At 50.5% G+C, this 367,868-nt stretch carries 328 protein-coding genes, 3 tRNA genes, 1 rRNA gene, 15 pseudogenes, 1 riboswitch and 1 other annotated feature; of the genes and pseudogenes, 194 read left to right on the top strand and 153 right to left on the bottom strand.

Annotated elements, in window-relative coordinates; genetic code table 11:
- Positions 1-96, top strand: a 96-nt coding sequence (locus ACJHW7_RS07965) for an IS1 family transposase (RefSeq protein ID WP_000851394.1), incomplete at its 5' end; no start/stop codon positions are given.
- Between the two features lie 117 nt (positions 97-213).
- Here the strand turns inward: ACJHW7_RS07965 and ACJHW7_RS07960 are convergent.
- From ACJHW7_RS07960 to ugpB, 3 genes and pseudogenes are all read right to left on the bottom strand, one after another.
- On the bottom strand, positions 214-1,557 hold the full coding sequence (locus ACJHW7_RS07960; protein WP_029397907.1) for an esterase-like activity of phytase family protein: 1,344 nt from the start codon (positions 1,555-1,557) through the stop codon (positions 214-216).
- 358 nt (positions 1,558-1,915) lie between these two features.
- Positions 1,916-2,917: pseudogene (locus ACJHW7_RS07955) on the bottom strand (IS110 family transposase).
- Positions 2,918-3,051: 134 nt separating this feature from the next.
- Positions 3,052-4,368 (bottom strand): sn-glycerol-3-phosphate ABC transporter substrate-binding protein UgpB, encoded by a 1,317-nt coding sequence (gene ugpB / locus ACJHW7_RS07950; protein ID WP_000803221.1) that lies wholly within the window; start codon positions 4,366-4,368, stop codon positions 3,052-3,054.
- Positions 4,369-4,538: 170 nt separating this feature from the next.
- Between ugpB and ACJHW7_RS07945 the strand changes: the two genes are divergently transcribed.
- The 4 genes and pseudogenes from ACJHW7_RS07945 (at position 4,539) to ACJHW7_RS07930 (ending at position 6,950) form a co-directional block, all read left to right on the top strand.
- On the top strand, positions 4,539-4,724 hold the full coding sequence (locus ACJHW7_RS07945; protein ID WP_089581225.1) for a type II toxin-antitoxin system PemK/MazF family toxin: 186 nt from the start codon (positions 4,539-4,541) through the stop codon (positions 4,722-4,724).
- Between the two features lie 8 nt (positions 4,725-4,732).
- Positions 4,733-4,840, top strand: coding sequence for a hypothetical protein (locus ACJHW7_RS07940; protein ID WP_001313273.1), 108 nt, complete (start codon positions 4,733-4,735; stop codon positions 4,838-4,840).
- A gap of 661 nt (positions 4,841-5,501) precedes the next feature.
- Positions 5,502-6,579, top strand: a pseudogene (locus tag ACJHW7_RS07935) (IS3 family transposase).
- Between the two features lie 25 nt (positions 6,580-6,604).
- Positions 6,605-6,950, top strand: a pseudogene (locus ACJHW7_RS07930) (ProQ/FINO family protein).
- A gap of 18 nt (positions 6,951-6,968) precedes the next feature.
- Here ACJHW7_RS07930 and ACJHW7_RS07925 read toward each other — a convergent pair.
- The 4 genes from ACJHW7_RS07925 to ACJHW7_RS07910 all read right to left on the bottom strand — a co-directional run bounded on the left by ACJHW7_RS07925 (position 6,969) and on the right by ACJHW7_RS07910 (position 9,488).
- Positions 6,969-7,517: a hypothetical protein gene (locus ACJHW7_RS07925; protein ID WP_001167422.1), complete on the bottom strand. Its 549-nt coding sequence runs from the start codon at positions 7,515-7,517 to the stop codon at positions 6,969-6,971.
- A gap of 282 nt (positions 7,518-7,799) precedes the next feature.
- Positions 7,800-8,033, bottom strand: a complete 234-nt coding sequence (locus tag ACJHW7_RS07920; protein ID WP_000958492.1) for a helix-turn-helix transcriptional regulator — start codon at positions 8,031-8,033, stop codon at positions 7,800-7,802.
- 68 nt (positions 8,034-8,101) lie between these two features.
- Positions 8,102-8,674, bottom strand: a complete 573-nt coding sequence (locus ACJHW7_RS07915) for a hypothetical protein (RefSeq protein ID WP_123004690.1) — start codon at positions 8,672-8,674, stop codon at positions 8,102-8,104.
- A gap of 247 nt (positions 8,675-8,921) precedes the next feature.
- A complete protein-coding gene (locus tag ACJHW7_RS07910) occupies positions 8,922-9,488 on the bottom strand; it encodes an inovirus-type Gp2 protein (protein WP_001126807.1) in 567 nt (188 codons plus the stop codon).
- A 1,032-nt stretch (positions 9,489-10,520) separates the two neighbouring features.
- Here ACJHW7_RS07910 and ACJHW7_RS07905 point away from each other — a divergent pair.
- Positions 10,521-10,876, top strand: a pseudogene (locus tag ACJHW7_RS07905) (IS21 family transposase); the annotation flags it as partial.
- Positions 10,877-10,899: 23 nt separating this feature from the next.
- Here the strand turns inward: ACJHW7_RS07905 and ACJHW7_RS07900 are convergent.
- Both ACJHW7_RS07900 and ACJHW7_RS07895 read right to left on the bottom strand, forming a co-directional pair.
- A pseudogene (locus ACJHW7_RS07900) lies at positions 10,900-11,028 on the bottom strand (IS256 family transposase); the annotation flags it as partial.
- A 268-nt stretch (positions 11,029-11,296) separates the two neighbouring features.
- Positions 11,297-11,647 (bottom strand): H-NS family nucleoid-associated regulatory protein, encoded by a 351-nt coding sequence (locus ACJHW7_RS07895; RefSeq protein ID WP_001342701.1) that lies wholly within the window; start codon positions 11,645-11,647, stop codon positions 11,297-11,299.
- A gap of 310 nt (positions 11,648-11,957) precedes the next feature.
- Between ACJHW7_RS07895 and ACJHW7_RS07890 the strand changes: the two are divergent.
- Positions 11,958-12,733, top strand: a pseudogene (locus ACJHW7_RS07890) (transposase).
- Positions 12,734-12,865: 132 nt separating this feature from the next.
- Here the strand turns inward: ACJHW7_RS07890 and ACJHW7_RS07885 are convergent.
- The 6 genes and pseudogenes from ACJHW7_RS07885 to ACJHW7_RS07860 form a co-directional block, all read right to left on the bottom strand.
- A complete protein-coding gene (locus ACJHW7_RS07885; protein WP_001270905.1) occupies positions 12,866-13,105 on the bottom strand; it encodes a transposase in 240 nt (79 codons plus the stop codon).
- A gap of 121 nt (positions 13,106-13,226) precedes the next feature.
- A complete protein-coding gene (locus tag ACJHW7_RS07880) occupies positions 13,227-13,292 on the bottom strand; it encodes an EAST1 family heat-stable enterotoxin (RefSeq protein ID WP_223366084.1) in 66 nt (21 codons plus the stop codon).
- Positions 13,279-13,479, bottom strand: a pseudogene (locus ACJHW7_RS07875) (transposase); the annotation flags it as partial. The gene ACJHW7_RS07880 and the pseudogene ACJHW7_RS07875, both read right to left, overlap by 14 nt.
- A 14-nt stretch (positions 13,480-13,493) precedes the next feature.
- The gene (locus tag ACJHW7_RS07870) at positions 13,494-14,372 is read right to left on the bottom strand and encodes a restriction endonuclease (RefSeq protein WP_000769116.1); all 879 of its coding nucleotides are present in this window, start codon (positions 14,370-14,372) and stop codon (positions 13,494-13,496) included.
- Positions 14,373-14,699: 327 nt separating this feature from the next.
- Positions 14,700-15,431: an inovirus Gp2 family protein gene (locus tag ACJHW7_RS07865; protein ID WP_001075464.1), complete on the bottom strand. Its 732-nt coding sequence runs from the start codon at positions 15,429-15,431 to the stop codon at positions 14,700-14,702.
- A gap of 1,516 nt (positions 15,432-16,947) precedes the next feature.
- On the bottom strand, positions 16,948-18,078 hold the full coding sequence (locus ACJHW7_RS07860) for a hypothetical protein (RefSeq protein WP_047928958.1): 1,131 nt from the start codon (positions 18,076-18,078) through the stop codon (positions 16,948-16,950).
- A gap of 184 nt (positions 18,079-18,262) precedes the next feature.
- Here ACJHW7_RS07860 and ACJHW7_RS07855 point away from each other — a divergent pair, with 184 nt between their 5' ends.
- The 17 genes and pseudogenes from ACJHW7_RS07855 to ACJHW7_RS07775 all read left to right on the top strand — a co-directional run bounded on the left by ACJHW7_RS07855 (position 18,263) and on the right by ACJHW7_RS07775 (position 35,293).
- On the top strand, positions 18,263-19,147 hold the full coding sequence (locus ACJHW7_RS07855) for a GTPase (protein ID WP_000010408.1): 885 nt from the start codon (positions 18,263-18,265) through the stop codon (positions 19,145-19,147).
- A gap of 202 nt (positions 19,148-19,349) precedes the next feature.
- The gene (locus ACJHW7_RS07850) at positions 19,350-20,030 is read left to right on the top strand and encodes a helix-turn-helix transcriptional regulator (RefSeq protein ID WP_001282919.1); all 681 of its coding nucleotides are present in this window, start codon (positions 19,350-19,352) and stop codon (positions 20,028-20,030) included.
- 147 nt (positions 20,031-20,177) lie between these two features.
- Positions 20,178-20,855 (top strand): hypothetical protein, encoded by a 678-nt coding sequence (locus ACJHW7_RS07845; RefSeq protein ID WP_077251442.1) that lies wholly within the window; start codon positions 20,178-20,180, stop codon positions 20,853-20,855.
- 29 nt (positions 20,856-20,884) lie between these two features.
- Positions 20,885-21,094: a DUF905 family protein gene (locus tag ACJHW7_RS07840; protein ID WP_032150870.1), complete on the top strand. Its 210-nt coding sequence runs from the start codon at positions 20,885-20,887 to the stop codon at positions 21,092-21,094.
- Positions 21,095-21,183: 89 nt separating this feature from the next.
- Positions 21,184-22,002, top strand: a complete 819-nt coding sequence (locus tag ACJHW7_RS07835; RefSeq protein WP_001175175.1) for a DUF932 domain-containing protein — start codon at positions 21,184-21,186, stop codon at positions 22,000-22,002.
- A 91-nt stretch (positions 22,003-22,093) separates the two neighbouring features.
- Positions 22,094-22,579, top strand: a complete 486-nt coding sequence (locus ACJHW7_RS07830; RefSeq protein ID WP_000213722.1) for an antirestriction protein — start codon at positions 22,094-22,096, stop codon at positions 22,577-22,579.
- Between the two features lie 14 nt (positions 22,580-22,593).
- Positions 22,594-23,070 (top strand): RadC family protein, encoded by a 477-nt coding sequence (locus tag ACJHW7_RS07825; protein ID WP_001384029.1) that lies wholly within the window; start codon positions 22,594-22,596, stop codon positions 23,068-23,070.
- Between the two features lie 86 nt (positions 23,071-23,156).
- Positions 23,157-23,378 carry a DUF987 domain-containing protein gene (locus ACJHW7_RS07820; RefSeq protein ID WP_000692350.1) on the top strand — a complete coding sequence of 74 codons (222 nt, stop codon included), beginning with the start codon at positions 23,157-23,159 and terminating at the stop codon, positions 23,376-23,378.
- A gap of 79 nt (positions 23,379-23,457) precedes the next feature.
- Positions 23,458-23,826 carry a type IV toxin-antitoxin system YeeU family antitoxin gene (locus ACJHW7_RS07815; RefSeq protein ID WP_001285607.1) on the top strand — a complete coding sequence of 123 codons (369 nt, stop codon included), beginning with the start codon at positions 23,458-23,460 and terminating at the stop codon, positions 23,824-23,826.
- Positions 23,827-23,915: 89 nt separating this feature from the next.
- Positions 23,916-24,293 carry a TA system toxin CbtA family protein gene (locus ACJHW7_RS07810; protein WP_072649755.1) on the top strand — a complete coding sequence of 126 codons (378 nt, stop codon included), beginning with the start codon at positions 23,916-23,918 and terminating at the stop codon, positions 24,291-24,293.
- Complete coding sequence (locus ACJHW7_RS07805; protein WP_000761685.1) at positions 24,290-24,778, top strand: DUF5983 family protein; 489 nt, start codon at positions 24,290-24,292, stop codon at positions 24,776-24,778. The genes ACJHW7_RS07810 and ACJHW7_RS07805 overlap by 4 nt, the downstream gene beginning before the upstream one ends.
- A gap of 19 nt (positions 24,779-24,797) precedes the next feature.
- Complete coding sequence (locus ACJHW7_RS07800; RefSeq protein ID WP_001327226.1) at positions 24,798-24,995, top strand: DUF957 domain-containing protein; 198 nt, start codon at positions 24,798-24,800, stop codon at positions 24,993-24,995.
- A gap of 84 nt (positions 24,996-25,079) precedes the next feature.
- Positions 25,080-25,223: pseudogene (locus ACJHW7_RS07795) on the top strand (hypothetical protein); the annotation flags it as partial.
- Positions 25,199-25,327 (top strand): annotated as a pseudogene (locus ACJHW7_RS07790) (transcriptional regulator); the annotation flags it as partial. The pseudogenes ACJHW7_RS07795 and ACJHW7_RS07790, both read left to right, overlap by 25 nt.
- A 551-nt stretch (positions 25,328-25,878) precedes the next feature.
- Positions 25,879-28,770 carry an SNF2-related protein gene (locus ACJHW7_RS07785; protein WP_021557482.1) on the top strand — a complete coding sequence of 964 codons (2,892 nt, stop codon included), beginning with the start codon at positions 25,879-25,881 and terminating at the stop codon, positions 28,768-28,770.
- A gap of 20 nt (positions 28,771-28,790) precedes the next feature.
- Complete coding sequence (locus tag ACJHW7_RS07780; protein WP_021557483.1) at positions 28,791-31,910, top strand: DNA methyltransferase; 3,120 nt, start codon at positions 28,791-28,793, stop codon at positions 31,908-31,910.
- Positions 31,911-31,912: 2 nt separating this feature from the next.
- Complete coding sequence (locus tag ACJHW7_RS07775) at positions 31,913-35,293, top strand: DEAD/DEAH box helicase family protein (protein WP_001085525.1); 3,381 nt, start codon at positions 31,913-31,915, stop codon at positions 35,291-35,293.
- Between the two features lie 46 nt (positions 35,294-35,339).
- Here ACJHW7_RS07775 and ACJHW7_RS07770 read toward each other — a convergent pair whose 3' ends face one another.
- The gene (locus tag ACJHW7_RS07770; RefSeq protein ID WP_000421875.1) at positions 35,340-35,642 is read right to left on the bottom strand and encodes a hypothetical protein; all 303 of its coding nucleotides are present in this window, start codon (positions 35,640-35,642) and stop codon (positions 35,340-35,342) included.
- Between the two features lie 312 nt (positions 35,643-35,954).
- Positions 35,955-36,827, bottom strand: a complete 873-nt coding sequence (locus ACJHW7_RS07765; protein ID WP_021557484.1) for a phosphorothioated DNA-binding restriction endonuclease — start codon at positions 36,825-36,827, stop codon at positions 35,955-35,957.
- A 99-nt stretch (positions 36,828-36,926) separates the two neighbouring features.
- Here ACJHW7_RS07765 and ACJHW7_RS07760 point away from each other — a divergent pair.
- Positions 36,927-37,031 (top strand): annotated as a pseudogene (locus tag ACJHW7_RS07760) (HNH endonuclease); the annotation flags it as partial.
- A 7-nt stretch (positions 37,032-37,038) separates the two neighbouring features.
- Here ACJHW7_RS07760 and ACJHW7_RS07755 read toward each other — a convergent pair.
- From ACJHW7_RS07755 to nanC, 3 genes are all read right to left on the bottom strand, one after another.
- The gene (locus tag ACJHW7_RS07755) at positions 37,039-38,019 is read right to left on the bottom strand and encodes a sialate O-acetylesterase (protein WP_021557485.1); all 981 of its coding nucleotides are present in this window, start codon (positions 38,017-38,019) and stop codon (positions 37,039-37,041) included.
- Positions 38,020-38,082: 63 nt separating this feature from the next.
- The gene (nanM, locus tag ACJHW7_RS07750; protein ID WP_021557486.1) at positions 38,083-39,189 is read right to left on the bottom strand and encodes an N-acetylneuraminate epimerase; all 1,107 of its coding nucleotides are present in this window, start codon (positions 39,187-39,189) and stop codon (positions 38,083-38,085) included.
- A 19-nt stretch (positions 39,190-39,208) separates the two neighbouring features.
- Positions 39,209-39,925: an N-acetylneuraminic acid outer membrane channel NanC gene (gene nanC, locus ACJHW7_RS07745; protein WP_001295734.1), complete on the bottom strand. Its 717-nt coding sequence runs from the start codon at positions 39,923-39,925 to the stop codon at positions 39,209-39,211.
- Between the two features lie 1,455 nt (positions 39,926-41,380).
- Between nanC and fimB the strand changes: the two genes are divergently transcribed.
- The 9 genes from fimB to fimH all read left to right on the top strand — a co-directional run bounded on the left by fimB (position 41,381) and on the right by fimH (position 50,133).
- The gene (gene fimB / locus ACJHW7_RS07740) at positions 41,381-41,983 is read left to right on the top strand and encodes a type 1 fimbria switch DNA invertase FimB (protein WP_000790583.1); all 603 of its coding nucleotides are present in this window, start codon (positions 41,381-41,383) and stop codon (positions 41,981-41,983) included.
- Positions 41,984-42,460: 477 nt separating this feature from the next.
- On the top strand, positions 42,461-43,057 hold the full coding sequence (gene fimE / locus ACJHW7_RS07735) for a type 1 fimbria switch DNA invertase FimE (RefSeq protein ID WP_000044711.1): 597 nt from the start codon (positions 42,461-42,463) through the stop codon (positions 43,055-43,057).
- A 480-nt stretch (positions 43,058-43,537) separates the two neighbouring features.
- Positions 43,538-44,086 (top strand): type 1 fimbrial major subunit FimA, encoded by a 549-nt coding sequence (gene fimA / locus ACJHW7_RS07730; protein WP_000695563.1) that lies wholly within the window; start codon positions 43,538-43,540, stop codon positions 44,084-44,086.
- 64 nt (positions 44,087-44,150) lie between these two features.
- Positions 44,151-44,690 (top strand): fimbrial protein, encoded by a 540-nt coding sequence (locus ACJHW7_RS07725; RefSeq protein ID WP_000824116.1) that lies wholly within the window; start codon positions 44,151-44,153, stop codon positions 44,688-44,690.
- A gap of 36 nt (positions 44,691-44,726) precedes the next feature.
- A complete protein-coding gene (fimC, locus tag ACJHW7_RS07720) occupies positions 44,727-45,452 on the top strand; it encodes a type 1 fimbria chaperone FimC (protein WP_021557488.1) in 726 nt (241 codons plus the stop codon).
- A 66-nt stretch (positions 45,453-45,518) separates the two neighbouring features.
- Positions 45,519-48,155 carry a fimbrial usher FimD gene (gene fimD, locus ACJHW7_RS07715; protein WP_021557489.1) on the top strand — a complete coding sequence of 879 codons (2,637 nt, stop codon included), beginning with the start codon at positions 45,519-45,521 and terminating at the stop codon, positions 48,153-48,155.
- Between the two features lie 9 nt (positions 48,156-48,164).
- A complete protein-coding gene (fimF, locus tag ACJHW7_RS07710) occupies positions 48,165-48,695 on the top strand; it encodes a type 1 fimbria minor subunit FimF (RefSeq protein WP_021557490.1) in 531 nt (176 codons plus the stop codon).
- A 72-nt stretch (positions 48,696-48,767) separates the two neighbouring features.
- Complete coding sequence (locus ACJHW7_RS07705) at positions 48,768-49,211, top strand: fimbrial protein (protein ID WP_077897989.1); 444 nt, start codon at positions 48,768-48,770, stop codon at positions 49,209-49,211.
- A 19-nt stretch (positions 49,212-49,230) separates the two neighbouring features.
- The gene (gene fimH / locus ACJHW7_RS07700) at positions 49,231-50,133 is read left to right on the top strand and encodes a type 1 fimbria D-mannose specific adhesin FimH (RefSeq protein WP_000832227.1); all 903 of its coding nucleotides are present in this window, start codon (positions 49,231-49,233) and stop codon (positions 50,131-50,133) included.
- A 174-nt stretch (positions 50,134-50,307) separates the two neighbouring features.
- Here fimH and gntP read toward each other — a convergent pair whose 3' ends face one another.
- Positions 50,308-51,651, bottom strand: a complete 1,344-nt coding sequence (gene gntP, locus ACJHW7_RS07695) for a gluconate permease GntP (protein WP_000558251.1) — start codon at positions 51,649-51,651, stop codon at positions 50,308-50,310.
- A 339-nt stretch (positions 51,652-51,990) separates the two neighbouring features.
- On the opposite strand from gntP, the gene uxuA reads away from it, so the two are divergent.
- The 3 genes from uxuA to uxuR all read left to right on the top strand — a co-directional run bounded on the left by uxuA (position 51,991) and on the right by uxuR (position 55,704).
- Positions 51,991-53,175: a mannonate dehydratase gene (uxuA, locus tag ACJHW7_RS07690; RefSeq protein WP_000438582.1), complete on the top strand. Its 1,185-nt coding sequence runs from the start codon at positions 51,991-51,993 to the stop codon at positions 53,173-53,175.
- Positions 53,176-53,255: 80 nt separating this feature from the next.
- Positions 53,256-54,716: a fructuronate reductase gene (locus ACJHW7_RS07685; RefSeq protein ID WP_000208194.1), complete on the top strand. Its 1,461-nt coding sequence runs from the start codon at positions 53,256-53,258 to the stop codon at positions 54,714-54,716.
- 214 nt (positions 54,717-54,930) lie between these two features.
- Positions 54,931-55,704 carry a Uxu operon transcriptional regulator gene (uxuR, locus tag ACJHW7_RS07680; RefSeq protein ID WP_000833686.1) on the top strand — a complete coding sequence of 258 codons (774 nt, stop codon included), beginning with the start codon at positions 54,931-54,933 and terminating at the stop codon, positions 55,702-55,704.
- A 140-nt stretch (positions 55,705-55,844) separates the two neighbouring features.
- Here uxuR and ACJHW7_RS07675 read toward each other — a convergent pair whose 3' ends face one another.
- On the bottom strand, positions 55,845-56,675 hold the full coding sequence (locus ACJHW7_RS07675) for a DUF2686 family protein (protein WP_000062586.1): 831 nt from the start codon (positions 56,673-56,675) through the stop codon (positions 55,845-55,847).
- Positions 56,676-57,008: 333 nt separating this feature from the next.
- Between ACJHW7_RS07675 and ytiD the strand changes: the two genes are divergently transcribed.
- The 3 genes from ytiD to iraD all read left to right on the top strand — a co-directional run bounded on the left by ytiD (position 57,009) and on the right by iraD (position 57,740).
- Complete coding sequence (gene ytiD / locus ACJHW7_RS07670) at positions 57,009-57,152, top strand: protein YtiD (protein ID WP_269466529.1); 144 nt, start codon at positions 57,009-57,011, stop codon at positions 57,150-57,152.
- 115 nt (positions 57,153-57,267) lie between these two features.
- Entirely contained in the window at positions 57,268-57,351 is an 84-nt protein-coding gene (idlP, locus tag ACJHW7_RS07665) for an iraD leader peptide IdlP (protein ID WP_120795393.1), read from the top strand.
- A complete protein-coding gene (gene iraD, locus ACJHW7_RS07660; protein WP_021557492.1) occupies positions 57,348-57,740 on the top strand; it encodes an anti-adapter protein IraD in 393 nt (130 codons plus the stop codon). Before idlP ends, iraD begins: the two co-directional genes overlap by 4 nt.
- Here iraD and hypT read toward each other — a convergent pair.
- The 4 genes from hypT to ACJHW7_RS07640 all read right to left on the bottom strand — a co-directional run bounded on the left by hypT (position 57,733) and on the right by ACJHW7_RS07640 (position 61,035).
- Entirely contained in the window at positions 57,733-58,644 is a 912-nt protein-coding gene (hypT, locus tag ACJHW7_RS07655) for a hypochlorite stress DNA-binding transcriptional regulator HypT (protein WP_000340758.1), read from the bottom strand. The genes iraD and hypT overlap by 8 nt on opposite strands.
- 64 nt (positions 58,645-58,708) lie before the next feature.
- Positions 58,709-59,881, bottom strand: a complete 1,173-nt coding sequence (iadA, locus tag ACJHW7_RS07650; RefSeq protein ID WP_001774693.1) for a beta-aspartyl-peptidase — start codon at positions 59,879-59,881, stop codon at positions 58,709-58,711.
- Between the two features lie 12 nt (positions 59,882-59,893).
- Positions 59,894-60,355 (bottom strand): YjiG family protein, encoded by a 462-nt coding sequence (locus ACJHW7_RS07645; RefSeq protein WP_000211971.1) that lies wholly within the window; start codon positions 60,353-60,355, stop codon positions 59,894-59,896.
- Positions 60,352-61,035, bottom strand: coding sequence for a nucleoside recognition domain-containing protein (locus ACJHW7_RS07640; RefSeq protein WP_001295597.1), 684 nt, complete (start codon positions 61,033-61,035; stop codon positions 60,352-60,354). Before ACJHW7_RS07640 ends, ACJHW7_RS07645 begins: the two co-directional genes overlap by 4 nt.
- Positions 61,036-61,284: 249 nt before the next feature.
- Between ACJHW7_RS07640 and kptA the strand changes: the two genes are divergently transcribed.
- Positions 61,285-61,869, top strand: a complete 585-nt coding sequence (gene kptA, locus ACJHW7_RS07635) for an RNA 2'-phosphotransferase (RefSeq protein WP_021557493.1) — start codon at positions 61,285-61,287, stop codon at positions 61,867-61,869.
- A gap of 123 nt (positions 61,870-61,992) precedes the next feature.
- Here the strand turns inward: kptA and iatD are convergent, their stop codons facing one another.
- From iatD to mdtM, 9 genes are all read right to left on the bottom strand, one after another.
- Positions 61,993-67,233: an inverse autotransporter IatD gene (gene iatD, locus ACJHW7_RS07630; protein WP_021557494.1), complete on the bottom strand. Its 5,241-nt coding sequence runs from the start codon at positions 67,231-67,233 to the stop codon at positions 61,993-61,995.
- Positions 67,234-67,443: 210 nt separating this feature from the next.
- Positions 67,444-68,622: an MFS transporter gene (locus ACJHW7_RS07625; protein ID WP_001089429.1), complete on the bottom strand. Its 1,179-nt coding sequence runs from the start codon at positions 68,620-68,622 to the stop codon at positions 67,444-67,446.
- A 67-nt stretch (positions 68,623-68,689) separates the two neighbouring features.
- Positions 68,690-69,532 (bottom strand): SdiA-regulated domain-containing protein, encoded by an 843-nt coding sequence (locus tag ACJHW7_RS07620; RefSeq protein WP_021557495.1) that lies wholly within the window; start codon positions 69,530-69,532, stop codon positions 68,690-68,692.
- Positions 69,533-69,800: 268 nt separating this feature from the next.
- On the bottom strand, positions 69,801-72,122 hold the full coding sequence (locus ACJHW7_RS07615; RefSeq protein WP_040234461.1) for a pentapeptide repeat-containing protein: 2,322 nt from the start codon (positions 72,120-72,122) through the stop codon (positions 69,801-69,803).
- A 312-nt stretch (positions 72,123-72,434) separates the two neighbouring features.
- Complete coding sequence (locus ACJHW7_RS07610) at positions 72,435-72,701, bottom strand: DUF3343 domain-containing protein (RefSeq protein ID WP_000657677.1); 267 nt, start codon at positions 72,699-72,701, stop codon at positions 72,435-72,437.
- Positions 72,698-73,465: a putative 2-hydroxyacyl-CoA dehydratase activator YjiL gene (yjiL, locus tag ACJHW7_RS07605; protein ID WP_021557497.1), complete on the bottom strand. Its 768-nt coding sequence runs from the start codon at positions 73,463-73,465 to the stop codon at positions 72,698-72,700. The genes ACJHW7_RS07610 and yjiL overlap by 4 nt, the downstream gene beginning before the upstream one ends.
- 9 nt (positions 73,466-73,474) lie before the next feature.
- Positions 73,475-74,626, bottom strand: a complete 1,152-nt coding sequence (locus tag ACJHW7_RS07600) for a double-cubane-cluster-containing anaerobic reductase (RefSeq protein WP_021557498.1) — start codon at positions 74,624-74,626, stop codon at positions 73,475-73,477.
- A gap of 115 nt (positions 74,627-74,741) precedes the next feature.
- Positions 74,742-76,022 carry a DUF445 domain-containing protein gene (locus ACJHW7_RS07595; RefSeq protein ID WP_001037372.1) on the bottom strand — a complete coding sequence of 427 codons (1,281 nt, stop codon included), beginning with the start codon at positions 76,020-76,022 and terminating at the stop codon, positions 74,742-74,744.
- A gap of 40 nt (positions 76,023-76,062) precedes the next feature.
- A complete protein-coding gene (gene mdtM / locus ACJHW7_RS07590) occupies positions 76,063-77,295 on the bottom strand; it encodes a multidrug efflux MFS transporter MdtM (protein WP_001137015.1) in 1,233 nt (410 codons plus the stop codon).
- Between the two features lie 466 nt (positions 77,296-77,761).
- Here mdtM and ACJHW7_RS07585 point away from each other — a divergent pair, with 466 nt between their 5' ends.
- Positions 77,762-78,706: an Rpn family recombination-promoting nuclease/putative transposase gene (locus ACJHW7_RS07585; RefSeq protein WP_021557499.1), complete on the top strand. Its 945-nt coding sequence runs from the start codon at positions 77,762-77,764 to the stop codon at positions 78,704-78,706.
- 241 nt (positions 78,707-78,947) lie between these two features.
- Here ACJHW7_RS07585 and ACJHW7_RS07580 read toward each other — a convergent pair whose 3' ends face one another.
- Entirely contained in the window at positions 78,948-80,360 is a 1,413-nt protein-coding gene (locus tag ACJHW7_RS07580) for a PLP-dependent aminotransferase family protein (RefSeq protein WP_021557500.1), read from the bottom strand.
- A gap of 176 nt (positions 80,361-80,536) precedes the next feature.
- On the opposite strand from ACJHW7_RS07580, the gene ACJHW7_RS07575 reads away from it, so the two are divergent.
- From ACJHW7_RS07575 to ACJHW7_RS07565, 3 genes and pseudogenes are all read left to right on the top strand, one after another.
- Complete coding sequence (locus ACJHW7_RS07575; RefSeq protein ID WP_000394276.1) at positions 80,537-80,701, top strand: DUF1127 domain-containing protein; 165 nt, start codon at positions 80,537-80,539, stop codon at positions 80,699-80,701.
- 96 nt (positions 80,702-80,797) lie between these two features.
- Positions 80,798-81,451, top strand: a pseudogene (locus ACJHW7_RS07570) (DUF262 domain-containing protein); the annotation flags it as partial.
- A gap of 276 nt (positions 81,452-81,727) precedes the next feature.
- On the top strand, positions 81,728-82,891 hold the full coding sequence (locus ACJHW7_RS07565; RefSeq protein WP_100736261.1) for a DUF1524 domain-containing protein: 1,164 nt from the start codon (positions 81,728-81,730) through the stop codon (positions 82,889-82,891).
- A 46-nt stretch (positions 82,892-82,937) separates the two neighbouring features.
- Here ACJHW7_RS07565 and symE read toward each other — a convergent pair whose 3' ends face one another.
- The 7 genes and pseudogenes from symE to ACJHW7_RS07530 form a co-directional block, all read right to left on the bottom strand.
- On the bottom strand, positions 82,938-83,279 hold the full coding sequence (gene symE, locus ACJHW7_RS07560) for an endoribonuclease SymE (protein WP_021557502.1): 342 nt from the start codon (positions 83,277-83,279) through the stop codon (positions 82,938-82,940).
- A 214-nt stretch (positions 83,280-83,493) separates the two neighbouring features.
- Positions 83,494-83,703: pseudogene (locus tag ACJHW7_RS07555) on the bottom strand (type I restriction enzyme endonuclease domain-containing protein); the annotation flags it as partial.
- Positions 83,704-83,932: 229 nt separating this feature from the next.
- On the bottom strand, positions 83,933-85,783 hold the full coding sequence (locus ACJHW7_RS07550; RefSeq protein ID WP_021557503.1) for a 3'-5' exonuclease: 1,851 nt from the start codon (positions 85,781-85,783) through the stop codon (positions 83,933-83,935).
- Between the two features lie 323 nt (positions 85,784-86,106).
- Complete coding sequence (gene yjiA, locus ACJHW7_RS07545; RefSeq protein ID WP_001297640.1) at positions 86,107-87,063, bottom strand: GTPase; 957 nt, start codon at positions 87,061-87,063, stop codon at positions 86,107-86,109.
- Positions 87,064-87,073: 10 nt separating this feature from the next.
- Positions 87,074-87,277, bottom strand: coding sequence for a YbdD/YjiX family protein (locus ACJHW7_RS07540; RefSeq protein ID WP_000467859.1), 204 nt, complete (start codon positions 87,275-87,277; stop codon positions 87,074-87,076).
- A gap of 49 nt (positions 87,278-87,326) precedes the next feature.
- A complete protein-coding gene (gene btsT, locus ACJHW7_RS07535) occupies positions 87,327-89,477 on the bottom strand; it encodes a pyruvate/proton symporter BtsT (protein ID WP_001298933.1) in 2,151 nt (716 codons plus the stop codon).
- Positions 89,478-89,769: 292 nt separating this feature from the next.
- Positions 89,770-90,312 (bottom strand): annotated as a pseudogene (locus ACJHW7_RS07530) (hypothetical protein).
- 227 nt (positions 90,313-90,539) lie between these two features.
- Here ACJHW7_RS07530 and tsr point away from each other — a divergent pair.
- The gene (gene tsr, locus ACJHW7_RS07525) at positions 90,540-92,204 is read left to right on the top strand and encodes a methyl-accepting chemotaxis protein (protein ID WP_000919569.1); all 1,665 of its coding nucleotides are present in this window, start codon (positions 90,540-90,542) and stop codon (positions 92,202-92,204) included.
- Positions 92,205-92,252: 48 nt separating this feature from the next.
- On the opposite strand, the gene ACJHW7_RS07520 is transcribed toward tsr, so the two are convergent.
- Together ACJHW7_RS07520 and ACJHW7_RS07515 are read right to left on the bottom strand one after the other, a co-directional pair.
- Positions 92,253-93,614, bottom strand: coding sequence for an MFS transporter (locus ACJHW7_RS07520; RefSeq protein ID WP_000410129.1), 1,362 nt, complete (start codon positions 93,612-93,614; stop codon positions 92,253-92,255).
- 214 nt (positions 93,615-93,828) lie between these two features.
- Positions 93,829-94,743: a GntR family transcriptional regulator gene (locus ACJHW7_RS07515; RefSeq protein ID WP_000091572.1), complete on the bottom strand. Its 915-nt coding sequence runs from the start codon at positions 94,741-94,743 to the stop codon at positions 93,829-93,831.
- 138 nt (positions 94,744-94,881) lie between these two features.
- Here ACJHW7_RS07515 and lgoD point away from each other — a divergent pair, with 138 nt between their 5' ends.
- On the top strand, positions 94,882-95,904 hold the full coding sequence (lgoD, locus tag ACJHW7_RS07510) for an L-galactonate oxidoreductase (RefSeq protein WP_000106033.1): 1,023 nt from the start codon (positions 94,882-94,884) through the stop codon (positions 95,902-95,904).
- A gap of 138 nt (positions 95,905-96,042) precedes the next feature.
- On the opposite strand, the gene opgB is transcribed toward lgoD, so the two are convergent.
- The 6 genes from opgB to ACJHW7_RS07480 form a co-directional block, all read right to left on the bottom strand.
- Entirely contained in the window at positions 96,043-98,334 is a 2,292-nt protein-coding gene (gene opgB, locus ACJHW7_RS07505; RefSeq protein WP_001292657.1) for a phosphatidylglycerol--membrane-oligosaccharide glycerophosphotransferase, read from the bottom strand.
- A 253-nt stretch (positions 98,335-98,587) separates the two neighbouring features.
- Positions 98,588-99,082, bottom strand: a complete 495-nt coding sequence (gene yjjA, locus ACJHW7_RS07500; RefSeq protein WP_001303780.1) for a DUF2501 domain-containing protein YjjA — start codon at positions 99,080-99,082, stop codon at positions 98,588-98,590.
- Positions 99,083-99,130: 48 nt separating this feature from the next.
- Positions 99,131-99,868 (bottom strand): DNA replication protein DnaC, encoded by a 738-nt coding sequence (gene dnaC / locus ACJHW7_RS07495; RefSeq protein WP_000799911.1) that lies wholly within the window; start codon positions 99,866-99,868, stop codon positions 99,131-99,133.
- Positions 99,869-99,870: 2 nt separating this feature from the next.
- Complete coding sequence (gene dnaT, locus ACJHW7_RS07490; RefSeq protein ID WP_000098818.1) at positions 99,871-100,410, bottom strand: primosomal protein DnaT; 540 nt, start codon at positions 100,408-100,410, stop codon at positions 99,871-99,873.
- Positions 100,411-100,517: 107 nt separating this feature from the next.
- A complete protein-coding gene (locus ACJHW7_RS07485) occupies positions 100,518-100,991 on the bottom strand; it encodes a threonine/serine exporter (protein WP_000538178.1) in 474 nt (157 codons plus the stop codon).
- A complete protein-coding gene (locus ACJHW7_RS07480; protein ID WP_001361172.1) occupies positions 100,982-101,752 on the bottom strand; it encodes a threonine/serine exporter ThrE family protein in 771 nt (256 codons plus the stop codon). Before ACJHW7_RS07480 ends, ACJHW7_RS07485 begins: the two co-directional genes overlap by 10 nt.
- Before the next feature lie 618 nt (positions 101,753-102,370).
- Between ACJHW7_RS07480 and ACJHW7_RS07475 the strand changes: the two genes are divergently transcribed.
- Complete coding sequence (locus tag ACJHW7_RS07475; RefSeq protein ID WP_000936635.1) at positions 102,371-103,096, top strand: helix-turn-helix domain-containing protein; 726 nt, start codon at positions 102,371-102,373, stop codon at positions 103,094-103,096.
- Positions 103,054-103,731, top strand: coding sequence for a DNA-binding transcriptional activator BglJ (gene bglJ, locus ACJHW7_RS07470; RefSeq protein ID WP_001301727.1), 678 nt, complete (start codon positions 103,054-103,056; stop codon positions 103,729-103,731). The genes ACJHW7_RS07475 and bglJ overlap by 43 nt, the downstream gene beginning before the upstream one ends.
- 37 nt (positions 103,732-103,768) lie before the next feature.
- Here the strand turns inward: bglJ and fhuF are convergent, their stop codons facing one another.
- Entirely contained in the window at positions 103,769-104,557 is a 789-nt protein-coding gene (gene fhuF / locus ACJHW7_RS07465) for a siderophore-iron reductase FhuF (protein WP_021557505.1), read from the bottom strand.
- A gap of 140 nt (positions 104,558-104,697) precedes the next feature.
- On the opposite strand from fhuF, the gene ACJHW7_RS07460 reads away from it, so the two are divergent.
- Positions 104,698-104,934 carry a DUF1435 domain-containing protein gene (locus ACJHW7_RS07460; RefSeq protein ID WP_021557506.1) on the top strand — a complete coding sequence of 79 codons (237 nt, stop codon included), beginning with the start codon at positions 104,698-104,700 and terminating at the stop codon, positions 104,932-104,934.
- A 38-nt stretch (positions 104,935-104,972) separates the two neighbouring features.
- On the opposite strand, the gene ACJHW7_RS07455 is transcribed toward ACJHW7_RS07460, so the two are convergent.
- The 4 genes from ACJHW7_RS07455 to rsmC form a co-directional block, all read right to left on the bottom strand.
- Positions 104,973-105,059 (bottom strand) — tRNA-Leu (locus ACJHW7_RS07455).
- 34 nt (positions 105,060-105,093) lie between these two features.
- Positions 105,094-105,180: transfer RNA gene (locus tag ACJHW7_RS07450), tRNA-Leu, on the bottom strand.
- 28 nt (positions 105,181-105,208) lie between these two features.
- A tRNA-Leu gene (locus tag ACJHW7_RS07445) sits at positions 105,209-105,295 on the bottom strand.
- A gap of 299 nt (positions 105,296-105,594) precedes the next feature.
- A complete protein-coding gene (gene rsmC / locus ACJHW7_RS07440) occupies positions 105,595-106,626 on the bottom strand; it encodes a 16S rRNA (guanine(1207)-N(2))-methyltransferase RsmC (protein WP_001672369.1) in 1,032 nt (343 codons plus the stop codon).
- 102 nt (positions 106,627-106,728) lie between these two features.
- On the opposite strand from rsmC, the gene holD reads away from it, so the two are divergent.
- The 8 genes from holD to ACJHW7_RS07400 all read left to right on the top strand — a co-directional run bounded on the left by holD (position 106,729) and on the right by ACJHW7_RS07400 (position 113,189).
- Complete coding sequence (holD, locus tag ACJHW7_RS07435) at positions 106,729-107,142, top strand: DNA polymerase III subunit psi (protein WP_000204018.1); 414 nt, start codon at positions 106,729-106,731, stop codon at positions 107,140-107,142.
- Positions 107,111-107,557, top strand: a complete 447-nt coding sequence (gene rimI / locus ACJHW7_RS07430) for a ribosomal protein S18-alanine N-acetyltransferase (protein ID WP_023308654.1) — start codon at positions 107,111-107,113, stop codon at positions 107,555-107,557. The genes holD and rimI overlap by 32 nt, the downstream gene beginning before the upstream one ends.
- A 14-nt stretch (positions 107,558-107,571) precedes the next feature.
- Positions 107,572-108,249 (top strand): pyrimidine 5'-nucleotidase, encoded by a 678-nt coding sequence (gene yjjG, locus ACJHW7_RS07425; RefSeq protein ID WP_000870710.1) that lies wholly within the window; start codon positions 107,572-107,574, stop codon positions 108,247-108,249.
- Between the two features lie 90 nt (positions 108,250-108,339).
- Complete coding sequence (gene prfC / locus ACJHW7_RS07420; protein ID WP_000175940.1) at positions 108,340-109,929, top strand: peptide chain release factor 3; 1,590 nt, start codon at positions 108,340-108,342, stop codon at positions 109,927-109,929.
- A 392-nt stretch (positions 109,930-110,321) separates the two neighbouring features.
- Positions 110,322-110,927, top strand: coding sequence for a molecular chaperone OsmY (gene osmY, locus ACJHW7_RS07415; RefSeq protein WP_001295748.1), 606 nt, complete (start codon positions 110,322-110,324; stop codon positions 110,925-110,927).
- A gap of 126 nt (positions 110,928-111,053) precedes the next feature.
- Positions 111,054-111,215: a DUF1328 domain-containing protein gene (locus ACJHW7_RS07410; protein WP_000490275.1), complete on the top strand. Its 162-nt coding sequence runs from the start codon at positions 111,054-111,056 to the stop codon at positions 111,213-111,215.
- A gap of 121 nt (positions 111,216-111,336) precedes the next feature.
- Entirely contained in the window at positions 111,337-112,410 is a 1,074-nt protein-coding gene (locus ACJHW7_RS07405; protein WP_001299799.1) for a patatin family protein, read from the top strand.
- Positions 112,407-113,189 (top strand): metal-dependent hydrolase, encoded by a 783-nt coding sequence (locus ACJHW7_RS07400; protein ID WP_001564413.1) that lies wholly within the window; start codon positions 112,407-112,409, stop codon positions 113,187-113,189. Before ACJHW7_RS07405 ends, ACJHW7_RS07400 begins: the two co-directional genes overlap by 4 nt.
- A 213-nt stretch (positions 113,190-113,402) precedes the next feature.
- On the opposite strand, the gene ACJHW7_RS07395 is transcribed toward ACJHW7_RS07400, so the two are convergent.
- Positions 113,403-114,266, bottom strand: a complete 864-nt coding sequence (locus tag ACJHW7_RS07395) for a YjjW family glycine radical enzyme activase (RefSeq protein ID WP_021557508.1) — start codon at positions 114,264-114,266, stop codon at positions 113,403-113,405.
- Positions 114,238-115,788: a YjjI family glycine radical enzyme gene (locus tag ACJHW7_RS07390; protein WP_001143253.1), complete on the bottom strand. Its 1,551-nt coding sequence runs from the start codon at positions 115,786-115,788 to the stop codon at positions 114,238-114,240. The genes ACJHW7_RS07395 and ACJHW7_RS07390 overlap by 29 nt, the downstream gene beginning before the upstream one ends.
- Before the next feature lie 257 nt (positions 115,789-116,045).
- Here ACJHW7_RS07390 and deoC point away from each other — a divergent pair, with 257 nt between their 5' ends.
- From deoC to deoD, 4 genes are all read left to right on the top strand, one after another.
- A complete protein-coding gene (gene deoC / locus ACJHW7_RS07385) occupies positions 116,046-116,825 on the top strand; it encodes a deoxyribose-phosphate aldolase (protein WP_001298497.1) in 780 nt (259 codons plus the stop codon).
- Between the two features lie 126 nt (positions 116,826-116,951).
- Entirely contained in the window at positions 116,952-118,274 is a 1,323-nt protein-coding gene (gene deoA / locus ACJHW7_RS07380; RefSeq protein WP_000477811.1) for a thymidine phosphorylase, read from the top strand.
- Positions 118,275-118,325: 51 nt separating this feature from the next.
- Complete coding sequence (gene deoB, locus ACJHW7_RS07375) at positions 118,326-119,549, top strand: phosphopentomutase (RefSeq protein ID WP_000816471.1); 1,224 nt, start codon at positions 118,326-118,328, stop codon at positions 119,547-119,549.
- Between the two features lie 56 nt (positions 119,550-119,605).
- Positions 119,606-120,325: a purine-nucleoside phosphorylase gene (gene deoD / locus ACJHW7_RS07370; RefSeq protein WP_000224877.1), complete on the top strand. Its 720-nt coding sequence runs from the start codon at positions 119,606-119,608 to the stop codon at positions 120,323-120,325.
- Positions 120,326-120,408: 83 nt separating this feature from the next.
- Here the strand turns inward: deoD and ACJHW7_RS07365 are convergent, their stop codons facing one another.
- From ACJHW7_RS07365 to ACJHW7_RS07355, 3 genes are read right to left on the bottom strand one after another with little or no spacing between them, the layout of a single operon-like run.
- The gene (locus ACJHW7_RS07365) at positions 120,409-120,672 is read right to left on the bottom strand and encodes a helix-turn-helix domain-containing protein (protein ID WP_000566150.1); all 264 of its coding nucleotides are present in this window, start codon (positions 120,670-120,672) and stop codon (positions 120,409-120,411) included.
- Between the two features lie 31 nt (positions 120,673-120,703).
- Positions 120,704-121,720 (bottom strand): lipoate--protein ligase LplA, encoded by a 1,017-nt coding sequence (gene lplA, locus ACJHW7_RS07360; RefSeq protein WP_021557509.1) that lies wholly within the window; start codon positions 121,718-121,720, stop codon positions 120,704-120,706.
- Positions 121,721-121,747: 27 nt separating this feature from the next.
- A complete protein-coding gene (locus tag ACJHW7_RS07355; protein ID WP_000124615.1) occupies positions 121,748-122,392 on the bottom strand; it encodes a YtjB family periplasmic protein in 645 nt (214 codons plus the stop codon).
- Between the two features lie 105 nt (positions 122,393-122,497).
- Between ACJHW7_RS07355 and serB the strand changes: the two genes are divergently transcribed.
- Genes serB through nadS form a run of 4 tightly spaced genes read left to right on the top strand, consistent with a single transcriptional unit; the run spans position 122,498 to position 126,351 of the window.
- Positions 122,498-123,466: a phosphoserine phosphatase gene (gene serB, locus ACJHW7_RS07350; RefSeq protein ID WP_001132955.1), complete on the top strand. Its 969-nt coding sequence runs from the start codon at positions 122,498-122,500 to the stop codon at positions 123,464-123,466.
- 48 nt (positions 123,467-123,514) lie between these two features.
- Complete coding sequence (gene radA / locus ACJHW7_RS07345; RefSeq protein WP_001029698.1) at positions 123,515-124,897, top strand: DNA repair protein RadA; 1,383 nt, start codon at positions 123,515-123,517, stop codon at positions 124,895-124,897.
- 20 nt (positions 124,898-124,917) lie between these two features.
- Positions 124,918-126,150, top strand: a complete 1,233-nt coding sequence (gene nadR, locus ACJHW7_RS07340) for a multifunctional transcriptional regulator/nicotinamide-nucleotide adenylyltransferase/ribosylnicotinamide kinase NadR (RefSeq protein WP_000093814.1) — start codon at positions 124,918-124,920, stop codon at positions 126,148-126,150.
- Positions 126,151-126,183: 33 nt separating this feature from the next.
- Positions 126,184-126,351, top strand: a complete 168-nt coding sequence (gene nadS, locus ACJHW7_RS07335; protein WP_000007444.1) for a NadS family protein — start codon at positions 126,184-126,186, stop codon at positions 126,349-126,351.
- A gap of 106 nt (positions 126,352-126,457) precedes the next feature.
- Here the strand turns inward: nadS and ettA are convergent, their stop codons facing one another.
- The gene (gene ettA, locus ACJHW7_RS07330) at positions 126,458-128,125 is read right to left on the bottom strand and encodes an energy-dependent translational throttle protein EttA (RefSeq protein WP_000046749.1); all 1,668 of its coding nucleotides are present in this window, start codon (positions 128,123-128,125) and stop codon (positions 126,458-126,460) included.
- Between the two features lie 210 nt (positions 128,126-128,335).
- Here ettA and sltY point away from each other — a divergent pair, with 210 nt between their 5' ends.
- Together sltY and trpR are read left to right on the top strand one after the other, a co-directional pair.
- The gene (gene sltY, locus ACJHW7_RS07325) at positions 128,336-130,273 is read left to right on the top strand and encodes a murein transglycosylase (protein ID WP_000409451.1); all 1,938 of its coding nucleotides are present in this window, start codon (positions 128,336-128,338) and stop codon (positions 130,271-130,273) included.
- An 89-nt stretch (positions 130,274-130,362) separates the two neighbouring features.
- On the top strand, positions 130,363-130,689 hold the full coding sequence (trpR, locus tag ACJHW7_RS07320) for a trp operon repressor (RefSeq protein WP_000068679.1): 327 nt from the start codon (positions 130,363-130,365) through the stop codon (positions 130,687-130,689).
- A gap of 146 nt (positions 130,690-130,835) precedes the next feature.
- Here trpR and yjjX read toward each other — a convergent pair whose 3' ends face one another.
- Positions 130,836-131,348, bottom strand: a complete 513-nt coding sequence (yjjX, locus tag ACJHW7_RS07315) for an inosine/xanthosine triphosphatase (protein WP_001338221.1) — start codon at positions 131,346-131,348, stop codon at positions 130,836-130,838.
- Between the two features lie 51 nt (positions 131,349-131,399).
- On the opposite strand from yjjX, the gene gpmB reads away from it, so the two are divergent.
- Positions 131,400-132,047, top strand: coding sequence for a 2,3-diphosphoglycerate-dependent phosphoglycerate mutase GpmB (gene gpmB / locus ACJHW7_RS07310; protein ID WP_000942344.1), 648 nt, complete (start codon positions 131,400-131,402; stop codon positions 132,045-132,047).
- Here the strand turns inward: gpmB and robA are convergent.
- On the bottom strand, positions 132,044-132,913 hold the full coding sequence (gene robA / locus ACJHW7_RS07305) for an MDR efflux pump AcrAB transcriptional activator RobA (RefSeq protein WP_000371666.1): 870 nt from the start codon (positions 132,911-132,913) through the stop codon (positions 132,044-132,046). The two genes, gpmB and robA, sit on opposite strands and share 4 nt — an antisense overlap.
- A gap of 210 nt (positions 132,914-133,123) precedes the next feature.
- On the opposite strand from robA, the gene creA reads away from it, so the two are divergent.
- Genes creA through creD form a run of 4 tightly spaced genes read left to right on the top strand, consistent with a single transcriptional unit; the run spans position 133,124 to position 137,133 of the window.
- Complete coding sequence (gene creA, locus ACJHW7_RS07300) at positions 133,124-133,597, top strand: protein CreA (protein ID WP_000875487.1); 474 nt, start codon at positions 133,124-133,126, stop codon at positions 133,595-133,597.
- Between the two features lie 12 nt (positions 133,598-133,609).
- Positions 133,610-134,299 (top strand): two-component system response regulator CreB, encoded by a 690-nt coding sequence (gene creB / locus ACJHW7_RS07295; protein WP_001188666.1) that lies wholly within the window; start codon positions 133,610-133,612, stop codon positions 134,297-134,299.
- On the top strand, positions 134,299-135,723 hold the full coding sequence (gene creC / locus ACJHW7_RS07290) for a two-component system sensor histidine kinase CreC (RefSeq protein ID WP_001219594.1): 1,425 nt from the start codon (positions 134,299-134,301) through the stop codon (positions 135,721-135,723). Before creB ends, creC begins: the two co-directional genes overlap by 1 nt.
- 57 nt (positions 135,724-135,780) lie before the next feature.
- Entirely contained in the window at positions 135,781-137,133 is a 1,353-nt protein-coding gene (gene creD / locus ACJHW7_RS07285) for a cell envelope integrity protein CreD (RefSeq protein WP_021557511.1), read from the top strand.
- Positions 137,134-137,191: 58 nt separating this feature from the next.
- Here creD and arcA read toward each other — a convergent pair whose 3' ends face one another.
- Positions 137,192-137,908, bottom strand: coding sequence for a two-component system response regulator ArcA (gene arcA / locus ACJHW7_RS07280; protein WP_001194358.1), 717 nt, complete (start codon positions 137,906-137,908; stop codon positions 137,192-137,194).
- A gap of 95 nt (positions 137,909-138,003) precedes the next feature.
- Here arcA and yjjY point away from each other — a divergent pair, with 95 nt between their 5' ends.
- The 7 genes from yjjY to ACJHW7_RS07245 all read left to right on the top strand — a co-directional run bounded on the left by yjjY (position 138,004) and on the right by ACJHW7_RS07245 (position 144,783).
- Positions 138,004-138,144 carry a protein YjjY gene (gene yjjY, locus ACJHW7_RS07275; RefSeq protein WP_001303782.1) on the top strand — a complete coding sequence of 47 codons (141 nt, stop codon included), beginning with the start codon at positions 138,004-138,006 and terminating at the stop codon, positions 138,142-138,144.
- A 399-nt stretch (positions 138,145-138,543) separates the two neighbouring features.
- On the top strand, positions 138,544-139,230 hold the full coding sequence (locus tag ACJHW7_RS07270; RefSeq protein WP_001223166.1) for a tRNA/rRNA methyltransferase: 687 nt from the start codon (positions 138,544-138,546) through the stop codon (positions 139,228-139,230).
- A gap of 213 nt (positions 139,231-139,443) precedes the next feature.
- Complete coding sequence (thrL, locus tag ACJHW7_RS07265; protein WP_001386572.1) at positions 139,444-139,509, top strand: thr operon leader peptide; 66 nt, start codon at positions 139,444-139,446, stop codon at positions 139,507-139,509.
- Positions 139,445-139,564 (top strand) — a sequence feature (Thr leader region). (Overlaps the previous gene by 65 nt.)
- Positions 139,565-139,589: 25 nt before the next feature.
- Positions 139,590-142,052, top strand: a complete 2,463-nt coding sequence (gene thrA, locus ACJHW7_RS07260) for a bifunctional aspartate kinase/homoserine dehydrogenase I (protein WP_001264698.1) — start codon at positions 139,590-139,592, stop codon at positions 142,050-142,052.
- Between the two features lies 1 nt (position 142,053).
- Positions 142,054-142,986 carry a homoserine kinase gene (thrB, locus tag ACJHW7_RS07255; RefSeq protein WP_021556390.1) on the top strand — a complete coding sequence of 311 codons (933 nt, stop codon included), beginning with the start codon at positions 142,054-142,056 and terminating at the stop codon, positions 142,984-142,986.
- Positions 142,987-144,273, top strand: a complete 1,287-nt coding sequence (gene thrC / locus ACJHW7_RS07250; protein WP_000781063.1) for a threonine synthase — start codon at positions 142,987-142,989, stop codon at positions 144,271-144,273.
- 213 nt (positions 144,274-144,486) lie between these two features.
- Complete coding sequence (locus tag ACJHW7_RS07245) at positions 144,487-144,783, top strand: DUF2502 domain-containing protein (RefSeq protein ID WP_000738721.1); 297 nt, start codon at positions 144,487-144,489, stop codon at positions 144,781-144,783.
- A gap of 152 nt (positions 144,784-144,935) precedes the next feature.
- On the opposite strand, the gene yaaA is transcribed toward ACJHW7_RS07245, so the two are convergent.
- Both yaaA and ACJHW7_RS07235 read right to left on the bottom strand, forming a co-directional pair.
- On the bottom strand, positions 144,936-145,712 hold the full coding sequence (yaaA, locus tag ACJHW7_RS07240) for a peroxide stress protein YaaA (RefSeq protein ID WP_000906203.1): 777 nt from the start codon (positions 145,710-145,712) through the stop codon (positions 144,936-144,938).
- 69 nt (positions 145,713-145,781) lie between these two features.
- Positions 145,782-147,212 (bottom strand): alanine/glycine:cation symporter family protein, encoded by a 1,431-nt coding sequence (locus tag ACJHW7_RS07235; protein ID WP_001112591.1) that lies wholly within the window; start codon positions 147,210-147,212, stop codon positions 145,782-145,784.
- Between the two features lie 278 nt (positions 147,213-147,490).
- Here ACJHW7_RS07235 and tal point away from each other — a divergent pair, with 278 nt between their 5' ends.
- The gene (gene tal, locus ACJHW7_RS07230) at positions 147,491-148,444 is read left to right on the top strand and encodes a transaldolase (RefSeq protein WP_000130185.1); all 954 of its coding nucleotides are present in this window, start codon (positions 147,491-147,493) and stop codon (positions 148,442-148,444) included.
- A gap of 114 nt (positions 148,445-148,558) precedes the next feature.
- A complete protein-coding gene (gene mog, locus ACJHW7_RS07225) occupies positions 148,559-149,146 on the top strand; it encodes a molybdopterin adenylyltransferase (protein ID WP_001295414.1) in 588 nt (195 codons plus the stop codon).
- Between the two features lie 34 nt (positions 149,147-149,180).
- Here the strand turns inward: mog and satP are convergent, their stop codons facing one another.
- From satP to ACJHW7_RS07210, 3 genes are all read right to left on the bottom strand, one after another.
- Positions 149,181-149,747 (bottom strand): acetate uptake transporter, encoded by a 567-nt coding sequence (gene satP, locus ACJHW7_RS07220; protein WP_000528538.1) that lies wholly within the window; start codon positions 149,745-149,747, stop codon positions 149,181-149,183.
- A 148-nt stretch (positions 149,748-149,895) separates the two neighbouring features.
- Positions 149,896-150,609 carry an acidic protein MsyB gene (gene msyB / locus ACJHW7_RS07215; protein ID WP_001102367.1) on the bottom strand — a complete coding sequence of 238 codons (714 nt, stop codon included), beginning with the start codon at positions 150,607-150,609 and terminating at the stop codon, positions 149,896-149,898.
- A gap of 25 nt (positions 150,610-150,634) precedes the next feature.
- A complete protein-coding gene (locus ACJHW7_RS07210; RefSeq protein ID WP_000843568.1) occupies positions 150,635-151,039 on the bottom strand; it encodes a DUF2541 family protein in 405 nt (134 codons plus the stop codon).
- A 376-nt stretch (positions 151,040-151,415) separates the two neighbouring features.
- On the opposite strand from ACJHW7_RS07210, the gene dnaK reads away from it, so the two are divergent.
- Together dnaK and dnaJ are read left to right on the top strand one after the other, a co-directional pair.
- Positions 151,416-153,332 (top strand): molecular chaperone DnaK, encoded by a 1,917-nt coding sequence (gene dnaK, locus ACJHW7_RS07205; protein ID WP_000516135.1) that lies wholly within the window; start codon positions 151,416-151,418, stop codon positions 153,330-153,332.
- Between the two features lie 88 nt (positions 153,333-153,420).
- Entirely contained in the window at positions 153,421-154,551 is a 1,131-nt protein-coding gene (gene dnaJ, locus ACJHW7_RS07200; protein WP_001118464.1) for a molecular chaperone DnaJ, read from the top strand.
- A 103-nt stretch (positions 154,552-154,654) separates the two neighbouring features.
- Here dnaJ and mokC read toward each other — a convergent pair whose 3' ends face one another.
- On the bottom strand, positions 154,655-154,807 hold the full coding sequence (mokC, locus tag ACJHW7_RS07195; protein ID WP_000809168.1) for a type I toxin-antitoxin system toxin MokC: 153 nt from the start codon (positions 154,805-154,807) through the stop codon (positions 154,655-154,657).
- Between the two features lie 585 nt (positions 154,808-155,392).
- Here mokC and nhaA point away from each other — a divergent pair.
- Both nhaA and nhaR read left to right on the top strand, forming a co-directional pair.
- Complete coding sequence (nhaA, locus tag ACJHW7_RS07190; RefSeq protein ID WP_000681368.1) at positions 155,393-156,559, top strand: Na+/H+ antiporter NhaA; 1,167 nt, start codon at positions 155,393-155,395, stop codon at positions 156,557-156,559.
- Between the two features lie 65 nt (positions 156,560-156,624).
- On the top strand, positions 156,625-157,524 hold the full coding sequence (gene nhaR, locus ACJHW7_RS07185; RefSeq protein WP_001338226.1) for a transcriptional activator NhaR: 900 nt from the start codon (positions 156,625-156,627) through the stop codon (positions 157,522-157,524).
- A 38-nt stretch (positions 157,525-157,562) separates the two neighbouring features.
- Here nhaR and ACJHW7_RS07180 read toward each other — a convergent pair whose 3' ends face one another.
- The 6 genes from ACJHW7_RS07180 to rpsT all read right to left on the bottom strand — a co-directional run bounded on the left by ACJHW7_RS07180 (position 157,563) and on the right by rpsT (position 164,733).
- Positions 157,563-158,522: a hypothetical protein gene (locus tag ACJHW7_RS07180; RefSeq protein ID WP_040234470.1), complete on the bottom strand. Its 960-nt coding sequence runs from the start codon at positions 158,520-158,522 to the stop codon at positions 157,563-157,565.
- Positions 158,523-158,534: 12 nt separating this feature from the next.
- Positions 158,535-160,985, bottom strand: coding sequence for a fimbrial biogenesis outer membrane usher protein (locus ACJHW7_RS07175; RefSeq protein ID WP_040234471.1), 2,451 nt, complete (start codon positions 160,983-160,985; stop codon positions 158,535-158,537).
- Between the two features lie 12 nt (positions 160,986-160,997).
- Positions 160,998-161,681 carry a fimbria/pilus periplasmic chaperone gene (locus tag ACJHW7_RS07170; protein ID WP_001220139.1) on the bottom strand — a complete coding sequence of 228 codons (684 nt, stop codon included), beginning with the start codon at positions 161,679-161,681 and terminating at the stop codon, positions 160,998-161,000.
- 49 nt (positions 161,682-161,730) lie between these two features.
- A complete protein-coding gene (locus ACJHW7_RS07165) occupies positions 161,731-162,264 on the bottom strand; it encodes a fimbrial protein (RefSeq protein ID WP_000759928.1) in 534 nt (177 codons plus the stop codon).
- A 300-nt stretch (positions 162,265-162,564) separates the two neighbouring features.
- Positions 162,565-163,986 (bottom strand): type III secretion system effector EspX1, encoded by a 1,422-nt coding sequence (gene espX1 / locus ACJHW7_RS07160; RefSeq protein ID WP_040234472.1) that lies wholly within the window; start codon positions 163,984-163,986, stop codon positions 162,565-162,567.
- Between the two features lie 483 nt (positions 163,987-164,469).
- Positions 164,470-164,733, bottom strand: a complete 264-nt coding sequence (gene rpsT / locus ACJHW7_RS07155; protein WP_337450323.1) for a 30S ribosomal protein S20 — start codon at positions 164,731-164,733, stop codon at positions 164,470-164,472.
- Positions 164,734-164,835: 102 nt separating this feature from the next.
- Between rpsT and ACJHW7_RS07150 the strand changes: the two genes are divergently transcribed.
- From ACJHW7_RS07150 to caiF, 11 genes are all read left to right on the top strand, one after another.
- On the top strand, positions 164,836-165,054 hold the full coding sequence (locus ACJHW7_RS07150; protein WP_001300728.1) for a DUF2575 family protein: 219 nt from the start codon (positions 164,836-164,838) through the stop codon (positions 165,052-165,054).
- A 7-nt stretch (positions 165,055-165,061) separates the two neighbouring features.
- The gene (gene ribF, locus ACJHW7_RS07145) at positions 165,062-166,003 is read left to right on the top strand and encodes a bifunctional riboflavin kinase/FAD synthetase (RefSeq protein ID WP_040234473.1); all 942 of its coding nucleotides are present in this window, start codon (positions 165,062-165,064) and stop codon (positions 166,001-166,003) included.
- Between the two features lie 42 nt (positions 166,004-166,045).
- Positions 166,046-168,862 carry an isoleucine--tRNA ligase gene (ileS, locus tag ACJHW7_RS07140; RefSeq protein ID WP_001286856.1) on the top strand — a complete coding sequence of 939 codons (2,817 nt, stop codon included), beginning with the start codon at positions 166,046-166,048 and terminating at the stop codon, positions 168,860-168,862.
- Entirely contained in the window at positions 168,862-169,356 is a 495-nt protein-coding gene (gene lspA, locus ACJHW7_RS07135) for a signal peptidase II (protein ID WP_000083369.1), read from the top strand. Before ileS ends, lspA begins: the two co-directional genes overlap by 1 nt.
- 87 nt (positions 169,357-169,443) lie before the next feature.
- Positions 169,444-169,893 (top strand): FKBP-type peptidyl-prolyl cis-trans isomerase, encoded by a 450-nt coding sequence (fkpB, locus tag ACJHW7_RS07130; RefSeq protein ID WP_000004655.1) that lies wholly within the window; start codon positions 169,444-169,446, stop codon positions 169,891-169,893.
- A gap of 1 nt (position 169,894) precedes the next feature.
- A complete protein-coding gene (gene ispH, locus ACJHW7_RS07125; RefSeq protein ID WP_001166395.1) occupies positions 169,895-170,845 on the top strand; it encodes a 4-hydroxy-3-methylbut-2-enyl diphosphate reductase in 951 nt (316 codons plus the stop codon).
- A gap of 65 nt (positions 170,846-170,910) precedes the next feature.
- Positions 170,911-171,825, top strand: a complete 915-nt coding sequence (gene rihC / locus ACJHW7_RS07120; RefSeq protein ID WP_040234475.1) for a ribonucleoside hydrolase RihC — start codon at positions 170,911-170,913, stop codon at positions 171,823-171,825.
- A gap of 166 nt (positions 171,826-171,991) precedes the next feature.
- Entirely contained in the window at positions 171,992-172,813 is an 822-nt protein-coding gene (gene dapB / locus ACJHW7_RS07115; RefSeq protein WP_000543604.1) for a 4-hydroxy-tetrahydrodipicolinate reductase, read from the top strand.
- Positions 172,814-173,268: 455 nt separating this feature from the next.
- Positions 173,269-174,417: a glutamine-hydrolyzing carbamoyl-phosphate synthase small subunit gene (carA, locus tag ACJHW7_RS07110; RefSeq protein ID WP_000597260.1), complete on the top strand. Its 1,149-nt coding sequence runs from the start codon at positions 173,269-173,271 to the stop codon at positions 174,415-174,417.
- Between the two features lie 17 nt (positions 174,418-174,434).
- Complete coding sequence (carB, locus tag ACJHW7_RS07105; protein ID WP_001126357.1) at positions 174,435-177,656, top strand: carbamoyl-phosphate synthase large subunit; 3,222 nt, start codon at positions 174,435-174,437, stop codon at positions 177,654-177,656.
- Positions 177,657-177,917: 261 nt separating this feature from the next.
- A complete protein-coding gene (caiF, locus tag ACJHW7_RS07100) occupies positions 177,918-178,313 on the top strand; it encodes a carnitine metabolism transcriptional regulator CaiF (RefSeq protein ID WP_000333125.1) in 396 nt (131 codons plus the stop codon).
- 118 nt (positions 178,314-178,431) lie between these two features.
- Here caiF and caiE read toward each other — a convergent pair whose 3' ends face one another.
- From caiE to caiT, 6 genes are all read right to left on the bottom strand, one after another.
- Positions 178,432-179,022, bottom strand: a complete 591-nt coding sequence (gene caiE / locus ACJHW7_RS07095) for a carnitine operon protein CaiE (RefSeq protein WP_021556394.1) — start codon at positions 179,020-179,022, stop codon at positions 178,432-178,434.
- Between the two features lie 5 nt (positions 179,023-179,027).
- Positions 179,028-179,813, bottom strand: a complete 786-nt coding sequence (caiD, locus tag ACJHW7_RS07090; protein ID WP_001295419.1) for a crotonobetainyl-CoA hydratase — start codon at positions 179,811-179,813, stop codon at positions 179,028-179,030.
- Positions 179,814-179,921: 108 nt separating this feature from the next.
- Positions 179,922-181,475 carry a crotonobetaine/carnitine-CoA ligase gene (gene caiC, locus ACJHW7_RS07085; protein ID WP_001395601.1) on the bottom strand — a complete coding sequence of 518 codons (1,554 nt, stop codon included), beginning with the start codon at positions 181,473-181,475 and terminating at the stop codon, positions 179,922-179,924.
- Between the two features lie 73 nt (positions 181,476-181,548).
- The gene (caiB, locus tag ACJHW7_RS07080; RefSeq protein WP_000349922.1) at positions 181,549-182,766 is read right to left on the bottom strand and encodes an L-carnitine CoA-transferase; all 1,218 of its coding nucleotides are present in this window, start codon (positions 182,764-182,766) and stop codon (positions 181,549-181,551) included.
- A gap of 128 nt (positions 182,767-182,894) precedes the next feature.
- Positions 182,895-184,037 (bottom strand): crotonobetainyl-CoA dehydrogenase, encoded by a 1,143-nt coding sequence (caiA, locus tag ACJHW7_RS07075; RefSeq protein WP_000347117.1) that lies wholly within the window; start codon positions 184,035-184,037, stop codon positions 182,895-182,897.
- Between the two features lie 30 nt (positions 184,038-184,067).
- Positions 184,068-185,582 (bottom strand): L-carnitine/gamma-butyrobetaine antiporter, encoded by a 1,515-nt coding sequence (gene caiT / locus ACJHW7_RS07070; RefSeq protein WP_000787103.1) that lies wholly within the window; start codon positions 185,580-185,582, stop codon positions 184,068-184,070.
- Between the two features lie 472 nt (positions 185,583-186,054).
- Here caiT and ACJHW7_RS07065 point away from each other — a divergent pair, with 472 nt between their 5' ends.
- From ACJHW7_RS07065 to ACJHW7_RS07020, 10 genes are all read left to right on the top strand, one after another.
- Entirely contained in the window at positions 186,055-186,825 is a 771-nt protein-coding gene (locus tag ACJHW7_RS07065) for an electron transfer flavoprotein FixA (RefSeq protein WP_000692204.1), read from the top strand.
- Between the two features lie 14 nt (positions 186,826-186,839).
- Complete coding sequence (locus ACJHW7_RS07060; protein ID WP_001091478.1) at positions 186,840-187,781, top strand: electron transfer flavoprotein subunit alpha/FixB family protein; 942 nt, start codon at positions 186,840-186,842, stop codon at positions 187,779-187,781.
- Positions 187,782-187,831: 50 nt separating this feature from the next.
- Positions 187,832-189,118, top strand: a complete 1,287-nt coding sequence (locus ACJHW7_RS07055; protein ID WP_040234479.1) for an FAD-dependent oxidoreductase — start codon at positions 187,832-187,834, stop codon at positions 189,116-189,118.
- Positions 189,115-189,402 (top strand): ferredoxin-like protein FixX, encoded by a 288-nt coding sequence (gene fixX / locus ACJHW7_RS07050; RefSeq protein WP_000203741.1) that lies wholly within the window; start codon positions 189,115-189,117, stop codon positions 189,400-189,402. The genes ACJHW7_RS07055 and fixX overlap by 4 nt, the downstream gene beginning before the upstream one ends.
- Positions 189,403-189,459: 57 nt before the next feature.
- On the top strand, positions 189,460-190,791 hold the full coding sequence (locus tag ACJHW7_RS07045; RefSeq protein WP_001183198.1) for an MFS transporter: 1,332 nt from the start codon (positions 189,460-189,462) through the stop codon (positions 190,789-190,791).
- A gap of 110 nt (positions 190,792-190,901) precedes the next feature.
- Positions 190,902-191,432, top strand: a complete 531-nt coding sequence (kefF, locus tag ACJHW7_RS07040) for a glutathione-regulated potassium-efflux system oxidoreductase KefF (protein ID WP_000600718.1) — start codon at positions 190,902-190,904, stop codon at positions 191,430-191,432.
- Positions 191,425-193,287 (top strand): glutathione-regulated potassium-efflux system protein KefC, encoded by a 1,863-nt coding sequence (gene kefC, locus ACJHW7_RS07035; protein WP_040234481.1) that lies wholly within the window; start codon positions 191,425-191,427, stop codon positions 193,285-193,287. Before kefF ends, kefC begins: the two co-directional genes overlap by 8 nt.
- Positions 193,288-193,478: 191 nt before the next feature.
- Entirely contained in the window at positions 193,479-193,958 is a 480-nt protein-coding gene (folA, locus tag ACJHW7_RS07030) for a type 3 dihydrofolate reductase (protein ID WP_072847813.1), read from the top strand.
- Between the two features lie 85 nt (positions 193,959-194,043).
- Positions 194,044-194,277, top strand: coding sequence for a type II toxin-antitoxin system CcdA family antitoxin (locus ACJHW7_RS07025; RefSeq protein WP_000125565.1), 234 nt, complete (start codon positions 194,044-194,046; stop codon positions 194,275-194,277).
- Positions 194,278-194,279: 2 nt separating this feature from the next.
- On the top strand, positions 194,280-194,594 hold the full coding sequence (locus ACJHW7_RS07020; RefSeq protein ID WP_001160975.1) for a CcdB family protein: 315 nt from the start codon (positions 194,280-194,282) through the stop codon (positions 194,592-194,594).
- On the opposite strand, the gene apaH is transcribed toward ACJHW7_RS07020, so the two are convergent.
- Genes apaH through lptD form a run of 6 tightly spaced genes read right to left on the bottom strand, consistent with a single transcriptional unit; the run spans position 194,591 to position 201,341 of the window.
- Positions 194,591-195,439 (bottom strand): bis(5'-nucleosyl)-tetraphosphatase (symmetrical) ApaH, encoded by an 849-nt coding sequence (apaH, locus tag ACJHW7_RS07015; protein ID WP_021556397.1) that lies wholly within the window; start codon positions 195,437-195,439, stop codon positions 194,591-194,593. The two genes, ACJHW7_RS07020 and apaH, sit on opposite strands and share 4 nt — an antisense overlap.
- A 6-nt stretch (positions 195,440-195,445) precedes the next feature.
- Positions 195,446-195,823 (bottom strand): Co2+/Mg2+ efflux protein ApaG, encoded by a 378-nt coding sequence (gene apaG / locus ACJHW7_RS07010; protein WP_000610901.1) that lies wholly within the window; start codon positions 195,821-195,823, stop codon positions 195,446-195,448.
- A 2-nt stretch (positions 195,824-195,825) separates the two neighbouring features.
- Complete coding sequence (rsmA, locus tag ACJHW7_RS07005; protein WP_001065381.1) at positions 195,826-196,647, bottom strand: 16S rRNA (adenine(1518)-N(6)/adenine(1519)-N(6))-dimethyltransferase RsmA; 822 nt, start codon at positions 196,645-196,647, stop codon at positions 195,826-195,828.
- Positions 196,644-197,633 (bottom strand): 4-hydroxythreonine-4-phosphate dehydrogenase PdxA, encoded by a 990-nt coding sequence (gene pdxA, locus ACJHW7_RS07000; protein ID WP_021556398.1) that lies wholly within the window; start codon positions 197,631-197,633, stop codon positions 196,644-196,646. Before pdxA ends, rsmA begins: the two co-directional genes overlap by 4 nt.
- The gene (surA, locus tag ACJHW7_RS06995) at positions 197,633-198,919 is read right to left on the bottom strand and encodes a peptidylprolyl isomerase SurA (protein ID WP_000800457.1); all 1,287 of its coding nucleotides are present in this window, start codon (positions 198,917-198,919) and stop codon (positions 197,633-197,635) included. The genes pdxA and surA overlap by 1 nt, the downstream gene beginning before the upstream one ends.
- Before the next feature lie 52 nt (positions 198,920-198,971).
- Positions 198,972-201,341 (bottom strand): LPS assembly protein LptD, encoded by a 2,370-nt coding sequence (lptD, locus tag ACJHW7_RS06990; RefSeq protein ID WP_021556399.1) that lies wholly within the window; start codon positions 201,339-201,341, stop codon positions 198,972-198,974.
- 254 nt (positions 201,342-201,595) lie between these two features.
- On the opposite strand from lptD, the gene djlA reads away from it, so the two are divergent.
- Together djlA and espY1 are read left to right on the top strand one after the other, a co-directional pair.
- Positions 201,596-202,411, top strand: coding sequence for a co-chaperone DjlA (djlA, locus tag ACJHW7_RS06985; RefSeq protein WP_001200573.1), 816 nt, complete (start codon positions 201,596-201,598; stop codon positions 202,409-202,411).
- Positions 202,412-202,705: 294 nt separating this feature from the next.
- A complete protein-coding gene (gene espY1, locus ACJHW7_RS06980; protein ID WP_021556400.1) occupies positions 202,706-203,458 on the top strand; it encodes a T3SS effector EspY1 in 753 nt (250 codons plus the stop codon).
- Between the two features lie 26 nt (positions 203,459-203,484).
- Here the strand turns inward: espY1 and ACJHW7_RS06975 are convergent.
- The 7 genes and pseudogenes from ACJHW7_RS06975 to araB all read right to left on the bottom strand — a co-directional run.
- A pseudogene (locus tag ACJHW7_RS06975) lies at positions 203,485-203,663 on the bottom strand (transposase DNA-binding-containing protein); the annotation flags it as partial.
- 212 nt (positions 203,664-203,875) lie between these two features.
- Positions 203,876-204,535: a bifunctional tRNA pseudouridine(32) synthase/23S rRNA pseudouridine(746) synthase RluA gene (gene rluA / locus ACJHW7_RS06970; RefSeq protein WP_000525176.1), complete on the bottom strand. Its 660-nt coding sequence runs from the start codon at positions 204,533-204,535 to the stop codon at positions 203,876-203,878.
- Between the two features lie 11 nt (positions 204,536-204,546).
- A complete protein-coding gene (gene rapA, locus ACJHW7_RS06965) occupies positions 204,547-207,453 on the bottom strand; it encodes an RNA polymerase-associated protein RapA (protein ID WP_021556401.1) in 2,907 nt (968 codons plus the stop codon).
- Positions 207,454-207,616: 163 nt separating this feature from the next.
- A complete protein-coding gene (gene polB / locus ACJHW7_RS06960; RefSeq protein ID WP_021556402.1) occupies positions 207,617-209,968 on the bottom strand; it encodes a DNA polymerase II in 2,352 nt (783 codons plus the stop codon).
- A gap of 74 nt (positions 209,969-210,042) precedes the next feature.
- Positions 210,043-210,738 (bottom strand): L-ribulose-5-phosphate 4-epimerase, encoded by a 696-nt coding sequence (gene araD, locus ACJHW7_RS06955; RefSeq protein ID WP_000888658.1) that lies wholly within the window; start codon positions 210,736-210,738, stop codon positions 210,043-210,045.
- Positions 210,739-210,906: 168 nt separating this feature from the next.
- On the bottom strand, positions 210,907-212,409 hold the full coding sequence (gene araA / locus ACJHW7_RS06950) for an L-arabinose isomerase (RefSeq protein ID WP_000151726.1): 1,503 nt from the start codon (positions 212,407-212,409) through the stop codon (positions 210,907-210,909).
- 10 nt (positions 212,410-212,419) lie between these two features.
- The gene (araB, locus tag ACJHW7_RS06945) at positions 212,420-214,120 is read right to left on the bottom strand and encodes a ribulokinase (protein ID WP_021556403.1); all 1,701 of its coding nucleotides are present in this window, start codon (positions 214,118-214,120) and stop codon (positions 212,420-212,422) included.
- Between the two features lie 338 nt (positions 214,121-214,458).
- On the opposite strand from araB, the gene araC reads away from it, so the two are divergent.
- Positions 214,459-215,337: an arabinose operon transcriptional regulator AraC gene (gene araC / locus ACJHW7_RS06940; RefSeq protein WP_001300811.1), complete on the top strand. Its 879-nt coding sequence runs from the start codon at positions 214,459-214,461 to the stop codon at positions 215,335-215,337.
- Between the two features lie 85 nt (positions 215,338-215,422).
- Positions 215,423-216,187 (top strand): DedA family protein, encoded by a 765-nt coding sequence (locus ACJHW7_RS06935; RefSeq protein ID WP_021556404.1) that lies wholly within the window; start codon positions 215,423-215,425, stop codon positions 216,185-216,187.
- Between the two features lie 86 nt (positions 216,188-216,273).
- Here ACJHW7_RS06935 and thiQ read toward each other — a convergent pair whose 3' ends face one another.
- Genes thiQ through thiB form a run of 3 tightly spaced genes read right to left on the bottom strand, consistent with a single transcriptional unit; the run spans position 216,274 to position 219,525 of the window.
- Positions 216,274-216,972 carry a thiamine ABC transporter ATP-binding protein ThiQ gene (thiQ, locus tag ACJHW7_RS06930; RefSeq protein ID WP_021556405.1) on the bottom strand — a complete coding sequence of 233 codons (699 nt, stop codon included), beginning with the start codon at positions 216,970-216,972 and terminating at the stop codon, positions 216,274-216,276.
- Positions 216,956-218,566 carry a thiamine/thiamine pyrophosphate ABC transporter permease ThiP gene (gene thiP / locus ACJHW7_RS06925; protein ID WP_021556406.1) on the bottom strand — a complete coding sequence of 537 codons (1,611 nt, stop codon included), beginning with the start codon at positions 218,564-218,566 and terminating at the stop codon, positions 216,956-216,958. Before thiP ends, thiQ begins: the two co-directional genes overlap by 17 nt.
- On the bottom strand, positions 218,542-219,525 hold the full coding sequence (gene thiB, locus ACJHW7_RS06920) for a thiamine ABC transporter substrate binding subunit (protein WP_001301364.1): 984 nt from the start codon (positions 219,523-219,525) through the stop codon (positions 218,542-218,544). Before thiB ends, thiP begins: the two co-directional genes overlap by 25 nt.
- A 30-nt stretch (positions 219,526-219,555) precedes the next feature.
- Positions 219,556-219,655, bottom strand: a riboswitch (TPP riboswitch).
- A gap of 241 nt (positions 219,656-219,896) precedes the next feature.
- Between thiB and espY2 the strand changes: the two genes are divergently transcribed.
- Positions 219,897-220,466: a T3SS effector EspY2 gene (gene espY2, locus ACJHW7_RS06915; RefSeq protein ID WP_021556407.1), complete on the top strand. Its 570-nt coding sequence runs from the start codon at positions 219,897-219,899 to the stop codon at positions 220,464-220,466.
- Positions 220,467-220,695: 229 nt separating this feature from the next.
- Here the strand turns inward: espY2 and sgrR are convergent, their stop codons facing one another.
- Positions 220,696-222,354 (bottom strand): DNA-binding transcriptional regulator SgrR, encoded by a 1,659-nt coding sequence (gene sgrR, locus ACJHW7_RS06910; RefSeq protein ID WP_040234484.1) that lies wholly within the window; start codon positions 222,352-222,354, stop codon positions 220,696-220,698.
- Between the two features lie 88 nt (positions 222,355-222,442).
- On the opposite strand from sgrR, the gene sgrT reads away from it, so the two are divergent.
- Both sgrT and setA read left to right on the top strand, forming a co-directional pair.
- Complete coding sequence (gene sgrT / locus ACJHW7_RS06905) at positions 222,443-222,574, top strand: glucose uptake inhibitor SgrT (RefSeq protein WP_001248770.1); 132 nt, start codon at positions 222,443-222,445, stop codon at positions 222,572-222,574.
- A gap of 101 nt (positions 222,575-222,675) precedes the next feature.
- On the top strand, positions 222,676-223,854 hold the full coding sequence (gene setA, locus ACJHW7_RS06900; RefSeq protein ID WP_000637846.1) for a sugar efflux transporter SetA: 1,179 nt from the start codon (positions 222,676-222,678) through the stop codon (positions 223,852-223,854).
- 48 nt (positions 223,855-223,902) lie between these two features.
- Here setA and leuD read toward each other — a convergent pair whose 3' ends face one another.
- The 5 genes from leuD to leuL form a co-directional block, all read right to left on the bottom strand.
- Positions 223,903-224,508 (bottom strand): 3-isopropylmalate dehydratase small subunit, encoded by a 606-nt coding sequence (gene leuD / locus ACJHW7_RS06895; RefSeq protein WP_000818228.1) that lies wholly within the window; start codon positions 224,506-224,508, stop codon positions 223,903-223,905.
- Positions 224,509-224,518: 10 nt separating this feature from the next.
- A complete protein-coding gene (gene leuC, locus ACJHW7_RS06890) occupies positions 224,519-225,919 on the bottom strand; it encodes a 3-isopropylmalate dehydratase large subunit (protein ID WP_001140652.1) in 1,401 nt (466 codons plus the stop codon).
- A 2-nt stretch (positions 225,920-225,921) separates the two neighbouring features.
- Positions 225,922-227,013: a 3-isopropylmalate dehydrogenase gene (leuB, locus tag ACJHW7_RS06885; protein WP_000042353.1), complete on the bottom strand. Its 1,092-nt coding sequence runs from the start codon at positions 227,011-227,013 to the stop codon at positions 225,922-225,924.
- Positions 227,013-228,584, bottom strand: a complete 1,572-nt coding sequence (leuA, locus tag ACJHW7_RS06880) for a 2-isopropylmalate synthase (protein WP_040234486.1) — start codon at positions 228,582-228,584, stop codon at positions 227,013-227,015. Before leuA ends, leuB begins: the two co-directional genes overlap by 1 nt.
- A 92-nt stretch (positions 228,585-228,676) precedes the next feature.
- Positions 228,677-228,763: a leu operon leader peptide gene (gene leuL / locus ACJHW7_RS06875; protein WP_001300467.1), complete on the bottom strand. Its 87-nt coding sequence runs from the start codon at positions 228,761-228,763 to the stop codon at positions 228,677-228,679.
- 659 nt (positions 228,764-229,422) lie between these two features.
- Here leuL and leuO point away from each other — a divergent pair.
- Positions 229,423-230,367 carry a transcriptional regulator LeuO gene (leuO, locus tag ACJHW7_RS06870; protein ID WP_001297362.1) on the top strand — a complete coding sequence of 315 codons (945 nt, stop codon included), beginning with the start codon at positions 229,423-229,425 and terminating at the stop codon, positions 230,365-230,367.
- Positions 230,368-230,521: 154 nt separating this feature from the next.
- Here leuO and ACJHW7_RS06865 read toward each other — a convergent pair whose 3' ends face one another.
- A complete protein-coding gene (locus ACJHW7_RS06865) occupies positions 230,522-230,566 on the bottom strand; it encodes a hypothetical protein (RefSeq protein WP_128566915.1) in 45 nt (14 codons plus the stop codon).
- 118 nt (positions 230,567-230,684) lie between these two features.
- Between ACJHW7_RS06865 and ilvI the strand changes: the two genes are divergently transcribed.
- The 23 genes from ilvI (at position 230,685) to mutT (ending at position 256,488) form a co-directional block, all read left to right on the top strand.
- Positions 230,685-232,409: an acetolactate synthase 3 large subunit gene (gene ilvI / locus ACJHW7_RS06860; RefSeq protein WP_000425658.1), complete on the top strand. Its 1,725-nt coding sequence runs from the start codon at positions 230,685-230,687 to the stop codon at positions 232,407-232,409.
- A gap of 2 nt (positions 232,410-232,411) precedes the next feature.
- Entirely contained in the window at positions 232,412-232,903 is a 492-nt protein-coding gene (gene ilvN / locus ACJHW7_RS06855) for an acetolactate synthase small subunit (RefSeq protein WP_001252744.1), read from the top strand.
- A gap of 11 nt (positions 232,904-232,914) precedes the next feature.
- Complete coding sequence (locus ACJHW7_RS06850; protein ID WP_001303787.1) at positions 232,915-233,001, top strand: fruR/shl operon leader peptide; 87 nt, start codon at positions 232,915-232,917, stop codon at positions 232,999-233,001.
- Positions 233,002-233,082: 81 nt separating this feature from the next.
- Positions 233,083-234,087, top strand: coding sequence for a catabolite repressor/activator (gene cra / locus ACJHW7_RS06845; protein WP_000762401.1), 1,005 nt, complete (start codon positions 233,083-233,085; stop codon positions 234,085-234,087).
- Between the two features lie 601 nt (positions 234,088-234,688).
- The gene (gene mraZ, locus ACJHW7_RS06840) at positions 234,689-235,147 is read left to right on the top strand and encodes a division/cell wall cluster transcriptional repressor MraZ (RefSeq protein WP_001295770.1); all 459 of its coding nucleotides are present in this window, start codon (positions 234,689-234,691) and stop codon (positions 235,145-235,147) included.
- Position 235,148: 1 nt separating this feature from the next.
- On the top strand, positions 235,149-236,090 hold the full coding sequence (gene rsmH, locus ACJHW7_RS06835; protein ID WP_000970479.1) for a 16S rRNA (cytosine(1402)-N(4))-methyltransferase RsmH: 942 nt from the start codon (positions 235,149-235,151) through the stop codon (positions 236,088-236,090).
- Complete coding sequence (gene ftsL, locus ACJHW7_RS06830; protein ID WP_000625658.1) at positions 236,087-236,452, top strand: cell division protein FtsL; 366 nt, start codon at positions 236,087-236,089, stop codon at positions 236,450-236,452. Before rsmH ends, ftsL begins: the two co-directional genes overlap by 4 nt.
- 15 nt (positions 236,453-236,467) lie before the next feature.
- Positions 236,468-238,234 carry a peptidoglycan glycosyltransferase FtsI gene (ftsI, locus tag ACJHW7_RS06825; protein ID WP_000642196.1) on the top strand — a complete coding sequence of 589 codons (1,767 nt, stop codon included), beginning with the start codon at positions 236,468-236,470 and terminating at the stop codon, positions 238,232-238,234.
- Complete coding sequence (murE, locus tag ACJHW7_RS06820) at positions 238,221-239,708, top strand: UDP-N-acetylmuramoyl-L-alanyl-D-glutamate--2,6-diaminopimelate ligase (RefSeq protein ID WP_000785141.1); 1,488 nt, start codon at positions 238,221-238,223, stop codon at positions 239,706-239,708. Before ftsI ends, murE begins: the two co-directional genes overlap by 14 nt.
- Positions 239,705-241,063: a UDP-N-acetylmuramoyl-tripeptide--D-alanyl-D-alanine ligase gene (murF, locus tag ACJHW7_RS06815; protein WP_000626688.1), complete on the top strand. Its 1,359-nt coding sequence runs from the start codon at positions 239,705-239,707 to the stop codon at positions 241,061-241,063. Before murE ends, murF begins: the two co-directional genes overlap by 4 nt.
- Entirely contained in the window at positions 241,057-242,139 is a 1,083-nt protein-coding gene (gene mraY, locus ACJHW7_RS06810; RefSeq protein ID WP_000964131.1) for a phospho-N-acetylmuramoyl-pentapeptide-transferase, read from the top strand. Before murF ends, mraY begins: the two co-directional genes overlap by 7 nt.
- 2 nt (positions 242,140-242,141) lie before the next feature.
- On the top strand, positions 242,142-243,458 hold the full coding sequence (murD, locus tag ACJHW7_RS06805; protein ID WP_000796481.1) for a UDP-N-acetylmuramoyl-L-alanine--D-glutamate ligase: 1,317 nt from the start codon (positions 242,142-242,144) through the stop codon (positions 243,456-243,458).
- On the top strand, positions 243,458-244,702 hold the full coding sequence (gene ftsW / locus ACJHW7_RS06800; RefSeq protein WP_001295532.1) for a cell division protein FtsW: 1,245 nt from the start codon (positions 243,458-243,460) through the stop codon (positions 244,700-244,702). The genes murD and ftsW overlap by 1 nt, the downstream gene beginning before the upstream one ends.
- Positions 244,699-245,766 carry an undecaprenyldiphospho-muramoylpentapeptide beta-N-acetylglucosaminyltransferase gene (gene murG / locus ACJHW7_RS06795; RefSeq protein ID WP_000016559.1) on the top strand — a complete coding sequence of 356 codons (1,068 nt, stop codon included), beginning with the start codon at positions 244,699-244,701 and terminating at the stop codon, positions 245,764-245,766. The genes ftsW and murG overlap by 4 nt, the downstream gene beginning before the upstream one ends.
- A gap of 53 nt (positions 245,767-245,819) precedes the next feature.
- Positions 245,820-247,295 (top strand): UDP-N-acetylmuramate--L-alanine ligase, encoded by a 1,476-nt coding sequence (gene murC, locus ACJHW7_RS06790; protein WP_001096048.1) that lies wholly within the window; start codon positions 245,820-245,822, stop codon positions 247,293-247,295.
- Positions 247,288-248,208 (top strand): D-alanine--D-alanine ligase, encoded by a 921-nt coding sequence (gene ddlB, locus ACJHW7_RS06785; RefSeq protein ID WP_000130056.1) that lies wholly within the window; start codon positions 247,288-247,290, stop codon positions 248,206-248,208. The genes murC and ddlB overlap by 8 nt, the downstream gene beginning before the upstream one ends.
- Position 248,209: 1 nt before the next feature.
- A complete protein-coding gene (gene ftsQ, locus ACJHW7_RS06780) occupies positions 248,210-249,040 on the top strand; it encodes a cell division protein FtsQ (RefSeq protein ID WP_000075744.1) in 831 nt (276 codons plus the stop codon).
- Positions 249,037-250,299 carry a cell division protein FtsA gene (ftsA, locus tag ACJHW7_RS06775; protein WP_000588474.1) on the top strand — a complete coding sequence of 421 codons (1,263 nt, stop codon included), beginning with the start codon at positions 249,037-249,039 and terminating at the stop codon, positions 250,297-250,299. The genes ftsQ and ftsA overlap by 4 nt, the downstream gene beginning before the upstream one ends.
- A gap of 60 nt (positions 250,300-250,359) precedes the next feature.
- The gene (gene ftsZ, locus ACJHW7_RS06770; RefSeq protein WP_000462776.1) at positions 250,360-251,511 is read left to right on the top strand and encodes a cell division protein FtsZ; all 1,152 of its coding nucleotides are present in this window, start codon (positions 250,360-250,362) and stop codon (positions 251,509-251,511) included.
- Positions 251,512-251,611: 100 nt separating this feature from the next.
- Entirely contained in the window at positions 251,612-252,529 is a 918-nt protein-coding gene (lpxC, locus tag ACJHW7_RS06765; RefSeq protein WP_000595482.1) for a UDP-3-O-acyl-N-acetylglucosamine deacetylase, read from the top strand.
- 230 nt (positions 252,530-252,759) lie between these two features.
- Complete coding sequence (gene secM, locus ACJHW7_RS06760; RefSeq protein ID WP_000014321.1) at positions 252,760-253,272, top strand: secA translation cis-regulator SecM; 513 nt, start codon at positions 252,760-252,762, stop codon at positions 253,270-253,272.
- A gap of 61 nt (positions 253,273-253,333) precedes the next feature.
- On the top strand, positions 253,334-256,039 hold the full coding sequence (gene secA / locus ACJHW7_RS06755; protein WP_040234492.1) for a preprotein translocase subunit SecA: 2,706 nt from the start codon (positions 253,334-253,336) through the stop codon (positions 256,037-256,039).
- 59 nt (positions 256,040-256,098) lie between these two features.
- Entirely contained in the window at positions 256,099-256,488 is a 390-nt protein-coding gene (gene mutT / locus ACJHW7_RS06750) for an 8-oxo-dGTP diphosphatase MutT (protein ID WP_000736013.1), read from the top strand.
- A gap of 214 nt (positions 256,489-256,702) precedes the next feature.
- Here the strand turns inward: mutT and yacG are convergent, their stop codons facing one another.
- Genes yacG through coaE form a run of 3 tightly spaced genes read right to left on the bottom strand, consistent with a single transcriptional unit; the run spans position 256,703 to position 258,273 of the window.
- On the bottom strand, positions 256,703-256,900 hold the full coding sequence (yacG, locus tag ACJHW7_RS06745; protein WP_000005042.1) for a DNA gyrase inhibitor YacG: 198 nt from the start codon (positions 256,898-256,900) through the stop codon (positions 256,703-256,705).
- Between the two features lie 9 nt (positions 256,901-256,909).
- A complete protein-coding gene (zapD, locus tag ACJHW7_RS06740) occupies positions 256,910-257,653 on the bottom strand; it encodes a cell division protein ZapD (protein ID WP_001194734.1) in 744 nt (247 codons plus the stop codon).
- On the bottom strand, positions 257,653-258,273 hold the full coding sequence (gene coaE / locus ACJHW7_RS06735) for a dephospho-CoA kinase (RefSeq protein WP_001269520.1): 621 nt from the start codon (positions 258,271-258,273) through the stop codon (positions 257,653-257,655). The genes zapD and coaE overlap by 1 nt, the downstream gene beginning before the upstream one ends.
- Positions 258,274-258,297: 24 nt before the next feature.
- Here coaE and ACJHW7_RS06730 point away from each other — a divergent pair, with 24 nt between their 5' ends.
- Together ACJHW7_RS06730 and guaC are read left to right on the top strand one after the other, a co-directional pair.
- On the top strand, positions 258,298-258,342 hold the full coding sequence (locus ACJHW7_RS06730; RefSeq protein WP_120795372.1) for a protein YacM: 45 nt from the start codon (positions 258,298-258,300) through the stop codon (positions 258,340-258,342).
- A gap of 155 nt (positions 258,343-258,497) precedes the next feature.
- Entirely contained in the window at positions 258,498-259,541 is a 1,044-nt protein-coding gene (guaC, locus tag ACJHW7_RS06725) for a GMP reductase (protein ID WP_001217338.1), read from the top strand.
- A gap of 34 nt (positions 259,542-259,575) precedes the next feature.
- Here guaC and hofC read toward each other — a convergent pair whose 3' ends face one another.
- The 4 genes from hofC to nadC form a co-directional block, all read right to left on the bottom strand.
- Complete coding sequence (gene hofC / locus ACJHW7_RS06720; RefSeq protein WP_000157234.1) at positions 259,576-260,778, bottom strand: protein transport protein HofC; 1,203 nt, start codon at positions 260,776-260,778, stop codon at positions 259,576-259,578.
- Entirely contained in the window at positions 260,768-262,153 is a 1,386-nt protein-coding gene (gspE, locus tag ACJHW7_RS06715; protein WP_040234494.1) for a type II secretion system protein GspE, read from the bottom strand. The genes hofC and gspE overlap by 11 nt, the downstream gene beginning before the upstream one ends.
- A gap of 9 nt (positions 262,154-262,162) precedes the next feature.
- Positions 262,163-262,603, bottom strand: a complete 441-nt coding sequence (gene ppdD, locus ACJHW7_RS06710) for a prepilin peptidase-dependent pilin (protein ID WP_000360901.1) — start codon at positions 262,601-262,603, stop codon at positions 262,163-262,165.
- A gap of 202 nt (positions 262,604-262,805) precedes the next feature.
- Entirely contained in the window at positions 262,806-263,699 is an 894-nt protein-coding gene (nadC, locus tag ACJHW7_RS06705; protein ID WP_001135168.1) for a carboxylating nicotinate-nucleotide diphosphorylase, read from the bottom strand.
- Between the two features lie 87 nt (positions 263,700-263,786).
- Between nadC and ampD the strand changes: the two genes are divergently transcribed.
- Both ampD and ampE read left to right on the top strand, forming a co-directional pair.
- Positions 263,787-264,338, top strand: a complete 552-nt coding sequence (gene ampD, locus ACJHW7_RS06700) for a 1,6-anhydro-N-acetylmuramyl-L-alanine amidase AmpD (protein WP_000923720.1) — start codon at positions 263,787-263,789, stop codon at positions 264,336-264,338.
- On the top strand, positions 264,335-265,189 hold the full coding sequence (ampE, locus tag ACJHW7_RS06695) for a beta-lactamase regulator AmpE (protein WP_000172005.1): 855 nt from the start codon (positions 264,335-264,337) through the stop codon (positions 265,187-265,189). Before ampD ends, ampE begins: the two co-directional genes overlap by 4 nt.
- Positions 265,190-265,231: 42 nt before the next feature.
- On the opposite strand, the gene aroP is transcribed toward ampE, so the two are convergent.
- Positions 265,232-266,605: an aromatic amino acid transporter AroP gene (gene aroP / locus ACJHW7_RS06690; protein ID WP_000969912.1), complete on the bottom strand. Its 1,374-nt coding sequence runs from the start codon at positions 266,603-266,605 to the stop codon at positions 265,232-265,234.
- 540 nt (positions 266,606-267,145) lie between these two features.
- Here aroP and pdhR point away from each other — a divergent pair.
- From pdhR to lpdA, 4 genes are all read left to right on the top strand, one after another.
- On the top strand, positions 267,146-267,910 hold the full coding sequence (gene pdhR / locus ACJHW7_RS06685; RefSeq protein ID WP_000331776.1) for a pyruvate dehydrogenase complex transcriptional repressor PdhR: 765 nt from the start codon (positions 267,146-267,148) through the stop codon (positions 267,908-267,910).
- 160 nt (positions 267,911-268,070) lie between these two features.
- Positions 268,071-270,734, top strand: coding sequence for a pyruvate dehydrogenase (acetyl-transferring), homodimeric type (gene aceE / locus ACJHW7_RS06680; RefSeq protein ID WP_000003820.1), 2,664 nt, complete (start codon positions 268,071-268,073; stop codon positions 270,732-270,734).
- A gap of 14 nt (positions 270,735-270,748) precedes the next feature.
- On the top strand, positions 270,749-272,641 hold the full coding sequence (gene aceF / locus ACJHW7_RS06675; protein WP_000963497.1) for a pyruvate dehydrogenase complex dihydrolipoyllysine-residue acetyltransferase: 1,893 nt from the start codon (positions 270,749-270,751) through the stop codon (positions 272,639-272,641).
- A 207-nt stretch (positions 272,642-272,848) separates the two neighbouring features.
- Positions 272,849-274,273 carry a dihydrolipoyl dehydrogenase gene (gene lpdA / locus ACJHW7_RS06670; RefSeq protein WP_000102485.1) on the top strand — a complete coding sequence of 475 codons (1,425 nt, stop codon included), beginning with the start codon at positions 272,849-272,851 and terminating at the stop codon, positions 274,271-274,273.
- Positions 274,274-274,343: 70 nt separating this feature from the next.
- On the opposite strand, the gene ACJHW7_RS06665 is transcribed toward lpdA, so the two are convergent.
- Entirely contained in the window at positions 274,344-276,191 is a 1,848-nt protein-coding gene (locus ACJHW7_RS06665) for a DUF3300 domain-containing protein (protein WP_000784425.1), read from the bottom strand.
- A 354-nt stretch (positions 276,192-276,545) separates the two neighbouring features.
- Between ACJHW7_RS06665 and acnB the strand changes: the two genes are divergently transcribed.
- Both acnB and yacL read left to right on the top strand, forming a co-directional pair.
- Entirely contained in the window at positions 276,546-279,143 is a 2,598-nt protein-coding gene (gene acnB, locus ACJHW7_RS06660; RefSeq protein WP_001307570.1) for a bifunctional aconitate hydratase 2/2-methylisocitrate dehydratase, read from the top strand.
- 174 nt (positions 279,144-279,317) lie between these two features.
- Positions 279,318-279,680, top strand: coding sequence for a protein YacL (gene yacL, locus ACJHW7_RS06655; protein WP_021556413.1), 363 nt, complete (start codon positions 279,318-279,320; stop codon positions 279,678-279,680).
- Positions 279,681-279,717: 37 nt separating this feature from the next.
- Here yacL and speD read toward each other — a convergent pair whose 3' ends face one another.
- From speD to ACJHW7_RS06640, 3 genes are all read right to left on the bottom strand, one after another.
- On the bottom strand, positions 279,718-280,512 hold the full coding sequence (speD, locus tag ACJHW7_RS06650) for an adenosylmethionine decarboxylase (RefSeq protein WP_000734287.1): 795 nt from the start codon (positions 280,510-280,512) through the stop codon (positions 279,718-279,720).
- Between the two features lie 15 nt (positions 280,513-280,527).
- Positions 280,528-281,394: a polyamine aminopropyltransferase gene (gene speE, locus ACJHW7_RS06645; protein ID WP_000818411.1), complete on the bottom strand. Its 867-nt coding sequence runs from the start codon at positions 281,392-281,394 to the stop codon at positions 280,528-280,530.
- Between the two features lie 105 nt (positions 281,395-281,499).
- Positions 281,500-281,847, bottom strand: coding sequence for a YacC family pilotin-like protein (locus ACJHW7_RS06640; protein ID WP_001295568.1), 348 nt, complete (start codon positions 281,845-281,847; stop codon positions 281,500-281,502).
- 165 nt (positions 281,848-282,012) lie between these two features.
- Between ACJHW7_RS06640 and cueO the strand changes: the two genes are divergently transcribed.
- Complete coding sequence (gene cueO / locus ACJHW7_RS06635; protein ID WP_021556414.1) at positions 282,013-283,563, top strand: multicopper oxidase CueO; 1,551 nt, start codon at positions 282,013-282,015, stop codon at positions 283,561-283,563.
- Between the two features lie 201 nt (positions 283,564-283,764).
- On the opposite strand, the gene gcd is transcribed toward cueO, so the two are convergent.
- Entirely contained in the window at positions 283,765-286,155 is a 2,391-nt protein-coding gene (gene gcd / locus ACJHW7_RS06630; RefSeq protein WP_021556415.1) for a quinoprotein glucose dehydrogenase, read from the bottom strand.
- A 205-nt stretch (positions 286,156-286,360) separates the two neighbouring features.
- Between gcd and hpt the strand changes: the two genes are divergently transcribed.
- A complete protein-coding gene (gene hpt, locus ACJHW7_RS06625; RefSeq protein ID WP_000683335.1) occupies positions 286,361-286,897 on the top strand; it encodes a hypoxanthine phosphoribosyltransferase in 537 nt (178 codons plus the stop codon).
- Between the two features lie 40 nt (positions 286,898-286,937).
- Here hpt and can read toward each other — a convergent pair whose 3' ends face one another.
- A complete protein-coding gene (gene can / locus ACJHW7_RS06620; RefSeq protein WP_000651599.1) occupies positions 286,938-287,600 on the bottom strand; it encodes a carbonate dehydratase in 663 nt (220 codons plus the stop codon).
- A 108-nt stretch (positions 287,601-287,708) separates the two neighbouring features.
- On the opposite strand from can, the gene ACJHW7_RS06615 reads away from it, so the two are divergent.
- From ACJHW7_RS06615 to ACJHW7_RS06600, 4 genes are all read left to right on the top strand, one after another.
- Entirely contained in the window at positions 287,709-288,635 is a 927-nt protein-coding gene (locus tag ACJHW7_RS06615; RefSeq protein WP_000150637.1) for an ABC transporter ATP-binding protein, read from the top strand.
- Complete coding sequence (locus ACJHW7_RS06610; protein ID WP_000972203.1) at positions 288,632-289,402, top strand: ABC transporter permease; 771 nt, start codon at positions 288,632-288,634, stop codon at positions 289,400-289,402. Before ACJHW7_RS06615 ends, ACJHW7_RS06610 begins: the two co-directional genes overlap by 4 nt.
- A gap of 104 nt (positions 289,403-289,506) precedes the next feature.
- Positions 289,507-289,947 (top strand): PTS sugar transporter subunit IIA, encoded by a 441-nt coding sequence (locus tag ACJHW7_RS06605; RefSeq protein ID WP_000901987.1) that lies wholly within the window; start codon positions 289,507-289,509, stop codon positions 289,945-289,947.
- A gap of 63 nt (positions 289,948-290,010) precedes the next feature.
- Complete coding sequence (locus tag ACJHW7_RS06600; protein ID WP_021556416.1) at positions 290,011-291,240, top strand: polysaccharide deacetylase family protein; 1,230 nt, start codon at positions 290,011-290,013, stop codon at positions 291,238-291,240.
- A 3-nt stretch (positions 291,241-291,243) separates the two neighbouring features.
- Here ACJHW7_RS06600 and panD read toward each other — a convergent pair whose 3' ends face one another.
- Positions 291,244-291,624 carry an aspartate 1-decarboxylase gene (gene panD / locus ACJHW7_RS06595; RefSeq protein ID WP_000621515.1) on the bottom strand — a complete coding sequence of 127 codons (381 nt, stop codon included), beginning with the start codon at positions 291,622-291,624 and terminating at the stop codon, positions 291,244-291,246.
- Between the two features lie 273 nt (positions 291,625-291,897).
- Here panD and rpnC point away from each other — a divergent pair, with 273 nt between their 5' ends.
- The gene (rpnC, locus tag ACJHW7_RS06590; RefSeq protein WP_000339964.1) at positions 291,898-292,770 is read left to right on the top strand and encodes a recombination-promoting nuclease RpnC; all 873 of its coding nucleotides are present in this window, start codon (positions 291,898-291,900) and stop codon (positions 292,768-292,770) included.
- A 98-nt stretch (positions 292,771-292,868) separates the two neighbouring features.
- Positions 292,869-293,048, top strand: a pseudogene (locus tag ACJHW7_RS06585) (hypothetical protein); the annotation flags it as partial.
- A 95-nt stretch (positions 293,049-293,143) separates the two neighbouring features.
- On the opposite strand, the gene panC reads toward ACJHW7_RS06585, so the two are convergent.
- The 15 genes from panC to thpR form a co-directional block, all read right to left on the bottom strand.
- Positions 293,144-293,995, bottom strand: coding sequence for a pantoate--beta-alanine ligase (gene panC, locus ACJHW7_RS06580; RefSeq protein ID WP_021556417.1), 852 nt, complete (start codon positions 293,993-293,995; stop codon positions 293,144-293,146).
- An 11-nt stretch (positions 293,996-294,006) separates the two neighbouring features.
- Entirely contained in the window at positions 294,007-294,798 is a 792-nt protein-coding gene (gene panB, locus ACJHW7_RS06575) for a 3-methyl-2-oxobutanoate hydroxymethyltransferase (protein WP_021556418.1), read from the bottom strand.
- 135 nt (positions 294,799-294,933) lie between these two features.
- Positions 294,934-296,046, bottom strand: coding sequence for a fimbrial protein (locus ACJHW7_RS06570; RefSeq protein ID WP_021556419.1), 1,113 nt, complete (start codon positions 296,044-296,046; stop codon positions 294,934-294,936).
- Between the two features lie 11 nt (positions 296,047-296,057).
- A complete protein-coding gene (locus ACJHW7_RS06565) occupies positions 296,058-296,648 on the bottom strand; it encodes a fimbrial-like protein (protein WP_021556420.1) in 591 nt (196 codons plus the stop codon).
- A 20-nt stretch (positions 296,649-296,668) separates the two neighbouring features.
- Positions 296,669-297,280: a fimbrial protein gene (locus tag ACJHW7_RS06560; protein ID WP_021556421.1), complete on the bottom strand. Its 612-nt coding sequence runs from the start codon at positions 297,278-297,280 to the stop codon at positions 296,669-296,671.
- Between the two features lie 14 nt (positions 297,281-297,294).
- Positions 297,295-297,843 carry a fimbrial protein gene (locus ACJHW7_RS06555; RefSeq protein ID WP_021556422.1) on the bottom strand — a complete coding sequence of 183 codons (549 nt, stop codon included), beginning with the start codon at positions 297,841-297,843 and terminating at the stop codon, positions 297,295-297,297.
- A gap of 13 nt (positions 297,844-297,856) precedes the next feature.
- On the bottom strand, positions 297,857-300,457 hold the full coding sequence (locus tag ACJHW7_RS06550; protein ID WP_000284236.1) for an outer membrane usher protein: 2,601 nt from the start codon (positions 300,455-300,457) through the stop codon (positions 297,857-297,859).
- 41 nt (positions 300,458-300,498) lie between these two features.
- Positions 300,499-301,224, bottom strand: coding sequence for a fimbrial chaperone (locus ACJHW7_RS06545; RefSeq protein WP_000484309.1), 726 nt, complete (start codon positions 301,222-301,224; stop codon positions 300,499-300,501).
- Positions 301,225-301,310: 86 nt separating this feature from the next.
- The gene (locus tag ACJHW7_RS06540) at positions 301,311-301,907 is read right to left on the bottom strand and encodes a fimbrial protein (RefSeq protein WP_000709670.1); all 597 of its coding nucleotides are present in this window, start codon (positions 301,905-301,907) and stop codon (positions 301,311-301,313) included.
- Positions 301,908-302,248: 341 nt separating this feature from the next.
- Positions 302,249-302,728 (bottom strand): 2-amino-4-hydroxy-6-hydroxymethyldihydropteridine diphosphokinase, encoded by a 480-nt coding sequence (gene folK, locus ACJHW7_RS06535; RefSeq protein WP_021556423.1) that lies wholly within the window; start codon positions 302,726-302,728, stop codon positions 302,249-302,251.
- The gene (pcnB, locus tag ACJHW7_RS06530; RefSeq protein WP_010723084.1) at positions 302,725-304,122 is read right to left on the bottom strand and encodes a polynucleotide adenylyltransferase PcnB; all 1,398 of its coding nucleotides are present in this window, start codon (positions 304,120-304,122) and stop codon (positions 302,725-302,727) included. Before pcnB ends, folK begins: the two co-directional genes overlap by 4 nt.
- A 59-nt stretch (positions 304,123-304,181) precedes the next feature.
- Positions 304,182-305,078, bottom strand: a complete 897-nt coding sequence (gluQRS, locus tag ACJHW7_RS06525) for a tRNA glutamyl-Q(34) synthetase GluQRS (RefSeq protein WP_032154012.1) — start codon at positions 305,076-305,078, stop codon at positions 304,182-304,184.
- Between the two features lie 66 nt (positions 305,079-305,144).
- Positions 305,145-305,600, bottom strand: a complete 456-nt coding sequence (gene dksA / locus ACJHW7_RS06520) for an RNA polymerase-binding protein DksA (RefSeq protein WP_001155227.1) — start codon at positions 305,598-305,600, stop codon at positions 305,145-305,147.
- Positions 305,601-305,777: 177 nt separating this feature from the next.
- Positions 305,778-306,482, bottom strand: a complete 705-nt coding sequence (gene sfsA, locus ACJHW7_RS06515) for a DNA/RNA nuclease SfsA (protein ID WP_000396036.1) — start codon at positions 306,480-306,482, stop codon at positions 305,778-305,780.
- A gap of 14 nt (positions 306,483-306,496) precedes the next feature.
- Positions 306,497-307,027: an RNA 2',3'-cyclic phosphodiesterase gene (gene thpR, locus ACJHW7_RS06510; protein ID WP_001294682.1), complete on the bottom strand. Its 531-nt coding sequence runs from the start codon at positions 307,025-307,027 to the stop codon at positions 306,497-306,499.
- 73 nt (positions 307,028-307,100) lie between these two features.
- Here thpR and hrpB point away from each other — a divergent pair, with 73 nt between their 5' ends.
- From hrpB to fhuB, 6 genes are all read left to right on the top strand, one after another.
- Positions 307,101-309,530: an ATP-dependent helicase HrpB gene (hrpB, locus tag ACJHW7_RS06505; protein WP_021556425.1), complete on the top strand. Its 2,430-nt coding sequence runs from the start codon at positions 307,101-307,103 to the stop codon at positions 309,528-309,530.
- Positions 309,531-309,725: 195 nt separating this feature from the next.
- Positions 309,726-312,260: a bifunctional glycosyl transferase/transpeptidase gene (mrcB, locus tag ACJHW7_RS06500; protein ID WP_000918155.1), complete on the top strand. Its 2,535-nt coding sequence runs from the start codon at positions 309,726-309,728 to the stop codon at positions 312,258-312,260.
- Between the two features lie 219 nt (positions 312,261-312,479).
- On the top strand, positions 312,480-314,723 hold the full coding sequence (gene fhuA, locus ACJHW7_RS06495) for a ferrichrome porin FhuA (protein WP_000124421.1): 2,244 nt from the start codon (positions 312,480-312,482) through the stop codon (positions 314,721-314,723).
- Between the two features lie 50 nt (positions 314,724-314,773).
- Positions 314,774-315,571: a Fe3+-hydroxamate ABC transporter ATP-binding protein FhuC gene (gene fhuC, locus ACJHW7_RS06490; protein WP_040234503.1), complete on the top strand. Its 798-nt coding sequence runs from the start codon at positions 314,774-314,776 to the stop codon at positions 315,569-315,571.
- On the top strand, positions 315,571-316,461 hold the full coding sequence (gene fhuD / locus ACJHW7_RS06485; protein WP_001308256.1) for a Fe(3+)-hydroxamate ABC transporter substrate-binding protein FhuD: 891 nt from the start codon (positions 315,571-315,573) through the stop codon (positions 316,459-316,461). The genes fhuC and fhuD overlap by 1 nt, the downstream gene beginning before the upstream one ends.
- Positions 316,458-318,440 carry a Fe(3+)-hydroxamate ABC transporter permease FhuB gene (gene fhuB / locus ACJHW7_RS06480; protein ID WP_021556426.1) on the top strand — a complete coding sequence of 661 codons (1,983 nt, stop codon included), beginning with the start codon at positions 316,458-316,460 and terminating at the stop codon, positions 318,438-318,440. Before fhuD ends, fhuB begins: the two co-directional genes overlap by 4 nt.
- Before the next feature lie 34 nt (positions 318,441-318,474).
- Here fhuB and hemL read toward each other — a convergent pair whose 3' ends face one another.
- Complete coding sequence (gene hemL, locus ACJHW7_RS06475; protein WP_000045274.1) at positions 318,475-319,755, bottom strand: glutamate-1-semialdehyde 2,1-aminomutase; 1,281 nt, start codon at positions 319,753-319,755, stop codon at positions 318,475-318,477.
- Positions 319,756-319,920: 165 nt separating this feature from the next.
- Here hemL and yadX point away from each other — a divergent pair, with 165 nt between their 5' ends.
- Genes yadX through erpA form a run of 4 tightly spaced genes read left to right on the top strand, consistent with a single transcriptional unit; the run spans position 319,921 to position 321,827 of the window.
- Positions 319,921-319,968: a protein YadX gene (gene yadX, locus ACJHW7_RS06470; RefSeq protein ID WP_211180485.1), complete on the top strand. Its 48-nt coding sequence runs from the start codon at positions 319,921-319,923 to the stop codon at positions 319,966-319,968.
- 11 nt (positions 319,969-319,979) lie between these two features.
- Entirely contained in the window at positions 319,980-321,401 is a 1,422-nt protein-coding gene (gene clcA, locus ACJHW7_RS06465; RefSeq protein WP_021556427.1) for a H(+)/Cl(-) exchange transporter ClcA, read from the top strand.
- A 23-nt stretch (positions 321,402-321,424) separates the two neighbouring features.
- The gene (gene yadW / locus ACJHW7_RS06460) at positions 321,425-321,490 is read left to right on the top strand and encodes a small protein YadW (protein ID WP_120795373.1); all 66 of its coding nucleotides are present in this window, start codon (positions 321,425-321,427) and stop codon (positions 321,488-321,490) included.
- On the top strand, positions 321,483-321,827 hold the full coding sequence (gene erpA, locus ACJHW7_RS06455; RefSeq protein WP_001295564.1) for an iron-sulfur cluster insertion protein ErpA: 345 nt from the start codon (positions 321,483-321,485) through the stop codon (positions 321,825-321,827). The genes yadW and erpA overlap by 8 nt, the downstream gene beginning before the upstream one ends.
- 46 nt (positions 321,828-321,873) lie before the next feature.
- Here the strand turns inward: erpA and ACJHW7_RS06450 are convergent, their stop codons facing one another.
- The 3 genes from ACJHW7_RS06450 to mtnN are packed head-to-tail and all read right to left on the bottom strand — an operon-like array spanning position 321,874 to position 324,026.
- Positions 321,874-322,497: a TRIC cation channel family protein gene (locus tag ACJHW7_RS06450; RefSeq protein WP_000964221.1), complete on the bottom strand. Its 624-nt coding sequence runs from the start codon at positions 322,495-322,497 to the stop codon at positions 321,874-321,876.
- 37 nt (positions 322,498-322,534) lie between these two features.
- Positions 322,535-323,335 carry a vitamin B12 ABC transporter substrate-binding protein BtuF gene (gene btuF, locus ACJHW7_RS06445; protein ID WP_021556428.1) on the bottom strand — a complete coding sequence of 267 codons (801 nt, stop codon included), beginning with the start codon at positions 323,333-323,335 and terminating at the stop codon, positions 322,535-322,537.
- Complete coding sequence (mtnN, locus tag ACJHW7_RS06440) at positions 323,328-324,026, bottom strand: 5'-methylthioadenosine/S-adenosylhomocysteine nucleosidase (RefSeq protein WP_021556429.1); 699 nt, start codon at positions 324,024-324,026, stop codon at positions 323,328-323,330. Before mtnN ends, btuF begins: the two co-directional genes overlap by 8 nt.
- An 83-nt stretch (positions 324,027-324,109) precedes the next feature.
- On the opposite strand from mtnN, the gene dgt reads away from it, so the two are divergent.
- From dgt to cdaR, 3 genes are all read left to right on the top strand, one after another.
- Positions 324,110-325,627 carry a dGTPase gene (gene dgt / locus ACJHW7_RS06435; RefSeq protein WP_000057067.1) on the top strand — a complete coding sequence of 506 codons (1,518 nt, stop codon included), beginning with the start codon at positions 324,110-324,112 and terminating at the stop codon, positions 325,625-325,627.
- Positions 325,628-325,756: 129 nt separating this feature from the next.
- The gene (gene degP, locus ACJHW7_RS06430) at positions 325,757-327,181 is read left to right on the top strand and encodes a serine endoprotease DegP (protein ID WP_000753946.1); all 1,425 of its coding nucleotides are present in this window, start codon (positions 325,757-325,759) and stop codon (positions 327,179-327,181) included.
- Between the two features lie 154 nt (positions 327,182-327,335).
- The gene (cdaR, locus tag ACJHW7_RS06425; RefSeq protein WP_000929439.1) at positions 327,336-328,493 is read left to right on the top strand and encodes a DNA-binding transcriptional regulator CdaR; all 1,158 of its coding nucleotides are present in this window, start codon (positions 327,336-327,338) and stop codon (positions 328,491-328,493) included.
- An 88-nt stretch (positions 328,494-328,581) separates the two neighbouring features.
- Here the strand turns inward: cdaR and ACJHW7_RS06420 are convergent, their stop codons facing one another.
- The 4 genes from ACJHW7_RS06420 to map all read right to left on the bottom strand — a co-directional run bounded on the left by ACJHW7_RS06420 (position 328,582) and on the right by map (position 333,665).
- Positions 328,582-328,968, bottom strand: a complete 387-nt coding sequence (locus ACJHW7_RS06420; protein WP_000272188.1) for a DUF3461 family protein — start codon at positions 328,966-328,968, stop codon at positions 328,582-328,584.
- A 313-nt stretch (positions 328,969-329,281) separates the two neighbouring features.
- Positions 329,282-330,106 (bottom strand): 2,3,4,5-tetrahydropyridine-2,6-dicarboxylate N-succinyltransferase, encoded by an 825-nt coding sequence (gene dapD, locus ACJHW7_RS06415; protein WP_001186646.1) that lies wholly within the window; start codon positions 330,104-330,106, stop codon positions 329,282-329,284.
- 30 nt (positions 330,107-330,136) lie between these two features.
- Positions 330,137-332,809, bottom strand: coding sequence for a bifunctional uridylyltransferase/uridylyl-removing protein GlnD (gene glnD / locus ACJHW7_RS06410; RefSeq protein ID WP_021556430.1), 2,673 nt, complete (start codon positions 332,807-332,809; stop codon positions 330,137-330,139).
- Positions 332,810-332,870: 61 nt separating this feature from the next.
- Positions 332,871-333,665 carry a type I methionyl aminopeptidase gene (gene map / locus ACJHW7_RS06405; protein WP_001018194.1) on the bottom strand — a complete coding sequence of 265 codons (795 nt, stop codon included), beginning with the start codon at positions 333,663-333,665 and terminating at the stop codon, positions 332,871-332,873.
- Positions 333,666-334,032: 367 nt separating this feature from the next.
- On the opposite strand from map, the gene rpsB reads away from it, so the two are divergent.
- The 20 genes from rpsB (at position 334,033) to tilS (ending at position 357,525) form a co-directional block, all read left to right on the top strand.
- A complete protein-coding gene (rpsB, locus tag ACJHW7_RS06400; protein WP_000246882.1) occupies positions 334,033-334,758 on the top strand; it encodes a 30S ribosomal protein S2 in 726 nt (241 codons plus the stop codon).
- A 134-nt stretch (positions 334,759-334,892) separates the two neighbouring features.
- Entirely contained in the window at positions 334,893-335,744 is an 852-nt protein-coding gene (tsf, locus tag ACJHW7_RS06395) for a translation elongation factor Ts (protein ID WP_000818114.1), read from the top strand.
- 146 nt (positions 335,745-335,890) lie between these two features.
- Positions 335,891-336,616 carry a UMP kinase gene (gene pyrH / locus ACJHW7_RS06390; protein WP_000224573.1) on the top strand — a complete coding sequence of 242 codons (726 nt, stop codon included), beginning with the start codon at positions 335,891-335,893 and terminating at the stop codon, positions 336,614-336,616.
- 149 nt (positions 336,617-336,765) lie between these two features.
- Positions 336,766-337,323 carry a ribosome recycling factor gene (gene frr, locus ACJHW7_RS06385; RefSeq protein WP_000622418.1) on the top strand — a complete coding sequence of 186 codons (558 nt, stop codon included), beginning with the start codon at positions 336,766-336,768 and terminating at the stop codon, positions 337,321-337,323.
- A 93-nt stretch (positions 337,324-337,416) separates the two neighbouring features.
- Entirely contained in the window at positions 337,417-338,613 is a 1,197-nt protein-coding gene (ispC, locus tag ACJHW7_RS06380) for a 1-deoxy-D-xylulose-5-phosphate reductoisomerase (RefSeq protein WP_000811923.1), read from the top strand.
- 188 nt (positions 338,614-338,801) lie between these two features.
- Positions 338,802-339,560, top strand: a complete 759-nt coding sequence (gene ispU, locus ACJHW7_RS06375) for a (2E,6E)-farnesyl-diphosphate-specific ditrans,polycis-undecaprenyl-diphosphate synthase (RefSeq protein ID WP_001295562.1) — start codon at positions 338,802-338,804, stop codon at positions 339,558-339,560.
- Between the two features lie 12 nt (positions 339,561-339,572).
- Positions 339,573-340,430, top strand: a complete 858-nt coding sequence (cdsA, locus tag ACJHW7_RS06370) for a phosphatidate cytidylyltransferase (protein ID WP_000922446.1) — start codon at positions 339,573-339,575, stop codon at positions 340,428-340,430.
- An 11-nt stretch (positions 340,431-340,441) separates the two neighbouring features.
- Positions 340,442-341,794, top strand: a complete 1,353-nt coding sequence (gene rseP / locus ACJHW7_RS06365) for a sigma E protease regulator RseP (protein ID WP_001295561.1) — start codon at positions 340,442-340,444, stop codon at positions 341,792-341,794.
- Between the two features lie 29 nt (positions 341,795-341,823).
- Complete coding sequence (gene bamA, locus ACJHW7_RS06360) at positions 341,824-344,256, top strand: outer membrane protein assembly factor BamA (protein WP_001240896.1); 2,433 nt, start codon at positions 341,824-341,826, stop codon at positions 344,254-344,256.
- A gap of 121 nt (positions 344,257-344,377) precedes the next feature.
- Positions 344,378-344,863 (top strand): molecular chaperone Skp, encoded by a 486-nt coding sequence (gene skp / locus ACJHW7_RS06355; protein WP_000758956.1) that lies wholly within the window; start codon positions 344,378-344,380, stop codon positions 344,861-344,863.
- A gap of 3 nt (positions 344,864-344,866) precedes the next feature.
- Positions 344,867-345,892, top strand: coding sequence for a UDP-3-O-(3-hydroxymyristoyl)glucosamine N-acyltransferase (gene lpxD, locus ACJHW7_RS06350; RefSeq protein ID WP_001139279.1), 1,026 nt, complete (start codon positions 344,867-344,869; stop codon positions 345,890-345,892).
- A gap of 104 nt (positions 345,893-345,996) precedes the next feature.
- Complete coding sequence (gene fabZ, locus ACJHW7_RS06345) at positions 345,997-346,452, top strand: 3-hydroxyacyl-ACP dehydratase FabZ (RefSeq protein ID WP_000210739.1); 456 nt, start codon at positions 345,997-345,999, stop codon at positions 346,450-346,452.
- A gap of 3 nt (positions 346,453-346,455) precedes the next feature.
- Positions 346,456-347,244 (top strand): acyl-ACP--UDP-N-acetylglucosamine O-acyltransferase, encoded by a 789-nt coding sequence (lpxA, locus tag ACJHW7_RS06340; protein ID WP_000565966.1) that lies wholly within the window; start codon positions 346,456-346,458, stop codon positions 347,242-347,244.
- Entirely contained in the window at positions 347,244-348,392 is a 1,149-nt protein-coding gene (gene lpxB / locus ACJHW7_RS06335; RefSeq protein ID WP_000139667.1) for a lipid-A-disaccharide synthase, read from the top strand. The genes lpxA and lpxB overlap by 1 nt, the downstream gene beginning before the upstream one ends.
- Positions 348,389-348,985 (top strand): ribonuclease HII, encoded by a 597-nt coding sequence (gene rnhB, locus ACJHW7_RS06330; protein WP_072847812.1) that lies wholly within the window; start codon positions 348,389-348,391, stop codon positions 348,983-348,985. The genes lpxB and rnhB overlap by 4 nt, the downstream gene beginning before the upstream one ends.
- Before the next feature lie 36 nt (positions 348,986-349,021).
- Entirely contained in the window at positions 349,022-352,504 is a 3,483-nt protein-coding gene (dnaE, locus tag ACJHW7_RS06325) for a DNA polymerase III subunit alpha (RefSeq protein ID WP_021556431.1), read from the top strand.
- A 12-nt stretch (positions 352,505-352,516) separates the two neighbouring features.
- Positions 352,517-353,476 (top strand): acetyl-CoA carboxylase carboxyl transferase subunit alpha, encoded by a 960-nt coding sequence (gene accA / locus ACJHW7_RS06320; RefSeq protein ID WP_000055741.1) that lies wholly within the window; start codon positions 352,517-352,519, stop codon positions 353,474-353,476.
- Between the two features lie 98 nt (positions 353,477-353,574).
- Positions 353,575-355,716 (top strand): lysine decarboxylase LdcC, encoded by a 2,142-nt coding sequence (ldcC, locus tag ACJHW7_RS06315; protein ID WP_001020973.1) that lies wholly within the window; start codon positions 353,575-353,577, stop codon positions 355,714-355,716.
- A gap of 56 nt (positions 355,717-355,772) precedes the next feature.
- Positions 355,773-356,162, top strand: coding sequence for a VOC family protein (locus ACJHW7_RS06310; RefSeq protein ID WP_000901098.1), 390 nt, complete (start codon positions 355,773-355,775; stop codon positions 356,160-356,162).
- A gap of 64 nt (positions 356,163-356,226) precedes the next feature.
- Positions 356,227-357,525, top strand: coding sequence for a tRNA lysidine(34) synthetase TilS (gene tilS, locus ACJHW7_RS06305; protein ID WP_021556432.1), 1,299 nt, complete (start codon positions 356,227-356,229; stop codon positions 357,523-357,525).
- A gap of 48 nt (positions 357,526-357,573) precedes the next feature.
- Here the strand turns inward: tilS and rof are convergent, their stop codons facing one another.
- A complete protein-coding gene (gene rof / locus ACJHW7_RS06300) occupies positions 357,574-357,834 on the bottom strand; it encodes a Rho-binding antiterminator (RefSeq protein WP_000062312.1) in 261 nt (86 codons plus the stop codon).
- On the bottom strand, positions 357,821-358,021 hold the full coding sequence (locus ACJHW7_RS06295; RefSeq protein ID WP_000417058.1) for a YaeP family protein: 201 nt from the start codon (positions 358,019-358,021) through the stop codon (positions 357,821-357,823). Before ACJHW7_RS06295 ends, rof begins: the two co-directional genes overlap by 14 nt.
- 165 nt (positions 358,022-358,186) lie before the next feature.
- On the opposite strand from ACJHW7_RS06295, the gene ACJHW7_RS06290 reads away from it, so the two are divergent.
- The 3 genes from ACJHW7_RS06290 to nlpE are packed head-to-tail and all read left to right on the top strand — an operon-like array spanning position 358,187 to position 359,875.
- The gene (locus ACJHW7_RS06290) at positions 358,187-358,732 is read left to right on the top strand and encodes a YaeQ family protein (RefSeq protein ID WP_001185286.1); all 546 of its coding nucleotides are present in this window, start codon (positions 358,187-358,189) and stop codon (positions 358,730-358,732) included.
- Positions 358,729-359,151 carry an alternative ribosome rescue aminoacyl-tRNA hydrolase ArfB gene (gene arfB / locus ACJHW7_RS06285; protein WP_000635550.1) on the top strand — a complete coding sequence of 141 codons (423 nt, stop codon included), beginning with the start codon at positions 358,729-358,731 and terminating at the stop codon, positions 359,149-359,151. Before ACJHW7_RS06290 ends, arfB begins: the two co-directional genes overlap by 4 nt.
- A 13-nt stretch (positions 359,152-359,164) precedes the next feature.
- Positions 359,165-359,875: an envelope stress response activation lipoprotein NlpE gene (gene nlpE / locus ACJHW7_RS06280; protein WP_021556433.1), complete on the top strand. Its 711-nt coding sequence runs from the start codon at positions 359,165-359,167 to the stop codon at positions 359,873-359,875.
- A gap of 199 nt (positions 359,876-360,074) precedes the next feature.
- Here nlpE and ACJHW7_RS06275 read toward each other — a convergent pair whose 3' ends face one another.
- The 7 genes from ACJHW7_RS06275 to metN all read right to left on the bottom strand — a co-directional run bounded on the left by ACJHW7_RS06275 (position 360,075) and on the right by metN (position 366,539).
- Complete coding sequence (locus ACJHW7_RS06275) at positions 360,075-360,899, bottom strand: YaeF family permuted papain-like enzyme (protein WP_001308258.1); 825 nt, start codon at positions 360,897-360,899, stop codon at positions 360,075-360,077.
- Positions 360,900-360,951: 52 nt separating this feature from the next.
- Positions 360,952-362,670 (bottom strand): proline--tRNA ligase, encoded by a 1,719-nt coding sequence (gene proS / locus ACJHW7_RS06270; protein WP_001260703.1) that lies wholly within the window; start codon positions 362,668-362,670, stop codon positions 360,952-360,954.
- A 110-nt stretch (positions 362,671-362,780) separates the two neighbouring features.
- Positions 362,781-363,488, bottom strand: coding sequence for a tRNA (N6-threonylcarbamoyladenosine(37)-N6)-methyltransferase TrmO (tsaA, locus tag ACJHW7_RS06265; protein WP_000094004.1), 708 nt, complete (start codon positions 363,486-363,488; stop codon positions 362,781-362,783).
- Complete coding sequence (rcsF, locus tag ACJHW7_RS06260; RefSeq protein ID WP_001202329.1) at positions 363,485-363,889, bottom strand: Rcs stress response system protein RcsF; 405 nt, start codon at positions 363,887-363,889, stop codon at positions 363,485-363,487. Before rcsF ends, tsaA begins: the two co-directional genes overlap by 4 nt.
- Positions 363,890-364,006: 117 nt before the next feature.
- On the bottom strand, positions 364,007-364,822 hold the full coding sequence (gene metQ / locus ACJHW7_RS06255; protein ID WP_000874224.1) for a methionine ABC transporter substrate-binding lipoprotein MetQ: 816 nt from the start codon (positions 364,820-364,822) through the stop codon (positions 364,007-364,009).
- Between the two features lie 39 nt (positions 364,823-364,861).
- Positions 364,862-365,515 (bottom strand): methionine ABC transporter permease MetI, encoded by a 654-nt coding sequence (locus ACJHW7_RS06250; RefSeq protein WP_001294600.1) that lies wholly within the window; start codon positions 365,513-365,515, stop codon positions 364,862-364,864.
- Positions 365,508-366,539, bottom strand: coding sequence for a methionine ABC transporter ATP-binding protein MetN (gene metN / locus ACJHW7_RS06245; RefSeq protein WP_000593983.1), 1,032 nt, complete (start codon positions 366,537-366,539; stop codon positions 365,508-365,510). The genes ACJHW7_RS06250 and metN overlap by 8 nt, the downstream gene beginning before the upstream one ends.
- Before the next feature lie 187 nt (positions 366,540-366,726).
- On the opposite strand from metN, the gene gmhB reads away from it, so the two are divergent.
- Complete coding sequence (gene gmhB, locus ACJHW7_RS06240; protein WP_001140187.1) at positions 366,727-367,302, top strand: D-glycero-beta-D-manno-heptose 1,7-bisphosphate 7-phosphatase; 576 nt, start codon at positions 366,727-366,729, stop codon at positions 367,300-367,302.
- Positions 367,303-367,664: 362 nt separating this feature from the next.
- A 16S ribosomal RNA gene (locus ACJHW7_RS06235) occupies positions 367,665-367,868 on the top strand; the annotation flags it as partial.

The raw sequence follows: 367,868 nt of genomic DNA, 5'->3' as shown, positions 1-367,868 counted from the left end.
GCACGGCTGGGACGGAAGTCGCTGTCGTTCTCAAAATCGGTGGAGCTGCATGACAAAGTCATCGGGCATTATCTGAACATAAAACACTATCAATAAGTTGGAGTCATTACCACCAACATCATATTCTGGTAGGTTCTGGCGAGGTGATTAAAAACGGTGCTCAGCACCGTTCGTTTTTAAATTAGCGAGGAGTATCGTAAGATGCTCTTCCCCCTACTTCAGAAAATCCTTCACATCCAGTAGAATAAACTCGTTGTCATCCGCCATATTAGGCCAGCGGCTGGAGGAAAACGGGAAGTTATTATCGTTGCCTACGATGATGTGGTTAGTGTCAACCACATCCACGTTCTCGATGGTGAAGAACGGGAAGGTCAGCACACCGTCGTTCAGCGGCTTGCGTGCCAGCTTGTTCGGATCCTGAATCTTCATCAGGTCAATATAGCCCAGTTTTTCGACAGGTTTTCCGACGTTAGTGTCCGAGAAAGCAATTTTATACACCCGTTTGAACCTGGCTACTTGACTGAAGCAGTTGTTGGTCGGCGCGCCGGCGACGCAGGCTTTATCCGCCGTGCCTTCGCCGTTATCACGCTCGATCACCAGTCCGTGGGTATCATCTATCATATTGAAGTCGCCGATGGCGTTCTGGTTGTCTTCCAGCACGTACTGCCAGCTGCGACCAGTCCAGGCCTGCTGTTTGGTATCGAACTCCAGCACACGCAGGTAGCGTTTTCCGTCAACGTTCTCGAACTGCTCACCGTCCCACAATGCCCCTTCCAGCAGCGGATACAGCTTACTGCCGTCCGGCGAGATGGCCATGCCTTCAAAGCCTTTGGAACGCGCCACCTGGAAGTTCAGCTTACCGTCCGGAGCGCTAGGTAGAGTCAGCGTCGGGTTGTCCGGCGATTTAACCACCTTACCGTCCACTTCTGTGTCGAACACCGCCAGCACCTTGCCGTTCAGGTCGGTCTTGATCAGGTAAGGACCGAACTCATCACCGATCCATAAGGCATCGTCGGAAAACTGGAAGCTTTCCGGATCAAAATCGCTGCCGGTCAGATAGCGTAGTTCGGTGCTCTCGTTGATGATGTGGAACGGCACCTTTTTATCCGGATCATGCAGGAACAGCGTCTTCAGCGGTACTACCGAGCCGTCTTTGAAATCTATCTTGTATTGGTTGAGGTACAGCATGGCATCCGGGGAGTTGGCTTTGCTGCCGAAGCCATTGTCAGTCAGCACCCAATAGGTACCGTCGGGCATGTGTTTGATACCTGAGTGGCCCTGCAACGGCTGACCATTGATCGGCAGGCTGAGTCCTGTCAGGCGTTCTGCGGATTTGCCCGCCACGCTGCCCAGCTCGGTGACGCGTTTGCCGCTGGTGTATTTGCCGCTCTGTTGCAAATCGCCCGGCGCATCCTTCGGTGTTGAAACAGCGGATTTTGCCGGCAGAATTGCATGCCCGGCCAGCGTTGCCTGCACCGGCTGCGCTTTGGCCCACAGGTTGGCGCTCAGAGCCATGCAGCCAACCAGTATAGCCAGCCGGATTTTGGAGTTGTGCATGTCATACTCTCCTTTCGTTGTTATCGCCCAGAAGTAAAACTAACGTCATTGTAGGGAGCAGAAATGACAGAAATATTATGATTACGGTAGGGATAGCCGTTGCCGGCTTCCCCGCCATGTCAACGCCGGTATTTATGGTTTCTGTTTGCTTTTCTGTAAAAATAAAGGGGAGAGACGACGGTACTATAAACAACCATGATGAATCTCATCTATTCGGCCCAGATGAAAGACGCGCGTGAGGCTCTTGTTCGTTAAGCGGATACGTATATCCTGTACAATAATCAGATATACCTCACAGGGTCTAACACTTTATCATCAACGAGTTGCAGATCAGATAGTCATACGGTTGCTGCGTGCTTTAGCTGGCTGAATACAGCCTGAAATCATCACCGTAATGACATGATGCCCAGCACAGCCTTACCTTTCTGGCGGCGATGGCCACAACAGCGCGTCAGTATTCTCTGCGTTCAACCAGTGAACAGACCCAACGACTGAATGAGTCAGTCCTTTTCTCAGCACCAATCAGTACTGAACGAGCCCCCTGAACCAGAAGCATTCGCAGATACGAATCACCGGCTTTTGTTATCCTGCCCAGCTTCGACATTCAGCCGCTGCTGTATTGTGATAGCGTCAGCCCAGCCAGGCTGCCAGTTGCCGTCCCTTTTTAAAATCATGTGCATTACCGATACAGGCAACCAGCGCACAGGCTGTTGTGGGACCAACTCCTTTTAGCTCCATCAGCTGTTTAATACGGATATCATCCCTTGCAGCCTCATGAAGACGGTGGTCATGAGACGATATGAGTTCATTTTACTCTGACAGTTCGCACAACAAACGGATGAAGGGTCATTCCACTGCCCCTGGGCAGTATTCCCTGCTGGATTTTACGCACGTGCCTTATCCCCACAGGCAGCAGCAGACCAAATTCACTCAACAGCCCCCGGATTTCATTACGCAACGCCGTTCGCTCGCGGATGATTCTGGCCCGGACCCGGTATTCTTCCTGTAACGTCTGCTGGGATTCCGATATGAAAACAACAAATCGCATGCCGGGCCTGCTGACGGCCTCACAGATGGCAGCTGCATTATTAGCGTCGTTTTTGTTACCTTTGAGATAAGATTTGACAAGTTTCTACGGAATAATGCGCACGGTAGGCCCCATACGGAATGAGTTCCCGTGCCCAGAATGGGAAGAGCCACAGACTTCGATGCTGATGAGGCAGGGAGAAAGCCCGGAGAAAAACGTCATCATGTGGGGAGGGCTCAGCGTTTTTCTCCGTACCACTATTCATTGTGATCAACGCCGTGGATTTGAAAAACATTTTTCGGCAAGATCGAAACCAATACGATTAATATTCATGACTGACTTCTCCACCAGGGAACTGGGTACATCTCAGTCTGGAACGTTGATGCCGTAAGGAGGAAGATGTCAATCACATCGGCCTACACGCGATGTTAGCTCAGATAGGCGAAACGTATCCGACATTACACTGGTTAAGACTTCGTCGATTTCTCAAAGCGGCGTAGTAACTGATTCCCACGCTCAACGGCGGTATCCAGCGCCTGCTGTGGCGTCTTCTTACCGGTCCACACGCTCTCAAGCTCTTCATCCACAATCGCTCTGATCTGCGGCATGTTGCCCAGACGTAGTCCTTTGGTGAACGGTAACGACGGTTTGTTCAGCATCTGACGTGTCGCGATATCCGCCCCTGGGTTTTTCTCGTAAAAGCCCTGCTCACGGGTCAGGTCATACGCCGCTTTGGTGATTGGCAGATAACCGGTTTTCTGGTGCCACTCGGCAGCATTTTCTGGCTTCGCGAGGAAGTCGAGGAACTTCGCCACGCCGGTATACGTTTCTTTATCTTTGCCCTGCATCACCCACAGGCTGGCTCCGCCGATAATGGCGTTTTGTGGTGCATCTTTCGCGTCAGCGTCGTAAGGCATCATGCCTACGCCGTAGTTGAATTTGGCGTACTCGCGAATGCTGGCAAGAGAACCAGAAGAGGCAGTCGTCATTGCGCAATCACCGTTATAGAACTTCTCGGTGGATTCATCCTTACGCCCGACGTAGCTGAAATCGCCTTTCTTGTTCATCTCTTCGAGCATGGCGATGTGTTTCACCTGCTCCGGCTTGTTGAACTCCAGCACCGCATCTGTGCCGTCAAAGCCGTTGTTTTTGCTGGCAAACGGCAGACCGTTCCAGGCGCTAAAGTTTTCCAGTTGGATCCAGCCCTGCCAGCCGCTGGAGTAGCCGCACTTCATACCGGAGGCTTTCAGTTTCGCGGCATAGTCCGCCAGATCCTGCCAGGTTTTCGGCGGCTGTTCCGGGTCTAATCCTGCTTTCTTGAAAGCATCTTTGTTGTAATAGAGAACAGGAGTCGAGCTGTTGAACGGCTGGGAGAGTAAGTGTCCGGTTTTACTGTCGGAGTAGTAGCCTGAAACCGTCGGCACAAACTGCGACTCATCAAAGTTAATCCCCGCCTCTTTAAACACGTCATACACCGGTTTAATGGCTTTCGACGCCATCATGGTGGCGGTGCCAACTTCATAAACCTGCAAAATAGCCGGAGCGTTACCGGTACGAAATGCTGCGATCCCCGCACTTAAACTCTCTTCGTAGTTGCCTTTATAAGTCGGTATAATTTTGTAATCCGGGTTTTCGGCGTTAAAACGTTGGACCAGAGAATTCACCTCTTTACCCAGTTCCCCTTCCATAGAGTGCCAGAACGGAATGGTCGTCACTGCCTGTGCATTCCCCATTAACGTCAGTCCGAGCACCAGTGCTGAAGCTGTATAATGTAACGGTTTCATCGTTTATCTCTCTTGCTTGTTGTACCTGATGAGCGAATTCACACGTTTCATGCTCGTGGGATTAAATATCATGCCCGAATTGCAGAAAAATAACTTTTTTATTACATGTGTTAGACAGTAAAGTGTTAGAAAGATGACAGAGCAGTGACGGCACAGGTGAGACGTGGTGGATTGAATTTGATCCTGCTGTTGACAGTGAAATCCGCAAGACATGTCCGGCAGTGATCGTGAGCAATGACGCAGCAAACAGGAACCTCGCTCGAGTAGTCGTCGTTCCTCTGACCAGTAACACAGAGCGAGTGTATCCAAGTGAGGCTGTTGTGACCGTAGGTGTCAGAGCAGCAAAGCGATTGTAGAGCAGATTATGGCGGCGGATAAGTCCTGTCTCAAAACACATATTGGCTCGTTGTCCAAAGCAGATATGTTGTCTGTTGAGGACGCAATCAAGATCCATCTTGGTTTACTGCGGTGACGCCATGTGAATCTGTCGGCTACCGCCATTAGTGACGGAATTTTCTGTGGGGCAGCGTACCAATGGCATTCGGTTAAGTTCTTGCTGGAGCATCAAAAGAGTTCCAGCGCGTTCTGGGCCGTACATATTTTCGTGGGTAACACCTCCCTGGCCTTACTCGCTGAGTCATACAACTGCGATCGATTCAGATGCCATTTTGCAATCAGCCTCTCAGAAAGAGCGCAACAGAATGATTTTAAATGTTTTCCTGTTATCCGAATCAGTAAAGACAAGTACCTCACTACGAGAAACAAGCAGTTTTTGAAATTAAAATTTTGTTTATTTCTACTACTACCGATGAAAACGTTATTATCTTAATAATTAATGTCATTTCAGGATATCCATGTAAGGTTAAGTAATAATATATGAGCCTGTATTTTTATTTTACATCTTTCTCACTCTGTGAATGAAAATCTTCAATAGAAAATTTGATTTGAATAATTTATATAACTCTTCTATATTACATCAATGCCGATAGAAATCGTAAAAAGCTTCGTTTTCATAAAAATCTCTTTCAATAATATTTGTAGCTGGACCAGCCCCTTGAAACGCCAGATAGTGGATGTATCTTAAAATAAGAGACAGGCTTGGATATATGTCTGACACTGGTTCTAATTTTGAGATGACTGGAACTTTGCCGGGGCTGGAGCTTCGTAAACGTAAAACTCCTCAGGAAAAAATTGGCATTATTCAGCAGACAATGGAGCCTGGCATGGCGGTGTCACATGTGGCGCGTTTGCGTTGTATTCAGCCCTGCCTGTTGTTTAAGTGGAAAAACAATCTCTGGAAGGAAGTCTCACTGCTGTTGCTTCAGGAGAGGGTGTCGTTCCTGCCTCAGAACTGCCTGCCGCTATAAAACAAATAAAAGAGTTACAGCTCTTGCTGGGTAAAAAACCATGGAAGTTTAGATCCTCAAAGAAGTGGTGGAGTATGCGCAATCGCGAAAATGGATAGCGCATGTGCCCTTGTTACCTTCGGACAAGGAATAGCCCCGGTAAGCCGTGTTCTGGGCGATACTCAGGCGGCAGTCCCTAAATGAAGGACTACCGTTAGTGAATGCCAAACGTGTTTACCGGATCATGCGCCAGAATGCGCTGTTGCTTGAGCGAAAACCTACTGTACCGCCATCGAAACGGGCACATACAGGCAGAGTGGCCGTGAAAGAAAGCAATCAGCGATGGTGCTCTGACGGGTTCGAGTTCTGCTGTGATAACGGAGAGAGACTGCGTGTCACGTTCGCGCTGGACTGCTGTGATCGTGAGGCACTGCACTGGGCGGTGACTACCGGCGGCTTCAACAGTGAAACAGTACAGGACGTCATGCTGGGAGCGGTGGAACGCCGCTTCGGCAACGATCTTCCGTCGTCTCCAGTGGAGTGGCTGACGGATAATGGTTCATGCTACCGGGCTAATGAAACACGCCAGTTCGCCCGGATGTTGGGACTTGAACCGAAGAACACGGCGGTGCGGAGTCCGGAGAGTAACGGAATAGCAGAGAGCTTCGTGAAAACGATAAAGCGTGACTACATCAGTATCATGCCCAAACCAGACGGGTTAACGGCAGCAAAGAACCTTGCAGAGGCGTTCGAGCATTATAACGAATGGCATCCGCATAGTGCACTGGGTTATCGCTCGCCACGGGAATATCTACGGCAGCAAGCCAGTAATGGGTTAAGTGATAACAGGTGTCTGGAAATATAGGGGCAAATCCAAACACCGTGGCGACATGACAAAACGCCAGAGCAAAAACCGTAAGCGCATTATTCGTCTTGTGGAACTCTGGCCTGAGTCATTCAACCGGGAAAAAAACAAAACCACTTAAAGTGGGGATACCTGACGACCTGATACAGGATATCGCCATCCGAGAACTGGCGTTTGGCGCTGGTACATTACATGCAGCAGTGGCGTCTTATGTGCAGTCTCCGCGCTATTACCGTGCGTTAATAGCAGGTGGCGCCCGTTACAACCTGAACGGTCAGCCGTGCGGGGAAGTGACACCACAGGAACAGAAAGAGGCAGAGACCCGTTTAATGATGCTGAATGACCGACGAAAAGCCAGAAAATATCGTTGACTGCACAACTGCGCTGATTCACTGAGCTGTAATCAATGTACAGCGCTGTACCGGACGATAGATAATGGCGGTCACAACCGGTAACCCCAGAGACAATGCGACTGTTTTTAACGCAACATACTGGCCAGATGTATCACCCCGGGCGACCTGAAAACGCTTTTCCACCCGGCATTGTCCGCCAGCACTTATCACCTGCCAGCTCTGTTGCAGTAAATCCACCACTTGCGAACATTCTTCATCAACTGTCACACTGGCTCGCGGATGGCAGAAAAGCTCCTGGCTGAACAGCAACAGGCATCGTATTGTTGCTCCTCCATGTTGTTCCCGCAACCAGCGTAATACCACCGGCGAGGATGGACTGGCCGTGTGATTACGCTCAGTAATACGTTCGTGCACCTGTCGGTAAAAGGAAGTACAGAATGCATGAATCTGTTGCCCGTTGATATTTCCTTCTGCCGAATGGAGTGTGAAGTAAAATGCCAGCAAATGCGGCCAGTGGTCCACCGCCTGCTGAATAAAACGCCGGATGTCTCCCGGCTCTGAAATTAATGCTTCGGTTATTTGCACGAAATGTTCCTTTTCAAACCCTGTTGAATTTTGTTCAGCCGGTGCAGACACACGGAAAGCGCACATCGACACCGGCACGATACGATACAAACACCAGTGACTGGCGGGACGAAGGGAATGACGAATCAGTCAGGAAATGATGACAAACAGTTGGCTGGCCAGAGGGTGCCAGCAGAAAGATGAGCGGGAGTTGTCAGCGCCAGCACCAGGGACAGGGCTGATTTCCACAATACCAGCGCCGGCATTTCGCACATTGCCAGCGTACTGGCATTACAACACGTTTCATGCTGCTGCTCCTCGTGATTCCTCAATTCGCTGCTGCATCCACTGCTCCACTTCACTTTTGTACCAGCGGCTGCTACGCCCCAGTTTGATGGGTTTAGGGAAATGACCTTCACTGATCAGCTTGTAAAACCATTTATCGGTCATACCGGTGAAACTGGTGATGTAGTTCATGTCGATCAGGGGATCGTCGGCACGCAGCAATACGCTGTCGTGGCTTGTTGTGGTCAACATGGTCAGAATGTCCTTTGTGAGATTTATGAATGTTGGGCAAATGCGGGTGAATCTGCTGAACTGAGCTTTCAGAACTGGCCTGCTACGGGATACCAGGGGTTACCGGCGAGGTAACGGGCTTCCGGATCGCGCACACCACGACGATCGCGGGCGAAATCACTGAACGCCCATATCAACTCTTTGAGGATGTCTTCGCAGTCCGGTGAACGACTGTCCAGCACCACATCCCGTGTTATCTGTTTCTGGTACGGTGCCGCTTCACCCGGTGACGCGAAGCCCAGTACGTTGCTCCAGGCATCCAGAATCAGCCGGTCCAGTTCAGGGCCATCGAAATACTCCTGTCTGACGCACAGCACCACGTGGTATTCCGGCTTTTCAGGATGACGGGTTAGGATCCAGCAAAGGTCGCGTCCGGGGGTTGCATTCATCAGCGCACTGACGGTTTCGATAAAATCCATGCCTAACCAGGTCTTTCTGCAACTGAAGGCGTTGTCATGTTCCCACGGCAGACGAAGCAGGATCCGCCGTACCCGGGAGCAGGACTGTTCACGCAGCGCACGCTCAAGGACGCCGATGACTTTGTTCTGATAAGATGGCCAGAAGGGGGCCAGGCTATAGTCGAAATAAGGAATAGCATTCATAAGATATGTTCCGTTATGCGCAGCCCACAATGCGTCCTGCCCGTGAATGAGCTGACGTGTTATGGCTTGCGGATGAGATTGATGGAATAAGTGAAGAACTGAAGCAGAACGGGAAGATAAGGGACAGAACACCGGATGCAGGTTCAGGGTGAATGATCTCCGTTGACTTCAGTTCACATCATTAATCATCGAGGTAAGTTTTTACCGACTAAGTGTTTCCGGGCCAGGAAACTCATGATTCAAACTTTCAGAAGTGAGGCTTACGAGGACGCCCTGCAGCAGGACGTTCAGGAACTTCATTGCAGCCGTAGGCACACAGCCCGTCTTTTTGTTCTTCTTTCGCCAGATAATGCAGGGCACCGCGAATATTATCGATGCTTTCAGGATCGTTGTGGCGCACAGGAATGTTGATGTTGTATGTATAATGCGGCTGATATGTACAGCGGTGTGCCGAACCACTGTTATGCGTAATAGACCGCCAGCATTCCGTAATCCGCTCCGCAAAGGGATATATTTTTTTAACCCTCTGACGATCGATCCAGAAAACCGCATGCGCATGAAAACCATGATCAGCCGTCCATTCAATCACCCAGAAGAAGCCAACGATATTTTCAAATTGTTCCACCTGCTCCAGCAGCATACGCAACTGCAATTCAAGCCAGCGATGATCAGGTTGTAAGAAATCAGGCGTATCTTTCCTGTAGAAGAAATCCATGCGTAAGGCCCGCAGGCAGGAATAGCGTGCCATCATTTGATTGATGTGATTGTCAAGTAAAGCGGTAAAAAACCAGTTTGGTGTGTAAGATTTAGGCATGCTGATGACTCCTGAAAGTTAATGACGTTTTAAGTGCTGTAAACGAATTAATGCTTTCGCTCATAATCAGATCTAAAACGGTAATAACTTACAGACGGTATTTATCAGGCATGCTGTAACAGAATGGATACGTCGGTTATTAACGACACGTAGCGTTGTGCAGAAATAAATGGATTATCTGATGGTATTAGCTAAAGAGATGAGATAAACGAGGAGCGAATAAAATACAGAATCAATAAACATCACGAAATACTGCAAAACACGCGATAAAAACCCACAACCAGAAGGTTAAGAAATATATTTCGACCAATCAATCATAAACTACAAACTTGCTCTCAGTGGTTCTAAAAAAACGTGAACAAGGCCAACGCAATAAACTTATACGCCCTCATCCAATCTGTTCTTAAGGACATGAACGTTAACCGCACACATTACCAGAGTAAAAAATACCACTGGCATGATTTTTACTCTGCATCTTAAACAATACAACCCGAAACAAACATAATCAGGAATTCACTCTGTTAATTTCATTGTTTATTCTGCGCTGTTAAACATGACGGAATCATGGATACCTTATCAAAGCGTAAGCATTCAGTTAATCAGTGATGACAGAGAATTGATGTTCACCAGAATAGTTAAAACATATCAGGCAAACAATCATTGTTAAGCAAATACAGCTCATGATGGATAAAATTAAAATAAATTATTATTTCACTGAAAACAGGAACAGAGAGTGAGTAAAGACAGGAAGTAAATAACAATAGAGATTATATCAAAAAGGGAGTGAGTATAATAATAGTAATAAACCTAAATTAAAAATATCCATGTTTTATGTAAATACAAATCTGTTTCATAATTATGTACAGAGGTTCGTTATAACGAATCTGTAAGTAATTCAGTGTAATTGCTACCATATTAAAGGTGATCGCTCAGGTGTCAGCGCCAGCGATAATAAGACGGTCACCATTTGGATTTTCCGCTCCACCCAACATGTTGTTTCCTTAAGGTTCTCACACCAGAAATGACATCAACATGCTGAGCAGAGAGGACTTTTACATGATAAAGCAAATGCGCCAGCAGGGCGCGTACATTGTCGATATTGCGACTCAGATTGGTTGCTCTGAACGAACGGTCAGGCAATGGGTTATACGGGCGGACGTTCCATGCTGCGTTACTACATCCAGCCCAAACGTAAAATGCGTCCGTCAAAAAGAACAGTTCGCTTCGAAACTCAGCCTGGATACCAGCTCCAGCACGACTAGGGCGAAGTTGAGGTGGAGGTTGCCGGGCAACGGTGCAAAGTTAACTTTGCGGTTAATACGCTGGGGTTCTCCCGCCGCTTCCATGTCTTCGCCGCACCAAAACAGGATGCTGAGCATACACCAGAGCAGGAACATCTGCAGCCGTTACCGAGTTCCGCATTAAGCGCCGTTTCGACAGTTAATTTCGTCAGCATACGGGAAAACTGATTGAGATCGGCCCCGGTTTTGAGGCCTTTAGCCAGTTCAGCCGCAAGGACTTTAAGCGTCTTTTCGTCCACAATCTACTTGTCTACGTTGTTGGAGTGAACATATCAAAAACCGGCAATTACACAATTTAAATTACAGTCTCTATGAGAACAGTTCAATTTTTTAACTCTCGTTTTCCTCCCTGGCGTTATATGCATAAGCAACTTGAAAGACCCGATGATAGTTATAATTTCAGGTTATGTCCATGACGACCAATTTGTAACTAAAACAATAAACGGTAACGCTGCCATATAAGCATCAAAAGCGAGCATTACAGCAACATTCAACCGATTAGATGTATCACTCATAATCAGAACAAGATGATGATGTGCCCTGAGATATAAGAAAATCATCAAGAGAACCTCCGGCTTTTATTGCTTCTGCAATAACAGAAGGCCGACGACCTTGTCCACTCCAGTACATTATTTGACCGTTATACTCATACCTGTACTTATTAGACTCTCCTGAATCGTTTTTTCTGCCCGTCTGTAATTTTTTGCCAAATTCACGATACACATCTTCCGCCGTTACACCTGCGTCATCCATGTACTTTTTGATAATTGCCAAAGAATCCTTCAACTCATTACGCTGCTCAATGGCCTTTTCAAGGTTATCCTTAACTTGATTGAAGTCTTCATCAGACATTTCCATGATCAACTTCCGGACAAGGTTGGAATTAAGAAGTGATGTACGAACAGTAGAGAGATCTTCATTCTCAACAGAAAACTTCTTCTTGCTCATCTATCAATACTCTGCTTATCATTAACTTATGATAAATCCTATCAGGTGATTTTTTATAAAAATAATGGCTACATCACAAAATGTGATACTTAATATTTACTTCATTCAAAGTGAGTGAACTTTCCCGGATAGGCTAGCCCCCTGAATCTCCAGTCAACCAATATCACTTAAATAAGTGATAATCTTAATATTAGTTTTTAGACTGGTCATTGGAAAACAGATGATTGATGCCTCAGGACCGGAGAAACTCAGACGGCATACTGCACAGGAAAAGATCGCTAATGTTCAGAAGAGCTTTGAACCAGGAATGACGGTCTCCCTCGTTGCCCGGCAACATGGTGTAGCAGCCAGTTACTTCTCTGGCGCAAGCAATACCAGGAGGGAAGTCTTACTGCGGTGACTGCTGGGGAACAGATCGTTCCTGCCTCTGAACTTGCTGCTGCCATAAGGCAGATTAAAGAACGCCAGCGCCTGCCCGGAACAAAACGATGGAAAATGAACTCATTAAAGAAGCCGTTGAATATGGACGTGCAAAAAGTGGATAGCGCACGCTCCCTTATTGCCGGGGTGATGCACTGGGCGGTCACTACCGGCGGCTTCAACAGTGAAACAGTACAGGACGTCATGCCAGGAGCGGTGGAACGCCGCTTCGGCAACGAGCTTCCGGCGTCTCCAGTGGAGTGGCTGACAGATAATGGTTCATGCTACCGGGCTAATGAAACACGCCAGTTCGCTCGGATGTTGGGACTTGAATCGAAGAACACGGCGGTGCGGAGTCCGGAGAGTAACAGAATAGCAGAGAGCTTCGTGAAAACGATAAAGCGTGACTACATCGTGTTCATGCCCAAGCCAGATGTTAATGACGGCATTGCATAACCATGCAGTAGCAATCGAACATTACAATGCAGCATAGTTCTAAGTTATCGCTCGCCGCAGGTATATATGCGGCAGCGGATCAGTAATGGGTTAAATGATAACAGATGTCTGGAAGTATAGGGAGAAATTCCCTGAGGGATTCCCAAAAAATTTAGTAAACCAATATCATATTGGTATACCGTTGTTGTAAAATGTTCAGCCCTGCGTCAAGTGACAAGGTGTTTAGTATGAGTGGGGAATGTCGGAACCTGTTTAGGATTCTGTGTAAATGCCTTTTTTCAGAAGTGACAGGCAGTCACCGAACTCGATAATAAAGCGGCTCATTGCCATACACCTGTCCTTCAACGACACCGTCCATTTCTGGGACGCAGACTGGATTGCCAGCCACACCACTTTTTTCACCGAGTCGTCTGTCGGGAACACTTTACGCTTTTTGATCGCATGGCGGATCACACTGTTTAGTGACTCGATGGCATTCGTCGTATAGCGCACTTTGCGAATGTCCGTCAGATAAGCGAAGAACGTGGTAAGATTCGGTCAGTTAGCCTGCCAGCTCCGACTTATCTAGTGCTTGCTAGCCTGTCTCTTCCGTGGGTGCCTGATTAAATCTCTTTCAGGTCGCGAGTGACGGCTTTGTAGTCCTTCCATGACACGAAGCGCAGGCTGTTGCGCACCATATGCACGATGCATAACTGGATGCTGGCCTCCGGATATACTGTGTTGATGGCATCTGGAAAGCCTTTCAGGCTATCTACACAGGTGATGAGGATATCGTTCAGACCGCGGTTTTTCAGTTCAGTCAGCACATTGAGCCAGAACTTCGACCCTGTACACGATTCTGTGTGAAACAACGGGGAGCAGGTCATCGCTTCCCAACCCGTTATTTCAGCGTGCCGAACTGTTTGTCTTTCAGTGCATATAGTCGGTCGAACTCAGCATAGGGCTCTCCCGTTTCAGCCGCGTGCCGGGTTTTAGCATCCAGAAGGTCGGGTAAAGGGATCCTATGATTCAGTGAGTGGTAAAGATCATAACCACTGACACAGATAACCCGCTTCCCTTTACCAAAAGCCGTCAGGCCTTCAGGCGTAAAGCCCATCCAACTGATAAAAACACCGCGTGTCCAGGTTGCCTTGGTACTGAGCTTTCCTTCAAATACATGGAGGTCGGCAGCCGACGTTCTTTTCTGATGCCACTTTGCCTCCATCAGGTAAAATTCATCATTCAGTCGGAAACTTCCGTCAATCTGTTCGCCTGTATTTCGGAAAGACGAACGGGGAGCAAGCTTAAAGATACTGAACAGTTCAGCAAGCCAGGCTTCAAACCGAAAACCACGTGGATGTGGCGGCAGAGATTTCATCTCGTTCATTTCAGCGATAAGTGAATGCCAGTCAACACCATGCCATGCCTGGACAGGCTTAACGCCTTTGGCTTCATCGGTGTCAGCGTTTTCTAAGCGGGAAATCAGTGCAAGATAGTCATTACGGCTTTGTTCAGCCTGTTCAGGCATGGATTCCGTTTTATACTGCCAGAGCGCACCAAGAACCCGCAGAGCGGTCTCACGATCAACCTGTTTCAGCAAGCATCTAACTCGTTTGGCTTTTGACGTCCCCTCTTTCTGATAACGTTCATCATCAATATCAATGTTCAATTCTTCATCGAAAAAAGCAGACAAGGTGCGGTTAGAGAAATCCAGTATCCAGCCAGGATCGCTCTCGAACACAATATTAAACAGCCTCAAATCCTGCATTTTCAGTTTCACGCCTACCTCCTTTTTTCACAGTATAACGGGATGAAAGTGGGGGAGGAAATGAGTCAGAACCTGTACACCAGCATTAGGGGATTCCGCGTCTGGTACAAAGCAGACTATGAGAAGAGAGACGCTATAACATTTGAGTCCTACCAATCGATCTGTTCATTTCTATGAATGGCAGTAAATGCAAATAACCAGAACAACCAAAGGTTTTTCGACTTATGTGTCACGAACGGAAGTAGATGGCAATCCATTGCATTACTTCAGGACGACTTTTCAGAAAGCGAGCTAAGGGCGTTGGCATAAACTCAGGCATCGGATGCTGTTTTACAGGGTTCACCTGCCATCCAGTAGACGCCCCAGCCCACGACTGCAACCATAATTACGTTGACCAGAACCGTCATGCTGCTTCGTCTCATACTTCACGAGATAACGGGCTCTCTCCATGGCTTTCTGCATCGCTTCCACATCACCACGCTTGACCCAGAGAACAGCGGATCCACCAGATTTTTTGTCAGAATCCTTCCGGGTATCAGAACATCCACCAGGCACAGGCGTATCATCGGAAGAAGGGCGAGCATCAGATGATGTCGGTTTACGGAAAGGCGTCCGCCTGGAAAAGTGAACCAGTCCATTACCCTGCCAGGGCTCAAGATGCAGAGCACTGCACCATGCCAGTTGGATCAGCGTCGCCAGCGAAGAAGGAACGGTGAAATCCCCTGGCGAGCACCAGGTATCTTTGTTGAGCAGTAATATCACGTGATAATGTTTCCTGCCTTTTTCCTTGCCAAACTCCCGACACCAGAAATAACGCAGAGTGGTTGCACGCACACGCTTGTTGGCACGTCGTTTTTTCCGCTGGTAAGCCTGAATTTTTGCTTTCAGGGATGCAAAAAAACGAGAAATCACCGCTGAATCTAAATCGGTATCCATGATGGTGGCAGGCATATACTCAGGGAAACGTAAATCCACCCGGATTAACGAGACGGCACGGTGTTGCGCCAGGGCACCGTTGAGAATACTTTCAAAACGGGATAACCAGTAAGCATTGTGTATTGGTTGATTCATGATGAGAGATCTCCGTTGATTTGGATTGACTTCACATCATTAATCACCGCGGTAAAACTTTACGGCATCCGGCATTGAGCAATGCTACAACTTTCTGATTAAGAGTGATTGAAACGGAACAAAAAGATAATCCTACACACAGGGTAAAAACACTCAAGAACAGCGAATGGATTTAAAAACGACATGGACAACGAGAAAAGTCAGAAGGGAAAAGGATCCACAGAACATTCAAACAAAACACCAGAAACGCAACCAGAACGCTTCCTGGTAATGCAAATCAACAACAACGCCAAAACCTACAGCTTAATCACACAACTTAATCACGGATGCGAATGACATGTTTAAAACCTGTTTACAGATAACGCCGTTACACGATCATCCCCATCAGAATCGATTTTCCCTTCCTGAAAGCGTTACGTTTCACTACGCACCATAAAAACGATTAACCATCGATAACGTAAACTTCATCTGAATCAAAACACCAAAACCGTTCATCACACTTTCGCAATGCAAGAAGAGTCACATCATGACGAAAACAATGACCTTACACGGAAAAGAAAAACGTCAGGAATCGTTAATGCCTAAATCTGATTGTTATCAAAACATCCAGAAAGTCGTTTAACAGAATCGTCGTAAGCACATCGAAAAGAACGTCAGATTACTTCAGGAAAGTTCGGGTTGATTTAGCGTAAAGATACTTTTCTCATGCTAACGTCGAAACTCGAAATATCAGGAAAGGTTAAACGTAACATCAGTAAAATCGAATAGCAGATTGATTGCTGAAGCAGAAAGGTTTTACAGCAGCATTAAACTGATTTAGTTAACGTAAAGATTTACTAAACTGGATGTGTATAGCAATGCTTAACGAAAACACTTGTAGAAGTGTTTATGAAAATACGTGTATAACACTTACTGAAATGCTTAGTAAAAATACGTGTATAACACTTACTGAAATGCTTAGTAAAAATACGTGTATATAGTATCATACCGACATTCTCAACTCTTCCAAACATCCATGCAGACTGAATGTTGATTACCCGTTTTCACATCAGGCATGGTTCTTTACTGACCAAAAAACAAACTGGTTTACTCTTGAATTATTTTCTCTACCTCAGAAAACATGGTCTCAGGAATCTGTTATGGCTTCGTAGTTTCTGTTGTTCTTTTCATAAAAGTTATAAGTTATTGTCATAATCATACGATAATCACTTTATGTTAGTTTTTACTGTTACACGCTACTGACTTTTTCAGTCATTGCCAGAAAGGGGCTCTTTTTACTTCCATTTCACCACTCAACAAATGCAAAACTCGTCCAGTAAAGCGGACCACCACTTGCTCACAAGCAACGAATCGTCTCCAGGAACAGCCCTCAAACATTGCAGAAACAAAAACAACAAAACCCTCATTATCACTGATGTTCGGAAAATTTCCATGACCCAAAAAACGAAATTTAAATGAGACGCATTATCATGCGTGTGATCAAAAAGACGTTATGGTAGCTTTCAGTTAAATGGTGCTATTTCTCATAAATCCACTTAACTTTTTTTACTGATTCATCCCAGAGAACCACTTTATCAGTAAAAAATGAATTATATAGATTGACGAGTTTTTCTGTTTCAGTTATTCCCAATGCATTATGTATCAGTTGTAGATATGCTTTTATCCAGATTTCTTTACCCTCCCTCCACTTATCTATAAAAATTTCCAACTTACTTAATCGTTGATTTATAAAAAATGAATCAATATCATGAAAAAACTCAACAAGAAAACAGCACGAGATAATCTCAACAAAAAACAAATTCTCCTTAAAAGCATTATAAAACTTTATCAACACATAACGAAAAACACCTCCTGTTAACCTTTCCTGTTCATAAAACAACAAGCCAAAAATAGGCGGAAATCTTTTAACCACACCACTTTTAATCCAGTAAGGATGATGATTAGTCTTTACTGGCAGTGAATAAAAGAACAATTCGGTTTCTCTTTTCCCACCACAAACAGACAAAACAGTCTTATAAAGACTTTTTGAATCACTATATCCTGACACTCCAGACGAATTAGCAGGGTATTTTCTTTTTACTTTTTGCCTTAATGGAGCTGGAAGAATAATAAAACGGGATGGTAGATAACAATCGCTTTCAGAAGACCTGCATTCGCACACATGAAGATTTATATTTACATCCGGACAATTCAAAAACCACACAGAATAATTATCGCTCCGTTTGCAATATGAAACCCATGAATAAATTGCATAAAGTTCAGAAAGTACATCTAACTCTGCTTTTGATTTAAATGTGATACCGTTTCTTCGAATTCTCGTTTCCAGCGTTCTCCATGCCGGAGTTTTCAGTATCTCACGAACTTTTTTATTAAGTTCAACCAGCGATGGTCCCTGCTCCTGTTTATGTTTCTTCCTGCTGTTAATGATTTCTCTTTCTTTTACTAATTTTTTCTTACTTTTGGGTCCTTTTATCTTTCTTGGCAATGCTTCATTTAATCTGTGAACAGGATTTTGCTCTCTTCTTTTTTTGAGCTCACAAAACCTCTCATAATGTTTTCTGCACAGTCTTTTCTCCACTGCCATTTTTACTGAGAAAACCTGATTGTTACAATTTTTTCTGACGCATTTGTTTTTACGTCCGGTCATCCTCTCATCTCCTGAAACCGCAGTATGTCATTAGTTCCCGTTCTGAAAAACTCACTTCATACTCCATTACACTTTAACAATAATATCCGTAATTCAGACATTCCATCATTTTTCACGTCCATATTACCTGAATGATAAACCGGATTAGTGTGATCCGGTTCAGTGAAATCAACAGGATACCGGTATGTCATTCAGCCATTCTTCCCTCTCCGCACAAGTGAAATCATATCTGACGTTTCTTCCTGAAGAAATTCGTCAGAAAATTCTTGAACATCTCCACAGCGTTATTCATTACGAACCCGTGATTGGCATTATGGGTAAATCCGGCACCGGCAAAAGTAGCCTGTGTAATGCTATTTTTCAGTCCCATATCTGTGCCACACATCCCCTGAACGGCTGCACCCGCCAGGCTCATCGTCTTACCCTGCAGATCGGTGAACGCAGAATGACGCTGGTCGATCTGCCCGGCATTGGAGAGACGCCGCAACATGATCAGGAATACCGGGCGCTTTACCGTCAGTTACTGCCGGAAGTGGATTTGATTATCTGGATCCTGCGGGCAGATGAACGCGCGTATGCCGCCGACATTACCATGCATCAGTTTTTACTGAATGAAGGCGCAGATCCCTCGCGTTTTCTGTTTGTTCTCAGCCATGCCGATCGCGTGTTTCCTGCTGAAGAATGGAATGCCACAGAAAAATGCCCGTCCCGTCAGCAGGCGCTCTCACTGGCGACGGTGACAGCCCGGGTGGCAACCCTGTTCCCTTCATCATTTCCGGTACTCTCCGTTGCTGCACCTGTCGGCTGGAACCTTCCGGCGTTTGTGTCGCTGATGATCCACGCACTGCCACCACAGGCAACCAGCGCGGTGTATTCACATATCCGGGGAGAAAACCGCTCTGAACAGGCCCAGAAACACGCACAACAGACTTTTGGTGAAACCATCGGGAAAAGTTTTGACGTCGCCGTTGCCCGTTTCAGTTTTCCGGCCTGGATGTTACAGCTTCTGCGTAAAGCCCGGGACCGCATTATCCACCTGCTGATCACACTGTGGGAGCGTCTGTTCTGACACACTCACGCCGACAGGATGTGTCGCTGGATTAACGAGCATTCTTCTTTTTATGAAATCATGCTTAAAAATCAGATAATTAAAAGAATATTTTTTCTGCTGCATTTTATTCCTGATTATCCGGATGCGACACATCCTTTCAACATCATGATGCATAATAACATCATGAAATAAAAGATGTTTTCTTACGGAGTGCACATCTATGTCTGATAATCGTTCCCGGCATGATCGCCTGGCGGTTCGCTTATCACTCATTATCAGCCGACTGATGGCCGGAGAATCTCTGTCACTAAAAACACTGTCAGATGAATTTGGCGTTACAGAACGTACTTTACAGCGCGATTTTCATCAGCGTCTGGTTCACCTGGATTTAGAGTACAGAAATGGCAGGTACAGCCTCAGACGACAGAGCAGCCCAGGTGCGATCCCTGAAATGCTTTCTTTTATACAGAATACCGGGATCGCACGGATACTTCCGCTCCGGAACGGACGACTGATAACCTGTCTTACCGACAACCAGGAGCCCTCTCCCTGCCTTATCTGGCTACCGGCGCCGGATATCACTGCAACGTTCCCCGAGTGTTTCTCGCAACTCATCCTGGCAATAAGACAGTGTATCCACATCTCTCTGATGACTGAGCGATGGTATCCGTCACTGGAGCCCTGCCGGCTCATTTATTACAGCGGTAGCTGGTATCTGATCGCGTTACAGAAGGGAAAACTGCAGGTCTTTCCTCTGGCAGATATCAAATCAGTCAGCCTGACATCAGAACGGTTTGAACGGAGAGGCCACATCCACAGTCTGGTCGCTGAAGAGCGTTTTATCTCCGCCCTGCCACATTTCTCTTTCATCCATAAACTTATCAACACCTTTAACCTGTGATTGCCGGCCTGCCAAAGCCGTCCCGACAGGTATGGAGACAATATGTTGAACAGAAAACTAAATATACGGCTACGTCATTCCCTGAACAGTCACTGCATACCTTCCATCATTATCAATAACACCGTACGTTCATTTCAGAGGTCAGTCATGAATACCAGAGCTCTTTTTCCCCTGCTGTTCACTGTGGCATCATTCTCCGCCTCCGCCGGCAACTGGGCTGTCAAAAACGGCTGGTGTCAGACCATGACGGAAGATGGTCAGGCGCTGGTAATGCTGAAAAATGGCACGATTGGTATTACCGGCCTGATGCAGGGATGCCCGAATGGTGTACAGACGCTCCTGGGCAGCCGTATCAGTATTAACGGTAACCTGATCCCCACATCACAAATGTGTAATCAGCAGACGGGATTCAGGGCTGTTGAGGTGGAAATCGGACAGGCGCCGGAAATGGTCAAAAAAGCCGTTCACTCCATAGCAGAGCGTGATGTGTCCGTTTTACAGGCATTTGGTGTACGAATGGAATTCACCCGCGGTGATATGCTGAAGGTCTGTCCGAAATTTGTCACATCACTTGCCGGTTTTTCCCCGAAACAGACGACCACTATTGATAAAGATTCCGTCCTGCAGGCTGCCCGGCAGGCATACGCCCGGGAATATGACGAGGAAACAACAGAAACCGCTGATTTTGGCTCTTACGAAGTAAAAGGCAATAAGGTTGAGTTTGAAGTATTCAATCCTGAAGACCGTGCGTACGACAAAGTGACCGTCACGGTTGGTGCTGACGGTAATGCCACCGGCGCCAGCGTTGAATTTATCGGAAAATAGCCGGTATGTAGGACTGCCACCCTGTTTTATTGCCCGAAGGCCCTTTCTCACGCGAACAGGCGGTTGCCGTCACAACAGCTTACCGCAATGTGCTTATTGAAGATGACCAGGGAACGCATTTCCGGCTGGTTATCCGCAATGCCGAAGGGCAGCTACGCTGGCGGTGCTGGAATTTTGAACCTGATGCCGGAAAACAGCTAAATTCGTATCTCGCCAGTGAGGGAATTCTCAGGCAATAAACGTCTTCATTTCATCCATCAGGCCGCGTCTTCTCCGGGAGACGCGGCCTTTTCGTTTATACCGCTAATTCATTCATAAGGAGCAAAGTATGCAATTAGCCAGTCGTTTTGGTTATGCGAATCAGATACGCCGTGACCGTCCGCTGACACACGAAGAACTGATGCACTATGTACCCGGTATTTTTGGGGAAGACCGGCATACCTCCCGCAGTGAACGCTATACGTATATCCCCACCATCACCGTGCTGGAAAGTCTGCAGCGGGAAGGCTTTCAGCCGTTCTTCGCCTGCCAGACCCGTGTGCGCGACCCGGGCCGCCGGGGATACACCAAACATATGCTGCGTCTGCGGCGGGCCGGAGAGATAAACGGAGAACATGTCCCTGAAATTATTCTGCTCAACTCTCATGACGGTACCTCCAGCTACCAGATGCTGCCGGGTTACTTCAGGTTCGTCTGCCAGAACGGATGCGTCTGTGGTCAGTCTCTGGGGGAAGTGCGTGTTCCGCACCGGGGAAATGTGGTGGAGAAAGTTATTGAAGGGGCTTACGAGGTGGTGGGGGTTTTTGACCGGATAGAGGAGAAGCGTGATGCCATGCAGTCGCTGGTCCTGCCGCCACCGGCACGCCAGGCGCTGGCACAGGCGGCACTGACTTACCGTTATGGTGACAAACATCAGCCAGTCACCACTGCCGACATTCTGACACCACGACGCCGGGAGGATTACGGTAAGGACCTGTGGAGTGCTTATCAGACCATCCAGGAGAATATGCTGAAAGGCGGAATTTCCGGTCGCAGTGCCAGAGGAAAACGTATCCACACCCGTGCCATTCACAGCATCGACACCGATATTAAGCTCAACCGCGCATTGTGGGTGATGGCAGAAACGCTGCTGGAGAGCATGCGCTGATGCTGTTTCCCTGAAAGTGCAGCCCTGACTCACGTCTGTACCAGTCCCCAGGCATTCTTCCATTCATTTGCTTTTTATAAGGAATAATCTCATGACAACCTCTTCGCATAATTCCACCACACCTTCTGTTTCCGTAACTACTGCATCAGGGAATAACCAGTCTCAACTGGTTGCCACTCCCGTCCCTGATGAACAGCGCATCAGCTTCTGGCCGCAGCACTTTGGCCTCATTCCACAGTGGGTGACCCTGGAGCCCCGTGTCTTCGGCTGGATGGACCGTCTGTGTGAAGACTACTGCGGTGGTATCTGGAATCTGTACACCCTGAATAACGGCGGCGCATTTATGGCGCCCGAACCGGATGAAGATGATGGAGAAACCTGGGTACTGTTCAATGCCATGAACGGTAACCGCGCTGAAATGAGCCCGGAAGCCGCCGGCATTGCTGCCTGTCTGATGACGTACAGTCATCATGCCTGTCGTACGGAGTGTTATGCCATGACGGTCCATTATTATCGGTTGCGGGATTACGCCCTGCAACATCCGGAATGCAACGCCATTATGCGCATCATTGACTGAAAGGGGCCGGAACAATGCAACAGCTTTCCTTTCTGCCCGGAGAGATGACGCCCGGCGAGCGCAGCCTCATTCAGCGGGCCCTGAAAACCCTGGACCGCCATCTTCATGAACCCGGCGTGGCCTTCACCTCCACGCATGCGGCACGGGAATGGCTGATTCTGAACATGGCAGGACTGGAGCGGGAAGAGTTCCGGGTGCTGTATCTGAACAACCAGAATCAGCTGATTGCGGGTGAAACCCTCTTCACAGGCACCATCAACCGCACAGAAGTCCATCCCCGGGAGGTGATTAAACGTGCCCTGTACCACAATGCCGCTGCCGTGGTGCTGGCGCACAATCACCCGTCCGGTGAAGTCACCCCCAGTAAGGCAGACCGGCTTATCACTGAACGTCTGGTACAGGCGCTGGCCCTGGTGGATATCCGGGTGCCGGACCATCTGATAGTCGGTGGCAGCCAGGTATTCTCCTTTGCCGAACACGGTCTGCTTTAACCCGTCACCGTCACAATCACCTTCATATCACTTCAGTTTCTCTTTCTCAGCTGTTTCTTACTTTCACATTCAGGAGGACTATTCTCATGAAAATCATCACCCGTGGTGAAGCCATGCGTATTCACCGTCAGCATCCTGCATCCCGTCTTTTTCCGTTCTGTACCGGTAAATACCGCTGGCACGGTAGCACGGATACATATACCGGCCGTGAAGTACAGGATATTCCCGGTGTGCTGGCTGTGTTTGCAGAACGCCGTAAGGACAGTTTTGGTCCGTATGTCCGGCTGATGAGCGTCACCCTGAACTGAGTCTGGAAGGGCATTCAGAAGAGCAGAATTATCGCCACCACCGGACCATTCTTAACCAATTTTCTGTGAGGATTTTATCGTGTCAGACACACTCCCCGGGACAACGCTTCCCGACGACAATAACGACCGCACCTGGTGGGGACTGCCCTGCACCGTGACGCCCTGTTTTGGGGCACGTCTGGTGCAGGAGGGTAACCGGTTGCATTACCTTGCAGACCGCGCCGGTATCAGAGGCCGGTTCAGCGACGCGGATGCGTACCATCTGGACCAGGCCTTTCCGCTGCTGATGAAACAACTGGAACTCATGCTCACCAGCGGTGAACTGAATCCCCGCCATCAGCATACCGTCACGCTGTATGCAAAAAGGCTGACCTGCGAAGCCGACACCCTCGGCAGTTGTGGCTACGTTTATATGGCTGTTTATCCGACGCCCGAAACGAAAAAGTAACTCTCCAGAATAACCTTCTTCTCCGGCCTGGTGCTTTCACCACGCCACTTTTCCATTTTTCATCTCTGCATATCAGGAAAATCTTCAGTATGAACACATTACCCGATACACACGTACGGGAGGCATCGCATTGCCAGTCTCCCGTCACCATCTGGCAGACACTGCTCACCCGACTGCTGGACCAGCATTACGGCCTCACACTGAATGACACACCGTTCGCTGATGAACGTGTGATTGAGCAGCATATTGAGGCAGGCATTTCACTGTGTGATGCGGTGAACTTTCTCGTTGAAAAATACGCACTGGTGCGTACCGACCAGCCGGGATTCAGCGTCTGTACTCGTTCTCAGTTAATAAACAGTATTGATATCCTCCGGGCCCGCCGGGCAACCGGCCTGATGGCCCGCGACAATTACAGAACGGTAAATAACATTACCCTGGGTAAACATCCGTGGGCGAAACAATGAAACTGGCCCTGACGCTGGAAGCCGACAGCATTAACGTGCAGGCACTGAACATGGGGCGCATTGTCGTTGACGTCGATGGTGTTACTCTCGCTGAACTGATTAACGTGGTCTGCGATAACGGTTACTCCCTTCGTGTTGTTGATGAATCTGACCGGACATCAGCAGAGCGCACGCCACCATCTGCGGCCCTTACCGGCATACGCTGCAGTACCGCACATATCACGGAAACGGACAATGCCTGGTTGTACTCGCTGTCAAATCAGACGAATGACACCGGCGAATCAGAATGGATTCATTTCACAGGTAGCGGATATCTGTTACGTACCGATGCGTGGTCATACCCGGTTCTGCGGCTTAAACGCCTGGGGCTGTCCAGAACGTTCCGCCGTCTGGTTGTCACACTCATCCGGCGTTATGGCGTCAGTCTCATTCATCTGGATGCCGGTGCTGAATGTCTGCAGGATTTACCCACTTTCAACTGGTAACCAGGACAAAAGACACAGGATGAAATCATTAACCACAGAAACGGCGCTGGATATTCTGATTGTGTGGCTGCAGGACAATATCGACTGCGAATCGGGAATTATCTTTGACAACGATGAGGATAAAACGGATTCGGCAGCACTGTTGCCCTGTATCGAACAGGCCAGGGAGGGTATCCGTACCCTGCGCCAACTGCAGCTTCTGCACCAGAACCGATAAATATTACTCACCATACTTCATTCCACTGACGCCAGCCTGAACAGGGCTGGCGTTTTCATTTATCTGCAAAAAGGAATATCAATTATGTCTGAAATCACAGCCTCCCGTCCGGAAGTGGTCAACGGGGACATTATCTGCTCCACCTCAGTCAGCCACATTCTGGCTGTACAAAAGAGTACACAGCTGCAAATCGACACACTTATCCGGCATCAAGTGAGCGATATCAGTTAACAGATATAGATGGAGAAGATGCTTTTATCCGGATTGGTTCTATCGCGATGGTGCGAGTACTACTTGATGCAATGAAGCCTGTCGAGGAAGATGACGAGTAACAGAGCTCGGTATCTCAATCAGGAGCTGATTGTCCTGGTTCGATGCCGAAAACCAGTGATTTTTCGTGTTGGTATCTGTGTTGGTATAAGATGATATTGTTTATTATTAACAATTTTAAATCATGAGGTTAAGTCACATGTTCGAGTCCGGCCTTCGCACCACATCGTATGCAAATCGAGTCGCTCAAGGGCGGCTTTTTTTGTGCCTGTGTTTTCACTACTTTGTTTGTATGTAACGCTGATAATCTAAGAACTTCGGAAGCCCCATTCCCATCAATGATGTTCATTCATCATCCTGAAAATTAAGTAGATATAAAACTTCATTGCCTTGGTCTAATGGCTCAGGAAATAGATTGCATTTAGCGAGTGGCATTCTTAATGTGCCATTGTTTAGCCATGAAACGATGCGTAAAATTGCTGATTTTATGTGTCAAAGGCCCGCAACCGGAGATGTCCTTACTTCAAGGATCAACCACTATTGGCGTATCCTTTTACTATCTTGATTCAATTCAGCAGGTTATCGTCAAAAGTACAGCGAAGAGAGAGAAAAGATGATTGGTACAACACCTTATCATGCGAAATATTTTGCGCATGAACTTTCCATTCTCCATTCAAACAATGGGGTGGACCGTCTGTCTCAATCGCTGTTTGATGCAAGCGTAGATCTAAATCCTCATCAAATTGAGGCGGCTCTTTTTGCTATTGAAAATCCGCTAAGCAAAGGTGTTGTGCTTGCCGATGAAGTTGGTTTAGGTAAAACCATTGAAGCGGGGTTAGTGCTTTGCCAGTTGTGGGCTGAAAGAAAACGTAAACTGTTGATCATTTGTCCTGCTTCACTGCGTCGCCAATGGGCGAGCGAGTTACAGGAAAAGTTCAATCTACCTTCTCAGGTGTTGGACGCGAAAACGTATAGCCAGCTTCAAAAAGAAGGGATCCATAATCCCTTAAATAATAAATCGATCACTATCATGTCATACCACTATGCTGCTCGGTTAGAAGAAAAATTGGTGGCTGAAATGTGGGATCTGGTTGTTATCGACGAAGCCCATAAACTGCGTAATGCTCATCGAGAAAGTAACAAAATGGGGCAAGCGTTAAAGCGTGCGCTTGATGGGCGGAAAAAATTACTACTGACCGCAACGCCTTTACAGAATTCGTTAATGGAACTGTATGGCATGTCGACGCTTATAGATGAACATACCTTCGGCGAAGTTAAAGCGTTCAGAAAGCAATATATGCAGGCAGATAGCGATATTGCGGAGTTGAAGGGGCGATTGTCGCGTTTTATCAAACGAACTTTACGCAAGAATGTGCTGGAGTACATCAAGTATACAGAACGTAAAGCGATCACTATTCCTTTCTATCCGAGCGAACAGGAGCAGGATCTTTATGAACGCGTACAAAAATTGCTTGAACGTGAGGATAGCTATGCCTTACCAAAACGACACCGGCATCTGACGGGGCTTATTCTCAGAAAGCTACTTTCCTCAAGTACGAAAGCTGTATTGAATAACTTGCAGATCCTTAAGAGTCGTTTAGAAAGGTTAAAGCTGGAAGGTATCGTTGAAGATGATATGAACATCATCCAACAGATCATAATGGATGACGATCTTGAAGATGACATCGTGGAAGATGCCGAATCAGTGGCTTTAGATACCGAGTGCAAAGTTGTCGATTCAGACGCGCTTCAGGCAGAAATCAATGAGCTGGAATCACTCATTGTCAAAGCAGAACAGATTGGCACTGATACCAAATCAAAAGAGTTGCTTTCTGGCCTGGAGCAAGGTTTTGCACAGCTTGCCGAAATGGGGGCTGCAAAAAAAGTCATCATCTTCACGGAGTCAATGCGAACTCAACAGTATCTTGCACATTTTCTGGAAAACAATGGCTACCAGGGGAAAGTAGTAACCTTTAGTGGCACAAACAATACACCGCAGGCAAACAAGATCTACCAGCAATGGCGCGAGGAATATCAGGGATCTTCTCGTATTACCGGGTCGGCGCAAATTGATAAACGCTCGGCTTTGATCGACCACTTCAAAGATCATGCTGAAATCATGATAGCTACAGAAGCTGCAGCTGAAGGGGTGAACCTGCAATTTTGTTCGCTACTGATCAATTACGATTTACCCTGGAATCCACAACGCATTGAACAGCGTATTGGGCGTTGTCACCGATACGGGCAAAAGTTTGATGTGGTTGTTATTAACTTCCTCAATCAGCGAAACCAGGCCGATCAACGAGTTCTTGAACTCTTAACTGAAAAGTTCAGCCTGTTTGATGGCGTGTTTGGTGCATCGGATAGTGTGCTTGGCAGCATAGAAAATGGAGTGGATTTTGAAAAAAGGATCCAGTCAATTTATGAGTCATGCCGTACCCCCGAGGAGATAGAGCTGGCTTTTGAAAGGTTGCAGAAAGAGCTGGAAGATGAAATCAATCTCAAGATGCAGAAGACGCAGGAACAGTTGCTTGAGCATTTTGATGAAGATATTCACGATATCCTTAAAATAAGGCTTGATGAAGCTCGGGAGCGTCTGGATAAAGTCGGTCGTTGGTTTTGGGCCGTTACCTGTCAGCAGCTCAAACAATATGCTGATTTTGATCATGAGCATCATCGTTTTACTTTACGTGAGTCAGTCAATGAACTGCCTGTGGGGCAGTATCAGCTGTTGCGCAAAGATGGCAGGCAAAATAGTGCGTTACAAATGCAGGATCACCACAGTTTTGCATATCGGATCAATCATCCGCTGGGTGAGTACGTCATTGAGGGAGCCAAAGCCCAGGAGACGAAAACAGCTGAAGTCATCTTCGATTACAGTAACCACACAACGAAAGTCTCGGTGGCTGAGCAGCTGAAAGGGCTATCAGGGTGGTTAACACTAAATTTGCTTACTGTTGATGCGTTTAACCGGCAGCAATTTTTAGTCTTTACCGCGAAAACTGACAGCGGCCGTGTGGTAGATGGTGAGGCTTGTAAACGTCTGTTCAACTTGTCTGCAATAACCAACGAAAAGCTGGATAATTCGGCAAGTTTAGATGCATTACCTGATGACTTGATCTTACTCAAGAACAGGCAAATTGACGCCAGGCTTGCGGAAGTTTTGGAGCAGAACAATGTCCTTTTTGAAGCGGAAAGAGATAAGCTGGAAAAATGGGCTGAAGACATGATCTTTGCGGCGGAAGAAGCATTACGCGATACCAAAATGCAAATCAAGTCGTTGAAGCGAGAAGCCAGACTGGCACAATCGATCGAAGAACAAAAGCAAAACCAGGAAAAGCTGAAGCTACTGGAGCGGCAGCAGAAGCGCCAACGTATGGAAATTTTTGACATTGAAGATGAGATCGCCGACAAGCGGGATGAACTCATCAGTGCCCTTGAAGAGCGGATGAAGCAAAAAACGGATATCACCGAGCTTTTTTCCATCCGCTGGAAAGTTATTTAATTGATTTGAAAGAGAAAATAATGAGTAAGTACAACGAATTAGTTAAGAAGCTAAAAGAAATTTTTCAGATTGATCGACCAGAACTGGATTTCGGTATTTATCGTATTTTAAATGCACGTGCTGATGAAATTAACGACTATCTGGATAATAAGCTGAAGGCCAAAATCCAGTCTGCGCTGGCGGATGCAGGAAATGCCAATAAATCAGAATTAGAACATCAGTTGCAACTGACAATAAAAGCGGCAACTGATGCGGGTGTGGACCCTGCTGATAGCCCGAAAGTACAGGAGCTTAAAAAGCAACTGGCGGCTATGGCATCCGGAGCAAATGAGCATGAAAATGCAGTATTTTCCCATCTGCTCACTTTCTTTTCTCGTTATTATGACAACGGCGATTTTATCAGCAAACGCCGTTATAAAGGTAATACCTACGCCATCCCTTATTCTGGCGAAGAAGTGATGTTGCACTGGGCAAATAAGGACCAGTACTACATTAAAAGTGGCGAAAACTTTGCTAATTATTCATTTAAATTAGATGATGGTCGTAAAGTTAGCTTTAAATTGCTCGCAGCGGACACAGCAAAAGATAACCGTAAGGATAATGAATTAGATCGCTGCTTTGTACTTATTGAGCCACATGTTCGTACCAAAATTGATGAAGAAGGTGATGAGTATGAACAAGAATATAAGCCAGTAGAAGTGGTGAAAAACTCATCTGTGGTGGACGGTAAACTCGTTGAAACAGAAGAGTTAGTTATTCACTTCGAATATAAGGCAATGAAAAAGGGCACTAAGCAGGATGCTTTAGTACAGTCCGCTATTTCAACAATTCTGGCAGATAAAACAGTTCAACAGCATTGGGTTGATCTTGCTAAACGTGCGCCAACAGAAAAAAATCCGTCACGTACAGAGTTGGAGCGTCACCTTACAACTTATACCCAGCGTAATACAGCAGACTACTTTATCCATAAAGATCTCGGTGGTTTTTTAACGAACGAACTGGATTTTTATATTAAAAATGAAGTAATGAATCTCGATAATGTGCAAAATGCAGAAGTGTTTGCCAATATTGAGAAACAATTGCGCATGATTCAATGTTTGCGTACTGTTGCACTGGAACTCATTACATTTTTGGCACAAATTGAGAATTTCCAGAAAAAACTTTGGACTAAGAAGAAGTTTGTTGTTTCTACGGAATACTGTATTACTTTAGATAGAATTCCAGATGCTCTTTATCAAACTATATTAGTAAATGATAAACAATTTAAACATTGGAGTACGCTAGGTCTATTTCAACAGCATAACTCTCGGGATATGAAATTTCTCAAGAGTTCACCATATCTGATGGTTGATACTACTTTTTTTGATTCTAAATTTAAATGTGAACTGATTCGATCAATTGATAATATTGATAATGAGATTAATGGGCTATTGGTCAACTCTGAAAATTATCAAGCCCTAAAAATCCTTGAGACTAAGTTTGATAAAAGTACAAGCATAATATATCTTGATCCACCATATAATACTGATGCAACTCCTATCTTATATAAAAATGGATATAAGGATTCTTCATGGGCTACATTAATGGCTGATAGAATCATTTTATCTAAAAAACTATTAAATAATAACGGTGTTTTTTGTTATGCTATTGATGATACAGAAATGTCTCTTTTAAAAGAATTGGAAAAAAGTATCAATCCAGAAAGAGAGGTTTTACAATGTATCGTTGAGCACTATCCTGGGTCTGGGACAGGTAGAACAAATGTTTCGAGAACACATGAATATTGTCTGTTTTCTATACCAGAAGGAATGGATATTCTCAAAGGGGATAGTGTGGAGGATGGAATTCGAACTAGAGGTTTTAGAAGAGCTGGTACCGGAGATAATAATTTTAGGATTGGTAATCCTGGTCGTCCAGAAAGCTTTTTTGCAGTTTTGGTTGACCCTGATACATTTGAAGTTAAAGGAGTCGAACCACCACCTGTTCCTTTAGAAAAAGGTAATTATCCGGTAGGTGAAACCAAAGAAGGTTTAAAAAGAGTCTATCCCATTGGTGAGAATGGGGAAGAAAGAGTTTGGTCGCTTTCTTATGAAGGGGCTAAAAAAGCAATTGAAGTAGGTGAATTGGTAAGTTCAAACAAATTTGTCATAAACAGATTATATCATGATAGCGCAAGAAGGTTACTGCTTCCTAGTATTTGGCAAGGATCACAATATAATGCTACCATAGGTGGCACAAATTTATTAACGTCCATGTTTGGCTCTGCAGGTTTGTTTTCTTATCCAAAATCCTTAGGTACTATGGAACGCGTTATTGATTCAGTATGGCATAGTGCTAATAATGAAACCATAGTCGATCTTTTTGGCGGCAGTGGAACCACCGCACATGCTGTTATTAATAGAAATAGAGAAAAATCTGAAGATCATAAATATATATTAGTTGAAATGGGAGAACATTCTGATTCAGTTATAAAAGCTAGAATTGTAAAAGCCGTTTATAGCGATAAGTGGAATAAAGGTTATCCACAGGATAAAAACGGTATATCACATATTCTTAAAACAATTAAACTAGAAAGCTATGAAGATTGCTTAAATAATATAGTACTGAAAAAATCTCCCATAGATCTTTTCGAAACATTGCCTTCAGATGTGAGGAATGATTATCTATTAAATTATCTCATTAAAAATGAGAGTAAAGATTCTTTTCTCGGAATCGATAATTTCAAAAAACCATTTAACTACGAAATGGATATTGCGACGGATTCCGCCGGTGCCACTGAGCGTAAAAACATCGATTTAGTTGAAACTTTCAACTATCTCATTGGATTACATGTGAAATCCATCGAATCCAATATCGAACGTGGCTATGTGCGTGTTGAAGGTACGCTGCCAACAGGCGAGCGTACCCTTATTCTGTGGCGCGATTGCGACAAGATCGGTTATGAAGAATTGAATAAATATGCTAACCGATTTGATTTGTATGCAAAAGAAAACACGTATGACGTTATCTATATCAATGGCGATCATAACTTGCCTACCGCCTTTACCGTTGATGAAGAAGACGGCGAGATTGTTCGTAGCCTGAAAATCCGCCAGATCGAACCTGAATTCTTGAACCTGATGTTTGCGGAGGAGGTTTAAGAATGGCTAAAAAACCGACCACCGGTAAAGCTGTTAAAAAAGAGACAAACAGCAAACTGAGCTTTCATAAGCAACTGGTTTTGAACCGCTTTATGTTCCATTTTTTTAAAGATGGCACATTGCAAGGTCTGAAGAATCGGTTAGGTGAAGATCGCTTTGAAGGCATCCATGAGGATGGCCAAAGTTTGTTCTTCCATGAGCTGAGTAACTATTTATTCGAGGTCGATCTTATCGATCTCGATGAACTGCGTCGTTACGATCTCAATATCGTGCAGCACTGGCAGCAGATAACTGAGCACCGTAATCGCAAAGAAGACACTGTGCTGAACATGAAATATTTTCAGTACTTGTCGCTTTTGTTTACCGAGATCTACCTGGACTGGTACTTCAATCGTAAACAGCAATTACTCGATGGGCTAAATAACGAGCTGGCAGCATACAATGCTGAAAATGATAAAACAGCAAAAGACCGGGCTAATCAGTTCAAATCATATATTCTGGATGATTTGAATAAACTGGCATACTGGAATGCTACTGGTTCTGGTAAGACACTGCTATTGCATGTCAATATTTTGCAATACTTACATTATTTCCAGAACGGTAATACCCACCATTACCCCGACAAAATCATCCTGCTTACTCCGGATGAACGCCTGTCGAAGCAACATTTAGATGAGCTGGAAAACTCAGGATTTACCCAATACCAGTTATTCGATAAGAGTAAATCTGCGCCCTTCAAAGGCACGATTGAAGTTATTGATATCAATAAACTTGCCGATGAAATGGGTGACAAAACTGTTGCCGTTGAGGCATTTGAAGGCAACAATCTGGTTCTGATTGATGAAGGGCATAAAGGCACCGGAAGTGCTGCTGGTGCCTGGATGCGCCGTCGTGACAAATTAACACGTGACGGATTTGCGTTTGAATATTCAGCAACTTTTGGCCAGGCAGTAGCCGGTGGCAATAATGTTGAGGCAGTTGAAACAGAAATTCAGAAGAAAAAAGCAAAGCTGCTTTTTGAAACAACGGCCTTAGGTAAACTGAACGAAGAAGAGTTAGCGCAAATAGCATTAACCAGCGAAGAAAAACGAGATGCGCGTATTCAGGCGACGCGAGAGGTCTATGGAAAATCGATTCTGTTCGATTACTCCTATAAATTCTTCTATGAGGATGGTTATGGTAAAGAATCACTGATTCTTAACCTTAATCCTGAAGAGGATAAAAAAGATGAGCGTCGGTATGAGTATTTTACCGCGTGTTTGCTCAGCTTTTATCAGCAACAATATTTATTCAATAAGAATAAAGAAAAATTAAGTGAATTTAATATCGAAAAACCGCTGTGGGTTTTTGTCGGTAATACGGTAAGTGGTGAAGATTCAGACATTCACGCAGTATTGCGTTTTTTAGCATGGTTTTTAAACCACGAAACGCAGGCAAAAGCGTGGATTAACGATCTCATTAAAAATAAAGCGCGAATCCTCGATACCAAAGAGCGTAACATTTTTGAAAATCGCTTTACTGCACTAATGAACGCTCCGGAAGATATCTACGCAGATATTCTTTCTCGCTTGTTTAACACCACTCACTCTGGTCAGCGACTGCGAGTTCTGAATTTAATAGGCAGTAAAGGTGAACTGGCATTACAGGTTGGTGAGGCCGAACCGTTTGGCCTTATCAATATTGGTGATGCACCGTCTCTTTACAAAATGTGTGAAGAGGATACGACATTTGATTATCAGAGAGATGATTTTGCAAAGTCACTCTTTCATACGTTAAATGACAAAGACTCGCGACTACATATTTTGATCGGCTCGCGAAAATTTACTGAAGGCTGGAGCAGTTGGCGCGTCTCAACGATGGGATTGCTCAATATGGGCCGTGGAGAAGGTTCACAGATCATTCAGTTATTTGGTCGTGGCGTACGCCTTAAAGGTCGCAATTATTCTTTGAAACGCAGTACACCCGGTGAGCGTCCGAAAGGGTTGCATCTGGAAAAATTAGAGACACTGAATGTATTCGGTGTACGTGCCGATTACATGGCAACCTTTAAACAATACCTGGAAGATGAAGGGATTACGCCAAGTGACGAGATCCTTGAGCTGAATTTTGAAACTCGGCCAAATATGCCAGCAACCAGGCTTAAAACACTTAAGCTTAAAGATGGTTATAAAGATAATCAAAGACTCGGCTTTAAACGTGTCTATTTTCCTGAATTGTATGAAGTTCCTGCTGATTTTCAGGGGAAAATTAAGCAGCCGCATATTAAGCTGGACTTATACCCGAAACTTGAGTCGATTGATACCAGCAGAAAAGGGGACAATACTCCGGTTAACGTGCGCAATGAAGCGAAGTTAGATTATAAAATCATTAGTGCATTTGATTTTGATCGGCTTTATCTCGCCATTCAGAATTATAAACTACAACGCGGCTGGTCAAATTTACGTGTGGATAAACAACGTTTGATCGACTTTTGTACCGGTAAGACAAAGATCGGAAATAGTTGGTATACCCTTTTGATTCCAGCTTCAGAGCTTGAGATTAAGCAATATGCAGATATTGCTAAGCAGGAAGATATTATGCTTCGTCTGCTGACTGATTATACTGATCGCTTTTACAACACCTTGAAAAATGCTTATGAAGGTCAGTTTTATGAAGTCACGCAGGTGAAAGAAGATGATCCTGGTATGATCAAAATGTACCATTTCGAGATCGAAGAAACTGATGATGGGTTGGCTTATGCCAGTCGGCTGGAACAATTACAACAATTGGTCATCGACGGCGAAATCGGTAAAGCAAAATCCTGGAGTGCATCCGGGATGGTTGCTATTACCTTTGATAAACATCTCTATTACCCGCTTCTTTCGATTGAAAAAAATGCCAATATACCGCTAAAAATGCGACCGGCAGCACTTGGTGCGCCAAGCGAGATTACTTTTGTTCAGGATCTTCAGTCTTTTGTTGATTCGACAAAAGGGCAGAAAATTATTGGTGATAAAAGTTTATATCTGCTAAGAAATGCGGATTCTAAAAATAAAGGCCTGGGCTTTGCTACTGCGGGTAATTTTTATCCGGATTTCTTATTGTGGTTAGTCGATGATAAAAGTGGTAAACAATGGCTAAGTCTTATTGATCCAAAAGGCATTCGCAATCTTAATCTTGATGATCCGAAGTTCGGATTATATAAAGAAATTAAGAATCTTGAACATAAATTATCGGATGATAACTTATCATTAAGTGCATTTATTGTTTCTGAAACTTGTTATGTTGACTTAGTAAACGTACCTGACTCAAAAGAAAATCTGGAAGCCAGAAATGTGCTTTTTATTGAGGATACAGGCCCCGTTTATCTGGAGAAGTTATTCAGTAAGATGGTTAGCGAGTAAATAATTATGATTCTGTTCCATATCTCTGTGAGATATGGAACAGATATTATCGCCAATGTGCAGGAATAATTAGGTCAAACGATTTTGCTGCATATTCAAGCATTTTTATTATTTCCCTGTGTCGTTCCTGGTCGAACGGCTGTCCATTTTTTCTACACTCTATAATCCCTTGTAACTCTTTTAGGTTAAACATATCAAGAAGATAAAAGTTTTTCCATGTTGGTTGCCCGAAGAGGTTATAGACTGTTTCTGTAGCATCTCTCTCACTTGCTAATCTTTTCTCTCCGTCTATTTTTTCAAAAAATATTTCAGCTGTTTCTTTATCATCATAAGTATTTAACAATTCCATTATGATTTTCCTGATTAATGAATTGATATCACGATAATTATATCATGAATAGATGTAAATTTACTATGTATATAAATTAGTGTACAATTCAACATGCCAATTGTTTTTTAATTTGTAATTTCGATTGGTTAATAATTGGATTCTCTTATAATGAATATATATTTACTCTGACTAGAATATTTGTAAACGTATTTTATATTGAGATTTTAAAATTGATTTGTGGCTATGTACTCATAAATACTACTTTCGGTGTCAGAAAATACTTTATCTATTACATTTAAAATCCTAGGTGAAAGATATATAATGGCTACCTCACCCCCTAAAAACCTCTTTCCGATGCCACTCTACAAACACCTCATAAGGGTAATTTTTACGCACCTGCGGCAACGCAATAGTTTTCCCGTCAAAATCCCAGAATAATCTCTCAACGATCCCTCCGCCGTTTACCGCATCTGATACCAGTACCCGCATATTTTCGTCCAGGCCAATCGATCCTTTATCAAAGGCTTTATGGTGAATTGCGCAAAGCGCCAGGCCATTAGGAATTTCACAAGGACCGCCGTGCTGTTTCCATTTTATATGCGCCGCTTCCAGCGCGACGGTGGTGTCGTCGTGGCGCATATTAAAGCCACATATCGCGCACTGGTATTTATAAGCGCGTAATACATTTTTGCGAAATAACGGGTCGCACTGTTTACGGATTTGCTGGAGATCAAAACCCAGCTCGTCAGCAATTTCTTCCTGAATACTCTCGGTGAAGTGCGCTTCGAGTATCTGTTGCGCCAGAGTATTGATGAGTTTTTTATTGCCGGTTACCAAGGCGTAGTGCTGTTCATCGAAACCGCCTGCAACGTGGTATTCGTTCAGTTCCTTCACTGGCGGTTGTCGGCTGCTCCCTGCTGTTGAGCAAAGCTCGGCATTGTGTAATTGCCAGAATCCGTCGCCTTGTAATCGCCAGAACGGCATATCAGGTCGGTACTGTGAACGCTGTGGCCCAAAACGTTCCAGTAAACTGTGCAGAGGTTCGTAGATTTCCGATCCATAATCGAAAAGGCGTGGATGTCCATTCAGGTATCCCGCTAATACGTATAGCAATAACAATGGTTTATGCGGTGCGCGCTGTTCACCCTTATGCCAGATTTTTATATTGGCAATTGCCTGCTGTAGCGATTTACTGGAAGCCATTGATATCCCTGGCAGTGAAATAATTGCGATCATGCTCGCAAATTTTCTGCTGTTCAAGCCTGCAAGTGAAGATATATTACTTTGATCTCATTTGTTTTTTTGCTGCCTGTGTGCCCTAATTGCCATGCGATGTTGCACCTACGCAAACCACCGTTTACGCCGGAGGAGTTAAAAGCGCTGATGGATGCGAATAAATCAAATTAATGAACGCTCACCTTTCGCGCCAAAACTGCAAAATTGCTTCTACAAACTTGTCAGAAATAATCCCCCGACGGGCTGCCGCGCTGAAATGACTGCTTCGCAGTGCCGTCGTCCAGTTCTCCGGTGACCGGTACGCTGAACCGTAATATCCCGTGCTTAAATCGTCCGGATCTTCATCAGGCGCGTTCGTCAGTCCTCTTGCACCTTGTTGCTGGAAGTCGACGAAAATAATATTAGCTAAAATATTATTTTGATAATTGCCATAAATAGCTTCATACGCATGAGGGAAATTTTCTTTCCAGTACCAGGTGGTATCGCCGCAGAACCAGGGCGCATCAGTAATATTATTAAGCTGAGAATGGTATTGTTTTAGATCCCTACGAAAGGCTTCAACCATATGATTAAAGTGTTGAGGGTGTGACGCGTAGTCACTGGTCATTAAGTCAAATTCGCCTTGCATCCAGCATACGCCGAGGAATTTGTTCTGCGGATTTTTTGCCAATGCGGCTCGCGTTCTGCTGACTAAATCCTGGTATAGCGGAGTATCCGTTCCCCAACGACAAGCATCATGGCTGGCTCCGTGCCGTTCTGAATATGTCCCCTCGCTGCCCGCGGTAAAAGCCGATCCGCCACGGCAACATGGAACGATGAGAACCCCTGCGTTATCAGGAATAAAGGGCAGTAATTTCCGTGCAATATGCAGTGCCTGGCCAATGGTGCCGTACTGTGTTTGATGATTCGTTGCCAGAGGATGGTGATAACCCTGCATATCCTGAACATCGTGTGGGCAGTGAGTCAGTGGAATAATGTCGTTAAAGTGACATGACGGGCCTCCGGGATGCGTATGCGCAAATCTCGCTAATTGTTTAATTCTGGGATGAGGCGCATCTTCCCTGTCCGGTAATGGCAGTCCTTCGCCATACGCCATGGCATTAGACTGACCAGCAACGGTAAGAACATAGTAATAATCGGGCGATATTATTGCGTCCATATAATTTTCGCGTAATTGAAATGATAAATTGATAGCAGGGCCCTTTACTGGGGCCCTGAAGCGTTAGTTTTGTACTGTAACTTTATTATCCTTCACAGAGATCAAAACTGAATCCGTCACCGCTTTGCCGCCTGCAGATTCACCGCCAATAATCAATAGACTATTATTCCAGGGCAATGATACTCCGTAGGCCCGACCTTGCGATAATTCACCAGATTTATCCCATTTCCCGTTATGCCAAAGATGAATATCAGTGCTATATGATTTTTTCAGGCCTTCATGCGCATAGTTCTTACCGTTCTGGTAATTTTCTCGTGAACCTTTGAATCCGGCCCCTCCGGCAAATATAAGAGAATCATTGCTTATCCCCGCAAAACCGCCAGCGACGCCATCTGGTGATGAGACGGGAGCAAGCTTATTCCATTTTAAATTATTACCGGTGAAATCAAGTTCAAATACGGCATCCGTTCGCAATCCGGGTTTGGCTTCGCCATTAATAAGCCAGGTTTTATCACCTTTATTCACAACCGCCGCACCAGCCGTTCCGTACCAGGGCGATTCGCCAGCGTAACTCCATTGCTGTGTTGAGGGATCAAAAGACAACAGAAACTTATTGAAGAAATAATCTTCTGCTTTTTTGTCAAAATAGTAGGCATTGATTTTATCTATAGCGGTTGAATCTTTTCCAGTTTCGTTGAGATCTTCAAAATAGCCATTGAAGATATTCTGGTTAACACCGCCAGTAACATAAGCCTTGCCGTTGTGTACAAAAGTCACATGGCCCGCCATGCCCATCGGCGCGTGCGACATCAATTTAACCCAGCTATTGGTTTTGGGGTTGTATTTGTGTACGTCATTAAATACCTGAGTCAAGCCCTCGCTGTTTTTGCCAATGCCGCCAAACACATACAGATTGCCATCAATAAATGCAGAGGTTGCTTGATCTCTTGGTCCACCAGGGAATGCAGCTAACGCTGTCCATTTTTTATCTTTGGCCTGTGTATCCAGCTTGTACCATGCCGTACCTGCGCTACCTAAACCAATGTAGACAGTGTCGTTATCAATTGCTCCGGTACCACTTTTAAATGGCACAGGAGTTTCCGGTAATACAGACGCGTTTGCGGCAAATGAAGCCATCATGATAGCAAGCGCCGTTATTGTTTTATTCATTGTGACTGTCTCCTGTCTACTACAGTTTAAATGACACACCAATGCGATAACTGTTTTCCGATAAATTATCTCTGCCGTTGTAAACACCCTGACGGTCCAGGTAGTCATATTCTATGTATGGCGTAATATCGGGCGTCATATGGTATTGTAGAACAAATGCATTTTCCGTAGCCCATTTCTTATGGTTTGCATAGCGATAATCGTTCTGTTTGCTGTATAGCGTCGTTTGCCATGCGAAGGTGAAATCACTATTAATATGGTAAGTGACATATCCATCCCAACGATGAACGTTATCACGAGACATATCACCGGATAAGTCTTGTTGTCGGTAAGCTTTCCAGTCGTAACGATAGCGAATGCCAAAATTAAGATCTTTTGTCGCGTCCCAGGACAGTTTTACGTAGGGTCCGTAGCGTGTGCCGTTGCTGCTAAAATGCGTTAACATTCCCGGGCGCACCGTCCATTGATCATCAAGTTTAATCGCGTAATTAACTTCAACCTGAACATCATTGAGTGCGGCATTTTCCTTTTTATTATCATGAATGGTATTCCAGGTATTACTTTCCATACTTGCCCACCATCCATTTTGCCATCCCTCACTGACTTTGAGTCGAGTCTCATAGGCGTGGCTTCCACTACGATATCCACCACGCACGTCAAGTGTCGCAGCCTGAGAAATTAATGGTGACGAAAAGCACAGTAATAATACGCCAGAAAGTATTTTAGCCTTTTTCATAAATTTCACTCATTTGTAGGATACAGAAAGCAATACAAAGCCCGCATAAACAATTAGCATTTATGTTGTGTAATATTTTTTTGCCAGGCTTATAGTGTCTTTGGCAACCGGTAGCTGTATTTTATATTTTTTGTATAAGGTCTCCTGTGAAAAATCTCTTTTCACATTATTTAAATAAACAGAGAGCCAGATTAAATACCTGAGTATAAAATCTCTGCTGATGTTTAATTGATTTGAATTTTCGTAAGCTATATCACTTACTCAATCCATTTTACCCAGAGTCATAAAATAGAGTGTCTGTTGATCTCATTTTCATATTCCTTTCAGACTGAAGTGCGTTTTCATCACCCGATGAGAAAGAACTGAAGTGATGTTTGCCATAGATTGCGAGATGCCCTGTCTCATTGACTATCTTGGTGCACCTTTATACCTGTTATACCAGATCAAAAATCACGCAATCCATACAACAAAACCAGATTTGCAATTCGTGTCACAAAATATGTCGATCTTTTTCTAAGAGGAAGATGCCATGTGAAGCCAGACGAACACTTGCAGTGGTCTTCAAAAACTAAAGATTTTTGTTTAACTATTTGTTTTATAAATAATTTATTTAGAGTCTAAACAAGGGAAGCTTTGCAAGCTAACTCAGTGAGCTTGGTGAAAATCAGTGTTTACCCGCCATCAGGCTGAGCATAATTCTCATCATGAAATATGTTTCCTGGTTTGTGGCTTGTAACTGGTCACTTCTGAAGTCGATCTGGAGAGGCTTGTTGATGTTGGTGTTTTCAGGATGATGTTTCACTTAGTTTGTTTGCCGTATCGCCCGGCGAATGGCTGTGATTGAGGAAGGTTTAAGTCGTAGTGACCAAAGCTATATTTACCAACGAATGTAGATGAAAAAATCATCTCCTGCGTTCCCCCATATCTCCAGGATAAAAAGGAATGTAACAATCTCATGGCGTAAGCTGACGAACCAGCCAGGAATAATCGCTAGGGACCTAAGAATTAGCATGATAATAGCCACTAAGAAATTACTGCGCTCCATGAAATAGCCATTTTGTGGCAAATGGAGTTGACTAATAATGTCATATGTGAGACGGCTAGTTGAACGAATATTAAATTTTGCTGAATTTTTTATGTTGATTTTACTTGTTACAGAACATATCACATGATATATAGATAAGATTAGTTGCATTAATGATGAGGGTTATTATTAGATTCGTATCCGATTGATAAATATATAAAGGTACATAGCATGCAAGAGCATAGCGTTTGTATGGCAACGTTATTATAATTAACTGTTGCTACTCCATTTAAGTTCACTTAGAAGAACTGGTCCACTTACGTTAGTTATTAAGCAAACGTTCGCTTTTATAAACATAATCAGGATAAAAATGTTGGATTATTACTAACCCAGCACAGCTAGTGCGCGTCTGTAATTATAAGGGAAAAACGATGAAGAATAAGGCTGATAACAAAAAAAGGAACTTCCTGACCCATAGTGAAATCGAATCACTCCTTAAAGCAGCAAATACCGGGCCTCATGCAGCACGTAATTATTGTCTGACTTTGCTTTGTTTTATTCATGGTTTCCGGGCGAGTGAAATTTGTCGATTGAGGATTTCGGATATTGATCTTAAGGCAAAGTGTATATATATCCATCGATTAAAAAAAGGCTTTTCAACAACGCACCCGCTATTGAACAAAGAAGTTCAGGCTTTAAAAAACTGGTTGAGTATCCGTACTTCTTATCCGCATGCTGAGAGCGAGTGGGTATTTTTGTCGCGTAAGGGGAATCCGCTTTCTCGGCAACAATTTTACCATATTATCTCGACTTCCGGTGGTAATGCTGGGTTGTCACTGGAGATTCATCCGCACATGTTACGCCATTCGTGTGGTTTTGCTTTGGCGAATATGGGAATAGATACGCGACTTATCCAGGATTATCTTGGGCATCGCAATATTCGTCATACTGTCTGGTATACCGCCAGCAATGCAGGGCGTTTTTACGGCATCTGGGATAGAGCCAGAGGACGACAGCGTCACGCTGTTTTATAGAGATAGTTGAGATACCAGGGATGGTGTTAAAAACTACATTATTCTTACGATATATCAAAAATGATTAACCATTTATTAATTGATGTTATTGTAAGTATAATTCTTAATTATTATAATAAACATTAAGTTAACCATATCCATACAAAATACAATGGTTTATGTTCTTCAAAATAAATAAACAAAATCATTCATAAATTTACACATCACTTAAATTCTCCTGTTTTCGCACTTTTTTCTTTATTTTTTAAGCAACTGGAAGTTAATCCACTGCAATCTATTGTTATATTGAATCAAATCAATGAAAATAGATGTTGTCACGTCAGTGATATTTTATTTTTGTATGATATTTAATGTAATTGACTGATAGCCACATCACTTCGTGTGTGGTTATCTTTTTATCTATTGGGCTAATTTTGACCGATTGAGGTTTCCTATAGGTATTCATTCAAATATATCTCAGTTAGGAGTAGTACTATTGTGAGTAAACGTCGTTATCTTACCGGTAAAGAAGTTCAGGCCATGATGCAGGCGGTTTGTTACGGGGCAACGGGAGCCAGAGATTATTGTCTTATTCTGTTGGCATATCGGCATGGGATGCGTATTAGTGAACTGCTTGATCTGCATTATCAGGATCTTGACCTTAATGAAGGTCGAATAAATATTCGCCGACTGAAGAACGGATTTTCTACCGTTCACCCGTTACGTTTTGATGAGCGTGAAGCTGTGGAACGCTGGACCCAGGAACGTGCTAACTGGAAAGGCGCTGACCGGACCGACGCTATATTTATTTCTCGCCGCGGGAGTCGGCTTTCTCGCCAGCAGGCCTATCGCATTATTCGCGATGCCGGTATTGAAGCTGGAACCGTAACGCAGACTCATCCTCATATGTTAAGGCATGCTTGCGGTTATGAACTGGCGGAGCGTGGTGCAGATACCCGTTTAATTCAGGATTATCTCGGGCATCGAAATATTCGCCATACTGTGCGTTATACCGCCAGTAATGCTGCTCGTTTTGCCGGATTATGGGAAAGAAATAATCTCATAAACGAAAAATTAAAAAGAGAAGAGGTTTGATTTAACTTATTGATAATAAAGTTAAAAAATAAATAAATACAAGACAATTGGGGCCAAACTGTCCATATCATAAATAAGTTACGTATTTTTTCTCAAGCATAAAAATATTAAAAAACGACAAAAAGCACCTAACTGTTTGATATGTAAATTATTTCTCTTGTAAATTAATTTCACATCACCTCCACTATATGTAAAGCTAACGTTTCTGTGACTCGACGCATCGTCCTCATTCTTCTCTCCAAAAACCACCTCATGCAATATAAAAATCTATAAATAAAGATAACAATAGAATATTAAGCCAACAAATAAACTGAAAAAGTTTGTGCGCGATGCTTTCCTCTATGAGTCAAAATGGCCCCAAATGTTTCATCTTTTGGGGGAAAACTGTGCAGTGTTGGCAGTCAAACTCGTTGACAAAACAAAGTGTACAGAACGACTGCCCATGTCGATTTAGAAATAGTTTTTTGAAAGGAAAGCAGCATGAAAATTAAAACTCTGGCAATCGTTGTTCTGTCGGCTCTGTCCCTCAGTTCTACAGCGGCTCTGGCCGCTGCCACGACGGTTAATGGTGGGACCGTTCACTTTAAAGGGGAAGTTGTTAACGCCGCTTGCGCAGTTGATGCAGGCTCTGTTGATCAAACCGTTCAGTTAGGACAGGTTCGTACCGCATCGCTGGCACAGGAAGGAGCAACCAGTTCTGCTGTCGGTTTTAACATTCAGCTGAATGATTGCGATACCAATGTTGCATCTAAAGCCGCTGTTGCCTTTTTAGGTACGGCGATTGATGCGGGTCATACCAACGTTCTGGCTCTGCAGAGTTCAGCTGCGGGTAGCGCAACAAACGTTGGTGTGCAGATCCTGGACAGAACGGGTGCTGCGCTGACGCTGGATGGTGCGACATTCAGTGAGCAAACAACCCTGAATAACGGTACTAACACCATTCCGTTCCAGGCGCGTTATTATGCAACCGGTGTCGCAACCCCTGGCGCAGCTAATGCGGATGCGACCTTCAAGGTTCAGTATCAATAACCTACCCAGGTTCAGGGACGTTATTACGGGCAGGGATGCCCACCCTTGTGCGATAAAAATAACGATGAAAAGGAAGAGATTATTTCTATTAGCGTCGTTGCTGCCAATGTTTGCTCTGGCCGGAAATAAATGGAATACCACGTTGCCCGGCGGAAATATGCAATTTCAGGGCGTCATTATTGCGGAAACTTGCCGGATTGAAGCCGGTGATAAACAAATGACGGTCAATATGGGGCAAATCAGCAGTAACCGGTTTCATGCGGTAGGGGAAGATAGCGCACCGGTGCCTTTTGTTATTCATTTACGGGAATGTAGCACGGTGGTGAGTGAACGTGTAGGTGTGGCGTTTCACGGTGTCGCGGATGGTAAAAATCCGGATGTGCTTTCCGTGGGAGAGGGGCCAGGGATAGCCACCAATATTGGCGTAGCGTTGTTTGATGATGAAGGAAACCTCGTACCGATTAATCGTCCTCCAGTAAACTGGAAACGGCTTTACTCAGGCTCTACTTCGCTACATTTCATCGCCAAATATCGTGCTACCGGGCGTCGGGTTACTGGCGGCATCGCCAATGCACAGGCCTGGTTCTCTTTAACCTATCAGTAATTGTTCAGCAGATAATGTGATAACAGGAACAGGACAGTGAGTAATAAAAACGTCAATGTAAGGAAATCGCAGGAAATAACATTCTGCTTGCTGGCAGGTATCCTGATGTTCATGGCAATGATGGTTGCCGGACGCGCTGAAGCGGGAGTGGCCTTAGGTGCGACTCGCGTAATTTATCCGGCAGGGCAAAAACAAGTGCAACTTGCCGTGACAAATAATGATGAAAATAGTACCTATTTAATTCAATCATGGGTGGAAAATGCCGATGGTGTAAAGGATGGTCGTTTTATCGTGACGCCTCCTCTGTTTGCGATGAAGGGAAAAAAAGAGAATACCTTACGTATTCTTGATGCAACAAATAACCACTTGCCACAGGACCGGGAAAGTTTATTCTGGATGAACGTTAAAGCGATTCCGTCAATGGATAAATCAAAATTGACTGAGAATACGCTACAGCTCGCAATTATCAGCCGCATTAAACTGTACTATCGTCCGGCTAAATTAGCGTTGCCACCCGATCAGGCCGCAGAAAAATTAAGATTTCGTCGTAGCGCGAATTCTCTGACGCTGATTAACCCGACACCCTATTACCTGACGGTAACAGAGTTGAATGCCGGAACCCGGGTTCTTGAAAATGCATTGGTGCCTCCAATGGGCGAAAGCACGGTTAAATTGCCTTCTGATGCAGGAAGCAATATTACTTACCGAACAATAAATGATTATGGTGCACTTACCCCAAAAATGACGGGCGTAATGGAATAACGCAGGGGGAATTTTTCGCCTGAATAAAAAGAATTGACTGCCGGGTGATTTTAAACCGGAGGAATAATGTCATATCTGAATTTAAGACTTTACCAGCGAAACACACAATGCTTGCATATTCGTAAGCATCGTTTGGCTGGTTTTTTTGTCCGGCTCGTTGTCGCCTGTGCTTTTGCCGCACAGGCACCTTTGTCATCTGCCGAACTCTATTTTAATCCGCGCTTTTTAGCGGATGATCCCCAGGCTGTGGCCGATTTATCGCGTTTTGAAAATGGGCAAGAATTACCGCCAGGGACGTATCGCGTCGATATCTATTTGAATAATGGTTATATGGCAACGCGTGATGTCACATTTAATACGGGCGACAGCGAACAAGGGATTGTTCCCTGCCTGACACGCGCGCAACTTGCCAGTATGGGGCTGAATGCGGCTTCTGTCTCCGGTATGAATCTGCTGGCAGATGATGCCTGCGTGCCATTAACCTCAATGATCCATGACGCTACTGCGCATCTGGATGTTGGTCAGCAGCGACTGAACCTGACGATCCCTCAGGCATTTATGAGTAATCGCGCGCGTGGTTATATTCCTCCTGAGCTATGGGATCCCGGTATTAATGCCGGATTGCTCAATTATAATTTCAGCGGAAATAGTGTACAGAATCGGATTGGGGGTAACAGCCATTATGCATATTTAAACCTACAGAGTGGGTTAAATATTGGTGCGTGGCGTTTACGCGACAATACCACCTGGAGTTATAACAGTAGCGACAGTTCATCAGGTAGCAAAAATAAATGGCAGCATATCAATACCTGGCTTGAGCGAGACATAATACCGTTACGTTCCCGGCTGACGCTGGGTGATGGTTATACTCAGGGCGATATTTTCGATGGTATTAACTTTCGCGGCGCACAATTGGCCTCAGATGACAATATGTTACCCGATAGCCAAAGAGGATTTGCCCCGGTGATCCACGGTATTGCTCGTGGTACTGCACAGGTCACTATTAAACAAAATGGGTATGACATTTATAATAGTACGGTGCCACCGGGGCCTTTTACCATCAACGATATCTATGCCGCAGGTAATAGTGGTGACTTGCAGGTAACGATTAAAGAGGCTGACGGCAGCACGCAGATTTTTACCGTACCCTATTCGTCAGTCCCGCTTTTGCAACGTGAAGGGCATACTCGTTATTCCATTACGGCAGGAGAATACCGTAGTGGAAATGCGCAACAGGAAAAACCCCGCTTTTTCCAGAGTACATTACTCCACGGCCTTCCGGCTGGCTGGACAATATATGGTGGAACGCAACTGGCAGATCGTTATCGTGCTTTTAATTTTGGTATCGGGAAAAATATGGGGGCACTAGGCGCTCTGTCTGTGGATATGACTCAGGCTAATTCCACACTTCCCGATGACAGTCAGCATGACGGACAATCGGTGCGTTTTCTCTATAACAAATCGCTCAATGAGTCAGGCACGAATATTCAGTTAGTGGGTTACCGTTATTCGACCAGCGGATATTTTAATTTCGCTGATACAACATACAGTCGAATGAATGGCTACAACATCGAAACACAGGATGGAGTTATTCAGGTTAAGCCGAAATTCACCGACTATTACAACCTCGCTTATAACAAACGCGGGAAATTACAGCTCACCGTTACTCAGCAACTCGGGCGCACATCAACACTGTATTTGAGTGGTAGCCATCAAACTTATTGGGGAACGAGTAATGTCGATGAGCAATTCCAGGCTGGATTAAATACTGCGTTCGAAGATATCAACTGGACGCTCAGCTATAGCCTGACGAAAAACGCCTGGCAAAAAGGACGGGATCAGATGTTAGCGCTTAACGTCAATATTCCTTTCAGCCACTGGCTGCGTTCTGACAGTAAATCTCAGTGGCGACATGCCAGTGCCAGCTACAGCATGTCACACGATCTCAACGGTCGGATGACCAATCTGGCTGGTGTATACGGTACGTTGCTAGAAGACAACAACCTCAGTTATAGCGTGCAAACCGGCTATGCCGGGGGAGGCGATGGTAATAGCGGAAGCACAGGCTACGCCACGCTGAATTATCGCGGTGGTTACGGCAATGCCAATATCGGTTACAGCCATAGCGATGATATTAAGCAGCTCTATTACGGAGTCAGCGGTGGGGTACTGGCTCATGCCAATGGCGTAACGCTGGGGCAGCCGTTAAACGATACGGTGGTGCTTGTTAAAGCGCCTGGCGCAAAAGATGCAAAAGTCGAAAACCAGACGGGGGTGCGTACCGACTGGCGTGGTTATGCCGTGCTGCCTTATGCCACTGAATATCGGGAAAACAGAGTGGCGCTGGATACCAATACCCTGGCTGATAACGTCGATTTAGATAACGCGGTCGCTAACGTTGTTCCCACTCGTGGGGCGATCGTGCGAGCAGAGTTTAAAGCGCGCGTTGGGATAAAACTGCTCATGACGCTAACCCACAATAATAAGCCGCTGCCGTTTGGGGCGATGGTGACATCAGAGAGTAGCCAGAGTAGCGGCATTGTTGCGGATAATGGTCAGGTTTACCTCAGCGGAATGCCTCTAGCGGGAAAAGTTCAGGTGAAATGGGGAGAAGAGGAAAATGCTCACTGTGTCGCCAATTATCAACTGCCACCAGAGAGTCAGCAGCAGTTATTAACCCAGCTATCAGCTGAATGTCGTTAAGGGGGCGTGATGAGAAACAAACCTTTTTATCTTCTGTGCGCTTTTTTGTGGCTGGCGGTGAGTCACGCTTTGGCTGCGGATAGCACGATTACTATCCGCGGCTATGTCAGAGATAACGGCTGTAGTGTGGCCGCTGAATCAACCAATTTTACTGTTGATTTGATGGAAAACGCGGCGAAGCAATTTAACAACATTGGCGCGACGACTCCTGTCGTTCCATTTCGTATTTTGCTGTCACCCTGTGGTAACGCCGTTTCTGCCGTAAAGGTTGGGTTTACCGGCGTTGCAGATAGCCACAATACCAACCTGCTTGCACTTGAAAATACGGTGTCAGCGGCTTCGGGATTGGGAATACAGCTTCTGAATGAGCAGCAAAATCAAATACCCCTTAATGCTCCATCGTCCGCGATTTCGTGGACGACCCTGACGCCGGGTAAACCAAATACGTTGAATTTTTACGCCCGGCTAATGGCGACACAGGTGCCTGTCACTGCGGGGCATATCAATGCCACGGCTACCTTCACTCTTGAATATCAGTAACTGGAGATGCTCATGAAATGGCGCAAACGTGGGTATTTATTGGCGGCAATATTGGCGCTCGCAAGTGCGACGATACAGGCAGCCGATGTCACCATCACGGTGAACGGTAAGGTCGTCGCCAAACCGTGCACAGTTTCCACCACCAATGCCACGGTTGATCTCGGCGATCTTTATTCTTTCAGTCTGATGTCTGCCGGGGCGGCATCGGCCTGGCATGATGTTGCGCTTGAGTTGACTAATTGTCCGGTGGGAACGTCGAGGGTCACTGCCAGCTTCAGCGGGGCAGCCGACAGTACCGGATATTATAAAAACCAGGGGACCGCGCAAAACATCCAGTTAGAGCTACAGGATGACAGTGGCAACACATTGAATACTGGCGCAACCAAAACAGTTCAGGTGGATGATTCCTCACAATCAGCGCACTTCCCGTTACAGGTCAGAGCATTGACGGTAAATGGCGGAGCCACTCAGGGAACCATTCAGGCAGTGATTAGCATCACCTATACCTACAGCTGAACCCGAAGAGATGATTGTAATGAAACGAGTTATTACCCTGTTTGCTGTACTGCTGATGGGCTGGTCGGTAAATGCCTGGTCATTCGCCTGTAAAACCGCCAATGGTACCGCTATCCCTATTGGCGGTGGCAGCGCTAATGTTTATGTAAACCTTGCGCCTGCCGTGAATGTGGGGCAAAACCTGGTCGTAGATCTTTCGACGCAAATCTTTTGCCATAACGATTATCCGGAAACCATTACAGACTATGTCACACTGCAACGAGGCTCGGCTTATGGCGGCGTGTTATCTAATTTTTCCGGGACCGTAAAATATAGTGGCAGTAGCTATCCATTTCCGACCACCAGCGAAACGCCGCGGGTTGTTTATAATTCGAGAACGGATAAGCCGTGGCCGGTGGCGCTTTATTTGACGCCTGTGAGCAGTGCGGGCGGGGTGGCGATTAAAGCTGGCTCATTAATTGCCGTGCTTATTTTGCGACAGACCAACAACTATAACAGCGATGATTTCCAGTTTGTGTGGAATATTTACGCCAATAATGATGTGGTGGTGCCTACTGGCGGCTGCGATGTTTCTGCCCGTGATGTCACCGTTACTCTGCCGGACTACCCTGGTTCAGTGCCAATTCCTCTTACCGTTTATTGTGCGAAAAGCCAAAACCTGGGGTATTACCTCTCCGGCACAACCGCAGATGCGGGCAACTCGATTTTCACCAATACAGCGTCGTTTTCACCAGCGCAGGGCGTCGGCGTACAGTTGACGCGCAACGGTACGATTATTCCAGCGAATAACACGGTATCGTTAGGAGCAGTAGGAACTTCGGCGGTAAGTCTGGGATTAACGGCAAATTACGCACGTACCGGAGGGCAGGTGACTGCAGGGAATGTGCAATCGATTATTGGCGTGACTTTTGTTTATCAATAAAGAAATCACAGGGCATTGCTAATGCAGGTACGCAAATATTACCTGAAGCTAAAAACCTGCACGTTAGCCCTTTGTAGGCCAGATAAGACGCGTCAGCGTCGCATCTGGCATAAACAAAGCGCACTTTGCCGACAATCCGAACAGAGCCTGCCATTGGCAGGCTCTGGTGTTCTTTTACGCTACCATGCTAATAATCAACACAATAATCAGCCCAACCACGGAGTTGACCAGCTCCAGCAGTCCCCAGGTTTTCAACGTGTCTTTTACCGACAGGTCAAAGTAACCTTTGAACAACCAGAAAGATGCATCGTTAATGTGCGTGAGGGTGTTGGAACCCGCAGCCGTCGCCAGCACCAGCAACGCCGGATTCACGCCAACCAGCTGACCAGTTGCTGGATCAAGGATTGCAGCACTGATAATCCCGGCGGCGGTCATCGCCGAAACGACACCCTGACCCGTCGCCAGACGAATTAGCACAGTGATCAGCCATGCCATAATGTAGGGCGAGATATTGCCGTGGGACATCAACATGCCGATGGTGTCGCCAATGCCGGTGTCGATGATAGTTTGCTTCAGCACGCCACCCGCACCGATGATCAGAATCACCATTGCAATGCTTTTCACCGCACTTTCAAAAGCGTTCATCACCCACTGCATGTCATGACCACGTGCGGTGCCAAAGAGTACGAATGCAACCACCATCGCAATAAACATCGCAATCGGCGAGGAACCAATAAAGTTAACCACTTCCCAGGCAGGGGTATCTTTTACCAGCCAGATATTGGCGATGGTGGTAGAGATCATAATGATCGCCGGGATCAGCGGCACCAGAATCGAAACGCCGAAAGAGGGCAGATTGTTCATATCTACCGGTTGATCTGCTTTCAGGAATGATGGCGTTGGGCGCTCAAGATTGCCGAGGAACTTCGGCAGGATCAGACCTGCGCAGATTACACTTGGGATCGTCACCAGTACGCCATAGATATAAACCATCCCCATATCTGCGCCATAAGCATTCACCAGCGCCACCGGACCCGGCTGCGGTGGGAACAGTGAATGTGCGGTAGTGGCAGCTGCTACTGCCGGGATCGCCAGTTTCAGGAACGGAATTTTAGCTTCGGCGGCAATGACAATAACCAGCGGCGCTAACATGATAAAGGCCACTTCATAGAACATCGCCAGACCAAAAATCAGGCCGATGATAATCACTGACAGCTGTACATAGCGCAGACCGAGACGCGCCAGCAGCGTATGCGCTATCTGGTGAGCCGCGCCGGAGTCGACCATCAATTTACCGATGACCGCACCGAACACCACGATGATAGCCAGTTCCCCCAGCGTGTTGCCGAAGCCCGCTTTCATGGTGTGCAGCAGCGACATCAAATCCATGCCCGCCAGCATCCCGACGGACAGCGCCGCCACCAACAAAGCCACCATTGAATTGATTTTGAACTTCAAATTCAGTACCAGCATCAGACCAATGCCGAATACCACCCAGAGAATGTTAAGCACATGCATAACGTTTTACCTTACCTGGTTGAACCGTTGTTATTTTGGGCGACATGTTATGTAAATTGGTCAACCATTGTTGCGATGAATGTCACATCCTCTGATCAATAACCATCGATTACCCTTTGCTGCAATTTGCAGCAACAACCATGAGAGTGAAATTCTTGTGATGTGGTTAACCAATTTTAGAATTCGGGTTGACATGTCTTACCAAAAGGTAGAACTTATACGCCATCTCATCCGATGCAACGCCACGGCTGCGGTCTGGTTGTTCATCCGGATACCTAAACAACTCCAGGGTTCCGCGTCTCTTTGCTGTGGAACCCACTATGTGAAAGAGGAAAAATCATGGAACAGACCTGGCGCTGGTACGGCCCAAACGATCCGGTTTCTTTAGCTGATGTCCGTCAGGCGGGCGCAACTGGCGTGGTTACCGCGCTGCACCATATCCCGAACGGCGAAGTATGGTCCGTAGAAGAGATCCTCAAACGCAAGGCGATCGTTGAAGACGCAGGCCTGGTGTGGTCTGTCGTAGAAAGCGTACCAATTCACGAAGATATCAAAACCCACACTGGCAACTATGAGCAGTGGATCGCTAACTATCAGCAGACTCTGCGCAACCTGGCGCAGTGCGGCATTCGCACCGTGTGCTACAACTTCATGCCGGTGCTCGACTGGACCCGTACTGACCTCGAATACGTGCTGCCAGACGGCTCCAAAGCTCTGCGCTTCGACCAGATCGAATTCGCTGCATTCGAAATGCATATCCTGAAACGTCCAGGCGCGGAAGCGGATTACACCGAAGAAGAAATTGCTCAGGCAGCTGAACGCTTCGCCACTATGAGCGACGAAGACAAAGCGCGTCTGACGCGTAACATCATTGCCGGTCTGCCGGGCGCGGAAGAAGGGTATACCCTCGACCAGTTCCGTAAGCACCTGGAGCTGTACAAAGATATCGACAAAGCCAAACTGCGCGAAAACTTTGCTGTCTTCCTGAAAGCGATTATTCCAGTTGCTGAAGAAGTTGGCGTGCGTATGGCGGTTCACCCGGACGATCCGCCGCGCCCGATCCTCGGCCTGCCGCGCATTGTTTCCACCATTGAAGATATGCAGTGGATGGTTGATACCGTAAACAGCATGGCGAACGGTTTCACCATGTGCACCGGTTCCTACGGCGTGCGTGCTGACAACGATCTGGTTGATATGATCAAGCAGTTCGGTCCGCGTATTTATTTCACCCATCTGCGCTCCACCATGCGTGAAGATAACCCGAAAACCTTCCACGAAGCGGCGCACCTGAACGGTGACGTTGATATGTACGAAGTGGTGAAAGCGATTGTTGAAGAAGAACACCGTCGTAAAGCGGAAGGCAAAGAAGACCTGATCCCGATGCGTCCGGACCACGGTCATCAGATGCTGGACGACCTGAAGAAGAAAACCAACCCTGGTTACTCCGCAATTGGTCGTCTGAAAGGCCTGGCCGAAGTTCGCGGTGTCGAACTGGCGATCCAGCGCGCTTTCTTTAGCCGTTAATACCCACCGGCATGGCTGCGCGCCGTGCCGGTTCCTTCTTCCTTGCCGTCACTCTCTGAAGACGGATTCTGGAGTTTACGATGACTACTATTGTTGACAGCAATCTGCCGGTTGCCCGCCCGTCATGGGATCATTCTCGTCTGGAATCACGCATTGTGCATCTCGGTTGCGGGGCGTTTCACCGCGCGCACCAGGCGCTGTATACCCATCATCTGCTGGAAAGCACCGACAGCGACTGGGGCATCTGCGAAGTTAACCTGATGCCAGGCAACGACCGCGTGCTGATCGAAAACCTGAAAAAACAGCAACTGCTGTACACCGTGGCGGAAAAAGGCGCGGAAAGCACCGAGCTGAAAATTATCGGTTCGATGAAAGAAGCGCTGCATCCGGAAATCGACGGCTGCGAAGGTATTCTCAACGCGATGGCGCGTCCGCAAACGGCGATTGTCTCTCTAACGGTCACGGAAAAAGGCTACTGCGCTGATGCGGCAAGCGGTCAACTGGATCTCAATAACCCGCTGATCAAGCACGATCTGGAAAACCCGACTGCGCCGAAGTCCGCGATTGGTTACATCGTCGAAGCCTTGCGTCTGCGTCGTGAAAAAGGGCTGAAAGCGTTTACTGTCATGTCCTGCGACAACGTGCGTGAGAACGGTCATGTGGCAAAGGTCGCGGTTCTGGGGCTGGCTCAGGCGCGTGATCCGCAGCTGGCGGCATGGATTGAAGAGAACGTCACCTTCCCGTGCACCATGGTTGACCGCATCGTTCCGGCGGCGACGCCAGAAACCTTACAGGAAATTGCTGACCAGCTGGGTGTTTACGACCCGTGCGCCATTGCCTGCGAACCGTTCCGTCAGTGGGTGATTGAAGATAACTTCGTTAATGGTCGTCCGGACTGGGATAAAGTGGGCGCACAGTTCGTTGCAGACGTTGTGCCGTTCGAAATGATGAAACTGCGTATGCTGAACGGCAGCCACTCTTTCCTGGCATACCTCGGTTACCTCGGCGGCTATGAAACTATTGCCGACACCATGACTAACCCGGATTATCGCAAAGCGGCCTTTGCCCTGATGATGCAGGAACAAGCGCCAACGCTGTCGATGCCGGAAGGTACGGACCTGAACGCCTATGCGACGCTGCTGATCGAGCGTTTCAGCAACCCGTCTCTGCGTCACCGTACCTGGCAGATTGCGATGGACGGCAGCCAGAAGTTACCGCAGCGTCTGTTGGATCCGGTGCGTCTGCACCTGCAAAACGGCGGCAGCTGGCGTCACCTGGCGCTGGGCGTGGCTGGCTGGATGCGTTACACCCAGGGCGTGGATGAGCAGGGTAATGCCATTGACGTGGTCGACCCGATGCTGGCCGAGTTCCAGAAGATTAACGCGCAGTATCAGGGCGCAGACCGCGTGAAAGCGCTGCTGGGCCTGAGCGGTATTTTTGCCGATGATCTGCCGCAGAATGCCGACTTTGTTGGCGCGGTGACTGCGGCATATCAGCAGCTGTGCGAACGCGGTGCGCGCGAGTGTGTGGCTGCGCTGTAACTAACTGATTACCCTACAGACTTACTGGTCAATCAAACTGATATTTGGTTGACCAGTTTTCGTTTTTTTGCCCACCTGTACGTGCCAACTTCCAGTGCTAATGGTATAGTTTGAGATTAATGGGGGCCGTAAAATTGCCCGTTGTAGGCCGGATAAGGCGTTCACGCCGCATCCGGCAAAAATTTGATTAACCGCACCTAACGGACACAACACCATGAAATCTGCCACCTCTGCGCAAAGACCTTACCAGGAAGTCGGGGCGATGATCCGCGATCTGATCATAAAGACGCCGTACAATCCTGGCGAACGGCTGCCGCCGGAGCGTGAAATTGCAGAAATGCTTGATGTCACGCGGACGGTGGTACGTGAAGCGCTGATCATGCTGGAGATCAAAGGGCTGGTGGAAGTGCGCCGGGGTGCCGGTATCTATGTTCTTGATAGCTCAGGCAGCCACAACACAGACAGTCCGGATGCCAACGTCTGCAATGATGCGGGTCCTTTTGAGCTGTTACAGGCGCGTCAGTTACTGGAAAGTAACATCGCCGAGTTTGCCGCCCTGCAGGCTACCCGCGAAGATATCGTCAAAATGCGTCAGGCATTGCAACTGGAAGAGCGTGAACTGGCTTCCAGCGCGCCGGGTAGCAGCGAAAGCGGTGATATGCAGTTCCATCTCGCCATTGCCGAAGCAACGCATAACAGCATGCTGGTGGAGTTATTCCGTCAGTCCTGGCAGTGGCGGGAAAACAATCCAATGTGGATCCAGTTGCACAGCCATCTGGATGACAGCCTGTATCGCAAAGAGTGGTTGGGCGATCACAAACAGATCCTCGCCGCGTTAATCAAAAAAGATGCCCGAGCGGCGAAGCTGGCAATGTGGCAGCATCTGGAAAACGTTAAGCAACGTCTGCTGGAATTCTCGAACGTTGACGATATTTATTTTGACGGCTATCTGTTTGATTCATGGCCGCTGGATAAAGTCGACGCCTGACTTATTATAATAAGCGCAAGGGTAAACGTTCCTTGCGCTTTCTTAAATTAAGAAGTCGCAATGAGTATTACTTTGTAAATTGCAGGGTATTGTTTAAATATCTATATAACCTGAATATTAGTACTCATTCTTCTCAGTGGCTATTTACCAATATAATTCCATTCACCATTTTTTAATTCAAACAGTTCTGGAAGAGATGACGGTTGCAGAGTCATGCGTTTGAGTGGCGCATCTTCATCACCGGGGATAACTTTATATCCCATTTTTGCATGGATCTCCGCGGTACCAGGATAGGCTTCTATACCAATGATTGGGTCATTTCCCATCTCAATATTAGCATTAAGTAATGCGGCAAGGGCGAATCCGGAAGAATTTGCTACCCCTGAGACAGTTATTATCTGATCAATATAGATATCAATTCTTGGCTGCTCATTGGTCCATCTTTTTGCCTGAGAAACTGGAAGGGTTGAAATATATCCTATCGTGGTTCCGGCGTAACCAGGAACATTGCAACCAGGGCCTAATGTTATTTCATGAACTGTATAGTCCTCAACAGGATCGAAAGGGCTCTTCATAAATAAATTTAGCCGTAAACCTTCTGCTAACTCTGTAGCAGCATGCGCCTTTTTACATATACCACCATATATTTCGTCTAAAGCTGAGGTGATTTTCAAGTTTCGATAGAGCATACGTCCTGTTGTTGTAATACCATTGAATTCTCTGCATGTATCTGTCACATAATTAAATGGCCAGGACTGTTTGCCAATATTAAGTTTTCTAATTTCGACAACGCTTTTTCCATCGTAATTATGGTTATTGCCACGAGCAAGAGGCAGAAGATAGATATTTTCCGTATCCAGGCGTGCATATTCATATCGACGTGTTAACTCATTGTCGACTTTTGGGTGATGAAGGAAGTGATTATCTGTAATAATTTGACTCTGAAGGGTATTGCTTAATGGCATAGACATAATAGTTACCTTTTATGAGTATTTCACTGATGTTTAGAAAAATAGATAAATTTTTCTGTAGTAAAAAGAGAAGTAAACAAATGACATGCATGTTTCTGTTGTAGTGATATCAACTCTACACAGTGATATTAAAGGGTGGGAAACACTCTAAAGTATCAAAAAACGCTCATTTAAAATTATTTGCATGCAATTTAAAAGCATATCTTATTACTAATTGGAATTTGATGTTGCTATGTTGAGGTCTATATTAATAATGCCTGTGAATGGTATTTTTGATGTATTTGATATGTTATTAATTTATATTATTTACAAACTAATTGTTTCAAATAATACATAGATGATTATGCGGAAATAAATAATTTCCCACCGGAATTAAGTAGCAGCGGTGACAAGTATTTTCATCTACGTAACTATTCGGAATATTCAGAATATACTAGCGGTTTTTTTTTGAGTTTGATGATTTTTATCAAATCATGACTTTTTTCCTGAAAAGTCAGTAGATATTCATAGGCAAGTAAGGTTTTATACTTTGCTGACAGGATTCAGGCCTGTCTCAGACTGACATGGATGTAATGAACAAAAGGGAATGGCTATGGAAAATGAGCATCAATACAGTGGTGCCCGGTGTTCAGGGCAAGCCGCATATGTTGCTAAACGTCAGGAGTGCGCAAAATGATGCGCCAATCACTTCAGGCTGTTTTACCTGAAATTTCAGGCAATAAAACGTCATCGCTGCGTAAATCGGTATGCAGCGATCTCCTCACACTTTTTAATTCTCCTCATTCGGCATTACCGTCATTACTTGTTTCAGGCATGCCCGAGTGGCAACTGCATAACCAGAGCGACAAACATCTCCAGAGCTGGTATTGCCGTCAGCTGCGTTCTGCACTGTTATTTCATGAGCCACGGATTGCGGCGTTGCAGGTTAATTTGAAAGAAGCGTACTGCCACACGCTGGCGATCAGCCTTGAGATAATGCTGTACCACGACGATGAACCGCTAACGTTTGATCTGGTCTGGGATAATGGCGGTTGGCGCAGTGCGACGCTTGAGAATGTCAGCTAAGCACAATCTCCAGCTCGCGCAGTTCACGCCAGAAGCGTTCGGCAACGGGATTCATGCGGGTATTCATCCGGTATGCATAGGCCTGAATCGGGATCACCAGTTCGTCCCGATTCAGTACAACGAGCTGCCCGCTGCGAATTTCTTGTTGGATGGCGTATTCCGGCAGCCAGGCAATCCCACAGCCGTCGAGGGCAACCTGCTTTAAAAGCTCGCTCATCGAAGAGACAAAAAAGGTGCTGAAACTTAACTCACTGTGGCGCGTCAGGGTGCGATTAATCAATCGCCCCATGTAGGAGTTGCGGCTGTAATTCAGTAACGGAAAGTGTGGCTGCGCGAGGTTAAAAAGTGCTTCTCCGTGTTCGTCACTGGCGCAAACGGGGAACAATTGAGATTCAAATAAGCGAATGTGGTCAAACGGCGCTTCCAGCAAATCTTCGTCGTGAAAGGAAAAAATACAGTCACTTTGCCCTTCGCGCAGTTTATCGACTGCTTCATCGACATCAATAGCTTCAATCGCCCAGGTAAAGAGCGGCGGCATCTGGCTGATAATGGACGGTAACAGACCGAGGGAAAGAGAGTGTGCAGCGGCTATCTTGATTTTACGTTGCGCGTAATCGCTGCCGCCACGCAGCTCTGCAAGGTTACTTTCTAACTGTTGCAACAGATGGCGGATCTGCGAATGGAAGATTTTCCCTTGTTCTGAGAGTTGCAGCGGCGTCACCTGGCGGTTAAACAATTCAACGCCAATCGCCTGTTCCAGTGCACGGATGCGGCGGCTGAATGCCGGTTGCGAGACGTTGCGACTAACTGCCGCCTGGGAAAAATTGCGGCATTTTTCCAGGGTCAGAAAATCATAAAGCCATTTAGTTTCAATATTATGCAAAACCGCACCACAGTCATCCATTACGTTTTACTCTGTCAGCCGCCCTTGCGGGCATTCTACGTCCATTAGGGCGGCTGACAACCGTTTATGCCGTTTCAAACGTTCCTTTCACGCAGGCTTTGCCGTCTTTGACCATCAGTTTGCCGCGAGCGTATACCTGCTCAATGCGCAATTCTGGCGTCATGACCAGTAAGTCTGCGTCATTGCCTGGCAGAATTTCGCCTTTCCCGCTCAGGTTAAGGAAACCGGCTACGCTACTGGTGAGCGGGCGCAGGGCATCGCTGATACTGAAATCATAGTCTTTAACCAGCACCTGCACGGTTTCCAGCAACGTTTCAAAACCTGCAACGCCGATATGGGTTAAATTCCCTTCATCATCGAAGAACGGCTGGCTACCGTTGCCGTCGGAGCTGAGGGTGACGCGTGCCAGCGGAATACCCGCCTGAACGGCGCGGGCAATACCTTCGGCAGGGGCGACCGGTTCGTCAATGCTGCTGGTGATATCGATGGTGCCGCCTTTGCGCGCGAACTCCAGCGCCTGCTCAAACAACGGTACGTTGCGGTTAACGTGGGTCGGCAGCAGCTTGCTGATCGGCACATCGCAGTTTTCCAGCAGGTCATAGATAGGCTGTAACGCCTTTTTACTGTCGCCCATGTGGAACACGGTGACGCCAGGTTTACTGCCGAGCAAACCGCCAACGCGGGATTCTGCCGCCATATTAGCCAGGTGATAAACGTCCGGTGCGGCAGAACGGTGATCAGAGATGGCGCATTTCACACCAATCACACGATCGATAATCGCCACGTCTTTTTCCACGGAACCCGTAATAGTGCGGGAAGGGACATGATAAGCGCCGGTCAGCATCCAGGCGCTGATGCCTTCTTCATTGAGCGCACGGGTCTTGGCGAGCAGGGATTCCGGGTGGCGAGAGATAGAGTCGGTGCCCAGCAGACCAACCACTGACGTGACGCCCGCTTCCGTCAGGCGACTTAGCGCCACTTCCGGCGTGCGCGTCGTGGGACCTGCTTCGCCGCCACCGCCAATCAAATGGACGTGTTGATCAATAAAACCTGGGCAGAGGATCTGCCCGCTGAGATCGACAACCGTGCAGTCCGGTACAATGTCAGAAGGGATATTGCTGGCAACGGCGATAATTTTGCCGTTAGCGACGAGGACATCGCAAATTCCCCGATCTTCCGGCGCATACAAATGCGCTCCCTGCAGCAGGGTAAAACCGGCTGCGGTATAATCAATCATGGTAACTCCTTGTTAAACAATAAGCTGCATAACCCAGATCGACAGCAATGCGTTAATCACGCAGACCGTAATGATATGCGGGTAATATTTGGCATTCACTTCGGCTGTCCCCAGGCAGCGACCGACATTTTGCACCGGGTTGCCCATTAAATACATCGCGGGCAGTAAAACGGTGACATCGTGACCGGTTAATGCGCCAGCGGTTGCCAGACTGGCGGCAACACCGACTGCGCCGCCCATACTCATTAATGCGGCTAAAAGGACGGTTGCCGCTTCACCGGGTAATCCCCACAGCGCCATTACGGGTTCACAGATATGCCCCACCCAGTCGAGCAGGCCGGTTATTTTCAGCGCCTGAATGATGACAAACGCCATCACCACGTTTGGCAGCAGGTTGGTCGTGGCGATAGTAAAGCCACGGCGCGCGCCATCGATAAACATATCCATGACGTTTTTGCGGACCTGAGTTGTCATGCTTGCGCTCCTTGCGTTGGGTTGCGACGTTCTTCGAAGTTAAGCCAGACGCGCAAAATGTTGGCTCCGACAAATTTAAACACCAGGATGACGGCTAAAGGTACGATTACGGACGTACCCAGAAAGGCGAACACCGCGACGCCGGAAGAGAAGTAGTTGGTGATGATGGCGCTACCGCTGGTTTGATATGCGGCGAAAATCACTTTATCGCGTTCGGTAATTTCACCTTCCTGCGCCAGCTCTTTGGTCATACCGGCGGCGGCATCAGTGTTTTGCAAGTTAGCGATCAGCGCCAGCGAACAGATCCCTGGAATACCCAACAACGGTTTTAGCACAGGTGTCATTAACTGCTGCGCGGCGCGTAATCCACCAAGACCATCGGTAATTGAAATAATCCCCAGAGAGAGAATGACTGACGGTGCCAGCTCCAGCGCAAAGAGAAAGCCATCTTTAGCCCCCGCACCACCCGCGCCGCGAAATGAGGTGGTGGCTCCGTTCGCACCAGGCAGTTGCCCAAACGATCCGTTCAGAACGGAAAAATCAAAAACGCGCCACCAGCTGTCTGTTCCGGAAAAAACACCGGAAAAAAAGATTATGGTGAGAAAAAAAGCCAGATACCCTTTAATGCCCACTTTTTCTGTCGCCAGCTCCCCGGCTACAGCATCCCCTTGTTGTGTCATAACAATCCCCATTGTTTTTTTGTGTTTGTGTGTTGCTTGAGCCAGGAAAATTCCTGGAACTGAAAAACCTTATCAGCCATGTGGGTATGGGGAAAATGCAAGTATGTTTCTGGCTATGCGTTTTTTGCATAGCGGAAAAATTACGCTGTGTGGAAAAGGTTCTGCGCAGGATTGAGTTGCAGAAAATTCATAAACCCAGTGACAATGACATTGGTAAATAAAAACAGAAAATCCAGGGACGAAAACGCGATGGCAAAGTACAACGAAAAAGAGCTGGCGGATACGAGCAAGTTTTTAAGTTTTGTCCTCCGACACAAACCGGAGGCGATTGGTATCGTACTGGATCGTGAAGGATGGGCGAATATCGATAAGCTCATACTTTGTGCCCAAAAAGCGGGCAAGCGATTAACCCGTGCATTGCTGGATACCGTGGTCGCAACCAGCGATAAAAAGCGTTTTAGTTATTCCAGTGATGGTAGGTGCATCCGCGCGGTTCAGGGGCATTCGACTTCGCAGGTCGCTATTTCCTTTGCCGAAAAAACACCGCCACAGTTTCTCTACCACGGTACGGCAAGCCGTTTCCTTGACGAGATAAAAAAACAGGGGCTGATTGCAGGGGATCGTCATTACGTGCATCTCTCTGCTGATGAAGCAACGGCACGCAAAGTGGGAGCAAGACACGGATCGCCGGTTGTCTTAACCGTCAAAGCACAGGAGATGGCGAAACGAGGCATCCCTTTCTGGCAAGCGGAAAACGGGGTCTGGCTGACATCAACGGTTGCTGTTGAGTTTCTTGAGTGGTCGTTTATGCCGACTGGGGTACAAAAACAATAAATTCAATATATTGCAGGGGCTATATAGGCCTGATAAGCGCAGCGCATCAGGCAATGTAGCGTTTGTTATCAGTCTGAAAGGATACCCTCGCAAAAGGGTATCCTTTAATAACAACTGCAGAAATTATAGTGATTTACGGCAGGCGGTCAGTTGGGGGCTGGAATCAGCGTCGCTTCCAGTCATACCGGTTAGCATCTGCACATAGTAGTGCCGACTGTAATCATCAGATTCACTTGTCCAGTAAGCTCCCGGTGTAAATTGCGAATTACTGGAAAACGCTCCAACGTTCCCCCATTCACCATACAGCGATCCCTGCGTGCGTTTGTTTTCGCCAGACGTCAAATGTGTGATGCCAGGAAGATTATATCCATCATTTTTAGCATGACAGAGCGCATTGGCAGCTAGCCAGATATTGGTATGATTTCCATTATTCACCCACCAGCCTTTCAGCTTAATTAAGGTCTGGTAGGTTGTACCTCCTTGTCGGGGAACAGCGCTTATTGTGACTGACGTTTGATCGCCGATATTTGCGAAAGAAACTTTACCCGAAGCATCGACAGACACCCAACCCTGTGAACTTGAAAACATATAATCATCAACGGTTTTACCCGCTTCAAAGTTATCATTGTTGAGTGTGTAATACGCCCCTGCAAAACCTTCGCTCGGGAATTTAGCCGTGGAGAAGGTATGGTTGTTTGCAGTGACATGACCGGACATTTCTTTTATCGAGTGGATGAGATTCAGCGATACGCTTAAGTTTGCCTGATGAACCCCGTTCAGCATGGGAATGAGGGTCGCTGTTCCCTCTTTTCCGCCAGTGACAGTCACGGTGTACTCGCCATAATTTCTTTGGCTGTAATCAATATCGCTCAACTTGAGAAAGTTCACGAAGGGGCCTGACTGGACAAATTCCAGATGATCAGACGTCACTATCGGGTTACCGTACTTGTCTTGCAATGTTAGCGTAAGTTTTGCGCTCTGCTGGTAGTCAGCCTTCAGAGTGTCAACATCGGATTTCAAAATTGACTTACTTTCATCGGCCGTGCCGGCAACCAATGTAATGGTTGCGGATTGGTTGGCTGTACCAGGAACTTGCACATTGACTGTTAAGGTTTCTGCCAATGTACTGGTTATTGTCGCCGTGACTTGCCCGGACTGATCGGTACGCGTAGTTGGAATATTAACTACCGGGCTGCCTTTGGTGTCTAAGGCATAACTAACATCGACACCTTCAACCGGGAATCCGTAATCATCTTCTACTCGTGAAGTGATGGTGCTGCTATCGATGCCGTCGGCGGTGATGGTGTCAGGAGAAGCCACGACGCTCACAACATGTGCCGTTTTAGCATCTGCCTTAACCGCAACCGTTACCTGGCTCTGAACGGGAACATCTTTGCCCATTATGGCCGTAACGGTATAGACATTCACTTTGTCACTGGTCAGCGTCACTTTGGCCTGACCAGACTGGTCAGTAAGGATTTCCCCTGTATTGCTTAGCGTTGCACCTTCAGGCGTTACGCTAAAGGTGATAATTTGCCCTGGCATCAATTCACCCCGCGCATTTCTCGCCGTTGCGGTCAGCGTAATACCCTCACTATTATGGACCGTGGTTTCTGGTTTCGATGATGTTAACTCGAGTTTGCCATTTGCCACATTCACGTCAACCTTACTACTACTGTTATTGTCCAGCGTTGCCGTCACCTGATAAACCCCAGGTTGGGTGCTGAGAAGGTTAACGTACGCATAACCGTTATTATCGGTGTAAGCCGTATCGCCTATCGTAATGTTAGTTGTTGGCTGCGCACTTAATCTGACGCGTTGACCCGCGATTACATTGTTAAACGCGTCCTGGACGAGTATCCGTAGCGTGATGTTTTCGCCAACCGTTATCGTTTTTTCGGCTCCGGTTATACTTATTACCTTCGCCGAACTTTCATCCGGGAGCACTGATAAACTAAACGTTTTATTATCGGAAGCTTGCGCTTTCCGGCTCACCACGACGTTATGTTGTCCGGCAATATTGCTGGTCATTGTTACCGTCGCCTGACCCAGCGTATTGGTGGTGACTTCTGTTTCGCTTAGAGTGACATCGTTACTCTGGAAAGTGACCAACTGGTCTTTAAGCGGATTTTGGTAAGCGTCCAGGATCGTTGCCGTCAGGGTACTCCCCGTACTGTTACCCGCAACAATGGAATTTAATGAGGCAGTCAGCGGCTGGAGCTGCGCACTGTTTGTATCCCCAATAAAAGTGACTTGCTGATAAGCAACGGTATTATTTCTGGTCAGCGTCGCCGTAACTGTAAACTCACCCGCTTTTGTGCCTCGCAATGTGACCACGGCATCACCGTTTGCATCGGTGCGGGCGGTTTCACTACTTAGCGTGAAGTTCCCGGTCATGGAGGCTGGCAAGGTAAATTTCACATCCTCATCCGGCAACGGGTGTCCATAAACATCTTTCACACTGGCTGTCAGGATAACGGTATTTGTATTGTTAGCGATCGCACTGCCCGACCCGGCATTCAAGGTCATTACCGATTGTTCCCTGTTTGGGACCACGGTGATCGTGACCGACTGGTGAATATTTTTATCCGCCTCAAGCGAGGCATCGACGGAATAGCTACCAGCTTTTGAACTGGTCAGGTGCACTCGCACAATACCGGACTGGTCTGTTGTGGCGGACGTGTTGTCCAGTTGCGAGCCACCAGGTGCCACAAAATTCACTTTCATATCTTTTAACGGGTTGTTATGAAAGTCTGTGACGGTGGCGGTCAGAGTACTGCCCTGGCTGTTGCCAGCAATAATGGTATCTGGATCGGCAACCAGTTGTTTGAATTTTGGCGTACTCGAATCGCTAACAAATTTCGCAATTATCCGTTGTGAGAAACCATTTGGCAGCGTGGCGCTAATCGTATTTTCTTCCGCAACCTGACTTACCATGTTGATTGTGGCAACACCATATGCATCCGTATTTTGCTGCGGCGGTTCGACAAATTCCGCGCTTCCTTTTTCATTCTTAAAGGTGACCTGATGATTTATCAGGGGATTATCACTCTCATCAGTGACGTTGATAGTGAGGGTATTAAATGTCTTTTTATCGGCGTAAACGTCATTATTTGTCGCTGATAATGTGGCGACGCGAGCCTTATTCTGGTTTGCCTCAATGTTATAAATATGCGATTGCAGTGGAGCATTCCAGTTGTGAAGGCTAAGTTGTGCCCTTAGTGCAGTCCCTTGCTTATGGGCCGGATAATTCGCGGTATAAACGCCCGGCTGCTCTTCGTGCCAGACAATCGTGGTGCCAGGTTTGCTGTTTTCGACAGTAACGGCTTTTACCAATTCCTCTTTTTGATATGCAACCGGTTGATTGCTGTCGTCTTTCAGTTCCACCCTAACCTTGATGTCGTCTCCGGCATAATACGATACGTTATCAATTGTTATTGATGAATGGTCGCGGGATGAGACAACAGGGACGATATTAACGACGATGGATTCTTTTACCGCACTCTCACCGTTAATTTGCGGCGTCAGTGTTACTGAACCTGATGTCGTTCCGGCGGTCAGTATCTGTGTGTAACTACCATCACCGTTATCTGTCCAGTCAGACAGGGTGATATCCTGAACGCCTTCACTGCGGGTTTGCAGCGCCAGCCCCGGCACCGGAGTTCCGTCGGAATCGTGCGCAGTAACGGTCAATGTGGTCGTCGATTTTTTATCTGCAGCCACGGTTAGCGGATTAACGGATAATAGAGAATCTTTCTGGCTTAATGTCGGAGCCTGAATAACTACCATGCTTTGTTCATGCCGTGACAGGTTACCTTTTACATCCTCGGCGGTAACGTCTATCGACCATGTATTATCGGTTTCTGGGGTGTTAGTGAAGCGGTAACCTGGCAGCGTGACCGTGATATCTTTTCCAGACGTGCTGACTTTACCTCCGGCAGCTTCCAGCGCAGCGGCTTCGATGTTATAGCCTTTCAGGGCATATTTGGTCTGTAGCGAGGAAACCAGCGGTTTTATTTCTCCAGACTTCCCTTTCACCGGATCCAGCAGACTCAGGCGAATCAGCTCTTTCTTGCGGTATTCCAGAACGATGTTGTTGTTGCGATCAATCAGGTCATAACGACTACCGGCCAGACTGCGCCGTCCGGCCACTTCGTCCGGATTAAGCTGTTTCTGCATTGAACTGCTGGGTTGCCAGGTCAGATCAACGGCAAAACGTGTGTCATTTTCACCTTGCTTCCCCTGACGCTGTTCCGCACTGAGAGTCAGAAGCGGGAAGGGGGTATAGTTGAGGCCTGCGGTAATAGCATGGGGATTACTTTGACGATCGTTCTTGTCAAACAGCGCCACTTCATCGCCATAGTATTGTTCATAGACCAGTTTTCCCCCCAGTTGTGGCCAGGCAGGTAACCAGCCTTCCGCGCGTAAATCCCAGCCGTTGGCCGGGCGGGCTTCGAAGTCGTTATCCAATTCTGGTGCGCTACGCCAGCCGGTCAGGCCGATATAAGCGTTGCTGCTCAACTTCAGATAATCACGCCAGTATTCTGCGCCAAGCCCTGCGCGGGAGTGATAGCGGCTCAGGTCGTGGTCAAAAAACAGGTTGATGCCTGACATCCAGCTGGAGGTGAAATGACGCCAGCCCAAACCGGTGTTGATCTGGGTACGATCGTCTGTTCGGTGAAGGGTATGCTGGCTGAAGAGCAGATAATCAGGTGTGTCATACCACGGATGCAGGAAGTCGAATTGCGAATTTTTCAGGCTAAAATCTTCATCCACACCCAGAGAGATTTTCGCAGTGCCAAAGTTATTTAACCAATCAGTCATCGCGCCAGAGGCTTCTGAAGATGCCCAACCACGCGCCATGCCGCTGGCCTGCTCACTATTCATATCTTGTGAAAGCAGAGTGCCAACTCGCTGCGAGGTGCTGGCTATTTGATTCTCCAGCGTGTTTTCGCCATTCGCAGGCGGTACGGCATTTTGTTGCTCATGGCTTTTCTGCGAGGTTGTTGCCGGAACATCCAGTTCTTCACCCTGGCGCACGTTATCAAAGCCGCGAGCAAAAGTACGGAACTGATTAAGACGACGAAGCTCCTCCAGTGAAATACCGAAGCGATCAGCAACGCTTTGCGCTGATTCCAGCGCACCAAGCGTGTAAGGCACCGTATTATTTTCTAGTAGAGGGGGGGCAGATGAAACTGTCGTCTGAGGTTTAGCATGTACCACATTTTGTGCCGTCGCCATGACGGGGAAAAAAATTTGTGTAAATAAACAAACTCCGGCGGTCAGGCGGCGTATTTTGTCACCCAGACCACATAAAGAGTTTTGATCATTATTTTTTATTTGATGCGCATTTGTCGAAGCCATAGTGACCTTCCGTGAAAAAACAGAATTAAACTTGTTTTTTCTAGCACGGAGATATAATGCGATCCTGACTATAATATGACCAGAAATAATGAATTAGCCGTGGAATTGCTAAACCAGGAATAATACCGGCGGTGGCTGAGTACCTCCAAAGAAAAAGGATATTTTAATTATTTTACGTGATGTACTGAAAAGTTAAATTCGTTAAATTACTTAAGAATAATTCGTATGCAATTTGAATATTTGCATCCCGCAGATTAATGCTGCGATAAATAGCGCCGCTGCGCCGCAGAGTGTGGCACTGGCGAGCGCCGACGTTCCGTTGCCGAGCATACTGGTCAGCGCCGGGCCAAGAATTTGCCCGATACCATAAATGAGTGTCACAAAGCCCAAAAGGTTAAGATTTCCCGGCACGCTAAGCTGGCGGGCGATGGTCATCACCAGCGAGGTCGTTCCCATAAAGGTGCCGCCAAAACCAATACTGCTGATGATGAGTAATAAAGGAGAGCTGCTGGCGAGGGTTAACAGCACGCAGATCGCCTGCACCAGCAAATTCGCGGTCAGGCAAGGTAATGCTCCCCACCGTTTGGCTGCCCACAGCCAGCCAAAGCAACCTGGGACAATCGACAAGCCAACCAGTGTCCAGAGGTGAGCCGTCAGCACAGGCTGGCCCGCGTCTTTCGCCATGAGCGGCAGGTATGTGGCGACGATGATATAACCAAAACCCGCCAGGCCATACAGAATCGCCAGTAGCCACCAGCTCATGGGTTGTTGCGCGATTTTTGCCAATGGCGCTGGCGGGATAACGTGTTTATCCGACGGGATGAGCAGCGCCAGAGCAAGCAATATAATGGCAGAAAGTGCTCCGGCACCTTGCCACAACGTTTGTGAAGAGAGGGCAAAATGCAGGCCTGCCAGCACATATTCATTACCCAGAGCGATGCCGACGCCAACACCAGAAAATAGCGCCGCAAGGACAAAAGGATGGCGAGTATGTTGCATGATGAGCGTTGAGCCGAAAATCAACATCCCGGCGCTGGCGACTCCCGCCAGAAAGCGAATGATGAAAACCAGAAGAAACGGCGGCAGCCACGCCATCGCGAGGATTAATAATCCGGTTGCGAGGGCGGAAGCTAACAGGAACGGGCGCAGGCGTGAGGGTAAATGAAACGCGCCGAATGAAAACAGCAGGCTCCCCGCCAGATACCCGGCATAGTTACCACTGGCGATCCATGAGAGTTCGCTAAATGAAAACTCGCCTTCCGCCAGCATGACTGGCAGCATCGGCGTATAGAGAAAGCGGCCTAAACCCATACCTAAGGTCAGAACCAGCATCCCGAATAACGCGGTGCTGAAAGAAAAACGTTCTACGGGATGCGATGTCGAATTCATGTTCTGCCTGGTTTGTATTATTTTGAGTTAACAAGTTAATAACAAAAAAGGAGAACCTGCCAGACTGTTATCGTGATTTTGTCGACGTAAAGCGATAAAAAAGATTCGGTTCGCCAACGATATAGATGTTGCCGCTATCATCCATCGCTATCCCTTCCGCCTGCTTGATGTTGTGTGAAAGGCCATACTTACCTTTGGTTAACGACATTTCGCCGATCACGTCACCTCTCACGGTCACTTCCTGCAGGGCGCGTGACTCATGTGACAACACCAGCAACGTATTTTTCTGTGGGTTAAATTCCGCGCCAGAAACATCGTCTAAAGTAAACTGACGCTGCAACGTTTTATCTTTGCTGATATGCAACTCATCGCTACGCAATAGCCCGGTTACTTTGTAGACATCTATCGGATTTTTCTCTTTAAAAAACCAGAAGGTATGGTCCTGAGGGGAGTAAGCCAGTCCTTCAAAGCCACAGTTAGTAGGCGTTTCCTGCAATGGGATTTTAATTTTTTTGAGGATGCTCACTTCCGAGTCAGCGTTAAGTGAAATCACATAAATGGCGTAGTCACGTTCATCACTGATGACAAATTTATTATCACCAATGTATTCAATCGTCTCGAGATCCTTAACAAAATCGAGCGGAATGGTGCGGATCAAGTCGCCCTCGGTCGTCATTTCAACGATGGTTGCAGGTTTGTTGATAGTGCTAAATAAGGTATTGCTCTGCGCTGACCAAGTCAGTGAGGAGATATTTTTAGTTACTCCTGTAATCTCTTTACCATCGATAGTGGCCTGATAATTCTGAAACCCTGCGACATGCTGGCTTTTACGGACGCAGGATTGCACAAAAAACAGGCTTGCCGCCACGATGGCGCAAAGAAAAACGATAAAGGTGATGCGCTTTTTCAACTTATTGCTCCTTATTATTGCTTTTTTTTCTCGTCAAATTCAGTGCGACAGATAAGGAGTATACGGATGAAGCTTAATGAATTCTTAACGCGGGCGATGAAATAGTAAACGCCGCAGGGGGGCGGCGGTTGTCTCTGGATGGCAGAACATTTTCAGCTTACATCGACTGATAAATGCGCCTCATCCATGAATGATAGATGAGGCGGTTAACGTTTAAATGTTAATTTATATCCTCTGCCATACCTGCTCTGTTTGGGTGATTATTGAACTATTCTTCAACTATATACGTTGGCTGATAAGACGTTAAACCCGGAATGGAAAATCTCCTATTCACTTCTTTCTTTAAACGGGCTTGATTAAAACTGTTACTGTCCTGTTGCTTGGTACTGTTCTTGGCTTGTTTATCGGTACTGTCATTGACCTGTTTATCGATATTGTCATTGGCTTGTTTATCGGTACTGTCATTGACCTGTTTATCGATATTATCATTGGCTTGTTTATCGGTACTGTCATTGGCTTGTTGCACCGTACTGTCAATGGATTGTTGCACCGTACTGTCATTGGCTTGTTTCTCGGTACTGTTATTGGCTTGTTTCACGATATTATCATTGTTCAGATATGCTCCCTCAAGATAGACATTTTTCGCTCTGACATTGTAAAAACAGGTATTTTTAAAAAGCGTTTTTATAAATATTGTATTGTCAAGCCATGCGTAGTCAAATAGGATATTCGAACAATTTGCACCAGTACAATTAGTATTGTAGAATTTTGCATTCGAAAAGTTTGCATTAGAGATTTTACAATTTGTTAAATTAGCGTTTGAAAAGTTGGTATACATGCAGATAATACCAGTAAGATTATATTCTGAAAGATCTTTTCCCGATAGATCGGAATAATTTAGTATTGCGCCAGTAAGAATTACTTTAGGTGTTTCAGGTATTTCAGGTATTTGAGGTGTTGCAGGTGTTTTAGGCGTTGCAGGTATTTTATGTGTTCCAGGTATTTTATGTGTTCCAGGTATTTCAGGTATTTTAGGAGTTTCAGATGTTGCAGGTGTTGCAGGTGTTGCAGGTGTTTCATATAGAATCACGGTTGTGAAATCTATGTGTTCAAGATAAGCGTTACTAAGGTCACTTCCAGTAAAGTTTACGCCAGTGAGAACTTTTCCGCTGAAGTTACTGTTCCGTAGATTTGCGTTTTTGAAATTTACATAAGTCAAGTGGCGAACTTTACGAAAATCATTATTTTCTAATGAGGCATTTTCGAATTCTGCATTACGCAGATCACAATCGGTAAAATCCACGCCTTCACAGATCGTACCGGAGAACTTGGCATTTCTAAGAATGCTGCCATTAAAATTGACATTCCTTAGCGCCATTTTCGACAAGTCTATGTCGGTTAAATCCATCTCTGCTAAATTCAACCCTTCGATACACCGTTGACCCGTTGCATCTTCAGGAATAGCAGTGCTAATAGTATTGATGACAACATCACCTATCGTGAAGGTCATTGTAATTCCTGCATCAGAGATAGAGAGTTTTCGCGTAAGACGTTCACTCTTATCTCCAGTGATACTCTTCTGAGCAACGTAAAAGCGCTCGCATGTGTCACAAAATCTTTTCCAGCTCTCATTTGGGGTCAGATTATTGTCCGGGAGGAAATTAGCAATGCTATAAAGATCGTTCAGGACGCTACTTCTTATTTCAGGAGAGGCGCATTCAATAATTTCAGAGGTGGATATTGTATTTTTAATTTTATCTATATTATCCGTGAGATTTCGTGATCCTGCTATATTTGGCTGCTGGTGGTTTTCTCTATAGTATTGCAGCAAATTTTCCCATTGTAAGTTTGTAAACGAGAAAGTTTCAGTCTTGTTATTGTTATCCTGTATTGTTAATTGATTTTCTACTGGGTCAAAAGAAATCATGAAGTTATTCAGGTGTTGATATTGATGAGTGGCATCTAATTTCACTTCAAATGAATTTGAACTTTTGCAGGCATGTTTTAAAAACTTATCACAGGGAAGGTGTTGATCTTTATCTACGTGTTGTGGGTCATTGTGCAAAACAGAGAAAATACTCTCTTTCAAATTGTTCTTGTCAATATAGATTGGTAGTTGCGCTTTTTGTTCCATTATTTTAATAAACTGCTGCAATTGCTCGGTTTTAACATTGCAGTGATGACTTATATCTTTATCTTTATCTTTATCTTTATCTTTATCTTTATATTTAACAGTTAATACGCTTTCATTATCATCTTGTCGATTAAATATTATTTTTAGATCGCCAACGTCAAACTCATGTAAACCATTTCTTTTGGTTCTGCCGATGATTTGTTCTGTTGTTGATGAATATCTATTTAAGGTTAATTCAAGATTGTCGGGATTAGAGATAAGGTGAATAAAAAGATTCAGTACACGCTTAATCAAACCGTCATTCAAATGATTTATATCATAATTAATTTGTTTTTGTATGGTTTCAATTTCCGTGTTAATATCAAATGGTAGGTTGTTTTTTTCATGGCAAGCTTTTAGTCCCGAATACATGCCGAGTGTTGGGAAAATATCCTGGTATATGTTTAGGGAGCCCATATTTCTATCCTTGAATTGTGAAATGTTCTTCTAAATCTAAAATAATCAGGGGGATGGGTAAAGATAAGCTTCGCACAGAAACTTATCTTTTATCATTATCTCACCCGGTAATCATTTTATTTCTCTATGCATAATTATGGGTTTAAGTATAATAAAATGTATTTTGTATTTTAGACGTAAAATAGTAAGGTGCTATCAAAAATCGCTCATTTTGTGGATGGGAAATATTTCATGGCAGGTGAGATATTTAATACAACTTCCTTCATGCAGGATTATGCGCAGCCAATTATCCGGTTGGTATATTTAAAGATCCTATTGCCTGGTTGACGCTTCTGCATCGTAATGCACCACGCACTGCCAGTCGCTGCCCTGCTGGCAATATATCGCTTCGGTTTGCCCAGGGATCACCCATTGTATTTCCTCGCCGGGGGGACAGGTCAGCCAAATGCATAACCCGCAGCCGCCGCGTAAATCACGGGGAATATCGCTGACGCGAAAAGTCATGCCCGCTGCCTGCAATGCCTTGCGGGTTTGTATGACGCCGACCGTGGAGTGAAATAAAAATAAAAACTCTTTCATCGGCGTTTTCTCGCTCGTTGACCAATTACCGCCGCGCCAATTGCGCCAGCAAATTGCGCATCAGGATGGGTATTTACCGGCATTCGCAGGTGAGATTCCAGCATCCGGGCAAACGTCTGGCAATGACTAACGCCACCAGTAAACAGAATCGGCGCTTCACAGGAGAGACGAGCAATGAAATTGGCACTCCGCCGCGCCATCGCGTTAATCACTCCGGCGAGAATCGCTTCTGGCGCGACGCCCGCTGAGCGCAGGCTGATCACTTCTGATTCAGCAAACACTGTGCACATACTCGTGATGGCGTGCGGCGTGACATTTTCGGTAATGCAGTCGAGTTGCTCGACGCTGGTGCCAAGCGTGCGCGAGATCACCTCCAGGAAACGCCCGGTGCCCGCCGCGCATTTGTCATTCATCAGGAAATCGCACAGGTTACCGTCATCATCAAGCTGAATCACTTTGCTGTCCTGACCACCGATGTCGATTACCGCGCGCGTTGCTGGCGCAAGAAACCGTGCGCCCAGCCCGTGACAGGAGATTTCCGTCACTTGTTTATCGGCAAAATCCACCAGTTGCCGCCCGTAGCCGGTGAGCGTCAGAAACGGCGTTGTCTCTAACCCTTCGCGCAGAGTTTCCCAGGCTTCAGTAATTGCTGTTGCCGGACGAAAGGGTGTTGGAACGAGGAAACGGCGCGTAATCACGCCGTCTGCCAGTAAGATCCCTTTGGTGGCGGTAGAACCAGAATCAATGCCAATCGAATATGTCACTGCCACTCCTTACAGCATCTCAATAAAGGCCGCGACACGGGTACTGAGCTGCCCGACATCCGAGGTGGAGTAGTCTGTTTCAATAGCGATATAAGGAATGTTGTGCTGCTGACGCACATGACGTTTAATTGCCAGCGATTCCACCGCGTAGGTATGGCACGCCTGCAAAATCACATCAACTACGCCATCGACCTGATATTCTTCCACCATCTGGCTGAGCATTTTCAGGCGCTGATCGTTCGGCGAAACACAGGAGCAGCCAATCGCCAGATATTTATCCGCCAGCGCGTCGTAGACATCGCCCGTTTCTGCCACGCATTGCTCGGTCGCTTTCGCCCCGGTGCAGTTTTCATAACCGACAACCCAGCCGCCATTCTCTTCAATCGCGCGCACCACTTTCTCTGCTGCGCCGCCAATCGGGCAGCCGGTGATTAAAATGCGCGGACGCGGGTCCAGTCGCTGGCCTTCTTCCCACTGCTGACGAATGCGGGCGGTCATCGCGTCCAGTTCATTGATCAACGCCTCTTTATCGAACCGGAAGGTTGCGCCGTAAACCACTTTCAGAATGTCGCTGCCGCTAAGCGCCGGAGGATTTAACTGCCCAAGATGATAAAAATTGGCCAGTGCGCGACGTTCGCGGTTTTTCAGCGCAATAGCATCGCGCAGAGCATCTTCGCTAATCTCGTGCCCAAAACGTTCTTCTACCGTTTTTTGCAAGCGCAGCATCTCGGCTTTCCACAATGCACGCGAGGCATCGTCCTTAACGCTGTTCGGCAGCTGCATCACATGAACAGGCTTAAACTCCGCCATGTATTCATACATTTTCTTTTTGCCGTCGCAGGTGGTTTCACCGACCACCAGATCCGAAAAGTAGAAGTAGGGGCATTTATCGGTTTTGCCGAAGCCGTAGCTGCTTTTAATCAGCGGGCAGAGGTTGCGCGGCAGTTCTTTCTCCGCTTCTTCAATGGTTTCATCAGAGGTGGAACAGAGCGAAACCACAACCGCACCGGCTGCCATCGGGATCTCTTGCGGCATAAAGGTGCAGTAAGTGCCAACCAGCGGAATGCCGCGCTCCTTGAGATCCATGACGGTGAGAAAGCCTTTCTGGCGAGCTTCAGAGAACTGATCGAAAATGGCGGGTAGATCGGTGACAAGTGACATGATTTTCCTTCCCCGTACCACGGGAGATAATGAAAAGAGGCCACATTATTACCATTCTTTTAGTATGGTTTATTTGATCTCTCTCGCGGTTAGCCACTTAGTTTTTCATGGATTTCTAAAAATTGCCGAGGGGGAACAAGGCCGGGAGCTGCGACAGCAAATATAAAATTAGCCCAATACAACCGCCAACCAGCGTACCGTTGACACGAATAAACTGCAGATCTTTGCCGATATTTAACTCTATTTGCCGCGACATATCCCGGGCATCCCAGCTTTTTACCGTATCGCTGATGTGGCGCGTCAGGAATGCGGAAAACTCAGGCGCGACGCGGTGCGCGGCTTGTTCCAGATGACCATTTAACGACGCCCGCAAGGCATCATCGGCAATTAACGTTTCGCCAAACCATTGACCCGCCCGCGCGATACGTTCTTTCACACGAGAATCTTCACTGTCGATATCCGCTTTCAGCCATTCCCGTAAATCCCCCCACAATTCACTGAGATAGCGGTTAAAAGCTTCATCTTCTTTCAGATAACTTTTTACGGCATCGGCTCGCGCTGCCATTTCCGGATCGTTTTTCAGCTTGTCGATCAGGGCAAAAGTGGCGCGATCAAACGCATGGCGGATCTGATGCGCACGATCGCGGCTGATATCATCAAGCAAAGAATTCACCGCGTCAGAAACCAACTCCGCGCTATGTTCGCCCAGCCATTCGGTGGGGAGAATTTTGGCTTTCAGTGGATGCTCACTCTCCAGCCAGCGAACAATTTGCTGGGCGATAAACTTGCGCGATTTATCGCGCTGGAGAAGGGCGATCAACTGTGCGATCAGCGTATCCAGCAGCACCTGATGACGATCGTTTTTGGTCATACTCTCCAGCATCAACGCACTGGTGCCGGAAAGATCGACCTTATCAATCGCCCGATGGACCGCGCGCTTAAGCAGGCGCTGAATACGCGCATCATCAGTTAATTCGAGAAAACCGCTCATGATCTGCAACAGATGCTGACCAACGCGGCGGGCGTTTTCTGGCTGACTAAACCAGTTGCCAATCAACAACGCCGGTTCGTGGCGTCGAATCAATGCCACCAGGGATTGAGTATCAAGAAATTTTTCCTGCACGAACTGGCCGAGATTTTCGCCAATCCGGTCTTTATTACGCGGGATAATCGCTGTATGACGAGAAATGATCGGAATCGGCACGCGGCGAAACAGCGCCACCACCGCAAACCAGTCCGCCAGCGCGCCGACCATCGCTGCTTCGGCAATCGCCTTCACACCGCTCACCCAAAAATTGGGCGGCAAAAACAGCGTAACGACAAAGGTAGCAGCGGCGATAAGCAGTAAAGAGAGCGCCAACATTTTGGCGCGTCTGAGTTCAATGAGTTTATTCATAACGTTAAGAATAGAGCCTGACGGCAAGATCGCGCAAAAATCACCGCTCCTCCGCCAGCTCGGCAGCCTGATGTTGGCGCACGCGATTGAGCAATCCTGCCAGGGTGAAAACGACGATAACGCCCGCCACGACGGCTAACAGATGAAACGGCAAGCGACCGCCGTTAAACCACAGCCAGCGGCCGATTTCGACCGAGACAGACATCACCATCAGGATCACCATATTCAGCGATGCGGAGACGGTCCCTTTCGGTAAGTTATTGGAAAAAAGCGTAAAGCGGAATAAGGTCGGGAAGATCAAACCAATCCCGAAAGCATACAAACTGGTGCCCAGCACCGACCACAGCCAGACGTGCGGTGACAGCAGATTGCCGATAATCAACAGCGCGAGGCCAACCAGTTGAATGGGTACGGCACGCCAGATAAAGCGCGGTTCGGTCGGATCTTTAACGAAACGCGCCACGATGGCATTCGCGACAATCACCGCGCCGAACACCGGAACCTGTGTCCAGGCGAACTGCGAGGTCGTTAAGCCGCCTGCGTCAATCAGGATCACCGGCGAGACAGCCACCCAACTCATCATTGGGATATAGCTTAAAGAGATGGTTGCTGCGCCAAAGAGGAACAGCCGATTGCAAAAGACATTACGAAAATCGCGCAAGACGCTTTTGGCGCTAAATGGAACCGCGCCGCGCTTCACCGTCTCTGGCATCGCCAGCAGTAAGCCAACAAATGAGATAAAACCCATAACCGCAATGATGGCAAAAAGGACTTTCCAGTGCACAAAGTGCATCAGAGCTGCGCCGGAAAGCGGGCCAATAATCGGCGCAATCAGTACGATGGAGGTGATAATCGCCATCAACTTGATCCCTTTTGTCTGTCCGAACGCCTCCTGCACCGTGACATAACCAACGGTAGCAATAAAACAGATACTGGTGCCCTGAATTGCACGCGCGATAAGAAACTGTGTCATAGACGTTGTGAACATTGTCGCGGCGCAGGCAAGGGTAAAAATGAGCGCCCCGGTAATCAGCACTGGCCTGCGGCCAATCCTGTCGGAAAGCGGCCCCAGCAGCCACTGCAATGCCATGCCTCCAGCGAGATAGAGACTGACGGCAGCCGGGGCCAGACTGACATCGGCATTAAAATCACGGACCACATTAATGATCCCTGGCTGGATCAGGTCCGTCGAAAGATAGGCGGCAAAGTCATACAAAATCAACGCCATCGGGAAAAACAGCGTGGCGGCATGGCGGGCAAAAAAACGTGGCATAACAAACAACTCCTTGTCCGGAGAACCCCAACGGGGAAAACGAAATTCAATACCGTCGGTAATGACGAAAGGCAGGCGAGAAGGACAAATGTACTGAATTTCATGTAATCAACCACACTGCCTGTGAACACACAGACAGAGAAATACCTTCTGACTTCGGGTCAGAATGTATAACGATTACAAATAGTCATCAGTACATTACACCTCTTGAATTGATGGGTTGCATAGAAAATATACACCTTAAGTGTAATTAAAATTTGCGGTTAATCAAAAGAGCGCGGTGGAAAGGGGAATATCTGCCGGGTACAGGAAATGTAAAACGCGAGCCTGTTTCCGGAAAAATGTATCGTTTGCAGACGAACAAAAATAGCCTGGAAAGCGCCTCGGGGAACGGGAAATTGCCGGGTGAGAATGGTTTTGTTAGTCGCTAAAGTCGGGCCATCTTATCAACAGGTGACGGATCGCCATGACAAACTTCACGACCAGCACGCCGCATGACGCATTATTTAAATCTTTTCTCATGCACCCTGACACCGCGCGGGATTTTATGGAGATCCACTTACCCAAAGATTTACGTGAACTGTGCGATCTCGACAGCTTAAAACTGGAATCCGCCAGCTTTGTCGATGAAAAATTGCGGGCGCTACACTCCGATATTCTGTGGTCGGTAAAGACCCGGGAAGGCGATGGCTATATCTATGTGGTGATTGAACATCAGAGCCGTGAGGATATTCATATGGCCTTTCGCCTGATGCGCTATACCATGGCAGTGATGCAGCGCCATATAGAGCATGATAAACGCCGGTTGCTACCGCTGGTCATCCCGATGCTGTTTTATCACGGTAGCCGTAGTCCTTATCCCTGGTCCCTGTGCTGGCTGGACGAATTTGCCGACCCGACTACTGCACGGAAAGTTTATACTGCAGCGTTCCCGCTGGTGGATGTCACTGTCGTGCCAGACGACGAGATTGTGCAGCACCGCAGAGTCGCCCTGTTGGAGTTGATCCAAAAGCATATTCGCCAGCGCGATCTAATGGGGCTTATTGATCAACTGGTAATATTACTGGTTACAGGGTGCGCTAATGACAGCCAGATAACCGCGCTGTTAAATTACATTTTACTGACTGGCGATGAAGCGCGTTTTAATGAGTTTATCAGTGAACTTACCCGTCGAATGCCACAACACAGGGAGCGAATAATGACGATTGCAGAGCGAATTCATAATGATGGATGGCTGTTAGGGATGGAAAAGGGGAAAGAAGAAGGGGAACAACGCCTCCTTAGATTGCTTTTGCAGAACGGTGCGGATCCTGAATGGATACAACGATATACTGGACTTTCGGCAGAGCAAATGCAGGCATTAGAGCAACCCTTGCCTGAAAGCAAGCGCGATCCATGGATCGAGTACTAATCAGAGACTGATGACAAACGCAAAGCTGCCTGATGTGCTACGCTTATCAGACCTACATTACCTCTGCAATCTATTGAATTTGCGCGATTTGTAAGCCGGATAAGGCGTTCACGCCGCATCCGGTATGAACAAAGCACACTTTGCCTAAGCCATGCTGGAACGTGGCGATGCCCCTGCAAAGATAAAACGAGTCACAGGCGATTCGTGAGAGGAAATCAGGGGCCTCGCCACTAATTCGAAATTATTCTATTGCCCGATACACGGCCTCGCCAATTTGCTTCAGTGCTTCGCGATAGGTTTCGCTGAGCGGCAAAGCGCAGTTGATGCGCAGACAATTACGGTATTTGCCGGAAGCCGAGAAAATCGAGCCTGCCGCCACCTGGATTTTCATGCGGTACAGCTGCCGCGCGACGCAGACCATATCGACCTGTTCAGGCAATTCTATCCACAGTAAAAATCCGCCTTTCGGGCGCGTAATACAGATTTCGCAGGGAAAATATTCCCGTATCCAGCAGGTATAAAGCGCCAAATTGCGCTGATAGATCTGCCGCATCCGCCGGATATGGCGATGATAGTGACCTTCCAGCACAAACGTTGCCGCCGCCATTTGCGTGGACGGCACATTAAAGCTGCTGATGGCGTATTTCATATGCAGCAGTTTATCGTGATAACGCCCCGGTGCGACCCAACCCACGCGCAGGCCTGGAGCAATACTTTTACTGAACGAGCTGCACAACAGCACTCGCCCGTCGATATCCCAGGAATGAATGGTCCGCGGGCGCGGATACTCCGTTGCCAGTTCGCCGTAGACATCATCTTCAAAAATCACAATATCATGACGCTGAGCGAGAGAGAGAACGGCCCGTTTGCGCGCGTCCGGCATAATAAATCCCAGCGGATTATTACAGTTTGGCACCAGAATGATGCCTTTAATCGGCCACTGTTCCAGCGCCAGTTCCAGCGCTTCAACGCTGATGCCAGTTTCTGGATCGGTTGGGATTTCAATCACTTTCACGCCCATGCCGCGCAGCATCTGCATCGAACCGTAATAACAGGGAGATTCGACCGCGACAATATCGCCCGGTTTACACACCGCCATTAACGCCAGCGACATCGAGTTATGGCAGCCGCTGGTGATGATGATGTCATCGGCGGTGACCACCGAGCCGCTGTCGAGCATCAGGCGGGCAATCTGCTCTCGCAATACCCGCTGACCGGCTAACAAGTCATAACCGAGAACGGTTTGCAGATTATGCTGCACCACCCGGCTTAGCTCACGCCACAGCGGTTTCAGGCTGGGCGTTTCGACATCCGGCGTGCTTTTGCTTAACGGAACAATGGAACTGTCGCTATGCGCCTCCAGCATATCCAGTACCTGATCCCACTGGGTAATTTCCACCGGGCGCTGCACCGGACGCGTCATCGGCGGCACTGGCGGCTGGGCTTTACGTTGTGCGACAAAATACCCCGAACGCGGCTGCGGAGTGATGAGCTTCATCGTCTCCAGCGTCTGATACGCCTGCTGCACGGTGCTGATGCTGACGCCGTGCTCCTGACTTAAGCTGCGCACCGACGGCAATTTCTCCCCGTGACGATACAGCCCTTGCTCAATCCGCTCGGCAAGCAGAGTTGCCAGATGTTGATAACGCGTCATGCTGTATTCCTTATTTGGACCATACAGAAAGAAAAACCGGTACAGATGAGGCTAAAAAACCGGATGCAGATGCTGTTTTAACCTGTCTGTATGTTAAATAAAACTAATATTTGCATCTGTATTGTGAACTGCCAGAAGACGGATGATGAAGCCTCTGAAAGATGAGGAGGCAGCAGATGGAATTTCACGAAAACAAAGCCAAAACGCCGTTTATCAGACTTGTGCAACTCTGGCAGGCGGTGAGGCGTTGGCGGCGGCAAATGCAGACCCGACGAGTGTTACAGCAGATGAGTGATGAGCGGTTGAGGGATATTGGGTTACGCAGGGAGGATGTGGAGTGAGGGGTATGTTCGTCGCGGATAAACAGGATTTCTCTATAACCTCCACAAGGAAGTGGTTATTATTGCGAAATCATCGTTTCACGGAAAGACGTCAGAATGAAAGCTACAGAAGCTCGCTTACTCGATTTTTTAAAACGTTCGCAGCAGTTTGTTATTCCCATTTATCAACGGACTTATTCATGGACAGAACAACAATGTCGGCAACTTTGGGACGACATCATTCGTGCAGGAAAGCGTGACGATATATCAGCGCATTTTATCGGTTCGGTTGTTTATATAGAGCAGGGATTGTATCAGGTTTCTGGTATTTCTCCGTTGCTGGTCATTGATGGTCAGCAGCGGCTGACGACCGCAATGTTGCTGATTGAGGCTTTATCGCGCCATCTTGGCGAAGACGAAGTTTTTGATGGCTTTTCGGCAATGAAATTGCGTAATTATTATTTGCTCAATCCTTATGAGTCCGGCGAGAAAGGTTTTAAATTACTGCTGACCGAGACTGATAAAGACAGTTTACTGGCGTTAATAAAACAAAGACCAATGCCAGAAAACTATTCCCATCGAATAATGGAAAACTTTACTTTCTTTGATGAACAAATTGCCAAACTCGGTGATGACTTGATCCCCTTATGTCGTGGGTTAGCAAAGTTATTAATTGTCGATGTGGCGCTTAATCGTGGTCAGGATAATCCGCAACTGATTTTTGAAAGTATGAACTCCACCGGTAAGGCGTTAAGTCAGGCCGATCTGGTGCGCAATTTTATTCTGATGGGCCTCGAACCAGAGCATCAAACCCGATTGTATGAAGATCACTGGCGTCCAATGGAAGTCGCCTTTGGTCAGCAAGGTTACAGCGAATATTTTGACAGTTTTATGCGTCATTATCTGACGGTAAAAACGGGGGAGATCCCTCGGACAGATGAAGTCTATGAGGCATTTAAACTCCATGCCCGCAGCCAGAGTGTTGCTGAAAAAGGCGTAGATCGGCTGGTTGAAGATATTCATATCTACGCGGAGTATTACTGTGCAATGGCATTGGGAAAAGAAAGTGACAAATCGCTTGCTACGGCTTTTCAGGATTTGCGCGAGTTAAAGGTCGATGTGGCGTATCCTTTCTTACTGGCGCTTTATCATGACTATAAAAATGGCGTTTTGTCTCACGAAGATTTTCTGAGCATAATTCGTTTAATTGAATCTTATGTTTTCCGCCGTGCAGTATGTGCAATTCCGACAAATTCTTTGAACAAGACATTTGCCACTTTTTATAAAGTTATTAATAAAGAAAATTATCTGGAAAGTATTCAGGTACATTTTTTGAATCTACCTTCATATCGTCGTTTCCCCAACGATGATGAATTTAAACGGGAATTAAAAGTTCGCGATCTCTATAACTTCCGTAGTCGCAGCTACTGGTTACGACGACTGGAAAACGATAAACGCAGAGAGCGCGTGGAAGAGTTTACGATTGAGCATATTATGCCGCAGAACGAAAATTTGTCGGCTAAATGGCGTGAAGAGCTGGGAAGTGACTGGCAACGCATTCATAAAGAACTGTTGCATACGTTGGGGAATCTCACATTAACGCGCTATAACTCCCGCTACAGTGACAGACCTTTCGCGGAAAAACGCGATATTGAAGACGGCTTTAAGCATAGCCCGCTCTATTTGAATATCGGTCTTGGACAGTGCGAAAAATGGGATGAAGCCGCCATTCACGCCCGAGCCGATCGTCTGGCCGATCTCGCGATTCAGGTCTGGCAAGCGCCTTCTCTTTCTGAAGAGGTTTTAGCTGTTTATCGGGGGCAGCCTGAAAACAAAACCAGTTACAGCCTGAGTGATTATCCTTTTCTTGCTGATGGTTCGCATAGCCGGGTGTTATTCGATCATCTTCGCGATGAAGTTATGCGCCTGGACGCAGGGATCACGCAGGAAGTATTGAAGCTATATATTGCGTTTAAAGCTGAAACGAATTTTGTTGATGTTGTGCCGCAAAAAAGCCGACTGCGATTGTCGCTTAATATGCAGTTTCATGAACTGGTCGATCCGAAAGGTATTGCCAAAGATGTGACAAATGTTGGGCGATGGGGCAATGGTGATGTGGAAATTTGTTTCAGCGACCTCGCACAACTTCCTTACATTATGGGATTAATTCGTCAGGCATTTGAAAAACAGATGGAGAGCGCGTTGGTATAACGCGGCGAATAATACCCGGTAGCACTGGTGCTACCGGGTCAATGTATCAGGCAACTTTTTGTTTACCCGCAATCACCCCAATAAATTCCTGTATCTGCTTTTGTTTACGCGCCGACAGCTTGCACACCTGGCGCAGCGACTGCATCAGTTCGCTCTCTTCGGCGGCGGGTGGTTGGGCTGTGAGGACAATACAGCCTTCCATCACTTTGACATCTACCGCTGTGCCGGTGGCAAAACCGGCGGCTTCCAGCCACTGACCTTTCAGGGTGATGGCGGGAATACGGCTGCAATCCGGGTAGCGGCTCGCATAACTCACGGTTAATTGACGGTTATTTGCCGGGGAGACTTCTGCTTCGAACGGTTGTGCAATAGAATGCGTGTCAGTCATAACTGCTATTCCTTGAAAATAGTGATTGTGATGAGCGGTGCGGGTGTGTTGGCGCACATCCGCACCGCGCTAAATATCTGGATATATCATCAGTAAATACAGGGAAAGTCCAGCTAAAAATAGAAAATAATAAAAGCGTTATTGGAAAGATTTGGAAGAAAAATTAACATTAATTCACAATGGCCGGATAACAAAGTGTATCCAGCCTTCATGATTAATTTAAAGCACTCATATGATGTTCTTTAAAATTCTCTACCTGTGCCAGCACACCCATATAAACATCATCATTCGCTACTGGCGGGAACTTATGCTTGTGTAGAAGCAGAATAAGTTCAACTTTCAGTTTCGCTTTAATATCATCGCGTTTACTCCAGTCAGGATATTTCGATGTGTTGTCAACCACGCTTTTCATCTCTTTTTCCAGTAATTATTTGTAATAACTGAATCTTCGTTGCCGGAAGTTTGATCTTGTTAATTCCAGCGGCTAAAACGCTGGAATTTAACAGCAAAATGGTACGCTTTTATCACCGCAAAGAGGCGAGGGAGATGATGGTGTTTTTGGTGGCGGCTATCATGCGTGACTAATATCTTAGATATGCATTCATAACGCCCGGTACAGCGTTACCGGGCGTTATGGAGATAATTTATCATTTTTACATATATTGTGGGCTTTGCTTATAGGTTCTTAGTAGATGCTCATTTAACGCACCTTCACCGTGCAAGGTTACCAAGAGATTGCAACGTGCTCGGGTAAAACCTACATAGAGTCTCTTTATATCCTCACTCAAATCATCACTATTATCCCGTGTTCTCGCTGCATCAATAATGACAACTGAGTGAAACTCAAGTCCTTTGCTGCTGGGTAATGGCATAACAGAAATACGCTCTTGTTCTGGCGTCCAGGACTTTTTATCTGCAGAGCTTACAATAAGATTAAAGGGGATATTTTTCGATTCAAGTACAGAACTTAGAGAGTTAGAAAGGATGTGAGTTGAAGGACTAAGTATAGCAATTTCAGACCACGGAATCCCTTGTTCATTTTGCTCTGTAATCCATTTGACTGCTCTTGCTATTTCTTCGTCCTGTGTGTCGAAATGTTCAAGCTTGGGATAATCGCCATTCATTCCTCCCGCAGCAGGTTTATGATAGGTTAAAGAACTATCGATATGGCTATTAAGATAATTAAATGCAATGCAACTGGCAAAGTGTAGAATTTGTTGTGTGTTTCTATAATTTATATTAAGAATAGTTGTGCGTCCTGTCGCTTTAATATCCACGCTGGACAGTGTAAAGTCTAATGCTTTCTTTTTTTGATAAATTGACTGAGCATCATCATAAAGAAATAGCAAATTCTCGTCCTGAGAGTCAGTCATTTTTGCCAGGATTTTTAACCATTCGGGCTTAAAATCATGTCCTTCATCAATTAATACAGCGCTGTATTGTTCTGGTTTTATTTTTCCTGTGTTGAAACCATCAGTCAACGCTTGCTCCATATTTTCAAAAATATTATCCCCTTCTGGAATGGTGATCTTGTTTTTTTTAATTTGTTGGAAACACCAAGCATGAAAATTATTAACCTTTATTTTCTCTTCAAAGGGATGATTGATGAACATCGACCGAAGTTTTTTGGCTAAAGTAATATTGTAGCAAATGACAAGTATTGGCTTTTCGCTGTCATTTTTTTTCGCTAATTCCTGACAGCGATGATAGAGGATCAATGTCTTACCTGAACCTGCAACACCATGAATTATTCGGTGGCCGTCTCTCATACTTCTGGCAAGTTGTTCCTGTTGAGTATCCAGGATAGAAATGATGGTTGGTGCATCGACACTAAATTCATCACAGTTTTTACTTCTCTTTTCCCTTTCTATTCTGACATCGGGGTATAAGTGCCATCTAATCCTGTTCAACTGTTCTTGTGTAGCATGACATTTGAAGTCATATTTAATCAACGAATGTATTTTGGATGAAACATCCCCTTTTGACATGAATTCATTTAGTTCGTCTTTGCAGATGATAAGATCTGATGGGAAGATCCCGAGCAGCTCTTCTTGAGTAAATTTATTATTTAATGCTTCTCGTGTAATATTACTAAAGTAGACGCCATATCCATAGGGGAAAAGAAGATTGCCATTGTAACGATCTTCCTGTTGGCACAATAGGGGGTCTTTTTTTAACTGGTTTACAGCTTCGAAAGCATATCGCCTAACTTGTTCTATCGGATTCTTTAAAGATTGAATGCCATTTTGTGTCTCATACAAAACATTAGACTTGTTGGCTTTTTTTATTTTTGTAATAAACCAATCTTTTACCTCGAGAAAAATAATGCCTTTTTCTGGCGAAAGTATCATAAAATCTGGGTGAAGATGCTTATCACCCGTGGGAATGTCATACCAACAGCAGCACTCTTCGCCTAGTCCTCTTTCCAGAATTCTTGCCAGCCTTTTCTCTCCGGCAGTAATTTTATCGTTGCAGCTACTGATTGTTGGGATTATTGTTGCCATGTTAATCTCTTGTATTCGTGTTGATTATAATTCAATTGTTATTAATTTATTTGCTGATTGTCTGGGTTGGTAATAATTTTCTTTTTGGGACTGTATCAGAATGTTTGCATATTTGGAAATTAATACATCTATCACGCCCCAATAGGACGACTAGTCATATGGAAGTATGAGAGGTGGCAATGTAATTACATCTGTGTTCAGGAAATTATGGCAGAATTATATTTTTAATTTGAATGGGCATTGGAAAGAAAATAAAATAATGAAGCGAACGGAAAATGAAAGGATTTTATCCTCGTCCGCTTCGTATGAGTAGGTTAAGGTGATTACTTCCTCAACCCCGCAAACGCCGCCCGAATCTCTTCCTCCGGCAGCTGAATCCCGATAAACACCATCGTGCTATGCGGTTTTTCATCGCCCCACGGGCGGTCCCAGTCGGCGCTGTAGAGGCGCTGGACGCCCTGGAACAGCAGGCGGTTAGGTTCGCCGTCAATCCATAGCATCCCTTTGTAACGCAGTAGTTTATCCGCCGATTCCAGCAGCAGGTTTTCCATCACCCGGGAAACTTCGCTGATATCTACCGGGTAATCCAGTTCTACCACAATCGACGAAATATCGTTTTGTTTATCCGCGATAAAGTGGAAACGCGGTTTGGTGCTGACGACGTTTTCTTCCAGCATAAAACCGTTGGTGTTGAACAGCAGGCCCAGGTCGATGTCGCCGTGGGTAACGGTGTAGACCGGTGCACGGGCGTTGATGCGCGCCAGGCGTTCGCGCAGTTTTTCTGCTTCGCCTGCGACGTCGGTTTTAGTCAGCAGAATACGGTCGGCGTAGCCAACCTGGGACTGGGCGATGGTGAACTGGTTCATCTGCTCATCGGCATGTACCGCATCCACCAGCGCAATCACGCCGTCCAGCAGGTAACGCTGGCATAAAATCTCATGGGAGAAAAAGGTCTGAATAATCGGGCCGGGATCGGCCATGCCGGTGCATTCAATGACCAGACGGTCGAACTGAATATTGCCCTTGTCGAGATTATCCAGCAGGTCGAGTAGTGCGTCTTCCAGCTCGTTGGAGCGCGAACAGCAGATGCAGCCGTTGGTCAGCGTTTTGATCTGCGTGGCGCGGTCGCCAATCAGTTGATCATCAACGGAGACTTCGCCGAATTCGTTTTCAATCACGGCAATCTTGTAGCCGTGTTGTTCATTAAGAATATGGCGCAGCAGGGTGGTTTTGCCCGCGCCTAAAAAACCGGTGAGTAGGGTAACTGCAATCGGGTTCATGCTCTCTCCATTAACAACAGCGCATACCGCCTTTACCATCGCCGCCGTAGCGCGCGTTCTGGCGTTCGCGGAAGAATTCTTCATAGCTCATGTACGGCTTGTCGGGATGGTTGGTCTTCATATGCTCGACGTAGTTGTCGTAGTCTGGAATGCCAATCAACATCTTCGCCGCCTGGCCGAGATATTTTTTTGCCTGTCCTAAGTTACCAAACATAGTTCACTCTGATAAGAACAAAGCCCCGCCGAAGCGGGGCTAAACACGGTTAGTGGTGCGAAGAGATCTTCACGCCGCCTTCCGGGATTGGAACGTACGGTGTTTCTTTGTCAGTACGTTTGTCGCTGTTACGCACCGCAAGCCAGGTTTTGAAACCGTAGAAGATGATGCTGTACACCACAATCAGGAACAGAATACTCAGGCCCGCGTTGGTGTAGTTGTTCACAACGATGTGGTTCATGTTGGCAATCTGCTGCGCCGTCAGGTCAGTACCGTTAGCAATCTTCTCTTTGTACTGGCTTGCCATGTAGAAGAAGCCTTCCATCTGCGGGTTGGTGCTGAACAGTTTCAGGCCCAGCGCCCAGGTGGTGCAGATAAGCAGCCATACGGCCGGAACAACAGTTACCCAGATGTATTGGGTGCGCTTCATCTTAATCAGCACAACGGTGCCCAGTACCAGCGCCACGGCTGCCAGCATCTGGTTGGAGATACCGAACAGCGGCCACAAGCTCTTAACGCCGCCCAGCGGATCGACCACGCCCTGATACAGCAGGTAGCCCCACAGACCCACACAGCCCGCAGTACCGATGATACCGGCAACCAGAGAGTCGGTTTTTTTCAGGAACGGGATGAAGTTACCCAGCAGGTCTTGCAGCATAAAGCGGCCAGAACGGGTACCAGCATCCAGCGCGGTCAGGATGAACAGGGCTTCGAACAGAATACCGAAGTGATACCAGAAGCCCATGTCAGCCATCGGCAGCACTTTGTGGAACACATGAGCGATACCTACCGCCAGCGTCGGCGCACCACCTGCACGGTTCAGGACAGAAGGCTCTCCAATGTCTTTCGCGGTTTGCAGGATCTGCTCTGGCGAAATCACGAAGCCCCAGGAGCTGACGGTCGCCGCCGCGTGTGCGGTAACGTCTTTCAGCTGCGCCATGATGATCGGCGCATTCTCGCCACCCATTTCATGCAGGTTAGGCATGGTGATGCCAAGGCCAGCAGGTGGGGTGTTCATCGCGAAGTAAAGACCCGGTTCGATGATGGACGCAGCAACCAGCGCCATAATCGCCACGAAGGACTCCATCAGCATTGCGCCGTAGCCAATGAAACGCGCGTCGGTTTCGTTAGCCAGCAGTTTCGGCGTCGTACCGGAAGAGATCAGCGCGTGGAAGCCAGATACCGCACCACAGGCGATGGTGATGAACAGGAACGGGAACAGAGCGCCTTTCCACAGCGGGCCAGTACCGTCAATGTACTGGGTCATCGCTGGCATTTTCAGTTCCGGGTTCAGCACCACGATACCCAGCGCCAGGCCGACGATAACGCCGATTTTCAGGAAGGTTGCCAGATAGTCGCGCGGTGCGAGGATCAGCCACACCGGCAGCAGTGCGGAAACAAACGCATAGCCAATCAGCGCGAAGGTAATGGTGGTGTCTTTAAAGGTCAGTGCCGGACCCCAGTACGGATCGTGAGCAATCACGCCACCGAAGTAGATAGAGGCAACCAGCAGCACGATACCAATAACAGAGACTTCACCCACACGCCCCGGACGGATAAAGCGCATGTAGATACCCATAAACAGCGCAATCGGTACGGTTGAGCAAACGGTGAAGACACCCCACGGACTTTCGGCCAGGGCTTTAACCACAATCAGCGCCAGAACGGCGAGGATGATGATCATGATTAAGAAACAGCCAAACAGCGCGATAGTCCCCGGTACTGGTCCCATCTCTTCTTTGATCATCTCACCGAGAGATGCGCCGTTACGGCGAGAGGAGATAAACAGCACCATAAAGTCCTGAACCGCACCGGCCAGTACTACCCCCGCCAGCAGCCACAGCGTGCCAGGCAGGTAGCCCATCTGTGCGGCGAGAACCGGACCGACCAGCGGACCGGCACCGGCGATAGCGGCGAAGTGGTGACCAAACAACACGTAACGGTTGGTCGGAACGTAGTTCAGACCGTCGTTGTTAATAACCGCAGGCGTCGCGCGCGTAGGGTCGAGTTTCATCACCTTCTGGGCGATGTACAGACTGTAGTAGCGATACGCCACCAGATACACCGACACAGAGGCGACCACGATCCACAGGGCACTGACGTGCTCCCCCCGACGTAATGCAACTACCGCGAGGCAGAATGCACCGATGATTCCGAGAATCACCCAGGGTATGTGCTTGAATAGTTTTTTCGTATCCATAGTAAAACCTGGCATGTATTGATTAATAGTTGGCCGAAGCCGTTCTAGGTTTGCGTTGCGTTTGAGGAGGTAAATTGACCGCTATCCTGCAGTGATGCTGCCAGAGTTACGCGCGCGTAAAGTAAGGTAAATAACTGAGTGGTTATTTTAGGGACGTAAGCGGTCAGTTTTGCGGTTGAGCGGTTTTGAGCAAGGTTTATGAAGGTTATTTATGTGATGATGATCACAACCGAAGCGATTTTTAGCCCTCGGTTGTGTAACTCATTTAAAAATTATATTCATGCTATAAATATTAAATAACAATATAGCAATATGGTGTGTTATTTATTTCTTTAAGTAAAACGTGTTTTTTACGAGATTTAGTAAGATAAAATTTCTCATCTAAATAGCAATCGATGAGAGAGTCCAGCCTTTCCCTGTCTATCATAGGGGTGATACCCAAGGTTCAGAAACTGCGTAAATCGAGTTCGGAACGTTTTATTTTTGCGCTTTTTTCTAAGTCTGCGATCATATTTTTAACACAACTGGTCGCGTCTCTGTTTTGTTTTATTTCAAGCGTGATATAGCTATCTTGTGCCCAGCCTTTTTTACGTAGTAAGAAATCTGTGCGTAGTGTCGGGCGCTCAGGTTTTTTGCGCATATCACAGGAAAGTGCTTGTTCACGCCACCATTCATGGTCTGTTGAGCAGAGCATATTAGCAAACTCTACCTGGAACCACACTTCCCAACCGGTGATATTGTTTTGGTCAATAATATTAAGCTTTTGGCAAATATCCTCACGTTCAAAAAAGAGATGTAATAGCGTTGAGAGATGATCGAAGTCACGGTTTAACATTTCAGATGTCCTTTCTTAAAATTCCACACTCTATAAAATATTTCGTTCAAAATAGATACAATTCGTGTGAAAAAAATAAGAAAAGAAAATGTATCAATAAGTGGTTATTGTATTTTTGAACAAAAATTAAAAAAGTGAGGTAAAATTAACCAGTTTCAAGTCGCTACCTATAAAGTTTTCTCATTTCAGGCCGAAAATCTTGCATCGGTCCACAGGAAAGAGAAACCATGTTAAAACGTATCAAGATCGTGACCAGCTTACTGCTGGTTTTGGCCGTTTTTGGCCTTTTACAACTGACATCAGGCGGTCTGTTCTTTAATGCCTTAAAGAATGACAAAGAAAATTTCACTGTTTTACAAACCATTCGCCAGCAGCAATCCACGCTGAATGGCAGCTGGGTCGCGTTGTTGCAGACGCGTAACACCCTCAACCGCGCGGGTATCCGCTACATGATGGATCAGAATAATATTGGTAGCGGTTCAACCGTTGCTGAGCTGATGCAGAGTGCCAGTATTTCGCTGAAACAGGCGGAAAAAAACTGGGCGGATTACGAAGCGTTGCCGCGTGACCCGCGTCAGAGCACCGCCGCAGCGGCAGAGATCAAACGTAATTACGATATTTATCACAATGCGCTGGCGGAGCTGATCCAACTGTTAGGTGCAGGCAAAATCAACGAGTTCTTTGATCAGCCGACCCAGGGATATCAAGACGGTTTCGAGAAGCAGTATGTGGCTTACATGGAGCAAAACGATCGGCTCTATGATATCGCCGTCAGCGATAACAATGCCTCCTACAGCCAGGCGATGTGGATTCTGGTGGGCGTGATGATCGTCGTACTGGCGGTCATCTTCGCCGTCTGGTTCGGTATTAAAGCCTCGCTGGTAGCGCCAATGAATCGCCTGATTGACAGCATCCGTCATATTGCAGGCGGCGATCTGGTGAAACCGATTGAGGTGGATGGCTCTAATGAGATGGGGCAACTGGCAGAGAGTTTGCGCCATATGCAGGGAGAGCTGATGCGTACCGTCGGTGATGTGCGCAACGGGGCCAATGCCATCTATAGCGGTGCCAGCGAAATCGCTACCGGCAATAACGATCTCTCTTCGCGCACCGAGCAACAGGCCGCTTCGCTGGAAGAGACGGCAGCCAGCATGGAGCAACTGACCGCAACGGTGAAACAGAACGCCGAGAATGCGCGCCAGGCCAGCCATCTGGCGTTAAGTGCTTCTGAAACGGCGCAACGCGGCGGCAAAGTGGTAGATAACGTGGTGCAGACTATGCGCGATATCTCCACCAGTTCGCAGAAAATCGCCGATATTATCAGCGTAATTGACGGCATTGCCTTCCAGACCAATATTCTGGCTTTGAACGCGGCGGTTGAGGCTGCGCGTGCGGGTGAGCAAGGGCGCGGTTTTGCGGTGGTCGCGGGAGAAGTGCGTAATCTGGCCCAGCGCAGCGCCCAGGCGGCTCGTGAAATTAAAAGCCTGATTGAAGACTCGGTGGGGAAAGTGGATGTTGGCTCTACGCTGGTCGAAAGCGCCGGGGAAACAATGGCGGAGATTGTCAGCGCCGTGACCCGCGTGACGGACATTATGGGCGAAATTGCTTCTGCTTCTGATGAGCAGAGCCGTGGTATCGATCAGGTTGGCTTAGCGGTTGCTGAGATGGACCGGGTAACTCAACAGAACGCTGCGCTGGTGGAGGAGTCTGCCGCTGCCGCCGCCGCGCTGGAAGAGCAGGCCAGTCGCCTGACCGAAGCTGTGGCAGTGTTCCGGATTCAGCAACAGCAGCAACAGCAGCGTGAAACATCGGCTGTGGTAAAAACCGTGACGCCAGCTGCGCCGCGTAAAATGGTCGTGGCAGATAGCGAGGAGAACTGGGAAACGTTTTAATCGCCATAAAAATGCCCGATAAGCAAAATGTTATCGGGCATAGGGAGATTAATCTTTCCGTGGGTCGTTGATCGGCTGACGAACCAGGAAGATGTACGCCAATGCCCCCGCTGCGGTGACGCAACCGCAGATGATTAGTGCCAGACGGAATGAGTGGGTGGTATCAACAATAAAACCAGTAATGATCGGCGCAAAAGAGGCGCAGATGAAGCTGGCAAAGTTCTGGATACTGCCCACCGACGCAGTCATGCGAGAAGCAACTGCGACGTGGATCAAGCCCCAGCAGGATGTTCCGGCAAAGTGAATACAGAACAGTGCCATGCCAATCAGCAGAACCGCCGTCATGGATGTTGTCGCTTGTGGTACGACCAGCGTAAAGGCGGCAGAACAGAACATCCCGGCAATAATGCAGATCTTACGGCTTTTAATCGGAGCCATTCCCCCTTTGACCAGCCAGTCAGTAACGTAACCGTTGACCAGCATCCCGGCAGCCCCAAACAGGAAAGGGATAGCCGCCATCAACCCTGTGCTTTTTAAATCCAGGTTATAGGCTGTTTGCAGGTAACCAGGAAGCCAGGCCAGATACAGCCACGCAGTGTAGTTGATGCCACTGAATCCGAGCATCATTCCCCACATTGTACGGTTACGGAACAGGCTGCGCCATTCGGCAAAACTGAGCGGATCTCGGCGGGCATTGACGCTACCTGCATTGAGATAAGCTTGTTCAACGGCAGTCAGTTCTACGTGCTCGCGGTTGCGATAGAGCATATACCAGCCGATGGCGAGAAAAATCCCCAGTACACCAATGGTAATAAACATCCCGCGCCAGCCCATCACCAGCATCATCGCCGCCAGAATCGGTGGGCTTACGGCAACGCCAATGGTAGAAGCTGCGTTGAAGAAGCCCATCGGGCGTCCGCGCTCTTTGATGTTGAACCAGTCGTTAATGACTTTTACACCGCATGGGTTCATCGGCGCTTCACCAATCCCCATACCGATACGCACCAACACGAACTGCGTAAAGTTGTGCACCATGCCAGACATTGCCTGGAACAGTGACCAGAAGAACATCCCCAGTCCCAGCATCAGGCGTGGGCCTTTACGATCCAATAGTGGGCCGCAAGGAAGTTGCGCAATCCCGTAAGCGAGTGAAAACACGGAGAGCAAAGCGCCGATTTCGGTGGCACTTAATCCCAATTCTTCACGAATCGTTAAATTTGCTACCGACAGCGAACTGCGGTCGAGATAATTGATTACCGCCGCAAAAAATAATAACAACATGGCGGTGGTTTGAATGCGTTTAATTCGGGTACTGCGTTGAACTAATCCATCTGGTGGCACGGGAATATCTGCCGACGAAGATGGAGTAAATGAAGAACGCGGATCGAGGGTGATATTTTCTTTTTCCACGCCGGACTCCTGTATTTATAATTTTAATTGTTTACGTAATTGTGAATTACGCAAGGTTGACATTAACGGCAGGTTAAAGTTTTAGGACTTTACTACCGCTCACAAAAAAATTTTTAGTCGACTGATTGTGAGCATAGGTAAGCGGGAATTTCCCGGTATTTATCTTTTGATAAAACCGTGCACCCGCTAATAGTTTGCTGTTTTTAATCCGTACTTAATGAGCATAACGCGTGTTCTCATTAATGGATCGAATCATTGATTGTTTAGCTGAATTCAAATGGTTACGGAGCGCAAGGGTGGCATCAAGGTCACTGCGGCAAATCAGAGCGCTGAGAATGGTCATATGCTCATCGACGGCAATGATATTGCGCTGTTTAAGATCGCTTTCGTCCCATTGATAGTGAAAATGAAAGATGACTGAGATGATCTCAAGCGATTGATCAAAAAAGATATTGTCGGCAGCTGAAAGCAGTAAGGAGTGAAAATCTCTGTCAAGTTGCGAGAACATGCGAAAGCTATTGCCGATGTTGTCACGCAGTAGCCGATGACGTTCGAGCATGGTTTTCGCCTGCAGCCAGCGGGGATCATGATCAGGCAGGTTGAGAAAGTGCTGAAGTGAATGTGTTTCGAGCATTTCGCGTAGCTCAAACAGCTGCTCGGCGTAGGATTGATCGAATTGCTTCATGCTCCACTGGCCGCGTTTTTCGCTTTGAATAAGATTATAACGGCCGAATTTTAAAAGATATTCTCTTACAACCACCGGGCTGACACCCGCGGCCCGAGCCAGTTGCAGTTCAGAAAAAGTTTCCCCAGGGCGTAACTGACGCTGGTTTATCATCGTGAAAAAAGCCTGCTCAAACACTTTGTTTTGTTCACTCATTGAAGCGGTAGTACAGGCGAAACCGTCATCATGGTCAGGTTTACGCGCAATAACATAGTCGTTTCCAACCTGCGTTAAGACGCCGCATTCGCGTAAGTGGCTGAGAATATGACGCACTGTTGTGCGGCTGATGTTGTACATTTCCGCCAGCGCACTTTGCGATGGAAGTGGGGAAGGGATATGACCCCGCGCCATATCATCAATGACCTGGTTAATCACATTGTGGCGTAAATTTTGTGAACGACTCATATTTTCCTCCTTGTGAGTCCATTAAAACCCGATTTAAAACATTTTTATGCGTGTGTTTTCACAAAACAGATTTTCCGTTCCGCTGCCATTTTTCATTTTCATTGATATCTAAGGCAACAAAAAATGGAGAGCCGAATCATGTCTACGATGAATGTTTTAATTTGCCAGCAGCCGAAAGAATTAGTCTGGAAACAACGCGAGATACCTATTCCGGGTGACAATGAAGCATTAATAAAAATTAAGTCTGTCGGGATTTGCGGTACCGATATTCATGCCTGGGGTGGAAATCAACCATTTTTTAGTTATCCACGTGTTTTAGGCCATGAAATATGTGGGGAGATTGTTGGGCTGGGTAAAAATATTGCTGATCTTAAAAATGGTCAGCAAGTTGCTGTGATCCCTTATGTTGCCTGTCAGCAATGCCCGGCGTGTAAAAGCGGGCGTACCAATTGCTGTGAAAAAATTTCAGTCATTGGCGTGCATCAGGATGGCGGTTTTAGTGAGTATTTGAGCGTGCCGGTGGCGAACATTTTGCCCGCAGACGGTATTGACCCGCAGGCGGCAGCATTGATTGAACCTTTCGCTATTAGCGCTCATGCGGTGCGTCGCGCAGCCATTGCTCCCGGCGAGCAGGTGCTGGTGGTCGGGGCGGGGCCAATCGGTCTGGGCGCGGCGGCAATCGCTAAAGCCGATGGCGCACAGGTGGTGGTGGCGGATACCAGTCCAGCGCGCCGTGAACATGTGGCAACGCGTCTGGAATTACCTGTACTGGACCCGTCAGCCGAAGATTTTGACGCGCAGCTACGGGCGCAGTTTGGTGGTTCGCTGGCGCAGAAAGTGATCGACGCGACAGGTAATCAACATGCGATGAATAACACCGTGAATCTGATTCGTCACGGCGGCACGGTGGTATTTGTCGGCCTGTTTAAAGGTGAGTTGCAGTTTTCCGATCCGGAATTCCATAAAAAAGAAACGACGATGATGGGCAGCCGCAACGCCACGCCGGAAGATTTCGCTAAAGTCGGTCGACTGATGGCAGAAGGGAAAATCACTGCCGACATGATGTTAACCCATCGCTATCCGTTCGCCACGCTGGCAGAAACCTACGAGCGCGATGTGATTAACAATCGTGAGTTGATTAAGGGTGTAATTACTTTCTGATAAGGCGAGATTATTAAAGTTGCCATGCAGCGTCCGGGGAAGTGTTGGGCGCTGTTTTTTTCTGTTTCTCAATGATGTTTTGTAGGCCGGAGAAGGTGTGTAGGTCGCACCTTATGCGACCTACACATCAGTCAGGAATTACCCTTCACGTTCCACAACTTTAATTTCCACCATGCCGATCCCGAGCTTACGCGGCGAGTGTCCGAGGATATTCCCTTCGTTGGTTGAGACAGGTTCCGGCGGCACAATTACCAGTGTGTCGGCATCGGTTGGGTTATCGAAATGCAGTGTGGTGGTGGTTACTTCATTGCCCAGCACAAGAGTTTGTTCTTCATTGCCTACGCGTACCGGAATAGGACGGCTGGCGTTATTGCCGTATGCTTTGGCGGTAATCACCAGGTCAAATTTCTTCGGCAGCGGATGCTTGTACTCGATTTTTACTTCATCGCCCAGCTGAGCGTTGGACCAGCGGCCCCACGACTCCGGACGGGAAATCCCGCTAAACTGTTTCACCTCTTCTGGCGCACCGGCGACGTTGAAGATGAAACTGTCGGCTTTGTAGCGAATATCGTTATCAACAATTTTCAGCGTATCGACATTGCTTTTGTAACGCGCCATGTCGATGACCGTATCTTTAAATGCCGTTTTGCCCTTCCACATTGTTTTATCAACATGCTGGACAATTTGCTGACCGCCAAGCTGCCCCTGCGAGACACACCAGTCGGTGGAGAGTGCCAGTTCCGGAGCCCAAAGTTGTGCCATCTTGTAGCAACGGTCAACCCAGACGAAATTGTCGCGTGGAGCGAAATCGGCCAGCTGGAAACGCAGCGGTGCTGAGTATTCACTTTCCGGCAGCGGTTCTACGCGCTTGTCTGAAACCCGCAACAGCAGCGGCAAACGGAAATGGCTACCCGAGAAGGCAATCATGTTTTTCTGCTGGTCGATAGTGAACTCTTTCATCTCTTTAGGGAATTTCCACAGGCGGATGATATCCGGCTTCCACGCCAATGTTTTCTCTTTGATATTGAGGAAGATTTCCGACATCGACTGCCCGGATAAACTGCTACGACCAAGTCCGAGATAGTTATCGCCACCGAGAATGTCCAGCACCGTCGCGCCGTTATCCATCGTGTTACGCTTCACTGCCAGCGTCTCTTGCTGCGGCTTGTCGCCACGAATGACAAAAAACAGGTTATTGCGATCCTGCTTATTAAGGTATTTCCACGCCGTGTTGTTCATCGCTAAATGGTCAGAAGAGACGACGATGACGGTATCTTTAAACCACGGTGACGCTTTGATTTTGTTGATAAACGCCGCGATATTCTCCTGGCTGCAACTTACCGCGCTGAATGACTGGTTCGGCTTACCGTCAAAATCATATTTTTTGCGGTTACAGGTACGCGAGATAAAACCATCCGGGTGATGGGTATCGACTGTCAGGGTAAACAGTGAGAATCGCTGACCTGAGCGGGAAAGCTCTTCAAACTTTTTCCACGCTTCATCGAGAACGGTATCGTCGTAGAATCCCCAGTCGTTGCGATAGTGCGGGTCGGCCACCACGCTTTTCAGCTCTTCTGAGCCGTATAAGTGGTCGAAGCCATGCGACTTCAGGAACACATCTTTACCGGCAAAACGCAGATTCGCGCCCTGCACGAAATAGTTCTGATAACCCGAGTTTTTCAGGATATCGCCCAGACAGATGTTCTGCGGGAAGAAGCTGGAGACAGAGGCGGAGGCGTTGCCTTCAAAGGGGGCAAACAGCGGTATGCCGCACTGAGAAGCCACCATGCCCGCAATCGTGTAATCCGTTCCTGGCAGCTGCTGCGTGTGGCTGAAATCCAGGCCTTCATTTTTCAACGCGCCCAGTTCAGGCGTGAGATCCGGGAAAGCTTCGTTATCAAAATAGGTCCGCTCGAGACTTTCGCCGTAGATATAAACCAGGTTGAGTTTCGGGTCAGGAATAGTTTTCGACGGCTCTTTATAATAAGCCGCAAAGTCCGGGTCGCCATCGCGTGACTGGGATTTCACCAGTTCCGTTATCTGACGAAATGCCGGGCTGGCGTCCACCGAACCCAGCGCCAGTAAGAGCGCCAGCAGGCTGTAACCAAAATGGTGCGGATGATGACGACGACGGCGCAGGATCCAGCCCAGCGCACCGAACACCGCCGTCAGCCCCAGCACAATGCCAATACCCGGCAGGATGTATTTGCTGACACCAGCACCGGTCAGGCTGTTGGTTAAGGTATAGAGAACCGCGTCGTTAATACCATCGCCAGTAAAATAGTCGCTGGCAAACAGGGTGATATTTAAAACGACAAATAGCCCCAGCACCGTTAACGTGGCTGCAAACCACCAGGTGTTACGTCCCGCTTTCCATGCGTAAATCAGCACAGAGGCGAGAAAAAGGGCGAAAGAGAGTAGTTCTGACAACGGGCGATCCTCACTAAACCGGGCCGTTTAGCCAACGTTTAAGCTTTTTGAGAAGCACAATGTAATGGCGTCGCCATATTGCTGCAATTCTAGTGTCAAAAAAATGCGATGTTGTTAGGAATTAGTTTATAAACAGACTTTTTTGATTACGGTCACTTCCCGTGTAACAGGGGTAAAACCGTCCAGGAGCAGGGAAAGGGGCAGGAGAGAGCCGCGTCAGCCGGGTAACAGCTAAAACGCGGCGTTTCGCGGTTCAGGAAATGAAGTTCAGCCCCTGCTTTAACACCAGATCGCAGGCTTTGGTTTTCACCTTTTCTGCCAGCGGAGTCGTTCCGATGTTATCCAGATTGAGTTGCTGACCATCTTTGGTTTTCAGCAAACCCTGAATGCCGTCCAGATAGTTGGTGTCTTCTTTTTGCTCTTCACTGTTCAGGCCCAGCTTTTCCAGCACCTGGTTCTTGATGTTTTCGACATCGGTTACCGAAGCCAGCTTTTGCTTCGCGCAGTATTGCAGAATGCCTGCGGCATTGTTCATGTTATCTGCGCTTAAGGCCTGGTTTCCGCTGCTAAGCAAGTTAGTTAATGACGCGAGCGACCAACCGCCTTCCTGTGTCGTGCTGTTTTGGTTGCCAAGTTCGCTGGCGGCGCTGGAGAGCGCATCTTTCCAGGACGCAGCATGCACCCCGGTGGAAATTAATGCGCTGGCGGCAATGGCACAGCACAGAAGATGTTTAACAGTTTTCATCATCATTACTCAAGGTGGAATTGTGTCGCAGTATACCGCCAGAAACGGGGATTAATACTCTTTACCTGTTACACGGCTACGGTAGCTATCCCAGTTGAAGATCACCCACAAACTGTTACCCAGGCGCATACGGTCCATCACGCGTTCGCCCAGCAACTTGGTCATCTCTTCCATATTACTGTTGGTCAGCATCCCGGTTGGGCGTTTGGAAGAAGAGCGGCGATCGACGATCTGGTTGATGATCACTTTTTCGTATTTCGATTCGGTCTGCACGCCGATCTCATCGATCACCAGCAGATCAACGTTGCTCAGATCGTTAAGCAGTTGTTCTTCGCTGGTACCGCTATTCCTGAAGGTATCTTTCATCGCCGACATAATATCGGCCACGGTGATGATCAATACGGATTTACCGCGTAGCAGCAGCTCGTTGCAGATTGCCGCCGCCAGATGGTTTTTGCCGGTTCCTGGCTTACCAGAAAAGATGAAGCTGGCGATGTTGCCGTCAAACTCTTCGACATACTGGCGCGCTTTGCTTAACGCATTCATCTGCCCTTCACACTCAACGCGATAGTTCTCAAAGGAACAGTTCTGATGCAGTGGACGAATACCGGAGCGGTTAAAGGTGCGCTGCATTTTCATCGCCCGATTTTCACGTTCGAGAGCGGCGGAGCGGATCGCCCCTTGTTCTTTCTGCCAGGCCAGTAGCTCTTCACCCGTTTTGAATGCAGGTTTGATATGGGCAGGCATCATTTTTTGCAGGCGTTGCATCAGGTCGCCAACGTTTTTCATCGTTACCCTCTGAATCCTGGTGGAATTTGGCTGTCAGGTTCACTGACCGTATTCACATCTCGTTTCGGCAGTCCGCCGTTGCTGGCACGACCGATTTGCAGGCTGCGCGCCAGTTTTTGTTGCCACTGCACATGGTGAAAGACTTTACCTTCCGCCTGCCAGTAGGCAATGAATGAGGCCAGTTCTTCGGTGGTCACCGGCTCTCTTAGTGCCACGCCCCATAGAGCCGCCAGGCGGATAAAGTCGGCATCGGGTTGCCAGTCCGGATACATGGCGAATTTCCCCATGGGTACAGCAACGGGAGCGGCTTGCGGTTCCTGATAGAGTTGATCGTCCAGAGCGACATCGCTTCCCGGACGCGCCAGCTTTTCTTCCAGCGCCAGCAGTTCAGCCAGGCGTGCAGGCGTGACGGCATAAAACGCCGGGGCATTGTTAGCAAATACGGCAACCACACCGCCTTCAGCTTTTGCCAGAACGGTTTGGTGATCGTGTACCAGGGCGTCAATACCAACGACGTCCGGGGTCAAAACTCTGGAAGACATACTGTTTCTCAAATATGGAACGATGAACGAGAAGGGAGATAACTTTTATAGTAACACACGGAGGAGAGGAGGCTGTCTCTCATCCGCGTGCTTTAAGCGAGGCAATTTTATACGCGAGGGCGCTTGCGGTACAACCATAATCCAGGAATGGAAAGACCGATAGATAACGCACCAACAATCGATGAAGCTGTAAGAAAGTTGGTTAACAGGGTAATCATCAACGGTTCGCTGTAACCTAGCTGGCTGATTTTTACCGCCGAAATCATTGCGGTATAAGCCGATATGCCCGGGAACATAGGGATAACGGCCGCCACGGTAAACACTTTCGGATGCGCCAGATACCAGCGCGACCATTGAATACCAATGGTGCCGACCAGCATAGAAGCCATAAAGGTTGACCACTCAATATTCAACCCGCTGGTCATCAAGATCATTCGGGAACCATGACCTATCGAGCCAAGCAGCGCACACCAGCGTAACGCCCGCACGGGAACGTTGAACACCATCGCAAAGCCGACCGCTGGAATGGCGGCGAGGATCATATCCTGCGCCAATGCAAACAGAAATTCGATCACACCCATCCGCGTAGCCCCCAAATCGTCAGTGCCATCACCACGCCGACGCAGGTAGCCAGTGTCAGCAGACTGGCGATCGCCCAGCGTGCCAGTCCGGTATTGATGTGGCCTTTAAACATATCGGCGACGGCATTAATCAACGGAAAGCCCGGAACCAGCAGCAGAACGCTGGCGGCCATCGCAATGGTGGGGGTATTGCTGAAAGTGGGGAGTTGCAAAAGCAATCCGGAAATGGTGGTGGCGGCGAAAGCGGTGAGGCAAAAGTTGATTTGTGGATGAAGATGACGTTGTGCCAGCAGCTGGCGGATATACATCGCGGCCGTACTGGCAAAGAAGGTGATGACGGCACCATCCCAGCCACCGTTATTGAGTTTACAGAAACAGGCGCAAGAAAGGCCAACCATTAAGGCTACCAGCCATCTTGGGTAACGTAATGGCTGAATTTGGCTAAATCGTTTCTCTACGCCTTTGTAATCCAGCAGATGATGCTCCGCAAGAATCACAATGTGCTGGACTTCAGTCACCACATGCATATTAATGCCGCGATCGTGATTTTTACGTGTCGATGTCAGGCATTGCCCATCTTTAATAGTTGTCAGCACTATGGCGTTCGAAGAGATAGAACTTTCTACGCTGTCCATTCCCAGCGCCCGACCCAGTCGTGAGGAAAGCTCATCAACCAACGCGCTTTCCGCACCATGTTGCAAAAGAAATAATCCACACTGGATACAAAGCCGTGTTACGGCTCGCTGTTGCTCAGTTTGCATAACTCGCCCTTTGTCATAGACGTGCTGCGTATTGTTCAGATAATGAGAATCCATTTGTATCATGAAGCACGGTTGTTTTGCGGTAGGTTAAGATCAAAATTGCGCTGATTAATCCTGGTTATCGGGAGAAGCTCGGTGATAAAAAGCGAATTATCTCTCGCCGCAAACAAATTATCACATGAATATTATCACTATAATGAATTCATTATTTAGCCTTTACGAATCAGGATAATAGGTGACTGGGCGCGTTTTTTAATGTTAACAAGTTAAAACTATCAGATTTTATTGAATAAATATTGATTGTGTGATTCCGCAATCTGCTGGAAGGGATATCACTTAATTATAAATTAAATAAATAAAATTTCTGTTTTTCATTAAGTATTTCTAACAACTTAATGTAGATATTTTAAATGTCTCCAGGCTATTTCACCAGGTTATCATTTGATGCTAACCTTCTGACACATGCAGTGGAGTTGTTGTGCAGCAGGAGTATGCTGATATGAAAGTGAATGCTAAGGATAATTTATTCGCTTAATCTATTAATTTGCTGGAAACATTTAAGGAATGAATGTCCTGAATAAACCATCATAATTTTTAGACAGTGGATGTGGAGGAAATATGTTGCCAGGATGCTGCAAAAATGGAATTGTTATCAGTAAAATACCTGTTATGCAAGCAGGGTTAAAAGAGGTCATGAGGACTCACTTCCCTGAATATGAAATAATATCCAGCGCCTCTGCGGAGGACCTTACCTTATTACAATTACGTCGTTCCGGATTAGTCATTGCTGATTTAGCCGGTGAAAGTGAAGATCCACGTTCTGTTTGTGAACATTATTATTCTTTAATCTCACAATATCGGGAAATTCACTGGGTTTTCATGGTGTCACGCTCCTGGTATTCCCAGGCAGTAGAACTGCTCATGTGCCCTACGGCGACGTTATTGTCTGATGTTGAACCCATTGAGAATCTGGTCAAGACCGTACGTTCCGGCAATACGCACGCAGAGCGTATCAGCGCCATGCTGACCTCCCCGGCAATGACTGAAACTCATGATTTTAGCTATCGCTCCGTCATTCTCACTCTTTCAGAGCGCAAGGTACTGCGGCTATTAGGTAAAGGATGGGGCATCAACCAGATAGCTTCATTGCTTAAGAAAAGTAATAAAACTATCAGCGCCCAAAAAAACAGTGCGATGCGTCGACTGGCAATTCACAGCAACGCTGAAATGTATGCATGGATAAATAGCGCGCAGGGTGCAAGAGAACTTAACTTGCCTTCTGTTTATGGAGATGCCGCAGAATGGAACACAGCCGAATTAAGAAGAGAAATGTCGCACTCATAGAAAAATGCGTCATGAGTAGTATCGGTATTGAGAGTTTATTCAGAAAGTTTGCGGGCAACCCTTATAAGCTCCATACCTATACCAGTCAGGAGTCATTTCAGGATGCCATGTCGCGGATCTCGTTTGCGGCGGTCATTTTTTCTTTTTCTGCCATGAGAAGTGAGCGCAGAGAGGGATTATCTTGCCTGACTGAACTGGCGATTAAGTTTCCGCGTACCCGGCGTTTAGTTATTGCGGATGATGATATTGAAGCTCGGCTGATTGGTTCATTGTCGCCATCACCGCTGGACGGTGTATTAAGTAAAGCGTCAACGCTGGAGATTTTTCATCAGGAACTCTTTTTGTCATTAAATGGTGTACGTCAGGCGACCGACCGACTGAACAATCAGTGGTACATTAACCAAAGCCGGACGTTAAGCCCGACGGAGAGAGAAATATTGCGCTTTATGTCGCGTGGCTACTCAATGACACAAATTGCCGAGCAGCTTAAACGCAATATCAAAACGATCCGTGCACATAAATTTAATGTGATGTCGAAACTGGGCGTCAGTTCTGACGCAGGGTTGTTGGAGGCCGCAGATATTCTGTTATGTATGCGGCATTGCGAAACAAGTAATGTGTTGCATCCCTATTAATCCGCATGATGCCGGGTTTACTTCCCCGGCAGTGCTTTCATTTCAGCGTACAATCGCCACATTGCTGCACATCCGGTAAGCGATAACGCTGGCAGCAAGTGCGGCGCACCAGCAGGCCGTCGCGCAGTACCACGGTACGCCAGAGTGGATTATCTTCACCGTTCGTGAGCGTTTTCTCAAAAAAGAGGGCATGGCGCAGCGATTCAACAGTAGCCTCGCCGAGCAGTTGCTTCATCTCAGTGAGATACCAGTTGATCAAATAACCGGTATTACTCCAGATAAGTTTGCCGTTGATCTCTCCGGTCGCTTCTAGTGCTTGCACAACCGGAACCAGCGCCTGGCTGATTAACGTTTCCATTCGCTGCTGCGGCGAATGTGGTGTTGCGTTTTTATCTTCACACACATCGACCCAGAAACAGGCGACGCGTCCGGTTTCGTGAAACTCAGCATGGAAATGTTCCGGCGACACATCTAATGCTTTTTCCTGCGTCAGTAGCGCCAGCATTAATGGTGGCACCATCAGGCCGATATACCATTGTGCCCATAGTGAGATCAGCGGTTTGTTCTCGCGGATCATCGTTGGTTGGTTGCGATAGATATGATCGGAATAGACCGCCAGCAGAGAACTTAGCACATTCGGTGATGACCATTGCGCCAGCGTCATGGCGTTAAGTGGGGCAGGTTCATCCAGGCGGATAAACTCCAGCAAATGTTCACGATGTTTTGCGATCGTCGCCCGCACGGCTTGTGCAAGCCCAGCATCCTGCGGCTGGAGATGTGTTCGCCAGATGACATCTTCATAGAGCGGTGCGGAACGATAGGCCATAATCGGGATAGTAATCTAAATGATAATGATTGCTAATCCTAGCGATAGGTTTACCCGATAGCAAGGGATTTCTCTGGCTTGCAAATGATAAAAATTATCATATGATATTGGTTATCATTATCAATGAAAGAGATGAAACCATGTTGCAACGTACGCTGGGCAGTGGCTGGGGAGTGTTGCTGCCGGGATTGCTGATTGCAGGGCTGATGTATGCGGATTTATCGCCGGATCAGTGGCGGATTGTCATTCTGATGGGATTAGTATTGACGCCGATGATGCTGTATCACAAACAGTTGCGGCATTACATTTTGCTACCATCGTGCCTGGCGCTTATTGCTGGCATCATGCTGATGATAATGAATTTGAATCAGGGATGATATAACAGGGAAGAAACAAGAAAGGAAGTAAAGATAATTGGTGCGAGGGGGGGGACTTGAACCCCCACGTCCGTAAGGACACTAACACCTGAAGCTAGCGCGTCTACCAATTCCGCCACCTTCGCACAGTCATCTTACTTTTTTTGATATCGCCTCGTTTGGTGCGAGGGGGGGGACTTGAACCCCCACGTCCGTAAGAACACTAACACCTGAAGCTAGCGCGTCTACCAATTCCGCCACCTTCGCCCAGTGCGAGCAATATCAACGTGGTTTTTGGTGCGAGGGGGGGGACTTGAACCCCCACGTCCGTAAGGACACTAACACCTGAAGCTAGCGCGTCTACCAATTCCGCCACCTTCGCATACCATCAATTCTTAAAAAGAATTGCTACCACGGAGGCGCATTCTAGTGGTTTTCAGCTTTTCGTCAATAGTTAATTATCGCCTGATGTGTAATTGCTGGAAAAATGTCCATCAGAGACTAACGTGCAGGTTTTGTAGGTCGGATAAGGCGTTCACGCCGCATCCGACACGGTATTGGGGTGCAGATGCCAGATGCGACGCTGGCGCGTCTTATCTGGCCTACGAAGGGCTAACGTGCAGGTTTTGTAGGTCGGATAAGGCGTTCACGCCGCATCCGACACGGTATTCGGCGAGATAATTAACCTTTCTTCGCCTGGCGGGTCATAATGGCGCGATACACCTTGAAGCGCCCGGTTTGCGCGATAACTTCATGGAAGCCAAATGTCTCATCCAGCACGTCCGGGTAAGGCAGGAAGGCGTTCGCTACAATTCGCAGCTCGCCGCCGCTATTAAGATGACGCACCGCGCCGCGAATCAGCGTTTGCGCCGCATCCAGGCTGGTTTGCATCCCATCGTGGAACGGCGGGTTGGAGATGATCATATCAAAACGACCTTTCACCTCGGAAAAGACGTTGCTGGCAAAGACTTCACCTTCAACACCGTTGGCCGCAAGTGTTGCGCGGCTGGCTTCTACCGCCGGGGCAGAGACATCGCACAGAGTGAGACGAATTTTCGGCGAATGGCGCGCAAAGGCAACCGAAAGCACGCCCGCGCCACAGCCGACATCCAGCACTTTACCTTTCGTGTGCGGGGTTAACGTCGAGAGCAGCAACTGGCTACCGACATCCAGACCGTCGCGGCTAAACACGCCAGGCAGCGTTTTGACCGTCAGGCCATCGACGCTGTATTCGCCCCAGAATTTATCGGCATCAAATACCGGCTGTTTTTCCAGACGACCAAAATAGAGGCCACAGCGACGGGCGCTGTCGACTTTATTCAACGGCGCATAATCTGCCAGTATCTGCTCTGCGCTGCGCACGCCGCTGCGGTTCTCGCCAACGACAAAAATATCCGTGCCCACCGGCAGCAGAGAAAGTAAATTCATCAACTGGAACTGGGCTTCCGGTTTGTTCTTCGGCCAGTAGTAAATCAGCGTATCGCAATCTGCGACGTCATCCGCCGTGGCGACCAGACTAAAACGGGCGTTATCACCCATCTGGCGGCTTAACACCTGCCAGTGATGGAATTGCTGGGTATGAGCACGGCTGGTCGCGGTATCTAAACGCGCGGGCAGGTCATCCTGTAAGTCTCCGGCAAACAGAATACGGCTTTGTTCGAAATCATCACTGTGACGCAGCAAGACTTCACTTGCCGGGGTAAATGCAGACATGGAATGCTCCTCAATTGATACTGGCGGCGATTATAGCCATATGTTGGCGCGGTATCGACGAATTTGCTATATTTGCGCCCCTGACAACAGGAGCGATTCGCTATGACATCCCGACGAGACTGGCAGTTACAGCAACTGGGCATTACCCAGTGGTCGCTGCGTCGCCCTGGCGCGTTGCAGGGGGAGATTGCCATTGCGATCCCGGCACACGTCCGTCTGGTGATGGTGGCAAACGATCTTCCCGCCCTGACTGATCCTTTAGTGAGCGATGTTCTGCGTGCATTAACCGTCAGCCCCGACCAGGTGCTGCAACTGACGCCAGAAAAAATCGCGATGCTGCCGCAAGGCAGTCGCTGCAACAGCTGGCGGTTGGGTACTGACGAACCGCTATCACTGGAAGGCGCTCAGGTGGCATCACCGGCGCTCACCGAATTACGGGCAAACCCAACGGCACGCGCCGCGTTATGGCAACAAATTTGCACATATGAACACGATTTCTTCCCTCGAAACGACTGATTTACCAGCGGCTTACCACATTGAACAACGCGCCCACGCCTTTCCGTGGAGTGAAAAAACCTTTGCCAGCAACCAGGGCGAGCGTTATCTCAACTTTCAGTTAACGCAAAACGGCAAAATGGCGGCGTTTGCGATTACGCAAGTGGTGCTGGATGAAGCTACATTGTTCAATATTGCGGTCGATCCTGAATATCAGCGTCAGGGATTGGGAAGGGCGCTGCTGGAACATCTGATCGACGAACTGGAAAAACGCGGCGTGGCGACACTATGGCTGGAAGTCCGTGCTTCAAACGCTGCCGCCATTGCCCTGTACGAAAGTTTAGGCTTTAACGAGGCGACGATTCGCCGCAATTACTACCCCACCACGGACGGTCGCGAAGACGCCATCATCATGGCGTTGCCAATCAGTATGTAAGACAAGGTGGAATAATGAAGTGGGACTGGATTTTCTTTGATGCCGATGAAACGCTGTTTACCTTTGACTCATTCACCGGCCTGCAGCGGATGTTTCTTGATTACAGCGTCACCTTTACCGCTGAAGATTTTCAGGACTATCAGGCCGTTAACAAGCCACTGTGGGTGGATTATCAAAACGGCGCGATCACTTCATTACAGCTTCAGCACGGGCGGTTTGAGAGCTGGGCCGAACGGCTGAACGTCGAGCCGGGTAAACTCAACGAAGCCTTTATTAATGCGATGGCGGAAATCTGCACGCCGCTGCCGGGCGCGGTTTCTCTGCTTAACGCCATTCGTGGCAACGCCAAAATCGGCATCATCACCAACGGCTTTAGTGCCTTGCAACAGGTGCGTCTGGAACGCACGGGCCTGCGTGATTACTTCGATTTGCTGGTGATTTCCGAAGAAGTTGGCGTTGCCAAACCAAATAAGAAAATTTTCGATTATGCGCTGGAACAGGCGGGCAATCCTGACCGTTCACGCGTGCTGATGGTTGGCGACACTGCCGAGTCCGATATTCTCGGTGGCATCAACGCCGGGCTTGCGACCTGCTGGCTGAATGCACACCATCGCGAGCAACCAGAAGGCATCGCGCCCACCTGGACCGTTTCTTCGTTGCACGAACTGGAGCAGCTCCTGTGTAAACACTGATTGCCTCCCCCCCGTTGATGGGTAAAATAGCCGCAATTTTTCGTTTTCAACAAGCGCGGCGCGATGCCGCTTACTCAAGAAGAAAGAATTATGACGTTGTCTCCTTATTTGCAAGAGGTGGCGAAGCGCCGCACTTTTGCCATTATTTCTCACCCGGACGCCGGTAAGACTACCATCACCGAGAAGGTGCTGCTGTTCGGACAGGCCATTCAGACCGCCGGTACAGTAAAAGGCCGTGGTTCCAACCAGCACGCTAAGTCGGACTGGATGGAGATGGAAAAGCAGCGTGGGATCTCCATTACTACGTCTGTGATGCAGTTTCCGTATCACGATTGCCTGGTTAACCTGCTCGACACCCCGGGGCACGAAGACTTCTCGGAAGATACCTATCGTACCCTGACGGCGGTGGACTGCTGCCTGATGGTTATCGACGCCGCAAAAGGTGTTGAAGATCGTACCCGCAAGCTGATGGAAGTTACCCGTCTGCGCGACACGCCGATCCTCACCTTTATGAACAAACTTGACCGTGATATCCGCGACCCGATGGAGCTGCTCGATGAAGTTGAGAACGAGCTGAAAATCGGCTGTGCGCCGATCACCTGGCCGATTGGCTGCGGCAAGCTGTTTAAAGGCGTTTACCATCTTTATAAAGATGAAACCTATCTCTATCAGAGCGGTAAAGGGCACACCATTCAGGAAGTCCGCATTGTTAAAGGGCTGAATAACCCGGATCTCGATGCTGCGGTTGGTGAAGATCTGGCACAGCAGCTGCGTGACGAACTGGAACTGGTTAAAGGCGCGTCTAACGAGTTCGACAAAGAGCTGTTCCTTGCGGGCGAAATCACTCCGGTATTCTTCGGTACTGCGCTGGGTAACTTCGGCGTTGATCATATGCTGGATGGCCTGGTGGAGTGGGCGCCTGCGCCGATGCCGCGTCAGACCGATACCCGTACCGTAGAAGCGAGCGAAGATAAATTTACCGGCTTCGTATTTAAAATTCAGGCCAACATGGACCCGAAACACCGCGACCGCGTGGCGTTTATGCGTGTGGTGTCCGGTAAATATGAAAAAGGCATGAAACTGCGCCAGGTGCGCACTGCGAAAGATGTGGTGATCTCCGACGCGCTGACCTTTATGGCGGGTGACCGTTCGCACGTTGAAGAAGCGTATCCGGGCGATATCCTCGGCCTGCACAACCACGGCACCATTCAGATCGGCGACACCTTTACCCAGGGTGAGATGATGAAGTTCACCGGTATTCCGAACTTCGCACCAGAACTGTTCCGTCGTATCCGCCTGAAAGATCCGCTGAAGCAAAAACAGCTGCTCAAAGGGCTGGTACAGCTTTCCGAAGAGGGCGCGGTGCAGGTGTTCCGTCCAATCTCCAACAACGATCTGATCGTTGGTGCAGTTGGTGTGCTGCAGTTTGATGTGGTGGTAGCGCGCCTGAAGAGCGAATACAACGTTGAAGCAGTGTATGAGTCAGTCAACGTTGCCACTGCCCGCTGGGTAGAATGTGCAGACGCGAAGAAATTCGAAGAGTTCAAGCGTAAGAACGAAAGCCAACTGGCGCTTGATGGCGGCGATAACCTCGCTTACATCGCTACCAGCATGGTCAACCTGCGCCTGGCACAGGAACGTTATCCGGACGTTCAGTTCCACCAGACCCGCGAGCATTAATTCTTGCCTCCAGGGCGCGGTAGCCGCTGCGCCCTGTCAATTTCCCTTCCTTATTAGCCGCTTACGGAATGTTCTTAAAACATTCACTTTTGCTTATGTTTTCGCTGATATCCCGAGCGGTTTCAAAATTGTGATCTATATTTAACAAAGTGATGACATTTCTGACGGCGTTAAATACCGTTCAATGCGTAGATATCAGTATCTAAAGCCGTCGATTGTCATTCTACCGATATTAATAACTGACTCAGAGGCTGTAATGGTCGTTATTCATCACTCATCGCTTTTGTGATGGCGACCATTGACTTCTGTAGAGGGTGAAGTCTCTCCCTATTCAGCAATGCAACCTCGTGTTGCCAGGCTCAAATTACGAGCAAACATACAGGAATAAATCGATGACTATGACAAGACTGAAGATTTCGAAAACTCTGCTGGCTGTAATGTTGACCTCTGCCGTCGCGACCGGCTCTGCCTACGCGGAAAACAACGCACAAACTACCAATGAAAGCGCAGGGCAAAAAGTCGATAGCTCTATGAATAAAGTCGGTAATTTCATGGATGACAGCGCCATCACCGCGAAAGTGAAGGCGGCGCTGGTGGATCATGACAACATCAAGAGCACCGATATCTCTGTCAAAACCGATCAAAAAGTCGTGACCCTGAGCGGTTTCGTTGAAAGTCAGGCCCAGGCCGAAGAGGCAGTGAAAGTGGCGAAAGGCGTTGAAGGCGTGACCTCTGTCAGTGACAAACTGCACGTTCGCGACGCTAAAGAAGGCTCTGTGAAGGGCTACGCAGGTGACACTGCCACCACCAGTGAAATCAAAGCCAAACTGCTGGCGGACGATATCGTCCCTTCCCGTCATGTGAAAGTTGAAACCACCGATGGCGTGGTTCAGCTCTCCGGTACCGTAGATTCTCAGGCACAAAGTGACCGTGCTGAAAGTATCGCCAAAGCGGTAGATGGTGTGAAAAGCGTTAAAAATGATCTGAAAACTAAGTAATTCGTCGTAATTCGTCCTCCCGAACTTTGTCGGGAGGCGCGATGTGCACCACACTAAAAATATCGCATTGAGTGATTTTCACGCTCATATCAAGCGGTGACATTAACTATGGTAAAGGAGACGCTTATGTTTCGTTGGGGCATCATATTTCTGGTTATCGCGTTAATCGCCGCCGCACTTGGGTTTGGTGGTCTGGCCGGTACCGCTGCAGGCGCAGCTAAAATTGTCTTTGTCGTCGGGATTATTCTGTTCCTGGTGAGTTTGTTCATGGGCCGAAAACGACCCTAGATTTCAGACCATTAAGAAAATTTTATCCAAAGCCAGTCCAGCGGACTGGCTTTTGCGGTTTTAGCGAATAATAAATTGCGTTACTTTGTCTTTCTTTCACAACAAAAACAGGAAGGCAGAAGTGGGGCAGCGAATACCTGTAACGCTTGGTAATATTGCGCCGTTGTCGCTAAGGCCGTTCCAGCCTGGACGAATAGCTCTGGTGTGCGAAGGCGGCGGGCAGCGTGGAATTTTCACGGCTGGCGTGCTGGATGAGTTTATGCGCGCGCAGTTTAATCCTTTCGATCTTTATCTCGGCACATCTGCCGGGGCGCAGAACCTCTCGGCGTTTATCTGCAATCAGCCCGGTTACGCGCGCAAAGTCATCATGCGCTATACCACAAAACGCGAATTTTTCGATCCATTGCGCTTTGTCCGTGGAGGAAATCTTATCGATCTCGACTGGCTGGTGGAGGCCACTGCAAGCCAGATGCCGTTGCAAATGGATACCGCCGCGCGGTTGTTTGACAGCGGCAAATCGTTTTATATGTGCGCCTGTCGTCAGGATGACTACGCGCCGAATTACTTTTTACCAACCAAACAAAACTGGCTGGATGTGATTCGCGCCTCCAGTGCGATACCTGGCTTTTATCGTAGCGGAGTGTCGCTGGAAGGCATTAACTACCTGGATGGCGGGATCAGTGATGCGATTCCGGTTAAAGAGGCGGCAAGGCAGGGCGCTAAAACGTTGGTCGTCATCCGCACTGTGCCGTCGCAAATGTACTATACGCCGCAGTGGTTTAAACGCATGGAACGCTGGCTGGGCGACAGTAGCCTGCAACCGCTGGTCAATCTGGTACAGCATCATGAAACCAGCTATCGTGACATTCAGCAATTTATTGAGAAACCACCGGGCAAGCTGCGGATATTCGAAATTTATCCGCCGAAGCCATTACATAGTATCGCGCTTGGCAGTCGGATTCCGGCGCTGCGCGAAGACTATAAACTTGGGCGTTTATGCGGTCGTTATTTCCTCGCCACGGTTGGCAAGCTATTAACTGAAAAAGCGCCGCTTACCCGCCATCTGGTGCCAGTGGTGACGCCGGAATCGATTGTCATTCCGCCTGCGCCAGTCGCCAACGATACACTGGTTGCCGAAGTGAGCGACGCTCCGCAGGCGAACGACCCGACATTTAACAATGAGGATCTGGCTTGATTTGCCGTTTTATCGACACTCACTGCCATTTTGATTTTCCGCCGTTTAGCGGTGATGAAGAGGCTAGCCTGCAACGCGCGGCACAAGCGGGCGTAGGCAAGATCATTGTTCCGGCAACCGAGGCGGCAAATTTTGCCCGCGTGCAGGCGTTAGCGGAAAATTATCAACCGCTGTATGCCGCATTGGGCTTGCATCCTGGTATGTTGGAAAAACATAGCGATGTGTCTCTTGAGCAGCTACAGCAGGCGCTGGAAAGGCGTCCGGCGAAGGTGGTGGCGGTGGGGGAGATCGGTCTGGATCTCTTTGGCGACGATCCGCAATTTGAGAGGCAGCAGTGGTTACTCGACGAACAACTGAAACTGGCGAAACGCTACGATCTGCCGGTGATCCTGCATTCACGGCGCACACACGACAAACTGGCGATGCATCTTAAACGCCACGATTTATCGCGCACTGGCGTGGTTCACGGTTTTTCCGGCAGCCTGCAACAGGCCGAGCGGTTTGTACAGCTGGGCTACAAAATCGGCGTAGGCGGTACTATCACCTATCCACGCGCCAGTAAAACCCGCGATGTCATCGCAAAATTACCGCTGGCATCGTTGTTGCTGGAAACCGATGCGCCGGATATGCCGCTCAACGGTTTTCAGGGGCAGCCTAACCGCCCGGAACAGGCTGCCCGTGTGTTTGCCGTGCTTTGCGAGTTGCGCCGGGAACCGGTGAATGAGATTGCCGAAGTGTTGCTTAATAACACGTATGCGGTGTTTAACGTTCGTGGGTAGTTTGCCCTTCGTAGGCAGCATCCGGCAGTCGGCGCATAATGCCTGATGCGACGCTTAACGCGTCTTATCATGCCTACAGGTTTGTGCCGAACCGTAGGCCGGATAAGGCGTTCACGCCGCATCCGGCAGTTGGCGCACAATGCCTGATGCGACGCTTGACGCGTCTTATCAGGCCTACAAGTCTGTGCCGAACCGTAGGCCGTATCCGGCATGTCACAAATACAGCGCCGGAAATATTAACCGGCTCACCCCGCGCTCCCGTAACGCATCAGCCAACGGCTCAACGTCTTCCGGCGTGGCGCTCGCCCAGCTTTGCGCCTCGCCATACACGCCGTGGGCATGAAACGCGTTCAGGCGTACCGGAACATCGCCAAGTCCCTTGATAAACACCGCCAGTTCTTCGATGTGTTGCAAATAATCCACCTGGCCAGGGATTACCAGCAAACGCAGTTCCGCCAGCTTGCCGCGCTCTGCCAGCAAACAGATGCTGCGCTTAATCTGCTGATTATCGCGTCCGGTTAATTGTTGATGACATTCGCTCCCCCACGCTTTGAGATCGAGCATTGCGCCGTCGCACACCGGGAGCAATTTTTCCCAGCCGGTTTCGCTCAACATACCGTTACTGTCCACGAGGCAGGTGAGATGGCACAGTTGCGGATCGTTTTTGATGGCAGTAAACAGCGCCACTACAAACGGCAGTTGGGTCGTGGCTTCGCCGCCGCTTACCGTTATCCCTTCAATAAACAGCACCGCTTTGCGCACATGGCTAAGCACCTCCTCCACGCTCATGGATTGCGCCATTGGTGTGGCATGTTGCGGACACCTCTTCAGGCAGGTATCACATTGCTCGCAGACCACAGCGTTCCACACCACTTTGCCGTCAACAATCTGCAACGCCTGATGCGGACACTGTGGCACGCACTCCCCACAGTCATTGCAACGTCCCATCGTCCACGGATTGTGACAGTTTTTGCAGCGCAGATTGCAGCCCTGCAAAAACAGAGCCAGACGACTGCCTGGCCCGTCAACGCAGGAGAAGGGGATAATCTTACTGACTAAAGCGCATCTGCTGTTCATGGCTTATCACGCGCGGCTGGCGTTCCAGAATACGAGTGTTGCGTGCGGCTTCTTCGCCCAGCCAGGTGGTGTTGGTGCGTGAACCTTCGGCGCGATATTTTTCTAAATCCGACAAACGCACCATATAACCGGTAACGCGAACCAGATCGTTACCGCTGACATTGGCGGTAAATTCACGCATTCCGGCTTTAAAGGCACCGAGGCAAAGCTGTACCAGCGCCTGCGGATTACGTTTGATGGTTTCGTCGAGCGTCAGAATGTCGCTGATGCCGGAATAATAATAAGCATGATGCGGGGCGACAGTTTGCAGATGGGTGATCGGATCTGGCTCATCGCCATACGGCAAACGCGCGCCCGGCGTGGTGCCGATATCGGAACTGATCCCCGACTGTGCGTGTAACATGGCGCGTTTTTGCCAGCCATATTTCACGGGGGTATTGGCGACAAACTCCGCCAGTTGCGCGCTGATGCGATAACCCACTTCATTTGCGGCGGCTTCTTTACCGTAGCGCGCGGCAATCCCTTCTTTCTCACACAGCAAGTTAACCGCTTCCGCCAGCCCATACATGCCAAACATTGGCACAAAACGTTCAGGGTTAATCAGCCCTTCTTTCACCAGGAAGCTATTCTCAAAGAAGTGTGATTGTTGATAGAGGAATTCACACCGCGCATCGATGATGGCGATCTGCTGCTGGCAGTAGTGCGGTAGAGTGCGCGTAAAGAAGTCATCCAGCGATTCGCTGCGCTCGGCAATGGCTTTCAGGTTAAGGCGTACCAGCGTGCTGCCACCACCCGCCAGCGGCAGTGAGTTGTAACAGCTCACAATCCCGTAGCCCCCTTTTGTGAAAATTTTATCATGCACCGGACCGTTGGCGATGTGCGGTTTGCTACATTCACAGATGTTCTTCGCCACTTCCAGCAGCAGGTCATCAGGGGTGATTTCAGGATCGTAGATAAAGGTCAGGTTCGGTGAAACCTGCTTCAACTCTGCGTCTGCACGTAAGATCGCGCGGGTAATGGGCGAATCAGACGGGCCGATATTGGCGTGCATAAAGGCGTCTGGCAGGGTTCTGTCGAGGTAACGCCAGAAACGTTTTATTCGAACATCGATCTCGTCTTGTGTTAGAATTCTAACATACGGTTGCAACAACGCATCCAGTTGCCCCAGGTAGACCGGCATCGATGTGACCGACGGTACGTGGTGGTAAAGAATGGTCAGCAGAGAGAGTGCGTCATCAAGATCTTTCGCGCCTTCCAGCTCCAGCCATTCGGAACCGTTCGCCAGAAAACGGGCGTAATCGGGTAAGACATAGCGCGGTTTGTACGGCGCATGACCTTCAAACATATCGCAGATTACACCTTCATCCAGCGCGCGGCGGGCTTCGGCAGGAAGCTGTGGGTAAGGCAGATTGTTTTCTGCTTCCAGTGCCAGAAAATGGCGCTTCTGCTCCGGGCTAAGCACTGGGCTGGTGACAATTTGCTGGCAACGTTGTTGCAGTGCATTTTCATGAGAAGTGGGCATCTTCTTTTCCTTTTATGCCGAAGGTGATGCGCCATTGTAAGAAGTTTCGTGATGTTCACTTTGATCCTGATGCGTTTGCCACCACTGACGCATTCATTTGAAAGTGAATTATTTGAACCAGATCGCATTATAGTGATGCAAACTTGTAAGTAGATTTCCTTAATTGTGATGTATATCGAAGTGTGTTGCGGAGTAGATGTTAGAATACTAACAAACTCGCAAGGTGAATTTTATTGGCGACAAGCCAGGAGAATGAAATGACTGATCTGAAAGCAAGCAGCCTGCGTGCACTGAAATTGATGGACCTGACCACCCTGAATGACGACGACACCGACGAGAAAGTAATTGCTCTGTGTCATCAGGCCAAAACTCCGGTCGGCAATACCGCCGCTATCTGTATCTATCCTCGCTTTATCCCGATTGCTCGCAAAACACTGAAAGAGCAGGGCACCCCGGAAATCCGTATTGCTACGGTAACCAACTTCCCACACGGTAACGACGACATCGACATCGCACTGGCAGAAACCCGTGCGGCAATCGCCTACGGTGCTGATGAAGTTGACGTTGTGTTCCCGTACCGCGCGCTGATGGCGGGTAACGAGCAGGTTGGTTTTGACCTGGTGAAAGCCTGTAAAGAGGCTTGCGCGGCAGCGAATGTACTGCTGAAAGTGATCATCGAAACCGGCGAACTGAAAGACGAAGCGCTGATCCGTAAAGCGTCTGAAATCTCCATCAAAGCGGGTGCGGACTTCATCAAAACCTCTACCGGTAAAGTGGCTGTGAACGCGACGCCGGAAAGCGCGCGCATCATGATGGAAGTGATCCGTGATATGGGCGTAGAAAAAACCGTTGGTTTCAAACCGGCGGGCGGCGTGCGTACTGCGGAAGATGCGCAGAAATATCTCGCCATCGCAGATGAACTGTTCGGTGCTGACTGGGCTGATGCGCGTCACTACCGCTTTGGCGCTTCCAGCCTGCTGGCAAGCCTGCTGAAAGCGCTGGGCCACGGCGACGGTAAGAGCGCCAGCAGCTACTAAGTAAGATGCTTTACGCCTGATGCGCTGCGCTTATCAGGCCTACGAGACGTATCTACCCGTAGGCCGGATAAGGCGTAGACGCATCCGGCAAAAGCCGCCTCATACTCTTTTCCTCGGGAGGTTACCTTGTTTCTCGCACAAGAAATTATTCGTAAAAAACGTGATGGTCATGCGCTGAGCGATGAAGAAATTCGTTTCTTTATCAACGGTATTCGCGACAACACTATCTCCGAAGGGCAGATTGCCGCCCTCGCGATGACCATTTTCTTCCACGATATGACAATGCCTGAGCGTGTCTCGCTGACCATGGCGATGCGAGATTCAGGAACCGTTCTCGACTGGAAAAGCCTGCATCTGAATGGACCGATTGTTGATAAACACTCCACCGGTGGCGTCGGCGATGTCACTTCGCTGATGTTGGGGCCGATGGTCGCAGCCTGCGGCGGCTATATTCCGATGATCTCCGGTCGTGGCCTCGGTCATACTGGCGGTACGCTCGACAAACTGGAATCCATCCCTGGCTTCGACATTTTCCCGGATGACAACCGTTTCCGCGAAATTATTAAAGACGTCGGTGTGGCGATTATTGGCCAGACCAGCTCACTGGCTCCGGCAGATAAACGTTTCTACGCGACCCGCGATATTACCGCAACCGTGGACTCCATCCCGCTGATCACTGCCTCGATCCTGGCGAAGAAACTGGCGGAAGGTCTGGACGCGCTGGTGATGGACGTGAAAGTGGGTAGCGGCGCGTTTATGCCGACCTACGAACTCTCTGAAGCCCTTGCCGAAGCGATTGTTGGCGTGGCTAACGGCGCTGGCGTGCGCACCACCGCGCTGCTCACCGACATGAATCAGGTACTGGCCTCCAGTGCAGGTAACGCGGTTGAAGTTCGTGAAGCGGTGCAGTTCCTGACGGGTGAATATCGTAACCCGCGTCTGTTTGATGTCACGATGGCGCTGTGTGTGGAGATGCTGATCTCCGGCAAACTGGCGAAAGATGACGCCGAAGCGCGCGCGAAATTGCAGGCGGTGCTGGACAACGGTAAAGCGGCAGAAGTCTTTGGTCGTATGGTAGCGGCACAAAAAGGCCCGACCGACTTCGTTGAGAACTACGCGAAGTATCTGCCGACAGCGATGCTGACGAAAGCAGTCTATGCTGATACCGAAGGTTTTGTCAGTGAAATGGATACCCGCGCGCTGGGGATGGCAGTGGTTGCAATGGGCGGCGGACGCCGTCAGGCATCTGACACCATCGATTACAGCGTCGGCTTTACTGATATGGCACGTCTGGGCGACCAGGTAGACGGTCAGCGTCCGCTGGCGGTTATCCACGCGAAAGACGAAAACAGCTGGCAGGAAGCGGCGAAAGCGGTGAAAGCGGCAATTAAACTTGCCGATAAAGCACCGGAAAGCACACCAACTGTCTATCGCCGTATCAGCGAATAACGGTATACTGATCTGATCATTTAAATTTGAAGCACTGAGTACGGAGAACATATGAAACGTGCATTTATTATGGTGCTGGACTCATTCGGCATCGGCGCTACAGAAGATGCAGAACGCTTTGGTGACGTCGGGGCTGACACCCTGGGTCATATCGCTGAAGCTTGTGCCAAAGGCGAAGCTGATAACGGTCGTAAAGGCCCGCTCAATCTGCCAAATCTGACCCGTCTGGGGCTGGCGAAAGCACACGAAGGTTCTACCGGTTTCATTCCGGCGGGAATGGACGGCAACGCTGAAGTTATCGGCGCGTACGCATGGGCGCACGAAATGTCATCCGGTAAAGATACCCCGTCTGGTCACTGGGAAATCGCCGGTGTCCCGGTTCTGTTTGAGTGGGGATATTTCTCCGATCACGAAAACAGCTTCCCGCAAGAGCTGCTGGATAAACTGGTCGAACGCGCTAATCTGCCGGGTTACCTCGGTAACTGCCACTCTTCCGGTACGGTCATTCTGGATCAACTGGGCGAAGAGCACATGAAAACCGGCAAGCCGATTTTCTATACCTCCGCTGACTCCGTGTTCCAGATTGCCTGTCATGAAGAAACTTTCGGTCTGGATAAACTCTACGAACTGTGCGAAATCGCCCGTGAAGAGCTGACCAACGGCGGCTACAATATCGGTCGTGTTATCGCTCGTCCGTTTATCGGCGACAAAGCCGGTAACTTCCAGCGTACCGGTAACCGTCACGACCTGGCTGTTGAGCCGCCAGCACCGACCGTGCTGCAGAAACTGGTTGATGAAAAACACGGCCAGGTGGTTTCTGTCGGTAAAATTGCGGACATCTACGCCAACTGCGGTATCACCAAAAAAGTGAAAGCGACTGGCCTGGACGCGCTGTTTGACGCCACCATCAAAGAGATGAAAGAAGCGGGTGATAACACCATCGTCTTCACCAACTTCGTTGACTTCGACTCTTCCTGGGGCCACCGTCGCGACGTCGCCGGTTATGCTGCGGGTCTGGAACTGTTCGACCGCCGTCTGCCGGAGCTGATGTCTCTGCTGCGCGATGACGACATCCTGATCCTTACCGCTGACCACGGCTGTGATCCGACCTGGACCGGTACTGACCACACGCGTGAACACATTCCGGTACTGGTTTACGGCCCGAAAGTAAAACCGGGCTCACTGGGTCACCGTGAAACCTTCGCGGATATCGGCCAGACTCTGGCAAAATATTTTGGTACTTCTGATATGGAATATGGCAAAGCCATGTTCTGATGGATTTGGGCGGAGCGTTGACTCCGCCTTTGTTATGTCACAAAAAGGATAAAACAATGGCTACCCCACACATTAATGCAGAAATGGGCGATTTCGCTGACGTAGTTTTGATGCCAGGCGACCCGCTGCGTGCGAAGTATATTGCTGAAACTTTCCTTGAAGATGCCCGTGAAGTGAACAACGTACGCGGTATGCTGGGCTTCACTGGTACTTACAAAGGCCGCAAAATTTCCGTAATGGGTCACGGTATGGGTATCCCGTCCTGCTCCATCTACACCAAAGAACTGATCACCGATTTCGGCGTGAAGAAAATTATCCGCGTTGGTTCCTGTGGCGCTGTTCTGCCGCACGTAAAACTGCGTGACGTGGTGATTGGTATGGGTGCCTGCACCGATTCCAAAGTTAACCGTATCCGCTTTAAAGACCATGACTTCGCAGCTATCGCTGACTTCGACATGGTGCGTAACGCAGTAGATGCAGCTAAAGCACTGGGCATTGATGCTCGCGTGGGTAACCTGTTCTCCGCTGACCTGTTCTACTCTCCGGACGGCGAAATGTTCGACGTGATGGAAAAATACGGCATCCTCGGCGTGGAAATGGAAGCGGCTGGTATCTACGGCGTCGCTGCAGAATTTGGCGCGAAAGCCCTGACCATCTGCACCGTGTCTGACCACATCCGCACTCACGAGCAGACCACTGCCGCTGAGCGTCAGACCACCTTCAACGACATGATCAAAATCGCACTGGAATCCGTTCTGCTGGGCGATAAAGAGTAATTGTGTTTCGCTGCAAGGCGATTGTCGTGTTAAGCCGGAGTGGGGGACTGCTCCGGCTTTTTAGTATCTATTCACGAATCTATTCATTTATGTTCAGCCGTCATCCAGGAAGGGCATATCAGCAACTCTGGTGGACAACCATAAATTTCTGCCATTTTGCTTTTGATGTTTGAGCTAAGCCGTTCCGTCTTTTCGATCTGTTTTAGAGAATTAATCGAGATACCTAACATTTTACTTACTTCAGCAAGCGATAATTTATGCCTGATACGCACGGCGGCTAGCCAGGAAATACGCTGGCTGAACATTAAATTGATAATCTCCCGTTCCTGGTTTTCCAGATCGATCATATTTCCTTCCTTGGATATTTTAATCAGCGAGTTACCTTACCGCCCCAGCCATCCATGCCGATAACTCCCGTAGCTCTTTTTCCTGTTCCGGGAAGTCAACCAACAGCGCTTCGCACTCCTGTTGCAGCATATCTGCGCGGTACAGGCAGCCTTGGAGTCGTCCGGCGAGGGCTTCCAGCGGCGCGGGGTTGAGGCTGTCGGTAAACACCTGGGCGCGGGTGATATGGCCTTTTTCAACGTCGAAATGCAGTTCCACGCCGCCCCAGGTAAAGCGTTCATCCAGCAGATGCGAGAATGCCGGAGCCTGACCGAAGTTCCATTCCCAGCTACTCTGACGGGCAAAGGTTTCGGCGAAGTTTGGCAAGTCTGGCGTTTTGTCTGGGGAGATGATTTCCGCTTCTACACGCTCGCCATAATGGGCGAAAAAGGCCTTGGTTATGGCCTCGCAAACCTGCTCATGGGTGATCCCCGGCAACAGCTCGGTGAGGTTGGTCACGCGGGAACGCACTGAGGTAATGCCTTTCGCCGCCAGTTTCTTTTTATCCGGATTGAGATAGTTTGCCAGGCGGCTGAGGTCGGCATTGAGCAGCAAGGTGCCGTGGTGGAAGCCACGATCTTTGGTTTCGCGATAGGCCGATCCTGAGACTTTGCGGTCGCCTTCGGCGGTTTTCACCACCAGATCGTTACGTCCGGACGCTTCGGCGCTGACGCCGAGCGCGTTCAGAGCATTGAGCACAATCGACGTGGAGATGGTTTTATCGTACTCCGGCTTGCCAGCCATAAAGGTAAAACAGGTATTGCCGAGATCGTGGAACACCGCGCCGCCACCGCTACTGCGCCGCGCCAGGCGGACGTTATCTTCTTCCATCCGCCGGGTATTACACTCTTTCCACGGGTTCTGCGCGCGACCAATTACTACCGTGTCGGCATTGCGCCAGAGAAACAGAACGCGCTGCGTGGCGGGCATTTGGCGAAAAATACACTCTTCCACCGCCAGGTTAAACCACGGGTCGTAAGAGTCAGAGATGAGCAGGCGTAATGTGGACATAACGATTTCCTTTCTTGTAGTAATGGGTCACTCTTTTTTCTCGCTTTCTTCCTCTTCCGGCACCGGTTTGCTGGCGGTTAACAGGAAGGGCGATTGCTGCCAGCGGGTACGTTTACCCTGTAGCAGCGTGCGGGTCAGCACTACGCCGATTGCCAGTGAGAGCAGCAACATCAGGCGTAAAATGTTAGTGGTGTTATCCACCTGTTGGGCTTCGGTGGCGAGCGTATGGGTGTCGAGCGTCAGGCGCAGATAGCCGAGCGGTCCGTTTTTCCCGGCAATGGGTTCGACAATCTGCTGGTTAAAATAGCCGCCCGCTTTTTTGCCGTCGAGCGCCAGCCGGTCGCGCACTTCGACGCTTTCGCCAGAACGGGCGATAAGATCGCCTTGTTCGTCATACACACCCGCGTCGAGGATACGGCTTTCATCCGTTAACTGATCGAGGATCGCCTGAATGCGTTTTTCATCCGGTGAGTCGGTACGCATCAGCGGTGCAACGTTCAGCGTCACCTGACGCGCCAGGGTGCGGGCCAGTTCTTCCAGCTGTGGATTACGCTGTCGCTGGTGGTTTTGACTAAACCATGACGCCCCCTGCATCAGTGCCACTAACAAGGCAAGACAGAACAGGACAATCACTGCCCGATGTAGCCGGAATTTCAGTTTTGTGCGAGCCATCTTCCACCCTTTGAAAATTTGAGACTTAATGTTGCCAGAAGCAATGGATACAAGGTAGCCTCATGCGTTATTTTCCCTGCTTCGAACGATTTTACAGGAGCCTTAATGCCTAACATTACCTGGTGCGACCTGCCTGAAGATGTCTCTTTATGGCCGGGTCTGCCTCTTTCATTAAGTGGTGATGAAGTGATGCCACTGGATTACCACGCAGGTCGTAGCGGCTGGCTGCTGTATGGTCGTGGGCTGGATAAACAGCGTCTGACCCAATACCAGAGCAAACTGGGTGCGGCGATGGTGATTGTTGCCGCCTGGTGCGTGGAAGATTATCAGGTGATTCGTCTGGCAGGTTCACTCACCGCACGGGCTACACGCCTGGCCCACGAAGCGCAGCTGGATGTCGCGCCGCTGGGAAAAATCCCGCACCTGCGCACGCCGGGTTTGCTGGTGATGGACATGGATTCCACCGCCATCCAGATTGAATGTATTGATGAAATTGCCAAACTGGCCGGAACGGGCGAGATGGTGGCGGAAGTAACCGAACGGGCGATGCGCGGCGAACTCGATTTTACCGCCAGCCTGCGCAGCCGCGTGGCGACGCTGAAAGGCGCTGACGCCAATATTCTGCAACAGGTGCGTGAAAATCTGCCGCTGATGCCAGGCTTAACGCAACTGGTGCTCAAGCTGGAAACGCTGGGCTGGAAAGTGGCGATTGCCTCCGGCGGCTTTACTTTCTTTGCTGAATACCTGCGCGACAAGCTGCGCCTGACAGCCGTGGTAGCCAATGAACTGGAGATCATGGACGGTAAATTTACCGGCAATGTGATCGGCGACATCGTAGACGCGCAGTACAAAGCGAAAACTCTGACTCGCCTCGCGCAGGAGTATGAAATCCCGCTGGCGCAGACCGTGGCGATTGGCGATGGAGCCAATGACCTGCCGATGATCAAAGCGGCAGGGCTGGGGATTGCCTACCATGCCAAGCCAAAAGTGAATGAAAAGGCGGAAGTCACCATCCGTCACGCTGACCTGATGGGGGTATTCTGCATCCTCTCAGGCAGCCTGAATCAGAAGTAATTGCTCGCCCGCCATCCTGCGGGCGGCACAGCATTAACGAGGTACACCGTGGCAAAAGCTCCAAAACGCGCCTTTGTTTGTAATGAATGCGGGGCCGATTATCCGCGCTGGCAGGGGCAGTGCAGTGCCTGTCATGCCTGGAACACCATCACCGAGGTGCGTCTTGCTGCGTCGCCTACGGTGGCGCGTAACGAGCGTCTCAGCGGCTATGCCGGTAGCGCCGGGGTGGCAAAAGTCCAGAAACTCTCCGATATCAGCCTTGAAGAGCTGCCGCGTTTTTCCACCGGATTTAAAGAGTTCGACCGCGTACTAGGCGGCGGCGTGGTGCCAGGAAGTGCCATTCTGATTGGCGGTAACCCTGGTGCGGGGAAATCCACGCTGCTACTGCAAACGCTGTGCAAACTGGCCCAGCAGATGAAAACGCTGTATGTCACCGGCGAAGAGTCGCTGCAACAGGTGGCAATGCGCGCTCATCGCCTTGGCCTGCCGACTGACAATCTCAATATGTTGTCGGAAACCAGCATCGAACAGATCTGCCTGATTGCCGAAGAAGAGCAACCGAAGCTGATGGTAATTGACTCGATCCAGGTGATGCATATGGCGGATGTACAGTCATCGCCTGGTAGCGTGGCGCAGGTGCGTGAAACGGCGGCTTATTTGACACGCTTCGCCAAAACGCGCGGTGTGGCGATTGTCATGGTGGGGCACGTAACCAAAGATGGTTCGCTGGCTGGCCCGAAAGTGCTGGAACACTGTATCGACTGTTCGGTGCTTTTGGATGGCGATGCCGACTCCCGTTTTCGCACCTTGCGCAGCCATAAAAACCGCTTCGGCGCGGTGAATGAGCTGGGCGTCTTCGCGATGACCGAACAGGGGCTGCGTGAAGTCAGCAACCCTTCGGCAATTTTCTTAAGTCGCGGAGATGAAGTGACCTCCGGCAGCTCCGTGATGGTGGTGTGGGAAGGAACGCGTCCGTTGCTGGTGGAGATTCAGGCGCTGGTCGATCACTCGATGATGGCGAATCCGCGCCGCGTGGCAGTGGGGCTGGAACAAAACCGTCTGGCAATCCTGCTGGCTGTCTTGCACCGTCACGGTGGTCTGCAAATGGCCGATCAGGATGTGTTTGTGAACGTGGTCGGCGGCGTAAAGGTAACCGAAACCAGCGCCGACTTAGCGTTACTGCTGGCGATGGTTTCCAGCCTGCGTGACAGACCGCTACCGCAGGATCTGGTGGTGTTTGGTGAAGTCGGGCTGGCAGGGGAGATCCGCCCGGTGCCCAGCGGTCAGGAACGAATCTCTGAAGCGGCGAAACACGGTTTTCGCCGGGCGATTGTTCCGGCGGCTAACGTACCGAAAAAAGCGCCGGAAGGGATGCAGATTTTTGGCGTTAAAAAACTCTCCGACGCGCTTAGCGTGTTCGACGACTTATAATGAGAAATACGGAGGGAGATATGTCGTCATTTGATTACCTGAAAACTGCCATCAAGCAACAGGGCTGCACGCTACAGCAGGTAGCTGATGCCAGCGGTATGACCAAAGGGTATTTAAGCCAGTTACTGAATGCCAAAATCAAAAGCCCCAGCGCGCAAAAGCTGGAGGCGTTGCACCGTTTTTTGGGGCTTGAGTTTCCCCGGCAGAAGAAAACGATCGGTGTCGTATTCGGTAAGTTCTACCCACTGCATACCGGACATATCTACCTTATCCAGCGCGCCTGTAGCCAGGTTGACGAGCTGCATATCATTATGGGTTTTGACGATACCCGTGACCGCGCGTTGTTCGAAGACAGTGCCATGTCGCAGCAGCCGACCGTGCCGGATCGTCTGCGCTGGTTATTGCAAACTTTTAAATATCAGAAAAATATTCGCATTCATGCTTTCAACGAAGAGGGCATGGAGCCGTATCCGCACGGCTGGGATGTGTGGAGCAACGGTATCAAAAAGTTTATGGCTGAAAAAGGGATCCAGCCGGATCTGATCTACACCTCGGAAGAAGCCGATGCGCCACAGTATATGGAACATCTGGGGATCGAGACGGTGCTGGTCGATCCGAAACGTACCTTTATGAGTATCAGCGGTGCGCAGATCCGCGAAAACCCGTTCCGCTACTGGGAATATATTCCTACCGAAGTGAAGCCGTTTTTTGTGCGTACCGTGGCGATCCTTGGCGGCGAGTCGAGCGGTAAATCCACCCTGGTAAACAAACTTGCCAATATCTTCAACACCACCAGTGCGTGGGAATATGGCCGCGATTATGTCTTTTCACACCTCGGCGGTGATGAGATCGCATTGCAGTATTCTGACTACGATAAAATCGCGCTGGGCCACGCTCAATACATTGATTTTGCGGTGAAATATGCCAATAAAGTGGCATTTATCGATACCGATTTTGTCACCACTCAGGCGTTCTGCAAAAAGTACGAAGGGCGGGAACATCCGTTCGTGCAGGCGCTGATTGATGAATACCGTTTCGATCTGGTGATCCTGCTGGAGAACAACACGCCGTGGGTGGCGGATGGTTTACGCAGCCTCGGCAGTTCGGTGGATCGTAAAGAGTTCCAGAATCTGCTGGTGGAGATGCTGGAAGAGAACAATATCGAATTTGTGCGGGTTGAAGAGGAAGATTACGACAGCCGTTTCCTGCGCTGCGTGGAGCTGGTGCGGGAGATGATGGGGGAGCAGAGATAACCGTGATGAAACTGCTCAAAGGCGAGGTATAAAATGAGTTTTTTTGATGAGTTGAAAACCTCTCTGGAAGAGGCTGTCGAGATTAAACAAGGTTTGAAAAAACCTGCACGGGTGACCCGCCACGAAATTGAGGATGCTAAGGCTGTTGTAGACCGGAAAAGGTGTTCACGCCGCATCCGGCATTCGGTGCTCAATGCCTGATGCGACGCTTACCGCGTCTTATCAGGCCTACAGTTTTACAACGTATTGAAATTGCTGGTTTTGTAGGCCGGATAAGGCGTTCGCGCCGCATCCGGCATTTTACGCATTACTTCGCAATACGCTTGTACTTGATACGCTTCGGCTCCAGCGCGTCTGCGCCCAGCGTGCGTTTCTTGTACTCTTCGTACTCGGTAAAGTTACCTTCGAAGAACTCAACTTTACCTTCATCCTGGTAGTCCAGGATGTGCGTGGCAATACGGTCGAGGAACCAACGGTCGTGCGAGATAACCATCGCGCAGCCAGGGAACTCCAGCAGGGCGTTTTCCAGTGCGCGCAGGGTTTCGATATCCAGGTCGTTAGTTGGTTCGTCGAGCAGCAGCATGTTGCCGCCAACCTGCAGCAGCTTCGCCAGATGCAGACGACCGCGCTCACCACCGGAGAGTTCACCAACGCGTTTACCCTGATCAACCCCTTTAAAGTTAAAGCGGCCAACGTAGGCGCGGCTTGGCATCTCGGTGTTGCCAATCTTCATGATATCCAGCCCGCCGGAAACTTCTTCCCAAACGGTTTTGCTGTTATCCATTGAGTCACGGAACTGATCAACCGATGCCAGTTTCACCGTTTCACCCAAAGTGATGGTGCCGCTGTCCGGCTGTTCCTGACCGGAGATCATACGGAACAAGGTCGATTTACCCGCGCCGTTCGGACCGATGATCCCGACGATCGCCCCTTTCGGGATCGAGAAGCTCAGGTCATCAATCAGCAGGCGATCGCCGTAGGATTTACGCAGGTTGCTGACTTCCAGCACTTTATCGCCCAGACGCGGTCCAGGTGGAATAAACAGTTCGTTGGTTTCGTTACGTTTCTGGTATTCGGTGCTGTTCAGCTCTTCAAAGCGTGCCAGACGTGCTTTACCTTTCGACTGGCGGCCTTTAGTTCCCTGACGTACCCACTCCAGCTCTTTCTCGATCGACTTACGACGCGCCGCTTCTTGTGAAGCTTCCTGCGCCAGACGCTGATCTTTCTGCTCCAGCCAGGAGGAGTAGTTACCTTCCCACGGAATACCTTCACCGCGGTCAAGTTCGAGGATCCAGCCCGCAACGTTATCGAGGAAGTAACGGTCGTGGGTAATCGCCACCACGGTGCCTTCGAAGTCGTGCAGGAAGCGTTCCAGCCACGCCACGGATTCGGCATCCAGGTGGTTGGTCGGTTCGTCGAGCAGCAGCATGTCTGGTTTTTCCAGCAGCAGGCGGCACAACGCCACGCGACGACGCTCACCACCGGAGAGGTTAGCGATTTTCGCGTCCCAGTCCGGCAGACGTAGCGCATCCGCCGCACGCTCCAGCTGTACGTTCAGATTATGACCGTCGTGAGCCTGAATGATCTCTTCCAGACGGCCTTGTTCAGCGGCCAGCTTGTCAAAATCGGCATCCGGATCGGCGTACAGCGCATACACTTCATCCAGGCGTTTCAGGGCGTTAACCACTTCTGAAACCGCTTCTTCAATGGACTCACGCACGGTGTGTTCCGGGTTCAGCTGCGGTTCCTGCGGCAGATAACCAATCTTGATGTCTGGCTGCGGACGCGCTTCACCTTCGATGTCTTTATCAATGCCTGCCATAATGCGCAGCAGGGTGGACTTACCCGCGCCGTTCAGACCCAGGACACCAATTTTTGCCCCAGGGAAGAAACTCAGAGAGATGTTTTTCAAAATATGACGTTTCGGCGGAACAACTTTGCCGACACGATGCATGGTATAAACGAATTGAGCCACGTTGGACTTCGCCTCTATGTTTATCGTGATAATGAGTTTTCAAAGGCGAAGTGTAGCCTTTTTCCCCGCCTAATCCCAGTTGGTCCATCACCTTCGCAGTAAAAGTAAAAAAGTGTCCGTAACGTGGCGTAAACGGCAATGACTGGTTAGCATAAATCTATTACGCGGCATGACGCTGCATTGATGTATTTACACTTAGAGGATGCGCTTGTGGAAAAAGCCAAACAAGTTACCTGGCGGCTGTTGGCTGCCGGTGTCTGTCTGCTGACGGTCAGCAGCGTGGCGCGAGCCGACTCACTGGATGAGCAGCGTAGTCGTTACGCGCAAATCAAGCAGGCCTGGGATAATCGACAAATGGATGTGGTCGAACAAATGATGCCTGGACTGAAGGATTATCCGCTTTATCCCTACCTGGAATACCGCCAGATCACCGATGACCTGATGAATCAACCGGCGGTGACGGTCACTAACTTTGTTCGCGCTAACCCCACGCTTCCTCCCGCTCGCACGCTGCAATCTCGTTTCGTCAATGAACTGGCGCGGCGTGAAGACTGGCGTGGCTTGTTAGCCTTTAGCCCGGAAAAGCCCGGAACTACCGAAGCGCAATGTAATTACTACTATGCGAAATGGAACACCGGGCAGAGTGAAGAAGCCTGGCAAGGGGCGAAAGAGCTGTGGCTAACCGGCAAGAGCCAGCCTAACGCCTGTGACAAGTTATTTAGCGTCTGGCGTGCGTCAGGTAAACAAGATCCGCTGGCGTATTTAGAGCGTATCCGTCTGGCGATGAAAGCGGGTAACACTGGCCTGGTAACAGTGCTGGCAGGGCAGATGCCTGCCGATTACCAGACTATCGCCTCGGCAATCATTTCACTGGCGAACAACCCTAATACGGTACTGACCTTCGCGCGTACAACCGGAGCGACCGATTTTACCCGTCAAATGGCGGCGGTGGCGTTTGCCAGTGTGGCGCGGCAGGATGCTGAAAATGCACGGCTGATGATCCCGTCGCTTGCCCAGGCGCAGCAGCTTAATGAAGATCAGATTCAGGAGCTGCGCGATATCGTCGCCTGGCGTTTGATGGGCAACGATGTCACCGACGAGCAGGCGAAATGGCGCGATGACGCCATTATGCGCTCGCAATCCACGTCGTTGATTGAACGCCGTGTGCGAATGGCGCTTGGCACTGGCGATCGTCGCGGCCTGAATACCTGGCTGGCGCGTTTGCCGATGGAGGCGAAAGAGAAAGATGAATGGCGTTACTGGCAGGCGGATTTATTGCTGGAACGCGGACGTGAAGCTGAAGCAAAAGAGATTTTGCATCAACTCATGCAACAGCGTGGTTTCTACCCGATGGTTGCAGCGCAACGCATCGGAGAAGAGTATGAGCTGAAGATTGATAAAGCGCCGCAGAATGTTGACAGCGCCCTGACTCAGGGGCCGGAGATGGCGCGCGTGCGCGAGTTGATGTACTGGAATCTCGATAACACCGCGCGTAGCGAGTGGGCCAATCTGGTGAAGAGCAAGTCAAAAACAGAGCAAGCTCAACTGGCGCGGTATGCTTTCAACAACCAATGGTGGGATCTTAGCGTTCAGGCAACGATCGCCGGGAAGTTGTGGGATCATCTGGAAGAGCGATTCCCGCTGGCTTACAACGATCTTTTCAAACGCTACACCAGCGGTAAGGAGATCCCGCAAAGCTATGCGATGGCGATTGCCCGTCAGGAGAGCGCCTGGAATCCGAAAGTGAAATCACCGGTAGGGGCCAGCGGCCTGATGCAGATTATGCCGGGCACGGCGACCCATACGGTGAAGATGTTCTCTATTCCTGGTTATAGCAGCCCTGGGCAATTGCTGGATCCGGAAACGAATATCAACATTGGCACCAGTTACCTGCAATATGTTTATCAGCAATTTGGCAATAATCGTATTTTCTCCTCAGCAGCTTATAACGCCGGACCAGGGCGGGTGCGAACCTGGCTTGGCAACAGCGCCGGGCGTATCGACGCAGTGGCATTTGTCGAGAGTATTCCATTCTCCGAGACGCGCGGTTATGTGAAGAACGTGCTGGCTTATGACGCTTACTACCGCTATTTCATGGGGGATAAACCGACGTTGATGAGCGCCACGGAATGGGGACGTCGTTACTGATCCACACGTTTATGATATGCTATCGTACTCTTTAGCGAGTACAACCGGGGGAGGCATTTTGCTTCCCCCGCTAACAATGGCGACATATTATGGCCCAACAATCACCCTATTCAGCAGCGATGGCAGAACAGCGTCACCAGGAGTGGTTACGTTTTGTCGACCTGCTTAAGAATGCCTACCAAAACGATCTCCATTTACCGTTGTTAAACCTGATGCTGACGCCAGATGAGCGCGAAGCGTTGGGGACTCGCGTGCGTATTGTCGAAGAGCTGTTGCGCGGCGAAATGAGCCAGCGTGAGTTAAAAAATGAACTCGGCGCAGGCATCGCGACGATTACGCGTGGATCTAACAGCCTGAAAGCCGCGCCCGTCGAGCTGCGCCAGTGGCTGGAAGAGGTGTTGCTGAAAAGCGATTGATTTTGTAGGCCTGATAAGACGTGGCGCATCAGGCATCGTGCACCGAATGCCGGATGCGGCGTGAACGCCTTATCCGTCCTACAAATACCCGTAATTTCAATATGTTTGGTAGGCATGATAAGACGCGGCAGCGTCGCATCAGGCGCTTAATACACGGCATTATGAAACGGACTCAGCGCCAGGATCACCGCCTGGTGATAGACGCTGGCGCGAGTGAGTTTCCCGGCGGTAAACACGCCGATCGCCCCTTCCTTACGACCAATCTCATCAATACCGGTATAACGCGACATCACGGGACCAAGCGCTTCACCTTCACGCACTTTTTCCAGAATCACCGCAGGCAACGGCAAAGTAGCCGAACGCGCCTCGCCGCGCTGGCTGGCGTTTTCAATCACCACCCAACTGAAAGTGCTGTCGCCATCAATGCCAGCTTCAATCGCCACCCAAAAATCAGCCTCTGGAAGTAAACGGCGGGCATTTGCTACCCGATTTCGTGCGCCAGCGCGCGTTTCCTCACTGCCAAAGGGCTGTTCCGGTACACCGCTCTCGACGGCAACGGATGCAATATGGCAGGATCCTTCGCCGAAGATCTCGTGAAATGCCTGCAGAATGGCCTGAATTTTAGCGGGATTGGTGGTCGCACAGACAACTTGGTGCATAATCAGTATTACTCAGAAAATTAACGTTACAGCAGTATACGGAAAAAAAGCATGTTACAGGTATACCTAGTCCGCCACGGTGAAACGCAGTGGAACGCCGAGCGACGTATTCAGGGCCAGTCTGACAGCCCGCTGACCGCCAAAGGTGAGCAACAGGCGATGCAGGTGGCAACCCGTGCCAAAGAGCTTGGCATTACGCATATCATCAGTAGCGATTTAGGACGCACCCGGCGTACGGCGGAAATCATCGCCCAGGCCTGCGGCTGTGACATCATCTTTGATTCTCGCCTGCGTGAATTAAACATGGGTGTGCTGGAAAAAAGACATATCGATTCTCTGACCGAAGAAGAAGAGAACTGGCGTCGGCAGCTGGTCAATGGCACCGTTGATGGGCGTATTCCTGAAGGCGAGTCAATGCAGGAGCTCAGCGATCGCGTCAATGCGGCACTGGAATCTTGCCGGGACTTACCGCAGGGAAGCCGACCGCTGCTGGTGAGCCATGGTATTGCACTGGGATGTCTGGTGAGTACGATTCTCGGATTACCAGCATGGGCAGAGCGCCGCTTACGTCTGCGTAACTGTTCTATTTCGCGCGTGGATTATCAGGAAAGCCTGTGGCTGGCGTCTGGCTGGGTCGTTGAAACCGCAGGGGACATCTCGCATCTGGACGCCCCTGCATTAGATGAGCTGCAGCGTTAACGGCGGATAGGAATCAGCAGTTCACAGCGCAGATTAATTGGGCGATCTCCCGCTTTGGCGTCTTCTGCCGGGTAGTATCGCTCAATATCCTGACCTTTACGGCGCGTCAGGTTGAGCATTGGCATGCACGTTCCGTATACCGTCAGGATAAACTCCTGCACGCCGGTTCCCAGACCTTCATAGGTAAACATCACATATTCGCCGCCCTGCAGCATCACCGGATGCCCCGTCAGTACATAGCCATCTGCCTGATCCTGGGCTAACGCGGTGGTATAGAATACCTCTTGTTCGTCGTCTTTATCCTGACTCGGACGCGTTTCATTCAGGCCGTAGAGCACTGGCGGAATGGTCGGCGCGTTGCCGAGAAAATCGTGCCAGAACTGATAACGCATTTCATGGCGGAAATCAGAGATTTGCTCCAGCGAACAGGAGTAGCTCTGGGTAACACCAATCAGCGGCGTATCTTCCAGGGTGACAAATTTGTGCTCTGGCATGGTGAATTCACCCAGACGCAGCGGCGGGCGAATACCAAAGGCGCTCCATTCAGGAGAACGGCGGTAAAGTGCAGGAGTCTGGGCAAACTGCTTCTTGAATGCGCGGGTAAATGTCTGTTGAGAGTCGAAGCGGTATTGCAGCGCGATGTCCAGAATCGGACGCGCAGTCAGGCGTAGTGCGACCGCCGATTTCGACAAACGACGAGCACGAATATACGCGCCAATAGCATGGCCAGTGACATCTTTAAACATTCTCTGTAAGTGCCACTTGGAATAACCTGCTTTCGCCGCTACATTGTCGAGCGACAGGGGCTGATCCAGATGACCTTCCAGCCAGATTAAAAGGTCGCGAATAATGCCGGCCTGATCCATAAAATATCCTCATCCTTTCAACAACGAGCACCTGACATCAGGTAATTGGATAATAGCATTTTTTGCTGTTTTAGCATTCAGTGTTTTTTTCTTAGTAGAGTATGTTTTAGGTCTTGACGGAAATAAAAGTATTGAGATTTTGTTCTTAATCAATATGTTATTTACCGTGACGAACTAATTGCTCGTGTAATAGATAAAAATGGTAACAATATGAAATACAAGCATTTGATCCTGTCTTTAAGCCTGATAATGCTGGGGCCATTGGCTCATGCAGAAGAGATTGGTTCGGTCGACACCGTATTTAAAATGATCGGCCCGGATCACAAAATTGTTGTGGAAGCCTTTGACGATCCCGATGTGAAAAATGTCACCTGTTATGTGAGCCGGGCGAAAACCGGGGGTATTAAAGGGGGATTGGGCCTGGCGGAAGATACCTCCGATGCGGCCATTTCTTGTCAGCAAGTCGGGCCGATTGAACTGTCGGATCGTATTAAAAACGGCAAAGCTCAGGGCGAGGTAGTATTCAAAAAACGCACGTCCCTGGTCTTTAAGTCGTTACAGGTCGTGCGCTTTTATGATGCCAAACGCAACGCGCTCGCTTATCTGGCTTACTCCGACAAAGTTGTAGAAGGTTCGCCGAAAAACGCGATTAGCGCGGTTCCTGTCATGCCGTGGCGGCAATAACAGAGGCGATTTATGCAACGGGAAACGGTCTGGTTAGTGGAAGATGAGCAAGGGATAGCCGACACGCTGGTCTACATGTTGCAGCAGGAAGGTTTTGCCGTCGAGGTCTTTGAGCGAGGCTTGCCGGTGCTGGATAAAGCTCGCCAGCAGGTTCCCGATGTCATGATTCTCGATGTTGGTTTGCCTGATATCAGCGGCTTTGAATTGTGCCGCCAGTTACTGGCGCTCCATCCGGCGTTACCTGTACTGTTCCTGACGGCCCGAAGTGAAGAGGTCGATCGCCTGCTTGGGCTGGAAATTGGCGCTGACGACTATGTGGCTAAACCGTTTTCACCCCGCGAAGTGTGCGCCAGGGTGCGCACCTTACTGCGTCGGGTGAAGAAGTTCTCGTCGCCGTCTCCCGTCATCCGTATTGGTCATTTTGAATTGAATGAACCCGCGGCGCAGATCAGCTGGTTTGACACGCCATTAACGCTGACGCGGTATGAGTTTTTATTGCTGAAGACGTTACTCAAGTCGCCAGGCCGCGTCTGGTCCCGCCAGCAACTAATGGATAGCGTGTGGGAAGATGCGCAGGACACCTACGATCGCACCGTCGATACCCACATTAAAACGTTGCGTGCCAAGCTGCGCGCCATCAACCCCGATCTTTCACCGATTAATACTCATCGCGGCATGGGATATAGCCTGAGGGGCCTGTAATGCGTATCGGCATGCGGTTGTTGCTGGGCTATTTTTTACTGGTGGCGGTGGCGGCCTGGTTCGTACTGGCTATTTTTGTCAAAGAAGTTAAACCGGGCGTGCGAAGAGCAACGGAGGGGACGCTGATCGACACCGCAACGTTGCTGGCGGAGCTGGCGCGTCCCGATTTGCTCTCTGGGGACCCAACGCATGGGCAACTGGCGCAGGCGTTTAATCAGCTACAACATCGCCCGTTTCGCGCCAATATCGGTGGCATTAACAAAGTGCGCAATGAATATCATGTCTATATGACCGATGCGCAGGGCAAAGTATTGTTCGATTCGGCAAATAAAGCCGTTGGGCAGGATTATTCGCGCTGGAATGACGTCTGGCTAACGTTGCGTGGTCAGTATGGTGCGCGCAGCACGTTGCAAAATCCTGCCGATCCCGAAAGTTCAGTGATGTATGTTGCCGCGCCGATTATGGACGGCTCGCGGCTTATTGGCGTTTTGAGCGTAGGCAAACCGAACGCGGCGATGGCTCCGGTCATTAAGCGCAGCGAGCGGCGAATTTTATGGGCCAGCGCCATTTTGCTGGGGATTGCACTGGTGATTGGCGCAGGCATGGTTTGGTGGATCAACCGCTCCATTGCCCGGCTCACTCGCTATGCCGATTCCGTCACTGACAATAAGCCCGTTCCTCTTCCTGAACTCGGCAGTAGCGAGCTGCGTAAGCTTGCGCAGGCGCTGGAAAGTATGCGCGTGAAGCTGGAAGGGAAAAACTATATTGAGCAGTATGTTTATGCGTTAACCCATGAGCTAAAAAGCCCACTGGCGGCGATTCGTGGCGCGGCGGAAATTTTACGCGAAGGTCCGCCACCGGAAGTGGTGGCTCGTTTTACCGACAACATTCTGACCCAAAATGCGCGTATGCAGGCATTGGTAGAAACGTTACTACGCCAGGCAAGACTGGAGAATCGTCAGGAAGTAGTTCTGACTGCTGTTGATGTGGCGGCATTATTTCGCCGCGTCAGCGAAGCGCGCACCGTGCAGTTGGCAGAAAAAAACATCACTTTGCATGTTATGCCTACTGAGGTTAACGTTGCTGCTGAACCGGCGTTACTGGAGCAGGCGCTGGGGAATTTACTGGATAACGCCATCGATTTTACTCCCGAGAGCGGTTGCATCACGCTAAGCGCCGAAGTGGATCATGAACACGTCACGCTTAAGGTGCTGGATACCGGTAGTGGTATTCCTGACTACGCGCTGTCACGTATTTTTGAACGCTTTTACTCTTTGCCGCGTGCAAATGGGCAAAAAAGCAGCGGTCTGGGGTTGGCGTTCGTCAGTGAGGTCGCCCGTTTGTTTAACGGCGAAGTCACGCTGCGCAACGTGCAGGAAGGCGGCGTGCTGGCCTCGCTTCGACTTCACCGTCACTTCACATAGCTTCAAATTCTTCCCACATAGCCTTCGTATCCTGCTGCCATTGCAAAGGAGAAGACTATGTTGAAATCCCCCCTGTTCTGGAAAATGACCACCCTGTTTGGTGCAGTATTGCTGTTGTTGATTCCGATAATGCTGATTCGGCAGGTGATTGTCGAACGTGCCGATTACCGTAGCGATGTGGAAGATGCGATTCGCCAAAGTACCAGTGGGCCGCAAAAACTCGTTGGGCCGCTTATCGCTATTCCTGTGACCGAGCTTTATACGGTGCAGGAAGAGGATAAAACCGTGGAGCGGAAACGAAGTTTTATCCATTTTTGGTTACCTGAGTCATTGATGGTTGATGGCAATCAGAACGTGGAAGAACGCAAGATAGGGATTTATACCGGTCAGGTCTGGCACAGTGATTTAACGCTAAAAGCCGATTTCGATGTTTCGCGTCTTGGCGAGCTCGACGCGCCAAATATCACCTTTGGCAAGCCATTTATTGTGATTAGCGTCGGGGATGCGCGTGGTATTGGTGTGGTGAAAGCGCCTGAAGTTAACGGAACGGCGCTGACCATTGAACCCGGCACCGGGTTAGAGCAAGGCGGGCAGGGCGTGCATATCCCTTTACCCGAAGGGGACTGGCGCAAGCAGAACCTGAAGCTGAATATGGCCCTGAATTTAAGCGGTACCGGCGATCTTTCTGTGGTGCCTGCCGGGCGTAATAGCGAAATGACCTTAACCAGCAACTGGCCGCATCCCAGTTTTTTAGGTGATTTTTTGCCAGCCAAACGGGAAGTTAGCGAGTCAGGTTTTCAGGCGCAATGGCAAAGCAGCTGGTTTGCTAATAATCTCGGTGAGCGTTTTGCTTCAGGCAATGATACCGGCTGGGAAAACTTCCCCGCGTTTAGCGTCGCAGTGACGACGCCTGCCGATCAATACCAATTAACGGACCGGGCGACTAAGTACGCCATTCTGCTGATTGCGCTGACTTTTATGGCGTTCTTTGTTTTTGAAACGCTCACCGCGCAACGCTTACACCCAATGCAATATTTGCTGGTGGGGCTTTCATTGGTGATGTTTTATTTGCTCTTGCTGGCGCTTTCTGAACATACCGGTTTTACCGTGGCATGGATAATCGCCAGTCTGATTGGGGCGTTAATGAACGGTATTTATTTGCAGGCGGTATTGAAAGGCTGGCGCAACAGCATGTTGTTTACCCTCGCGCTGTTGTTGCTGGATGGTGTGATGTGGGGACTGCTCAACTCTGCCGATAGCGCGCTGTTGTTGGGAACCAGTGTGCTGGTGGTGGCGCTGGCCGGCATGATGTTTGTGACTCGTAATATCGACTGGTATGCGTTTTCACTGCCGAAAATGAAAGCCAGTAAAGACGTTACAACGGACGATGAATTACGTATCTGGAAATAAGGTTGAAAAATAAAAACGGCGCTAAAAAGCGCCGTTTTTTTGACGGTGGTAAAGCCGATTAATCTTCCAGATCACCGCAGAAGCGATAACCTTCACCGTGAATGGTGGCGATGATTTCCGGCGTATCCGGCGTAGATTCGAAATGTTTACGAATACGGCGGATCGTCACGTCTACAGTACGGTCGTGCGGTTTCAGCTCACGGCCGGTCATTTTCTTCAGCAGTTCAGCACGGGACTGAATTTTGCCTGGGTTTTCACAGAAGTGAAGCATGGCGCGGAACTCGCTGCGCGGCAGCTTGTACTGCTCGCCATCAGGGCCGATCAATGAACGGCTGTTGATGTCCAGTTCCCAACCATTGAACTTGTAGCTTTCAACGCTACGACGTTCTTCGCTGACAGTACCCAGATTCATGGTACGGGACAGCAGGTTGCGTGCACGAATCGTCAGTTCACGCGGGTTGAACGGTTTGGTGATGTAGTCATCTGCACCGATTTCGAGGCCGAGAATTTTATCGACTTCGTTGTCACGGCCAGTCAGGAACATCAACGCAACATTCGCCTGCTCGCGCAGTTCACGCGCTAACAGAAGACCGTTCTTACCCGGCAGATTGATATCCATGATCACCAGGTTGATGTCATATTCAGAGAGGATCTGATGCATTTCCGCGCCATCTGTCGCTTCGAAAACATCATAGCCTTCCGCTTCGAAAATACTTTTCAACGTGTTGCGTGTTACCAACTCGTCTTCAACGATAAGAATGTGCGGGGTCTGCATGTTTGCTACCTAAATTGCCAACTAAATCGAAACAGGAAGTACAAAAGTCCCTGACCTGCCTGATGCATGCTGCAAATTAACATGATCGGCGTAACATGACTAAAGTACGTAATTGCGTTCTTGATGCACTTTCCATCAACGTCAACAACATCATTAGCTTGGTCGTGGGTACTTTCCCTCAGGACCCGACAGTGTCAAAAACGGCTGTCATCCTAACCATTTTAACAGCAACATAACAGGCTAAGAGGGGCCGGACACCCAATAAAACTACGCTTCGTTGACATATATCAAGTTCAATTGTAGCACGTTAACAGTTTGATGAAATCATCGTATCTAAATGCTAGCTTTCGTCACATTATTTTAATAATCCAACTAGTTGCATCATACAACTAATAAACGTGGTGAATCCAATTGTCGAGATTTATTTTTTATAAAATTATCCTAAGTAAACAGAAGGATATGTAGCATTTTTTAACAATTCAACCGTTAGTACAGTCAGGAAATAGTTTAGCCTTTTTTAAGCTAAGTAAAGGGCTTTTTCTGCGACTTACGTTAAGGATTTGTAAATTCGCACCGCGTAATAAGTTGGCAGTGATCACCCTGTTCGCGGTCATTTGGTCAAGAAGAGTGGCAATATGCGTATAACGATTATTCTGGTCGCACCCGCCAGAGCAGAAAATATTGGGGCAGCGGCGCGGGCAATGAAAACGATGGGGTTTAGCGAACTGCGGATTGTCGATAGTCAGGCACATCTGGAGCCAGCCACTCGCTGGGTCGCACATGGATCTGGTGATATTATTGATAATATTAAAGTTTTCCCGACGCTGGCTGAATCGTTACACGATGTCGATTTCACTGTCGCCACCACTGCACGCAGTCGGGCGAAATATCATTACTACGCCACGCCAGTAGAACTGGTGCCGCTGTTAGAGGAAAAATCTTCATGGATGAGCCATGCCGCGCTGGTGTTTGGTCGCGAAGATTCCGGGCTGACTAACGAAGAGTTAGCGTTGGCTGACGTTCTTACTGGTGTGCCGATGGTGGCGGATTATCCTTCGCTCAATCTTGGGCAGGCGGTGATGGTCTATTGCTATCAATTAGCAACATTAATACAACAACCGACGAAAAGTGACACAACGGCAGACCAACATCAACTGCAAGCTTTACGCGAACGAGCCATGGCATTGCTGACGACTCTGGCAGTGGCAGATGACATAAAACTGGTCGACTGGTTACAACAACGCCTGGGGCTTTTAGAGCAACGAGACACGGCAATGTTGCACCGTTTGCTGCATGATATTGAAAAAAATATCACCAAATAAAAAACGCCTTAGTAAGTATTTTTCAGCTTTTCATTCTGACTGCAACGGGCAATATGTCTCTGTGTGGATTAAAAAAAGAGTCTCTGACAGCAGCTTCTGAACTGGTTACCTGCCGTGAGTAAATTAAAATTTTATTGACTTAGGTCACTAAATACTTTAACCAATATAGGCATAGCGCACAGACAGATAAAAATTACAGAGTACACAACATCCATGAAACGCATTAGCACCACCATTACCACCACCATCACCATTACCACAGGTAACGGTGCGGGCTGACGCGTACAGGAAACACAGAAAAAAGCCCGCACCTGACAGTGCGGGCTTTTTTTTCGACCAAAGGTAACGAGGTAACAACCATGCGAGTGTTGAAGTTCGGCGGTACATCAGTGGCAAATGCAGAACGTTTTCTGCGGGTTGCCGATATTCTGGAAAGCAATGCCAGGCAGGGGCAGGTGGCCACCGTCCTCTCTGCCCCCGCCAAAATAACCAACCACCTGGTGGCGATGATTGAAAAAACCATTAGCGGCCAGGATGCTTTACCCAATATCAGCGATGCCGAACGTATTTTTGCCGAACTTCTGACGGGACTCGCCGCCGCCCAGCCGGGATTCCCGCTGGCGCAATTGAAAACTTTCGTCGACCAGGAATTTGCCCAAATAAAACATGTCCTGCATGGCATTAGTTTGTTAGGGCAGTGCCCGGATAGCATTAACGCTGCGCTGATTTGCCGTGGCGAGAAAATGTCAATCGCCATTATGGCCGGCGTGTTAGAAGCGCGTGGTCACAACGTTACCGTTATCGATCCGGTCGAAAAACTGCTGGCAGTGGGGCATTACCTCGAATCTACCGTCGATATTGCTGAGTCCACCCGCCGTATTGCGGCAAGTCGTATTCCGGCTGATCACATGGTGCTGATGGCAGGTTTCACCGCCGGTAATGAAAAAGGCGAACTGGTGGTACTTGGACGCAACGGTTCCGACTACTCCGCGGCGGTGCTGGCTGCCTGTTTACGCGCCGATTGTTGCGAGATTTGGACGGACGTTGACGGGGTTTATACCTGCGACCCGCGTCAGGTGCCCGATGCGAGGTTGTTGAAATCGATGTCCTACCAGGAAGCGATGGAGCTTTCCTACTTCGGCGCTAAAGTTCTTCACCCCCGCACCATTACCCCCATCGCCCAGTTCCAGATCCCGTGCCTGATTAAAAATACCGGAAATCCTCAAGCACCAGGTACGCTCATTGGTGCCAGTCGTGATGAAGACGAATTACCGGTCAAGGGCATTTCCAATCTGAATAACATGGCAATGTTCAGCGTTTCCGGCCCGGGGATGAAAGGAATGGTCGGCATGGCGGCGCGCGTCTTTGCTGCAATGTCACGCGCCCGTATTTCCGTGGTGCTGATTACGCAATCATCTTCCGAATACAGTATCAGTTTCTGCGTTCCGCAAAGCGACTGTGTGCGAGCTGAACGGGCAATGCAGGAAGAGTTCTACCTGGAACTGAAAGAAGGCTTACTGGAGCCGCTGGCGGTGACGGAACGGCTGGCCATTATCTCGGTGGTAGGTGATGGTATGCGCACCTTGCGTGGGATCTCGGCGAAATTCTTTGCCGCGCTGGCCCGCGCCAATATCAACATTGTCGCCATTGCTCAGGGATCTTCTGAACGCTCAATCTCTGTCGTGGTAAATAACGATGATGCGACCACTGGCGTGCGCGTTACTCATCAGATGCTGTTCAATACCGATCAGGTTATCGAAGTGTTTGTGATTGGCGTCGGTGGCGTTGGCGGTGCGCTGCTGGAGCAACTGAAGCGTCAGCAAAGCTGGTTGAAGAATAAACATATCGACTTACGTGTCTGCGGTGTTGCTAACTCGAAGGCTCTGCTTACCAATGTGCATGGCCTAAACCTGGAAAACTGGCAGGAAGAACTGGCGCAAGCCAAAGAGCCGTTTAATCTCGGGCGCTTAATTCGCCTCGTGAAAGAATATCATCTGCTGAACCCGGTCATTGTTGACTGCACCTCCAGCCAGGCAGTGGCGGATCAATATGCCGACTTCCTGCGCGAAGGTTTCCACGTTGTCACGCCGAACAAAAAGGCCAACACCTCGTCGATGGATTACTACCATCTGTTGCGTCATGCGGCGGAAAAATCGCGACGTAAATTCCTCTATGACACCAACGTTGGGGCTGGATTACCGGTTATTGAGAACCTGCAAAATCTGCTCAATGCTGGTGATGAATTGATGAAGTTCTCCGGCATTCTTTCAGGTTCGCTTTCTTATATCTTCGGCAAGTTAGACGAAGGCATGAGTTTCTCCGAGGCGACTACTCTGGCGCGGGAAATGGGTTATACCGAACCGGATCCGCGAGATGATCTTTCTGGTATGGATGTAGCGCGTAAACTATTAATTCTCGCTCGTGAAACGGGACGTGAACTGGAGTTGGCGGATATTGAAATTGAACCAGTGCTGCCCGCAGAGTTTAACGCCGAGGGTGATGTTGCCGCTTTTATGGCGAATCTGTCACAGCTCGACGATCTCTTTGCCGCGCGCGTGGCGAAGGCCCGTGATGAAGGAAAAGTTTTGCGCTATGTTGGCAATATTGATGAAGATGGCGTCTGCCGCGTGAAGATTGCCGAAGTGGATGGTAATGATCCGCTGTTCAAAGTGAAAAATGGCGAAAACGCCCTGGCCTTCTATAGCCACTATTATCAGCCGCTGCCATTGGTGCTGCGCGGATATGGTGCGGGCAATGACGTTACCGCTGCCGGTGTCTTTGCCGATCTGCTACGTACCCTCTCATGGAAGCTAGGAGTCTGACATGGTTAAAGTTTATGCCCCGGCTTCCAGTGCCAATATGAGCGTCGGGTTTGATGTGCTCGGGGCGGCGGTGACACCCGTTGATGGTGCATTGCTCGGAGATGTAGTCACGGTTGAGACGGCAGAGACATTCAGCCTCAACAACCTCGGACGTTTTGCCGATAAGCTGCCGTCAGAACCACGGGAAAATATCGTTTATCAGTGCTGGGAGCGTTTTTGCCAGGAGCTGGGCAAGCAAATTCCAGTGGCGATGACTCTGGAAAAGAATATGCCGATCGGTTCGGGCTTAGGCTCCAGCGCCTGTTCGGTGGTCGCGGCGCTGATGGCGATGAATGAACACTGCGGCAAGCCGCTTAATGACGCTCGTTTGCTGGCTTTGATGGGCGAGCTGGAAGGGCGTATCTCCGGCAGCATTCATTACGACAACGTGGCACCGTGTTTTCTTGGTGGTATGCAGTTGATGATCGAAGAAAACGACATCATCAGCCAGCAAGTGCCAGGGTTTGATGAGTGGCTGTGGGTGCTGGCGTATCCGGGGATTAAAGTCTCGACGGCAGAAGCCCGGGCTATTTTACCGGCGCAGTATCGCCGCCAGGATTGCATTGCGCACGGGCGACATCTGGCAGGCTTCATTCACGCTTGCTATTCCCGTCAGCCTGAGCTTGCCGCGAAGCTGATGAAAGATGTTATCGCAGAACCCTACCGTGAACGGTTACTGCCTGGCTTCCGGCAGGCGCGGCAGGCGGTCGCGGAAATCGGCGCGGTAGCGAGCGGTATCTCCGGCTCCGGCCCGACCTTGTTCGCTCTGTGTGACAAGCCGGATACCGCCCAGCGCGTTGCCGACTGGTTGGGTAAGAACTACCTGCAAAATCAGGAAGGTTTTGTTCATATTTGCCGGCTGGATACGGCGGGCGCACGAGTACTGGAAAACTAAATGAAACTCTACAATCTGAAAGATCACAATGAGCAGGTCAGCTTTGCGCAAGCCGTAACCCAGGGGTTGGGCAAAAATCAGGGGCTGTTTTTTCCGCACGACCTGCCGGAATTCAGCCTGACTGAAATTGATGAGATGCTGAAGCTGGATTTTGTCACCCGCAGTGCGAAGATCCTCTCGGCGTTTATTGGTGATGAAATCCCGCAGGAAATCCTGGAAGAGCGCGTGCGCGCGGCGTTTGCCTTCCCGGCTCCGGTCGCCAATGTTGAAAGCGATGTCGGTTGTCTGGAATTGTTCCACGGGCCAACGCTGGCATTTAAAGATTTCGGCGGTCGCTTTATGGCACAAATGCTGACCCATATTGCGGGCGATAAGCCAGTGACCATTCTGACCGCGACCTCCGGTGATACCGGAGCGGCAGTGGCTCATGCTTTCTACGGTTTACCGAATGTGAAAGTGGTTATCCTCTATCCACGAGGCAAAATCAGTCCACTGCAAGAAAAACTGTTCTGTACATTGGGCGGCAATATCGAAACTGTTGCCATCGACGGCGATTTCGATGCCTGTCAGGCGCTGGTGAAGCAGGCGTTTGATGATGAAGAACTGAAAGTGGCGCTGGGGTTAAACTCGGCTAACTCGATTAACATCAGCCGGTTGCTGGCGCAGATTTGCTACTACTTTGAAGCAGTTGCGCAGCTGCCGCAGGAAGCGCGCAACCAGCTGGTTGTCTCGGTGCCAAGCGGAAACTTCGGCGATTTGACGGCGGGTCTGCTGGCGAAGTCACTCGGTCTGCCGGTGAAACGTTTTATTGCTGCGACCAACGTGAACGATACCGTGCCACGTTTCCTGCACGACGGTCAGTGGTCACCCAAAGCGACTCAGGCGACGTTATCCAACGCGATGGACGTGAGTCAGCCGAACAACTGGCCGCGTGTGGAAGAGTTGTTCCGCCGCAAAATCTGGCAACTGAAAGAGCTGGGTTATGCAGCCGTGGATGATGAAACCACGCAACAGACAATGCGTGAGTTAAAAGAACTGGGCTACACTTCGGAGCCGCACGCTGCCGTAGCGTATCGTGCGCTGCGTGACCAGTTGAATCCAGGCGAATATGGCTTGTTCCTCGGCACCGCGCATCCGGCGAAATTTAAAGAGAGCGTGGAAGCGATTCTCGGTGAAACGTTGGATCTGCCAAAAGAGCTGGCAGAACGTGCCGATTTACCCTTGCTTTCGCATAATCTGCCCGCCGATTTTGCTGCGTTGCGTAAATTGATGATGAATCATCAGTAATATCTATTCATTATCTCAATCAGGCCGGGTTTGCTTTTATGCAGCCCGGCTTTTTTATGAAGAAATTATGGAGAAAAACGACAGGGAAAAAGGAGAAATTCTCAATAAATGCGGTAACTTAGAGATTAGGATTGCGGAGAATAACAACCGCCGTTCTCATCGAGTAATCTCCGGATATCGACCCATAACGGGCAATGATAAAAGGAGTAACCTGTGAAAAAGATGCAATCTATTGTACTCGCACTTTCCCTGGTTCTGGTCGCTCCCATGGCAGCGCAGGCTGCGGAAATTACGTTAGTCCCGTCAGTAAAATTACAGATAGGCGATCGTGATAATCGCGGTTATTACTGGGATGGCGGTCACTGGCGCGACCACGGCTGGTGGAAACAACATTATGAATGGCGAGGCAATCGCTGGCACCCACACGGACCGCCGCCACCGCCGCGTCACCATAAGAAAGCTCATCATGATCATCACGGCGGTCATGGTCCAGGCAAACATCACCGCTAAATGACAAATGCCGGGTAACAATCCTGCATTTAGCGCCTGATGCGACGCTGGCGCGTCTTATCAGGCCTACGTGAATTCTGCAATATATTGAATCTGCATGCTTTTGTAGGCCGGATAAGGCGTCCACGCCGCATCCGGCATTGACTACAAACTTAACGCTGCTCGTAGCGTTTAAACACCAGTTCGCCATTGCTGGAGGAAGCTTCATCAAAGAAGTAACCTTCGCTATTAAAACCAGTCAGTTGCTCTGGTTTGGTCAGCCGATTTTCAATAATGAAACGACTCATCAGACCGCGTGCTTTCTTAGCGTAGAAGCTGATTATCTTAAATTTGCCGTTCTTCTCATCGAGGAACACCGGCTTGATAATCTCGGCATTCAATTTCTTCGGCTTCACCGATTTAAAATACTCATCTGACGCCAGATTAATCACCACATTATCGCCTTGTGCTGCGAGCGCCTCGTTCAGCTTGTTGGTGATGATATCTCCCCAGAATTGATACAGATCTTTCCCTCGGGCATTCTCAAGACGGATCCCCATTTCCAGACGATAAGGCTGCATTAAATCGAGCGGGCGCAGTACGCCATACAAGCCGGAAAGCATTCGCAAATGCTGTTGGGCAAAATCGAAATCGTCTTCGCTGAAGGTTTCGGCCTGCAAGCCGGTGTAGACATCACCTTTAAACGCCAGAATCGCCTGGCGGGCATTCTCCGGCGTGAAATCTGGCTGCCAGTCATGAAAGCGAGCGGCGTTGATACCTGCCAGTTTGTCGCTGATACGCATCAGCGTGCTAATCTGCGGAGGCGTCAGTTTCCGCGCTTCATGGATCAACTGCTGGGAATTGTCTAACAGCTCCGGCAGTGTATATCGCGTGGTGGTCAACGGGCTTTGGTAATCAAGCGTTTTCGCGGGTGAAATAAGAATCAGCATATCCAGTCCTTGCAGGAAATTTATGCAGACTTTAGCAAAAAACGAGAATGAGTTGATCGATAGTTGTGATTACTCCTGCGAAACATCATCCCACGCGTCCCGAGAAAGCTGGCGACCGATATCCGGATAACGCAACGGATCAAACACCGGGCGCACGCCGAGTTTACGCTGGCGTAGATAATCACTGGCAATGGTATGAACCACAGGCGAGAGCAGTAAAATGGCGGTCAAATTGGTAATAGCCATGCAGGCCATTATGATATCTGCCAGTTGCCACATCAGCGGAAGACTTAGCAAGGTGCCGCCGATGACCGTTGCGAAGGTGCAGATCCGCAAACACCAGATCGCTTTAGGGTTGTTCAGGCGTAAAAAGAAGAGATTGTTTTCGGCATAAATGTAGTTGGCAACGATGGAGCTGAAGGCAAACAGAATAACCACGAGGGTAACAAACTCAGCACCCCAGGAACCCATTAGCACCCGCATCGCCTTCTGGATAAGCTGAATACCTTCCAGCGGCATGTAGGTTGTGCCGTTACCCGCCAGTAATATCAGCATGGCGCTTGCCGTACAGATGACCAGGGTGTCGATAAAAATGCCAATCATCTGGACAATTCCTTGCGCTGCCGGATGCGGAGGCCAGGACGCCGCTGCCGCTGCCGCGTTTGGCGTCGAACCCATTCCCGCCTCATTGGAAAACATACTGCGCTGAAAACCGTTAGTAATCGCCTGGCTTAAGGTATATCCCGCCGCGCCGCCTGCCGCTTCCTGCCAGCCAAAAGCACTCTCAAAAATAGACCAAATGACGTGGGGAAGTTGCCCGATATTTATTACGCAAATCACCAGGCTGGTCAGTACCCAGATTATCGCCATCAACGGGACAAACCCCTGCATGAGCCGGGCGACGCCATGAAGACCGCGAGTGATTGCCAGCAGAGCAAAGACAGCGAGAATAATGCCTGTCACCAGCGGGGGAAAATCAAAAGAAAAACTCAGGGCTCGGGCAACAGCGTTTGCCTGAACTCCGCTGAAAATTATGCCGTAGGCGATGAGCAAAAAGACGGCGAACAGAACGCCCATCCAGCGCATCCCCAGCCCGCGCGCCATATACCATGCCGGTCCGCCACGAAACTGCCCATTGACGTCACGTTCTTTATAAAGTTGTGCCAGGGAACATTCGGCAAACGAGGTCGCCATGCCGATAAACGCGGCAACCCACATCCAAAAGACGGCTCCAGGTCCACCGGCGGTAATAGCCAGCGCAACGCCGGCCAGGTTGCCGCTACCCACGCGCGCCGCAAGACTGGTACACAATGACTGAAATGAGGTTAAACCGCCTGGCTGTGGATGAATGCTATTTTTAAGACTTTTGCCAAACTGGCGGATGTAGCGAAACTGCACAAATCCGGTGCGAAAAGTGAACCAACAACCTGCGCCGAAGAGCAGGTAAATCATTACCGATCCCCAAAGGACGCTGTTAATAAAGGAGAAAAAATCTGGCATGCATATCCCTCTTATTGCCGGTCGCGATGACTTTCCTGTGTAAACGTTACCAATTGTTTAAGAAGTATATACGCTACGAGGTACTTGATAACTTCTGCGTAGCATACATGAGGTTTTGTTTAAAAATGGCGGGCGATATCAACGCAGTGTCAGAAATCCGAAACAGTCTCGCCTGGCGATAACCGTCTTGTCGGCGGTTGCGCTGACGTTGCGTCGTGATATCATCAGGGCAGACCGGTTACATCCCCCTAACAAGCTGTTTAAAGAGAAATACTATCATGACGGACAAATTGACCTCCCTTCGTCAGTACACCACCGTAGTGGCCGACACTGGGGACATCGCGGCAATGAAGCTGTATCAACCGCAGGATGCCACAACCAACCCTTCTCTCATTCTTAACGCAGCGCAGATTCCGGAATATCGTAAGTTGATTGATGATGCTGTCGCCTGGGCGAAACAGCAGAGCAACGATCGCGCGCAGCAGATCGTGGACGCGACTGACAAACTGGCAGTAAATATTGGTCTGGAAATCCTGAAACTGGTTCCGGGCCGTATCTCAACTGAAGTTGATGCGCGTCTTTCCTATGACACCGAAGCGTCAATTGCGAAAGCAAAACGCCTGATCAAACTCTACAACGATGCAGGTATTAGCAACGATCGTATTCTGATCAAACTGGCTTCTACCTGGCAGGGTATCCGTGCTGCGGAACAGCTGGAAAAAGAAGGTATCAACTGTAACCTGACCCTGCTGTTCTCCTTCGCTCAGGCTCGTGCTTGTGCGGAAGCGGGCGTGTTTCTGATCTCTCCATTTGTTGGCCGTATTCTTGACTGGTACAAAGCGAATACCGATAAGAAAGAGTACGCTCCGGCAGAAGATCCGGGCGTGGTTTCTGTATCTGAAATCTACCAGTACTACAAAGAGCACGGTTATGAAACCGTGGTTATGGGCGCAAGCTTCCGTAACATCGGCGAAATTCTGGAACTGGCAGGCTGCGACCGTCTGACCATCGCACCGGCACTGCTGAAAGAGCTGGCTGAGAGCGAAGGGGCTATCGAACGTAAACTGTCTTACACCGGCGAAGTGAAAGCGCGTCCGGCGCGTATCACTGAGTCCGAGTTCCTGTGGCAGCACAACCAGGATCCAATGGCAGTAGATAAACTGGCGGAAGGTATCCGTAAGTTTGCTATTGACCAGGAAAAACTGGAAAAAATGATCGGCGATCTGCTGTAATCATTCTTAGCGTGACCGGGAAGTCGGTCACGCTACCTCTTCTGAAGCCTGTCTGTCACTCCCTTCGCAGTGTATCATTCTGTTTAACGAGACTGTTTAAACGGAAAAATCTTGATGAATACTTTACGTATTGGCTTAGTTTCCATCTCTGATCGCGCATCCAGTGGCGTTTATCAGGATAAAGGCATCCCTGCGCTGGAAGAATGGCTGACATCGGCGCTAACCACGCCGTTTGAACTGGAAACCCGCTTAATCCCCGATGAGCAGGCGATCATCGAGCAAACGTTGTGTGAGCTGGTGGATGAAATGAGTTGCCATCTGGTGCTCACCACGGGCGGAACTGGCCCGGCGCGTCGTGACGTAACGCCCGATGCGACGCTGGCAGTAGCGGACCGCGAGATGCCTGGCTTTGGTGAACAGATGCGCCAGATCAGCCTGCATTTTGTACCAACTGCGATCCTTTCGCGTCAGGTGGGTGTGATTCGCAAACAGGCGCTGATCCTTAACTTACCCGGTCAGCCGAAGTCTATTAAAGAGACGCTGGAAGGTGTGAAGGACGCTGAGGGTAACGTTGTGGTACACGGTATTTTTGCCAGCGTACCGTACTGCATTCAGTTGCTGGAAGGGCCATACGTTGAAACGGCACCAGAAGTGGTTGCTGCATTCAGACCGAAGAGTGCAAGACGCGACGTTAGCGAATAAAAAAATCCCCCCGAGCGGGGGGATCTCAAAACAATTAGTGGGATTCACCAATCGGCAGAACGGTGCGACCAAACTGCTCGTTCAGCACTTCACCCATCGCCAGATAGATTGCGCTGGCACCGCAGATCAGACCAATCCAGCCGGCAAAGTGGATGATCGCGGCATTACCGGCAATGTTACCGATCGCCAGCAGGGCAAACAGCACGGTCAGGCTAAAGAAAACGAATTGCAGGACGCGTGCGCCTTTCAGCGTGCCGAAGAACATAAACAGCGTAAATACGCCCCACAGACCCAGGTAGACACCAAGGAACTGTGCATTTGGCGCATCGGTCAGACCCAGTTTCGGCATCAGCAGAATCGCAACCAGCGTCAGCCAGAAAGAACCGTAAGAGGTGAATGCGGTTAAACCGAAAGTGTTGCCTTTTTTGTACTCCAGCAGACCGGCAAAAATTTGCGCGATGCCGCCGTAGAAAATGCCCATGGCAAGAATAATACCGTCCAGAGCGAAATAACCCACGTTGTGCAGGTTAAGCAGAATGGTGGTCATGCCGAAGCCCATCAGGCCCAGCGGTGCCGGATTAGCCAACTTAGTGTTGCCCATAATTCCTCAAAAATCATCATCGAATGAATGGTGAAATAATTTCCCTGAATAACTGTAGTGTTTTCAGGGCGCGGCATAATAATCAGCCAGTGGGGCAGTGTCTACGATCTTTTGAGGGGAAAATGAAAATTTTCCCCGGTTTCCGGTATCAGACCTGAGTGGCGCTAACCATCCGGCGCAGGCAGGCGATTTGCAGTACGGCTGGAATCGTCACGCGATAGGCGCTGCCGCTGACCGCTTTAACCCCATTTAATGCTGCGCCCACAGGGCCTCCCAGACCCGCGCCGCGCAGCAAACCATGCCCAAGCACGCTCATTGCTGCGTGGGTGCGTAAAATGCGGGTCAATTGGCTGGAAAGCAAATGCGACACACCTTTTGCCAATAATTTGTCTTTCATCAGCAGCGGCAGCAGCTCTTCCAGCTCATTCACCCTGGCATCGACCGCGTGCAGAAACTCCTGCTTATGTTCCTCGTCCATTTTCTTCCAGGTATTACGCAGAAATTGTTCCAGTAACTGTTGCTCAATTTCAAACGTAGACATCTCTTTGTCGGCTTTCAGCTTCAATCGCTTTGAAACATCGAGCAAAATGGCCCGATACAATTTACCGTGTCCGCGCAGTTTGTTGGCGATACTATCGCCACCAAAATGCTGTAATTCTCCGGCAATCAGCTGCCAGTTGCGGCGATGTTGCTCGGGATGTCCTTCCATCGATTTAAACAGTTCGTTGCGCATCAGTACGCTGGAGAGGCGAGTTTTGCCTTTTTCATTATGGGTGAGCAGCCGGGCGAAATTTGCTAACTGTTCCTCACTACAATGCTGGAGAAAATCCAGATCTGAATCATTCAGGTAATTAACATTCATTTTTTGTGGCTTCTATATTCTGGCGTTAGTCGTCGCCGATAATTTTCAGCGTGGCCATATCCGATGAGTTCACCGTATGACCGGAAAAGGTGATTTTTGAGACGCAGCGTTTATTGTCGTTATCGCTGTTAATGTTGATCCAGTCAGTGGTTTGCCCTTCTTTTATTTCTGAAGGAATATTCAGGCTCTGACTGGCGCTACGGGCGGCTTTGAAATAAACCGATGCACCGCTTAACTGTAAATCGCCATGGTCGGCAGAGAGTTGTATGCGTTTCACAATGCGACAAACAGGAAGTTTCAGCGCCAGATCGTTGGTTTCGTTACGCGGCATTGCAATGACGCCGAGGAGTTTATGGTCGTTTGCCTGCGCCGTGCAGCACAGCATCAGGCTAATCGCCAGGCTGGCGGAAATCGTAAAAACGGATTTCATAAGGATTCTCTTAGTGGGAAGAGGTAGGGGGATGAATACCCACTAGTTTACTGCTGATAAAGAGAAGATTCAGGCACGTAATCTTTTCTTTTTATTACAATTTTTTGATGAATACCTTGACTGCGATTCATTCTTTATATGAATAAAATTGCTGTCAATTTTACGTCTTGTCCTGCCATATCGCGAAATTTCTGCGCAAAAGCACAAAAAATTTTTGCATCTCCCCCTTGATGACGTGGGTTACGACCCCATTTAGTAGTCAACCGCAGTGAGTGAGTCTGCAAAAAAATGAAATTGGGCAGTTGAAACCAGACGTTTCGCCCCTATTACAGACTCACAACCACATGATGACCGAATATATAGTGGAGACGTTTAGATGGGTAAAATAATTGGTATCGACCTGGGTACTACCAACTCTTGTGTAGCGATTATGGATGGCACCACTCCTCGTGTGCTGGAGAACGCCGAAGGCGATCGCACCACGCCTTCTATCATTGCCTATACCCAGGATGGTGAAACTCTGGTTGGTCAGCCGGCTAAACGTCAGGCAGTGACGAACCCGCAAAACACCCTGTTTGCGATTAAACGCCTGATTGGCCGCCGCTTCCAGGACGAAGAAGTACAGCGTGATGTTTCCATCATGCCGTTCAAAATTATTGCTGCTGATAACGGCGACGCATGGGTCGAAGTTAAAGGCCAGAAAATGGCACCGCCGCAGATTTCTGCTGAAGTGCTGAAAAAAATGAAGAAAACCGCTGAAGATTACCTGGGTGAACCGGTAACTGAAGCTGTTATCACCGTACCGGCATACTTTAACGATGCTCAGCGTCAGGCAACCAAAGACGCAGGCCGTATCGCTGGTCTCGAAGTAAAACGTATCATCAACGAACCGACTGCAGCTGCGCTGGCTTACGGTCTGGACAAAGGTACTGGCAACCGTACTATCGCGGTTTATGACCTGGGTGGTGGTACTTTCGATATTTCTATTATTGAAATCGACGAAGTTGACGGCGAAAAAACCTTCGAAGTTCTGGCAACCAACGGTGATACCCACCTGGGTGGTGAAGACTTCGACAGCCGTCTGATCAACTATCTGGTTGAAGAATTCAAGAAAGATCAGGGCATTGACCTGCGCAACGATCCGCTGGCAATGCAGCGCCTGAAAGAAGCGGCAGAAAAAGCGAAAATCGAACTGTCTTCCGCTCAGCAGACCGACGTTAACCTGCCGTACATCACTGCAGACGCGACCGGTCCGAAACACATGAACATCAAAGTGACTCGTGCGAAACTGGAAAGCCTGGTTGAAGATCTGGTAAACCGTTCCATTGAGCCGCTGAAAGTTGCACTGCAGGACGCTGGCCTGTCCGTATCTGATATCGACGACGTTATCCTCGTTGGTGGTCAGACTCGTATGCCAATGGTTCAGAAGAAAGTTGCTGAGTTCTTTGGTAAAGAGCCGCGTAAAGACGTTAACCCGGACGAAGCTGTAGCAATCGGTGCTGCTGTTCAGGGTGGTGTTCTGACTGGTGACGTAAAAGACGTACTGCTGCTGGACGTTACCCCGCTGTCTCTGGGTATCGAAACCATGGGCGGTGTGATGACGACGCTGATCGCGAAAAACACCACTATCCCGACCAAGCACAGCCAGGTGTTCTCTACCGCTGAAGACAACCAGTCTGCGGTAACCATCCACGTGCTGCAGGGTGAACGTAAACGTGCGGCTGATAACAAATCTCTGGGTCAGTTCAACCTGGATGGTATCAACCCGGCACCGCGCGGTATGCCGCAGATCGAAGTTACCTTCGATATCGATGCTGACGGTATCCTGCACGTTTCCGCGAAAGATAAAAACAGCGGTAAAGAGCAGAAGATCACCATCAAGGCTTCTTCTGGTCTGAACGAAGATGAAATCCAGAAAATGGTACGCGACGCAGAAGCTAACGCCGAAGCTGACCGTAAGTTTGAAGAGCTGGTACAGACTCGCAACCAGGGCGACCATCTGCTGCACAGCACCCGTAAGCAGGTTGAAGAAGCAGGCGACAAACTGCCGGCTGACGACAAAACTGCTATCGAGTCTGCGCTGACTGCACTGGAAACTGCTCTGAAAGGTGAAGACAAAGCCGCTATCGAAGCGAAAATGCAGGAGCTGGCACAGGTTTCCCAGAAACTGATGGAAATCGCCCAGCAGCAACATGCCCAGCAGCAGACTGCCGGTGCTGATGCTTCTGCAAACAACGCGAAAGATGACGATGTTGTCGACGCTGAGTTTGAAGAAGTCAAAGACAAAAAATAATCGCCCTGTAAACGGGTAATTATACTGACACGGGCGAAGGGGAATTTCCTCTCCGCCCGTGCATTCATCTAGGGGCAATTTAAAAAAGATGGCTAAGCAAGATTATTACGAGATTTTAGGCGTTTCCAAAACAGCGGAAGAGCGTGAAATCAAAAAGGCCTACAAACGCCTGGCCATGAAATACCACCCGGACCGTAACCAGGGTGACAAAGAGGCCGAGGCGAAATTTAAAGAGATCAAGGAAGCTTATGAAGTTCTGACCGACTCGCAAAAACGTGCGGCATACGATCAGTATGGTCATGCTGCGTTTGAGCAAGGTGGCATGGGCGGCGGCGGTTTTGGCGGCGGCGCAGACTTCAGCGATATTTTTGGTGACGTTTTCGGCGATATTTTTGGCGGCGGACGTGGTCGTCAACGTGCGGCGCGCGGTGCTGATTTACGCTATAACATGGAGCTCACCCTCGAAGAAGCTGTACGTGGCGTGACCAAAGAGATCCGCATTCCGACTCTGGAAGAGTGTGACGTTTGCCACGGTAGCGGTGCAAAACCAGGTACACAGCCGCAGACCTGTCCGACCTGTCATGGTTCTGGTCAGGTGCAGATGCGCCAGGGTTTCTTTGCCGTGCAGCAGACCTGTCCACACTGTCAGGGCCGCGGTACGCTGATCAAAGATCCGTGCAACAAATGTCATGGTCATGGTCGTGTTGAGCGCAGCAAAACGCTGTCCGTTAAAATCCCGGCAGGGGTGGACACTGGAGACCGCATCCGTCTTGCGGGCGAAGGTGAAGCGGGCGAGCATGGCGCACCGGCAGGCGATCTGTACGTTCAGGTTCAGGTTAAACAGCACCCGATTTTCGAGCGTGAAGGCAACAACCTGTATTGCGAAGTCCCGATCAACTTCGCTATGGCGGCGCTGGGTGGCGAAATCGAAGTACCGACCCTTGATGGTCGCGTCAAACTGAAAGTGCCTGGCGAAACCCAGACCGGTAAGCTATTCCGTATGCGCGGTAAAGGCGTCAAGTCTGTCCGCGGTGGCGCACAGGGTGATTTGCTGTGCCGCGTTGTCGTCGAAACACCTGTAGGCCTGAACGAGAAGCAGAAACAGCTGCTGCAAGAGCTGCAAGAAAGCTTCGGTGGCCCAACCGGCGAGCACAACAGCCCGCGCTCAAAGAGCTTCTTTGATGGTGTGAAGAAGTTTTTTGACGACCTGACCCGCTAACCTCCCCAAAAGCCTGCCCGTGGGCAGGCCTGGGTAAAAATAGGGTGCGTTGAAGATATGCGAGCACCTGTAAAGTGGCGGGGATCACTCCCCGCCGTTGCTCTTACTCGGATTCGTAAGCCGTGAAAACAGCAACCTCCGTCTGGCCAGTTCGGATGTGAACCTCACAGAGGTCTTTTCTCGTTACCAGCGCCGCCACTACGGCGGTGATACAGATGACGATCAGGGCGACAATCATCGCCTTATGCTGCTTCATTGCTCTCTTCTCCTTGACCTTACGGTCAGTAAGAGGCACTCTACATGTGTTCAGCATATAGGGGGCCTCGGGTTGATGGTAAAATATCACTCGGGGCTTTTCTCTATCTGCCGTTCAGCTAATGCCTGAGACAGACAGCCTCAAGCACCCGCCGCTATTATATCGCTCTCTTTAACCCATTCTGTTTTATCGATTCTAATCCGGAAGACGCCTCGCATTTTTATGGCGTAATTTTTTAATGATTTAATTATTTAACTTTAATTTATCTCTTCATCGCAATTATTGACGACAAGCTGGATTATTTTTGAAATATTGGCCTAACAAACATCGCCGACTGACAACAAATTAATTATTACTTTTCCTAATTAATCCCTCAGAAATCCTCACCTTAAGCTATGATTATCAGGGCTTAGGGTCACCCGTCAGCGCTTACAGCCGTCAAAAACGCATCTCACCGCTGATGGCGCAAATTCTTCTATAGATCGTAAAAAACGAATTATTCCTACACTATAATCTGATTTTAACGATGATTCGTGCGGGGTAAAATAGTAAAAACGATCTATTCACCTGAAAGAGAAATAAAAAGTGAAACATCTGCATCGATTCTTTAGCAGTGATGCCTCGGGAGGCATTATTCTTATCATTGCCGCTATCCTGGCGATGATGATGGCCAACAGCGGCGCAACCAGTGGATGGTATCACGACTTTCTGGAGACGCCGGTTCAGCTCCGGGTTGGTTCACTCGAAATCAACAAAAACATGCTGTTATGGATAAATGACGCGCTGATGGCGGTATTTTTCCTGTTAGTCGGTCTGGAAGTTAAACGTGAACTGATGCAAGGATCGCTAGCCAGCTTACGCCAGGCCGCATTTCCAGTTATCGCCGCTATTGGTGGGATGATTGTGCCGGCATTACTCTATCTGGCCTTTAACTATGCCGATCCGATTACCCGCGAAGGGTGGGCGATCCCGGCGGCTACTGACATTGCCTTTGCACTTGGTGTGCTGGCGCTGTTGGGAAGTCGTGTTCCGTTAGCACTGAAGATCTTTTTGATGGCTCTGGCTATTATCGACGATCTTGGGGCCATCATTATCATCGCATTGTTCTACACTAATGACTTATCGATGGCCTCTCTTGGCGTCGCGGCTGTAGCAATTGCGGTACTCGCGGTATTGAATCTGTGTGGTGTACGCCGCACGGGCGTCTATATTCTGGTTGGCGTAGTGTTGTGGACTGCAGTGTTGAAATCGGGGGTTCACGCAACCCTGGCGGGGGTAATTGTCGGCTTCTTTATTCCTTTGAAAGAGAAGCATGGGCGTTCTCCAGCGAAGCGACTGGAGCATGTGTTGCACCCGTGGGTGGCGTATCTGATTTTACCACTGTTTGCATTTGCTAATGCTGGCGTTTCACTGCAAGGCGTCACGCTGGATGGCTTGACCTCCATTCTGCCATTGGGGATCATCGCTGGCTTGCTGATTGGCAAACCGCTGGGGATTAGTCTGTTCTGCTGGTTGGCGCTGCGTTTGAAACTGGCGCATCTGCCTGAGGGAACGACTTATCAGCAAATTATGGCTGTGGGGATCCTGTGCGGTATCGGTTTTACTATGTCTATCTTTATTGCCAGCCTGGCCTTTGGTAGCGTAGATCCAGAGCTGATTAACTGGGCGAAACTCGGTATCCTGGTCGGTTCTATCTCTTCGGCGGTAATTGGATACAGCTGGTTACGCGTTCGTTTGCGTCCATCAGTTTGACAGGACGGTTTACCGGGGAGCCATAAACGGCTCCCTTTTCATTGTTATCAGGGAGAGAAATGAGCATGTCTCATATCAATTACAACCACTTGTATTACTTCTGGCATGTTTATAAAGAAGGTTCTGTGGTTGGCGCAGCGGAGGCGCTTTATTTAACACCACAAACCATTACCGGACAGATTCGGGCGCTGGAAGAGCGCCTGCAAGGCAAATTATTTAAGCGCAAGGGACGTGGTCTCGAGCCCAGCGAGCTGGGGGAGCTGGTCTATCGCTATGCCGATAAAATGTTCACCTTGAGCCAGGAAATGCTGGATATCGTGAACTATCGTAAAGAATCCAATTTATTGTTTGACGTTGGCGTGGCTGATGCACTTTCCAAACGTCTGGTCAGTAGCGTGCTGAATGCTGCAGTAGTAGAAGGCGAGCCAATTCATCTTCGCTGCTTCGAATCCACCCACGAAATGCTGCTGGAGCAATTAAGCCAGCATAAACTGGATATGATCATTTCCGACTGTCCGATAGATTCTACGCAGCAGGAAGGTCTGTTCTCCGTGAGAATTGGCGAATGTGGCGTGAGTTTCTGGTGTACAAATCCACCGCCGGAAAAACCGTTCCCAGCTTGTCTGGAAGAACGGCGGCTTTTGATTCCTGGGCGACGTTCAATGTTAGGGCGCAAATTGCTTAACTGGTTTAACTCCCAGGGATTAAACGTAGAAATCCTTGGCGAGTTTGATGATGCCGCGTTGATGAAAGCTTTTGGTGCGATGCACAATGCAATCTTCGTTGCCCCAACGCTTTATGCATATGACTTTTATGCCGATAAAACTGTCGTAGAAATTGGTCGCGTCGAGAATGTGATGGAAGAGTACCATGCTATTTTTGCTGAGCGGATGATTCAGCACCCGGCGGTACAGCGAATCTGCAATACGGATTATTCTGCGCTTTTTAGTCCAGCGGTGCGTTAATCGGCAGCTCCCCCAAAGTTAAGGTGGGGGGAGATAGATTAGTTGTACATTACCACGATTTTGACTCGGCTCATTATTTGCCCGCTTGAGACATTGTTTCCATATGTACGCGGGCGAATAAATAGAGGAATCTGATTACTTCCTTCATGGGGATGCTGAAAAGAGTAGTAATTGCTTTTACCATACTGGATTTCATTCGTACCATCATTGGAGAGTTGAAAGCCTATTTGACCCGCACCGTCCTCACTGTTTTCTAACTCATTTTTTAATATGCTGGTTCCTGACTCCTGTATCGTCACTGGTTCAAAGTAATATTCAACGTCACTGGGTTCAAAAACTAATTCACCTTGCTCGCCCTGGATGCAGTCAAATCTTATATGATGAAACTGATAATTTTCATTATTGATACGAGACAGTACAAATCGTCCAGTGTCGATGGATTGATCTTCAAAACCACAGGTCATTAAATTTACCTGTAAAATAGTATTTAAATTAAAATTAAAGCGGACGCTATTACAATTAGTATTATTCCCTGTACATGAACTCACTTCAATTTCGAACAACAAAGGAAAAGGAGTTCCTGGAAAAATATCTGCGGTGTTGGAACTATCTGATACAGATGCGATAGAGTATGGAATGGTGAAATTTATCGCAGATAGCATCTCTTCTAAATTATAAGATGACTTCCCTGGAAGCTCTATTTTTTTACCGTCAGATTCAAAGGGGAAATTAATAATATAATGACGACTTCCGACTTTAAACCTTAAAGCGTTCTGTGTTAAAAAATGAACTTTAATGGCGTTAGTCGTCTCTTGCAAGTCTGCACACTCAATGATATTTCCGGTGTTTTCAATTTTTTCGGCGGTGAGATTACCTTTCATACTCAGTGGCTTGAGTATATATGTTCCACGTTGTTCCCCGATATTGGTCAATCCACAGGGAGCACTTTGCACAATAAAAGAATATAGACTCAAGGTGATTAATAAAAGCCACTTCATAGTAAACTCCTTTTACTGGCATATATATGTTTTGTTTTCATCGATAACGTGTTGAAAAGTAATAGTACAGAATAAATTCTGTTCATCATTGAGAGCAACTTTTATGCCAGTTGGAATTTCATCTACGCGAATAAAAAGGCGACTACCCTGGCCAACGACTCCAATATTGTTTTCCTGGAGATCCAGTACGTCATAGCCAAAAGTTAATGGCGAACCATCGGGACGCAGTGCCTGTATATACCAGGGCTTACGTTGGTCAGTTGTAAACTGCACATAAGAAACTGCTCCACGGTAAGGCGCAATAATTTGACGATTGCCCTGCAATTCGGTTTCACTTTCACTGTTTGCTATATCAAGTACCAGATGGTTTTCACGATGAGGTATCATCAGGTCGTAAACAACCTGGCCTTTGCTGTTTGTTCGGTTGTATTTTTGTCCATTAATATGCGCCCCTTCTAACCCAGGCGCATCCAGAATTGCAAATGTATCGGATAGCTGGTTAGTGATATTAATACCACCGGGCCAGACAACTAATGCACTACTAATACTTCCACCACTTTGCCAGGCGTTTTTAGAATGGCTATAGCTGCCATCTATTGTGGCGATTGGAGTTCTCCAGCTTAAATTCGTACCAAGCGAGGTATCATTATTTTGTTGTTGCTGATTAACATATATACCATAATTTAACTGATCATGTTCACCGGCTATGCCAGTAATTCCAGTATTGTTGGAGGAATAGCCATCTTTGGAAAATGAGGTAGAATTCGATAAGTTAATTTGGTGACGTGTTTTGGCAATATCATCACCCCAGTAGAAAGGAATGGAGATAAACAGATTAAAACGCTCCTCTTCTTTATCGTTTTCATCATAGGATTGGCTGGCAGAGAAAGTATAACTAATGTGTTGCCAGTTATTGGAGTAACTGAATTGGTAATCTTTAGCATTTCCACTTCGCCCCCAGTAATTCCGCCAAAGTACACTTAATGATACATTTCCCAGATAATTGGATAAAGGTTGCATTATATTGGCAGAAAGGCTATTTTTTCTGCCAATATCATAAAAATCATCATAGTCACTCTGATGATTTATTTTATCATTTTCGTAAAGATGGTCGCTGAATGTCCTGTAATCCTGCGAAGCATAACGCCAGGCGGCCACGCTAAAGTGAGTGGCCGTTTGCAATAGATATTTATTATAGGCGACCTGATAGCTCGTACCTTCGTGTCTGGTATCATTATTTAACTTACTACTCGATCGGGTAGCGTCAAAAGAGATGGCACCCAGCGGTGTATTCCAACCATTTCCCAGAGTTATAGCATTATAGTTATCGGATAAAATCGTACCGCCATAAAGTGTCAAAAGATTGTTGAGGCCATATATATAATTTGCCTCGAGAAAGTCCTCCTGATTCTTTACACCATATATCTTACTGCGTCCGGCGATAAAATCGAAATTTGAAATACCAGGTTGCAGCATGTTAGGCACGGAAGAGTAGGGCACCAAAAAGGAACGAACACTGCCATCTGCTTCCTTTATGCTGACATCGAGATCAGAGCCGCTGCCCGAGAGTTGCAAATCTGCGATAGTAAATGGTCCCGGGGGAACCTCTTTTTGGTAAATGATGTAGCCATTTTGCGAAACAGTTATCAAGGCATTACTTTGCGCAACACCTTGTACTAAAGGTGTAAAGCTCTGCATAGAATCAGGTAGCATTTGCATATCGCGAAATAAGCGTATTCCGCTAAATCTCAGAGAGTCGAATATGAGTGAGGATGTGTAATTTTCTCCTATCTGAACTGTGCTTAATATCTGCGACCAGCCACGTTCCAGGTAAAGAGTATTACTTTGCCATTTGCCTTTCATATCATCAGGTTTGCTATAACTGGCATCAGAGTGTAACTGCCAACTAAATAAATTTAATCCGCTGTTAAACCGGCCATAACTGGCTGTATGACTGTTATTATTGCTGTCATAAGAGCGATACTGACTTAAATTATAGGAGGTATAAAAAGCATCAATGCCGCGATCCCAACTTTCTGGGGGAACGTAGCCTCTTTCAAGTTCATTGATATACGCCTGTGGTACTGTTAAATTTAGTCGGTGTTCACTGATATCCCACTGATATTGTCCACCATGAACCGCTTTATCCAGTAAAATACAATTATCTTCTGTATTGAGGTTACCGGTCTTTACCCCCAGTTTGGTTAGTAGCACCTTAGGCAGACATGGTTTGACTGGTGACTCTGGGATCGTGATATCTTGTTTTCCACGCCACTGGTTATTTACATAAAAATCAAGTTCGTAGTTTCCTGGAAGCGGTTGTTTATTATCGAAATGATATTCGGAAACTTTTTCTCCTTTCATGCCGCCGATCATAAAGTGTGTATCAAAAGTTTCTTCAGCATAACCCGGAAAAGAATACAAAAAAATAATAGCAGCGACCCATCGTGTCGTCCTTAACATGACTTTTTCCTGTTATCTCGCGGCGATTTTACTATGGATGTTATTCCCGTAATCATCAACTACCGTTAGTTCATATTCTGATGCGTGGTTATTTTTTAATGTAATGTCGTTATTTGAAAATGGAGGCAGTAAGATACTTTCATTATTAACTTTCACGTTTTGTGCTTTGATAGTTGTAACCGTTATCCAGTTGGCTGTTTCGTTGTTTATTGAGATGGCGTTATTTTTCTTTTTGATATTTAATTGAGAAAGGCTTTTTTTATCTACCGGAGCTATTCCGCTTGGACGCCAAAGTAGCTTTATACGGTTTTGCAATGCAAGTTTAATTTTGTTTTTTCCTGCATTTTGTGGGTTGTTTGGAGGGATATCCAGAACATTTAGGTAAAATAAACTTTCTTTATTGTGAGGCAAATTGTTTGGCATTTTTCTTATTTTAAGTTGTTGGCCAGAACCACCTGCTACACGACTTACTGGCGGTGTGAGAATAAATGGGACCTGAATTTTTTCTGGCGCGATAGTGGTGTTCCCATCATCGATCCATGCCTGAATTAAAGAGGCATTTTTACTTTGATTCATTAACTGTACGAGAACTTCTCTGTTTTTTTCAGGATAAATAATGCGCGTACCATAGATGACCACACCGGCATGAACAGGTAAAATAAAAAATGACATCAGTAATGCTATTATTATTCTCACGTAATCACTCCGTAAATAATACCGGTAGCAGAGCTACCGGCAAAAAACGTTAATCTGCACTGATTTTAATCGTTACGGTTGACTCTACGGAGCCTTTTGTAACAGGATTGCCACTTGTGCGGGCATATTGTGCATTTAAATTGAGAAAATATTGACCAGAGCCATTATCTTTCAGCGGTGTTTTTAACCCTGGTCTCATTCTGGTCAAAGTCCCATCATCGAGGAAAATGGCAAAGCCAATGTTCTCAGCAGTTCCTTTATTCAGCGTAAAGTTATTAGCATCAAACTCTGATGCTAGTACTTCGATACTTGGGGCTGTATTTCCGTCACACTGAATTTCTAAGTCATGAGAGGTTGAACCGGTTTTTAAAGTATAGATTTCATTATTGATAAGTTGATTCATTGCACTGGTTACAACATCTTCGACAACGATATCTGTTGTCGAATCACCATTAACAAAGTAACACGTTGTATCAACAACTTCTCCTCTAATGGTTAGTGTTCCTTGATCGACATCCTTGGCGAAGGTTGTTGCGCTAAACATCAACGTTGTCGCAACGAAGGGAATAATATACTTTTTCATAAATCATCCTTAATTAACTGGTATGGAAGGTCACTCGTTTTCAAACCCGATTATGTGATCAGGTTGTTATTATTTAGATTAATGTTTAAATTTTTTAATTTCTTGATGTGAAGTTGATGAAAGTTTGAAAATTTAATATTCTTAATTGTTCCCTTCTTTATAAGAAGAGCAAGGTGCCATCATTAGAGTGACAGAGTAGGATGTTTCAGAGCATGCTTCAGATTATTTTTTATTTCTCTGCAGTTAATTAATAATTATCACAGGTAATTTCATTCTGAAATTACTTCTTTTTTGGGTGTTTTAATCTTGATGAGATATTTTTTTCATAAGGAACATAGACTCGTTGATGCTCTGAAGGTATTTTCTCATTTCTGGGGATGTTTTGTCGTAATCGTGCATAAACTTTTTCAGTTCTTTATACACATCATTATTTAGCTTTACATTGTCGCGAACTAAAGTTTGTACCAATGGTATCAAAATTTCGAAACGGGACGGTTTGTCATCAATACTTGCCAGGGTTTTGAATACTCCTGTGTATCTGTAACCTAAGTGCTTATTGACAAGTTGAGTGGTCCATCGGCCAGGCATAATATCTTCACAGCGCAAATTTTTTATCATGGTATTAGTGAACGATGTTCCAAATATGTTGCTTTTTTTAATGAAGAGGTTGTTTATTTCTCCATTTGAAAAGATGGTGTTTGATAAGTCGCTTTCAAAACATGATATATTGGATAATACACAACCAAAATAATACCCATATGAAAGGTTGCTCTTTTTTATTGTTATATTTGATAGCAACAGTTTATTTATATTAATATTAGGGGTAGTCACATACTGGATCTTTTGCTCGTTAAGTTCATACATCTCCAGCGATTTATTATAGGGTAATAAAAGTATAAATTCCTTTATATTATCTCCGCAGTAAGAAAAGACAACATCAAATTTATTGGTGATCATGTTTTCAGTTGAGCAGTAAGCTGATTTTTCTATTAACCGACTGGGCACGCTTTTAAATAAAGATAATTTTTCACATAGTTGTGAATATGCCGCATTGCTAGTTTTAAAATTCTGCCATGTTATTTGCTGGTTATCATCTGTCGATGAGGAGGGGATTTTATTGCATTGCTCATTGTATAGCTCAGGGAAAATATTTTTTTTAATTAGCTTTTTGATTTCCTGGTTAAGATGACTTTTTTTCTTGTCTATTGCACTATATTTAGCGTTTTGTGACGTCTCCTGATGAGCATAAAATGACTGGAGATTTCTGCAGGCCTCATAAAATATTTCAGGAGTATATAGCTGTGGGTATATTTCCTGGTTGAAGTTTGCCTTTAAAAACTTAACGAATTTTTCATAGCATTCTTGATATATCTTAATCTCTTCAGAAAGACATTCGCTTGTTCTGTCATCAAAAACATCCAATCTAAGTAATGTGATGCCTTTGTGTTTAAAAAAAGAAAATTGAACTGTATGTTCTATGAGTTTACATCTATAAAAATGTGCATCTCTCAGATGAGTATATTGAAAAAAATTATGGAGGACTGGAGATGGTTTAGGCAAATCCTGGCTTCTGAAAAAGTCATCAAACAAAATTAAGAACTCTGTTTTATACTCGCAAAACACTTTTACTAACTCATTTTGTCTTGTTTTATTTATTATTACATCATCTACTATATTTGATTTATAAAGACAATGTGGCGAAGTTGAGATACCATCTGTCATTATCAGTCCTTGAAGTTGATGAATTTTTATTAATTTAATTTATGAGTGAATGTGACTACTATCAAAAATCGCTCATTAATTTTAAGAAGTACAATATAAATAGGTATTTAACCTGTGTTGATTGCTGTTAATAATTTACAAGGTCTAATGAGGAGATATTTATGAATGGTTAAAGTATATAGGAATTTAATTCAAAAATAGAGTGGTCTTAAGTTTAATACCTCAATGTGTATCACAATATCCATATTCTTTGTGGGGGAGTCTGGAGATTGAGTAGATATTCTTGTTCAGAATGTATCAGCCGATGGTTCTACGATTCTTAAGCCACTAAGAGTTCAGATAGTGCAACGGCATGTCTGCAAGAACCTGCAACTTTTGACTATCTGGCAACCGGCAGTGTGTTCTCTCACGCATCACAAAAGCAGCAGGCATAAAAAAACCCGCTTGCGCGGGCTTTTTCACAAAGCTTCAGCAAATTGGCGATTAAGCCAGTTTGTTGATCTGTGCAGTCAGGTTAGCCTTATGACGTGCAGCTTTGTTTTTGTGGATCAGACCTTTAGCAGCCTGACGGTCCACGATCGGTTGCATTTCGTTAAATGCTTTCTGTGCAGCATCTTTGTCGCCAGCTTCGATAGCTGCGTATACTTTCTTGATGAAAGTACGCATCATAGAGCGACGGCTTGCGTTGTGCTTACGAGCCTTTTCAGACTGAATGGCGCGCTTCTTAGCTGATTTGATATTAGCCAAGGTCCAACTCCCAAATGTGTTCTATATGGACAATTCAAAGGCCGAGGAATATGCCCTTTTAGCCTTCTTTTGTCAATGGATTTGTGCAAATAAGCGCCGTTAATGTGCCGGCACTCGTTACGTAGTGATGGCGCAGGATTCTACCAGCTTGCGGGGTGTGAATACAGCTTTTCCGCGATAAAAATTGCAGCAGGCGGTCAGTTTCTTCCCGTGATTTGCGCCATGGCAATGAAAAGCCACTTCTTTCTGATTTCGGTACTCAATCGCCGGTTAACCTTGACCGCTGTACAAGGTATACTCGGACGATTTTCACTGTTTTGAGCCAGACATGAAGCTGATACGCGGCATACATAATCTCAGCCAGGCCCCGCAAGAAGGGTGTGTGCTGACTATTGGTAATTTCGACGGCGTGCATCGCGGTCATCGCGCGCTGTTACAGGGCTTGCAGGAAGAAGGGCGCAAGCGCAACTTACCGGTGATAGTGATGCTTTTTGAACCTCAACCACTGGAACTGTTTGCTACCGATAAAGCCCCGGCAAGACTGACCCGGCTGCGGGAAAAACTGCGTTACCTTGCAGAGTGTGGTGTTGATTACGTGCTGTGCGTGCGTTTCGACAGGCGTTTTGCGGCGTTAACCGCGCAAAATTTCATCAGCGATCTTTTGGTGAAGCATTTGCGCGTAAAATTTCTTGCCGTAGGTGATGATTTCCGCTTTGGCGCTGGTCGTGAAGGCGATTTCTTGTTATTACAGAAAGCTGGCATGGAATACGGCTTCGATATCACCAGTACGCAAACTTTTTGCGAAGGTGGTGTGCGTATCAGCAGCACCGCCGTGCGTCAGGCGCTGGCTGATGACAATCTGGCTCTGGCAGAAAGTTTACTGGGGCACCCGTTTGCCATCTCCGGGCGTGTAGTCCACGGTGATGAATTAGGGCGCACTATAGGTTTCCCGACGGCGAATGTACCGCTACGCCGTCAGGTTTCCCCGGTGAAAGGGGTTTATGCGGTAGAAGTGCTGGGCCTCGGTGAAAAGCCGTTACCCGGCGTGGCAAACATCGGAACACGCCCAACGGTTGCCGGTATTCGCCAGCAGCTGGAAGTGCATTTGTTAGATGTTGCAATGGACCTTTACGGTCGCCATATACAAGTAGTGCTGCGTAAAAAAATACGCAATGAGCAGCGATTTGCGTCGCTGGACGAACTGAAAGCGCAGATTGCGCGTGATGAATTAACCGCCCGCGAATTTTTTGGGCTAACAAAACCGGCTTAAGCCTGTTATGTAATCAAACCGAAACACGGAACCGAGAATCTGATGAGTGACTATAAATCAACCCTGAATTTGCCGGAAACAGGGTTCCCGATGCGTGGCGATCTCGCCAAGCGCGAACCGGGAATGCTGGCGCGTTGGACTGATGATGATCTGTACGGCATCATCCGTGCGGCTAAAAAAGGCAAAAAAACCTTCATTCTGCATGATGGCCCTCCTTATGCGAATGGCAGCATTCATATTGGTCACTCGGTTAACAAGATTCTGAAAGACATTATCGTGAAGTCCAAAGGGCTTTCCGGTTATGACTCGCCGTATGTGCCTGGCTGGGACTGCCACGGTCTGCCGATCGAGCTGAAAGTAGAGCAAGAATACGGTAAGCCGGGTGAGAAATTCACCGCCGCCGAGTTCCGCGCCAAGTGCCGCGAATACGCGGCGACCCAGGTTGACGGTCAACGCAAAGACTTTATCCGTCTGGGCGTGCTGGGCGATTGGTCGCACCCGTACCTGACCATGGACTTCAAAACTGAAGCCAATATCATCCGCGCGCTGGGCAAAATCATCGGCAACGGTCACCTGCACAAAGGCGCGAAGCCAGTTCACTGGTGCGTTGACTGCCGTTCTGCGCTGGCGGAAGCGGAAGTTGAGTATTACGACAAAACTTCTCCGTCCATCGACGTTGCTTTCCAGGCAGTCGATCAGGATGCACTGAAAGCAAAATTTGCCGTAAGCAACGTTAACGGCCCAATCTCGCTGGTAATCTGGACCACTACGCCGTGGACTCTGCCTGCGAACCGCGCAATCTCTATTGCACCTGATTTCGACTATGCGCTGGTGCAGATCGACGGTCAGGCCGTGATTCTGGCGAAAGATCTGGTTGAAAGCGTAATGCAGCGTATCGGCGTGACCGATTACACCATTCTCGGCACGGTAAAAGGTGCGGAGCTTGAGCTGCTGCGCTTTACCCATCCGTTTATGGGTTTCGACGTTCCGGCAATCCTCGGCGATCACGTTACCTTGGATGCCGGTACCGGTGCCGTTCACACCGCGCCTGGCCACGGACCGGACGACTATGTGATCGGTCAGAAATACGGCCTGGAAACCGCTAACCCGGTTGGCCCGGACGGCACTTATCTGCCGGGCACTTATCCGACGCTGGATGGCGTGAACGTCTTCAAAGCGAACGACATCGTCGTTGCGCTGCTGCAGGAAAAAGGCGCGCTGCTGCACGTTGAGAAAATGCAGCACAGCTATCCGTGCTGCTGGCGTCACAAAACGCCGATCATCTTCCGCGCGACGCCGCAGTGGTTCGTCAGCATGGATCAGAAAGGTCTGCGTGCGCAGTCACTGAAAGAGATCAAAGGCGTGCAGTGGATCCCGGACTGGGGCCAGGCGCGTATCGAGTCGATGGTTGCTAACCGTCCTGACTGGTGTATCTCCCGTCAGCGCACCTGGGGCGTACCGATGTCACTGTTCGTGCACAAAGACACGGAAGAGCTGCATCCGCGTACCCTCGAACTAATGGAAGAAGTGGCAAAACGCGTTGAAGTTGACGGCATCCAGGCGTGGTGGGATCTTGATGCGAAAGAGATCCTCGGCGATGAAGCTGATCAGTACGTGAAAGTGCCGGATACGCTGGATGTATGGTTTGACTCCGGATCTACCCACTCTTCTGTTGTTGACGTGCGTCCGGAATTTGCCGGTCACGCAGCGGACATGTATCTGGAAGGTTCTGACCAGCACCGTGGTTGGTTCATGTCTTCCCTGATGATCTCCACCGCGATGAAAGGCAAAGCGCCGTATCGTCAGGTACTGACCCACGGCTTTACCGTGGATGGTCAGGGCCGCAAGATGTCTAAATCCATCGGCAACACCGTTTCGCCGCAGGATGTGATGAACAAACTGGGCGCGGATATTCTGCGTCTGTGGGTGGCATCAACCGACTACACCGGTGAAATGGCCGTTTCTGACGAGATCCTGAAACGTGCTGCCGATAGCTATCGTCGTATCCGTAACACCGCGCGCTTCCTGCTGGCAAACCTGAATGGTTTTGATCCAGCAAAAGATATGGTGAAACCGGAAGAGATGGTGGTACTGGATCGCTGGGCCGTAGGTTGTGCGAAAGCGGCACAGGAAGACATCCTCAAGGCGTACGAAGCATACGATTTCCACGAAGTGGTACAGCGTCTGATGCGCTTCTGCTCCGTTGAGATGGGTTCCTTCTACCTCGACATCATCAAAGACCGTCAGTACACCGCCAAAGCGGACAGCGTGGCGCGTCGTAGCTGCCAGACTGCGCTGTATCACATCGCAGAAGCGCTGGTTCGCTGGATGGCACCAATCCTCTCCTTCACCGCTGATGAAGTGTGGGGCTACCTGCCGGGCGAACGTGAAAAATACGTCTTCACCGGTGAGTGGTACGAAGGCCTGTTTGGTCTGGCAGACAGTGAAGCAATGAACGATGCGTTCTGGGACGAGCTGTTGAAAGTGCGTGGCGAAGTGAACAAAGTCATTGAGCAAGCGCGTGCCGACAAGAAAGTGGGTGGCTCGCTGGAAGCGGCAGTAACCTTGTATGCAGAACCGGAACTGGCGGCGAAACTGACCGCGCTGGGCGATGAATTACGATTTGTCCTGTTGACCTCCGGCGCTACCGTTGCAGACTATAACGACGCACCTGCTGATGCTCAGCAGAGCGAAGTACTCAAAGGGCTGAAAGTCGCGTTGAGTAAAGCCGAAGGTGAGAAGTGCCCACGCTGCTGGCACTACACCCAGGATGTCGGCAAGGTGGCGGAACACGCAGAAATCTGCGGCCGCTGTGTCAGCAACGTCGCCGGTGACGGTGAAAAACGTAAGTTTGCCTGATGAGTCAATCGATCTGTTCAACAGGGCTACGCTGGCTGTGGCTGGTGGTAGTCGTGCTGATTATCGATCTGGGCAGCAAATACCTGATCCTCCAGAACTTTGCTCTGGGGGATACGGTCCCGCTGTTCCCGTCGCTTAATCTGCATTATGCGCGTAACTATGGCGCGGCGTTTAGTTTCCTTGCCGATAGCGGCGGCTGGCAGCGTTGGTTCTTTGCCGGTATTGCGATTGGTATTAGCGTGATCCTGGCAGTGATGATGTATCGCTCGAAGGCCACGCAGAAGCTAAACAATATCGCTTACGCGCTGATTATTGGCGGCGCGCTGGGCAACCTGTTCGACCGCCTGTGGCACGGCTTCGTTGTCGATATGATCGACTTCTACGTCGGCGACTGGCACTTCGCCACCTTCAACCTTGCCGATACTGCCATTTGTGTCGGTGCGGCACTGATTGTGCTGGAAGGTTTTTTACCTTCTAAAGCGAAAAAACAATAATAAACCCTGCCGGATGCGGCCTACAGATTGCTGCGAAATCGTAGGCCGCATCCGGCAAAAATCCTCAAAATATAAGAGCAAACCTGCATGTCTGAATCTGTACAGAGCAATAGCGCCGTCCTGGTGCACTTCACGCTAAAACTCGACGATGGCACCACCGCCGAGTCTACCCGCAACAACGGTAAACCGGCGCTGTTCCGCCTGGGTGATGCTTCTCTTTCTGAAGGGCTGGAGCAACACCTGCTGGGGCTGAAAGTGGGCGATAAAACCACCTTCTCGCTGGAGCCAGATGCGGCGTTTGGCGTGCCGTCACCGGACCTGATTCAGTACTTCTCCCGCCGTGAGTTTATGGATGCAGGCGAGCCAGAAATTGGCGCAATCATGCTTTTTACCGCAATGGATGGCAGTGAGATGCCTGGCGTGATCCGCGAAATTAACGGCGACTCCATTACCGTTGATTTCAACCATCCGCTGGCCGGGCAGACCGTTCATTTTGATATTGAAGTGCTGGAGATCGATCCGGCACTGGAGGCGTAACATGCAGATCCTGTTGGCCAACCCGCGTGGTTTTTGTGCCGGGGTAGACCGCGCTATCAGCATTGTTGAAAACGCGCTGGCCATTTACGGCGCACCGATATATGTCCGTCACGAAGTGGTGCATAACCGCTACGTGGTCGATAGCTTGCGCGAGCGTGGGGCTATCTTTATTGAGCAGATTAGCGAAGTGCCGGACGGCGCGATCCTGATTTTCTCCGCACACGGTGTTTCTCAGGCGGTTCGTAACGAAGCGAAAAGCCGCGATTTGACGGTGTTTGATGCCACCTGTCCGCTGGTGACCAAAGTGCATATGGAAGTTGCCCGCGCCAGTCGCCGTGGCGAAGAATCTATTCTCATCGGCCACGCCGGGCACCCGGAAGTGGAAGGGACAATGGGTCAGTACAGCAACCCGGAAGGGGGAATGTATCTGGTTGAATCGCCAGACGATGTGTGGAAACTGACGGTCAAAAACGAAGAGAAGCTCTCCTTTATGACCCAAACCACGCTGTCGGTGGATGACACGTCTGATGTGATCGACGCGCTGCGTAAACGCTTCCCGAAAATTGTCGGTCCGCGCAAAGATGACATCTGCTACGCCACGACTAACCGTCAGGAAGCGGTACGCGCCCTGGCAGAACAGGCGGAAGTTGTGCTGGTGGTCGGTTCGAAAAACTCCTCCAACTCCAACCGTCTGGCGGAGCTGGCCCAGCGTATGGGCAAACGCGCGTTTTTGATTGACGATGCGAAAGATATCCAGGAAGAGTGGGTGAAAGAGGTTAAATGCGTCGGCGTGACTGCGGGCGCATCGGCTCCGGATATTCTGGTGCAGAATGTGGTGGCACGTTTGCAGCAACTGGGCGGTGGTGAAGCCATTCCGCTGGAAGGCCGTGAAGAAAACATTGTTTTCGAAGTGCCGAAAGAGCTGCGTGTCGATATTCGTGAAGTCGATTAAGTCATTAGCAGCCTAAGTTATGCGAAAATGCCGGTCTTGTTACCGGCATTTTTTATGGAGAAAACATGCGTTTACCTATCTTCCTCGATACTGACCCCGGCATTGACGATGCCGTCGCCATTGCCGCCGCGATTTTTGCCCCCGAACTCGACCTGCAACTGATGACCACCGTCGCGGGTAATGTCTCGGTTGAGAAAACCACCCGCAACGCCCTGCAACTGCTGCATTTCTGGAATGCGGAGATTCCGCTCGCCCAGGGAGCCGCTGTGCCGCTGGTACGCGCACCGCGTGATGCAGCATCTGTGCACGGCGAATCGGGAATGGCTGGCTACGACTTTGTTGAGCACAACCGAAAGCCACTCGGGATACCGGCGTTTCTGGCGATTCGGGATGCCCTGATGCGTGCACCAGAGCCCGTTACCCTGGTGGCCATCGGCCCGTTAACCAATATTGCGCTGTTACTTTCACAATGCCCGGAATGTAAACCGTATATTCGTCGTCTGGTGATCATGGGCGGTTCTGCCGTTCGCGGCAACTGCACACCAAACGCCGAGTTTAATATCGCTGCCGATCCAGAAGCGGCTGCCTGTGTCTTCCGTAGCGGCATCGAAATTGTCATGTGCGGTCTGGATGTCACCAATCAGGCAATATTAACCCCTGACTATCTCGCTACTTTACCGGAGTTGAATCGCACCGGAAAAATGCTCCACGCCCTGTTTAGCCACTACCGTAGCGGCAGTATGCAAAGCGGTCTGCGAATGCACGATCTCTGCGCCATCGCCTGGCTGGTGCGCCCGGACTTATTCACCCTCAAGCCGTGTTTTGTCGCGGTAGAAACTCAAGGCGAATTTACCTCAGGCACGACGGTGGTTGATATCGACGGTTGCCTGGGCAAACCAGCCAATGTACAGGTGGCATTGGATCTGAATGTAAAAGGCTTCCAACAGTGGGTGGCTGAGGTGCTGGCTCTGGCGCCGTAACCTGTCACATGTTATTGGCATGCAGTCATTCATCGACTCATGCCTTTCACTGATATCCCTCCCTGTTTATCATTAATTTCTAATTATCAGCGTTTTTGGCTGGCGGCGTAGCGATGCGCTGGTTACTCTGAAAACGGTCTATGCAAATTAACAAAAGAGAATAGCTATGCATGATGCAAACATCCGCGTTGCCATCGCGGGAGCCGGGGGGCGTATGGGCCGCCAGTTGATTCAGGCGGCGCTGGCATTAGAAGGCGTGCAGCTGGGCGCGGCGCTGGAGCGCGAAGGATCTTCTTTACTGGGCAGCGACGCCGGTGAGCTGGCTGGTGCAGGGAAAACAGGCGTTACCGTGCAAAGCAGCCTCGATGCGGTAAAAGATGATTTTGATGTGTTTATCGATTTTACCCGTCCGGAAGGTACGCTGAACCATCTCGCTTTTTGTCGCCAGCATGGCAAAGGGATGGTGATCGGCACTACGGGGTTTGACGAAGCCGGTAAACAGGCGATTCGTGACGCCGCCGCCGATATTGCGATTGTCTTTGCCGCCAATTTTAGCGTTGGCGTTAACGTCATGCTTAAGCTGCTGGAGAAAGCAGCCAAAGTGATGGGTGACTACACCGATATCGAAATTATTGAAGCACATCATAGACATAAAGTTGATGCGCCGTCAGGCACCGCACTGGCAATGGGAGAGGCGATCGCCCACGCCCTTGATAAAGATCTGAAAGATTGCGCGGTCTACAGTCGTGAAGGCCATACCGGTGAACGTGTGCCTGGTACCATTGGTTTTGCCACCGTGCGTGCAGGTGACATCGTTGGCGAACATACCGCGATGTTTGCCGATATTGGCGAGCGTCTGGAGATCACCCATAAGGCGTCCAGCCGCATGACATTTGCTAACGGTGCGGTAAGATCGGCTTTGTGGTTGAGTGGTAAGGAAAGTGGTCTTTTTGATATGCGAGATGTACTTGATCTCAATAATTTGTAACCACAAAATATTTGTTATTGTGCAAAAATAACACATTTAATTTATTGATTGTAAAGGGCTTTAATTTTTGGCCCTTTTATTTTTAGTGTTATGTTTTTAAGTTGTCTATAAGTGCTAAAAATAACATGTTTTGTCTTCTATTTTTGTTGTTTTAATGTAAATTTTGACCATTTGGTCCACTTTTTCCTGCTCGTTTTTATTTCATGCAATCTTCTTGCTGCGCAAGCGTTTTCCAGAACAGGTTATATGATCTTTTTGTCGCTTAATACCTGTAAAACATGCATGAGCCACAAAATAATATAAAAAATCCTGCCATTAAGTTGACTTTTAGCGCCCATATCTCCAGAATGCCGCCGTTTGCCAGAAATTCGTCGGTAAGCAGATTTGCATTGATTTACGTCATCATTGTGAATTAATATGCAAATAAAGTGAGTGAATATTCTCTGGAGGGTGTTTTGATTAAGTCAGCGCTATTGGTTCTGGAAGACGGAACCCAGTTTCACGGTCGGGCCATAGGGGCAACAGGTTCGGCGGTTGGGGAAGTCGTTTTCAATACTTCAATGACCGGTTATCAAGAAATCCTCACTGATCCTTCCTATTCTCGTCAAATCGTTACTCTTACTTATCCCCATATTGGCAATGTCGGCACTAATGACGCCGATGAAGAATCTTCTCAGGTACATGCACAAGGTCTGGTGATTCGCGACCTGCCGCTGATTGCCAGCAACTTCCGTAATACCGAAGATCTCTCTTCTTACCTGAAGCGCCATAACATCGTGGCGATTGCCGATATCGATACCCGTAAGCTGACGCGTTTACTGCGCGAGAAAGGCGCACAGAATGGCTGCATTATCGCAGGCGATAACCCGGATGCGGCGCTGGCGTTAGAAAAAGCCCGCGCGTTCCCAGGTCTGAATGGCATGGATCTGGCAAAAGAAGTGACCACCGCAGAAGCCTATAGCTGGACACAAGGGAGCTGGACGTTGACCGGTGGCCTGCCAGAAGCGAAAAAAGAAGACGAGCTGCCGTTCCACGTCGTGGCTTATGATTTTGGTGCCAAGCGCAACATCCTGCGGATGCTGGTGGATAGAGGCTGTCGCCTGACCATCGTTCCGGCGCAAACTTCTGCGGAAGATGTGCTGAAAATGAATCCAGACGGCATCTTCCTCTCCAACGGTCCTGGCGACCCGGCCCCGTGCGATTACGCCATTACCGCCATCCAGAAATTCCTCGAAACCGATATTCCGGTATTCGGCATCTGCCTCGGTCATCAGCTGCTGGCGCTGGCGAGCGGTGCGAAGACTGTCAAAATGAAATTTGGTCACCACGGCGGCAACCATCCGGTTAAAGATGTTGAGAAAAACGTGGTGATGATCACCGCCCAGAACCACGGTTTTGCGGTGGATGAAGCAACATTACCTGCAAACCTGCGTGTCACGCATAAATCCCTGTTCGACGGTACGTTACAGGGCATTCATCGCACCGATAAACCGGCGTTCAGTTTCCAGGGTCACCCGGAAGCCAGCCCTGGTCCACACGACGCCGCGCCGTTGTTCGACCACTTTATCGAGTTAATTGAGCAGTACCGTAAAACCGCTAAGTAATCAGGAGTAAAAGAGCCATGCCAAAACGTACAGATATAAAAAGTATCCTGATTCTGGGTGCGGGCCCGATTGTTATCGGTCAGGCGTGTGAGTTTGACTACTCTGGCGCGCAAGCATGTAAAGCCCTGCGCGAAGAGGGTTACCGCGTCATTCTGGTGAACTCCAACCCGGCGACCATCATGACCGACCCGGAAATGGCCGATGCGACCTACATCGAGCCGATTCACTGGGAAGTGGTACGCAAGATTATTGAAAAAGAGCGCCCGGACGCGGTGCTGCCAACTATGGGCGGTCAGACGGCGCTGAACTGCGCGCTGGAGCTGGAACGTCAGGGCGTGTTGGAAGAGTTCGGCGTCACCATGATTGGCGCCACTGCCGATGCGATTGATAAAGCAGAAGACCGCCGTCGTTTCGACGTAGCGATGAAGAAAATTGGTCTGGAAACCGCGCGTTCCGGTATCGCACACACGATGGAAGAAGCGCTGGCGGTTGCCGCTGACGTGGGCTTCCCGTGCATTATTCGCCCATCCTTTACCATGGGCGGTAGCGGCGGCGGTATCGCTTATAACCGTGAAGAGTTTGAAGAAATTTGCGCCCGCGGTCTGGATCTCTCTCCGACCAAAGAGTTGCTGATTGATGAGTCGCTGATCGGCTGGAAAGAGTACGAGATGGAAGTGGTGCGTGATAAAAACGACAACTGCATCATCGTCTGCTCTATCGAAAACTTCGATGCGATGGGCATCCACACCGGTGACTCCATCACTGTCGCGCCAGCCCAAACGCTGACCGACAAAGAATATCAAATCATGCGTAACGCCTCGATGGCGGTGCTGCGTGAAATCGGCGTTGAAACCGGTGGTTCCAATGTCCAGTTTGCGGTGAACCCGAAAAACGGTCGCCTGATTGTTATCGAAATGAACCCACGCGTGTCCCGTTCTTCGGCGCTGGCGTCGAAAGCGACCGGTTTCCCGATTGCTAAAGTGGCGGCGAAACTGGCGGTGGGTTACACCCTCGACGAACTGATGAACGACATCACTGGCGGACGTACTCCGGCCTCCTTCGAGCCGTCCATCGACTATGTGGTTACTAAAATTCCTCGCTTCAACTTCGAAAAATTCGCCGGTGCTAACGACCGTCTGACCACTCAGATGAAATCGGTTGGCGAAGTGATGGCGATTGGTCGCACGCAGCAGGAATCCCTGCAAAAAGCGCTGCGCGGCCTGGAAGTCGGTGCGACTGGATTCGACCCGAAAGTGAGCCTGGATGACCCGGAAGCGTTAACCAAAATCCGTCGCGAACTGAAAGACGCAGGCGCAGAGCGTATCTGGTACATCGCCGATGCTTTCCGTGCGGGCCTGTCTGTGGACGGCGTCTTCAACCTGACCAACATTGACCGCTGGTTCCTGGTACAGATTGAAGAACTGGTGCGTCTGGAAGAGAAAGTGGCGGAAGTGGGCATCACTGGCCTGAACGCTGACTTCCTGCGCCAGCTGAAACGCAAAGGCTTTGCCGATGCGCGTCTGGCAAAACTGGCGGGCGTGCGCGAAGCGGAAATCCGTAAGCTGCGTGACCAGTATGACCTGCACCCGGTCTACAAGCGCGTGGATACCTGTGCGGCAGAGTTTGCCACCGACACCGCTTACATGTACTCCACTTATGAAGAAGAGTGCGAAGCGAATCCGTCTACCGACCGTGAAAAAATCATGGTGCTCGGCGGCGGCCCGAACCGTATCGGTCAGGGTATCGAATTCGACTACTGCTGCGTACACGCCTCGCTGGCGCTGCGTGAAGACGGTTACGAAACCATTATGGTTAACTGTAACCCGGAAACCGTCTCCACCGACTACGACACCTCCGACCGCCTCTACTTCGAGCCGGTAACGCTGGAAGATGTGCTGGAAATTGTGCGTATTGAGAAGCCGAAAGGCGTTATCGTCCAGTACGGCGGTCAGACCCCGCTGAAACTGGCGCGCGCGCTGGAAGCTGCTGGCGTACCGGTTATCGGTACCAGCCCGGATGCCATCGACCGTGCGGAAGACCGTGAACGCTTCCAGCATGCGGTTGAGCGTCTGAAACTGAAACAACCGGCGAACGCCACCGTTACTGCTATTGAAATGGCAGTTGAGAAGGCAAAAGAGATTGGCTACCCGCTGGTGGTGCGTCCGTCTTACGTTCTCGGCGGTCGGGCGATGGAAATCGTCTATGACGAAGCTGACCTGCGTCGCTACTTCCAGACGGCGGTTAGCGTGTCTAACGATGCGCCAGTGTTGCTGGATCATTTCCTTGATGACGCAGTAGAAGTTGACGTGGACGCCATCTGCGACGGCGAAATGGTGCTGATTGGCGGCATTATGGAGCACATCGAGCAGGCGGGCGTGCACTCCGGTGACTCCGCATGTTCTCTGCCAGCCTACACCTTAAGTCAGGAAATTCAGGATGTGATGCGCCAGCAGGTGCAGAAACTGGCCTTCGAATTGCAGGTGCGCGGCCTGATGAACGTGCAGTTTGCGGTGAAAAACAACGAAGTCTACCTGATTGAAGTTAACCCGCGTGCGGCGCGTACCGTTCCGTTCGTCTCCAAAGCCACCGGCGTACCGCTGGCAAAAGTGGCGGCGCGTGTGATGGCTGGCAAATCGCTGGCTGAGCAGGGCGTAACCAAAGAAGTTATCCCGCCGTACTACTCGGTGAAAGAAGTGGTGCTGCCGTTCAATAAATTCCCGGGCGTTGACCCGCTGTTAGGGCCAGAAATGCGCTCTACCGGGGAAGTCATGGGCGTGGGCCGCACCTTCGCTGAAGCGTTTGCCAAAGCGCAGCTGGGCAGCAACTCCACCATGAAGAAACACGGTCGTGCGCTGCTTTCCGTGCGCGAAGGCGATAAAGAACGCGTGGTGGACCTGGCGGCAAAACTGCTGAAACAGGGCTTCGAGCTGGATGCGACCCACGGCACGGCGATTGTGCTGGGCGAAGCGGGTATCAATCCGCGTCTGGTGAACAAGGTGCATGAAGGCCGTCCGCACATTCAGGACCGTATTAAGAATGGCGAATATACCTACATCATCAACACCACCTCAGGTCGTCGTGCGATTGAAGACTCCCGCGTGATCCGTCGCAGTGCGCTGCAATATAAAGTGCATTATGACACCACCCTGAACGGTGGTTTCGCTACCGCGATGGCGCTGAATGCCGATGCGACTGAAAAAGTAATTTCGGTGCAGGAAATGCACGCACAGATCAAATAATAGCGTGTCATGGCGGATATTTTTCATCCGCTAATTTGATCGAATAACTAATACGGTTCTCTGATGAGGACCGTTTTTTTTTGCCCATTAAGTAAATCTTTTGGGGAATCGATATTTTTGATGACATAAGCAGGATTTAGCTCACACTTATCGACGGTGAAGTTGCATACTATCGATATATCCACAATTTTAATATGGCCTTGTTTAATTGCTTCAAAACGAGTCATAGCCAGACTTTTAATTTGTGAAACTGGAGTTCGTATGTGTGAAGGATATGTTGAAAAACCACTCTACTTGTTAATCGCCGAATGGATGATGGCTGAAAATCGGTGGGTGATAGCAAGAGAGATCTCTATTCATTTCGATATTGAACACAGCAAGGCGGTTAATACCCTGACTTATATTCTGTCGGAAGTCACAGAAATAAGCTGCGAAGTTAAGATGATCCCTAATAAGCTGGAAGGGCGGGGATGCCAGTGTCAGCGACTGGTTAAAGTGGTCGATATCGATGAGCAAATTTACGCGCGCCTGCGCAATAACAGTCGGGAAAAATTAGTCGGCGTAAGAAAGACACCGCGTATTCCTGCCGTTCCGCTCACGGAACTTAACCGCGAGCAGAAGTGGCAGATGATGTTGTCAAAGAGTATGCGTCGTTAATGTCATTTCGATGATACCGTGCGACCTGGTCGCCGGATGCGATGCTGGCGCATCTTATCCGGCCTACGGTTGCTCTCCAGCAGAGTTGGATAAGGCGTTTACGCCGCATCCGGCAAGATCACCGTTTAGGCGTCACATCCGTCGTCCCCTGCAAACGGGGGCGATTTTCCTCCATTTGCCTCAGTGGCTGCGTTTCATGTAACGATGCATGACAGCGCCCGACAAGATCCTGATACTCTTTGGTATTCAACCGTTTCCAGTGTAACTCGTCGTCACTAACACTGCGTACAGCGCGGGCTGGCGTACCCATCAACAACTGGCGTTTCTCGCCGTGAAAGCATGCTTTGACAAAGCTCATGGCGGCAACAATGCTCTCTTCGCCAATGACCGCGCCATCCATAATCACGCTGTTCATCCCGACCAATGCATCGCGACCAATCACACAACCATGCAGGATCGCTCCGTGCCCGATATGGCCGTTTTCCCCAACGATGGTGTCAGTGTCGCAGTAGCCATGCATAATGCAGCCATCCTGAATATTGGCTCCCGTTTGCACGATCAACCGCCCGTAGTCACCACGCAGTGAGGCGAGTGGGCCAATGTAGACACCGGCTCCCACAATCACATCGCCAATCAAGACTGCACTGGGATGGACAAACGCCGTCGGGTGAACCACCGGAATTAACCCCTCAAAGGCGTAATAGCTCACGGTTGTTAACGTCCTTTCCACACCGGATCGCGCTTCTCGGCAAACGCCAGCGGCCCTTCAATGGCATCTTCCGAATGCAGAACCGATGGATAGTGTTTCAACACGCCGCTGCGAATATAGCGATACGCTTCTTCTACCGGCATTTCGCTGGTGGTGCGGTAGATCTCTTTCAGCGCCGCAATCGCCAGCGGGGCGCTGTTAACCAGCTGCTGAGCCAGTTCGCGGGCGTTATCCATCAGTTCCGCCTGGCTAACCACGCGGTTGACTATCCCCCAACGCAGCGCCTCTTCTGCGCCCATTCGTCTGCCGGTCATCACCATTTCATTGACGATGGCAGGCGGCAGGATCTTCGGCAGACGCAGCACACCGCCGCTGTCAGGAACGATGCCCAGTTTGGCTTCCGGCAGGGCGAAGCTGGCGTTATCGGCACAAACAATAAAATCTGCCGCCAGCGCCAGTTCGAAACCGCCGCCAAAGGCGTAGCCGTTCACAGCTGCGATAACCGGTTTGTCGAGATTGAAAATTTCGGTTAATCCCGCAAAACCACCCGGGCCAAAGTCAGCATCCGGTGCTTCGCCTTCTGCTGCCGCTTTTAAATCCCAGCCCGCGGAAAAGAATTTCTCTCCGGCACCGGTAATAATGGCGACACGTAATTGCGGATCGTCACGGAAATTTAGAAATACTTCGCCCATTTCAAAGCTGGTTTTTGCATCAATAGCATTCGCTTTTGGGCGATCAAGGGTAATTTCCAGAATTGATCCATTGCGGGTCAGATGTAATGATTCACTCATTCCTTTTCTCCATTTTTGCTTTTTCAGGGACGACAACATCCCTGCAAAAAATGCATATTGTTTTAGAGCGTGATTATTAGCTGGCAGGGTAGTTCCCTGCCGTTTCATTTATTTCAGATTCTTTCTAATTATTTTCCCCGAGCAATTACGTGGCAGATCTTTTCTGATCTCCAGATAAGAGGGCACTTTAAATTTCGCCATATTTTGTTCGCAGAAGCGAAAAAATTCCTCTTCGCTCAATGTTTCACCTTCATTCAGCACCACAAATGCTTTGATGGCTTCATCGCGAATCGAATCTTTAATACCCACAACCACGATGTCCTGAATTTTTGGATGGGTGGCGATGATATTTTCCAGCTCCACGCAGGAGACATTCTCGCCACCGCGTTTGATCATATTGCAGCGGCGATCGACGAAATAAAAAAAGCCCTCTTCGTCGCAGTATCCGGTATCGCCGGTATGTAGCCAGCCGTCGGCTTCCAGCACTTTCGCAGTGGCTTTCGGGTTGAGAAAATACTCTTTGAAGATGGTTTTCCCTGGTACGCCTTTAATACAGATTTCACCGATCTCACCTGCCGGGAGCGGGCGATTGTGATCGTCGCGGATCTCCGCTTCGTAGCAAAACCCCGCCCGACCAATCGACGGCCAGCGTCGTTTATCGCCAGGACGATCGCCGATAATGCCCACAATGGTTTCCGTCATCCCATAAGACGTCAGCAAGCGAACGCCGAAGCGTTCACAAAACGCATCTTTTTCCTGCTCCGACAAGTTGAGATAAAACATCACTTCCCGCAGGCGGTGTTGCCGATCGTTCGCTGAAGGCGGCTGCACCATCAACGTACGGATCATCATCGGAATACATTCGGTAACGGTGGCGCGGTACTTCTGCACCTGTCCCCAGAAGGCGCGGGCGCTGTATTTCTCGACCAGCACAAAGGTGGCCCCGGCAGAAAACGCCGCCATCGCCGCAGTACACTGGCAATCGATATGAAACGCAGGCATTACCGTCAGGTAGACGTCATCGTCACGCAGTGCACACTGCCAGGCGGAGTAATATCCAGCGAAGCGCAGGTTGTAATGGGTAATCACCACACCTTTCGGTCGGGAGGTGGTGCCGGAGGTGAAGAGAATTTCCGCCGTATCGTCAGTCGATAGCGGCGGTGCATAGCACAAGGTGGCAGGTTGTTGATTTTTCAGTTGAGTAAACGAACTCACGCCATCATCAGCGGGAAGTGCCACATCTGTCAGGCAAATGTGCCGCAATTGAGTGGCATCTTCCTGCTGAATCTGTTGATACATAGGATAGAATTGCGCACTGGTCACCAGCAGGCACGCCTGGCTATTTTGCAGGATCCACGCGCTTTCCTCGCGTAACAGGCGGGCGTTAATCGGCACCATGATCGCGCCAATTTTTGCCAGCCCGAACCAGCAAAAAATAAATTCCGGGCAGTTGTCGAGATGTAGTGCAACCTTGTCGCCTTTGCGAATCCCCAGCGTATAAAACAGGTTTGCCGTGCGGTTAATCTCCTGATTTAACTCAAGATAACTATACCGGTTAACGACTCCGCCGCTGGATTCACAAATCAGCGCCGTTTTATGACCGTAAACGTCCGCCAGATCGTCCCACATTTGACGTAGATGTTGTCCGCCAATGATATCCATTGCACCTCTATCCATTTTTGTTCGTTTGTTATTGGGCGGGCGCTAGTCAGGCAAGCCGACTGACGCCACGCGTTTAGTCCTCAACTTTGGCCAGACCTTTGCTGACCAACTCCTGAATGTCGTTTTCGCTGTAGCCGATATTTTTCAAAATGGCAGCCGTGTCCATGCCATGTGAGGGCATTCCGCGCCAGATTTGTCCGGGGTTATTTTTGAATTTCGGCATGATGTTCGGCCCTTTGCAGGTGCGACCATCCATCGTTTGCCACTGAGTGATTGATTCACGGGCAACATATTGTGGATTGCTTTCCAGTTCCGGTACGGTCAGTACTTTGGCACAGGCGATATTCAGTTCGGCAAAGCGTTCTTTAACTTCTGCGATGGTATGTGCCGCCAGCCAGGCATCGAGTTTTTCTTCTACCAGTGGGCCGTAAGGGCATTCGATACGGTGGATAAGCTGAGTGCCTTCCGGGATTTCCGGCGTACCGAGCAGATGTGCGAGGCCAATATCTTTAAAGCACTCTTCAATTTGGGTAATGCCCACCAGTTCCATCACGATGTAGCCGTCGGCGCATTTATACAGACCGCAACCGGCGTAGTAGGGATCTTTACCTTTGCTCATGCGCGGGCACATTTCGCCGCCGTTGAAGTAATCCATCATGAAGTACTGGCCCATACGCAGCATCACTTCATACATGGCGATGTCGATACTTTCGCCTTTACCGGTTTCACGCGCTTTATGCAGTGCTGCCAGCGCCGCCGTGGTGGCGGTCAGGCCAGAAAAGTAATCGGCGGTATACGGGAAGGCAGGCATTGGCTGGTCAACATCACCGTTCTGAATCAGGTAACCACTGAAGGCCTGGGCGATGGTGTTATAGGCCGGAAGATTGGTGTACTCCTCGGTGCCGTACTGACCAAAACCGGACAGGTGAGCGATAACCAGTTTCGGGTTGTGCTGCCACAGTACTTCATCGGTAATGCCACGACGGGCAAAGGCCGGACCTTTACTGGCTTCGATGAAGATATCGGTGGTTTCCATTAATTTCAGAAACGCTTCGCGGCCTTCATCTTTGAAAATATTTAACGACAGCGCGTGCAAATTGCGGCGGGAGAGTTGCGGGTAGTTCGGTTGAACGCGAATGGTGTCGGCCCAGGCGACGTTCTCGATCCAGATAACTTCCGCACCCCATTCTGCGAACATTTGCCCGGCGAACGGCCCGGCAATTTCGATACCGGAGAAGACAACGCGCAATCCGGCCAGCGGTCCGAATTTCGGCATGGGTAGATGATCCATTATTAGCTCCTGAAAAATTTATGTAGCGCATGACTGCCGGATGCGGCGTAAACGCCTTATCCGGCCTACATTCGTGCTCCCGTAGGCCTGATAAGACGCGTCAGCGTCGCATCAGGCAGCGCACGGACTTAGCGGTATTGCTTCAGCACCGCACGACCCAGCGTCAGGATCTGCATTTCGTCAGATCCTCCGGAAACGCGGTCTACACGCAGGTCACGCCAGAAGCGGCTGATGCGGTGGTTGCCCGCAATCCCGACACCGCCCAGCACCTGCATTGCGCTATCCACCACTTCAAATGCCGCATTGGCGCAGAAGTATTTGCACATCGCTGCATCGCCAGAGGTGATGGTGCCGTTGTCTGCTTTCCACGCTGCTTCATACAGCATGTTTTTCATGGAGTTTAATTTGATCGCCATGTGGGCGAATTTTTCCTGAATCAACTGGAAACGACCAATAGCCTCGCCAAACTGCACGCGCTGGTTGGCGTAGCGCGCCGCATCTTCAAAGGCGCACATCGCCGTACCGTAGTTGGTCAGGGCTACCAGGAAACGTTCATGGTCGAACTCTTCTTTGACGCGGTTAAAGCCGTTACCTTCCCGACCGAACATGTCTTTCTCGTCCAGTTCCACATCGTCAAAGGTGATTTCACAGCAGCTATCCATACGCAGACCGAGCTTCTCAAGTTTGGTCACTTTGATGCCCGGTTTGCTCATATCAACAAACCATTCGGTGTAGACAGGTTTGTCCGGAGAAGCCCCGTCGCGCGCCATCACCACGATGTACGGGGTGTAGGCGCTACTGGTAATAAAACACTTACTACCATTAAGATAAATCTTACCATTTCTACGGGTATAAGTCGTTTTCAGGCTACCCACGTCGGAGCCCGCGCCCGGTTCGGTAATCGCTGAGTTCCACATCTGCTTACCGGTGCCGCGGAAAGCCATAATCTTGTCGATCTGCTCTTGTGTGCCTTCGCGCAGGAAGGTATTGAACCCGCCCGGCAGCTGGTACAGTACATAGGTTGGTGCCCCCAGACGTCCCAGCTCCATCCACACGGCGGCGAGAGTAACAAACCCCGCGTCCAGACCACCGTGCTCTTCAGGGATCAGCAGACTGTCGATACCCATATCCGCCAGTGCTTTGACAAAACGTTCCGGGTAGACGCTGTCACGGTCGCACTCGGCAAAATAGGCCTCCCAGTTTTCGCTGGCCATCAGTTCGCGGATACCGGCGACAAACAGTTCCTGCTCATCATTTAAATTAAAATCCATCTTTCAACCTCTTGATATTTTGGGGGTTAATTAATCTTTCCAGTTCTGTTTCGCGTCTTTAATAAAGGAGAGCGTCACCATAATGTTGACGAAGAACAGCGGGCATCCTCCGGCGATAATGGCGGTTTGAATCGGTTTCAGGCCGCCGAGCGCCAGCAGAACAATACCGATAATGCCAACCAGAATTGACCAACCGATACGCACCAGCAGCGGCGGCTCTTCACCATCGCGTACTTCGCGGCAAGTGGACATCGCCAGGGTATAAGAGCAGGCGTTAACCAGCGTAACGGTGGCAATAAAGCAGAGGATGAAGAAGCCCCACATGGTGGCGGTGCTGAGTGGCAGAGCGGCCCAGGTTTCGATAATGGCGCGCGCCACACCGTACTGTTCGATCAGATTTGGAATGTTGATGATGTTTTTATCTATCAACAGCAGAGTGTTACTACCGAGTACAGTCCACAGGATCCAGGTTGACGCTGTCAGTCCCAGCACCATGCCGAAGCACAGTTCACGCACAGTACGACCACGGGAGATGCGGGCGAGGAAGATACTCATCTGGATGGCGTAAATCACCCACCATGCCCAATAGAACACGGTCCAGCCCTGCGGGAAGCCGCCTTTAGCGATGGGATCGGTATAGAACAACATGCGCGGCAGATACATCAGCAACATCCCCACCGAATCGGTGAAGTAGTTCATGATGAAGCTGGCACCGCTGACAATGAACACCCAACCCAGCATCAGGAAGCTCAGGTAACTACGCACGTCACTGGCGATACGTACCCCTTTTTGCAGACCGCAGGCGACGCAAATGGCGTTGAGGATAATCCAGCAGGTAATGATGATAGCGTCCAGTTGCAGGGTATGCGGAATGCCAAACAACCATTGCATACACTCGGTCACCAGCGGCGTGGCAAGGCCCAGACTGGTACCCATCGCGAAGATCAAGGCGACGAGATAGAAGTTGTCGACGATAGTGCCGAACAACCCTTTGGCGTGTTTTTCACCTACCAGCGGCACCAAGGTGGAGCTGGGGCGAATCACTTCCATTTTGCGGACAAAGAAGAAGTAAGCGAAGGCGACTGAAAGGAAGCTGTAAGTGGCCCACGGCAGAGGTCCCCAGTGGAACAAGCTGTAAGCCAGCCCCAACTCTTTCGCTCCTGTCGAGTTCGGTTCTAAGCCAAACGGCGGGGTGGATATGTAGTAGTAGATCTCAATCGATCCCCAGAACAGTACGGCAGCAGACGTACAGGAGGCGAACATCATAAAGATCCAACTGGCGGTACTAAATTCAGGTGGTTCGTTACCTAAACGCTTTTTGGCATACGGGCCAAACACCAGCCAGAACCAACCGAAAAGCATCACCACCATATACCATTCAAATGCCCATCCCCATACATTGGTGACGTAACTGAATACAGCATTAATAACGACATTCGCCGCATCCAGATCTCTGACTGTAAGCCAACAAAGTATGCCGACGATTATTAATGGCGGAAAGAAAACCTTCGGTTCTATTCCCGTTTTTCTCTTTTCATTCTTCATGAGTTAATTCCACTGTGAAAACGAATATTTATTTTGCGTTCCCGTTTGTTTTATTTTTGTTAACATTTAATATAATTATTATTAACCTCGTGGACGCGTTAATGGCTAACTCATAATGGGTATTCAATAAGCTGTATTCTGTGATTGGTGTCACATTTTTGTTTCGGGTGAATAGAGGACGTTTTTCCGTTAATTTTGGTTATTAATCAGTTTGTTATGTTCTTTTGTGGGTAAAAAAATAGCATCTGACTTTCAATATTGGTGATCTATAAAACAATATTGAAAATTTCTTTTTGCTACGCCATGTTTTCAATATTGGTGAGGAACTTAACAATATTGAAAGTTGGATTTATCTGCGTGTGACATTTTCAATATTGGTGATTAAAGTTTTATTTCCAAATTAAAGGGCGTGATATCTGTAATTAACACCACCGATATGAACGACGTTTCCTTCATGATTTCTGGAGATGCAATGAAGATTATTACTTGCTATAAGTGCGTGCCTGATGAACAGGATATTGCGGTCAATAATGCTGATGGTTCATTAGACTTCAGCAAAGCCGATGCCAAAATAAGCCAATACGATCTCAACGCTATTGAAGCGGCTTGCCAGCTAAAGCAACAGGCAGCAGAGGCGCAGGTGACAGCCTTAAGTGTGGGCGGTAAAGCCCTGACCAACGCCAAAGGGCGTAAAGATGTGCTATCGCGCGGCCCGGATGAACTGATTGTGGTGATTGATGACCAGTTCGAGCAGGCACTGCCGCAACAAACGGCGAGCGCACTGGCTGCAGCCGCCCAGAAAGCAGGCTTTGATTTGATCCTCTGTGGCGATGGTTCTTCCGACCTTTATGCCCAGCAGGTTGGTTTGCTGGTAGGCGAAATCCTCAATATTCCGGCAGTTAACGGCGTCAGCAAAATTATCTCCCTGACGGCAGATACCCTCACCGTTGAGCGCGAACTGGAAGATGAAACAGAAACGTTAAGCATTCCGCTGCCTGCGGTTGTTGCTGTTTCCACTGATATCAACTCCCCACAAATTCCTTCGATGAAAGCCATTCTCGGCGCGGCGAAAAAGCCAGTCCAGGTATGGTCGGCGGCGGATATCGGTTTTAACGCAGAGGCAGCCTGGTCAGAACAACAGGTTGCCGCGCCGAAACAGCGCGAGCGTCAGCGCATCGTGATTGAAGGCGACGGCGAAGAACAGATCGCCGCATTTGCTGAAAATCTTCGCAAAGTCATTTAATTACAGGGGATGCTATGAACACGTTTTCTCAAGTCTGGGTATTCAGCGATACCCCTTCTCGTCTGCCGGAACTGATGAACGGTGCGCAGGCTTTAGCTAATCAAATCAATGCCTTTGTCCTCAATGATGCCGACGGCGCACAGGCAATCCAGCTCGGCGCTAATCATGTCTGGAAATTAAACGGCAAACCGGACGATCGGATGATCGAAGATTACGCCGGTGTCATGGCTGACACTATTCGCCAGCACGGCGCAGACGGCCTGGTGCTGTTGCCAAACACCCGTCGCGGCAAATTACTGGCGGCAAAACTGGGTTATCGCCTTAAAGCGGCGGTGTCTAACGATGCCAGCACCGTCAGCGTACAGGACGGTAAAGCAACAGTGAAACACATGGTTTACGGCGGCCTGGCGATTGGCGAAGAACGCATTGCCACGCCGTATGCGGTACTGACCATCAGCAGTGGCACGTTCGATGCGGCTCAGCCAGACGCGTCACGCACTGGCGAAACGCACACCGTGGAGTGGCAGGCTCCGGCTGTGGCGATAACCCGCACGGCAACCCAGGCGCGCCAGAGCAACAGCGTCGATCTCGACAAAGCCCGTCTGGTGGTCAGCGTCGGTCGCGGCATTGGCAGCAAAGATAACATTGCGCTGGCAGAACAGCTTTGTAAGGCGATAGGTGCGGAGTTGGCCTGTTCTCGTCCGGTGGCGGAAAACGAAAAATGGATGGAGCACGAACGCTATGTCGGTATCTCCAACCTGATGCTGAAACCTGAACTGTACCTGGCGGTGGGGATCTCCGGGCAGATCCAGCACATGGTTGGTGCTAATGCATCGCAAACCATTTTCGCCATCAACAAAGATAAAAATGCGCCGATCTTCCAGTACGCGGATTACGGCATTGTTGGCGACGCCGTGAAGATCCTTCCGGCGCTGACCGCAGCTTTAGCGCGTTGATCCACTCTGGCAGGGCTGCATTACGGCCCTGCCGCTGACAGGGAGCTCTTATGTCCGAAGATATCTTTGACGCCATCATCGTCGGTGCAGGGCTTGCCGGTTCGGTTGCCGCACTGGTGCTCGCCCGCGAAGGTGCGCAAGTGTTAGTTATCGAGCGTGGCAATTCCGCAGGTGCCAAGAACGTCACCGGCGGGCGTCTCTATGCCCACAGTCTGGAACACATTATTCCTGGTTTCGCCGACTCCGCCCCCGTAGAACGCCTGATCACCCATGAAAAACTCGCGTTTATGACGGAAAAGTCAGCGATGACTATGGACTACTGCAATGGTGACGAAACCTCGCCATCCCAGCGTTCTTACTCCGTTTTGCGCAGTAAATTTGATCCCTGGTTGATGGAGCAGGCCGAAGAAGCGGGCGCGCAGTTAATTACCGGGATCCGCGTCGATAACCTCGTACAGCGCGATGGCAAAGTCGTCGGTGTAGAAGCCGATGGCGATGTGATTGAAGCGAAAACGGTGATCCTTGCTGATGGGGTGAACTCCATCCTTGCCGAAAAGTTGGGGATGGCAAAACGCGTTAAACCGACGGATGTGGCGGTTGGCGTGAAGGAACTGATCGAGTTACCGAAGTCGGTAATCGAAGACCGTTTTCAGTTGCAGGGTAATCAGGGCGCGGCTTGTCTGTTTGCGGGATCACCCACCGATGGCCTGATGGGCGGCGGCTTCCTTTATACCAATGAAAATACCCTGTCGCTGGGGCTGGTTTGTGGTCTGCATCATCTGCATGACGCAAAAAAATCGGTGCCGCAAATGCTGGAAGATTTCAAACAGCATCCGGCCGTTGCACCGCTGATCGCGGGTGGCAAGCTGGTGGAATATTCCGCTCACGTAGTGCCGGAAGCAGGCATCAACATGCTGCCGGAGTTGGTTGGTGACGGCGTATTGATTGCCGGTGATGCCGCCGGAATGTGTATGAACCTCGGTTTTACCATTCGCGGTATGGATCTGGCGATTGCCGCCGGGGAAGCTGCAGCAAAAACCGTGCTTTCAGCGATGAAAAGCGACGATTTCAGTAAGCAAAAACTCGCGGAATATCGTCAGCATCTGGAGAGTGGCCCGCTGCGCGATATGCGCATGTACCAGAAACTACCGGCGTTCCTTGATAACCCACGCATGTTTAGCGGCTACCCAGAACTGGCGGTGGGCGTGGCGCGTGACCTGTTCACCATTGACGGCAGTGCGCCGGAACTGATGCGCAAGAAAATCCTCCGCCACGGCAAGAAAGTGGGCTTCATCAATCTGATCAAGGATGGCATGAAAGGAGTGACCGTTTTATGACTTCTCCCGTCAATGTGGACGTCAAACTGGGCGTCAATAAATTCAATGTCGATGAAGAGCATCCACACATTGTTGTGAAGGCCGATGCCGATAAACAGGCCCTGGAGCTGCTGGTGAAAGCGTGCCCCGCAGGTCTGTACAAGAAGCAGGATGACGGCAGTGTGCGCTTCGATTACGCCGGATGTCTGGAGTGCGGCACCTGTCGCATTCTGGGGCTGGGGTCGGCGCTGGAACAGTGGGAATACCCGCGCGGCACCTTTGGTGTGGAGTTCCGTTACGGCTGATGTTGGTTTGATACGTAACGCCGCACTGACTCTCATTGCAAAAAACAGGAATAACCCATGCAACCGTCCAGAAACTTTGACGATCTCAAATTCTCCTCTATTCACCGCCGCATTTTGCTGTGGGGAAGCGGTGGTCCGTTTCTGGATGGTTATGTACTGGTAATGATTGGCGTGGCGCTGGAGCAACTGACTCCGGCGCTAAAACTGGACGCTGACTGGATTGGCTTGTTGGGCGCGGGAACGCTCGCCGGGCTGTTCGTTGGCACATCGCTGTTTGGCTATATTTCCGATAAAGTCGGACGGCGCAAAATGTTCCTCATTGATATCATCGCCATCGGCGTGATATCGGTGGCGACGATGTTTGTTTCATCCCCCGTCGAACTGTTGGTGATGCGGGTACTTATCGGCATTGTCATCGGTGCAGATTATCCCATCGCCACCTCAATGATCACCGAGTTCTCCAGTACCCGTCAGCGGGCATTTTCCATCAGCTTTATCGCCGCCATGTGGTATGTCGGCGCGACCTGCGCCGATCTGGTCGGCTACTGGCTTTATGATGTGGAAGGCGGCTGGCGCTGGATGCTGGGTAGCGCAGCGATCCCCTGTTTGTTGATTTTGATTGGTCGATTCGAACTGCCTGAATCTCCCCGCTGGTTATTACGCAAAGGGCGAGTAAAAGAGTGCGAAGAGATGATGATAAAACTGTTTGGCGAACCGGTGGCTTTCGATGAAGAGCAGCCGCAGCAAACCCGTTTTCGCGATCTGTTTAATCGCCGCCATTTTCCTTTTGTTCTGTTTGTTGCCGCCATCTGGACCTGCCAGGTGATCCCAATGTTCGCCATTTACACCTTTGGCCCGCAAATCGTTGGTTTGTTGGGATTGGGGGTTGGCAAAAACGCGGCACTAGGGAATGTGGTGATTAGCCTGTTCTTTATGCTCGGCTGTATTCCGCCGATGCTGTGGTTAAACACTGCCGGACGGCGTCCATTGTTGATTGGCAGCTTTGCCATGATGACGCTGGCGCTGGCGGTTTTGGGGCTAATCCCGGATATGGGGATCTGGCTGGTAGTGATGGCCTTTGCGGTGTATGCCTTTTTCTCTGGCGGGCCGGGTAATTTGCAGTGGCTCTATCCTAATGAACTCTTCCCGACAGATATCCGCGCCTCTGCCGTGGGCGTGATTATGTCCTTAAGTCGTATTGGCACCATTGTTTCGACCTGGGCACTACCGATCTTTATCAATAATTACGGTATCAGTAACACGATGCTAATGGGGGCGGGTATCTCGCTGTTTGGCTTGTTGATTTCCGTAGCGTTTGCCCCGGAGACTCGAGGGATGTCACTGGCGCAGACCAGCAATATGACGATCCGCGGGCAGAGAATGGGGTAATTTGTTCAGATTTCTCTCTTTTCTGAATCAATATTATTGACTATAAGCCGCGTGAATATATGACTACACTTTGTGGGAAAACAAAGGCGTAAACACGCGGGCTAATAACTATGATCCTCATCATTTATGCGCATCCGTATCCGCATCATTCCCATGCGAATAAACGGATGCTTGAACAGGCAAGGACGCTGGATGGCGTCGAAATTCGCTCTCTTTATCAACTCTATCCTGACTTCAATATCGATATTGCCGCCGAGCAGGAGGCGCTGTCTCGCGCCGATCTGATCGTCTGGCAGCACCCGATGCAGTGGTACAGCATTCCTCCGCTCCTTAAACTTTGGATCGATAAAGTCTTCTCGCACGGCTGGGCTTACGGTCACGGCGGCACGGCGCTGCATGGCAAACATTTGCTGTGGGCGGTGACGACCGGCGGCGGGGAAAGCCATTTTGAAATTGGTGCGCATCCGGGCTTTGATGTGCTGTCGCAGCCGCTACAGGCGACGGCAATCTACTGCGGGCTGAACTGGCTGCCACCGTTTGCCATGCACTGCACCTTTATTTGTGACGACGAAACCCTCGAAGGGCAGGCGCGTCACTATAAGCAACGTCTGCTGGAATGGCAGGAGGCCCATCATGGATAGTCATACGCTGGTTCAGGCGCTGATCTACCTCGGATCGGCGGCGCTGATTGTACCCATTGCGGTACGTCTTGGTCTGGGATCGGTACTTGGCTACCTGATCGCCGGCTGCATTATTGGCCCGTGGGGGCTGCGACTGGTGACCGATGCCGAATCTATTCTGCACTTTGCCGAGATTGGGGTGGTGCTGATGCTGTTTATTATCGGCCTCGAACTCGATCCACAAAGGCTGTGGAAGCTGCGTGCGGCAGTGTTCGGCGGTGGCGCATTGCAGATGGTGATTTGCGGCGGCCTGCTGGGGCTGTTCTGCATGTTACTTGGGCTGCGCTGGCAGGTCGCGGAATTGATCGGCATGACGCTGGCGCTCTCCTCTACGGCGATTGCCATGCAGGCGATGAATGAACGCAATCTGATGGTGACGCAAATGGGTCGCAGCGCCTTTGCGGTGCTGCTGTTCCAGGATATCGCGGCGATCCCGTTGGTGGCGATGATTCCGCTACTGGCGGCGAGCAGTGCCTCGACGACGATGGGCGCATTTGCTCTCTCGGCGTTAAAAGTGGCGGGTGCGCTGGTACTGGTGGTATTGCTGGGGCGCTATGTCACGCGTCCGGCGCTGCGTTTTGTTGCCCGCTCTGGCTTGCGGGAAGTGTTTAGTGCCGTGGCTTTATTCCTCGTGTTTGGCTTTGGTTTGCTGCTGGAAGAGGTCGGCTTGTCGATGGCGATGGGCGCATTTCTGGCGGGCGTACTGCTGGCAAGCTCGGAATACCGTCATGCGCTGGAAAGCGATATCGAGCCATTTAAAGGTTTGCTGTTGGGGCTGTTTTTCATCGGTGTTGGCATGTCGATAGACTTTGGCACGCTGATTGAAAACCCTTTGCGCATTGTCATTTTGCTGCTCGGTTTCCTCATCATCAAAATCGCCATGCTGTGGCTGATTGCCCGACCGTTGCAGGTGCCAAATAAACAGCGTCGCTGGTTTGCGGTGTTGTTAGGGCAGGGCAGTGAGTTTGCCTTTGTGGTATTTGGCGCGGCGCAGATGGCGAATGTGCTGGAGCCGGAGTGGGCGAAATCGCTGACCCTGGCGGTGGCGCTGTCGATGGCAGCAACGCCGATTCTGCTGGTGATCCTCAATCGCCTTGAGCAATCTTCTACTGAGGAAGCGCGTGAAGCCGATGAGATCGACGAAGAACAGCCGCGGGTAATCATTGCCGGATTCGGTCGTTTTGGACAGATTACCGGACGTTTACTGCTCTCCAGCGGGGTGAAAATGGTGGTGCTCGATCACGATCCGGACCATATCGAAACGCTGCGTAAATTTGGTATGAAAGTGTTTTACGGCGATGCCACGCGGATGGATTTACTGGAATCTGCCGGAGCGGCGAAAGCGGAAGTGCTGATTAATGCTATTGACGATCCGCAAACCAACCTGCAACTGACGGAGATGGTGAAAGAACATTTCCCGCATTTGCAGATTATTGCCCGCGCCCGCGATGTCGACCACTACATTCGTTTGCGTCAGGCAGGCGTTGAAAAGCCGGAGCGTGAAACCTTCGAAGGTGCGCTGAAAATCGGGCGTCTGGCGCTGGAAAGTTTAGGTCTGGGGCCGTATGAAGCGCGAGAACGTGCCGATGTGTTCCGCCGCTTTAATATTCAGATGGTGGAAGAGATGGCAATGGTTGAGAATGACACCAAAGCCCGCGCGGCGGTCTATAAACGCACCAGCGCGATGTTAAGTGAGATCATCACCGAGGACCGCGAACATCTGTCATTAATTCAACGACATGGCTGGCAGGGAACAGAAGAAGGTAAACATACCGGCAACATGGCGGATGAACCGGAAACGAAACCCTCATCCTAATAAAGAGTGACGTAAATCACACTTTACAGCTAACTGTTTGTTTTTGTTTCATTGTAATGCGGCGAGTCCAGGGGGAGAGCGTGGACTCGCCAGCAGAATATAAAATTTTCCTCAACATCATCCTCGCACCAGTCGACGACGGTTTACGCTTTACGTATAGTGGCGACAATTTTTTTTATCGGGAAATCTCAATGATCAGTCTGATTGCGGCGTTAGCGGTAGATCGCGTTATCGGCATGGAAAACGCCATGCCGTGGAACCTGCCTGCCGATCTCGCCTGGTTTAAACGCAACACCTTAAATAAACCCGTGATTATGGGCCGCCATACCTGGGAATCCATCGGTCGTCCGCTGCCAGGACGCAAAAACATTATCCTCAGCAGTCAACCGGGTACGGACGATCGCGTAACGTGGGGGAAGTCGGTGGATGAAGCCATCGCGGCGTGTGGTGACGTACCAGAAATCATGGTGATTGGCGGCGGTCGCGTTTATGAGCAGTTCCTGGCAAAAGCGCAAAAACTGTATCTGACGCATATCGACGCAGAAGTGGAAGGCGACACCCATTTCCCGGATTACGAGCCGGATGACTGGGAATCGGTATTCAGCGAATTCCACGACGCTGATGCGCAGAACTCTCATAGTTATTGCTTTGAGATTCTGGAGCGGCGGTAATTTTGTATATTAGAATTCCGGCATCACTGATACGTGCAGATATCCGTGTATACTAGACGTATAAATTGTACAGGAGCACGATATCATGACTGCAAAACGTACCACACAAAGTGTGACCGTCACCGTCGACCGTGAGTTAGTCAATCGCGCTCGTGATGCAGGCTTAAATATGAGCGCCACCCTTACGGTTGCGCTCAATGCTGAACTTAAAAAACATGCAGCAACACGTTGGCGTGAAGAGAACGCAGAAGCTATCGCTGCGTTAAATCAATTGGCTGATGAAACCGGATGTTTCTCTGATGAGTACCGGCGCTTCTAGCGATGCAATTTACGGTATACCGCAGTCGCAGCAGGAACGCCGCGTTTCCCTTTGTTATCGATGTTACCAGCGACATTATTGGTGTGATTAATCGCCGTATTGTTATTCCATTAACACCTATTGAACGATTTAGCCGTATTCGCCCACCAGAACGGCTTAACCCAATCCTTTTACTGGTAGACGGCAAAGAATATGTGCTCATGACGCATGAGACTGCAACTGTTCCAGTTAACGCGCTGGGAACGAAATTTTGCGATGCCAGCGCGCACCGAACGTTGATTAAAGGAGCATTAGATTTTATGCTCGACGGGATTTAAGACGCGACCGCCTCTCCCTCACCCATATCTTTATGCCGGTTCGACGGCTGGACAAAATAGTGTTTATCTTCCCAGCGCAGGCAGGTTAATGTACCACCCCAGCAGCAGCCAGTATCCAGCGCGTAAATACCTTCCGGCGTACCTTTGCCTTCCAGCGATGCCCAGTGACCAAAGGCGATGCTGTATTCTTCAGCGACAGGTCCAGGAATCGCAAACCACGGTTTCAGTGGGGCAGGGGCCTCTTCCGGCGATTCTTTGCTGTACATATCCAGTTGACCGTTCGGGAAGCAAAAACGCATACGGGTAAAGGCGTTGGTGATAAAACGCAATCTTCCCAGCCCCCGCAATTCCGGTGACCAGTTATTTGGCATATCGCCGTACATAGCGTCGAGAAAGAAGGGATAGGAGTCACTCGACAGCACCGCTTCTACATCGCGCGCGCACTCTTTGGCGGTCTGCAGATCCCACTGCGGCGTGATCCCTGCGTGGGCCATCACCAGCTTTTTCTCTTCGTCGATTTGCAGCAGAGGCTGGCGACGCAGCCAGTTAAGCAGCTCGTCGGCATCCGGCGCTTCCAGCAGCGGTGTCAGGCGATCTTTCGGTTTATTGCGGCTGATCCCGGCAAATACCGCCAGCAGATGCAGATCGTGATTGCCCAGCACCAGACGTACGCTGTCGCCTAAGGATTTCACATAGCGCAAAACATCCAGCGAACCCGGGCCGCGCGCGACCAGATCGCCCGTCAGCCAGAGGGTATCTTTCCCAGGGGTAAATTCTACTTTATGCAGCAATGCGATCAGTTCATCGTAACAACCATGAACGTCGCCAATAAGGTATGTCGCCATATTCTTTTAATGAATGAGTGTGGGAACGGCGAGTCGGAATACGGGAATGTCGATGCTGAAAGGGACGCCATTTTCATCGATCATTTCGTAGTGACCCTGCATGGTGCCCAGCGGGGTTTCAATGATTGCACCGCTGGTGTACTGGTACTCTTCGCCAGGCGCGATAAGTGGCTGGACGCCAACCACTCCTTCGCCCTGGACTTCGGTTTCACGGCCATTGCCATTGGTGATCAGCCAGTAACGCCCCAACAACTGCACTGGCGCTCGCCCCAGATTGCGTATGGTTACGGTATAAGCAAAAACGTAACGTTCATTATCAGGTGAAGATTGAGCCTCAATGTAGACGCTTTGAACCTGAATACACACTCGGGGCGAATTGATCATCGTTAACTCTCCTGCAAAGGCGCGTTCTCCGCCAGATAGTTCGCCATCTGGCAATATTGCGCGACAGAGATATTTTCCGCTCGCATCGCCGGGTCGATCCCCATTCCCGTTAACACCTCGACGCTAAACAGGTTGCCGAGGCTGTTACGAATGGTTTTACGACGCTGGTTAAAGGCTTCGGTGGTGATGCGGCTCAACACGCGAACATCTTTAACCGGGTGAGGCATCGTTGCATGAGGAACCAGGCGCACGACGGCGGAATCCACTTTGGGTGGTGGTGTAAAGGCTGACGGCGGTACTTCCAGCACTGGGATCACGTTGCAATAGTATTGCGCCATGACGCTTAATCGACCATACGCCTTGCTGTTCGGTCCTGCAACCAGACGATTCACCACCTCTTTTTGCAACATAAAGTGCATGTCGGCAATGGCATCAGTATAGCTAAACAGATGGAACATCAACGGCGTGGAGATGTTATAAGGCAGGTTGCCGAAAACACGCAGCGGCTGACCCATTTTCTCAGCCAGTTCGCCAAAGTTAAAGGTCATCGCATCCTGCTGATAAATCGTCAGTTTCGGGCCTAAGAATGGATGCGTTTGCAGACGTGCCGCAAGATCGCGGTCAAGTTCGATGACCGTCAGCTGGTCCAGACGTTCGCCGACCGGTTCGGTCAATGCCGCCAGACCGGGGCCGATTTCGACCATCGCCTGGCCCTTTTGCGGGTTAATGGCAGAAACAATACTGTCGATCACGAACTGATCGTTGAGAAAGTTTTGCCCGAAGCGTTTACGGGCTAAGTGGCCCTGGTGGACTCGATTATTCATTGGGTGTTAACAATCATTTTGATGGCGAGATTAAGCGCCGTAATAAAACTGCCGACATCGGCTTCGCCACGTCCCGCCAGTTCAAGCGCGGTGCCGTGGTCCACTGATGTGCGAATAAAGGGCAGGCCCAGCGTAATGTTCACACCGCGCCCGAAGCCCTGGTATTTTAGCACGGGAAGACCCTGATCGTGGTACATCGCCAGCACGGCGTCGGCGTTATCGAGATATTTCGGCTGAAACAGGGTATCGGCAGGCAGCGGCCCGTTAAGTTTCATCCCCTGCGCCCGCAACTCGTCGAGCACCGGAATAATGGTGTCTATCTCTTCCGTGCCCATATGACCGCCTTCGCCCGCGTGCGGATTAAGGCCGCAGACCAGAATGCGCGGTTCGGCAATACCAAATTTGGTCCGCAAATCGTGATGCAAAATAGCAATCACTTCGTGCAAAAGCGCAGGGGTGATAGCATCTGCGATATCGCGCAGCGGTAAATGCGTCGTTGCCAGCGCCACGCGAAGTTCTTCGGTCGCCAGCATCATCACCACCTTTTTCGCCCGCGAACGCTCTTCGAAAAACTCGGTATGACCGGTAAACGGAATGCCTGCGTCGTTAATGACGCCTTTATGCACGGGGCCTGTGATCAGCGCAGCAAATTCATCGTTCAGACAGCCATCACACGCTCGCGCCAGCGTTTCCACCACATAATGCCCATTTTCAACCGCTAACTGCCCCGCAGTGACAGATTCACGTAGCGCGACAGGAAGTAGCGTTAATGTGCCCGCAGTTTGCGGTTGTGCAGGGGAGTTGGGGGAATAAGGTCGGAGGGTGAGCGGCAAACCGAGCATCGCTGCCCGGTCGGTAAGGAGAGTTGCATCGGCACAAACAACCAGTTCGACCGACCACTCACGCTGTGCAAGCTGGACAACTAAGTCCGGGCCAATCCCGGCGGGCTCGCCGGGAGTGATCACAACACGTTGGGTTTTAACCATTAGTTGCTCAGGATTTTAACGTAGGCGCTGGCACGTTGTTCCTGCATCCAGCTTGCTGCTTCTTCCGAGAACTTACGGTTCATCAGCATGCGGTATGCACGATCTTTCTGCGCAGCGTCGGTTTTATCGACATTACGGGTATCCAGCAGTTCGATTAAATGCCAGCCGAATGAAGAGTGAACCGGTGCACTCATTTGACCTTTGTTCAGGCGGGTCAGGGCGTCACGGAAGGCTGGATCGAAAATATCTGGTGTAGCCCAGCCGAGATCGCCGCCCTGGTTAGCAGAGCCTGGATCCTGCGAGAACTCTTTCGCTGCGGCAGCAAAAGTCGTTTTACCACTCTTGATATCAGCAGCAATCTGTTCCAGTTTCACGCGGGCCTGTTCGTCAGTCATGATCGGCGACGGTTTCAGCAGAATATGGCGAGCATGAACTTCGGTCACCGAGATATTTTTGCTTTCGCCGCGCAGGTCGTTAACTTTCAGAATATGGAAGCCAACGCCGGAACGAATCGGACCAACAATGTCGCCTTTCTTCGCGGTGCTTAATGCCTGGGCGAAGATCCCGGGCAACTCCTGAATACGGCCCCAGCCCATCTGGCCGCCGTTCAGCGCCTGCTGGTCGGCAGAATGAGCAATCGCCAGCTTACCGAAATCAGCGCCGTTACGCGCCTGATCGACAATGGCGCGTGCCTGGCTTTCCGCTTCGTTCACCTGATCAGAGGTCGGGTTTTCCGGCAGCGGGATCAGGATGTGGCTTAGGTTCAGCTCAGTGCTGGCGTCGTTTTGGTTACCCACCTGCTGCGCCAGGGATTCGACTTCCTGCGGCAGGATGGTGATGCGACGACGCACCTCGTTGTTACGCACTTCAGAGATAATCATCTCTTTGCGGATCTGGTTACGATAGGTGTTGTAGTTCAGACCATCGTAGGCCAGACGGCTGCGCATCTGATCCAGCGTCATGTTGTTCTGTTTCGCGATGTTAGCAATCGCCTGATCCAGCTGCTCATCGGAGATTTTCACTCCCATTTTCTGCCCCATCTGCAGGATAATTTGATCCATGATCAAACGTTCCATGATTTGGTGGCGCAGCGTCGCGTCATCAGGAAGTTGCTGCCTTGCCTGAGCAGCGTTCAGTTTTACCGACTGCATTAATCCATCAACGTCGCTTTCCAGCACGACGCCGTTATTGACGACGGCTGCGACTTTATCGACTACCTGGGGGGCAGCGAAACTGGTATTCGCGATCATGGCGATACCGAGAAGCAGCGTTTTCCAGTTCTTCATACTTTTTCCATTTCAATTAACCGCACTGCGGATTACGTGGTAAATCAACAAATCACAAAGTGTTTTGATACGGCAGAATGTTCGAACGCAGCATCTCTTGCGTACCCAGACCGTAATTGGAGCTCAGGCCGCGAAGTTCGATGTTAAAGCCGATTGCGTTGTCATATACCGCATGTTGTTTATCGTTATCCCAACCGTTCAGCTTCCGCTCGTAACCGACGCGAATTGCATAGCAGCAGGAGCTGTATTGCACACCTAACATAGAGTCGGCTTGCTTGTTCGCATTGGTGTCGTAGTAGTAGGCCCCAACAATGGACCAACGATCGGCAATTGGCCAGCTGGCGACAGCACCTACCTGCGAAATACCATCTTTGTACTGAGGGGCATTCCAACGTTTATCTCTACTGTCTCTTGGCAGTGTAGCCTGAATATATTCCGGGCTGGCGTAACGGTAGTTCAGCTGCACCAGACGGTCTTCATCTCGGCGATACTCAATACTAGAACTACTGGTCGCCACATTATCCAGGCGAGTGTCGTACTGAATCCCGCCACGCAATCCCCAACGCTCGGAGATACGCCAGTAGGTGTCGCCTGCCCACACCAGTGAGCCCGTTTTGTCGTCATTCTCCCATGTTATGTTGTCATCGCCAGTGCGAGACTCCGTGAAATAGTAGATTTGACCAACAGAAATATTAAAACGTTCAACGGCAGCATCATCATATATGCGAGATGTGACACCGGTCGTCACCTGGTTAGCGGAGGCAATACGGTCAAGACCGCCGTAAGTCCGGTCCCGGAACAGGCCCGAATAATCGGATTGCAATAAGGCAGAGTCGTAGTTGTAGATATCGCTTTGATCGCGATACGGCACGTACAAATACTGCACGCGCGGTTCCAGCGTTTGGGTAAAGCCCGGTGCCAGCAGATTCATATCACGTTCGAAGACCATTTTACCGTCAACTTTAAATTGCGGCATTACACGGTTAACAGAATCTGCCAACTTATTGTTTTGTGGATTGCTGTTATACCAGTCAAGATTGGTTTGCTGATAATGGGTTGCCAGCAACTTCGCTTCGGTATTGATGCTGCCCCAGTTATTAGAGAGCGGCAAATTGATGGTCGGTTCCAGGTGAACACGAGTTGCTTCAGGCATGTCGTCTCTGGTGTTAACAAAGTGCACTGCCTGGCCGTAAATACGCGTATCAAACGGACCAACATCATTCTGGTAGTAGTTAACGTCTAACTGCGGCTCTGCCGAGTAGCTACTGGTGTTCTGTTCGCTGAAGACCTGGAACTGCTTGGTTGAAACGGTGGCATTGAAGTTTTGCACCGCATAGCCAACGCTGAATTTTTGCGTTGCGTAGCCGTCAGTACTGGAACCGTACTTGTTATCGAAATCATTGAAGTAGCTAGGATCGCTGACCTTGGTGTAGTCGACGTTGAAACGCCACACCTGATCCATGACCCCGGAGTGGTTCCAGTAGAACAACCAACGACGTGAACTGTCATCGTTCGGGTGTTCATCTTCATAGACTTTATCTGAAGGCAGATAGTCCAGTTCCATCAAGCCAGCGCCCGCCTGGGAGAGGTAGCGGAATTCGTTCTCCCACATGATGTTGCCACGACGATGCATATAATGCGGCGTGATGGTGGCATCCATATTTGGCGCGATGTTCCAGTAATATGGCAGGTAGAACTCAAAGTAGTTGGTGGTGGTGTACTTGGCGTTCGGGATCAAGAAACCAGAGCGACGTTTGTCACCCACCGGCAACTGCAAATAGGGGCTATAAAAGATCGGTACCGGACCCACCTTAAAGCGGGCGTTCCAGATCTCCGCAACTTGTTCTTCGCGGTCATGAATAATTTCGCTACCTACCACACTCCAGGTGTCAGAACCCGGCAGACAGGAGGTAAAGCTACCGTTATCCAGAATGGTATAGCGGTTTTCGCCACGTTGTTTCATCAGGTCCGCTTTACCGCGGCCCTGGCGACCCACCATCTGGTAATCACCCTCCCAGACGTTGGTATCTTTGGTGTTCAGATTCGCCCAGCCTTTCGGCCCTTTGAGGATCACCTGGTTATCGTCGTAATGGACATTACCGAGCGCATCAACGGTACGTACCGGCTCCGGTTGTCCTGGTGCCTCTTTTTGATGGAGCTGCACTTCGTCGGCCTGCAGACGGCTGTTACCCTGCATGATATCCACGCTGCCAGTAAACACGGCGTCATCCGGGTAGTCCCCTTTCGCGTGGTCAGCATTGATAGTCACGGGTAAGTCATTGGTATCGCCCTGTACCAGAGGACGGTCATAGCTTGGCACGCCCAACATGCACTGTGAGGCGAGGTCGGCTGCCAGTCCCTGTTGACTATAAAGGGCGGTGGCAATCATGGTGGCCAGGAGAGTGGGGATACGTTTTTTCATACGTTGATTTTATTGTTCCATCATCGGTAACGTTGCGCGTGACAAACGGTCAGAGACTAACGTACTCGTCATCTCTACGCTAGTGTTAATCCTGTCCGAATAGCGTCAGTGGTGTTAGGCACGGCATTGAATGACAGGTATGATAATGCAAATTATAGGCGATGTCCCACAATTGACCGCAGCCGGAAAACGGTAAAAGCACCTTTATATTGTGGGAGATAGCCCTGATATCCGTGTGTCGATTTGGGGAATATATGCAGTATTGGGGAAAAATCATTGGCGTGGCCGTGGCCTTACTGATGGGCGGCGGCTTTTGGGGCGTAGTGTTAGGCCTGTTAATTGGTCATATGTTTGATAAAGCCCGTAGCCGTAAAATGGCGTGGTTCGCCAACCAGCGTGAGCGTCAGGCGCTGTTTTTTGCCACCACTTTTGAAGTGATGGGGCATTTAACCAAATCCAAAGGTCGCGTCACGGAGGCTGATATTCATATCGCCAGCCAGTTGATGGACCGAATGAACCTTCATGGCGCTTCCCGTACTGCGGCGCAAAACGCGTTCCGGGTGGGAAAATCAGACAATTACCCGCTGCGCGAAAAGATGCGCCAGTTTCGCAGTGTCTGCTTTGGTCGTTTTGACTTAATTCGTATGTTTCTGGAGATCCAGATTCAGGCGGCGTTTGCTGATGGTTCACTGCACCCGAATGAACGGGCGGTGCTGTATGTCATTGCTGAAGAATTAGGGATCTCCCGCGCCCAGTTTGACCAGTTTTTGCGCATGATGCAGGGCGGTGCACAGTTTGGCGGCGGTTATCAGCAGCAATCTGGCGGTGGTAACTGGCAGCAAGCGCAGCGTGGCCCGACGCTGGAAGATGCCTGTAATGTTTTGGGCGTGAAGCCGACGGATGATGCGACCACCATCAAACGTGCCTACCGTAAGCTGATGAGTGAACACCATCCCGATAAGTTGGTGGCGAAAGGTTTGCCGCCTGAGATGATGGAGATGGCGAAGCAAAAAGCGCAGGAAATTCAGCAGGCCTATGAATTGATTAAGCAGCAGAAAGGGTTTAAGTGACCCTGTAAATGATGCTGAGTAACTGCCCACGATTAAAGGTGGCCGCCCTGGCGGTCACTTCTTTGAGAAAAGGCGTTTACTCAGAGTGGTGGACAGGCTCAATACACGGTTTACGGGAGGGTTTCTGTTGGTTTTATCGCGTTGACCCTGCTTAAGGTTGAGAGCTTTACGACGAGCGGAATTATATTTTTACGTCTTAAAAATAAAAAACACATATCTGAATGAGCGATTTTTGAAAGTATATTTATTCAGAGCGCGCATCATGAGTTTTTAACTCAATGCGAGGCTATTACCATGAAAGTATCAGTTCCAGGCATGCCGGCTACGCTTTTAAATATGAGCAATAACGATATTTATAAGATGGTGAGCGGGGACAAGATTGACGTGAAGATGAATATCTTTCAACGCTTGTGGGAGACGTTACGTCATCTGTTCTGGTCAGATAAACAGACTGAGGCTTATAAACTTCTGTTCAATTTCGTGAATAAAAAGGCTGGCAATATCAACGCCTCAAAATACTTTACTGGGGCTGTCAACGAGAATGAGAAAGAAAAGTTTATCAATAGCCTGGAATTATTCAATGAACTCAAAACATGCGCAAAAAATCCGGATGAGATGGTCGCAAAGGGCAGTATGAGCTGGGTCGCCCAGACCTTCGGTGATATCGAGTTAAGTGTCACTTTTTTTATTGAAAATAAGGAGATATGTACTCAGACGTTGCAGCTGCATAAAGGCCCAGGTAACTTGGGCGTTGATCTTAGAGAGGCTTACCTTCCCGGCGTTGACATGAGGGATTGTTACTTTGGTCTCAAAACAATGAAAGGTCACAATAAAGTCCTTTACTTGGAACCTGGGTGGAATGCTAACCTGGACGGTGCTACCCTGGACGGTGCTATCCTGGACGGTGCTACCGTGGACGGTGCTACCCACCTATATGATGAGGTAATTATTATTAATAAAATCACCCCCAAAAAAATTGATACTGAAGAAGTTGCTACTAAACAAAGTACTGCTGAAGAAATTATTGCCAACGCAATTATTGAATGATCCAGAATAAGCTAAGGTTGAAGGGGCTGGAACGCCCCTTCAACCTTAGCAGTAGCGTGGGATGATTTCACAATTAGAAAGACCTGCATGATGAGCGAGAGAAGAGGCTCGTGACGCAAGGCGTCGTGCACGACCCGGATCACCGAGATGGGCATCGCCAACCAGACTGCTAATTAGCCCATGAATAACAATCAGAAAGGACCATAACAGACCCGATAAAATGAAATAGTAGAGACGATCAACGGGTGAAGAAAAAGTTCAAAAAATCGCTGTGGAGCAGAAAGGGAATTACCGAATGGAAAGCGTAGCCACACGCAACAACTGAAAGCAGTTTGGCAGAAACAAAAAATCCCCGGACTCGGGGATTTATGTACAAGAGGCAGCCCTTAGGATGAGGGTATAAACGTACAGGAAAGGTTAAAAATCCGCTGGCGCTTTAAACGTCATACTATTGCCATACGCCGGATGGGTAATCGTCAACATCTCTGCATGTAGCAACAAACGCGGTGCCATCGCTCTCGCTTCCGGTGATGCATAAAAACGATCGCCGAGAATCGGATGACCCAGCGCCAGCATATGCACACGCAATTGATGCGAACGCCCGGTAATCGGTTTTAACACCACTCTTGCCGTGTTATCCGCCGCATACTCCACCACTTCATATTCCGTCTGCGCAGGTTTACCTGTTTCGTAACAGACTTTCTGTTTCGGGCGGTTTGGCCAGTCGCAAATCAGCGGCAGATCTACCAGACCTTCCGCAGGGGATGGATGCCCCCAGACGCGGGCCACATACTGCTTTTTCGGCTCGCGCTCGCGGAACTGGCGTTTTAACTCCCGCTCCGCGGCTTTGGTCAGCGCCACTACAATCACGCCGCTGGTAGCCATATCCAGACGATGCACCGATTCTGCCTGCGGATAATCACGCTGAATGCGCGTCATCACGCTGTCTTTGTGCTCTTCCAGACGACCCGGCACAGACAACAAACCGCTCGGCTTGTTGACCACCATAATGTGGTCATCCTGATACAGGATAACCAACCAGGGTTCCTGCGGTGGATTGTAGTTTTCCATCCCCATTTTCGGCTCCGTTACTGATGCGTTACAACGATCAAACGCAGGGCATCCAGACGCCAGCCTGCCTGATCCAGGCTTTCCATTACCTGCTGACGGTTGCTCTCAATGGCGGTCAGTTCGTCGTCACGAATGTTCGGGTTCACTGCGCGCAGCGCTTCCAGACGAGACAGCTCGGCAGACAGTTTTTCGTCGGCTTCGTTACGTGCGGCATCAATCAGTGCACGGGCAGATTTCTCGATCTGTGCTTCACCCAACTGAAGGATAGCGTGAACATCCTGCTGCACGGCATTAACCAGTTTGCTGCCGGTGTGACGGTTAACCGCGTTAAGCTGGCGGTTAAAGGTTTCAAACTCCACCTGGGCCGCCAGGTTGTTGCCATTTTTATCCAGCAGCATACGTACCGGCGTCGGTGGCAGGAAGCGGTTGAGCTGCAACTGCTTCGGCGCCTGGGCTTCGACCACGTAAATCAGTTCCACCAACAGCGTACCTACCGGTAACGCTTTGTTTTTCAACAGTGAAATCGTGCTGCTACCAGTATCGCCAGAAAGGATCAGATCCAGACCGTTGCGGATCAGCGGATGCTCCCAGGTAATAAACTGTGCATCTTCACGCGCCAGCGCCACTTCACGATCAAAGGTGATGGTGATGCCATCTTCCGACAGGCCAGGGAAGTCCGGCACCAGCATATGATCGGACGGGGTCAGCACGATCATGTTGTCGCCGCGATCGTCCTGATTGATACCGATAATATCGAACAGGTTCATGGCGAAGGCGATCAGGTTGGTATCGTCATCCTGCTCTTCAATGCTTTCTGCCAGTGCCTGGGCTTTTTCGCCACCGTTGGAGTGGATTTCCAGCAGGCGGTCACGCCCCTGTTCCAGTTGTGCTTTCAGCGCTTCATGTTGCTCGCGGCAGTTTTTGATCAGATCGTCAAAGCCTTCGGTTTGATCCGGTGAAGCCAGATAGTTAATCAGATCGTTGTATACGCTATCGTAAATAGTGCGTCCGGTCGGGCAGGTGTGCTCGAATGCATCCAGACCTTCGTGATACCAGCGCACCAGCACCGACTGAGCAGTTTTTTCCAGATAAGGCACATGGATCTGAATATCGTGCGCCTGACCGATACGATCCAGACGACCAATACGCTGCTCCAGCAGATCCGGGTTGAATGGCAGGTCAAACATCACCATGTGGCTGGCGAACTGGAAGTTACGTCCTTCAGAACCGATTTCCGAGCACAGCAGTACCTGTGCGCCGGTGTCTTCTTCAGCAAACCAGGCGGCAGCGCGGTCACGCTCAATAATCGACATGCCTTCGTGGAACACAGCAGCGCGGATACCTTCACGTTCGCGCAGTACTTGCTCCAGTTGCAGCGCAGTGGCAGCTTTAGCGCAGATCACCAGCACTTTCTGAGAGCGATGGCTGGTCAGGTAGCCCATCAGCCACTCAACGCGCGGATCGAAGTTCCACCAGGTGGCGTTATCACCTTCAAATTCCTGATAAATACGCTCCGGGTAGAGCATATCGCGAGCACGATCTTCCGCACTTTTACGTGCGCCCATAATGCCGGAGACTTTAATAGCCGTCTGATACTGCGTCGGTAGCGGCAGCTTAATGGTGTGCAGCTCGCGTTTCGGGAATCCTTTCACACCGTTACGGGTGTTACGGAACAGCACGCGGCTGGTGCCGTGGCGATCCATCAGCATCGAAACCAGTTCCTGACGGGCGCTCTGGGCATCTTCGCTGTCGCTGTTTGCTGCTTGCAACAGCGGCTCGATATCCTGCTCGCCGATCATCTCGCCAAGCATGTTCAGTTCGTCATTGCTCAGTTTGTTACCTGCCAGCAGCATGGCAACGGCGTCCGCAACCGGACGATAATTTTTCTGCTCTTCAACGAACTGCGCAAAATCGTGGAAACGGTTCGGGTCCAGCAGACGCAGACGGGCGAAGTGGCTTTCCATCCCCAGCTGTTCCGGGGTCGCGGTCAGCAGCAGAACGCCCGGCACGTGCTCTGCCAGTTGTTCAATGGCCTGATATTCACGGCTTGGCGCATCTTCTCTCCACACCAGGTGATGCGCTTCATCGACCACCAGCAGGTCCCATTCGGCTTCACAGAGATGTTCCAGGCGCTGTTTGCTACGACGGGCAAAATCCAGCGAGCAAATCACCAGCTGTTCGGTGTCGAACGGGTTGTAAGCATCGTGCTGAGCTTCGGCATAACGCTCATCATCAAACAGCGCAAAGCGCAGGTTGAAACGGCGCAGCATTTCTACCAGCCACTGATGCTGTAAGGTTTCCGGGACGATAATCAGCACACGTTCAGCAGCGCCAGAGAGCAGTTGCTGATGAAGGATCATCCCGGCTTCAATGGTTTTCCCTAAACCCACTTCGTCAGCCAGCAGGACGCGCGGCGCGTGGCGGCGGCCAACATCATGAGCGATGTTGAGCTGGTGCGGGATCAGGCTGGTACGCTGACCGCGCAGGCCGCTGTACGGCATACGGAACTGTTCGCTGGAATACTTACGCGCGCGATAACGCAGCGCAAAGCGGTCCATACGGTCAATCTGCCCGGCAAACAGGCGGTCCTGCGGTTTGCTGAACACCAGTTTGCTATCAAGGAAAACTTCACGCAGGGCTACGCCGGACTCTTCAGTATCCAGGCGAGTACCGATATAGGTCAGCAAGCCATTTTCTTCTTTTACTTCTTCGACTTGCATCTGCCAGCCGTCATGGCTGGTAATGGTATCACCAGGGTTGAACATCACGCGGGTCACGGGGGAATCACTGCGTGCGTACAGACGGTTTTCACCAGTAGATGGGAAAAGTAAAGTGACAGTTCGCGCATCCACCGCGACAACGGTTCCAAGTCCCAATTCGCTTTCTGTATCGCTGATCCAGCGTTGACCAAGTGTAAAAGGCATATGTGTTCGGCTCTATATCTTTAATTGCAGGCAATAACCACCCGCTACCGTGCTTATGAGGTAGTGGTGTTATTCAGGTCCAGGAATGGAAAGGGCGCTATGGTACTGGATGGCAAAGCATTCGTCACGCATCAAAATGGTATCTGGCGAACTCTTTTTTTGCTCAAAATAGCCCAAGTTGCCCGGTCATAAGTGTAGCAAAATTATCCTCAATAAAAGGGAGTATTCCCTCCGCCACGGGTTGTAGCTGGCGGGTCAGATAGTGTTCGTAATCCAGTGGTGAACGTTGGTAGTCCAGCGGCTCCGGGCCGTTGGTGGTCCATACGTACTTAATGGTACCGCGGTTCTGATATTGCAAGGGGCGACCGCGCTTTTGGTTTTCTTCATCGGCAAGACGAGCGGCGCGTACATGAGGCGGAACATTACGCTGATATTCGCTCAGCGGACGGCGAAGGCGTTTACGGTAAACCAGCCGCGCATCCAGTTCACCCGCCATCAGTTTGTCGATGGTTTCGCGGACGTACTCCTGATATGGCTCGTTGCGGAAGATACGCAGGTAAAGCTCCTGCTGAAACTGCTGGGCCAGCGGCGTCCAGTCCGTACGCACGGTTTCCAGCCCTTTAAACACCATCCGCTGTTTGTCGCCCTCCTGAATCAGCCCGGCATAACGCTTTTTACTGCCGGTATCGGCTCCGCGAATGGTTGGCATCAGAAAACGGCAGAAATGGGTTTCATACTCCAGTTCCAGTGCGCTGGTCAGCTGTTGTTTTTGCAGCGTTTCCGCCCACCAGGCGTTAACGTGCTGCACCAGTACACGACCGATTTTCGCCGCTTCTTCTTCCGAATGTGCGCCTTTCAGCCAGACAAACGTTGAGTCGGTATCGCCGTAGATCACGTCGTAGCCCTGCGCTTCAATCAACGCTTTGGTTTGCCGCATGATCTGATGACCACGCATGGTGATCGACGATGCCAGCCGCGGATCGAAGAAGCGGCAGGCGGTGGTGCCGAGCACGCCATAAAAGGCATTCATGATGATTTTCAGCGCCTGCGACAGCGGCTTATTACCCTGACGTTTGGCTTCATCGCGCCCGTGCCAGATGTTAGTCACAATCTCCGGCAGGCAATGTTTTTCTCGCGAGAACCAGGCATCGAGAAAGCCTTCGGTGCTGTGCTCTGGATCAGGCTGCGCCATGCCTTCCACCAGCCCGACGGGATCAATCAGAAAGGTGCGGATGATCGACGGGTACAGGCTTTTGTAGTCCAGCACCAGCACCGAATCATAAAGCCCAGGTCGCGAATCCATCACGTAGCCGCCAGGGCTGGCGTGCGGCGGCACTTCGCCGAGATTAGGCGCGACATAACCAGCGCGATGCATCCGGGGAAAATAGAGATGACCAAACGCCGCCACCGATCCCCCGTGGCGGTCTACCGGCAGGCCGTTCACCGTTGCTCGTTCGAGCAAAAACGGCATGATTTCAGTTTTATGGAAAATCTGCGTCACCAGCTCGCAATCTTTCAGGTTATAAGTCGCCAGCGCAGGTTTATCTTCGGCGAAACGGCGGTCAATTTCGTCCATTCGATCCCACGGGTTATCGATAGATTTTCCTTCGCCTAATAGCTCCTGAGCGACAGTTTCCAGCGAGAATGAAGAGAAATTCCAGAACGCGGATTTCAGCGCCTCGATACCGTCGATAATTAGCCGCCCTTTAGCCTGGGCAAAAAAGACGCCGTTTTTAAAGCCGTGCTCGCGCCACTCCAGCTCGCTGTTATCGCGCCCCAGCCGCAGCGGAATACGATAACGCTCGGCATGTTTTTGCAGCATTCGCAGATCGAATTGCACCACGTTCCAACCGATGATCACATCAGGATCGTAGTTGGCAAACCAGGCGTTAAGTTTTTCCAGTAGCTGCGGGCGACTGGCGACGTATTCCAGTTCGAAATCGAGCGCGGAAGCGTTGCCATTCTCCGGCCCCAGCATATAAACGATGCGCTGCCCGCAGCCCTCCAGGCCGATGCAGTACAGCTCACCGTGGCGGGTGGTTTCAATATCAATAGACACCCACTTGAGCGGCGGGCGATAGTCGGGATGCGGTTTCAGACGGGCATTAACGATAGCGCCATTGTGCATATCACCCTCGACCCACACCGGCGAGGTGATAAATCGCTCCATCAGATAGCGTTCTGGCGGGCGCACATCGGCCTCGTAGACGGTAACGCCACCTTCACGCAGGCGCTTTTCGTAATTCATCAACTGGCGATGGGCGCGACAGTAAAGGCCATACACCGGCTGGCGGTGAAAATCCTTTAACGCCAGCGGCGTCAGGCGAAAGCCTTGTTCACCCCGCAAAATATGCTGAGCGCGGGGAACCTGATCGGCGGGAATAAACGCCACGGACTCTTGCGGCGCAAGGAAAACCTGCAACGGCCCGTTGTCCGTCGCCAGCCAGAAGGAGACCTCTGTTCCTTGCGGGGTATCCCGCCAGTGTCGGGTTAAGATAAAACCTGCCTGCGCCACGCTGAAAATCCATCAAAAAACCAGGCTTGATTATAGCCTGGTTTCATTTGATTGGCTGTGGTTTTATACAGTCATTACTGCCCGTAATATGCCTTCGCGCCATGCTTACGCAGATAGTGTTTATCCAGCAGCGTTTGCTGCATATCCGGTAACTGCGGCGCTAACTGACGGCAGAATATCCCCATATAAGCGACCTCTTCCAGCACGATGGCGTTATGCACCGCATCTTCGGCATTTTTGCCCCATGCAAATGGGCCGTGAGAATGGACCAGAACGCCGGGCATTTGCGCTGCATCGATACCCTGTTTTTCGAAGGTTTCTACGATGACGTTACCGGTTTCCCACTCATATTCGCCGTTGATTTCTGCGTCGGTCATTTTGCGGGTGCAGGGAATGGTGCCGTAGAAATAGTCGGCGTGGGTGGTACCAGTTGCTGGAATCGACTGACCCGCCTGCGCCCAGATGGTGGCGTGGCGCGAGTGTGTGTGCACAATGCCGCCAATGGACGGGAATGCCTGATAGAGCAGCCGGTGAGTTGGCGTGTCGGAGGAGGGCTTTTTCGTACCTTCAACCACTTCACCGGTTTCGATGCTGACCACGACCATATCGTCGGCGGTCATGATGCTGTAATCGACGCCGGAAGGTTTGATCACAAAGACGCCGCGCTCGCGATCAACGGCGCTGACGTTGCCCCAGGTGAGCGTGACCAGGTTATGTTTTGGCAGCGCCAAATTGGCTTCTAATACCTGGCGTTTGAGATCTTCTAACATGTTGACTCCTGAGAGGTCGTTTCCCCTCACCCCGGCCCTCTCCCCAAAGGGGCGAGGGGGAAAACAATGCCGGATGCGCTTTGCTTATCCGGCCTACAAAATCACAGCGTGTAGGCCTGATAAGACGCGTCAGCGTCGCATCAGGCGTTACACACCTGATGCGGCTACTTAGCGACGAAATCCGTAATACACTTCGTTCCAGCGCAGCGCGTCTTTAAACGCTGGCAGGCGGGTGTCGTTATCAATCACCGTGATTTCAATGTCGTGCATCTCGGCGAACTGGCGCATATCGTTGAGGTTCAGCGCATGGCTGAAGACGGTATGGTGCGCGCCACCTGCGAGGATCCACGCTTCGGAAGCAGTTGGCAGATCCGGTTGCGCTTTCCACAGCGCATTCGCCACCGGCAGTTTCGGCAGGGAGTGCGGTGTTTTCACCGTGTCGATGCAGTTAACCAGTAGACGGTAACGATCGCCGAGATCAATCAGGCTGGCGACAATCGCTGGGCCGGTTTGGGTATTGAAGATCAGGCGGGCAGGATCGTCCTTACCACCAATACCGAGATGCTGAACGTCGAGGATCGGTTTCTCTTCTGCGGCGATCGACGGGCAGACTTCCAGCATGTGGGAGCCGAGCACCAGGTCATTGCCTTTCTCGAAGTGATAGGTGTAGTCCTCCATAAAGGAGGTGCCGCCCTGCAGACCGGTTGACATCACCTTCATGATGCGAAGCAGGGCGGCGGTTTTCCAGTCGCCTTCGCCCGCAAAGCCGTAACCCTGCTGCATCAGACGCTGTACGGCCAGACCTGGAAGCTGTTTCAGACCGTGCAAATCTTCAAAGGTGGTGGTGAACGCGTGGAAGCCACCTTGTTCCAGGAAACGTTTCATCCCCAGCTCAATACGCGCCGCTTCCAGCACGTTCTGTCGTTTTTCGCCGTGGATTTGTGTGGCAGGCGTCATGGTGTAGCAGCTTTCGTACTCATCGACCAGCGCGTTAACATCGCCGTCGCTGATGGAGTTCACCACCTGCACCAGATCGCCAACCGCCCAGGTATTGACGGAGAAACCGAACTTGATTTGTGCGGCAACTTTATCGCCATCGGTGACCGCCACTTCACGCATGTTATCGCCAAAACGGCAGACTTTCAGATGACGGGTATCCTGTTTAGAGACCGCCTGACGCATCCAGGAGCCGATACGCTCATGGGCTTGTTTATCCTGCCAGTGACCGGTAACCACGGCATGTTGCTGACGCATACGCGCGCCAATGAAGCCGAACTCGCGACCGCCGTGCGCGGTCTGGTTCAGGTTCATAAAATCCATATCGATACTGTCCCACGGCAGCGCCGCGTTAAACTGGGTGTGGAATTGCAGCAACGGTTTGTTGAGCATGGTCAGGCCGTTGATCCACATTTTGGCCGGGGAGAAGGTGTGCAGCCACACCACCAGACCAGCGCAACGATCGTCGTAATTCGCGTCGCGGCAAATAGCGGTGATTTCATCCGGCGTGGTGCCCAGCGGTTTCAACACCAGTTTGCAGGGCAGTTTCGCTTCCGTATTCAGCGCATTAACGACGTGCTCGGCATGTTGGGTGACCTGACGCAGGGTTTCCGGGCCATACAGATGCTGGCTGCCAATTACAAACCACACTTCATAATTATCAAAAATCGTCATTATCGTGTCCTTATAGAGTCGGAACGGCCTGGGCAGCCTGTGCCGGGGCGGAAGTTGGAAGATAGTGTTGTTCGGCGCTCATCGCCCATTGCTGATAGCGGCGATAAAGCTGTTCAAAGCGTTGTGCCTGCTCGCTGCACGGTTGCAGGGTTTTCTCTACCGCACTGGCCATTTTTTGCTGGGCTGATGGGATGTCTGCGTGCACTTTCGCGGCGACGGCAGCAAAAATCGCCGCACCGAGCGCACAGCACTGGTCAGAGGCAACAATTTGCAGCGGGCGATTCAGCACGTCGCAGCAGGCCTGCATAATGACCTGGTTTTTCCGCGCGATGCCGCCCAGCGCCATCACGTTATTGACGGCGATCCCCTGATCGGTAAAGCACTCCATGATTGCGCGTGCGCCAAAGGCGGTGGCAGCAATCAAACCGCCGAACAGCAGCGGAGCATCGGTAGCGAGGTTAAGATCGGTAATCACCCCTTTCAGGCGTTGGTTAGCGTTCGGTGTGCGGCGGCCGTTAAACCAGTCGAGCACCACCGGCATGTGATCCAGAGACGGATTTTTGGCCCATGCTTCGGTCAGCGCCGGAAGCAGTTGTTTCTGGCTGGCGTTAATTTGCTCTTTTAGTTCCGGATGCTGGGCGGCAAGCTGTTCCAGCGGCCAGCCGAGTACGCGACCGAACCAGGCGTAGATATCACCAAACGCCGATTGGCCTGCTTCCAGACCGATAAATCCAGGCACCACGCTGCCATCAACCTGACCGCAAATACCTTTCACTGCCCGCTCGCCAACGCTCTGTTTGTCGGCAATCAGAATGTCGCAGGTGGAAGTACCGATAACTTTTACCAGTGCGTTAGGCTGTGCGCCTGCGCCAACTGCGCCCATATGGCAGTCAAACGCGCCGCCGGAAATCACCACGCTTTCAGGCAGGCCGAGACGCTGCGCCCATTCCGGGCATAAGGTGCCCACCGGAATATCGGCAGTCCAGGTGTCAGTGAACAGCGGGGAAGGCAAATGGCGATTGAGGATCGGGTCCAGCTCATCAAAGAAACTGGCTGGCGGCAGGCCGCCCCAGCTTTCGTGCCACAGAGATTTATGCCCGGCGCTGCAACGTCCGCGACGAATATCCTGCGGGCGGGTGGTACCGGAAAGCAGAGCTGGCACCCAGTCGCACAGCTCAATCCACGATGCGGCAGATTGCGCCACGGCGCTGTCCTGGCGAGTCACATGCAGGATTTTTGCCCAGAACCATTCGCTGGAATAAATACCGCCAATATAGCGGGAGTAGTCAACGTTGCCCGGCGCGTGGCACAAACGGGTAATCTCTTCCGCTTCTTCAACCGCAGTGTGGTCTTTCCACAATACGAACATCGCGTTCGGGTTTTCGGCAAACTCCGGGCGCAGCGCCAGCACGTTACCGTCGGCATCAATCGGTGCGGGCGTCGAGCCGGTACTGTCAACGCCAATCCCGACCACAGCTGCGCGCTGTTCGACGCTAAGCTCTGCAAGCACGGTTTTCAGTGCCGCTTCCATTGACTCAATGTAGTCACGCGGATGATGACGGAACTGGTTATTCGGGGCATCACAAAATTGCCCTTTTTGCCAACGGGGATACCACTCTACGCTGGTGGCGATCTCTTCACCGCTGGCGCAGTCCACCGCCAAAGCTCGCACAGAATCACTGCCAAAATCGAGGCCAATTGCAATCGCCATCGTTTCACTCCATCCAAAAAAACGGGTATGGAGAAACAGTAGAGAGTTGCGATAAAAAGCGTCAGGTAGGATCCGCTAATCTTATGGATAAAAATGCTATGGCATAGCAAAGTGTGACGCCGTGCAAATAATCAATGTGGACTTTTCTGCCGTGATTATAGACACTTTTGTTACGCGTTTTTGTCATGGCTTTGGTCCCGCTTTGTTACAGAATGCTTTTAATAAGCGGGGTTACCGGTTGGGTTAGCGAGAAGAGCCAGTAAAAGACGCAGTGACGGCAATATCTGATGCAATATGGACAATTGGTTTCTTCTCTGAATGGCGGGAGTATGAAAAGTATGGCTGAAGCGCAAAATGATCCCCTGCTGCCGGGATACTCGTTTAACGCCCATCTGGTGGCGGGTTTAACGCCGATTGAGGCCAACGGTTATCTCGATTTTTTTATCGACCGACCGCTGGGAATGAAAGGTTATATTCTCAATCTCACCATTCGCGGTCAGGGGGTGGTGAAAAATCAGGGACGAGAATTTGTCTGCCGACCGGGTGATATTTTGCTGTTCCCGCCAGGAGAGATTCATCACTACGGTCGTCATCCGGAGGCTCGCGAATGGTATCACCAGTGGGTTTACTTTCGTCCGCGCGCCTACTGGCATGAATGGCTTAACTGGCCATCAATATTTGCCAATACGGGTTTCTTTCGCCCGGATGAAGCGCACCAGCCGCATTTCAGCGACCTGTTTGGGCAAATCATTAACGCCGGGCAAGGGGAAGGGCGCTATTCGGAGCTGCTGGCGATAAATCTGCTTGAGCAATTGTTACTGCGGCGCATGGAAGCGATTAACGAGTCGCTCCATCCACCGATGGATAATCGGGTACGCGAGGCTTGTCAGTACATCAGCGATCACCTGGCAGACAGCAATTTTGATATCGCCAGCGTCGCACAGCATGTTTGCTTGTCGCCGTCGCGTCTGTCACATCTTTTCCGCCAGCAGTTAGGGATTAGCGTCTTAAGCTGGCGCGAGGACCAACGCATCAGCCAGGCGAAGCTGCTTTTGAGCACCACCCGGATGCCTATCGCCACCGTCGGTCGCAATGTTGGTTTTGACGATCAACTCTATTTCTCGCGAGTATTTAAAAAATGCACCGGGGCCAGCCCGAGCGAGTTCCGTGCCGGTTGTGAAGAAAAAGTGAATGATGTAGCCGTCAAGTTGTCATAATTGGTAACGAATCAGACAATTGACGGCTTGACGGAGTAGCATAGGGTTTGCAGAATCCCTGCTTCGTCCATTTGACAGGCACATTATGCAAGCATTGCTGGAACACTTTATTACCCAATCCACCGTGTATTCATTGATGGCGGTGGTGTTGGTGGCCTTTCTGGAGTCGCTGGCGCTGGTCGGTTTGATTCTACCCGGTACGGTGCTGATGGCGGGGCTGGGAGCGCTGATTGGCAGCGGCGAGTTAAGTTTCTGGCACGCCTGGCTGGCAGGGATCGTCGGTTGTCTGCTGGGCGACTGGATCTCCTTCTGGCTGGGCTGGCGTTTTAAAAAGCCGTTGCATCGCTGGTCATTTCTGAAGAAGAACAAAGCATTACTCGATAAAACTGAACATGCGTTGCATCAACACAGCATGTTCACCATTCTGGTCGGTCGTTTTGTTGGCCCGACGCGTCCGCTGGTGCCAATGGTGGCGGGAATGCTGGATCTGCCGGTGGCTAAATTTATTACGCCGAATATTATCGGCTGCCTGCTGTGGCCGCCGTTTTACTTCCTGCCAGGGATTCTGGCGGGCGCGGCGATCGATATTCCAGCCGGAATGCAGAGCGGTGAGTTTAAATGGTTGCTGCTGGCGACGGCGGTATTTTTGTGGGTTGGTGGCTGGCTGTGCTGGCGGTTATGGCGCAGTGGTAAAGCGACTGACCGTTTGAGTCATTATTTGTCCTACGGTCGTTTGTTGTGGCTGACGCCGTTGATTTCTGCCATCGGCGTGGTGGCGCTGGTGGTGTTAATTCGCCATCCGTTAATGCCGGTGTATATCGATATTTTGCGTAAAGTGGTTGGAGTTTAGGGCATAGTCTTGTGTGGGGCGCTTGATGCGGACAAAATGCACCCGTAGGTCGGATAAGGCGTTCACGCCGCATCCGACAGTGCATATTAACCTGTAATTCCCAACAGCGCCGAAGCACTCGCCTTACCGCTCAACAACTCATTGGTCATACCCTGCCAGGCGATGCGCCCGTCGGCGACTACTACCGAGCGCGTGGCGATCCGCGCCGCATCTTCCACGCTGTGCGACACCATCAATAGCGTCATTTTTTGCTGCTGGCAGCTCGTGCTCACCAGCGTCAACATCTCCTGACGTAACGCCGGATCGAGCGCAGAGAACGGTTCATCGAGCAATAAAATCGGCTGTTCGCGTACCAGACAACGCGCTAACGCCACTCGCTGTCGCTGACCGCCGGAAAGCTCGCCAGGTAACCGCGCCATTAAATTATCAATCCCCATCTGACGGGAAATCGCGTGCATTTTCTCCTGCTGTGCCGCGTTCAGTTTCAATCCCGGATTTAGCCCCAGCCCGATGTTCTGCGCGACCGTCAGGTGGCTGAACAGGTTGTTCTCCTGAAACAGCATCGACACCGGACGGCGTGACGGCGGCGTCGTGGTGTGATCAACGCCATCGATAGTCAGCGAACCGCTGGCTGGCGTCAGAAAACCGGCAATCAAATTCAGCAGGGTACTTTTACCCGCGCCGCTTGGCCCGAGGATCGCCACCTGCTCGCCGCGTTCCACCGTTAAGCTAAAACGCATCGGCAAATGGTGGTAAAGCCAGGTGATATCAGTCAGTTTTAACATTTCGCCCCGGTAGTTTTTCAATCACGGTAAACAGCAGAAAACAGAGTAGTAGCAGAATTAACGCGGTGACCGCGCCGTCCTGGCTGCGATAGGAGCCAATTTGCTGGTAGAGATAAAACGGCAGGGTACGGAAATCATCGTTACCGAACAACGCCACCACGCCAAAATCACCAATCGACAGCACACAAGCAAAGGCCAGCGCCTGTGCCAGCGGACGTTTCAGAGCGCGCAGTTCCACCACTTTCAAGCGCGACCAGCCTTCAATCCCCAGCGACTGACACAACATGCTGTAGCGGGCGGTGATATCGCGCATCGGGTTTTCCAGTACTTTCAGGGCGTAGGGGATCGCCATTAACGCATTGGTGAAAATCACAATGCCGTCAGCAGATTGCGGCAGGCCAATGGTGCTGTTGAGCAGTAAAAAGAAGCCCGTTGCTAGCACAATCCCCGGCATGGCGAGGATCAACATGCCACTCATCTCCAGCGCCTGACCCGCCAGCATTTTCTGCCGCGCCCGCAGTTCGCGACTGCTCCATAGCAGCATCATGGTCAGCACTACGCACAATACGCCTGCCGCCAGCGCAATACGCAACGAGGTCCACAGCGCCTGCCACAGTACCGGTTGTGCCAGCAATTCCGGCAACTGGCGATTTACCCCATCGACGATCACCGCCAGTAACGGTGGAAGCAACAGCAGCAGCGCCAGCACAATTAACACCGTGTCGCAAATGCGGCTATGCAGACGATCGTCCGGGTCGCGCCAGCCTTGCAGCAGCGTGGTGCCGGGCGCAATGGCCTTACTCAGTCGCTGACTCAACAGCACCAGCCCAAGGCAACACACCATCTGGATCAGCGCCAGCATCGCCGCGCGGGCAGGATCGTAGTCGTAACTCAGTGCCTGATAGATTGCCAGCTCGATAGTGGTCGCCTGCGGACCGCCGCCCAGCGACAGTACGGTGGCGAAGCTGGCGAAACAGAGCATAAAGATAAGCGCAGCAACCGGCGGGATTTGTCTCCGTAACCACGGCCATTCGACGAAGCGGAAAAAATGCCAGCCGCGCATCCCAAGCTGGGCGGCAAGCTGACGTTGTTCGCCGGGAATGTTTTCCAGTGCCTGGAGTAATAAGCGGCTCGCCATCGGTAGATTAAAAAATACGTGCGCCAGCAAAATACCTTGCAGGCCGTAGGGCGAAAAGGTCCACTCCAGACCGAGCGATTGGCAGAGCGATGCCAGCCAGCCCTGGCGACCATAGACGCTAAGAATGCCGAAAACAGCAACCAGCACCGGGAGGATCAAGGTCATTGCGCACAGACGCAACAGCGCCAGCCGACCCGGAAAGCGCCTGCGATAGAGCGCGCGGGCGAGGAATATCGCGGGTACGACAGAGAGTAGCGCCGAGAGAAACGCCTGCCAGAAGGAGAAGCGCACCACATGCCACAGGTAGCTGTCCTGCCAGACTGCCGACCAGTCACCCTGCGGCGCGTTCCACCACAGGGCGAGAAACGCCGCCAGCGCAACCGCTATCACCAGCGTGGCGGCGCTTACACCTGGAATTAACCAGCCGGGAATTAACGGCTGACGGCGCGTTGCCATTCGCTAATCCATGCCTGACGTTGTGCCGCCACTTCGGCTGGCGTGAACTCCAGCGTGGTTGCGGGTTTGGTCAATTTTTCAAAACCGGCAGGCAGCGTGACGTTTGCCACCGGATACATCCAGTTGCCGGTTGGGATCGCATTCTGGAAAGCCGGAGAAACCATAAACTGGAGGAATTTTTGCGCCAGCTCCGGCTGCTTGCTGGCAGCGGTGCGAGCGGCGACTTCCACTTGCAGATAGTGACCTTCGCTGAAGTTCGCGGCGGCGTAGTTATCTTTCTTCTCTTCGAGAATGTGATAAGCCGGAGAGGTGGTGTAACTCAGTACCAGATCGCTTTCACCTTTTAAAAACAGGCCGTAGGCTTCGCTCCAGCCTTTGGTGACCGTGACCGTTTTCTTCGCCAGTTTCTGCCAGGCTTGTGGGGCGTCATCGCCATAGACTTTTTGCATCCATAGCAACAGACCCAGCCCCGGTGTACTGGTGCGCGGATCCTGATAAATCACCCGCCAGTTTTGATCGCTCTCAACCAGTTCTTTCAGGCTTTGTGGCGGGTTTTTCAGTTTGTTCTTGTCATAAACGAAGGCGAAGTAGCCATAATCAAACGGTACGAAAGTGTCATTATTCCAGCCGCCGGGAACGTTAACGGCATCCGCTGCCACACCGCTTTTGGCAAACAGTCCGGTTTTACTGGCGGCGTCTAACAGGTTGTTATCCAGCCCCAGCACCACATCGGCTTTACTGTTTTTGCCTTCCATCCGTAGACGGTTGAGAAGCGAAACGCCATCTTCCAGCGCCACCAGTTTCAGTTCGCAATTACAGTCGGCTTCAAAGGCTTTTTTAACCACCGGACCAGGCCCCCAGTCGGCGGCGAAGGAATCGTAGGTATAAACAGTCAGAACGGGTTTAGCGAAAACGGGCGCTGTGCACAGCAACAGCAGGGGAAGACATTTTTTTAACACTTTGCACCTCAAAAAAGAGTGGCAAAGGACTTGAGAAGGAGCCTCAAATCCCTTCGCCGGCGTTATCCGGATCAGGTTCGACGGGTATTTTCTCAGCGCACGCGTCCGCGTGGCACCCCGTTGAGAACGGCGTTAGTGTAGTGATTTTGTTATCAACCAGCAATCCATAGAGAAGGCGTATTAAAAAAGCCAATATTCGTTCAGCTATCAAGAGCGTATTTGCATAGCTGGAGAGCGTTGATCCGAAAGAATCCCCTTAGCACAGTCAAAATCGGTAACGCAACGGCTTATTACGTGAATGAGCGATTTTTGACAGTATTCTTATTCAAGACGCTTATTCTGAGTTTTTTACTCAGAGTGGAGCTATCAGCATGAAAGTAAGAAACCCAGAACAGATTAGTATCCCTGCTAGTAATACCACTAAAGATCCAGGCCTTACTAATTCTCAGATTATCAGGATGGTTAACTTGGTCCAAAAGACCGAGAATATGAATATCTTTGAAGAGCTATGGGAGACGTTACGCAATCTCTTCCGGTCAGATAAACATTCCCAGGCTGCGGCAAGGCAAATTCTGAAGGATGCATTTTATTTCCAGAATAGTGATGACTACTCAAAATACTTTACCGGGGCTGTCGACGGGAAGGCGCGTGATCAGTTAACTCACTGGCTGATAAAATTTAATGAACTCAAAGAATACGCAAAAGATCCGGAAAATATGGCCGCGAAGGCCTCACTCTCGCCAGAAGGTACGTTATGCGTCAGTTTTTTTATTGGCGATGAGGCGATATTTACTCTGGAGTTGCAGCTGAAAAAGAGCACCAGGACCGGGGGCATTGATCTGAGTAATGCTTACTTTAACGGGGTTGTCATTTGTGGTATTGACTGTCTCGAGGTTGACCTGAGCAATGCTGAAACGAACAATAGCAGATGGTATGACTGACCTGCGCGAGGTTAACCTGAAAAAGCTGACCTTTCCGGCCAGAACACGGCTAGACTGCGCCGTTATTGATTAACTCAGAATATGAAAGAGGGGCTGGAATGCCCCTTCTTTAATCTTATTTGCGACTCTAATCAGACGATGCATAAAACAGAGAAAATATAAAAGTAATGTATTTTATTCATTCCGTCTGAATATAAAAAACGCGCTCATGACCGCCAAAAGGCGCAAGCTACTCTGGATCCGGCGGCGCAAACCACGCTGATTTAAAATCGAACCAGCCGAGGGTGTTCATGCGTAGGCCGCGCATACTGCGTTGCCCCTGAATGATCAGCCAGTGGTGGATAAGTGGCACCATTGCTTTACTGGCGACCAGTTGCTGGCACCAGTTCGCCAGATTCATCTCGCCATTGCGCCAGCGGGCGGCGTCGGCTTGCCAGTCGATCGGAATACAGTGTTGGAGCAGCGGCACCTCGCACAAGTGCGCGAACAGCGAAAAATCCAGCGGTAGCGTAAAGTTGGCGCTGTTAAGCCAGATATCGCTCTCGATCTCTCCTTCATGCCACTGATCGTAGCTGATCTCTTTGATTTCCAGTGTGACCTGGTGGCTTGCCAGAATCTGCTGCATGATCCCGGCAATCACCCGATGCTCACTGTGATCCTGATAAAAGGTCAGGGTGAGGCTTTCCAGACCAGCCGGTTTTTCGCTCTTTATGGTGCGGGCATGATGCCAACGGGGGAGCAGTCCATAAGCCGGGAACCACAGTTGCTGGTACTGTTCCTCAGCGAAATAGACCAGATTAGTTGGAGAAAGCACATAGCTTACCCAGTCCCTGACTTGCTGATTCGCCCCGCGATGGGTGCGGCTATCGAACAGTAAATAGTAACAACCTTCCTCCAGTCGGCTTTCAATCTCTTTTTCCTCGCCCTGTGGGCCTTTCAGCATCAGCCCTCCAGCGGGTTCATCGGCAATTTCCGGCAAGACCCAGACGTTAACTTCGTCGATTAATGCCCGATAACCGAAGAAATCGTCGAATGCCTGAATTTTCAGTTGGTTGGTGCTGTTACGCATTACTGCATACGGACCGGTGCCGATAGGGTGGCTGGCAAAGTTACTGAGGGTTTCCCATTCGCACGGCAGGATCATCGCCGGAACTTGCCCCAGCAGTAACGGCAACCAGCGGTCCGGCTGCGTGAGATGGATATCCAGCGTCCAGGGCGTCGGCGACACAATGTCCGCAATATGCGAATAGAGCGGCAGCGTATTGATTCGTTTTAAAGAGGCGATCACGTCGTCCATTTCCAGTTCACGACCATGATGAAAATGGACTCCTGGACGCAAAAAGAAACGCCAGTGAAGCGGTGATATTTGCTGCCAGTGGTGGGCGATGTCTGCTTCCAGTTCCCCATTTTCCTCATTTATGCGCGTTAGGGAACTGAAGATTTGCCGGGCAATATGGGTTTCGGAACGGCGCAATGCGCTGCCAGGTAGCAGATTACGCAACGGACGATAGTAGAGCACGCGCAGGATGTGCCGCCCCTGGCGGAAGCTGCGGCCCAGATGAGAAACCAGCATTTGCCGCACAGTCGCTTTGTCGCCAACCAACTGCACTAGTTGGTCGATACGATCCTGCTCCAGCAGGTCTTCCGCCCGCTGTTGCTGAAGCGCCAGCCCGGTATAGAGGAATGTCAGACGCGAGCGTTTACCGCGCCCGACTTCCGCTTCCCACGTCAGCCAGCCGCGATCCTGCATGGTGTTGAGCAGGGTGCGCATATGACGACGCGAGCAGCTCAATAACGCTGCCAGTTCGTTGAGCGTTGTGTCCTGCGATTTACCCTCGCAGCATTGCCACAGGCGGATGAACTGTTGTTGCAGACGAGCAGATGGCATAAAAGGGGAACTCCTGCGCAAAAGACAGCAATTTTATTTTCCCTATATTAAGTCAATAATTCCTAACGATGAAGCAAGGAGGTGCCCCATGCGTCAGTTTTATCAGCACTATTTTACCGCGACAGCGAAGTTGTGCTGGTTGCGTTGGTTAAGCGTCCCACAACGATTAACCATGCTTGAAGGACTGATGCAGTGGGATGACCGCAATTCTGAAAGTTGACTTGCCTGCATCATGTGTGACTGAGTATTGGTGTAAAATCACCCGCCAGCAGATTATACCTGCTGGTTTTTTTTATTCTCGCCGCGCTAAAAAGGGAACGTATGATCTGGATAATGACGATGGCTCGCCGTATGAACGGTGTTTACGCGGCATTTATGCTGGTCGCTTTTATGATGGGGGTGGCCGGGGCGCTACAGGCTCCTACATTGAGCTTATTTCTGAGTCGTGAGGTTGGCGCGCAACCTTTCTGGATCGGACTCTTTTATACGGTGAATGCTATTGCTGGGATCGGCGTAAGCCTCTGGTTGGCAAAACGTTCTGACAGTCAGGGCGATCGGCGAAAACTGATTATATTTTGCTGTTTGATGGCTATCGGCAATGCGCTATTGTTTGCATTTAATCGTCATTATCTGACGCTTATCACCTGTGGTGTGCTTCTGGCATCTCTGGCCAATACGGCAATGCCACAGTTATTTGCTCTGGCGCGGGAATATGCGGATAACTCGGCGCGAGAAGTGGTGATGTTTAGCTCGGTGATGCGTGCGCAGCTTTCTCTGGCATGGGTTATCGGTCCACCGTTGGCCTTTATGCTGGCGTTGAATTACGGCTTTACGGTGATGTTTTCGATTGCCGCCGGGATATTCACACTCAGTCTGGTATTGATTGCATTTATGCTTCCGTCTGTGGCGCGGGTAGAACTGCCGTCGGAAAATGCTTTATCAATGCAAGGTGGCTGGCAGGATAGTAACGTACGGATGTTATTTGTCGCCTCGACGTTAATGTGGACCTGCAACACCATGTACATTATTGATATGCCGTTGTGGATCAGTAGCGAGTTAGGATTGCCAGACAAACTGGCGGGTTTCCTGATGGGGACGGCAGCTGGACTGGAAATACCAGCAATGATTCTGGCTGGCTACTATGTCAAACGTTATGGTAAGCGGCGAATGATGGTCATAGCAGTGGCGGCAGGAGTACTGTTTTACACCGGATTGATTTTCTTTCATAGCCGTATGGCGTTGATGACGCTGCAACTTTTTAACGCTGTATTTATCGGCATTGTTGCGGGTATTGGGATGCTATGGTTTCAGGATTTAATGCCTGGAAGAGCGGGGGCAGCTACCACCTTATTTACTAACAGTATTTCTACCGGGGTAATTCTGGCTGGCGTTATTCAGGGAGCAATTGCACAAAGTTGGGGGCACTTTGCTGTCTACTGGGTAATTGCGGTTATTTCTGTTGTCGCATTATTTTTAACCGCAAAGGTTAAAGACGTTTGATGACGTGGACGATAGCGGAAAGCCCGGTCATTTGACCGGGCAAGGGGATTAATTCATAAACGCAGGTTGTTTTGCTTCATAAGCGGCAATGGCGTCGTCGTGCTGCAAGGTAAGCCCAATACTGTCCAGACCGTTCATCATGCAGTGGCGGCGGAAGGCATCGATGGTAAAGCGATAGGTTTTCTCTCCCGCTTTCACCTCTTGCGCTTCCAGATCCACGTCGAAATGGATCCCCGGATTGGCTTTCACCAGCGCAAACAGTTCGTCCACTTCTGCATCGCTTAATTTCACCGGCAGCAGCTGGTTGTTAAAGCTATTGCCGTAGAAGATGTCAGCAAAACTCGGCGCAATCACCACTTTAAAACCGTAGTCGGTCAATGCCCAGGGCGCGTGCTCACGCGAGGAGCCACAGCCGAAGTTTTCTCGTGCCAGCAAAATGGAAGCGCCCTGATACTGCGGGAAGTTCAGCACGAAGTCCGGGTTTGGCTGTTGGCCTTTTTCATCGAGAAAACGCCAGTCGTTAAACAGATGCGCGCCAAAACCCGTACGGGTCACTTTCTGCAAAAACTGTTTCGGGATGATTGCATCGGTATCGACATTGGCGGCATCCAGCGGAACCACCAGGCCTGTGTGTTTGATAAATTTCTCTGCCATGGTGTGCTCCTTATTTAATGTTGCGAATGTCGGCGAAATGTCCGGTCACAGCAGCAGCGGCAGCCATTGCCGGGCTGACCAGATGCGTGCGCCCGCCGCGCCCCTGGCGGCCTTCAAAGTTACGGTTGCTGGTGGATGCACAACGTTCGCCCGGATTCAGACGGTCGTTGTTCATCGCCAGACACATTGAGCAGCCAGGCAAGCGCCATTCAAAACCGGCTTCAATAAAGATTTTATCCAGACCTTCCGCTTCCGCCTGGGCTTTTACCGGGCCAGAGCCGGGAACCACCAGTGCCTGCACGCCTGGCGCGACTTTTCGCCCTTTGGCGATCTCCGCTGCCGCGCGTAAATCTTCAATGCGCGAGTTGGTACAGGAACCGATAAACACTTTGTCGATAGCCACTTCGGTCAGCGGAATGCCCGGTTTCAGCCCCATATAGGCCAGCGCTTTTTCTGCCGACGCGCGTTCAACCGGATCGGCAAACGAAGCCGGATCGGGAATATTGTCGTTCACGGAAATCACCTGGCCTGGATTGGTGCCCCAGGTGACCTGCGGTGAAATTTCTTCTGCTTGCAGAGTGACAACGGTATCGAAAGTTGCGCCTTCGTCGGTTTGCAGGGTTTTCCAGTAGGCAACGGCGTCGTCGAAATCTTTGCCTTTCGGCGCATGCAAACGGCCTTTGACATAGTTAAAGGTGGTTTCGTCCGGTGCAACCAGACCGGCTTTTGCGCCCATTTCGATTGCCATATTGCACAGGGTCATACGACCTTCCATGCTTAAATCACGAATTGCTTCGCCGCAAAACTCCACCACATGCCCGGTGCCGCCTGCGCTGCCAGTTTTACCGATAATTGCCAGCACGATATCTTTTGCTGTAATACCCGGCGCGGCTTTGCCCTGGACTTCAATTTTCATGGTCTTCGCACGGCCCTGTTTCAGGGTTTGTGTTGCCAGTACGTGTTCAACTTCGGAAGTGCCGATACCAAAGGCCAGTGCGCCAAACGCGCCGTGGGTGGCGGTATGCGAGTCGCCGCAGACAATGGTCATCCCCGGCAAGGTGACGCCCTGTTCCGGCCCCATTACGTGGACGATCCCCTGATACGGGTGATTCAGGTCATACAGCTCGACGCCAAATTCTTTGCAGTTTTTAATCAGCTCCTGCATCTGGATGCGCGCCATTTCACCACAGGCATTAATGTCTTTGGTCTGGGTAGAGACGTTGTGATCCATAGTGGCGAAGGTTTTGCCCGGCTGACGTACCGGGCGACCGTGGGCGCGCAGACCATCAAACGCCTGCGGTGAGGTCACTTCATGCACCAGGTGGCGGTCGATATATAACAGCGGGGTTTCGTTTTCGGCTTCGTACACTACGTGAGCGTCGAATAATTTTTCGTATAACGTTTTAGCCATGATTACACCCCTTCTGCCACATAGCGGGCAATGATATCGCCCATTTCATCGGTACTAACGGCGGCAGCGCCACGGGCTAAATCCCCGGTGCGAATGCCTTCTTCTAATGCGCGGTTAATGGCGCGTTCAATGGCGCAAGCCGCATCATCGGCATCCAGGCTGTAGCGCAGCAGCAGTGCCAGCGACAGAATTTGCGCAATCGGGTTGGCGATGTTTTTGCCTGCGATATCTGGTGCTGAGCCGCCTGCCGGTTCATACAGACCAAAACCTTGCTCGTTCAGGCTGGCGGAAGGCAACATCCCCATCGAGCCAGTGATCATTGCGCACTCGTCAGACAGAATGTCGCCAAACAGGTTGGAGCACAGCAGAACGTCAAACTGTGATGGATCTTTAATCAGCTGCATGGTGGCGTTGTCGATGTACATATGCGCCAGTTCGACATCCGGGTATTCCGTGGCGATCTCGTTGACGATTTCACGCCATAAAATAGAGGATTGCAGCACGTTAGCTTTGTCGATTGAGGTGACTTTGTGGCGACGTTTACGAGCAGATTCAAACGCGATGCGGGCAATACGCTCGATCTCAAAACGGTGATACACCTCGGTATCAAACGCTTTTTCATATTGTCCGCTACCTTCGCGGCCTTTTGGCTGACCGAAATAGATGCCGCCGGTCAGTTCGCGCACGCACAGGATGTCGAAGCCGTTAGCGGCAATGTCTGCACGCAGCGGACAGAATGCTTCCAGCCCCTGATACAGTTTTGCCGGGCGCAGGTTGCTGAATAATTTGAAGTGCTTACGCAAAGGCAACAGCGCGCCGCGTTCTGGTTGCTGGTCTGGTGGTAAATGTTCCCATTTCGGACCGCCTACCGAGCCAAACAGCACGGCATCGGCTTGCTCACAACCTTCAACCGTTGCAGGCGGCAGTGGTTGCCCGTGGTTATCAATGGCTGCGCCGCCTACATCGTAATGGCTGGTGGTGATGCGCATCGCAAAGCGGTTGCGCACGGCATCCAGCACTTTCAGCGCCTGGGTCATCACTTCCGGACCAATACCGTCCCCCGGCAATACGGCAATATGGTAATTCTTCGACATCACACGGTTTCCTTGTTGTTTTCGTTGTGTTGAGCTTTGCGTTGCAACTCTTTTTCGACTTCTGCGGCGCGCCAGATATTGTTCAGTACGTGCACCATGGCTTTGGCGGAGGACTCGACAATATCGGTGGCCAGGCCGACGCCGTGGAAGCGGCGACCGTTGTAGTTGGCGACAATATCCACCTGACCCAGAGCATCTTTACCGTGACCTTTAGCAGTCAGGCTGTATTTCACCAGTTCGACGTTATAGTCAGTGATGCGGTTTATCGCCTGATAGACGGCATCGACCGGACCGTTACCGTTGGCGGCTTCTGCTTTGACTTCTTCGCCGCAGGCCAGTTTGACGGCGGCGGTGGCGATATCGTTAGAGCCAGACTGCACGCTGAAGTAATCCAGACGGAAATGCTCCGGCTCTTCTTGCTGCTTACCGATGAAGGCCAGCGCCTCCAGATCGTAATCAAACACCTGACCTTTTTTGTCCGCCAGCTTCAGGAAAGCGTCGTACAAATTGTCTAAATTATATTCACTTTCTTTATACCCCATCTCATCCATGCGATGTTTCACCGCCGCACGCCCCGAACGAGAGGTCAGATTCAGCTGGATTTGGTTCAGACCAATAGATTCTGGTGTCATGATTTCGTAGTTTTCGCGGTTTTTCAGCACGCCATCCTGGTGGATACCGGAGGAGTGTGCGAATGCGCCGCTGCCAACAATGGCTTTGTTTGCCGGGATCGGCATATTACAAATCTGGCTAACTAACTGGCTGGTGCGCCATATCTCCTGGTGATTAATGGCGGTGTGGACGTTGAGAATATCCTTACGAACTTTAATCGCCATGATGACTTCTTCCAGCGAACAGTTACCGGCACGCTCGCCGATCCCGTTCATTGCACCTTCCACCTGGCGTGCACCGGCATGTACCGCCGCCAGTGAGTTGCCGACCGCCAGGCCTAAATCGTCGTGGGTATGTACGGAAATAATGGCTTTGTCGATGTTAGGTACGCGTTCATACAGGCCGCTGATGATTCCGGCGAACTCAAACGGCATGGTGTAGCCCACGGTGTCCGGAATGTTGATGGTGGTGGCACCGGCATTAATCGCCGCTTCGACCATTCGCGCCAGATCGGCAATGGGTGTACGCCCGGCATCTTCGCAAGAAAATTCAACATCATCGGTGTAATTACGGGCGCGTTTCACCATATAGATAGCGCGTTCGATCACTTCATCCAGCGTGCTGCGCAGCTTGGTGGCGATGTGCATTGGCGAAGTGGCAATAAAGGTATGAATACGGAAGGCTTCGGCGACTTTCAGGGATTCGGCCGCCACGTCGATATCTTTCTCCACGCAGCGAGCTAACGCACATACGCGGCTGTTTTTAACCTGGCGGGCGATGGTTTGCACCGATTCAAAATCGCCCGGCGAAGAGACGGGGAAACCGACTTCCATCACGTCAACACCCATACGCTCAAGGGCCAGCGCAATTTGCAGTTTTTCTTTCACACTCAAGCTTGCCTGTAACGCCTGTTCACCGTCGCGCAATGTGGTATCGAAAATAATGACTTGCTGGCTCATGGTTTGGGTCCTTGTCTCTTTTAGAGCGCCTCGCTTCGGGCATAAAAAAACCCGCGCAATGGCGCGGGTTTTTTGTTTGACTGCGTGCTGGCTTAATGCTGGATGCCGCTCACTCGTCTACCGCGCAAAGAAGATGCGTTTAGTAGTAGTAGACCGATAAAGCGAACGATGTGAGTCATTAAATCAGCTCCAGATGAATGCGATATGCTTTTAGAGTTACTGGATACAAAAACGGATGTCAACCCTGACGCAATAAAAACGTCCCGCCAGCGTGAGTTCTGCACCCGTAAAATTAGCTAATTGTGCTGCGGTGGTTAAAGTAAGCGATATTAATTTCTGCTTAACTACCGACGCTTTTCATCGGTTGACATATTTCAGCATAAATTTTTGCATCTAATCAACGAGGAAAAAGGGGACAAAATGCACGCGTTGCAAAACCTATCCTGATGATTTGTATTGAATTATATGTTTTGCGATTTTTTTTGATATTGATTTGGTGAATATTATTGATCAATTAATGTTAAGAATTAATGCATTAAATATATAAATTAATTATTAAATAAGCACATTTAATCCATTTTGTAGATGATTGAGTATTCGCGGTAGTTATGATTAGATTGTTTTCGCAACAAAAACATTATGGATTATTATGCTGTGGTAAATGACTCATTCCACGGCAATGGATTCTGTTTTTATCAGAACCCGTATCTTTATGTTTTCCGAATTTTACTCATTTTGCTTTTTCTTATTTTATATGCATGATAAATCATATTCTTCAGGATTATTTCTCTGCATTCCAATAAGGGAAAGGGAGTTAAGTGTGACAGTGGAGTTAAGTATGCCAGAGGTACAAACAGATCATTCAGAGACGGCGGAGTTAAGCAAGCCACAGCTACGCATGGTCGATCTCAACTTATTAACCGTTTTCGATGCCGTGATGCAGGAGCAAAACATTACCCGTGCCGCTCATGTTCTGGGTATGTCGCAACCTGCGGTCAGTAACGCTGTTGCACGCCTGAAGGTGATGTTTAATGACGAGCTTTTTGTTCGTTATGGCCGTGGTATTCAACCGACTGCTCGCGCATTTCAACTTTTTGGCTCAGTTCGTCAGGCATTGCAACTAGTACAAAATGAATTGCCTGGTTCAGGTTTTGAACCCGCGAGCAGTGAACGTGTATTTCATCTTTGTGTTTGCAGCCCGTTAGACAGCATTCTGACCTCGCAGATTTATAATCACATTGAGCAGATTGCGCCAAATATACATGTTATGTTCAAGTCTTCATTAAATCAGAACACTGAACATCAGCTGCGTTATCAGGAAACGGAGTTTGTGATTAGTTATGAAGACTTCCATCGTCCTGAATTTACCAGCGTGCCATTATTTAAAGATGAAATGGTGCTGGTAGCCAGCAAAAATCATCCAACAATTAAGGGCCCGTTACTGAAACATGATGTTTATAACGAACAACATGCGGCGGTTTCGCTCGATCGTTTCGCGTCATTTAGTCAACCTTGGTATGACACGGTAGATAAGCAAGCCAGTATCGCGTATCAGGGCATGGCAATGATGAGCGTACTTAGCGTGGTGTCGCAAACGCATTTGGTCGCTATTGCGCCGCGTTGGCTGGCTGAAGAGTTCGCTGAATCCTTAGAATTACAGGTATTACCGCTGCCGTTAAAACAAAATAGCAGAACCTGTTATCTCTCCTGGCATGAAGCTGCCGGGCGCGATAAAGGCCATCAGTGGATGGAAGAGCAATTAGTCTCAATTTGCAAACGCTAACTGAATGCAGAATAGGTCAGGCATGAATGTCTGGTTTATTCTGTATTTTTTATTGAATGTAGAATTTTATTCTGAATGTGTGGGCTCTCTGTTTTAGGATTAATTAAAAAAATAGAGAAATTGCTGTAAGTTGTGGGATTCAGCCGATTTATTATCAATTTAATCCTTCGTAATGGAGGATTTTATCGTTTCTTTTCACCTTTCCTCCTGTTTATTCTTATTACCCTGCGTTTATGTCTCTGGCTGCCAATTGCTTAAGCAAGATCGGACGGTTAATGTGTTTTACACATTTTTTCCGTCAAACAGTGAGGCAGGCCATGGAGATGTTGTCTGGAGCCGAGATGGTCGTCCGATCGCTTATCGATCAGGGCGTTAAACAAGTATTCGGTTATCCCGGAGGCGCAGTCCTTGATATTTACGATGCATTGCATACCGTGGGTGGTATCGATCATGTTTTAGTTCGTCATGAGCAGGCGGCAGTGCATATGGCCGATGGTCTGGCGCGCGCGACCGGGGAAGTCGGCGTCGTGCTGGTAACGTCGGGTCCAGGGGCGACCAATGCGATTACCGGCATCGCCACCGCTTATATGGATTCCATTCCATTAGTTGTCCTTTCCGGGCAGGTAGCGACCTCGTTGATAGGTTACGATGCCTTTCAGGAGTGCGACATGGTGGGGATTTCGCGACCGGTGGTTAAACACAGTTTTCTGGTTAAGCAAACGGAAGACATTCCGCAGGTGCTGAAAAAGGCTTTCTGGCTGGCGGCAAGTGGTCGCCCAGGACCAGTGGTCGTTGATTTACCGAAAGATATTCTTAATCCGGCGAACAAATTACCCTATGTCTGGCCTGAGTCGGTCAGTATGCGTTCTTACAATCCCACTACTACCGGACATAAAGGGCAAATTAAGCGCGCTCTGCAAACGCTGGTAGCGGCAAAAAAACCGGTTGTCTACGTAGGCGGTGGGGCAATCATGGCGGGCTGCCATCAGCAGTTGAAAGAAACGGTGGAGGCGTTGAATCTGCCCGTTGTTTCCTCATTGATGGGGCTGGGGGCGTTTCCGGCAACGCATCGTCAGGCACTGGGCATGCTGGGAATGCACGGTACCTACGAAGCCAATATGACGATGCATAACGCGGATGTGATTTTCGCCGTCGGGGTACGATTTGATGACCGAACGACGAACAATCTGGCAAAGTACTGCCCAAATGCCACTGTTCTGCATATCGATATTGATCCTACTTCCATTTCTAAAACCGTGACTGCGGATATCCCGATTGTGGGGGATGCTCGCCAGGTCCTCGAACAAATGCTTGAACTCTTGTCGCAAGAATCCGCCCATCAACCACTGGATGAGATCCGCGACTGGTGGCAGCAAATTGAACAGTGGCGCGCTCGTCAGTGCCTGAAATATGACACTCACAGTGAAAAGATTAAACCGCAGGCGGTGATCGAGACTCTTTGGCGGTTGACGAAGGGAGACGCTTACGTGACGTCCGATGTCGGGCAGCACCAGATGTTTGCTGCACTTTATTATCCATTCGACAAACCGCGTCGCTGGATCAATTCCGGTGGCCTCGGCACGATGGGTTTTGGTTTACCTGCGGCACTGGGCGTCAAAATGGCGTTGCCAGAAGAAACCGTGGTTTGCGTCACTGGCGACGGCAGTATTCAGATGAACATCCAGGAACTGTCTACCGCGTTGCAATACGAGTTGCCGGTACTGGTGGTGAATCTCAATAACCGCTATCTGGGGATGGTGAAACAGTGGCAGGACATGATCTATTCCGGCCGTCATTCACAATCTTATATGCAATCACTACCCGATTTCGTCCGTCTGGCGGAAGCCTATGGTCACGTCGGGATCCAGATCTCTCATCCGCATGAGCTGGAAAGCAAACTTAGCGAGGCGCTGGAACAGGTGCGCAATAATCGCCTGGTGTTTGTTGATGTTACCGTCGATGGCAGTGAGCACGTCTACCCGATGCAGATTCGCGGGGGCGGAATGGATGAAATGTGGTTAAGCAAAACGGAGAGAACCTGATTATGCGCCGGATATTATCAGTCTTACTCGAAAATGAATCAGGCGCGTTATCCCGCGTGATTGGCCTTTTTTCCCAGCGTGGCTACAACATTGAAAGCCTGACCGTTGCGCCAACCGACGATCCGACATTATCGCGTATGACCATCCAGACCGTGGGCGATGAAAAAGTGCTTGAGCAGATCGAAAAGCAATTACACAAGCTGGTCGATGTCTTGCGCGTGAGTGAGTTGGGGCAGGGCGCGCATGTTGAGCGGGAAATCATGCTGGTGAAAATTCAGGCCAGCGGTTACGGGCGTGACGAAGTGAAACGTAATACGGAAATATTCCGTGGGCAAATTATCGATGTCACCCCCTCGCTTTATACCGTTCAATTAGCAGGCACCAGCGATAAGCTTGATGCATTTTTAGCATCGATTCGCGATGTGGCGAAAATTGTGGAAGTTGCTCGCTCTGGTGTGGTCGGACTTTCGCGCGGCGATAAAATAATGCGTTGAGAATGATCTCAGTGCGCAATTTGCAGCCCAACATGTCACGTTGGGCTTTTTTTGCGAAATCAGTGGGAACCTGGAATAAAAGCAGTTGCCGCAGTTAATTTTCTGCGCTTAGATGTTAATGAATTTAACCCATACCAGTACAATGGCTATGGTTTTTACATTTTACGCAAGGGGCAATTGTGAAACTGGATGAAATCGCTCGGCTGGCGGGAGTGTCGCGGACCACTGCAAGCTATGTTATTAACGGCAAAGCGAAGCAATACCGTGTGAGCGACAAAACCGTTGAAAAAGTCATGGCTGTGGTGCGTGAGCACAATTACCACCCGAACGCCGTGGCAGCTGGGCTTCGTGCTGGACGCACACGTTCTATTGGTCTTGTGATCCCCGATCTGGAGAACACCAGCTATACCCGCATCGCTAACTATCTTGAACGCCAGGCGCGGCAACGGGGTTATCAACTGCTAATTGCCTGCTCAGAAGATCAGCCAGACAACGAAATGCGCTGTATTGAGCACCTTTTACAGCGTCAGGTCGATGCCATTATTGTTTCGACGTCGTTGCCTCCTGAGCATCCTTTTTATCAACGCTGGGCTAACGACCCGTTCCCGATTGTCGCGCTGGACCGCGCCCTCGATCGTGAACACTTCACCAGCGTGGTTGGTGCCGATCAGGATGATGCCGAAATGCTGGCGGAAGAGTTACGTAAGTTTCCCGCCGAGACGGTGCTTTATCTTGGCGCGCTGCCGGAGCTTTCTGTCAGCTTCCTGCGTGAACAAGGTTTCCGTACTGCCTGGAAAGATGATCCGCGCGAAGTGCATTTCCTGTATGCCAACAGCTATGAGCGGGAGGCGGCTGCCCAGTTATTCGAAAAATGGCTGGAAACGCATCCGATGCCGCAGGCGCTGTTCACAACGTCGTTTGCGTTGTTGCAAGGGGTGATGGATGTCACGCTACGTCGCGATGGTAAACTGCCTTCTGACCTGGCAATTGCCACCTTTGGCGATAACGAACTGCTCGACTTCTTACAGTGCCCGGTGCTGGCAGTGGCTCAACGTCACCGCGATGTCGCAGAGCGTGTGCTGGAGATTGTCCTGGCAAGCCTGGACGAACCGCGTAAGCCAAAACCTGGTTTAACGCGCATTAAACGTAATCTCTATCGCCGCGGTGTGCTCAGCCGTAGCTAAGCCGCGAACAAAAATACGCGCCAGGTGAATTTCCCTCTGGCGCGTAGAGTACGGGAATGGACATCAATATCCTTAAAGTAAATAAGACTATTCCTGACTATTATTGATAAGTTCTTTTAAACCCGCCCGTTAATTAACTCACCAGCTGAAATTCACAATAATTAAGTGATATCGACAGCGCGTTTTTGCATTATTTTGTTACATGCAGAGATGAATTGCCGATTTAACAAGCACTTTTCTTTGCTTTTGCGCAAACCCGCTGGCATCAAGCGCCACACAGACGCAACAGGGACTGTTAACCGGGGAAGATATGTCCTAAAATGCCGCTCGCGTCGCAAACTGACACTTTATATTTGCTGTGGAAAATAGTGAGTCATTTTAAAACGGTGATGACGATGAGGGATTTTTTCTTACAGCTATTCATAACGTTAATTTGCTGCGCACGTTGGACGTAAAATAAACAACGCTGATATTAGCCGTAAACATCGGGTTTTTTACCTCGGTATGCCTTGTGACTGGCTTGACAAGCTTTTCCTCCGCTCCGTAAACTCCTTTCAGTGGGAAATTGTGGGGCAAAGTGGGAATAAGGGGTGAGGCTGGCATGTTCCGGGGAGCAACGTTAGTCAATCTCGACAGCAAAGGGCGCTTATCAGTGCCTACCCGTTACCGGGAACAGCTGCTTGAGAACGCTGCCGGTCAAATGGTTTGCACCATTGACATTCATCACCCGTGCCTGCTGCTTTACCCCCTGCCTGAATGGGAAATTATCGAGCAAAAATTATCGCGTCTGTCGAGCATGAACCCGGTTGAGCGCCGTGTGCAGCGCCTACTGTTAGGTCATGCCAGCGAATGTCAGATGGATGGCGCAGGTCGATTGTTAATCGCGCCAGTACTGCGGCAACATGCCGGGCTGACAAAAGAAGTGATGCTGGTTGGACAGTTCAACAAGTTTGAGCTGTGGGATGAAACAACCTGGCATCAACAGGTCAAGGAAGATATCGACGCAGAGCAGTTGGCTACCGGAGACTTATCGGAGCGACTGCAGGACTTGTCTCTATAAAATGATGGAAAACTATAAACATACTACGGTGCTGCTGGATGAAGCCGTTAATGGCCTCAATATCCGTCCTGATGGCATCTACATTGATGGGACTTTTGGTCGCGGTGGTCACTCACGTCTGATCCTCTCGCAGCTTGGCGAAGAGGGGCGTTTGCTGGCGATCGATCGCGACCCGCAGGCTATCGCCGTTGCGAAGACTATTGATGATCCGCGCTTCTCCATCATCCACGGACCTTTCTCCGCGCTGGGCGAATACGTTGCCGAGCGCGATCTTATCGGCAAGATCGACGGCATTCTCCTCGATCTTGGTGTCTCTTCACCGCAACTTGATGATGCTGAGCGCGGCTTTTCCTTTATGCGCGATGGTCCGCTGGACATGCGTATGGACCCAACCCGTGGGCAGTCAGCCGCTGAATGGCTACAAACCGCAGAAGAAGCCGATATCGCCTGGGTATTGAAAACCTATGGTGAAGAGCGTTTTGCCAAACGCATTGCCCGCGCCATTGTCGAGCGTAACCGCGAACAGCCGATGACCCGCACCAAAGAACTGGCGGAAGTCGTGGCTGCTGCAACGCCGGTGAAAGATAAGTTTAAACATCCCGCGACTCGTACCTTCCAGGCGGTGCGCATTTGGGTAAACAGTGAACTGGAGGAGATAGAGCAGGCGCTAAAAAGCTCGCTCAACGTGCTGGCCCCGGGTGGGCGGCTTTCGATCATCAGCTTCCACTCGCTGGAAGACCGTATTGTGAAACGTTTTATGCGTGAAAACAGCCGCGGTCCGCAAGTTCCGGCAGGGTTACCGATGACTGAAGAGCAGCTCAAAAAACTGGGTGGCCGTCAGCTGCGAGCATTAGGCAAGTTAATGCCGGGCGAAGAAGAGGTGGCTGAGAATCCTCGTGCCCGTAGTTCAGTTCTGCGTATCGCAGAGAGGACGAACGCATGATCAGCAGAGTGACAGAAGCTCTAAGCAAAGTTAAAGGATCGATGGGAAGCCACGAGCGCCATGCATTGCCTGGTGTTATCGGTGACGATCTTTTGCGATTTGGGAAGCTGCCACTCTGCCTGTTCATTTGCATTATTTTGACGGCGGTGACCGTGGTAACCACGGCGCACCATACCCGTTTACTGACCGCTCAGCGCGAACAACTGGTGCTGGAGCGAGATGCTTTAGACATTGAATGGCGCAACCTGATCCTTGAAGAGAATGCGCTCGGCGACCATAGCCGGGTGGAAAGGATCGCCACGGAAAAACTGCAAATGCAGCATGTTGATCCGTCACAAGAAAATATCGTAGTGCAAAAATAAGGATAAACGCGACGCATGAAAGCAGCGGCGAAAACGCAGAAACCAAAACGTCAGGAAGAACATGCCAACTTTATCAGTTGGCGTTTTGCGTTGTTATGCGGCTGTATTCTCCTGGCGCTGGCTTTTCTGCTCGGACGCGTAGCGTGGTTACAAGTTATCTCCCCGGATATGCTGGTGAAAGAGGGCGACATGCGTTCTCTTCGCGTTCAGCAAGTTTCCACCTCCCGCGGCATGATTACTGACCGTTCTGGTCGCCCGTTAGCGGTGAGCGTGCCGGTAAAAGCGATTTGGGCTGACCCGAAAGAAGTGCATGACGCTGGCGGTATCAGCGTCGGTGACCGCTGGAAGGCGCTGGCTAACGCGCTCAATATTCCGCTGGATCAGCTTTCTGCCCGCATTAACGCCAACCCGAAAGGGCGCTTTATTTATCTGGCGCGTCAGGTAAACCCTGACATGGCGGACTACATCAAAAAACTGAAACTGCCGGGGATTCATCTGCGTGAAGAATCTCGCCGTTATTATCCATCCGGCGAAGTGACTGCTCACCTCATCGGCTTTACTAACGTCGATAGTCAGGGGATTGAGGGCGTTGAGAAGAGTTTCGATAAATGGCTTACCGGGCAGCCGGGTGAGCGCATTGTGCGTAAAGACCGCTATGGTCGCGTAATTGAAGATATTTCTTCTACTGACAGCCAGGCAGCGCACAACCTGGCGTTGAGTATTGATGAACGCTTGCAGGCGCTGGTTTATCGCGAACTGAACAACGCGGTGGCCTTTAACAAGGCTGAATCCGGTAGCGCCGTGCTGGTGGATGTCAACACCGGTGAAGTGCTGGCGATGGCTAACAGCCCGTCATACAACCCTAACAATCTGAGCGGCACGCCGAAAGAGGCGATGCGTAACCGTACCATCACCGACGTGTTTGAACCGGGCTCAACGGTTAAACCGATGGTGGTAATGACCGCGTTGCAACGTGGCGTGGTGCGGGAAAACTCGGTACTCAATACCATTCCTTATCGAATTAACGGCCACGAAATCAAAGACGTGGCACGCTACAGCGAATTAACCCTGACCGGGGTATTACAGAAGTCGAGTAACGTCGGTGTTTCCAAGCTGGCGTTAGCGATGCCGTCCTCAGCGTTAGTAGATACTTACTCACGTTTTGGACTGGGAAAAGCGACCAATTTGGGGTTGGTCGGAGAACGCAGTGGCTTATATCCTCAAAAACAACGGTGGTCTGACATAGAGAGGGCCACCTTCTCTTTCGGCTACGGGCTAATGGTAACACCGTTACAGTTAGCGCGAGTCTACGCAACTATCGGCAGCTACGGCATTTATCGCCCACTGTCGATTACCAAAGTTGACCCCCCGGTTCCCGGTGAACGTGTCTTCCCGGAATCCATTGTTCGCACCGTGGTGCATATGATGGAAAGCGTGGCGCTACCAGGCGGCGGCGGCGTGAAAGCGGCGATTAAAGGCTATCGTATCGCCATTAAAACCGGTACCGCGAAAAAGGTCGGGCCGGACGGTCGCTACATCAATAAATATATTGCTTATACCGCAGGCGTTGCGCCTGCGAGTCAGCCGCGCTTCGCGCTGGTTGTTGTTATCAACGATCCGCAGGCGGGTAAATACTACGGCGGCGCCGTTTCCGCGCCGGTCTTTGGTGCCATCATGGGCGGCGTATTGCGTACCATGAACATCGAGCCGGATGCGCTGACAACGGGCGATAAAAATGAATTTGTGATTAATCAAGGCGAGGGGACAGGTGGCAGATCGTAATTTGCGCGACCTTCTTGCTCCGTGGGTGCCAGACGCACCTTCGCGAGCACTGCGAGAGATGACACTCGACAGCCGTGTGGCTGCGGCGGGCGATCTCTTTGTAGCTGTAGTAGGTCATCAGGCGGACGGGCGTCGATATATCCCGCAGGCGATAGCGCAAGGTGTGGCTGCCATTATTGCAGAGGCGAAAGATGAGGCGACCGATGGTGAAATCCGTGAAATGCACGGCGTACCGGTCATCTATCTCAGCCAGCTCAACGAGCGTTTATCTGCACTGGCGGGCCGCTTTTACCATGAACCCTCTGACAATTTACGTCTCGTAGGCGTAACGGGCACCAACGGCAAAACCACGACTACCCAGCTGCTGGCGCAGTGGAGCCAACTGCTTGGCGAAACCAGCGCGGTAATGGGCACCGTTGGTAACGGTCTGCTTGGGAAAGTGATCCCGACAGAAAATACTACCGGTTCGGCAGTCGATGTTCAGCATGAGCTGGCGGGGCTGGTGGAGCAGGGCGCGACGTTTTGCGCAATGGAAGTTTCCTCCCACGGGCTGGTACAGCACCGTGTGGCGGCATTGAAATTTGCGGCGTCGGTCTTTACCAACTTAAGCCGCGATCACCTTGATTATCATGGTGATATGGAACACTACGAAGCTGCGAAATGGCTGCTTTATTCTGAACATCATTGCGGTCAGGCGATTATTAACGCCGACGATGAAGTGGGCCGCCGCTGGCTGGCAAAACTGCCGGACGCGGTTGCGGTATCAATGGAAGATCATATCAATCCGAACTGTCACGGACGCTGGTTAAAAGCGATCGACGTGAACTATCACGACAGCGGTGCGACGATTCGCTTTAGCTCAAGTTGGGGCGATGGCGAAATTGAAAGCCATCTGATGGGCGCTTTTAACGTCAGCAACCTGCTGCTCGCGCTGGCGACACTGCTGGCACTCGGCTATCCACTGGCTGATCTGCTGAAAACCGCCGCGCGTCTGCAACCGGTTTGCGGACGTATGGAAGTGTTCACTGCGCCAGGCAAACCGACGGTGGTGGTGGATTACGCGCATACGCCGGATGCACTGGAAAAAGCCTTACAGGCGGCGCGCCTGCACTGTGCGGGCAAGCTGTGGTGCGTCTTTGGCTGTGGTGGCGATCGCGATAAAGGTAAGCGTCCACTGATGGGCGCAATTGCCGAAGAGTTTGCTGACGTGGCGGTGGTGACGGACGATAACCCGCGTACCGAAGAACCGCGTGCCATCATCAACGATATTCTGGCGGGAATGTTAGATGCCGGACATGCCAAAGTGATGGAAGGCCGTGCTGAAGCGGTGACTTGCGCCGTTATGCAGGCTAAAGAGAATGATGTGGTACTGGTCGCGGGCAAAGGCCATGAAGATTACCAGATTGTTGGCAATCAGCGTCTGGACTACTCCGATCGCGTCACGGTGGCGCGTCTGCTGGGGGTGATTGCATGATTAGCGTAACCCTTAGCCAACTTACCGACATTCTCAACGGTGAACTGCAAGGTGCAGATATCACCCTTGATGCTGTAACCACTGATACCCGAAAACTGACGCCGGGCTGCCTGTTTGTTGCCCTGAAAGGCGAACGTTTTGATGCCCACGATTTTGCCGACCAGGCGAAAGCTGGCGGCGCAGGCGCACTACTGGTTAGCCGTCCGCTGGACATCGACCTGCCGCAGTTAATCGTCAAGGATACGCGTCTGGCGTTTGGTGAACTGGCTGCATGGGTTCGCCAGCAAGTTCCGGCGCGCGTGGTTGCTCTGACGGGGTCCTCCGGCAAAACCTCCGTTAAAGAGATGACGGCGGCGATTTTAAGCCAGTGCGGCAACACGCTTTATACGGCAGGCAATCTCAACAACGACATCGGTGTACCGATGACGCTGTTGCGCTTAACGCCGGAATACGATTACGCAGTTATTGAACTTGGCGCGAACCATCAGGGCGAAATAGCCTGGACTGTGAGTCTGACTCGCCCGGAAGCTGCGCTGGTCAACAACCTGGCAGCGGCGCATCTGGAAGGTTTTGGCTCGCTTGCGGGTGTCGCGAAAGCGAAAGGTGAAATCTTTAGCGGCCTGCCGGAAAACGGTATCGCCATTATGAACGCCGACAACAACGACTGGCTGAACTGGCAGAGCGTAATTGGCTCACGCAAAGTGTGGCGTTTCTCACCCAATGCCGCCAACAGCGATTTCACCGCCACCAATATCCATGTGACCTCGCACGGTACGGAATTTACCCTACAAACCCCAACCGGTAGCGTCGATGTTCTGCTGCCGTTGCCGGGGCGTCACAATATTGCGAATGCGCTGGCAGCCGCTGCGCTCTCCATGTCCGTGGGCGCAACGCTTGATGCTATCAAAGCGGGGCTGGCAAATCTGAAAGCTGTTCCAGGCCGTCTGTTCCCCATCCAACTGGCAGAAAACCAGTTGCTGCTCGACGACTCCTACAACGCCAATGTCGGTTCAATGACCGCCGCTGTTCAGGTACTGGCTGAAATGCCGGGCTACCGCGTGCTGGTGGTGGGCGATATGGCGGAACTGGGCGCTGAAAGCGAAGCCTGCCATGTACAGGTGGGCGAGGCGGCAAAAGCTGCTGGTATTGACCGCGTGTTAAGCGTGGGTAAACAAAGCCATGCTATCAGCACCGCCAGCGGCGTTGGCGAACATTTTGCTGATAAAACTGCGTTAATTACGCGTCTTAAATCACTGATTGCTGAGCAACAGGTAATTACGATTTTAGTTAAGGGTTCACGTAGTGCCGCCATGGAAGAGGTAGTACGCGCTTTACAGGAGAATGGGACATGTTAGTTTGGCTGGCCGAACATTTGGTCAAATATTATTCCGGCTTTAACGTCTTTTCCTATCTGACGTTTCGCGCCATCGTCAGCCTGCTGACCGCGCTGTTCATCTCATTGTGGATGGGCCCGCGTATGATTGCTCATTTGCAAAAACTTTCCTTTGGTCAGGTGGTGCGTAACGACGGTCCTGAATCACACTTCAGCAAGCGCGGTACGCCGACCATGGGCGGGATTATGATCCTGACGGCGATAGTGATCTCCGTACTGCTGTGGGCTTACCCGTCCAATCCGTACGTCTGGTGCGTGTTGGTGGTGCTGGTAGGTTACGGTGTTATTGGCTTTGTTGATGATTATCGCAAAGTGGTGCGTAAAGACACCAAAGGGTTGATCGCTCGTTGGAAGTATTTCTGGATGTCGGTCATTGCGCTGGGTGTCGCCTTCGCCCTGTACCTTGCCGGCAAAGACACGCCCGCAACGCAGCTGGTGGTCCCATTCTTTAAAGATGTGATGCCGCAGCTGGGGCTGTTCTACATTCTGCTGGCTTACTTCGTCATTGTGGGTACTGGCAACGCGGTAAACCTGACCGATGGTCTTGACGGTCTGGCAATTATGCCGACCGTATTTGTCGCCGGTGGTTTTGCGCTGGTGGCGTGGGCGACCGGCAACATGAACTTTGCCAGCTATTTACACATACCGTATCTGCGACACGCCGGGGAACTGGTTATTGTCTGTACCGCGATAGTCGGGGCAGGACTGGGCTTCCTGTGGTTTAACACCTATCCGGCGCAGGTCTTTATGGGCGATGTAGGTTCGCTGGCGTTAGGTGGTGCGTTAGGCATTATCGCCGTACTGCTACGTCAGGAATTCCTGCTGGTGATTATGGGGGGCGTGTTCGTGGTAGAAACGCTTTCTGTCATCCTGCAGGTCGGCTCCTTTAAACTGCGCGGACAACGTATTTTCCGCATGGCACCGATTCATCACCACTATGAACTGAAAGGCTGGCCGGAACCGCGCGTCATTGTGCGTTTCTGGATTATTTCGCTGATGCTGGTCCTGATTGGTCTGGCAACGCTGAAGGTACGTTAATCATGGCTGATTACCAGGGTAAAAATGTTGTCATTATCGGCCTGGGCCTCACCGGGCTTTCCTGCGTGGACTTTTTCCTCGCTCGCGGTGTGACGCCGCGCGTTATGGATACGCGTATGACACCGCCTGGCCTGGATAAATTACCCGAAGCCGTAGAACGCCACACGGGCAGTCTGAATGATGAATGGCTGATGGCGGCAGATCTGATTGTCGCCAGTCCCGGTATTGCACTGGCGCATCCATCCTTAAGCGCTGCCGCTGATGCCGGAATCGAAATCGTTGGCGATATCGAGCTGTTCTGTCGCGAAGCACAAGCACCGATTGTGGCGATTACCGGTTCTAACGGCAAAAGCACGGTCACCACGCTAGTGGGTGAAATGGCGAAAGCGGCGGGGGTTAACGTTGGTGTGGGTGGCAATATTGGCCTGCCTGCGTTGATGCTACTGGATGATGAGTGTGAACTGTACGTGCTGGAACTGTCGAGCTTCCAGCTGGAAACCACCTCCAGCTTACAGGCGGTAGCAGCGACCATTCTGAACGTGACTGAAGATCATATGGATCGCTATCCGTTTGGTTTACAACAGTATCGTGCAGCAAAACTGCGCATTTACGAAAACGCGAAAGTTTGCGTGGTTAATGCTGATGATGCCTTAACAATGCCGATTCGCGGTGCGGATGAACGCTGCGTCAGCTTTGGCGTCAACATGGGTGACTATCACCTGAATCATCAGCAGGGCGAAACCTGGCTGCGGGTGAAAGGCGAGAAAGTGCTGAACGTGAAAGAAATGAAACTTTCCGGGCAGCATAACTACACCAATGCGCTCGCAGCACTGGCACTGGCAGACGCAGCTGGTTTGCCGCGCGCCAGCAGCCTGAAAGCATTAACCACATTCACTGGTCTGCCGCATCGCTTTGAAGTTGTGCTGGAGCATAACGGCGTACGTTGGATTAACGATTCAAAAGCGACCAACGTCGGCAGTACGGAAGCGGCGCTGAATGGCCTGCACGTAGACGGCACGCTGCATTTGTTGCTGGGCGGCGATGGTAAATCGGCGGACTTTAGCCCACTGGCGCGTTACCTGAATGGCGATAACGTACGTCTGTATTGTTTCGGTCGTGACGGCGCGCAGCTGGCGGCGCTACGCCCGGAAGTGGCAGAACAAACCGAAACTATGGAACAGGCGATGCGCTTGCTGGCTCCGCGTGTTCAGCCGGGCGATATGGTTCTACTCTCCCCGGCCTGTGCCAGCCTTGATCAGTTCAAGAACTTTGAACAACGAGGCAATGAGTTTGCCCGTCTGGCGAAGGAGTTAGGTTGATGCGTTTATCTCTCCCTCGCCTGAAAATGCCGCGCCTGCCAGGATTCAGTATCCTGGTCTGGATCTCCACGGCGCTAAAGGGCTGGGTGATGGGCTCGCGGGAAAAAGATACCGACAGCCTGATCATGTACGATCGCACCTTACTGTGGCTGACCTTCGGCCTCGCGGCGATTGGCTTTATCATGGTGACCTCGGCGTCAATGCCCATAGGGCAACGCTTAACCAACGATCCGTTCTTCTTCGCGAAGCGTGATGGCGTCTATCTGATCCTGGCATTCATTCTGGCGATCATTACGCTGCGTCTGCCGATGGAGTTCTGGCAACGCTACAGTGCCACGATGCTGCTCGGATCTATCATCCTGCTGATGATTGTGCTGGTAGTGGGTAGCTCTGTTAAAGGGGCATCGCGTTGGATCGATCTCGGTTTGCTGCGTATCCAGCCTGCGGAGCTGACAAAACTGTCGCTGTTTTGCTATATCGCCAACTATCTGGTGCGTAAAGGTGACGAAGTACGTAATAACCTGCGCGGCTTCCTGAAACCGATGGGCGTGATTCTGGTGTTGGCAGTGTTACTGCTGGCACAGCCAGACCTTGGTACGGTGGTGGTGTTGTTTGTGACTACGCTGGCGATGTTGTTCCTGGCGGGAGCGAAATTGTGGCAGTTCATTGCCATTATCGGTATGGGCATTTCAGCGGTTGTGTTGCTGATCCTCGCCGAACCGTACCGTATCCGCCGTGTTACCGCATTCTGGAACCCGTGGGAAGATCCCTTTGGCAGCGGCTATCAGTTAACGCAATCGCTGATGGCGTTTGGTCGCGGCGAACTTTGGGGGCAAGGTTTAGGTAACTCGGTACAAAAACTGGAGTATCTGCCGGAAGCGCACACTGACTTTATTTTCGCCATTATCGGCGAAGAACTGGGGTATGTCGGTGTGGTGCTGGCACTTTTAATGGTATTCTTCGTCGCTTTTCGTGCGATGTCGATTGGCCGCAAAGCGTTAGAAATTGACCACCGTTTTTCCGGTTTTCTCGCCTGTTCCATTGGCATCTGGTTTAGCTTCCAGGCGCTGGTTAACGTAGGCGCGGCGGCGGGGATGTTACCGACCAAAGGTCTGACATTGCCGCTGATCAGTTACGGTGGTTCGAGCTTACTGATTATGTCGACAGCCATCATGATGCTGTTGCGTATTGATTATGAAACGCGTCTGGAGAAAGCGCAGGCGTTTGTACGAGGTTCACGATGAGTGGTCAAGGAAAGCGATTAATGGTGATGGCAGGCGGAACCGGTGGACATGTATTCCCGGGACTGGCGGTTGCGCACCATCTAATGGCTCAGGGTTGGCAAGTTCGCTGGCTGGGGACTGCCGACCGTATGGAAGCGGACTTAGTGCCAAAACATGGCATCGAAATTGATTTCATTCGTATCTCTGGTCTGCGTGGAAAAGGTATAAAAGCACTGATAGCTGCGCCGCTGCGTATCTTCAATGCCTGGCGTCAGGCGCGGGCGATTATGAAAGCGTACAAACCTGACGTGGTGCTCGGTATGGGCGGCTACGTATCAGGTCCTGGTGGTCTGGCCGCGTGGTCGTTAGGCATTCCGGTTGTACTTCATGAACAAAACGGTATTGCGGGCTTAACCAATAAATGGCTGGCGAAGATTGCCACCAAAGTGATGCAGGCGTTTCCAGGTGCTTTCCCCAATGCGGAAGTGGTGGGTAACCCGGTGCGTACCGATGTGTTGGCGCTACCGTTGCCGCAGCAACGTTTGGCTGGACGTGAAGGTCCGGTTCGTGTGCTGGTAGTGGGTGGTTCCCAGGGCGCACGCATTCTTAACCAGACAATGCCGCAGGTTGCTGCGAAACTGGGTGATTCAGTCACTATCTGGCATCAGAGCGGCAAAGGTTCGCAACAATCCGTTGAACAGGCGTATGCCGAAGCGGGGCAGCCGCAGCATAAAGTGACTGAATTTATTGATGATATGGCGGCGGCGTATGCGTGGGCGGATGTCGTCGTTTGCCGCTCCGGTGCTTTAACGGTGAGTGAAATCGCCGCGGCAGGACTACCGGCGTTGTTTGTGCCGTTTCAACATAAAGACCGCCAGCAATACTGGAATGCGCTACCGCTGGAAAAAGCGGGCGCAGCCAAAATTATCGAGCAGCCACAGCTTAGCGTGGATGCTGTCGCCAACACCCTGGCCGGGTGGTCGCGAGAAACCTTATTAACCATGGCAGAACGCGCCCGCGCTGCATCCATTCCGGATGCCACCGAGCGAGTGGCAAATGAAGTGAGCCGGGCTGCCCGGGCGTAATTGTAGCGATGCCTTTTGCATCGTATGAATTTAAGAAGTTAATGGCGTAAAGAATGAATACACAACAATTGGCAAAACTGCGTTCCATCGTGCCCGAAATGCGTCGCGTTCGGCACATACATTTTGTCGGCATCGGTGGTGCCGGTATGGGCGGTATTGCCGAAGTTCTGGCCAATGAAGGTTATCAGATCAGTGGTTCCGATTTAGCGCCAAATCCGGTCACGCAGCAGTTAATGAATCTGGGAGCGACGATTTATTTCAACCATCGCCCGGAAAACGTACGTGATGCCAGCGTGGTCGTTGTTTCCAGCGCCATTTCTGCCGATAACCCGGAAATTGTCGCAGCTCATGAAGCGCGTATTCCGGTGATCCGTCGTGCCGAAATGCTGGCTGAGTTAATGCGTTTTCGTCATGGCATCGCCATTGCAGGAACGCACGGCAAAACGACAACCACCGCGATGGTTTCCAGCATCTACGCAGAAGCGGGGCTCGACCCAACCTTCGTTAACGGCGGGTTGGTAAAAGCGGCGGGGGTTCATGCGCGTTTGGGGCATGGTCGGTACCTGATTGCCGAAGCAGATGAGAGTGATGCATCGTTCCTGCATCTGCAACCGATGGTGGCGATTGTCACCAATATCGAAGCCGACCACATGGATACCTACCAGGGCGACTTTGAGAATTTAAAACAGACTTTTATTAATTTTCTGCACAACCTGCCGTTTTACGGTCGTGCGGTGATGTGTGTTGATGATCCGGTGATCCGCGAATTGTTACCGCGTGTGGGACGTCAGACCACGACTTACGGCTTCAGCGAAGATGCCGACGTGCGTGTAGAAGATTATCAGCAGATTGGCCCGCAGGGGCACTTTACGCTGCTGCGCCAGGACAAAGAGCCGATGCGCGTCACCCTGAATGCGCCAGGTCGTCATAACGCGCTGAACGCCGCAGCTGCGGTTGCGGTTGCTACGGAAGAGGGAATTGACGACGAGGCTATTTTGCGTGCGCTGGAGAGCTTCCAGGGGACGGGGCGCCGTTTCGATTTCCTCGGTGAATTCCCGCTGGAGCCAGTGAATGGTAAAAGCGGTACGGCGATGCTGGTCGATGACTACGGCCACCACCCGACGGAAGTGGACGCCACTATTAAAGCAGCGCGTGCAGGCTGGCCGGATAAAAACCTGGTAATGCTGTTTCAGCCGCACCGTTTTACCCGTACGCGCGACCTGTATGATGATTTCGCCAATGTGCTGACGCAGGTTGATACCCTGTTGATGCTGGAAGTGTATCCGGCTGGCGAAGCGCCAATTCCGGGAGCGGACAGCCGTTCGCTGTGTCGCACAATTCGTGGACGTGGGAAAATAGATCCCATTCTGGTGCCGGATCCGGCGCAGGTAGCCGAGATGCTGGCACCGGTATTAACCGGTAACGACCTGATTCTCGTTCAGGGGGCTGGTAATATCGGAAAAATTGCCCGTTCTTTAGCTGAAATCAAACTGAAGCCGCAAACTCCGGAGGAAGAACAACATGACTGATAAAATCGCGGTCCTGTTGGGCGGGACCTCCGCTGAGCGGGAAGTTTCTCTGAATTCTGGCGCAGCGGTGTTAGCCGGGCTGCGTGAAGGTGGTATTGACGCGTATCCTGTCGACCCGAAAGAAGTCGACGTGACGCAACTGAAGTCGATGGGCTTTCAGAAAGTGTTTATCGCGCTACACGGTCGCGGCGGTGAAGATGGCACGCTGCAGGGCATGCTCGAGCTGATGGGCTTGCCTTATACCGGCAGCGGAGTGATGGCATCTGCGCTTTCAATGGATAAACTACGCAGCAAACTTCTGTGGCAAGGTGCCGGTTTACCGGTCGCGCCGTGGGTAGCGTTAACCCGCGCAGAGTTTGAAAAAGGCCTGAGCGATAAGCAGTTAGCAGAGATTTCTGCTCTGGGTTTGCCGGTTATCGTTAAGCCGAGCCGCGAAGGTTCCAGTGTGGGAATGTCAAAAGTAGTAGCAGAAAATGCTCTACAAGATGCATTAAGATTGGCATTTCAGCACGATGAAGAAGTATTGATTGAAAAATGGCTAAGTGGGCCGGAGTTCACGGTTGCGATACTCGGTGAAGAAATTTTACCGTCAATACGTATTCAACCGTCCGGAACCTTCTATGATTATGAGGCGAAGTATCTCTCTGATGAGACACAGTATTTCTGCCCCGCAGGTCTGGAAGCGTCACAAGAGGCCAATTTGCAGGCATTAGTGCTGAAAGCATGGACGACGTTAGGTTGCAAAGGATGGGGACGTATTGACGTTATGCTGGACAGCGATGGACAGTTTTATCTGCTGGAAGCCAATACCTCACCGGGTATGACCAGCCACAGCCTGGTGCCGATGGCGGCACGTCAGGCAGGTATGAGCTTCTCGCAGTTGGTAGTACGAATTCTGGAACTGGCGGACTAATATGTCGCAGGCTGCTCTGAACACGCGAAATAGCGAAGAAGAGGTTTCTTCTCGCCGCAATAATGGAACGCGTCTGGCGGGGATCCTTTTCCTGCTGACCGTTTTAACGACAGTGTTGGTGAGCGGCTGGGTCGTGTTGGGCTGGATGGAAGATGCGCAACGCCTGCCGCTCTCAAAGCTGGTGTTGACCGGTGAACGCCATTACACGCGTAATGACGATATCCGGCAGTCGATCCTGGCATTGGGTGAGCCGGGTACCTTTATGACCCAGGATGTCAACATCATCCAGACGCAAATAGAACAACGCCTGCCGTGGATTAAGCAGGTGAGCGTCAGAAAGCAGTGGCCTGATGAATTGAAGATTCATCTGGTTGAATATGTGCCGATTGCGCGGTGGAATGATCAACACATGGTAGACGCGGAAGGAAACACCTTCAGCGTGCCGCCAGATCGCACCAGCAAGCAGGTGCTTCCAATGCTGTATGGCCCGGAAGGCAGCGCCAATGAAGTGTTGCAGGGCTATCGCGAAATGGGGCAGATGCTGGCAAAGGACAGATTTACTCTGAAGGAAGCGGCGATGACCGCGCGGCGTTCCTGGCAGTTGACGCTGAATAACGATATTAAGCTCAATCTTGGCCGGGGCGATACGATGAAACGTTTGGCTCGCTTTGTAGAACTTTATCCGGTTTTACAGCAGCAGGCGCAAACCGATGGCAAACGGATTAGCTACGTTGATTTGCGTTATGACTCTGGAGCGGCAGTAGGCTGGGCGCCCTTGCCGCCAGAGGAATCTACTCAGCAACAAAATCAGGCACAGGCAGAACAACAATGATCAAGGCGACGGACAGAAAACTGGTAGTAGGACTGGAGATTGGTACCGCGAAGGTTGCCGCTTTAGTAGGGGAAGTTCTGCCCGACGGTATGGTCAATATCATTGGCGTGGGCAGCTGCCCGTCACGTGGTATGGATAAAGGCGGGGTGAACGACCTCGAATCCGTGGTCAAGTGCGTACAACGCGCCATTGACCAGGCAGAATTGATGGCAGATTGTCAGATCTCTTCGGTATATCTGGCGCTTTCTGGTAAGCACATCAGCTGCCAGAATGAAATTGGTATGGTGCCTATTTCTGAAGAAGAAGTGACGCAAGAAGATGTGGAAAACGTCGTCCATACCGCGAAATCGGTGCGTGTGCGCGATGAGCATCGTGTGCTGCATGTGATCCCGCAAGAGTATGCGATTGACTATCAGGAAGGGATCAAGAATCCGGTAGGACTTTCGGGCGTGCGGATGCAGGCAAAAGTGCACCTGATCACATGTCACAACGATATGGCGAAAAACATCGTCAAAGCGGTTGAACGTTGTGGGCTGAAAGTTGACCAACTGATATTTGCCGGACTGGCATCAAGTTATTCGGTATTGACGGAAGATGAACGTGAACTGGGTGTCTGCGTCGTCGATATCGGTGGTGGTACAATGGATATCGCCGTTTATACCGGTGGGGCATTGCGCCACACTAAGGTAATTCCTTATGCTGGCAATGTCGTGACCAGTGATATCGCTTACGCCTTTGGCACGCCGCCAAGCGACGCCGAAGCGATTAAAGTTCGCCACGGTTGTGCGCTGGGTTCCATCGTTGGAAAAGATGAGAGCGTGGAAGTGCCGAGCGTAGGTGGTCGTCCGCCGCGGAGTCTGCAACGTCAGACCCTGGCAGAGGTGATCGAGCCGCGCTATACCGAGCTGCTCAACCTGGTCAACGAAGAGATATTGCAGTTGCAGGAAAAGCTTCGCCAACAAGGGGTTAAACATCACCTGGCGGCAGGCATTGTATTAACCGGTGGCGCAGCGCAGATCGAAGGTCTTGCAGCCTGTGCTCAGCGCGTGTTTCATACGCAAGTGCGTATCGGCGCGCCGCTGAACATTACCGGTTTAACGGATTATGCTCAGGAGCCGTATTATTCGACGGCGGTGGGATTGCTTCACTATGGGAAAGAGTCACATCTTAACGGTGAAGCTGAAGTAGAAAAACGTGTTACAGCATCAGTTGGCTCGTGGATCAAGCGACTCAATAGTTGGCTGCGAAAAGAGTTTTAATTTTTATGAGGCCGACGATGATTACGGCCTCAGGCGACAGGCACAAATCGGAGAGAAACTATGTTTGAACCAATGGAACTTACCAATGACGCGGTGATTAAAGTCATCGGCGTCGGCGGCGGCGGCGGTAATGCTGTTGAACACATGGTGCGCGAGCGCATTGAAGGTGTTGAATTCTTCGCGGTAAATACCGATGCACAAGCGCTGCGTAAAACAGCGGTTGGACAGACGATTCAAATCGGTAGCGGTATCACCAAAGGACTGGGCGCTGGCGCTAATCCAGAAGTTGGCCGCAATGCGGCTGATGAGGATCGCGATGCATTGCGTGCGGCGCTGGAAGGTGCAGACATGGTCTTTATTGCTGCGGGTATGGGTGGTGGTACCGGTACAGGTGCAGCACCAGTCGTCGCTGAAGTGGCAAAAGATTTGGGTATCCTGACCGTTGCTGTCGTCACTAAGCCTTTCAACTTTGAAGGCAAGAAGCGTATGGCATTCGCGGAGCAGGGGATCACTGAACTGTCCAAGCATGTGGACTCTCTGATCACTATCCCGAACGACAAACTGCTGAAAGTTCTGGGCCGCGGTATCTCCCTGCTGGATGCGTTTGGCGCAGCGAACGATGTACTGAAAGGCGCTGTGCAAGGTATCGCTGAACTGATTACTCGTCCGGGTTTGATGAACGTGGACTTTGCAGACGTACGCACCGTAATGTCTGAGATGGGCTACGCAATGATGGGTTCTGGCGTGGCGAGCGGTGAAGACCGTGCGGAAGAAGCTGCTGAAATGGCTATCTCTTCTCCGCTGCTGGAAGATATCGACCTGTCTGGCGCGCGCGGCGTGCTGGTTAACATCACGGCGGGCTTCGACCTGCGTCTGGATGAGTTCGAAACGGTAGGTAACACCATCCGTGCATTTGCTTCCGACAACGCGACTGTGGTTATCGGTACTTCTCTTGACCCGGATATGAATGACGAGCTGCGCGTAACCGTTGTTGCGACAGGTATCGGCATGGACAAACGTCCTGAAATCACTCTGGTGACCAATAAGCAGGTTCAGCAGCCAGTGATGGATCGCTACCAGCAGCATGGGATGGCTCCGCTGACCCAGGAGCAGAAGCCGGTTGCTAAAGTCGTGAATGACAATGCGCCGCAAACTGCGAAAGAGCCGGATTATCTGGATATCCCAGCATTCCTGCGTAAGCAAGCTGATTAAGAATTGACTGGAATTTGGGTTTCGAGGCTCTTTGTGCTAAACTGGCCCGCCGAATGTATAGTACACTTCGGTTGGATAGGTAATTTGGCGAGATAATACGATGATCAAACAAAGGACACTTAAACGTATCGTTCAGGCGACGGGTGTCGGTTTACATACCGGCAAGAAAGTCACCCTGACGTTACGCCCTGCGCCGGCCAACACCGGGGTCATCTATCGTCGCACCGACTTGAATCCACCGGTAGATTTCCCGGCCGATGCCAAATCTGTGCGTGATACCATGCTCTGTACGTGTCTGGTCAACGAGCATGATGTACGGATTTCAACCGTAGAGCACCTCAATGCTGCTCTCGCGGGCTTGGGCATCGATAACATTGTTATCGAAGTTAACGCGCCGGAAATCCCGATCATGGACGGCAGCGCCGCTCCGTTTGTATACCTGCTGCTTGACGCCGGTATCGACGAGTTGAACTGCGCCAAAAAATTTGTTCGCATCAAAGAGACTGTTCGTGTCGAAGATGGCGATAAGTGGGCTGAATTTAAGCCGTACAATGGTTTTTCGCTGGATTTCACCATCGATTTTAACCATCCGGCTATTGATTCCAGCAACCAGCGCTATGCGATGAACTTCTCCGCTGATGCGTTTATGCGCCAGATCAGCCGTGCGCGTACGTTCGGTTTCATGCGTGATATCGAATATCTGCAGTCCCGTGGTTTGTGCCTGGGCGGCAGCTTCGATTGTGCCATCGTTGTTGACGATTATCGCGTACTGAACGAAGACGGCCTGCGTTTTGAAGACGAATTTGTGCGTCACAAAATGCTCGATGCGATCGGTGACTTGTTCATGTGTGGTCACAATATTATTGGTGCATTTACCGCTTATAAATCCGGTCATGCACTGAATAACAAACTGCTGCAGGCTGTCCTGGCGAAACAGGAAGCCTGGGAATATGTGACCTTCCAGGACGACGCAGAACTGCCGTTGGCCTTCAAAGCGCCTTCAGCTGTACTGGCATAACGACATTTATACTGTCGTATAAAATTCGACTGGCAAATCTGGCACTCTCTCCGGCCAGGTGAACCAGTCGTTTTTTTTTGAATTTTATAAGAGCTATAAAAAACGGTGCGAACGCTGTTTTCTTAAGCACTTTTCCGCACAACTTATCTTCATTCGTGCTGTGGACTGCAGGCTTTAATGATAAGATTTGTGCGCTAAATACGTTTGAATACGATCGGGATGGCAATAACGTGAGTGGAATACTGACGCGCTGGCGACAGTTTGGTAAACGCTACTTCTGGCCGCATCTCTTATTAGGGATGGTTGCGGCGAGTTTAGGTTTGCCTGCGCTCAGCAACGCCGCCGAACCAAACGCGCCCGCAAAAGCGACAACCCGCAACCACGAGCCTTCAGCCAAAGTTAACTTTGGTCAATTGGCCTTGCTGGAAGCGAACACACGCCGCCCGAATTCGAACTATTCCGTTGATTACTGGCATCAACATGCCATTCGCACGGTAATCCGTCATCTTTCTTTCGCAATGGCACCGCAAACACTGCCCGTTGCTGAAGAATCTTTGCCTCTTCAGGCGCAACATCTTGCATTACTGGATACGCTCAGCGCGCTGCTGACCCAGGAAGGCACGCCGTCTGAAAAGGGTTATCGCATTGATTATGCGCATTTTACCCCACAAGCAAAATTCAGCACGCCCGTCTGGATAAGCCAGGCGCAAGGCATCCGTGCTGGCCCTCAACGCCTCACCTAACAACAATAAACCTTTACTTCATTTTATTAACTCCGCAACGCGGGGCGTTTGAGATTTTATTATGCTAATCAAATTGTTAACTAAAGTTTTCGGTAGTCGTAACGATCGCACCCTGCGCCGGATGCGCAAAGTGGTCAACAGCATCAATGCCATGGAACCGGAGATGGAAAAACTCTCCGACGAAGAACTGAAAGGGAAAACCGCAGAGTTTCGTGCACGTCTGGAAAAAGGCGAAGTGCTGGAAAATCTGATTCCGGAAGCTTTCGCCGTGGTACGTGAGGCAAGTAAGCGCGTCTTTGGTATGCGTCACTTCGACGTTCAGTTACTCGGCGGTATGGTTCTTAACGAACGCTGCATCGCCGAAATGCGTACCGGTGAAGGTAAAACCCTGACCGCAACGCTGCCTGCTTACCTGAACGCACTAACCGGTAAAGGCGTGCACGTAGTTACCGTCAACGACTACCTGGCGCAACGTGACGCCGAAAACAACCGTCCGCTGTTTGAATTCCTTGGCCTGACTGTCGGTATCAACCTGCCGGGCATGCCAGCACCGGCAAAGCGCGAAGCTTACGCAGCTGACATCACTTACGGTACGAACAACGAATACGGCTTTGACTACCTGCGCGACAATATGGCGTTCAGCCCTGAAGAACGTGTACAGCGTAAACTGCACTATGCGCTGGTGGACGAAGTGGACTCCATCCTGATCGATGAAGCGCGTACACCGCTGATCATTTCCGGCCCGGCAGAAGACAGCTCGGAAATGTATAAACGCGTGAATAAAATTATTCCGCACCTGATCCGTCAGGAAAAAGAAGACTCCGAAACCTTCCAGGGCGAAGGCCACTTCTCGGTGGACGAAAAATCTCGCCAGGTGAACCTGACCGAACGTGGTCTGGTGCTGATTGAAGAACTGCTGGTGAAAGAGGGCATCATGGATGAAGGGGAGTCTCTGTACTCTCCGGCCAACATCATGCTGATGCACCACGTAACGGCGGCGCTGCGCGCTCATGCGCTGTTTACCCGCGACGTCGACTACATCGTTAAAGATGGTGAAGTTATCATCGTTGACGAACACACCGGTCGTACCATGCAGGGCCGTCGCTGGTCCGATGGTCTGCACCAGGCTGTGGAAGCGAAAGAAGGTGTGCAGATCCAGAACGAAAACCAAACGCTGGCTTCGATCACCTTCCAGAACTACTTCCGTCTGTATGAAAAACTGGCGGGGATGACCGGTACTGCTGATACCGAAGCTTTCGAATTTAGCTCCATCTACAAGCTGGATACCGTCGTTGTTCCGACCAACCGTCCAATGATTCGTAAAGATCTGCCGGACCTGGTCTACATGACTGAAGCGGAAAAAATTCAGGCGATCATTGAAGATATCAAAGAACGTACTGCGAAAGGCCAGCCGGTGCTGGTGGGTACTATCTCCATCGAAAAATCGGAGCTGGTGTCAAACGAACTGACCAAAGCCGGTATTAAGCACAACGTCCTGAACGCCAAATTCCACGCCAACGAAGCGGCGATTGTTGCTCAGGCAGGTTATCCGGCTGCGGTGACTATCGCGACCAATATGGCGGGTCGTGGTACAGATATTGTGCTCGGTGGTAGCTGGCAGGCAGAAGTTGCCGCGCTGGAAAATCCGACCGTAGAGCAAATTGAAAAAATTAAAGCCGACTGGCAGGTACGTCACGATGCGGTACTGGAAGCAGGTGGCCTGCATATCATCGGTACCGAGCGTCACGAATCCCGTCGTATCGATAACCAGTTGCGCGGTCGTTCTGGTCGTCAGGGGGATGCTGGTTCTTCCCGTTTCTACCTGTCGATGGAAGATGCGCTGATGCGTATTTTTGCTTCCGACCGAGTATCCGGCATGATGCGTAAACTGGGTATGAAGCCAGGCGAAGCCATTGAACACCCGTGGGTGACTAAAGCGATTGCCAACGCCCAGCGTAAAGTTGAAAGCCGTAACTTCGACATTCGTAAGCAACTGCTGGAATATGATGACGTGGCTAACGATCAGCGTCGCGCCATTTACTCCCAGCGTAACGAACTGCTGGATGTCAGCGATGTGAGCGAAACCATCAACAGCATTCGTGAAGATGTGTTCAAAGCCACCATTGATGCCTACATTCCGCCACAGTCGCTGGAAGAAATGTGGGATATTCCGGGGCTGCAGGAACGTCTGAAGAACGATTTCGACCTCGATTTACCAATTGCCGAGTGGCTGGATAAAGAACCAGAACTGCATGAAGAGACGCTGCGTGAGCGCATTCTGGCGCAGTCCATCGAAGTGTATCAGCGTAAAGAAGAAGTGGTTGGTGCTGAGATGATGCGTCACTTCGAGAAAGGCGTCATGCTGCAAACGCTTGACTCCCTGTGGAAAGAGCACCTGGCAGCGATGGACTATCTGCGTCAGGGTATCCACCTGCGTGGCTATGCACAGAAAGATCCGAAGCAGGAATACAAACGTGAATCGTTCTCCATGTTTGCAGCGATGCTGGAGTCGTTAAAATATGAAGTTATCAGCACGCTGAGCAAAGTCCAGGTACGTATGCCTGAAGAGGTTGAGGAGCTGGAACAACAGCGTCGTATGGAAGCCGAGCGTTTAGCGCAAATGCAGCAGCTTAGCCATCAGGATGACGACTCTGCAGCCGCAGCTGCACTGGCGGCGCAAACCGGTGAGCGCAAAGTAGGACGTAACGATCCTTGCCCGTGCGGTTCTGGTAAAAAATACAAGCAGTGCCATGGTCGCCTGCAATAAAAGCTAACAGTTGAAGTAAAAGGCGCAGGATTCTGCGCCTTTTTTATAGGTTTAAGACAATGAAAAAGCTGCAAATTGCGGTAGGTATTATTCGCAACGAGAACAATGAAATCTTTATAACGCGTCGCGCAGCAGATGCGCACATGGCGAATAAACTGGAGTTTCCCGGCGGTAAAATTGAAATGGGCGAAACGCCGGAACAGGCGGTGGTGCGTGAACTTCAGGAAGAAGTCGGGATTACCCCACAACATTTTTCGCTATTTGAAAAACTGGAATATGAATTCCCGGACAGGCATATAACTCTGTGGTTCTGGCTGGTCGAAAGCTGGGAAGGGGAGCCGTGGGGTAAAGAAGGGCAACCCGGTGAGTGGATGTCGCTAGTCGGTCTTAATGCCGATGATTTTCCGCCAGCCAATGAACCGGTAATTGCGAAGCTTAAACGTCTGTAGATCAGATAAGGCGTTTTCGCCGCATCCGACATTCGCACACGATGCCTGATGCGACGCTGGCGCGTCTTATCAGGCCTAAAGGGATTTCTAACTCATTGATAAATTTTTTTTGTAGGTCGGATAAGGCGTTCACGCCGCATCCGACATTTGCACACGATGCCTGATGCGACGCTGTCCGCGTCTTATCAGGCCTACGTGCGGCATCAGACAAATGTCACTGCTTTGGTTCTTCGCTCCAGTCATCGCTTTCGGAAAGATCGCCACTGCTGGGGATTCGTTTTTCTTCAGCAGCCCATTCTCCGAGGTCGATCAGCTGACAACGTTTGGAGCAAAATGGCCGAAACGGGCTGATTTCACCCCACACCACCGTTTTCCCGCAGGTTGGGCAATTCACCGTAATAGTTTCTGACATTTTTACTCCTTAGCAACAGGCCAGTTCGAAATCCAGACGTTCCGGTACCTGTCCGTTTTCAGTGTCCAGCGGCATAAAACGAATGGCAAAACGGCTCTTATGTCCGGAAATTTGCGGATAAAGCTGTGAATCGAGCGACAGATTCAGGCGCAGCAAGTCGGCATCGCCACCGTTATCCTGATAAAAACCATTCAGGCTGGTTTGTTTACGGAAGGGGGCCGACTGGCGAATTAAATCCAGCACCATGGTAAGTGCCTGGGTGAGCGGGTTCAGGCTGGCAATCCAGGTTTCTACCTGGCTGTCGCGCTGCGCCTGGGGTAGATGCAGCCAAATGTGCAATGTAGGTAAATCAAAGCTGCAACAGCCGCCTGGGATGCTCAGTCGCTGACGCACCAGAGCAATCAAACGATCTTCACGCAGAAATTGCCCGATACGCGGCGCGGAAATTAATACGCTCCCCGCCGCTTTTAACTGCTGAATTAATGCTTCAATACGGCTCTGGTCCACGCCAGGCACGCCAATCCAGGTCTGGAGTTTACGTTGCTGCCGGTCAAGTTCTTTCAACAGCTCAGTGCGGACTTCGCCGCGCTCGAAAACATCCAGTAATTCACTAACATTACGGAAGAAATGCAGCGCGCCAGCGTGGTCAACGATGGGTAAATTAACGGTGAGTTGCTGAATCAAAAACTCAATGCGCAGCCATGTACGCATTTTTTCATTTAGTGGATGTTCAAAAAGGACCTGGGTCTGCATTACGGTTTTTCCTGTGAGACAAACTGCGACGCAAGCTGCAAATAGTGTGCGTGCAGGCGGGCAACATCCGATGCGATAGCATCCGGTGCGCCGTTATTATCAATGACGTCATCTGCCACGGCAAGGCGGGCTTCGCGCGTTGCCTGAGCAGCAAGGATTTGTTCGACATGCTCGCGAGTTACATCATCGCGCTGCATGGTGCGCTTAAGTTGCGTTTCTGGGCTGACATCCACCACCAGCACTCGATTCGCTTTTTTATACAGTGAGTTTTCTACCAGCAATGGCACAACCCACAGTACATAGGGGGAAGTAGCTTGCTGGATCTGGTGTTGCGTCTCTTGCTGAATCAGCGGATGCAGCAGGGCGTTAAGCCAGTTTTTCTCTTCCGGGTTGGCGAAGATCCGCTCGCGCAAGGCCCGGCGCTGCAATGTTCCATCAGCAGCAATCATGTTAGCGCCAAAGTGATCAGCAATGGCATGTAGCGCAGGTGCACCTGGTTCAACCACCTGACGCGCAATAATATCGGCATCAATGACGTTAATTCCGAGATCAGCAAACGCATTGGCAACGGTACTCTTGCCACTGCCAATGCCTCCCGTTAAGGCAACTATATACCTCATAATTTATATTCCCGGGAATTCATCATGATTATCAAAACGTTAAAAATGAGTGCACGAAAGCGAAATTGATGAAACGTTCGCTCACTATTTACCAGGTAAATTTATGGGATTGTAGCGTAAAAAAAGACAATTTCGCAGTCTTGCGCCGCATTGATTAGTGCGTATGATAGCGTCACTGGAGTTGCGCTCTTACCCTTATAGCCATTAACCCCAGGAATCCGCACATGCGTATTGAAGAAGATCTGAAGTTAGGTTTTAAAGACGTTCTCATCCGCCCTAAACGCTCCACTCTTAAAAGCCGTTCCGATGTTGAACTGGAACGTCAATTCACCTTCAAACATTCAGGTCAGAGCTGGTCCGGCGTGCCGATTATCGCCGCAAATATGGACACCGTAGGTACATTTTCTATGGCCTCTGCGCTGGCTTCTTTTGATATTTTGACTGCTGTGCATAAACACTATTCTGTCGAAGAGTGGCAAGCGTTTATCAACAATTCTTCCGCTGATGTGCTGAAACATGTGATGGTTTCTACCGGTACGTCTGATGCGGATTTCGAAAAAACTAAACAGATTCTCGACCTGAACCCGGCATTAAACTTCGTTTGTATTGATGTGGCGAATGGTTATTCCGAACACTTCGTGCAGTTCGTTGCGAAAGCGCGTGAAGCGTGGCCGACCAAAACCATTTGTGCTGGCAACGTAGTGACTGGTGAAATGTGTGAGGAGCTTATCCTCTCCGGTGCTGATATCGTTAAAGTTGGCATTGGCCCAGGTTCTGTTTGTACAACTCGCGTCAAAACAGGCGTCGGTTATCCGCAGCTTTCTGCGGTAATCGAATGTGCCGATGCGGCGCACGGTCTGGGCGGAATGATCGTCAGCGACGGTGGCTGCACCACGCCGGGCGATGTCGCAAAAGCCTTTGGCGGCGGTGCCGATTTCGTCATGCTTGGCGGCATGCTGGCGGGCCACGAAGAGAGCGGCGGTCGCATCGTTGAGGAGAACGGCGAGAAATTTATGCTGTTCTACGGCATGAGCTCCGAGTCTGCGATGAAACGTCACGTTGGCGGCGTTGCGGAATATCGCGCAGCAGAAGGTAAAACCGTTAAGCTGCCGCTGCGAGGCCCGGTTGAAAATACCGCGCGTGATATTTTGGGCGGCCTGCGTTCAGCTTGTACATACGTTGGGGCTTCACGCCTGAAAGAACTGACCAAGCGCACCACATTTATCCGTGTGCAGGAACAAGAAAACCGCATCTTCAACAACCTGTAATCTTCCAACGCTGGTGTGGAGCAACACGCCAGCGTTATCCCATCCCACTCATCGCATCGCCTAAATGGAAAATTGGCAGATACATCGCCACCACCAGCGTACCGATAATTCCTCCCGTTATGATCAGCAACGCCGGTTCCAGTAAGGCTGCGAGGTTATCCGCCAGCGCCATTGTGTTATCCCGATGATGATGGGCGAGGTTGTCTAACATGAGGTCCAGCGAGCCGGATGCCTCTCCTGTTCTCACTAATTGCAAACAGAGCGGGCTAAACTCCCCGGTATTTTTTAGCGCCAGCCAGATGGGATGACCGTTACTGATATCGTGCTGGATTTGTGTCAGAAGTTGCACCCAGTACGGGCAGCGCATTGTTTCTCTGACGCTCTCTACGCCCTGCAAAAAAGTAATGCCTGCACTTTGTGTCAGCGCCAGAATCGTAAAAATCTGCGTGAGTTTTTGTCCCCGCATCAGTGAACCCATAATCGGGATGCGTAACAGCAATTTCTGCCGCACTATAAGCCAGGTCGGTCGGCGCATCAGCAACTTATTGGCTATCGCCAGCAGAAAGCCGAACAACACCAGCAGCCAGCTCCATTCGCCACTAAAGTCTGCCAGCGTCATGATCCCCTGCGTTAGTGCCGGTAGTGGGGTGTTGAAGGTCTTATAGATAGCGGCAAACTCCGGCAGAACAAAATGCAGCATTGCCACAACCACCATGATTGCCATCGCTAAAATGATGATGGGATAACGTAACGCTGATTTCACTTTGTCGGTCAACTGACGCTGGGCTTTTTGCTGACGCGCCAGTTCAAAGCAGCATTCATCCAGCTTACCGGTCAGTTCACCCGTGCGGATCATCGCCTGATAGAGTGGCGGAAATACCTCTGACCAGGGTAATAAGGCATTGGAAAAAGCAATGCCCTGTTCGAGATCGTGCGCCAGCGATTGCAGCAACGCTTGCCATTGCTTACTGGGATGCTGTTCCGCCAGCAGTGCCAGCCCTTCAGAAAGCGTTAACCCGGCTTTGAGTAGCGTCGCCAGTTGATGAATGACTTCCGCGCTTTTATCTCCTCGCCACTGCGCAGAATTGATGGCGATTCGCTTCAGGCTAAGTGGGGTAACCATCTGTTGCTGTAGTGCCATGAGCAGCAAAGCACGGCTCTCTGCCCATAGCATCCCATCTTGCGCATTGCCGTCGCCGGTTATGCCATGCCAGCGCCAGAGTTGCTTACTCGCCATGCGGCATCCCCAGTACGCGGATTAACTCTTCAAAGGTGGTTAAGCCTTGCTCCACGGCCAGGCAGCCGTTTTCAAAAAGCGTACACATACCCGCCTGTCGTGCGTGCGTTTCCAGCGATTCAACGTCGGTATTAGCGGAAATAAGCTGACGAATGACCGGCGTTATGGGCAGAACTTCAAATAAGGCCGTACGACCATAAAAACCGTGGTAGCAATGTACACAACCGGGTGCCTGCCAGTGGGGCAGCGGCGACGGCCATACATTGACTGGAATATGGATGGGCTCCCCTTGCTGGCGGCGACAATGTGGGCAAAGTTTGCGTACCAGACGCTGGGCTATTACCAGCGTAAGCGCCGATGATAGCATCCAGCGGGCGACCCCCATTTGCTGTAAACGTACCAGCGTTTCAGTGGTGGAATTGGTGTGTAGCGTGGACAACACCAGGTGACCGGTTTGCGCGGCTTTAATGGCAATTTCTGCCGTTTCGCCATCGCGGATCTCTCCGATCATAATGACGTCAGGATCCTGGCGCAATAACGCACGCAAAACGCCCTGAAAGGTGAGTCCGGCACGCGGATGAATTTGCGTCTGGTTTAGTCCGGCTATGGGGATCTCAACCGGATCTTCGACGCTACAAATATTAATGTCAGCGGTATTCAGCTTTTGCAGGGCACTATAAAGCGTGACCGTTTTGCCGCTGCCTGTAGGGCCAGTTACCAGCACCAGTCCCTGCGGTTGTTGCAAGGCATGAGCAAAGTCCGCCAGTTGTAACGGCTGCATTCCCAGCGTGTTAACATCCAGTGCCTGGCTCACCTGCTGTAACAACCTTAATACCACCTTTTCACCACCCCGACATGGTAAGGTCGCAATACGAAATGAGACGGCTTTTCCTGCCAGTTCGACAGTGAATTGCCCGTCCTGCGGCAGGCGATGTTCCGCAATATCCAGGTTTCCCAGCACTTTTAATCTGGCGGTTAATGCGACTCCGGCATCCGGTGAAACATCCGGTAAAGGATGCAATACGCCGTCGATACGCAAGCGGATGCGGTAGGCATTGTCCGCTGGTTCGATATGAATATCAGACGCGCGTTGTTCCAGCGCAGATTGTAACGTTCGAGTCAGCAACTCTGCTTTGGGCTGATGCTTCTCCTGAACAGCTACGGGCAATGTCTGTTGTGTGCGACTGGCGTGACCTTCCATTTGTTGGCGCGTCCAGCAGGTGATCTCAATACGTTTGGTGGTAGCGAAATGCAATGCGTCCAGCAACTCATGTGAGGGGGCATCGACCACCGCAACATGAACCACTTCTTCGCTGGCATCCAGCAAGACTCCCTGATAACGCAGACACAGGGCCGTGAGCTGTGGAATATTCATTGCCGCTCCTTAGTTGGCGTCATCAAAGCGGAAGACATCTTCGCAGGCTTGCTGCAATGCGCTGTCATTTTGAATATTGCAGTTGCGCGTCCAGCCGGTGACGCCGTTTGCGTTATCCCAACCCGGCGTCATGACGACGCTTAGCCCATTGAGACTTTCTTGCCCGGTCAGCGACACCACGCCTTTTGCCACACTCATGGCTGAAACATAGCGGGTGGTGGTAGGCGAGGGAATGCCATTGCTGCCACCGTCGCAGGTATCTAATCCACCATGTTCCAGCGCGCACAACTCTACGGCGGTACGGTAAGGCACAAAGGTTTGTAGCATGTCGGTGAGTGCGGCTTTGCGCAGGTAGTTTTGATAAGCGGGAATACCAATGGCGCTTAAAATGGCAATGATGCCAATAACCACCATCAGTTCGATAAGTGTAAAACCGCGTTGCTTGTCCATCTGTTTCGCTCCTTGATTTGGTTGGTGCTACTTTGGCAAACGCCATCAGCACAGGCGAGGGGCAAAAAACGAAACGGGAAAGCTGCTTCCGAGGTTTTTTATTTCGTTGCAGCGAAAGACAAGAAATTTGCGAGGCGTTACGAAGAAGGTTGGGGAAGGGGAGATTATCCGCCCACTATGGAGCGGATAAATCTGTCAGCAACTAGCGAAAACGCATTGAAAGGTCGAGTGCCTGTACGTGCTTAGTTAGCGCACCGACGGAGATAAAGTCCACGCCCGTTTCGGCAAATTCGCGCAGTGTTTTGTCAGTGACGTTGCCAGACACTTCCAGTAGCGCCTTGCCGTTGGTGCGTTTGACGGCTTCGCGCATCTGTTCTGTTTCGAAGTTATCCAGCATGATGATATCGGCTCCTGCTTTCAGGGCTTCATCAAGTTCTTCCAGATTCTCTACTTCGACTTCTACTGGCGCATCCGGGTGCAGCCAGGACGCTTTTTCGACGGCCTGGCGCACTGAGCCGGAGGCAATAATATGGTTTTCTTTGATCAGGAAGGCATCAGAAAGCCCCAGACGGTGATTCGCTCCGCCGCCGCAAAGTACCGCGTATTTCAGCGCTGAACGCAGACCGGGTAAGGTTTTACGCGTATCCAACAACTGCGTGTTGGTGCCTTCCAGTAATTCGACATAGTGGCGTACCTTACTGGCAACTCCTGAAAGGGTTTGCACAAAATTAAGCGCAGTGCGTTCGCCCGTTAACAGCACGCGGGATGGGCCTTCAAGTTCGAACAAGGGTTGATTGGCGTTGATGACATCGCCGTCATCCACATGCCAGATTATGGTGACATCGTCGCCTGCCAGTTGAATAAACACCTCTTCAACCCAGCGTTTGCCGCAAAATACGCCATTCTCGCGGGTGATCACCGTGGCATGAGAGCGAGAATTTTCCGGTAAAAGTTTTGCCGTAATGTCATTGTTGGCATCGACTGTTCCGCCTAAATCTTCCCGCAGCGCCTGGGCCACCGCGCCGGGGATATCGAGATTAATGCGTTCCAGCAGCTCGTCACGTCGGGTGTCAGGGTTGTAGCGGCGAGGCGGCATGTTAAAACTCCAGATAGCTAACGAATCATAAGGTAGAAACATGCTACTCTGAACCGGGTATTAGCACCACATATAAGGAGATCCTGCATGTTGTTAGAACAGGGGTGGCTGGTTGGCGCGCGCCGCGTTCCCTCACCACATTACGATTGCCGCCCGGATGACGAAACACCCACCCTGCTGGTGGTGCACAATATTAGCCTGCCGCCAGGCGAGTTTGGCGGTCCGTGGATCGACGCATTATTCACTGGAACTATTGATCCGCAGGCACATCCTTTCTTTGCTGAGATCGCCCATTTGCGCGTCTCCGCTCACTGTTTGATTCGCCGTGATGGTGAAATAGTCCAGTATGTTCCTTTCGATAAACGTGCCTGGCATGCGGGAGTCTCTCAGTATCAGGGGCGCGAACGCTGCAATGATTTTTCTATTGGGATTGAGCTTGAAGGCACCGATACGCTGGCGTATACCGATGCGCAGTATCAACAGCTTGCGGCGGTTACGCGGGCACTGATTGATTGCTATCCGGATATCGCTAAAAACATGACGGGCCATTGTGATATTGCGCCGGATCGGAAAACCGATCCCGGTCCTGCATTTGATTGGGCACGGTTTCGTGCGCTGGTCAGCAAGGAGACAACATGACGCTATTTACAACCTTACTGGTGTTAATTTTCGAGCGCCTGTTTAAGTTGGGCGAGCACTGGCAGCTTGATCATCGTCTTGAAGCGTTCTTTCGGCGGGTGAAACATTTTTCTCTCGGGCGCACGTTAGGCATGACCATTATTGCGATGGGCGTGACTTTTTTACTGTTACGCGCATTGCAGGGAGTATTGTTCAACGTTCCCACGCTGCTGGTGTGGCTGCTGATTGGTTTGCTGTGTATTGGCGCAGGTAAAGTTCGTCTTCATTATCATGCTTATCTGACAGCTGCTTCACGTAATGATAGCCATGCCCGTGCCACGATGGCTGGCGAACTCACCATGATTCACGGCGTCCCGGCAGGCTGCGACGAACGTGAGTATTTGCGTGAGCTGCAAAATGCATTGCTGTGGATTAACTTTCGTTTTTATCTTGCACCGCTGTTCTGGCTGATTGTGGGGGGAACCTGGGGACCCGTTACGCTGATGGGGTATGCGTTCTTGCGTGCATGGCAATACTGGCTGGCGCGATACCAGACGCCGCATCATCGTTTACAGTCCGGCATTGATGCCGTGCTTCATGTACTGGATTGGGTGCCGGTTCGTCTTGCGGGTGTGGTATATGCCTTGATCGGTCATGGTGAGAAAGCGTTACCGGCCTGGTTTGCTTCGCTGGGTGATTTCCATACTTCGCAATATCAGGTATTAACGCGTCTGGCGCAGTTCTCTCTGGCGCGTGAACCGCATGTCGATAAGGTGGAGACGCCGAAGGCAGCGGTTTCAATGGCGAAGAAAACCTCGTTCGTGGTCGTGGTGGTGATTGCGCTACTGACGATTTACGGGGCGTTGGTGTAAAGATTATTGCCCTCACCCTGTACGGGTGAGGGCGTAGAGAGATTAATGCGCTTTTACGGCTTTGGCGGTTTTCTCTTTAAACAGATAGCCGATACCTAACACGATCAGCCATACCGGGATCAGGTATACCGAAATCGCCATTCCTGGGGTCATCAGCATAATCACCAGTACCGCCGCCATAAACAGCAGGCAGATCCAGTTACCCAGCGGATAAAGCAGAGCAGGGAAGCGAGTTACCACGCCTTGTTCCTGCTTGGCGCGACGGAACTTCATATGCGCCAGACTGATCATCGCCCAGTTGATCACCAGTGCGGATACCACCAGTGCCATTAACAGGCCAAATGCGGATTCCGGAGCAAGATAGTTAATCAATACGCACAATGCTGTAACCAGCGCAGACACCAGAATGGTGTTAACCGGTACGCCGCGTTTATCGACAGACGCCAGCGCTTTTGGCGCATTACCCTGTTGTGCCAGACCAAACAGCATACGGCTGTTGCAATATACGCAGCTGTTGTACACGGAGAGCGCCGCAGTCAGTACCACGATGTTCAGCGCATTCGCCACAAAGGTATCGCCTAACTCGTGGAAGATCAGCACAAACGGACTGGTATCGGCGGTAACGCGGGTCCACGGCATCAGTGAGAGCAGAACGGCTAACGAACCAATATAGAAAATCAGGATGCGGTAGATAACCTGGTTAGTCGCTTTCGGGATACTTTGCTCCGGGTTATCAGCTTCTGCTGCGGTGATCCCCACCAGTTCCAGACCACCGAACGAGAACATGATAATCGCCATCATCATCACCAGCCCGGTGAAGCCGTGCGGCAGGAAACCGCCCTGATCCCACAGGTTGCTAACGCTTGCCTGCGGACCGCCGTTACCACTGAACAGCAGCCAGCCGCCGAAGATGATCATCGCTACTACCGCAATAACTTTGATAATGGCAAACCAGAACTCCATCTCACCAAACACTTTTACGTTGGTCAGGTTGATGGCGTTAATCACCACAAAGAACACGGCGGCAGAAACCCAGGTTGGGATTTCCGGATACCAGAACTGAATGTATTTACCCACAGCAGTCAGCTCTGCCATGGCAACTAAAACGTACAGTACCCAGTAGTTCCAGCCAGAGGCGAAACCGGCAAAACTGCCCCAGTATTTATAAGCAAAGTGGCTAAAGGAGCCTGCGACAGGTTCTTCGACCACCATTTCACCCAGCTGACGCATGATCAGAAAGGCGATAAAACCAGCAATGGCGTATCCCAGGATAATTCCTGGCCCTGCGGACTGTATTACGGAGGCGCTACCCAGGAATAGTCCTGTCCCTATCGCGCCACCCAGCGCGATAAGCTGAATATGGCGGTTTTTAAGGCCGCGCTTTAGCTGCTCGCCGTGCTGTTGACCTTCCATCATGAAACCTCGTGCGGTGATTGTTTTTTTGATCTACGCAGTGATGCGTGTGTAAGTTTGCAATTCCGTTTGTTGTATTAATTTGTTTACATCAAAGAAGTTTGAATTGTTACAAAAAGACTTCCGTCAGATCAAGAATAATGGTATGCGGCAGCGAATGCACCCGCTTTATGCATGGTTGAAGATGAGTTGCTTAAAAAGAAACCGTTTGTAAAGCTCAGCCTCAACCCCTCTCAATATGCAGAATGAATTTAAATTCGTTTTAATTGAATTAAAAATCACAAAATTGGTAAGTGAATCGGTTCAATTCGGATTTTTATAGTTTAATAATCGTTAAAAAATCCCTTTCCTACGTAAAGTCTACATTTGTGCATAGTTACAACTTTGAAACGTTATATATGTCAAGTTGTTAAAATGTGCACAGTTTCATGATTTCAATCAAAACCTGTATGGACATAAGGTGAATACTTTGTTACTTTAGCGTCACAGACATGAAATTGGTAAGACCAATTGACTTCGGCAAGTGGCTTAAGACAGGAACTCATGGCCTACAGCAAAATCCGCCAACCAAAACTCTCCGATGTGATTGAGCAGCAACTGGAGTTTTTGATCCTCGAAGGCACTCTCCGCCCGGGCGAAAAACTCCCACCGGAACGCGAACTGGCAAAACAGTTTGACGTCTCCCGTCCCTCATTGCGTGAGGCGATTCAACGTCTCGAAGCGAAGGGCTTGTTGCTTCGTCGCCAGGGTGGCGGCACTTTTGTCCAGAGCAGCCTATGGCAAAGCTTCAGCGATCCGCTGGTGGAGCTGCTCTCCGACCATCCTGAATCACAGTATGACTTGCTCGAAACACGACACGCCCTGGAAGGTATCGCCGCTTATTACGCCGCGCTGCGTAGTACCGATGAAGACAAGGAACGCATCCGTGAACTCCACCACGCCATAGAACTGGCGCAGCAGTCTGGCGATCTGGACGCGGAATCAAACGCCGTACTCCAGTATCAGATTGCCGTCACCGAAGCGGCCCACAATGTGGTTCTGCTTCATCTGCTAAGGTGTATGGAGCCGATGTTGGCCCAGAATGTCCGCCAGAACTTCGAATTGCTCTATTCGCGTCGCGAGATGCTGCCGCTGGTGAGTAGTCACCGCACCCGCATATTTGAAGCGATTATGGCCGGTAAGCCGGAAGAAGCGCGCGAAGCATCGCATCGCCATCTGGCCTTTATCGAAGAAATTTTGCTCGACAGAAGCCGTGAAGAAAGCCGCCGTGAGCGTTCTCTGCGTCGTCTGGAGCAACGAAAGAATTAGTGATTTTTCTGGTAAAAATTATCCAGAAGATGTTGTAAATCAAGCGCATATAAAAGCGCGGCAACTAAACGTAGAACCTGTCTTATTGAGCTTTCCGGCGAGAGTTCAATGGGACAGGTTCCAGAAAACTCAACGTTATTAGATAGATAAGGAATAACCCATGTCAGAACGTTTCCCAAATGACGTGGATCCGATCGAAACTCGCGACTGGCTCCAGGCGATCGAATCGGTCATCCGTGAAGAAGGTGTTGAGCGTGCTCAGTATCTGATCGACCAACTGCTTGCTGAAGCCCGCAAAGGCGGTGTCAACGTAGCCGCAGGCACCGGTATCAGCAACTACATCAACACCATCCCCGTTGAAGAACAACCGGAGTATCCGGGTAATCTGGAACTGGAACGCCGTATTCGTTCAGCTATCCGCTGGAACGCCATCATGACGGTTCTGCGTGCGTCGAAAAAAGACCTCGAACTGGGCGGCCACATGGCGTCCTTCCAGTCTTCCGCGACCATTTATGATGTGTGCTTTAACCACTTCTTCCGTGCACGCAACGAGCAGGATGGCGGCGACCTGGTTTACTTCCAGGGCCACATCTCCCCGGGCGTATACGCACGTGCTTTCCTGGAAGGTCGTCTGACTCAGGAGCAGCTGGATAACTTCCGTCAGGAAGTTCACGGCAATGGCCTCTCTTCCTATCCGCACCCGAAACTGATGCCGGAATTCTGGCAGTTCCCGACCGTATCTATGGGTCTGGGTCCGATTGGTGCTATTTACCAGGCTAAATTCCTGAAATATCTGGAACACCGTGGCCTGAAAGATACCTCTAAACAAACCGTTTACGCGTTCCTCGGCGACGGTGAAATGGACGAACCGGAATCCAAAGGTGCGATCACCATCGCTACCCGTGAAAAACTGGATAACCTGGTCTTCGTTATCAACTGTAACCTGCAGCGTCTTGACGGCCCGGTCACCGGTAACGGCAAGATCATCAACGAACTGGAAGGCATCTTCGAAGGTGCTGGCTGGAACGTGATCAAAGTGATGTGGGGTAGCCGTTGGGATGAACTGCTGCGTAAAGATACCAGCGGTAAACTGATCCAGCTGATGAACGAAACCGTTGACGGCGACTACCAGACCTTCAAATCGAAAGATGGTGCGTACGTTCGTGAACACTTCTTCGGTAAATATCCTGAAACCGCAGCACTGGTTGCAGACTGGACTGACGAGCAGATCTGGGCACTGAACCGTGGTGGTCACGATCCGAAGAAAATCTACGCTGCATTCAAGAAAGCGCAGGAAACCAAAGGCAAAGCGACAGTAATCCTTGCTCATACCATTAAAGGTTACGGCATGGGCGACGCGGCTGAAGGTAAAAACATCGCGCACCAGGTTAAGAAAATGAACATGGACGGCGTGCGTCACATCCGCGACCGTTTCAATGTGCCGGTGTCTGATGCAGATATCGAAAAACTGCCGTACATCACCTTCCCGGAAGGTTCTGAAGAGCATACCTATCTGCACGCACAGCGTCAGAAACTGCACGGTTATCTGCCAAGCCGTCAGCCGAACTTCACCGAGAAGCTTGAGCTGCCGAGCCTGCAAGACTTCGGCGCGCTGCTGGAAGAGCAAAGCAAAGAGATCTCTACCACTATCGCTTTCGTTCGTGCCCTGAACGTGATGCTGAAGAACAAGTCGATCAAAGATCGTCTGGTACCGATCATCGCCGACGAAGCGCGTACTTTCGGTATGGAAGGTCTGTTCCGTCAGATTGGTATTTACAGCCCGAACGGTCAGCAGTACACCCCGCAGGACCGCGAGCAGGTTGCTTACTATAAAGAAGACGAGAAAGGTCAGATTCTGCAGGAAGGGATCAACGAGCTGGGCGCAGGTTGTTCCTGGCTGGCAGCGGCGACCTCTTACAGCACCAACAATCTGCCGATGATTCCGTTCTACATCTATTACTCGATGTTCGGCTTCCAGCGTATCGGCGATCTGTGCTGGGCGGCTGGCGACCAGCAAGCGCGTGGCTTCCTGATCGGCGGTACTTCCGGTCGTACCACCCTGAACGGTGAAGGTCTGCAGCACGAAGATGGTCACAGCCATATTCAGTCGCTGACTATTCCGAACTGTATCTCTTACGACCCGGCTTACGCTTACGAAGTTGCTGTCATTATGCATGACGGTCTGGAGCGTATGTACGGTGAAAAACAAGAGAACGTTTACTACTACATCACCACGCTGAACGAAAACTACCACATGCCGGCAATGCCGGAAGGTGCTGAGGAAGGTATCCGTAAAGGTATCTACAAACTCGAAACCATTGAAGGTAGCAAAGGTAAAGTTCAGCTGCTGGGCTCCGGTTCTATCCTGCGTCACGTCCGTGAAGCGGCAGAGATCCTGGCGAAAGATTACGGCGTAGGTTCTGACGTTTATAGCGTGACCTCCTTCACCGAGCTGGCGCGTGATGGTCAGGATTGTGAACGCTGGAACATGCTGCACCCACTGGAAACTCCGCGCGTTCCGTATATCGCGCAGGTGATGAACGACGCTCCGGCAGTGGCATCTACCGACTATATGAAACTGTTCGCTGAGCAGGTCCGTACTTACGTACCGGCTGACGACTACCGCGTACTGGGTACTGATGGCTTCGGTCGTTCCGACAGCCGTGAGAACCTGCGTCACCACTTCGAAGTTGATGCTTCTTATGTCGTGGTTGCGGCGCTGGGCGAACTGGCTAAACGTGGCGAAATCGATAAGAAAGTGGTTGCTGACGCAATCGCCAAATTCAACATCGATGCAGATAAAGTTAACCCGCGTCTGGCGTAAGAGGTAAAAGAATAATGGCTATCGAAATCAAAGTACCGGACATCGGGGCTGATGAAGTTGAAATCACCGAGATCCTGGTCAAAGTGGGCGACAAAGTTGAAGCCGAACAGTCGCTGATCACCGTAGAAGGCGACAAAGCCTCTATGGAAGTTCCGTCTCCGCAGGCGGGTATTGTTAAAGAGATCAAAGTCTCTGTTGGCGATAAAACCCAGACCGGCGCACTGATTATGATTTTCGATTCCGCCGACGGTGCAGCAGACGCTGCACCTGCTCAGGCAGAAGAGAAGAAAGAAGCAGCTCCGGCAGCAGCACCCGCGGCTGCCGCGGCAAAAGACGTTAACGTTCCGGATATCGGCAGCGACGAAGTTGAAGTGACCGAAATCCTGGTGAAAGTTGGCGACAAAGTTGAAGCTGAGCAGTCGCTGATCACCGTAGAAGGCGATAAAGCTTCTATGGAAGTTCCGGCTCCGTTTGCAGGCACCGTGAAAGAAATCAAAGTGAACACCGGCGACAAAGTGTCTACCGGCTCGCTGATTATGGTCTTCGAAGTCGCGGGTGAAGCAGGCGCGGCAGCTCCGGCGGCTAAACAGGAAGCGGCTCCGGCAGCGGCCCCTGCACCAGCAGCTGGCGTGAAAGAAGTTAACGTTCCGGATATCGGCGGTGACGAAGTTGAAGTGACCGAAGTGATGGTGAAAGTGGGCGACAAAGTTGCCGCTGAACAGTCACTGATTACCGTAGAAGGCGACAAAGCTTCTATGGAAGTTCCGGCTCCGTTTGCAGGCGTCGTGAAGGAACTGAAAGTCAACGTTGGCGATAAAGTGAAAACTGGCTCGCTGATTATGATCTTCGAAGTTGAAGGCGCAGCGCCTGCGGCAGCTCCTGCGAAACAGGAAGCGGCAGCGCCGGCACCGGCAGCAAAAGCTGAAGCCCCGGCAGCAGCTCCGGCTGCAAAAGCCGAAGGCAAATCTGAATTTGCTGAAAACGACGCTTATGTTCACGCGACTCCGCTGATCCGCCGTCTGGCACGCGAGTTTGGCGTTAACCTTGCGAAAGTGAAGGGCACTGGCCGTAAAGGTCGTATCCTGCGCGAAGACGTTCAGGCTTACGTGAAAGAAGCTATCAAACGTGCAGAAGCAGCTCCGGCAGCGACTGGCGGCGGTATCCCAGGCATGCTGCCGTGGCCGAAGGTGGACTTCAGCAAGTTTGGTGAAATCGAAGAAGTGGAACTGGGCCGCATCCAGAAAATCTCTGGTGCGAACCTGAGCCGTAACTGGGTGATGATCCCGCATGTTACTCACTTCGACAAAACCGATATCACCGAGCTGGAAGCGTTCCGTAAACAGCAGAACGAAGAAGCGGCGAAACGTAAGCTGGATGTGAAGATAACCCCGGTTGTCTTCATCATGAAAGCCGTTGCTGCAGCTCTTGAGCAGATGCCTCGCTTCAACAGTTCGCTGTCGGAAGACGGTCAGCGTCTGACCCTGAAGAAATACATCAACATCGGTGTGGCGGTGGATACCCCGAACGGTCTGGTTGTTCCGGTATTCAAAGACGTCAACAAGAAAGGCATCATCGAGCTGTCTCGCGAGCTGATGACTATTTCTAAGAAAGCGCGTGACGGTAAGTTGACTGCGGGCGAAATGCAGGGCGGTTGCTTCACCATCTCCAGCATCGGCGGCCTGGGTACTACCCACTTCGCGCCGATTGTGAACGCGCCGGAAGTGGCTATCCTCGGCGTTTCCAAGTCCGCGATGGAGCCGGTGTGGAATGGTAAAGAGTTCGTGCCGCGTCTGATGCTGCCGATTTCTCTCTCTTTCGACCACCGCGTGATCGACGGTGCTGATGGTGCCCGTTTCATTACCATCATTAACAACACGCTGTCTGACATTCGCCGTCTGGTGATGTAAGTAAAAGAGCCGGCCCAACGGCCGGCTTTTTTCTGGTAATCTCATGAATGTATTGAGGTTATTAGCGAATAGACAAATCGGTTGCCGTTTGTTGTTTAAAAATTGTTAACAATTTTGTAAAATACCGACGGATAGAACGACCCGGTGGATAATGGGCGTCATAAAAAAAACGTCAGACCCGCCGGAGATAAATATATAGAGGTCATGATGAGTACTGAAATCAAAACTCAGGTCGTGGTACTTGGGGCAGGCCCCGCAGGTTACTCCGCTGCCTTCCGTTGCGCTGATTTAGGTCTGGAAACCGTAATCGTAGAACGTTACAACACCCTTGGCGGTGTTTGCCTGAACGTTGGCTGTATCCCTTCTAAAGCACTGCTGCACGTAGCAAAAGTTATCGAAGAAGCCAAAGCGCTGGCTGAACACGGTATCGTCTTCGGCGAACCGAAAACCGATATCGACAAGATTCGTACCTGGAAAGAGAAAGTGATCAATCAGCTGACCGGTGGTCTGGCTGGTATGGCGAAAGGCCGCAAAGTCAAAGTGGTCAACGGTCTGGGTAAATTCACCGGGGCTAACACCCTGGAAGTTGAAGGTGAGAACGGCAAAACTGTGATCAACTTCGACAACGCGATCATTGCAGCGGGTTCTCGCCCGATCCAACTGCCGTTTATTCCGCATGAAGATCCGCGTATCTGGGACTCCACTGACGCTCTGGAACTGAAAGAAGTACCAGAACGCCTGCTGGTAATGGGTGGCGGTATCATCGGTCTGGAAATGGGCACCGTATACCACGCTCTGGGTTCACAGATTGACGTGGTTGAAATGTTCGACCAGGTTATCCCGGCAGCTGACAAAGACATCGTTAAAGTCTTCACCAAGCGTATCAGCAAGAAATTCAACCTGATGCTGGAAACCAAAGTTACCGCCGTTGAAGCGAAAGAAGACGGCATTTATGTGACGATGGAAGGCAAAAAAGCACCAGCTGAACCGCAGCGTTACGACGCCGTGCTGGTAGCGATTGGTCGTGTGCCGAACGGTAAAAACCTCGACGCAGGCAAAGCTGGCGTGGAAGTGGACGACCGTGGTTTCATCCGCGTTGACAAACAGCTGCGTACCAACGTACCGCACATCTTTGCTATCGGCGATATTGTCGGTCAGCCGATGCTGGCACACAAAGGTGTTCACGAAGGTCACGTCGCCGCTGAAGTTATCGCCGGTAAGAAACACTACTTCGATCCGAAAGTTATCCCGTCCATCGCCTATACCGAACCAGAAGTTGCATGGGTAGGTCTGACTGAGAAAGAAGCGAAAGAGAAAGGCATCAGCTACGAAACCGCCACCTTCCCGTGGGCTGCTTCTGGTCGTGCTATCGCTTCCGACTGCGCAGACGGTATGACCAAGCTGATTTTCGACAAAGAATCTCACCGTGTGATCGGTGGTGCGATTGTCGGTACTAACGGCGGCGAGCTGCTGGGTGAAATCGGCCTGGCAATCGAAATGGGTTGTGATGCTGAAGACATCGCACTGACCATCCACGCGCACCCGACTCTGCACGAGTCTGTGGGCCTGGCGGCAGAAGTGTTCGAAGGTAGCATTACCGACCTGCCGAACCCGAAAGCGAAGAAGAAGTAATTTTTCGTTTGCCGGAACATCCGGCAATTAAAAAAGCGGCTAACCACGCCGCTTTTTTTACGTCTGTAATTTACCTTTCCAGTCTTCTTGCTCCGCGCTCAGAGAGACGTTCGCGTACTGCTGACCGTTGCTCGTTATTCAGCCTGGCAGTATGGTTACTGTCGTTTAGACGTTGTGGGCGGCTCTCCTGAACTTTCTCCCGAAAAACCTGACGTTGTTCAGGTGATGCTGATTGAACACGCTGGCGGGCGTTATCACGTTGCTGTGGGTTCAGTGGGCGCTGCTGTACTTTTTCCTTAAACACCTGGCGCTGCTCAGGCGAGGCTGACTGAATACGCTCACGCGCTGCGTCTCTTCGCTGCTGGATCTGTGGGTTAGTCTGCATTTTCTCGCGGACTACCTGGCGCTGCTCAGGCGAGGCGGGCTGAATGCGCTCACGCGCTGCCTCTCTTCGCTGCTGGTTCTGCGGGTTAGTCTGCATTTTCTCGTGAACTGCCTGGCGCTGCTCAGGAGAAGCTGACTGATAACGCTGACGAGCGGCGTCCTTTTGTTGCTGGGTCAGTGGTTGGCGACGGCTGAAGTCGCGGAAGTCGTCATAGCTCCCATAGTGTTCAGCTTCATTAAACCGCTGTGCCGCTGCCTGACGTTGGGTATCTCGTGTAATGACGGGGGCGGCGTGTGTTCGTTGCTGAAACTGACTTGCTGCCGCCTGACGCTGGCTGTCGCGTGTTGGAGCAGGTAGCTGCGTGGCACTCATTCCGCCGTTGACATCAGTTTGATGAAACCGCTTTGCCATATCCTGATCATGATAGGGCACACCATTACGGTAGTTTGGATTGTGCCGCCATGCCATATTCTTATCAGTAAGATGCTCACCGGTGATACGGTTGAAATTGTTGACGTCGATATTGATGTTGTCGCCGTTGTGTTGCCAGCCATTACCGTCACGATGACCGCCATCGTGGTGATGATAATCATCGTCATGATGATGGTCATGATCGTCGTCATCCCAGTCGATGCTGCTGAATAGTGCGTACGTGGTAGCAACGCCCATGCTATAGCCGAATCCGCGCACAAAGCTGTCAACAAACGGTTCTCCGGCTGGTGGTGGCAGATAAACCGGCGGATACGCAGTATTGGCCCAGTTCCCGTAAACCACGGTTGGGTTGTAGTTGGGAATATAGACTACATCAGGATTGGCGGGCTCAATGGAAATGACTGTTGTTGCCGGCTCTGTAATGACGGGGTTGGCAGTTGAAACGGTATTGGATGGTATGACGGGAGCCGTGACTGTCTGTGTTACCGGTACAGTTTTCTTCGTTGTGGTAATAACTTTCTGTTCGGTTGATGACTTCAGCGAGCCGGTTTGTTGCGCCAGTTGCCGCAATCGCTGTACCGAGTCCATCACGTCCTGCGGCTGCGCCAGAAAAGCATCGCCCAGGTTTTGCACCCATTGCGGGTTTTCGCCCATCAACGCCATCAATTGTGGAAAGGCCACCAGTGATTTAACGCTGGCGTCCCACGGCTGGTCAGATACCGCCTGAATAGCAGCATCGCCTTGTTTAAGTGGATTATCGTGCGACCATTGCACTGCTTGAGCAACGTTTGCCGGATAGGTTGATGCCATTAACACTTGTGAAAGCAGAGAGTCGGGGTATAGCGCGACGGGCGCGACCCATTGATCTATTTGTGCAGTGCTGAATGCGGATTTAACGACGGCGGGTGTTACGGGCGGTGCGGAAACCGTTGCAGGAAGCGTAACCGCGGCAGCGTCAGACACAGCCAGTTGTGTCGATAGCGGTTCCACAGGCGCTTCCACTGTGCGGCTTTTTATATATAGCCCGGCAGAGGCGGCACAAAGCCCGGCACTGCAAATTAGTGCCAGCACATGGGGTTTAAACGGCAAAGTCATTTTCATAATTCGGATCTCAAGGAAATCGCAATGGTCGGCGAACTGCCACCCGCAGGTGCTGTAAATCTGAGTATAAAGAGGCGGTAGTTTAAATTTTGACTAATCTTGGGATTCGTTGAGAAAGGTGATTATCACTATGCGAATTAACGAAGTTTTTACGGAGGGAAACAATCTCTAGACCATCCTTAACGATTCAGCCACTTTTTCATGTTGCTTTTTTGTAAACAGATTAACACATCGTCAAAATCCTGCTATTCTGCCCGTTGCGGTACTGGGCATTTACCCTACAAACTGCTGTCTCACAGGAGCGTGAAGAGAATCGCCTGCCGCACTATGACAATGAGAGCGAGGAGAACCGTCGTGCTAGAAGAATACCGTAAGCACGTAGCTGAGCGTGCCGCTGAGGGGATTGCGCCCAAACCCCTGGATGCAAACCAAATGGCCGCACTTGTAGAGCTGCTGAAAAACCCGCCCGCGGGCGAAGAAGAATTCCTGTTAGATCTATTAACCAACCGTGTTCCCCCTGGCGTCGATGAAGCCGCCTATGTCAAAGCAGGCTTCCTGGCTGCTATCGCTAAAGGCGAAGCCAAATCCCCTCTGCTGACTCCGGAAAAAGCCATCGAACTGCTGGGCACCATGCAGGGTGGTTACAACATTCATCCGTTGATCGACGCGCTGGATGATGCCAAACTGGCACCGATCGCTGCCAAAGCACTTTCTCACACACTGCTGATGTTCGATAACTTCTATGACGTAGAAGAGAAAGCGAAAGCAGGCAACGAATATGCGAAGCAGGTAATGCAGTCCTGGGCGGATGCCGAATGGTTCCTGAATCGCCCGGCGCTGGCTGAAAAACTGACCGTTACCGTCTTCAAAGTCACTGGCGAAACCAACACCGATGACCTTTCTCCGGCACCGGATGCGTGGTCGCGCCCGGATATCCCACTGCACGCGCTGGCGATGCTGAAAAACGCCCGTGAAGGTATTGAGCCAGACCAGCCAGGTGTTGTTGGCCCGATCAAACAGATTGAAGCTCTGCAACAGAAAGGTTTCCCGCTGGCATATGTCGGTGACGTTGTGGGTACGGGGTCTTCGCGTAAATCCGCCACGAACTCCGTTCTGTGGTTTATGGGCGATGATATTCCACATGTGCCGAACAAACGCGGCGGTGGTTTGTGCCTCGGCGGTAAAATTGCACCAATCTTCTTTAACACGATGGAAGATGCGGGGGCACTGCCAATTGAAGTGGACGTCTCTAACCTGAACATGGGCGACGTAATTGACGTTTATCCGTACAAAGGCGAAGTGCGTAACCACGAAACAGGCGAACTGCTGGCAACCTTCGAACTGAAAACCGACGTGCTGATTGATGAAGTGCGTGCGGGTGGCCGTATTCCGCTGATTATCGGGCGTGGCCTGACCACCAAAGCGCGTGAAGCACTTGGTCTGCCGCACAGTGATGTGTTCCGTCAGGCGAAAGATGTCGCTGAGAGCGATCGCGGCTTCTCGCTGGCGCAAAAAATGGTAGGCCGTGCCTGTGGCGTGAAAGGCATTCGTCCGGGCGCGTACTGTGAACCGAAAATGACTTCTGTAGGCTCTCAGGACACCACAGGCCCGATGACCCGTGATGAACTGAAAGACCTGGCGTGCCTGGGCTTCTCGGCTGACCTGGTGATGCAGTCTTTCTGCCACACCGCGGCGTATCCGAAGCCAGTTGACGTGAACACGCACCACACGCTGCCGGACTTCATTATGAACCGTGGCGGTGTGTCGCTGCGTCCGGGTGACGGCGTAATCCACTCCTGGCTGAACCGTATGCTGCTGCCGGATACCGTCGGTACCGGTGGTGACTCCCATACCCGTTTCCCGATCGGTATCTCTTTCCCGGCGGGTTCTGGTCTGGTGGCATTTGCAGCCGCAACAGGCGTAATGCCGCTGGATATGCCGGAATCCGTTCTGGTGCGCTTCAAAGGCAAAATGCAGCCGGGCATCACCCTGCGCGATCTGGTACACGCCATTCCGCTGTATGCGATCAAACAAGGTCTGCTGACCGTTGAGAAGAAAGGCAAGAAAAACATCTTCTCTGGTCGCATTCTGGAAATTGAAGGTCTGCCGGATCTGAAAGTTGAGCAGGCATTTGAACTGACCGATGCGTCCGCCGAGCGTTCTGCTGCCGGTTGTACCATCAAGCTGAACAAAGAGCCGATCATCGAATACCTGAACTCTAACATCGTCCTGCTGAAGTGGATGATCGCGGAAGGTTACGGCGATCGTCGTACCCTGGAACGTCGTATTCAGGGCATGGAAAAATGGCTGGCGAATCCTGAGCTGCTGGAAGCCGATGCAGATGCGGAATACGCGGCAGTGATCGACATCGATCTGGCGGATATTAAAGAGCCAATCCTGTGTGCTCCGAACGACCCGGATGACGCGCGTCCGCTGTCTGCGGTACAGGGTGAGAAGATCGACGAAGTGTTTATCGGTTCCTGCATGACCAACATCGGTCACTTCCGTGCTGCGGGTAAACTGCTGGATGCGCATAAAGGCCAGTTGCCGACCCGCCTGTGGGTGGCACCGCCAACCCGTATGGACGCCGCACAGTTGACTGAAGAAGGCTACTACAGCGTCTTCGGTAAGAGCGGGGCTCGTATCGAGATCCCGGGCTGTTCCCTGTGTATGGGTAACCAGGCGCGTGTGGCAGACGGCGCGACGGTGGTTTCCACCTCGACCCGTAACTTCCCGAACCGTCTGGGGACTGGCGCGAATGTCTTCCTGGCTTCTGCGGAACTGGCTGCTGTTGCGGCGCTGATTGGCAAACTACCGACGCCGGAAGAGTACCAGACCTACGTGGCGCAGGTGGATAAAACTGCCGTTGATACTTACCGTTACCTGAACTTCAACCAGCTTTCTCAGTACACTGAAAAAGCCGATGGTGTGATTTTCCAGACTGCAGTTTAAAAAGTCAGCGCACGCGCTGCGCATAAACGACACAATGCCCGGTGAATGAGATTCCCGGGCATTTTTTATTTCTAAACCATCGCCGTTCCGCTGTTTTTCTCCGGTAAGGCTGCGATAATTACATCAATGGCGCAATGCGATTTCGGCGCATTGCCGGGAGCAGAGGAACACACTATGGATTACGAATTTCTGCGCGATACCACCGGAGTGGTAAAGGTGCGTATGTCCATGGGGCATGAAGTGGTCGGGCACTGGTTTAATGAAGAGGTGAAAGAAAACCTGGCCTTGCTTGATGAAGTGGAACAAGCAGCGCACGCACTGAAAGGTAGCGAACGGTCCTGGCAACGGGCAGGGCATGAATACACCCTGTGGATGGACGGTGAAGAGGTGATGGTTCGCGCCAATCAACTGGAATTCGCTGGCGATGAAATGGAAGAGGGGATGAACTACTACGACGAAGAAAGCCTGTCGCTATGCGGCGTTGAGGATTTTCTGCAGGTCGTGGCGGCTTACCGCAATTTCGTGCAGCAGAAGTAAATAAATCTGGCGGAGCCTGGGAGCTCCGCCAGAGCCGTTAAACAGCTGGCATATTGCGCCCGTAATAAATCTCGCGCATTTCTTTCCACAGCGCAGCGGTAATTTCCTGGCGCTCGCTGTCGGTTAAGTCTTCCGGTTTGGTGTGGAACATGTAGTGCTTAAGGTCGAACTCTTTAAGCAACATCTTGGTATGGAAGATATTTTCCTGATAGACGTTCACATCCACCATGTCATACAGCGCCTTCATATCGTCAGACATAAAGTTCTGAATCGAATTAATCTCATGGTCGATAAAGTGCTTCATACCGTTAATGTCGCGAGTAAAACCGCGCACGCGATAATCAATGGTTACGATATCGGACTCAAGCTGGTGGATCAGGTAATTCAGCGCCTTCAGCGGAGAAATCACGCCGCAGGTAGAGACTTCAATATCGGCGCGGAAGGTACATAAACCGCCTTCAGGATGACTTTCCGGGTAGGTATGTACGCAAATATGACTTTTATCGAGATGGGCAACGACCGTTTCTGGCAGTGGGCCGGGGTGTTCTGTTTTGTCGATGAGTTTCGGGTCAACCGGTTCTTCACTCACCAGAATAGTGACGCTGGCACCCTGTGGTTCGTAATCCTGGCGGGCGATGTTAAGAATATTAGCCCCGATAATGGAACAGGTTTCTGACAGGATTTCGGTCAGACGGTTGGCATTATAGAGTTCATCGATATAAGCAATATAACCGTCGCGCTCTTCGGCAGTTTTGGCGTAGCAGATATCGTAAATACAAAAACTCAGACTTTTGGTCAGATTATTAAAGCCATGCAGTTTCAGTTTTTTCAATTTCTTATCTTCTCCTTAGGACGGCTGTGAAGCCAGTGCGTCTTGCAGATACTGAGGTAAGGCAAAAGCTGCCGTATGGATTGCCGGATTGTAATAACGGCATTTCAGGCCAGAGGCGAGAAAACGCGCCTGAATAATTTCGGTTGAGAGATGGCGTAAGGCGTCGTTATCTGTCGCCCATGCAAAAGTCATGATACCGCCGTAATAGGTCGGGATCGCCGCCTGATAAAAGCCAACGTCGCTGAAGTAATGGCTGAGTTTGCGATGGCTGTCGATGGCTTCTTCCTGCTGTAAAAAGCAGACGCCGTTTTGTGCGACGAAGATACCGCCAGGATTCAGGCAACGTTTGCAGCCTTCATAAAATGCCGAAGTGAAAAGGCTTTCGCCGGGACCGATAGGATCGGTGCAGTCGGAGATAATGACATCAAAGGTCTGGCTGGTTTGATTAACGAAATTGACGCCATCATCGATCACCAGCTTAAAGCGCGGATCGTCGTAGCTACCGGCGTTATGGTTGGGTAGATACTGACGGCAGAACGATACGACACCCGCATCGATTTCCACCATCGTGATTGACTCAACGTTTTTATGTCGGGTTACTTCACGCAGCATGGCACCGTCGCCGCCGCCGATAATCAGCACATGTTTCGCGTGACCGTGGGCCAGTAGCGGAACATGGGTCATCATCTCATGATAGATAAACTCGTCGCGCTCGGTGGTTTGTACTACGCCATCCAGCGCCATTACGCGACCAAATGCAGCGTTCTCAAAAATGATCAGATCCTGGTGATCGGTCTTTTCATGATACAGAACGTTATCTACCGCAAAGTACTGCCCAAACTGGTCGTGTAGCGTTTCATGCCACTGTTTTTTTTCGGCCATGGGTTGATACCTCCTTTGTTAACACCCGTAAAAAAAGGGCGCAACATAATAGCTAACATTGACCGCGGATGCACGGTCAATATTTCTACAAAAAGGTATCAGGGATTATTTGACGTAGGCAAGCAGGCTTAAGGAATCGCGAGCCAGGGCTTTGCACTTTTTAGCGACGGGAATGCCAATGCCGCTGAGATCGCGGTAGCTGTCTTCACCGAGGGCTTTCATGTCGAAGGTGTCGTAATTACTGAGATCCCACTGGTTTTGCTGGGCGAAAAAGACCAGTGCGCGACGAATTTGCCCATTAGGTAAGTTCTGGTAACCACAATCGTTCTTCAGAAAGACAAAAACTGCCGTTAAATCGGCCATATCTTCGGCTTCAGACTCGCTGAGCGCGTAACTGTTTGCGCAAACGGCCATCAGGCTGCCGAATAACACTGTTCTGAAAAACGTCTTCATTGCTTCTACCAGGGGCTTAAAGAAGATAAACGTTAGCACACTGCGAGCGAGGCGACGACCATTATTGTCGATTAAATTGTGTCTGCGGCTTGACCTTCCCGTAAGGGGAAGGACTATGCTCAACGTTTGATTTTGTTTCGCCTGCTTAAGAATAAGGAAATAACTATGCAACGTCGTGATTTCTTGAAATATTCCGTCGCACTGGGTGTGGCTTCAGCCTTGCCACTGTGGAGCCGTGCAGTCTTTGCGGCGGAACGCCCAACGTTACCGATCCCTGATTTGCTCACGACCGATGCTCGTAATCGCATTCAGTTAACTATTGGCGCAGGTCAGTCTACCTTTGGCGAGAAAACTGCAACTACCTGGGGCTATAACGGCAATCTGCTGGGGCCGGCGGTGAAATTACAGCGCGGCAAAGCGGTAACGGTTGATATCTATAACCAACTGACGGAAGAGACGACGTTGCACTGGCACGGGCTGGAAGTACCGGGTGAAGTCGACGGCGGCCCACAGGGAATTATTCCGCCAGGTGGCAAGCGCTCGGTGACGTTGAACGTTGATCAACCTGCCGCTACCTGCTGGTTCCATCCACATCAACATGGCAAGACCGGGCGACAGGTGGCGATGGGGCTGGCTGGTCTGGTGGTGATTGAAGATGACGAGATCCTGAAATTAATGCTGCCAAAACAGTGGGGTATCGATGATGTTCCGGTGATCGTTCAGGATAAGAAATTTAGCGCCGACGGGCAGATTGATTATCAACTGGATGTGATGACCGCCGCCGTGGGCTGGTTTGGCGATACGTTGCTGACCAACGGTGCAATCTACCCGCAACACGCTGCCCCGCGTGGTTGGCTGCGCCTGCGTTTGCTCAATGGCTGTAATGCCCGCTCGCTCAATTTCGCCACCAGCGACAATCGCCCGCTTTATGTGATTGCCAGCGACGGTGGTCTGCTACCTGAACCGGTGAAGGTGAGCGAACTGCCGGTGCTGATGGGCGAGCGTTTTGAAGTGCTGGTGGAGGTTAACGACAACAAACCCTTTGACCTGGTGACGCTGCCGGTCAGCCAGATGGGGATGGCGATTGCACCGTTTGACAAGCCGCATCCGGTAATGCGGATTCAGCCGATTGCTATTAGTGCCTCCGGTGCTTTGCCAGACACATTAAGTAGCCTGCCTGCGTTACCTTCGCTGGAAGGGCTGACGGTACGCAAGCTGCAACTTTCTATGGACCCGATGCTCGATATGATGGGGATGCAGATGCTAATGGAGAAATATGGCGATCAGGCGATGGCCGGAATGGATCACAGCCAGATGATGGGCCATATGGGGCACGGCAATATGAATCATATGAACCACGGCGGGAAATTCGATTTCCACCATGCCAATAAAATCAACGGTCAGGCGTTTGATATGAATAAGCCGATGTTTGCGGCGGCGAAAGGGCAGTACGAACGTTGGGTTATCTCTGGCGTGGGCGACATGATGCTGCATCCGTTCCATATTCACGGCACGCAGTTCCGTATCTTGTCAGAAAATGGCAAACAGCCAGCGGCTCATCGCGCGGGCTGGAAAGATACCGTTAAGGTAGAAGGCAATGTCAGTGAAGTGCTGGTGAAGTTTAATCACGACGCACCGAAAGAACATGCTTATATGGCGCACTGCCATCTGCTGGAGCATGAAGATACGGGGATGATGTTAGGGTTTACGGTATAAAAAGACCGTATTCGGAAATATGCCCGGATCTCTCCGGGCATTAAACTGATGACAAACGCAAATCTGCCTGATGCGCTACGATTATCAGGCCTACGCTACCTGTGCAATCCATTGATTTTGCACAATTTTGTAGGCTGGATAAGGCGTTCGCGCCGCATCCGGCATGAACAACGCGCACGTTGTCAGCAATCTGAGCAAGTCTTACTTCACATCATCCGGCAGCGCATAAGCCACAATATAGTCGCCCATCTTCGTACCAAATGAACCGTGACCGCCTGCGGAGATCACCACATACTGCTTACCATTCACTTCATAGGTCATTGGCGTCGCCTGACCACCCGCTGGTAAACGACCTTGCCACAGTTTTTCACCGTTGCTCATGTTGTAAGCGCGCAGGTAGTTATCTGCCGTAGCGGCGATAAACAGCACGTTACCCGCCGTGGAGATTGGCCCGCCCAGCATCGGCATACCCATATTGAACGGCACCGGTACAGGCATCGGGAACGGCATACTGTCCTGCGGCGTACCAATACGTTTCTTCCACACCACTTCATTAGTTTTCAGATCCAGCGCCGAGATATAACCCCATGCTGGCTGTTTACATGGCAGACCAAATGGTGAGAGGAACGGGTTGAGCGTGACACCATACGGTACACCGTACTGTGGCTGAATGCCGGATTCCGTACCCGTGCCTTTGGCATCTTTCGGCTGCTCCATCGGGTTACCCGGACCGCGTGGGATCAGTTTCGAAACAAACGGCAGTGCCATTGGGTTGGCAATTGCCACTTCACGATTTGGATCAACGGAAATCCCGCCCCATTCAAACATTCCCAGGTTACCCGGGAAGACCAGCGTGCCCTGTTCAGATGGCGGCGTGAAAATGCCTTCATAGCGCATCTGGTGGAACATCACGCGGCACACCAGTTGGTCAAACATGGTGGCTCCCCACATATCCGCACCGCTCAAATCTTTCGTCGGACGGAAGCTCAGTTCCGAGAATGGTTGAGTAGGGGTAACGTAATCGCCTTTGGCAGCACCTTGGGGAACCGGTTTTTCCGGTGCCGGAACCACCAGTTCGCCATTACGACGATCGAGCACAAAAATGTTGCCGGTTTTCGCCGGAGCGTAAATAACTGGCACTTTCTGACCATTAACGGTGATGTCCGCCAGCGTCGGCTGTGCCGGAAGATCCATATCCCACAGGTCGTGGTGAACGGTCTGGTAGCTCCACGCCAATTTCCCGGTTGTGGCATTCAGCGCCAGAATCGAGCTGGCATAACGTTCCTGTTCCGGTGTGCGGTTACCGCCCCAGATATCCGGCGTGGTCACGCCCATCGGCAGATAGACCAGATCCAGCTTCGCGTCATAGGCCGCTGGTGCCCACGAGTTTGGCGAGTTAAAGGTAAAGGTGTGTTCGTCAGACGGGATTGCGTTCGGATCTTTCGCGCCCGGATCAAAAGCCCACAGCAGCTCCCCGGTGTTGGCATCAAAACCACGGATCACGCCAGACGTTTCGCGGGTTGAGAAGTTATCGGTAACTGAACCTGCCATCACGATGGTTTTATCGGTGATAATCGGTGGCGAAGTCGGTTCATACAGACCCGGTTTGGTGTCCGGCATATTGCTTTGCAGATTGAGCACGCCTTTATTGGCGAAGGTTTCGCACAGTTTGCCGTTTTCAGCGTTAATCGCAATCAGTCGACCATCATTGACCGGAAGAATGATACGACGCGGGCAATCCGCCATCACTTCCGGCGAAGCCGTTTCTGCTTTGGCTTCATGATAAGAGACGCCACGGCAGGTTACGTGCTGGAAAGACTCGTTAGTTTTCAGCTCAGGATCGTAATGCCATTTCTCTTTGCCGCTGGCGGCATCGAGCGCAAACAGGCGCTGGTGAGCGGTACACAGGTAAAGGGTGTCGCCCACTTTAATCGGCGTCACTTCATTGGTGATTTCGCCCGGATCGTTCGGCTGCTTCACATCGCCAGTACGGAACACCCAGGCTTCTTTCAGATTATGGACGTTATCGGCGTTAATTTGTTTCAGAGGTGAAAAGCGTTGACCTTCCTGATTGCGACCATAGGCAGGCCAGTCCTGATCGGCAACGGGTGAGATAGCTTCCGCAGGTGTGGCATCGGCGCTTAAGGTGCCGTTGATTTCCTGCGGATCGTTAAATCCGGCCCAGGTCAGGATACTACCGCTAATCAGCAGTGCCACCACCAGTGCGGCAACTGCGCCGCTGGCAGGAATGACCAGGCGACGCCAGACAAACGGCAGGATCAGCCAGATGCCGAAGAAGACCAGAATATCGCTGCGCGGAGTCAGCGCCCAGAAGTCGAAACCAACTTCCCAGACGCCCCAAATCATGGTGCCGAGCAGCAGGGCGGCGTATAGCCAAAGCGCGGCACGTTTACTGCGCCACAGCATCCAGGCGACGCCGAGCATCACAAGGCCAGCGATAGGGTAGTACCAGGAGCCGCCAATCGCGACCAGCCAGCCTCCGCCAATGAGTAGATACAGCCCGCAAAGCGCTGCAAAAAGGGCTGTTAGCGTGACGAGTAATCGTCGCGAGCCTGTATTGTTAATTGCCATAAAGAGACACCATTTCAATTCATTAATATTTTAGTAGCAATTAATTATAGGTTTTAACATGTGTGACCGTCATCACAATTCGAGCTTTATTAACAGATTCCGCGAATGAATAGTTTTACTGGTATACTGCGTGTCTTGCGCTTTGTTGCGGTGCCAAAACCTGCCCGTGCGAAGTGATTTGTTTTTAAATCATATGGTTAGAGATATGAAACATACTGTAGAAGTAATGATCCCCGAAGCGGAGATTAAAGCGCGTATCGCCGAACTGGGTCGTCAGATTACTGAGCGTTACAAAGACAGCGGCAGCGATATGGTGCTGGTGGGTCTGCTGCGTGGCTCATTTATGTTTATGGCGGACCTGTGCCGTGAAGTTCAGGTATCTCATGAAGTCGACTTTATGACCGCCTCCAGCTACGGTAGCGGCATGTCCACCACCCGTGATGTGAAAATCCTCAAAGATCTGGATGAAGATATCCGTGGCAAGGACGTGCTGATTGTTGAAGATATCATCGACTCGGGGAATACACTGTCGAAAGTGCGTGAGATCTTAAGCCTGCGCGAACCGAAGTCGCTGGCGATTTGTACGCTGCTGGATAAACCGTCCCGCCGTGAAGTGAACGTCCCGGTAGAATTTATCGGTTTCTCGATCCCGGATGAGTTTGTGGTGGGTTACGGCATTGATTACGCACAGCGTTACCGTCATCTGCCGTATATTGGCAAAGTGATTCTGCTGGACGAGTAAGTGTGAAGTTGCCGGATGTGTTGCATCCGGCATGGCATTTTTATTTGTGGTTGGCGTGTTTCAGCTTGAGGTTGGAAATCCCGTGACGGTAACGTTGCTCAAGGGTTTCGCGGTTGGTCGCTGTGACATCCAGATCACGCAGCAAGCCGTCGTGAATACCGTAGGCCCAGCCGTGAATGGTAACTTTCTGCCCGCGTTTCCACGCTGATTGCATAATGGTGGAGTGGCCCAGGTTATACACCTGTTCCATGACGTTCAGTTCACACAAGGTATCCAGACGGCGCTCTTGCGGCATTTCGCCGAGCAATGAGCTATGTTTGAACCAGATATCGCGGATATGCAGCAGCCAGTTGTTGATAAGCCCCAGTTCCGGGTTTTCAACTGCGGCTTGTACGCCGCCGCAACCGTAGTGGCCACAGATAATAATGTGTTCAACTTCGAGTACATCCACTGCATACTGAACCACGGAAAGGCAGTTCAGGTCGGTGTGAATGACCAGGTTAGCAACATTACGGTGAACAAAGAGTTCGCCCGGCTCAAGACCGGTTAAACGTTCTGCAGGAACGCGACTGTCGGAACATCCAATCCATAGAAAGCGCGGTTTTTGCGCTTGTGCCAGTTTCTCAAAAAACCCGGGATCCTCTTCCACCAGCATTTTTGACCATAGTGCATTGTTGCTGATGAGTGTATCTATGTCTTTCATGGAGGTTAACGACCTGTAACCAAATAATTACGTTTGGCTAATATAGGGCAACTCCGGGACGATTTAAACCACAGATAAAGTGTAAGAACGTAAGGTAAGTAAAAATTTATGACCATTGCACTGGAACTTCAACAGCTTAAAAAAACCTATCCAGGCGGCGTTCAGGCGCTTCGTGGAATAGATTTGCAGGTCGAAGCGGGTGATTTTTATGCGCTTCTCGGGCCGAACGGGGCCGGGAAATCGACCACTATCGGTATTATCAGCTCTCTGGTAAATAAAACCTCCGGGCGGGTCAGCGTATTTGGTTACGATCTCGAGAAAGATGTCGTGAACGCTAAACGTCAGTTGGGACTGGTGCCGCAGGAATTTAACTTCAACCCGTTTGAAACCGTGCAGCAAATTGTGGTGAATCAGGCAGGGTACTACGGTGTGGAGCGCAAAGAGGCGTACATCCGCAGCGAAAAATATCTTAAGCAGCTCGATTTATGGGGAAAACGCAACGAACGTGCGCGTATGTTATCTGGCGGGATGAAGCGCCGTTTAATGATTGCCCGTGCGTTAATGCATGAACCTAAACTACTGATTCTCGACGAGCCGACTGCAGGCGTGGATATTGAACTTCGCCGCTCAATGTGGGGCTTTTTGAAGGATTTAAACGACAAAGGCACCACCATCATTCTCACCACACACTACCTGGAAGAAGCAGAAATGCTGTGCCGCAATATCGGCATTATTCAACACGGTGAGCTGGTGGAAAATACCTCGATGAAGGCGCTGCTGGCGAAGCTGAAATCGGAAACCTTTATTCTCGATCTCGCACCGAAAAGTCCGTTACCGAAGCTCGATGGCTATCAGTATCGACTGGTCGATACCGCGACGCTGGAAGTTGAAGTGCTGCGTGAGCAGGGGATCAACAGCGTATTTACGCAGTTAAGTGAGCAGGGCATTCAGGTATTAAGTATGCGTAACAAAGCTAACCGTCTGGAAGAGCTGTTTGTTTCACTGGTTAATGAAAAACAAGGAGATCGCGCATGATGCATCTTTACTGGGTGGCGCTAAAAAGCATCTGGGCGAAAGAGATCCATCGCTTTATGCGTATCTGGGTGCAGACGCTGGTGCCGCCAGTCATCACCATGACCCTTTACTTTATTATTTTCGGTAACCTGATTGGTTCGCGTATTGGCGATATGCATGGCTTCAGCTACATGCAGTTCATCGTACCGGGGCTGATCATGATGTCGGTGATCACCAACGCCTACGCTAACGTCGCGTCATCATTTTTTGGTGCCAAATTCCAGCGTAATATTGAAGAGCTGCTGGTAGCGCCGGTTCCGACTCACGTCATTATTGCCGGATATGTCGGCGGTGGCGTGGCGCGTGGTCTGTTTGTTGGCATTCTGGTGACGGCAATTTCACTGTTTTTTGTGCCGTTTCAGGTGCATTCGTGGGTATTCGTTGCCTTAACCCTGGTGCTCACGGCGGTGTTGTTCTCCCTTGCGGGTTTGCTGAACGGCGTGTTTGCCAAAACGTTCGATGACATCAGCCTGGTGCCAACCTTTGTGTTAACGCCACTCACGTATTTGGGCGGGGTGTTTTACTCCCTGACTTTGTTGCCGCCGTTCTGGCAAGGGCTGTCGCACCTGAACCCAATCGTTTATATGATCAGTGGTTTCCGCTACGGCTTCCTCGGTATCAATGATGTTCCGCTGGTCACTACCTTTGGCGTACTGGTGGTCTTTATTGTGGCGTTTTATTTGATCTGTTGGTCGCTGATCCAACGTGGACGTGGTTTGCGTAGCTAAGGCTATTTCCTCTCCTCTGGATTTGGGGGAGAGGAGTTTTGACGGCTATCACCCTTTATCAACAATGGTCAGGGTAGACTGATTTTCGGCTAAGGAGGAAGGCGATGTTAGGTTGGGTAATTACCTGTCACGATGACCGGGCGCAAGAGATACTGGATGCGCTGGAGAAAAAACATGGGGCGCTTCTTCAGTGCCGGGCCGTGAATTTCTGGCGCGGATTAAGTTCTAATATGCTCAGCCGCATGATGTGCGATGCTCTGCATGAAGCGGACTCTGGTGAGGGTGTCATCTTCTTAACCGATATAGCCGGAGCGCCACCGTACCGCGTGGCTTCATTATTAAGCCACAAACACTCCCGTTGCGAAGTGATTTCTGGTGTCACGTTACCGTTAATTGAACAGATGATGGCTTGCCGTGAAACCATGACCAGTTCAGAGTTTCGCGAGCGTATTGTCGAACTGGGTGCGCCGGAGGTGAGTAGTCTTTGGCACCAACAACAAAAAAATCCGCCTTTCGTCCTCAAACATAATTTGTATGAGTATTAACCCGCGATTCTGATGGCGCTTTTGCTACAATAAAAGCGTTGTTTCACCCTCGGTTATTTTTTCATGTACAAACAAGCTGTTATTCTCCTGCTGATGCTGTTTACCGCAAGTGTCAGTGCCGCGTTACCTGCCCGTTATATGCAAACCATCGAAAATGCTGCGGTCTGGGCGCAAATTGGCGACAAGATGGTGACCGTGGGGAATATTCGGGCCGGACAAATCATTGCCGTGGAGCCCACTGCCGCAAGTTATTACGCATTTAATTTTGGCTTTGGTAAAGGGTTTATCGATAAAGGGCATCTCGAGCCGGTTCAGGGGCGACAAAAAGTTGAAGACGGTTTGGGTGACCTCAACAAGCCGCTGAGTAATCAGAACTTAGTTACCTGGAAAGATACGCCGGTCTATAACGCGCCGAGTGTGGGCAGTGCGCCATTTGGGGTATTGGCGGACAATTTGCGCTACCCGATTTTGCATAAACTGAAAGACAGGTTAAATCAAACCTGGTATCAGGTCCGTATTGGCGATCGACTGGCCTATATCAGCGCGCTGGATGCCCAAACCGATAATGGCCTTCCGGTGCTAACTTATCACCATATTCTGCGCGACGAAGAAAACACCCGTTTTCGCCATACTTCGACGACCACCTCGGTACGCGCTTTCAATAACCAGATGGCCTGGCTGCGCGACAGGGGATACGCGACACTGAGCATGGTGCAGCTGGAAGGTTACGTGAAGAATAAGATCAATCTCCCTGCGCGAGCGGTGGTGATTACCTTTGATGATGGCCTCAAGTCGGTGAGCCGCTATGCGTATCCTGTGTTGAAACAATATGGCATGAAGGCGACGGCGTTTATTGTTACCTCGCGCATCAAACGTCACCCGCAGAAGTGGAACCCAAAATCGCTGCAATTTATGAGCGTTTCTGAGCTTAACGAAATTCGCGATGTTTTTGATTTTCAGTCACATACCCATTTTTTGCATCGGGTAGATGGTTATCGCCGACCCATATTACTGAGCCGTAGTGAGCACAATATTCTGTTTGATTTTGCACGTTCACGCCGCGCTCTGGCGCAATTTAATCCGCATGTCTGGTATCTTTCGTATCCGTTTGGCGGCTTTAATGACAAAGCCGTGAAGGCAGCAAACGATGCCGGATTTCACCTGGCGGTGACAACCATGAAAGGCAAAGTAAAACCGGGGGATAATCCGTTGTTACTAAAACGACTTTATATCTTAAGAACGGATTCGCTGGAGACGATGTCGCGGCTGGTGAGTAACCAGCCGCAGGGATAACAATCAAGCAACCTGTACCGGAATCGCTTTCGCGGTACGTTTCATTTCATTGTCGCCTTCAAAATAGGCGACGTTGGGTCGCCAGGTGCGAGCTTCTTCATCTGGCATGGTAACGAAGCTGGCGATGATGACAATATCGCCGACACTGGCGCAGTGGGCCGCCGCACCGTTAACAGAAATAATTCTCGAACCGCGTTCTGCCGCGATGGCATAAGTGGAGAAACGCTTGCCGTTGGTGACATTCCAGATATCAATGGCTTCGTTTTCGAGAATACCGGCTGCGTCAAGAAAATCCTGGTCAATGGCGCAAGAACCTTCATAGTGCAGGTCCGCATGAGTCACTTTCACGCGGTGGAGTTTGCCCTGCAGCATCGTGCGAATCATAACTTCTACCTTTCTACCCTGTCGTTAACGAAGCAGGCGGTGCCTGCTTTGAGGAAATTCTCACGCAGTATTGCCCGATTTTTGTTTAGTGTCTACTCATCTGACGGCATTTGCATCAGCAGTTTGCGTACCGCGCCGAAGCGTGCCATGTATCGCCTGTAACGAATTGATATTTCTCTGAACGCTGCTCGGTAAACAATAAAGAGGTGGCTGACGATAGCACGCCTTGACTGGATACTGCCTTCACGCAAGACAACACGGAAGACAGGGAAGATGGATGCACCGAGTACTACACCGCATGACGCGGTATTTAAACAATTTTTAATGCATGCGGAGACGGCTCGCGACTTTCTGGAGATACATTTGCCAGTGGAATTACGCGAACTTTGTGACCTCAACACGCTTCATTTAGAGTCGGGGAGTTTCATTGAAGAGAGCCTGAAAGGACACAGCACGGACGTGCTCTATTCCGTGCAAATGCAGGGCAATCCCGGTTATCTGCATGTTGTGATTGAACACCAAAGCAAGCCGGATAAGAAAATGGCCTTTCGCATGATGCGTTATTCTATTGCTGCCATGCACCGGCATCTGGAGGCGGATCACGATAAGCTGCCGCTGGTGGTGCCGATACTGTTTTATCAGGGCGAGACCACACCTTATCCGCTCTCAATGTGCTGGTTTGATATGTTTTACTCGCCGGAGCTGGCGCGACGCGTCTATAACAGTCCTTTTCCGCTGGTGGATATCACTATCACACCGGATGACGAAATCATGCAGCACCGGCGGATTGCGATTCTCGAACTACTGCAAAAGCATATTCGCCAGCGCGACTTAATGTTATTGCTGGAGCAACTGGTCACGCTGATTGACGAAGGGTACACTAGCGGAAGTCAGTTAGTTGCCATGCAAAACTATATGCTGCAACGCGGTCATACTGAACAAGCGGATTTGTTTTATGGTGTGCTGAGAGACAGGGAAACGGGAGGGGAGTCTATGATGACGCTGGCGCAGTGGTTTGAAGAGAGGGGAAGACAGGAGGAAAGGCAAGAATTCGTCCTGCGTCTTCTGAATAAAGGAATGTCTCGGGAAGACGTTGCAGAGATGGCAAATTTACCCCTTGCCGAGATTGATAAGCTGATTAACTAAGTTGTCTGCATCATCAGTTATAGCCAGATAATTGTTATTGTTAACTGACCAGATAATTAAGGGAACCTATGGAAATAAAGACACGGAGAGAAACCAGGCAGACGTTGGCGCAGTGGTTTGAAGAGAAGGGATTTCAGAAGGGATATCAAGAGGAACTCCAGAAGGTAAGACAGGAATTCGCCCAGCGTTTTCTAAGTAAAGGGATGTCTCGGGAAGACGTTGCAGAGGTGACAACTTTACCTCTTACAGAGATTGATAAGCTAATTAACTCTAACTAAATTGCCAGCGATATGAATAATCACTTACAGACGTCATCGCCATGACGTAGGGCAAATTAATAACTGGCGCCATCAGCCGTAGCGCCAGTTAAGTATTACGCCAGTTCGACCATCTTGTTGTCGATCAGGCGAGCATCGCCAAGCCAGGCGGCTACCAGAATTACGGCCCGTTTGCTGTTTTCAGAGACCTCCTGCAACGTGTCGGCATCGCGAATCTGAATATCATCGGCGCGGAAGCCTTTTTCATTCAGTTCTTGCCCGGCAATAGCAATAATTTCATCGAGATCCCGTTCGCCAGCCTGCAATTTGTCGGCAATCGAACTTAAAACTTTGTACAGACCGGGCGCAATTTTGCGTTGTTCTGCCGTCAGATAACCATTACGGGAACTGAGCGCAAGGCCATCTTTGGCGCGCATAATCGGGACGCCAACAATCTCAATATCGAAGCCCATATCGGCAACCATTTTGCGGATCAGCGCCAGTTGCTGAAAATCTTTTTCACCGAAGCAGGCGATATCCGGCTGGACCAGGTTGAACAGCTTGCTGACAATAGTCGAAACGCCGCGAAAATGTCCCGGACGGCTGGCACCTTCCAGCATGGTCGAAAGACCAGGAACATCAACATAGGTGTGGGTTTCTGTACCGTTCGGGTAGATCTCTTTTACCGAAGGGGCGAAAACTAAATCTACTTTACGTTTGTTTAGCTTCTCGCAGTCCTCCTGCAAGGTCCGTGGATAACGTGCCAGATCTTCCGGGCGGTCGAACTGCATCGGGTTAACGAAAATACTGACGACGACCACATCGGCGCGGGCTTTGGCTTCATCGACCAGCTTCATATGGCCATCATGCAGGTTGCCCATGGTAGGTACCAGCGCCACGCGCTTGCCTTCCATACGCAGGCGGCGAATTTGCTGGCGCAGCAGTGGCAGGGTTTCGATAATTAACACAACGTCACTCCTTAATGGAAACTGTGTTCTTCGCCCGGATAAACGCCGGACTCCACTTCAGCCATATACTGCCGCACAGCCGCGCGGATGTCGCCCGTTTCAGCGAGGAAATTTTTGGCAAATTTAGGGATATGGCCGCCGGTAATGCCGAACGCATCGTGCATCACGAGGATCTGCCCATCGGTAACGTTGCCTGCGCCAATACCGATAACCGGGATCGCCAGCGCTTCGGTAATACGTTTTGCCAGTTCAACCGGTACGCATTCCAGCACCAGAAGTTGTGCGCCTGCCGCTTCTAATGCTAATGCATCGCTGAGCAGTTGATCGCCTGCCTCGCCACGCCCTTGTACTTTGTAGCCGCCGAAAATGTTCACTGACTGCGGCGTTAAACCTAAATGACCACATACCGGAACCGCGCGTTCAGTCAGCATCTGCACGGTTTCCACCAGCCATGCGCCACCTTCGATTTTGACCATATTGGCTCCGGCACGCATTACTGTGGCGGCATTTTCAAAGGCTTGTTCCGGCGTGGCATATGCCATAAACGGCAGGTCAGCCAGCAGCAGGCAGTTTGGTGCGCCGCGACGTACAGCGGCAGTGTGGTAGGCAATATCGGCAACGGTTACCGGCAGAGTGGAGACGTGGCCCTGCACGGTCATGCCCAGCGAATCGCCCACCAGCATCACGTTTAGCCCTTCGTCAGCAAACAATTTGGCGAAGCTGTAGTCGTAGGCGGTGATGGTGGCGAAGCGTTTTTTTTCCTGCTTACATTTCTGCAATGAAGCAATAGTGGTCGGTTTCATAACGTATCCTGATGGCTAAAGTCAGATTGATCGCATTCTAACAGTCGAAATCAGGGGGGCAATGGTTTTTAGTGTGGGGAAAATGTTCGCACCAGAGCAGAACTCTGGTGCGATGAGGAAGGAATGACGTTTTACTTATTCGTAGGTAAAGGAGAAGGTCGCGTTACCAGAGAAGGTTCCAACACCGACAGCAGCACCACTGCCATCCGGTACCAGCTGCGCCGTAAAAGGTAAAAGCAGCAGGTTGTTTGACCAGACGGCGAAGTTATAGTCAACCGTGTTGCTACCATCTGCTTTTAACAATACTTTGCTATTGTCATAAGTTGAATTTACTTTTACAGCCACGCCTGAAGCAGAGCCAGTCGTTTTACCTACTAGTGTGGCGTCGCTGGGTTTATTTGCCGCTTTCAATTTAACCGTTATTTTACTGGCATAACAGTATTCAGCACGGATAGAAAAAGGGATTTCCCGCGTAAGCCCATTTTTCACTTCTGAAACATAACTGTTCCCAAGCGTTACCTGGTTGCCACTGACGTTGCCCTGATCTTGTGCGAGGGCAACTGTTGCACAGGTCGGTTCGTCAACGTAAAAATGAACGGAGCTTGTATCAACGAAAAAATTTATCCATGGTTGATCATTATTGCCTATATACCAGGAAGCTATTTTACCTGGTATCGCAGTTCCTTCTGAAACCCCATTTTGAGGTTTAAATTCCGGGGTCCAGAAAAAACGAAATCGTAAATACCAGCTCTCGTCACTATACTCATAGGCCCACTTTGAGCTGGCGTTATCTGTATGATTATCTGCACCACTTTGTGCAGGAAGATACAAATCAAGCTCCTCCGCGGCTCCACAACTTGTACATACTAATTCTACTGAATAAACAATACCGGGAACGGTTGTTTTCAATAAAGCATCGCCATGGCTGGTAGTATAGGTTGATAAGAGACTGGCATCAGCAGTATTAAGAAAATGCACTGAGCTTGTGTTACTACCTAAGGATTTACAACCAATCTTATCGCCCCGAAGATCAATATGAGAATCCCAGGTCGCGAAGCCTATTTCTTCCGGGACTGTGACCATCGCTGACTGTATACTGAAAGGCTTTCGGTTTATCACCATATCATAAGGCCCTTCAGCATTTCTCTCTATATAACATTCATTCGCCAATGCATACCAGGATGTGGTAAAAAATAGCAGTATCGCACTGCATAACTGAATCAACAGTTTATTGCCTTTCCTTTGCATAATTATCCTTATTATTCGTAAGATACGTTAACAATAACCTGGCTTCTCACCATTCCCGATTCAGGAGGAAGGGCATTATTCACCCGCTGCATACGGGAATAAAAGGTCCAGGTTGAGGGAACAGCATTGCCAGGCGCGACCGAATAAATTGCTGCTGAGGAACCATCTGTTCCTCGCACGTTAAATGTCTGCTGATTCGGTTGGGCCGAAAATATCACAATGCCGACGTTTTTCGCCCCGGTAGCCTGCTGTTCGTATTCATTACTAAAAATTTGATTATTCACCTGTGCAAGCGCTCCCGCCTGCGGCTGAAAATCTAATTTCATTTGCGACTGTGTCGTTTGAATGTTATCGCAAGAGACCACATTAACATTAAACGTTTTGCCACCCGCGTAATCCGTCGTTGGGGTCACATTGTCAGCAAAATAGTCCAGCGTCACTGTGCCGAGATCGACAACGCCATTATTACTGACTTCCACCTGACAGGTGCTGGCCACAATCTGCGCCGTGAGATCCACATCCTGGCCAGCATAGGCAAAAGGCGTAATGAGGGCTGTTGCCAGCCCCAAAAAACGTACAAATTTATGATGCCTGCATAGCATTCTAATATCCTTATCCGCTATTACTGATAAGTGATTGTGAAAGTCGTAGGAGAGAGGAATCTACCCGGTAATACGTCATTGACTGTCCACCCGCCAGCGATAATCATTCGCGCGCTTAAATCGAAATCATAAGGCTGTGTTGTGCTGGCATTAGAAAGATCGACATTGATGACGTTTCGCTGATAACAATTGAATTGCTCACTGCCAGTTCCTTCGGGGCTTGTAGTCGTCCATACTTCGACTGCTGCTCTGCTTGAACCACCATCGGTGGTGGTGTTGAGTTTATTTGAAAAGGCGGCAGTGTCAGACATGCCTCCTGCGCAACCGTTGTTTTTGGGCGCTAAGACGAGTTGAGCACTCTTTCCTGGAAGCCCGGCACAATCGCTGAAGCGGATTTTAAATGGTTGCACCTTGCTTTTGGCTGCCAGTTCAGAAATATAAACATTGCCCAAGACAACGGTGTCGATCACGGCACCACTGGTATCCACTACCTTCGCACTACAGGTACCCATAGTCAGGTTACTGTTTACGGTTAAAGAGGCGGATGTCGTACTCGCATAAGTGAGATTGTTGCTAACGCTGGCACCCACGGCAACAGTAGCAATCAGTGTAGCTATGACTTTTAATTTCATGGTGGCTGTCCCTGTTATTCGTAGGTGAAGTTAAAGGTGGCTTTTGCCTGAAACGCACCAGTGCGTCCTGCTCCTGCCGTTGTTTCGCGCAGTGCTACGGTCAGAGGCACACCGTTAGCTTTCTCATCGGTACTCCATTCAAATTTGTCAGTATTATTTGGCGTAAAGAAAGCCGAGTCTGCGGTATCTCTACGCTTAATCCCCATACCCACACCCGTAGCGCCAGAGGTTGTTTCATTAACAATTAACTTACCGGAAACCGTTGTTCCTGTAAGTGTGGTAAAAATCTTTGAATAACCATTGCTGCAATCGGAAGCCACTAATTTAAAGTTGGCTTGAGCTGCAACATCTCCAGTGACAACTTTATCCAGGCCAACATCGGGAATTGTCAGGCTATATTCACCGTTGCTACCCGTCACTACTGGACCACCATCTTGTACGATAGTTATCGTACAGGTGGTGGCTAATACGGTGGCCGTAAAATCGACATTAAGATCTGTTGCAGAGCCAACCGCCGGTAAACCCAGACCTATTAACGCGGATGTTAGTAGTATCCTTTTCATAGAATTTTCCATATTAGTGATTTGCTACCTGACAGGTAAGATTGTTAAGTAATAAGGTGTTGGTACTTCCCAGCGTTTGTGGCTGGGCCGGGAACTGGTAGTGCAACTTACAGTCAATGGTTTGGTTGTTTTCATACCAACGCACTGTTAATTCCCCGCTGTCGTTAATACCGCGCACAAATGCCTGACCACCCTGGCCCATGCTGCCGATCATCACCTCACCCTGGTAAACCTCCGCAGCAAACGGAATAGATTTGCCATTGGCGGCAGTAATATTCAGCACGGCAGAACGCCCCTCGTCAGTTTCGAAACGGGTCAAAACAACGGAGCCGCTGCGTGGTACGGTGGTGGCGCTGGTACTTTTCAGTTCAACATCGTTTTCCAGTGTTTCAATGTTCAGACCTACCCGGTTTTCACGGTAGGGGCTGACAGAAGACGTCACGGCATATCCCCAGCGATCGATTTCGTTATTACTGTTATTGATTCGTGCGCCTTTAGCACCTGGGGCGTTGATTAACACCAGCGTGTCGTTACTGCTGAAACTGTTGTTAGTGAACGTTAAACCACCACTGTGTAATACAAAGCCGCCATCGGTGGAGATGGAGTACTGCTGGCTATTATCAGAAGTGGCCGAGGCCGAAGCGGAAATACCGCCTAACCCTGATTCATAGTTGAGATAACCACCAACAGAGGCTAAATCGCCGGCGTTTTTATCGAGGCTATAACCTGCGTTGACACTGTAGTTCACCAGATTGTTTTCAGTGTTACCGGAACTGTTAACATTCAACTGATGTGAACCATCAAAATCGGTATTGAGCTGAGTATTTAAATTGCGGAAACCAGAAGATTTGCGCTTGCCACCTAAAATATTCTCAATAGGTACGCTAACGCTGACGTACATCGCGTCATCTTTCTCGCCGTCTTCATTCCAGCTACGTTGCAGGTTGACGCTGAAACTGCCCCACGAAACGCTTTTACTGTAACCAACATTATATTCAGTGCGGCTATTGTTCGCCGCCCAGTAATCCGTCCAGCTACCGGAAATAAACAGTGAACCGTAATCTTCGTAAGTCGTTTTCAGCGGCTGGTTGATGCTGACGGTAAACTGGTTTTTCATACGTGAGTACGTCTGCATGGTGTTTTTGTCTTCATCGGCAGACAAATGTTTGGCGTCGTCAATGAGGACTAACGCATCATGCAGGCCCAGGTAATCCTGGGTGGAATAGCGGTACGCCGCGAGGTTAAATGATGTCCCGGTATCCTGGAAAAGTTTGTTCCAGGTCACGCGATAACTTTGCCCCTGGTAGGTTTTATCATCCGGAATTTCAGCACGGGAATGGGTAACGTCTACCGCAAAGGCGCCGATGCTGGTGTTGATACCCACACCTAACAGCCCGGCAAGATAGTTGTTATCGGTGAACTGAATGCCGGTATAACCCGTGAAGAGGTTATTCAGACCATAGTAATAAGAGGCTTGCCCCATATTGGGTTCGGAACGCAGGCTATCATCAATGACTTTACCGGCACTGAAATCCCAACGACCTACACCAGGACGTTGCATTTGCACAACCGACGAGAAGGGTTGCGTAAAGGTGCGTTTGGAACCATCCGCTTCTTCAATGGTTACGACCAGTTCGCTACCAAAGCCGGAAGGGCTAATGTCGTCTATAACAAATTCACCGGGTGGTACGGTGGTTTCATAGATTTTATAACCGCTTTGCGTCACCGTGACTTTGGCGTTGGAGTTTGCTACACCGCGGATGGTCGGAGCGTAACTGGCCAGCGCCGAAGGTAGCATACGGCTATCGCTGTACAGGCGAACACCACGGACGTTGACAGAGTCAAACGTTTCACCGGTGGTGTAGGCGTCACCCATAATTATCTGTGAACGGATTGCCGGAATGTCACGCTGTAAGTAACGATCCTGGAAATCGAAATCGCTGCCGTTATCTGTTGTCCAGTTATAGTTACCGCGCGCACGGAAGTGCCAGGCTCCTAAATTGATACCCGAGTTAAATGCGCCATAGACGCTGTCACTATTGTCGTTATCTGAACTTGTGTGATACGCGTTCAGGGTATATGCCAGTGTGGCAGCGTTAATTCCCGATTCCCATAAAGAAGGGTCAACGTAGCCGCCATAGCTTTTCAAAACATAGGCCTGAGGGATCGTCAGATCGAGAAACTGGTCACTACCGTCAAAGCGCACATCCGCCTTTTCGTATGACTTTGCCAAATCCAGACAATCCTCTTCCTCACCTTCTCTGGCGAGTAAAGTGACAGGCTGTTCAGGTTGCTTAATGTGAAGTTGTGCCAGGTTTTTGTGGGTAATACAGGCCGCTGCGCTGTTTTCGCCAATATCCACAAACGGAATTTCTAAGCTGGACGTCGCCTGACCGTTTACAAACACGCGGACATTATAGAGACCCGGCGGTGTCGGGTTGCCTTGAGCATAACGTTTAACATCAATCGTTGATGCGCCAGTTCCCATTAAGAAGGAACTGTCATATTCCACCGTGTCTGCCGCAGAACTGTTGCCGCTGTAAAAAAGGGCGCAACAGGCCGCAAGTAGCGTTTTTTTCGGGATACGGCTTTTTTGATGAGTAAACTGGTACAAGGTTGCATTCCTGGCGATGTTAAAAAGAATCCGTTTATTTTTTAGAATGTTGCGGAACCATCAATGTTGCCGCCAAAGTCGTTGATCGCTTTAAAGACCACTTTTCCGGATGAAACGCTTCCTGGCAGACCGGTTACGCCAAAGCTTGCCTGGCTGAACGGCGCGACCATGCTGGAATTGACGTTGTAGGTTTTGCCGCCGCTTTCCAGCTTGACCTCATTAAAGGACACGTAATATGGCGTTGGGTTATTTGCCTGTAACTGAGCGTTGTTTAATTTCCAGGTGATTTTCGCCGGTGCTTCAGCCGGTTCTCCCTGTAAACCGCTCGGGCGATAAAAGAGTTTGATGCGCGTACGGAAAGCCAGCTGTAACAAGTTTTTGTCAGCCTCAGCATCTTTCGGCTTAGGCGGCACTTCCAGCACGTTAAACCAGTAGACGCTTTCACGGTCTTTCGGCAGGGCTGTTGCACCGGTGTACATCACTTTTACGGTTTGACCGCGTTTTGGCTCTACGCGTGAAACGGGCGGGGTCGCGGTAAACGGCACTTTGATCTGGCTGGGATCGGCATTGTCATCGCCCGTATCCAACCAGTTTTGAATCAGTAAGGGACGATTCCCTTTATTTTCCAGGCGAACGTTAACATCTTTTTTATCAGCGTTATAAATGATACGTGTTCCGGAAATAATAATGTCAGCAAATGCTGGCGCACTGGCTAACAGAGTACTTACAAATAATGCACTAACCGTTTTTTTAACCAAGGGAAACATAAGCACTCCTTGCTGTCTGTAAAAAGATTAAATTAGAGAAAATAAGGTCTGCCTGCTGGCAAACCTTATGCTCAACACACCATCAATTACTTATAAGCAACGGTGTACAGCGCGTTAGTGGTTACATGACCAGCAGTTACAGCCGGGCTGTTCGGTGCTTTAACGTAAGATGCGTTAAATACGTACTGGCCTTTACCTTCTGCGTCTAATGTCAGTTCCTGAACTTCAGAAGAGTTGTTCATATGGACCTGCTTAATTTCAGCAGCGCCAGCTTTGTTTTTCATGTTATGAACTGCAATGTTTACGTTCTGAGCCGGTGCAATACCGTTAACAGTGATGTTCATATTGTTATTCAGGGTACCGCTGGTGTTCGCGTAGCTTGCAGAACCCATAGTCAACTCAGCATTCTTCGGAGCACCTGGATCACACTCAACAGAAATCATGAACTCTTTCGGCAGTAAACCGACAGCAGTTGCGCTAACTTCAGCAAAAGTATCAGTAACATTCGCAGTATCCAGGGTAACCACGCCATCAGTGGTAACGCTGTGCATACCAGTATCTACCACACCCACTTTACAGGTACCGGACTGTACCATACCGTTAAAGTCGATATGACCACCATCTACAGCCAGGGCGGAACCAGAAGCCATAACCAGAGCGGCTGCGAGAAGTGCTTTTTTCATTACATGCATCCTTACAAAAATTATATGAAATTAATATTGCGAGCGGATATTACTCAAAGTTTTTGGAGGATGTAATAGGGGTGAATTATCACGGGTGTGAATATATTTATGTGGCGTATTGAATTGTTGTTATTTTAGGTCGTTTAAACAAAAAATGCCTAATCTATTTGCATGAAGTGCTATTTCATGAATGAATTAAAAAAAACTAAAATGTAAATTAAGTATATTTAATGTGTAAGGGGGATGTGAGGAGTAAGATAAGAAAATAATTTTTTCTTGGTGGATGAAATAGCCGTATCATTTTGTATTCCTCTCGTCAAGAAAATAAAATAATACAGCTATTACCAGATGGCAGGTTGTGGTACTGCTAGTGAAGTGAGTATTTCACGTAATGTTTCCCCATCAGGAAACACCAACTCCGGCGCGATTTCAAACAGCGGCCACAGCATAAATCCACGATTTTTCATATCGTAGTGCGGTACGGTCAGTCGTTCAGTATTTATCACTTCATTACCAAACAGCATGATGTCGAGATCCAGCGTGCGCGGTCCCCAGCGTTCAGCTTTACGGACGCGACCTTGCTGCAATTCAATACGCTGTGTGTGATTGAGTAGCACTTCAGGTGCAAGAGAGGTTTCCAGCGCCACGGCTGCGTTTAAGTAATCGGGTTGATCTTGCGGCCCCAGCGGTGGGGTGCGGTAAAACGAAGAAACGGTAAGAATGTGGCTTTCAGGGATATCGCCTAATGCTTTCAGGGCAGCATTGACCTGCTCCAGCGGAGAGGCCAGATTGCTGCCTATGGCAATATACGCCACTGTCATGCGGTACCCTCACGACGTGGTGCGCGTTTGCGTGGACGACGAGTACGACGACGCGGTGATGGTTCTTCATCCAGCTCGTTGAGCATCCCTTTTTGGTCTGGTGGCGCGGAAACCTGGAACTCACCCCACCATTTCACCAGACGCTGCAGTTCAGCGTTACGCTCAACTTCAGCTCGCAAGGCCAACAGGTCATAAGCCGCACGGAACTTAGGATGCTCCAGCAGTTTCCATGCGCGTTTACCCTGACGTCGGGACATACGCAACTGCAACTGCCAGATATCGCGGGTTAATGTCGTCAGGCGTTTCGGGATTGCCAGTGAACGGCAGGCTTCGTCCAGCACGTCGTTCATCGCCAGCGCGAAAGCGTCGTGATAGGTCAGGCCGCTTTCCTGGGCGATCTTCTGTGCCGTCTCCAGCAGTGGGTACCAGAACATGGCGGCAAACAAAAACGCCGGGTTAACGCGCATATCGTTATGAATACGCGTATCGGTGTTCTTCAGTACCTGCTCAATGATCCGCTCCATCGGGCTGTCGCCATTTTCCGTGAAGTAGCGGGTAATGGTCGGGAACAGTGGCTGGAACAGATGATATTCACACAGCAGCTTATAGGTTTCGTAACCGTAGCCCGCTTGTAGCAGTTTAAGCGATTCTTCAAACAGGCGTGCCGGTGGGATATCGTTCAGCAGGGTAGCGAGGCGAGGGATCGGTTCTGCGGTTTCCGGGCTGATGCGCATACCCAATTTGGCGGCAAAACGTACCGCGCGCAGCATACGTACCGGATCTTCACGGTAGCGCGTTTCCGGGTTACCAATCAGACGGATAACACCGTCCTTCAGATCCTTCATACCGCCAACGTAATCACGGACGGTAAAATCCGCTACGCTGTAATACAGGCTGTTGATAGTGAAATCGCGGCGCTGGGCGTCTTCTTCGATGGAGCCGAAAATGTTGTCGCGCAGCAACATGCCGTTTTGCCCGCGTTGGGAGGTCGTGCGGTCGCTGACGTTACCTTCGTGGTGTCCACGGAAGGTCGCAACTTCGATAATCTCCGGGCCAAACATCACATGAGCCAGACGGAAACGGCGACCCACCAGGCGGCAGTTACGGAACAGTTTGCGCACCTGCTCAGGCGTGGCGTTAGTGGTTACGTCAAAGTCTTTCGGCTTTTTGCCAAGTAACAGGTCGCGCACGCCGCCGCCAACCAGCCAGGCTTCGTATCCCGCTTTATTGAGCCTGTACATTACCTTCAGGGCATTTTCACTGATATCTTTGCGGGAAATAGCATGCTGCTCACGCGGGATCACCGTCACCTGTGGACGGGCGACTGCCTGTTCAGCCTCGCTTTCCTCGCGGCTTAGCACCTTGCGGCAAAAATTAGCGACTCGGGTAAAAATAGTACACCTCGGTAGTGTCAAACATCATTCAGGACAAAAAAATAGCGGCTAATCATAGCTCAGCATGACGCATTTGAGAATGTTGAATTTACAATTGCCGACTCAGGCACTGCGGTAAGCCGCCAGTTTTTGACGGCTGACTGAAGGATTTGTTCGACGCTGAAATCCTGCCAGTGTGCTTCTACCTGCTGACCCAGAAATTGAAGTGCCGCGATTAGTACCGGGCGTGGATCGCCTTTCGGCAACGCAGGCGCATGATTCTGCTTGGAAAGTTTAGCGCCTTGTGGATTAAGCGCCAGCGGCAGATGAATGTAATCTGGCACTTTCCAGCCAAAAAGCTGGTACAGCGAGATTTGCCGCACTGTCGGTTCGATCAAATCTGCCCCGCGGACAATTTCGCTCACGCCCTGGAAGTGATCATCCACCACCACCGCCAGGTTATAGGCAAACAAACCATCACGGCGATGAATAATAAAATCTTCCCGTGCCAGTTTTTCGTCGGCGTGAATAATGCCTCGCAGCAGGTCTGTAAACTGGGTGACCGGATGCTGCTGGCGGATACGCACTGCGGCGTTGCCTGGTCCATGATGCAATTCCCGGCAATGACCGTCGTAAATACCGCCAATGCTTTGAATACGTGCACGCGTGCAGGTGCAGTAATAACTTAGTCCTTGCTCATGTAACCAGGCGAGTGCTTCACGATAGGCATCGTGACGTTGCGATTGCCAGAGAACATCGCCGTCCCAGTGCAGGCCGTAATGTTCCAGCTGGCGCAGGATAGTTTCTGCGGCACCGGGAACTTCACGAGGCGGGTCGATATCTTCTATGCGTACCAGCCAGCGACCTTGTCGGGCGCGAGCCTGCAAATAGCTGCCAAGCGCAGCAATCAGAGAACCAAAATGAAGCTCGCCGGAAGGAGAGGGGGCGAAGCGGCCAATATAGTGTGTGTCTGTCATCTCTTTGAACAAAAAATAAGGCGGGAGCATTTCCCGCCTGTGGTAAACGTGATGGAACGGCTGTAATTAGCCAGCCATCTGTTTTTCGCGAATTTCAGCCAGCGTTTTGCAGTCGATGCACAGATCGGCTGTCGGGCGCGCTTCCAGACGGCGAATACCAATTTCAACACCGCAGGATTCGCAGTAGCCGAAATCTTCGTCTTCCACTTTTTTCAGCGTCTTCTCGATCTTTTTGATCAGCTTACGCTCGCGATCGCGGTTACGCAGTTCGAGGCTGAACTCTTCTTCCTGGGCTGCACGGTCTACCGGGTCCGGGAAGTTGGCTGCTTCATCCTGCATATGTGTAACGGTGCGATCGACTTCATCCCTGAGTTGATTACGCCATGCTTCCAGAATACGACGGAAGTGCGCCAGCTGGGCTTCATTCATATACTCTTCGCCCGGCTTCTCCTGATATGGTTCCACCCCAGCGATGGCGAGAATACTCAGGGACGATGTTTTACGGTTTTGCCCTTCTTGCATGTTGCTTCTCCTTAACACGCACTATCGATCCCCATGTTCGGGGGAAAAATGAGGCCGCTATAAATAGCAGATGCTTTTCCGGATAGCAATTATCTAAACGTAACACTTGACAACTGTGTGAGGAAAAGCGTATTTGCGCACGCGACCAGAATGTAAATTAACCAGTTACTTACTTTACTACAATGTAACCGGCAGTGATTTTTTAAGAGCCATGCCTTCAGCAGAAATTTCCGCTTTGTAAGCCAGAATTTCTACCCCCCTCTGTTGAGCTTCTGACAATAGTTGCGCGTATTTCTCATCGATGTGGCGCGCGGGTGAAAACCGTGTAATGGCTGAATGCAGCACGGCGAAAAAGATAACCGCACGCTGGCCTTCAGCCGCTACGCTCATCAACTCCCGAAGGTGTTTCTGACCTCGTTCAGTGACCGCATCGGGAAAATATCCCTGTTCGTTCTCCGCTAACGTAACCGATTTCACTTCAATATAGCAGTCTGGACGCGAATCCGCCTGCAACATAAAGTCAATACGGCTGCGTTCTGCGCCGTATTTTACTTCGCTTTTCAGCGAGCTATAGCCTGACAGTTCTGAAATTGATTCATTAAGGATAGCCTCTTTCGTCAACCTGTTAGCCCAAAGCGTGTTGACGCAAATAAATGCGCCGCTCTGGCTTTGAGTTAATTCCCAGGTGTGTGGGTATTTCCGTTTGGTGTTGTCTGAAGTCGAATACCAGACGGTATCGCCAGGCGTTGCACAACCGGTCATCGCACCCGTATTCGGGCAGTGTAGCGTTAATTCGCGACCATCGGGTGTGATCACATCGGCTAAAAAACGTTTGTAACGCTGAATTAGCGTCGCGCGCTGTAGAGGGGGAGAAAATTCCATTGCGACAATCCTTGTTATTGCGTTAGCGCCCAGCGTTTTAGCGGCGTGTAGCGTGTGCGTCCACGGGCAAACGAGGAGGCGTAAAGGGTGAACTCCGTCACCGCATACGACCAGTTAAAACCTGGCGGCGGGATTGTCACCGCCTCGCTGGCGTCGCGCAATAAGGTAATATGTGGATGAAACGGACGATTGCTTTGAAAACAACCGCTGCGGGCAGCCTGTGAACGGAGCATATTCGCCAGCTGGATTAAGCCGCGTGGAGGCTGACGCATCCCTAACCACACCACACGCGAACGCAGCCATTGTCCGGCGTCATCAAGCGTGAGTGTGAAACCAGGTTGACGAATCCGTCCGGCTAAAAGAGAAAGCGCCTTCTCTTTCTCGGTGCTCACTTCGCCTAAAAATGCCAGAGTCAGATGCAAATTATCGGCGGCGACCGGACGTCCCGCCTCAAGTGGGAAGTGTGTGGCGCGCCAGTGGATAATCTGTTCGCGGATTTCTGCAGGTAAATCGATAGCAAAGAACAGACGTTGCGGTTCAGACATGTGAGGCACTCGGTTATGAATTACCGCGATGCTACAATGTGGCGCGAAGAATGTTAACCCTCTGGAGCGTTTTGTGTCGTCGTTGCCCGTTGCTGCCGTCTTACCTGAATTACTTACCGCTCTCGATTGTGCGCCGCAGGTATTATTAAGTGCGCCGACCGGGGCCGGGAAATCAACCTGGCTGCCGCTGCAACTGCTGGCGCATCCCGGCATTAACGGGAAAATTATCCTGCTGGAGCCGCGTCGTCTGGCGGCGCGTAACGTCGCGCAACGGCTGGCGGAGCTGCTTAACGAAAAGCCAGGCGATACCGTTGGCTACCGGATGCGTGCGCAAAACTGCGTCGGGCCAAATACCCGCCTGGAAGTGGTTACCGAAGGCGTGCTGACGCGGATGATCCAGCGTGACCCGGAACTGAGCGGTGTTGGGCTGGTGATTCTCGATGAATTCCATGAACGCAGCTTGCAGGCGGATTTGGCGCTGGCGTTGTTACTAGACGTGCAACAAGGCCTGCGCGATGACCTTAAACTGCTGATTATGTCAGCTACGCTGGACAACGACCGCTTGCAACAAATGCTACCAGAAGCGCCCGTCGTCATCTCAGAAGGGCGCTCGTTTCCGGTTGAGCGCCGCTATTTTCCGTTGCCCGCGCATCAGCGTTTTGACGAAGCCGTCGCGGTTGCTACCGCCGAAATGCTGCGTCAGGAAAGCGGATCATTACTGTTATTTTTACCGGGCGTCGGAGAAATTCAGCGTGTGCAGGAACAACTGGCTTCGCGCATCGGCAGTGATGTGTTGCTCTGCCCGCTGTATGGCGCGTTGTCGCTGAACGATCAGCGAAAAGCGATCCTCCCGGCACCGCAAGGGATGCGCAAAGTGGTGCTGGCGACCAATATTGCTGAAACCAGTTTAACCATTGAAGGTATTCGTCTGGTGGTGGATTGTGCCCAGGAGCGTGTGGCGCGTTTTGATCCGCGCACGGGGCTTACGCGACTGATTACTCAACGCGTTAGCCAGGCATCCATGACGCAGCGTGCCGGGCGCGCCGGGCGTCTGGAGTCGGGTATCTGCCAGCATTTAATCGCCAAGGAACAAGCAGAACGCGCCGCGGCGCAAAGTGAACCGGAAATATTACAAAGCGATCTTTCCGGTTTGCTGATGGAATTACTGCAATGGGGATGCAGCGATCCAGCGCAGATGAGCTGGCTGGATCAACCGCCAGCAGTGAATTTACTGGCCGCGAAACGCCTGTTAAAGATGCTGGGGGCGCTGGACGGTGAACGGCTTAGTGCGCAGGGGCAAAAAATGGCAGCGCTGGGTAACGATCCGCGTTTAGCGGCAATGCTGGTTAGCGCAAAGAGCGACGACGAAGCTGCTACCGCGGCAAAAATTGCCGCCATTCTCGAAGAGCCGCCACGGATGGGCAATAGTGACCTGGGCGTGGCGTTTTCGCGCAATCAACCAGCCTGGCAGCAACGTAGTCAGCAACTGTTAAAACGCTTAAACGTACGCGGCGGTGAGGCAGACAGTTCGCTTATCGCGCCGCTACTTGCCGGGGCGTTTGCCGATCGCATTGCTCGCCGCCGTGGGCAAGATGGACGCTATCAACTGGCAAACGGCATGGGGGCGATGCTCGATGCCGACGACGCGCTAAGCCGCCACGAATGGTTGATCGCACCGTTATTATTGCAGGGCAGCGCCTCGCCGGATGCGCGGATTTTACTGGCGTTACCGGTCGATATTGATGAATTAGTGCGACGCAGTCCGCAGCTGGTGCAGCAATCTGACACCGTGGAATGGGATGACGCGCAAGGTACACTGAAAGCCTGGCGTCGGCTGCAAATCGGTCAGTTGACGGTGAAAGTGCAGCCGTTGGCGAAACCGTCAGAAGACGAGTTGCATCAGGCGATGCTTAACGGCATCCGTGATAAAGGTTTAAGCGTGCTCAACTGGACGGCGGAAGCGGAACAGCTACGCTTGCGTTTGTTATGCGCCGGAAAGTGGTTGCCAGAATATGACTGGCCAGCGGTTGATGATGAAAGTTTGTTGGCGACGCTGGAAACGTGGCTGCTGCCACATATGGCCGGTGTACATTCACTACGCGGCCTGAAATCACTCGACATTTATCAGGCACTACGCGGATTACTTGATTGGGGAATGCAGCAACGTCTGGATAGTGAATTGCCTGCGCATTACACTGTGCCGACGGGAAGCCGGATCGCCATTCGTTATCATGAAGATAACCCGCCCGCGCTGGCGGTGAGAATGCAGGAGATGTTTGGTGAGGCCACCAATCCGACGATCGCCCAGGGGCGCGTGCCGCTGGTGCTGGAATTGCTTTCACCTGCCCAAAGGCCGCTGCAAATCACGCGTGATTTGGGGGCCTTCTGGAAAGGGGCGTATCGTGAGGTGCAAAAAGAGATGAAAGGGCGTTATCCCAAACACGTCTGGCCGGACGACCCGGCAAACACGGCACCGACGCGACGGACGAAAAAGTATTCGTAAGGTTGGTTTTCTCCCTCTCCCTGTGGGAGAGGGCCGGGGTGAGGGCATCAGCGCGCACGTTCACCCTCACCCTAACCCTCTCCCTTAAGGGAGAGGGGACCGATCGAGCTCAAATTTTGAGAGATATCTTCTTCTGTCTTGTAACAGAAGAACAGAAAATCGGGCTTTTGCGCCTGAATATTGCGGAGAAAAAGCATGGCCGGGAATGACCGCGAGCCAATTGGACGCAAAGGGAAACCGACGCGTCCGGTCAAACAAAAGGTAAGCCGTCGTCGTTACGAAGATGACGATGATTACGACGATTATGATGACTATGAGGATGAAGAACCGATGCCGCGCAAAGGTAAGGGCAAAGGCAAAGGGCGTAAGCCTCGTGGCAAACGCGGCTGGCTATGGCTGCTGTTAAAACTGGCTATCGTTTTTGCCGTGCTGATCGCCATTTACGGCGTTTATCTCGATCAAAAAATTCGCAGCCGTATTGATGGCAAGGTCTGGCAACTGCCTGCGGCAGTTTATGGCCGAATGGTCAACCTTGAGCCAGACATGACCATCAGCAAGAACGAAATGGTGAAGCTGCTGGAGGCAACCCAGTATCGTCAGGTGTCGAAAATGACCCGTCCTGGCGAATTTACTGTGCAGGCTAACAGCATTGAGATGATCCGCCGTCCGTTTGATTTCCCGGACAGCAAAGAAGGGCAGGTGCGTGCGCGTCTGACCTTTGATGGCGATCATCTGGCGACCATCGTCAATATGGAGAACAACCGTCAGTTCGGTTTCTTCCGTCTTGATCCGCGTCTGATCACCATGATCTCCTCACCAAACGGTGAGCAGCGTTTGTTTGTGCCGCGCAGTGGTTTCCCGGATTTGCTGGTGGATACTTTGCTGGCGACAGAAGACCGTCATTTCTACGAGCATGATGGGATCAGTCTCTACTCCATCGGACGTGCGGTGCTGGCAAACCTGACCGCAGGTCGAACGGTGCAGGGGGCGAGTACGCTGACGCAGCAGCTGGTGAAAAACCTGTTCCTCTCCAGCGAGCGCTCTTACTGGCGTAAAGCGAATGAAGCCTACATGGCGCTGATCATGGACGCGCGTTACAGCAAAGACCGTATTCTTGAGCTGTATATGAACGAGGTGTATCTCGGTCAGAGCGGCGACAACGAAATCCGCGGCTTCCCGCTGGCGAGCTTGTATTACTTTGGTCGCCCGGTAGAAGAATTGAGCCTCGATCAGCAGGCGCTGTTAGTCGGTATGGTGAAAGGAGCGTCCATCTACAACCCGTGGCGTAACCCGAAACTGGCGCTGGAGCGACGTAATCTGGTACTGCGTCTGCTGCAACAGCAACAGATTATTGATCAAGAACTCTATGACATGTTGAGTGCGCGTCCGCTGGGTGTTCAGCCGCGCGGTGGGGTGATCTCTCCTCAGCCAGCCTTTATGCAACTGGTGCGTCAGGAGCTTCAGGCTAAATTAGGCGATAAGGTAAAAGATCTCTCCGGCGTGAAGATCTTCACTACCTTTGACTCGGTGGCCCAGGACGCGGCAGAAAAAGCCGCCGTGGAAGGCATTCCGGCACTTAAGAAACAGCGTAAGCTGAGCGATCTGGAAACCGCGATTGTGGTCGTCGACCGCTTTAGTGGTGAAGTTCGTGCGATGGTCGGAGGTTCTGAGCCGCAGTTTGCGGGCTACAACCGTGCGATGCAGGCGCGTCGTTCGATTGGTTCCCTTGCAAAACCAGCGACTTATCTGACGGCCTTAAGCCAGCCGAAAATCTATCGTCTGAATACGTGGATTGCGGATGCGCCAATTGCGCTGCGTCAGCCGAATGGCCAGGTCTGGTCACCGCAGAATGATGACCGTCGTTATAGCGAAAGCGGCAGAGTGATGCTGGTGGATGCGTTGACCCGTTCGATGAACGTGCCGACGGTAAATCTGGGGATGGCGCTGGGGCTGCCTGCGGTTACGGATACCTGGATCAAACTGGGCGTACCGAAAGATCAGTTGCATCCGGTTCCGGCAATGCTGCTGGGGGCGTTGAACTTAACGCCAATCGAAGTGGCGCAGGCATTCCAGACCATCGCCAGCGGTGGTAACCGTGCACCGCTTTCTGCGCTGCGTTCGGTAATCGCGGAAGATGGCAAAGTGCTGTATCAGAGCTTCCCGCAGGCGGAACGCGCTGTTCCGGCGCAGGCGGCGTATCTGACACTATGGACCATGCAGCAGGTGGTACAACGTGGTACGGGTCGTCAGCTTGGGGCGAAATACCCGAACCTGCATCTGGCAGGGAAAACAGGGACTACCAACAATAACGTAGATACCTGGTTTGCGGGCATTGACGGCAGCACGGTGACCATCACCTGGGTCGGCCGTGATAACAACCAGCCGACCAAACTGTATGGTGCCAGCGGGGCAATGTCGATTTATCAGCGTTATCTGGCTAACCAGACGCCAACGCCGCTGAATCTTGTTCCGCCAGAAGATATTGCAGATATGGGCGTGGACTACGACGGCAACTTTGTTTGCAGCGGTGGCATGCGTGTCTTGCCGGTCTGGACCAGCGATCCGCAATCGCTGTGCCAGCAGAGTGAGATGCAGCAGCAGCCGTCAGGCAATCCGTTTGATCAGTCTTCTCAGCCGCAGCAACAGCCGCAACAGCAACCTGCTCAGCAAGAGCAGAAAGACAGCGACGGTGTAGCCGGTTGGATTAAAGATATGTTTGGTAGTAATTAACGTCTAAACGTGACATACCGGATGGCGAGTTGCCATCCGGTAAAATAACATCCCATCTAAAATATTAACCCTTTCTTTTCATCTGGTTGTTTATTAACCCTTCAGGAACGCTCAGATTGCGTACCGCTTGCGAACCCGCCAGCGTTTCGAATATTATCTTATCTTTATAATAATCATTCTCGTTTACGTTATCATTCACTTTACATCAGAGATATACCAATGGCGCGTTCCAAAACTGCTCAGCCAAAACACTCACTGCGTAAAATCGCAGTTGTAGTAGCCACAGCGGTTAGCGGCATGTCTGTTTATGCACAGGCAGCGGTTGAACCGAAAGAAGACACTATCACCGTTACCGCTGCACCTGCGCCGCAAGAAAGCGCATGGGGGCCTGCTGCAACTATTGCGGCGCGACAGTCAGCTACCGGCACTAAAACCGATACGCCGATTCAAAAAGTGCCACAGTCTATTTCTGTTGTGACCGCCGAAGAGATGGCGCTGCATCAGCCGAAGTCGGTGAAAGAAGCGCTTAGCTATACGCCGGGTGTCTCTGTTGGTACGCGTGGCGCATCCAACACCTATGACCACCTGATCATTCGCGGTTTTGCGGCAGAAGGCCAAAGCCAAAATAACTATCTGAATGGCCTGAAGTTGCAGGGCAACTTCTATAACGATGCGGTCATTGATCCGTATATGCTGGAACGCGCTGAAATTATGCGTGGCCCGGTTTCCGTGCTTTACGGTAAAAGCAGTCCTGGCGGTCTGTTGAATATGGTCAGCAAGCGTCCGACCACCGAACCGCTGAAAGAAGTTCAGTTTAAAGCCGGTACTGACAGCCTGTTCCAGACTGGTTTTGACTTTAGCGATGCGCTGGATGATGATGGCGTTTACTCTTATCGCCTGACCGGTCTTGCGCGTTCTGCCAATGCCCAGCAGAAAGGGTCAGAAGAGCAGCGTTATGCTATTGCACCGGCGTTCACCTGGCGTCCGGATGATAAAACCAATTTCACCTTCCTTTCTTACTTCCAGAACGAGCCGGAAACCGGTTATTACGGCTGGTTGCCGAAAGAGGGAACCGTTGAGCCGCTGCCGAACGGTAAGCGTCTGCCGACAGACTTTAACGAAGGGGCGAAGAACAACACCTATTCTCGTAATGAGAAGATGGTGGGCTACAGCTTCGATCACGAATTTAACGACACCTTTACTGTGCGTCAGAACCTGCGCTTTGCTGAAAACAAAACCTCGCAAAACAGCGTTTATGGTTACGGCGTCTGCTCCGATCCGGCGAATGCTTACAGCAAACAGTGTGCGGCATTAGCGCCAGCGGATAAAGGCCATTATCTGGCACGTAAATACGTCGTTGATGATGAGAAGCTGCAAAACTTCTCTGTTGATACCCAGTTGCAGAGCAAGTTTGCCACTGGCGATATCGACCACACCCTGCTGACCGGTGTCGACTTTATGCGTATGCGTAATGACATCAACGCCTGGTTTGGTTACGACGACTCTGTGCCACTGCTCAATCTGTACAATCCGGTGAATACCGATTTCGACTTCAATGCCAAAGATCCGGCAAACTCCGGCCCTTACCGCATTCTGAATAAACAGAAACAAACGGGCGTTTATGTTCAGGATCAGGCGCAGTGGGATAAAGTGCTGGTCACCCTGGGCGGTCGTTATGACTGGGCAGATCAAGAATCTCTTAACCGCGTTGCCGGGACGACCGATAAACGTGATGACAAACAGTTTACCTGGCGTGGTGGTGTTAACTACCTGTTTGATAATGGCGTAACACCTTACTTTAGCTATAGCGAATCGTTTGAACCTTCTTCGCAAGTTGGGAAGGATGGTAATATTTTCGCACCGTCTAAAGGTAAGCAGTATGAAGTCGGCGTGAAATATGTACCGGAAGATCGTCCGATTGTAGTTACTGGTGCCGTGTATAATCTCACTAAAACCAACAACCTGATGGCGGACCCTGAGGGTTCCTTCTTCTCGGTTGAAGGTGGCGAGATCCGCGCACGTGGCGTAGAAATCGAAGCGAAAGCGGCGCTGTCGGCGAGTGTTAACGTAGTCGGTTCTTATACTTACACCGATGCGGAATACACCACCGATACTACCTATAAAGGCAATACGCCTGCACAGGTGCCAAAACACATGGCTTCGCTGTGGGCTGACTATACCTTCTTTGACGGTCCGCTTTCAGGTCTGACGCTGGGCACCGGTGGTCGTTATACTGGCTCCAGCTATGGTGATCCGGCTAACTCCTTTAAAGTGGGAAGTTATACGGTCGTGGATGCGTTAGTGCGTTATGATCTGGCGCGAGTCGGCATGGCGGGCTCCAACGTGGCGCTGCATGTTAACAACCTGTTCGATCGTGAATACGTCGCCAGCTGCTTTAACACTTATGGCTGCTTCTGGGGCGCAGAACGTCAGGTCGTTGCAACCGCAACCTTCCGTTTCTAATTTCTCTTTTGGGGCACGGATTTCCGTGCCCGTTTCACAAGTTGGCTGTTATGCAGGAATACACGAATCATTCCGATACCACTTTTGCACTGCGTAATATCTCCTTTCGTGTGCCCGGGCGCACGCTTTTGCATCCGCTGTCGTTAACCTTTCCTGCCGGGAAAGTGACCGGTCTGATTGGTCACAACGGTTCTGGTAAATCCACTCTGCTCAAAATGCTTGGCCGTCATCAGCCGCCGTCGGAAGGGGAGATTCTTCTTGATGCCCAGCCGCTGGAAAGCTGGAGCAGCAAAGCGTTCGCCCGCAAAGTGGCTTATTTACCGCAGCAGCTTCCTCCGGCAGAAGGGATGACCGTGCGTGAACTGGTGGCGATTGGTCGTTACCCGTGGCATGGCGCACTAGGGCGCTTTGGTGCGGCAGATCGCGAAAAAGTTGAGGAAGCTATCTCGCTGGTTGGCTTAAAATCGCTGGCGCATCGGCTGGTAGACAGCCTCTCTGGCGGCGAACGTCAGCGGGCGTGGATCGCCATGCTGGTGGCGCAGGATAGCCGTTGTCTGTTGCTCGACGAACCGACTTCGGCGTTGGATATCGCCCACCAGGTTGATGTGCTGGCGCTGGTGCACCGTTTAAGTCAGGAGCGTGGCCTGACGGTCATTGCCGTGCTGCACGATATCAATATGGCTGCGCGTTACTGTGATTATCTGGTCGCCCTGCGCGGCGGTGAAATGATTGCTCAGGGAACGCCTGCGGAAATTATGCGCGGCGAAACCCTCGAAATGATTTATGGCATCCCGATGGGTATTCTGCCGCATCCGGCGGGTGCTGCACCTGTGAGTTTTGTTTATTGATGAGCGGCTTACCTCTTATTTCGCGCCGTCGACTGTTAACGGCGATGGCGCTTTCTCCGTTGTTATGGCAGATGAATACCGCCCACGCGGCGGCTATTGACCCAAATCGTATTGTGGCGCTGGAGTGGCTGCCGGTGGAATTACTACTGGCGCTCGGCATCGTGCCTTATGGCGTGGCAGACACCATCAACTATCGACTGTGGGTCAGCGAACCACCACTACCTGAATCGGTGATTGACGTCGGTTTGCGTACAGAACCTAACCTCGAACTGCTGACCGAAATGAAACCGTCGTTTATGGTCTGGTCGGCGGGATATGGTCCTTCGCCAGAAATGCTGGCTCGTATTGCGCCGGGGCGTGGATTTAACTTCAGCGACGGCAAACAGCCGCTGGCGATGGCGCGTAAATCGCTGACGGAAATGGCGGATTTACTTAACCTGCAAAGCGCAGCAGAAACGCATTTAGCGCAATATGAAGACTTTATCCGCAGCATGAAACCCCGCTTTGTGAAGCGTGGTGCGCGTCCGTTATTGCTGACGACGCTTATCGATCCGCGCCATATGCTGGTCTTCGGTCCAAACAGCTTGTTCCAGGAAATTCTCGATGAGTACGGCATCCCAAATGCCTGGCAAGGGGAAACCAACTTCTGGGGCAGTACCGCCGTCAGCATCGATCGTCTGGCAGCGTATAAAGACGTTGATGTGCTCTGTTTTGATCACGACAACAGCAAAGACATGGATGCGCTAATGGCAACGCCGCTGTGGCAGGCCATGCCGTTTGTCCGCGCCGGACGCTTTCAGCGCGTACCCGCAGTCTGGTTTTATGGTGCAACGCTCTCGGCAATGCACTTTGTGCGCGTTCTGGATAACGCCATTGGAGGTAAAGCGTGAGTAAACGTATTGCGCTTTTCCCGGCATTATTGCTGGCGCTGCTGGTGATTGTCGCTACGGCGCTGACCTGGATGAACTTTTCGCAGGCGCTGCCGCGTAGCCAGTGGGCGCAGGCCGCCTGGTCGCCGGATATTAACGTCATCGAGCAGATGATTTTTCACTACAGCTTGTTACCGCGTCTGGCGATTTCGCTGCTGGTGGGCGCGGGCCTGGGGCTGGTGGGCGTGCTGTTTCAGCAAGTGCTGCGTAACCCGCTGGCGGAACCGACGACGTTGGGCGTTGCTACAGGCGCGCAACTGGGGATTACCGTCACGACGCTCTGGGCGATCCCTGGTGCGATGGCGAGCCAGTTTGCTGCGCTGGCAGGGGCTTGTGTTGTTGGCTTAATTGTCTTTGGCGTCGCGTGGGGGAAACGGCTGTCGCCGGTAACGCTGATTCTCGCGGGGCTGGTAGTGAGCCTTTATTGTGGGGCAATCAATCAGTTACTGGTTATCTTCCACCATGACCAACTGCAAAGCATGTTTCTGTGGAGCACCGGAACGCTGACGCAAACCGACTGGGGCGGTGTTGAGCGTTTATGGCCGCAGTTGCTGGGCGGTGTGATGCTGACGTTGCTGCTACTTCGTCCGTTAACCCTGATGGGGCTTGATGATGGCGTGGCGCGCAATCTCGGGCTGGCCTTGTCGCTCGCGCGTCTGGCGGCGCTGTTGCTGGCGATAGTCATCAGTGCGCTGCTGGTGAACGCAGTGGGGATTATCGGCTTTATCGGGTTGTTCGCGCCGCTGCTGGCAAAAATGCTGGGGGCGCGGCGTCTGCTGCCGCGACTGATGCTGGCGTCGTTGATTGGTGCGCTGATCCTCTGGCTTTCCGATCAAATCATCCTCTGGCTGACTCGCGTGTGGATGGAAGTGTCCACCGGTTCGGTCACTGCGTTGATCGGTGCGCCGCTGCTACTGTGGTTGCTGCCGCGTTTACGCAGCATTAGCGCGCCGGATATGAAGGTCAACGATCGTGTCGCGGCTGAACGCCAACATGTGCTGGCGTTTGCCCTCGCGGGCGGCGTGCTGCTGTTGATGGCTGTGGTGGTGGCGCTGTCGTTTGGTCGTGATGCGCACGGCTGGACGTGGGCGAGCGGGGCGTTGCTCGATGATTTAATGCCCTGGCGCTGGCCGCGAATTATGGCGGCGCTGTTTGCGGGCGTCATGCTGGCGGTGGCGGGCTGTATTATTCAGCGGCTGACCGGAAACCCGATGGCAAGCCCGGAAGTGCTGGGGATTAGCTCTGGCGCGGCGTTTGGCGTGGTGTTAATGCTGTTTCTGGTGCCGGGTAATGCCTTTGGCTGGCTGTTACCCGCGGGCAGTATCGGTGCCGCGGTGACGCTGTTGATTATTATGATCGCCGCCGGGCGCGGTGGATTTTCCCCACACCGCATGTTACTGGCGGGGATGGCGTTAAGTACCGCATTCACCATGCTTTTAATGATGTTGCAGGCGAGTGGTGACCCGCGAATGGCGCAAGTGCTGACCTGGATCTCTGGTTCGACCTACAACGCCACCGATGCGCAGGTCTGGCGCACCGGAATTGTGATGGTGATTTTGCTGGCGATTACCCCGCTGTGCCGCCGCTGGCTGACCATTTTACCGCTGGGTGGTGATACCGCGCGGGCCGTGGGGGTGGCGTTAACGCCGACGCGAATTGCGCTGCTGCTGTTAGCGGCTTGCCTGACGGCGACCGCGACGATGACCATTGGACCGTTGAGCTTTGTTGGTTTAATGGCACCGCATATCGCGCGGATGATGGGCTTTCGACGGACGATGCCGCACATCGTGATTTCGGCGCTGGTGGGTGGTTTACTGCTGGTGTTCGCTGACTGGTGTGGGCGGATGGTGCTGTTTCCGTTCCAGATCCCGGCGGGGCTGCTGTCGACCTTTATCGGCGCGCCATATTTTATCTATTTGTTGAGAAAGCAGAGCCGTTAATAAAATGCCTCGCCCGGTGGGCGAGGCAAAATCATCACAACTTCGCAAACACCCGACGTGCAGCATCGATGGTGTTATTGATATCTTCCATGCTGTGCGCCACAGACATAAAGCCCGCTTCAAACGCTGACGGTGCCAGGTAAACACCTTCATCCAGCATCATATGGAAGAAACGCTTAAAACGCTCGACGTCACAGGCCATCACATCCTGATAGCACGTCACGGACCCGGCGTCGGTAAAGAAAATACCGAACATGCCGCCAACGTGGTTTACCACCAGCGGAATTCCGGCTTCTTCTGCCGCTTCCAGCAGACCTTCTGCCAGACGTGTTGTCAGCTCATCCAGCGTTTCGTGAACGCCCGGCTGCGCGACTTCATTCAGACAGGCGAAACCGGCTGCCATCGCAATCGGGTTACCGGAAAGCGTACCCGCCTGATAGACCGGACCCGTCGGGGCCAGCGCATCCATTACATCACGACGACCACCGAATGCGCCTACCGGCATTCCACCGCCGATGATTTTGCCGAGGCAGGTTAAATCTGGCACTACGCCGTAATAATCCTGTGCGCCAGCTAGCGCTACGCGGAAACCGGTCATCACTTCATCGATGATCAGCAACGCGCCAAATTCGTCACACAGCGCACGCAGACCTGGCAGGAACTCTGGCAGCGGCGGAACACAGTTCATATTGCCTGCCACCGGCTCGACGATAATACAGGCAATCTCTTGCGGGTATTGCTCAAACGCGGCGCGTACAGAAGCCAGATCGTTAAAAGTACAGGTTAAGGTATGTTTGGCGAAATCTGCCGGAACGCCCGGCGAGTTTGGCTGGCCTAACGTGAGTGCGCCAGAACCGGCTTTCACCAGCAGGCAGTCAGCGTGACCGTGGTAACAACCTTCAAATTTAATAATTTTGTCGCGACCGGTAAAACCACGGGCCAGGCGGATGGCGCTCATTGTCGCTTCAGTGCCGGAGTTCACCATGCGCACCATATCCATGGTCGGGACCAGTTCGGTCACCAGTTGCGCCATTTTCACTTCCATTTCGGTTGGTGCACCAAAGCTTAAACCACGCTCGGCGGCTTCAATCACGGCATTGCGGATCGCCGGATGGTTATGGCCCAGCACCATCGGCCCCCAGGAACCGACATAATCGATATAGGCTTTGCCATCAACATCGTACAGATAAGCGCCGTCCGCTTTTTCGATAAACAGTGGAGTGCCGCCCACGCCAGTAAAGGCGCGAACAGGGGAGTTCACACCGCCAGGGATCAGCTCGCGCGCTGCGCTGTAAAGATTTTCAGACTTACTCATGGAGGGTTCCTGATTCGTAGAAAAAGTGAATGGCTGCTATTCTATGTTATTCATAACAAGTTAAATACTCGTCAAACATCAGGCTGCTTGTACTGGTGCAATCCTGATTTCTTAGAGTATAAAAGTTTTGTGCATTTGAAACATTACGCTTTGCAAAGGATTTTCATGGAACGTGCGAGTAAAATGCCGTCATCTTATTTGTATGACCAATAAGTGATCATTGGATGAAAACTGATACTCCCTCTTTAGAAACACCGCAGGCCGCGCGCCTGCGACGCAGACAACTGATTCGCCAACTTCTTGAGCGCGATAAAACCCCGTTAGCCATTTTGTTTATGGCGGCAGTCGTCGGCACGCTTGTCGGGCTGGCTGCGGTTGCTTTTGACAAAGGTGTCGCCTGGTTGCAGAACCAACGTATGGGGGCGCTGGTACATACTGCTGATAATTATCCGCTTCTGTTAACCGTCGCTTTTCTCTGTTCGGCGGTGCTGGCGATGTTCGGCTACTTTTTGGTGCGCAAATACGCGCCGGAAGCAGGTGGTTCGGGGATCCCGGAAATTGAAGGGGCGCTGGAAGATCAACGTCCCGTTCGCTGGTGGCGTGTATTGCCGGTGAAATTCTTTGGCGGGCTGGGGACACTCGGCGGAGGCATGGTGTTGGGGCGCGAAGGGCCAACCGTGCAGATCGGCGGTAATATCGGGCGGATGGTACTCGATGTTTTCCGCCTGAAAGGTGATGAAGCTCGCCATACGCTGTTGGCAACCGGTGCGGCGGCGGGTCTGGCGGCGGCCTTTAACGCGCCGCTGGCGGGTATTTTGTTTATTATCGAAGAGATGCGTCCGCAGTTTCGCTATACGTTAATTTCGATTAAAGCGGTATTTATTGGCGTCATTATGTCGACCATTATGTACCGGATTTTTAATCATGAAGTTGCGTTGATTGACGTCGGTAAACTTTCTGACGCGCCGCTTAATACGCTGTGGCTTTATCTGATCCTCGGTATTATTTTTGGCATTTTCGGCCCTATTTTTAATAAATGGGTGCTGGGGATGCAGGATTTGCTGCACCGTGTGCACGGCGGCAATATTACCAAATGGGTACTGATGGGCGGTGCGATTGGCGGTCTGTGTGGATTGCTGGGGTTTGTGGCACCAGCAACGTCGGGCGGCGGTTTTAACCTGATTCCTATCGCTACCGCGGGGAATTTCAGCATGGGAATGCTGGTGTTTATCTTCGTCGCGCGGGTCATTACCACCTTACTCTGCTTCTCTTCCGGCGCGCCGGGCGGTATTTTTGCCCCGATGCTGGCGCTGGGTACTGTGCTGGGAACCGCTTTCGGAATGGTTGTCGTTGAGCTGTTTCCGCAATATCACCTTGAGGCGGGGACGTTTGCTATTGCCGGAATGGGGGCGTTACTGGCGGCATCTATTCGCGCGCCGTTAACGGGGATCATTCTGGTTCTGGAGATGACCGATAACTACCAGCTCATTTTGCCAATGATTATTACCGGTCTTGGCGCAACACTATTAGCGCAATTTACCGGCGGGAAACCGCTATACTCGGCGATTCTTGCGCGCACGCTGGCAAAACAGGAAGCTGAGCAACTGGCGCGAAGCAAGGCCGCATCAGCCAGCGAGAATACTTGAACGAAATACCAGGGTATTAGATAATGGCGATTATTATTGGGTTAGAATTTGCCCAATTGCCGATGTCGTTTGGAGCAAAATATGAGTGATGACGTAGCACTGCCGCTGGAGTTTACCGACGCAGCAGCCAACAAAGTTAAAAGCCTGATCGCTGACGAAGATAACCCGAATCTGAAATTACGCGTGTATATCACCGGTGGCGGTTGCAGCGGCTTCCAGTATGGTTTCACCTTTGATGATCAGGTGAACGAAGGCGATATGACCATCGAAAAACAGGGCGTTGGCCTGGTGGTTGATCCGATGAGCCTGCAATATCTGGTCGGCGGTTCCGTTGACTATACCGAAGGACTGGAAGGTTCTCGTTTCATCGTGACCAACCCGAACGCGAAAAGCACCTGCGGTTGCGGTTCTTCCTTTAGCATCTAATCTGTTGTTCATGTGCCGGATAAACTATCCGGCACATCTTCTCTCTTCAACGCCCATTCTCATCCAGCGCAAACGTCGGTAGCTTAAGATGCCAACGAATAGCCGCCAGCCGAATCAATAGCGTCACGACCATGCCCATCATACTGGCTGTTTCCAGTGGTACGGAAAATGTGTAATAAGCCGTAGCGTGGACAATACCGCCGATAATACAGGCAGTTGCGTAGATTTCTGTACGTAAAATCATGGGGATTTCGCGGGCCAGAACATCACGAATGATCCCGCCGCCAACGCCAGTAATGACGCCCATACAAACCGCGATTAACGGACCGGCTTCCGCATTAAAGGCTTTATTCACGCCAATGCCGACAAACACCGCCAGACCAACGGCGTCCAGCACCGGCAACATCCATTTTGGTAAGCGTCTTGGCTGGCGCACCAGCACGATGGTCAGCATGCTGGTGACCATTGCAACGACCAGATCGGTGGGATCTTTCACCCAAAATACCGGGCCGTGATCCAGCGCCATGTCGCGAATTGTTCCGCCGCCTACTGCGGTAACCACGCCCAATACCAGAACACCAAAAGGGTCCATACGCAATTTTCCGGCTAACAAAACGCCGGAGATGGCAAATACCGCTGTGCCGACTATATCCAGCCAATAGACGAGCATTGTTCAATCCCCACTGAGCACCTAAAAAGGTCAGGCGCTAATCTACCTGTGAAAGCGCATTACAGAGCTGTTGTGCAGCGAGGATAATACGTGGGCTTGCACGTTCAAACCAGTCACTCGTGAGAGGAATAACGGGAATTTTGAGCTGTTCACCCCAGTATTGTTTGATTTTAGGAATTTGGTCCGGTCCGCCTGTAATGACAATCGCCTGTGGCGAGCGTGCTAACACCTGTTCGCGGCTAACTTGCGGCCAGGGAACCCGGCTGTCTTTAAAGATGTTTTCTCCGCCACAAACTTCGAGTACCTGGTTTTGAATCGACTCTTTTCCACTGGTAAATGGCGGATTAATGCCGAATTGCAGAAAAACACGTTTTTTAGGTTTATCAGCATATTGCGCTTTCAATTGCGCGTACTGATCCAGCAGGGATTGCGCGGCTTGTTCGGCCTTATGCGGTTGCGGACTCCAGGGGGCCAGTTGACGTAACGCATTGGCAATTTGTTCAATGCTTGTCGCATCGACCCACATCACTTTTATTCCCAGCGAAGCCAGCTGGTCAACCTGCCGCTCGGCATTACCTCCACGCCAGGCAATCACCAGATCGGGTTTCAGCGCGACAATGCGTTCCAGATTCATCCCCTGCCAGGTGGAAACCTGTTCAATCTTTTGCGCTTGTGGAGGATAGTCGGAATAGCTGCTGACCCCAACCGGCGTGATCCCGGCGGCAAAGGCAAGTTCAGTGTTGGCGGGAGAAAGCGTGATGACGCGCGGTGCCGCGTTGAGCCACAGTGGCGCAAGAAAAGACAGGGCGACCAGCGCCCTGAACAGTGACTTAGCCATGTGCCAGTTTCTGCACCAGTGACTCAACCATCAGGCTGGACTGTTTAGCGGCAACAGCCAGGAACTCATCGAAGCTAAGATGAGACTGTTGATCGGCCACGTCGGAGATGGCGCGTACGACAACAAACGGGACGTTGAAATTGTGGCAGACATGGGCGATTGCCGTCGCTTCCATCTCTACAGCAATGGCCTGTGGGAAGTTGTGGCGGATTTTCGCCAGACCAACAGAACCGTTGATGAAAGCGTCGCCGCTAACAATCAGGCCACGTACAGCGTTAAGATTCAGTTCGGCAATGCAGGCCTCAGCGGCAGCGATCAGTTTATCGTCAGCTTTAAAGCCTGCCGGACAGCCTGGTAACTGACCGTATTCATAACCAAATGCCGTGACATCCGCGTCGTGATAACGTGCTTCGTCCGAGACAACGATATCGCCCACTTTCAACGTTGGTGCCAGGCCACCGGCAGAACCGGTGTTAATAATCACATCTGGCTTGCAGTGTTCCAACAGCAAAGTGGCACCCAGCGCCGCAGCGACTTTACCGATGCCCGATTTCAGAAGCGCAACCTCGATTCCATTCAGTTGGCCGGTATAGATTTCGCAACCGCCCAGACTGATAGTTTGACGGTTTTCGATTTTGTCACGCAGCAGCGTAACTTCTTCTTCCATTGCACCAATGATGCCGATTTTCATAGATTTACTCGCGATAAGCCCGATTTGAAGGCATAGTTTACCATGCGCTTACGGGGAAGCGTATTTCTCACGCGGGAGAGGACATGGCACAGATTGATTTCCGAAAAAAAATAAACTGGCATCGTCGTTACCGTTCACCGCAGGGCGTTAAAACCGAACATGAGATCCTGCGGATCTTCGAGAGCGATCGCGGGCGTATCATCAACTCTCCGGCAATTCGTCGTCTGCAACAAAAGACCCAGGTTTTTCCACTGGAGCGCAATGCCGCCGTGCGCACGCGTCTTACCCACTCGATGGAAGTCCAGCAGGTGGGGCGCTACATCGCCAAAGAAATTTTAAGCCGTCTGAAAGAGCTTAAATTGCTGGAAGCATACGGCCTGGATGAACTGACCGGACCTTTTGAAAGCATTGTTGAGATGTCATGCCTGATGCACGATATCGGCAATCCGCCGTTTGGTCATTTTGGCGAAGCAGCGATAAATGACTGGTTTCGCCAACGTTTGCACCCGGAAGATGCCGAAAGCCAGCCTCTGACTGACGATCGCTGCAGCGTGGCGGCACTACGTTTACGGGACGGGGAAGAACCGCTTAACGAGCTGCGGCGCAAGATTCGTCAGGACTTATGTCATTTTGAGGGGAATGCACAAGGCATTCGTCTGGTGCATACATTGATGAGGATGAATCTCACCTGGGCACAGGTTGGCGGTATTTTAAAATATACCCGTCCGGCGTGGTGGCGTGGCGAAACGCCTGAGACACATCACTATTTAATGAAAAAGCCGGGTTATTATCTTTCTGAAGAAGCCTATATTGCCCGGTTGCGTAAAGAACTTAATTTGGCGCTTTACAGCCGTTTTCCATTAACGTGGATTATGGAAGCTGCCGACGACATCTCCTATTGTGTGGCAGATCTTGAAGATGCGGTAGAGAAAAGAATATTTACCGTTGAGCAGCTTTATCATCATTTGCACGAGGCGTGGGGCCAGCATGAGAAAGGTTCGCTCTTTTCGCTGGTGGTTGAAAATGCCTGGGAAAAATCACGCTCAAATAGTTTAAGCCGCAGTACGGAAGATCAGTTTTTTATGTATTTACGGGTAAACACCCTAAATAAACTGGTACCCTACGCGGCACAACGATTTATTGATAATCTGCCTGCGATTTTCGCCGGAACGTTTAATCATGCATTATTGGAAGATGCCAGCGAATGCAGCGATCTTCTTAAGCTATATAAAAATGTCGCTGTAAAACATGTGTTTAGCCATCCAGATGTCGAGCAGCTTGAATTGCAGGGCTATCGGGTCATTAGCGGATTATTAGAGATTTATCGCCCTTTATTAAGCCTGTCGTTATCAGACTTTACTGAACTGGTAGAAAAAGAACGGGTGAAACGTTTCCCTATTGAATCGCGCTTATTCCACAAACTCTCGACGCGCCATCGGCTGGCCTATGTCGAAGCTGTCAGTAAATTACCGTCAGATTCTCCTGAGTTTCCGCTATGGGAATATTATTACCGTTGCCGCCTGCTGCAGGATTATATCAGCGGTATGACCGACCTCTATGCGTGGGATGAATACCGACGTCTGATGGCCGTAGAACAATAACCAGGCTTTTGTAAAGACGAACAATAAATTTTTACCTTTTGCAGAAACTTTAGTTCGGAACTTCGCGCTATAAAACGAATCTGAAGAACACAGCAATTTTGCGTTATCTGTTAATCGAGACTGAAATACATGAAAAAAACCACATTAGCACTGAGTGCACTGGCTCTGAGTTTAGGTTTGGCGTTATCTCCGCTCTCTGCAACGGCGGCTGAGACTTCTTCAGCAACGACAGCCCAGCAGATGCCAAGCCTTGCACCGATGCTCGAAAAGGTGATGCCTTCAGTGGTCAGCATTAACGTAGAAGGTAGCACAACCGTTAATACGCCGCGTATGCCGCGTAATTTCCAGCAGTTCTTCGGTGATGATTCTCCGTTCTGCCAGGAAGGTTCTCCGTTCCAGAGCTCTCCGTTCTGCCAGGGGGGCCAGGGCGGTAATGGCGGCGGCCAGCAACAGAAATTCATGGCGCTGGGTTCCGGCGTCATCATTGATGCCGATAAAGGCTATGTCGTCACCAACAACCACGTTGTTGATAACGCGACGGTCATTAAAGTTCAACTGAGCGATGGCCGTAAGTTCGACGCGAAGATGGTTGGCAAAGATCCGCGCTCTGATATCGCGCTGATCCAGATCCAGAACCCGAAAAACCTGACCGCAATTAAGATGGCGGATTCTGATGCACTGCGCGTGGGTGATTACACCGTAGCGATTGGTAACCCGTTTGGTTTGGGCGAGACGGTAACTTCCGGGATTGTCTCTGCGTTGGGGCGTAGCGGCCTGAATGCCGAAAACTACGAAAACTTCATCCAGACCGATGCAGCGATCAACCGTGGTAACTCCGGTGGTGCGCTGGTTAACCTGAACGGCGAACTGATCGGTATCAACACCGCGATCCTCGCACCGGACGGCGGCAACATCGGTATCGGTTTTGCTATCCCGAGTAACATGGTGAAAAACCTGACCTCGCAGATGGTGGAATACGGCCAGGTGAAACGCGGTGAGCTGGGTATTATGGGGACTGAGCTGAACTCCGAACTGGCGAAAGCGATGAAAGTTGACGCCCAGCGCGGTGCTTTCGTAAGCCAGGTTCTGCCTAACTCCTCCGCTGCAAAAGCGGGCATTAAAGCAGGTGATGTGATCACCTCACTGAACGGTAAGCCAATCAGCAGCTTTGCCGCACTGCGTGCTCAAGTGGGTACTATGCCGGTGGGCAGCAAACTGACCCTGGGCTTGCTGCGCGACGGTAAGCAGGTCAACGTGAATCTGGAACTGCAGCAGAGCAGCCAGAATCAGGTTGATTCCAGCTCCATCTTCAACGGCATTGAAGGCGCTGAGATGAGCAACAAAGGCAAAGATCAGGGCGTGGTAGTGAACAACGTGAAAACGGGCACTCCGGCTGCGCAGATCGGCCTGAAGAAAGGTGATGTGATTATTGGCGCGAACCAGCAGGCAGTGAAAAACATCGCTGAACTGCGTAAAGTTCTCGACAGCAAACCGTCTGTGCTGGCACTGAACATTCAGCGCGGCGACAGCACCATCTACCTGTTAATGCAGTAATCTCCCTCAACCCCTTCCTGAAAACGGGAAGGGGTTCTCCTTACAATCTGTGAACTTCACCACAACTCCATACATCTTCATCATCCTTTAGGCATTTGCACAATGCCGTACGTTACGTACTTCCTTATGCTAAGCCGTGCATAACGGAGGACTTATGGCTGGCTGGCATCTTGATACCAAAATGGCGCAGGATATCGTGGCACGTACCATGCGCATCATCGATACCAATATCAACGTAATGGATGCCCGCGGGCGAATTATCGGCAGCGGCGATCGTGAGCGTATTGGTGAATTGCACGAAGGAGCATTGCTGGTACTTTCACAGGGACGAGTCGTCGATATTGATGACGCGGTGGCACGTCATCTGCACGGTGTGCGGCAGGGGATTAATCTACCGTTACGGCTGGAAGGTGAAATTGTCGGCGTAATTGGCCTGACAGGTGAACCAGAGAATCTGCGTAAATATGGCGAACTGGTCTGCATGACGGCTGAAATGATGCTGGAACAGTCGCGGTTGATGCACTTGTTGGCGCAGGATAGCCGTTTGCGGGAGGAACTGGTGATGAACCTGATTCAGGCAGAGGAGAATACTCCCGCACTTACTGAATGGGCGCAACGGCTGGGGATCGATCTCAATCAACCGCGAGTGGTGGCTATTGTTGAGGTCGACAGCGGTCAGCTTGGTGTGGACAGCGCAATGGCGGAGTTACAACAACTGCAAAACGCGCTGACTACGCCCGAACGTAATAATCTGGTGGCGATTGTCTCGCTAACCGAAATGGTGGTGTTGAAACCGGCGTTGAACTCTTTTGGGCGCTGGGATGCAGAAGATCATCGTAAGCGAGTTGAACAACTGATTACCCGCATGAAAGAGTACGGCCAGCTGCGTTTTCGCGTTTCACTGGGCAACTATTTTACCGGTCCTGGCAGTATTGCCCGATCCTATCGTACGGCGAAAACGACGATGGTGGTGGGTAAACAGCGGATGCCAGAAAGTCGCTGCTATTTTTATCAGGATCTGATGTTACCTGTGTTACTCGACAGTTTGCGTGGCGACTGGCAGGCCAACGAACTGGCGCGACCGCTGGCGCGGCTGAAAGCGATGGACAATAACGGCTTGCTGCGACGAACGCTGGCGGCGTGGTTTCGTCACAATGTGCAACCGCTGGCTACGTCAAAGGCGCTGTTTATTCATCGTAATACCCTGGAGTATCGGCTTAATCGTATATCGGAACTGACCGGGCTTGATTTGGGCAATTTTGATGACAGGTTGCTGCTGTATGTGGCGTTACAACTGGATGAAGAGCGGTAGATTATGCGTTAAGGTTGAGGCGGCGCTGGCTCATTCCCCTCAGCCCGAAGGGGAGAGGGGAATGCCCGAGTTAACCGTCAATTCGGGATTATTTACGCGTTAGTTTTTCCAGATCGGCTTCAATCTCGCTGATCTTATTGGTTACGACTGACTCCAGGTGACGTAAGTCGTCGAGGATCTTACGCTTAAGATCAACTTCGCTGCGGTCACGCTGGCAGATTTGATCAAGCTCATCAATGATATACCGTAGATTCGGGCTGATTTCCTGGACTTCTTTATAACCCTGACCCACACCATCAGCGACGACCGTTTTACGCTGACGCGGATATTTAAACTTAACGCTCTTGGCGAAAAACTCGCCTTTGTCTTTCTGGAAATAGATTTTCAGAATATCGTTGTTGGCTTCCTGCCGGAGGCTGTAACGATCAATTTCTTCAGGATTGGTAATACCCAGACTTTTCAGATTGTCGTACATAGCGTTACCTCAAAATGAGTCAGTAAATTGTGCTTATTTTAGCATTTGGCCTGGCCCGCCCGGCTCGACTGTGATCGCAGAAAGCCTTTTTCTTCCAGACTTCTATCATGGCGTAAAAATCAAAAAATTACCTGCTTTATTGTGGCGATATTCCATGGGATGGATTAGCACATTTATCTTCGTTTTGCGAATTACATGACAGTCCGAAACAAGATGAAAAAGTATTTAAAAAAGGGGGAGGAAGAATGAGTAGGACGAATTATTCTGAACCAGAAAGCAATCGGGCAGCGTCGTGCTGCCCGTGTGCATACTTTTAGTCGATGGTACGCAACAGTTCGTTAATGCCGACTTTGCCGCGAGTTTTCGCGTCAACTTTCTTAACGATAACCGCACAGTAAAGACTGTATTTGCCATCTTTCGACGGCAGATTGCCTGAAACAACCACAGACCCCGCCGGAACGCGTCCGTAGTGGACTTCGCCAGTTTCGCGATCATAGATCTTGGTGCTTTGCCCAATGTAAACACCCATTGAGATCACCGAACCTTCTTCTACGATGACGCCTTCAACGATTTCTGAACGCGCGCCGATGAAGCAGTTATCTTCAATAATGGTCGGGTTAGCCTGCAGCGGTTCCAGCACACCGCCGATGCCCACGCCACCGGAAAGGTGGACGTTTTTACCAATCTGCGCACAAGAACCGACGGTCGCCCAGGTATCGACCATGGTGCCTTCATCAACATATGCGCCGATGTTGACGTAAGACGGCATCAGCACGGTGTTACGGGCAATAAACGCACCCTGACGTACCGCCGCAGGTGGTACAACGCGGAAGCCTTCTTTCTGGAAACGTGCTTCGTCGTAGTCGGCGAATTTCATCGGCACTTTGTCGAAGTAGCGGCTTTCTGCCCCTTCGATCACCTGATTATCATTAATACGGAAAGAGAGCAGCACCGCTTTTTTCAACCACTGATGCGTCACCCACTGACCGTCAATTTTTTCCGCTACACGCAGTGCGCCGGAATCCAGCAGGGCGATCACCTGATTTACCGCTTCGCGGGTAACGGTGTCTGCATTGGCTGGCGTGATCTCGGCACGGCGTTCAAAAGCGGTTTCAATAATGTTCTGTAACTGCTGCATTGTTAAACTCTTTTCATATCAGTAAACACATCACCCTTTATCGTTTGGATTGAGGGCCTCTGTCAACCGCTGATGCACTTCCTGCTGCAACTCGTTATTAAGTGCACGCCGGTCAGCGGTGGCAATTATGAATAAATCTTCTACTCGCTCGCCAATGGTTGTAATTCGGGCACCATGAAGCGAAATTCCCAGATCGGCAAAAATTTTCCCGACTCGCGCCAGCAGCCCAGGTTGGTCGAGGGCGATCAGTTCGAGGAACGATTTGCGGTCGGTATGGGTTGGCAAAAACGTCACTTCGGTTTCAACAGTAAAATGGCGCAATTTGGCGGGTTGGCGACGGGGCTGCGGTGGCTGCCAGCTACTTTGTGTCAGTACTTGCTCCAGACCAAACCGAATAACCTCATGGCGATCTGCGGACAGCGGGCTGCCATCGGGTTCCAGCACGATAAAGGTATCCATCGCCATACCGTCGCGAGTGGTGAATATTTGTGCGTCGTGAACGCTTAAGTTGCGTCTATCTAACTCGGCACAAACAGCAGCAAACAAGTAAGGGCGGTCCGGGCTCCAGATAAAAATCTCGGTGCCTCCACGCGTAGCCTGCGGGCTAAGCAATACCAGCGGTTTGCTTAAATCATGCTGTAATAAATGGCGCGCATGCCAGGCCAGTTGATTTGGGCTATGACGGACAAAATAGTTCGCGCGACAGCGTGACCAAATTTGGTGCAGCGCCTCTTCGTCGATGTTATCCATGCGCAGTAGTGCCAGCGCCTGGAGTTGGTGATGGCGAACCCGTTCGCGCATATCCGGCGTGTTTTGCATTCCGCGTCGTAGCTGCTTTTCGGTGGCGAAATAGAGTTCGCGCAACAGACTTTGCTTCCAGCTATTCCACAGCGTTTCGTTGGTGGCACAAATGTCAGCCACTGTCAGGCATACCAGATAGCGCAGACGATTTTCCGTTTGAACTTCTTCGGCAAACTGCTTGATGACTTCCGGGTCCTGAATATCGCGACGCTGAGCTGTCACCGACATCAGCAAGTGCTGGCGAACCAGCCAGGCGACCAGCTGTGTTTCGCGTGAGTTCAGCCCGTGGAGTTCGGCAAAATGCACTACATCCTGAGCACCGAGAATAGAGTGGTCGCCGCCGCGTCCTTTGGCGATATCGTGAAACAGCGCGGCGATGAAAATCAGCTCAGTTGACGGTAGGCGCGGCCAGACGTCCACACACAACGGATGGCGCTGGCGCGTTTCTTCACTGGCAAAACTCTCCAGTTTCAGCATCACGCGGATAGTATGTTCATCCACCGTGTAGGCGTGGAACAGATCAAACTGCATCTGCCCGACGATATGTGACCATTGCGGCATATACGCGCCGAGTACGCTATGGCGATGCATTGGCAATAGCCCGCGCCGCACCGCTCCGGGGTGACGCAGAATGCTCAAAAACAGTTTTCGTGCTTCCGGAATATTACACAGCGGTTGTTGCAGATGGCGCCGGGCATGGCGTAACTGGCGCAGCGTGGTGGAGTAAATGCCGGTGATCGCACTGTTGCGCACCATGGTGTAGAACATACGTAAGATAGCTTCCGGCTGGTGCATAAATAGTGTTTCATCACGCAGGTCGATTAGCGTACCGCGTAGCTGAAACTCATCGTCGATTGGACGTGGTTTTTCGTCGGCGGGAAGGGCGAGGATGGCTTCATCGAACAGTTGCAGCAGCATCTGGTTGAGTTCACTGACGCGGCGTGTCACGCGGAAGTAATCCTTCATCATCCGCTCGACCGGTTCGTTACCTTCGCCACTGTAATTCAGACGCTGGGCGACGCTAAGCTGGCGATCGAATAACAGGCGATTATCGTAACGGCTGACGACCAGATGCAGGGCAAAGCGAATACGCCACAATATATGCAGACATTCGTTTAATTCCGCCCGCTCCGCTGAGGTTAAGAAGCCAAACCCAACCATTTCATCCAGCGATGTTGCGCCAAAATGACGGCGGGCCACCCATTGCAGAGTGTGGATATCGCGCAAGCCGCCAGGGCTACTTTTGATGTCTGGTTCAAGATTGTAGCTGGTGCCGTGGTAACGCTGATGGCGCTGGTTCTGTTCTTCAACTTTCGCCGCGTAGAACTTGTCGGAAGGCCAGAATCCTTCGCTGAAAATATGTTTTTGCAGTTCAAGAAATAGCGCAACATCGCCAATTAATAAGCGGGATTCGATCAAATTGGTGGCGACGGTTAAATCCGATAACCCTTCCAGCATGCACTCTTCAAGCGTGCGCACACTATGACCGACTTCCAGCTTTACATCCCAGAGCAGCGTTAACAGCTCGCCCACTTTTTGCGCCTGATCGTCCGGGAGCTTTTTACGGCTTAAAATCAGTAAATCGATGTCAGAAAGTGGATGCAGCTCGCCACGACCGTAGCCACCGACGGCGACCAATGCCAGGTCGGCAATCTGGCTGAATCCCGCTTCAATCCATAATCGTTGCAGGAGCTGGTCGATAAACTCGGTGCGCGCCTCAATCAACTGTTCTGCAGAGATCCCATTGTCAAAGGCATCACCCAGCCAACGCTGGAAAGTATCGATATGGGCTTTTATCCCACCGACGGTTAATTCATCACGGGGCCAGGCGCATGGATTTTGCGGTTGACCGGGCAGGGTGGGGAGAGCGGTGTTTGCGTACTGTTCTGGAAGGGTATTCATTGTGCGCCACCCATAAGATTAAATTATCGCATTAAAAAAGCCGGCATTCGCCGGCTTCATCTTATTCGTCGTGCGAGATTATCGCCGGGATGGTGTCATCCTTGCGTAGCGTCAGAATTTCGCAGCCGTTATCAGTCACCACAATAGTATGCTCATATTGTGCAGACAAGCTGCGATCTTTGGTTTTTACCGTCCAGCCATCTTTCATGGTGCGGATCTCTTTTTTACCCGCGTTGACCATTGGCTCGATGGTGAACGTCATCCCAGGTTTCAGTACGACGTTGGTTTCACGGGAGTCATAGTGCAGCACCTGCGGTTCTTCGTGGAAGCCGCGACCAATACCGTGTCCGCAATATTCACGAACGACGGAGAAGCCTTCTGCTTCGACAAATTTCTGAATCGCCGCACCGATTTCGCGTAGATTAATGCCTGGTTTTACCATGCGTAGCGCCAGGTACAGGCTTTCTTGCGTGATGCGGCACAGACGTTCGCCCATGATGGTCGGCTTACCGACGATAAACATTTTCGAGGTATCGCCGTGGAAACCATCTTTGATTACGGTGACATCAATGTTAACGATATCGCCATCTTTCAGCAGCTTAGCATCGTCCGGGATACCGTGGCACACCACTTCATTAATTGAGATGCAAACGGATTTCGGATAACCGTGATAGCCGAGGCAGGCAGAAACCGCGTGTTGTTCATTAACAATGTAATCATTACAGATGCGATCCAGCTCGCCGGTGCTGACGCCCGGTTTAACATATGGTTCGATCATCTCCAGCACTTCGGCAGCCAGTCGGCCAGCGACGCGCATTTTTTCGATATCTTCTGGGGTCTTGATTGAGATAGCCATTAATTCTGTCCATCAGCGTCGGTGATACCGACAATATATATGCAAGTGCCGTCAATGGTATCACACCCGGGCAAATTGAGAATCATTCTGAATTTCGCCAAACGTGCCACTGAAGGTTTTCTATAATAGAAAATTCGACGTCTGATGCTGTACACAGCGCCAACAATTATTGGTGTCCACGGCGTATTTGTGGTATAAAGCGCGCCGGACTTCCGATCCATTTCGTATACACAGACTGGACGGAAGCGACAATCTCACTTTGTGTAACAACACACACGTATCGGCACATATTCCGGGGTGCCCTTTGGGGTCGGTAATATGGGATACGTGGAGGCATAACCCCAACTTTTATATAGAGGTTTTAATCATGGCAACTGTTTCCATGCGCGACATGCTCAAGGCTGGTGTTCACTTCGGTCACCAGACCCGTTACTGGAACCCGAAAATGAAGCCGTTCATCTTCGGTGCGCGTAACAAAGTTCACATCATCAACCTTGAGAAAACTGTACCGATGTTCAACGAAGCTCTGGCTGAACTGAACAAGATTGCTTCTCGCAAAGGTAAAATCCTTTTCGTTGGTACTAAACGCGCTGCAAGCGAAGCGGTGAAAGACGCTGCTCTGAGCTGCGACCAGTTCTTCGTGAACCATCGCTGGCTGGGCGGTATGCTGACTAACTGGAAAACCGTTCGTCAGTCCATCAAACGTCTGAAAGACCTGGAAACTCAGTCTCAGGACGGTACTTTCGACAAGCTGACCAAGAAAGAAGCGCTGATGCGCACTCGTGAGCTGGAGAAACTGGAAAACAGCCTGGGCGGTATCAAAGACATGGGCGGTCTGCCGGACGCTCTGTTTGTAATCGATGCTGACCACGAACACATTGCTATCAAAGAAGCAAACAACCTGGGTATTCCGGTATTTGCTATCGTTGATACCAACTCTGATCCGGACGGTGTTGACTTCGTTATCCCGGGTAACGACGACGCAATCCGTGCTGTGACCCTGTACCTGGGCGCTGTTGCTGCAACCGTACGTGAAGGCCGTTCTCAGGATCTGGCTTCCCAGGCGGAAGAAAGCTTCGTAGAAGCTGAGTAATAAGGCACGCTCGTACGAGCCCTTATAGACCAGGTAGTACACGTTTGGTTAGGGGGCCTGCATATGGCCCCCTTTTTCACTTTTATATCTGTGCGGTTCAATGCCGGGCAGATCACATCTCCGAGGATTTTAGAATGGCTGAAATTACCGCATCCCTGGTAAAAGAGCTGCGTGAGCGTACTGGCGCAGGCATGATGGATTGCAAAAAAGCACTGACTGAAGCTAACGGCGACATCGAGCTGGCAATCGAAAACATGCGTAAGTCCGGTGCTATTAAAGCAGCGAAAAAAGCAGGCAACGTTGCTGCTGACGGCGTGATCAAAACCAAAATCGACGGCAACTACGGCATCATTCTGGAAGTTAACTGCCAGACTGACTTCGTTGCAAAAGACGCTGGTTTCCAGGCGTTCGCAGACAAAGTTCTGGACGCAGCTGTTGCTGGCAAAATCACTGACGTTGAAGTTCTGAAAGCACAGTTCGAAGAAGAACGTGTTGCGCTGGTAGCGAAAATTGGTGAAAACATCAACATTCGCCGCGTTGCTGCGCTGGAAGGCGACGTTCTGGGTTCTTATCAGCACGGTGCGCGTATCGGCGTTCTGGTTGCTGCTAAAGGCGCTGACGAAGAGCTGGTTAAACACATCGCTATGCACGTTGCTGCAAGCAAGCCAGAATTCATCAAACCGGAAGACGTATCCGCTGAAGTGGTAGAGAAAGAATACCAGGTACAGCTGGATATCGCGATGCAGTCTGGTAAGCCGAAAGAAATCGCAGAGAAAATGGTTGAAGGCCGCATGAAGAAATTCACCGGCGAAGTTTCTCTGACCGGTCAGCCGTTCGTTATGGAACCAAGCAAAACTGTTGGTCAGCTGCTGAAAGAGCATAACGCTGAAGTGACTGGCTTCATCCGCTTCGAAGTAGGTGAAGGCATCGAGAAAGTTGAGACTGACTTTGCAGCAGAAGTTGCTGCGATGTCCAAGCAGTCTTAATTATCGAAAAGGAGCCGCCTGAGGGCGGCTTCTTTTTGTGCCCATCTTGTAAATTCAGCTAACCCTTGTGGGGCTGCGCTGAAAAGCGACGTACAATGTCGCTAGTATTAATTCATTTCAATCGTTGACAGTCTCAGGAAAGAAACATGGCTACCAATGCAAAACCCGTCTATAAACGCATTCTGCTTAAGTTGAGTGGCGAAGCTCTGCAGGGCACTGAAGGCTTCGGTATTGATGCAAGCATACTGGATCGCATGGCTCAGGAAATCAAAGAACTGGTTGAACTGGGTATTCAGGTTGGTGTGGTGATTGGTGGGGGTAACCTGTTCCGTGGCGCTGGTCTGGCGAAAGCGGGTATGAACCGCGTTGTGGGCGACCACATGGGGATGCTGGCGACCGTAATGAACGGCCTGGCAATGCGTGATGCACTGCACCGCGCCTATGTGAACGCTCGCCTGATGTCCGCTATTCCATTGAATGGCGTGTGCGACAGCTACAGCTGGGCAGAAGCTATCAGCCTGTTGCGCAACAACCGTGTGGTGATCCTCTCCGCCGGTACAGGTAACCCGTTCTTTACCACCGACTCAGCAGCTTGCCTGCGTGGTATCGAAATTGAAGCCGATGTGGTGCTGAAAGCAACCAAAGTTGACGGCGTGTTTACTGCTGATCCGGCGAAAGATCCAACTGCAACCATGTACGAGCAATTGACTTACAGCGAAGTGCTGGAAAAAGAGCTGAAAGTCATGGACCTGGCGGCCTTCACGCTGGCTCGTGACCATAAATTACCGATTCGTGTTTTCAACATGAACAAACCGGGTGCGCTGCGCCGTGTGGTAATGGGTGAAAAAGAAGGGACTTTAATCACGGAATAATTCCCGTGATGGATAAATAAGGGTAAGATTCCGCGTAAGTATCGCGGGGGATCTTACCCGTAATATGTTTAATCAGGGCTATACTTAGCACACTTCCACTGTGTGTGACTGTCTGGTCTGACTGAGACAAGTTTTCAAGGATTCGTAACGTGATTAGCGATATCAGAAAAGATGCTGAAGTACGCATGGACAAATGCGTAGAAGCGTTCAAAACCCAAATCAGCAAAATACGCACGGGTCGTGCTTCTCCCAGCCTGCTGGATGGCATTGTCGTGGAATATTACGGCACGCCGACGCCGCTGCGTCAGCTGGCAAGCGTAACGGTAGAAGATTCCCGTACTCTGAAAATCAACGTGTTTGATCGTTCAATGTCTCCGGCCGTTGAAAAAGCGATTATGGCGTCCGATCTTGGCCTGAACCCGAACTCTGCGGGTAGCGACATCCGTGTTCCGCTGCCGCCGCTGACGGAAGAACGTCGTAAAGATCTGACCAAAATCGTTCGTGGTGAAGCAGAACAAGCGCGTGTTGCAGTACGTAACGTGCGTCGTGACGCGAACGACAAAGTGAAAGCACTGTTGAAAGATAAAGAGATCAGCGAAGACGACGATCGCCGTTCTCAGGACGATGTACAGAAACTGACTGATGCTGCAATCAAGAAAATTGAAGCGGCGCTGGCAGACAAAGAAGCAGAACTGATGCAGTTCTGATTTCTTGAACGACAAAAAAACGCCGCTCAGTAGATCCTTACGGATCGGCTGGCGGCGTTTTGCTTTTTATTCTGTCTCAACTCTGGATGTTTCATGAAGCAACTCACCATTCTGGGCTCGACTGGCTCGATTGGTTGCAGCACGCTGGACGTGGTGCGCCATAATCCCGAACACTTCCGCGTAGTTGCGCTGGTGGCAGGCAAAAATGTCACTCGCATGGTAGAACAGTGCCTGGAATTCTCTCCCCGCTATGCCGTAATGGACGATGAAGCGAGTGCGAAACTTCTTAAAACGATGCTACAGCAACAGGGTAGCCGCACCGAAGTCTTAAGTGGGCAACAAGCCGCTTGCGATATGGCAGCGCTTGAGGATGTTGATCAGGTGATGGCAGCCATTGTTGGCGCTGCTGGGCTGTTACCTACGCTTGCTGCGATCCGCGCGGGTAAAACCATTTTGCTGGCCAATAAAGAATCACTGGTTACCTGCGGACGTCTGTTTATGGACGCCGTAAAGCAGAGCAAAGCGCAATTGTTACCGGTCGATAGCGAACATAACGCCATTTTTCAGAGTTTACCGCAACCTATCCAGCATAATCTGGGATACGCTGACCTTGAGCAAAATGGCGTGGTGTCCATTTTACTTACCGGGTCTGGTGGCCCTTTCCGTGAGACGCCATTGCGCGATTTGGCAACAATGACGCCCGATCAAGCCTGCCGTCATCCGAACTGGTCGATGGGACGTAAAATTTCTGTCGATTCGGCTACCATGATGAACAAAGGTCTGGAATACATTGAAGCGCGTTGGCTGTTTAACGCCAGCGCCAGCCAGATGGAAGTGCTGATTCACCCGCAGTCAGTGATTCACTCAATGGTGCGCTATCAGGACGGCAGTGTTCTGGCGCAGCTGGGGGAACCGGATATGCGTACGCCAATTGCCCACACCATGGCATGGCCGAATCGCGTGAACTCTGGCGTGAAGCCGCTCGATTTTTGCAAACTAAGTGCGTTGACATTTGCCGCACCGGATTATGATCGTTATCCATGCCTGAAACTGGCGATGGAGGCGTTCGAACAAGGCCAGGCAGCGACGACAGCATTGAATGCCGCAAACGAAATCACCGTTGCTGCTTTTCTTGCGCAACAAATCCGCTTTACGGATATCGCTGCGTTGAATTTATCCGTACTGGAAAAAATGGATATGCGCGAACCACAATGTGTGGACGATGTGTTATCTGTTGATGCGAACGCGCGTGAAGTCGCCAGAAAAGAGGTGATGCGTCTCGCAAGCTGAGGATAATCCGGCTACAGAGAGTCGCGCTATTTGTTAGCGTAGGGCTTCAGTGATATAGTCTGCGCCATCTGATCGTAAGTAGTTGGCTTTATAAGGTCAGGTATGCCGTGGTTTTACACGGCTTTTTTTTGTATAGGCTTCAGTATTCCTGAGTACCGTAAACCCTGTCAGGGAATAAAAAACGCGTGATGTTGTCTGCTACTCAACCACTTAGCGAAAAATTGCCAGCGCATGGCTGCCGTCATGTTGCGATCATTATGGACGGCAATGGTCGCTGGGCAAAAAAGCAAGGGAAGATTCGTGCCTTTGGGCATAAAGCCGGGGCAAAATCCGTCCGCCGGGCTGTCTCTTTTGCGGCCAACAACGGTATTGAGGCGTTAACGCTGTATGCCTTTAGTAGTGAAAACTGGAACCGACCAGCGCAGGAAGTCAGTGCGTTAATGGAACTGTTTGTGTGGGCGCTCGATAGCGAAGTAAAAAGTCTGCACCGACATAACGTGCGTCTGCGTATTATTGGCGATACCAGTCGCTTTAACTCGCGTTTGCAAGAACGTATTCGTAAATCTGAAGCGCTAACAGCCGGGAATACCGGTCTGACGCTGAATATTGCGGCGAACTACGGTGGACGTTGGGATATAGTCCAGGGAGTCAGGCAACTGGCTGAAAAGGTGCAGCAAGGAAACCTGCAACCAGATCAGATAGATGAAGAGATGCTAAACCAGCATGTCTGTATGCATGAACTGGCCCCTGTAGATTTAGTAATTAGGACTGGGGGGGAGCATCGCATTAGTAACTTTTTGCTTTGGCAAATTGCCTATGCCGAACTTTACTTTACAGATGTTCTCTGGCCCGATTTCGATGAACAAGACTTTGAAGGGGCGTTAAATGCCTTTGCTAATCGAGAGCGTCGTTTCGGCGGCACCGAGCCCGGTGATGAAACAGCCTGATGGGGGTCGCTTTTGCTGAAGTATCGCCTGATATCTGCTTTTGTGTTAATACCCGTCGTCATCGCGGCGTTGTTTCTGTTGCCGCCGGTGGGGTTCGCCATTGTAACGCTGGTGGTCTGCATGCTGGCAGCGTGGGAATGGGGACAGCTTAGCGGTTTTACCACTCGTTCGCAGCGAGTATGGTTGGCGGTGTTATGCGGGTTATTGTTGGCGCTGATGCTTTTTCTGTTGCCGGAATATCACCGAAATATTCATCAACCGCTGGTTGAAATCTCACTTTGGGCTTCGTTGGGTTGGTGGATTGTCGCGCTATTGCTGGTGCTGTTTTACCCAGGTTCCGCAGCAATCTGGCGTAACTCTAAAACATTGCGCCTTATTTTTGGCGTGCTAACCATTGTTCCCTTCTTCTGGGGCATGCTGGCGTTACGGGCCTGGCACTATGACGAGAATCATTACAGTGGCGCAATATGGCTGCTCTATGTCATGATCCTGGTATGGGGCGCTGACTCTGGCGCATATATGTTTGGCAAATTGTTTGGTAAACATAAGCTGGCACCGAAGGTTTCTCCGGGTAAAACCTGGCAAGGCTTTATAGGTGGACTAGCGACCGCAGCGGTAATCTCATGGGGTTATGGCATGTGGGCGAATCTCGACGTCGCTCCCGTCACCTTACTCATTTGCTCTATTGTCGCAGCGTTAGCCTCAGTGCTCGGCGATCTGACCGAGAGTATGTTTAAGCGTGAAGCAGGAATTAAGGACAGCGGTCATTTAATTCCAGGACACGGTGGTATTTTAGATCGTATTGATAGCCTGACGGCTGCGGTACCGGTCTTTGCTTGCTTGTTGTTACTGGTATTCAGGACGCTTTAACGGAAGGTAATATGCTGAGTTTTCTCTGGGATTTGGCTTCGTTCATCGTTGCACTGGGTGTACTTATCACCGTGCATGAATTTGGTCATTTCTGGGTTGCCCGGCGTTGTGGTGTTCGCGTTGAGCGTTTCTCAATAGGGTTTGGTAAGGCGCTCTGGCGGCGAACTGATAAGCTCGGCACCGAATATGTTATCGCCCTGATCCCGCTGGGCGGTTATGTCAAAATGCTGGATGAGCGCGCAGAACCGGTCGTTCCGGAACTCCGCCACCATGCCTTCAATAATAAATCTGTCGGCCAACGAGCGGCGATTATTGCCGCAGGTCCGGTTGCAAACTTCATTTTTGCTATCTTTGCCTACTGGCTGGTTTTTATTATTGGTGTGCCTGGCGTACGTCCGGTGGTTGGCGAAATAGCAGCCAATTCGATAGCTGCGGAAGCACAAATTGCACCAGGTACGGAACTAAAAGCCGTAGATGGTATCGAAACGCCTGATTGGGATGCCGTGCGTTTGCAGTTGGTCGATAAAATTGGCGATGAAAGCACCACCATTACAGTAGCGCCATTTGGCAGCGACCAACGGCGGGATGTAAAGCTCGATTTACGTCACTGGGCGTTTGAGCCTGATAAAGAAGATCCGGTATCTTCGCTGGGGATTCGTCCTCGTGGGCCGCAAATTGAACCTGTACTGGAAAATGTGCAGCCAAACTCGGCGGCAAGCAAGGCAGGTTTGCAAGCAGGCGACAGGATCGTTAAAGTCGATGGTCAGCCCTTAACGCAGTGGGTGACCTTTGTGATGCTTGTCCGGGATAACCCGGGTAAATCCTTAGCGTTAGAAATCGAAAGGCAGGGGAGTCCCTTGTCTTTGACATTAATCCCGGAGAGTAAACCGGGTAATGGTAAAGCGATTGGTTTTGTCGGTATTGAGCCGAAAGTCATTCCTTTGCCAGATGAGTATAAAGTTGTACGCCAGTATGGGCCGTTCAACGCCATCGTCGAAGCCACGGACAAAACGTGGCAGCTGATGAAGCTGACGGTCAGTATGCTGGGAAAATTGATCACCGGTGATGTGAAACTGAACAACCTCAGTGGGCCGATCTCTATCGCCAAGGGGGCTGGGATGACAGCGGAACTCGGGGTAGTTTATTACCTGCCGTTTCTTGCGCTTATTAGCGTGAACTTAGGGATAATTAACCTGTTTCCGTTGCCCGTACTTGACGGGGGGCATCTGCTGTTCCTTGCGATCGAAAAGATCAAGGGCGGACCGGTATCCGAGCGGGTTCAAGACTTTTGTTATCGCATTGGCTCGATTCTGCTGGTGCTGTTAATGGGGCTTGCACTTTTCAATGATTTCTCTCGGTTATGAGAGTTAGTTAGGAAGAACGCATAATAACGATGGCGATGAAAAAGTTGCTCATAGCGTCGCTGCTGTTTAGCAGCGCCACCGTATACGGTGCTGAAGGGTTCGTAGTGAAAGATATTCATTTCGAAGGCCTTCAGCGTGTCGCCGTTGGTGCGGCCCTCCTCAGTATGCCGGTGCGCACAGGCGACACGGTTAATGATGAAGATATCAGTAATACCATTCGCGCTCTGTTTGCTACCGGCAACTTTGAGGATGTTCGCGTCCTTCGTGATGGTGATACCCTTCTGGTTCAGGTAAAAGAACGTCCGACCATTGCCAGCATTACTTTCTCCGGTAACAAATCGGTGAAAGATGACATGCTGAAGCAAAACCTCGAGGCTTCTGGTGTGCGTGTGGGCGAATCCCTCGATCGCACCACCATTGCCGATATCGAGAAAGGTCTGGAAGACTTCTACTACAGCGTCGGTAAATATAGCGCCAGCGTAAAAGCTGTCGTGACCCCGCTGCCGCGCAACCGTGTTGACCTAAAACTGGTGTTCCAGGAAGGTGTGTCAGCTGAAATCCAGCAAATTAACATTGTTGGTAACCATGCTTTCACCACCGACGAACTGATCTCTCATTTCCAACTGCGTGACGAAGTGCCGTGGTGGAACGTGGTAGGCGATCGTAAATACCAGAAACAGAAACTGGCGGGCGACCTTGAAACCCTGCGCAGCTACTATCTGGATCGCGGTTATGCCCGTTTCAACATCGACTCTACCCAGGTCAGTCTGACGCCAGATAAAAAAGGTATTTACGTCACGGTGAACATTACCGAAGGCGATCAGTACAAGCTTTCTGGCGTTGAAGTGAGCGGCAACCTTGCCGGGCACTCCGCTGAAATTGAGCAGCTGACTAAGATCGAGCCGGGCGAGCTGTATAATGGCACCAAAGTGACCAAGATGGAAGATGACATCAAAAAGCTTCTCGGTCGCTATGGTTATGCCTATCCGCGCGTACAGTCGATGCCTGAAATTAACGATGCCGACAAAACCGTTAAATTACGCGTGAACGTTGATGCGGGTAACCGTTTCTACGTGCGTAAGATCCGTTTTGAAGGTAACGATACCTCGAAAGATGCCGTCCTGCGTCGCGAAATGCGTCAGATGGAAGGTGCATGGCTGGGAAGCGATCTGGTCGATCAGGGTAAGGAGCGTCTGAATCGTCTGGGCTTCTTTGAAACTGTCGATACCGATACCCAACGTGTTCCGGGTAGCCCGGACCAGGTAGATGTAGTCTACAAGGTGAAAGAACGTAACACCGGTAGCTTCAACTTCGGGATTGGTTACGGTACTGAAAGTGGCGTGAGCTTCCAGGCTGGCGTGCAACAGGATAACTGGTTAGGTACAGGTTATGCTGTTGGTATCAACGGGACCAAAAACGATTACCAGACCTATGCTGAATTGTCGGTAACCAACCCGTACTTCACTGTAGATGGTGTAAGCCTCGGTGGTCGTCTCTTCTATAATGACTTCCAGGCAGATGACGCCGACCTGTCCGACTATACCAACAAGAGTTATGGTACAGACGTGACGTTGGGCTTCCCGATCAACGAATATAACTCGCTGCGTGCAGGTCTGGGTTATGTACATAACTCCCTGTCCAACATGCAGCCTCAGGTTGCGATGTGGCGTTATCTGTACTCTATGGGTGAACATCCGAGCACCTCTGATCAGGATAACAGCTTCAAAACGGACGACTTCACGTTCAACTATGGTTGGACCTATAACAAGCTTGACCGTGGTTACTTCCCGACAGATGGTTCACGTGTCAACCTGACCGGTAAAGTGACCATTCCTGGATCGGATAACGAATACTACAAAGTGACGTTAGACACGGCGACTTATGTGCCGATCGATGACGATCACAAATGGGTTGTTCTGGGGCGTACCCGCTGGGGTTATGGTGATGGTTTAGGCGGCAAAGAGATGCCGTTCTACGAGAACTTCTATGCCGGTGGTTCCAGCACCGTGCGTGGCTTCCAGTCCAATACCATTGGTCCGAAAGCAGTTTACTTCCCGCATCAGGCCAGTAATTATGATCCGGACTATGATTACGAATGTGCGACTCAGGACGGCGCGAAAGACCTGTGTAAATCGGATGATGCTGTAGGCGGTAACGCCATGGCGGTTGCCAGCCTCGAGTTCATCACCCCGACGCCGTTTATTAGCGATAAGTATGCTAACTCGGTTCGTACTTCCTTCTTCTGGGATATGGGTACCGTTTGGGATACAAACTGGGATTCCAGCCAATATTCTGGATATCCGGACTATAGTGATCCAAGCAATATCCGTATGTCTGCGGGTATCGCATTACAATGGATGTCCCCATTGGGGCCGTTGGTGTTCTCCTACGCCCAGCCGTTCAAAAAGTACGATGGAGACAAGGCAGAACAGTTCCAGTTTAACATCGGTAAAACCTGGTAAGTGTTCTCCACAAAGGAATGTAGTGGTAGTGTAGCGATGACTTTAGGCGATCAATATAAGATCGCCGGGCCACGCAAAGAACTGCACCCTCCGGTGCAAATGGGATGGTAAGGAGTTTATTGTGAAAAAGTGGTTATTAGCTGCAGGTCTCGGTTTAGCACTGGCAACATCTGCTCAGGCGGCTGACAAAATTGCAATCGTCAACATGGGCAGCCTGTTCCAGCAGGTAGCGCAGAAAACCGGTGTTTCTAACACGCTGGAAAATGAGTTCAAAGGCCGTGCCAGCGAACTGCAGCGTATGGAAACCGATCTGCAGGCTAAAATGAAAAAGCTGCAGTCCATGAAAGCGGGCAGCGATCGCACTAAGCTGGAAAAAGACGTGATGGCTCAGCGCCAGACTTTTGCTCAGAAAGCGCAGGCTTTTGAGCAGGATCGCGCACGTCGTTCCAACGAAGAACGCGGCAAACTGGTTACTCGTATCCAGACTGCTGTGAAATCCGTTGCCAACAGCCAGGATATCGATCTGGTTGTTGATGCAAACGCCGTTGCTTACAACAGCAGCGATGTAAAAGACATCACTGCCGACGTACTGAAACAGGTTAAATAAGTAATGCCTTCAATTCGACTGGCTGATTTAGCGCAGCAGTTGGATGCAGAACTACACGGTGATGGCGATATCGTCATCACCGGCGTTGCGTCCATGCAATCTGCACAAACAGGTCACATTACGTTCATGGTTAACCCAAAATACCGTGAGCATTTAGGCTTGTGCCAGGCGTCCGCGGTTGTCATGACCCAAGACGATCTTCCTTTCGCGAAAAGTGCCGCGCTGGTAGTGAAGAATCCCTACCTGACTTACGCGCGCATGGCGCAAATTTTAGATACCACGCCGCAGCCCGCGCAGAACATTGCACCCAGTGCGGTGATCGACGCGACGGCGAAGCTGGGTAACAATGTATCGATTGGCGCTAACGCGGTGATTGAGTCCGGCGTTGAACTGGGCGATAACGTGATTATCGGTGCCGGTTGCTTCGTAGGTAAAAACAGCAAAATCGGTGCAGGTTCGCGTCTCTGGGCGAACGTAACCATTTACCATGAGATCCAGATCGGTCAGAATTGCCTGATCCAGTCCGGAACAGTGGTAGGCGCAGACGGCTTTGGTTATGCCAACGATCGTGGTAACTGGGTGAAGATCCCACAGATTGGTCGCGTAATTATTGGCGATCGCGTGGAGATCGGTGCCTGCACAACCATCGATCGCGGCGCGCTGGATGACACTATTATTGGCAATGGCGTGATCATTGATAACCAGTGCCAGATTGCACATAACGTCGTGATTGGCGACAATACGGCGGTTGCCGGTGGCGTCATTATGGCGGGCAGCCTGAAAATTGGTCGTTACTGCATGATCGGCGGAGCCAGCGTAATCAACGGGCATATGGAAATATGCGACAAAGTGACGGTTACGGGCATGGGTATGGTGATGCGTCCCATCACTGAACCAGGCGTCTATTCCTCAGGCATTCCGCTGCAACCCAACAAAGTCTGGCGCAAAACCGCTGCACTGGTGATGAACATTGATGACATGAGCAAGCGTCTGAAATCGCTTGAGCGCAAGGTTAATCAACAAGACTAACGTTCCATCTTTTGTTCGCCAAACTTTACGGCCTGTCTCATTCTTACGATTGCGGCAGGCCGTGTTATTATTGTCGTTTCTTATATTTTGACAGGAAGAGTATCTTGACTACTAACACTCATACTCTGCAGATTGAAGAGATTTTAGAACTTCTGCCGCACCGTTTCCCTTTCTTACTGGTGGATCGCGTGCTGGATTTTGAAGAAGGTCGTTTTCTGCGCGCAGTAAAAAATGTCTCTGTCAATGAGCCATTCTTCCAGGGCCATTTCCCTGGAAAACCGATTTTCCCGGGTGTGCTGATTCTGGAAGCAATGGCACAGGCAACAGGTATTCTGGCGTTTAAAAGCGTAGGAAAACTGGAACCGGGTGAGCTGTACTATTTCGCTGGTATTGACGAAGCGCGCTTCAAGCGCCCGGTCGTGCCTGGCGATCAAATGATCATGGAAGTCACTTTCGAAAAAACGCGCCGCGGCCTGACCCGTTTTAAAGGGGTTGCTCTGGTCGACGGTAAAGTAGTTTGCGAAGCAACGATGATGTGTGCTCGTAGCCGGGAGGCCTGATACGTGATTGATAAATCCGCCTTTGTGCATCCAACCGCCATTGTGGAAGAGGGCGCGTCGATTGGCGCGAACGCACACATTGGTCCTTTTTGTATCGTTGGACCCCATGTCGAAATTGGTGAGGGTACCGTACTGAAATCTCACGTTGTCGTGAATGGCCATACTAAAATTGGCCGCGATAATGAGATTTATCAGTTCGCCTCCATCGGTGAAGTTAACCAGGATCTGAAATATGCTGGCGAACCGACCCGTGTGGAAATCGGCGATCGTAACCGCATTCGCGAAAGCGTCACCATTCATCGTGGCACAGTCCAGGGCGGTGGATTGACGAAGGTGGGCAGCGACAACTTACTGATGATCAACGCGCACATTGCGCACGATTGTACGGTAGGTAACCGCTGTATTCTCGCCAACAACGCAACGCTGGCGGGTCACGTATCGGTAGACGACTTCGCGATCATCGGCGGCATGACCGCAGTCCATCAGTTCTGCATCATTGGTGCGCATGTGATGGTTGGCGGTTGCTCCGGTGTGGCGCAGGACGTCCCTCCTTATGTCATTGCGCAGGGTAACCACGCAACGCCGTTCGGTGTCAATATCGAAGGGCTGAAGCGCCGCGGATTCAGCCGCGAGGCGATTACCGCTATCCGCAATGCGTATAAGCTGATTTATCGCAGCGGTAAAACGCTCGATGAAGTGAAACCGGAAATTGCTGAACTGGCGGAAACGTATCCGGAAGTGAAAGCTTTTACCGATTTCTTTGCACGCTCAACGCGCGGTCTGATTCGTTAATGACTGAACAGCGTCCATTAACGATTGCCCTGGTCGCCGGAGAAACCTCCGGCGATATCCTGGGGGCCGGTTTAATCCGCGCTCTGAAAGAACGTGTGCCCAACGCCCGCTTTGTTGGCGTTGCCGGGCCACGAATGCAGGCTGAAGGCTGCGAAGCCTGGTACGAAATGGAAGAACTGGCGGTGATGGGCATTGTTGAAGTGCTCGGTCGTCTGCGTCGCTTACTGCATATTCGTGCCGATCTGACAAAGCGTTTTGGTGAACTAAAGCCAGATGTTTTTGTTGGCATTGATGCGCCTGACTTCAATATTACCCTCGAAGGTAACCTTAAAAAGCAGGGTATCAAAACCATTCATTATGTCAGTCCGTCCGTCTGGGCGTGGCGACAGAAACGCGTTTTCAAAATAGGCAGAGCCACCGATCTGGTGCTCGCATTTCTGCCTTTCGAAAAAGCGTTTTATGACAAGTATAACGTGCCGTGCCGTTTTATCGGTCACACGATGGCTGATGCCATGCCGTTAGATCCAGATAAAAACGCCGCCCGTGATGTGCTGGGTATCCCTCACGATGCCCACTGTCTGGCATTGTTGCCGGGCAGCCGTGGCGCGGAAGTCGAAATGCTTAGTGCCGATTTCCTGAAAACGGCCCAGCTTTTGCGCCAGACATATCCGGATCTCGAGATCGTGGTGCCGCTGGTGAATGCCAAACGCCGTGAGCAGTTTGAGCGTATCAAAGCGGAAGTTGCGCCAGACCTGTCGGTTCATTTGCTGGATGGAATGGGCCGTGAGGCGATGGTCGCCAGTGATGCGGCGCTACTGGCGTCGGGTACGGCAGCCCTGGAGTGTATGCTGGCGAAATGCCCAATGGTGGTGGGGTATCGCATGAAGCCTTTCACCTTCTGGTTGGCGAAGCGTCTGGTGAAAACTGATTATGTCTCGCTGCCAAATCTGCTGGCGGGCAGAGAGTTAGTCAAAGAGTTATTGCAGGAAGAGTGTGAGCCGCAAAAACTGGCTGCGGCGCTGTTACCGCTGTTGGCGAACGGGAAAACCAGCCACGCGATGCACGATACCTTCCGTGAACTGCATCAGCAGATCCGCTGCAATGCCGATGAGCAGGCGGCACAAGCCGTTCTGGAGTTAGCACAATGATCGAATTTGTCTATCCGCACACGCAACTGGTTGCGGGTGTGGATGAAGTCGGACGCGGGCCGTTAGTTGGCGCGGTCGTCACCGCTGCGGTGATTCTCGACCCGGCGCGCCCGATTGCCGGGCTGAATGATTCCAAAAAGCTGAGCGAAAAACGTCGTCTGGCGCTCTGTGAAGAGATCAAAGAGAAAGCGTTGAGCTGGAGTCTGGGCCGCGCGGAACCTCACGAAATCGATGAACTGGATATTTTACATGCGACCATGCTGGCGATGCAGCGTGCCGTTGCTGGGCTGCATATTGCGCCGGAATATGTGTTGATTGATGGTAACCGCTGCCCGAAATTACCGATGCCTTCGATGGCAGTGGTGAAAGGCGATAGCCGCGTACCGGAAATCAGTGCCGCGTCTATCCTGGCGAAAGTGACGCGCGACGCCGAAATGGCGGCGCTGGATATTGTTTTCCCGCAATATGGTTTTGCCCAACACAAAGGGTATCCAACCGCTTTTCATCTGGAAAAACTGGCTGAACACGGCGCGACCGAACACCATCGGCGCAGCTTTGGGCCTGTCAAACGCGCACTGGGACTTGCGTCCTGATTCTTGTGTCGAGATTAAGTAAACCGGAATCTGAAGATGTCTGAACCACGTTTCGTACACCTGCGGGTGCACAGCGACTACTCGATGATCGATGGCCTGGCCAAAACCGCACCGTTGGTAAAAAAGGCGGCGGCGTTGGGTATGCCAGCACTGGCGATCACCGATTTCACCAACCTTTGCGGTCTGGTGAAGTTCTACGGAGCGGGACATGGCGCAGGGATTAAGCCTATCGTCGGGGCAGATTTTAACGTCCAGTGCGACCTGCTGGGTGATGAGTTAACCCACCTGACGGTACTGGCGGCGAACAATACCGGCTATCAGAATCTGACGTTGCTGATCTCAAAAGCGTATCAGCGCGGGTACGGTGCCGCCGGGCCGATCATCGATCGCGACTGGCTTATCGAATCAAACGAAGGGTTGATCCTTCTTTCCGGCGGGCGCATGGGCGACGTCGGACGCAGTCTTTTGCGTGGTAACAGCGCGCTGGTAGATGAGTGTGTCGCGTTTTATGAAGAACACTTCCCGGATCGCTATTTTCTCGAGCTGATCCGCACCGGCAGGCCGGATGAAGAAAGCTATCTGCACGCGGCGGTGGAACTGGCGGAAGCGCGCGGTTTGCCCGTCGTGGCGACTAACGATGTGCGCTTTATCGACAGCAGCGACTTTGACGCACACGAAATCCGCGTCGCGATCCACGACGGCTTTACCCTCGACGATCCTAAACGCCCGCGTAACTATTCGCCGCAGCAATATATGCGTAGCGAAGAGGAGATGTGCGAGCTGTTTGCCGACATCCCCGAAGCTCTTGCCAACACCGTTGAGATCGCCAAACGTTGTAACGTAACCGTGCGTCTTGGTGAATACTTCCTGCCGCAGTTCCCGACCGGGGACATGAGCACCGAAGATTATCTGGTCAAGCGTGCAAAAGAGGGCCTGGAAGAGCGTCTGGCCTTTTTATTCCCTGATGAGGAAGAACGTGTTAAGCGCCGCCCGGAATATGACGAACGTCTGGAGACTGAACTTCAGGTTATCAACCAGATGGGCTTCCCGGGCTACTTCCTCATCGTTATGGAATTTATCCAGTGGTCGAAAGATAACGGCGTACCGGTAGGGCCAGGCCGTGGCTCCGGTGCGGGTTCACTGGTGGCCTACGCGCTGAAAATCACCGACCTCGATCCGCTGGAATTTGACCTGCTGTTCGAACGTTTCCTTAACCCGGAACGTGTCTCCATGCCTGACTTCGACGTTGACTTCTGTATGGAGAAACGCGATCAGGTTATCGAACACGTAGCGGACATGTACGGTCGTGATGCGGTATCGCAGATTATCACCTTCGGTACGATGGCGGCGAAAGCGGTGATCCGCGACGTAGGCCGCGTGCTGGGGCATCCGTACGGCTTTGTCGATCGTATCTCGAAACTGATCCCGCCCGATCCGGGGATGACGCTGGCGAAAGCGTTTGAAGCCGAGCCGCAGCTGCCGGAAATCTACGAAGCGGATGAAGAAGTTAAGGCGCTGATCGACATGGCGCGCAAACTGGAAGGGGTCACCCGTAACGCCGGTAAGCACGCCGGTGGGGTGGTTATCGCGCCGACCAAAATTACCGATTTTGCGCCGCTTTATTGCGATGAAGAGGGCAAACATCCGGTTACCCAGTTTGATAAAAGCGACGTTGAATACGCCGGACTGGTGAAGTTCGACTTCCTTGGTTTGCGTACGCTCACCATCATCAACTGGGCGCTGGAGATGATCAACAAGCGGCGGGCGAAGAATGGCGAGCCGCCGCTGGATATCGCCGCGATCCCGCTGGATGACAAGAAAAGCTTCGACATGCTGCAACGCTCGGAAACCACGGCGGTATTCCAGCTTGAATCGCGCGGCATGAAGGACCTGATCAAGCGTCTGCAACCTGACTGCTTCGAAGATATGATCGCACTGGTGGCACTGTTCCGCCCCGGCCCGTTGCAGTCAGGGATGGTGGATAACTTTATCGACCGTAAACATGGTCGCGAAGAGATCTCCTATCCGGACGTACAGTGGCAGCATGAAAGCCTGAAACCGGTACTGGAGCCAACCTACGGCATCATCCTGTATCAGGAACAGGTCATGCAGATTGCCCAGGTGCTTTCTGGTTATACCCTCGGTGGCGCGGATATGCTGCGTCGTGCGATGGGTAAGAAAAAGCCGGAAGAGATGGCTAAGCAACGTTCTGTATTTGCTGAAGGTGCAGAAAAGAACGGAATCAACGCTGAACTGGCGATGAAAATCTTCGACCTGGTGGAGAAATTCGCTGGTTACGGATTTAACAAATCGCACTCTGCGGCCTATGCTTTGGTGTCATATCAAACGTTATGGCTGAAAGCGCACTATCCGGCGGAGTTTATGGCGGCGGTAATGACCGCCGATATGGACAACACCGAGAAGGTGGTGGGCCTGGTGGATGAGTGCTGGCGGATGGGGCTGAAAATCCTGCCACCAGATATAAACTCCGGTCTTTACCATTTCCACGTCAACGACGACGGCGAAATCGTGTATGGTATTGGCGCGATCAAAGGGGTAGGTGAAGGTCCGATTGAGGCGATCATCGAAGCCCGTAATAAAGGCGGCTACTTCCGCGAACTGTTTGATCTCTGCGCCCGAACCGACACCAAAAAGTTAAACCGGCGAGTGCTGGAAAAACTGATTATGTCCGGGGCGTTTGACCGTCTTGGGCCACACCGCGCGGCACTGATGAACTCGCTGGGCGATGCGTTAAAAGCGGCAGATCAACACGCGAAAGCGGAAGCTATCGGTCAGGCCGATATGTTCGGCGTGCTGGCCGAAGAGCCGGAACAAATTGAACAATCCTATGCCAGCTGCCAACCGTGGCCGGAGCAGGTGGTATTAGATGGGGAACGTGAAACGTTAGGCCTGTACCTGACCGGACACCCTATCAACCAGTATTTAAAAGAGATTGAGCGTTATGTCGGAGGCGTAAGGCTGAAAGACATGCACCCGACAGAACGTGGTAAAGTCATCACGGCTGCGGGGCTCGTTGTTGCCGCGCGGGTTATGGTCACCAAGCGCGGCAATCGTATCGGTATCTGCACGCTGGATGACCGTTCCGGGCGGCTGGAAGTGATGTTGTTTACTGACGCCCTGGATAAATACCAGCAATTGCTGGAAAAAGACCGCATACTTATCGTCAGCGGACAGGTCAGCTTTGATGACTTCAGCGGTGGGCTTAAAATGACCGCTCGCGAAGTGATGGATATTGACGAAGCCCGGGAAAAATATGCTCGCGGGCTTGCTATCTCGCTGACGGACAGGCAAATTGATGACCAGCTTTTAAACCGACTCCGTCAGTCTCTGGAACCCCACCGCTCTGGGACAATTCCAGTACATCTCTACTATCAGAGGGCGGATGCACGCGCGCGGTTGCGTTTTGGCGCGACGTGGCGTGTCTCTCCGAGCGATCGTTTATTAAACGATCTCCGTGGCCTCATTGGTTCGGAGCAGGTGGAACTGGAGTTTGACTAATACAGGAATACTATGAGTCTGAATTTCCTTGATTTTGAACAGCCGATTGCAGAGCTGGAAGCGAAAATCGATTCTCTGACTGCGGTTAGCCGTCAGGATGAGAAACTGGATATTAACATCGATGAAGAAGTGCATCGTCTGCGTGAAAAAAGCGTAGAACTGACGCGTAAAATCTTCGCCGATCTCGGTGCATGGCAGATTGCGCAACTGGCACGCCATCCACAGCGTCCTTATACCCTGGATTACGTTCGCCTGGCATTTGATGAATTTGACGAACTGGCTGGCGACCGCGCGTATGCAGACGATAAAGCTATCGTCGGTGGTATCGCCCGTCTCGATGGTCGTCCGGTGATGATCATTGGTCATCAAAAAGGTCGTGAAACCAAAGAAAAAATTCGCCGTAACTTTGGTATGCCAGCACCAGAAGGTTACCGCAAAGCTCTGCGCCTGATGCAAATGGCTGAACGCTTTAAGATGCCAATCATCACCTTTATCGACACCCCGGGGGCTTATCCGGGCGTGGGCGCAGAAGAACGTGGTCAGTCTGAAGCCATTGCACGCAACCTGCGTGAAATGTCTCGCCTCGGCGTACCGGTAGTTTGTACGGTTATCGGTGAAGGTGGTTCTGGCGGTGCGCTGGCGATTGGCGTGGGCGATAAAGTGAATATGCTGCAATACAGCACCTATTCCGTTATCTCGCCGGAAGGTTGTGCGTCCATTCTGTGGAAGAGCGCCGACAAAGCGCCGCTGGCGGCTGAAGCGATGGGTATCATCGCTCCGCGTCTGAAAGAGCTGAAACTGATCGACTCCATCATCCCGGAACCGCTGGGCGGCGCTCACCGTAACCCGGAAGCGATGGCGGCATCGTTGAAAGCGCAACTGCTGGCGGATCTGGCCGATCTCGACGTGTTAAGCACTGAAGATTTAAAAAATCGTCGTTATCAGCGCCTGATGAGCTACGGTTACGCGTAATTCGCAAAAGTTCTGAAAAAGGGTCACTTCGGTGGCCCTTTTTTATCGCCACGGTTTGAGCAGGCTATGATTAAGGAAGGATTTTCCAGGAGGAACACATGAACATCATTGCCATTATGGGACCGCATGGCGTCTTTTATAAAGATGAGCCCATCAAAGAACTGGAGTCGGCGCTGGTGGCGCAAGGCTTTCAGATTATCTGGCCACAAAACAGCGTTGATTTGCTGAAATTTATCGAACATAACCCTCGAATTTGCGGCGTGATTTTTGACTGGGATGAGTACAGTCTCGATTTATGTAGCGATATCAATCAGCTTAATGAATATCTCCCGCTTTATGCCTTCATCAACACCCACTCGACGATGGATGTCAGCGTGCAGGATATGCGGATGGCGCTCTGGTTTTTTGAATATGCGCTGGGGCAGGCGGAAGATATCGCCATTCGTATGCGTCAGTACACCGACGAATATCTTGATAACATTACCCCACCGTTCACGAAAGCCTTGTTTACCTACGTCAAAGAGCGGAAGTACACCTTTTGTACGCCGGGGCATATGGGCGGCACCGCATATCAAAAAAGCCCGGTTGGCTGTCTGTTTTATGATTTTTTCGGCGGGAATACTCTTAAGGCTGATGTATCTATTTCGGTCACCGAGCTTGGTTCGTTGCTCGACCACACCGGGCCACACCTGGAAGCGGAAGAGTACATCGCGCGGACTTTCGGCGCGGAACAGAGTTATATCGTTACCAACGGAACATCGACGTCGAACAAAATTGTGGGTATGTACGCCGCGCCATCCGGCAGTACGCTGTTGATCGACCGCAACTGCCATAAATCACTGGCGCATCTGTTGATGATGAACGATGTAGTGCCAGTCTGGCTGAAACCGACGCGTAATGCGTTGGGGATTCTGGGTGGGATCCCGCGCCGTGAATTTACTCGTGACAGCATCGAAGAGAAAGTCGCTGCCACCACGCAGGCACAATGGCCGGTTCATGCGGTGATTACCAACTCAACCTATGATGGCTTGCTCTACAACACCGACTGGATCAAACAGACGCTGGATGTCCCGTCGATCCACTTCGATTCCGCCTGGGTGCCGTACACCCATTTTCATCCGATCTACCAGGGGAAAAGTGGTATGAGCGGCGAGCGTGTTGCGGGAAAAGTGATCTTCGAAACGCAATCGACCCACAAAATGCTGGCGGCGTTATCGCAGGCTTCGCTGATCCACATTAAAGGCGAGTATGACGAAGAGGCCTTTAACGAAGCCTTTATGATGCATACCACCACCTCGCCCAGTTATCCCATTGTTGCTTCGGTTGAGACGGCAGCAGCGATGCTGCGTGGTAATCCGGGTAAACGGCTGATTAACCGTTCGGTGGAGCGGGCGCTGCATTTTCGCAAAGAGGTCCAGCGGTTGCGGGAAGAGTCTGACGGTTGGTTTTTCGATATCTGGCAACCGCCGCAGGTGGATGAAGCCGAATGCTGGCCCGTTGCGCCTGGCGAACAGTGGCACGGCTTTAACGATGCGGATGCCGATCATATGTTTCTCGATCCGGTTAAAGTCACTATTTTGACACCGGGGATGGACGAACAGGGCAATATGAGTGAGGAGGGGATCCCGGCGGCGCTGGTGGCAAAATTCCTCGACGAACGTGGGATCGTAGTAGAGAAAACCGGCCCTTATAACCTGCTGTTTCTCTTTAGTATTGGCATCGATAAAACCAAAGCAATGGGATTATTGCGTGGGTTGACGGAATTTAAGCGCTCTTACGATCTCAACCTGCGGATCAAAAATATGCTGCCCGATCTCTATGCTGAAGATCCCGATTTCTACCGCAATATGCGTATTCAGGATCTGGCGCAAGGGATCCATAAGCTGATTCGTAAACACGATCTTCCCGGTTTGATGTTACGGGCATTCGATACTTTGCCGGAGATGATCATGACGCCACATCAGGCATGGCAGAGACAGATTAAAGGTGAAGTAGAAACCATTGCGCTGGAACAACTGGTCGGTAGAGTATCGGCAAATATGATCCTGCCTTATCCACCGGGCGTACCGCTGTTGATGCCTGGAGAAATGCTGACCAAAGAGAGCCGCACAGTACTCGATTTTCTACTGATGCTTTGTTCCGTAGGGCAACATTACCCCGGTTTTGAAACGGATATTCACGGTGCGAAACAGGACGAAGACGGCGTTTACCGCGTACGAGTCCTAAAAATGGCGGGATAACTTGCCAGAGCGGCTTCCGGGCGAGTAACGTGCTGTTAACAAATAAAGGAGACGTTATGCTGGGTTTAAAACAGGTTCACCATATTGCGATTATTGCGACGGATTATGCGGTGAGCAAAGCTTTCTACTGCGATATTCTTGGTTTCACGCTGCAAAGCGAAGTCTATCGCGAAGCGCGCGACTCGTGGAAAGGGGATTTGGCGCTTAATGGGCAATATGTGATTGAGCTTTTCTCATTTCCGTTCCCGCCGGAGCGCCCCAGCCGACCGGAAGCTTGCGGCCTGCGTCATCTGGCTTTTAGCGTTGATGACATCGATGCGGCAGTGGCGCACCTTGAAAGCCATAACGTGAAGTGTGAAGCCATCCGTGTCGATCCATACACGCAAAAACGCTTCACCTTCTTTAACGATCCGGACGGGCTGCCGTTGGAACTGTATGAGCAGTAAGGCTTGTCATCGCGGCATTTGCCCGGTAACGTGCCGGGCATTGCTACTGTAAAATCGCACCATCATGACACTCACGCTCAATAGACAACTTCTCACCTCACGCCAGATTCTGGTGGCCTTTAGCGGCGGGCTTGACTCCACCGTTCTGCTGCATCAGTTGGTGCAGTGGCGGACGGAAAATCCGGGCGTCACTCTACGCGCTATCCATGTGCATCACGGTTTAAGTGCCAATGCCGATGCCTGGGTTAGGCATTGCGAGAACATCTGCCAACAGTGGCAGGTGCCGCTGGTGGTCGAGCGCGTGCAACTTGCGCAAGAAGGACTGGGCATTGAGGCCCAGGCGCGGCAGGCGCGTTATCAGGCATTTGCCCGCACCTTGTTGCCCGGTGAAGTGCTGGTCACCGCGCAACATCTCGACGATCAATGTGAAACCTTTCTGCTGGCGCTAAAACGTGGTAGCGGCCCTGCCGGGCTTTCGGCTATGGCGGAAGTTTCGGAGTTTGCCGGAACACGGCTTATCCGCCCGTTGCTCGCCCGCACGCGGGGGGAACTGGAGCAGTGGGCATTAGCGCATGGTTTACGCTGGATTGAAGACGAAAGTAATCAGGACGACTCATACGATCGTAACTTTCTGCGCCTGCGTGTAGTGCCGTTATTGCAGCAGCGTTGGCCGCATTTTGCCGAAGCAACGGCTCGCAGCGCCGCACTTTGTGCTGAACAAGAGAGCCTGCTGGATGAATTGCTGGCAGATGATTTAGCGCACTGCCAAACGCCGCAGGGGACGCTGCAGATTGCGCCAATGCTGGCGATGAGTGATGCCCGTCGCGCGGCAATTATCCGCCGCTGGCTGGCAGGGCAGAATGCACCGATGCCTTCCCGCGACGCGCTGGTGCGGATCTGGCAGGAAGTGGCGCTGGCGCGGGAAGATGCCTCCCCCTGTTTACGCTTTGGCGCGTTTGAAATACGCCGCTATCAATCGCAACTGTGGTGGATTAAATCCGTTGCCGGGCAAAGCGAAACCATTGTGCCGTGGCAGACGTGGCTACAACCGCTGGAATTACCGGCGGGGCTGGGAAGTGTACAGCTTACTGCGGGAGGCGATATTCGCCCTCCGCGTGCAGACGAAGCGGTCAGCGTGCGTTTCAAAGCGCCAGGATTGCTGCATATTGTCGGTCGCAACGGCGGACGTAAGCTGAAGAAAATCTGGCAGGAGCTGGGCGTGCCGCCGTGGCTACGTGACACCACGCCACTGCTGTTTTATGGCGAAACGCTGATTGCGGCGGCAGGGGTATTTGTGACGCAAGAAGGTGTGGCTGAAGGTGAGAAGGGCGTAAGTTTTGTCTGGCAGAAAACGCTTAGTTAAGTGAAAGCCGGATAAGACGCATCAAACGTCGCATCCGGCAAAAGTCAATCAGGATTCGCTTACCACCACCGTACCGATTTCCGGGTGGCTAAAGCTGGTAATTTTATCCAGACGTAGCTCACGGGTTTCGCCAGCGGCCTCGACGACCAGATACTCCACATTTTTGCGGGAGACTAAATCGCTGGCTTTTGCCTGCAATTTTTCGCCATCTTTCAGCTCAAGTGTCAGCATTAAATGATGCTGGCAGGCGAGCTCAAGATTATCGTAATCATCACAATTGATTGGTTGATACGTATCATTCATTGACATAATCGCTCACCAGTAAGTTTGCCGCAGCGTATGCTGCTTTTTCCCTGACAGCCTCAGAAAGGGCGTCGTCGGCAGCCATTTCATTCAGCACTTTCAAAACGCAGCCCAGCGCGTCCGGAACGTATCCTAAGTCTCCGCTGGCGATTTCCGCGTACCGCTTGCGTATTAACTCACAATATTTTTCCACATGCCCTCCTGTCAGCACTCTGACTTAACCGTGGATGCAAGTCTAAGCCTACGAAGATAAACTCTGTTTCGCAAGGTGACTATACCACACTCATTTCTGCAATATCAGCGCCGCAACTGCACGTATTCCGTTACAATGGCCTCCTGATTCGAAAGGAGTTTTCTTATGGCGCTTAAAGCGACAATTTATAAAGCGACGGTTAATGTGGCCGATCTCGACCGTAACCAGTTTCTCGATGCCTCTCTGACGCTGGCGCGCCATCCTTCAGAAACCCAGGAGCGTATGATGCTGCGCTTGCTGGCGTGGCTGAAATATGCCGATGAACGTCTGCAATTTACCCGTGGTTTGTGTGCCGATGATGAGCCGGAAGCGTGGCTGCGTAACGATCACCTGGGCATTGATTTGTGGATTGAGCTGGGGCTGCCGGATGAGCGACGAATTAAGAAAGCCTGCACCCAGGCCGCAGAAGTGGCGCTGTTTACCTATAATAGTCGGGCGGCGCAAATCTGGTGGCAGCAAAATCAGAGCAAATGTGCGCAGTTTGCCAATCTTTCTGTCTGGTATCTGGACGACGAGCAGCTGGCGAAAGTGAGCGCCTTTGCCGATCGTACCATGACGCTGCAGGCAACGATTCAGGATGGTGTTATCTGGTTATCAGATGATAAGAATAATCTGGAAGTGAACTTAACCGCCTGGCAACAACCTTCATGATTGTGATTTCCCGACATGTTGCTATTCCCGATGGTGAGCTTGAGATCACCGCCATTCGTGCGCAGGGCGCGGGCGGGCAGCATGTTAATAAGACCTCAACGGCTATTCATCTGCGTTTTGACATTCGGGCGTCCAGCCTGCCAGAGTATTACAAAGAGCGTCTGCTCGCCGCCAGCCATCATTTGATCAGCAGTGATGGCGTGATTGTCATTAAGGCACAGGAATACCGCAGTCAGGAACTGAACCGCGAAGCAGCTCTGGCCCGGCTGGTGGCTGTGATTAAAGAATTAACAACAGAACAAAAAGCCCGACGACCCACGCGGCCCACCCGTGCATCGAAAGAGCGCAGGCTGGCATCGAAAGCACAAAAATCAAGCGTGAAGGCGATGCGCGGCAAAGTGCGCAGCGGTCGGGAATAAAAAGAAGGAATGGATGGTGAAAAAAGCGATAGTGACAGCGATGGCTGTAATCAGCCTCTTTACTCTGATGGGTTGTAATAATCGGGCCGAAGTCGATACGCTTTCTCCGGCGCAGGCAGCCGAACTGAAACCGATGCCGCAAAGTTGGCGCGGCGTGCTGCCGTGTGCCGATTGCGAAGGAATCGAAACCTCTCTGTTCCTCGAAAAAGACGGAACATGGGTGATGAATGAGCGTTATCTCGGTGCTCGTGAAGAACCTTCCTCCTTCGCTTCCTACGGTACATGGGCGCGAACCGCTGACAAGCTGGTATTAACCGACAGCAAAGGTGAAAAGTCATATTATCGGGCGAAAGGCGATGCGCTGGAGATGCTCGATCGTGAAGGCAATCCGATTGAATCGCAGTTCAACTATACGCTGGAACCGGCACAATCCAGTTTACCCATGACGCCGATGACCCTGCGGGGCATGTATTTTTATATGGCTGATGCGGCGACCTTCACTGATTGCGCGACCGGAAAACGTTTCATGGTGGCGAATAACGCAGAGCTGGAACGAGGGTATCTGGCTGCTCGCGGCAGCAGTGAAAAACCGGTGTTACTGTCAGTGGAAGGTCACTTTACGCTTGAGGCTAATCCGGATACCGGTGCGCCGACCAAAGTATTAGCGCCCGATACGGCAGGTAAATTTTACCCAAACAAGGATTGCAGTAGTTTGGGGCAGTAACCCGTCTTGAGACAGAAACAAACGCAAAACAGGCCAGAAGGATATATTTCAACATTTTGAATTTGCACGTTTTTTGTAGGCCGGATAAGGCGTTTACGCCGCATCCGGCAATGGTGCTCAACGCCTGATGCGACGCTGGCGCGTCTTATCATGCCTACAACCCCCCTCATACCTTAAGGCGGATAAGGCATTTACTTTATCACCGGGTCAGCCCAACAAAGCGACCCGCCTTGATATAAATCCCTGGCTTCAGGTGCCCAACATACTGTAACTGCGTTTCTGGCTTAAACGCAGAGACATCACCAATACGCATATGCATCAGATCGGCAGGGCTAATCCAGCCCGATTGCGCCAGCGTAAGCGGATGCCCGGCTTTGGCAAATGCATCAGTGACAAATTCCGAACAAAACCACGACTTTTTGTCTCCTTCGCCCACACTGCTTAACTGCGCTTTCGCCAGGCCGCTGACGCACTGTTGGCGAAAATCCTCGGAGAACGGATTCAGTGAGCACATCTGGCGAGTCACCATAAAGGGAATAAATTCGACAATGCCGCGATAGTTATAACCGCTATCTTTGATTTTATTGGCGAACGCGGTGATTTCTGTGGCTTGTTGCGGGGTAAGATCCGGGACTCGTAAGACGAAAAGTTTATCACTATGCTTCATCGCTTTTTTAAGGGAAACAATCTGGACGCCAGCGCCTGTCGCTTCTGCAACGTTATTTTCACCCAGATAGATTGCAACGTGACTCACAGAGGAAGTGCTGAAAACGCGGATCCCAAATGAGGTTACCCCCAGGCTTGAGGAGAACAGCAAATCGCCGGGTTTGAGATCAGGTACCGTTATTTCTTTTATTGATTGTTCGGTGAAAGAGCTTTGATGCTGGAATTTGACAGCCCATGTTTTCGCCTCGGCATCTACTGCTGTGGCAGAGGAGTCTGGCTGGCTGATATCAACGGTACAGGCCGAAAGTAAAAGAAAGCAGGGGAGAAGCAGGCGGCAGTACGCCTTTGGTTTATCCATTTTATACAATCCATGTAAAAAAGGGCCCTGAAATTCAGGACCCTTTCTGGCATCAGCCTTTAATCTGTTTCACCAGATATTCGACGATGTCACCAGTCTTAATTAACTGTTTCTCGCCGTTGCGACGATATTTATATTCGATATCGTCGTTGTCGAGGTTACGGTCGCCCAGCACAATAGTGTGCGGAATACCGATCAGTTCCATATCAGCAAACATCACGCCCGGACGCTCTTTGCGGTCATCCAGCAGCACTTCGATACCTTGTGCACGCAGTTCGCTGTACAGTTTCTCAGCAAGTTCTTGTACGCGGAAGGATTTGTGCATGTTCATCGGCAGAATCGCCACCTGGAACGGTGCGATCGCGTCAGGCCATACGATGCCGCGTTCGTCGTAGTTCTGCTCAATGGCTGCAGCTACTACGCGCGTTACGCCGATACCGTAGCAACCCATAGTCAGGATCTGGTTACGGCCATCTTCACCTTGTACGGAGGCTTTCAGTGCTTCGGAGTACTTGGTACCCAGCTGGAAGATGTGACCGACTTCGATACCACGTTTGATCAGCAGCGTACCCTGACCATCCGGGCTTGGATCGCCAGCCACCACGTTGCGGATATCCGCAACTTCCGGGGTAGCGACATCGCGATCCCAGTTGATGCCGAAGTAGTGTTTACCATCGATGTTAGCACCAGCAGCGAAATCACTCATCGCCGCAACGGTACGGTCAATCACCACCGGAATCGGCATGTTTACCGGACCCAGTGAACCCGGACCGGCTTTAACCACGGCACGAATTTCTTCTTCAGTCGCAAAAGTCAGCGGGCTGGCAACCTGCGGCAGTTTTTCTGCTTTAACTTCGTTCAGTTCGTGGTCACCGCGCACCAGCAGAGCAACCAGCGGGAAGCTACTGTCTTCAACCGCTTTAACCAGCAGAGTCTTAACCGTTTTCTCAATCGGCAGATTGAACTGTTCAACCAGTTCCGCGATGGTCTTCGCGTTCGGCGTATCAACCAGCGTCATTTCCTGGGTAGCAGCAGCGCGCGGTTCTTTCGGCGCGATAGCTTCTGCCAGTTCAATGTTCGCTGCATAGTCAGAGGTGTCGGAGAAGACCACATCGTCTTCACCGCTCTGCGCCAGCACCTGGAATTCGTGAGAGGCGCTACCGCCGATAGAACCGGTGTCGGCCTGTACGGCGCGGAAATCCAGCCCCATGCGGCTGAAGATTTTGCTGTAGGCCGCATACATTGCGTCGTAGGTTTCCTGCAGGGATTCCTGAGAAGTATGGAAAGAGTAAGCATCTTTCATCAGGAATTCGCGGGAACGCATGACGCCGAAACGCGGACGCACTTCATCGCGGAACTTGGTCTGGATCTGATAGAAGTTCAGCGGCAGCTGTTTGTAAGAGCTCAGCTCGTTACGAATCAGGTCAGTGATAACTTCTTCATGAGTTGGGCCGAGTACGAACGGACGCTCGCCACGGTCAACAAAACGCAGCAGTTCCGGACCGTACTGTTCCCAACGACCACTCTCTTGCCACAAATCGGCTGGCTGAACCACCGGCATCGACACCTCGATCGCACCGGCGTTGTTCATCTCTTCACGCACGATGTTTTCGACTTTTTTCAGAACGCGCACGCCGGTCGGCAGCCAGGTATATAACCCGGAGGCCAGCTTGCGGATCATCCCGGCGCGCAGCATCAGCTGATGGCTGATCACCTCGGCGTCGGCAGGTGTCTCCTTGAGAGTGGAGAGCAGGTATTGGCTAGTACGCATGTTGTTACGGTTCCAGTTGGAAGGTAGAACAGGCTCAAGGCGAGCCTGGGACAAAAAAAGTGATTTAGTTTACCAGTGCAAAAGAAATGTCAAAAGAGAAGGGCGTCAATTTAACGCGGTTCCAGCGCAAAGACTTCAAAACCTGCGTCGGTAATGCGCCAGCGAACGTTAAAATCATGCAGCCAGACGGCATAGGTTTTGCCCGTTTCCTCACCTTTACGATAGGCCGGGCGCGGGTCTTGCGCCAGTACTTCGCGGATAAACAGGGTTAACTGCGGATAACGCTTCTCCAGCGTCAAAAGCTGCTTTTCGACCTCTGCGGTAAAACTCACCGTCATCTCTGCCGCTGGCGCACTTTGCGCATAGCTGGCACAGGCATCGGGAAGCGATTCGGCAAAGGGGAGATACGGTTTGATATCCACTACCGGCGTACCATCGACCAGATCCAGACTGCCGAGCTTCAGAATCACGCTGTCTTTATGGCAAACAACCTCTTTCAGCTCTACCAGCGACATGCCAATTGGGTTAGGGCGGAAAGTAGAGCGTGTTGCGAAAACCCCCATTCTGGCGTTACCGCCGAGGCGCGGTGGACGCACAGTCGGACGCCAGCCGCCTTCCATCGTTTGATGAAAGACGAAAAGGATCCATAAATGGCTGAACGCTTCCAGGCCGCGAACGGCGTCGGCCTGGTTGTAGGGAGCAATGAGATGCAGTTCGCCGTTGGCGCTTTTTACCAGACCTGGCTGGCGCGGAACGGCGAATTTTTCTTTATAGGGCGAGCGAATAACGCCTATTTGCTCGAACTGGAAACTGCTCATTTCGCCGTAATGTTAAGCGCAGAACCGATACATACAGCCTGACGATAGCAGCCCGGCGTACCGCTGGTGACTTCGCAGCTATGCAGTAATACCGCATTGGCTTTCATTTTAGAGGCGTTGATTTGCATCCGCTTACGTGCGGTTGGAATGCTCGGCGGAGAGTCCTGATTAGAGGCCTGGCAAGAGTCGCCACTGACTTCACCGAGATCGCGGAACGGTTTGCCGACTAATTCTTCTGCATTGGTATAAATTCGGACCGGCGTGGCGCGCGGCGCTTTCGGTTTTGCAGGCTCCGCTTTCGGCTGGGGTGCAGTGCTTTGAACGGGTTCGACAGGGGATCTGCTTAACATGGAACAGCCGCTTAGCATGAGTGCTACTAAACAGATCGGTAAAGCACGCATAGTATTTCCTCAATGTATGATCAAAACGTCAATATTGAATCAGGAGCTTGTAAAAATGACAAGACGGGCAAGCGCCCGTCCTGAATGATATTACAAATTGTGGAAACAGCCTAAAAATTACCAGCCTTTAACAGCGCCGCCGTTAAACACTTTGTTTGCTGCTTCGTAAACTTCGTCAGACTGATAAGCCTGGACGAATTTCTTCACGTTCTCGGCGTCTTTGTTATCTTCACGCGTTACGATCAGGTTTACGTACGGGGAGTCTTTATCTTCGACAAAGATACCGTCTTTCGCCGGAGTCAGGCCAATCTGGCTGGCATAGGTGGTATTGATAACTGCCAGAGCGATTTGCGCGTCGTCCAGAGAACGCGGCAGTTGCGGTGCTTCCAGCTCAACAATTTTCAGATTTTTTGGGTTCTCAACAACATCAAGAACGGTCGGCAGAAGGCCAACGCCATCTTTCAGTTTGATCAAGCCCACTTTTTGCAGCAGCAGCAGTGAACGACCAAGGTTAGTTGGGTCGTTTGGCACGGCAACCTGCGAACCATCCTGCAGTTCATCCAGTGATTTGATTTTCTTGGAGTAACCAGCAATTGGATAAACAAAAGTATTGCCTACTGCGACCAGCTTGTAGCCACGATCTTTCAGTTGCTGATCAAGGTACGGTTTATGCTGGAAGGCGTTGGCGTCGATATCACCTTTGCTCAATGCTTCGTTTGGCAGAACATAGTCGTTGAAGGTTACCAGCTCAACGTCCAGGCCATATTTGTCTTTCGCAACTTTCTGCGCGACTTCTGCAACCTGCTGTTCGGCACCAACAATCACGCCGACTTTAATGTGGTTTGGATCTTTTTCATCCTGACCGCAGCCTACCAGTGCCAGTGATCCAATCAGGGCTCCCACTGCCGCAAAGGTTTTGAATTTGAACGCCATACCTTATTCCTTCTTCAATTATTTATGTTGTGTTGAACGTTACTTGCGAGTGACAGCCCGGACGATGCGGTCGCCTGCGAACTGAATTAAATAAACCAGAATGACCAGCAATACCAGTACCGTATTCATCACCGTCGCGTTGTAGCCGATGTAGCCATACTGATAGCCAATCTGACCTAAACCACCGGCACCGACTGCACCACCCATCGCGGAATAACCGACCAGGGTAATCAGGGTGATAGTTGCCGCATTCACCAGACCCGGCAACGCTTCCGGTAACAGCACTTTACGGACGATCTGCATTGGCGTGGCACCCATTGCGCGGGAAGCTTCAATTAACCCGGTTGGGATCTCCAGCAGAGCGTTCTCGACCATACGGGCAATAAACGGTGCTGCACCAACGGTTAACGGAACAATTGCTGCCTGCAAACCAATCGATGTACCGACAATAACGCGGGTAAACGGAATCATCCATACCAGCAAGATAATGAACGGGATGGAACGGAAAATGTTCACAATCGCAGAAACGGTACGATACAGCTTCGCGTTAGCAATAATTTGCCCCGGACGCGTGACATAAAGCAGGACGCCAACCGGCAGACCAATCACAAACCCAAAAAATCCGGATACGAAGGTCATTGCCAGCGTTTCCCATACGCCACGAACCAGCAGCCACATCATCGGCTCAGACATAACCCAGTACCTCTACTTTTACATGGTGTTCCTGCAGCCAGGCAATGGCGGCTTGCGTATCTTGTTGTGTGCCGTGCATTTCAGTCAGCATGATGCCGAACTTCACGCCACCGGCGTAATCCATCTGCGCGCTAATAATGTTGTTGTTGACGTTGAAACGACGCGCGGTTTCAGAAAGCAGTGGGGCATCGACCGATTGACCGGTAAACTCCAGACGCAGCATCGGCACGCAGTCAGTGAATGGCTCCGCTTGCAGACGTTCCTGGTAATCTTCCGGGATATCCAGATGCAGGGTTGACTGAATAAACTTCTGCGCCAGCGGCGTTTTCGGATGTGAGAACACTTCACTTACCGTGTCCTGCTCGATTAGTTCGCCATTGCTGATGACCGCCACGCAATCACAAATACGCTTCACAACGTCCATTTCGTGGGTGATCAACAGAATCGTCAAACCCAGACGGCGGTTGATGTCTTTCAGCAGTTCGAGAATAGAACGTGTCGTTGCCGGGTCCAGCGCGCTGGTGGCTTCATCACACAGCAATACTTTGGGATTGCTGGCTAATGCACGGGCAATCGCCACACGTTGTTTCTGCCCACCGGAAAGATTCGACGGGTAGCTATCATGCTTATCGCCAAGACCAACCAATGACAGCAATTCCGTCACGCGACGTTTGATCTCGTCTTTCGGTGTATTGTCCAGCTCCAGCGGCAGAGCCACGTTGCCAAAAACAGTACGCGAAGAGAGCAGGTTAAAATGCTGGAAAATCATACCAATCTGGCGACGAGCTTTGGTCAACTCGGATTCTGACAGCGTGGTCAGTTCCTGGCCATCGACCAGCACGCTACCCTCGGTTGGGCGCTCCAGCAGGTTTACACAACGTATAAGCGTACTCTTACCCGCGCCTGAGGCACCGATAACGCCATAAATTTGTCCAGCTGGCACATGCAGGCTGACGTTGTTCAACGCCTGGATGATGCGGGTGCCCTGGTGGAACACTTTGGTGATATTCGAAAGTTTTATCATTGATTATTTATTATCGTCATTAAGTTAGTCGTGGCATCTCGAATGCCTGAAACGGGCAACGCCGTCAATGAAATGGATGTTAAGGCATCCAGACGTCTAAATCAATCAGGTTTATGCGAAGAGCACTTTCTTGCAGGTCGAAACATGCGATACTAGCGTCACATGCCTTATTAAGGAGCTATAAAAGGTGGCGAAGAGCGTACCCGCAATTTTTCTTGACCGTGACGGCACTATTAATGTCGATCACGGCTATGTCCATGAGATCGACAACTTTGAATTTATCGACGGTGTTATTGACGCCATGCGCGAGCTAAAAAAAATGGGCTTTGCGCTGGTGGTAGTAACCAACCAGTCTGGCATTGCTCGCGGTAAATTTACCGAAGCACAGTTTGAAACGCTGACCGAGTGGATGGACTGGTCGCTGGCGGACCGAGATGTCGATCTGGATGGTATCTATTATTGCCCGCATCATCCGCAGGGTAGTGTTGAAGAGTTTCGCCAGGTCTGCGATTGCCGCAAACCACATCCGGGGATGCTTTTGTCAGCACGCGATTATTTGCATATTGATATGGCCGCTTCTTATATGGTGGGCGATAAATTAGAAGATATGCAGGCAGCGGTTGCGGCGAACGTGGGAACAAAAGTGCTGGTGCGTACGGGTAAACCTATTACACCTGAAGCAGAAAACGCGGCAGATTGGGTGTTAAATAGCCTGGCAGACCTGCCGCAAGCGATAAAAAAGCAGCAAAAACCGGCGCAATGATTAAAAGATGAGCGATTGAAATAAAAATGCATTTTTCCGCTTGTCTTCCTGAGCCGACTCCCTATAATGCGCCTCCATCGACACGGCGGATGTGAATCACTTCACACAAACAGCCAGTTCGGTTGAAGAGAAAAATCCTGAAATTCAGGGTTGACTCTGAAAGAGGAAAGCGTAATATACGCCACCTCGCGACAGTGAGCTGAAAGCCGCGTCGCAACTGCTCTTTAACAATTTATCAGACAATCTGTGTGGGCACTCGAAGATACGGATTCTTAACGTCGCAAGACGAAAAATGAATACCAAGTCTCAAGAGTGAACACGTAATTCATTACGAAGTTTAATTCTTTGAGCATCAAACTTTTAAATTGAAGAGTTTGATCATGGCTCAGATTGAACGCTGGCGGCAGGCCTAACACATGCAAGTCGAACGGTAACAGGAAGAAGCTTGCTTCTTTGCTGACGAGTGGCGGACGGGTGAGTAATGTCTGGGAAACTGCCTGATGGAGGGGGATAACTACTGGAAACGGTAGCTAATACCGCATAACGTCGCAAGACCAAAGAGGGGG

It is taken from the genome of Escherichia sp. WS1152, assembly GCF_046487665.1.
In the GTDB taxonomy this organism is placed as follows: domain Bacteria; phylum Pseudomonadota; class Gammaproteobacteria; order Enterobacterales; family Enterobacteriaceae; genus Escherichia; species Escherichia coli.
This window is presented reverse-complemented; position numbering and strand designations above follow the sequence as displayed.

What these genes read in the sequence shown, in the direction of transcription:
- thrB (WP_021556390.1), top strand. Translation starts at nt 142,054, where the DNA reads ATGGTTAAAGTTTATGCCCCGGCTTCCAGTGCCAATATGAGCGTCGGG.
- pdxA (WP_021556398.1), bottom strand. Translation starts at nt 197,633, where the DNA reads ATGGTTAAAACCCAACGTGTTGTGATCACTCCCGGCGAGCCCGCCGGG.
- leuD (WP_000818228.1), bottom strand. Translation starts at nt 224,508, where the DNA reads ATGGCAGAGAAATTTATCAAACACACAGGCCTGGTGGTTCCGCTGGAT.
- ampE (WP_000172005.1), top strand. Translation starts at nt 264,335, where the DNA reads ATGACGCTATTTACAACCTTACTGGTGTTAATTTTCGAGCGCCTGTTT.
- rapA (WP_021556401.1), bottom strand. Translation starts at nt 207,453, where the DNA reads ATGCCTTTTACACTTGGTCAACGCTGGATCAGCGATACAGAAAGCGAA.
- nanM (WP_021557486.1), bottom strand. Translation starts at nt 39,189, where the DNA reads ATGAATAAAACAATAACGGCGCTTGCTATCATGATGGCTTCATTTGCC.
- araC (WP_001300811.1), top strand. Translation starts at nt 214,459, where the DNA reads ATGGCTGAAGCGCAAAATGATCCCCTGCTGCCGGGATACTCGTTTAAC.
- ampD (WP_000923720.1), top strand. Translation starts at nt 263,787, where the DNA reads ATGTTGTTAGAACAGGGGTGGCTGGTTGGCGCGCGCCGCGTTCCCTCA.
- ACJHW7_RS07860 (WP_047928958.1), bottom strand. Translation starts at nt 18,078, where the DNA reads ATGACCGGACGTAAAAACAAATGCGTCAGAAAAAATTGTAACAATCAG.
- murC (WP_001096048.1), top strand. Translation starts at nt 245,820, where the DNA reads ATGAATACACAACAATTGGCAAAACTGCGTTCCATCGTGCCCGAAATG.
- creC (WP_001219594.1), top strand. Translation starts at nt 134,299, where the DNA reads ATGCGTATCGGCATGCGGTTGTTGCTGGGCTATTTTTTACTGGTGGCG.
- ACJHW7_RS07580 (WP_021557500.1), bottom strand. Translation starts at nt 80,360, where the DNA reads ATGACGCGTTATCAACATCTGGCAACTCTGCTTGCCGAGCGGATTGAG.
- fhuA (WP_000124421.1), top strand. Translation starts at nt 312,480, where the DNA reads ATGGCGCGTTCCAAAACTGCTCAGCCAAAACACTCACTGCGTAAAATC.
- murD (WP_000796481.1), top strand. Translation starts at nt 242,142, where the DNA reads ATGGCTGATTACCAGGGTAAAAATGTTGTCATTATCGGCCTGGGCCTC.
- cdaR (WP_000929439.1), top strand. Translation starts at nt 327,336, where the DNA reads ATGGCTGGCTGGCATCTTGATACCAAAATGGCGCAGGATATCGTGGCA.
- ACJHW7_RS07165 (WP_000759928.1), bottom strand. Translation starts at nt 162,264, where the DNA reads ATGAAAAAGTATATTATTCCCTTCGTTGCGACAACGTTGATGTTTAGC.
- dnaT (WP_000098818.1), bottom strand. Translation starts at nt 100,410, where the DNA reads ATGTCTTCCAGAGTTTTGACCCCGGACGTCGTTGGTATTGACGCCCTG.
- iraD (WP_021557492.1), top strand. Translation starts at nt 57,348, where the DNA reads ATGATGCGCCAATCACTTCAGGCTGTTTTACCTGAAATTTCAGGCAAT.
- ACJHW7_RS07865 (WP_001075464.1), bottom strand. Translation starts at nt 15,431, where the DNA reads ATGAATCAACCAATACACAATGCTTACTGGTTATCCCGTTTTGAAAGT.
- prfC (WP_000175940.1), top strand. Translation starts at nt 108,340, where the DNA reads ATGACGTTGTCTCCTTATTTGCAAGAGGTGGCGAAGCGCCGCACTTTT.
- lplA (WP_021557509.1), bottom strand. Translation starts at nt 121,720, where the DNA reads ATGTCCACATTACGCCTGCTCATCTCTGACTCTTACGACCCGTGGTTT.
- dnaK (WP_000516135.1), top strand. Translation starts at nt 151,416, where the DNA reads ATGGGTAAAATAATTGGTATCGACCTGGGTACTACCAACTCTTGTGTA.
- caiB (WP_000349922.1), bottom strand. Translation starts at nt 182,766, where the DNA reads ATGGATCATCTACCCATGCCGAAATTCGGACCGCTGGCCGGATTGCGC.
- fimD (WP_021557489.1), top strand. Translation starts at nt 45,519, where the DNA reads ATGTCATATCTGAATTTAAGACTTTACCAGCGAAACACACAATGCTTG.
- secA (WP_040234492.1), top strand. Translation starts at nt 253,334, where the DNA reads ATGCTAATCAAATTGTTAACTAAAGTTTTCGGTAGTCGTAACGATCGC.
- ACJHW7_RS06555 (WP_021556422.1), bottom strand. Translation starts at nt 297,843, where the DNA reads ATGAAAAGGATACTACTAACATCCGCGTTAATAGGTCTGGGTTTACCG.
- ACJHW7_RS07515 (WP_000091572.1), bottom strand. Translation starts at nt 94,743, where the DNA reads ATGAGTCGTTCACAAAATTTACGCCACAATGTGATTAACCAGGTCATT.
- yacG (WP_000005042.1), bottom strand. Translation starts at nt 256,900, where the DNA reads ATGTCAGAAACTATTACGGTGAATTGCCCAACCTGCGGGAAAACGGTG.
- ACJHW7_RS07725 (WP_000824116.1), top strand. Translation starts at nt 44,151, where the DNA reads ATGAAAAGGAAGAGATTATTTCTATTAGCGTCGTTGCTGCCAATGTTT.
- leuL (WP_001300467.1), bottom strand. Translation starts at nt 228,763, where the DNA reads ATGACTCACATCGTTCGCTTTATCGGTCTACTACTACTAAACGCATCT.
- ACJHW7_RS07625 (WP_001089429.1), bottom strand. Translation starts at nt 68,622, where the DNA reads ATGAATTCGACATCGCATCCCGTAGAACGTTTTTCTTTCAGCACCGCG.
- fimH (WP_000832227.1), top strand. Translation starts at nt 49,231, where the DNA reads ATGAAACGAGTTATTACCCTGTTTGCTGTACTGCTGATGGGCTGGTCG.
- fimB (WP_000790583.1), top strand. Translation starts at nt 41,381, where the DNA reads ATGAAGAATAAGGCTGATAACAAAAAAAGGAACTTCCTGACCCATAGT.
- espY2 (WP_021556407.1), top strand. Translation starts at nt 219,897, where the DNA reads ATGAAAGTAAGAAACCCAGAACAGATTAGTATCCCTGCTAGTAATACC.
- setA (WP_000637846.1), top strand. Translation starts at nt 222,676, where the DNA reads ATGATCTGGATAATGACGATGGCTCGCCGTATGAACGGTGTTTACGCG.
- tilS (WP_021556432.1), top strand. Translation starts at nt 356,227, where the DNA reads ATGACACTCACGCTCAATAGACAACTTCTCACCTCACGCCAGATTCTG.
- ugpB (WP_000803221.1), bottom strand. Translation starts at nt 4,368, where the DNA reads ATGAAACCGTTACATTATACAGCTTCAGCACTGGTGCTCGGACTGACG.
- folA (WP_072847813.1), top strand. Translation starts at nt 193,479, where the DNA reads ATGATCAGTCTGATTGCGGCGTTAGCGGTAGATCGCGTTATCGGCATG.
- metQ (WP_000874224.1), bottom strand. Translation starts at nt 364,822, where the DNA reads ATGGCGTTCAAATTCAAAACCTTTGCGGCAGTGGGAGCCCTGATTGGA.
- zapD (WP_001194734.1), bottom strand. Translation starts at nt 257,653, where the DNA reads ATGCAGACCCAGGTCCTTTTTGAACATCCACTAAATGAAAAAATGCGT.
- aceF (WP_000963497.1), top strand. Translation starts at nt 270,749, where the DNA reads ATGGCTATCGAAATCAAAGTACCGGACATCGGGGCTGATGAAGTTGAA.
- ACJHW7_RS07825 (WP_001384029.1), top strand. Translation starts at nt 22,594, where the DNA reads ATGCAACAGCTTTCCTTTCTGCCCGGAGAGATGACGCCCGGCGAGCGC.
- dgt (WP_000057067.1), top strand. Translation starts at nt 324,110, where the DNA reads ATGGCACAGATTGATTTCCGAAAAAAAATAAACTGGCATCGTCGTTAC.
- rsmA (WP_001065381.1), bottom strand. Translation starts at nt 196,647, where the DNA reads ATGAATAATCGAGTCCACCAGGGCCACTTAGCCCGTAAACGCTTCGGG.
- ddlB (WP_000130056.1), top strand. Translation starts at nt 247,288, where the DNA reads ATGACTGATAAAATCGCGGTCCTGTTGGGCGGGACCTCCGCTGAGCGG.
- mutT (WP_000736013.1), top strand. Translation starts at nt 256,099, where the DNA reads ATGAAAAAGCTGCAAATTGCGGTAGGTATTATTCGCAACGAGAACAAT.
- ldcC (WP_001020973.1), top strand. Translation starts at nt 353,575, where the DNA reads ATGAACATCATTGCCATTATGGGACCGCATGGCGTCTTTTATAAAGAT.
- cueO (WP_021556414.1), top strand. Translation starts at nt 282,013, where the DNA reads ATGCAACGTCGTGATTTCTTGAAATATTCCGTCGCACTGGGTGTGGCT.
- deoD (WP_000224877.1), top strand. Translation starts at nt 119,606, where the DNA reads ATGGCTACCCCACACATTAATGCAGAAATGGGCGATTTCGCTGACGTA.
- ACJHW7_RS07150 (WP_001300728.1), top strand. Translation starts at nt 164,836, where the DNA reads ATGTGCCGGCACTCGTTACGTAGTGATGGCGCAGGATTCTACCAGCTT.
- gpmB (WP_000942344.1), top strand. Translation starts at nt 131,400, where the DNA reads ATGTTACAGGTATACCTAGTCCGCCACGGTGAAACGCAGTGGAACGCC.
- lptD (WP_021556399.1), bottom strand. Translation starts at nt 201,341, where the DNA reads ATGAAAAAACGTATCCCCACTCTCCTGGCCACCATGATTGCCACCGCC.
- glnD (WP_021556430.1), bottom strand. Translation starts at nt 332,809, where the DNA reads ATGAATACCCTTCCAGAACAGTACGCAAACACCGCTCTCCCCACCCTG.
- uxuR (WP_000833686.1), top strand. Translation starts at nt 54,931, where the DNA reads ATGAAATCTGCCACCTCTGCGCAAAGACCTTACCAGGAAGTCGGGGCG.
- ACJHW7_RS06275 (WP_001308258.1), bottom strand. Translation starts at nt 360,899, where the DNA reads ATGGATAAACCAAAGGCGTACTGCCGCCTGCTTCTCCCCTGCTTTCTT.
- ACJHW7_RS06935 (WP_021556404.1), top strand. Translation starts at nt 215,423, where the DNA reads ATGCAAGCATTGCTGGAACACTTTATTACCCAATCCACCGTGTATTCA.
- holD (WP_000204018.1), top strand. Translation starts at nt 106,729, where the DNA reads ATGACATCCCGACGAGACTGGCAGTTACAGCAACTGGGCATTACCCAG.
- caiC (WP_001395601.1), bottom strand. Translation starts at nt 181,475, where the DNA reads ATGGATATCATTGGCGGACAACATCTACGTCAAATGTGGGACGATCTG.
- ACJHW7_RS07395 (WP_021557508.1), bottom strand. Translation starts at nt 114,266, where the DNA reads ATGAACAGCAGATGCGCTTTAGTCAGTAAGATTATCCCCTTCTCCTGC.
- dapB (WP_000543604.1), top strand. Translation starts at nt 171,992, where the DNA reads ATGCATGATGCAAACATCCGCGTTGCCATCGCGGGAGCCGGGGGGCGT.
- ACJHW7_RS07780 (WP_021557483.1), top strand. Translation starts at nt 28,791, where the DNA reads ATGAGTAAGTACAACGAATTAGTTAAGAAGCTAAAAGAAATTTTTCAG.
- bglJ (WP_001301727.1), top strand. Translation starts at nt 103,054, where the DNA reads ATGGAACACAGCCGAATTAAGAAGAGAAATGTCGCACTCATAGAAAAA.
- dnaC (WP_000799911.1), bottom strand. Translation starts at nt 99,868, where the DNA reads ATGAAAAACGTTGGCGACCTGATGCAACGCCTGCAAAAAATGATGCCT.
- carB (WP_001126357.1), top strand. Translation starts at nt 174,435, where the DNA reads ATGCCAAAACGTACAGATATAAAAAGTATCCTGATTCTGGGTGCGGGC.
- rimI (WP_023308654.1), top strand. Translation starts at nt 107,111, where the DNA reads ATGAACACGATTTCTTCCCTCGAAACGACTGATTTACCAGCGGCTTAC.
- rluA (WP_000525176.1), bottom strand. Translation starts at nt 204,535, where the DNA reads ATGGGGATGGAAAACTACAATCCACCGCAGGAACCCTGGTTGGTTATC.
- rcsF (WP_001202329.1), bottom strand. Translation starts at nt 363,889, where the DNA reads ATGCGTGCTTTACCGATCTGTTTAGTAGCACTCATGCTAAGCGGCTGT.
- surA (WP_000800457.1), bottom strand. Translation starts at nt 198,919, where the DNA reads ATGAAGAACTGGAAAACGCTGCTTCTCGGTATCGCCATGATCGCGAAT.
- ACJHW7_RS06610 (WP_000972203.1), top strand. Translation starts at nt 288,632, where the DNA reads ATGATGCATCTTTACTGGGTGGCGCTAAAAAGCATCTGGGCGAAAGAG.
- ACJHW7_RS06600 (WP_021556416.1), top strand. Translation starts at nt 290,011, where the DNA reads ATGTACAAACAAGCTGTTATTCTCCTGCTGATGCTGTTTACCGCAAGT.
- ACJHW7_RS07540 (WP_000467859.1), bottom strand. Translation starts at nt 87,277, where the DNA reads ATGTTTGGTAACTTAGGACAGGCAAAAAAATATCTCGGCCAGGCGGCG.
- thrC (WP_000781063.1), top strand. Translation starts at nt 142,987, where the DNA reads ATGAAACTCTACAATCTGAAAGATCACAATGAGCAGGTCAGCTTTGCG.
- ACJHW7_RS07920 (WP_000958492.1), bottom strand. Translation starts at nt 8,033, where the DNA reads ATGTTGACCACAACAAGCCACGACAGCGTATTGCTGCGTGCCGACGAT.
- mokC (WP_000809168.1), bottom strand. Translation starts at nt 154,807, where the DNA reads ATGAAGCAGCATAAGGCGATGATTGTCGCCCTGATCGTCATCTGTATC.
- symE (WP_021557502.1), bottom strand. Translation starts at nt 83,279, where the DNA reads ATGACTGACACGCATTCTATTGCACAACCGTTCGAAGCAGAAGTCTCC.
- ACJHW7_RS07675 (WP_000062586.1), bottom strand. Translation starts at nt 56,675, where the DNA reads ATGTCTATGCCATTAAGCAATACCCTTCAGAGTCAAATTATTACAGAT.
- ACJHW7_RS06420 (WP_000272188.1), bottom strand. Translation starts at nt 328,968, where the DNA reads ATGTACGACAATCTGAAAAGTCTGGGTATTACCAATCCTGAAGAAATT.
- ACJHW7_RS07640 (WP_001295597.1), bottom strand. Translation starts at nt 61,035, where the DNA reads ATGACACAACAAGGGGATGCTGTAGCCGGGGAGCTGGCGACAGAAAAA.
- nanC (WP_001295734.1), bottom strand. Translation starts at nt 39,925, where the DNA reads ATGAAAAAGGCTAAAATACTTTCTGGCGTATTATTACTGTGCTTTTCG.
- sfsA (WP_000396036.1), bottom strand. Translation starts at nt 306,482, where the DNA reads ATGGAATTTTCTCCCCCTCTACAGCGCGCGACGCTAATTCAGCGTTAC.
- ACJHW7_RS07800 (WP_001327226.1), top strand. Translation starts at nt 24,798, where the DNA reads ATGAAATCATTAACCACAGAAACGGCGCTGGATATTCTGATTGTGTGG.
- yjjX (WP_001338221.1), bottom strand. Translation starts at nt 131,348, where the DNA reads ATGCACCAAGTTGTCTGTGCGACCACCAATCCCGCTAAAATTCAGGCC.
- ACJHW7_RS07615 (WP_040234461.1), bottom strand. Translation starts at nt 72,122, where the DNA reads ATGGGCTCCCTAAACATATACCAGGATATTTTCCCAACACTCGGCATG.
- espX1 (WP_040234472.1), bottom strand. Translation starts at nt 163,986, where the DNA reads ATGACAGATGGTATCTCAACTTCGCCACATTGTCTTTATAAATCAAAT.
- sgrR (WP_040234484.1), bottom strand. Translation starts at nt 222,354, where the DNA reads ATGCCATCTGCTCGTCTGCAACAACAGTTCATCCGCCTGTGGCAATGC.
- yaaA (WP_000906203.1), bottom strand. Translation starts at nt 145,712, where the DNA reads ATGCTGATTCTTATTTCACCCGCGAAAACGCTTGATTACCAAAGCCCG.
- folK (WP_021556423.1), bottom strand. Translation starts at nt 302,728, where the DNA reads ATGACAGTGGCGTATATTGCCATAGGCAGCAATCTGGCCTCTCCGCTG.
- ACJHW7_RS07175 (WP_040234471.1), bottom strand. Translation starts at nt 160,985, where the DNA reads ATGTTAAGGACGACACGATGGGTCGCTGCTATTATTTTTTTGTATTCT.
- dapD (WP_001186646.1), bottom strand. Translation starts at nt 330,106, where the DNA reads ATGCAGCAGTTACAGAACATTATTGAAACCGCTTTTGAACGCCGTGCC.
- ACJHW7_RS07045 (WP_001183198.1), top strand. Translation starts at nt 189,460, where the DNA reads ATGCAACCGTCCAGAAACTTTGACGATCTCAAATTCTCCTCTATTCAC.
- sgrT (WP_001248770.1), top strand. Translation starts at nt 222,443, where the DNA reads ATGCGTCAGTTTTATCAGCACTATTTTACCGCGACAGCGAAGTTGTGC.
- uxuA (WP_000438582.1), top strand. Translation starts at nt 51,991, where the DNA reads ATGGAACAGACCTGGCGCTGGTACGGCCCAAACGATCCGGTTTCTTTA.
- arcA (WP_001194358.1), bottom strand. Translation starts at nt 137,908, where the DNA reads ATGCAGACCCCGCACATTCTTATCGTTGAAGACGAGTTGGTAACACGC.
- ACJHW7_RS07685 (WP_000208194.1), top strand. Translation starts at nt 53,256, where the DNA reads ATGACTACTATTGTTGACAGCAATCTGCCGGTTGCCCGCCCGTCATGG.
- rpnC (WP_000339964.1), top strand. Translation starts at nt 291,898, where the DNA reads ATGGATGCACCGAGTACTACACCGCATGACGCGGTATTTAAACAATTT.
- nadR (WP_000093814.1), top strand. Translation starts at nt 124,918, where the DNA reads ATGTCGTCATTTGATTACCTGAAAACTGCCATCAAGCAACAGGGCTGC.
- mtnN (WP_021556429.1), bottom strand. Translation starts at nt 324,026, where the DNA reads ATGAAAATCGGCATCATTGGTGCAATGGAAGAAGAAGTTACGCTGCTG.
- tal (WP_000130185.1), top strand. Translation starts at nt 147,491, where the DNA reads ATGACGGACAAATTGACCTCCCTTCGTCAGTACACCACCGTAGTGGCC.
- mdtM (WP_001137015.1), bottom strand. Translation starts at nt 77,295, where the DNA reads ATGCCACGTTTTTTTGCCCGCCATGCCGCCACGCTGTTTTTCCCGATG.
- deoC (WP_001298497.1), top strand. Translation starts at nt 116,046, where the DNA reads ATGACTGATCTGAAAGCAAGCAGCCTGCGTGCACTGAAATTGATGGAC.
- creA (WP_000875487.1), top strand. Translation starts at nt 133,124, where the DNA reads ATGAAATACAAGCATTTGATCCTGTCTTTAAGCCTGATAATGCTGGGG.
- gluQRS (WP_032154012.1), bottom strand. Translation starts at nt 305,078, where the DNA reads ATGACAGACACACACTATATTGGCCGCTTCGCCCCCTCTCCTTCCGGC.
- kptA (WP_021557493.1), top strand. Translation starts at nt 61,285, where the DNA reads ATGGCAAAGTACAACGAAAAAGAGCTGGCGGATACGAGCAAGTTTTTA.
- gcd (WP_021556415.1), bottom strand. Translation starts at nt 286,155, where the DNA reads ATGGCAATTAACAATACAGGCTCGCGACGATTACTCGTCACGCTAACA.
- leuB (WP_000042353.1), bottom strand. Translation starts at nt 227,013, where the DNA reads ATGTCGAAGAATTACCATATTGCCGTATTGCCGGGGGACGGTATTGGT.
- ACJHW7_RS06540 (WP_000709670.1), bottom strand. Translation starts at nt 301,907, where the DNA reads ATGAAAAAAGCACTTCTCGCAGCCGCTCTGGTTATGGCTTCTGGTTCC.
- fkpB (WP_000004655.1), top strand. Translation starts at nt 169,444, where the DNA reads ATGTCTGAATCTGTACAGAGCAATAGCGCCGTCCTGGTGCACTTCACG.
- ACJHW7_RS07910 (WP_001126807.1), bottom strand. Translation starts at nt 9,488, where the DNA reads ATGCCTAAATCTTACACACCAAACTGGTTTTTTACCGCTTTACTTGAC.
- lpxB (WP_000139667.1), top strand. Translation starts at nt 347,244, where the DNA reads ATGACTGAACAGCGTCCATTAACGATTGCCCTGGTCGCCGGAGAAACC.
- ACJHW7_RS07595 (WP_001037372.1), bottom strand. Translation starts at nt 76,022, where the DNA reads ATGAATAAACTCATTGAACTCAGACGCGCCAAAATGTTGGCGCTCTCT.
- ACJHW7_RS07775 (WP_001085525.1), top strand. Translation starts at nt 31,913, where the DNA reads ATGGCTAAAAAACCGACCACCGGTAAAGCTGTTAAAAAAGAGACAAAC.
- ACJHW7_RS06605 (WP_000901987.1), top strand. Translation starts at nt 289,507, where the DNA reads ATGTTAGGTTGGGTAATTACCTGTCACGATGACCGGGCGCAAGAGATA.
- ppdD (WP_000360901.1), bottom strand. Translation starts at nt 262,603, where the DNA reads ATGGACAAGCAACGCGGTTTTACACTTATCGAACTGATGGTGGTTATT.
- ACJHW7_RS06665 (WP_000784425.1), bottom strand. Translation starts at nt 276,191, where the DNA reads ATGAAAATGACTTTGCCGTTTAAACCCCATGTGCTGGCACTAATTTGC.
- araD (WP_000888658.1), bottom strand. Translation starts at nt 210,738, where the DNA reads ATGTTAGAAGATCTCAAACGCCAGGTATTAGAAGCCAATTTGGCGCTG.
- thiP (WP_021556406.1), bottom strand. Translation starts at nt 218,566, where the DNA reads ATGGCAACGCGCCGTCAGCCGTTAATTCCCGGCTGGTTAATTCCAGGT.
- idlP (WP_120795393.1), top strand. Translation starts at nt 57,268, where the DNA reads ATGGAAAATGAGCATCAATACAGTGGTGCCCGGTGTTCAGGGCAAGCC.
- ileS (WP_001286856.1), top strand. Translation starts at nt 166,046, where the DNA reads ATGAGTGACTATAAATCAACCCTGAATTTGCCGGAAACAGGGTTCCCG.
- btsT (WP_001298933.1), bottom strand. Translation starts at nt 89,477, where the DNA reads ATGGATACGAAAAAACTATTCAAGCACATACCCTGGGTGATTCTCGGA.
- ACJHW7_RS07585 (WP_021557499.1), top strand. Translation starts at nt 77,762, where the DNA reads ATGACAAACTTCACGACCAGCACGCCGCATGACGCATTATTTAAATCT.
- ftsL (WP_000625658.1), top strand. Translation starts at nt 236,087, where the DNA reads ATGATCAGCAGAGTGACAGAAGCTCTAAGCAAAGTTAAAGGATCGATG.
- ACJHW7_RS07235 (WP_001112591.1), bottom strand. Translation starts at nt 147,212, where the DNA reads ATGCCAGATTTTTTCTCCTTTATTAACAGCGTCCTTTGGGGATCGGTA.
- iadA (WP_001774693.1), bottom strand. Translation starts at nt 59,881, where the DNA reads ATGATTGATTATACCGCAGCCGGTTTTACCCTGCTGCAGGGAGCGCAT.
- leuO (WP_001297362.1), top strand. Translation starts at nt 229,423, where the DNA reads ATGCCAGAGGTACAAACAGATCATTCAGAGACGGCGGAGTTAAGCAAG.
- deoB (WP_000816471.1), top strand. Translation starts at nt 118,326, where the DNA reads ATGAAACGTGCATTTATTATGGTGCTGGACTCATTCGGCATCGGCGCT.
- btuF (WP_021556428.1), bottom strand. Translation starts at nt 323,335, where the DNA reads ATGGCTAAGTCACTGTTCAGGGCGCTGGTCGCCCTGTCTTTTCTTGCG.
- leuA (WP_040234486.1), bottom strand. Translation starts at nt 228,584, where the DNA reads ATGAGCCAGCAAGTCATTATTTTCGATACCACATTGCGCGACGGTGAA.
- kefC (WP_040234481.1), top strand. Translation starts at nt 191,425, where the DNA reads ATGGATAGTCATACGCTGGTTCAGGCGCTGATCTACCTCGGATCGGCG.
- fimF (WP_021557490.1), top strand. Translation starts at nt 48,165, where the DNA reads ATGAGAAACAAACCTTTTTATCTTCTGTGCGCTTTTTTGTGGCTGGCG.
- ACJHW7_RS07850 (WP_001282919.1), top strand. Translation starts at nt 19,350, where the DNA reads ATGTCTGATAATCGTTCCCGGCATGATCGCCTGGCGGTTCGCTTATCA.
- map (WP_001018194.1), bottom strand. Translation starts at nt 333,665, where the DNA reads ATGGCTATCTCAATCAAGACCCCAGAAGATATCGAAAAAATGCGCGTC.
- ACJHW7_RS06570 (WP_021556419.1), bottom strand. Translation starts at nt 296,046, where the DNA reads ATGCAAAGGAAAGGCAATAAACTGTTGATTCAGTTATGCAGTGCGATA.
- lgoD (WP_000106033.1), top strand. Translation starts at nt 94,882, where the DNA reads ATGTCTACGATGAATGTTTTAATTTGCCAGCAGCCGAAAGAATTAGTC.
- creB (WP_001188666.1), top strand. Translation starts at nt 133,610, where the DNA reads ATGCAACGGGAAACGGTCTGGTTAGTGGAAGATGAGCAAGGGATAGCC.
- espY1 (WP_021556400.1), top strand. Translation starts at nt 202,706, where the DNA reads ATGAAAGTATCAGTTCCAGGCATGCCGGCTACGCTTTTAAATATGAGC.
- rpsB (WP_000246882.1), top strand. Translation starts at nt 334,033, where the DNA reads ATGGCAACTGTTTCCATGCGCGACATGCTCAAGGCTGGTGTTCACTTC.
- ACJHW7_RS06250 (WP_001294600.1), bottom strand. Translation starts at nt 365,515, where the DNA reads ATGTCTGAGCCGATGATGTGGCTGCTGGTTCGTGGCGTATGGGAAACG.
- rsmC (WP_001672369.1), bottom strand. Translation starts at nt 106,626, where the DNA reads ATGTCTGCATTTACCCCGGCAAGTGAAGTCTTGCTGCGTCACAGTGAT.
- caiF (WP_000333125.1), top strand. Translation starts at nt 177,918, where the DNA reads ATGTGTGAAGGATATGTTGAAAAACCACTCTACTTGTTAATCGCCGAA.
- osmY (WP_001295748.1), top strand. Translation starts at nt 110,322, where the DNA reads ATGACTATGACAAGACTGAAGATTTCGAAAACTCTGCTGGCTGTAATG.
- ftsW (WP_001295532.1), top strand. Translation starts at nt 243,458, where the DNA reads ATGCGTTTATCTCTCCCTCGCCTGAAAATGCCGCGCCTGCCAGGATTC.
- ACJHW7_RS07270 (WP_001223166.1), top strand. Translation starts at nt 138,544, where the DNA reads ATGCGTATAACGATTATTCTGGTCGCACCCGCCAGAGCAGAAAATATT.
- dnaE (WP_021556431.1), top strand. Translation starts at nt 349,022, where the DNA reads ATGTCTGAACCACGTTTCGTACACCTGCGGGTGCACAGCGACTACTCG.
- hemL (WP_000045274.1), bottom strand. Translation starts at nt 319,755, where the DNA reads ATGAGTAAGTCTGAAAATCTTTACAGCGCAGCGCGCGAGCTGATCCCT.
- guaC (WP_001217338.1), top strand. Translation starts at nt 258,498, where the DNA reads ATGCGTATTGAAGAAGATCTGAAGTTAGGTTTTAAAGACGTTCTCATC.
- metN (WP_000593983.1), bottom strand. Translation starts at nt 366,539, where the DNA reads ATGATAAAACTTTCGAATATCACCAAAGTGTTCCACCAGGGCACCCGC.
- ACJHW7_RS07460 (WP_021557506.1), top strand. Translation starts at nt 104,698, where the DNA reads ATGTTGCAACGTACGCTGGGCAGTGGCTGGGGAGTGTTGCTGCCGGGA.
- yjiA (WP_001297640.1), bottom strand. Translation starts at nt 87,063, where the DNA reads ATGAACCCGATTGCAGTTACCCTACTCACCGGTTTTTTAGGCGCGGGC.
- fhuD (WP_001308256.1), top strand. Translation starts at nt 315,571, where the DNA reads ATGAGCGGCTTACCTCTTATTTCGCGCCGTCGACTGTTAACGGCGATG.
- ACJHW7_RS07785 (WP_021557482.1), top strand. Translation starts at nt 25,879, where the DNA reads ATGATTGGTACAACACCTTATCATGCGAAATATTTTGCGCATGAACTT.
- msyB (WP_001102367.1), bottom strand. Translation starts at nt 150,609, where the DNA reads ATGAATGTTAATTACCTGAATGATTCAGATCTGGATTTTCTCCAGCAT.
- ACJHW7_RS07365 (WP_000566150.1), bottom strand. Translation starts at nt 120,672, where the DNA reads ATGATCGATCTGGAAAACCAGGAACGGGAGATTATCAATTTAATGTTC.
- ACJHW7_RS07020 (WP_001160975.1), top strand. Translation starts at nt 194,280, where the DNA reads ATGCAATTTACGGTATACCGCAGTCGCAGCAGGAACGCCGCGTTTCCC.
- trpR (WP_000068679.1), top strand. Translation starts at nt 130,363, where the DNA reads ATGGCCCAACAATCACCCTATTCAGCAGCGATGGCAGAACAGCGTCAC.
- tsaA (WP_000094004.1), bottom strand. Translation starts at nt 363,488, where the DNA reads ATGAGCAGTTTCCAGTTCGAGCAAATAGGCGTTATTCGCTCGCCCTAT.
- nadC (WP_001135168.1), bottom strand. Translation starts at nt 263,699, where the DNA reads ATGCCGCCTCGCCGCTACAACCCTGACACCCGACGTGACGAGCTGCTG.
- gntP (WP_000558251.1), bottom strand. Translation starts at nt 51,651, where the DNA reads ATGCATGTGCTTAACATTCTCTGGGTGGTATTCGGCATTGGTCTGATG.
- ftsZ (WP_000462776.1), top strand. Translation starts at nt 250,360, where the DNA reads ATGTTTGAACCAATGGAACTTACCAATGACGCGGTGATTAAAGTCATC.
- lpdA (WP_000102485.1), top strand. Translation starts at nt 272,849, where the DNA reads ATGAGTACTGAAATCAAAACTCAGGTCGTGGTACTTGGGGCAGGCCCC.
- ACJHW7_RS07830 (WP_000213722.1), top strand. Translation starts at nt 22,094, where the DNA reads ATGACAACCTCTTCGCATAATTCCACCACACCTTCTGTTTCCGTAACT.
- ACJHW7_RS06615 (WP_000150637.1), top strand. Translation starts at nt 287,709, where the DNA reads ATGACCATTGCACTGGAACTTCAACAGCTTAAAAAAACCTATCCAGGC.
- ispC (WP_000811923.1), top strand. Translation starts at nt 337,417, where the DNA reads ATGAAGCAACTCACCATTCTGGGCTCGACTGGCTCGATTGGTTGCAGC.
- ilvN (WP_001252744.1), top strand. Translation starts at nt 232,412, where the DNA reads ATGCGCCGGATATTATCAGTCTTACTCGAAAATGAATCAGGCGCGTTA.
- lpxD (WP_001139279.1), top strand. Translation starts at nt 344,867, where the DNA reads ATGCCTTCAATTCGACTGGCTGATTTAGCGCAGCAGTTGGATGCAGAA.
- ACJHW7_RS07475 (WP_000936635.1), top strand. Translation starts at nt 102,371, where the DNA reads ATGTTGCCAGGATGCTGCAAAAATGGAATTGTTATCAGTAAAATACCT.
- coaE (WP_001269520.1), bottom strand. Translation starts at nt 258,273, where the DNA reads ATGAGGTATATAGTTGCCTTAACGGGAGGCATTGGCAGTGGCAAGAGT.
- ACJHW7_RS07565 (WP_100736261.1), top strand. Translation starts at nt 81,728, where the DNA reads ATGGCATTGGGAAAAGAAAGTGACAAATCGCTTGCTACGGCTTTTCAG.
- fimA (WP_000695563.1), top strand. Translation starts at nt 43,538, where the DNA reads ATGAAAATTAAAACTCTGGCAATCGTTGTTCTGTCGGCTCTGTCCCTC.
- ACJHW7_RS06560 (WP_021556421.1), bottom strand. Translation starts at nt 297,280, where the DNA reads ATGAAATTAAAAGTCATAGCTACACTGATTGCTACTGTTGCCGTGGGT.
- tsr (WP_000919569.1), top strand. Translation starts at nt 90,540, where the DNA reads ATGTTAAAACGTATCAAGATCGTGACCAGCTTACTGCTGGTTTTGGCC.
- fhuF (WP_021557505.1), bottom strand. Translation starts at nt 104,557, where the DNA reads ATGGCCTATCGTTCCGCACCGCTCTATGAAGATGTCATCTGGCGAACA.
- ACJHW7_RS06545 (WP_000484309.1), bottom strand. Translation starts at nt 301,224, where the DNA reads ATGTTTCCCTTGGTTAAAAAAACGGTTAGTGCATTATTTGTAAGTACT.
- ACJHW7_RS07835 (WP_001175175.1), top strand. Translation starts at nt 21,184, where the DNA reads ATGCAATTAGCCAGTCGTTTTGGTTATGCGAATCAGATACGCCGTGAC.
- murF (WP_000626688.1), top strand. Translation starts at nt 239,705, where the DNA reads ATGATTAGCGTAACCCTTAGCCAACTTACCGACATTCTCAACGGTGAA.
- ACJHW7_RS07055 (WP_040234479.1), top strand. Translation starts at nt 187,832, where the DNA reads ATGTCCGAAGATATCTTTGACGCCATCATCGTCGGTGCAGGGCTTGCC.
- ACJHW7_RS07770 (WP_000421875.1), bottom strand. Translation starts at nt 35,642, where the DNA reads ATGGAATTGTTAAATACTTATGATGATAAAGAAACAGCTGAAATATTT.
- yjjY (WP_001303782.1), top strand. Translation starts at nt 138,004, where the DNA reads ATGACTAAAGTACGTAATTGCGTTCTTGATGCACTTTCCATCAACGTC.
- thpR (WP_001294682.1), bottom strand. Translation starts at nt 307,027, where the DNA reads ATGTCTGAACCGCAACGTCTGTTCTTTGCTATCGATTTACCTGCAGAA.
- iatD (WP_021557494.1), bottom strand. Translation starts at nt 67,233, where the DNA reads ATGGCTTCGACAAATGCGCATCAAATAAAAAATAATGATCAAAACTCT.
- mrcB (WP_000918155.1), top strand. Translation starts at nt 309,726, where the DNA reads ATGGCCGGGAATGACCGCGAGCCAATTGGACGCAAAGGGAAACCGACG.
- ACJHW7_RS07210 (WP_000843568.1), bottom strand. Translation starts at nt 151,039, where the DNA reads ATGAAATCCGTTTTTACGATTTCCGCCAGCCTGGCGATTAGCCTGATG.
- aroP (WP_000969912.1), bottom strand. Translation starts at nt 266,605, where the DNA reads ATGATGGAAGGTCAACAGCACGGCGAGCAGCTAAAGCGCGGCCTTAAA.
- nhaR (WP_001338226.1), top strand. Translation starts at nt 156,625, where the DNA reads ATGTCTCATATCAATTACAACCACTTGTATTACTTCTGGCATGTTTAT.
- mraZ (WP_001295770.1), top strand. Translation starts at nt 234,689, where the DNA reads ATGTTCCGGGGAGCAACGTTAGTCAATCTCGACAGCAAAGGGCGCTTA.
- ACJHW7_RS07060 (WP_001091478.1), top strand. Translation starts at nt 186,840, where the DNA reads ATGAACACGTTTTCTCAAGTCTGGGTATTCAGCGATACCCCTTCTCGT.
- degP (WP_000753946.1), top strand. Translation starts at nt 325,757, where the DNA reads ATGAAAAAAACCACATTAGCACTGAGTGCACTGGCTCTGAGTTTAGGT.
- panD (WP_000621515.1), bottom strand. Translation starts at nt 291,624, where the DNA reads ATGATTCGCACGATGCTGCAGGGCAAACTCCACCGCGTGAAAGTGACT.
- ACJHW7_RS07480 (WP_001361172.1), bottom strand. Translation starts at nt 101,752, where the DNA reads ATGCAAACTGAGCAACAGCGAGCCGTAACACGGCTTTGTATCCAGTGT.
- caiA (WP_000347117.1), bottom strand. Translation starts at nt 184,037, where the DNA reads ATGGATTTTAATTTAAATGATGAGCAGGAACTGTTTGTCGCCGGTATC.
- ACJHW7_RS06565 (WP_021556420.1), bottom strand. Translation starts at nt 296,648, where the DNA reads ATGCTATGCAGGCATCATAAATTTGTACGTTTTTTGGGGCTGGCAACA.
- ACJHW7_RS07940 (WP_001313273.1), top strand. Translation starts at nt 4,733, where the DNA reads ATGGCGGCGGATAAGTCCTGTCTCAAAACACATATTGGCTCGTTGTCC.
- accA (WP_000055741.1), top strand. Translation starts at nt 352,517, where the DNA reads ATGAGTCTGAATTTCCTTGATTTTGAACAGCCGATTGCAGAGCTGGAA.
- ispU (WP_001295562.1), top strand. Translation starts at nt 338,802, where the DNA reads ATGTTGTCTGCTACTCAACCACTTAGCGAAAAATTGCCAGCGCATGGC.
- ACJHW7_RS07355 (WP_000124615.1), bottom strand. Translation starts at nt 122,392, where the DNA reads ATGGCTCGCACAAAACTGAAATTCCGGCTACATCGGGCAGTGATTGTC.
- panB (WP_021556418.1), bottom strand. Translation starts at nt 294,798, where the DNA reads ATGAAACCGACCACTATTGCTTCATTGCAGAAATGTAAGCAGGAAAAA.
- speE (WP_000818411.1), bottom strand. Translation starts at nt 281,394, where the DNA reads ATGGCCGAAAAAAAACAGTGGCATGAAACGCTACACGACCAGTTTGGG.
- robA (WP_000371666.1), bottom strand. Translation starts at nt 132,913, where the DNA reads ATGGATCAGGCCGGCATTATTCGCGACCTTTTAATCTGGCTGGAAGGT.
- bamA (WP_001240896.1), top strand. Translation starts at nt 341,824, where the DNA reads ATGGCGATGAAAAAGTTGCTCATAGCGTCGCTGCTGTTTAGCAGCGCC.
- nadS (WP_000007444.1), top strand. Translation starts at nt 126,184, where the DNA reads ATGAGTTTTTTTGATGAGTTGAAAACCTCTCTGGAAGAGGCTGTCGAG.
- lspA (WP_000083369.1), top strand. Translation starts at nt 168,862, where the DNA reads ATGAGTCAATCGATCTGTTCAACAGGGCTACGCTGGCTGTGGCTGGTG.
- satP (WP_000528538.1), bottom strand. Translation starts at nt 149,747, where the DNA reads ATGGGCAACACTAAGTTGGCTAATCCGGCACCGCTGGGCCTGATGGGC.
- tsf (WP_000818114.1), top strand. Translation starts at nt 334,893, where the DNA reads ATGGCTGAAATTACCGCATCCCTGGTAAAAGAGCTGCGTGAGCGTACT.
- ACJHW7_RS07025 (WP_000125565.1), top strand. Translation starts at nt 194,044, where the DNA reads ATGACTGCAAAACGTACCACACAAAGTGTGACCGTCACCGTCGACCGT.
- ACJHW7_RS07645 (WP_000211971.1), bottom strand. Translation starts at nt 60,355, where the DNA reads ATGACAACTCAGGTCCGCAAAAACGTCATGGATATGTTTATCGATGGC.
- rseP (WP_001295561.1), top strand. Translation starts at nt 340,442, where the DNA reads ATGCTGAGTTTTCTCTGGGATTTGGCTTCGTTCATCGTTGCACTGGGT.
- leuC (WP_001140652.1), bottom strand. Translation starts at nt 225,919, where the DNA reads ATGGCTAAAACGTTATACGAAAAATTATTCGACGCTCACGTAGTGTAC.
- ACJHW7_RS07485 (WP_000538178.1), bottom strand. Translation starts at nt 100,991, where the DNA reads ATGGGTGTGATCGAATTTCTGTTTGCATTGGCGCAGGATATGATCCTC.
- hpt (WP_000683335.1), top strand. Translation starts at nt 286,361, where the DNA reads ATGAAACATACTGTAGAAGTAATGATCCCCGAAGCGGAGATTAAAGCG.
- mraY (WP_000964131.1), top strand. Translation starts at nt 241,057, where the DNA reads ATGTTAGTTTGGCTGGCCGAACATTTGGTCAAATATTATTCCGGCTTT.
- gspE (WP_040234494.1), bottom strand. Translation starts at nt 262,153, where the DNA reads ATGAATATTCCACAGCTCACGGCCCTGTGTCTGCGTTATCAGGGAGTC.
- rof (WP_000062312.1), bottom strand. Translation starts at nt 357,834, where the DNA reads ATGTCAATGAATGATACGTATCAACCAATCAATTGTGATGATTACGAT.
- fixX (WP_000203741.1), top strand. Translation starts at nt 189,115, where the DNA reads ATGACTTCTCCCGTCAATGTGGACGTCAAACTGGGCGTCAATAAATTC.
- can (WP_000651599.1), bottom strand. Translation starts at nt 287,600, where the DNA reads ATGAAAGACATAGATACACTCATCAGCAACAATGCACTATGGTCAAAA.
- dksA (WP_001155227.1), bottom strand. Translation starts at nt 305,600, where the DNA reads ATGCAAGAAGGGCAAAACCGTAAAACATCGTCCCTGAGTATTCTCGCC.
- ACJHW7_RS07845 (WP_077251442.1), top strand. Translation starts at nt 20,178, where the DNA reads ATGAATACCAGAGCTCTTTTTCCCCTGCTGTTCACTGTGGCATCATTC.
- yacL (WP_021556413.1), top strand. Translation starts at nt 279,318, where the DNA reads ATGGATTACGAATTTCTGCGCGATACCACCGGAGTGGTAAAGGTGCGT.
- dnaJ (WP_001118464.1), top strand. Translation starts at nt 153,421, where the DNA reads ATGGCTAAGCAAGATTATTACGAGATTTTAGGCGTTTCCAAAACAGCG.
- murG (WP_000016559.1), top strand. Translation starts at nt 244,699, where the DNA reads ATGAGTGGTCAAGGAAAGCGATTAATGGTGATGGCAGGCGGAACCGGT.
- ACJHW7_RS07610 (WP_000657677.1), bottom strand. Translation starts at nt 72,701, where the DNA reads ATGAAAGAGTTTTTATTTTTATTTCACTCCACGGTCGGCGTCATACAA.
- caiD (WP_001295419.1), bottom strand. Translation starts at nt 179,813, where the DNA reads ATGAGTGAATCATTACATCTGACCCGCAATGGATCAATTCTGGAAATT.
- nlpE (WP_021556433.1), top strand. Translation starts at nt 359,165, where the DNA reads ATGGTGAAAAAAGCGATAGTGACAGCGATGGCTGTAATCAGCCTCTTT.
- rsmH (WP_000970479.1), top strand. Translation starts at nt 235,149, where the DNA reads ATGATGGAAAACTATAAACATACTACGGTGCTGCTGGATGAAGCCGTT.
- araB (WP_021556403.1), bottom strand. Translation starts at nt 214,120, where the DNA reads ATGGCGATTGCAATTGGCCTCGATTTTGGCAGTGATTCTGTGCGAGCT.
- clcA (WP_021556427.1), top strand. Translation starts at nt 319,980, where the DNA reads ATGAAAACTGATACTCCCTCTTTAGAAACACCGCAGGCCGCGCGCCTG.
- ACJHW7_RS07575 (WP_000394276.1), top strand. Translation starts at nt 80,537, where the DNA reads ATGGAATTTCACGAAAACAAAGCCAAAACGCCGTTTATCAGACTTGTG.
- serB (WP_001132955.1), top strand. Translation starts at nt 122,498, where the DNA reads ATGCCTAACATTACCTGGTGCGACCTGCCTGAAGATGTCTCTTTATGG.
- mog (WP_001295414.1), top strand. Translation starts at nt 148,559, where the DNA reads ATGAATACTTTACGTATTGGCTTAGTTTCCATCTCTGATCGCGCATCC.
- ACJHW7_RS07895 (WP_001342701.1), bottom strand. Translation starts at nt 11,647, where the DNA reads ATGGAAATGTCTGATGAAGACTTCAATCAAGTTAAGGATAACCTTGAA.
- pyrH (WP_000224573.1), top strand. Translation starts at nt 335,891, where the DNA reads ATGGCTACCAATGCAAAACCCGTCTATAAACGCATTCTGCTTAAGTTG.
- ilvI (WP_000425658.1), top strand. Translation starts at nt 230,685, where the DNA reads ATGGAGATGTTGTCTGGAGCCGAGATGGTCGTCCGATCGCTTATCGAT.
- ftsI (WP_000642196.1), top strand. Translation starts at nt 236,468, where the DNA reads ATGAAAGCAGCGGCGAAAACGCAGAAACCAAAACGTCAGGAAGAACAT.
- proS (WP_001260703.1), bottom strand. Translation starts at nt 362,670, where the DNA reads ATGCGTACTAGCCAATACCTGCTCTCCACTCTCAAGGAGACACCTGCC.
- fhuC (WP_040234503.1), top strand. Translation starts at nt 314,774, where the DNA reads ATGCAGGAATACACGAATCATTCCGATACCACTTTTGCACTGCGTAAT.
- ACJHW7_RS07180 (WP_040234470.1), bottom strand. Translation starts at nt 158,522, where the DNA reads ATGAAGTGGCTTTTATTAATCACCTTGAGTCTATATTCTTTTATTGTG.
- ACJHW7_RS07755 (WP_021557485.1), bottom strand. Translation starts at nt 38,019, where the DNA reads ATGGACGCAATAATATCGCCCGATTATTACTATGTTCTTACCGTTGCT.
- arfB (WP_000635550.1), top strand. Translation starts at nt 358,729, where the DNA reads ATGATTGTGATTTCCCGACATGTTGCTATTCCCGATGGTGAGCTTGAG.
- ACJHW7_RS07390 (WP_001143253.1), bottom strand. Translation starts at nt 115,788, where the DNA reads ATGCCCACTTCTCATGAAAATGCACTGCAACAACGTTGCCAGCAAATT.
- erpA (WP_001295564.1), top strand. Translation starts at nt 321,483, where the DNA reads ATGAGTGATGACGTAGCACTGCCGCTGGAGTTTACCGACGCAGCAGCC.
- ACJHW7_RS07065 (WP_000692204.1), top strand. Translation starts at nt 186,055, where the DNA reads ATGAAGATTATTACTTGCTATAAGTGCGTGCCTGATGAACAGGATATT.
- ribF (WP_040234473.1), top strand. Translation starts at nt 165,062, where the DNA reads ATGAAGCTGATACGCGGCATACATAATCTCAGCCAGGCCCCGCAAGAA.
- ftsQ (WP_000075744.1), top strand. Translation starts at nt 248,210, where the DNA reads ATGTCGCAGGCTGCTCTGAACACGCGAAATAGCGAAGAAGAGGTTTCT.
- creD (WP_021557511.1), top strand. Translation starts at nt 135,781, where the DNA reads ATGTTGAAATCCCCCCTGTTCTGGAAAATGACCACCCTGTTTGGTGCA.
- ACJHW7_RS07820 (WP_000692350.1), top strand. Translation starts at nt 23,157, where the DNA reads ATGAAAATCATCACCCGTGGTGAAGCCATGCGTATTCACCGTCAGCAT.
- yjjG (WP_000870710.1), top strand. Translation starts at nt 107,572, where the DNA reads ATGAAGTGGGACTGGATTTTCTTTGATGCCGATGAAACGCTGTTTACC.
- yjjA (WP_001303780.1), bottom strand. Translation starts at nt 99,082, where the DNA reads ATGATGAAAACTGTTAAACATCTTCTGTGCTGTGCCATTGCCGCCAGC.
- ACJHW7_RS06450 (WP_000964221.1), bottom strand. Translation starts at nt 322,497, where the DNA reads ATGCTCGTCTATTGGCTGGATATAGTCGGCACAGCGGTATTTGCCATC.
- ACJHW7_RS06310 (WP_000901098.1), top strand. Translation starts at nt 355,773, where the DNA reads ATGCTGGGTTTAAAACAGGTTCACCATATTGCGATTATTGCGACGGAT.
- hypT (WP_000340758.1), bottom strand. Translation starts at nt 58,644, where the DNA reads ATGGATGACTGTGGTGCGGTTTTGCATAATATTGAAACTAAATGGCTT.
- rnhB (WP_072847812.1), top strand. Translation starts at nt 348,389, where the DNA reads ATGATCGAATTTGTCTATCCGCACACGCAACTGGTTGCGGGTGTGGAT.
- thrA (WP_001264698.1), top strand. Translation starts at nt 139,590, where the DNA reads ATGCGAGTGTTGAAGTTCGGCGGTACATCAGTGGCAAATGCAGAACGT.
- ACJHW7_RS06290 (WP_001185286.1), top strand. Translation starts at nt 358,187, where the DNA reads ATGGCGCTTAAAGCGACAATTTATAAAGCGACGGTTAATGTGGCCGAT.
- ACJHW7_RS07765 (WP_021557484.1), bottom strand. Translation starts at nt 36,827, where the DNA reads ATGGCTTCCAGTAAATCGCTACAGCAGGCAATTGCCAATATAAAAATC.
- apaH (WP_021556397.1), bottom strand. Translation starts at nt 195,439, where the DNA reads ATGGCGACATACCTTATTGGCGACGTTCATGGTTGTTACGATGAACTG.
- araA (WP_000151726.1), bottom strand. Translation starts at nt 212,409, where the DNA reads ATGACGATTTTTGATAATTATGAAGTGTGGTTTGTAATTGGCAGCCAG.
- ACJHW7_RS07410 (WP_000490275.1), top strand. Translation starts at nt 111,054, where the DNA reads ATGTTTCGTTGGGGCATCATATTTCTGGTTATCGCGTTAATCGCCGCC.
- apaG (WP_000610901.1), bottom strand. Translation starts at nt 195,823, where the DNA reads ATGATCAATTCGCCCCGAGTGTGTATTCAGGTTCAAAGCGTCTACATT.
- ftsA (WP_000588474.1), top strand. Translation starts at nt 249,037, where the DNA reads ATGATCAAGGCGACGGACAGAAAACTGGTAGTAGGACTGGAGATTGGT.
- aceE (WP_000003820.1), top strand. Translation starts at nt 268,071, where the DNA reads ATGTCAGAACGTTTCCCAAATGACGTGGATCCGATCGAAACTCGCGAC.
- ACJHW7_RS07960 (WP_029397907.1), bottom strand. Translation starts at nt 1,557, where the DNA reads ATGCACAACTCCAAAATCCGGCTGGCTATACTGGTTGGCTGCATGGCT.
- pdhR (WP_000331776.1), top strand. Translation starts at nt 267,146, where the DNA reads ATGGCCTACAGCAAAATCCGCCAACCAAAACTCTCCGATGTGATTGAG.
- ACJHW7_RS07810 (WP_072649755.1), top strand. Translation starts at nt 23,916, where the DNA reads ATGAACACATTACCCGATACACACGTACGGGAGGCATCGCATTGCCAG.
- lpxC (WP_000595482.1), top strand. Translation starts at nt 251,612, where the DNA reads ATGATCAAACAAAGGACACTTAAACGTATCGTTCAGGCGACGGGTGTC.
- ACJHW7_RS07915 (WP_123004690.1), bottom strand. Translation starts at nt 8,674, where the DNA reads ATGAATGCTATTCCTTATTTCGACTATAGCCTGGCCCCCTTCTGGCCA.
- kefF (WP_000600718.1), top strand. Translation starts at nt 190,902, where the DNA reads ATGATCCTCATCATTTATGCGCATCCGTATCCGCATCATTCCCATGCG.
- ACJHW7_RS07805 (WP_000761685.1), top strand. Translation starts at nt 24,290, where the DNA reads ATGAAACTGGCCCTGACGCTGGAAGCCGACAGCATTAACGTGCAGGCA.
- thiQ (WP_021556405.1), bottom strand. Translation starts at nt 216,972, where the DNA reads ATGTTAAAACTGACTGATATCACCTGGCTTTACCACCATTTGCCGATG.
- ACJHW7_RS06640 (WP_001295568.1), bottom strand. Translation starts at nt 281,847, where the DNA reads ATGAAGACGTTTTTCAGAACAGTGTTATTCGGCAGCCTGATGGCCGTT.
- ACJHW7_RS07855 (WP_000010408.1), top strand. Translation starts at nt 18,263, where the DNA reads ATGTCATTCAGCCATTCTTCCCTCTCCGCACAAGTGAAATCATATCTG.
- rihC (WP_040234475.1), top strand. Translation starts at nt 170,911, where the DNA reads ATGCGTTTACCTATCTTCCTCGATACTGACCCCGGCATTGACGATGCC.
- ispH (WP_001166395.1), top strand. Translation starts at nt 169,895, where the DNA reads ATGCAGATCCTGTTGGCCAACCCGCGTGGTTTTTGTGCCGGGGTAGAC.
- ACJHW7_RS07600 (WP_021557498.1), bottom strand. Translation starts at nt 74,626, where the DNA reads ATGTCACTTGTCACCGATCTACCCGCCATTTTCGATCAGTTCTCTGAA.
- caiT (WP_000787103.1), bottom strand. Translation starts at nt 185,582, where the DNA reads ATGAAGAATGAAAAGAGAAAAACGGGAATAGAACCGAAGGTTTTCTTT.
- hofC (WP_000157234.1), bottom strand. Translation starts at nt 260,778, where the DNA reads ATGGCGAGTAAGCAACTCTGGCGCTGGCATGGCATAACCGGCGACGGC.
- djlA (WP_001200573.1), top strand. Translation starts at nt 201,596, where the DNA reads ATGCAGTATTGGGGAAAAATCATTGGCGTGGCCGTGGCCTTACTGATG.
- ACJHW7_RS07550 (WP_021557503.1), bottom strand. Translation starts at nt 85,783, where the DNA reads ATGGCAACAATAATCCCAACAATCAGTAGCTGCAACGATAAAATTACT.